This is a genomic window from Pseudomonas sp. B21-041, from assembly GCF_024748675.1.
GTDB classification, from domain to species: Bacteria; Pseudomonadota; Gammaproteobacteria; order Pseudomonadales; family Pseudomonadaceae; genus Aquipseudomonas; species Aquipseudomonas neuropathica.
In genome coordinates, this window is the sequence record NZ_CP087175.1 from 4,837,672 (window position 1) to 5,299,044 (window position 461,373).

390 protein-coding genes, 2 tRNA genes, 1 other RNA gene and 10 pseudogenes (1 of these 403 only partly in view) are annotated in these 461,373 nt (G+C 59.0%); 178 read left to right on the forward strand and 225 right to left on the reverse strand.

Annotation, left to right across the window (positions count from 1 at the left end):
- Positions 1-222: 222 nt before the first annotated feature.
- The 3 genes and pseudogenes from LOY43_RS28915 to LOY43_RS21505 form a co-directional block, all read left to right on the forward strand.
- Positions 223-906 (forward strand): annotated as a pseudogene (locus tag LOY43_RS28915) (PAS domain-containing protein); the annotation flags it as partial.
- 108 nt (positions 907-1,014) lie between these two features.
- Positions 1,015-1,452: pseudogene (locus tag LOY43_RS28920) on the forward strand (methyl-accepting chemotaxis protein); the annotation flags it as partial.
- A 159-nt stretch (positions 1,453-1,611) separates the two neighbouring features.
- Positions 1,612-2,145: a DUF1003 domain-containing protein gene (locus LOY43_RS21505; RefSeq protein ID WP_095048144.1), complete on the forward strand. Its 534-nt coding sequence runs from the start codon at positions 1,612-1,614 to the stop codon at positions 2,143-2,145.
- On the opposite strand, the gene LOY43_RS21510 is transcribed toward LOY43_RS21505, so the two are convergent.
- Positions 2,146-3,087 (reverse strand): LysR family transcriptional regulator, encoded by a 942-nt coding sequence (locus tag LOY43_RS21510; protein WP_220556868.1) that lies wholly within the window; start codon positions 3,085-3,087, stop codon positions 2,146-2,148. It lies immediately after the preceding gene.
- Between the two features lie 15 nt (positions 3,088-3,102).
- Here LOY43_RS21510 and LOY43_RS21515 point away from each other — a divergent pair, with 15 nt between their 5' ends.
- Together LOY43_RS21515 and LOY43_RS21520 are read left to right on the forward strand one after the other, a co-directional pair.
- Entirely contained in the window at positions 3,103-3,807 is a 705-nt protein-coding gene (locus LOY43_RS21515; RefSeq protein WP_220556869.1) for a CTP synthase, read from the forward strand.
- The gene (locus LOY43_RS21520; RefSeq protein WP_095048147.1) at positions 3,807-4,112 is read left to right on the forward strand and encodes an antibiotic biosynthesis monooxygenase; all 306 of its coding nucleotides are present in this window, start codon (positions 3,807-3,809) and stop codon (positions 4,110-4,112) included. The genes LOY43_RS21515 and LOY43_RS21520 overlap by 1 nt, the downstream gene beginning before the upstream one ends.
- A gap of 132 nt (positions 4,113-4,244) precedes the next feature.
- On the opposite strand, the gene LOY43_RS21525 is transcribed toward LOY43_RS21520, so the two are convergent.
- Positions 4,245-4,571 carry a DUF2025 family protein gene (locus LOY43_RS21525; RefSeq protein WP_258708700.1) on the reverse strand — a complete coding sequence of 109 codons (327 nt, stop codon included), beginning with the start codon at positions 4,569-4,571 and terminating at the stop codon, positions 4,245-4,247.
- Positions 4,572-4,792: 221 nt separating this feature from the next.
- On the opposite strand from LOY43_RS21525, the gene LOY43_RS21530 reads away from it, so the two are divergent.
- Both LOY43_RS21530 and LOY43_RS21535 read left to right on the forward strand, forming a co-directional pair.
- Positions 4,793-5,920, forward strand: a complete 1,128-nt coding sequence (locus tag LOY43_RS21530; RefSeq protein WP_095048149.1) for a glycerophosphodiester phosphodiesterase — start codon at positions 4,793-4,795, stop codon at positions 5,918-5,920.
- Between the two features lie 161 nt (positions 5,921-6,081).
- The gene (locus tag LOY43_RS21535) at positions 6,082-6,387 is read left to right on the forward strand and encodes a PepSY domain-containing protein (RefSeq protein ID WP_194933667.1); all 306 of its coding nucleotides are present in this window, start codon (positions 6,082-6,084) and stop codon (positions 6,385-6,387) included.
- A gap of 306 nt (positions 6,388-6,693) precedes the next feature.
- Here LOY43_RS21535 and LOY43_RS21540 read toward each other — a convergent pair whose 3' ends face one another.
- Positions 6,694-7,137, reverse strand: a complete 444-nt coding sequence (locus LOY43_RS21540; RefSeq protein WP_095126168.1) for a hypothetical protein — start codon at positions 7,135-7,137, stop codon at positions 6,694-6,696.
- 110 nt (positions 7,138-7,247) lie between these two features.
- Complete coding sequence (locus LOY43_RS21545) at positions 7,248-8,870, reverse strand: methyl-accepting chemotaxis protein (protein ID WP_258708701.1); 1,623 nt, start codon at positions 8,868-8,870, stop codon at positions 7,248-7,250.
- Between the two features lie 277 nt (positions 8,871-9,147).
- Here LOY43_RS21545 and LOY43_RS21550 point away from each other — a divergent pair, with 277 nt between their 5' ends.
- Together LOY43_RS21550 and LOY43_RS21555 are read left to right on the forward strand one after the other, a co-directional pair.
- Positions 9,148-10,170 (forward strand): transporter, encoded by a 1,023-nt coding sequence (locus tag LOY43_RS21550; RefSeq protein WP_007917764.1) that lies wholly within the window; start codon positions 9,148-9,150, stop codon positions 10,168-10,170.
- A gap of 224 nt (positions 10,171-10,394) precedes the next feature.
- Positions 10,395-12,008 (forward strand): inorganic phosphate transporter, encoded by a 1,614-nt coding sequence (locus LOY43_RS21555; protein WP_258708702.1) that lies wholly within the window; start codon positions 10,395-10,397, stop codon positions 12,006-12,008.
- Positions 12,009-12,128: 120 nt separating this feature from the next.
- On the opposite strand, the gene LOY43_RS21560 is transcribed toward LOY43_RS21555, so the two are convergent.
- A complete protein-coding gene (locus LOY43_RS21560) occupies positions 12,129-13,025 on the reverse strand; it encodes a LysR family transcriptional regulator (RefSeq protein WP_258708703.1) in 897 nt (298 codons plus the stop codon).
- A gap of 125 nt (positions 13,026-13,150) precedes the next feature.
- Here LOY43_RS21560 and LOY43_RS21565 point away from each other — a divergent pair, with 125 nt between their 5' ends.
- Complete coding sequence (locus LOY43_RS21565) at positions 13,151-13,909, forward strand: SDR family NAD(P)-dependent oxidoreductase (RefSeq protein ID WP_095048155.1); 759 nt, start codon at positions 13,151-13,153, stop codon at positions 13,907-13,909.
- 108 nt (positions 13,910-14,017) lie between these two features.
- Here the strand turns inward: LOY43_RS21565 and LOY43_RS21570 are convergent, their stop codons facing one another.
- On the reverse strand, positions 14,018-14,455 hold the full coding sequence (locus LOY43_RS21570; RefSeq protein ID WP_095126172.1) for a multidrug/biocide efflux PACE transporter: 438 nt from the start codon (positions 14,453-14,455) through the stop codon (positions 14,018-14,020).
- 89 nt (positions 14,456-14,544) lie between these two features.
- Here LOY43_RS21570 and LOY43_RS21575 point away from each other — a divergent pair, with 89 nt between their 5' ends.
- Complete coding sequence (locus tag LOY43_RS21575) at positions 14,545-15,399, forward strand: LysR family transcriptional regulator (RefSeq protein ID WP_258708704.1); 855 nt, start codon at positions 14,545-14,547, stop codon at positions 15,397-15,399.
- A 51-nt stretch (positions 15,400-15,450) separates the two neighbouring features.
- On the opposite strand, the gene LOY43_RS21580 is transcribed toward LOY43_RS21575, so the two are convergent.
- From LOY43_RS21580 to LOY43_RS21590, 3 genes are read right to left on the reverse strand one after another with little or no spacing between them, the layout of a single operon-like run.
- Positions 15,451-16,722: an RNA polymerase sigma factor gene (locus LOY43_RS21580; RefSeq protein ID WP_095048158.1), complete on the reverse strand. Its 1,272-nt coding sequence runs from the start codon at positions 16,720-16,722 to the stop codon at positions 15,451-15,453.
- Entirely contained in the window at positions 16,715-17,059 is a 345-nt protein-coding gene (locus LOY43_RS21585) for a YciI family protein (protein ID WP_008081988.1), read from the reverse strand. The genes LOY43_RS21580 and LOY43_RS21585 overlap by 8 nt, the downstream gene beginning before the upstream one ends.
- A 40-nt stretch (positions 17,060-17,099) precedes the next feature.
- A complete protein-coding gene (locus tag LOY43_RS21590) occupies positions 17,100-17,525 on the reverse strand; it encodes a nuclear transport factor 2 family protein (protein WP_095126173.1) in 426 nt (141 codons plus the stop codon).
- A gap of 141 nt (positions 17,526-17,666) precedes the next feature.
- Here LOY43_RS21590 and LOY43_RS21595 point away from each other — a divergent pair, with 141 nt between their 5' ends.
- Positions 17,667-18,152: a GNAT family N-acetyltransferase gene (locus LOY43_RS21595; RefSeq protein ID WP_095048161.1), complete on the forward strand. Its 486-nt coding sequence runs from the start codon at positions 17,667-17,669 to the stop codon at positions 18,150-18,152.
- Positions 18,153-18,170: 18 nt separating this feature from the next.
- Positions 18,171-18,776 carry a pyridoxamine 5'-phosphate oxidase family protein gene (locus tag LOY43_RS21600; RefSeq protein ID WP_095048162.1) on the forward strand — a complete coding sequence of 202 codons (606 nt, stop codon included), beginning with the start codon at positions 18,171-18,173 and terminating at the stop codon, positions 18,774-18,776.
- Positions 18,777-18,923: 147 nt separating this feature from the next.
- Here the strand turns inward: LOY43_RS21600 and LOY43_RS21605 are convergent, their stop codons facing one another.
- The 3 genes from LOY43_RS21605 to LOY43_RS21615 form a co-directional block, all read right to left on the reverse strand.
- Positions 18,924-19,412, reverse strand: coding sequence for a GNAT family N-acetyltransferase (locus LOY43_RS21605; protein WP_095048163.1), 489 nt, complete (start codon positions 19,410-19,412; stop codon positions 18,924-18,926).
- A gap of 324 nt (positions 19,413-19,736) precedes the next feature.
- Positions 19,737-20,231 (reverse strand): GyrI-like domain-containing protein, encoded by a 495-nt coding sequence (locus tag LOY43_RS21610; protein ID WP_258708705.1) that lies wholly within the window; start codon positions 20,229-20,231, stop codon positions 19,737-19,739.
- 68 nt (positions 20,232-20,299) lie between these two features.
- Positions 20,300-20,962, reverse strand: coding sequence for a LysE family translocator (locus tag LOY43_RS21615; protein ID WP_095048165.1), 663 nt, complete (start codon positions 20,960-20,962; stop codon positions 20,300-20,302).
- A 139-nt stretch (positions 20,963-21,101) separates the two neighbouring features.
- Between LOY43_RS21615 and alaC the strand changes: the two genes are divergently transcribed.
- Entirely contained in the window at positions 21,102-22,310 is a 1,209-nt protein-coding gene (gene alaC, locus LOY43_RS21620; RefSeq protein WP_053122962.1) for an alanine transaminase, read from the forward strand.
- A 171-nt stretch (positions 22,311-22,481) separates the two neighbouring features.
- On the opposite strand, the gene LOY43_RS21625 is transcribed toward alaC, so the two are convergent.
- Entirely contained in the window at positions 22,482-23,837 is a 1,356-nt protein-coding gene (locus LOY43_RS21625; protein WP_258708706.1) for a GntP family permease, read from the reverse strand.
- Between the two features lie 82 nt (positions 23,838-23,919).
- The gene (locus tag LOY43_RS21630) at positions 23,920-24,453 is read right to left on the reverse strand and encodes a gluconokinase (protein ID WP_095048167.1); all 534 of its coding nucleotides are present in this window, start codon (positions 24,451-24,453) and stop codon (positions 23,920-23,922) included.
- A gap of 216 nt (positions 24,454-24,669) precedes the next feature.
- On the opposite strand from LOY43_RS21630, the gene LOY43_RS21635 reads away from it, so the two are divergent.
- Complete coding sequence (locus tag LOY43_RS21635; RefSeq protein ID WP_095048168.1) at positions 24,670-25,701, forward strand: LacI family DNA-binding transcriptional regulator; 1,032 nt, start codon at positions 24,670-24,672, stop codon at positions 25,699-25,701.
- Between the two features lie 247 nt (positions 25,702-25,948).
- Here the strand turns inward: LOY43_RS21635 and LOY43_RS21640 are convergent, their stop codons facing one another.
- Positions 25,949-26,821 carry a LysR family transcriptional regulator gene (locus tag LOY43_RS21640; RefSeq protein WP_258708707.1) on the reverse strand — a complete coding sequence of 291 codons (873 nt, stop codon included), beginning with the start codon at positions 26,819-26,821 and terminating at the stop codon, positions 25,949-25,951.
- Positions 26,822-26,942: 121 nt separating this feature from the next.
- On the opposite strand from LOY43_RS21640, the gene LOY43_RS21645 reads away from it, so the two are divergent.
- The 3 genes from LOY43_RS21645 (at position 26,943) to LOY43_RS21655 (ending at position 29,632) form a co-directional block, all read left to right on the forward strand.
- Positions 26,943-27,383, forward strand: coding sequence for a PACE efflux transporter (locus LOY43_RS21645; RefSeq protein WP_093430448.1), 441 nt, complete (start codon positions 26,943-26,945; stop codon positions 27,381-27,383).
- A gap of 125 nt (positions 27,384-27,508) precedes the next feature.
- Positions 27,509-28,933, forward strand: a complete 1,425-nt coding sequence (locus tag LOY43_RS21650; protein ID WP_258708708.1) for an MFS transporter — start codon at positions 27,509-27,511, stop codon at positions 28,931-28,933.
- A 153-nt stretch (positions 28,934-29,086) separates the two neighbouring features.
- Positions 29,087-29,632 carry a hypothetical protein gene (locus LOY43_RS21655; protein WP_095048171.1) on the forward strand — a complete coding sequence of 182 codons (546 nt, stop codon included), beginning with the start codon at positions 29,087-29,089 and terminating at the stop codon, positions 29,630-29,632.
- Between the two features lie 135 nt (positions 29,633-29,767).
- Here the strand turns inward: LOY43_RS21655 and LOY43_RS28925 are convergent, their stop codons facing one another.
- From LOY43_RS28925 to LOY43_RS21685, 6 genes and pseudogenes are all read right to left on the reverse strand, one after another.
- A complete protein-coding gene (locus LOY43_RS28925; protein ID WP_225919999.1) occupies positions 29,768-30,307 on the reverse strand; it encodes a methyl-accepting chemotaxis protein in 540 nt (179 codons plus the stop codon).
- 3 nt (positions 30,308-30,310) lie between these two features.
- Positions 30,311-31,087: pseudogene (locus LOY43_RS28930) on the reverse strand (PAS domain-containing protein); the annotation flags it as partial.
- A 551-nt stretch (positions 31,088-31,638) separates the two neighbouring features.
- Positions 31,639-32,652, reverse strand: a complete 1,014-nt coding sequence (locus LOY43_RS21670) for an ABC transporter substrate-binding protein (RefSeq protein WP_220556886.1) — start codon at positions 32,650-32,652, stop codon at positions 31,639-31,641.
- Entirely contained in the window at positions 32,649-33,176 is a 528-nt protein-coding gene (locus LOY43_RS21675; protein WP_095048175.1) for a sigma-70 family RNA polymerase sigma factor, read from the reverse strand. The genes LOY43_RS21670 and LOY43_RS21675 overlap by 4 nt, the downstream gene beginning before the upstream one ends.
- Positions 33,177-33,365: 189 nt before the next feature.
- Positions 33,366-34,157 (reverse strand): phosphate/phosphite/phosphonate ABC transporter substrate-binding protein, encoded by a 792-nt coding sequence (locus tag LOY43_RS21680; protein ID WP_095048176.1) that lies wholly within the window; start codon positions 34,155-34,157, stop codon positions 33,366-33,368.
- A 141-nt stretch (positions 34,158-34,298) separates the two neighbouring features.
- Positions 34,299-35,240: a fatty acid desaturase gene (locus LOY43_RS21685; protein ID WP_258708709.1), complete on the reverse strand. Its 942-nt coding sequence runs from the start codon at positions 35,238-35,240 to the stop codon at positions 34,299-34,301.
- A 325-nt stretch (positions 35,241-35,565) separates the two neighbouring features.
- On the opposite strand from LOY43_RS21685, the gene LOY43_RS21690 reads away from it, so the two are divergent.
- Positions 35,566-35,985: a GNAT family N-acetyltransferase gene (locus LOY43_RS21690; protein WP_095048178.1), complete on the forward strand. Its 420-nt coding sequence runs from the start codon at positions 35,566-35,568 to the stop codon at positions 35,983-35,985.
- Between the two features lie 129 nt (positions 35,986-36,114).
- On the opposite strand, the gene def is transcribed toward LOY43_RS21690, so the two are convergent.
- The 3 genes from def to LOY43_RS21705 form a co-directional block, all read right to left on the reverse strand.
- A complete protein-coding gene (gene def, locus LOY43_RS21695) occupies positions 36,115-36,654 on the reverse strand; it encodes a peptide deformylase (RefSeq protein WP_095126179.1) in 540 nt (179 codons plus the stop codon).
- A gap of 2 nt (positions 36,655-36,656) precedes the next feature.
- A complete protein-coding gene (locus LOY43_RS21700; protein ID WP_007917840.1) occupies positions 36,657-37,607 on the reverse strand; it encodes a YihY/virulence factor BrkB family protein in 951 nt (316 codons plus the stop codon).
- 165 nt (positions 37,608-37,772) lie between these two features.
- Positions 37,773-37,964: a CsbD family protein gene (locus tag LOY43_RS21705; RefSeq protein ID WP_027612573.1), complete on the reverse strand. Its 192-nt coding sequence runs from the start codon at positions 37,962-37,964 to the stop codon at positions 37,773-37,775.
- Between the two features lie 197 nt (positions 37,965-38,161).
- On the opposite strand from LOY43_RS21705, the gene LOY43_RS21710 reads away from it, so the two are divergent.
- Positions 38,162-38,539 carry a hypothetical protein gene (locus tag LOY43_RS21710; RefSeq protein WP_007917843.1) on the forward strand — a complete coding sequence of 126 codons (378 nt, stop codon included), beginning with the start codon at positions 38,162-38,164 and terminating at the stop codon, positions 38,537-38,539.
- Between the two features lie 250 nt (positions 38,540-38,789).
- Here LOY43_RS21710 and fadD1 read toward each other — a convergent pair whose 3' ends face one another.
- Positions 38,790-40,487 carry a long-chain-fatty-acid--CoA ligase FadD1 gene (gene fadD1, locus LOY43_RS21715; protein WP_095048180.1) on the reverse strand — a complete coding sequence of 566 codons (1,698 nt, stop codon included), beginning with the start codon at positions 40,485-40,487 and terminating at the stop codon, positions 38,790-38,792.
- 347 nt (positions 40,488-40,834) lie between these two features.
- A complete protein-coding gene (fadD2, locus tag LOY43_RS21720) occupies positions 40,835-42,523 on the reverse strand; it encodes a long-chain-fatty-acid--CoA ligase FadD2 (RefSeq protein WP_095048181.1) in 1,689 nt (562 codons plus the stop codon).
- 199 nt (positions 42,524-42,722) lie between these two features.
- Here fadD2 and LOY43_RS21725 point away from each other — a divergent pair, with 199 nt between their 5' ends.
- Together LOY43_RS21725 and LOY43_RS21730 are read left to right on the forward strand one after the other, a co-directional pair.
- Positions 42,723-43,667, forward strand: coding sequence for an alpha/beta hydrolase (locus tag LOY43_RS21725; RefSeq protein WP_095048182.1), 945 nt, complete (start codon positions 42,723-42,725; stop codon positions 43,665-43,667).
- Positions 43,668-43,709: 42 nt separating this feature from the next.
- Positions 43,710-44,180, forward strand: coding sequence for a MaoC family dehydratase (locus tag LOY43_RS21730; protein ID WP_003227420.1), 471 nt, complete (start codon positions 43,710-43,712; stop codon positions 44,178-44,180).
- Between the two features lie 255 nt (positions 44,181-44,435).
- Here LOY43_RS21730 and LOY43_RS21735 read toward each other — a convergent pair whose 3' ends face one another.
- The gene (locus LOY43_RS21735) at positions 44,436-44,903 is read right to left on the reverse strand and encodes a PA2169 family four-helix-bundle protein (protein WP_016983691.1); all 468 of its coding nucleotides are present in this window, start codon (positions 44,901-44,903) and stop codon (positions 44,436-44,438) included.
- 205 nt (positions 44,904-45,108) lie between these two features.
- On the opposite strand from LOY43_RS21735, the gene LOY43_RS21740 reads away from it, so the two are divergent.
- Positions 45,109-45,345, forward strand: a complete 237-nt coding sequence (locus LOY43_RS21740) for a DUF3820 family protein (RefSeq protein ID WP_003227425.1) — start codon at positions 45,109-45,111, stop codon at positions 45,343-45,345.
- A gap of 31 nt (positions 45,346-45,376) precedes the next feature.
- Positions 45,377-46,558 (forward strand): aminotransferase class V-fold PLP-dependent enzyme, encoded by a 1,182-nt coding sequence (locus LOY43_RS21745; protein ID WP_095048183.1) that lies wholly within the window; start codon positions 45,377-45,379, stop codon positions 46,556-46,558.
- Here the strand turns inward: LOY43_RS21745 and LOY43_RS21750 are convergent.
- From LOY43_RS21750 to zwf, 4 genes are all read right to left on the reverse strand, one after another.
- Positions 46,555-47,133 carry a hypothetical protein gene (locus LOY43_RS21750; RefSeq protein ID WP_095048184.1) on the reverse strand — a complete coding sequence of 193 codons (579 nt, stop codon included), beginning with the start codon at positions 47,131-47,133 and terminating at the stop codon, positions 46,555-46,557. The genes LOY43_RS21745 and LOY43_RS21750 overlap by 4 nt on opposite strands.
- 280 nt (positions 47,134-47,413) lie before the next feature.
- Complete coding sequence (locus tag LOY43_RS21755; RefSeq protein ID WP_008082815.1) at positions 47,414-48,079, reverse strand: bifunctional 4-hydroxy-2-oxoglutarate aldolase/2-dehydro-3-deoxy-phosphogluconate aldolase; 666 nt, start codon at positions 48,077-48,079, stop codon at positions 47,414-47,416.
- A gap of 17 nt (positions 48,080-48,096) precedes the next feature.
- On the reverse strand, positions 48,097-48,807 hold the full coding sequence (pgl, locus tag LOY43_RS21760; RefSeq protein ID WP_095048185.1) for a 6-phosphogluconolactonase: 711 nt from the start codon (positions 48,805-48,807) through the stop codon (positions 48,097-48,099).
- Positions 48,794-50,260 carry a glucose-6-phosphate dehydrogenase gene (gene zwf / locus LOY43_RS21765; RefSeq protein WP_064119140.1) on the reverse strand — a complete coding sequence of 489 codons (1,467 nt, stop codon included), beginning with the start codon at positions 50,258-50,260 and terminating at the stop codon, positions 48,794-48,796. Before zwf ends, pgl begins: the two co-directional genes overlap by 14 nt.
- Positions 50,261-50,486: 226 nt before the next feature.
- Between zwf and LOY43_RS21770 the strand changes: the two genes are divergently transcribed.
- Complete coding sequence (locus LOY43_RS21770; RefSeq protein WP_171057240.1) at positions 50,487-51,347, forward strand: MurR/RpiR family transcriptional regulator; 861 nt, start codon at positions 50,487-50,489, stop codon at positions 51,345-51,347.
- 151 nt (positions 51,348-51,498) lie between these two features.
- Here the strand turns inward: LOY43_RS21770 and LOY43_RS21775 are convergent, their stop codons facing one another.
- The 11 genes from LOY43_RS21775 to edd form a co-directional block, all read right to left on the reverse strand.
- Positions 51,499-52,353 carry a D-hexose-6-phosphate mutarotase gene (locus LOY43_RS21775; protein ID WP_064391715.1) on the reverse strand — a complete coding sequence of 285 codons (855 nt, stop codon included), beginning with the start codon at positions 52,351-52,353 and terminating at the stop codon, positions 51,499-51,501.
- A gap of 113 nt (positions 52,354-52,466) precedes the next feature.
- Positions 52,467-53,816, reverse strand: coding sequence for a carbohydrate porin (locus LOY43_RS21780; protein ID WP_095126181.1), 1,350 nt, complete (start codon positions 53,814-53,816; stop codon positions 52,467-52,469).
- Positions 53,817-54,039: 223 nt separating this feature from the next.
- Complete coding sequence (locus tag LOY43_RS21785) at positions 54,040-55,200, reverse strand: ABC transporter ATP-binding protein (RefSeq protein ID WP_095048187.1); 1,161 nt, start codon at positions 55,198-55,200, stop codon at positions 54,040-54,042.
- Positions 55,201-55,202: 2 nt separating this feature from the next.
- Positions 55,203-56,048, reverse strand: coding sequence for a carbohydrate ABC transporter permease (locus LOY43_RS21790; protein ID WP_093430462.1), 846 nt, complete (start codon positions 56,046-56,048; stop codon positions 55,203-55,205).
- Positions 56,041-56,949: a carbohydrate ABC transporter permease gene (locus LOY43_RS21795; protein WP_007917874.1), complete on the reverse strand. Its 909-nt coding sequence runs from the start codon at positions 56,947-56,949 to the stop codon at positions 56,041-56,043. Before LOY43_RS21795 ends, LOY43_RS21790 begins: the two co-directional genes overlap by 8 nt.
- Before the next feature lie 154 nt (positions 56,950-57,103).
- Entirely contained in the window at positions 57,104-58,405 is a 1,302-nt protein-coding gene (locus LOY43_RS21800; protein WP_016983700.1) for an ABC transporter substrate-binding protein, read from the reverse strand.
- Positions 58,406-58,535: 130 nt separating this feature from the next.
- The gene (locus tag LOY43_RS21805) at positions 58,536-59,795 is read right to left on the reverse strand and encodes an AGE family epimerase/isomerase (RefSeq protein WP_258708710.1); all 1,260 of its coding nucleotides are present in this window, start codon (positions 59,793-59,795) and stop codon (positions 58,536-58,538) included.
- 179 nt (positions 59,796-59,974) lie between these two features.
- On the reverse strand, positions 59,975-61,444 hold the full coding sequence (locus LOY43_RS21810) for an ATP-binding protein (RefSeq protein ID WP_095048190.1): 1,470 nt from the start codon (positions 61,442-61,444) through the stop codon (positions 59,975-59,977).
- Positions 61,434-62,165, reverse strand: a complete 732-nt coding sequence (locus LOY43_RS21815; protein WP_003227460.1) for a response regulator — start codon at positions 62,163-62,165, stop codon at positions 61,434-61,436. Before LOY43_RS21815 ends, LOY43_RS21810 begins: the two co-directional genes overlap by 11 nt.
- A gap of 179 nt (positions 62,166-62,344) precedes the next feature.
- On the reverse strand, positions 62,345-63,304 hold the full coding sequence (locus LOY43_RS21820) for a glucokinase (protein WP_258708711.1): 960 nt from the start codon (positions 63,302-63,304) through the stop codon (positions 62,345-62,347).
- Entirely contained in the window at positions 63,301-65,127 is a 1,827-nt protein-coding gene (edd, locus tag LOY43_RS21825) for a phosphogluconate dehydratase (RefSeq protein ID WP_093430466.1), read from the reverse strand. Before edd ends, LOY43_RS21820 begins: the two co-directional genes overlap by 4 nt.
- Positions 65,128-65,347: 220 nt before the next feature.
- On the opposite strand from edd, the gene gap reads away from it, so the two are divergent.
- From gap to LOY43_RS21865, 9 genes and pseudogenes are all read left to right on the forward strand, one after another.
- Positions 65,348-66,349, forward strand: coding sequence for a type I glyceraldehyde-3-phosphate dehydrogenase (gap, locus tag LOY43_RS21830; protein ID WP_095048193.1), 1,002 nt, complete (start codon positions 65,348-65,350; stop codon positions 66,347-66,349).
- Positions 66,350-66,539: 190 nt separating this feature from the next.
- A complete protein-coding gene (locus tag LOY43_RS21835; RefSeq protein ID WP_064391734.1) occupies positions 66,540-67,067 on the forward strand; it encodes an RNA polymerase sigma factor in 528 nt (175 codons plus the stop codon).
- Between the two features lie 108 nt (positions 67,068-67,175).
- Positions 67,176-68,141 carry a FecR domain-containing protein gene (locus LOY43_RS21840; protein ID WP_095048194.1) on the forward strand — a complete coding sequence of 322 codons (966 nt, stop codon included), beginning with the start codon at positions 67,176-67,178 and terminating at the stop codon, positions 68,139-68,141.
- Between the two features lie 121 nt (positions 68,142-68,262).
- Positions 68,263-70,848 carry a TonB-dependent receptor gene (locus LOY43_RS21845; protein ID WP_258708712.1) on the forward strand — a complete coding sequence of 862 codons (2,586 nt, stop codon included), beginning with the start codon at positions 68,263-68,265 and terminating at the stop codon, positions 70,846-70,848.
- Positions 70,849-70,959: 111 nt separating this feature from the next.
- Positions 70,960-71,556, forward strand: a complete 597-nt coding sequence (locus LOY43_RS21850; RefSeq protein WP_095048196.1) for a biliverdin-producing heme oxygenase — start codon at positions 70,960-70,962, stop codon at positions 71,554-71,556.
- Positions 71,557-71,722: 166 nt separating this feature from the next.
- Positions 71,723-72,112, forward strand: coding sequence for a YbaN family protein (locus LOY43_RS21855; RefSeq protein ID WP_095048197.1), 390 nt, complete (start codon positions 71,723-71,725; stop codon positions 72,110-72,112).
- 485 nt (positions 72,113-72,597) lie between these two features.
- Positions 72,598-73,557: pseudogene (locus tag LOY43_RS28935) on the forward strand (chemotaxis protein); the annotation flags it as partial.
- Positions 73,558-73,935: 378 nt separating this feature from the next.
- Positions 73,936-74,463 (forward strand): annotated as a pseudogene (locus LOY43_RS28940) (methyl-accepting chemotaxis protein); the annotation flags it as partial.
- Positions 74,464-74,669: 206 nt separating this feature from the next.
- Positions 74,670-76,019 (forward strand): CoA transferase, encoded by a 1,350-nt coding sequence (locus LOY43_RS21865; protein ID WP_258708713.1) that lies wholly within the window; start codon positions 74,670-74,672, stop codon positions 76,017-76,019.
- Between the two features lie 209 nt (positions 76,020-76,228).
- Here the strand turns inward: LOY43_RS21865 and LOY43_RS21870 are convergent.
- A pseudogene (locus LOY43_RS21870) lies at positions 76,229-77,091 on the reverse strand (DNA-3-methyladenine glycosylase family protein).
- Entirely contained in the window at positions 77,088-78,515 is a 1,428-nt protein-coding gene (gene arcD / locus LOY43_RS21875) for an arginine-ornithine antiporter (protein ID WP_095048201.1), read from the reverse strand. The pseudogene LOY43_RS21870 and the gene arcD (LOY43_RS21875) overlap by 4 nt, the downstream one beginning before the upstream one ends.
- A 438-nt stretch (positions 78,516-78,953) precedes the next feature.
- On the opposite strand from arcD (LOY43_RS21875), the gene arcD (LOY43_RS21880) reads away from it, so the two are divergent.
- From arcD (LOY43_RS21880) to LOY43_RS21935, 12 genes are all read left to right on the forward strand, one after another.
- Positions 78,954-80,381, forward strand: coding sequence for an arginine-ornithine antiporter (gene arcD, locus LOY43_RS21880; protein WP_095048202.1), 1,428 nt, complete (start codon positions 78,954-78,956; stop codon positions 80,379-80,381).
- A 33-nt stretch (positions 80,382-80,414) separates the two neighbouring features.
- On the forward strand, positions 80,415-81,671 hold the full coding sequence (gene arcA / locus LOY43_RS21885) for an arginine deiminase (RefSeq protein WP_095048203.1): 1,257 nt from the start codon (positions 80,415-80,417) through the stop codon (positions 81,669-81,671).
- A gap of 69 nt (positions 81,672-81,740) precedes the next feature.
- The gene (locus LOY43_RS21890; protein WP_008086805.1) at positions 81,741-82,751 is read left to right on the forward strand and encodes an ornithine carbamoyltransferase; all 1,011 of its coding nucleotides are present in this window, start codon (positions 81,741-81,743) and stop codon (positions 82,749-82,751) included.
- Between the two features lie 140 nt (positions 82,752-82,891).
- Entirely contained in the window at positions 82,892-83,821 is a 930-nt protein-coding gene (arcC, locus tag LOY43_RS21895; RefSeq protein ID WP_034153407.1) for a carbamate kinase, read from the forward strand.
- A gap of 62 nt (positions 83,822-83,883) precedes the next feature.
- Positions 83,884-84,246 carry a DUF5064 family protein gene (locus LOY43_RS21900; RefSeq protein WP_095048204.1) on the forward strand — a complete coding sequence of 121 codons (363 nt, stop codon included), beginning with the start codon at positions 83,884-83,886 and terminating at the stop codon, positions 84,244-84,246.
- 403 nt (positions 84,247-84,649) lie between these two features.
- Positions 84,650-86,158 carry a sigma-54-dependent transcriptional regulator gene (locus LOY43_RS21905; RefSeq protein ID WP_007908048.1) on the forward strand — a complete coding sequence of 503 codons (1,509 nt, stop codon included), beginning with the start codon at positions 84,650-84,652 and terminating at the stop codon, positions 86,156-86,158.
- Positions 86,159-86,595: 437 nt separating this feature from the next.
- Complete coding sequence (gene gcvH / locus LOY43_RS21910) at positions 86,596-86,979, forward strand: glycine cleavage system protein GcvH (RefSeq protein WP_095126188.1); 384 nt, start codon at positions 86,596-86,598, stop codon at positions 86,977-86,979.
- Positions 86,980-86,990: 11 nt separating this feature from the next.
- The gene (gene gcvP, locus LOY43_RS21915) at positions 86,991-89,843 is read left to right on the forward strand and encodes an aminomethyl-transferring glycine dehydrogenase (RefSeq protein ID WP_258708714.1); all 2,853 of its coding nucleotides are present in this window, start codon (positions 86,991-86,993) and stop codon (positions 89,841-89,843) included.
- A 202-nt stretch (positions 89,844-90,045) separates the two neighbouring features.
- Positions 90,046-91,422: an L-serine ammonia-lyase gene (locus LOY43_RS21920; RefSeq protein ID WP_095048207.1), complete on the forward strand. Its 1,377-nt coding sequence runs from the start codon at positions 90,046-90,048 to the stop codon at positions 91,420-91,422.
- 146 nt (positions 91,423-91,568) lie between these two features.
- On the forward strand, positions 91,569-92,693 hold the full coding sequence (gene gcvT, locus LOY43_RS21925) for a glycine cleavage system aminomethyltransferase GcvT (RefSeq protein WP_258708715.1): 1,125 nt from the start codon (positions 91,569-91,571) through the stop codon (positions 92,691-92,693).
- 403 nt (positions 92,694-93,096) lie between these two features.
- Positions 93,097-93,309: a cold-shock protein gene (locus LOY43_RS21930; RefSeq protein WP_003227496.1), complete on the forward strand. Its 213-nt coding sequence runs from the start codon at positions 93,097-93,099 to the stop codon at positions 93,307-93,309.
- Positions 93,310-93,405: 96 nt separating this feature from the next.
- Positions 93,406-93,894, forward strand: coding sequence for an RDD family protein (locus LOY43_RS21935; RefSeq protein WP_095048209.1), 489 nt, complete (start codon positions 93,406-93,408; stop codon positions 93,892-93,894).
- A 135-nt stretch (positions 93,895-94,029) separates the two neighbouring features.
- On the opposite strand, the gene nadA is transcribed toward LOY43_RS21935, so the two are convergent.
- The 19 genes from nadA to LOY43_RS22030 form a co-directional block, all read right to left on the reverse strand.
- A complete protein-coding gene (gene nadA / locus LOY43_RS21940; RefSeq protein ID WP_016773509.1) occupies positions 94,030-95,088 on the reverse strand; it encodes a quinolinate synthase NadA in 1,059 nt (352 codons plus the stop codon).
- A 271-nt stretch (positions 95,089-95,359) separates the two neighbouring features.
- Positions 95,360-95,435: transfer RNA gene (locus LOY43_RS21945), tRNA-Lys, on the reverse strand.
- Positions 95,436-95,497: 62 nt separating this feature from the next.
- Complete coding sequence (gene queC, locus LOY43_RS21950; protein WP_095048210.1) at positions 95,498-96,190, reverse strand: 7-cyano-7-deazaguanine synthase QueC; 693 nt, start codon at positions 96,188-96,190, stop codon at positions 95,498-95,500.
- A gap of 1 nt (position 96,191) precedes the next feature.
- Positions 96,192-96,839: a 7-carboxy-7-deazaguanine synthase QueE gene (queE, locus tag LOY43_RS21955; protein ID WP_095048211.1), complete on the reverse strand. Its 648-nt coding sequence runs from the start codon at positions 96,837-96,839 to the stop codon at positions 96,192-96,194.
- Positions 96,840-97,005: 166 nt separating this feature from the next.
- Complete coding sequence (gene ybgF, locus LOY43_RS21960) at positions 97,006-97,839, reverse strand: tol-pal system protein YbgF (protein WP_007912724.1); 834 nt, start codon at positions 97,837-97,839, stop codon at positions 97,006-97,008.
- A gap of 6 nt (positions 97,840-97,845) precedes the next feature.
- The gene (gene pal, locus LOY43_RS21965) at positions 97,846-98,343 is read right to left on the reverse strand and encodes a peptidoglycan-associated lipoprotein Pal (RefSeq protein WP_003178634.1); all 498 of its coding nucleotides are present in this window, start codon (positions 98,341-98,343) and stop codon (positions 97,846-97,848) included.
- A 52-nt stretch (positions 98,344-98,395) separates the two neighbouring features.
- Positions 98,396-99,676: a Tol-Pal system beta propeller repeat protein TolB gene (gene tolB / locus LOY43_RS21970; RefSeq protein ID WP_016983828.1), complete on the reverse strand. Its 1,281-nt coding sequence runs from the start codon at positions 99,674-99,676 to the stop codon at positions 98,396-98,398.
- Between the two features lie 17 nt (positions 99,677-99,693).
- Positions 99,694-100,776: a cell envelope integrity protein TolA gene (gene tolA / locus LOY43_RS21975; protein ID WP_016983827.1), complete on the reverse strand. Its 1,083-nt coding sequence runs from the start codon at positions 100,774-100,776 to the stop codon at positions 99,694-99,696.
- The gene (gene tolR / locus LOY43_RS21980) at positions 100,776-101,228 is read right to left on the reverse strand and encodes a protein TolR (protein ID WP_161806672.1); all 453 of its coding nucleotides are present in this window, start codon (positions 101,226-101,228) and stop codon (positions 100,776-100,778) included. Before tolR ends, tolA begins: the two co-directional genes overlap by 1 nt.
- A gap of 23 nt (positions 101,229-101,251) precedes the next feature.
- Positions 101,252-101,947 (reverse strand): protein TolQ, encoded by a 696-nt coding sequence (tolQ, locus tag LOY43_RS21985; protein WP_008080223.1) that lies wholly within the window; start codon positions 101,945-101,947, stop codon positions 101,252-101,254.
- Positions 101,937-102,404, reverse strand: coding sequence for a tol-pal system-associated acyl-CoA thioesterase (ybgC, locus tag LOY43_RS21990; protein ID WP_095048214.1), 468 nt, complete (start codon positions 102,402-102,404; stop codon positions 101,937-101,939). Before ybgC ends, tolQ begins: the two co-directional genes overlap by 11 nt.
- 127 nt (positions 102,405-102,531) lie before the next feature.
- Entirely contained in the window at positions 102,532-103,593 is a 1,062-nt protein-coding gene (gene ruvB / locus LOY43_RS21995; protein ID WP_007912736.1) for a Holliday junction branch migration DNA helicase RuvB, read from the reverse strand.
- Positions 103,594-104,202: a Holliday junction branch migration protein RuvA gene (ruvA, locus tag LOY43_RS22000; protein WP_034153418.1), complete on the reverse strand. Its 609-nt coding sequence runs from the start codon at positions 104,200-104,202 to the stop codon at positions 103,594-103,596. It lies immediately after the preceding gene.
- A gap of 114 nt (positions 104,203-104,316) precedes the next feature.
- A complete protein-coding gene (gene ruvC, locus LOY43_RS22005) occupies positions 104,317-104,844 on the reverse strand; it encodes a crossover junction endodeoxyribonuclease RuvC (protein ID WP_007962095.1) in 528 nt (175 codons plus the stop codon).
- A gap of 158 nt (positions 104,845-105,002) precedes the next feature.
- The gene (locus LOY43_RS22010; protein ID WP_007912738.1) at positions 105,003-105,749 is read right to left on the reverse strand and encodes a YebC/PmpR family DNA-binding transcriptional regulator; all 747 of its coding nucleotides are present in this window, start codon (positions 105,747-105,749) and stop codon (positions 105,003-105,005) included.
- Between the two features lie 129 nt (positions 105,750-105,878).
- Positions 105,879-107,654 (reverse strand): aspartate--tRNA ligase, encoded by a 1,776-nt coding sequence (gene aspS, locus LOY43_RS22015; protein ID WP_093430490.1) that lies wholly within the window; start codon positions 107,652-107,654, stop codon positions 105,879-105,881.
- 100 nt (positions 107,655-107,754) lie between these two features.
- Positions 107,755-107,976, reverse strand: a complete 222-nt coding sequence (locus LOY43_RS22020) for an FmdB family zinc ribbon protein (protein WP_093430491.1) — start codon at positions 107,974-107,976, stop codon at positions 107,755-107,757.
- A 131-nt stretch (positions 107,977-108,107) separates the two neighbouring features.
- Positions 108,108-108,446 (reverse strand): ribbon-helix-helix domain-containing protein, encoded by a 339-nt coding sequence (locus LOY43_RS22025; protein ID WP_258708716.1) that lies wholly within the window; start codon positions 108,444-108,446, stop codon positions 108,108-108,110.
- 184 nt (positions 108,447-108,630) lie between these two features.
- Positions 108,631-109,101, reverse strand: coding sequence for a Dps family protein (locus LOY43_RS22030; RefSeq protein ID WP_038366640.1), 471 nt, complete (start codon positions 109,099-109,101; stop codon positions 108,631-108,633).
- Positions 109,102-109,413: 312 nt separating this feature from the next.
- Between LOY43_RS22030 and LOY43_RS28740 the strand changes: the two genes are divergently transcribed.
- Complete coding sequence (locus tag LOY43_RS28740) at positions 109,414-110,016, forward strand: cold-shock protein (RefSeq protein ID WP_007912746.1); 603 nt, start codon at positions 109,414-109,416, stop codon at positions 110,014-110,016.
- A 70-nt stretch (positions 110,017-110,086) separates the two neighbouring features.
- On the opposite strand, the gene LOY43_RS22040 is transcribed toward LOY43_RS28740, so the two are convergent.
- Together LOY43_RS22040 and LOY43_RS22045 are read right to left on the reverse strand one after the other, a co-directional pair.
- The gene (locus LOY43_RS22040; protein ID WP_258708717.1) at positions 110,087-110,293 is read right to left on the reverse strand and encodes a SlyX family protein; all 207 of its coding nucleotides are present in this window, start codon (positions 110,291-110,293) and stop codon (positions 110,087-110,089) included.
- Between the two features lie 3 nt (positions 110,294-110,296).
- Positions 110,297-110,722, reverse strand: a complete 426-nt coding sequence (locus tag LOY43_RS22045) for an HIT domain-containing protein (protein ID WP_212623161.1) — start codon at positions 110,720-110,722, stop codon at positions 110,297-110,299.
- 895 nt (positions 110,723-111,617) lie between these two features.
- On the opposite strand from LOY43_RS22045, the gene LOY43_RS22050 reads away from it, so the two are divergent.
- Positions 111,618-112,982, forward strand: coding sequence for an OprD family porin (locus LOY43_RS22050; protein ID WP_258708718.1), 1,365 nt, complete (start codon positions 111,618-111,620; stop codon positions 112,980-112,982).
- Positions 112,983-113,100: 118 nt separating this feature from the next.
- On the opposite strand, the gene LOY43_RS22055 is transcribed toward LOY43_RS22050, so the two are convergent.
- Together LOY43_RS22055 and LOY43_RS22060 are read right to left on the reverse strand one after the other, a co-directional pair.
- Positions 113,101-113,943, reverse strand: a complete 843-nt coding sequence (locus tag LOY43_RS22055) for a mechanosensitive ion channel family protein (RefSeq protein ID WP_034153426.1) — start codon at positions 113,941-113,943, stop codon at positions 113,101-113,103.
- Positions 113,944-114,082: 139 nt separating this feature from the next.
- A complete protein-coding gene (locus LOY43_RS22060) occupies positions 114,083-114,568 on the reverse strand; it encodes a YajQ family cyclic di-GMP-binding protein (RefSeq protein WP_008080210.1) in 486 nt (161 codons plus the stop codon).
- A gap of 140 nt (positions 114,569-114,708) precedes the next feature.
- On the opposite strand from LOY43_RS22060, the gene LOY43_RS22065 reads away from it, so the two are divergent.
- The 3 genes from LOY43_RS22065 to LOY43_RS22075 are packed head-to-tail and all read left to right on the forward strand — an operon-like array spanning position 114,709 to position 118,296.
- Positions 114,709-115,626 (forward strand): putative 2-dehydropantoate 2-reductase, encoded by a 918-nt coding sequence (locus LOY43_RS22065; protein ID WP_258708719.1) that lies wholly within the window; start codon positions 114,709-114,711, stop codon positions 115,624-115,626.
- Positions 115,627-115,671: 45 nt separating this feature from the next.
- Positions 115,672-117,708 (forward strand): HAMP domain-containing sensor histidine kinase, encoded by a 2,037-nt coding sequence (locus LOY43_RS22070; RefSeq protein WP_095048218.1) that lies wholly within the window; start codon positions 115,672-115,674, stop codon positions 117,706-117,708.
- 3 nt (positions 117,709-117,711) lie between these two features.
- Positions 117,712-118,296: a cob(I)yrinic acid a,c-diamide adenosyltransferase gene (locus LOY43_RS22075; protein WP_095126193.1), complete on the forward strand. Its 585-nt coding sequence runs from the start codon at positions 117,712-117,714 to the stop codon at positions 118,294-118,296.
- A gap of 120 nt (positions 118,297-118,416) precedes the next feature.
- On the opposite strand, the gene LOY43_RS22080 is transcribed toward LOY43_RS22075, so the two are convergent.
- The 4 genes from LOY43_RS22080 to secA form a co-directional block, all read right to left on the reverse strand.
- On the reverse strand, positions 118,417-119,364 hold the full coding sequence (locus tag LOY43_RS22080) for a Nudix family hydrolase (RefSeq protein WP_258708720.1): 948 nt from the start codon (positions 119,362-119,364) through the stop codon (positions 118,417-118,419).
- Positions 119,361-119,993 carry a glutathione S-transferase family protein gene (locus LOY43_RS22085; protein WP_095048221.1) on the reverse strand — a complete coding sequence of 211 codons (633 nt, stop codon included), beginning with the start codon at positions 119,991-119,993 and terminating at the stop codon, positions 119,361-119,363. The genes LOY43_RS22080 and LOY43_RS22085 overlap by 4 nt, the downstream gene beginning before the upstream one ends.
- Positions 119,994-120,152: 159 nt before the next feature.
- Entirely contained in the window at positions 120,153-121,370 is a 1,218-nt protein-coding gene (argJ, locus tag LOY43_RS22090) for a bifunctional glutamate N-acetyltransferase/amino-acid acetyltransferase ArgJ (protein WP_095048222.1), read from the reverse strand.
- A gap of 122 nt (positions 121,371-121,492) precedes the next feature.
- A complete protein-coding gene (gene secA, locus LOY43_RS22095; RefSeq protein WP_258708721.1) occupies positions 121,493-124,228 on the reverse strand; it encodes a preprotein translocase subunit SecA in 2,736 nt (911 codons plus the stop codon).
- A 308-nt stretch (positions 124,229-124,536) separates the two neighbouring features.
- Here secA and LOY43_RS22100 point away from each other — a divergent pair, with 308 nt between their 5' ends.
- On the forward strand, positions 124,537-124,992 hold the full coding sequence (locus LOY43_RS22100; protein WP_016983197.1) for a DUF721 domain-containing protein: 456 nt from the start codon (positions 124,537-124,539) through the stop codon (positions 124,990-124,992).
- A 124-nt stretch (positions 124,993-125,116) separates the two neighbouring features.
- On the opposite strand, the gene LOY43_RS22105 is transcribed toward LOY43_RS22100, so the two are convergent.
- Positions 125,117-126,604 carry a helicase HerA-like domain-containing protein gene (locus LOY43_RS22105; protein ID WP_095048387.1) on the reverse strand — a complete coding sequence of 496 codons (1,488 nt, stop codon included), beginning with the start codon at positions 126,602-126,604 and terminating at the stop codon, positions 125,117-125,119.
- A gap of 190 nt (positions 126,605-126,794) precedes the next feature.
- On the opposite strand from LOY43_RS22105, the pseudogene LOY43_RS28945 reads away from it, so the two are divergent.
- The 5 genes and pseudogenes from LOY43_RS28945 to LOY43_RS22125 form a co-directional block, all read left to right on the forward strand.
- Positions 126,795-127,826: pseudogene (locus LOY43_RS28945) on the forward strand (cache domain-containing protein); the annotation flags it as partial.
- 93 nt (positions 127,827-127,919) lie between these two features.
- The gene (locus LOY43_RS28950; protein WP_408980846.1) at positions 127,920-128,684 is read left to right on the forward strand and encodes a methyl-accepting chemotaxis protein; all 765 of its coding nucleotides are present in this window, start codon (positions 127,920-127,922) and stop codon (positions 128,682-128,684) included.
- A 370-nt stretch (positions 128,685-129,054) separates the two neighbouring features.
- Positions 129,055-130,167, forward strand: a complete 1,113-nt coding sequence (locus tag LOY43_RS22115) for a glycosyltransferase family 1 protein (RefSeq protein WP_095048388.1) — start codon at positions 129,055-129,057, stop codon at positions 130,165-130,167.
- Positions 130,160-130,936: a polysaccharide deacetylase family protein gene (locus LOY43_RS22120; protein WP_258708723.1), complete on the forward strand. Its 777-nt coding sequence runs from the start codon at positions 130,160-130,162 to the stop codon at positions 130,934-130,936. Before LOY43_RS22115 ends, LOY43_RS22120 begins: the two co-directional genes overlap by 8 nt.
- The gene (locus LOY43_RS22125) at positions 130,933-131,928 is read left to right on the forward strand and encodes a lysylphosphatidylglycerol synthase transmembrane domain-containing protein (protein WP_258708724.1); all 996 of its coding nucleotides are present in this window, start codon (positions 130,933-130,935) and stop codon (positions 131,926-131,928) included. Before LOY43_RS22120 ends, LOY43_RS22125 begins: the two co-directional genes overlap by 4 nt.
- Positions 131,929-131,976: 48 nt before the next feature.
- Here the strand turns inward: LOY43_RS22125 and LOY43_RS22130 are convergent, their stop codons facing one another.
- Together LOY43_RS22130 and purU are read right to left on the reverse strand one after the other, a co-directional pair.
- On the reverse strand, positions 131,977-132,153 hold the full coding sequence (locus LOY43_RS22130; RefSeq protein WP_258708725.1) for a hypothetical protein: 177 nt from the start codon (positions 132,151-132,153) through the stop codon (positions 131,977-131,979).
- A gap of 84 nt (positions 132,154-132,237) precedes the next feature.
- A complete protein-coding gene (purU, locus tag LOY43_RS22135) occupies positions 132,238-133,086 on the reverse strand; it encodes a formyltetrahydrofolate deformylase (protein ID WP_007912774.1) in 849 nt (282 codons plus the stop codon).
- 336 nt (positions 133,087-133,422) lie between these two features.
- Here purU and mvaT point away from each other — a divergent pair, with 336 nt between their 5' ends.
- The gene (gene mvaT, locus LOY43_RS22140) at positions 133,423-133,800 is read left to right on the forward strand and encodes a histone-like nucleoid-structuring protein MvaT (protein WP_007912775.1); all 378 of its coding nucleotides are present in this window, start codon (positions 133,423-133,425) and stop codon (positions 133,798-133,800) included.
- Positions 133,801-133,896: 96 nt separating this feature from the next.
- Here the strand turns inward: mvaT and sbcB are convergent, their stop codons facing one another.
- Entirely contained in the window at positions 133,897-135,327 is a 1,431-nt protein-coding gene (gene sbcB / locus LOY43_RS22145; RefSeq protein WP_258708726.1) for an exodeoxyribonuclease I, read from the reverse strand.
- 181 nt (positions 135,328-135,508) lie between these two features.
- On the opposite strand from sbcB, the gene LOY43_RS22150 reads away from it, so the two are divergent.
- From LOY43_RS22150 to LOY43_RS22175, 6 genes are read left to right on the forward strand one after another with little or no spacing between them, the layout of a single operon-like run.
- Positions 135,509-136,234, forward strand: a complete 726-nt coding sequence (locus tag LOY43_RS22150) for an RDD family protein (protein ID WP_095048228.1) — start codon at positions 135,509-135,511, stop codon at positions 136,232-136,234.
- Positions 136,231-137,208 (forward strand): stage II sporulation protein M, encoded by a 978-nt coding sequence (locus LOY43_RS22155; RefSeq protein WP_258708727.1) that lies wholly within the window; start codon positions 136,231-136,233, stop codon positions 137,206-137,208. Before LOY43_RS22150 ends, LOY43_RS22155 begins: the two co-directional genes overlap by 4 nt.
- Positions 137,195-138,742, forward strand: a complete 1,548-nt coding sequence (locus LOY43_RS22160; protein ID WP_258708728.1) for a DUF4129 domain-containing protein — start codon at positions 137,195-137,197, stop codon at positions 138,740-138,742. Before LOY43_RS22155 ends, LOY43_RS22160 begins: the two co-directional genes overlap by 14 nt.
- Positions 138,739-139,902 carry a DUF4350 domain-containing protein gene (locus LOY43_RS22165; RefSeq protein ID WP_095048230.1) on the forward strand — a complete coding sequence of 388 codons (1,164 nt, stop codon included), beginning with the start codon at positions 138,739-138,741 and terminating at the stop codon, positions 139,900-139,902. The genes LOY43_RS22160 and LOY43_RS22165 overlap by 4 nt, the downstream gene beginning before the upstream one ends.
- Positions 139,899-140,900: a MoxR family ATPase gene (locus LOY43_RS22170; protein ID WP_095048231.1), complete on the forward strand. Its 1,002-nt coding sequence runs from the start codon at positions 139,899-139,901 to the stop codon at positions 140,898-140,900. Before LOY43_RS22165 ends, LOY43_RS22170 begins: the two co-directional genes overlap by 4 nt.
- Positions 140,897-142,228, forward strand: coding sequence for a DUF58 domain-containing protein (locus LOY43_RS22175; RefSeq protein ID WP_095048232.1), 1,332 nt, complete (start codon positions 140,897-140,899; stop codon positions 142,226-142,228). Before LOY43_RS22170 ends, LOY43_RS22175 begins: the two co-directional genes overlap by 4 nt.
- Here LOY43_RS22175 and LOY43_RS22180 read toward each other — a convergent pair whose 3' ends face one another.
- The 6 genes from LOY43_RS22180 to LOY43_RS22205 all read right to left on the reverse strand — a co-directional run bounded on the left by LOY43_RS22180 (position 142,229) and on the right by LOY43_RS22205 (position 158,654).
- Positions 142,229-146,269, reverse strand: a complete 4,041-nt coding sequence (locus LOY43_RS22180; RefSeq protein ID WP_258708729.1) for a hypothetical protein — start codon at positions 146,267-146,269, stop codon at positions 142,229-142,231. It abuts the gene before it with no gap.
- Positions 146,262-150,380, reverse strand: coding sequence for a neuraminidase-like domain-containing protein (locus tag LOY43_RS22185; RefSeq protein ID WP_258708730.1), 4,119 nt, complete (start codon positions 150,378-150,380; stop codon positions 146,262-146,264). Before LOY43_RS22185 ends, LOY43_RS22180 begins: the two co-directional genes overlap by 8 nt.
- Entirely contained in the window at positions 150,377-154,120 is a 3,744-nt protein-coding gene (locus LOY43_RS22190) for a Tc toxin subunit A (RefSeq protein ID WP_258708731.1), read from the reverse strand. Before LOY43_RS22190 ends, LOY43_RS22185 begins: the two co-directional genes overlap by 4 nt.
- Positions 154,121-154,264: 144 nt before the next feature.
- Positions 154,265-157,288, reverse strand: coding sequence for a hypothetical protein (locus LOY43_RS22195; protein ID WP_258708732.1), 3,024 nt, complete (start codon positions 157,286-157,288; stop codon positions 154,265-154,267).
- 393 nt (positions 157,289-157,681) lie between these two features.
- A complete protein-coding gene (locus tag LOY43_RS22200) occupies positions 157,682-158,038 on the reverse strand; it encodes a PilZ domain-containing protein (protein WP_258708733.1) in 357 nt (118 codons plus the stop codon).
- Positions 158,039-158,267: 229 nt separating this feature from the next.
- Positions 158,268-158,654 (reverse strand): tol-pal system YbgF family protein, encoded by a 387-nt coding sequence (locus LOY43_RS22205; protein ID WP_093430516.1) that lies wholly within the window; start codon positions 158,652-158,654, stop codon positions 158,268-158,270.
- Positions 158,655-158,824: 170 nt separating this feature from the next.
- Here LOY43_RS22205 and pyk point away from each other — a divergent pair, with 170 nt between their 5' ends.
- Positions 158,825-160,276, forward strand: a complete 1,452-nt coding sequence (pyk, locus tag LOY43_RS22210; RefSeq protein ID WP_095048237.1) for a pyruvate kinase — start codon at positions 158,825-158,827, stop codon at positions 160,274-160,276.
- Positions 160,277-160,541: 265 nt separating this feature from the next.
- Here the strand turns inward: pyk and LOY43_RS22215 are convergent, their stop codons facing one another.
- Genes LOY43_RS22215 through LOY43_RS22225 form a run of 3 tightly spaced genes read right to left on the reverse strand, consistent with a single transcriptional unit; the run spans position 160,542 to position 163,355 of the window.
- Positions 160,542-161,291 (reverse strand): enoyl-CoA hydratase-related protein, encoded by a 750-nt coding sequence (locus tag LOY43_RS22215; protein WP_093430518.1) that lies wholly within the window; start codon positions 161,289-161,291, stop codon positions 160,542-160,544.
- 29 nt (positions 161,292-161,320) lie between these two features.
- Entirely contained in the window at positions 161,321-162,256 is a 936-nt protein-coding gene (locus tag LOY43_RS22220; protein ID WP_258708734.1) for an iron-sulfur-binding ferredoxin reductase, read from the reverse strand.
- Positions 162,249-163,355 carry a diguanylate cyclase gene (locus LOY43_RS22225; protein ID WP_220556911.1) on the reverse strand — a complete coding sequence of 369 codons (1,107 nt, stop codon included), beginning with the start codon at positions 163,353-163,355 and terminating at the stop codon, positions 162,249-162,251. Before LOY43_RS22225 ends, LOY43_RS22220 begins: the two co-directional genes overlap by 8 nt.
- A 624-nt stretch (positions 163,356-163,979) precedes the next feature.
- Here LOY43_RS22225 and LOY43_RS22230 point away from each other — a divergent pair.
- From LOY43_RS22230 to LOY43_RS22275, 10 genes are all read left to right on the forward strand, one after another.
- Complete coding sequence (locus tag LOY43_RS22230; RefSeq protein ID WP_034153454.1) at positions 163,980-165,503, forward strand: fumarate hydratase; 1,524 nt, start codon at positions 163,980-163,982, stop codon at positions 165,501-165,503.
- A gap of 202 nt (positions 165,504-165,705) precedes the next feature.
- Positions 165,706-170,226 (forward strand): SpvB/TcaC N-terminal domain-containing protein, encoded by a 4,521-nt coding sequence (locus tag LOY43_RS22235; RefSeq protein ID WP_258708735.1) that lies wholly within the window; start codon positions 165,706-165,708, stop codon positions 170,224-170,226.
- Positions 170,223-172,961, forward strand: a complete 2,739-nt coding sequence (locus LOY43_RS22240) for an RHS repeat-associated core domain-containing protein (RefSeq protein ID WP_258708736.1) — start codon at positions 170,223-170,225, stop codon at positions 172,959-172,961. Before LOY43_RS22235 ends, LOY43_RS22240 begins: the two co-directional genes overlap by 4 nt.
- Complete coding sequence (locus tag LOY43_RS22245) at positions 172,958-175,696, forward strand: RHS repeat-associated core domain-containing protein (RefSeq protein WP_258708737.1); 2,739 nt, start codon at positions 172,958-172,960, stop codon at positions 175,694-175,696. The genes LOY43_RS22240 and LOY43_RS22245 overlap by 4 nt, the downstream gene beginning before the upstream one ends.
- A 76-nt stretch (positions 175,697-175,772) precedes the next feature.
- Complete coding sequence (locus tag LOY43_RS22250; protein WP_258708738.1) at positions 175,773-177,533, forward strand: ATP-binding protein; 1,761 nt, start codon at positions 175,773-175,775, stop codon at positions 177,531-177,533.
- Positions 177,533-178,861 (forward strand): sigma-54 dependent transcriptional regulator, encoded by a 1,329-nt coding sequence (locus LOY43_RS22255; RefSeq protein WP_150693255.1) that lies wholly within the window; start codon positions 177,533-177,535, stop codon positions 178,859-178,861. The genes LOY43_RS22250 and LOY43_RS22255 overlap by 1 nt, the downstream gene beginning before the upstream one ends.
- Before the next feature lie 128 nt (positions 178,862-178,989).
- A protein-coding gene (locus LOY43_RS22260; RefSeq protein WP_408980807.1) for an IS3 family transposase occupies positions 178,990-180,131 on the forward strand; the annotation gives its coding sequence in 2 pieces (ribosomal slippage) (positions 178,990-179,251 and positions 179,251-180,131; 1,143 coding nt in all).
- 391 nt (positions 180,132-180,522) lie between these two features.
- Complete coding sequence (locus LOY43_RS22265) at positions 180,523-181,842, forward strand: MFS transporter (protein ID WP_007912608.1); 1,320 nt, start codon at positions 180,523-180,525, stop codon at positions 181,840-181,842.
- A 379-nt stretch (positions 181,843-182,221) separates the two neighbouring features.
- On the forward strand, positions 182,222-182,497 hold the full coding sequence (locus LOY43_RS22270) for a hypothetical protein (RefSeq protein ID WP_038366788.1): 276 nt from the start codon (positions 182,222-182,224) through the stop codon (positions 182,495-182,497).
- 257 nt (positions 182,498-182,754) lie between these two features.
- Positions 182,755-183,384, forward strand: a complete 630-nt coding sequence (locus tag LOY43_RS22275) for a flavin reductase family protein (protein ID WP_007912610.1) — start codon at positions 182,755-182,757, stop codon at positions 183,382-183,384.
- Positions 183,385-183,388: 4 nt separating this feature from the next.
- Here LOY43_RS22275 and LOY43_RS22280 read toward each other — a convergent pair whose 3' ends face one another.
- Both LOY43_RS22280 and LOY43_RS22285 read right to left on the reverse strand, forming a co-directional pair.
- Positions 183,389-183,631 (reverse strand): hypothetical protein, encoded by a 243-nt coding sequence (locus LOY43_RS22280; RefSeq protein WP_258708739.1) that lies wholly within the window; start codon positions 183,629-183,631, stop codon positions 183,389-183,391.
- A 43-nt stretch (positions 183,632-183,674) separates the two neighbouring features.
- The gene (locus LOY43_RS22285) at positions 183,675-184,028 is read right to left on the reverse strand and encodes an antibiotic biosynthesis monooxygenase family protein (protein ID WP_220556918.1); all 354 of its coding nucleotides are present in this window, start codon (positions 184,026-184,028) and stop codon (positions 183,675-183,677) included.
- Positions 184,029-184,366: 338 nt separating this feature from the next.
- On the opposite strand from LOY43_RS22285, the gene LOY43_RS22290 reads away from it, so the two are divergent.
- Complete coding sequence (locus LOY43_RS22290) at positions 184,367-185,296, forward strand: AraC family transcriptional regulator (RefSeq protein ID WP_093430530.1); 930 nt, start codon at positions 184,367-184,369, stop codon at positions 185,294-185,296.
- Positions 185,297-185,651: 355 nt separating this feature from the next.
- On the opposite strand, the gene LOY43_RS22295 is transcribed toward LOY43_RS22290, so the two are convergent.
- The 6 genes from LOY43_RS22295 to LOY43_RS22320 all read right to left on the reverse strand — a co-directional run bounded on the left by LOY43_RS22295 (position 185,652) and on the right by LOY43_RS22320 (position 193,067).
- The gene (locus LOY43_RS22295) at positions 185,652-186,707 is read right to left on the reverse strand and encodes an ABC transporter ATP-binding protein (RefSeq protein WP_095048250.1); all 1,056 of its coding nucleotides are present in this window, start codon (positions 186,705-186,707) and stop codon (positions 185,652-185,654) included.
- Positions 186,708-186,720: 13 nt separating this feature from the next.
- Entirely contained in the window at positions 186,721-187,569 is an 849-nt protein-coding gene (locus tag LOY43_RS22300) for an ABC transporter permease (protein ID WP_258708740.1), read from the reverse strand.
- Positions 187,566-188,474: an ABC transporter permease gene (locus tag LOY43_RS22305; RefSeq protein WP_258708741.1), complete on the reverse strand. Its 909-nt coding sequence runs from the start codon at positions 188,472-188,474 to the stop codon at positions 187,566-187,568. Before LOY43_RS22305 ends, LOY43_RS22300 begins: the two co-directional genes overlap by 4 nt.
- Positions 188,475-188,660: 186 nt before the next feature.
- Positions 188,661-189,764, reverse strand: coding sequence for an ABC transporter substrate-binding protein (locus LOY43_RS22310; RefSeq protein ID WP_095048253.1), 1,104 nt, complete (start codon positions 189,762-189,764; stop codon positions 188,661-188,663).
- 217 nt (positions 189,765-189,981) lie between these two features.
- Positions 189,982-191,430, reverse strand: a complete 1,449-nt coding sequence (locus LOY43_RS22315) for an aldehyde dehydrogenase family protein (protein ID WP_258709944.1) — start codon at positions 191,428-191,430, stop codon at positions 189,982-189,984.
- Positions 191,430-193,067, reverse strand: a complete 1,638-nt coding sequence (locus tag LOY43_RS22320) for a 5-guanidino-2-oxopentanoate decarboxylase (protein WP_095048254.1) — start codon at positions 193,065-193,067, stop codon at positions 191,430-191,432. Before LOY43_RS22320 ends, LOY43_RS22315 begins: the two co-directional genes overlap by 1 nt.
- Positions 193,068-193,291: 224 nt before the next feature.
- On the opposite strand from LOY43_RS22320, the gene LOY43_RS22325 reads away from it, so the two are divergent.
- Complete coding sequence (locus LOY43_RS22325; RefSeq protein ID WP_095048255.1) at positions 193,292-194,173, forward strand: LysR substrate-binding domain-containing protein; 882 nt, start codon at positions 193,292-193,294, stop codon at positions 194,171-194,173.
- Positions 194,174-194,530: 357 nt separating this feature from the next.
- Here the strand turns inward: LOY43_RS22325 and LOY43_RS22330 are convergent, their stop codons facing one another.
- A complete protein-coding gene (locus tag LOY43_RS22330) occupies positions 194,531-195,145 on the reverse strand; it encodes an NAD(P)-dependent oxidoreductase (protein WP_258708742.1) in 615 nt (204 codons plus the stop codon).
- Between the two features lie 45 nt (positions 195,146-195,190).
- Complete coding sequence (locus tag LOY43_RS22335) at positions 195,191-196,069, reverse strand: MBL fold metallo-hydrolase (protein WP_220556922.1); 879 nt, start codon at positions 196,067-196,069, stop codon at positions 195,191-195,193.
- Between the two features lie 114 nt (positions 196,070-196,183).
- Between LOY43_RS22335 and LOY43_RS22340 the strand changes: the two genes are divergently transcribed.
- Together LOY43_RS22340 and LOY43_RS22345 are read left to right on the forward strand one after the other, a co-directional pair.
- The gene (locus tag LOY43_RS22340; RefSeq protein ID WP_258708743.1) at positions 196,184-197,089 is read left to right on the forward strand and encodes a LysR family transcriptional regulator; all 906 of its coding nucleotides are present in this window, start codon (positions 196,184-196,186) and stop codon (positions 197,087-197,089) included.
- 218 nt (positions 197,090-197,307) lie between these two features.
- Positions 197,308-197,484, forward strand: coding sequence for a hypothetical protein (locus LOY43_RS22345; RefSeq protein ID WP_176471308.1), 177 nt, complete (start codon positions 197,308-197,310; stop codon positions 197,482-197,484).
- A 59-nt stretch (positions 197,485-197,543) separates the two neighbouring features.
- Here LOY43_RS22345 and LOY43_RS22350 read toward each other — a convergent pair whose 3' ends face one another.
- Positions 197,544-198,428, reverse strand: coding sequence for a helix-turn-helix domain-containing protein (locus LOY43_RS22350; protein ID WP_093430541.1), 885 nt, complete (start codon positions 198,426-198,428; stop codon positions 197,544-197,546).
- 186 nt (positions 198,429-198,614) lie between these two features.
- On the opposite strand from LOY43_RS22350, the gene pobA reads away from it, so the two are divergent.
- Positions 198,615-199,799: a 4-hydroxybenzoate 3-monooxygenase gene (gene pobA / locus LOY43_RS22355; protein WP_220558894.1), complete on the forward strand. Its 1,185-nt coding sequence runs from the start codon at positions 198,615-198,617 to the stop codon at positions 199,797-199,799.
- A 79-nt stretch (positions 199,800-199,878) separates the two neighbouring features.
- Positions 199,879-201,396 carry an MDR family MFS transporter gene (locus tag LOY43_RS22360; protein WP_258708744.1) on the forward strand — a complete coding sequence of 506 codons (1,518 nt, stop codon included), beginning with the start codon at positions 199,879-199,881 and terminating at the stop codon, positions 201,394-201,396.
- 131 nt (positions 201,397-201,527) lie between these two features.
- Here LOY43_RS22360 and LOY43_RS22365 read toward each other — a convergent pair whose 3' ends face one another.
- The 4 genes from LOY43_RS22365 to LOY43_RS22380 form a co-directional block, all read right to left on the reverse strand.
- Positions 201,528-202,376, reverse strand: a complete 849-nt coding sequence (locus tag LOY43_RS22365; RefSeq protein ID WP_095048261.1) for a cache domain-containing protein — start codon at positions 202,374-202,376, stop codon at positions 201,528-201,530.
- Positions 202,377-202,489: 113 nt separating this feature from the next.
- On the reverse strand, positions 202,490-203,341 hold the full coding sequence (locus LOY43_RS22370) for an ATPase (RefSeq protein ID WP_095048262.1): 852 nt from the start codon (positions 203,339-203,341) through the stop codon (positions 202,490-202,492).
- A gap of 116 nt (positions 203,342-203,457) precedes the next feature.
- The gene (locus LOY43_RS22375; protein WP_258708745.1) at positions 203,458-204,450 is read right to left on the reverse strand and encodes an NAD(P)-dependent oxidoreductase; all 993 of its coding nucleotides are present in this window, start codon (positions 204,448-204,450) and stop codon (positions 203,458-203,460) included.
- 54 nt (positions 204,451-204,504) lie between these two features.
- Positions 204,505-205,398 (reverse strand): LysR family transcriptional regulator ArgP, encoded by an 894-nt coding sequence (locus LOY43_RS22380; RefSeq protein WP_095048264.1) that lies wholly within the window; start codon positions 205,396-205,398, stop codon positions 204,505-204,507.
- Between the two features lie 96 nt (positions 205,399-205,494).
- On the opposite strand from LOY43_RS22380, the gene LOY43_RS22385 reads away from it, so the two are divergent.
- The 10 genes from LOY43_RS22385 to LOY43_RS22430 all read left to right on the forward strand — a co-directional run bounded on the left by LOY43_RS22385 (position 205,495) and on the right by LOY43_RS22430 (position 219,853).
- Positions 205,495-205,896 carry an ACT domain-containing protein gene (locus LOY43_RS22385; RefSeq protein ID WP_186622841.1) on the forward strand — a complete coding sequence of 134 codons (402 nt, stop codon included), beginning with the start codon at positions 205,495-205,497 and terminating at the stop codon, positions 205,894-205,896.
- Between the two features lie 5 nt (positions 205,897-205,901).
- A complete protein-coding gene (locus LOY43_RS22390; RefSeq protein ID WP_095048266.1) occupies positions 205,902-206,504 on the forward strand; it encodes a LysE/ArgO family amino acid transporter in 603 nt (200 codons plus the stop codon).
- Between the two features lie 440 nt (positions 206,505-206,944).
- A complete protein-coding gene (locus LOY43_RS22395; protein ID WP_007918933.1) occupies positions 206,945-207,541 on the forward strand; it encodes a superoxide dismutase in 597 nt (198 codons plus the stop codon).
- Positions 207,542-207,957: 416 nt separating this feature from the next.
- Positions 207,958-210,009, forward strand: a complete 2,052-nt coding sequence (locus LOY43_RS22400) for a bifunctional diguanylate cyclase/phosphodiesterase (RefSeq protein WP_095048267.1) — start codon at positions 207,958-207,960, stop codon at positions 210,007-210,009.
- 211 nt (positions 210,010-210,220) lie between these two features.
- Positions 210,221-211,567: an imelysin family protein gene (locus LOY43_RS22405; protein WP_095125863.1), complete on the forward strand. Its 1,347-nt coding sequence runs from the start codon at positions 210,221-210,223 to the stop codon at positions 211,565-211,567.
- Positions 211,568-211,841: 274 nt separating this feature from the next.
- On the forward strand, positions 211,842-213,269 hold the full coding sequence (locus tag LOY43_RS22410; RefSeq protein ID WP_258708746.1) for a di-heme oxidoredictase family protein: 1,428 nt from the start codon (positions 211,842-211,844) through the stop codon (positions 213,267-213,269).
- Between the two features lie 26 nt (positions 213,270-213,295).
- A complete protein-coding gene (locus tag LOY43_RS22415) occupies positions 213,296-214,360 on the forward strand; it encodes an imelysin family protein (protein ID WP_038366849.1) in 1,065 nt (354 codons plus the stop codon).
- Positions 214,361-214,374: 14 nt separating this feature from the next.
- On the forward strand, positions 214,375-215,475 hold the full coding sequence (locus LOY43_RS22420; protein WP_095048271.1) for a DUF1513 domain-containing protein: 1,101 nt from the start codon (positions 214,375-214,377) through the stop codon (positions 215,473-215,475).
- 180 nt (positions 215,476-215,655) lie between these two features.
- Complete coding sequence (locus tag LOY43_RS22425) at positions 215,656-216,804, forward strand: efflux RND transporter periplasmic adaptor subunit (RefSeq protein ID WP_095048272.1); 1,149 nt, start codon at positions 215,656-215,658, stop codon at positions 216,802-216,804.
- Positions 216,805-216,817: 13 nt separating this feature from the next.
- Positions 216,818-219,853: a multidrug efflux RND transporter permease subunit gene (locus LOY43_RS22430; RefSeq protein WP_258708747.1), complete on the forward strand. Its 3,036-nt coding sequence runs from the start codon at positions 216,818-216,820 to the stop codon at positions 219,851-219,853.
- 166 nt (positions 219,854-220,019) lie between these two features.
- Here the strand turns inward: LOY43_RS22430 and LOY43_RS22435 are convergent, their stop codons facing one another.
- From LOY43_RS22435 to colR, 5 genes are all read right to left on the reverse strand, one after another.
- Complete coding sequence (locus LOY43_RS22435; RefSeq protein WP_034153490.1) at positions 220,020-220,247, reverse strand: hypothetical protein; 228 nt, start codon at positions 220,245-220,247, stop codon at positions 220,020-220,022.
- A gap of 2 nt (positions 220,248-220,249) precedes the next feature.
- Positions 220,250-220,966, reverse strand: a complete 717-nt coding sequence (locus LOY43_RS22440; RefSeq protein ID WP_258708748.1) for a lipopolysaccharide kinase InaA family protein — start codon at positions 220,964-220,966, stop codon at positions 220,250-220,252.
- Positions 220,967-220,970: 4 nt separating this feature from the next.
- Positions 220,971-221,639, reverse strand: coding sequence for a class I SAM-dependent methyltransferase (locus tag LOY43_RS22445; RefSeq protein ID WP_095048275.1), 669 nt, complete (start codon positions 221,637-221,639; stop codon positions 220,971-220,973).
- Positions 221,640-221,800: 161 nt separating this feature from the next.
- On the reverse strand, positions 221,801-223,075 hold the full coding sequence (locus LOY43_RS22450) for a HAMP domain-containing sensor histidine kinase (RefSeq protein WP_095048276.1): 1,275 nt from the start codon (positions 223,073-223,075) through the stop codon (positions 221,801-221,803).
- Positions 223,075-223,746 (reverse strand): two-component system response regulator ColR, encoded by a 672-nt coding sequence (gene colR / locus LOY43_RS22455; RefSeq protein ID WP_095048277.1) that lies wholly within the window; start codon positions 223,744-223,746, stop codon positions 223,075-223,077. Before colR ends, LOY43_RS22450 begins: the two co-directional genes overlap by 1 nt.
- Positions 223,747-223,966: 220 nt before the next feature.
- Here colR and LOY43_RS22460 point away from each other — a divergent pair, with 220 nt between their 5' ends.
- The gene (locus LOY43_RS22460; RefSeq protein ID WP_095048278.1) at positions 223,967-224,710 is read left to right on the forward strand and encodes a phosphatase PAP2 family protein; all 744 of its coding nucleotides are present in this window, start codon (positions 223,967-223,969) and stop codon (positions 224,708-224,710) included.
- A gap of 197 nt (positions 224,711-224,907) precedes the next feature.
- On the opposite strand, the gene groL is transcribed toward LOY43_RS22460, so the two are convergent.
- The 4 genes from groL to LOY43_RS22480 all read right to left on the reverse strand — a co-directional run bounded on the left by groL (position 224,908) and on the right by LOY43_RS22480 (position 228,432).
- A complete protein-coding gene (groL, locus tag LOY43_RS22465; protein ID WP_095048279.1) occupies positions 224,908-226,554 on the reverse strand; it encodes a chaperonin GroEL in 1,647 nt (548 codons plus the stop codon).
- A gap of 50 nt (positions 226,555-226,604) precedes the next feature.
- On the reverse strand, positions 226,605-226,898 hold the full coding sequence (locus LOY43_RS22470) for a co-chaperone GroES (RefSeq protein WP_007916610.1): 294 nt from the start codon (positions 226,896-226,898) through the stop codon (positions 226,605-226,607).
- A 260-nt stretch (positions 226,899-227,158) separates the two neighbouring features.
- Complete coding sequence (locus LOY43_RS22475; protein ID WP_095048280.1) at positions 227,159-227,635, reverse strand: FxsA family protein; 477 nt, start codon at positions 227,633-227,635, stop codon at positions 227,159-227,161.
- 65 nt (positions 227,636-227,700) lie between these two features.
- The gene (locus LOY43_RS22480; protein ID WP_258708749.1) at positions 227,701-228,432 is read right to left on the reverse strand and encodes a HugZ family protein; all 732 of its coding nucleotides are present in this window, start codon (positions 228,430-228,432) and stop codon (positions 227,701-227,703) included.
- Between the two features lie 165 nt (positions 228,433-228,597).
- On the opposite strand from LOY43_RS22480, the gene LOY43_RS22485 reads away from it, so the two are divergent.
- Positions 228,598-229,356 carry an SDR family oxidoreductase gene (locus LOY43_RS22485; protein ID WP_064391936.1) on the forward strand — a complete coding sequence of 253 codons (759 nt, stop codon included), beginning with the start codon at positions 228,598-228,600 and terminating at the stop codon, positions 229,354-229,356.
- A 131-nt stretch (positions 229,357-229,487) separates the two neighbouring features.
- Here the strand turns inward: LOY43_RS22485 and apbC are convergent, their stop codons facing one another.
- Complete coding sequence (apbC, locus tag LOY43_RS22490) at positions 229,488-230,582, reverse strand: iron-sulfur cluster carrier protein ApbC (protein WP_095048283.1); 1,095 nt, start codon at positions 230,580-230,582, stop codon at positions 229,488-229,490.
- Between the two features lie 225 nt (positions 230,583-230,807).
- Between apbC and metG the strand changes: the two genes are divergently transcribed.
- The 8 genes from metG to LOY43_RS22530 all read left to right on the forward strand — a co-directional run bounded on the left by metG (position 230,808) and on the right by LOY43_RS22530 (position 237,833).
- Positions 230,808-232,859, forward strand: coding sequence for a methionine--tRNA ligase (gene metG / locus LOY43_RS22495; RefSeq protein WP_220556928.1), 2,052 nt, complete (start codon positions 230,808-230,810; stop codon positions 232,857-232,859).
- Positions 232,860-232,990: 131 nt separating this feature from the next.
- Positions 232,991-233,560, forward strand: coding sequence for an electron transport complex protein RnfA (locus tag LOY43_RS22500; protein WP_095048284.1), 570 nt, complete (start codon positions 232,991-232,993; stop codon positions 233,558-233,560).
- Positions 233,557-234,765: an electron transport complex subunit RsxB gene (rsxB, locus tag LOY43_RS22505; RefSeq protein WP_095048285.1), complete on the forward strand. Its 1,209-nt coding sequence runs from the start codon at positions 233,557-233,559 to the stop codon at positions 234,763-234,765. The genes LOY43_RS22500 and rsxB overlap by 4 nt, the downstream gene beginning before the upstream one ends.
- Positions 234,752-235,735 carry an RnfABCDGE type electron transport complex subunit D gene (locus LOY43_RS22510; RefSeq protein ID WP_258708750.1) on the forward strand — a complete coding sequence of 328 codons (984 nt, stop codon included), beginning with the start codon at positions 234,752-234,754 and terminating at the stop codon, positions 235,733-235,735. Before rsxB ends, LOY43_RS22510 begins: the two co-directional genes overlap by 14 nt.
- Positions 235,732-236,337 (forward strand): RnfABCDGE type electron transport complex subunit G, encoded by a 606-nt coding sequence (locus LOY43_RS22515; RefSeq protein WP_095125870.1) that lies wholly within the window; start codon positions 235,732-235,734, stop codon positions 236,335-236,337. Before LOY43_RS22510 ends, LOY43_RS22515 begins: the two co-directional genes overlap by 4 nt.
- On the forward strand, positions 236,334-236,915 hold the full coding sequence (locus LOY43_RS22520; protein WP_093430572.1) for an Rnf-Nqr domain containing protein: 582 nt from the start codon (positions 236,334-236,336) through the stop codon (positions 236,913-236,915). Before LOY43_RS22515 ends, LOY43_RS22520 begins: the two co-directional genes overlap by 4 nt.
- Entirely contained in the window at positions 236,912-237,550 is a 639-nt protein-coding gene (nth, locus tag LOY43_RS22525; protein ID WP_038369071.1) for an endonuclease III, read from the forward strand. The genes LOY43_RS22520 and nth overlap by 4 nt, the downstream gene beginning before the upstream one ends.
- 106 nt (positions 237,551-237,656) lie before the next feature.
- A complete protein-coding gene (locus LOY43_RS22530) occupies positions 237,657-237,833 on the forward strand; it encodes a PA3496 family putative envelope integrity protein (protein ID WP_093430574.1) in 177 nt (58 codons plus the stop codon).
- A gap of 89 nt (positions 237,834-237,922) precedes the next feature.
- Here the strand turns inward: LOY43_RS22530 and LOY43_RS22535 are convergent, their stop codons facing one another.
- Positions 237,923-238,549 (reverse strand): response regulator transcription factor, encoded by a 627-nt coding sequence (locus LOY43_RS22535; protein WP_064119001.1) that lies wholly within the window; start codon positions 238,547-238,549, stop codon positions 237,923-237,925.
- 510 nt (positions 238,550-239,059) lie between these two features.
- On the opposite strand from LOY43_RS22535, the gene LOY43_RS22540 reads away from it, so the two are divergent.
- Complete coding sequence (locus LOY43_RS22540; protein WP_095048288.1) at positions 239,060-239,776, forward strand: hypothetical protein; 717 nt, start codon at positions 239,060-239,062, stop codon at positions 239,774-239,776.
- A 133-nt stretch (positions 239,777-239,909) separates the two neighbouring features.
- On the opposite strand, the gene LOY43_RS22545 is transcribed toward LOY43_RS22540, so the two are convergent.
- Together LOY43_RS22545 and LOY43_RS22550 are read right to left on the reverse strand one after the other, a co-directional pair.
- The gene (locus LOY43_RS22545) at positions 239,910-241,127 is read right to left on the reverse strand and encodes an argininosuccinate synthase (RefSeq protein ID WP_007916658.1); all 1,218 of its coding nucleotides are present in this window, start codon (positions 241,125-241,127) and stop codon (positions 239,910-239,912) included.
- A 129-nt stretch (positions 241,128-241,256) separates the two neighbouring features.
- Entirely contained in the window at positions 241,257-242,165 is a 909-nt protein-coding gene (locus LOY43_RS22550) for an OmpA family protein (RefSeq protein ID WP_095125871.1), read from the reverse strand.
- Positions 242,166-242,325: 160 nt separating this feature from the next.
- Between LOY43_RS22550 and pyrC the strand changes: the two genes are divergently transcribed.
- Positions 242,326-243,372 (forward strand): dihydroorotase, encoded by a 1,047-nt coding sequence (gene pyrC / locus LOY43_RS22555; RefSeq protein ID WP_095048290.1) that lies wholly within the window; start codon positions 242,326-242,328, stop codon positions 243,370-243,372.
- Positions 243,369-244,046: a ribonuclease T gene (rnt, locus tag LOY43_RS22560; protein ID WP_007916667.1), complete on the forward strand. Its 678-nt coding sequence runs from the start codon at positions 243,369-243,371 to the stop codon at positions 244,044-244,046. The genes pyrC and rnt overlap by 4 nt, the downstream gene beginning before the upstream one ends.
- 62 nt (positions 244,047-244,108) lie before the next feature.
- Here rnt and LOY43_RS22565 read toward each other — a convergent pair whose 3' ends face one another.
- The 3 genes from LOY43_RS22565 to LOY43_RS22575 form a co-directional block, all read right to left on the reverse strand.
- Positions 244,109-244,522 carry a hypothetical protein gene (locus tag LOY43_RS22565; RefSeq protein WP_093430578.1) on the reverse strand — a complete coding sequence of 138 codons (414 nt, stop codon included), beginning with the start codon at positions 244,520-244,522 and terminating at the stop codon, positions 244,109-244,111.
- Between the two features lies 1 nt (position 244,523).
- The gene (locus tag LOY43_RS22570; protein WP_258708751.1) at positions 244,524-244,994 is read right to left on the reverse strand and encodes a Panacea domain-containing protein; all 471 of its coding nucleotides are present in this window, start codon (positions 244,992-244,994) and stop codon (positions 244,524-244,526) included.
- A 216-nt stretch (positions 244,995-245,210) separates the two neighbouring features.
- Entirely contained in the window at positions 245,211-245,813 is a 603-nt protein-coding gene (locus LOY43_RS22575) for a peroxiredoxin (protein ID WP_003227723.1), read from the reverse strand.
- 314 nt (positions 245,814-246,127) lie between these two features.
- Here LOY43_RS22575 and LOY43_RS22580 point away from each other — a divergent pair, with 314 nt between their 5' ends.
- Both LOY43_RS22580 and bfr read left to right on the forward strand, forming a co-directional pair.
- Complete coding sequence (locus tag LOY43_RS22580) at positions 246,128-246,346, forward strand: bacterioferritin-associated ferredoxin (protein ID WP_093430580.1); 219 nt, start codon at positions 246,128-246,130, stop codon at positions 246,344-246,346.
- A 201-nt stretch (positions 246,347-246,547) separates the two neighbouring features.
- A complete protein-coding gene (gene bfr / locus LOY43_RS22585; RefSeq protein WP_007916671.1) occupies positions 246,548-247,021 on the forward strand; it encodes a bacterioferritin in 474 nt (157 codons plus the stop codon).
- Between the two features lie 187 nt (positions 247,022-247,208).
- Here the strand turns inward: bfr and grxD are convergent, their stop codons facing one another.
- The 3 genes from grxD to LOY43_RS22600 all read right to left on the reverse strand — a co-directional run bounded on the left by grxD (position 247,209) and on the right by LOY43_RS22600 (position 250,178).
- Positions 247,209-247,550 carry a Grx4 family monothiol glutaredoxin gene (grxD, locus tag LOY43_RS22590; RefSeq protein ID WP_016773402.1) on the reverse strand — a complete coding sequence of 114 codons (342 nt, stop codon included), beginning with the start codon at positions 247,548-247,550 and terminating at the stop codon, positions 247,209-247,211.
- Positions 247,551-247,647: 97 nt separating this feature from the next.
- Positions 247,648-249,753, reverse strand: coding sequence for a molybdopterin oxidoreductase family protein (locus tag LOY43_RS22595; RefSeq protein ID WP_095048292.1), 2,106 nt, complete (start codon positions 249,751-249,753; stop codon positions 247,648-247,650).
- Positions 249,754-249,887: 134 nt separating this feature from the next.
- On the reverse strand, positions 249,888-250,178 hold the full coding sequence (locus tag LOY43_RS22600) for a hypothetical protein (protein WP_016986650.1): 291 nt from the start codon (positions 250,176-250,178) through the stop codon (positions 249,888-249,890).
- A gap of 403 nt (positions 250,179-250,581) precedes the next feature.
- Here LOY43_RS22600 and argF point away from each other — a divergent pair, with 403 nt between their 5' ends.
- Together argF and LOY43_RS22610 are read left to right on the forward strand one after the other, a co-directional pair.
- A complete protein-coding gene (argF, locus tag LOY43_RS22605; RefSeq protein ID WP_093430582.1) occupies positions 250,582-251,502 on the forward strand; it encodes an ornithine carbamoyltransferase in 921 nt (306 codons plus the stop codon).
- Positions 251,499-252,608, forward strand: coding sequence for an ABC transporter ATP-binding protein (locus LOY43_RS22610; RefSeq protein WP_258708752.1), 1,110 nt, complete (start codon positions 251,499-251,501; stop codon positions 252,606-252,608). Before argF ends, LOY43_RS22610 begins: the two co-directional genes overlap by 4 nt.
- A gap of 78 nt (positions 252,609-252,686) precedes the next feature.
- Here LOY43_RS22610 and LOY43_RS22615 read toward each other — a convergent pair whose 3' ends face one another.
- A complete protein-coding gene (locus LOY43_RS22615) occupies positions 252,687-253,469 on the reverse strand; it encodes a PhzF family phenazine biosynthesis protein (RefSeq protein ID WP_095048293.1) in 783 nt (260 codons plus the stop codon).
- A gap of 95 nt (positions 253,470-253,564) precedes the next feature.
- Positions 253,565-254,035, reverse strand: coding sequence for a Cys-tRNA(Pro) deacylase (ybaK, locus tag LOY43_RS22620; RefSeq protein ID WP_090285884.1), 471 nt, complete (start codon positions 254,033-254,035; stop codon positions 253,565-253,567).
- 362 nt (positions 254,036-254,397) lie between these two features.
- On the opposite strand from ybaK, the gene LOY43_RS22625 reads away from it, so the two are divergent.
- From LOY43_RS22625 to LOY43_RS22675, 11 genes and pseudogenes are all read left to right on the forward strand, one after another.
- Positions 254,398-255,249, forward strand: coding sequence for an MIP/aquaporin family protein (locus tag LOY43_RS22625; RefSeq protein ID WP_016986645.1), 852 nt, complete (start codon positions 254,398-254,400; stop codon positions 255,247-255,249).
- A gap of 77 nt (positions 255,250-255,326) precedes the next feature.
- The gene (glpK, locus tag LOY43_RS22630) at positions 255,327-256,829 is read left to right on the forward strand and encodes a glycerol kinase GlpK (protein WP_093430586.1); all 1,503 of its coding nucleotides are present in this window, start codon (positions 255,327-255,329) and stop codon (positions 256,827-256,829) included.
- Positions 256,830-257,067: 238 nt separating this feature from the next.
- Positions 257,068-257,823, forward strand: a complete 756-nt coding sequence (locus LOY43_RS22635) for a DeoR/GlpR family transcriptional regulator (RefSeq protein WP_007916700.1) — start codon at positions 257,068-257,070, stop codon at positions 257,821-257,823.
- Between the two features lie 273 nt (positions 257,824-258,096).
- Positions 258,097-259,635, forward strand: a complete 1,539-nt coding sequence (glpD, locus tag LOY43_RS22640; protein ID WP_093430587.1) for a glycerol-3-phosphate dehydrogenase — start codon at positions 258,097-258,099, stop codon at positions 259,633-259,635.
- A gap of 537 nt (positions 259,636-260,172) precedes the next feature.
- Positions 260,173-261,099, forward strand: a complete 927-nt coding sequence (locus LOY43_RS22645) for a glutamate/aspartate ABC transporter substrate-binding protein (protein ID WP_095048295.1) — start codon at positions 260,173-260,175, stop codon at positions 261,097-261,099.
- 193 nt (positions 261,100-261,292) lie between these two features.
- A pseudogene (locus tag LOY43_RS22650) lies at positions 261,293-262,030 on the forward strand (amino acid ABC transporter permease); the annotation flags it as partial.
- Between the two features lie 7 nt (positions 262,031-262,037).
- Positions 262,038-262,709 carry an amino acid ABC transporter permease gene (locus LOY43_RS22655; protein WP_003227756.1) on the forward strand — a complete coding sequence of 224 codons (672 nt, stop codon included), beginning with the start codon at positions 262,038-262,040 and terminating at the stop codon, positions 262,707-262,709.
- A pseudogene (locus LOY43_RS22660) lies at positions 262,706-263,439 on the forward strand (amino acid ABC transporter ATP-binding protein). Before LOY43_RS22655 ends, LOY43_RS22660 begins: the two are co-directional and overlap by 4 nt.
- Before the next feature lie 177 nt (positions 263,440-263,616).
- Positions 263,617-265,518: a sensor histidine kinase gene (locus LOY43_RS22665; protein ID WP_258708753.1), complete on the forward strand. Its 1,902-nt coding sequence runs from the start codon at positions 263,617-263,619 to the stop codon at positions 265,516-265,518.
- Positions 265,515-266,843 carry a sigma-54 dependent transcriptional regulator gene (locus LOY43_RS22670; RefSeq protein WP_258708754.1) on the forward strand — a complete coding sequence of 443 codons (1,329 nt, stop codon included), beginning with the start codon at positions 265,515-265,517 and terminating at the stop codon, positions 266,841-266,843. The genes LOY43_RS22665 and LOY43_RS22670 overlap by 4 nt, the downstream gene beginning before the upstream one ends.
- 11 nt (positions 266,844-266,854) lie before the next feature.
- A complete protein-coding gene (locus tag LOY43_RS22675) occupies positions 266,855-267,193 on the forward strand; it encodes a GlpM family protein (RefSeq protein ID WP_007916734.1) in 339 nt (112 codons plus the stop codon).
- 200 nt (positions 267,194-267,393) lie between these two features.
- On the opposite strand, the gene LOY43_RS22680 is transcribed toward LOY43_RS22675, so the two are convergent.
- Together LOY43_RS22680 and LOY43_RS22685 are read right to left on the reverse strand one after the other, a co-directional pair.
- The gene (locus LOY43_RS22680; protein WP_220556933.1) at positions 267,394-268,059 is read right to left on the reverse strand and encodes a DsbA family oxidoreductase; all 666 of its coding nucleotides are present in this window, start codon (positions 268,057-268,059) and stop codon (positions 267,394-267,396) included.
- 178 nt (positions 268,060-268,237) lie between these two features.
- Positions 268,238-269,272 (reverse strand): alpha/beta fold hydrolase, encoded by a 1,035-nt coding sequence (locus LOY43_RS22685; protein WP_095048301.1) that lies wholly within the window; start codon positions 269,270-269,272, stop codon positions 268,238-268,240.
- Positions 269,273-269,490: 218 nt separating this feature from the next.
- On the opposite strand from LOY43_RS22685, the gene LOY43_RS22690 reads away from it, so the two are divergent.
- Entirely contained in the window at positions 269,491-275,037 is a 5,547-nt protein-coding gene (locus tag LOY43_RS22690; protein WP_258708755.1) for a dermonecrotic toxin domain-containing protein, read from the forward strand.
- A gap of 149 nt (positions 275,038-275,186) precedes the next feature.
- The gene (metR, locus tag LOY43_RS22695) at positions 275,187-276,104 is read left to right on the forward strand and encodes a transcriptional regulator MetR (protein ID WP_007916739.1); all 918 of its coding nucleotides are present in this window, start codon (positions 275,187-275,189) and stop codon (positions 276,102-276,104) included.
- Between the two features lie 110 nt (positions 276,105-276,214).
- On the opposite strand, the gene LOY43_RS22700 is transcribed toward metR, so the two are convergent.
- The 4 genes from LOY43_RS22700 to LOY43_RS22715 form a co-directional block, all read right to left on the reverse strand.
- A complete protein-coding gene (locus LOY43_RS22700; RefSeq protein WP_258708756.1) occupies positions 276,215-276,712 on the reverse strand; it encodes a GNAT family N-acetyltransferase in 498 nt (165 codons plus the stop codon).
- A 2-nt stretch (positions 276,713-276,714) separates the two neighbouring features.
- The gene (locus LOY43_RS22705) at positions 276,715-277,353 is read right to left on the reverse strand and encodes a LysE family translocator (RefSeq protein WP_093430595.1); all 639 of its coding nucleotides are present in this window, start codon (positions 277,351-277,353) and stop codon (positions 276,715-276,717) included.
- Positions 277,354-277,376: 23 nt separating this feature from the next.
- On the reverse strand, positions 277,377-277,811 hold the full coding sequence (locus LOY43_RS22710) for an NUDIX domain-containing protein (RefSeq protein ID WP_095048304.1): 435 nt from the start codon (positions 277,809-277,811) through the stop codon (positions 277,377-277,379).
- Positions 277,812-277,878: 67 nt separating this feature from the next.
- A complete protein-coding gene (locus tag LOY43_RS22715; protein ID WP_258708757.1) occupies positions 277,879-279,240 on the reverse strand; it encodes an HD domain-containing phosphohydrolase in 1,362 nt (453 codons plus the stop codon).
- A gap of 252 nt (positions 279,241-279,492) precedes the next feature.
- Between LOY43_RS22715 and LOY43_RS22720 the strand changes: the two genes are divergently transcribed.
- The 5 genes from LOY43_RS22720 to LOY43_RS22740 are packed head-to-tail and all read left to right on the forward strand — an operon-like array spanning position 279,493 to position 287,827.
- A complete protein-coding gene (locus LOY43_RS22720; protein ID WP_176471309.1) occupies positions 279,493-281,751 on the forward strand; it encodes an EAL domain-containing protein in 2,259 nt (752 codons plus the stop codon).
- A complete protein-coding gene (locus LOY43_RS22725; protein ID WP_258708758.1) occupies positions 281,748-283,622 on the forward strand; it encodes a bifunctional diguanylate cyclase/phosphodiesterase in 1,875 nt (624 codons plus the stop codon). Before LOY43_RS22720 ends, LOY43_RS22725 begins: the two co-directional genes overlap by 4 nt.
- A gap of 40 nt (positions 283,623-283,662) precedes the next feature.
- The gene (locus tag LOY43_RS22730) at positions 283,663-284,616 is read left to right on the forward strand and encodes a cytochrome-c peroxidase (RefSeq protein ID WP_258708759.1); all 954 of its coding nucleotides are present in this window, start codon (positions 283,663-283,665) and stop codon (positions 284,614-284,616) included.
- Positions 284,613-286,427, forward strand: a complete 1,815-nt coding sequence (locus tag LOY43_RS22735; RefSeq protein ID WP_258708760.1) for a DAHL domain-containing protein — start codon at positions 284,613-284,615, stop codon at positions 286,425-286,427. Before LOY43_RS22730 ends, LOY43_RS22735 begins: the two co-directional genes overlap by 4 nt.
- Positions 286,424-287,827 (forward strand): ATP-binding protein, encoded by a 1,404-nt coding sequence (locus LOY43_RS22740; RefSeq protein WP_258708761.1) that lies wholly within the window; start codon positions 286,424-286,426, stop codon positions 287,825-287,827. Before LOY43_RS22735 ends, LOY43_RS22740 begins: the two co-directional genes overlap by 4 nt.
- Before the next feature lie 7 nt (positions 287,828-287,834).
- On the opposite strand, the gene LOY43_RS22745 is transcribed toward LOY43_RS22740, so the two are convergent.
- Positions 287,835-289,160: an APC family permease gene (locus LOY43_RS22745; RefSeq protein WP_095125883.1), complete on the reverse strand. Its 1,326-nt coding sequence runs from the start codon at positions 289,158-289,160 to the stop codon at positions 287,835-287,837.
- A gap of 287 nt (positions 289,161-289,447) precedes the next feature.
- Positions 289,448-290,269, reverse strand: a complete 822-nt coding sequence (locus LOY43_RS22750) for a carbon-nitrogen hydrolase family protein (RefSeq protein ID WP_258708762.1) — start codon at positions 290,267-290,269, stop codon at positions 289,448-289,450.
- Between the two features lie 125 nt (positions 290,270-290,394).
- Here LOY43_RS22750 and LOY43_RS22755 point away from each other — a divergent pair, with 125 nt between their 5' ends.
- On the forward strand, positions 290,395-291,195 hold the full coding sequence (locus tag LOY43_RS22755; RefSeq protein WP_095125885.1) for a LuxR C-terminal-related transcriptional regulator: 801 nt from the start codon (positions 290,395-290,397) through the stop codon (positions 291,193-291,195).
- A 171-nt stretch (positions 291,196-291,366) separates the two neighbouring features.
- The gene (locus tag LOY43_RS22760; protein ID WP_095048313.1) at positions 291,367-292,986 is read left to right on the forward strand and encodes an FMN-binding glutamate synthase family protein; all 1,620 of its coding nucleotides are present in this window, start codon (positions 291,367-291,369) and stop codon (positions 292,984-292,986) included.
- Here LOY43_RS22760 and LOY43_RS22765 read toward each other — a convergent pair.
- The 3 genes from LOY43_RS22765 to LOY43_RS22775 form a co-directional block, all read right to left on the reverse strand.
- Positions 292,895-294,565 carry a glycosyltransferase family 39 protein gene (locus tag LOY43_RS22765; RefSeq protein WP_258708763.1) on the reverse strand — a complete coding sequence of 557 codons (1,671 nt, stop codon included), beginning with the start codon at positions 294,563-294,565 and terminating at the stop codon, positions 292,895-292,897. The genes LOY43_RS22760 and LOY43_RS22765 overlap by 92 nt on opposite strands.
- Positions 294,562-294,924, reverse strand: coding sequence for a GtrA family protein (locus LOY43_RS22770; protein WP_258709945.1), 363 nt, complete (start codon positions 294,922-294,924; stop codon positions 294,562-294,564). Before LOY43_RS22770 ends, LOY43_RS22765 begins: the two co-directional genes overlap by 4 nt.
- Positions 294,925-295,148: 224 nt before the next feature.
- On the reverse strand, positions 295,149-296,570 hold the full coding sequence (locus LOY43_RS22775) for an amino acid permease (protein ID WP_116255123.1): 1,422 nt from the start codon (positions 296,568-296,570) through the stop codon (positions 295,149-295,151).
- Between the two features lie 526 nt (positions 296,571-297,096).
- On the opposite strand from LOY43_RS22775, the gene LOY43_RS22780 reads away from it, so the two are divergent.
- The gene (locus LOY43_RS22780; RefSeq protein ID WP_258708764.1) at positions 297,097-300,240 is read left to right on the forward strand and encodes a transglycosylase domain-containing protein; all 3,144 of its coding nucleotides are present in this window, start codon (positions 297,097-297,099) and stop codon (positions 300,238-300,240) included.
- Between the two features lie 192 nt (positions 300,241-300,432).
- Positions 300,433-305,559 (forward strand): dermonecrotic toxin domain-containing protein, encoded by a 5,127-nt coding sequence (locus tag LOY43_RS22785; RefSeq protein ID WP_258708765.1) that lies wholly within the window; start codon positions 300,433-300,435, stop codon positions 305,557-305,559.
- 110 nt (positions 305,560-305,669) lie between these two features.
- Here the strand turns inward: LOY43_RS22785 and LOY43_RS22790 are convergent, their stop codons facing one another.
- From LOY43_RS22790 to LOY43_RS22810, 5 genes are all read right to left on the reverse strand, one after another.
- Positions 305,670-306,173 carry a CS1 type fimbrial major subunit gene (locus tag LOY43_RS22790; protein ID WP_176471310.1) on the reverse strand — a complete coding sequence of 168 codons (504 nt, stop codon included), beginning with the start codon at positions 306,171-306,173 and terminating at the stop codon, positions 305,670-305,672.
- A 33-nt stretch (positions 306,174-306,206) separates the two neighbouring features.
- Positions 306,207-306,950, reverse strand: coding sequence for a pilus assembly protein (locus tag LOY43_RS22795; protein WP_095125889.1), 744 nt, complete (start codon positions 306,948-306,950; stop codon positions 306,207-306,209).
- 44 nt (positions 306,951-306,994) lie between these two features.
- Complete coding sequence (locus tag LOY43_RS22800; RefSeq protein ID WP_258708766.1) at positions 306,995-308,209, reverse strand: hypothetical protein; 1,215 nt, start codon at positions 308,207-308,209, stop codon at positions 306,995-306,997.
- A 4-nt stretch (positions 308,210-308,213) separates the two neighbouring features.
- The gene (locus LOY43_RS22805) at positions 308,214-310,736 is read right to left on the reverse strand and encodes a CS1-pili formation C-terminal domain-containing protein (protein WP_095048322.1); all 2,523 of its coding nucleotides are present in this window, start codon (positions 310,734-310,736) and stop codon (positions 308,214-308,216) included.
- A 123-nt stretch (positions 310,737-310,859) separates the two neighbouring features.
- The gene (locus tag LOY43_RS22810) at positions 310,860-311,339 is read right to left on the reverse strand and encodes a CS1 type fimbrial major subunit (protein ID WP_095048323.1); all 480 of its coding nucleotides are present in this window, start codon (positions 311,337-311,339) and stop codon (positions 310,860-310,862) included.
- 498 nt (positions 311,340-311,837) lie between these two features.
- On the opposite strand from LOY43_RS22810, the gene LOY43_RS22815 reads away from it, so the two are divergent.
- Positions 311,838-312,413 (forward strand): PadR family transcriptional regulator, encoded by a 576-nt coding sequence (locus LOY43_RS22815; protein ID WP_093430616.1) that lies wholly within the window; start codon positions 311,838-311,840, stop codon positions 312,411-312,413.
- Positions 312,410-313,195, forward strand: coding sequence for a siderophore-interacting protein (locus LOY43_RS22820; protein ID WP_258708767.1), 786 nt, complete (start codon positions 312,410-312,412; stop codon positions 313,193-313,195). The genes LOY43_RS22815 and LOY43_RS22820 overlap by 4 nt, the downstream gene beginning before the upstream one ends.
- Before the next feature lie 102 nt (positions 313,196-313,297).
- Here LOY43_RS22820 and LOY43_RS22825 read toward each other — a convergent pair whose 3' ends face one another.
- Together LOY43_RS22825 and LOY43_RS22830 are read right to left on the reverse strand one after the other, a co-directional pair.
- A complete protein-coding gene (locus LOY43_RS22825) occupies positions 313,298-313,939 on the reverse strand; it encodes a Pr6Pr family membrane protein (protein WP_258708768.1) in 642 nt (213 codons plus the stop codon).
- Between the two features lies 1 nt (position 313,940).
- Entirely contained in the window at positions 313,941-314,171 is a 231-nt protein-coding gene (locus LOY43_RS22830; protein ID WP_007916799.1) for a VF530 family DNA-binding protein, read from the reverse strand.
- A gap of 300 nt (positions 314,172-314,471) precedes the next feature.
- On the opposite strand from LOY43_RS22830, the gene LOY43_RS22835 reads away from it, so the two are divergent.
- From LOY43_RS22835 to cmoB, 10 genes are all read left to right on the forward strand, one after another.
- Positions 314,472-315,833, forward strand: coding sequence for a carbohydrate porin (locus LOY43_RS22835; protein ID WP_258708769.1), 1,362 nt, complete (start codon positions 314,472-314,474; stop codon positions 315,831-315,833).
- Positions 315,834-316,052: 219 nt separating this feature from the next.
- Positions 316,053-318,464, forward strand: a complete 2,412-nt coding sequence (locus LOY43_RS22840; RefSeq protein WP_258708770.1) for a glucose/quinate/shikimate family membrane-bound PQQ-dependent dehydrogenase — start codon at positions 316,053-316,055, stop codon at positions 318,462-318,464.
- A gap of 526 nt (positions 318,465-318,990) precedes the next feature.
- The gene (locus tag LOY43_RS22845) at positions 318,991-319,365 is read left to right on the forward strand and encodes a DUF6124 family protein (protein WP_258708771.1); all 375 of its coding nucleotides are present in this window, start codon (positions 318,991-318,993) and stop codon (positions 319,363-319,365) included.
- A 243-nt stretch (positions 319,366-319,608) separates the two neighbouring features.
- The gene (locus tag LOY43_RS22850) at positions 319,609-320,061 is read left to right on the forward strand and encodes a hypothetical protein (RefSeq protein ID WP_095048329.1); all 453 of its coding nucleotides are present in this window, start codon (positions 319,609-319,611) and stop codon (positions 320,059-320,061) included.
- A gap of 205 nt (positions 320,062-320,266) precedes the next feature.
- Positions 320,267-325,993 carry a membrane-targeted effector domain-containing toxin gene (locus LOY43_RS22855; protein ID WP_258708772.1) on the forward strand — a complete coding sequence of 1,909 codons (5,727 nt, stop codon included), beginning with the start codon at positions 320,267-320,269 and terminating at the stop codon, positions 325,991-325,993.
- Positions 325,994-326,269: 276 nt separating this feature from the next.
- Complete coding sequence (gene lon / locus LOY43_RS22860; RefSeq protein ID WP_095048331.1) at positions 326,270-328,687, forward strand: endopeptidase La; 2,418 nt, start codon at positions 326,270-326,272, stop codon at positions 328,685-328,687.
- A gap of 258 nt (positions 328,688-328,945) precedes the next feature.
- Positions 328,946-329,338 carry a protease inhibitor I42 family protein gene (locus tag LOY43_RS22865; RefSeq protein WP_093430626.1) on the forward strand — a complete coding sequence of 131 codons (393 nt, stop codon included), beginning with the start codon at positions 328,946-328,948 and terminating at the stop codon, positions 329,336-329,338.
- 2 nt (positions 329,339-329,340) lie between these two features.
- On the forward strand, positions 329,341-329,979 hold the full coding sequence (locus LOY43_RS22870; protein WP_176471311.1) for a lysoplasmalogenase: 639 nt from the start codon (positions 329,341-329,343) through the stop codon (positions 329,977-329,979).
- Positions 329,980-330,179: 200 nt separating this feature from the next.
- A complete protein-coding gene (cmoA, locus tag LOY43_RS22875) occupies positions 330,180-330,923 on the forward strand; it encodes a carboxy-S-adenosyl-L-methionine synthase CmoA (protein ID WP_007916813.1) in 744 nt (247 codons plus the stop codon).
- A complete protein-coding gene (cmoB, locus tag LOY43_RS22880) occupies positions 330,920-331,876 on the forward strand; it encodes a tRNA 5-methoxyuridine(34)/uridine 5-oxyacetic acid(34) synthase CmoB (RefSeq protein WP_258708773.1) in 957 nt (318 codons plus the stop codon). The genes cmoA and cmoB overlap by 4 nt, the downstream gene beginning before the upstream one ends.
- A gap of 267 nt (positions 331,877-332,143) precedes the next feature.
- On the opposite strand, the gene tadA is transcribed toward cmoB, so the two are convergent.
- The 7 genes from tadA to treP all read right to left on the reverse strand — a co-directional run bounded on the left by tadA (position 332,144) and on the right by treP (position 341,533).
- On the reverse strand, positions 332,144-332,644 hold the full coding sequence (gene tadA / locus LOY43_RS22885; RefSeq protein ID WP_258708774.1) for a tRNA adenosine(34) deaminase TadA: 501 nt from the start codon (positions 332,642-332,644) through the stop codon (positions 332,144-332,146).
- Positions 332,644-334,020 (reverse strand): multicopper oxidase family protein, encoded by a 1,377-nt coding sequence (locus LOY43_RS22890; RefSeq protein ID WP_095048335.1) that lies wholly within the window; start codon positions 334,018-334,020, stop codon positions 332,644-332,646. The genes tadA and LOY43_RS22890 overlap by 1 nt, the downstream gene beginning before the upstream one ends.
- Positions 334,021-334,137: 117 nt before the next feature.
- Positions 334,138-334,428, reverse strand: coding sequence for a PTS transporter subunit EIIB (locus LOY43_RS22895; protein WP_095048336.1), 291 nt, complete (start codon positions 334,426-334,428; stop codon positions 334,138-334,140).
- A gap of 2 nt (positions 334,429-334,430) precedes the next feature.
- Positions 334,431-336,959 carry a phosphoenolpyruvate--protein phosphotransferase gene (gene ptsP / locus LOY43_RS22900; RefSeq protein ID WP_258708775.1) on the reverse strand — a complete coding sequence of 843 codons (2,529 nt, stop codon included), beginning with the start codon at positions 336,957-336,959 and terminating at the stop codon, positions 334,431-334,433.
- A gap of 62 nt (positions 336,960-337,021) precedes the next feature.
- Complete coding sequence (locus tag LOY43_RS22905) at positions 337,022-338,245, reverse strand: carbohydrate porin (RefSeq protein WP_095125900.1); 1,224 nt, start codon at positions 338,243-338,245, stop codon at positions 337,022-337,024.
- A 105-nt stretch (positions 338,246-338,350) separates the two neighbouring features.
- Entirely contained in the window at positions 338,351-340,000 is a 1,650-nt protein-coding gene (gene treC / locus LOY43_RS22910) for an alpha,alpha-phosphotrehalase (protein WP_258708776.1), read from the reverse strand.
- A gap of 90 nt (positions 340,001-340,090) precedes the next feature.
- Positions 340,091-341,533, reverse strand: a complete 1,443-nt coding sequence (gene treP, locus LOY43_RS22915) for a PTS system trehalose-specific EIIBC component (protein ID WP_258708777.1) — start codon at positions 341,531-341,533, stop codon at positions 340,091-340,093.
- Between the two features lie 235 nt (positions 341,534-341,768).
- Here treP and treR point away from each other — a divergent pair, with 235 nt between their 5' ends.
- The 3 genes from treR (at position 341,769) to LOY43_RS22930 (ending at position 349,059) form a co-directional block, all read left to right on the forward strand.
- Positions 341,769-342,473: a trehalose operon repressor gene (gene treR, locus LOY43_RS22920; RefSeq protein WP_095048339.1), complete on the forward strand. Its 705-nt coding sequence runs from the start codon at positions 341,769-341,771 to the stop codon at positions 342,471-342,473.
- Between the two features lie 101 nt (positions 342,474-342,574).
- Positions 342,575-345,661 carry a membrane-targeted effector domain-containing toxin gene (locus LOY43_RS22925; RefSeq protein ID WP_258708778.1) on the forward strand — a complete coding sequence of 1,029 codons (3,087 nt, stop codon included), beginning with the start codon at positions 342,575-342,577 and terminating at the stop codon, positions 345,659-345,661.
- A gap of 254 nt (positions 345,662-345,915) precedes the next feature.
- Positions 345,916-349,059, forward strand: a complete 3,144-nt coding sequence (locus LOY43_RS22930; RefSeq protein WP_258708779.1) for a membrane-targeted effector domain-containing toxin — start codon at positions 345,916-345,918, stop codon at positions 349,057-349,059.
- A gap of 76 nt (positions 349,060-349,135) precedes the next feature.
- Here the strand turns inward: LOY43_RS22930 and guaA are convergent, their stop codons facing one another.
- The 4 genes from guaA to LOY43_RS22950 all read right to left on the reverse strand — a co-directional run bounded on the left by guaA (position 349,136) and on the right by LOY43_RS22950 (position 353,851).
- Positions 349,136-350,713, reverse strand: coding sequence for a glutamine-hydrolyzing GMP synthase (gene guaA, locus LOY43_RS22935; protein ID WP_093430638.1), 1,578 nt, complete (start codon positions 350,711-350,713; stop codon positions 349,136-349,138).
- Between the two features lie 99 nt (positions 350,714-350,812).
- On the reverse strand, positions 350,813-352,282 hold the full coding sequence (gene guaB, locus LOY43_RS22940) for an IMP dehydrogenase (RefSeq protein ID WP_034156270.1): 1,470 nt from the start codon (positions 352,280-352,282) through the stop codon (positions 350,813-350,815).
- Between the two features lie 116 nt (positions 352,283-352,398).
- Positions 352,399-352,947, reverse strand: a complete 549-nt coding sequence (locus tag LOY43_RS22945) for a sugar ABC transporter ATPase (RefSeq protein ID WP_095048343.1) — start codon at positions 352,945-352,947, stop codon at positions 352,399-352,401.
- A gap of 136 nt (positions 352,948-353,083) precedes the next feature.
- Entirely contained in the window at positions 353,084-353,851 is a 768-nt protein-coding gene (locus tag LOY43_RS22950; RefSeq protein ID WP_095048344.1) for a sulfite exporter TauE/SafE family protein, read from the reverse strand.
- Positions 353,852-353,951: 100 nt separating this feature from the next.
- Here LOY43_RS22950 and LOY43_RS22955 point away from each other — a divergent pair, with 100 nt between their 5' ends.
- From LOY43_RS22955 to leuA, 4 genes are all read left to right on the forward strand, one after another.
- The gene (locus LOY43_RS22955; RefSeq protein WP_258708780.1) at positions 353,952-354,896 is read left to right on the forward strand and encodes a LysR family transcriptional regulator; all 945 of its coding nucleotides are present in this window, start codon (positions 353,952-353,954) and stop codon (positions 354,894-354,896) included.
- An 85-nt stretch (positions 354,897-354,981) separates the two neighbouring features.
- Positions 354,982-356,361 (forward strand): exodeoxyribonuclease VII large subunit, encoded by a 1,380-nt coding sequence (xseA, locus tag LOY43_RS22960; RefSeq protein ID WP_016984362.1) that lies wholly within the window; start codon positions 354,982-354,984, stop codon positions 356,359-356,361.
- A gap of 3 nt (positions 356,362-356,364) precedes the next feature.
- Positions 356,365-357,186, forward strand: a complete 822-nt coding sequence (locus LOY43_RS22965) for a M23 family metallopeptidase (RefSeq protein WP_095048346.1) — start codon at positions 356,365-356,367, stop codon at positions 357,184-357,186.
- A gap of 464 nt (positions 357,187-357,650) precedes the next feature.
- Entirely contained in the window at positions 357,651-359,330 is a 1,680-nt protein-coding gene (leuA, locus tag LOY43_RS22970; protein WP_007916856.1) for a 2-isopropylmalate synthase, read from the forward strand.
- Positions 359,331-359,497: 167 nt separating this feature from the next.
- Here the strand turns inward: leuA and LOY43_RS22975 are convergent, their stop codons facing one another.
- The 21 genes from LOY43_RS22975 to trmJ all read right to left on the reverse strand — a co-directional run bounded on the left by LOY43_RS22975 (position 359,498) and on the right by trmJ (position 378,360).
- Entirely contained in the window at positions 359,498-360,289 is a 792-nt protein-coding gene (locus LOY43_RS22975) for an amidohydrolase (protein ID WP_258708781.1), read from the reverse strand.
- Positions 360,277-361,425, reverse strand: a complete 1,149-nt coding sequence (locus LOY43_RS22980; protein ID WP_258708782.1) for a pyridoxal phosphate-dependent aminotransferase — start codon at positions 361,423-361,425, stop codon at positions 360,277-360,279. The genes LOY43_RS22975 and LOY43_RS22980 overlap by 13 nt, the downstream gene beginning before the upstream one ends.
- Positions 361,426-361,659: 234 nt before the next feature.
- Positions 361,660-363,129, reverse strand: coding sequence for a ribosome biogenesis GTPase Der (gene der / locus LOY43_RS22985; protein ID WP_095048349.1), 1,470 nt, complete (start codon positions 363,127-363,129; stop codon positions 361,660-361,662).
- 136 nt (positions 363,130-363,265) lie between these two features.
- Positions 363,266-364,417 (reverse strand): outer membrane protein assembly factor BamB, encoded by a 1,152-nt coding sequence (gene bamB, locus LOY43_RS22990; protein ID WP_034156262.1) that lies wholly within the window; start codon positions 364,415-364,417, stop codon positions 363,266-363,268.
- On the reverse strand, positions 364,410-365,051 hold the full coding sequence (locus tag LOY43_RS22995) for a tetratricopeptide repeat protein (RefSeq protein ID WP_093430648.1): 642 nt from the start codon (positions 365,049-365,051) through the stop codon (positions 364,410-364,412). The genes bamB and LOY43_RS22995 overlap by 8 nt, the downstream gene beginning before the upstream one ends.
- 41 nt (positions 365,052-365,092) lie before the next feature.
- Positions 365,093-366,382: a histidine--tRNA ligase gene (gene hisS / locus LOY43_RS23000; RefSeq protein ID WP_016984369.1), complete on the reverse strand. Its 1,290-nt coding sequence runs from the start codon at positions 366,380-366,382 to the stop codon at positions 365,093-365,095.
- Positions 366,383-366,419: 37 nt separating this feature from the next.
- Positions 366,420-367,529, reverse strand: a complete 1,110-nt coding sequence (gene ispG / locus LOY43_RS23005) for a flavodoxin-dependent (E)-4-hydroxy-3-methylbut-2-enyl-diphosphate synthase (protein WP_003227888.1) — start codon at positions 367,527-367,529, stop codon at positions 366,420-366,422.
- Between the two features lie 3 nt (positions 367,530-367,532).
- Positions 367,533-368,576, reverse strand: coding sequence for a RodZ family helix-turn-helix domain-containing protein (locus tag LOY43_RS23010; RefSeq protein WP_095048350.1), 1,044 nt, complete (start codon positions 368,574-368,576; stop codon positions 367,533-367,535).
- Positions 368,576-369,334, reverse strand: coding sequence for a type IV pilus biogenesis/stability protein PilW (gene pilW / locus LOY43_RS23015; RefSeq protein ID WP_093430650.1), 759 nt, complete (start codon positions 369,332-369,334; stop codon positions 368,576-368,578). The genes LOY43_RS23010 and pilW overlap by 1 nt, the downstream gene beginning before the upstream one ends.
- Positions 369,335-369,346: 12 nt before the next feature.
- A complete protein-coding gene (rlmN, locus tag LOY43_RS23020; RefSeq protein ID WP_016984373.1) occupies positions 369,347-370,495 on the reverse strand; it encodes a 23S rRNA (adenine(2503)-C(2))-methyltransferase RlmN in 1,149 nt (382 codons plus the stop codon).
- A 28-nt stretch (positions 370,496-370,523) separates the two neighbouring features.
- Positions 370,524-370,949: a nucleoside-diphosphate kinase gene (ndk, locus tag LOY43_RS23025; protein ID WP_007916882.1), complete on the reverse strand. Its 426-nt coding sequence runs from the start codon at positions 370,947-370,949 to the stop codon at positions 370,524-370,526.
- 88 nt (positions 370,950-371,037) lie between these two features.
- Positions 371,038-371,238: a Fe-S cluster assembly protein IscX gene (gene iscX / locus LOY43_RS23030; RefSeq protein ID WP_008084655.1), complete on the reverse strand. Its 201-nt coding sequence runs from the start codon at positions 371,236-371,238 to the stop codon at positions 371,038-371,040.
- Positions 371,239-371,252: 14 nt separating this feature from the next.
- Positions 371,253-371,594 (reverse strand): ISC system 2Fe-2S type ferredoxin, encoded by a 342-nt coding sequence (gene fdx / locus LOY43_RS23035; protein WP_007916885.1) that lies wholly within the window; start codon positions 371,592-371,594, stop codon positions 371,253-371,255.
- Complete coding sequence (gene hscA, locus LOY43_RS23040) at positions 371,594-373,459, reverse strand: Fe-S protein assembly chaperone HscA (protein ID WP_258708783.1); 1,866 nt, start codon at positions 373,457-373,459, stop codon at positions 371,594-371,596. Before hscA ends, fdx begins: the two co-directional genes overlap by 1 nt.
- A gap of 51 nt (positions 373,460-373,510) precedes the next feature.
- The gene (gene hscB, locus LOY43_RS23045; RefSeq protein WP_258708784.1) at positions 373,511-374,032 is read right to left on the reverse strand and encodes a co-chaperone HscB; all 522 of its coding nucleotides are present in this window, start codon (positions 374,030-374,032) and stop codon (positions 373,511-373,513) included.
- An 8-nt stretch (positions 374,033-374,040) separates the two neighbouring features.
- On the reverse strand, positions 374,041-374,364 hold the full coding sequence (iscA, locus tag LOY43_RS23050) for an iron-sulfur cluster assembly protein IscA (protein WP_003227904.1): 324 nt from the start codon (positions 374,362-374,364) through the stop codon (positions 374,041-374,043).
- A gap of 34 nt (positions 374,365-374,398) precedes the next feature.
- Positions 374,399-374,785, reverse strand: coding sequence for a Fe-S cluster assembly scaffold IscU (gene iscU, locus LOY43_RS23055; protein WP_007916892.1), 387 nt, complete (start codon positions 374,783-374,785; stop codon positions 374,399-374,401).
- A gap of 101 nt (positions 374,786-374,886) precedes the next feature.
- Positions 374,887-376,101 carry an IscS subfamily cysteine desulfurase gene (locus LOY43_RS23060; RefSeq protein WP_095048352.1) on the reverse strand — a complete coding sequence of 405 codons (1,215 nt, stop codon included), beginning with the start codon at positions 376,099-376,101 and terminating at the stop codon, positions 374,887-374,889.
- A 47-nt stretch (positions 376,102-376,148) separates the two neighbouring features.
- The gene (gene iscR, locus LOY43_RS23065) at positions 376,149-376,640 is read right to left on the reverse strand and encodes a Fe-S cluster assembly transcriptional regulator IscR (RefSeq protein ID WP_038362955.1); all 492 of its coding nucleotides are present in this window, start codon (positions 376,638-376,640) and stop codon (positions 376,149-376,151) included.
- 169 nt (positions 376,641-376,809) lie between these two features.
- Positions 376,810-377,586 (reverse strand): serine O-acetyltransferase, encoded by a 777-nt coding sequence (cysE, locus tag LOY43_RS23070; RefSeq protein ID WP_007916901.1) that lies wholly within the window; start codon positions 377,584-377,586, stop codon positions 376,810-376,812.
- A 3-nt stretch (positions 377,587-377,589) separates the two neighbouring features.
- On the reverse strand, positions 377,590-378,360 hold the full coding sequence (gene trmJ, locus LOY43_RS23075) for a tRNA (cytosine(32)/uridine(32)-2'-O)-methyltransferase TrmJ (protein WP_007916903.1): 771 nt from the start codon (positions 378,358-378,360) through the stop codon (positions 377,590-377,592).
- A gap of 145 nt (positions 378,361-378,505) precedes the next feature.
- On the opposite strand from trmJ, the gene suhB reads away from it, so the two are divergent.
- A complete protein-coding gene (gene suhB, locus LOY43_RS23080) occupies positions 378,506-379,324 on the forward strand; it encodes an inositol-phosphate phosphatase (protein ID WP_095048353.1) in 819 nt (272 codons plus the stop codon).
- A gap of 249 nt (positions 379,325-379,573) precedes the next feature.
- Here the strand turns inward: suhB and LOY43_RS23085 are convergent, their stop codons facing one another.
- The 6 genes from LOY43_RS23085 to queA all read right to left on the reverse strand — a co-directional run bounded on the left by LOY43_RS23085 (position 379,574) and on the right by queA (position 385,677).
- Positions 379,574-380,122, reverse strand: a complete 549-nt coding sequence (locus tag LOY43_RS23085) for a glycine zipper 2TM domain-containing protein (RefSeq protein ID WP_007916907.1) — start codon at positions 380,120-380,122, stop codon at positions 379,574-379,576.
- Positions 380,123-380,243: 121 nt separating this feature from the next.
- A complete protein-coding gene (gene secF / locus LOY43_RS23090; RefSeq protein WP_095048354.1) occupies positions 380,244-381,158 on the reverse strand; it encodes a protein translocase subunit SecF in 915 nt (304 codons plus the stop codon).
- A gap of 9 nt (positions 381,159-381,167) precedes the next feature.
- Positions 381,168-383,036 carry a protein translocase subunit SecD gene (gene secD / locus LOY43_RS23095; RefSeq protein ID WP_007916911.1) on the reverse strand — a complete coding sequence of 623 codons (1,869 nt, stop codon included), beginning with the start codon at positions 383,034-383,036 and terminating at the stop codon, positions 381,168-381,170.
- A 64-nt stretch (positions 383,037-383,100) separates the two neighbouring features.
- Complete coding sequence (gene yajC / locus LOY43_RS23100) at positions 383,101-383,439, reverse strand: preprotein translocase subunit YajC (RefSeq protein WP_007916913.1); 339 nt, start codon at positions 383,437-383,439, stop codon at positions 383,101-383,103.
- A 43-nt stretch (positions 383,440-383,482) separates the two neighbouring features.
- Positions 383,483-384,598, reverse strand: a complete 1,116-nt coding sequence (gene tgt, locus LOY43_RS23105) for a tRNA guanosine(34) transglycosylase Tgt (protein ID WP_163004798.1) — start codon at positions 384,596-384,598, stop codon at positions 383,483-383,485.
- 14 nt (positions 384,599-384,612) lie between these two features.
- Positions 384,613-385,677 carry a tRNA preQ1(34) S-adenosylmethionine ribosyltransferase-isomerase QueA gene (gene queA / locus LOY43_RS23110; protein WP_007916915.1) on the reverse strand — a complete coding sequence of 355 codons (1,065 nt, stop codon included), beginning with the start codon at positions 385,675-385,677 and terminating at the stop codon, positions 384,613-384,615.
- 107 nt (positions 385,678-385,784) lie between these two features.
- Here queA and LOY43_RS23115 point away from each other — a divergent pair.
- Positions 385,785-385,869: transfer RNA gene (locus LOY43_RS23115), tRNA-Leu, on the forward strand.
- 456 nt (positions 385,870-386,325) lie between these two features.
- Positions 386,326-386,684: pseudogene (locus tag LOY43_RS23120) on the forward strand (DNA/RNA helicase, superfamily II protein); the annotation flags it as partial.
- A 331-nt stretch (positions 386,685-387,015) separates the two neighbouring features.
- On the opposite strand, the gene LOY43_RS23125 reads toward LOY43_RS23120, so the two are convergent.
- The 6 genes from LOY43_RS23125 to LOY43_RS23150 form a co-directional block, all read right to left on the reverse strand.
- Complete coding sequence (locus tag LOY43_RS23125) at positions 387,016-388,482, reverse strand: hypothetical protein (RefSeq protein ID WP_258708785.1); 1,467 nt, start codon at positions 388,480-388,482, stop codon at positions 387,016-387,018.
- 64 nt (positions 388,483-388,546) lie between these two features.
- Positions 388,547-390,100, reverse strand: coding sequence for an SAVED domain-containing protein (locus tag LOY43_RS23130; RefSeq protein ID WP_258708786.1), 1,554 nt, complete (start codon positions 390,098-390,100; stop codon positions 388,547-388,549).
- A 6-nt stretch (positions 390,101-390,106) separates the two neighbouring features.
- Entirely contained in the window at positions 390,107-391,006 is a 900-nt protein-coding gene (locus LOY43_RS23135; RefSeq protein ID WP_258708787.1) for a CBASS oligonucleotide cyclase, read from the reverse strand.
- Positions 391,006-391,506, reverse strand: coding sequence for an HORMA domain containing protein (locus tag LOY43_RS23140; RefSeq protein WP_258708788.1), 501 nt, complete (start codon positions 391,504-391,506; stop codon positions 391,006-391,008). The genes LOY43_RS23135 and LOY43_RS23140 overlap by 1 nt, the downstream gene beginning before the upstream one ends.
- On the reverse strand, positions 391,503-391,982 hold the full coding sequence (locus LOY43_RS23145; RefSeq protein ID WP_258708789.1) for a hypothetical protein: 480 nt from the start codon (positions 391,980-391,982) through the stop codon (positions 391,503-391,505). Before LOY43_RS23145 ends, LOY43_RS23140 begins: the two co-directional genes overlap by 4 nt.
- Entirely contained in the window at positions 391,979-392,878 is a 900-nt protein-coding gene (locus LOY43_RS23150) for an AAA family ATPase (RefSeq protein WP_258708790.1), read from the reverse strand. Before LOY43_RS23150 ends, LOY43_RS23145 begins: the two co-directional genes overlap by 4 nt.
- A gap of 285 nt (positions 392,879-393,163) precedes the next feature.
- Here LOY43_RS23150 and LOY43_RS23155 point away from each other — a divergent pair, with 285 nt between their 5' ends.
- Complete coding sequence (locus tag LOY43_RS23155; protein ID WP_258708791.1) at positions 393,164-394,051, forward strand: hypothetical protein; 888 nt, start codon at positions 393,164-393,166, stop codon at positions 394,049-394,051.
- Between the two features lie 237 nt (positions 394,052-394,288).
- Here the strand turns inward: LOY43_RS23155 and LOY43_RS23160 are convergent, their stop codons facing one another.
- The gene (locus tag LOY43_RS23160) at positions 394,289-394,531 is read right to left on the reverse strand and encodes a DUF6429 family protein (RefSeq protein WP_258708792.1); all 243 of its coding nucleotides are present in this window, start codon (positions 394,529-394,531) and stop codon (positions 394,289-394,291) included.
- Positions 394,532-394,798: 267 nt separating this feature from the next.
- Here LOY43_RS23160 and LOY43_RS23165 point away from each other — a divergent pair, with 267 nt between their 5' ends.
- Complete coding sequence (locus LOY43_RS23165) at positions 394,799-395,128, forward strand: hypothetical protein (protein ID WP_258708793.1); 330 nt, start codon at positions 394,799-394,801, stop codon at positions 395,126-395,128.
- Positions 395,129-395,140: 12 nt separating this feature from the next.
- Here the strand turns inward: LOY43_RS23165 and LOY43_RS23170 are convergent, their stop codons facing one another.
- Both LOY43_RS23170 and LOY43_RS23175 read right to left on the reverse strand, forming a co-directional pair.
- Positions 395,141-395,509, reverse strand: a complete 369-nt coding sequence (locus LOY43_RS23170) for a PH domain-containing protein (protein ID WP_034156100.1) — start codon at positions 395,507-395,509, stop codon at positions 395,141-395,143.
- 45 nt (positions 395,510-395,554) lie between these two features.
- On the reverse strand, positions 395,555-396,301 hold the full coding sequence (locus tag LOY43_RS23175; protein ID WP_258708794.1) for a hypothetical protein: 747 nt from the start codon (positions 396,299-396,301) through the stop codon (positions 395,555-395,557).
- 25 nt (positions 396,302-396,326) lie between these two features.
- Between LOY43_RS23175 and LOY43_RS23180 the strand changes: the two genes are divergently transcribed.
- The 4 genes from LOY43_RS23180 to LOY43_RS23195 all read left to right on the forward strand — a co-directional run bounded on the left by LOY43_RS23180 (position 396,327) and on the right by LOY43_RS23195 (position 400,045).
- Positions 396,327-396,785, forward strand: a complete 459-nt coding sequence (locus LOY43_RS23180; protein ID WP_256579889.1) for a hypothetical protein — start codon at positions 396,327-396,329, stop codon at positions 396,783-396,785.
- A gap of 115 nt (positions 396,786-396,900) precedes the next feature.
- Positions 396,901-397,638, forward strand: coding sequence for a hypothetical protein (locus LOY43_RS23185; protein ID WP_258708795.1), 738 nt, complete (start codon positions 396,901-396,903; stop codon positions 397,636-397,638).
- 71 nt (positions 397,639-397,709) lie between these two features.
- A complete protein-coding gene (locus LOY43_RS23190) occupies positions 397,710-399,629 on the forward strand; it encodes an alkaline phosphatase D family protein (protein WP_258708796.1) in 1,920 nt (639 codons plus the stop codon).
- Positions 399,630-399,841: 212 nt separating this feature from the next.
- Positions 399,842-400,045 (forward strand): prevent-host-death protein, encoded by a 204-nt coding sequence (locus LOY43_RS23195; protein WP_258709946.1) that lies wholly within the window; start codon positions 399,842-399,844, stop codon positions 400,043-400,045.
- A 6-nt stretch (positions 400,046-400,051) separates the two neighbouring features.
- Here LOY43_RS23195 and LOY43_RS23200 read toward each other — a convergent pair whose 3' ends face one another.
- Positions 400,052-401,221, reverse strand: coding sequence for an aspartate aminotransferase family protein (locus tag LOY43_RS23200; protein ID WP_258708797.1), 1,170 nt, complete (start codon positions 401,219-401,221; stop codon positions 400,052-400,054).
- A 102-nt stretch (positions 401,222-401,323) separates the two neighbouring features.
- Here LOY43_RS23200 and LOY43_RS23205 point away from each other — a divergent pair, with 102 nt between their 5' ends.
- The 3 genes from LOY43_RS23205 to LOY43_RS23215 all read left to right on the forward strand — a co-directional run bounded on the left by LOY43_RS23205 (position 401,324) and on the right by LOY43_RS23215 (position 403,523).
- Positions 401,324-402,229, forward strand: coding sequence for a LysR family transcriptional regulator (locus LOY43_RS23205; RefSeq protein WP_095048380.1), 906 nt, complete (start codon positions 401,324-401,326; stop codon positions 402,227-402,229).
- A 54-nt stretch (positions 402,230-402,283) separates the two neighbouring features.
- A complete protein-coding gene (locus LOY43_RS23210; protein WP_095125931.1) occupies positions 402,284-402,688 on the forward strand; it encodes a GNAT family N-acetyltransferase in 405 nt (134 codons plus the stop codon).
- 133 nt (positions 402,689-402,821) lie between these two features.
- Positions 402,822-403,523 carry a hypothetical protein gene (locus LOY43_RS23215; RefSeq protein ID WP_095125932.1) on the forward strand — a complete coding sequence of 234 codons (702 nt, stop codon included), beginning with the start codon at positions 402,822-402,824 and terminating at the stop codon, positions 403,521-403,523.
- Between the two features lie 301 nt (positions 403,524-403,824).
- On the opposite strand, the gene LOY43_RS23220 is transcribed toward LOY43_RS23215, so the two are convergent.
- The 8 genes from LOY43_RS23220 to hmpA all read right to left on the reverse strand — a co-directional run bounded on the left by LOY43_RS23220 (position 403,825) and on the right by hmpA (position 412,295).
- Positions 403,825-404,316: a RidA family protein gene (locus LOY43_RS23220; protein WP_007916938.1), complete on the reverse strand. Its 492-nt coding sequence runs from the start codon at positions 404,314-404,316 to the stop codon at positions 403,825-403,827.
- 388 nt (positions 404,317-404,704) lie between these two features.
- Positions 404,705-405,592 (reverse strand): heme o synthase, encoded by an 888-nt coding sequence (gene cyoE / locus LOY43_RS23225; RefSeq protein ID WP_007916939.1) that lies wholly within the window; start codon positions 405,590-405,592, stop codon positions 404,705-404,707.
- Positions 405,593-405,603: 11 nt separating this feature from the next.
- Positions 405,604-405,939 carry a cytochrome o ubiquinol oxidase subunit IV gene (gene cyoD, locus LOY43_RS23230; RefSeq protein WP_007916940.1) on the reverse strand — a complete coding sequence of 112 codons (336 nt, stop codon included), beginning with the start codon at positions 405,937-405,939 and terminating at the stop codon, positions 405,604-405,606.
- Positions 405,939-406,562, reverse strand: a complete 624-nt coding sequence (gene cyoC / locus LOY43_RS23235) for a cytochrome o ubiquinol oxidase subunit III (RefSeq protein WP_034156084.1) — start codon at positions 406,560-406,562, stop codon at positions 405,939-405,941. Before cyoC ends, cyoD begins: the two co-directional genes overlap by 1 nt.
- 3 nt (positions 406,563-406,565) lie before the next feature.
- Positions 406,566-408,596, reverse strand: coding sequence for a cytochrome o ubiquinol oxidase subunit I (cyoB, locus tag LOY43_RS23240; protein ID WP_007916945.1), 2,031 nt, complete (start codon positions 408,594-408,596; stop codon positions 406,566-406,568).
- A gap of 3 nt (positions 408,597-408,599) precedes the next feature.
- Positions 408,600-409,541, reverse strand: coding sequence for a ubiquinol oxidase subunit II (gene cyoA / locus LOY43_RS23245; RefSeq protein WP_007916947.1), 942 nt, complete (start codon positions 409,539-409,541; stop codon positions 408,600-408,602).
- Between the two features lie 825 nt (positions 409,542-410,366).
- Positions 410,367-410,876 (reverse strand): disulfide bond formation protein B, encoded by a 510-nt coding sequence (locus LOY43_RS23250; protein WP_025109264.1) that lies wholly within the window; start codon positions 410,874-410,876, stop codon positions 410,367-410,369.
- A gap of 237 nt (positions 410,877-411,113) precedes the next feature.
- Positions 411,114-412,295 carry an NO-inducible flavohemoprotein gene (gene hmpA, locus LOY43_RS23255; RefSeq protein WP_258708798.1) on the reverse strand — a complete coding sequence of 394 codons (1,182 nt, stop codon included), beginning with the start codon at positions 412,293-412,295 and terminating at the stop codon, positions 411,114-411,116.
- Between the two features lie 164 nt (positions 412,296-412,459).
- Here hmpA and norR point away from each other — a divergent pair, with 164 nt between their 5' ends.
- From norR to LOY43_RS23280, 5 genes are all read left to right on the forward strand, one after another.
- Positions 412,460-414,019, forward strand: coding sequence for a nitric oxide reductase transcriptional regulator NorR (gene norR, locus LOY43_RS23260; protein ID WP_095050664.1), 1,560 nt, complete (start codon positions 412,460-412,462; stop codon positions 414,017-414,019).
- Positions 414,020-414,326: 307 nt separating this feature from the next.
- Complete coding sequence (locus LOY43_RS23265) at positions 414,327-415,229, forward strand: chemotaxis protein CheV (protein WP_038362880.1); 903 nt, start codon at positions 414,327-414,329, stop codon at positions 415,227-415,229.
- Between the two features lie 27 nt (positions 415,230-415,256).
- A complete protein-coding gene (locus tag LOY43_RS23270) occupies positions 415,257-415,715 on the forward strand; it encodes a GNAT family N-acetyltransferase (protein ID WP_258708799.1) in 459 nt (152 codons plus the stop codon).
- Between the two features lie 81 nt (positions 415,716-415,796).
- Positions 415,797-416,123 carry a hypothetical protein gene (locus tag LOY43_RS23275; protein WP_095050662.1) on the forward strand — a complete coding sequence of 109 codons (327 nt, stop codon included), beginning with the start codon at positions 415,797-415,799 and terminating at the stop codon, positions 416,121-416,123.
- An 83-nt stretch (positions 416,124-416,206) separates the two neighbouring features.
- Positions 416,207-416,956, forward strand: coding sequence for a YkgJ family cysteine cluster protein (locus tag LOY43_RS23280; RefSeq protein WP_258708800.1), 750 nt, complete (start codon positions 416,207-416,209; stop codon positions 416,954-416,956).
- Between the two features lie 175 nt (positions 416,957-417,131).
- Here LOY43_RS23280 and LOY43_RS23285 read toward each other — a convergent pair whose 3' ends face one another.
- From LOY43_RS23285 to LOY43_RS23305, 5 genes are all read right to left on the reverse strand, one after another.
- Positions 417,132-417,371, reverse strand: coding sequence for a hypothetical protein (locus LOY43_RS23285; protein WP_095050660.1), 240 nt, complete (start codon positions 417,369-417,371; stop codon positions 417,132-417,134).
- Positions 417,372-417,482: 111 nt separating this feature from the next.
- Entirely contained in the window at positions 417,483-417,788 is a 306-nt protein-coding gene (locus tag LOY43_RS23290) for a hypothetical protein (protein ID WP_095050659.1), read from the reverse strand.
- Between the two features lie 129 nt (positions 417,789-417,917).
- Positions 417,918-418,337 (reverse strand): hypothetical protein, encoded by a 420-nt coding sequence (locus tag LOY43_RS23295; protein ID WP_258708801.1) that lies wholly within the window; start codon positions 418,335-418,337, stop codon positions 417,918-417,920.
- Entirely contained in the window at positions 418,300-418,929 is a 630-nt protein-coding gene (locus LOY43_RS23300; RefSeq protein WP_258708802.1) for a nucleotidyltransferase domain-containing protein, read from the reverse strand. The genes LOY43_RS23295 and LOY43_RS23300 overlap by 38 nt, the downstream gene beginning before the upstream one ends.
- A 193-nt stretch (positions 418,930-419,122) precedes the next feature.
- Complete coding sequence (locus LOY43_RS23305) at positions 419,123-419,485, reverse strand: DUF6124 family protein (protein WP_016985602.1); 363 nt, start codon at positions 419,483-419,485, stop codon at positions 419,123-419,125.
- Positions 419,486-420,696: 1,211 nt separating this feature from the next.
- Here LOY43_RS23305 and LOY43_RS23310 point away from each other — a divergent pair.
- The 7 genes from LOY43_RS23310 to LOY43_RS23340 all read left to right on the forward strand — a co-directional run bounded on the left by LOY43_RS23310 (position 420,697) and on the right by LOY43_RS23340 (position 430,696).
- On the forward strand, positions 420,697-421,854 hold the full coding sequence (locus tag LOY43_RS23310; protein WP_220556970.1) for an efflux RND transporter periplasmic adaptor subunit: 1,158 nt from the start codon (positions 420,697-420,699) through the stop codon (positions 421,852-421,854).
- The gene (locus LOY43_RS23315) at positions 421,851-424,952 is read left to right on the forward strand and encodes a multidrug efflux RND transporter permease subunit (protein WP_095125942.1); all 3,102 of its coding nucleotides are present in this window, start codon (positions 421,851-421,853) and stop codon (positions 424,950-424,952) included. The genes LOY43_RS23310 and LOY43_RS23315 overlap by 4 nt, the downstream gene beginning before the upstream one ends.
- Positions 424,953-424,960: 8 nt before the next feature.
- A complete protein-coding gene (locus tag LOY43_RS23320) occupies positions 424,961-425,638 on the forward strand; it encodes a heavy metal response regulator transcription factor (protein ID WP_007916978.1) in 678 nt (225 codons plus the stop codon).
- Positions 425,628-426,992: a heavy metal sensor histidine kinase gene (locus LOY43_RS23325; protein ID WP_258708803.1), complete on the forward strand. Its 1,365-nt coding sequence runs from the start codon at positions 425,628-425,630 to the stop codon at positions 426,990-426,992. Before LOY43_RS23320 ends, LOY43_RS23325 begins: the two co-directional genes overlap by 11 nt.
- Before the next feature lie 319 nt (positions 426,993-427,311).
- Positions 427,312-427,533, forward strand: a complete 222-nt coding sequence (locus LOY43_RS23330; RefSeq protein ID WP_095125944.1) for a hypothetical protein — start codon at positions 427,312-427,314, stop codon at positions 427,531-427,533.
- Between the two features lie 196 nt (positions 427,534-427,729).
- Complete coding sequence (locus LOY43_RS23335) at positions 427,730-429,046, forward strand: OprD family porin (RefSeq protein WP_258708804.1); 1,317 nt, start codon at positions 427,730-427,732, stop codon at positions 429,044-429,046.
- Positions 429,047-429,190: 144 nt separating this feature from the next.
- Complete coding sequence (locus tag LOY43_RS23340; protein WP_258708805.1) at positions 429,191-430,696, forward strand: sensor domain-containing diguanylate cyclase; 1,506 nt, start codon at positions 429,191-429,193, stop codon at positions 430,694-430,696.
- 147 nt (positions 430,697-430,843) lie between these two features.
- Here the strand turns inward: LOY43_RS23340 and lpxC are convergent, their stop codons facing one another.
- From lpxC to rsmI, 18 genes are all read right to left on the reverse strand, one after another.
- Positions 430,844-431,755, reverse strand: a complete 912-nt coding sequence (gene lpxC / locus LOY43_RS23345) for a UDP-3-O-acyl-N-acetylglucosamine deacetylase (protein ID WP_007916984.1) — start codon at positions 431,753-431,755, stop codon at positions 430,844-430,846.
- Between the two features lie 112 nt (positions 431,756-431,867).
- Complete coding sequence (gene ftsZ, locus LOY43_RS23350) at positions 431,868-433,064, reverse strand: cell division protein FtsZ (protein ID WP_007916986.1); 1,197 nt, start codon at positions 433,062-433,064, stop codon at positions 431,868-431,870.
- Positions 433,065-433,132: 68 nt separating this feature from the next.
- Complete coding sequence (gene ftsA / locus LOY43_RS23355) at positions 433,133-434,392, reverse strand: cell division protein FtsA (RefSeq protein WP_007916987.1); 1,260 nt, start codon at positions 434,390-434,392, stop codon at positions 433,133-433,135.
- Positions 434,393-434,407: 15 nt separating this feature from the next.
- A complete protein-coding gene (locus LOY43_RS23360) occupies positions 434,408-435,274 on the reverse strand; it encodes a cell division protein FtsQ/DivIB (RefSeq protein ID WP_053123632.1) in 867 nt (288 codons plus the stop codon).
- 4 nt (positions 435,275-435,278) lie between these two features.
- Complete coding sequence (locus tag LOY43_RS23365; protein WP_093430684.1) at positions 435,279-436,238, reverse strand: D-alanine--D-alanine ligase; 960 nt, start codon at positions 436,236-436,238, stop codon at positions 435,279-435,281.
- Positions 436,235-437,695 (reverse strand): UDP-N-acetylmuramate--L-alanine ligase, encoded by a 1,461-nt coding sequence (gene murC / locus LOY43_RS23370; protein ID WP_095050653.1) that lies wholly within the window; start codon positions 437,693-437,695, stop codon positions 436,235-436,237. Before murC ends, LOY43_RS23365 begins: the two co-directional genes overlap by 4 nt.
- Positions 437,688-438,758 (reverse strand): undecaprenyldiphospho-muramoylpentapeptide beta-N-acetylglucosaminyltransferase, encoded by a 1,071-nt coding sequence (murG, locus tag LOY43_RS23375; RefSeq protein ID WP_007916994.1) that lies wholly within the window; start codon positions 438,756-438,758, stop codon positions 437,688-437,690. Before murG ends, murC begins: the two co-directional genes overlap by 8 nt.
- Positions 438,748-439,965, reverse strand: a complete 1,218-nt coding sequence (gene ftsW, locus LOY43_RS23380; RefSeq protein WP_016987575.1) for a putative lipid II flippase FtsW — start codon at positions 439,963-439,965, stop codon at positions 438,748-438,750. Before ftsW ends, murG begins: the two co-directional genes overlap by 11 nt.
- On the reverse strand, positions 439,962-441,308 hold the full coding sequence (murD, locus tag LOY43_RS23385; protein ID WP_258708806.1) for a UDP-N-acetylmuramoyl-L-alanine--D-glutamate ligase: 1,347 nt from the start codon (positions 441,306-441,308) through the stop codon (positions 439,962-439,964). Before murD ends, ftsW begins: the two co-directional genes overlap by 4 nt.
- 5 nt (positions 441,309-441,313) lie before the next feature.
- Positions 441,314-442,396 carry a phospho-N-acetylmuramoyl-pentapeptide-transferase gene (mraY, locus tag LOY43_RS23390; protein WP_007917000.1) on the reverse strand — a complete coding sequence of 361 codons (1,083 nt, stop codon included), beginning with the start codon at positions 442,394-442,396 and terminating at the stop codon, positions 441,314-441,316.
- The gene (murF, locus tag LOY43_RS23395; protein WP_258708807.1) at positions 442,396-443,763 is read right to left on the reverse strand and encodes a UDP-N-acetylmuramoyl-tripeptide--D-alanyl-D-alanine ligase; all 1,368 of its coding nucleotides are present in this window, start codon (positions 443,761-443,763) and stop codon (positions 442,396-442,398) included. Before murF ends, mraY begins: the two co-directional genes overlap by 1 nt.
- Positions 443,756-445,219 (reverse strand): UDP-N-acetylmuramoyl-L-alanyl-D-glutamate--2,6-diaminopimelate ligase, encoded by a 1,464-nt coding sequence (locus LOY43_RS23400; RefSeq protein ID WP_095050650.1) that lies wholly within the window; start codon positions 445,217-445,219, stop codon positions 443,756-443,758. Before LOY43_RS23400 ends, murF begins: the two co-directional genes overlap by 8 nt.
- Positions 445,219-446,958: a penicillin-binding protein 2 gene (locus LOY43_RS23405; protein ID WP_176471303.1), complete on the reverse strand. Its 1,740-nt coding sequence runs from the start codon at positions 446,956-446,958 to the stop codon at positions 445,219-445,221. The genes LOY43_RS23400 and LOY43_RS23405 overlap by 1 nt, the downstream gene beginning before the upstream one ends.
- A complete protein-coding gene (ftsL, locus tag LOY43_RS23410) occupies positions 446,958-447,251 on the reverse strand; it encodes a cell division protein FtsL (protein WP_007917008.1) in 294 nt (97 codons plus the stop codon). The genes LOY43_RS23405 and ftsL overlap by 1 nt, the downstream gene beginning before the upstream one ends.
- Positions 447,248-448,195: a 16S rRNA (cytosine(1402)-N(4))-methyltransferase RsmH gene (rsmH, locus tag LOY43_RS23415; RefSeq protein WP_371748248.1), complete on the reverse strand. Its 948-nt coding sequence runs from the start codon at positions 448,193-448,195 to the stop codon at positions 447,248-447,250. The genes ftsL and rsmH overlap by 4 nt, the downstream gene beginning before the upstream one ends.
- Positions 448,192-448,647, reverse strand: coding sequence for a division/cell wall cluster transcriptional repressor MraZ (gene mraZ / locus LOY43_RS23420; RefSeq protein WP_007917012.1), 456 nt, complete (start codon positions 448,645-448,647; stop codon positions 448,192-448,194). The genes rsmH and mraZ overlap by 4 nt, the downstream gene beginning before the upstream one ends.
- A 402-nt stretch (positions 448,648-449,049) precedes the next feature.
- An RNA gene (rnpB, locus tag LOY43_RS23425) (RNase P RNA component class A) lies at positions 449,050-449,403 on the reverse strand.
- A 73-nt stretch (positions 449,404-449,476) separates the two neighbouring features.
- Complete coding sequence (gene rsmI, locus LOY43_RS23430) at positions 449,477-450,382, reverse strand: 16S rRNA (cytidine(1402)-2'-O)-methyltransferase (RefSeq protein WP_093430688.1); 906 nt, start codon at positions 450,380-450,382, stop codon at positions 449,477-449,479.
- 177 nt (positions 450,383-450,559) lie between these two features.
- Here rsmI and LOY43_RS23435 point away from each other — a divergent pair, with 177 nt between their 5' ends.
- The 4 genes from LOY43_RS23435 (at position 450,560) to LOY43_RS23450 (ending at position 454,006) form a co-directional block, all read left to right on the forward strand.
- Positions 450,560-452,371, forward strand: coding sequence for a penicillin-binding protein activator (locus LOY43_RS23435; protein WP_095050648.1), 1,812 nt, complete (start codon positions 450,560-450,562; stop codon positions 452,369-452,371).
- Positions 452,371-452,733, forward strand: a complete 363-nt coding sequence (locus LOY43_RS23440; RefSeq protein WP_095050647.1) for a YraN family protein — start codon at positions 452,371-452,373, stop codon at positions 452,731-452,733. Before LOY43_RS23435 ends, LOY43_RS23440 begins: the two co-directional genes overlap by 1 nt.
- A gap of 104 nt (positions 452,734-452,837) precedes the next feature.
- Positions 452,838-453,431, forward strand: coding sequence for a phosphoheptose isomerase (locus tag LOY43_RS23445; RefSeq protein ID WP_007917022.1), 594 nt, complete (start codon positions 452,838-452,840; stop codon positions 453,429-453,431).
- The gene (locus LOY43_RS23450) at positions 453,428-454,006 is read left to right on the forward strand and encodes a BON domain-containing protein (protein WP_007917023.1); all 579 of its coding nucleotides are present in this window, start codon (positions 453,428-453,430) and stop codon (positions 454,004-454,006) included. The genes LOY43_RS23445 and LOY43_RS23450 overlap by 4 nt, the downstream gene beginning before the upstream one ends.
- 51 nt (positions 454,007-454,057) lie before the next feature.
- On the opposite strand, the gene LOY43_RS23455 is transcribed toward LOY43_RS23450, so the two are convergent.
- From LOY43_RS23455 to rplM, 7 genes are all read right to left on the reverse strand, one after another.
- Complete coding sequence (locus LOY43_RS23455; protein ID WP_007917024.1) at positions 454,058-454,471, reverse strand: ClpXP protease specificity-enhancing factor; 414 nt, start codon at positions 454,469-454,471, stop codon at positions 454,058-454,060.
- A 16-nt stretch (positions 454,472-454,487) separates the two neighbouring features.
- Complete coding sequence (locus tag LOY43_RS23460) at positions 454,488-455,105, reverse strand: glutathione S-transferase N-terminal domain-containing protein (protein WP_007917025.1); 618 nt, start codon at positions 455,103-455,105, stop codon at positions 454,488-454,490.
- Between the two features lie 146 nt (positions 455,106-455,251).
- Positions 455,252-456,034, reverse strand: coding sequence for a cytochrome c1 (locus tag LOY43_RS23465; RefSeq protein WP_095050646.1), 783 nt, complete (start codon positions 456,032-456,034; stop codon positions 455,252-455,254).
- On the reverse strand, positions 456,034-457,245 hold the full coding sequence (locus LOY43_RS23470; protein WP_093430693.1) for a cytochrome bc complex cytochrome b subunit: 1,212 nt from the start codon (positions 457,243-457,245) through the stop codon (positions 456,034-456,036). Before LOY43_RS23470 ends, LOY43_RS23465 begins: the two co-directional genes overlap by 1 nt.
- A complete protein-coding gene (petA, locus tag LOY43_RS23475) occupies positions 457,245-457,838 on the reverse strand; it encodes a ubiquinol-cytochrome c reductase iron-sulfur subunit (protein ID WP_003228055.1) in 594 nt (197 codons plus the stop codon). The genes LOY43_RS23470 and petA overlap by 1 nt, the downstream gene beginning before the upstream one ends.
- Before the next feature lie 269 nt (positions 457,839-458,107).
- Positions 458,108-458,500 carry a 30S ribosomal protein S9 gene (gene rpsI / locus LOY43_RS23480; protein WP_008080273.1) on the reverse strand — a complete coding sequence of 131 codons (393 nt, stop codon included), beginning with the start codon at positions 458,498-458,500 and terminating at the stop codon, positions 458,108-458,110.
- A gap of 14 nt (positions 458,501-458,514) precedes the next feature.
- Positions 458,515-458,943, reverse strand: a complete 429-nt coding sequence (gene rplM, locus LOY43_RS23485) for a 50S ribosomal protein L13 (RefSeq protein WP_007917032.1) — start codon at positions 458,941-458,943, stop codon at positions 458,515-458,517.
- A 245-nt stretch (positions 458,944-459,188) separates the two neighbouring features.
- Between rplM and LOY43_RS23490 the strand changes: the two genes are divergently transcribed.
- The gene (locus LOY43_RS23490) at positions 459,189-460,229 is read left to right on the forward strand and encodes an NADP(H)-dependent aldo-keto reductase (protein WP_007917033.1); all 1,041 of its coding nucleotides are present in this window, start codon (positions 459,189-459,191) and stop codon (positions 460,227-460,229) included.
- 156 nt (positions 460,230-460,385) lie between these two features.
- Here LOY43_RS23490 and LOY43_RS23495 read toward each other — a convergent pair whose 3' ends face one another.
- Positions 460,386-461,373, reverse strand: partial view of an acyl-CoA dehydrogenase family protein gene (locus tag LOY43_RS23495; RefSeq protein ID WP_095050645.1) — the 3' portion only. The gene runs 149 nt beyond the window's last position; 988 of the gene's 1,137 nt are visible here — the last part of the coding sequence; its start codon lies off the right edge, out of view; its stop codon occupies positions 460,386-460,388.

A 461,373-nucleotide genomic window follows, 5' to 3' on the forward strand; every position in this document is an offset into this window, starting at 1 on the left:
AAGTAGCCATCTGCCAGCTAAGGAATACTGGCATTGAGCAGTCATTGCCGAATGCCGTCCGCGCATTCGGTCTGCCGGCGCGGAAATAGGGACTGAATCCTCGATCTTCCCCACTTCCTGAGTACTGCGAACATGTTCTTTAATCGCCACAAAGCCGTCGTCGACGATCTTCAGCGCACCCTCACCGAACAAGCCGGCTTGCTCGAAGCGATCAATCGCTCGATGGCGGTCATTGAGTTCGACCTCGATGGCGTCGTGCTGCGCGCCAATGACAACTTTCTCAAGACCATGGGTTACACCGCCGAACAAGCGATCGGCCAGCCCCATCGACGTTTTTGCACACCGGAGTTCGGGCGCAGTGCTCAATACACGGATTTGTGGTCACGCCTGAAAAACGGCCAGTTTCAGTCCGGTACGTTTGAGCGGGTCGACGGCAAGGGCCAGCCGATCTGGCTGGAAGCCAGTTATAACCCGATCAAAGATGCCTCGGGACGGGTGGTGAAAGTGGTCAAGTACGCCATGGACGTGACCGCCAAGGTGCAGCGGGAAAGTGAGGCCAATGCCAAGTTACAGGCGATCGACCGGGCAATGGCGGTCATCGAATTCAACCTCGACGGCAGTATTCTCACGGCCAATCAGAACTTTCTGACACGTATGGGTTACACCCTCGCCGAGCTGAAAGGCAAACATCACCGTTTGTTCTGCACGCCGGCACTGGTCAACAGCAGCGCCTATGAGGATTTCTGGCGGCGCTTGAATCAGGGCGAATTGTTCCAGGGGCAGTTCGAACGGGTGGATAAACGCGGGCAAACAGTCTGGCTCGAAGCCAATTACAACCCGGTTTATGACGCTGCCGGGCGCTTGTGCAAAGTGGTGAAATTCGCCTCCGATGTGACCGCGCGCGTCGAGCAACACGAACAGGACGCACGCAGTGCCAGCGCGGCTTATCACATCTCGGTAGCGACGCGAAAAGTCGCCGAGCAAGGTACGCAGGTGATCCAGCAAGCCGCCAGCGAAATGCGCGAAATCGCCGAAGACATTGCCGAGTCTTCAACGCTGATTGCACAACTGGGGGAACGCTCCGAGCAGATCACCGCCATCGTCAACACCATCCGCTCGATTGCCGACCAGACCAACCTGCTGGCCCTCAACGCTGCAATTGAAGCGGCGCGCGCCGGTGAACAGGGCCGCGGGTTTGCCGTGGTTGCCGACGAGGTGCGCCTGCTGGCGGGGCGTACCAGCGGCTCGACGGCGGAGATATCCACCATGATCGGTTTGATCCAGAGCGAAACCCGTCAGGCCATCAAGAGCATGGAAGGCACCCGTGGCCGTGCGGCTGAAGGCGTCGAGTTGGCGAATCAGGCGGGGACGGTGATTCTGCAGATTCGTGATGGTGCCAGTGAGGCGGTGGATGCGGTGAGCATGTTTGCCAATGAACGGGTGCCGGGGTAATCGATGCAGGGTCAGTAGACCGAGGCGCGACCTTCGCGAGCAGGCTCGCTCCCACAGGGAAATGCAATCCAATATGGGAGCGAGCCTGCTCGCGAAAGGGCCATGAGCCGCGATGCAGGACTATAGTGAGCTTCAGTCTCAAGTCCTGCCGAGTGCACCATGACCACTGAAAAACCCGCATTGCCTGAAACAGCTCCCGTCGACCACCTGCGCTTCCACCGCCCCCACGCCCACCTCAACACCACCTTCGGCAACGACAAGTTTGCCCTGCGCGCCGAGGCTTTCGCGCGGTTCTTCGGCACGCCGCTGTTTCTCGGGGCGCAAACCGTGATCGTCGCGGTGTGGATCGGCCTCAACGTGTCGGGCGTGACGCAATTCGACGTTTACCCGTTCATCCTGCTCAACCTCGCGTTCAGCCTCCAGGCCGCCTATGCCGCACCGCTGATTCTGCTGGCACAAACCCGTCAGGCCGCGCGCGACAAGGCACAAGCCGATGCCGATGCGCTACACCGTGAAGCGTTGGCACAGGCCAATACCGAGCGTCAGGCCCAAGCGGCGAAGAACACCGCGCAACTGCTTGAGCTGCTGGAGCAGAACACCCGCCTCACCGAGATGACCAAAAACCTCACCGAACGCATCGCCAGCCTGACCAGCGAGCTGCACGATCATATGCGCCAGAACCCGCAGCGCTGATCACGGCAAACGCAGCGCACGCCCAAGTTCATCGAACAACGTCACCACCGAACGCAAGGCTCGGCAATCCGCGCGGGTCAGCAACCATAACGCAGTGTCGTAACCGTGCAGCGGCTCGCTCAACGCCTGCAAACCGTCGATGATCAGAAAGTCCGGTAACGCCGCCACACCGAGGCCCGCACGAACCAGCTCTGTCACCGACAACATGCTGTTGCAGCGATACCCCGGAGTGACGCCGGGCAAGTGCTGGCGACGCCAGGCGACAGTCGGATGATCGGGCAAAAAGTCATCCGGGGCGATCCAGGTCAACGTCGTCAGATCCGAAGCATCGACATTTTGCAGATAGCGCGAACTGGCGCAGACCCGGTAGGAAATCTTCGCCAGTTGCCGTCCGACCAGATGCTCGGGCGGTGTCCGCGTCAGGCGCAGAGCAATGTCGGCATCACGGCGACTGAGGTTGGCGAAGTCGTTGGAGGTGCTCAGTTCAAGGGTCAGCGCCGGATAATTGGGCATGAACTGCGCCAGCGCCGGCAGCAGCAAACCCTGCAACACCGAATCGGTGCAGGTCAGGCGCACCGTGCCGCTGACCACTTCGCCGCCCTGCTCCACGCCGATACGTGCGGCTTCCAATGCCTGTTCGGCGCGTTCAGCTTGCTCGGCCAGCGTCTGCGCGAGGTTCGTCGGCAGGTAACCGGCGCGGCTTTTTTCGAACAATTGCTGACCGAGTGCGGCTTCGAGACGGCGCACGGCGCGAAACACCGTCGACACGTCGACCTTCAATAGCTGCGAAGCACGGGCCAGGGAGCCGCCACGCACCAAGGCTAGAATCAGGGCGAGATCGGGGTAGTCGAGCTGATAGTGCGTCACTGCATTAATCACTTGGGGAAACGCCCATATTGAGTGCGTGAACGCCAATCTATAGTGAGCACCATCAATCAACAAGCGCAGGGAACTCCCATGGAAAACAGCGCCGTCCGTATCGCCCTGATTGGCGATTACGACCCGCAAGTCACCGCCCACCAAGCCATTCCCGTCGCCCTCGGTCTGGTCGCCGAACACCTCAATCGCAACGTGCAATTCGAATGGCTGGCCACCGAGCAGATCCACGCCGATACACCACTCGGCGATTTCGACGGTTTCTGGTGCGTACCGGCCAGCCCCTACAAAAGTGAAGAAGGCGCACTGCGAGCGATCCGTTTTGCCCGCGAACAGCAGCGCCCTTTCCTCGGCACCTGCGGCGGCTTTCAGCATGCCGTGCTGGAATTTTCCCGCAACGTGTTGGGCTGGGTGGATGCGGAACATGGTGAAACATCACCCGACTCAGAACGCGCGGTACTCACGCCGTTGACATGTTCGCTGGTCGAAGCGGTGGACAGCATTCACTTGGTGCCCGGATCGTTGATCGCCAAGGCGTACGAAACGTCTGAGATTCGTGAAGGTTATCGCTGCCGCTTCGGTGTGAATCCGCTGTTCGAACGGCAACTGTTGAACGATCGGCTACAAGCTGTCGGTCATGATTCGTCAGGGGATTTGCGCGCGATTGAACTTAAGGATCAGCGGTTCTTTGTCGCCACGCTATTTCAACCGGAACGTGCGGCGCTCAAAGGGTTGATGCCGCCGCTGGTGCGCGCGTTTGTCGAAGCTTGTGCGGAGGCACGTTGATGGCTTCCTGCTTTGCGGTGATTTTTACCTCGACTCGAACCGAGGGTGACAACGGCTATGCCGAGGCCGCTGAGCGCATGGCTGAGCTGGTCAGTGAGCAGCCGGGGTTTCTTGGGGTGGAGTCAGTCAGAGGCGCGGATGGCGTCGGGATTACGGTGTCGTATTGGCAGAGCGAAGCGGCGATTCTAGCGTGGCGGCAGAACCCGGAGCATCGGGTGATTCAGGAGCGTGGGCGCTCGGAATGGTATTCGGCGTTTCATACGCGGGTGTGCAAAGTCGAACGCGAGTATCGGTTCAGCCTGTGATGTTGGTGGTGAACTCACCGGCCTCATCGCTGGCAAGCCAGCTCCCACAGGTACGATGTGATCTTCAGAGCAACGCATAACCTGTGGGAGCTGGCTTGCCAGCGATGAGGCCCGTACAGCCACTAAAAAACTTCAGCCCTGCACCAGACTCCGCACCGCGACAATCTCCGGCACTTCAACCTTGCTCATATACACCCGCAACGGCTCGGTGATGTTGATCCGGTCATCGATATTCTGATCCAGCAGCAACTGAATCAACTCGCGTTTAAGCGTCATGGTTTGCGCTGTCGCCGGCGCCCAGACGAATTCACTCACAGGAATAATGCCGTCATCCGCCACGTCCATGCCGAACGAATCTTCGCTGAAACGCACGATGTATTGACCGGTCTTGCGGTTGAGGCCGACAAACCCCTTGAGATCGTCGGCAGCCTGGCAGATGAGTTGGGAGGTGATGCGCATGGTAAACCTCACGAAAAATGATCGATGGTTTACACGCAGGGCAACGGAGCGGCGCGCCCTCTGCCGGGACGTCTGCCGAGGGCAAGCGTACTGCAAACCGCGCCACAAAAGTGCAGGAAAAATCGCTTTTAATACGTTTATGTCGGTCCTGCGATAGCACGCAATCGATTCAGTTGTTAAAAGGTAGGTCTTTGAAAATGCCCTGCGAAAGGAACTCGAACATGCCCGCCACTTTCACCAAAAGCGCCCTGGTTCTGAGCCTGCTGCTCGGCCTCGGTCAGGCGCACGCCGCCAGCCACGCTGATCCCGACGCCGTTGCTGCGGCCCACGGCATCCCGCACCCAGCGGTGATCGCTCACCGTGGCGCGTCCTTCGATGCACCGGAATCCACCGCAGCGTCCTACAAACTGGCCCGCGACCTGGGCGCCGATTACCTGGAAATGGACCTGCAGCGCAGCAAGGACGGCGTGCTGTTCGCCCTGCACGACGACAACCTGCAACGCACCACCGACGTCGCCAGCAAGTTTCCGGAGCGCAAGGACGCCTCGGCCACCGCGTTCACCATGGCCGAACTGAAAACCCTCGACGCTGGCAGCTGGTTCAACGCCAAGTACCCCGATCGCGCGCGCCCTTCCTACGCCGGGCTGAAAATTCTGACCCTCGATGAAATCATCGACATCGCCCAGGCCAACCCGCAACACAAGCCGGGCCTGTACATCGAGACCAAAGAGCCGCAGCTGTTTCCCGGGATCGAGAAAGACCTCAAGGAAAAACTCCAGGATCGTGGCTGGCTGAGCCCGGCCGGTTCGAAGCTGGCGAAAAGCGCACTGGGTGTGGGTCAGGGTAAAGGCAAGGTGATCCTGCAGACGTTCGAGAAGAACAGCCTCGCCCTGCTGGAAAAAGAAATGCCGCAAGTGCCGAAGATCCTCCTGCTATGGGTTGGCGAAGGCAGCATCGAGCCAAAATCGAAAGTGACCTTTGCCGAGTCTGGCGAGAAAGACAAAAACGTTTTCTACGGCAAACAAGAGCCGAAGTCCGAAGCCGAATTCAAGCAATGGGTGGATTACGCCAAGGCCCAAGGTGCCATCGGTACCGGCCCGTCGGCGAAGCTGACCAAGGGCGGCGACCAGAGCTATTCGGATCTGGTGCAACCGTGGATGAACCAGTACACCCATGATCAAGGCCTGCTGGTGCACGTCTACACCGTCGATGAGCCGGTGGACTTCGACAAAGTCATGGCGGCCGGTGTCGACGGCATCTTCACCAACCGCGCCAGCGAATTGTTGAAGTTCTACAAACGCCCGGCGGCTGGCACGGTTGATCAGGTGTTGAAGAACAACGGCTTCTGATCTGAAATCGAGGCGCCTTCATCCCGGGCAAGCCACGCTCCCACAGGTTCTGTGCCGGTGCATGGCTTGCCCGTTTTGTTTGGGTGCAGGGTTTTAAGGGTGAGTTAAGTTGCGCTGGTTAACCTGAGGCCACTTAAACGAGTCACCCAAGGAATGAACCGATGAAAACTTTGACTGCCCTGTTTACCGCCGCTGCCCTGACCCTCACTGCTGGCGTGGCCCTGGCTGATGTCCGCGTCGACCAGATCCCGCAACTGGTCAAGGAAGGCAAGATCAAGTCGCTGGAATCGATGAATGCCGAAGCGCTGAAACTGCATCCGGGTGCAACTATTACTGACACTGACCTGGATAACCACTTCAACGGTTATGAGTATGAAGTTGAATTGAAAACTGCTGATGGCAAAGAGTTCGATGTGGACTTTGATGCGACCACTGGCAAGGTGTTGAGCAACAAGCAAGACACTTGATTGAACGCACCACCAAAAGCCGCACGATTGAAAGATCGTGCGGCTTTTTTTGTGTTCGGCTTTTTTGATGTGTTGTCAGTGAAATTTTCTCCCCCTCACCCCAGCCCTCTCCCCCAAGGGGGCGAGGGGGGAAGGGAGCAGATCGGGGACTTTTCAATGCCTGAGTTCGACTCGCAATCTTGAAGCCGATCAGGAAAACAACAAGGACCTGAGTGCGCCTCGAAATCTCAGGTCGGCGTAGCTCGAACAGTCACCGCGGTCAGTTCCCTCTCCCTTGGGAGAGGGCTAGGGTGAGGGGAAAAGGCATCACACCGAGGTGCTGACCAACGCCCCCGAAGTGCTCGAGTCGGAATCCTGCAACGCCTGCAACAGCGAGGCGGTGGCGGTGGACAGGGAGGCCGAGGTGGCGGTGATCTGCGCTTGTGCGGCGGCTACTTCGGCGGTTTTGGCATCCGAACTTTCCTGCTTCGCCTGGGCCGCTTGCAGCGCTTGCTGCTCCTCCTGCAATTGCTTCTGCAACTCGGCAATCTGCTTGCGCAGTTCTTTCACCGAATCCGATTCTTCACTGCTGGAATCGCTGTCACCCGCGGGTGCCGCACCACCGCCCGCAGCCACTTTGCTGGTGTCCGCTTTCACGCCAGTGCTGGCGGCTGCCGTGGTCGAGGTATCGTCACCAACGTCGCTGATTGCGGTTTTACTGGTGGGTGTCGTGACGGTCTGATTGATCGAAACTGAAGTAATGCTGACCATGGAAAGGCTCCAATGCCGGTTATAGATAACCGGTCATCGACCACGGCTGCTTCAATTTGAGATCGACTGTGTACCAACTCGGTATCCGAACCGGTACACAGGCATTGGCGTCAGGCACTCAGACGCGCGGTGACTTCGTTCAACTGCCCCGACAGACCATGCAGGTTCTGGCTGGCGCTTTCAGTGCGCTGCACGTTGTCGAGGTTGGTGCTGGCGATCGAGGTGATTTCGGTGAGGTTGCGCGAGATGTCCTCGGCCACCGAGGTCTGCTCTTCGGCGGCGGTAGCAATCTGACGGTTCATGTCGCGGATCGCTTCCACCGCGTGGGTGATGCGCTCTAGCATCGCGCCGGCCTGGGTCACCTGCTCGACGCTTTCATCACTGCGCGTCTGGCCGCTGTCGATGGCTTGCGCCGCGTCCACCGCGCCGGTCTGCACGCTCTGGATGATCTGGTTGATCTCGATGATCGACTCGGCGGTGCGTTGTGCGAGGTTGCGCACTTCATCGGCGACCACGGCAAAACCACGCCCGGCCTCACCGGCGCGCGCCGCTTCGATGGCCGCGTTCAAGGCCAGCAGGTTGGTCTGTTCGGCGATGCCGCGAATCACTTCCAGCACTTTGCCGATGCGGCCGCTGTCGGCTTCCAGACGACGGATCACCGTGGCGGTATTGGCGATTTCGCCGCGCATCTGGGTGATCGAATGGATGGTGCTCTGCATGACCTTTTCACCCTGCTGGGCGGACTGGTCGGCATCGTCGGCCGCACGCGCAGCATCAGCGGCGTGACGTGCGACTTCTTGCGCGGTGGCGGACATTTCGTTCATCGCCGTGGCCACTTGATCGGTGCGATTGAATTGTTCGTTGGTGCCGCCGGCCATGGTCGTGGCGATCGCATTCAACTCGCCACTGGCGCTATCCAGATCGCTGGCGCTGCGTTGCAAACGGGTGAAGGTTTCGGCGAGGAAATCGCGCAAGGTGTTGGCGGCGGCGGCGAGGTTGCCCAGCTCATCCTGGCGGTCGCTGACCACGCGCTCGGCGAGTTTGCCGCGACTCAACTGAGTGACGTAATCGATGAGTTTGCGGATCGGTTCGACCAGGTTGCGGTTGACCAGCCACAGGCTCAGCAGGCCGATCAGCAGGCCCGATGCGAGCATCACCAACAGCCCCAGCCACACGGTGCGATCGGCGTCAGCACTGATCAGCGCCGATTGCGCGGTGCCCTGTTTGCGCAGTTCGGCAACCAGTTCACTCATCTGGTCGCTGGCGGCACGGTCGACACCTTTGACCGCGCTGTCGCCCGCCGTCGGATCGCCACCAGCCGCTACGTAGGCATCGCGGCCCTTCTGGTAGGCAGCGCCGAGCAGACGATGTTCTTCACGCAGACGTTCGATGCGGTTTTTCAGGCTCGGCTTGATGCCTTTCTGGCTGGCCAGTTCACCGAGGATGTTCTGCACATCGCGCTGACGATCCTCGAACTGACCCCAATATTTGGCCAGATCCGCCGGCTGCTTGCCGCGCAGCAGAACGTTTTTCCATTCCTGCACCTGCACCTTGAATTGCAGGTTGGCCTCGTCGATCAATTGCGAAGTGTGCAAGGGACCGGCGATCAACTGGCTGTAACTCTGCACGCCGTTGGAGAGGAAATGAAAACAGGCCAGGGCAATCAACAGCACCGCCAGCAGGCTGCCGCTCAGCAGGGCGAGAATTTGCGCTCTCAGGGATTTTTGCAGCATCGAAAGATACTCAGGACAAGGATGAGGCACGCCCGGTAAGGCGTAAAATTTTGCCGGACATCCCTGTCGGCACGCCTTGGCTCATGGCCAAGCGCGCGCAACGTAACCCAAGTGTGATCGGCACGCCAGAGCGCCTCTTGAAGAAAATCCGACCATCGGTAAGTCGCTGATTTGACGTCACTTTGCCGTCACATAAACGTCATGTGACATTGCGATGATGCGGCTCAGTGAACCTGCCATTTGCACAACCGACGCACCCTCCTCGCAGCGAGCCTTCATGAACCACAGCCTCGATATCAGCCATCGCGATCCCGATCTGTTTGGCCTGCTCTACGGCTATCGCTTCCTGCCCGGTGAACGTGGCCGCGAAGTCGATTCCGCCACGGCGTTGCGCTGTTTGCAGGACGACAGCGACAGTGGCGAATTTCTTTGGCTGCACCTCAATCTGGCGCACGCGGCGTGCGAGCGCTGGATGAAAAGTCATCTGCAATTGCCCGAAGAGTTTTTCGAGGCGTTGCATGAAGGCTCGCGGTCGACGCGCATCGAGCATGTCGACTCGGCGTTGCTGGCGGTGGTCAACGATGTCGTGTTCAACCTCAGCAGCATGGTCTCCTCGGACGTGTCGACGCTGTGGGTCTGTGTGCGCAGCAAACTGATCGTCAGTGCGCGTCTGCAACCGCTGCACTCGGTGGATAAATTGCGCTCGTCGGTGAAAGCCGGCGAGCGCTTTCGTTCGCCATCGGAATTGCTCGTGCATCTGCTGCGCGATCAGGGTGAAGTGCTAACGCAGATTGTGCGCAAGACCAGCATGAGCGTCGATCAGGTCGAGGACGAATTGCTCTCCTCCCGGCTGTCGACCAACCGTGCCGAACTCGGTGCCAATCGCCGCGTGTTGGTGCGTTTGCAACGGCTGCTGGCGCTGGAGCCGGGCTCGTTGCTGCGTCTGCTCAACCGGCCGCCGCCCTGGTTGCAAAAGGAAGACGTCAAGGAGTTGCGCAAATCCACCGAGGAGTTTGCGCTGATCATCAACGACCTCACCGCCCTTGGCGAGCGGATCAAACTGTTGCAGGAAGAGATCGCCGCCAACCTCAACGAACAGAGCAACCGCACGCTGTTCACCCTGACCGTGGTGACGGTACTGGCGCTGCCGATCAACATCATTGCCGGTTTTTTCGGGATGAATGTGGGTGGGGTGCCGTTGTCGCAAGATCCGGAAGGGTTCTGGATTTTGGTTGCACTGGTGGCGACGTTTACCGTGATTGCCGGGCGTTGGGCGTTTCGCAAACGCGGGGATTACTGACGCCTGAACGCTCGTTCCCACGCTCTGCGTGGTAATGCATCAAGTGACGCTCTGCGTCACAGGGACGCGGAGCGTCCCGGGCGTCATTCCCACGCAGAGCGTGGGAACGAGCAGAAGACCGACGGTGGGGCTAATCAGCCAAACACTGACATGGCGCAGTCTCTCTGTAACATTCTGCAACGATCATGGGCGACATTCCTTCCCTCGCTCAGGATTGTCCTGCCATGGCTACTCCCTCCCTGACCGCCAGCCCCGCGTCCGCCCACAGTGGCAGGCCAGCCCTCGACAAGAAAACCGGCCCGTTTACCTACGTGATCTTTTTCGCCGTGTTGGCGATGGGAATGCTGTTCACCGCTTACAGCCTGATGCACGACATGCACGAACTCGGCACGGTAGTCACCACGTGGACGCCGTTCCTGCTGCTCGGCGTGGCGCTGCTGATTGCCCTGGGTTTCGAGTTCGTCAACGGTTTCCACGACACCGCCAACGCCGTCGCGACGGTGATCTACACCCACTCGTTGCCGCCGAATGTCGCGGTGGTCTGGTCGGGGTTCTTCAACTTTCTCGGCGTGTTGCTTTCGAGCGGCGCGGTGGCGTTCGGCATCATCGCGTTGCTGCCGGTGGAGTTGATTCTGCAGGTCGGTTCGTCTGCCGGTTTCTCGATGATTTTCGCCCTGCTGATCGCGGCGATCCTGTGGAACCTCGGCACCTGGTGGCTGGGCTTGCCGGCGTCGTCTTCGCACACGCTGATCGGTTCGATCATCGGCGTCGGCGTGGCCAACGCCTTGATGCACGGCCGTGACGGCACCAGCGGTGTCGATTGGGCGCAGGCGACCAAGATTGGTTACGCCTTGCTGCTCTCGCCGCTGGTAGGTTTCGGTTGCGCGGCGCTGTTGCTGCTGGCGCTGCGTGCGTTCGTGAAGAATCGCGCGCTGTACAAGGCCCCTAAAGGCAACACCCCGCCGCCGTGGTGGATTCGCGGTTTGCTGATTCTGACCTGCACCGGCGTGTCCTTCGCCCACGGCTCCAATGACGGCCAGAAAGGCATGGGCCTGATCATGCTGATTCTGGTCGGCACATTGCCGATGGCCTACGCCTTGAACCGCACCATGCCCGAAGAACAATCGCTGCAGTTTGCCGCCGTGGCGCAAGTCACCCAGCAGGCGCTGGTGAAAAGTGCACCGCTGCCGACGCCCGCCGATCCGCGTGCGGTGCTCTCCGATTATGTGCGCAGCAAGGACGCCACGCCGCAACTGATCCCCGCCCTCGCCGCCCTCACTGGGCACATCGGTGAAGAAGTCAAAGGCTACGGTTCACTGGCGAAAGTCCCGGCCGAAGCCATGGGCAACGTGCGTAACGACATGTACCTGGCCAGCGAAAGCATTCGCCTGATGGACAAAAACAGGGTCGGCAATTTCGACGCCGACACCAGCGGCAAACTGCAACTGTTCAAGCAACAGATCGACAACGCCACGCGGTTTATTCCGCTGTGGGTGAAGATCGCCGTGGCCATCGCGCTGGGGCTGGGCACCATGGTCGGCTGGAAGCGGATTGTGGTGACGGTCGGCGAGAAGATCGGCAAGACCCACCTGACCTATGCCCAGGGCGCCTCGGCGGAAACCGTGGCGATGTTGACCATTGGCGCGGCGGACATGTTTGGTTTGCCCGTTTCGACGACCCATGTGTTGTCTTCGGGGGTGGCCGGGACCATGGTCGCCAACGGTGGCGGGTTGCAGATGAGGACCATCCGCAATCTGTTGATGGCGTGGGTGCTGACACTCCCCGCCGCCATTCTGCTGTCAGGCAGCCTGTACTGGCTGTTCACCCAGATCTTCTGACCGACGAAGATCCCCTGTAGGAGTGAGCCTGCTCGCGATAGCGGTGTGTCAGTCAACATTGATTAAACTGACACACCGCTATCGCGAGCAGGCTCACTCCTACAGTTTTGGTGTTCAGGTTCAGAGCGCGGAGCGAATCAGATCGCCAAGCCAATCCATGAACACGCGCACTCGCAAAGGTAAGTGTCGCTGCCTGGCATAGAGCAATGAAATCCCCATCGCCGGCGCGGTGAATTGCGGCAATACGGTCACCAGTTCGCCGTTTTCCAGATGCGGCTGCATACCGGTGCGCGGCACCTGCGTCAGACCAAAACCGCCCAGGCACGCCGACTCGTAAGCGTCAGTGCTGTTGACCGTAATGCTGCCAGCCATCAGCAAGCGTTTAACCTGACCGCCCTCCTCGTACACAAAACCTTCCGAACGCGAACCCAATACGCCGACGTAATGCACCAGCCGATGCTGCGCGAGATCTTCCAGGGTTTGCGGCACGCCGTAGCGCTCGAGGTACGCGGGGCTGGCGCAGTTGACCATCTGGAAGTCGCCGAGGTGCCTCGCGACCACCGACTGATCCGGTTGCGCGCCGATGCGCACCACGCAATCGAAGCCTTCGCTGAGCAGATCAACCCGGCGATCGGTGCTGCTGATTTCCAGTTCCAGGTTCGGGTGACGCTCTATGAACTGCGGCAGGCGCGGCATGATCAGACGCCGCGCGAGAATGTTCGGCATGTCCACCCGAATGCGCCCGGTCAGCGACGCCTCGTCCTGGCGGAACAAGCCCTCGATCTCGTCCATGTGCGAGAGCAGATCCTTGCTGCGCTCGTACAACACCAGGCCGTCCTGCGTCGCCTGCACCTTGCGCGTGGTGCGTTGCAGCAGACGCGTGCCGAGCAGGGTTTCCAGCGCTTGCACATGTTCGGACACGGTCGAGCGCGGCAAGCCAAGGCTCTCGCCCGCGAGGGTAAAACTCGACAGTTCGCTGACCCGGACGAAGGTGCGCAGCAGTTCCAGTTTGTTCATGGGCCACCTATTGATTGTTCGGTTTAACCGATCAGTGATTCCGGTTTCAGTCTGTTTATCACCATAGGACGGACAAATAAACTTTGATCCATCACCTGATCACTCACGGCAATCGAGGAAAAACCATGGACCGCAAAATCGCATTGATCACCGGCGCCAGTCGTGGCCTGGGAAAAAACGCCGCCCTGCACCTCGCCGCTCAAGGCATCGACATCATCGGCACCTACAACAGTCGCGCCGATGAGGCCCAAGCGCTGGTGCTTGAACTGGAAAAATTCGGCGGCAAAGCCGTGATGCTGCAACTGGATGTCAGCCGCAGCGAGAGTTTTGCCGGTTTCGGTGCGCAGGTTGAGCACGCGTTGCAGGAAACCTTCAAACGTCAGCGCTTTGATTTCCTGATCAACAATGCCGGGATCGGCGTGCACGCGCTGTTCGCCGAAACCACGCCGGAGCAGTTCGATCTGCTGATGAATATTCAGTTGAAAGGGCCGTTCTTCCTGACCCAGCAATTGCTACCCCTGATCAACGACGGCGGCCGGATCATCAATATTTCCAGCGGCCTGACCCGTTTCAGCTTGCCGGGTTACGGCGCTTATGCGGCGATGAAAGGGGCAATGGAAGTGCTGACCCGTTATCAGGCCAAAGAGCTGGGTGCGCGGCAGATTGGTGTAAACATTCTCGCGCCGGGGGCCATCGAAACTGACTTCGGTGGTGGTGCCGTGCGCGACAATGCGGCGGTGAATGCGATGGTCGCCGACAACACCGCGCTGGGCCGGGCCGGGCAGCCGGATGATATTGGCGGGGCGTTGGCGTTGTTGCTGTCGCCCGGTGCGCAGTGGATCAATGGTCAGCGGGTCGAGGCATCTGGCGGCATGTTCCTCTAACCAACGCTGAAACACAGCCCTGTGTAGGAGCTGCCGAAGGCTGCGATCTTTTTTAAAAACAACATCAAAAGATCGCAGCCTTCGGCAGCTCCTACATGGAGATGGGGGTTAGCCCTGACAAGCGTTGCGGGTCATGAAGCGTTCGCGCAGTACGTCGTAGCCCCAGTGATACACGTAGGTGTACGGCAGAAAGAACAGCAACACGCCGATGTCGAGCAAAAACGCCTGCCACAGGCTGACCGACAACCACCAAGCAATCAGTGGCACACCCATCACGATCAAACCACCTTCGAACAGCAACGCGTGCACCACCCGTACCCAGGCATTGTGCGCAACGTTCATACGCGCCAGCAGACGATCGAAGAAGCGGTTGAACACCACGTTCCAGCCCAGCGCCAACAGGGCGATCAACACCGTCACCGCGCCCATTTCAAGCATCGGTTTTTGCATGATCCACGCCAGCAACGGGGTGCAGATCAGAATCGCCAGCAGTTCGAAACCGATGGCCTGGAAAATACGTTCAGAGATGGATTTGTGGGCAGTCATGGCCTGACTCCTTGAGTGAAGATGGTTGCCATGATCTATCTTGATACCGATACTTCATAACCAATAACCATCGATCAAGGCGATAGTTGATGATCTCGCAGGAAGTGCTGTTGGCATTTGTCCAGGCGGCGACCCAAGGCTCGTTTTCGGCAGCGGCGCGCAAACTGGGGCGCAGTCAGTCGACGATCAGCGCGGCGGTGGCCAGCCTTGAGATCGATCTGGATCTGCAGTTGTTCGATCGCAGCAGCCGCAAACCGGCGCTGACCCCGGCCGGGCATGTGATGCTGCAACGCGCTGAGGCGATTCTGGCGGCCAGCAGTCGTCTGGAAATGACTGCGCGGCAGTTGTCCCAAGGCGTCGAGCCGAAGCTGACCGTGGCGATTTCCGACACTTATCAGTCGCACCGTTTTGAAGCGGCGCTGGTCGGGTTTGAGCAGCGTTATCCGGATCTGGAGCTGGAATGCCTGATCGCCGAATGCGATGACCTGATCGAACTGGTGCAGCGCGGTCGTGCGCATCTGGCCTTCGCCGAAATGCAAGAGAACTACCCACCGGACCTGGCGACCTCGACGGTGGCCGAGCGCACGGAAATCGCCCTGTTCGTCAATCGCGATCACGCGCTGGCCAAGCTTGATCTCGTTGATCAACACATCCTGGAACAACACCGTGAATTGCGCCTGGCGACTATCGTCAATCCTTACGACAGTCGCGGCAAAGGTCGGGTGTGGTCGGCGCCGAGTTATCTGATGTTGCTGGAAATGGCCGAAAAAGGTTTTGGCTGGGCGCCGTTGCCACGTTGGCTGGCGCAGCGTTTTGGCAATGATTTGCTGGTGGAGTTGAAGGTGCGCGGCTGGCCTAAGCCGGTGTTTGTCGATGCCTTGTGGTCGCGGCTGTATCCGCCGGGGCCGGCGGGGAGCTGGTTGTTGAGCAAGATGCTGGAATAGCGGCGCTGCCAATCGCTGCCAATCGCTGGCAAGCCTGAAGTCAAAAGCCCCTCACCCCAGCCCTCTCCCGGAGGGAGAGGGCTGGGGTGAGGGCCATTCCAGCGCCATGAGCCGCCCTTCGATAAAACGCCGCTCCGGCTCTTGCCGGGTCAGCTCCAAGGCCCGCATATACGCAGCCCGCGCTTCTTCCACCCTACCCAACTGCCGACAAAACTCCGCCCGCGCCGAATGCGCCAAGTGGTAATCCTGCAACTCGCCGCGACCCAAAATCCCTTCAATCAGATTCAAACCGTTCAGCGCCCCATCCCGCTTGGCCACCGCCACCGCCCGGTTCAACTCGATCACCGGCGAAGGCATCGCACGCAACAGCACGTCATACAAACCAACGATCTGCTCCCAATCCGTCTCCCCCGCCGACGGCGCCTCAGCATGAACCGCCGCAATCGCCGCCTGCAAACAGTATGGCCCAAACCGCCGTGTCGTCAGCGCACGCTCAACCAGCGCACTACCTTCAGCAATCAGCCCGGCATCCCACTGAGATCGATCCTGATCATCCAGCAGCACCAGTTCACCACTCGGCGAAGTGCGCGCCGACCGTCGCGACTCGTGCAACAGCATCATCGCCAGCAGCCCCATCACCTCCGGCTCCGGTAGCAATTCCATCAACAGTCGGCCAAGCCGTATCGCCTCGCGGGTCAGATCTTCACGGATCAACTCGGCCCCGCACGACGCCGAATACCCTTCGTTGAACACCAGATAAATCACCCGCAACACGCTATCGAGGCGCTCGGGCAGTTCGCTCAGGCTCGGTACTTGATAGGGAATTTTCGCGTCACGAATCTTCGCTTTGGCGCGCACGATGCGCTGGGCAATCGCTGCCGGCGCGGAGAGAAAGGCGCGGGCGATTTCCTCGGTGGTCAGGTCGCAGACTTCGCGCAACGTCAGCGGCACTTGCGCATCCGCCGCCAGCGCCGGGTGACAACAAGTGAAAATCAGCCGCAGACGATCGTCTTCCACGTCTTCACCGCTCCAGTCCGCCTGTTCCAGTTCTTCCAGCTGCGCCAACAACAATGGCTGCGAGGCCTTGAACCGCGCGCGGCGGCGCAACACATCAATTGCCTTGAAGCGCCCGGTAGACACCAGCCAGGTGCGCGGGTTGTCCGGCACGCCGTCGCGCTGCCAGCGTTCGACCGCGACGAAGAACGCCTCGTGCAAGGCTTCTTCGGCGAGGTCGAAATCACCCAGCAAGCGAATCAGCGTCGCCAGGATCCGCCGCGATTCTTCGCGGTAGACCTGCTCGACCCGCGCCTTGACCTCAGACATTCAATTGCCGCACCGGTCGTACTTCAACGCTGCCCACCCGCGCGGCCGGAATATTGCCGGCAACCTGAATCGCTTCGTTGAGGTCCTTGGCGTCGATCAGGTAGAAGCCGGCCAGTTGCTCCTTGGTTTCGGCAAACGGGCCGTCGGTGATCGACAGTTTGCCGTTGCGCATACGCACCGTGGTGGCGGTCTGCACCGACTCCAGCGCCTCGGCGGCAACCATCCGCCCGCTGCCCTGGATCGACTCGGCGTAGGCCCAGCACTCGGCGTCCTCCGGGCTGTCGGGCGATGAATGCAGCAGGCGTTCATCGCTGTAGACCAGGCATAAATACTTCATGGCGTTCTCCTGAATCGGACGGTTCAACTATGGCTGAAGATCAGGGGGTCACATCGAACAGCGTCGCACCGCTCATCGGATCAAACGGCGCCGACCAGTGTTCGTGGGCGATTTTCCACGCCCCGCCAACCTGCCGATAGCAAGCGGTGACGCGCATCCAGCAGCTCTGGGTTTCGCCCTTGTCATTGGTGCCGCCGCAGTTGGCCACCCAGTGGGCGAAAGCGATGTTGTCAGCACTTTCGATGGCGATTTCGTGGAACTCGAAAATGTGCGGGCCGGGGCACATTTCCATGCACTCGACCCAGTGCGCGCGGTAGGCGGCTTTACCCTTGAATTGCAGGGCCTTGATCGCGTCGAAAGAGACGATGTCGTCGGCGTACAGCGCCATGACTTTCTCCACGTCCTTTTTCATGACGGCTTCGCGGTAGGTGTTGATCAGGGTCTGGATATCGGTTTGTGCGCTCATGCTGTTCTCCGTGGTTTTTGTTGTGAAGACACCCTTAGTCGTTCGGCGAACGGGCAGATCGACAGGCGAAACAAAAAATTTCCGCAGAAGACAAAATCGCTAGAATCCGAGCCTCATCTTTGTAGGAAAAAGGAAATTCCCGTGTCAGCCCAACTCGTGCCGTACGACAACCTGAACGCCTTGCAGCGTGAGCAAGTCGAGGCGATTGAAATCCATGCCGAGCAGATCAAGTTCTCCGGTGATATCCACGGTGCTTTGCACACCCTGCTGTCGAAACCCGGCCCCGGGGTGAAGGGCTTTGCGCTGCTGGCGGATGACGTGCCGGTGGCGTTTCTGTTGCTCAAGCGCCCGCCGGTGTTGCCGGCTTGGGCCGATGAACACAGCGCCACCCTGCATGCGTTGCAGGTCGATCGCCGCGCTCAGGGCAAGGGTTACGGCAAGGCGTGTCTGCAAGCGTTGCCCGAAGTTGCACGTCAGGCGTGGCCGGAGATCAAGGGGCTGGAATTGTCGGTGGATGCGGATAACGACGCGGCCATCGCGCTGTACGCCAAGCACGGCTACGTCGACAGCGGCGAAGCGTACAAGGGCCGGATCGGTTACGAACGGCGCATGGGCCTGTTTTTCTAAGTCATCGAGGGAAGCACGATGATCGACTCAATCGAAGCACTGGAAGCGATTTACGGACTGCCGCATGAACGAGCGCTGCGCAAGCAGATCGGTTTTCTCAACGAGGATTATCAAGCAATGGTGCGCCTGTCGCCGCTGGTGATTGTCAGCTCGGTGGGCACCGATGGCCTGGATAATTCGCCGCGCGGTGACAAAGCCGGGTTTGTGCGGATCATTGACGAACGCACGCTGGCGTTGCCCGATCGCCCAGGTAACAACCGCATCGATACTCTGCGCAATGTGCTGCACGATTCGCGGGTGTCGTTGTTGTTCATTATTCCGGGGATTGGCGAGACGTTGCGGGTCAATGGTACGGCGACGATCAGCGCTGATCCGCAGTTGCTGGAAAGCTTTGCGGTGAACGGCAAACCGGCGAAAACGGTGTTGCTGGTGACGGTGGAAGCGGCGTTCTTTCATTGTTCCAAAGCGTTTGTACGCTCGGATGCGTGGAATCCTGAAACGCATCTGCCGCGCTCGGCTCTGCCCTCCGCCGGCGCGTTTCACAAACGCCTGAACGATGGCGAGTTCGACGCCGAAACCTACGACCGCGAAGCACCGAAACGAGTTGCCGACACCCTCTACTGATACTCCCGTAAATGATCGTTAAATGATCGTTCCCACGCTCTGCGTGAGAATGCAGCCGGGGACGCTCTGCGTCCCAAAGTCGTGACGCAGAGCGTCACAGGAGACATTCCCACACGGAGCGTGGGAACGATCAGTATCGGGCTGGCTTTAGAGAGTAAGGATCATCTCGTGCCACGCCATGCCGCCGTGATCCGACTCCGACGGTTTGATGTAGGCAAAACCAAACCCGGCATACAAAGGGATGTGCTTTTCCTTGCACATCAGATGAATCGTCGCCTTACCCATCCCGCGCATCCGCTCGATGAACTCGCCCATCAAGCGCTTGGCCAGCCCCTGCCCTTGATAATCCGGGTGCACCACCACGGACATGATCACCACGTTCGGCCCTTTCGGGTCGTGGCCGATCAGCTCCTTAAACGCCTCGTCCGACATCTGCACGTCAAACGCCGCGCCGGAATTGACGAAGCCTGCCACCACGCCCTCCACTTCGGCGACGACAAAACCTTCAGGCCAGGTGGCAATGCGCGTGGCGATCTTCTCGCGGGTGGCCGCTTCGTCACCTTCGTAGGCAACGGTTTCGATGGCGTAGCAGCGGTCCAGGTCGGCGGCGGTGACGTTGCGGATAACGGTGTTCATGGCGGCTCGGAAATCGGCAGAAGAAAGTGCCGAAAGCATAAAGGAATAAGGCCTGCATATCGATGCGCAAGGGCGGCGTAAAGCCTGCGTATAAGTGCTTTTCTTCGGGTTCGCGGCGGGCTATTTCTCAGGTGTGTCTCTGACTACCCTTGGGGGAAACCGCTTATGAGCAGCGTTGAAATCGGCCTGTTGATGGTGTTGGGCATCAGTACGTTCGGCTTTATCACTCTGGGCATCGACCTGTTGCGGGCGCGACGGTTGGGCAAAGGCAAGCGGGGTTGAAAACCATGAGGCGGATCATTGATCCGCCTCATGCTTGTCGGCTCAGGCCTTGGTATCGACCGGCACGCAGATTTCCAGTTTGCCGGTGTGCAGCTTCGGATTGAAATCCGCGCTGTAACGCTCCAGCTCCGGGGCGTTGAGCTCCACGTAATGAGAGGTCGGCAGCCAGGTCTTGTAGATGTATTGCAGGGTTTGTGGCAATTGCTCGAGCGGTCCTTTGTGCTCGAATACTGCGTACTGGCGAGGCAGCACTTCGACCCACTGGTAGACCTTCTGGTCGAGGTCATCGAGCTTACTGATTTCCACCCCGGCGATGTAATCGAAGCCGCCCGTGCCGTCGAAATTGCTGCAGACACCGTAGGTCACTTCGTTCTTTTGCCCCTGGATCTTTCCCAGGTGCGGCAAGAACTTTTCCCACAGCGCCGGGATGTCTTTGGCTGTGTCTTGGGTAAATCGACCGCGAAAACCTGCAATCAGCAAGAAGTGTCCATGTTCGAAGCGAGGTTCAGCCACTTCGACGCGTTTTTGCTCATCCATGACTCGACTCCTGGAACAAAAAAAGGGGTTCGGCTGGGAGTATAGAAAGCCCGATCCAAATCGCACGGTTACAGCGCGTGCAACTGCTCGACGGCGCCCGAACCGACAAATTCGTTGTAGCCAGATACGATCACGTACACCGCGAAATAGCAGAAGATCGCTGCAGATGCCATGTAGGAATAGCGTAATAGCTTATCGCCCAAGAGCTTGCCGCCATGGCTCGCAGCGAAGCACAAACCGGCGGACCACAGCAGTCCGGCGCAGAGGAACCCACCGAGGAACAGCGCCGAACTCAAAGGACCGCCACCACCGGAACGCGCAATCAAGGTGCCGCCCACCGCCGCGAACCAGAGAATCGCGCTCGGCGACGACATGGCGAGAAATATCCCCCGGAAGAACTCTTTGCGATGGGAGTTCTGCCCCACTTCCGCCGTCTCGGCCAGCAGCGCTTCGTGATGGATCGCCGAGTAAATCATCTTCGCCGCAAAGTAGATCAGCAGCGCCGAACCACCAATCCACAAAACCCAACGCACGGTCTCGTATTGCAGCAAAACGGTCATCCCGGCCAGCGCCAGAACCGCATAAACCAGGTCGCCAACACAGGTGCCGAGGCCCAGCGCAAAGCCCTGAAAGTAACCGCGCTGCATCGCCAGGGTGATCATGGCGATGTTGGCCACGCCGATATCCAGGCACAGCGAAAGGCTCAGCAAGAAGCCGCTGGTGAATTCCATCTACCGATTTCCTTGGGACAAAATTGTTTACAAACGGGCTGGACAGTATGCCATCACTGACCTTATCTTCCGCCACAGGTCACCGCAGTGACCAGCGTCGCTCGGACGGTTCCGGGCGCTTACGTTATCCGAGGCAACAATGGCTGAACAAGGTTCGCCGCGCCGCTTTGCGCGCATAGATCGACTCCCCCCTTATGTTTTCAACATCACCGCCGAGCTGAAAATGGCTGCCAGGCGTCGTGGTGAAGACATCATCGACTTGAGCATGGGCAACCCCGACGGCGCCACGCCGCCGCATATTGTCGAAAAACTCGTCCAGGTTGCCCAACGCGAAGACACCCATGGTTACTCCACATCCAAGGGTATTCCGCGTCTGCGCCGGGCGATTTCCAACTGGTACAAGCAACGCTACGAGGTCGACATCGACCCGGAAAGCGAAGCCATCGTCACCATCGGTTCCAAGGAAGGCCTGGCGCATTTGATGCTGGCGACCCTGGATCAGGGCGACACCGTATTGGTGCCAAACCCGAGCTACCCGATTCACATCTACGGTGCGGTGATTGCCGGTGCCCAGGTGCGTTCGGTGCCGCTGGTGCCAGGCGTGGACTTCTTCGACGAACTGGAACGGGCCATTCGCGGTTCGATTCCGAAACCGAAAATGATGATCCTCGGCTTCCCATCGAATCCGACCGCACAGTGCGTGGAACTGGATTTCTTCGAACGGGTGATCGCCCTCGCCAAGCAGTACGACGTGCTGGTGATTCACGATCTGGCTTACGCCGACATCGTCTACGACGGCTGGAAAGCCCCGTCGATCATGCAGGTGCCAGGCGCCAAGGACATTGCGGTGGAGTTCTTCACCCTGTCCAAGAGCTACAACATGGCCGGCTGGCGCATCGGTTTCATGGTCGGTAACCCGGAACTGGTCAACGCTCTGGCGCGGATCAAGAGCTACCACGACTACGGCACCTTCACCCCGCTGCAAGTGGCGGCGATTGCCGCGCTGGAAGGCGATCAGCAGTGTGTGCGCGACATCGCCGAGCAGTATCGCCAGCGCCGCAACGTGCTGGTCAAAGGCCTGCATGAACTGGGCTGGATGGTTGAGAATCCGAAGGCGTCGATGTACGTCTGGGCGAAGATCCCTGAGGCCTACGCGCATCTGGGTTCGTTGGAGTTTGCCAAGAAACTGCTGGCCGAGGCCAAGGTCTGCGTCTCGCCGGGGGTGGGGTTTGGTGAGTATGGCGACGATCATGTGCGCTTTGCGCTGATCGAAAACCAGGACCGGATTCGTCAGGCGGTGCGCGGGATTCGCGGGATGTTCCGGGCGGATGGGTTAGTTACCAAATAACTGACCCACCTCTGATCGTTCCCACGCTCCGCGTGGGAATGCCTCAATGGACGCTCTGCGTCCGCTTTGGGACGCAGAGCGTCCCGGGCTGCATTCCCACGCAGAGCGTGGGAACGATCACCCACAAAAAAACCGCATCGCTGCGGTTTTTTTGTGTCTGCGTGAAGCCGCTTAAACGAACAGCGACAACAGCAGGATAAAGCCCAACGCGACGATGGAGAGGATGGTTTCCATCGCCGTCCAGGTCTTGAACGTCTCGGCCACGGTCATGTTGAAGTACTGCTTCACCAACCAGAAACCGGCGTCGTTCACGTGGGACAGGATCAGCGAACCGGCGCCGGTGGCCAGCACCAGCAACTCACGGTTAACGCCCGGGATCATCCCCACCACCGGCACGACAATGCCCGCGCCCGTGATGGTCGCCACAGTCGCCGAACCGGTCGCGATACGGATCACCGCCGCCACCAGCCACGCCAACAGGATCGGCGAGATCTGCGCGCTGACCGCCATGTGGCCAATCACGTCGCCCACACCGCTGGTGACCAGCATCTGCTTGAAGCCACCGCCGGCACCGATGATCAGAATGATCGCGGCGGTTGGCGCCAGGCTCGCGTCGAGCCACTTGAGCATCTGCTGCGAACCGATGCCCTGCTTGTGCCCGAAGGTGTACAGCGACAGCAGCAACGCCAGCAGCAGTGCCGAGATCGGGTGACCGATCATGTCCATCCAGGTGCGGAAGAAGTGACCGTCCGGCAGCGCCACGTCAGCGAAGGTTTTCAGCAGCATCAGGAACACCGGCAGCAGCACGGTGATCAGGGTGATGCTGAAGCTCGGCAGCGTGGTCGAGTCGTCATTTTCGCGGGCCAGTTGATCGACCAGTTCCTGATTCGGGTGACCCGGAATGTACTTGGCGATAAACGTACCGAAGATCGGACCGGCAATGATCGCGGTCGGCAGCGCAACGATCAGACCGTAGAGAATGGTCTTGCCGATGTCAGCGCCAAACACGCCGATGGCCAGCAGCGGGCCCGGGTGCGGTGGCACCAGACCGTGCACGGCGGACAGACCGGCGAGCAGCGGGATACCGATCTTGATGATCGACACGCCGGTGCGGCGCGCAACGATGAACACCAACGGAATCAGCAGCACGAAGCCGATTTCGAAGAACAGCGGGATACCCACCAGAAACGCGGCGAACATCATCGCCCACTGGACTTTGTCTTTACCGAACGCACGGATCAGGGTCTGGGCGATCTGATCCGCCCCGCCCGATTCGGCCATCATTTTGCCGAGCATGGTGCCCAGCGCAAGGATGATGCCGACAAAACCGAGCACGCCACCGAAGCCGTCCTGGAACGCTTTGATGATGGTGCCGATCGGCATGCCCGACGTCAGGCCGAGGAACGCGGCGGCGATGGTCAGGGAAATGAACGGGTGAATCTTGAATTTGGTGATCAGGATAATCAGGCCGATTACCGTGACCACTGCATCGAGCAGCAGGTAGGCGTCGTGGGACATGCCAAACATTGGGGGTGTCTCCTGGATTGTTGTTGTTATTAAAGCGGGTTAAACAGAAGTCGGAAGGACAGCGCTATCTCTTTCAACACACTCATACCGCCTGCTTCAGACCGTGGGCCTGCCACCAGACGTGAGCCTGGGACGCCAGCTCTTCAACGCTGTGGATCGAAGCATTCAACGCCAACGTCAACGGCTCACCCTTCGGCGATTCGAGGGTGGCGAACTGGCTTTCGATCAACGTCGCGGGCATAAAGTGGCCCGGACGGTGGGACACACGTTCAGCGGCAACTTCAGGGGTCAATTCAAGAAACACGAAACCCAGGCCCGGCAAGGCGCTGCGCAACACTTCGCGATAACTGTGTTTAAGGGCCGAGCAAGTCAGCACCGGGCGTTTGCCCAGCGCGTCGACGCGACGCAGTTCATCGCACAGGCTGTCGAGCCAGCCGGCACGGTCGTCGTCGTTCAGGGGGATCCCCGCGCTCATCTTTTCGATGTTCGCGGCCGGATGGAAAGTATCGCCTTCAATGGCAGTGGCGCCGCTCAATTGGCACAGGGCCTCGCTGACGCACGTCTTGCCGCAACCGGCAACGCCCATGATGACCAGGGCGGTGATGGGATGACTCATATAACACCTCAGCGCGCAGACAGCGCTACCTTTGCTAGCTATGACTCTAGTGCACAGGCAGAAGTTGCCGACGCCTTCTTGTCGTTTTTTTGGGTTGCAGCAGGTTTGTTCCCAACGCCAAAAAGCGAAGATCAGGCAGGACCTCGCTTACGCATTTACAGCTGCATCAGGACAGCGCTACCTTAGTGCCTTGATTTTTGTTTGGCAAGCCGCCCGATGACCTCCCCTAAAAACGATAAAAATACCCGCACCACCGGCCGTCCCACCCTGAATGAAGTTGCCCGCCTGGCCGGTGTCAGCCCGATTACCGCCTCCCGGGCCTTGCGCGGTGTCAGCACCGTGGCCACTGACCTTGTGGAAAAAGTCCAGAAAGCCGCGCTCGAACTCAACTACGTGGTCAACCCTGCCGCCCGCGCATTGGCCTCGGCGCAGAGCCATTCGGTCGTGGTATTAGTGCCTTCGTTATCCAACTTGCTGTTCATCGATACGCTGGAAGCCATTCATCGGGTGCTCACGCCCAAAGGCTTCGAAGTGCTGATCGGCAACTTCCACTATTCACGCGATGAAGAAGAAAACCTGCTGCGCAACTACATGGCCTATCAGCCGCGCGGTTTCTTGTTGACCGGTTTTGACCGCACGGAAAGTTCGCGGCGGATGATCGAGGCGAGCAATATTCCCTGCGTGTACATGATGGAACTGGACAGCGCTGCCGGGGTGAATTGCGTCGGCTTCTCGCAGCTCAGTGCCGGTGAAACGGCGGCCGAGCATTTGCTCTCACGTGGGCGCAAGCGTCTGGCTTACATCGGTGCGCAACTTGATCAGCGCACGTTGTTGCGCGGTGAAGGCTTTCGCAAAGCGTTGCAAAAGGCCGGGCGTTACGACCCGGATCTGGAAGTACTGACGCCTCGTTCTTCATCGGTGGGCTTGGGCGGGGAGTTGTTTTTGCAATTGCTCGCGGCGCATCCGGACGTTGATGCGATCTTCTTTGGCAACGACGACCTGGCGCAGGGTGCGTTACTGGAAGCGCTGCGTCACGGCATCAAGATTCCCGAGCAGGTGGCGATTTTGGGCTTCAACGATTTGCCGATGTCAGAGCACATGGTGCCGCGCCTGAGCAGCATCAACACCCCGCGTGAAGCGATCGGCCGGCGCGCGGCGGAGCAGATGCTGACGTTGATGGCGGGTAACTCGGTCGCGCGCCCGGTCGAGGACATGGGTTTCGAACTGAAGATCCGCGAAAGTACCTGACGCTGTCGCCCCCCCGTAGGAGCTGCCGAAGGCTGCGATCTTTTGATTTTGCTCTTAAAAACAAGATCAAAAGATCGCAGCCTTCGGCAGCTCCTACAGTTTTATGTGGTGCTCACAAATGCTGCGTTGAAACACAATCCCTGTGGGAGCGAGCCTGCTCGCGAAATCGCTGTGTCAGATAAGCATGTGCCGACTGACACGACGCTTTCGCGAGCAGGCGCGCTCCCACATTGGATCTCCACAGTCGCTAGTGGCTGAGCAAGTCAACGAGGGCCAGCGCGCCCTTCTGCAATGGCTGGCTCTTGAGCCACACCGCATGCACCGGCATCACCAGTCCGTTTTCGATGTTGCGGAAATTCAGCCGTTTCAGTCGCCCGGATTCGATCCGCGACTGCACCACCGACAACGGAAAATTGCCCCAGCCCAACCCCGCCTCAACCATTTCCATCGCCGTCTCAAGGCTATCGGTGCGCCAATACGACTCCGCCACCAACGGCCGCGTTTCACTGATCGGCAAGTCACGACTGGCGACGATGATTTGCCGTACATGCACCAGATCCTCAAGAAACAGATCCTGACCCCGCAACAACGGACTGTCCGCCGCCAGGGTGGCAATCATCCGTTCGCTGCCGACAAACTGAAAACGCTCCAGCACATTCATGCTCAATCCGGCGAACGCCAGGCACAGGCTGACGCGGCCGCTGTGCAGCATCGCCAACACGTCGTCCTGCGGTGCGGTCAGCACTTCGATATCGAGCAACGGATGGTGCTCGGCGATCACCTTGATCGCCGCCAGCAAACGGCGCCGGTCGATGTCCGCGACTACGCCGATCGACAACTTGCTCTCCAGCCCCAACGACAGTTCCACCGCATGCACTTGCAACTGCTTGAGTTGCTCGGCAATCAGCCGCGCGTGTGGCACTAGCGACAGCGCCATCGCCGTGGGTTGCGGTTCGCGATGGCTGCGGTCGAACAGCAGATAACCGAGTTCCGCCTCAAGGTTGCCGATCCCCATACTCACGGCCGACGGGACTTTGCCCAACGCACGCGCCGCCGCCGAAAACGAGCCGCGTTCGATTACGGCAAGAAATAGCTCGATGCTGTCACTGTTGAAATTCAATTTGCACACCTATCAACAAAACTGAAAGCTACTGACTTTTTCTGTCAGCCCTATTGAAGCTATCTTTCGCCGCCTTCGCCAGTCCCGCTGGCGACAAACGGCAAAAAAGAGGCAACTCCCCATGCAAGGCGTCAAACGCAAACTGGTCTACGTGTCGCTCTACGAAGTGATCGGCATGACTTTCTCCGCCCTCGGTCTGGCGTTATTGTCCGGCACCTCACCGGGCAGCACCGGGCCACTGGCGGTGATCATCACCACCATCGCCGTGACCTGGAATTTCATTTACACCTCGCTGTTCGAGCGCTGGGAAAGTCGCCAGGTATCGCGCACGCGCACAGTGAAACGCCGTATCGCTCACGCGGTGGGCTTTCAACTGACGCTGATCGTGTTCCTGATTCCGTTGATTGCCTGGTGGATGAACATCAGTCTGGTGCAGGCGTTTCTGCTCGATCTGGCGCTGATCATTTTCATCCCCTGCTACACGTTTGCCTTCAATTGGCTGTTTGACCGGATTTTCGGGCTGCCAGCCTCGGCGCTACCAGATTCGGCGGCTGCGGCATAAATCGTTAATTCGTAAGCAGATATTGCGAGAATTCAGCGGTTTATCTGTTTAATCCGCCGATATTCACAATCCGTGAACTCCGATAGCAGGCTAAGCTTTTCCATCAATAAAAAATGGACCAGCCCATGACTGCACACGCCCCCGCCACCGCACAAAGCGACGGCATCGACCCGATCCGCGCTGCTCAGGTATCCGCCCGCATCGATCGCCTTCCGGCGGTCGCGACGATCTGGCGGCTGGTGGCGCTGCTGTCGATCGGTGGGTTTTTCGAACTCTACGACCTGTTCCAGACCGCTTACATCAGCCCCGGACTGATCCGCGACGGGATCTTTGCCACTGGCAATCAGGGCGTGTTCGGTTTCTCTGATCAGGCGGCGTTTGCCTCGGCAACGTTTCTCGGCCTGTTCCTCGGCGCCAGTCTGCTCAGCCCATTGGCGGATCGTTTCGGCCGCCGTGCGATCTTCACCTTCGCGCTGGTCTGGTACACGGTGGCGACGGTGTTGATGGGGATTCAGAGTTCGGCGCTGGGTATCATCTGCATGCGCTTTCTGGTTGGCATCGGCCTGGGCATCGAGCTGGTCACCATTGATGCTTACCTCTCGGAACTGGTGCCGAAACGCATGCGCAGCTCAGCCTTTGCCTTCGCGTTTTTCGTACAGTTCCTGTCGGTGCCGGCGGTGGCATTGATGTCGTGGTGGCTGGTGCCGCAAGCGCCGTTCGGGGTCTCCGGCTGGCGTTGGGTGGTGCTGGCAAGCGCGGTGTTTGCGCTGTTTATCTGGTGGCTGCGCAAACGTCTGCCGGAATCGCCGCGCTGGCTCGCGCAGCATGGCCGCTTTGAGGAAGCCAACCGGATTCTCGACACTATCGAGGCCCGTTGCGAGAAAGATCACGGTAAACCGCTGGACGCCCCCGAAGCCGTGCCCGTCGACGTCGAAGGCAAGGGCCGTTTTGCCGATATCTGGCAGCCACCGTATCGCCGCCGCGCGTTGATGCTGATCGTGTTCCACATCTTCCAGGCCATTGGGTTCTTCGGTTTCGGCAACTGGCTGCCGGCGCTGCTGTCCGGTCAGGGCGTCAGCGTCACTCACAGTTTGATGTACGCCTTCATCATCACCCTCGCCTACCCGCTCGGGCCGCTGCTGTTCGTCAAGTTCGCCAACCGCTTCGAGAACAAATGGCAGATCGTCGGTTCGGCCCTCGGCGCGATGACCTTCGGCACCTTGTTCGCCCTGCAGACCAGCGCATTCGGGCTGATCTTCTGCGGGGTGATGATCACTTTCTGCAACGCCTGGCTGAGTTTCAGCTATCACTCGTACCAGAGCGAATTGTTCCCGACCAACATCCGCGCGCGCGCCGTGGGTTTCTGTTATTCGTTCAGTCGCTTGTCGACAGTGTTCAGCAGCTTGTTGATCGGCTTGTTTCTCGACAATTTCGGTACGCCGGGGGTATTGGCGTTTATCGTCAGCAGCATGCTAATCGTGATGCTGACCATCGGCTGGTTCGGCCCGCGCACGCGCAATCTGGCGCTGGAAAACATCGCTCATCGCTGATGGACAACGGTCATCCTCTGCCGCTTATCGGCAAGGGATGACCGCCACGAATACCTGACTGATGATCAAGCTGTTGAAATAAAAGGATTTATTCAAAAGGCACGGTAATTGCTCCGATACGCGAGTCAGCAATTACCTACAGGTCTACACGTCATGTTGATCAGTGCCAAACAACAGCAAATCATTCACCTGCCCAAAGCGCTGAATGACGATGCCACCACCACGGCAGCCGCCGGTCTGCAAGGTGGCCTGCACGGCGCCATGCTGCAAACCCTGCAAAACCAGACCCAGGCGCAAACCGCTGAAGCCACTGCCAAGGTGCAGGACTCGGCGACGCAGATCGCCACCCAGCAAGTCAGCGAAGCCACACGCATCAGCGATAACGTCGACGAAGCGTTCGCCAAGACCCGCGTGAACCTGCAATCGACCGACGCCACCAGCACCTCAGCGACATCCGCCACCGACGAGTTCAAGGACTACATGAGCAAGACGCCGGAACAGCGTCTGCGCGACAGTATCCTGCAGTCCATGGGGCTGACCGAAGACGACATCAAAGCCATGCCGCCGGAGAAACAACTGGCCATCGGCAAAGAGATCGCCGAGCGCTTGCAGGACAAGATGAAGTTGGCGCAGGCGGAAAAAGACAACGATGTGAAGGACAGTGACAAGCAGGCCAACAAGTTTCTTGCTGCGCTCTGATCTTCAAGTCACCCGAAATCAAATGTGGGAGCGAGCCTGCTCGCGAAGGCGGTGTATCAGTGAAATTTCCACCTACTGACACATCGCTTTCGCGAGCAAGCTCGCTCCCACATTGATTGTATCCAGCTGAAGAAATCAGTTCAGTTGCAGGGTCTCATTGAACTGACTGATCGCGTCCACCACATGCCGCGAGCCCTGCTGAATTTCCAGAATCACCTCCCCCGCCTCATTGGCCAGCTCAACCCCGAGCCCGGTGCGGCTCAGACTTGATTGCATACTCGACACCGCACTCAGCGACAGGTCATGGTTTTTGCGCACCACCTCGACAATCTCCAGCGTCGCCTGACTGGTGCGCGCCGCGAGGCTACGCACCTCGTCCGCTACCACGGCAAAACCGCGCCCGTGTTCCCCGGCCCGCGCCGCTTCAATCGCCGCGTTGAGCGCCAGCAAGTTGGTCTGATCGGCAATGCCGCGAATGGTCTGAACGATGGTGCCGATGATGTCCGACTGTTTGCTCACTGCATCGATGCTGGCGGCAGCTTCGTTGAGGTCGCGGGAAATGTCCTGAATGATCTGCACGGTTTGCTGCACGACCTGTGAGCCTTTTTGCGCGCAGGCGTCATTTTGTACCGAGGTGCTGTGGGCCGATTCGGCAGCGTTCTGCAGCGTGGTCATCTGATGGGTGATGTCGCTGGCGAACTTGACCACTTTGTACAAGCGGCCCTTGGCATCGAATAACGGGTTGTACGAGGCTTCGAGATAAACCATCTGCCCCGATTTGTTCTTGCGCTCGAAACGGTGAGAGTGATATTCGCCACGGTTGAGCGAGGCCCAGAATGCCTTGTACTGCGCGGACTCGGCTTCGGCACGATGGCAGAACAGGCTGTGATGATGACCGACGATTTCGTTGAGCGAGTACTGCATGGTCTTGAGGAAATTGTCGTTGGCGGCAATGACGTTGCCTTCCGGGGTGAATTCGATCACCGCCATCGAACGGCTGATCGCGGCCAGCATGCTTTCTTCTTCGTGTTCTTTATTCACCCGAGCGGTGATGTCGGCAGCCACTTTGATAACGCTGTGGACTTGCTTGTCCGGGCCATACACCGGCATGTAACTGGCTTCGAGCCAGACTTCCCTGCCGGCCTTGTTCAAACGCAGAAAAGTCCCGCTGATCGGTTCACCACGGGCCAGGTCACGCCACAGCTTTGCGTATTCCTCACTGCGGTAGAACATCTCTTCACAAAACACCCGATGATGTTTGCCACGCACTTCATCGGCGCTGTAGCCCATGGTCTTGCAAAAATTTTCATTGGCATCCAGAACGATGCCGTCAGGGGAGAACTCGATCATTGCCATCGAGCGGCTGATCGCAGCCAACTTGGCATTGGCCTCGGTCAGGGCGCAGCTGAAGCGCTCGATTTCCTGCAGGTCAGCCTTGTGATGTAGGTTGAACATGGTTGTATCACCTTCCGCGCGGACTTTTGATTTGATGAAAGTTCAGTTCTTTCACGATCCACCACTACGTTCCACAGAACAGGCACACGCATTCCTCCACGGGAGGAAGTTGTCAGGTGATAAATGATGATCAATCGGAGCGTCCATGCAGCGACGCTCTAATCAAGACATCCTTCTCTTGATAGCCCGCACGCGGGCCAGCCCTAACGCGTTGAAGAACTTCCATGTAAGCGACGCTCCTTGTTGGTTCAGTGTCGGTGCCTTGGGTTGCGCACTCTGGCAGCATGAATTCACGGACCAACGATGTGTTTCAGCCATGTTTTGACATGACGGTCGACATAGTTAGTTATGGGAAGCATAGCCAGTGCAAAGACCTGCGCAAGGCCACTAGTCGGCCAGTATCTGGCACTTTTTGCACAAGAAACGGTTCAGCGCGGGGAGAATTGTTGGCGGGGCGGACGCTTTCGCGAGCAAGCTCGCTCCCACATTGGAACGCCTGCCCCTGCTCGCGAAGGCAAAAGTTGCAGCACTACAAAAAAACCAGAAATGACTTACAGGCTCCCGTTCACCTTGGTCGCCACCTCCGCGGGCACCCAAGGCTTCCAGACCTGCGGCTGATCACGCAAAAACGCCTGCGCCACCACTCTCGGCTGCAAACGTTTTTCGCTCATCCCCGCCAGTGTCTGGTTCAACAGATCGATCGGCAGATCGACCTTTTCAAAGAACGTCACCAACTCCGGATACTGCGCCTTGAACGGCGCCGACACGCCAATCGCCAGGCTCGCCGGCATTGAGCGGGTGCCCTTGGGGTTGGGATTGTTGGCATCGGCCAGGGTCTTCCAGGCCTCGGCATCGAATGGCGGCTCATCCAGTTTGACCAGTTTGAATCTGCCAAGCAGCGGCGTCGGTGACCAGTAGTAGAACAACACCGGTTTGCCACGCTTGATCGACGATGCCACCTCGGCATCCAGCGCCGCGCCGGAACCGGTACGGAAGTTGACGAAGCTGTCATTTAGCGCATAAGCCTTGAGCTTCTGGCTGTTGACGATCTCCGAGGTCCAGCCGGTCGGGCTATTGAGGAAGCGCCCGCGAGACGGATCTTCCGGGTCGCGGAACACGTCTTTGTAGCGCGGCAGGTCCGCCACCGACTTCAACTCCGGCGCCAACGCTTTGATCCCGCGTTCAGGGTCGCCCTTAATCACATACTCAGGTACCCACCAGCCTTCGGTGGCGCCTTTGACCGTATCGCCCAAACCGAACACCTTGCCTTCGGCGGCCGCCTTGACCCACGCCGGACTGCGCCCGGCCCATTCTTCGCCAATCACCTGGATATCGTTTTTCGCCAATGCGGCCTCAAGGCTGACCGTACTGCCGGGCAACGTGTCGGTCGGGTAGCCATAGCCTTTCTCAACGATCAGGCGCAGCACTTCGGTGATGAAACTGCCGCTCTCCCAGGTGATGTCGCCGAAGTGGATCGGCACGGTTTTCTCCGTAGCCGAAACAGTACCAACGCTGAGGCTCAGAGCCAGCAACGACGTGCCGAGCAGGGTTTTGATCGATCTCATGCAGACCTCTTGTTTTGCAGGAATTGGTTGGCGCTGTGGCGATCGCACAGCGCTTGGGAACGGCTCATGTACACGCTGACCGAACGCTGGGAGATACCCAGTTCGGTGGCGATTTGCGGGTAGGTCAGGCCGTCGATGCGGGCGAGCAGAAACGTCGCGCGGACTTTGCCGGGCAAGCGCTGCAAGCTGTGATCGATGCGGTTGAGGGTTTGCGACAGCGTTACGAGGTCTTCAGGCGAAGCGGCGTAATCGACATCGATGTGCTGGCGATGGTGACGTTCCAGATCACCGCGTCGCCAGCGCTGATAAAGCAGGCGTTGGGCGATAGTCGTCAGCAGGGCGCGAGGTTCACGAATGGCCCTCAGCGCTGGGGCTTCGAGCAATTGGGCGAAGGTTTCGGCGGCGATGTCTTCGCTGCTGGCCGCGTCATGCAGATGACGGCGCAGATAAGCACAGAGCCAACCATAGTGGGCGCGAAACAGGCCGTCCACGGTGTGACGATGGGAAAGGTCGGCGCCGGACATAGGGGCTCCTTGATGAGGGGTCGCTGAATGTCCGGTGTTCCGGTGGCGCGATCGTAGCAAGGCGCCTTATTCGTTAAAAATACTTAAAACGAATCTTTATATTCCATTTACAAATAAAAGATCAAAAGATCGCAGCCTTCGGCAGCGCCTACACCGATCCCCTGTAGGAGCCGCCGAAGGCTGCGATCTTTAGCGCAAGCGCCCATAGCCAAGTCCTTCAGCCTCACGCTGATAGTCGAGCAGGATTTGATAATCGCGCTCACTGGCCGCAAACACCTCAGGCAATCCCAAGGTCTGTACGACATCAGGGAGTTCGCGCAAGGTTTCATTCATTACCTGTCGGAGCTGCTCGACCTGCTCATCCGTAGCGCTACCTACCGTAATAAACGGCAGGGTCGGGCTCAGGGCGCTGCGCGCAATCACCCGCAAGGCGCTGACTTCTTCAGGCACATACCGGGCGAGATAGGCGTAGGTAACGCTGTCGATGGCAGCCAGATCGGCGCGGTTTTCCCGTAGCCAGCGCAGGCTCTCGCGATGGCCGCCGCTGATACCGACCGAGGCGAAGAATTGTCCGTCCTGATTCAGTGGCGCCAAGCGCTGACGCAGCAGGTTCATGCCACTGTTGGAGTCTTCGCTGTTGATCACCCCGCGACTGTTGTGAAAGTCCGCCAGGGTTTTGCGTGGGTCGTCAGCGTGGCCGAGGATCAGGCTGCAATGATTGCCAGCGCTGGCGTCGGGCAGTTCGTAGCGTGGGCGGCCGACGATGCGCACTTGTCCGCGCAATGCAGTCATCAGTGGATAGCCGCAGGTTTGCGTGAGCAGCAGATCGGGGGATAGCCAGAGTTCTGGCAGAGACAGGTCTTCAGCACTCAGGCGAGTGTGGCCAAGTTGCTCGATAATGCGCGCAATCCAGCGCTCATTGGCCGCGCGGATCGGCTCGGGGGCGACGTACATCAGCAGTTCGGTGTGGTGTTGAGCCATACACATTTTCCCCGAGTTACAAATAACCAATGTGGGAGCGAGCCTGCTCGCGAAAGCGCTGGGGCAGACAACAGATCCATCAACTGACACGACGCCTTCGCGAGCAGGCTCGCTCCCACAGGGTTTTGTGGTGTTCTTGGGTTAGTGGTAAGGATGCTCGGGACTGTCGATCGGCTTGACTCCATGGCGCCGCCAGAACTCGCCATACCCATGCACCAGAAACCCGCCACTGCGCGCGATCCATTGCTCGCGATGCATCCGGTAAACCGTCGGCAAGTCGTACCACGCCAGCTTCGGCAAGTCGTGATGCACCAGATGAAAATTCAGATTCAGGAACAACCAGCGCCATGGCCAACCCGCTTCGTTCAAGACGGTGCGCTGCTCCGGCTGCGCATGCGGGCGGTGTTCATAGTAGGAGCGGATCATCGCAATCGACAGCGCCGGCACGCTGATCAGCAGCACGTAATGCCAGACCGGCAGCACGCTGACACGGGCGACAAACCACAGCATCAATAACGTGAGCAGGCCGTGGGTCAGCCACATCAACCAGGCCTGGCGCTCGCCATTCTTCAGCCGCAGCAACTCTTCTTTGGCCAGCGCCATCAGCGCCAGCGGTGCGCCGATCACAAAGCGCCCGAGCACGGTTTTGTTCAACCAGTGCAAGCTGCGTTCAAACGGCGAACTGCCCTGCCAGCCAACGCGGGTCAGATAGCGGCTTTCCGGATCGACGCCGGGCACGGTGAGATCCTCATCACGGTGATGCAGCAAATGGCTGTCGCGATACAGCGTGTACGGATACCACACGGCAAACGGCGCGTAGCCAAGGATCTTGTTGAAGCGAACCCAGCGCGTCGGATGCCCGTGCAGCAACTCGTGCTGCAACGACAGCCACAACACCAGCAGCGGAGTCAGCAACAGCGTGCTCAAGGCACGGCCCAGCCAATGACTATTGAGAACAATGGCAAACCAGCCGCCATGGACGCCGATCAGCAACAACCAGGTCGGCCACTCGGTACGGGCAGTAAAGCGTTGGCGCAGGGTTTCGATCTGCTGACGATGGGCGGCGTCGAAGTAATGGGGCATGGCATTGCTCGGAACGGGACTCTTCCCCTTCTGTGCAACGACGCGGTGCAATCTTGCAGATTATTTTCGGGTTCAGGCAGGAGCCCGAGAACCGGGCTCCGGAAAGGCGTGATCAGTGACCGAAGATGTCGACCTTTTTGGCTTTCTTCTCTGCGCGTTTTTCAATCGCGGTCTTGGCCGGTTTCTTCTTTGCGGCTTTCTTTGAATCCATACCTTTGGACATGATACGTACTCCACTCACAGGGGATGTAGGCTCAGGTATACACCTATCCTGTTGCGCGCGTTCTTTTATAATCGCCGCTTTCAGCGCCGACAGTCCGATCCCATGCCCGACACCCAATACAGCCTGCTCGACGAGTCGTTATGGCCGTTGATGAACAAGTTTTACCGCAGCCACCAGTCCTCGATGAAAGCGGTTCGTGAGGCACAATTGTGGGTCGCGCGACGGGGCGAGATTGTTGCCGCGTTGTGCTTGCGGCCAGTGTCCGGCGGGCATTGGTTGACCGGGCTGTTCGTTGATCCGGGGTGTCGTGAACAGGGCATTGCCGCAAAGCTGATTGCAGCGGCGGTGCAGGATGTGAGCGAGCCGGTGTGGCTGTTCTGTCATCCGGATTTGCGCGAGTTTTATGAGCGACGCGGATTCACGTTCGACCCGGCGCTGCCGCAGGCGATGGCGGAGCGCTTGAGCCGGTATGCGCGGAGCAAGCCGATGATTGCGATGGAAAGGGTTCCCGCTCAATCCTGAAGGACATGCAAAAACCAATGTGGGAGCGAGCCTGCTCGCGAAAGCGGTGTGTCAGTCACAGAATCTGTCACTGATATTGCGCATTCGCGAGCAGGTTCGCTCCCACAGGGATATGTGCTGGGCACTGGATCAATCGTCAGCTGTGGGATCAAGATCCGGGAACATCACTTCGGTAAAACCGAACTTAGTGAAGTCGGTGATGCGCGACGGGTACAACCTGCCGATCAGGTGATCGCATTCGTGCTGCACAACCCGTGCGTGGAAACCTGAAGCAATGCGCACAATCGGCTCGCCCTTCGGATCAAACCCTTCGTAGCGGATCTGCTGATAACGATCTACCGCGCCACGCAAACCCGGCACCGACAGACACCCTTCAAAGCCCTCCTCCATCAACGGACTCAACGGCGTGATCAGCGGATTGATCAGGATCGTCTGCGGCACCGCTTCAGCGTCCGGGTAGCGTTCGCTGTGTTCGAAACCAAAGATCACCAATTGCAGATCGACACCGATCTGCGGCGCCGCCAAGCCGACGCCGCCGACGCTTTCCATGGTCTGGAACATGTCGTCGATCAGTTGCCACAGCTCGGGGCTGTCGAACATCTCGGCTGGCACGGGCGGGGCAATGCGCAGCAGGCGCTCGTCGCCCATTTTCAGAATTTCACGGATCATGATCAGACTTCGTCAGTGTCCGGCTTGAGCGAATGATCGCGGCCCAGGCCCGAGACGTGTTGTTTGGGATGTTCATCGAGTTCGCCGGGGACTTTCTCACCCGCATCCTTGCCCTCGCTGGACATGTGCTCGATCACCGCGTTCATCTCGGCGCCGAGCAACAGCACCGCAGCGGAAATGTAGAAATACAGCAACAGCACGATGATCGCCCCGATGCTGCCATACATCGCGTTGTAGTTGGCGAAGGTCTTCACGTAGAAAGCGAAACCCAACGAGGCGATGATCCACACCACCACGGCCAATACCGAACCGGGGGTGATGAAGCGGAATTCCTGTTTGACGTCGGGCATGACGTAGTAGATCAGTGCCACCGCGACCATCATCAGAATCACGATCACCGGCCAGCGCGCGATGGTCCACACGGTGACGATGAAGTCTTCCAGTCCCACCTGCGCGGCGATCCAGCCCATCACCTGCGGCCCGAGCACCATCAGCGCAGCGGCCACCAGGAGCATGCCGGCAATGCCGACGGTGTAGACAATCGACAGTGGAAAACGCTTCCAGATCGGCCGGCCTTCGACCACGTCGTACGCGGCGTTCATCGCGCTCATCATCAAGCGCACGCCCGCGGAGGCAGTGTACAGGGCGATAACGATACCGACGGAAAGCAGGCCACCCTTGGACTGCTGTAACTGGTCAATCACCGGGTTGACCTGCTCCAGCGCCTGCGGTGGCAGGACCAGTTCCGATTGCAGGCGCAGCCAGGAGAAAAAGTCCGGCAGGTGCAGGAAACCGATCAGGGCGATCAGGAACAGAATGAACGGGAACAGCGAGAACAGCATCTGGTAGGCCAGTGCCGAGGCATAGGTCGACATCTCGTCGTCGACGAATTCAGTGACCGTGCGCACCATCACCCGATGCAGGGGCAGACCTTTCATGTCTGGAAATATCATTCGCGTCTCCTTTCGCCGCAATACAGGTTGAAGTCGTGGCGACTCAGGGGCCGTTTTTTTACATCACGGTAGCCTGTTTGGCGAACCTCGTCGGGTTGCTGCAGGCTTTTGACACAAAAACGGCCATCCTTGGATGGCCGTTCATGTATTTCGTTCAAGGCTGAATTACGCCTTGTCGACACCTTTCTTGATGGCGTCCTTGGCTTTACCGACCGCTTGCTGGGCCTCGCCTTTTTTCTCTTGCAGTTTGCCTTCGGCTTGCAGCTTGGTGTTGTCGGTGGCTTTACCGACGCCTTGCTTGACGTTGCCGACTGCTTCGTTGGCCATGCCTTTTACTTTATCGCCTGTGCTACTCATGGTGTTTCTCCTTGGTGCAATTAGGGGGAAAAGTCAGTACGTAATGATTGACTGGCCGGGTTTGCGCCAAGTTTCATTTATTTTCAGGGGTTCATTTCGTCGCGGCGTGCAGGTTGGGCTTTATGTTTGCGTGCGTAGCCCCGAGAATGCGCAACATATGGGCGTCAAGCGCCAGGAACCGATCCCGCAGGAATGTTATGAAACTCGATAAAACGCAGGCCATCGCCCGTCGCAACAAGGAACTGGGCGGCGCCGTGCTCGGCACCAACAACTGCCACTTCGCCGAACTGAACCGTAACCGCAACATCTGGTGGTTCGATCTGCCGGTGTCGCGTCTGGCCATCGGTCAGTACGAGTGGATTCACCTGCTGATGCACACGCCAGCCACTGACGAACTGCTGCACCTGAAAGTGCCGACGGTGTTTCTGCGTGAAAAGCTGGAAGGGCTGGTGATTCGTAATGAAGGCAAGCGTAAAGCCGCGTTGAGCCTGGAATTGAGTGCGGACAAGGACTCGTATCTGCAGGACATGCGTCCGGCGGGGACCAATGTGAATTTTGCGCCGTTCCGTCAGTAGGATTTGGCAGCCCCCTTCCCCTCACCCTAGCCCTCTCCCAAGGGAGAGAGGACTGACCGAGGTGTCTGGACGAGGTACGCCGACCTGAGATTCCGAGTTGAACTCAGATTCTAAACAGCCCCCCGATCGGCTCCCTTCCCCCTCGCCCCCCTGGGGGAGAGTGTTGGGGTGAGGGGGTAGGATTTACCGGACACTGCAAACTCCCTCGCATACACCAACAAAAAGCCCCGCATCTGCGGGGCTTCGTGTTTTAGGCGGCGGACTTGGCCTTGATCTTCTTCAGCTCTTCATCACGCAACTCGCGGCGCAGGATCTTGCCGACGTTGGTGGTCGGCAACGCATCGCGGAACTCCACCGAACGTGGCACCTTGTAACCCGTGACGTTGGCGCGCATGTGCTCCATCACGGTTTCCTTGGTCAGCGTGACGCCCGGTTTGGCGACGATGAAAATCTTGATCGCCTCGCCCGACTTCTCGTCCGGCACGCCGATGGCTGCGCACTGCAACACACCCGGCAGGGTCGCCAGCACGTCTTCCAGTTCGTTCGGGTAGACGTTGAAACCGGAGACCAGAATCATGTCTTTCTTGCGATCAACGATGCGCATGTAGCCGTCCGGCTGGATCAGCGCGATGTCACCGGTCTTCAGCCAGCCTTCGCTGTCGAGCATTTCATCGGTGGCTTCCTGACGCTGCCAGTAACCCTTCATCACTTGCGGGCCCTTGACGCACAGTTCGCCGATTTCACCCAGCGGCTGCTCGACACCGGCATCATCGATGACTTTGCACAGGGTCGATGGCACCGGAATACCGATGGTGCCGATCTGGATGTTCTGGATCGGGTTGACCGTGGCCACCGGGCTGGTTTCGGTCATGCCGTAACCTTCGCAGATGGCGCAACCGGTGACCGCTTTCCAGCGCTCGGCAGCGGCCAGTTGCAAGGCCATGCCGCCGGACAACGTAACTTTCAGCGCCGAGAAATCCAGCTTGCGGAAACCTTCGTTGTTGCACAGCGCGACAAACAGCGTGTTGAGGCCGACGAAACCGCTGAACTTCCACTTCGACAGTTCCTTGACCATCGCCGGCAGGTCGCGCGGATTGCTGATGAGGATGTTGTGGTTGCCGATAAGCATCATCGCCATGCAATGAAAGGTGAACGCATAGATGTGGTAAAGCGGCAGCGGCGTGATCAGGATCTCGCAACCTTCATTGAGGTTGGAACCCATCAGCGCCTTGCACTGCAGCATGTTGGCGACGAGGTTGCGATGGGTCAGCATCGCGCCCTTGGCCACGCCCGTGGTGCCGCCGGTGTATTGCAGCACCGCAACGTCGCCGCTGTCGGGATTGGCTTCGGCCACCGGTTGACCCTGGCCCTTGCTCAGCACGTCATTGAACTTGACGGCTTTTGGCAAGTGATAGGCCGGAACCATTTTCTTCACGTACTTGATGACACTGTTGATCAGCAGGCGCTTGATCGGTGGCAGCAGGTCGGCGACTTCGGTGACGATGACGTGTTTGACGCCGGTTTTCGGCACCACGGTTTCAGCCAAATGCGCCATGTTCGCCAGGCAAACAAGGGCTTTGGCGCCGGAGTCGTTGAATTGGTGTTCCATTTCCCGCGCGGTGTACAGCGGGTTGGTGTTGACCACGATCAGCCCGGCGCGAATCGCACCGAAGACGGCCACCGGGTACTGCAGAACGTTGGGCAGTTGCACGGCGATTCGATCGCCGGGCTGCAAATCGGTATGCTGTTGCAGATACGCGGCAAACGCACCGGACAATTCGTACAACTCACCGTAGGTGATTGTCTTGCCCAGGTTGCTGAAAGCCGGTTTGTTGGCGAAGCGTTGGCAGGATTGCTTCAACACTGCCTGAATGTTCGGATACTCGTCCGGATTGATGTCGGCAGCAATTCCAGCCGGGTATTTATCCTTCCAAAAGTCTTCGATCATGGAAGCCCACTCCTCAGCAACGCGAATTCTTCACCGCATTTGATGCGATTATTATTGGTGTGTGTTTGGTATTGGTGAATCTGGCTTTTACAGAGGCCGAGAAGTCACAAAGCGCGCCGAGAGTAGCAGCTTTGCCAAGGGTCGACTAGAGCCAAAAGCGGCCCCTACAGTCATTATCATGACTCAAGACTACCTAGCAGTCATTTTAGAGCAAAAATCCTAGAACACCTTTTAAGCCCCGGTTTTCGGGGGCTTAAAGCAAAAGATCGCAGCCTTCGACAGCTCCTACAGGAAATGCATTCCAAGGTAGGAGCTGCCGAAGGCTGCGATCTTTGTGTTTTTGACTTTTACGCGATATCGCGCAACTCGCGCCGCAGAATTTTCCCGACAGGCGTCATCGGCAATGACTCACGCAACACGATGTGTTTCGGCACCTTATACGCAGTGAAATTCTCTTTGCAGTAAGCCTTGAGTTCTTCGAGACTGACCCCGGTTTCCCGCGCCACCACAAACAGCTTCACCGCCTCCCCGGAACGCTCGTCCGGCACGCCGATCACCGCGCAATTGGCGACCTTCGGGTGCGCCATCACTACGTCTTCGATCTCGTTCGGATAAACGTTGAAACCGGAGACGATGATCATGTCCTTCTTGCGATCGACGATGCGCACGAAACCGTCCGGATCGATCACCGCAATGTCACCGGACTTGAACCAGCCCTCGGCATCCAGCACTTCGGCAGTGGCCTCAGGCTTGTGCCAATAACCTTTCATGATCTGCGGGCCCTTGATGCACAACTCGCCGCGCTCGCCCATCGGCTGTTCGACACCGTCATCGTTGATGACTTTGAGCAACGTGCCCGGCACCGGCAAGCCGACCGTGCCCAGCCGCGACTGGTCGCCGTACGGGTTGGTACAGGCCACTGGCGAGGTTTCGGTCAGGCCGTAACCCTCGGTGATGCGGCAACCGGTCATCTGTTCCCAACGCTCGGCGGTGGCTTTGACCAGCGCGGTGCCGCCTGAGTTGGTGAGCTTCAGGCTGGAGAAATCGAGGGTCTTGAAATCCGGGTGATCCATCAGCGCCACGAACAAGGTGTTCAGGCCCAATAGCGCGGAGAAGCGCCAGTTCTTCAGCTCCTTGATGAAGCCGGCAATGTCGCGCGGGTTGGTGATCAGCACGTTGTGGTTGCCGGAAACCATCATGCACATGCAGTTCGCGGTGAAGGCATAGATGTGATACAGCGGCAGCGGTGCGATCATCACTTCCTGGCCTTCGCGCAGCAGCGGCTGCCCGTCCGGGCCGAGTTGCGCGAGACAGGCGCGCACTTGCTGCATGTTCGCCACCAGATTGCCGTGGGTGAGCATCGCGCCTTTCGCCAGCCCGGTGGTGCCACCGGTGTATTGCAGCACGGCGATGTCGTCGAGGCTGACCTTCAGCGGCTTGATGCCCAGACCTCGGCCCATGCGCAGTGCGCTTTTGAAGGAGATGGCCTGCGGCAGCGAATACGCCGGGACCATTTTCTTCACTTTGCTGACCACGGTGTTGACCAGCCAGCCCTTGGCGGTGGGCATCAGGTCGCCCATTTTGGCTTCGATCAAGTATTGGATGTCGGTGTCGGCCAGTACTTCCTGGACCTTCTGGCCGAACATGTTCAGGTACACCAGCGCCCGCGCGCCGGAATCCTTGAACTGGTGGCGCATCTCCCGTGCGGTATACAGCGGGTTGGTGTTGACCACGATCAGCCCGGCACGCAGTGCACCGAACACGGCAATCGGGTAATGCAGGATGTTGGGCATCTGCACGGCGATGCGATCGCCCGGAACCAGATCGGTATGCGCCTGCAGGTAACCGGCGAAGGCGGCGCTCTGCCGCTCAAGTTCAGCGTAAGTCAGGGTGATCCCCATATTGCTGAACGCCGGGCGATCAGCGAACTTCTTGCAGGAACGCTCGAACACCTCGATCACCGACTTGAACTCACCCATGTCGATGTCCAGCGGTACGCCGGCCGGGCGCTTGTCGTTCCAGAAATCAGGTTGCATTGTTCTTGTCCTCTTTACCTGAGCCGATCCGGGCCGCTTTCTGTCATTTCTGAAAAAGCGGAGCTTCACGGACACTAGCAGTTATGGCCATTGAGGCAAATATGGCCAAAGCCGTCATTGATCGTGTGAATCTTCCTGCCGTGGCGTGGGCTGATCAGACGCGCTATACAATGATCCGACTTTGAGCAAAGGAATCGCCATGATCCACGACACCCTATGGCTGGACGCGAGTGACCGCAGCCGCCTGTTCGTCAATCAATGGCTGCCGGCGGCGCCGTTGAAAGCGGTGATCCTGCTGGCCCATGGCATGGCCGAACACAGCGGCCGCTATGCGCGATTGGCGGACACGTTTTGCGACAAAGGATATGGCGTGTACGCGCCGGATTTACGCGGACATGGCAAAACCGCCAATCACGGTACCCTCGGCCACTTCGCCGATGACGACGGCTGGTGCAAAGTACTCGGCGATCTAGCCAGCCTCAATCAGCACATCGGCCAGCAGCACCCTGGTGTGCCGATCATCCTGCTGGGGCACAGTATGGGTAGCTACCTCGCCCAAGGTTATCTGCTGCATCACAGCGCCAGCCTGCACGGGGCGATTCTCAGTGGTTCCAACTTTCAACCCGTTGCGCTGTACCGCGCTGCGCGGCAGATCGCTCGCCTGGAAAAACTGCGTCAGGGTGGCAAGGGTCGCAGCGCGTTGATCGAGTGGCTGTCGTTCGGCTCGTTCAATAACAAGTTCAAACCGGCGCGCACACCGTTCGACTGGCTGAGCCGCGACCCGGCCGAGGTCGACCTGTACGCCAACGACCCACTGTGTGGCTTTCGCTGCACCAATCAACTGTGGATCGACCTGCTCGGCGGCTTGCAGCAGATCAGCAAAGCGTCCAATCTCGCCCAGATCGACCCGGGCCTGCCGCTGCTGGTAATCGGCGGCGAATGTGATCCGGTGAGTGAAGGCAAGCGTCTGACAGATCTGGCCAATGCGTTGCGCACGGCCGGCAGCCAGCACCTGCAACTGAAGATCTACCCGCAGGCGCGGCACGAATTGTTCAACGAAACCAACCGCGACGAAGTGATCGCTGATGTGCTGGCCTGGATCGATCAGGCCTTGAGCCATCCGCGACCTCATCGCAGCGAATAATTTTTTGTGGATTCACTGAATCCGTCACAGGAATCGAGACCGATGACCCAGGTTACCAACATCCCTTACGAAGCCCTCGAAGTCGGCCAGACCGCCAGCTACAGCAAGACCGTCGAAGAGCGCGACATCCAGCTGTTCGCCGCGATGTCGGGCGACCACAACCCGGTGCACCTGGACGCCGAGTTCGCTGCCGCCAGCATGTTCAAGGAGCGTATCGCCCACGGTATGTTCAGCGGTGCGCTGATCAGTGCCGCCGTTGCCTGCGAGCTGCCTGGGCCCGGCACTATTTATATCGGTCAGCAGATGAGCTTTCAGAAGCCGGTGAAGATCGGTGACACGCTGACCGTGCGCCTGGAAATTCTCGAGAAGCTACCGAAGTTTCGCGTGCGCATTGCCACTCGTGTGTTCAACCAGCGTGATGAGCTGGTGGTGGATGGTGAGGCTGAGATTCTGGCGCCGCGTAAGCAGCAGACGGTGACGTTGCCGACTTTGCCGGCGATTAGCATTGGCTGATTGATTAGCGGGGTGTCAGGTAAAGCTTTTCCCCCTCACCCCAGCCTCTCCCCAGGGGGGCGAGGGGGAAAGGGAGCCGATCTTCGTGCTTTTCAAAACCTGAGTTCACCTCAGATCGCTCAAGTCGGTGTATCTCCAACGGCCACCTCGGTCAGTCCCCTCTCCCTCCGGGAGAGGGCTAGGGTGAGGGGCTTGTGCTTTTTCCAGACACAAAAAACGCCAGACTAGCTGGCGTTTTTTATAACCGGCAAACGCTTACGAACGAGCGCGAGCCTGGTTACGCAGGGCTTTCACCTGGTCGTGGTTGCGTTGTACGCCGTGGTATTGGCGTTCAACCAGGTCACGAATACCTACCAGATTATGCTTGCTGATTTTCTCGAGGGCTTCTTTGTAGGCCTTCAGCGCATGGTCTTCACCGCGCTCTGCTTCGTTCAATACAGCCTCTTCGTCTTTGCCGGTGAACATGGCTTTGACGTCGACCCAGCGACGGTGCAGGTCACCGCTGACGCTGGTGGAAGTTTCCGGATCGCCGCCCAGCTTGCGAACTTCGGCTTGCAGTTCTGCTGCAGCGGTGGCGCAATCAGCGGAGCGAGTTACAAACAGGGTTTTCAGTTCTGGGTGCTTGATGTCTTCAGCGCAAGTCTTGAACCCTTCCTGACCGTCCTTGCTGGTTTCAATCAGGTCATTGAGTACAGAGATGGCTTCTTTATTCATGTCGGTCATTTTTCAATTCCTTGCGATTGGTTGAAGATGCAAGGGATATTGCAGTGTGCATGCCAGCTTTTTTATTTTTAAAAAATACTTATAAATCAGCTAGTTAAAGATAAGTGAACTATCTGTATCACGGTTATTTGCATGATCTGTCATTTGGCCTGCATGCAGAATGCCTGTATTTTCCAAGCTGATTTGAAGCCAGACGATCTCACCGATGAATCCTGAAAAACTCGAACTGCTGATAACCCGCGAAATGCCCTTCGGTAAATACAAAGGCCGGATCATTGCTGACCTGCCGGGGCCATACCTGAACTGGTTTGCCCGCGAAGGTTTCCCGCACGGCGAACTCGGTGGCTTGCTCGCACTGATGCAGGAGATCGACCATAACGGCCTCTCGGACCTGCTCGAACCGCTGCGCGCCAAACACGGCAAACCTGCTCCGCGCCATTGAAGCGCCTTCCTCTCTCTTGAGTCAGCCGACCATGCCCGATAACACCCGCCGCGCCCGTGACGAAGCCTTTTGGCGAACGTTCGCCGATCGTTACGACGTTCAACCCGGCCCCGTGAACCTGGAAAACGGTTATTTCGGGCGCATGTCGCGCACGGTGATCGAGGAATACCAGCGCAACATCGAGCTGATCAACACCAGCAACTCGGTGTACGTGCGCCAGCGTTTCGAGCAGCACGACAACCTCGATATTCGCGCGCAACTGGCCGAGTTGATTGGCGTGCGCGCGCAGAGTGTGGCGTTCACCCGCAATGCCACCGAAGGCCTGCAGTCGCTGATTCGCAACTACAACCGCTTGCAACCGGGCGATCAGGTGCTGATCAGCGATCTGGAATACGACACGGTCAAAGGCGCCATGCGCTGGCTCGCCAGGCAGCGCGGCGCTGAAGTGATCGAGATTGCTCACGCGCACCCGACGAGCTACGACAGCCTGGTGGAGACTTACCGCGAAGCCTTCGTCGGTCATCCGCAAGTCAAGCTGATGGCCCTGACTCACGTCACTCACCGCACCGGTCTGGTCATGCCGGTGCAAGCCATCGCCGCGCTGGCCAAAGAGCATGGCGTCGATGTCATCCTCGATGGCGCCCATGCACTCGGTCAGATCGAGTTCGATCTTGATGCCCTCGGCATCGCTTTCGCCGGATACAACCTGCACAAATGGATCGGCGCACCGCTCACCCTCGGCTTCCTCTATATCGCGCCACACCGCCTGGCCGACATTGATCCGGACATGGGCGAAATGCATTACCCGGGCAATGACATCCGTGCGCGCACTTCGTACAGCACGCCCAACATTCCGGCGCTGATGACCTTGCCGCTGGTGTTCGAGGAGCACCGTTCCCTCGGCGGCGCACCAGCCAAGGGCGCTCGCCTGAATTATCTGCGCAACCTTTGGGTCAGCGCGGTGCGGCACTTGCCGGGCATCGAAGTGATGACGCCCGACGACCCTCGGCTGTATTGCGGCATCACATCCATGCGCTTCACTCGACACGACGATCAACAGGCGATGGCCGAACGTCTGCTCAACGACTACAACCTGTTCACCGTGGTGCGCCATGGCGCAGCCAGCGGGCCGAGCATCCGCATTACACCGGGGCTGACCACCACCGCTGCCGACATGCAGTTACTGGTGCGGGCGCTGAACGAGCTGCGCTAAAACACCGCGCCCGTGGACTTTTCGTAGCCCGCAAGGCCGATCTGCGACGACACCGCAAATGTGTCGACGCCGATCGTCTGGCAACCGAAGTAGCCATCCTCCACGCCTGCCCCGGCAATCGGTCGCAACTCCAGCCGCGAGGCGTCATTTCCGATGGTCTCACAGCGGCAGGCACAGGGCAGATGCAGCCGTCCGTTCCAGGCTTCGTGAAGTGCTTGCGAATGTTGATCGTCGCTGGCGATGCACACGGTCATGGCGATGCACGAAGCACCACCAGAGGGTCGATCCGGGTAAATACTGGTAAACCGTACGATGCCTTGACTGTCGGTCGACTGGGTTCCACACAGCGTATCGGCACCAATGTGCTGTTCGATCCAGACCCGGGCGCCAACCACCGGCTCACCGGTCATGAGATCGACCAGGGTCAGACGCAAAACCAGTGGCAGGCCTTCGACACCGCTACTGATGTTGCGCTCCTTGCCTTCGGTTTTGCGCCAATCGAAGCTGCCAGGGATTTGAATGGTCCGTTGCCGCAGAGGTGGGTGTGGCAAGGCTACTGATTGATGGTCATCCATGAGGCGTTCTCTCTTCCGTAAGATGAACGCAGATTAGCGCCACGCAAACGCGGCTGTGCGGTAACTATGTATCGCGTCGTAACGGTGTCGATGTAGGAGCTGCCGAAGGCTGCGATCTTTTGATGTTGGCGCTCAAGAGCAAGGTCAAAAGATCGCAGCCTCGTTTCACTCGACAGCTCCTACATGACTTCTACACAGCAATTTTCAGGCAAAAAAAAACGGTGCACCGACCAAGCGCACCGTAAAGCCGTAGAACACACAACGAAGTGTCTGGTAACAATCAGTCCAGCAGCGCCAGTGCCTCAGCGGTGCATTCCTGAATACGGGCCCAGTCGCCGTTCTTGATCCACTCCGGATCAAGCATCCAGCTACCGCCCACGCACATGACGTTTTTCAGCGCCATGTAGCTCTTGATGTTGGCCGGGCCGACGCCGCCAGTCGGGCAGAATTTAACTTCGCCGAACGGACCGCCGAGGGCCTTGATTGCTGCTACACCACCGCTGACTTCAGCCGGGAACAGCTTGAAGCGGCGATAACCCAGACCGTAGCCTTCCATGATGCCGGAGGCGTTGCTGATGCCCGGCAACAGCGGAATCGGGCTGTCGACGCTGGCTTCCAGCAGGTCGCGGGTGATGCCTGGGGTGACAATGAACTGCGAGCCAGCGGCTTCGGCAGCCGCGAGCATGTTGCGATCGAGCACGGTGCCAGCACCGGTCATCAATTCCGGACGCTGGTCGCGCAGGATCTGGATGGCCTTGAGGCCAAACTGCGAACGCAGGGTCACTTCCAGCGCGGTGAGGCCACCGGCAGCCAGAGCGTCAGCCAGTGGCAGCACGTCCTGTTCGCGAGCGATGGTAATCACCGGCAGGATCCGCGCCTTGGCGCAGAGGCTGTCGATCAGGGCAACTTTGTCCGCCATGGAAACGGTCGGGGATGGGGTTGTCATAGCGGCTGTTCCTTGGCTCATGGGCACCAGTAAATCTCTAACGTAGGTTGCAGAAACGCGCGCACCGGCATGGCGGCGACGTCGGATGCCAGCGCGGCATTCAGGGTGGTCAGTTTCGACTGACCGGAAATCGACAGAATCTTGTGTTTGGCCGAGGCCAGCAGCGCACGACTCATGGTCAGGCGTTGACGCGGCACGCTTGGCGCCAGCATCGGCCAGCAACGGCGCGTGCCATCAGCCTGCAGCGCTTCGGCGAGGTTCGGGCTGTCGGGGAACAGCGACGCGGTGTGACCGTCATCGCCCATGCCCAATACCAGCACGTCAATCGGCGGCAATTCGGCAAGCAAGCGATCAGCCTGTTCAGCAGCCTGCTCGACGTTGGCCGCCGCGCTATACAGGCTGAGGAACTGCGCCTTGGCTGCCGGGCCTTTGAGCAGGTATTGCTTGAGCAAACCGGCATTACTGTCGGCATGTTCAACCGGTACCCAGCGCTCGTCGGCGAGGGTCACGACGACCTTCGACCAGTCCAGTTCCTGCTTGGCCAGGTGCTGGAAAAACGCCACCGGGCTACGACCGCCGGACACCACCAGCACCGCGTTGCCGCGTGCAGCAATGGCGTCGCTCAATTGCTTGGCGACGTTCAGCGCCAGACCTTCGGCCAACAACACCGGGCTCTTGAATTCGTGAGCGTTCACGCCCGCAGGCAGTTGCACATCAGATATCGCCATACCACGACCTCCCGTCCCGCGTGATCAATGCAATGGAGCTCATCGGCCCCCACGACCCGGCCGCATACGGCTTGGGCGCGTCACCGGATTTTTTCCACCCGGCAATCAGCTGGTCACACCATTTCCACGCGGCTTCGATTTCATCTTTACGGACAAACAGGTTCTGATTGCCGTTCATCACTTCCAGCAACAACCGCTCGTAGGCATCGGGGATCCGCGCGCTACGCCAGGTGTCGGAAAAATTCAGTTGCAGCGGGCCGCTGCGCAGTTGCATGCCTTTGTCCAGGCCCTGCTCTTTGGTCATCACGCGCAAGGAAATGCCTTCGTCCGGTTGCAGGCGGATGATCAGTTTGTTGCTGATCTGCAGGCGTTGTTCCGGCGCAAAAATGTAGTGCGACGGTTCCTTGAAGTGGATGACGATCTGCGACAGTTTTTGCGGCATGCGCTTGCCGGTCCGCAGGTAGAACGGCACGCCGGCCCAGCGCCAGTTGCGGATATCGGCACGCAAAGCGACGAAGGTTTCGGTGTCGCTCTGGGTGTTGGAATTCGGTTCTTCGAGGTAACCCGGTACGGATTTGCCTTCGCTGTGGCCAGCGATGTACTGGCCGCGCACCACCTGTGTGGTGAGGCCTTCCGGACTGATCGGCGCGAGCGCCTTGAGCACTTTTACCTTTTCGTCGCGGATGCTGTCGGCGGACAGGTCGGCCGGCGGGTCCATGGCAATCAGGCAAAGCAGCTGTAACAGGTGATTCTGGATCATGTCGCGCAGTTGGCCGGCCTTGTCGAAGTAGCCCCAACGGCCTTCGATACCAACCTTCTCGGCCACGGTGATTTCCACGTGGGAGATGTAATTCTGGTTCCACTGGGTTTCGAACAGGCTGTTGGCGAAACGCAGGGCGATCAGGTTCTGAACGGTTTCTTTGCCCAGGTAGTGGTCGATGCGGTAGGTACGGTTCTCCGGGAAGAACTGCGCCACGGCGTCGTTAACCTTGCGCGAGGATTCGAGGTCGGAGCCGATCGGCTTTTCCAGTACCACGCGGGTATTTTCTGCCAGACCGACTTTCGCCAGGTTTTCGCAGATCGCGCCGTACACCGCCGCAGGGGTGGCGAAGTAGGCAATCATGCGTTGCGTGCTGCCAGCCAGTTCGGCCAGCGCCACGTAATCTTCGGATTTGAGGAAGTCGACGTGCAGGTAGGTCAGGCGTGCGAGAAAACGCTCGGCGACGGCCTCGTCCAGCTCTTTGCCCACATAACGACGCAGTTCGGCGGCGATGAACGCCATGTGCTGTTGCTCGGAACCTTCTTCACGGGCCAACGCGATGATGCGCGTGTCCTCGTGCAGCAGGTCGGCGCCATCGAGATGATAAAGGGCAGGAAACAGCTTGCGCAGGGCCAGATCGCCAAGCGCGCCGAACAAGGCAAAGGTGCACGGTTCAACCGTAATCGAAGGCATGATGTTTGTTCTTTTATCAAGTTAAGCTACAAATACCTTTTTTCAAGGCATCACTCAAGGGAAAATGTAGTAATAACCACAACATTTTCGCAAAATACAGATTCCGAGTGGTGGTCGGTCGGAGCCATCAGTAGGATAGGCCACCGTTACGGGCCATATCAAAGGCCCAATTTGCATAGCCCGGCGCACCTTTGCGCAGGTGAATTAGGAATTCCATATGGACCGCGTGCGAAATTTACTGGAACAGATCCAGAGTCGCCTTGAAGACCTGAACAAGGCCGAACGCAAAGTCGCCGAGGTGATCCTGCTCAACCCGCAGCAGGCCACCCGCTTCAGCATCGCCGCCCTCGCCCAGGCAGCCTCGGTGAGCGAACCGACGGTCAACCGTTTCTGCCGTTCGTTCGGTGTCAGCGGCTATCCCGAACTCAAGCTGCAACTGGCGCAGAGTCTGGCCAGCGGCGCGGCGTATGTCAGCCGCGCGGTCGAGGCCGACGACAATCCCGAGGCCTACACGCAGAAGATTTTCGGCAGCGCCATCGCGTCCCTGGACAGTGCCTGTCAGGCGCTGGACCCGAACCTGATCAGCCGCGCTGTCGACCTGTTGATTCAGGCGCGACAGATCCACTTCTTCGGCCTCGGCGCTTCGGCACCGGTGGCACTGGATGCGCAGCACAAGTTCTTCCGCTTCAACCTGGCGGTGACCGCGCATGCTGATGTGTTGATGCAGCGGATGATTGCGTCGGTGGCGCACACCGGTGAGTTGTTCGTGATTATTTCCTACACCGGCCGCACCCGCGAGTTGGTCGAGGTGGCACGTATTGCTCGCGAGAACGGGGCTTCGGTGTTGGGTTTGACGGCGGAGAATTCGCCGCTGGCCAAGGCCAGTACCTTGAGCCTGAATATTCCGTTGCCGGAAGACACCGACATTTATATGCCAATGACTTCGCGGATCATTCAGTTGACGGTGCTGGATGTGTTGGCGACCGGGATGACGTTGCGTCGCGGGGTGGATTTCCAGCCGCATTTGCGCAAGATCAAAGAGAGTTTGAATGCCAGCCGGTATCCGGTGGGTGACGAGTTTAATTAGGACGCTTCGCGTAAAAGATCGCAGCCTTCGGCAGCTCCTACAGGGGGTGATCGTTCCCACGCTCTGCGTGGGAATGCAGCCCGTGACGCTCCGCGTCACTGGACGCGGAGCGTCCCTTGAGGCATTCCCACGCAGAGCGTGGGAACGATCATCAAGCCGCCGCCCACGCCTGCAAACTCAAATGCGCCTTCTCCCCCGGCGCCAGGTGCAAGCTGTCCGTCCCACCCGCCGCCGCTTCCACACAGACAAACTCCGAAATCTCATCCCAGCTCACGCCCAACAACGGCCGCGCGCCCGGATGCCAGACCACCGTGTCCGCACTGTCACCGGTATCAATGCACAACTCACGCTGCCAGGCGTGATCTTTCAGCTGCAATTCGCCGTCATGCTGGAACACCCGCTGACAGCCGCCATCCACACGCAACTCGCCTTCCTGCTGGCAAACCTGGCGATTCAACTGGTCATAGCCCTGCGCACCTTCAAGCCCAGACAGCGCTATCTCGCCGACATCGCCAATACGCCAGTAAGCGTGCAAAGCCTGGCTCAACTGGCACGGCATATCGTCTTGATGCTCGGTGCTCAGGCGCAGTTCCATGCGTTCGCCCAGATGTGCATGCAGGTCAACCTGCCAGTCGCATAGCTGCAATTGCCAGTGCAGGCGCACGCCATCTTCGGCGCTGCTGCTGTCGAGCAACTTCCAGTCGAGCAGTCGCGCCCAACCATGCGATGGCCAGGCGTTTTCGCTCGGATGACGGCCATACCACGGCCAGCACACCGGCACACCACCGCGAATAGCGCCGACATGCGGCCACTTCGCCGCACACCACAACCACGGCTTTTGCCCGCGCGGCTGAAAGTGCAGCAACTGCGCGCCCTGACGACTGAACACCGCCTGACACAGCGGGTGATCGATCACCAACACGTCGCGCATCTGATAGCGCTCCCAGGCGAACACCGGTTGTTCACGCAGGGATTTGAAGAAGCGTTGTAGCGGATGCTCATGCATTTGCCACGATCCTGAACTCGTCTTTCACAGGGGTGCGCCGCCCCCAAAAAAAAGCGGACAGCCTTGGCTGTCCGCAAATATGCGCACATAGAGAGGAGCTTATCGCAGACGCGTTAGAACGTAGACTGAATTTTCAGGCCAGCGACCAATGCGTTGTCCACTTCATCCACACCACCCGGGTGAGTGATGTACTGCAGGTTAGGACGTACGGTCAGCCAGTTGGTGACGTGGAAGCCGTAGTTGATCTCGTAGTTGTATTCGGTTTCACGAATTGGCGAGAACACCGGATTGTCGTAGTCCGACACACCGTTGGAAGCGTTCAGCAGTTCGGCGTTTTTCTTCACGTCATCGTTGACGTGGATACGCGCCGCGCCGATACCGACGTCATCCTTCGGACGCGCGTCGAACGGGCCTTTGTAGACAAACATCACCGACTGATAGTTGTCGATGAAGTTGGTGTCCTTGTCGTGGAACGTGGCGTTGGCCGCGATGTTCAGACCGCGGGTCGCATCACCGTTGTGGCTGGTGAGTTGCTGTTGCGCGACGAACCAGTAGCCGCTTTTGCTGCTGTGGGTCTTGTAGGCATCGCCAGTAGTAGCAGCGTCGAAACCGTTGACGTCTTCGCGAACGTCGTCGGCATCGGCCGTGCTCTTGTAGTAACCGACGCGGTATTCGCCCGGCAGGCTGTTGACCTTCGGCGACCAGACCAGCTCGACCGGAAGAACGGTACCTTTGGTGCCGCTGCCACTGAGCTTGAAGCCGTTGCCGTGTTCCAGCTGCGACGGGTTTTGGTTGTACGCACCTATCTGCGCGTAAAGCTCGTCGTTGATGTTGTACTTCACACGGATCGCGGCCTGGCTGACCGGCCAGTTGTACCAGATGTTGGTCGCCCAGTTACCCACTTGCGAGCCGCAGAACGCCAGGTTCTGGAAGTCGCACGGGAAGGTGTTGAAGTCTTCGCCTTCACCGAAGTAACCGGCCTTGACGTCGAGTTTGTTGTCGAAGAACTGGTGCTGAATCCACAACTGGGTCAGACGCACCATGTGGCCACGGCCGTAAACTTCTTGCGACGAACTCAAGGTGCCGGCACGCGGATCGCCAACGCGGTCGTTGGAGATGTTGTAACCGTTACGGTTGGTCAGCTGGATCTTCGCCTGAGTGTTATCCCAGCCCCACAGCTTTTGCAGATCGAGTGCCACGCCCAGACCGAACTGGTCAGCGTAACGCGCGGTCTTGTCGTCGTTGTAGCCACCGTTCAGGTTGCCACCGACTTCCCCAACGTAGTCAGCCTTGATATCGATACCCTGCTCGATCAGCTTGGTACGCTCGCCACCCCAGTCGCCGGTCATCCATTTCGAATCGGAACTGAAGGCATCCGCCGCCATGGCGTTACCGGCCAGCACCAAGGCCGCCGCAGCCGACACTTGGCAGATCAACCGGGCATTGACGTGTTTCTTTTTCATCCCTACATCCTCGTCTTTATTGTTATTAACTGTTTTTATCTAACGCGGTTTACATAAAGTGCGATGGATTACAGGCAATCCACCGCGTGCTCCTTTTGGAATCCAATCCCTGTGGGAGCTGGCTTGCCAGCGATGGCGGTGCTTCAGGCGACATCCATGTTGGATGTGCCGGCCTCATCGCTGGCAAGCCAGCTCCCACATGACCGCATTCCAGCATCGATCTTCAGCGGCCTTTGAATTGGGCGACGTTCGCAGACCGCGCATCGGTCTGTGGTTGCCCGGCAGTGCCGAGGCGCTCACCGGTGTTGGCATCAAACAACAACACTTTCGACGGATCGAATTGCAGCGTCAGGTTCTCGCCCACCTGCGGTGCCACATCCGGCGCCAAGCGACAGCAGACTTTGGTTTCATTGAGGTTGACGAATACCAGGGTGTCCGGACCGGTCGGCTCGGTCACCTGCACTTCGGCACGAATGCTCGGCAGGCCATTGCCCTCGCCGTTCGCCAGTACGATTTGCTCCGGGCGCAGGCCGAGGATCACTTCGCGATCTTCGAGCCCGGCGTCCTGCATGCTCATCGGTAACTCGCAACGCGCCTGGCCGCTGTCGAGCAGCGCCAGCAGACGGCCGTCCTTGCGCTGCAGGCGCAGCGGAATGAAGTTCATCGGCGGCGAACCGATGAAACTCGCGACGAACAGGTTGGCCGGATCGTTGTAGATCTCTTTCGGCGTGCCGAACTGCTGAATGATGCCGTCCTTCATCACCGCAACCTTGTCGCCCAGGGTCATTGCTTCGATCTGGTCGTGGGTCACGTAGACCGTGGTGGTTTTCAGGCGCTGGTGCATCAGTTTCATTTCGGTGCGCATCTCGACGCGCAGCTTGGCGTCGAGGTTGGACAACGGTTCGTCGAACAGATAAATCTTCGGTCGCCGCGCCAGAGCACGGCCCATCGCCACACGCTGTTGCTGACCACCGGAGAGTTGACCCGGCTTACGGTTCAGCAGGTGTTCGATCTGCAACAGCTTGGCGACGCGCGCGACTTCTTCGTCGATCGCCGACTGCGGCATCTTGCGGATCTTCAGACCGAATTCGATGTTCTCGCGCACGCTCATGGTCGGGTACAGCGCGTAGGACTGGAACACCATGGCGATGTCGCGATCCTTCGGGCTCATGCCGCTGACGTCCTGGTCGCCGATCATGATCGCGCCGCCGGTGATGGTTTCCAGGCCGGCGATGCAGTTCATCAGGGTCGACTTGCCGCAGCCCGACGGGCCGACGAGGATCAGGAACTCACCGTCCTTGATCGACAGTTCGATGTTCTTCAGGGTGTCCGGCAGGCCGGCACCGTAGGTCTTGTTGACGTTGCGAAGTTCGAGCGTTGCCATGATTACCCCTTGACTGCGCCGGCTGTCAGCCCGCGCACGAAATACTTGCCTGCGACCACATAGACCAGCAGGGTCGGCAGGCCGGCGATCATCGCCGCTGCCATATCAACGTTGTATTCCTTGGCGCCGGTGCTGGTGTTGACCAGGTTGTTCAGCGCCACCGTGATCGGTTGCGAATCACCGCTGGAGAACACCACACCGAACAGGAAGTCGTTCCAGATCTGGGTGAACTGCCAGATCAGGCAAACCATGATGATCGGCGTCGACATCGGCAGAATGATGCGGCGGAAAATCGTGAAGAACCCCGCGCCATCCAGGCGTGCAGCTTTCACCAGTGCATCCGGAATGCTCACGTAGTAGTTACGGAAGAACAGCGTGGTGAACGCCAGACCGTAAACCACGTGAATAAACACCAGACCGGTGGTGGTGCTCGCCAGGCCCATCTTGCCGAGGGTGAACGAGGCCGGCAGCAGCACGGTCTGGAACGGCAGGAAGCAGCCGAACAACAACAGACCGAAGAACAACTGCGAACCGCGGAAGCGCCAGAACGACAGCACATAACCGTTCAACGCACCGATGGCGGTGGAGATGATTACCGCCGGAACGGTGATCTTGATCGAGTTCCAGAAGTAACCGTCAACCGTGGCCCAGGCCTTGACCCAGCCGATGCCGCTGACCACGGTCGGCCAGCTCAGCAGGTTGCCGGTGCTGATGTCTTCCGGGGTCTTGAAGCTGGTCAGCAACATAACCACCAGCGGCACCAGATAAAGCAGTACGGCGATGATCAGCACCGCGTAGATCGCGATGCGACTCAGGCTGATAGCAGGTTTGGCAGCGAGACTAGTCATTGCGCTTGGTCCTCAGCTCGGAATACAGGTAAGGCACGATGATCGCGAGGATCGCACCGAGCATCAGAATCGCACTGGCCGAGCCCATGCCCATCTGGCCGCGACTGAAGGTGAAGGAATACATGAACATCGCCGGCAGGTCGGAGGAATAACCCGGGCCACCAGCGGTCATCGCCGCGACGAGGTCGAAGCTCTTGATCGCGATGTGCGCCAGAATCATCACCGCACTGAAGAACACCGGACGCAGGCTTGGCAGCACCACTTTCCAGTAGATCGTCGGCATGCTCGCGCCATCGATCTGTGCAGCGCGGATAATCGATTGATCAACGCCACGCAGGCCGGCGAGGAACATCGCCATGATGAAGCCCGAGGCTTGCCAGACAGCGGCGATCACCAGGCAGTAAACCACGCGATCAGGGTCGATCAGCCAGTCGAGACGGAAGCCTTCCCAGCCCCAGTCACGCAACAATTTGTCCAGGCCCATGCCCGGGTTGAGCAGCCATTTCCACGCGGTACCGGTAACGATCATCGAGAGCGCCATCGGGTACAGGTAAATGGTGCGGATAAAGCCTTCGCGACGGATGCGCTGGTCGAGGAACACCGCCAGCAACACGCCGATCACCAGAGTGATACCGATGAACATGCCGCCGAACACCGCGAGGTTTTTGCTCGCGACCCACCAGCGATCGTTGTCGAACAACCGCGCGTATTGCGCCAGACCGGCCCACTTGTAGTTGGGCAGGAAGGTCGAGGTGGTGAACGACAACACGAACGTCCACAGGATGTAGCCATAGAAGCCCACCAGCACGATGAACATGCTCGGCGCCAGCACCAGTTTGGGTAGCCAGCGTTGCAATGCATCGAACGGCGAGGCCTTGCTGAACACAGCAACAGAACTCATGGGGAAATCCAGTACAGGGAATAAAAACTACAGTGAGATCCCTTGTGGGAGCGAGCCTGCTCGCGAATGCGGTGTCAGTCGACGGATGGAGCAACTGACACAACGCCTTCGCGAGCAGGCTCGCTCCCACAGGAGAAGCCTGTGCTACCGACGCTTATTTGGACGACTTGATCGCTGCGCCCAGTTTCTTGGCGGTGTCGGCCGGGTCCGCTTTCGGATCGTTGATGTAGTTGGTCACGACATCAAAGAACGCGCCTTGCACCGCCAGCGTGGTCGCCATGTTGTGCGCCATGCTTGGTTGCAGGCCGCCGGACTTGGCGTCCGCCAGGAAGTCTTTGGCTGCAGTCTGTGCGCAGGAGTCGAAACCGAGCTTGTCCATGTTGTTCAACATGTCATTGCGAACCGGGATCGAGCCTTTGTTGATGCTGAAGACTTTCTGGAAGTTTTCACCCAGCACGACTTTGGCGATGTCCTGCTGACCGGCCGCAGTGCCTGCGTCCTTCTGCTTGAACACGGCCAGCGAGTCGATGTTGTAGGTGAACGCCTTGTCGGTGCCCGGGAAGGCTACGCACTCGTAATCCTTGCCGGCGACTTTCTTGGCAGCGGTCCATTCGGATTTGGCCCAGTCACCCATGATCTGCATACCGGCCTTGCCGTTGATGACCTTGGCCGCTTCCAGGTTCCAGTCCTGACCTTTGCCATCGGCGTCCATGTAGGTCGCGACTTTCTTCAGCTCGGTCAGCGCCTTGACCATTTCCGGGCCGGTCAGCGCGGCATTGTCCAGGTCAACCAGGGCTTTCTTGTAGCCATCGACACCCATGACCGAGAGCACCACGGCTTCGAACACGGTGCTGTCCTGCCAAGGCTGACCGCCGTGGGCCAGCGGAATGAAGCCCGCAGCCTTCAGCTTGTCGCCAGCGGCATAGAATTCTTCGAGGGTGGTCGGGTTCTTGGTGATACCGGCTTTCTTGAATACTTCCGGATTGATCCACAGCCAGTTCACGCGGTGAATGTTCACCGGCACGGCCACGTAATCACCGTCGTACTTCACGGTATCGGAGACTTTCTTGTCGAGCAGGCTGTCCCACTTTTCCGACTTGGCGACGTCTTTCAACACGTCAGTGTCGAGCAGGCCGGTCGACGCCCATTCCTGGATGTCCGGGCCTTTGATCTGGGCAACGCCTGGCGGGTTGCCGGCAACGGCACGGCTTTTCAGCACGGTCATGGCAGTCGCACCGCCACCACCGGCGACAGCGCCGTCTTTCCAGGTGAAACCGTCTTTTTCGACTTGCGCCTTGAGCACATCAACGGCAGCTTTTTCGCCACCGGACGTCCACCAGTGCACGACTTCGACCGAACCTTTGGATTCGGCAGCGGAAACACTGAGAGGCAGAATTGCGAGCGGGAACAGGGAGGCGACAGAAATGACAGTAGCGAGGCGAGAAATCGCATTCATCTGAGATGTACCTTTCTTGTTGTTATGCATGCAAGTCTGGTGCTTGCGCTGCACAGGAGTTTAAACAGGACGTTTCCCTTCGCAGGTAACGAAGGGACGCGCAAATGTCACTACATGGTTACATGATTGGTCACATGGCAACGCTCTGGGACAACTGCGCCAGAGCCGTTGCCATACTCGGTGACAAGGGTAGACGAGGGATCAGCACGGCTTGCCAGGCGTGATACAGATCGGGTTTGCCCGGCCAGATATCGGCACTTGGCAGGTTTTGCGGATTGAGCTCGTGGCGCCAACTGCCGTCGCAACGGTCGATGAAATACGTTTCGCAGAATTCCCAGATCAGCCGGTACCAGGTTTCGTATTGCGCATCGCCGGTGCGTTTGAGCAAGGCGCTGGCAGCGGCACTGGCCTCGGCGTGCGTCCAATGCAGGCGATGGCGAACGACGGCTTTGTTGTCCCAGTCGAGGGTGTAGACGATGCCCGGCAGACCATCGACGTCCCAACCGTTGCGGCAATTGTTCTCGAACAGTTTTTGCGCATCGGTGGCGAGCCAACCGGGCGTGAGCATTCCGGCCTGCACCCGCGCCGCTTCGAGGTGCAGCAGCAGCCGCGCCCATTCGAAACCGTGGCCCGGCGTGGTGCCGTAAGGGCGGAAGCCGTCGGCGGGATTGTCGTGGTTGTATTCGCGTAGCGGCTGCCAGTCGCGGTCGAAGTGCTCGATGACCATGTAACCGTTGGCGGCGGCGTGCCCGTGAATGACGCGTTCGACGATGCGTTGCGCGCGAATCAACCAGCGCGGATCTTCTGTGACATCGGCCAGCGCAAGGAACGCTTCGGTCGCGTGCATGTTGCTGTTGGCGCCGCGATAGGCTTCTTCTTCGCTCCAGTCGCGATTGAAGAATTCGCGCATCGCGCCCTCTTCTTCGCTCCAGAAATACGTGTCGATCATGTCAATCGCATCATCCAGCAACGCCTGTGCGCCAGGGCGCTGTGCGACCACCGCAGAGCTGGCCGCAAGCGCAACGAAGGCATGCAGATAGGCGTTCTTGCCGGTGTTGTCATCGCGGTGTTCGGCGACCGCAAACCAGCCACCGTGCAGGGCATCACGCAACGGCCCGCGCAGGGCGGCGATGCCATGATCGACCAATTCGGCAAAACCCGGCAAACCCTGAATGTGGGCCATGGCGAAGCTGTGGGTCATGCGCGCGGTGTTCATGGTTTCGGCTTGTGCGTTCGCTGGCAGACGGCCGCGCTCGTCGAGGTTGCCAAAGCCTTCGGGCAGTTTCGATGCCTTGGCAAAATCCAGCAGACGCAGGCCTTCGGCGGCAAGCCATTGCTGGTGAGCAGGGGCGTTCAGCCAACTGCTGAAGCCTGGGTGGAAGAGATCCATGGGTGGCCTTTTTTGTTGTTATGACTGCGGGGAGTCTAAACAACGGGTCGGGGTGGGCTTGTAACGAAGGGGGCGGGGTTTGTCACTGAGCGGTGACAAAGAGCTACCCCTCACCCCAGCCCTCTCCCTCTGGGCGGTCCGACGTTTCGGGAGGGCTAGGGTGAGGGAAAGCTTTTGACTCAATCCGCCGAACGCGGCAGCTGCAAGGTCACCCGCAACCCACCCTCACGCAGATTCTGCAGCGTCACTTCCCCACCATGGCTGTGGGCAATATTGCGCGCGATGCCCAACCCCAAGCCATAACCCTGCTGCTGCCCCGCCAGACGGAAGTGCGGTTCGAACACTTGCTCCAGCCGCTGCTCTGGAACACCCGGCCCTTCATCGTCGACGTGCAGAACAAACGCGCGCTCATCGTCGTCGATGTGCAAATGCGCGTTTTGCCCGTACTTCAACGCATTGTCGATCAGGTTACCGATGCAGCGCTTCAACGCCAGCGGCTTGCCCGGATAAGCCGCCAGCGCCTTGCCCTGCTGCGTCACGCGGCCATTGCCGTTCGGCGCCAGATACGGTTCCACCAGACAGTCGAGTACATGGTTCAAGTCCACCGGTTCGATGTTCTCGTGGATGTCGGTGTCCTTCACACATTGCAGCGCGCCTTTGACCAGCAGTTCCAACTCATCCAGATCACGGCCGAACTTGGCCTGCAGCTTTTCGTCTTCAAGCAATTCGACGCGCAAGCGCAAACGGGTGATTGGTGTGCGCAGGTCATGGGAGATCGCGCTGAACAACTGACTGCGCTCGGTGAGGTAGCGGCTGATGCGCTCGCGCATGGTGTTGAAGGCGCGGCCTACTTCGACCACTTCACTGCCGCCGCCCTCAGCCACTGGCTCGACGTCGGCACCTAGCGACAAATCCCGCGCCGCCCGCGCCAGACGCTTGAGCGGCCGGCTCTGCCAATGCACCAGCAGGCCGATAAACAGCAATAGGAATCCACTGGTGAGGACGATGAACCACACCTGTTGCGAGGGCAGGCCTTGCTCTTCAAGACTGGTGTACGGCTCCGGCAACAGCGAGGCGATGTACAGCCATTCGCCCGGGGCCATTTGAATCTGCGTGACCAACACGGGCGGATTCACCGGCTCCAGGGTCAACGCGTAATGCGCCCAGGAGCGTGGCAGCTCATCGAGTTTCAGCCCAGCATTGAAGATGCGCAGATCCTCAGGACTGACGAAGGTCACCGAAATATCGGTGTCATGGCCCAACGTCTGCCGCAGCACCTCGTCGACGGCTTTCATCACCGCCGCTTTGCGCGGCGTCACCGGCAGCACGTCCATGCCCAACGGCTTGTCGTTGAGCGTCACCACGAATCGCGTGCCGCCCATGCTGCGCAATTGATCGAGCACCAACGGCCGATAAGCCACCGGCAACGAGCGGAAGTAACTGACGCTGGCGGTCATCGAATGGGCGAGGCTGCGGGCGCTGGTGACCAGGCCTTCGAGCTGGGTGGCGCGCAGTTGCGAGACCCAGATCACGCTCGACAATGTTTGCGCGAACAGCACCGCGAGCAACGTCAGCAGCAACATCCGCCCGAGCAGCGAACGCGGCATCGGCACTTTGGCGGCGAATTTGCGCAGCGACTCAGTGACCATTGCCGGCAACCACGTTGGCTGCCAGTTGGTAGCCGCTGCCGCGCACCGTGCGAATCAGTCGTGGCGGTTTCTCGGTGTCGCGCAGACGCTGGCGCAAACGGCTGACGGCCATGTCGACGATGCGATCGAGCGGCATCAGGTCGCGGCCACGGGTGGCGTTGCCGATGGTGTCGCGGTCGAGAATTTCCTGCGGGTGATCGAGAAACAGTTTCAGCAGGGCGAAGTCGGCACCGGAGAGAATCACTTCCTCGCCGTCGGTGTGAAACAGCCGGTGACTGACCATGTCCAGCCGCCACTCGTCGAAGGCCAGCACGTCACTGCCGCTGCGCTCCTGACCGAATTGCGCACGACGCAGCAATGCCTTGATGCGCGCTTGCAGTTCGCGGGGGCTGAAGGGTTTGCCGAGGTAGTCGTCGGCGCCGAGTTCCAGACCGATCACGCGGTCGGCTTCGTCGGAACTGGCGGTGAGCATGATGATCGGCACCTGCGCCTGACGCGGATGCTGACGCACCCAACGGCACAGGCTGAAGCCGTCTTCGTCGGGCAGCATGACATCGAGGATCACCAGATCGCTCGGCGCCTCGTTGAGGGCCTGACGGAAACTGGCACCGTCGGCGGTGGCCCGTACCTGAAACCCGGCGCGGGTCAGGTAGGTTTCCAGCAACTCGCGTATTTCCTGGTCGTCATCGACCAACAATATCGACTTGTTGACTGAGCTCACTTCGAAGGCATCCTTGTTGTTGGAATTGGGGCGGATTATGCCTTAAGCACTGATTTTACAAACACCACAAAACAACTGTAGGAGTGAGCCTGCTCGCGATAACGGTTTGTCAGTCAACGAATGTGTTGAATCCAAGACAGCTATCGCGAGCAGGCTCACTCCTACAGTTTGATTGCATTTCAGGTTGGGGTTGATTGATCCAGGGCCACGCCAGCGCCGACAAGTCCGGAATACGGCGCTGTCACCAGCCACACCGGGATGCCTTTGAAGTAATCGCTCATGCAGCCTTTGTCAGCGAAGCTGCGGGCAAAACCGCTTTCGAGGAAGAAATCGGCGAAGCGTGGAATCACACCACCGACGATATACACCCCGCCACGTGCGCCCGTGGTCAGCACGTTGTTGCCGGCCACACGGCCGAGCCAGCAGCAGAACTGCTCCAGCACTTCCAGGGCAATCGGATCACCCGCAAGACCTGCCGCCGTGATCGCTTCCGGCGTATCAAGCGTTGGCTCATGCCCATCCACTGCACAGATCGCCCGGTAAACCCGTGGCAATCCACCGCCGCTCAACGCAGTTTCGGCGCTGACATGGCCGATTTCGTTGTGGATGTGCTGCCACAGCTGCGTTTCACGCGGACTGCTCAACGGCAAATCAACATGCCCGCCCTCACCCGGCAACGCCGCGAAACGGCCCTCGCCAAGATCGAGCAAGGTGCCGACGCCAAGGCCAGTGCCCGGGCCGATCACCACCGCCGGACGCAACGGCTCTGGCGTGCCCTCGCAGACCACGCGGAATTCGCCGGGCTGCAAACGGGTCATGCCCAGCGCCATCGCCGAGAAGTCGTTGACCAGCAACAACTGCTCGACCTGCAAGGTTTTGCAGAACGCTGCGCGACTCAAGCGCCAGTGATTGTTGGTGAATTTGAATTCATCACCACTGACCGGACCTGCCACGGACAAGCACACCGAACCGATCGAACCCGGCACCAGACCGAGCCCGCTCAGATAGAGGCTGATCGCCTCTTCCGGGCTGGCGTGGTCGGCCGTGGCCAGCACCTGAACCGATTCCAGTTGCTGGTTTTTCCACAACGCAAACCGCGCGTTGGTGCCTCCGATATCACCGACCAAAGCCAGTTTCAATTAAGCGTCTCCAGGGCAGAAGTGAAGGCGCTGGCGCCCTGCTCCGCCGAGCTGAAGGCCATGCGCATGAAGCCAAACAGTTCGCGCCCGCTGCCGATGTTGTTGCCCAACAGGCCTTTGGCGGGTTCGCGCGCTGCAAATTCTGCGGCATCGACCTTGAGTTCCAAGGTGCCTTTGACGCCATCGACGCGGATGATATCGCCCTCTTGCACGCGCGCCAAAGCGCCACCGACATAAGCTTCGGGGCTGACGTGAATCGCCGCTGGGATTTTCCCCGAGGCGCCAGACATCCGCCCGTCCGTCACCAGCGCGACTTTGAAGCCGCGATCCTGCAGCACGCCGAGGAACGGCGTCATCTTGTGCAGTTCCGGCATGCCATTGGAACGCGGGCCCTGGAAGCGCATCACGGCGACAAAATCCTTCTCCAGCAAACCGGCCTTGAATGCATCAGCCAAGTCCTGCTGATCCTGGAACACCATGGCTGGCGCTTCGACGATCTGGTTTTCCAACGCGACCGCAGAAACCTTCATCACACCGCGACCGAGGTTGCCCTCCATTACGCGCAGACCACCCTCCGCCGAGAACGCACGCGCCACTGGACGCAGGATGTTTTCGTCGAGGCTGTCCGTCGGGCCTTCGCGCCATACCAACTGGCCGTTATCGAGGAACGGCTCTTTGGTGTACTGGCTCAAGCCGTGGCCGAGCACGGTATTGACGTCTTCGTGCAGCAGGCCGGCGCCGAGCAGTTCGCGGATCAGGAACGACATGCCGCCCGCTGCCTGGAAGTGGTTGATGTCGGCTTTGCCGTTCGGGTAAACGTGACTCAGGGTCGGCACGACTTCGGAGAGGTCGGCCATGTCCTGCCAGGTCAGTTGAATGCCCGCCGCCATGGCGATGGCCGGCATGTGCAGGGTGTGGTTGGTCGAGCCGCCGGTGGCATGCAGCGCAACGATCGAGTTGACCAGCGACTTCTCGTCGACGATTTCACCGATCGGCATGAAGTTGCCATTTTGTTTGGTCAGACGCGTGACTTGATGCGCGGCTTCACGGGTCAGCGCATCACGCAGTGGCGTGTTCGGGTTGACGAACGAGGCCCCCGGCAAGTGCAGGCCCATGACTTCCATCAGCAACTGGTTGGTGTTGGCGGTGCCGTAGAAGGTGCACGTGCCCGGGCTGTGGTAGGACTTCATCTCCGATTCCAGCAGCTCTTCGCGGGTGGCTTTGCCTTCGGCGTACTTCTGACGCACATCGGCTTTTTCCTTGTTGGAAATCCCCGAGACCATCGGCCCGCCCGGGACGAAAATCGTCGGCAGGTGACCGAAACGCAGCGAGCCCATCATCAGGCCCGGCACGATCTTGTCGCAGATGCCGAGCATCAGCGCACCATCGAACATGTTGTGCGAGAGCGCCACGGCAGTCGACATGGCAATGACTTCGCGGCTCGGCAGGCTCAGTTCCATGCCCGGCTCGCCTTGGGTCACGCCGTCGCACATCGCCGGCGTACCGCCCGCGAACTGGCCGACCGAGCCGATTTCGCGCAGGGCGTTCTTGATCTGTTCCGGGAAGACTTCATACGGCTGGTGCGCCGAGAGCATGTCGTTATACGAAGAAACAATGGCGATGTTCGCCGAGTTCATCATCCGCAGGCTGTGCTTGTCTTCGCTGCCGCAACCGGCCACGCCGTGGGCGAAGTTGGCGCATTGCAGCTTGCCGCGCATCGGCCCGTCGGTGGCGGCGCCGCGAATCAGTGCAAGGTAAGCCTGACGCGTGGCGCGGCTGCGGGCGATAAGCCGTTCGGTGACCTCAAGGACGCGGGGATGCATGTGTAGAACTCCAGGCTAACGGATGTGGCGACCTGATTGTCTATGCTGATCAAACGCCGTTGTTGTTGGAATGACAGACGGCTTTTTTGACCATTCGGACCAGTTGATTCAGGTCACTCGTTGTAGATAAAACAAAATATTGCCATTAAAAAGGCTTGTTTTCTATTTTTATGCGAATAATCTTGTAATTCCAACAACAAAACGACGGCGGCGCTGTTCCATGACTCTTCGAATCGCAATCAATGGTTTTGGCCGCATCGGCCGTAATGTCCTGCGCGCACTGTATACCCAAGGCTATCGACAGGATCTGCAGATCGTCGCCATCAATGATCTGGGCGACAGCTCGATCAATGCTCATCTGCTCAAATATGACACCGTTCACGGCACGTTCGACGCTCAGGTCGAGCATGACAACGAAAGTCTGACCGTCAACGGCGACCGCATTGCGGTCAGCGCGATTCGCAACCCGGCCGAATTGCCATGGGCGGCGGAAAAGATTGATGTGGTGTTCGAATGCACCGGTCTCTTTACCGATCGCGCCAAAGCGGCCGCGCATATTACTGCCGGCGCGCGCAAAGTGATCATTTCGGCCCCGGCCAAAGGTGCCGACGCCACTGTGGTTTATGGTGTGAACCACGACATTCTGCGCCAGTCGCACCAGATCATCTCCAACGCTTCGTGCACCACCAACTGCTTGGCACCAGTGGCGCAAGTGCTGCACCGCGAGCTGGGCATTGAAAGCGGTCTGATGACCACCATTCACGCCTACACCAACGACCAGAACCTCACCGACGTCTATCACACCGACCCGTACCGCGCGCGTTCGGCCACGCAGAACATGATCCCGAGCAAGACCGGCGCTGCTGAAGCAGTGGGCCTGGTGCTGCCGGAACTGGCGGGCAAACTGACCGGCATGGCCGTGCGCGTGCCGGTGATCAATGTGTCGCTGGTGGACCTGACCGTGCAGCTGAAAAAAGAAGCCAGCGCCGAGGAAGTCAACGCGCTGATGAAGTCCGCGAGCCAGCACTCGAAGATTCTCGGTTTCAACACCTTGCCGCTGGTGTCCAGCGACTTCAACCACAACCCGCTGTCGTCGATCTTCGACGCCAACCACACCAAAGCCAGCGGCAAACTGCTGAAAGTGCTGGCCTGGTATGACAATGAGTGGGGCTTCTCCAACCGCATGCTGGATAACTGCCTGGCGCTGTGTAACGCGGAGTAAATCCCGTATCCCTTGTAGGAGTGAGCCTGCTCGCGATTGCTATCTGTCAGTCACAGATGTTGTAGCTGATCTACCGCTATCGCGAGCAGGCTCACTCCTACAGGGTTTTGTGCTGTATTTAAAATCAGGGCTTGACCATTCGACTAGATGATAAGCATTATCATTCGCTTGAAATCGATCAGGTCCTCCCGTGAGTCAATCGCGCTTCAACCACGTCTTCCTCACCCAGCGCACATCCTTGCTGCGAACGCTGGAACGGATGGTCAACAATCACAGCACCGCTGAAGACCTGTTGCAGGAGACGTACCTGCGTGTGACGCGGGCGTTGAGCGAGCGGGCCATTGATCACCTCGAACCTTTTGTCTTCCAGACCGCACGCAATCTTGCGCTGGATCATTTGCGTGCGCGCAAGATCCATTCGCGGACCATGGTCGATGACGTGCCGCAGGATGTCGTGCACAGCATTGCCGCCCCCGCCAGCAGCGCCGAAGATGCCGCCCACGCCGAACAGATGCTGGAGCGCCTGAACGTGAGCCTCAGTCAACTCAGCCCCCGCCAGCAGCAGATTTTCATCCTCAGCCGTTTGCACGGGAACAGTTATCAGGAAATCGCCGACGAGCTGAATGTTTCCCTCAGCACCGTGCAGAAAGAACTGAAGCTGATCATGAGCATTTGTATCGGCGTCGCCGAACGACACGACAGCAGCGGCAAGCTGTAAGCTTCAAGCTCCAAGTAAAAACGAAAAGCAGTACACGCATCTGGCTTGCAGCTTGCAGCTTGCAGCTTGACGCTAGAAACTGCTTCGCCAGAAGCCCGAGGAAACACCGTGACGGACACCCACCGCTCGCCTTCGCCGGATTCGGTGCAGGACGCTGCAAACGCAATGGACCAGGCTCTGGACTGGCTCATCGTGCTCGGCAGCCCGGACGAGGAGCAGACCCGGCAATTTCATGCCTGGCTGGCGGCCGATCCGTTGAATGCCGAAGCGTTCGCCAAGGCCCAGGCGATCTGGGATGGTCCGCAAGTCGCCCAATGCGCGCAAAGCCTGGCGGCCAAACCTGCGAAGGTCACTTTTCTCAAGCGTCTGCGTCCGCACTGGAAACCACTGGCCACTGCCGCCGTGCTGATCCTCGGTTTGTTCAGTTTCAGCAATTTGCCGATGCGCCTTCAGGCAGATCACCTCACGGTGGTTGGCGAGCGCCAGCGTCTGCAACTGGAGGACGGCTCGAAAGTCCTGCTCAATACCAACTCGGCATTCTCCAGCACCATCAACGATCAAAAACGTGTCGCGCGGCTATACCAGGGCGAAGCGTTTTTCGAGATTGCCAGTGGCCGCAGCCAACCCTTGGAAATCGACGCCGGTCCGGTTCGCGCCAGCGTGCGCGATACCGCATTTGCCGTGCGTTATCTCGATGGCGTGGCGCAGGTCAACGTGCAGCGCGGCGATGTCGATCTGCAGGCGACGCATAACGACGCTCGCGTACGTCTGACGGCGGGTGAGAGTATTCGTATCGGCCCCAACGGTTTCGACCGCCCGGCCAAACTCGATGCCAACACGGACCTGGCCTGGGTCCAGGGCCGACTGGTGTTCGAGAACTGCCCGCTGAATCAGGTGCTGGCCGAATTGCGCCGCTACTACCCGGGCTGGATCATCAACAACAACGAGCAGTTGGCCGACGTCGCCGTAACCGGCAATTACCGTCTCGACCAGCCGCTCGACGTGGTCCGCTCCCTCGCTCAGATCACCTCGGCGCAACTGAAAGAATTCCCCGCCCTGGTCATCCTGAACTAAATGAGAATTATTTTTACTCGATAGCCAACGTTAGTACGTCTCGTTATAGCCAATGCAATTGATTCGCAACAAGCGAGTCAATCAGCACCTATAAAGATTCGTGCGACACGGAGCGCTATCGATGTCCTCACGCCTTACCCGCCAGACTTCTTCCCCTTCCCGCGTACTGTCGCTGCTGACAGCGGCCATCCTGATGGCGGGCACTGCGCCGCTGATGGCGGCCACCGAGCAACCGACGCGCAACATGGGCGATTACTCGTTCGCCATCGGCCAGCAGCCGCTGGTGTCGGCGCTCAATGCCTTCACCGCCGTGACCGGTTGGCAAGTCGGCTTGCCGGCAGAACTGGGTCAGGGCGTGTCGTCGCCGGGCGTGCGTGGCTCGCTGCCACCCGAAAAAGCCCTGGAGCGCCTGTTGGTGGGGACCAACCTGAGCTTCCGCAAAATCAGCAACAACAACGTCGTGCTGGAAAAGCGCAACGCCAGCGGCACGCTCAATCTGGATCAGGTGACCATCAGCGCCACCCGTCAGGAGCAGTCGGTCAACAGCGTGCCGGCCACCGTCACCGTGCAGACCCGTCAGGATCTGGACCGCAACAATGTCAACACCATCAAGGATCTGGTCCGCTACGAGCCGGGTGTGTCCGTCGGCGGCGCCGGTCAGCGTGGCGGCATCAGCGGCTATAACATTCGCGGCATCGACGGCGACCGCATCCTGACTCAGGTTGACGGCGTCGAAGTGCCGGACGGTTTCTTCAACGGCCCGTACGCCAAGACCCAGCGCAACTACGTCGATCCGGAAATCGTCAAACGCGTGGAAATTCTCCGTGGCCCGGCCTCGGTGCTGTACGGCAGCAACGCCATCGGCGGCGCCGTCAGCTACTACACCCTTGATGCCGACGACATCATCAAGCCGGGCAAAGACGTCGGTGCGCGCCTGAAAACCGGTTACAGCTCCGCCGATGACAGCTGGCTGAAGTCCGCCACCGTCGCCGGCCGTGCCGACCAGTTCGACGGCTTGCTGCACTACAGCCAGCGCGACGGCCACGAAACCGATTCCTACGGCAGCAACAATGGCACTGGCCTAGAGCGCACCGCCGCCAACCCGGAAGACGTCAACGCCTACAACGTGCTGGCCAAGATCGGCTGGAACTACAACGACGATTCGCGTCTGGGCCTGACCTACGAAAAGTACAAGGATGATCGCGACACCGATCAGAAAAGCGCTTACGGCGGCCCGTACTTCAACGGCGCGCCGACCATTCCCAACAGCGTGCTGCCCGGCGGCATGTACCAGTGGCGCACCGGTAACGACACCATCACCCGTGAGCGTTTCGGCATCGAACACTCGTTCGCCCTCGACAGCCTGCTGGTCGACAACGTGAAGTGGAGCCTCAACCATCAGATCGCCAAGACCGACCAGAGCACCACCGAGTTCTACTACCCGATCACTCGTAAGGTGCTGCGTACTCGCGACACCATTTACGAAGAGAAACAATGGGTCTTCGATGCGCAACTGGACAAGGCGTTCGCCATTGGAAACACCGATCACGTACTGACTTACGGCACCACCATCAAGCAACAGAAAGTCACCGGTTCGCGCAGCGGCGACGGCACTTGCCTGGCCGTCGGTCGCGGCTGCACCGCGATCGGCGCAACCAGCACCGCTGACGTGTTGGCCAAGGCCACCGACTTCCCGGACCCGACTATCAACACCTACAGCTTGTTCGCTCAGGATCAGATCAGCTGGAACAACTGGACCTTCCTGCCGGGCCTGCGCTACGACTACACCCAGCTCAAGCCGCACATCACTCAGGAATTCCTCAACACCGTGGCGGCGGACGGCCAAGGCACGGTCAGCGACGAGAACAAGACCTGGCACAAAGTCTCGCCGAAATTCGGCCTGACCTACGCCCTGTCCGAGAATTACACCTGGTACGGTCAGTACGCCGAAGGCTTCCGCACCCCAACCGCGAAAGCCCTGTACGGTCGCTTCGAAAACACCACCACCGGCTACAGCGTGGCGCCGAACCCGGACCTCGAACCGGAAAAAAGCAAAAGCTATGAAACCGGTCTGCGCGGCAACTTCGAACACGGCTCGTTCGACGTGGCGGTGTTCTATAACAAGTATCGCGATTTCATCAACGAAGACGCTGTGACCCCGGGACGCAACGAGCTGACCTTCCAGTCGGCCAACATCAAGCACGCCACCATCAAGGGTGCGGAAGTCAAAGGTCGCCTGAACCTGGATGCGTTTGGCGCGCCGCAAGGCCTCTACACCCAAGGCTCGATTGCCTACGCCTACGGTCGCAACAACGACAACGGCGAGCCGATCAACAGCGTCAACCCGCTGACCGGCGTGTTCGGTCTGGGTTACGACCAGGACAACTACGGCGGCCTGCTGAGCTGGACCTTGGTGAAGAAAAAGGATCGCGTCGACGACACTAACTTCAAGTCGCCGGATGGCGTCAGCAGCCAATTCAAAACCCCAGGCTTCGGCATTCTTGATCTGGCCGGTTATTACAAAGTCACCGACGACGTCACCGTCAGCGGCGGCATCTACAACCTGACCGACAAGAAATACTGGCTCTGGGATGACGTGCGCGGTTACGACAGCGTCGGCGAAGCTTCGGTGACACAGCCGGCCAACCTCGATCGCCTGACCCAACCGGGCCGCAACTTCGCGATCAATCTGATCTGGGACATCTGATCCGGCCAACCTCACTGCGCGTGTTCAGGCACCGCGCCGTGAGGTTTTTTTACGCTTGCACGTCGCCTTGTTCGTCTCGTTATCAAGCGCCTCTTTTATCAAGGACATGTCATGACCACTTCGGAAAAAGCCCTGCGTTCACAACGCCTGAACCAGATCACCCACGAGCCGCACAACAAGCTCGACGCCCTGGTCAAAGCCCACGCGCCGTTCGAGACCCGCGCCAATTTCGCCCGTTTTGTCGTCGCGCAGTACCTGTTCCAGTCGGAACTGGTCGATCTGTATAACGACGCCGAACTGACCGCCATCGTCCCGGATCTGCCGGCCCGTTGCCGCGCCGAAGCGGCCAAGGCTGACCTCGCCGATCTCGACACTGAAGTACCGGCAGCGGTCGCAGGCGCAGTGAAAAATCCGAGCAAGGCTCGCGCACTGGGCTGGATCTTTGTCTCCGAAGGTTCGAAGCTCGGTGCGGCGTTCCTGATCAAACGCGCGGTGGCGCTGGAGCTGAGCGAAACCTTTGGCGCCCGTCACCTCGGCGAGCCTGAAGGTGGCCGTGCCGAAGGCTGGAAAAGCTTCGTGCGCACCCTCGATTCGCTGCAGTTCACTGCCGAGGAAGAAGCCGAAGTCGAGCAAGGCGCGATCGACGCGTTCAACCGCTTTACCGTGCTGCTGGAACAGGCTTACGCCACCGAAGCCGAACCTGCCTGATTCCCGACACACCACAAAACCCTGTGGGAGCTGGCTTGCCAGCGATGGCGGTATGTCAGTCAACTTTGTAGTCACTGATCGACCGCTATCGCTGGCAAGCCAGCTCCCACAGGGATCTTCACAAATCTGTAAGATCCCCATCTCGCCTCACAGCAATCCCGAGCCCATGCCGCAACCCGCCTCCTCGAAACTCGCCCGCGTGCTGTTCGGCCTCTTGGCCTACGTCAGCCTCGGCATCGGCCTGATCGCCATTGTCGTGCCCGGCCTGCCGACCACCGAGTTCATCCTTCTCGCCGCCTGGGCCGCGACTCGCAGCTCGCCGCGCCTGAGTGCCTGGCTGGAAAACCATCGCTTGTTCGGGCCGATCCTCAGCAACTGGCGCAACGGCAAGATCATCGCGCGCAAGGCCAAGGTCAGCGCGACGGTGAGCATGTTGCTCTGCGCAACCTTGATGCTAGTGATGCTCGACCACGGCTGGCCGGTCTATCTGGCGATTGCCGGGATGAGCCTGGGTAATCTGTGGATCTGGTCGCGACCGGAAGCCATCCCTGCTTGAACCCACAACGTCTTCACACTGAAACATCCCTGTAATTATTCGCTTTTTCAGCACTTTCTCCTGCGCAAACGTTTAGCGCTGACCGTCCGTCGGCACGCGCCTCATGACCTCTGCTTCCACGCCGATGAGCATTGAATGGCGCTGAATGGATTTGGCGAACCGGGTAGCTCCTGCCCGAATGCCACCCGTTTATTCATTCGCGAGATCGCCCCATGTTCGACGCTCTGTCCATTCGCCTGAAAATCGTCCTGCTCTCCGGTCTGTGCCTGCTCGGTGTGGTCGCGCTGATCGTCGGCATGAACATCTACCAGACCAACCAGAACGACGAACTGGTCAGTAACTCCAGCAATAAATTGCTCACCGCCAGTGTGCAAAATCTGTTGCAAGCCAAAGCCGCCGAACAAGCCGTGCGGGTGCAGAAAACCTTCGGCGAAAGCCTGACGGTGATCACGGCCGTGGCTGACCAGATCAAGGACATGCGCGTCATGGCCGCCAAGCGTTCGCTGGACGCCGGCGCCTTGCGTGAAGAGTTGAACCTGAGCCTGAAAACCGCCTTCGAGCGCAACGACAAAGTGCTCGGTATCTGGCTCGCCTTCGAACCCAACGGCCTCGACGGCAAGGACAGCGAATTCGCCAACGACGCCGCTCGCCAGTCCAACGAAGCCGGACGTTTGGCCACCTACTGGAGCCGCGCTGGCGGCGCCTCGCTGAACACCATCATGGTCGAAGAAGACCTGACCAAAACCACCCTCAGCGTCAGCGGCACGCCGTACAACAGCTGGTACACCTGCCCTCGCGATGCCAAGCGCACCTGCCTGCTCGACCCGTATGCCGACACTGTCGGTGGCAAGGAAATGCTCATGACGACCATTTCCGTCCCCCTGATCGTCGACGGTAAAGCCATCGGCGTGGTCGGTGTCGACATCGCCCTCGACGCCCTGCAAGCGGCGGCCGTGGATTCCCAGCGCAATCTGTTCAACAACGCCGGGCACATGCTGATCGTCTCTGGCAGCGGCGTGCTCGCTGCCGACAGTTCCGACGCGACCAAGGTCGGCAAGAAAATCAGCGACACCCTCGGCGCCGATGGCAAGGATGTGCTGCAACTGCTGACCTCCGGCACACCGAAGATTCTTGAACAAGGTGATTTGATTCGCGCCGTTTACCCAGTCGATCCAATTGGTAACTCGCGCGCCTGGGGCGTGGTCATCGACTTGCCGAAACAAGTACTGCTGGCTGACTCGGTCAAGCTGCAAGCGGTGCTCGATGATGCTCAGGAAACCGGTGTGATCACGGCGCTGCTGGTTGCTGTAGTCGCCGGTCTGGTTGGCCTGCTGCTGATCTGGCTGACCGCGTCCGGCGTCACCCGGCCGATCAACAGCGTCGCTGAGATGCTGAAGAACATCGCCAGCGGCGAAGGCGATCTGACCCAGCGCCTGAACTACAGCAAACAAGATGAACTGGGCGAACTGGTGAACTGGTTCAACCGTTTCCTCGACAAGCTGCAACCGACCATCGCGCAGATCAAACAGAGCATCACCGAAGCCCGTGGCACCGCCGACCAGTCTTCGGAAATCGCCCGCCAGACCAGTGAAGGCATGCAGGTGCAATTCCGCGAGATCGACCAGGTCGCCACCGCCTCCAACGAAATGAGCGCCACCGCCCACGACGTCGCCAACAGCGCCTCCAACGCGGCCAATGCCGCGAAAGGTGCCGATCAGTCGGCCAAGGACGGCATGTCGATCATCGAGCGCAGTACCCGCGACATCAATCAACTGGCCGACGAAGTCAGCAAAGCTGTGACCGAAGTTGAAGCGTTGGCAGTCAACAGCGAGCAGATCGGCTCGGTGCTGGAGGTGATACGCAGCATCGCCGAACAGACCAACCTGCTCGCCCTCAACGCAGCGATCGAAGCGGCTCGCGCCGGTGAGAGCGGCCGTGGTTTCGCCGTGGTTGCCGACGAGGTACGCAACCTCGCCAAGCGCACGCAGGATTCAGTGGAGGAAATCCGCATCGTCATCGAGCGCATTCAAACCGGCACCCGTGGCGTGGTCGCGACCATGCATTCGAGCCAGACCCAAGCGCACAACAACGCCGGGCAGATTCGTCAGGCGGTGGATGCGCTGGGCAAAATCAGCGACGCGGTGACGGTGATCAGTGACATGAACCTGCAGATTGCCAGTGCGGCTGAGCAGCAGAGTGCGGTGGCCGAAGAGGTCAATCGCAATGTCTCGGCGATTCGCACCGTTACCGAAACATTGACTGAACAAGCCACTGAGTCGGCGGCGATCAGCAGCCAGCTCAATGCCCTGGCCAGTCAGCAGATGAAGTTGATGGATCAGTTCCGCGTCTGACCCCGCCACTCAATCCACCACAAAACCTTGTGGGAGCTGGCTTGCCAGCGATGACGGCACATCAGTCAGTACATTGTTGACTGACACTCCGCTATCGCTGGCAAGCCAGCTCCCACAGGGTCAAGTGGCAACCCTGCAATCGGGGATTTCATCTGACCCGACATTCTTTTGCACTATCATCGCCCTCTCGCTCCGGAGGGCCTTCGATGACTGATTTACTCACGTCCATTCAAGCCGAACTCGGTTTGTCGCACACGCCGATTCCGTTCACCGACCGAGGCGCCCTGCCCTCGGCGTTCGCCGTCACTGAGCTTGCCTGCGCCAGCATCGCAGCGGCCGGTCAGACCGTCAGCGAATTGCTCCGGCAGCAGACCGGTCAGCGACCTGTCGTTGAAGTCGATCGTCGATTGGCCTCGTTCTGGTTCGCCACATCAATCCGTCCCATCGGCTGGCAAGTCCCGCCACTGTGGGATCCCGTCGCTGGCGATTATCAGACCCGCGATGGCTGGATCCGCCTGCACACCAATGCCCCGCATCACCGCGCCGCCGCTGAACGCGTGCTTGGTGCCTGCGCCGACCGTGGAGCGATGGCTGCCAAAGTCGCGCAATGGGCGAGTACGGATCTGGAGCAAGCGGTGGTCGAGGCCAAGGGTTGTGCCGCGCAAATGCGCAGTTGGGTGCAGTGGCAGACGCATCCGCAGGGGCTGGCGGTGAATGCCGAGCGGCTGGTGCATTTCATCGATTCGCCAGATGAAAACGCCCAACCATGGCAAGGCTCGGTGGCGCAACCGTTGGCCGGGATCAAGGTGCTGGATCTGACACGCGTGCTCGCCGGCCCCACCGCCAGCCGTTTTCTCGCTGGCCTTGGCGCCAACGTGTTGCGCATCGATTCCCCAACCTGGAATGAGCCTGGTGTCGTTCCGGAAATGACCCTCGGCAAACGTTGCGCGCGGCTGGATCTGCACGACCCGGCGGATCGTGCAGTTTTCGAGAATTTGTTGAAAGACGCCGACATTCTGCTGCACGGTTACCGTGCTGATGCCCTGGAGAATCTTGGTTTCGGCGTTGAGCGCCGTCGCCAAATCGCGCCGGGCCTGATCGACGTCGGCCTCAACGCCTACGGCTGGAGCGGCCCGTGGCAGAACCGTCGAGGCTTTGACAGCCTGGTGCAGATGAGCAGCGGCATTGCCGAGGCCGGGCAGCGCTGGCAGCAGGCAGACAAACCGACGCCGTTGCCGGTGCAGGCGCTGGATCATGCGACGGGGTATTTGCTGGCGGCGAGTGCGCTTCGACTGTTGACCGAGCGTTTGAACACGGGTCGCGGTGGCTCGGCGCGGTTGTCGCTGGCGCGGACGGCGAAGTTGTTGATCGAGCATGGGCCGGGGACAAGTGAGGCATTGCGGGCGGAAGATGAGCAGGATCAGGGTTCATTTCTGGAACAGACCCCGTGGGGCCCGGCGCATCGCTTGCAGGTGCCGGTGAAGATCAGCGGCACATCTATTCAATGGGCTTTGCCGGCTACGGAATTGGGTTCTCACCAACCACGGTGGGCTTAAAAAGCCCCTCACCCTAACCCTCTCCCAGAGGGAGAGGGGACTGATTGGGGGATACTGAAGAGATTCACCGACTTGAACGATTGGCGCTGAATCCATAATCGACTCGGGCTTTCAGGTCGATGGACAGCGCAAGTCACCTCGGTCGGCCCCCTCTCCCTCCGGGAGAGGGCTGGGGTGAGGGCTGCAATTTCAGGCCGATCGATGATGTTTCAATCTGCCCGGCTCAAAGATGTCCACAAAAGCTGCGCCGCATACCCTCGATAAGGCCGCCAGGTCTCAGCGCGCAAAGCCAATTCCCGCGCTGTCGGCCGCTCGCCTTCCAGCACCTCCAGCGCTCGCAACAACCCGACATCGCCATGGGGAAACCCATCCATATCCTGCAACTGCCGCAACGCAATGTACTGCGCCGTCCACTCGCCAACCCCATGCAACGCCAACAACCGCGCCACGCCACCCTCGCGATTCGGCTCGAACAATGAAGGTTCTTCCAGCAACGCCTGCGCCACCCCGACAGCGTCCGACCGCGACTCTTTGGCATGCCCAGCGCCGCCAGATCTGCCGCCGCCAATACGTGCGCCTCGGGAAATACATGCGTCAATCCGGGCACGGTGGAATCAAGCGGCGCGCCATATTGCGCCACTAGTTTCCCCGCCAGGCGAATCGCCGCAACCACGGTAATCTGCTGCCCGAGCACCGCGCGAAAGGCCAGTTCCAAGCCATCCCACGCCCCGGGAATCCGTAATCCCGGCCGCTCGGCAATCAACCGCGCCAGCAACGGATCATTCGCCAGATGCGCATGCATCACCGCCAGATCCGCATCCAGATCAAACATCCGCCGCAACCTGACAACGATCTCGGGCACCACCAACGGATCAGGAAAATCCAGCTCAACGGCCAAGGCATTCCCTGCCTCAGGCCAAATTGAAACCGTGCCATGAAGCCCGTTCAAACCGATGCTGCGTGAATACACACCATCGACCACAACCTCCATCCCGACCACCGCCCGCGCCGCGAGAAACCCCAACATCGCCGCCCAGTCATACGGCGGCTGATACGCAAGCGACAACCTCACAACGACAGCACACCGCTGTACAACCCATACGCCGCCAGCCCCGCGCCGATAACCACGCAGGTAAAAATGCCCTTCTCGATATGGGTGAACAACGGCTCGCCCTGTTCATGCTTAGCCTTGGCAAACAAAATTACCCCCGGCGCATACAGCAACGCCGACAACAGCAAATACTTCACCCCACCGGCATACAGCAACCACACCGCATACCCCAGCGCGATGCCGCCGATCAGCAAATCCTTGGTGCGCTCTGCCGAGGCATGCTCATAGGTTTCGCCACGCCCGCTCAACAGCACTGCATACGCCGCCGACCACAGGTACGGCACCAGAATCATCGACGACGCCAGATAAATCAGACTGGTGTAAGTGCCCGCCGAAAACAGCGTGATCAACAGGAAGATCTGGATCATCACGTTGGTCAGCCACAACGCATTGACCGGGACGTGATTCTTGTTTTCCTTTTTCAGGAACGCCGGCATGGTCTTGTCCTTCGCCGTGGCGAAGAGAATCTCCGCACACAGCAGCGCCCACGACAACAACGCGCCGAGCAGGGAAATCGCCAGGCCAATGCTGATCAACAAGGCGCCCCACGGCCCGACAATGTGCTCGAGCACCGCCGCCAGTGACGGGTTCTGCAAATTCGCCAGTTCCGGCTGGCTCATGATCCCCAGCGACAGCACGTTGACCAGCACCAGCAGCGCCAGCACGCCGATAAAACCGATCACCGTGGCGCGGCCGACGTCGCTGCGTTTCTCCGCCCGCGCCGAGTACACACTGGCACCTTCGATGCCGATGAACACGAACACCGTGACCAGCATCATGTTGCGCACCTGATCCATCACCCCGCCGAAGTTCGGGTTGCTGGTGCCCCAGATGTCGCGGGTAAAAATGTCAGCCTTGAATGCGACCGCCGCGATAACGATGAACATGATCAGCGGTACGACTTTGGCCACCGTGGTCAGTTGATTGATCAGCGCCGCCTCCTTGATCCCGCGCATCACCAGAAAATGCACGGCCCACAGCAGCACCGACGCGCAGCCAATAGCGATTGGCGTGTTGCCCTGACCGAACACCGGAAAGAAATAACCGAGGGTGCTGAACAGCAGGACGAAATAACCGACGTTGCCCAGCCAGGCGCTAATCCAGTAGCCCCAAGCCGACGAGAAGCCCATGTAGTCGCCAAACCCGGCCTTGGCGTAGGCGTATACGCCGGAATCCAGCTCGGGTTTGCGATTGGCCAGGGTCTGAAAGACGAACGCCAGCGTCAGCATGCCGATCGCGGTAATCCCCCAACCGATCAGGATCGCCCCGGCGTCGGCGCGTGCCGCCATGTTCTGCGGCAGCGAGAAAATCCCCCCACCAATCATCGAACCCACCACCAGGGCGATCAACGCGCCTAATCGCAGCTTTTGCGTCGGTTGCGACATTTCAGTTTCCCTTTGAAGTGTGGTGAGCGTGCATTTGTAACAACGATTAACTAAACGGATAAAGGTAGATGACGTTTATCAGGTAACGCCAATTAACGCCTGTTTATATATAGCGGATGACGCTAACGCCTAGCACGTTAAGACAGTTTTGTGCGCTGATCCCGATAAATCAATTCTGTACTGAAAACAGAGGCGGAAAATTTGCCAAAAGCTGAAAAAGAACTAGCGTGATAATTCGAAAGTAATAATAGCCATTCCCAAAGATGTAGCCACAACGCCTCTAGGACGGGCCTTGCGGGCAGGAGCTTTATGCCTTCAGCCGAAGCCTAAGTCATTCATTAACAATGGAATGTGACCATGCACTGATCTAAGTCAGCTGTTTGAACAGACAACAGAACTACGCTGTGATCTCTTCTCTCCTGCAATGGAGTCATGCAAATGTCTGAAGCTCCCGGAAAACTACGACTAGGTGCACTGGTTGCATTGGTAGTCGGTTCAATGATCGGTGGCGGGATATTCTCCTTGCCTCAAAACATGGCCGCCAGCGCCGACGTCGGTGCGGTACTTATCGGTTGGGCCATCACCGCTGTCGGCATGCTCACCCTCGCTTTTGTCTTCCAGACCCTCGCCAATCGCAAGCCTGACCTGGACGGCGGCGTCTACGCCTACGCCAAGGCCGGATTCGGCGATTACATGGGTTTCTCGTCCGCTTGGGGTTACTGGATCAGCGCCTGGCTGGGTAACGTCGGTTACTTCGTTCTGCTGTTCAGCACCCTCGGCTATTTCTTTCCGATTTTCGGTGAGGGCAACACCGTTGCTGCGGTGATTGGCGCCTCGGTGCTGCTGTGGGCCGTGCACTTTCTGGTGCTGCGCGGGATCAAGGAAGCGGCGTTCATCAACCTGGTGACCACGGTCGCCAAGGTCGTACCGTTGCTGCTGTTCGTGTTGATCGCGGTGTTCGCTTTCAGACTGGACATCTTCACCGCCGACATCTGGGGCATCAAAAATCCGGATCTGGGCAGTGTGATGAACCAGGTGCGCAACATGATGTTGGTCACCGTGTGGGTGTTCATCGGTATCGAGGGCGCGAGCATCTTCTCGGCCCGCGCCGAAAAACGCTCGGACGTCGGTAAAGCCACCGTGATCGGCTTCATAACCGTGCTGCTGTTTCTGGTGCTGGTGAACGTGCTGTCGCTGGGCATCATGACCCAACCGGAACTGGCGAAACTGCAGAACCCGTCGATGGCCGCCGTGCTTGAGCATGTGGTCGGTCACTGGGGCGCAGTGCTGATCAGCGTCGGTCTGATCATCTCCTTGCTGGGGGCGCTGCTGTCGTGGGTGCTGCTGTGTGCGGAGATCATGTTCGCCGCCGCCAAAGACCACACCATGCCGGAGTTCCTGCGTAAGGAAAATGCCAACCACGTACCGGTCAACGCCCTGTGGCTGACCAACGCGATGGTGCAGATTTTCCTGATCATCACGCTGTTCTCGGCCAGCACTTACCTGTCGCTGATCTACCTCGCCACCTCGATGATTCTGGTGCCGTACCTGTGGTCGGCGGCCTACGCCCTGCTGCTGGCGGTGCGCGGTGAAAGTTACGAAGGCTTCGCGGCCGAACGGCGCAAGGATCTGATTATCGGCGGCATCGCCCTGATCTATGCGGTGTGGCTGCTGTATGCCGGCGGGGTCAAGTACTTGCTGCTCTCGGCCCTGCTCTACGCACCCGGCGCGATCCTGTTCGCCAAGGCCAAGCTGGAACTCAAACAACCGATTTTCACTAACGTCGAGAAGTTGATTTTCGCCGCAGTGGTCGTGGGTGCCCTGGTGGCTGCCTACGGTCTCTACGACGGCTTCCTGACTCTGTAATCCCTGATTGTTTTGTTATCTGGAGGATCTGAAATGACCACGGAAAAAGTTAAGTACGGCGTCCACTCCGAAGCCGGTAAACTGCGCAAAGTCATGGTGTGCTCCCCAGGTCTGGCCCATCAGCGGCTGACCCCGAACAACTGCGATGAACTGCTGTTCGACGACGTGCTCTGGGTGGCCCAGGCCAAGCGCGACCACTTCGACTTCGTCACCAAAATGCGTGAGCGCGGCATCGACGTGCTGGAAATGCACAACCTGCTGACCGACATCGTTGCCATCCCGGAAGCACTGGACTGGATTCTCGAGCGCAAGGTCACCGCCGACTCGGTGGGCCTGGGCCTGATCAACGAAGTCAAATCCTGGCTGAAAAGCCTTGAGCCACGGCACATCGCCGAATTCCTGATTGGCGGCGTGTCCGCCGATGATCTGCCGGACAGTTTCGGCGGCAAGACCATCCAGATGTTCCGCGACTTCCTCGGCCACTCCAGCTTCATTCTGCCGCCGCTGCCGAACACCCAGTTCACCCGCGACACCACTTGCTGGATCTACGGTGGCGTGACTCTGAACCCGATGTACTGGCCAGCGCGTCGTCAGGAAACTCTGCTGACCACCGCCATCTACAAATTCCACCCGCAGTTCACCAATGCCGATTTCGAGATCTGGTACGGCGACCCGGACAAGGATCACGGCAGCTCTACCCTTGAGGGCGGCGACGTGATGCCGATCGGTAACGGCGTGGTGTTGATCGGCATGGGCGAACGCTCATCGCGTCAGGCCATCGGTCAACTGGCGCTGAACCTGTTCAAGAACAAAGCCGTGGAAAAAGTCATCGTTGCCGGCCTGCCGAAGTCCCGCGCGGCGATGCACCTGGACACCGTGTTCAGCTTCTGCGACCGCGACCTGGTGACAATTTTCCCGGAAGTGGTGAACCAGATCGTCGCCTTCACCCTGCGACCAGACGAAAGCAAACAGGGCGGCATCGACATCCGCCGCGAAGAAGGCACCTTCCTCGACACCGTGGCCAAAGCCCTCAACCTGCCGAAGTTGCGCGTGGTGGAAACCGGCGGCAACAGCTTCGCCGCCGAACGCGAGCAATGGGACGACGGCAACAACGTGGTGGCTGTGGAGCCGGGCGTGGTCATCGGCTACGACCGCAACACCTACACCAACACCCTGCTGCGCAAGGCCGGCGTGGAAGTCATCACCATCAGCGCCGGTGAACTGGGCCGAGGCCGTGGCGGTGGCCACTGCATGACCTGCCCGATCATCCGCGACCCGATCGATTACTAAACGACCATCTCCCCGGCCGCACACACCCCGTAGCGGCCGGGCCGATTACCGAATCCAAGGAGAATCATCATGGCGTTCAACATTCACAACCGTAACCTGCTCAGCCTCGAACACCACACTCCACGTGAGCTGCGTTACCTGCTCGACCTGTCCCGCGATCTGAAGCGCGCCAAGTACACCGGCACCGAGCAACAACACCTGAAGGGCAACAACATCGCCCTGATCTTCGAAAAAACCTCGACCCGCACCCGTTGCGCGTTCGAAGTGGCGGCCTATGACCAAGGCGCCAACGTCACCTATATCGACCCGAACTCGTCGCAGATCGGCCACAAAGAAAGCATGAAAGACACCGCCCGCGTGCTGGGGCGCATGTACGACGCCATCGAATACCGTGGCTTCAAACAGGAAATCGTCGAAGAGCTGGCCAAGTTCGCCGGTGTGCCGGTGTTCAACGGCCTGACCGATGAATATCACCCGACTCAGATGATCGCCGACGTGCTGACCATGCGTGAACACGCCGACAAGCCGATCCATGAAATCAGCTACGCCTACCTCGGCGATGCGCGCAACAACATGGGCAACTCGCTGCTGCTGGTCGGCGCCAAACTCGGCATGGACGTGCGTATCTGTGCGCCGAAAGCGCTGTGGCCACTGGATGATCTGGTCGAGCGTTGCCACAAATATGCGGAAGAAAGTGGCGCACGTATCACCCTGACTGAAGACCCGAAAGCCGCCGTCAAAGGCGTCGACTTCATCCACACCGACGTTTGGGTGTCGATGGGCGAGCCGGTGGAAGCCTGGGCCGAGCGTATCCAGCAACTGCTGCCGTACCAGGTCAACGCCGAACTGATGAAAGCCAGCGGCAACCCGCGCACCAAGTTCATGCACTGCCTGCCGGCGTTCCACAACAGCGATACCAAGGTCGGCAAACAGATTGCCGAGCAGTATCCGCACCTGAAAAACGGCATCGAAGTGACCGACGACGTGTTCGAGTCGCCAGCCTGCATCGCCTTCGAGCAAGCGGAAAACCGCATGCACACGATCAAGGCGATTCTGGTCTCGACCCTGGCTGATCTGTAACCACTCTGATCCATGATCGTTCCCACGCTCCTGCGTGGGAATGCATCCCGTGACGCTCTGCGTCACAGCGGACGCGGAGCGTCCGTGGCGGCATTCCCACGCAGAGCGTGGGAACGATCAACACGAAAAGGACATGCATTATGCGTATCGTCGTAGCGCTGGGCGGTAACGCCCTGCTCCGCCGTGGTGAACCGATGACCGCTGACAATCAGCGCGCCAACATCCGCATCGCCACCGAGCAAATCGCCAAGATCCATCCCGGCAACCAACTGGTCATCGCCCACGGCAATGGCCCGCAAGTCGGCCTGTTGTCGCTGCAAGCGGCGGCCTACACCTCTGTCACCCCTTACCCGCTGGACGTGCTCGGTGCCGAAACCGAAGGCATGATCGGCTACATCATCGAACAGGAACTGGGCAACCTGCTCGACTTCGAAGTGCCGTTCGCCACCCTGCTGACCCAGGTTGAAGTCGACGCCAAGGATCCGGCCTTCCAGAACCCGACCAAGCCGATCGGCCCGGTCTACGACAAGGCTGAAGCAGAAAAACTCGCCGCCGAAAAAGGCTGGGCGATTGCCCCGGACGGCGACAAGTTCCGCCGCGTGGTCGCCAGCCCTCGGCCAAAACGCATCTTCGAAATCCGCCCGATCAAGTGGCTGCTGGACAAGGGCAGCATCGTCATCTGCGCCGGTGGCGGCGGGATTCCGACCATGTACGACGAGAACCGTAACCTCAAGGGCATCGAGGCGGTGATCGACAAGGACCTGTGCTCGTCGCTGCTCGCCGAGCAACTGGAAGCCGACTTGCTGGTAATCGCCACGGACGTCAACGCGGCGTTCATCGATTACGGCAAGCCGACGCAGAAAGCCATTGCCGAAGCGCACCCGGATGAGCTGGAACGCCTCGGCTTCGCCGCCGGCTCGATGGGGCCGAAGGTGCAGGCAGCCTGCGAATTTGCACGCCATACTGGCAAGGTCGCGGTGATCGGTTCGCTGGCGGACATCGAAGCGATTGTCCAGGGCACTGCCGGTACTCGCGTGACCACTGCGAAGCCCGGCATCACTTACCGATAGTTAGAAACTCCGGGGGCAGGCCCGAGGTCTGCCCTTCTCCCATGCCTTGAAAGGAGAAAACCATGGCCCAGTTTGAACCCGGTCATCTGCATATTGAGCGGCACGCGTTGACGCCGGATGACGTCAGTTACAACGTGCACCTCGACTATGAAGTCTTCAGCGATCCGCAAAAAGGCAAAGGCATCCAGTTCACGATGCATGGCAACCTTCAGGGCAAGGACATGAAAGAGACCTTCTTCCTGCCCAAAGAGGAGGCCTACAACTTTGCCAACAATGTGACGAAAATCGCCGAGAAGTACGGCATTCCCAAGACGCACAGCCAGATCGGCTCGGTTCACAAGCATTACGATATGATGTTTGAAGACATCCGCAAGCAACTTGATATGAAGTCCGGCGACCCGGTCAATCTTGAGCATTTCGAATAACCCGCAAAAGCCCCTCACCCTAGCCCTCTCCCAAAGGGAGAGGGGACTGATTGGGGGATGCTCTAGAGTTACACCGACCTGACCTTGCTTTACCGAATCCATAATCGACTGGTTCTTTCAGGTCGATGTCAAACCTCAGACACCTCGGTCAGCCCCCTCTCCCTCCGGGAGGGGGCTGGGGTGAGGGGACTGATTGGGGGATGCTTCGGAGTTACGCCGACCTGAACTCGCTTTACCGAATCCATAATCGACTGGTTCTTTCAGGTCGATGTCAAACCTCAGACACCTCGGCCGGCCCCCTCTCCCCCTGGGAGAGGGCTGGGCGGGCGGCGTTTCCGATGAGGGTGTTTTTGATTTAAGGCATACTTGCCACCCTCCGCACTGCAGATCACTGAACCGCCCCATGCGTATCCACGTCAGCTTCATCGACCGCGTCGGCATCACCCAGGAAGTCCTGGCTATCCTCGGTGGGCGCAATCTCAATCTGGATGCGGTGGAGATGATCCCGCCCAACGTCTACATCGATGCCCCGACCTTGAGCCCGCAAGTGCTCGAAGAGCTTAAAGATGCGCTGTTCCGCGTGCTCGGCGTCGAGGCTGTGACCGTGGTCGACATCCTCCCCGGCCAGCGTCGGCATTTGCAGCTCGATGCGTTGCTGGCGGCGATGACCGACCCGGTGCTCGCCCTCGACAGTGCCGGCAAGGTGCTGCTGGCCAACCCGGCGTTGATCGCGCTGTACGGTCGCGAACCGGCCGGCGAGAGTGTCGCGGAACTGTTCAATGATCCCGCGCTGCTCGACACCTTGCTCGAACATGGCTTCCGTCTGCCGCTGCGCGAGATCACCGTCAACGGCCAGACTTTGCTGCTCGACGCCACGCCGATCACTGACGCCGGCGCCCTGCTGACCTTGTATCAACCGAACCGTATCGGCGAACAACTCTCGGCACTGCACCATGACCACGCCGAAGGTTTCGATGCGCTGCTCGGCGAGTCCCCGGCGATTCGTACGCTCAAGGCCCGCGCGCAAAGAGTCGCCGCTCTTGATGCACCGCTGTTGATTCAAGGCGAAACCGGCACCGGTAAAGAACTGGTCGCCCGCGCCTGCCACGCCATCAGCGCGCGACACAGTGCACCGTTTCTGGCCCTCAACTGCGCGGCCCTACCGGAGAACCTCGCCGAAAGCGAACTGTTCGGCTACGCCCCCGGCGCCTTTACCGGCGCGGCGCGCGGCGGCAAACCGGGGCTGATGGAACTGGCCAACCAAGGCACGGTGTTTCTCGATGAGATCGGCGAGATGTCGCCGTACTTGCAGGCCAAGCTGCTGCGTTTCTTGAACGACGGCAGCTTCCGCCGCGTGGGCGGTGATCGTGAGGTGAAGGTCAACGTGCGCATCCTCAGCGCGACCCACCGCGATCTGGAAAAAATGGTCAGCGAAGGCTTGTTCCGCGAAGACCTGTTTTATCGCCTCAACGTGCTCAACGTAGAAGTGCCACCGCTGCGTGAACGCGGGCAAGACATTTTGCTATTGGCGCGGTATTTCATGCAGCAAGCCTGCGCGCAGATCCAGCGCCCGGTCTGCCGTCTCGCCCCAGGAACTTACCCGGCGCTGCTCGGCAATCGCTGGCCGGGCAATGTGCGGCAATTGCAGAACGTGATTTTCCGCGCGGCGGCGATTTGCGAGAGTAGCCTGGTGGATATTGGCGATCTCGACATTGCTGGCACCTCGGTGGCGCGGCAAACCGACAGCGATGTCGACAGCCTCGAGCAAGCGGTCGAAGCTTTTGAGCGTTCCCTGCTGGAAAAACTCTACGTCAGCTACCCCTCGACCCGCCAACTGGCCAGCCGCCTGCAAACTTCGCACACGGCCATTGCCCATCGCCTGCGCAAATACGGCATCCCCAACAAACCCTGAAAACACCACAAGTTCACCTGCGGGAAATACCCCCCTGCTCGCGAAAGCGCTATATCAGCAGAATCATTAGTGACTGACACACCCTCTTCGCGAGCAAGCTCGCTCCCACAGGGTTAGAGGGTGATTTCGAAATCGCGTCAAAAACGACCTCCACCTGTACTGAAAGCGCTACAGCGGAACGATATCGCTACACACACTTCCGATCACCGCTGTGCAAGGCTTTGATCCCGTTCAGCTTTTATCCTCGCTCCATGCTGTAGCGATTTCGCTACAGGCATCTCTGAACCTTCGACCCCCAAAATATCTAATTCATTGATTTATAACGATAAATCAACATTGGCCACATTCTTGCTAATCAACCCTTCATAAATAAGGGCCTTCGCGCCCGACTATTCCACCGCGTCCACCAGACGAGTCTGGCCCCCTGAGGAGTTTCCATGAGCGAGTTGCGTTTTACTGAAGATCACGAATGGCTGCGCACCGAAGCTGACGGCAGCGTTACTGTCGGCATCACCGCTTTCGCGCAGAACGCCTTGGGCGACGTGGTGTTCGTGCAACTGCCTGAGCTGCAGGCTTACGAAAAGGGCGCCGAAGCCGCCACCGTGGAATCGGTGAAAGCCGCCAGCGGCGTGTACATGCCGCTCGACGGCGACGTACTGGCAGTCAACCCGGCGCTGGTAGACGCCCCGGAACTGGTCAACGAAGATCCGCTGGGCGAAGGCTGGTTCTTCCGCTTCCAGCCTAACGACGCCGCCGCTGTCGGCAAATTGCTCGATCAGGACGCGTACGACCGTCTGATCAAAGCCCAAGCCGAAGCCTGAGGAACACCGACATGACTCAAGTAAACCTTGGCACCGCCAACGAATTCATCGCCCGTCACATCGGCCCGCGCGCCGGTGACGAGCAAGCCATGCTCAACAGCCTCGGCTTCGACTCGCTTGAAGCCCTGAGCGCCAGCGTCATCCCGGAAAGCATCAAGGGCACCAGCGTGCTCGGCATGGACGACGGCCTCAGCGAAGCCGATGCCCTGGCGATGATCAAATCGATCGCCGGCAAGAATCAGTTGTTCAAGACCTACATCGGCCAGGGCTACTACAACTGCCACACGCCGTCGCCGATCCTGCGCAACCTCTTGGAAAACCCGGCCTGGTACACCGCGTACACCCCGTATCAGCCAGAAATTTCCCAAGGTCGTCTCGAAGCGCTGCTGAACTTCCAGACCATGATCAGCGACCTCACCGGCCTGCCGATCGCCAACGCCTCGCTGCTCGACGAAGCCACCGCCGCTGCCGAAGCCATGACCTTCTGCAAACGCCTGAGCAAGAACAAGGGCAGCCACCAGTTCTTCGCCTCGATCCACAGCCACCCGCAGACCCTCGACGTGCTGCGCACTCGTGCCGAGCCGTTGGGCATTGAAGTTGTGGTCGGCGACGAACGTGAACTGACTGACGTAACGCCGTTCTTCGGCGCGCTGCTGCAATACCCGGCGAGCAACGGTGATGTGTTCGACTATCGCGAACTGACCGAACGCTTCCACGCCGCCAACGCTCTGGTCGCCGTGGCTGCCGACCTGCTGGCCCTGACCCTGCTGACCGCCCCGGGCGAGTTCGGTGCTGACGTTGCCATCGGTTCGGCACAACGCTTCGGCGTACCGCTGGGCTTTGGTGGCCCGCACGCCGCTTACTTCTCCACCAAAGATGCGTTCAAGCGTGATATGCCGGGCCGTCTGGTCGGTGTCTCGGTTGACCGTTTCGGCAAGCCGGCGCTGCGTCTGGCGATGCAGACCCGCGAGCAACACATCCGCCGCGAGAAGGCCACGTCGAACATCTGCACCGCACAAGTGCTGCTGGCCAACATCGCCAGCATGTACGCCGTCTACCACGGCCCGAAAGGCCTGACGCAGATTGCCAACCGCGTGCATCACCTGACCGCGATCCTGGCCAAGGGTCTGACCGCGCTGGGCGCTAACGTCGAACAAGCCAGTTTCTTCGACACCCTGACCGTCGCCACCGGCGCAAACACCGCCGCGCTGCACGACAAGGCACACGCTGCGCAGATCAACCTGCGCGTGATCGACGCTCAGCGTCTGGGCCTGTCGGTCGACGAAACCACCACCCAGGCTGACATCGAAACCCTTTGGGGCCTGTTCGCCGATGGCAAGACCCTGCCGGACTTCGCTGCTCTCGCCGCCTCCGTACAAAGCACCATTCCAGCCTCGCTGGTACGTCAGTCGCCGATCCTTAGCCACCCGGTGTTCAACCGCTATCACTCGGAAACCGAGCTGATGCGCTACCTGCGCAAACTGGCAGACAAGGATCTGGCACTGGATCGCACCATGATCCCGCTGGGTTCGTGCACCATGAAACTCAACGCTGCCAGCGAAATGATCCCGGTGACCTGGGCTGAATTCGGCGCCCTGCACCCGTTCGCCCCAGCCGCACAGAGCGCCGGTTACCAGCAACTGACCGATGAACTGGAAGCGATGCTCTGCGCCGCCACCGGTTACGACGCGATCTCGCTGCAACCGAACGCCGGTTCGCAAGGTGAATACGCAGGCCTCTTGGCGATCCGCGCCTATCACCAGAGCCGTGGCGATGAGCGTCGCGACATCTGCCTGATTCCGTCGTCCGCCCACGGCACCAACCCGGCCACCGCCAACATGGCTGGCATGCGCGTGGTTGTGACCGCGTGCGATGCGCGCGGCAACGTCGACATCGAAGACCTGCGCGCCAAAGCCATCGAGCACCGCGAACACCTCGCCGCGCTGATGATCACTTACCCGTCGACCCACGGCGTGTTCGAAGAAGGCATCCGCGAAATCTGCGGAATCATTCATGACAACGGCGGCCAGGTGTACATCGACGGCGCCAACATGAACGCAATGGTTGGCCTCTGCGCACCGGGCAAGTTCGGCGGCGACGTCTCGCACCTGAACCTGCACAAAACCTTCTGCATCCCGCACGGCGGTGGCGGCCCGGGTGTCGGCCCGATTGGCGTGAAATCGCACCTGACCCCGTTCCTGCCGGGCCACGGCCAGATGGAACGCAAAGAGGGCGCGGTCTGCGCAGCACCGTTCGGCAGCGCGAGCATTTTGCCGATCACCTGGATGTACATTCGCATGATGGGCGGCGCAGGCCTGAAACGCGCTTCGCAGCTGGCGATCCTCAATGCCAACTACATTTCCCGTCGTCTCGAAGAGCACTACCCAGTGCTGTACACCGGCAGCAACGGTCTGGTGGCACACGAATGCATCCTCGATCTGCGTCCGTTGAAAGACAGCAGCGGCATCAGCGTTGATGACGTCGCCAAGCGCCTGATCGACTTCGGCTTCCACGCACCGACCATGTCGTTCCCGGTCGCGGGCACGCTGATGATCGAGCCGACCGAAAGCGAATCCAAGGAAGAACTGGACCGCTTCTGCGACGCCATGATCCGCATCCGCGAAGAAATCCGCGCGGTGGAAAACGGCACGCTGGACAAGGACGACAACCCACTGAAAAACGCTCCGCACACCGCTGCGGAACTGGTTGGCGAGTGGACCCACCCGTACAGCCGCGAGCAAGCCGTGTACCCGGTCGCGTCGCTGATCGAAGGCAAATACTGGCCACCGGTCGGTCGTGTCGACAACGTCTTCGGCGATCGCAACCTGGTGTGCGCCTGCCCGTCGATCGAAAGCTACGCTTAATGGAATGAGGGGCGGGTTGACCTGTCCCATTCTCCAGAACACCAAAAATCCCTGTGGGAGCTGGCTTGCCAGCGATGAGGGTGGATCAGTGTCCATCTCTGTTGCCTGACACTCCGCCATCGCTGGCAAGCCAGCTCCCACATGGAACCCATCAAGCCTGATGTTTTGCCAATTCCTATAACAAGAAACCGGAGAACCACTCATGTCGTTAAGCGTGTTCGACCTGTTCAAGATTGGCATCGGCCCCTCCAGTTCCCACACCGTCGGCCCGATGCGTGCTGCTGCGCGTTTCGCCGAAGGCCTGCAACGTGAAAACCTGCTGACCACCACCGCCAGCGTTCGCGTTGAGCTGTACGGATCCCTCGGCGCCACCGGTAAAGGTCACGGCAGCGACAAAGCCGTGCTGCTCGGCCTCGAAGGCGAACATCCCGATACCGTTGATACCGAAACCGTCGCCGCGCGCCTGCAAGAAATTCGCGGCAACGGACGACTGAACCTGCTCGGCGAACACAGCATTGCGTTCAACGAGAAAGAACATCTGGCAATGATCCGCAAGCCGCTGGCCTATCACCCCAACGGCATGATCTTCCGCGCCTTCGATGCGGCGGGGATTCAGATCCGCAGCCGCGAGTACTACTCGGTTGGCGGTGGTTTCGTGGTCGACGAGGACGCGGCCGGTGCCGACCGCATCGTCGAAGACGCCACGCCGCTGACCTTCCCGTTCAAAAGCGCCAAGGACTTGCTCGGTCATTGCGCCACCTACGGTCTGTCGATCAGTCAGGTGATGCTGACCAACGAAAGCGCCTGGCGCCCGGAGGCGGAAACCCGCGCCGGCCTGTTGAAAATCTGGCAGGTGATGCAGGACTGCGTCGCTGCGGGCTGCCGTAACGAAGGTATTTTGCCCGGCGGCTTGAAGGTCAAACGCCGTGCGGCAGCGTTGCATCGGCAACTGTGCAAGAACCCGGAATCGGCGTTGCGCGATCCGTTGTCAGTGCTCGACTGGGTCAACCTCTACGCTTTGGCGGTCAACGAAGAAAACGCCAATGGCGGACGTGTGGTCACTGCCCCCACCAACGGCGCGGCGGGGATCATTCCAGCGGTGCTGCATTACTACATGCGTTTTATCCCAGGCGCGAATGACGACGGCGTCGTACGGTTTCTGCTGACCGCTGCGGCCATCGGCATTCTCTACAAGGAGAACGCATCGATCTCCGGCGCTGAAGTCGGCTGCCAAGGTGAAGTCGGCGTGGCCTGTTCGATGGCGGCCGGTGCGTTGTGCGAAGTGCTTGGCGGCAGCGTGCAGCAAGTCGAGAACGCTGCGGAAATCGGCATGGAGCACAACCTCGGCCTGACCTGCGACCCGATTGGCGGGTTAGTGCAAGTGCCGTGCATCGAGCGCAATGCCATGGGCTCGGTAAAAGCCATCAACGCGGTGCGCATGGCCATGCGTGGCGACGGCCAGCATTTCGTCTCCCTCGACAAAGTCATCCGCACCATGCGCCAGACCGGCGCCGACATGAAAAGCAAATACAAAGAGACCGCCCGCGGCGGTCTGGCGGTCAACATTATCGAATGCTGACCTCACCCCAGCCCTCTCCCTCTGGGAGAGAAAAGTAATTAGCCCCCTCTCCCTTCGGGAGAGGGCTGGGGAGAGGGCTGGGGTGAGGGGCTTTTGATCTTGATCTTGCCTCTTACCCCCAAACTCTAATTTTCAAGGAGCCACGCATGTCCACCGAACAACTGTCGAAAACCCCGCTGCACGCTCTGCACATCGAACTCGGCGCTCGCATGGTGCCGTTCGCCGGCTACGACATGCCGGTGCAATACCCACTCGGCGTGATGAAAGAACACCAGCACACCCGTGAGCAGGCCGGGCTGTTCGATGTCTCGCACATGGGCCAGATTCGCCTGACCGGCGCCAACGCCGCCAAAGCCCTGGAAAGCCTGGTGCCGGTAGACATCATCGACCTGCCGGTGGGCATGCAGCGTTACGCGATGTTCACCAACGACAACGGCGGCATTCTCGACGACCTGATGGTGGCAAACCTCGGTAATGACGAATTGTTCCTGGTGGTCAACGCCGCGTGCAAGGATCAGGACCTTGCCCACCTGCAAAAACACATCGGCGATCAGTGCACCATTACGGCGCTGTTCGAAGAGCGCGCTCTGCTGGCATTGCAAGGTCCGGCGGCGGTCACCGTGCTGGCGCGGCTGGCACCATCCGTTGAAAAAATGACTTTTATGCAGTTCGCCCGTGTCAATCTGCTCGGCGTTGACTGCTTTGTCAGCCGTTCGGGTTACACCGGTGAAGACGGTTTCGAAATCTCCGTACCAGCTGCAGATGCCGAAAGACTTGCCCGCGCCCTGCTCGCCGAACCGGAAGTCCAGGCCATTGGCCTCGGCGCTCGCGACTCGCTGCGTCTGGAAGCCGGTCTGTGCCTCTACGGCCACGACATGAACACCGAGACCACGCCGATCGAAGCCAGCCTGTTATGGGCGATCTCCAAGCCACGTCGCGCTGATGGCGCGCGGGCCGGCGGTTTCCCGGGCGCGGAGAATATTTTCGCCCAGCAACAGAATGGCGTGGCACGCAAACGCGTCGGCTTGCTGCCGCAGGAGCGCACACCCGTGCGTGAAGGCGCAGAAATCGTCAACGAAGCCGGCGAAATCATCGGCAGCGTGTGCAGCGGTGGTTTCGGTCCGACCTTGGGCGGGCCGTTGGCGATGGGTTACCTCGACAGCGCATATGTCACCCTCGACACACCGGTTTGGGCCATCGTTCGTGGGAAAAAGGTGCAAATGCTTGTAAGCAAAATGCCATTTGTTCCACAACGCTACTATCGCGGCTGATTGACTGTTTCTATAAGTAACGCGATTGCGTTATGCGTGCACTAATGTGTAACGCAATCGCCACAAAAAAGTGCATTTTCTATCAACTGATTCGAATATGAACTTTGCTTATAACGATCGAAAACAATTGAACAGGCTAATCGTCTAAGACCGCACTAGCGAGAGGATTAACTTGCTCAAGCTCAGTAAAACCGGGGGCTTCGCAGGGCTTGTTTTTTCTCCCGTAGTTGGCGTAGAGTTTCTCCACTGTGTTTGCATGGGTCAGCTTGGAATCGTGACCTGGGCAGTAGCCTACAAGTTAGCTACATCCCGTTCGACGTCTTCTTACTCTCCTGCAACCAGCCCCAGTACTCTTTCATGAGAAAGAGACTGTCATTAATTTTTGCGTCAAAGGAAATAAGAAATGTCCACACGTCAGAGCGGTACCGTCAAGTGGTTTAACGACGAGAAAGGTTTTGGTTTTATCACTCCAGAAAGCGGTCCGGATCTGTTCGTACATTTCCGCGCCATTCAGGGCAACGGTTTCAAGAGCCTGAAAGAAGGCCAGAAAGTGACCTTCGTTGCTGTGCAGGGCCAGAAAGGCATGCAGGCTGACGAAGTACAAGCAGAAGCCTGATTTCTGTTACGAAAAAGCCCCTGATATTGATATCAGGGGCTTTTTTGTGCGCGCGAATCCGTAAAATGGCGCTTCATTTTGCGTCCAGAGGCTGCCATGTCGAAAAACCTGCTCACCCCACAGGGCGATTTTCCCGCCGTTGGTCTAGGCCGGCGTCTGGCGGCGATGTTCTATGACTTTCTGCTATGCACCGCCCTGCTGATCGTCACGGGTGGCATCTACAAGATGATTCAGGCAGCGATAATTGGTGAAGAGCGCCTGCGAGTGATGACCGATGCCGGCAAGCTCGACGGTGATCCGCTCTACTCGACCGTGCTGGTGTTGGTTCTGTTCGCATTTTTTGCCAAGTTCTGGACCCACGGCGGTCAGACGCTGGGCATGCAGGTGTGGGGCATTCGCGTGCAGAACGCCAATGGCACGGCGATCAGCCTGTGGCAGGCGTTGTTGCGGTTTATGGTGTCGATTGCGTCGTGGCTGTGCGTGGGGTTGGGATTCCTCTGGTCGCTGTACGACAAGCAGAAGCGCACGTGGCATGACATCTATTCCGATACCCGCCTCGTCCGGATCCCGAAGAAGACCAAATAATTTTCAGACGCCGAAAACCACTGTAGGAGTGAGCCTGCTCGCGATAGTGGTGTGTCAGTCAACATTTTCGTTGTTTGACACACCACTATCGCGAGCAGGCTCACTCCTACAGGTTTATTTATTGCCTGAAAGACCTCAGGCGTTACCGGCCAGCTTCATCCGCGCCGCTTGAGTAAAGTCGAGCATGCGCTTCAATGGCCGGATCGCCTGCGGAATCAACGCCGGATCAACAAAGATCTCGTTGGTCCCTTCCTTCAAGCTCTTGAGCGTGCGCTCAAGGGTGTTCATGGCCATCCACGGGCAATGTGCGCAACTGCGGCACGCCGCGCCGTTACCAGCGGTTGGCGCCTCGATGAAGACCTTGTCCGGGCACAGCTGCTGCATCTTGTAGAAGATGCCACGGTCGGTCGCAACGATCAGGGTCTTGTTCGGCAGCGATTGCGCGGCAGCGATCAACTGGCTGGTGGAACCCACGGCGTCCGCCAGTTCGATCACCGACGTTGGCGACTCCGGGTGCACCAGAATCGCAGCGTCCGGGTACAACGCTTTCATGTCTTCAAGCTGCTTGGACTTGAACTCTTCGTGAACGATGCAGGCACCGTCCCACAGCAGCATGTCCGCGCCGGTCTTGCGCTGGATGTAAGTGCCCAGATGCTTGTCCGGCCCCCAGATGATGGTCTCGCCGTTGTCCATCAGGCTTTCGACGATCTCCAGCGCGCAACTCGAAGTCACCACCCAATCAGCCCGAGCCTTAACGGCTGCGGAGGTGTTGGCATAGACCACCACCGTGCGCTCCGGGTGCTGATCGCAGAACGCCGAGAACTCGTCGACCGGGCAACCCAGGTCCAGCGAGCACGTCGCTTCCAGGGTCGGCATCAGCACGCGTTTTTCCGGGTTGAGAATCTTCGCGGTCTCGCCCATGAACTTCACGCCGGCGACCACCACGGTTTTGGCCGGGTGAGCATTGCCGAAGCGGGCCATTTCCAGGGAATCGGAGACGCAACCGCCGGTTTCTTCGGCCAGAGCCTGAATCACCGGATCGCAATAAAAGTGGGCCACCAGCACCGCGTCCTGAGCCTTGAGCTCGGCGGCAATGGCGGAACGGTAATAAGCCTCCTCCTCGGCCGTCAGCGGTTTGGGCTGTTTGGCATCGAGGTGAGCTTGAACCAGAAGGCGTTCGGAAATCTGCGTCATGTTCGCAAGACCTGCAGGCGCGTTCGCGCGAAAGTCGAGTATACACCCGGCTCCGGACCGCTTGAGGGTACCGCCGGGAGAGTGAGTATTATCAGGCACGGACAGCATTGAAGCTGCGCAAGGCTACAGAATATCCCGTTGATACAAAAGATGATTCTGACCTGCGTCAGCGCTGCGGGTATTGAAATAACGCGGAGCGAAATTACAGGCAAAAAAAAACCCGGAAATCCTCACTTTCGTGGGCCTTCCGGATTTTCTAAACCGCCAAATATGGTGGGTCGTGTGGGATTCGAACCTACGACCAATTGGTTAAAAGCCAACTGCTCTACCAACTGAGCTAACGACCCGCTGTGTGGTGGCGCGTATAATACTGATTTTTAAGGACTATTCAACACCTTTTTGAAAATAATCAAAAATAAGGTGTTGGATCGTCCACACCAGCGGCCGCGAAGCCTTCTGCGCGCAGGCGGCAGCTGTCGCATTTACCGCACGCGCGGCCGTCATCGTCGGCCTGATAGCAGGAAACGGTGAGGCCATAATCAACGCCGAGCTTCACGCCCGCCTGGACGATCTGCGCCTTGCTCAGGTTCTGCAGGGGCGCCTGAATGCGGAAACCGTTGCCTTCCACACCGGCCTTGGTCGCCAGGTTGGCCATGCGCTCGAACGACTCGATAAACTCGGGACGGCAATCCGGGTAACCGGAATAGTCCACGGCGTTGACACCAATAAAGATGTCACGCGCACCCAGCACTTCTGCCCAGCCCAACGCCAGCGAAAGGAACACCGTGTTACGCGCCGGCACGTACGTCACCGGAATGCCTTCGCCCAGCTCCTCCGGAATATCGATGCTGCTGTCGGTCAGTGCCGAGCCGCCCATACCATTCAGGTTGAGGCCAATCACCTTGTGTTCGATCACACCCAAGTCGCGGGCGACGCGGGCAGCGGCGTGCAGTTCGGCGTGCGAACGCTGGCCGTAGTCGAAGCTCATGGTGTAGCAGCGGTAGCCTTCGGCGCGTGCCATGGCCACGACGGTCGCCGAGTCCAGGCCACCGGACAGCAGGATGACCGCGCGTTTTTCGAGAGTGTTCAGTTGTTCGGTCATATCAGCGCCCCGGCTCGTCATTCCACAGATATTTATGCAACTGCAACTGCAACCGCACCGGCAGGTTGTCCGCCACCACCCAGTCCGCCAGATCGCGAGCATTGAGGTCATGGTGACTTGGGGAGAACAGCACTTCGCCGGCACGCCGATCAAGACCGTACTGAATCAGTTTGGAGACGGCCCAGTCATAGTCGTCGCGCGAGCAGATGACAAACTTCACCTGATCGTTGGGGCTCAGCAGTTCGATGTTCTCGTAACGGTTGCGATGGGCTTCTTTCGAGTCCGGCGTTTTCAGATCGACAACCCGACTGACGCGCGGATCGACGGCCGAAATGTCAAGTGCGCCACTGGTTTCCAGCGAAACCTCGTAACCGGCGTCACACAACTGTTTGAGCAAAGGAATGGCGTTCGGCTGCGCCAGCGGCTCACCGCCGGTGACACAGACGTAGCGCGGACGAAATCCGGCCACTTGCTCGAGGATGTCGTCGAGGGTGCGGATGGTGCCGCCACTGAACGCATAGGCGCTGTCGCAGTATTGGCAACGCAGAGGGCAACCGGTCAGGCGCACAAAAACCGTGGGCAGCCCGGCAGTCCGCGTTTCCCCCTGCAACGAGTAGAAAACTTCGGTGATTCTCAATGTGTCTTGCATAGTCGCCACGGGCGTAACAGCTAAACAGGCTGTCCGCCTCCGTCAGGCACTTCAGGCAATCCCGCCAACGCGTAGACCGCAAGAAGCGTGTTTCAGAAAAAGGGCGTGAATTCTAACGAAAAAACCCGCGACAAGCGCGGGTTTCTTCTAAACGGGTAACACGACCTTACATGCGTTGCAGATCGCGTTGAGCCAACTGAGCGGCGGAAGTACCCGGATATTGGGCCACCACCTGCTGCAGAATGCCTTTGACCTTGTCGGTATGACCGAGGCGGCGCTCTACGTCAGCCAGCTTGTACAGCGAGTCTGGCACTTTGGCGTGCTTGGGATACAGCTGCGAAACCTTGGCGAAAGCCTGACCTGCACCTTGCAGATCGCCCTTGGCCAGATTGACTTCGCCCAACCAGTACTGAGCATTGCCCGCGTATTGGCTGTTCGGGTATTTGCGCAAGAAAGCGGCAAAAGCCTGGCTGGCCTTGTCGAAATCCTTGGCTTTGATCAGGTCGAAAGCGGCATCGTAATACAGCTTTTCCTTGGCCGGATCACCCGGTTCGCTGCTTGCAGCAGGTGCCTGGGCAGCAGCCCCGGCGCCAGCGGCAGCACCGGCAGCAGCACTTGCATCGCCACCGGCAGAAGAATTCTCAGGAGTCGCGGCAGGTGCAACGCCGGATCCTATGCGCCGATCAAGATCCTGGTATCGCTCCAGGGATTCCTGCTTCATGCGCGCAACCTGATTCTGCAGTTCTTCGATCACGCCTTGCTGGCGAGAAATCTGATCCTGCATCTGTTGCAATTGGTTGAACAGCATGCCTTGTGCCGAGGCAGGGGCCGAAGCCGCTCCCCCGGCATAGGCGCCGTTCGTACCGTAACCTGCAGGCGGATAACTGCTCCCGCTATTGTTATAACCGGAGTTGTCATCGACCACAGGAACCGCAGCCCACGCCGCAAGCGGCGCGAGACTGAGAGCCAGAACAGTTACAGCACGACGGCACGTTCGCATATCGAATTACTTACGCAGTTCGACGCGACGGTTTTGAGCCCAGGACTGCTCGTCGTTGCCGGTAGCAACTGGACGCTCTTCGCCGTAGGAAACCAGTTCCAGCTGAGCTGGGGAAACACCTTGCAGTACCAGGTAGCGCTGAACGGCTTTCGCACGACGCTCGCCCAGTGCCATGTTGTACTCACGAGTACCACGTTCGTCGGTGTTGCCTTCCAGAACAACGCGAGCGCCGTTTGCTTTCAGGTCTTTGGCGTGAACGTCCAGAGCGCGCATGGCTTCTGGCTTCAGGTCCGAGCTGTCGTATTCGAAGTAGAAGGTGGTGATTGCGCGCAGAGCAGCTTCTTCGCTCAGGGAACCGTCAACGGCACCAGTGTTTGCGCCGTAACCAGCGTTTGGATCAACAGCGCCTTCACCGGCGTTGTCGCCGCCTTTGGACGAGCAACCTACAGCTACAGCCATGGCCAGAGCCAGCGCAGCAAATTTACCAAACTTCAGCATTTCCATCGTGAAACTCCTAATGAACCCCAGTGTGTTAAGTAAAACGTGTAGCGCCCGCTCACTTCAGGTAAGGGGACCAGGACGGTTCTCTGACTTCGCCTTGAGCGGTAGGAAGCGGGAGCCTAACGCGTCCATTAATGGACACGAGCATCAAGACTCCCCGGCCCTGTTGGCGGGTGGCGTAGATTACCATGGTGCCGTTGGGCGCAACAGTAGGTGACTCGTCCAGAGTGCTATCAGTGAGGATCTTTACACTCCCTCGCTGCAGATCCTGAGCTGCCACCTTGAAATTGGTGAAGCCATCCTGACGATGGATCATCACCAAAGTCTTTTCATCAGCCGAAAGTTTCGGGTTGGCGTTGTAATTACCTACAAACGTCACACGCTCGGCACCACCGCCACTGGCGCTGGTTTTGTAGATCTGAGGCTTTCCGCCGCGGTCCGAGGTGAAGTAGATGGTCGAACCATCCTTGCCCCAGTACGGTTCGGTGTTGATGCCAGGACCTGCGGTCACACGGGTAATCTGACGCGAAGCCAGATTCATCACGTAGATATCCGGGTTACCGTCCTTCGACAGCACGAACGCCAGGCGATCACCGTTCGGCGACCAGGCTGGCGCGCCGTTCAGACCTTCGAAGTTGGTGATCTGCTCACGGCGACCGGTGTCGATGTTCTGCATGAAGATGCGTGGGCGCTTCTGCTCGAACGACACATAGGCGATGCGCTTGCCATCCGGTGCAAAACGCGGCGACAGGATTGGCTCACGCGATTGCAGCAAGGTCACGGCGCGAGCACCGTCGTAGTCCGAACGCTGCAGGGTGTAACGGGTGTTCTTCTCGGAGAAGCGCTCAGCCGTCACGTACAGCAGACGCGTCGAGAACGCACCTTCAATACCGGTCAGTTTCTGGAACGACTGGTCGGAGATGAAGTGCGCCATGTCACGCAGTTGCTCGGTGGTGCCGGAAACACTGCCGTCAGCCACTTTCTGTTCGGTGGCCACGTTGAACAGTGCCCACTGCACCTGCAGGCGACCGCCGGCTGGCGCAATGCTGCCGACCATCATGTATTGAGCACCCACCGCCTTCCAGTCACGGAAGATGATTTCGCTCGGCTGGCTTGGCTGGCTGATCATGTTTTGCTTTGGAATCGGCGAGTAGTAGCCCGAGTTACGCAAATCGTTACCAATGATTTCTGCCATGTCGTCCGGCAGCACGGCACCGCCCTGCATGCCGAACGGTACGACTGCGATCGGAGTAGCCCGATCGCTGCCGCTGGTAACCAGAATGTTCTTTTCATCCGCCATCGCGATCCCTGCCATGCAGCAGATCACGACCAGCATTCCTCGAAGAAGGTTTCTCACAAGGCTAGATCCTCAGGTGTGAATGTCATCTTGAATGAACGATACGGAGCGAAATCGCTCGGCTTCATTCCCTGCATTTCTGTCAAACGTCCAATATTCTTCACTGCCGCGACTGCCGACGCATCGAACGGACCATCGCCACTGGACTTGGCGACGCTGACCGAAGTCACCGTACCGTCCGGCAACATGCCGATCTGCAGTACAACTGTCATGCCTTTGCGTGCCGAAGGTGGACGGGCCCAGCCCTCTGCAGCTCGCGCACGAATCAGGTCATCGAAACTGCCCGCGACTTCGTCACCCTGCTCATCGGCCAAGGCCTGCTGGCGCTGCGGCGTATCGGAAAGCAAATCGGCCAAGGCCTGAGCCTTTTTGTCTTCAGTCGATTTACGTGCCGCATCCTGCGCTTTCTTCTTCGCAGCATCGGCAGCAGCTTTCTTCTTCGCTTCGTCGGCGATTTTCTTCTTCGCCTCTTCAGCTTCAGCTTTCTTCTTGGCGTCTTCGGCGGCTTTCTTCTTCGCGTCTTCGACGATCTTCTTCTTGGCTTCTTCAGCAGCGGCTTTCTTGGCCTCTTCTTCAGCAGCCTTTTTCGCTTCTTCTTCAGATTTCTTCTTGGCTATATCAGCCAATTGTTTCTCTTCAGCCTTTTTGGCTTCGGCGGTCTTCTTGGCTTCGTCGGCTTTCTTGGCTTCATCAGCCTTTTTCGCCTCGTCTGCTTTCTTCGACTCGTCGGCCTTCTTGGCTTCCTCGGCTTTTTGAGCCGCTTCTTCTTTCTTTTGTTCCGCAGCGGCCTTGATCTCTTCCTGCTCGACCTTCTTCTGCTCCATCTGCTCGACTTCGGTCTGGCGCGCGGCGGATTTCTTCGCCTCACCCGCAATCTTCTGATTGGTCTGGGTGGTTGCCTGACTTTTAGATTTCAGTTGGTAGAGGGTCGCCTGGACAATCGGCTTGGCCGGCGGCAGCTCTGGTGTAAAGGCAAAACTGACGAACAGCATGCCGAACACCAGCACGTGCAGGACAATTGCCAGAACGCTAGGCCAGAAGTAGCTTTCCGAGGCGGACGGCTCTCGCTGTTGCTGCATCAGGGGGCCTCGGTAATCAAACCAACATTACCGACCCCGGCTTTCTGCAGCCCGCCCATGGCGCCCATGACGGAACCATAGTCGACGGTCTTGTCACCGCGGATGAAGACCTGGGTACGCTTGCCGCCTTCAGTGCCGGCACGAATGATCTTGGTCACCGCGTCGGTCATTTGCGGCAGAGTCATGGCCCTGTCCTGTTGCTTCTCGGTATCGACTTCGCTGCCAAGGTTCCAGTAGTAGGTCTTGTCAGCCTTGATCGAAATGGTCAGAACCTGAGTGTTGTTGTCCTGCGGCAAGGCTTCGCTGGAAACCTTGGGCAGATCAACTTTCACGCCCTGATTGAGCATCGGCGCGGTCACCATGAAGATGACCAGCAGTACCAACATCACGTCGATGTAAGGCACCACGTTCATCTCGGCAACCGGCTTGCGCTTTTTGCGAGCTCGAGCGATTAAAGCCATTGGAAATTACCTGCTTATTCTTCGCTGGTGTGCACTTTGCGGTGCAGGATCGCCTGGAATTCATCGGCGAAGGTGTAGTAGCGGCCCAACAAGGTTTCGCTGCGAGCGGCGAAACGGTTGTAAGCGATTACGGCAGGGATCGCGGCGAACAGACCGATCGCAGTAGCGATCAGAGCTTCGGCGATACCCGGGGCCACAGTGGCCAGGGTTGCTTGCTGGGCGCTGGCCAGGCCGCGGAAGGAGTTCATGATGCCCCACACGGTACCGAACAGACCGATGTACGGACTGACCGAACCGACAGTGGCGAGGAACGGCAGGCTCTGCTCCAGTTTCTCTTCTTCGCGGGAAATGGCGACGCGCATGGCACGGGCCACACCTTCCATGACCGCTTCAGGGTCGACACCTGGCTGCTGACGCAGACGGGAGAACTCCTTGAAGCCGGCACGGAAGATCTGCTCCACACCCGAATCAGGGTCAGGGTTGCTGCCCGCCTGACGGTACAGCTTGGACAGGTCGATACCCGACCAGAAGCGCTCTTCGAAGCTCTCCAGGGCGCGTCGACCGGCGCGCAGCAGATTGCTGCGCTGAAAGATCATGATCCATGAGGTCACCGATGCGGCCACCAGGGTCAACATTACCAACTGCACCACGATGCTGGCATTGCTGACCAGGCTCCACATGGAGGAATGGTCGACGACGTTAGCTTCCACGCTTTATCTCCTGCTTTGAGTGTGTACCCGGGCCGACCGCGTCGGCAAAGGCCGCACGCAAGTCTTCGGGAAGGGCCCGGGGTTTCAAACTGTTAGTGCGCACACAGGCCACCAAAAACTGCCCCTCACAGAGCAGCACATTATCCGTTGCCCGCCTGACCTGCTGTTTGAAGCGCAGGCTGACCCGGTTCAATTCGATTACATCAGCGCTTACCAGCAGTTCGTCGTCCAGTCGCGCCGGCGCGTGATAGCGCGCTTCGCTGGAGTGCACGACAAACAACAGGTCCTCCCCTGCCAGCTGCGATTGGGCAAAGCCCAGCTCGCGAAGCCGCTCGGTTCGAGCCCGTTCCATAAACTTGAGGTAATTAACGTAATACACGATGCCGCCCGCATCGGTGTCCTCGTAATAAACGCGACAACGATGTGCGAACGACTCAAGCCCGTTTTGCGCGCGCATACTCTAGTGCTTACTCCTCAGGTTGCCAATCCGGCCAGGCAACTGTTTTTCATGGTTTCAGGGCTTTACCGCAAAAGTACCGTCCTATGACCGTACAAACCCTGAATAAATCGACAAAAAATGTGTATCAATCGTCCACGGCATCGAGAAACTCGTCTGCCACGGGCATTTCACCCATTCGTGACGGGATGTTTAAACCAAAGTGCAGGTACGCATGGCGCGTCACCACCCTGCCCCGTGGAGTGCGCATGATGTAACCCTGCTGGATCAGATACGGCTCCAGCACATCTTCAATCGTGTGGCGTTCCTCGCTGATTGCAGCGGCGAGGCTGTCGATACCGACGGGGCCGCCATCGAACTTCTCGATCATGGTCAGCAGCAGACGCCGGTCCTGATGATCGAAACCGTGTTCGTCGACATCCAGCAGGTTCAGCGCCAGGTCCGCCACCGCTTTGGTGATATGGCCCTTGGCACGCACTTCGGCGAAGTCGCGCACACGGCGCAGCAGACGGTTAGCGATCCGCGGGGTGCCCCGGGCGCGGCGCGCGATTTCGAACGAGCCTTCCGGATCCAGCGGCAGACCGAGGATGGCTGCGGAACGGCTGACAATCGTCGCCAGATCAGCCGTGCTGTAGAACTCCAGACGCTGGACGATACCGAAGCGGTCACGCAACGGGTTAGTCAGCATGCCGGCGCGAGTCGTCGCGCCGACCAGCGTGAATGGCGGCAGATCGAGCTTGATCGAACGCGCTGCCGGCCCTTCGCCAATCATGATGTCGAGTTGAAAGTCCTCCATCGCTGGATACAGCACTTCTTCAACGATCGGCGACAGACGATGGATTTCGTCGATGAACAACACATCGTGCGGCTCAAGATTGGTCAGCAACGCCGCCAGATCACCCGGACGTTCAAGCACCGGCCCGGAAGTGCTCTTGATCGATACGCCCATTTCCTGAGCGATGATGTTGGCCAGCGTGGTCTTGCCCAGACCCGGCGGGCCGAAGATCAGCGTATGGTCGAGGGATTCGCTTCGGCCACGGGCGGCCTGGATGAACAGCTCCATCTGCTCGCGCACGGTCGGCTGGCCGATGTAGTCGGCCAGGCTGACCGGGCGAATGGCCCGGTCCTGGACTTCTTCGCGCTCGCGCGGGCTGTGCGCGGCGGTGATCAGACGATCAGCTTCAATCACTTAAATCATTCCCTTCAGGGCGCGGCGGATCAGGTCTTCACTGCTCAAATTCTTGTCCTTGATGGCGGTAATCGCCTTGCTCGCTTCCTGCGGCTTGTAGCCCAGGGAAATCAGCGCACTGACCGCATCGTTCTCGGCGGTGTTAACCGGCGCCGGGCCATCCGGCTGGTTCGGCACGAGCGCGAACATGGCTGGCGTAGTTTCCCAGGCCTTGAAGCGATCCTTGAGTTCGACCAGCAGGCGTTCGGCGGTTTTCTTGCCGACACCCGGCACCTTGGTCAACGCCGAGGTGTCCTGAGACTGCACGCAGCGGATCAACTCGTCGACTTCCAGACTCGACATCAAGGCCAGGGCCAATTTTGGCCCGACACCATTGAGACGGATCAACTCGCGAAAAAAGTCTCGCTCACGCTTGCCGGCAAAACCATAGAGTAATTGCGCGTCTTCGCGTACGACCAAATGCGTGTGCAAGGTCAGCGGTTCACCGACCGACGGCAGGCGATAAAGCGTGGTCATGGGCACTTCCAGCTCATACCCGAGGCCGTTTACATCCAGAATCAGGTGCGGCGGCTGTTTTTCAGCCAGGGTGCCGCGCAAGCGTCCAATCACGTTTCAGATCCTTGAGCGTTGGCCAGCCGTGGGCTGGCGACTGTCGAAAGGCGGATTTCGGGCCGACGACCCAGGCGCAAAAACCGGCTTTCAGGAAAATTGATGCTGATGCTATCAGAGACGCAGGCGCCCGCCACGACTGCGTGCCGTTCCCAGGCCGTGCGGCAGCAGACTGGAACGTGTGTGCGCGTGGCAAATGGCAATGGCCAGAGCGTCAGAGGCATCGATTTGCGGTTTGCTGGTGAGTTTGAGCATGTGCATGACCATCATCTGCACCTGCTCTTTATTGGCGGCGCCGGTGCCGACAACGGCTTGCTTGACCTGCGTGGCCGTATATTCGGCGATCTCCAGGCACTCTTCCGCACCGGCGACGATCGCTGCACCGCGCGCCTGCCCCAGCTTCAGCGCCGAGTCGGCGTTTTTCGCCATAAACACCTTTTCGATGCCCATGGTCACCGGTCCGTAGGTCTGGATGATCTCGCGCACGCCGCGATAGACGATTTGCAGGCGTTCGTGCAGCTCGCCCGCACCAGTGCGGATGCAGCCGGATGCCACATAGATACAGCCGCCACGCCCGGTATCGCGAACAATCCCGTAACCGGTGATGCGCGAACCGGGGTCGATACCAAGAATTAAAGTCATAACGCCTGCAGATTCGGTAAAAGCACGATTTTCAAATCAACCCATAACAAATGTGGGAGCGAGCCTGCTCGCGAAGGCGGTTTCATCATCAGCAACGATGTTGCCTGAAAATCCGCCTTCGCGAGCAGGCTCGCTCCCACATTGAATCGTAGCCGCTCTTAACCGAGCTGAGCGGCCACGTCTTCCGGAATATCCGCGTTGGAATAAACGTTCTGCACGTCATCCAGATCCTCAAGCATGTCGATCAGCTTCAGCACCTTTTCCGCGCCTTCCAGATCCAGTTCGGCGCTAGTGGTCGGCTGCATGACGATTTCCGCGTCATCGCCCTTGAATCCAGCGGCTTCCAGCGCGTTACGCACGGCATAGAAACTGGTGAACGAGGTGAACACATCGATCGAGCCGTCTTCGTGGCTGACCACGTCATCGGCATCGGCTTCCAGCGCCGCTTCGGTCAGTGCGTCCTCATCAACGCCCGGCGCGAAGCTGATCTGGCCTTTGCGCTCGAACAAGTAAGCTACCGAACCGTCGGTGCCGAGGTTACCACCGCACTTGCTGAACGCATGGCGCACAGCAGCAGCAGTACGGTTGCGGTTGTCGGTCATGCACTCGACCATCACCGCCACGCCGCCCGGGCCGTAACCTTCATAGGTCAGCTCTTCAACGTTATCCGCTTCGGTGGCACCAGCGCCGCGCGCCACGGCACGGTCGATGATGTCGCGGCTCATGTTCGCGCTCAGCGCCTTGTCCAAGGCCAGACGCAGACGCGGGTTGGAACCCGGATCACCGCCGCCCTGACGGGCTGCAACGGTCAGCTCGCGGATCCACTTGGTGAAGATCTTGCCTCTCTTGGCATCCTGACGTTCTTTGCGGTGCTTGATGTTCGCCCACTTGGAATGACCTGCCATAACTCGCTCCGAATTCTCTTTGAAACGTTGCCCGCCCTGCTCATGCAGCGGCCAGCAAACAAAAAAATCTCGACCTGCTCTTTGTAGAAAGAAAAAAGGCGCATCCGAAGATGCGCCTTCAGGCCCGTCTTACTCAGCCTTTGGCGTTTCGCGCAAACGAATGTGCAGCTCGCGCAGTGCCTTGGCATCCACCACACCCGGCGCTTGCGTCATGACGTCGGCAGCACTCTGGGTTTTCGGGAAGGCGATCACTTCACGGATCGACTGGGCGCCGGTCATCAGCATCACCAGACGGTCCAGACCGAAGGCCAGACCACCGTGCGGCGGAGCACCGTACTTCAGCGCGTCGAGCAGGAAGCCGAATTTCTCTTCCTGTTCTGCTTCATTGATACCCAGCAGACGGAACACCGCTTGCTGCATTTCCTTGCGGTGGATACGGATCGAACCGCCACCCAGCTCGGTGCCGTTCAGCACCATGTCGTAGGCGCGGGACAGAGCGCCAGCCGGGTTGGCTTCCAGCTCTTCAGGAGAGCATTTCGGCGCGGTGAACGGGTGGTGCAACGCGGAGAAGCTGCCGTCGTCGTTTTCTTCGAACATCGGGAAGTCGACGACCCACATTGGCGCCCACTCGCAGGTCAGCAGCTTGAGGTCGTGACCGAGCTTGATGCGCAGTGCGCCCAGAGCTTCGCTGACGATCTTGGCCTTGTCGGCGCCGAAGAACACGATGTCGCCATCGACTGCGCCAACGCGATCGAGGATCACGTTGAGCTTGTCTTCAGGGATGTTTTTCACGATCGGCGATTGCAGACCGTCAACACCGGCAGCGCGCTCGTTGACCTTGATATACGCCAGGCCCTTGGCACCGTAGATGCCGACGAACTTGGTGTAATCGTCGATCTGCTTGCGTGGCATGCTCGCCCCGCCTGGAACGCGCAGTGCGGCGATACGGCATTTCGGATCGTTAGCCGGGCCGCTGAACACCTTGAATTCAACTTCTTTCAGTTGATCGGCAACGTCGACCAGTTCCAGCGGGTTACGCAGGTCTGGCTTGTCGGAACCGTAGCGGCGCATGGCTTCTTCGAAAGTCATGTGCGGGAAATCGCCGAATTCCAGACCCAGCACTTCCTTGAACAGGTTGCGGATCATTTCTTCAGTCAGGCCCATGATCTCTTTTTCATCGAGGAAGCTGGTCTCGATGTCGATCTGGGTGAATTCAGGCTGACGGTCAGCACGCAGGTCTTCGTCGCGGAAGCACTTGGCGATCTGGTAGTAACGGTCGAAACCGGCAACCATCAGCAGTTGCTTGAACAGCTGTGGCGATTGCGGCAGGGCGAAGAACGAACCAGCGTGGGTACGGCTTGGCACCAGATAGTCACGCGCACCTTCAGGGGTGGCACGAGTCAGGATCGGCGTTTCAACGTCGAGGAAGCCGTTCTCGTCGAGGAAGCGACGGATGCTGGTGGTCATGCGCGAGCGCAGACGCAGCTTCTCGGCCATTTCCGGACGACGCAGGTCGAGGAAGCGATAACGCAGACGGGTTTCTTCACCAACGTCGGAGAACTCGTTCAGCGGGAACGGCGGAGTTTCCGACTCGTTCAGCACTTCCAGTTCATAACCCAGCACTTCGATCATGCCCGACGCCATGTTGGCGTTGGTCGCACCGGCCGGACGCAGACGCACCTTGCCGGTGATCTTCACGACGTACTCGCTGCGCACGCGATCGGCAGCGGCGAAGCTCTCGGCGCGATCCGGATCGAATACCACCTGGGCCAGACCGTCACGATCACGGATATCGAGGAAAATCACCCCGCCGTGGTCGCGGCGACGGTGAACCCATCCGCAAAGGGTAATTTCCTGGCCTTCCAGGCTTTCGTTCAGTTGGCCGCAATAGTGGCTGCGCATCATGATAATGGTTCGCTTCTCGTCATTCGATATTCGGTGGAGATCCCGTTGCTTTCAAAGCAATGCGGAAACTCACGCGTGTCGTTCAACCTGGGGTTGAACCCTAGTCAGATTTGTCGCCACCGGCCAGATTCTTCTTGGTCCCGGTCTTGAAATCGGTTTCGTACCAACCGCTGCCGCTGAGGCGAAAGCCTGGCATGGACAGCTGTTTCTTGAGCTCTGGCGCCTGGCAGGCAGGGCAGTCGACCAGCGGTGCATCGCTGATCTTTTGAATGGCTTCCAACTGATGACCACAGGAAGCACATTGGTAATCGTACATCGGCATGGGGGTGTCTCGGCGATCAGATTGCCACCGCGCGCAGGGCTTTGCGGCGAAAGAGCGGGATTATATCGATTAAATGCGGCCTGTGCAGCCGTAAGACTGCACAGGCCGAGACCTCGTTTGCAACCGCCGTTTCAGAGCGATTCGGCAACTGCTGCCTGCTTGACGCCGTTCATGACGCACACCACCCGCACCAGCGCGCTGAAATTTCTCACCCCGCCGTGACGCAGGTGCACTTCGCGGTCGACGTGGGACAACAGCGAGCTGATCGAACAGCAGTTATCTGCGGCCATGTTGCCGAGGATGTTCCAGTAGACCCGCTCCAGCCGCAGACAGGTCGCATAACCGTTCAGACGCACGGATCGTGACGATGGCTGAACCAGTGCCATGTCGAACTCGCTGATGAACGGATCAACTTTCAACTCATGGGGCAAGCCGACAATCCTGTCGCCTCGCCTGTCTCCCTCTGCCATATCAGTGACACTCCTTTGCCATCTCTGCTTGTTTGAAAAGTCACATCCTGTGGCTTTCATAAAAGCGCAGACACAAAGTTATAGCCAGACGACTTATTGACCGACTCCGTAGGATAAGCCAACGACACAGGTAGGATTGCGGACAGCGCACGAGCCCCGCTGGCGGGCCCGCGCACTAGGGGGATTACGCTTCCAGCAGCGAGCGCAGCATCCACGCCGTTTTTTCGTGAACCTGCATGCGCTGGGTCAGCAGGTCTGCGGTCGGTTCATCGCTGACCTTGTCGAGCAGCGGGAAGATGCCACGGGCCGTGCGGGTCACGGCTTCCTGACCATCGACCAATTGTTTGATCATGTCTTCGGCACTCGGCACGCCCACCTCTTCCTTGATAGAAGAAAGGCGCGCGTACGTGGCATAGGCGCCCGGCGCCGGAAAGCCCAATGCGCGAATACGCTCAGCGATCGAGTCCACGGCCAGCGCCAGCTCGTTGTATTGCTCTTCGAACATCAAGTGCAGCGTACGAAACATCGGGCCGGTGACGTTCCAGTGGAAGTTGTGGGTTTTCAGATACAGCACGTAGGTGTCCGACAGCAGACGCGACAAGCCTTCGACGATGGATTTGCGATCTTCTTCACTGATACCGATATCGATTGCCATGTTTACCCCCTAACGGCGATTGAATTCATCCAACAGGTGCAGACCCACTCTAGCAAGGCTGTCGACACCCCGCAGCCCCGATCAGGTGCCCACACTGCGACAAATCGACCGAGGCGATGCCGCTGGCCGGGCTGATTTGAGTAGCCGCAGGCTTTGCTGTTAAATAGGCAGTGTGTCGCCATGCCCCATTTTTCGGGGCGTTGCGCATAGGCTGATGCCGTGAACGTGTCCACCGCCTCTTATTTTGTTCCGAAGCGAACCGTGCGCCTTCAGCTCTTCCTTGTGAGCCGTCATAAACGTGAGCCAATCAAAATGTTGAAAATCGTCCACCTGCTAATGGGCGCAGCGGCTTTGCTGCTGTCGTTCATACCCAGCTTGAAATCCGAAGCCGTTCCCTACCTGCAACAACCCGATGCACTTTACCTGGCCTTTTTCGGCCTGCTGAACCTGGTGATTGCTCCAGTGATTCCTTTCTGGAACAAAGGCCCTCGTCAGCATCTGCAAAACCTGGTCAGCGCGCTGCTGGTACTGACCGTCGTCCTGCAAACCTTGACCCTGATCGCCCCGATGCCCGTCATCGCCGGCCAGCCAGCGGTGCTGTTCACCCTGGTGATCGCACTGGTTGCCGTGGTCTTGCACCTGGCTGTGAGCTTCTATCGTTCTTCACCGGCTGCCGCTCCAACCAGCTATGACATGACCAATCGCGATACCGGTACCGTCAAGTGGTTCAACACCTCCAAAGGCTTCGGCTTTATCTCCCGGGATTCCGGCGATGATATTTTCGTGCACTTTCGCGCGATCCGTGGCGAAGGTCACCGCGTCCTGGTCGAAGGCCAGCGCGTGGAGTTCTCGGTGATGAACCGCGACAAGGGCCTGCAAGCCGAGGACGTGATCGCCGCTCTGCCGCGACGCTGATCCAGGCATGAAAAAACCGCGAGCAGCGTGCTGTTCGCGGTTTTTTTACGCCTGCTGAAAAGTACCGGCCTCAGTAGTGCGGCGGTGGCGCCTCATCGTCAAAGGATTCGAACTGGCCGACCATCTCTTCCTGGCGCTTGAGCAGGGCTGCCATCTGCAATTGCAGGCGCTCGACCACGCGCTGCTGGGCCACCAGCACGTCGTTCAATGCCTGAATGGTGTCATCCTGAAACGCCAGACGACTTTCCAGATCGGTAACGCGTTCTTCCAGACTCATGACTCAGCCCTCCACAAAGGTGAAATGCTCGGTCAGGACCAGCCGCAACCGTTCGCGAATAGCAGCGACCTGCTCGGCACTATATGGCCTGGCCGGGTGCTTGCCCCAGACCGGTGCCGGCCAGGCTGCGTCGTCGCGCTTGCGCACAATCACATGCATGTGCATCTGGCTGACAACGTTACCCAAGGTCGCGACGTTCATTTTATCGGCATCGAACAGGTCCTTGAGCAGCTCCGCAAGCGCGGTGGTTTCCTGCCACAGCTGCTGTTGATCGGCGACATCCAACTGAAACAACTCACTGATATCGTCGCGACGAGGCACCAGGATGAACCAAGGGTAATTGGCGTCATTGGACAGCAGCAGTCGGCAGAGAGGGAAATCACCGATCGTCAGCGTGTCCTGTTGAAGTCGTGAATCTAAAGCAAACACTGCGCGCACTCCCGGCTGATCTTCATTATTCAGCTTAGCGGCGATCCATGGGGACGGCGCACCAAGCGACAGGACGGCAGCATACCTGCGAATGCGTCAGCCTTCACGACGACGATGTACGCCGTCGCTCTGCCAACGCCCCGAGATGTGACATTTGCGAGCGCGACGCACCAGCACGGAACCAACATCGACACTCAGCCAGACAAAATGACCGAAAACAGCAGAGGCGTTCAGCTTCATTGCCCATGCAAGCTGTATGAATTCAGAACAGCTGTAAATTTTTTTGCACCAAAACCGCACAGTGCGTCTACGCTCACTGCGTCGGGCATCCGCCAAATACTCACTGGCGGGGTGAACCGGTAACGTTTTTGGATGTCACGCGCGTTTCTCGGCGTGACAACACCATAGGAGGAATGGCGTCAAGCAATGAAAAAATCAGGCTTGAAGCCCAGCTTTCACGAGGTTTTCACAAACGCAGGCGGGTGTTCAGAAAAATAACCGCAGCGAAATTGCGGTTTGTGCACGCTTGTTGCATTCGTACCCATATGGACTATAAGCGCACCACTGGAAGTGGATGCCTTAAGCCCCATAAGAACAGTGGCAGGGTTGCCCGATGGAGATTCAAGTGTTTTGCCAGGGACTCTTTTTTACCGATGCAAAAAGGCCCATAAACAGCGAGAAAGTTGTCAGTCCGGCTGCGTCGGTACTGTGAATTTGCGACATCCACCACGTCATTTGCGACACCGTCGTAAAGAAGCTGAAAGGTTGGAATAGCAAGTATCGCCAACATTGTCGGCGTGATATAAGTTTGCGCCGACACAAAAAGAAAGAGCCGCCCAGATAATAAAACAGGTGGGACGGCAGTACTCTTCTAAAACCAAAGGAGCAAATCACGATGCGCGTGATGAAGTGGAGCATGATCGCACTGGCAGTTGCTGCAGCCGCCAGTACTCAAGTGGCTACGGCCGCCCCGTTTGTTAGTGACCAGGCAGAAGCCAAAGGTTTTGTTGAAGACGCGAAACTCACCGAGACGTTGAAGAACTACTACTTCAACCGCGACAACAAAGACGGTGGCCATGATCAGAAAGACTGGACCCAAGGCTTTCTGGGTAATTTCACCTCCGGTTATACCCAAGGTACCGTTGGTGTAGGTATTGATGCTTACGGCTATCTGGCTTTGAAACTGGATGGCGGTGACGGTACTTCCGGTACTGGCAACATGAGCCGTAGCGATACCCTCAAGGCCAACGGCTATGCTCACGACGTCAACGACAGTCAGGGCAAAGCTGGCGCTTCCATTAAGTTCCGCGTTTCTAAAACCGAACTGAAATTCGGCGACATGCAGCCAAGCACCTCTCCGGTGTTCGCTGTCGGCGGTTCCCGTATCCTTCCGCAAACTGCCACTGGCTTCCAGTTGCAGAGCAGCGAAGTGAAAGACCTTGATCTCGAAGCCGGCCACTTTTACTCCGGCTCCAGCCAGGACAAGAACGCCCGTGACGGCGGTCTGTACTCCAACTACTCTGGCGTAGAAGCCAACACGATCGACTACTTCGGCGGCAAGTACGGCATCACCGAAAACCTGAGCGCCTCGCTCTACGGTGCCAAGCTGGAAGATATCTGGAACCAGTACTACGCGAACGTGAACCTGACCACCCCGTTCGGTGGCGACACTTCGCTGAACACTGACTTCAACATCTATCGCACCACCGACACCGGTGACAAGGAGGCAGGTGACATCAGCAACACGACCTTCTCCCTGGCAACTGCATTGTCGTTCCTGAAGGCTCATACCTTCACCCTGGCCTTCCAGAAGGTCAACGGCGACACTCCGTTCGACTACATCGGCGTGGGTAAAAACAACCGTGGTGGCGACTCGATCTTCCTCGCCAACTCCATCCAGTACTCTGACTTCAACGGTCCTGGCGAGAAATCCGTGCAAGCCCGTTACGACCTGAAAATGGCCGAGTACGGCGTTCCAGGCCTGAGCTTCATGGTTCGCTACGTTAAAGGTTGGGATATCGACGGTACCGGTCTGTCTGCAAACAGCCAATACCGCACCAGCACTGGCGCACCGCTGTACGGTGAAGACGGCGAACACCACGAAACCAACTTCGAAGCCAAATATGTTGTTCAGTCTGGCCCGGCTAAAGACCTGTCCTTCCGCATTCGTCAGGCCTGGCACGTTGCCAACTCCGACCAAGGCGAAGGCGACGTCAAAGAGTTCCGTCTGATCACCGAGTACCCACTGAACATCTTGTAATTGTCAGTGGTTAGTTTGGAAGCATAAAAAAAGGCCCATCTCGCGATGGGCCTTTTTTTATGCCTGTCACTTGCAATAGTTGCCTGACCGACAAGTCAGGCAATTAATTAGCAACCTATCATTGTGTTGCCGATTCCTGCACCACGCGAATCACGCGTTGCGGAAAAGGAATATCAATCCCTGCAGTCTTTAAACGGTCACGCGACTGTTCGTTAAACATGAACATCACGTCCCAGTAGTCTGCAGTTTTAACCCACACACGCAGCGAAACAGTGATCGAACTGTCGCCCAAGGTCGAAATCACGGCTTGTGGCGCAGGATCCTGCAACACGCGCTCATCCTTGGCCAGATCCAGCAACACCTGACGGGCCTTTTGCAGATCGGCTTCGTAATCCACGCCCACATCAAACACAACCTTGCGGGTTGGCTGACGGTTGGTGTTGGTGATAATGCCGTTCGACAGGTTGCCGTTTGGCACGATGATGGTTTTGTTGTCGCCAGTACGCAGCACGGTGTGGAAAATCTGGATGCTGTCGACCGTACCCGACACGCCTTGCGCCTCGATCCAGTCACCGATACGGAACGGACGGAACAGCAGAATCAGCACGCCGCCGGCGAAGTTCGCCAGGCTGCCCTGCAACGCCAAGCCGATTGCCAGACCGGCCGCACCGATCGCAGCAACGAAGGAGGTAGTTTCAACGCCGATCATCGAAGCGACGCTGACAATCAGCAGCACTTTGAGAATAATGTTCGCCAGGCTGCTGATAAAACCCTGCAGTGCCAGATCGGCATTACGCAAGGCCAGCAAACCGCCAAGCTTTTGCGTGACCTTGTTGATCAGCCACCAGCCGATGGCCAGGGTAATCACGGCCAGCAGCACGCGACTGCCGTACTCCATGATCATCGGGATCCACGCTTGGGATGCCTTGACCAGGTTGTCCACCTCAGCATTCAAATCCATATTCTATCTCCTGATTTCCGGCTTCCCGGGCTGTAAAAAATCAGCGGCAGAAAGACCGAACCCGCTGGGGCTCAATCGTTTCTGCCGTTGCTTGGGCCTCGGACGCTGAAAACGCCGAGAGGTTCCCCGACCGGAAAGCTTAGTCGCGGAAGTTGTTGAACTGCAGTGGCATGCCGAATTCCTTGGCCCGCAGCGCCGCGATGGCCTCTTGCAGGTCATCACGCTTCTTGCCGGTCACGCGCACTTGCTCGCCCTGAATGGCGGCCTGCACCTTGAGCTTGGCGTCCTTGATGTGGCCGACGATCTTCTTCGCCAGTTCCTTGTCGATGCCTTCCTTGAGGATCGCATCCTGCTTCATCAGCTTGCCCGATGCGTAAGCGTCCTTGACCTCAAGGCACTGCACGTCGATCTTGCGCTTGACCAGCGCCAGCTTGAGGATTTCGATCATCGCTTCCAGCTGGAATCCGGCTTCAGCGGTCAGGCTGACGGTGAGGTCCTTTTCCTTGAACTCGAAGCTGCCTTTGCCTTTCAGGTCATAACGACGATCGAGTTCCTTCACGGCGTTCTCGACCGCGTTGGTGAGTTCGTGTTTGTCCAGTTCGGATACCACGTCGAACGACGGCATGTAATCTCTCCAATAAAAAGGCGCGCTCGATGTGGATGGAGCGCGCTTGGCTTGCGGTTAAAATCGGGCTCATTATAACGGGTCTTTTCCCACCGACACGGCGAGCCGCACATGCCTGTACGCAATCGAGCAAAAAACTGATGGCCACCCCCTGGCATATTCTCGGCGCTGGCAGTCTCGGCACACTGTGGGCCACACGTCTGGCTCGCGCCGGCCGGCCGGTCAGACTGATCGTGCGTGATGCCGAACGCTTGCAAAGCTATCAGGCTGCGGGCGGCTTGACGCTGGTGGAGCAAGGTGTGGCGAGCAGCTATGCGGTTCCCGGCGAAACACCCGACGGTCCCGAGCCGATCAGCCGTTTGCTGGTAGCCTGCAAAGCCTACGACGCAGAAAACGCCGTCGCCCGCCTCGCCCCACGACTGACAGCGGACGCCGAACTGATCCTTCTGCAAAACGGCCTCGGCAGTCAGGACGCCGTCGCCAACCGTGTGCCAATGGCACGCTGCATCAGCGCTTCAAGCACCGAGGGTGCCTTTCGCGATGGCGACTGGCGTGTGGTGTTCGCCGGTCACGGATTCACTTGGCTGGGCGACGCGGGCCATCCGGTCGCGCCGATCTGGCTGGACAATCTGGACGCGGCAAAGATCCCCCACGAATGGAGCACCGATATCCTTACGCGGTTGTGGCGCAAACTGGCACTCAACTGTGCGATCAATCCGTTGACCGTGCTGCACAATTGCCGCAACGGGGGTTTGCAGGAACACCATTGCGAGGTCGCCACCCTGTGCGCCGAACTCGCTGAGTTGCTGGAGCGTTGCGGCCAGCCGGCCGCCGCCGACAATCTGCAACAGGAAGTCGAGAGGGTCATCCACGCCACCGCCGCCAATTACTCATCGATGTTTCAGGACGTCGCCAACCAGCGCCGCACCGAAATCAGCTATCTATTGGGCCACGCCTGCAAAGTCGCCGCCCGCCACCAGTTGAACCTGCCGCACCTCAATCAATTGCAACAGCGGCTGATCGCGCATCTGCACAGCCGTGGATTGCCCAGCGACTGAGCAGCGGCTACGCTGGCCACTTGTTCCTTTGCTGCGATAAACCTGATGCCATTGCGCCAGCGTCTCGAAAACCTGCCGGTCGGCCAGAAACTGCTGGCCGCCCTGCTGGTGCTGTTGACCACTGTATTGCTGGTCGCCAACCTGACATTTATCAGCGCCGCCTATTACATCTCTCAGGAAAGCATGGCACCGCAGGCCTTGCAGACCATCGGCCGGCTGATTGCCAACCCGAGCCTGGTCAGCGAAGCGCTGCAATCACCGCAAAGCGCCGAGCGTCTGCTCAAAGAACTCGACAGTTACTCACCGCTGCGCGCCGCCGCCCTTTATGACGGCAAGGGCGAACGGCTGGCGCAAGTCCAGCGCGGCGAAAAACTCAGCCTGCCGGAACGCTATCGGCACATCGAAGCGTGGCAACTGACCGAGTTTCGCAGCAACCAGTTGATCACCCTGCCCCGCCCCGGCACCGCGCCGGGCCATCTGTTGCTGGTGGCCAGCAGCGAGCTGCCGATGGCGTTCTACACCGGCACGCTGACCGCGAGCCTCGGTATCCTGATTTTCAGCGTGTTGTTGTGGCTGGTGATTGCCCGACAGATCAAACGCCTGATCACCCGGCCGATTCATCAGCTTGAGGAATTGTCGCGTCAGGTGACCCGCGAAGAGAACTACGCCCTGCGCGCGTCACGCGGCAATCATGACGAAATCGGCAGCCTCGCCGAGGCGTTCAACACCATGCTGTCGCGCATCGAAGCCCGCGAACAGCAGCTCAAGCGCGCCCGCGACGACTCGCAAGCGGCTTACGATCAGGCTCAGGGCCTGGCTGAGGAAACCCGCCACACCAATCGCAAACTGGAACTGGAAGTCCAGGTGCGCAGCAAGATCGAAAAGAAACTCACCGGTTTCCAGAACTACCTCAACAGCATCATCGACTCGATGCCCTCGGCACTGATCGCCCTCGACGAGCAGCTCTACGTCACCCAGTGGAATCAGGAGGCCAGCGCCCTTTCCGGTACGCGGCTGGACGAAGCGCTGAACCAGCCAATTTTCCTTGCCTTCGAACCGCTCAAGCCGTTTCTGCCGCAGCTCAAGCAGACCGTCGAGCAGCACACCGTGGCGAAAATCGAGCGGGTAACCTGGTTCAAGGACGATGAACCGAAGCATTACGCACTGACCTTCTACCCGTTGATGGGCGGCGCCGGGCGTGGTGTGGTGATCCGCATCGATGACATCACCCAGCGTCTGTCGCTGGAAGAAATGATGGTGCAGTCGGAAAAAATGCTCTCGGTCGGTGGCCTCGCCGCCGGCATGGCCCACGAAATCAACAACCCGCTGGGGGCGATCCTGCACAACGTGCAAAACATCCGTCGACGCCTGTCCGCCGACCTGCCGAAGAACCTCGAAACCGCCGAGCAACTGAACATCGACCTGGACACGGTGAACCGCTACCTGCAGGGCCGCGAAGTGCCGCAATTGCTCGATGGCATTCAACAGGCCGGCGCTCGGGCAGCGAAAATCGTCACCCACATGCTCAGCTTCAGCCGTCGCAGTACCCGGCAGATGGCGCCATGCGATCTGCCGGCGCTGATCGATCAAGCCGTGGAAATTGCCGGCAACGACTTCGACCTGGCCATCGGTTTCGACTTCAAGGGGCAAGCGATCATCCGTCAGTTCGACCCGGCGCTCGGCCCGGTACCGGGCACCGCCAACGAACTTGAGCAAGTGCTGCTCAACCTGTTGAAAAACGCCGCGCAGGCGATTCACCAGCGCGAAGACGACAGTGAGCCGGGGCGGATCATCCTGCGCACCAAGCTCAATCCGCCTTGGGCTGAAATCCAGGTCGAAGACAACGGCATCGGCATGAGCGAGAACGTGCGCAAACGCACCTTCGAGCCGTTCTTCACCACCAAGGAAATCGGTCAGGGCACCGGGCTTGGCTTGTCGGTGTCTTACTTCATCATCACCAACAATCACAAAGGGCAGATGGAGGTGCAGTCAGCACCGGGCCAGGGCACGTGTTTCACCCTGCGCCTGCCGTTGACGCAACCGCTGCCCATCGCTGCCGAAACCAATCAATTATCGAGGTAACCCATGGGCTTTCGCCTGTCGAAAATCTACACCCGCACCGGCGACAAAGGTGAAACCGGCCTGGGTGACGGCCGCCGCGTGCCCAAAGACCATCCACGCGTGGAGGCCATTGGTGAGGTCGATACGCTGAACAGTCAGGTCGGCGTGTTATTGGCCGGGTTAATTGCCGAACGCGAAACGTATCCGGAACTGAATGAACTGATCGAGGTGTTGGCGCCTTGTCAGCATCGCTTGTTTGATCTCGGTGGCGAGCTGGCCATGCCGGCGTATCAGGCGCTGAATACGGCGGAAATCGAACGACTGGAAGCAGCGATCGATGTGTGGAACGAGGAATTGGGGCCGCTGGAGAATTTCATTCTGCCAGGCGGTTCGATGTTGATTGCCCAGGCGCATGTTTGTCGCAGCCTGGCGAGGAGTGCCGAGCGGCGCTGTCAGCATTTGAATGCGATTGAGCCGTTGGCCGGGGTCGGGCTGGCGTATATCAATCGGTTATCGGATTTGCTGTTTGTCGCGGCGCGGTTGATTGCGCGGCGGCAGGGGGTTGCGGAGATTCTTTGGCAGCCGGCCCCAAAACCGACAGAGATGTAGCGCCTGACCGGCCGCCATCGCTGGCAAGCCAGCTCCCACAGGTTTCGAGTTGTACACAACATTTGTGAACGACACAAAACCTTGTGGGAGCTGGCTTGCCAGCGATGAGGTCAGCAGCCTTTACAGAGAGTCAGGCCAGAACGCGCGAATCCCCGCCACGCCTTGTGCACCAACGCCCCAGGCTTTTTCGCGCTCGGCCGGGCCAACCCCGCCCAACAGAAACACCGGCTTGCTGAAGCCTTCGATCAACGCCTCAGCCTGCTCCCAGCCCAACGGCTGTGCATCCGGGTGGGTCAAGGTCGGCTGCACTGGCGACAGCGTGACGAAATCCACGCCCATCTGCTCGGCCAGCGCCAGTTCTTCAGCGTTGTGGCACGACGCCGCCAACCAGCGCTCCGCCGGTAACGGGCGCCCCGCCGCCGCGTATTTGCGCAGCTGTGCTGAGGTGATGTGCCAACCGGCAGAGGGGAAATCACCGAGCCATTCGAACGGCCCCTTGATCATCAGTTGCGCCTTGCCCGCACACAGCCCGGCCGCATCGACCGCCAGATCGCGATACTTGGGGTCATAGCCGTTCGGTGCGCGCAGCTGGATCAGTTTGATCCCGCCGGCAATCGCCTTCTGGATACCGCGCAGCAACGCCGGCGTTTCCAGGTCCTCCGGCGTAATCAAGTACTCCGCAGGCAAACGCGCGGCGGCAACGATCGGCTGGTTGGCAGCCGGAAACTCGTAGTTCGCCAGTTCTTTCGCAGTGACCCAGGCCAACGGCTGGCCTTCGGCACCGTGAGGTTCGCCGCTGAAGTCCGACACGTCCCAGACATCCAGCAAAACCTGCTTGTCCGGGTAATCGTGACGCACTTTGATCAGCGGTCGAGCGGCGCCAACGACGATGCCCAACTCCTCATGCAACTCACGAGTCAGCGCGGTTTCAACTGTTTCGTCAGCCTCGACCTTGCCGCCGGGGAATTCCCAAAGACCGCCCTGATGTTGCGTGTCGGCGCGGCGGGCGATGAGGATTTTGCCATTGTTGTCACGAATGACCGCAGCGGCGACGTGTACGCGTTTCACGGATTCAACTCCTCCAGTCCAGCCTTCTGCCATGCCTTGAAGGCGGGCCATTGGTAGACGGTTTCAACATAGGCTTCGTCGGCGGCCGGCAGCGTCACCTGATAGGTGCGCAAACGCACGGCAATCGGCGCGAAGAAGGCATCGGCCAGACTCACCCGACCAAACAGGTACGGCCCGCTCTCGGTGGCAGCAGCACGGCACTCGGCCCACAGCGCGAGCATGCGCTCGATGTCGACCTTCACTTCCGGCGGCACCGGGTTCAGAGGCGCGTCATGGTTGAGGTTGAACGGCATGTGATTGCGCATGGCGAAAAAGCCGCTGTGCATTTGGGCGCAGGCGGATCGCGCCTGGGCACGGGCGAATATGTCGCTCGGCCAGAGTTGCTCGGACGGAAACTGCTCGGCGAGGTATTCGGCGATGGCCAATGAATCGGCAATGGTGCCGCGCGCCGTTTGCAGCAGCGGGACTTTAGCGGTCGGCGAATGCTTGAGCAGCAGCGCGCGGGTGTCGGGCTTGCCGAGTTTGATCAGTTCTTCGCTGTAGGGTGCGCCGGTCAGTTCAACGGCCAGGGCGGCGCGTAGGGACCAGGAGGAAAGCAGTTTGTCGCCGATGATCAGGTGCAGGGACATGATGGGGGTGCCTTTCATCAGGAGGGACAGGCCGGAATCTTCGGTACCTGACAGGTCGCCATCGCGAGCAGGCTCACTCCTACAGGGGATTTGTGAATGACACAGATCTCTGTGGGAGCCAGCCTGCTGGCGATGCAGGCGACTCGGTCTCAGGTTAGATCAAGTGCGGTATTCAGCGTTGATCTTCACGTATTCATGCGACAGGTCAGTGGTCCAGATGGTTTCGCTGCAATCGCCGCGACCCAGCTCGATACGGATGGTGATTTCTTCCTGCTGCATCACCGCCGAGCCCTGGGCTTCAGTGTAGGTCGCCGCACGGGCGCCACGGCTGGCAATGCACACGTCGCCGAGGAACACGTCGATCTTGCTCACGTCCAGATCCGGCACGCCGGCACGGCCGACCGCGGCGAGGATACGGCCCCAGTTCGGGTCGGAGGCGAACAGCGCGGTCTTGATCAGCGGCGAGTGCGCCACGGTGTAGCCGACGTCGAGGCATTCCTGATGGTTGCCGCCACCGTTGACTTCAACAGTGACGAACTTGGTCGCGCCTTCGCCGTCACGCACGATGGCCTGGGCCACGTCCATGCACACTTCGAACACCGCTTGCTTCAACTTGGCGAAAAACTCGCCTTCAGCACGGGTGATTTCCGGCAGCGCAGCCTTACCTGTGGCGATCAGCATGCAGCAATCGTTGGTCGAGGTGTCGCCGTCGATGGTGATGCGGTTGAACGACTTGTTGGCGCCGTCGAGCATCAAGTTGTGCAGGACGTCGCGGGAGACTTTGGCGTCGGTGGCGATGTAGCCGAGCATGGTCGCCATGTTCGGACGGATCATGCCCGCGCCTTTGCTGATGCCGGTGACGGTGATGGTCACGCCGTCATGCTCGAACTGGCGGCTGGCGCCCTTCGGCAGGGTGTCAGTGGTCATGATCCCGGTGGCAGCGGCTTCCCAGTTGTTTTCCGACAGATCATCCAGTGCGGCTTGCAGCGCGCCTTCGATCTTCTCGACCGGCAGCGGCTCGCCGATCACACCGGTGGAGTACGGCAGAATCTGGCTGGCATCAACGCCAGTCAGCTCGGCCAGTTTGGCAGTGGTACGTTCAGCGGCGGCCAGGCCAGGCTCGCCGGTACCGGCGTTGGCATTGCCAGTGTTGGTCAGCAAATAACGCACGGCGTTCTGCACGCGTTTTTTCGCCAGGATCACCGGTGCCGCGCAAAACGCGTTCAAGGTGAACACGCCCGCCACGGTCGAGCCTTCGGCGCAGCGCATCACAACGACATCTTTGCGCCCGGGGCGCTTGATGCCGGCCGAGGCGATACCGAGTTCAAAACCGGCAACCGGGTGCAACGTTGGCAAAGGACCAAGACCAACAGCCATGAATGCGCTCCTTACTCAATGATGTCAGCACCGTCACTCGCAGCGACGGTGGTTTAAATGGCAAAACGCCGCGACGGCAGGAGCCGGTCGCGGCGCGGGTATTTCAGCGATTGAAACGGGGTTTACTGGATCTGCCCGTGGCAATGCTTGAATTTCTTGCCCGAACCGCAGTAGCACAGTTCGTTGCGGCCCAGCTTCTGCTCGTTGCGAACCGGCGCGGTGGCGAGGGCCACATCGACCTCTTCACCGAGAACTTCCGGTTGCTCCAGACCTGGGGCCTCGGCGTGTTCGAACTGCATGCGGGCGGCCAGTGCTTCGGCTTCCTGACGCAGACGTTGCTCTTCGGCTTCCGGATCTTCGCGGCGCACCTGAACGTGCGACAGCACACGGATCGAGTCGCGCTTGATCGAGTCGAGCAGTTCGGAGAACAGCGTGAACGACTCGCGCTTGTATTCCTGCTTCGGGTTCTTCTGAGCGTAACCACGCAGGTGGATACCGTGACGCAGGTGATCCATGGTCGACAGGTGGTCTTTCCACAGGTCGTCCAGCACGCGCAGTACGATTTGCTTCTCGAACGAGCGCAGTGCGTCGGCACCGGCCTGGTCTTCTTTCTCGTTGTACGCCGCCATCAGCTCGGTCATGAGCTTCTCGCGCAGGGTTTCTTCGTACAGGTGATCGTCATCGTCGAGCCACTGCTGGATCGGCAGTGTCACGCCGAAGTCGCTGGCAATCGAAGCTTCCAGACCGGCCACGTCCCACTGCTCAGGCAGCGACTGCGGCGGAATGTGCGCGCTGACGGTGGCGTTGAGCACGTCCTGACGGAAATCGGCGATGGTTTCACCGATGTTGTCGGCGGCCAGCAACGTGTTACGCATGTGATAGATCACTTTACGCTGTTCGTTGTTGACGTCATCGAACTCGAGCAGTTGCTTACGGATATCGAAGTTGCGGCCTTCAACCTTGCGCTGCGCCTTCTCGATCGCGTTGGTCACCATGCGGTGCTCGATCGCTTCGCCCGGCTGCATGCCCAGGGCTTTCATGAAGTTCTTCACTCGATCAGAAGCGAAGATGCGCATCAGGCTGTCTTCCAGCGACAGGTAAAAGCGGCTGGAACCGGCGTCACCCTGACGGCCGGCACGGCCACGCAGCTGGTTGTCGATACGACGGGATTCGTGACGCTCGGAGGCAATCACCTGCAAACCGCCGGATTCCAGCACTTGCTGGTGGCGCTTCTGCCAGTCGGCCTTGATCTGGGCAATCTGCTCAGGGGTCGGGTTTTCCAGCGACGCGACTTCAACTTCCCAGTTACCGCCCAACAGGATGTCGGTACCACGACCGGCCATGTTGGTGGCGATAGTCAGGGCGCCCGGACGACCGGCCTGCGCGATGATCTCGGCTTCTTTTTCGTGGAACTTGGCGTTCAGAACCTTGTGTTCGATGCCTTCCTTCACGAGCAATGCGGACATGTGCTCGGAGGTTTCGATGGTGGCAGTACCCACCAGCACCGGACGACCGGCCGCCATGCTTTCCTTGATGTCCGCAACGATCGCCGCGTATTTCTCTTCGGCGGTCAGGAACACCAGGTCGTTGAAGTCTTTACGCGCCAACGGTTTGTTCGGCGGAATAACCATGACTTCCAGACCATAGATCTGGTGGAATTCGAACGCTTCGGTGTCGGCGGTACCGGTCATGCCGGACAGCTTGGTGTACAGACGGAAGTAGTTCTGGAAGGTGGTCGAGGCCAGAGTCTGGCTCTCGGCCTGAATGTTCAGGCCTTCCTTGGCTTCGATGGCCTGGTGCAGGCCTTCGGACAAACGACGACCCGGCATGGTACGACCGGTGTGTTCGTCGACCAGTACGACCTGACCATCCTGCACGATGTATTCAATGTTGCGATTGAACAGCTTGTGCGCACGCAGACCGGCATACACGTGGGTCAGCAGGCCCAGGTTGTGTGCCGAGTACAGGCTCTCGCCTTCAGCCAGCAGGCCGACGCGGGTGAGCATGTCTTCGATGAACTGGTGACCGGCTTCGTTGAGTTCGACCTGACGGGTCTTCTCGTCAACGGTGTAGTGGCCAGCCTTGGTGACTTCGCCTTCGACTTCTTCAACGTGCAGTTCCAACTGCGGGATCAGTTTATTGATCTCCATGTACAGCTTGGAGCTGTCCTCGGCCTGACCGGAAATGATCAGCGGGGTACGCGCTTCGTCGATGAGGATGGAGTCGACTTCGTCGATCACGGCAAAGTTGAGTTCGCGCTGGAATTTTTCTTCCATGCTGAACGCCATGTTGTCGCGCAGGTAGTCGAAACCGAATTCGTTGTTGGTGCCGTAGGTGATGTCGGCGGCGTAGGCCAGACGCTTCTCTTCCGGCGGCTGGAACGGCGTCACGACGCCGACGGTCAGGCCGAGGAATTCATACAGCGGGCGCATCCAGTTGGCGTCACGACGCGCCAGGTAGTCGTTCACCGTCACAACGTGCACGCCCTTGCCGGACAGTGCGTTGAGGTAAACACCCAGGGTCGCTACGAGGGTTTTACCCTCACCGGTGCGCATTTCGGCGATCTTGCCTTCGTGCAAGGTCATGCCACCGACGAGCTGTACGTCGAAGTGGCGCATACCCATGATGCGCTTGCCGGCTTCGCGGGCGACCGCAAAGGCTTCTGGCAACAGCTTGTCGAGGGTTTCCCCTTTGGCGATGCGGGCCTTGAACTCAGCGGTCTTGGCGCGCAATTGATCGTCCGAAAGGGCCACCATTTGCTCTTCGAAGGCATTGACGAGCTGCACCGTCTTGAGCATGCGTTTGACTTCACGCTCGTTCTTGCTTCCAAAAAGTTTCTTTAACAAAGGCGCAAACATATCGGCAGGATCTTCCACACTAAAGGGATGGAGGGCGGCCCCGTGAGCGTCGCCCGTGCAGCCCTCATGGCCGCATGCGAACGAGCATTCTACCCGGAAACGGAAGTGAGGAAAGTGGCGATGTTCCACGATGCTGGCACTGCGCTTTGACGGGGCTCACTTAAAATAGGGGCGTTTTGCTCAACTTCAAGTCATACAAGGCAGAAGTTAGTCGTTGATTTAATGGGCAAAGCGAGGGCAAAAGCAATGGGCGAGTGATTTCGGCCTTTCTGCTACCATGGCGTTTCTGTTACTTCAGGTGTTCGATCATGGCATTTCGCCCTCTTACGGCCAGAGCACCCGCCGTTCTCCTGCGCGAAGCCAAGCCGCTCAAAGCCATCCTCGGCCATGCCCAACGACTGGGGCATTTGCAGCGTCTGCTCGAAAGCCAACTGCAACCCGCCGCCCGTGAACATTGCCATGTAGCGTCGTGGCGTGAGGGCAGTCTGTTGCTGATTGTCACCGATGGCCATTGGGCCACACGTCTGCGTTATCAGCAAAAACGCTTGCAGAGGCAGCTGCAGATGTTTGATGAGTTCGCCAGTTTGACGCGGATTCTGTTCAAGGTGCAGCCGCCTACAGTGCAGCGCGGGGCGGCCGGGCACACGATGGATTTGTCCACGGATGCGGCGGCTACGATTCAGGCCACAGCGGACGGGATCACTGATCCGAATCTGCGTGCGGCGCTGGAACGCCTTGCGGCGCACGCCAAAGCCAAGACCTGAGCGCTATCCGAACGTGAATAATTATTTAATGTGGGAGCGAGCCTGCTCGCGAAGAGGTTGTGTCAGATAACATTGAAGTTGAATGACACACCGCTTTCGCGAGCAGGCTCACTCCTACATTAGATCAGCGGCGTTTGCTGCCACCGAGTAAAGAGCCCATCAAGCCGCGCACCAATTGCTTACCGAGGTTATTGGCTGCCTGGCGCATCGCCGACTTAAGCGCCTGCCCGGCTGCCGTCCCGAGAAACTCCCCTGCCCTGTCGGCCAGGCTCGGCTCTTCATCTGCTGGCTTACCCGCTGGCACCTCGGCCTCCGGCGCCAGCCCTTTACGCCCCATCAGAATTTCATACGCCGACTCACGATCGATCGGCTTGTCATAGCGCCCCTTGAACGGCGAACCCGCAATCAACAGCGTGCGCTCGGTTTCCGTCAGCGGCCCGATTCGCGACTGCGGTGGCGCCACCAGCCCGCGCTGAACCATTTCCGGCGTGCCTTTCTCGGTCAGCGTGCCGACCAACGCTTCGCCAATCCCCAACTCGGTCAGCACCGACAAACTGTCAAACGCCGGATTCGGCCGGAAGCCGTCCGCCACCGCGCGCAGGGATTTCTGCTCTTTGGCGGTAAAGGCGCGCAAGCCATGCTGAATGCGCAGGCCGAGCTGCGCCAGCACGTCATCGGGCAAGTCCGCCGGCGACTGCGTGACGAAATACACGCCAACCCCTTTGGAACGGATCAAGCGCACCACTTGTTCGAGCCGCTCCTGCAGCGCCTTGGGTGTGTCGCCAAAGAGCAAATGCGCCTCATCGAAAAACAGCGCCAGCAGCGGTTTGTCGGCATCGCCGCGCTCCGGCAACTGCTCGAACAACTCGGCCAGCAACCACAACAGGAACGTCGCGTAGACCTTCGGCGCCTCGTGCACCAGACGGCTGGCATCGAGCAAATGAATGCGCCCGCGACCATCGGCGGTCGGTTGCAGAATGTCTTCAAGTTGCAGTGCCGGTTCGCCGAACAAGGCTTCGGCGCCCTGCTGCTCAAGGATCGCCAGACGGCGTAGCAGCGCCTGACTGGAACCGGTGGTCATCAGCGCCGCGTCTTCACCCAACAGCTGCGGATTGTCCTTGAGGTGATTGAGCAGCGCTTTCAGATCCTTCAAGTCCAGCAGCAACAGGCCTTCGCGATCGGCGACCTTGAAGGCTGCATATAGCGCCGACTGCTGACTGTCGGTCAGTTCCAGCAAGCTGCCGATCAGCAACGGGCCCATTTCGCTCAACGTGGTGCGCAACGGATGACCGGACTCGCCGTGGATGTCCCACAAGGTCACCGGATAGGCCTGCGGCTTGTGGTTGAGCCACGGCATCCCGGCAATGCGCTCGGCCACCTTGCCCTGCGGATTGCCCGCCGCACCGAGGCCACACAGATCACCCTTTATGTCGGCGGCAAATACCGCGACCCCGGCGTCGCTAAACGCCTCGGCCAAACGCTGCAAAGTGACGGTTTTACCGGTACCGGTGGCGCCCGCGACCAGTCCGTGGCGGTTGGCCAGGCGCATGGCCTGAGCGATCTGTTGGCCTGCGAGATCAGCGCCGATTACGAGTTGCGAGGAGTCAGGCATTTTGTCACCCAATGGTTAATCTTTGATTGCGCATGGCCGATAAAGAGGAGTGAGAGACCCCGACCACAAGTCAGGCCGGACATTTCCCTAAGGAGAGACGGAAATATCAGCTTGTTTTCACCCTTGCCCATTTTGCGCGCTTCTATAAAAGCATGCCCTGGACATTAAGACCTTAGCGGAACCCCAAGCCATGAACAAAAATCTGCGCTTCAGCCATAAAATTTTGCTTGCCGCCGCCCTCATCGTCATCGCCGCCTTCGCCTCGTTTACCTTGTACAACGACTGGTTACAGCGCAATGCGATCCGCGATGACCTGAACAACTATCTCAACGAGATGGGCGAGGTCACTGCCGGCAATATCCAGACCTGGCTCAGCGGCCGCATTCTACTGATCGAGAACGCCGCCCAAAACATCGCCATCAACCCCGAGCCCGCCAACGTCGCCAGTCTGCTGGAACAGAAAAGCCTGACCTCGACGTTCATGGCGACCTATCTGGGCGATGCCACCGGGCACTTCACCATCCGTCCGGACACCAAGATGCCCGACGGTTTCGATCCGCGCGTGCGCCCTTGGTACAAAGGTGCCGAGGGCAGCAGCACCTCGACCCTGACCGAACCGTACATCGACGCTGCTACCGGCCAGTTGATCATTTCCATCGCCACTGCCTCGAAAAAGGCCGGCCAGAGCGTGGGTGTGGTTGGCGGCGACCTGAGCCTGCAATCGCTGGTCGACACCCTCGCCGCCCGGGACTTCGACGGCATGGGCTATGTGTTCCTGGTCAGCGCCGACGGCAAGATCCTCGTGCACCCGGACAAGGCCTTGGTGATGAAATCACTGAAAGAAGCCTATCCACAGGACACCCCGCGCATCAGCAGCGACTTCAGCGAAGTCACCGTCGATGGCAAGACCCGCATCGTCACCTTCGCGCCGATCAAAGGCCTGCCGTCGGTGAACTGGTACATCGGCCTGTCGGTGGACAAGGATCAGGCCTTTGCGATGCTCAGCGAATTCCGCACCTCGGCAGTGATCGCGACCGTGATTGCCGTGGCAATCATCATTGCCCTGCTCGGCATGCTGATCCGCCTGCTGATCCAGCCGCTGCACGTGATGACCCGCGCCATGGAAGACATCGCCGATGGCGAAGGCGACCTGACCAAACGCCTGACCATCGTCAATAACGATGAATTTGGCGTGCTCGGTACCGCATTCAACCGTTTCGTCGAGCGTATTCACGGCTCGATCCGCGAAGTGTCGTCGGCCACCGGCCAGGTTAACGAAGTCGCCCTGCGCGTGGTCGCGGCATCGAACTCATCGATGTACAACTCTGACCAACAAGCCTCACGCACCAGCAGTGTCGCCGCGGCGATCAACCAACTCGGCGCCGCGGCGCAGGAAATCGCCCGCAACGCCGCCCAGGCTTCGAATCAGGCCAGCGACGCGCGCGGTCTGGCTGAAGACGGCCAGCAAGTGGTGGATCGCAGCATCAAGGCGATGAATCAACTGTCGAGCATGCTCAGCGCGTCGAGCAGCAACATCGAGTCGCTGAATAGCAAAACCGTGAACATCGGCCAGATTCTCGAAGTGATCACCAGCATTTCCCAACAGACCAACCTCTTGGCGCTCAACGCGGCCATTGAAGCGGCACGTGCCGGTGAAGCCGGCCGGGGCTTTGCCGTGGTGGCGGATGAAGTGCGCAATCTGGCGCACCGCACCCAGGAATCGGCGCAACAGGTGCAGAACATGATCGAGGAACTGCAAGTCGGCGCCCGTGAATCGGTGAGCACCATGAGCGACAGCCAGCGTCACAGCCAGGACAGCGTCGAGATTGCCAACCTTGCCGGGGAGCGCTTGAACAGCGTGACCCAGCGCATTGGCGAGATCGACGGGATGAACCAGTCGGTGGCCACCGCGACCGAAGAGCAGACGGCTGTGGTGGAGTCGATCAACGTCGACATCACCGAGATCAACACGCTGAACCAGGAAGGCGTGGAGAACTTGCAGGCGACGTTGCGCGCGTGTTCGGACCTGGAGCAGCAGGCTTCGCGTCTGAAACAACTGGTTGGCAGTTTCCGCATCTGAAGATCAAGAGCCTTACCCCCTCACCCCAGCCCTCTCCCCCAGGGGGGGCGAGGGGGAAAGGGAGCAGATCTTCATGTTCCTCAAAACCTGAGTTCGACTGAAGACTTTCCGGTCGATGCATAAAACCCAAACATCTCGGTCAGTCCCTCTCCCTCAAAATGGTGTGGGGAAAGGGAGCCGATCTTCGTGCTGTTCAAAACCTGAGTTCGACTCAGGTCTCTCAAGTCGGCGTACCTCCAACATCCACCTCGGTCAATCCCCTCTCCCTCTGGGAGAGGGTTAGGGTGAGGGGGCCGCGCAATCCCGACCGAACATCTATTCTTGATAAAGGTCAACCAAGGGAGAACCACGCAACGGAGGGTTGATCACCGTGCATATCGCCGACATCACCATGTTCTACGCCCCGGCCAGCGGCGGCGTGCGTACTTATCTGGATGCCAAACACCGCCGGCTCGGAGTCAAATCCGGTACCCGCCACAGCCTGCTGATTCCCGGTGCGCACTTCGGCGAACACGACGGCGTTTACACGGTTCCCGCCCCCGCCCTGCCCTTCGGCAAAGGCTATCGATTCCCCCTTCGCCTCGCGCCATGGCGAAACGTCCTGCAGGATTTACAGCCCGATCTGATCGAAGTCGGCGACCCTTATCTGACCGCCTGGGCCGCCCTTGATGCGCGACGACAGCTGGATGTGCCGGTAATCGGTTTCTATCACTCGGATCTGCCCTTGCTGATCGGCAATCGCATGGGCCATTGGGTCACACCGAATATCGAGGCGTATGTCACCAGGCTTTACGGCAACTTCGATCGGGTTTTGGCGCCCAGTCAGATCATGGCCGACAAGCTCAGCGGCCTCGGTGTACGCAATGTGTTCGTGCAACCGCTGGGCGTCGACCTGCAAACCTTTCACCCCAAAGCCCGCGACCCGCAACTGCGTGCAGAACTGGGCATCGCCGAAGACACCCGGCTGCTGATTTTTGCCGGACGCGGCTCGAAAGAGAAAAACCTGCCGGTATTGCTCAAATGCATGCAACGCCTCGGCCCGCGCTATCACCTGCTACTGGTCGGTTCGTCGATGCCCACCGCTGTGCCGGAAAACGTCAGTGTGATCGACGAATTCTGCCCCGCGCCACGCGTCGCGCAGTTGATGGCCAGTGCGGATGCCTTGCTGCATGCCGGCGACCAGGAAACCTTCGGCCTGGTGATCCTCGAAGCCATGGCCTGCGGCATTCCCGTGGTGGCCGTGGCCGCCGGGGCTTTCGAAGAGATCGTCACTGATTCCTGCGGCCTCCTGTGCGCACCGAACAACCCGCAAGCGATGGCCAATGCCGTGCGGGAACTGTTCAGTCGCGGCTGTAGCAAACTTGGCACACAGGCGCGCCAGCATGTCGAAACCCACTATGCGTGGGATACGGTGGTCGACAGTTTGTTGGGCCACTATCACGCCGTACTCGGACATACGCTGCCCAAGGTGGCCAATGCTTGAATCGATGAACAACCGCGCCGTGTTGCTGGTGCTGCACGACGTCGCTCCGTCGACGTGGGCGGATTACCAGCCGTTTGTCGAGGCCGTCGACGCCTTGGGCAACGTGCCGATGACGTGGCTGGTCGTTCCGAATTTCCACCGGCACAATGTCCTCGACGATCACCCGGCATTTTGCCGACGGCTCGATGAGCGCGTCGCCCGTGGCGATGAGTTGGCGTTGCATGGTTATTTCCACGATGACCAGGAGCCCGGCCCGACGACGCCGCACGACTGGTTCATGCGCCGCGTTTACACCCATGAGGGGGAGTTTTACCGTTTGTCTCGTGAAACCGCCCTCGCTCGCCTGCGCACCGGCATCGAAGTCTTCCAGCGCCACGACTGGCCACTGCACGGTTTCGTTGCCCCGGCGTGGTTGATGAGCGACGGCACCCGCCAGGCCCTGCGCGAGCTGCCCCTGCGCTACACCAGCGATCCGCAGCATCTGTATCGGTTGCCGGATTTCACCGCGATCGATGCGCCGGGTCTGGTCTGGAGCGCTCGCAGCGCCTGGCGAAGGGGTCTGTCGAAGATTGTCAGCGAGCAGCGTCAACAGCGTTGGCGTCGGGCGTCGGTGATTCGTCTAGGCTTGCATCCCGTGGACATGCGCCACGGCTTTTCCCGTGATTACTGGCTGCACACCCTCGAACGACTACTGAGAGAAGGACGCGTACCGATGACCAAAATCCACTGGCTCGCCCAACAGCGCGGTCAACTGGGAAGCGCCGCATGAGTCGCGGCATTCTCTTGCTGATCGGCCTGCTCGCGGCGGTGCTGATTCCGGTTGTGCTGGGTGGCGGCGACACCTGGGCGCGGCTGCAGAGTTTCCCGTTGCACTGGCTGTTGATCATGTTCGGCATGATCCTGCTTTGCTGGGGCGTCAATACCTTGCGTCTGCGCCTGCTACTCGGCGATCAGCGCGAGCGCGTCACGCCGCTGCAAAGCCTTGGTGTAGTGATGGCCGCCGAATTCGCCTACTGCGCGACTCCCGGTGGCAGCGGCGGGCCGTTGACGATCATGGCCCTGTTGGCCCGATCGGGCGTGCGGCCGGCGCGGGGCAGCGCGGTGTTTGCCATGGATCAGCTCAGCGATTTGCTGTTCTTTCTCTGCGCCCTCAGCGGCATTTTGATTTATGCGCTGTTCCAGCACCTCAGCGATCGCCTCGAGTGGTTGCTGACCGTCAGTGCGATTTCGCTGTTCGGCGGTTTATTCAGTTGTGTGCTGGTCGCGCGCTATCACCGCACCTTGATCCGCCTGAGCGGTCGCCTGTTGGCAAGGATGAACGTCAAGGCCAGTACCCGCCGCCGCTGGGCGCGCAAGTTGCTGCATTTTCTCGCGGCGTTTACCGATACGTTGAAGCTGCCCTGGCAAACTTTGATCAAAGTATTCGCCCTGACCTGTGTGCATTGGTTGCTGCGCTACAGCGTGCTGTATCTGGCGCTACGCGGGCTGGGCGCGGACTTGCAGTGGGCGTGGAGTTTTCTGGTGCAGATGCTTTCACTGGGCGCCGGGCAATTCAGCCTGCTGCCGGGCGGCGCGGGGGCGGCGGAGTTGACGGCGGCAGCGTTGCTGGCGCCGATGGTGGGGAAATCCACCGCTGCGGCAGCGATTCTGATTTGGCGGGTGGTGACGTATTACTTTTATCTGCTGGTCGGGGGGCCGGTGTTTTTGTTGATGCTGGGCCGGCCGCTGTTGAGGAAATTGATGAAGGTGGGGCAGGCTTGATTGTCCGGTCGCGGCCCGCGCCTTCGGCTGCGCCTGCATGATCGCGCTTCAGGTATCGTCTTTGTTGTCGCTGGACTTCTCTTGCAATTGTTCCCACAATTCCGCAGCGCCGGGAAACTCGGTGCCATCCTCCGGGCTCATGTCCTCGGGATCATATCGACTCAAACACCCTTCGCCCAACGTCGCCGGCGCTTTGGAAGTGGCTTTGTCCAGTGGATCGGCCATGGCTTATCCTCACTGCTGAAATGAAAAAGGGTCTGGACGATTGAACGCCCAGACCCTTGGTTTTTCAAGCCCGTGTGGTTGAGATCAGAACACCACAGTCTTGTTGCCGTGCACCAGCACGCGGTCTTCGAGGTGATAACGCAGGCCACGAGCCAGCACCATTTTCTCGACATCACGACCGAAACGCACCATGTCTTCGATACTGTCACTGTGGCTGACACGCACCACGTCCTGCTCGATGATCGGGCCGGCGTCCAGCTCTTCGGTCACGTAGTGGCAGGTCGCGCCGATCAGCTTCACGCCACGCAGCGACGCCTGGTGATACGGCTTGGCACCCACGAACGACGGCAGGAAGCTGTGGTGAATGTTGATGACCTTGTGCGCGTATTCGCGGCACATGTCTGGCGGCAGGATCTGCATGTAACGCGCCAGGACCACCACTTCGGCATCGTGCTGTTTGACCAGACGCGACACTTCGTCGAATGCCGGTTGCTTGTCCTGCGGATTGACCGGGACGTGGTAATAAGGAATGCCGTGCCACTCGACCATGCTGCGCAGGTCGTCGTGGTTGGAAATCACGCAGGAGATTTCGCAGTCCAGTTCATCGCTGTGCCAGCGGTGCAGCAAGTCCGCGAGGCAGTGCGATTCGCGGCTGGCCATCAGCACAACGCGTTTTTTCTGCTCGGTGTCGGTGATGCGCCAGTCCATCGAGAACTCTTCGGCGATCGGCGCAAACTTCTCGCGCAGCACTTCAATACCGAAAGGCAGCGAATCGGCACGAATTTCGTGACGCATGAAGAACCAGCCCACCTGGTTGTCCGAGTGGTGGCTCGCTTCGGTGATCCAGCCGTTGTGGGCTGCCAGAAAATTACTGACTTTGGCAACAATGCCAACGCGGTCCGGGCAAGATATCACCAGCCGAAAAGTGCGCATGAGGGGGAAACTCCAGAACTTCGCAAAGGCCGCCATTCTAGCGGCTGCGCAGGAAAACTGCAGTATTGATCAGCAGCGGGAGGCGCCAGGCTCAGTGCTACGGATTCTTGATGAGTAACCGACAGACTGGTACTGATCCTGCGGGATCGCTTGATCAGACAACTGTGAATATCTGTGATGACTCGATCACACTATTTAACTGAATATTCAATAGAGAGCAGTTTCTCGTAACTAATTTAAATAAAAACCCTGGTTAAATGTTTACTTGATGAAACAGCCTGACTATTATTGCGGCACTGTCCACCTGCCATCCCGCACTCTACTAAGGTAGTAATCATGTCCTTGATCAACGAATATCGCGCCACCGAAGAAGCCATCAAAGAGCTGCAAGCCCGTTTGAAGAACCTGTCCCAAGACGACAAACTGCAAGCCGAGCTGGAATTCGAAGGCAAACTGCGCACCCTGATGGGCGAATACTCCAAATCCCTGCGTGACATCATCGCGCTGCTGGATCCGGAAGCTAAAACCAAAGCAGTACGCGGCGGCGCAGTAAAAACTACCGGCACCAAGCGTGCTCGCAAAGTTAAACAATACAAAAACCCGCACAACGGCGAAGTCATCGAAACCAAAGGTGGCAACCACAAAACTCTGAAAGAGTGGAAAGCCAAGTGGGGCGGTGACGTGGTTGAAGGCTGGGCTACCCTGCTGGGCTAAGCCGCAACGTCTTCGCAGAGCGATCCGCGAAAAACAAACGCCAGCGAATGCTGGCGTTTTTTTATGCCCGGGATTTAAGCCCGGTCATGTTCGAATTCAAAGATTCAAACGTTTGCGCAATGCCTGGACATAATTCTGCCATTCATTGAGCACCTCACTCTGCATCGGCGTGGCATTAATCGACCATTGCTCGGCCGCCTCGCTAAAAGATTTCAAGGTATTCGGTGCGCCGCACTCAGGCGTGGACAAACGCTGCTGACAAAATATTCTCCAGCGTTCTTGCTCTTCGAAATTCAACGTCTCGGGAAAGTTGCGTGCGCGATATCGAAAGAGTAATTCAGGCAAACGTTCGTCATCGAAAGGCCATTGCTCTTGCGCTAGTTGTGCCGGGTCAGCGCTCCTCACTTGCTCACATAGACGTCGGTCACGGTCACCGATAAATCCGTCGTACAACTGTTGTTCCGGATCCTCGCTCGGAATGAAATCTTCGCTGACATAAATCTCTGCAACTTTATCTTTCCAAACTTGCTGTGCGTCAGTTAGCCGCAGTGCTCGCTGTTGATAAAGCGCCATGTCCAGCCCCATACGTTGCTGATCCTGCGCGCGCAAAACCGCAAGCGGCGCCACCACCGGACAACGGTTGATGTGAATCAGCTTGAGCGGCACCGGCAATTCGCCTTCCAGCAAATCATCACGACGCGTGTACAAACGCTGGCGCAGGGTCTGCGCGTCCAGATCGAGCAACCCCTGCGGGTCGAGGTGCAGATCGCAGACGATCAAGGCGTTACGGTTTTTTGGATGCCAGGCTAATGGCAGCACCACACCGACATAACTGCGCGCGGCCGAGAAACGCCCGGAAATATGCACCAGTGGCTGCAGCAGACGAATCTGATCCATGACCTTTTGCTTGCTACGCAACTGGAACAGCCAGTCATAGAGTTTTGGCTGTTTCTCGCGGATCAACCGTGCCAGTGCAATGGTCGCGCGCACATCCGACAACGCTTCGTGGGCATGCCCGTGATCGATATTGTTCGCGGCGGTCAGGCGTTCTAGCTTGAGCGTCACCCGACCTTCGTCATCGGTCGGCCAGACCAGGCCGTCAGGACGCAGCGCATAAGCAGCGCGCACCACATCGATCAGATCCCAGCGACTGTTACCGCCCTGCCACTCCCGGGCGTACGGGTCGAAAAAGTTGCGATACAGGCTGTAACGGGTCATCTCGTCGTCGAAACGCAGGGTGTTGTAACCCGCGCCACAGGTGCCGGGGGCCGCCAGTTGGGCATGCACCCGCGTCATGAAATCAGCCTCGCTCAAGCCTTTTTCGGCCAACTGGCTCGGGGTGATGCCGGTAATCGCGCAGGCCGCCGGATGCGGCAGGATGTCTTCGCTGGGCTGACAATAGAGGTTGACCGGCTCGTCGATCTCGTTGAGCGCATGGTCGGTGCGAATTCCGGCCACTTGCAGTGGGCGGTCGTTTCGCGGATTGATGCCAGTGGTTTCGTAGTCGTACCAGAAGATTGAAGTCACGGGCGGTTCCTGAACAGAAGATCGGCAAAGTCTAGGCGCTCGACCGCGCTCGCGGCCAGCCTCGTGTCATTCAAACACTTCGTACTTCACGATGTGCAATACATAGTTATGTCGTTTTCCCCCGAGAGGCTGCTAGCATCGACCTCACTTGCACCCCGAACAGGCGAACACCAGGTAGCCCATGCTCGAGACCACAGCACCGCCAAGGAAAGCACCGCTGGCCCCGCCGCTGGATACGCGGCATCAGGTCGAAACGCCGGAAGGCATCGACCTGCCGTTGCGACCCGCTGGGTTAATGGTGCGTGCCGTAGCCTTTGCGATCGATCTGGCCCTGCGCGGCGTGATCATGGGGGTGCTGTTCATCGCCCTGGCGTTTCTCGGCAAGCTCGGCATGGGCCTCGGCTCGCTACTGCTGTTTGCGATCAGCTGGTGGTACATGGTGCTGTTCGAAGTGCTGCGTCAGGGCCGCTCGCCGGGTAAACAATGGATGGGCCTGCGCGTGGTGCACGATGACGGCACCCCGGTTGGCTGGTCGGCCTCACTGCTGCGCAACCTGCTGCGTTTTGTCGATCTGCTGCCCTTCGGCTACTTCCTCGGCACCCTCAGTTGCCTGCAACACCCGACCTTCAAACGCCTTGGCGACATCGCCGCCGGCACATTGGTGGTCTACAGCGAACGCCCGCTCAGTCGTCCGCAACTGCCTGATGCCGAACCTCGACGCTCACCAGTGCCCCTGACACTCGCCGAACAACGCGCCGTGCTGGGCTTTGCCGAACGCCAAGAAGAACTGTCGCCAGCACGGGTCAATGAACTGGCGGCCCTGCTCGCCCAGCCATTGCACATTTCTGCGCCCAAGGCTGTGGCTGAACTCAATGGCATCGCTCGCGGTTTGTTGGGCCCGACATGAAGCAAAGTCTTTTCGAAACGCGGCACAAGGCCGAATGGGAGCGTTTTGCGCTAGCCCTTGAACGCCTTGAGCGCGGCAAGGAGACCTCGCAAGTCGCCGGTTTCCCCAAAGCCTACCGCCGGCTTTGCCAGCATCTGGCGTTGGCGCAGGAACGCGGCTACAGCAGTTTCCTCATTGATTCGCTGCAACAACAAGTACTACGCGGCCATCAACAGCTGTACCGTCACCGCAGTCGACTCGGCGCCAATCTGCTGAGTTTCATCCTCGCCGACTTCCCCCGCCTGGTTCGTGCCGAATGGCCCTTTGTGCTGGTCGCCAGCCTGCAGTTCTTCGGCAGTCTGATCGGCGTCGGCGTGTTGGTGTATTTCTTTCCCGAACTGGTCTACAACCTGCTCCCCGCCGATCAGGTGCGCGAGATGCAAGGCATGTACGACCCGGTCGCCGGACACCTCGGGCGCCCCGCCGAACGTGCGGCCAGCGAGGACTGGGTGATGTTCGGTTACTACGTGATGCACAACATCGGCATTGCCTTTCAGACTTTCGCCAGTGGCTTGTTGCTAGGCGTCGGCAGTGCGTTCTTTCTCTTTTACAACGGCATGGTCATCGGTGCGGTGGCCGGGCACCTCAGCGAGATCGGTTTCGGCCAGACCTTCTGGTCATTCGTCATCGCCCATGGCGCCTTCGAACTCAGTGCCATCGCCCTCGCCGGGGCCGCCGGCCTGGAACTCGGCTGGGCGTTGATCGCGCCCGGGCGGCTGACCCGCAGCGAAGCGCTGAAACGCGCCGCACGCAAAAGCGTGTTGCTGGTCTGCGGCGTGATGTTGTTCCTGTTGATTGCCGCGTTTATCGAAGCTTATTGGTCGTCGAAAACCAGCGTCACACCACTGACCAAGTATCTGGTCGGCGCCGCGCTTTGGGCTCTGGTCGCGGTCTATCTGTTGTTCGCCGGAAGGACCCGCCATGCGCCTGAGTGACGCCACCGTGGTGATCCGCCCGCGCACGACCTGGGAAGCCATGGACCTGGGCGTGCTGATGAGCCAGCAACATCGGCGTCTGCTGATGACCAGTTGGGCGATTGTCACCCTGCCGCTATTCGCGTTGCTCAGTCTGTTGCTGTGGGATTCGCCGTCACTGGCGGTGTTTATCTTCTGGTGGCTGAAACCGGCTTATGAACGCCTGCCGCTGTACATCCTGTCGAAAGCGCTGTTTGGCGAAACGCCGACACTCAAGCAAGCCCTGCGCGAATGGCCGCGCCTGCTCAAACCGCAATTGCTGGCCAGCCTGACCTGGCGCCGTCTGAGTTTCAGCCGCAGCTTTCTGCTGCCGGTGGTGCAACTCGAAGGCCTCGATGGCAGCGCCAGACAACAACGCCTGCACGTGCTCCTGCAACGCAACGCCGGTGCCGCGCAGTGGTTGACCATCATCGGCGTGCACCTGGAAACCGCGTTGTGGATCGGCCTGATGGTGCTGTTCTACATGCTGCTGCCGCAGCAAATCGAAACGGACTGGAGCTGGCAGTCGCTGATACTCGCGGCGGATCAAGACTGGCGCTGGCTCGAACACCTGACCAATGCCTTCTACGCACTGGTGCTGGTGGTGTGGGAGCCGATCTATGTCGCCTGCGGCTTCAGTCTTTATCTGAACCGGCGCACACAACTGGAAGCCTGGGATATCGAACTGGTGTTTCGCCGCTTGCGACAGCGCCTGAACAACGGTGTATTGGGAGTGCTGCTGGCGGTCTTTCTGGTGCTGCCGAATGTGCCTTCGGCGTGGGCGGCAGAGCCGGATGACAGTCCACAGGCACCGCGACTGTTGAATCAGCCTCTGACCAGTCAGGCCTCACGGGACAGCATCAAGGCACTGCTTGAGCAACCGCCGTTCAAGAACAAGGAATCCGTCACCCGCTATCGCTTTAGCGACGATCCGGCGAAACCTGCCACAGCGCAAAAACCCGGTGAAGCACCGCAGTGGCTGAAAACCCTGCTGGATTGGCTCGACGGGCAACACTTCAATGTGCTGGCGAAGATCATTGAAGTGTTGCTTTGGGGCACGGTGATTGCTGCGTTCGGCTGGCTGATCTGGCGTTATCGCGACTATCTCCAAGCGTTCGTCAGCCGCCGCCCGAGACTGCCTGCCAAACCGAAACGCGCGGTGCCGCAACAAGCCTTCGGTCTGGACTTGAACCGCGACACCTTGCCTGGCGACATTGCAGGCAGCGCCGAACACCTCTGGCAAAGCCAACCCCGTGCAGCGCTGGGCCTGCTGTATCGAGGGCTGCTCAGCCATCTGCTCCACGACTTCGATATGACCCTGAAACCCGCTGACACCGAACTTCAGGTGCTCGCGCACGTTGAACAATTGCAACGCCCGGAACTGCTCGCCTTCAGCCGCAGCCTAACCACCCATTGGCAGAACATGGCCTATGGGCATCGCGTCCCGGCAGCCTCCCTGAAGCAGGAGCTGTGCGATGGCTGGCGCGCCTTGTTTGGTCCCGGAGCCGCCCGTTGAATCGCCGGACACTGTGGTGGGTGGCTGCGTTGATAGCCCTGTTAATCGGCACGCTGAGCGTGTTCCTCTACCTCAACGCCACGCCTTATCAGGAAGAAGTCGATCACGGCCCCTCGCCCGCCGCGCAAGCCAATCCATACCTGGCCGCCGAGCTGTTTTTACGTGAACGCGGGCTCAACGTCAGCCATGCCGAAAGCCTCGCGGCACTCCCCGATATCGACCCGCGCCGCCACACGTTGCTGTTGTTCAACGACCGCTCACACATGACCCCGCGTCAGGTTGACCAAGTGTTGAACTGGACCCGGGCCGGTGGGCGACTGGTGTTCGTCGCCGAGTCGCTGTGGGATGAGCAGAGCAAACAAAGCAACGATCTGTTGCTCGATCGCGTGCAACTGCATCAATCCCTGAGCAAGGATCTGAAAGACTTACCCGCAGACGCTGAACCAGAGCGCTTCCCGCAACTGACCAGACTCTATCTGGAAGACGAAGACGCACCGGCCTACGCTGGCTTCGACACCGACTTCCACCTCGACGACCCGAAGAATCTGGCGCAAGCGTGGGCCAACAGCGCCAAGGCCACGCACATGATGCAGCTGCCCTACAGCCTGGGCACGATCACCGTGGTCACCGACGCCGAGTTGTGGAAGAACAAGACCATCAGCCAATACGACAACGCCTGGCTGCTCTGGTATTTGAGCGCCGACACCGACGTCACGTTGATCTACAACACCGAGCACGATGGCCTGCTGACCTTGCTCTGGCGCTACTTCCCGCAAGCCATTGTCGCTTTGCTCGCGTTGATCGGGCTTTGGCTCTGGCACGTCGGCGTGCGTCACGGCCCACTGCAACTACCCGCCCCGAGTGGACGCCGACAATTGCAGGAACACCTGCGCGCCAGCGCCGATTTCCTGTTGCGCCACAACGGCCAGCAGGCGTTGCTGCAAGCACTGCAACAGGACGTTCTGCGCCGTGCCCGTCGCCGTCACCCCGGCTTTGACCAATTAAACGTTGCCGAACAATGGCTGGCTTTGTCGCGTCTGACCCGACAACCCACCCGCGCCATCAGCCAGGCCCTGAGCCCGGTGCCGGATCGGCGCATGTCCAGCGCCGATTTCTGCCGCCAGGTCGCCCACCTGCAAACTTTGAGGAACACGCTATGACTGAACAGATCGAGCCCGGCAGCGCCAGCCACGCCGCCCAGCAACGCCAGCGTGCCAGCCAGTTGGCGCAAGCAGTACGTGGCGAATTGCAAAAAGCGTTGATCGGCCAGAACCAGGTGATCGATGACGTGCTGACGGCGCTTATCGCCGGCGGTCATGTGCTGCTCGAAGGTGTGCCGGGATTGGGCAAAACCCTGCTGGTGCGGGCGTTGGCCCGTTGTTTCGGCGGCGAGTTTGCGCGGATTCAATTCACCCCGGATCTGATGCCCAGCGACGTCACCGGCCATGCCGTGTACGACCTGCAAACCGAGCAGTTCAAGCTGCGCAAAGGCCCGTTGTTCACCAATCTGCTGCTGGCCGACGAGATCAACCGCGCCCCGGCAAAAACCCAGGCTGCCTTGCTCGAGGCGATGCAAGAGCGTCAGGTCACACTCGAAGGTCGTGCCCTGCCCATCGCGCAACCGTTCATGGTTCTCGCAACGCAAAACCCGATCGAACAGGAAGGCACTTATCCCCTGCCGGAAGCCGAACTCGACCGGTTCATGCTCAAGGTGCGCATGGACTACCCCGACGCCGATCAGGAGCTGAACATGGTGCGCCAGGTCTGCCGCTCGACCCGCGCCGACATGCTCGATGTGCAACCGCTGCGCACCGTGTTGCAAGCCAAGGATGTGCAAGCCCTGCAACGGATTGCCAGTGATTTGCCACTGGACGATCAGGTTCTCGATTACGCCGTGCGCCTGGCGCGCGCCACGCGCACCTGGCCGGGGCTGACCCTGGGCGCCGGGCCGCGCGCCTCGATTGCCCTGGTGCGTTGCGCCCGTGCCCGCGCCTTGTTGCGTGGCGGCGAGTTCGTGATTCCCGACGACATCAAGGGCTGCGCGCTGGCCGTGCTGCGCCATCGCGTACGCATCGCGCCGGAGCTGGACATCGAAGGCCTGCAGGTCGATCAGGTGCTCGCACAATTACTCGACCAAGTTCCGGCGCCGCGCCTGTGAAACCCTCGCGCCTGCTGTTGATCTGGCTGGCCTTCCTGCTGCTCATCGGCATTGTGCTGGGCACGTTGCGCGCACTGGAGATCGATATCCCGGCGAGCCTGATATCGATCAACTGGGGATTGCTGCTCGCGCTGCTGGCTCTGGCGGCGCTGGATGCGTTGCGTCTGCACCGTTTGCCAACACCGCGCATCACTCGGCAGATGCCCGGCAGCCTGGCACTCGGCCGTTGGAGTGAGGTGCGCCTGGAAATCGAACACGACTTCAGCGAGCCGATGCACATTCAACTCTTCGACCATCCGCCAGAAGGCCTGAGCTTCGAAAACCTGCCGTTGTCGATTGAATTGCAACCCGGCCAGCGCAGCCTGCTCGGCTACCGTCTGCGCCCGCTCAAACGCGGTCATTTCAACTTCACCCAGTGCGAAATCAACCTGCCCAGCCCCTTGGGATTATGGTCAGGCAAACGCTTGCTCAGGGTCAGCGACCAGACCCGCGTCTACCCCGACTTCGCCCGGCTCTACGGCGGTGAGTTGCTGGCGGTGGACAATTGGCTCAGCCAGCTCGGCGTGCGCCAACGGCAACGGCGCGGTCAGGGCCTGGAATTCCATCAACTGCGCGAATTCCGTGAAGGCGACAGCCTGCGCCAGATCGACTGGAAAGCCACCGCACGCCAACGCTCACCGATTGCCCGTGAATATCAGGACGAGCGCGATCAGCAGATTATCCTCATGCTCGACTGTGGCCGACGCATGCGCAGCCAGGACGATGAACTGTCGCACTTCGACCACGCGCTCAATGCCTGCCTGTTGCTCAGTTATGTAGCCTTGCGTCAGGGCGATGCGGTGGGTTTGAGTACCTTCGCTAGCGAACACCCACGCCATCTCGCGCCGGTCAAAGGCAGCGCACAACTGAATGTACTGCTGAACACGGTTTATGACCTCGACAGCACGCAGCGCCCTGCCGACTATCAGGCCGCCGCCAATCAACTGCTGACGCGACAGAAGCGCCGGGCCTTGGTGGTGCTGGTAACCAACCTGCGCGATGAGGACGATGAGGAACTGCTGAGCGCGGTCAAACGCCTGAGCGCACAACATCGGGTACTGGTCGCCAGCCTGCGCGAAGAGACGCTGGATACGTTACGCCAGACCACGGTGCAAACGCTGCCCGAAGCGCTGGCTTACTGCGGCACGGTGAGTTACCTGAATGAGCGGGCAGAACTCCATGAGCGGTTGAGTGCTCATGGCGTTCCGGTGGTGGATGTCCGGCCCGCCGAGTTGGGGGCCGAACTGGTGACGCAGTATCTCAGTTGGAAGAGAAGTGCGGCGTTTTGATCATCTCTCGATCCGCACGAGCACAGATCCGCTGCTCGAGGTACCGTCAGGATTCTCGACTTTGACGTCAAGGGAAACGGTTTCCGACTGTTCCACCACCCTCCAAGCGGTTTCGTATTTACCGTTGCCATTTGTACTGGAATCAATGAATGGCCTGCCGTTAATGGAGACAAGAATTTTCCTTTTCGGCATCGGTTCTCCAGAAGCCTTGTCTACGATCAACGCAGTCATGGTTACCCAGTCGTTCACGAAAGCCGGATTCGGTGCAGCGACGACGGACTTCACAACCGCAGGACGTTCAGTGACAGTCAACCGCAGCGTTTCCACATCCCAGCCAGCCAAGCCGCCCTTTACCGACGCCCACAACGCTGCCTCACTTGCAGTGCCCAAGACAAAATGCACCGTTGCCATCCCATTGGTACCCGTCAGTGTTGCCGGTAAAGATGTGTTGTTGTATTCCCACATCACTTCGACATTAGCCAAAGGCTCGCCGGTATTGGCTGAGACCACCAAAGCCTGAGCTGAAATTTCTTGCCCTGGATAACCGGTCAAATCATCGCTGAACAGTTCCTTGATCTGTCGAGGTTCATGCAGGAAATACGGCAACGAAATCGATTCCGAATACTGCGCATCCCCCACCGTCGCGGTCAGTTGCGCCGCTCCGGGCGTCTTGGGCACAAAGCGGATCCGCGCCTCGCCATAGAAGTTGGTGGTCGTCGTCACCTCGCCAAGATCCGCACTGCGCCAGACAACGTTCATCCCCGCCATCGGCCTGCCACTGATGGCCGAAACAACGGTGATCTGCTCGGACACAGCCTCGCCCCAGTACAGCGTCTGGCTAACCCGCGAACGCTCGGCGATTTTCACCACTTGGGCGCCTTCGCCCACCGACATTGCATTGACTGGTGACCATCGAGCCAGGCTTTCGCAGGCCAGAAACAAGCCAAAACTGCCGTTACGCTTGTCATCGACCATGAAGGAATCGGTGAATCCCGCCTCGCGGCTAAAGACCCTTGGCAAACCGAGTACTGGCTGAGTAAAACGAATGCCGAGTGCCTCAGGTCCGGTGCCGACCATGCCCAGCGTCAAATTTCGACCGGACAAGAAGGTGTCTTGCGGGGCAGTTACATCGATTCTATGGGTCAGTTTGCGACGCGCAAAACCGGTGTCCTGGCCGAAAGGCTGTGCAGGCCCGTTGTCCATACTGAACTGCAATCGAGCCCACGGATCGTCGGCCAGCGAACAGACCTCCATCGAACGTGTATCAGTAGCATTGTCATACGGACTGCTGACAGACACCTCAACCGTTGCCGATCCGCCTGTGGTTGCCCCATACGCAAAGCCTGCCCAGCCATCGTCAGCAGTCACATGTTCTTCAGAATGACCATCCACCTTCCACTGCGTTGGCACTTGAACCATGGCAGCTTCCGAGAAATCCGAACGTACTTTCGCCCACATCCATGCTGGGTCCTGACCCACGATCGGGAAAACGGCAGACTCACGTACGGTTTCAATGCTGAGTTTGTTGTGGCCCAAGTGCATTCTGGTGACATCAATCGTGCCAGCCCCAGTCAAGAATTGTAGACCGAACTCCCCGGCCCCACGGCTAGCGGAACAATCCAGTGTCCAGGTCATGCCACTTTCATCAATATAATTGATGCTTCCCTGTGGAGGATTACGCACGATTCCCAGCTCTTCCGCCGTGCTGCCGTACCAGTTCAGTTCCATGTTAATACCCACCAATGGGCTCAACGCATTCGTTCTGAAAATATATCGGTGCACAGCGCCAATGCAGGGATACAGCGACTGACCTTTGTCGGTGCGCATTTGATCCAGAACGAGCGTGAACTCATCGTAAATATCCGGTGATATCAAGCGACCGAGCAACTCCCGATCCTCAAGTGAATCGGTCAACAACCGAAGTCCGAACATACTGCTGCGGCTCGTTATGAACTCAGAGCTCAGGGTCCAGATCAGCGGTTCATCCGCGAGCAATACCTTGGGCTCGCCAAGTTCACTCACCACCAACCCGATGCCTGGGTCGTCAATGCCCCATGCCAACGTGATTTCCTGGCCGATAAGAGGACTGTCGGCAAGCGCCGTGACCTGCAGGGAATGGGATTGGCCTCGTCGGCAGAAAAGCCCCCAAACATTGTCGATGTAGCCGCGATCAAACGTGATGTTGACTTTGTCTTTCCATGAACTCCTGGCAATCGCGGTCACGCTAAATTCGCACTCATGCGACTCGGCCGATTCATGCGCTCGGACCGCCGCGGTGATCGCATGAATCCCGTGTTCTCTGGTGTAAAACTTCAGGCTCCCCCAACCACCGCTTCCCGTTTGGCTTTGCACGACGCTGTAGGCGGTTTGCCACTCGACCAGCGCACCGATCACCGGTTCGCCGTCGCCCTGATCAGTAACATGCACCACTTGCAAGCGCAGGTACGCATATTCGTGTTCCTCCACCACCGGACTATTCTCGGCCTGACGTACCTCTTTGATCCTGATCCTGTTGCGCGCCAGCGACATACGTTTTCTGGGCGACGGCAACAACAGCTTCGAGCAGACCAGTGACAACTCGAATATCCCGTCGCGCCGGTCTTCGCAGTTCAGCGTCCAGGATGCAGTGCCCCCTCCATCGATCGGCATGGGCACCGATGTTTCCAGTGGCGGACTGACCACGACACCCAGTTGCCCAGGCTTGTCACCGTGCCAATGCAGATAGAAGTCGCTGCCTCGCAGACGACTGTTGGCCGCCAGCATTACATCAATGGAATGGGTAGAACCCCGGTTCGGATAACTGTTATCAATCCAGTCCCTGATTTCGTTGTTTTCACGGACAGTCAACCGTGCCCACGGATCCTCGCCCAGTACCAGTACGTCAAACGTCTGAGTCCACACACCCTGCTCGTAATAAAGGCTAACCACAGAGGCTTCAATAACGAAGTCCCCTGCTGCCTTCGCCTCATAATCGAAGTAAGCCCAACCTTGTTCATCAGTAACGGTAGCCGCCAACACCCCGTGTTCGGCGGTCGCCCAGTTCACCGTAAGCCCGGCAAATGGCTGGCCGGTGTAATACGACGCTACTTGCACACCCAAACGGACACTTTGCTCAATCAACGGGTAGTAAGCGGCCTCGACCACCTCACGAAAAATCAGTCGATGATGCCCCAGCGATACGGGGATCTCGTAGGCCTGCGCGGTGTAACGGTTGCGCAAGCTCAGGGTGAATTCGTAGTCCTGATCATCGATTAACGGGCAATCGAGCGTCCATGGCACGTCCAGCGATTGCTGGGTGTCCCAAGCAGGCGTCGCGACAATCGCGCCCTGCGGGTTATTGTCGATGCTCAATGCAACCGGGGTGCCGTCCCAAGGGTTATCCGGCACAGGTACAAAACCGAGTACGTGGGGTGTGATCAATGCGTCGCTGCCAAAAGCTCCGCCCCTGCTGGCGCCCTGACACAGGTACATTTTGCGCAAGGGCGGGAACGACATGCCGTCCAGCTCAACTTCCTGCAACTCAAGTGGCGCGAGTTTCAACTCGACTTTGACGCGTGTAACCCAGAGTTCGCCAAATGGACTTGAAGACTCTGTCGAGCTGTATATTTCGATGCGCAGCGGCTTTGAGCTTGAGATGTCCGATGTCAGTTCCACTTCATGCAGGGTCGGACTGAATCGCCTCTCTGGCCCTGATCCGAAACCCTCGCGCTGTTGTGCCTGATCAGGTTTACCAACGGGTTTGAGTTCGATGCGGTAATGCTCGATTTCTCCCTGAGAAATCCTCACCCAGCCTGATTGGCTGAAACTGCTTTCCCACAGAAAACTCAGCCAATAAGCACCATTGCCATCAGGATCTCTGGGAAGTCTGACGTCCTGCGTGACACCCGTGCCCTTCGGCGCTTTGATGTGTTTGACAGGCGTGTTGTCGTAATACGCCAGGCCTATGGCAACCGCCCCCGTCCTTGCCCAACAATCGAACCTTTCTTCGAAATCACCGTTGCACACCAGGTTTTCATTCACCTGAACGATAGGATTATTCATGACTGCGCACTCCCTTGCCCTTGCCCTTGCCGGCCGGGCCCTCTTGTGCTGCATTGACCAACTCCTTCACCGAATCGGTAAACGACTGATCTCCGCTCTTGCACGTATATCGAATGCGCAAAATGACATCGTTCATCGAGCCCAGCATGGCCTCCTGCGGCGGTTCTTTATGCCATGGCCATTTCAGCTCCCAGGCGGACACCACACCGGTATTTTCAAATGGATAGAGCAAACCTTCATCTGGCTTCGCCGCCGCCATGCCGTTGTCGGCAATACCCACCGACAAGGCAATCTGCTGGCCCGGACGCAAGTTGAAAAGCATATCGGAAGGGGCCAATTCCTCAGGATCCGGATTGTGCAAGTACTGCACTGACTGCACCGAAGCCCGGCTGGCAGTCATACTGCCGACCTGCAGCAAGGTCGCGCGCACGTCCTCGAAAGGTCCCGCCAGCACTGGCAAGTCGATTTCCACCGAACTGATCTGCCGGCAGTAATGTCCCGGATAATCCCGATCGAACAGCAGTTGGGTGAGTTTGAATTCCAGCGAGCCGGTCGTCTGCAATTGCGCCAATGCAGCCTCCCAGCTACCGATACCGAGCTGAGGGTCTATTGCATCGTTGAACAGGCGACGCAAGGAGATGGTTTTTACCAGTTCAAGCCGTCGCTCGGTGCGCTGCAGGTACTCATATTCCATGCGCAGCAGAAACGCGCGCAGATGCTCGCCAGCGGTCAAACCGTGGCGTTGATCCTGCCAGACCTGCGGCAAGGGAATATTGGAATCGTAATCGCCGGTTTCGGCATTCATCGCCGCTTGCGCGCTGAGGCACAGACTGACTACTGCGTCGTAAGCCTGATAGTGCAAGGCCTTGAGCTGGCCCAGCATCCAGCCGAACAATTCGGCATTGGTCGCGCGCTTCTTCAGATAGTTGTACATCGTCAACGCCTGAGCGTTAGCTCGTAGCGTTTGCGCGAGGTTGGTTCTGGCCGCATCAATCGCATGGTTCTGCGCGACGATTTGCGCATCGATGGCCGCGATTTCTGCCAGCGCCTGATCGCGTTGCAACCCCCATTCATTGCGGCGACGGCGATAGCCTTCGGTGGTAGCTTGCTTGTCGGCATCGATTTGCAGCATCGACGAAGCTATCTCCAGGCCAAAGCAGATGGCATCCGTAACTTTGTCGATACGAAACCCGCCCATCGCCATACCGAAGATATTGGGCGCGGCCGCCAAGGCCGCGCCTACCGGTTTGAGGATTTTGGCAGTCAGCGCCAGCTCTTTGGACTGGTCCAGGTTTGCCATGACCTGATATTCGACAGCCGACACGTTTTCGTCATAGCGGGCTGCGTAAGCAGCAGCCCGTTCCCGAGCCACTGTCCGGCTCTGCTCAAGCGCCGTCATGCTCGCTTCCAACTGAGCGATGGATTGCTCCTGCACGGTTCTGGCGTAGTTGCCCAACTCCACCAGATGGTTTTGCTGCAGCTCTTCCTGCTCGGCACGATCACGCCGCTCAAGCAGATTGAGTACCTGGCTGCCGTAATCCTGCAAGGCCTGCACCGCACGCAAGGCAACCTCGAAGATCGTGCGCCAGCGAAACGCAATCACCACCAGCCGTCCGCCCATCGGTCTGGCGCCACCGACACCACCTGCGGCCAGATCGCGCAGCAATTGATTCGGGTCAGTCGGTGGGTTGAACAACGGCAGGAGCATGGGCTTGCCATCAATGGTCAAGTTGTTGCGCAAGTTGTTCATGCGGTACTGCGGCTGGTTGAACCAACTGAATAACTCATCATTGATGGGTGCCCTGAACGGCGGACACCCCAACATGCCCAGCATGGGAGCCGTATCGGAGCCGCCCGGAACATCTGCCAGGCTGTAATTCAATGTCTGCTCGAAATCTTCCAGTGCCGTACGCGTGCAACTTTGGGCCAGAAGGTTCTCCAGCGTCGCGGTCTGCCACAAGTTCACCGTTTGAGTCAGAGGCGGTTTGCCCATCAATGATCCCGCTTGTACATAGCACAGCTTTGCCGCCACCAGGCTTTCGCGGGTCAGTTGGCGGTAATGCCAGTCCCCCCAGGCCATGAGGTTCTTCACATATTCGATGAACATCAGCAGCCTCAAATGCACAGGCGCTGAATATCCAATCGCATCCGGGTCGGCGGGCGCCAAGGATTCACAGCCGGCATTGCCCAAATCGTTGATCAACGGTCGACAGCGCCAGTAGCTCGGTTTCTCGGGTACCGAGCTGCTGTCGGCAGTAGCCCGGGGATCGAAGACGAAATGCAACCACGTCTGTGCTTCGGCAAACCGCTCTTCATCACGCAAGCGTGTCGCGATCAAATGCGGCAAATGGAAAAACAGCTCCCAGAAAAACAACCCGTTGGCACCGTCGAAAGCGCCATTGCGTTCCTCGAAATCAACACTGGTAGGCGGTGGCTCGGACAGATGCTGGGAGTCCCAATTAATCAGAGTCGCTGGAGAGACAGTGGAGCGTGTGACCAACTCGGGGCCGAACAGCGAATTGAGCCGAACGTAGCGCAGTGCCCAGTCATCGCCAAGTTGAAAGTCGAGGAATTGAGCGGCATCCGAGGTGTTTTTCAGCAGCGTTGGCGCGAGAAAATCCGAGAGATCGACAATCGTCAAGTCAAACTGTTTACCGCCAAAGCCTTCAATATCATTCTTTAGAGTGAACCTGACGTTGTCCCACGTTCCCTTTGGTCGACTGAAGGTATCCAAGAACTGCATTGTCCAATCGCCGGCGATTGCAACATCACTTTTCACAGGTTTAGGGTCGTCAATATTTGCAAGTTCCAACTGCAAGGTAAACGCAGTCTTCTCGATGCCTGGTAACCCTGTTGACCTGCAAAAGCCCTCAACCGTCAGCACATCATCATTACCCGATCGCATGGCGAAGACGTTCAGCCCCAGAAAAGCTGCCATGGAGCCTGACGGTGACTCACTTGGGACCACAGTAACCTCAAGACCCAAGGGGTGCTGAACTGTCAAGGCAGAAACAAATCGCTCATTCTTGGCCAGCTCCAGCCAGGTACCACCGTCTTCAACATCAGGGCGCATCAACACATCGATGATCGCGGTCTCGTTCAAGGCAGCTGTGTCGGTTTTATCATTGTCCAGCAATACCCCGAGCTTGCCTTTGGGATTCTGAGGGTCGACCCACACAGTTGCAATCAGCCGGGCACCTGCAGAGAGATCGTCATCAAACTCGCCATGGAGTAAATTCAAAGGCGCCGACCACTGGCCGTTCTGCCTCATGAAGGCCACATTGATATCCAGTTGATGGGGCACAAATCGGGATCTGTCGTCCTTATCGGGATCCGGAGGATCGGCTTTGATGATCTCGCCGACCTTGTCCCGCCACTCCGCCCAGACCAGACACAGTCGGCCATTCCAGACCACCGGACGCATGTCCAGCACCCGCCCGGCAGGTTGAATATCCACCGCTTTCCATTCACTCCACGCCGCCGGGTTGACGGCCACACACGTGGGCGTGATCTCGATTTGCGCCTTGCGCCAGAAGTACTGGAACGGCGGCACCCGCTGACGCCCGACAAAGTAATAATCGGCGCGCTCCGGGGTCGTGCCGTCCATGTAGCCACTGACAACATCCAGATCGCAGATCTGTTCGAAGGCTTGCAAGTAATCCTGTAGCGCGGCTTGAACCGAATCGCTGCTCAAACGGGCCTGGTTGAGGTTGTTTTCAAGGGCCTTGAACAGATCCGTCTTACGCTGACGGACGAACGGATTGATGTAGTTTTCCGGGTAGAGCGCGATCATCTGCACTGCAGCCCAGTCCGAGTAGTTGTTGTACAGCGCCCAGTTTTCCAGCTGCTCGGGGGGAAACTCGTGGTTTTCGAAACCGGGCTCCATTTTGTTGTACACCGCACTGATATATTGCTGCGCACAACTGATCGCTTCGGCCACCCCCGACGTCTGCACACGAGCACTGTCCAACGGGTCGATGCGCAGCAATTCGAACACGTCCTCTGGGGTCAGCAAAGGCGGGTAACGCTCCGCCTTTACTTGCCCGATGCAATACTCAAGCAACGCGGTACGACGTTTTTCCTGCAACAGGCCAATGTTGTTCGATGTCATGATCCTTGCTCCGTGGAAGAGGTTCCCGCGTCACTGGCGGAAGGCGGTGCCGCTTGTTCAGGTGAGTGGGTGCGGCCTTGTGTCCCCCCAAATCGGATGGGTTCGAAGACAGTCCCCTTCCCGCTTGCCAGGCTGCGTATACCGACTTCGAATTCACCGCTGAAATCGCTGGTGATATAAACCGTGGTTTGACCTTGCTGATTGGTGAAACCCTGTTTCGGACGGATCGTTGGCCTTTCTTCGGGATCTGTTTCTACCTCCCAGGCCCAGCCCACCAGCATGTTGGCCCCAAGGTTTCCGTACTGGTCCACCATCGTGGCGTAGAGTGTGATTTCCTGACCAAGCGGCACGACCTCCGTTGGCACCGGAGACATCAGCCCGGTCGGGAAATTCATGCTCTCGGCGTGGGCGATGACGTCGATGCTCACTGCCCACTCAGGCTCGAGCAGGCTCAGGGAAAAATAAAGTCTGTCCGTGCCCAAGACTGTGCCCGGAAAATACTCAGCCGTGAGGACTCCTTCGGGATCGGTGATGCCCGATCTGATGGTCCCTAGCTCGGAGTGCCAATCAACAGCGATGCCTTTCAACGCTGCGCCTCGGGCGTCGGTGAGCGTCATCGTAATGATCGCTTTTTCATCTTTTTTACTAGCGAAGACTTCCGTCGGTTCTACTGCGCAAGTCATCCTGACCAACTGCTTCAGTTCGCCCGGTGCTTGCACGACAGGCACACGCGTCTGGGTCTGACTGAGCAAAGCCAGTTCAGCTGCCTGGGCATAGGCCTCGCTGGCATCGGTTGTCTCCGGCAAGGTTCCAATCCGCAAAATGGTCCGGGCATCCATACCGGTCTGCATCGACAACTGGTAAACGCGCATCAGCAGATCCAGTTGTTCCAGGGTTTTCAACACTTGGGTTTCAGGATCGATATGGCGAACACATTCGCTGACTTCCTGCGCGCTCCAGGCAAAGAATTCAGCCAGTTTGATGGCTGCTGCCTGCTGCACCACCCGCAATGCATCCTCGCTGGGTCGGGCAGGAAGCGAATGGACCTGACGCAGATAGTCGAGCAATTTCTGCTCCGGCTGTTCACTCATGCTGAACGCGCGGGTCAGCGTGGTCATCGCGTAAAGTATGCGCACCGAGAACACATATTTTTGAGAGGGATCGATGATGATGCTTTGGTCGACCCACGCCTCATATCCATAATCCAGATAATCCCGGACCAGGGCCGCACTCAAACCCAGCATTGAAACGACTTCGGCGCGCTGGCGCACAACAGCCAGCAATTCGAGTAACGGATCTGAAGGTTCGTCGCGCCTGCGCTGCGTCGCTGGCGGTTCGAGGTCAGTGCGGTCATACACCTGGCGCAACAGTTGGTACACCGAAGCATCGACCCAGTTCAGCACCAGAATGGCCAATTCGCCCTCGATGCCGGCGTAGACTGCCAGCGACTCCCTGACCAGCGAAACCTGAGCGTCTCTGGCCTGCAGAAGAACGGTGAGCATGATCTCGGCCAAGACGCTGACCTGGGCTTCCTCAATGTCCAGGCCGTTCCTGACGGCCCATTCGAGCTTCTCGCGGGCAAAGGCCGAATAATCTTCCGGCGTCATGGCAGTGGCCAGTATCAGGCCATTGGCATCGACAACCGGCGCCAGCCCCTCACTGTCAATCGACAATAAATCCAGCCAGTCGCTTCCTCCGGCCGGCGGGATACCGGCCACGAGAAATGAATTGTTGGATAAACGCGCGCTGGGCAGGAGGGTGCCGATCTTGTCGAAGAACTGCTGATCCTGCTGGGAGAAGTCGCTCAGACGCAGTGGTGCACTCACGTGCTGCAACATCCACAACACCGATATGTTGCTTTGCTCACACCATTGCACACAGGCCTGCATGGCTTCGATCAGGCTCAGCACGCCCGGACCGCCAGCCGTGGCGTCAGTGCGGCTGTCATCGTCCGCCACATCAACAATACGCGGCTTGCCCGCCAGCCCTTTGAGCCAGGTTTCTCCCCCCAGCACACTGAGCATCAACACGCCTTCGACCGGCGTGATATTCAACAGCCGGGGCAGTTTTACCAAACGGTAAAAACTGGAAATGACCGCCGGACTGCGCACCAGATTATCGGTAAGGTCATGAGCCTGGGCTATCGCCAATGCCAGGTAGTGGTAAGTCTGAAGATCAATGCCCAAACCACTGCATAGCTGGCTGACCGTCAGATTGTCTTGATCCGATGTCGGTATCAGCGCAAACGGTGTGCCGTCGAGTCTCAGCGGCTTGCGATAATTGTCTTGATTGTTGAAGACCTGATCGAACTGCGACAGTGCATCACCGCGACCGTACAGTGACAGTTCATCGAGAAACACGGCGAAATCCGCTGCCGTGCAGTTGTAGCGTTCACGCAGTCGCTGAAACAGACCCAATGCATGTATCACGTTGACCGAAATCGCCCATACTTCAGGCTTTTCAGCGCCGCGTGCCTGGGCCCTGATCGCCGCCACCAACAAGGCGTCAGTCTGCTCAGGGGGCAGACTCAGCCATTTGTCCAGGCGTAACTTGCGGTTGAGTCGATCAAAGAAATTCAGACCCTCGCTGGTTGTGGGTTCGATCATGATTTTATTGAAGCTGGATCCCGACTGAGCGGTGATACCAATAGCCGGATGAGCGTTGTTATTGATGTAAACCGAGCCGGATCGTCCACTTTCCGGGAGAAGAGTCTGATCGGGATAGTTCACGTTGGCAGAACGCCACGGTGTGTGATCCCCAACCGATAAAAGACTGATAACTTCCTCTGCCACTAGATTTGCATGTTCAGTCAAACTAAAAATGTAGGCGAGACCCTGTATAGCTATGTGAGCTCCGACGTCAAAATTGTCCAGATAGAAGGCAACGTAATTGTCGACGGTTTTGTAAGGTTCAGTAAGCAGCTGCTGCTGGTAAGGGCCAAGCCGAGAGGCATGGGCCAGGGCCGCAGCGGCAAGCCTGGTCAGGGAGCCGGAGTGCAAGAAGTTGGGAAATTTCTCGTCAATGATGTTGGCAAAATCCCCCACTGATCGTCCGTTGAAACCCGCAACCCCATCAACCGTGATCCAATGCTGGTAATACGGCAGACCGTTGGGATAGCGTGCCTTGATCAATGCCTGTTCAAGTGGAACCTCCGTGTTCGCAGCGATGAACGCCTGTAGCACGCGTACGATCACGTCGACTGATGACTCCGGCGCGTTCACCGCTTTACTGTCGACCGTCAACTTCATCAAATCCGTGCGACGCTCATGCAACGGCAGCTTGGTGTCGTCACCAACGGATTCGATCAAGTCTCGAATCAATCGATACAAGAAGACCAGATACGCCGAAGGCCCGAACATGGACTCCAGAGAATCCGAGGGGCACTTGGCTCCCAATTGCAGATCGAATATTCGCTCCAGTTGCGGCCCCTTAACGAGCGACATCAAACCACTGGACGGTCCTGTCGGCCCGACTTTGTCCGCCTGCTCGTGATGTTCAATAAATCGACGCCGCACATAGGTCGCCAGGCTGTTGGCCCGGCGCAAAAAGCGCCGGGCCTCTTCTTGCTCAAGTCCGTACTCGCCGACCAGCACCGGAAGCCCCTTTTCGACCAGAGGGAAAAATGATTCCCCCTGCTCAACGTAGCTCCAGAGCTTCGAAAGCCGGTTTGGCGCAGTGGACGTTTGCTCACCAAACAGCTGAATGAACAACTGCGCAGCGGGACGGAGTGAATCAGCCATGGTCACATTCCTTGAGTCGATAACGGGCCCGGTCCGCCTGACTGTCGTGTCAGGCGGACCTAGCGTTCCATAAGGATTTAGCGCTTGAACGCAGCAGCCGCCAACTGTCAGAAATGACAGGTTTAATGCCCGTTCATCGGAAATTTACAAGCGTGATTTATCCGTCGGTGCTGATTCGATTTCAAACCGCTCACTGGCGACCCAGTCGGAACCCAGCGGATCGCTATCGCTTGGTTGCAGCTTGAAACGGCACCAGTTGCCACCCAACGGTAGCGCTTGGTCAGACAGGCCTTGCCAGTCAGGGTCGACCTGAATCGACGCTGCCCATGTCTTGTCCGGGTTGAACGGGTCGACCAGAACACCGACACCTTGACGGCCCGTGCCGGCAAACAGCACCGGGTTGCTGACCCAGCGTCCCGGCGCGGGTATCTCAATGGTGGGCAGATAAGTTGCCAGCTGAACCGTGCGTTTCGCGCTATCGGATTCAAACCCTTCGTAAGCCGCCACAACTTCCAGTTCATGATTGCCTTCGTTTTGCCCAGGCTTCAGCATTACCGACCACGTCCGGTTTTCCCGCACCTTGGCGCTGGCCTGGTCGCCACCCAGCGTCACAGTCACGGTGTCGCCGGGCGTCGCGAAACCCGACACCACGACCCGGCGGCCAACATGGTCATCGGCAGACGGGGTCTCGATAAACGGCGCCGCCGGCACGACCTTGTAACGCAAACGCTCATTGGGTTGAGAGCGCTGCGGAATGCCATTGTGGACGAAGGTTTGAAAGGCCCAGATGGTTGTGTTGCCCACCGGCAAACTCACTTCGGCTTCCCAGCAGCCTTTCGCGTTCACCTCAATATCCGTCAGCAATGGCTCAGTAGCGCCTTCCAGCCAGACCTCCACCCGCGCGCCAGGTCGGCCAGTGCCAACAATCTTCGAGGTGCGCGGCGCTTTCCCGCCAGGGATCGGCGTCCTGAATCGAGGCGGCGGCACCACCACCTTGAGTTCGTGCACAGCGCTGTTGGGCGACTCTTGCCCGTTAAGTATCTGTTGCGCGTGGAGGAAGTAAGGCCTCAGCTCCAGATCGCGTAGTTCGATCGACCATTTGCCCTCCTCAAGCAATTCGAGCGGAGCACCCAGCGTTCTTCCCATCTGGCTGTCATGCAATTGCATCATCGCGCCCTGCATGCCGTTATCACCTTCAATGGTGACGTCGTATCCCACTTCTGAGCCGGATACCGGCGCGACGATGAGCGGTTGCAACATGACTCTGTGGACAGTGAAGGTTTTCGATGCCGGCACTGAAGGGAGATCGAAAACGATCTGGGTAACGGTGACGCGGTGGAGGACTCCGGGTTCAAATGCTTTGGTTCGCTGAAATGCCCAGCGCTCACCCTCCACATCCGCTTCGTACTCCAAGCCGTCGTCGCTGAACCGGAGCTTCACCAGCGCTTCAGACCAACAAGTGCCGCTGAATATCGGCTCCAGCCCCTCCTCGGAAGGATCATCCAGGCCTGGCGCCAGCGGTGGAATCGTGACGTGCAAGCTGAAAGGACGTTGCGAGGAATGGTCTCCCAGATGCTGTGTAATGCGGACTTCCCGCTTGTTGGTTGGCCCCCACTTCACCAATGCCGGGGTGGACCATTTGCCGTTCTCGACCACTACACTTCGTGCAGCCTCGGTTGAATCGGGAAACCTGAGCGAGACGGTGGCGCCTGTGTAACCTTCGCCGCTGAAGACGGGTAGATACTCCTCGGTGTAGCTCGCCTCGGTGATATCCGGCATGTTGTTGTGGACTTCGAATTCAAGCGGCAGCGATTCGATCCAGCCATTGGCGTTGTCGGCGATCTTTTGAATCACCGTCACATCGTAGCTGCCCAGAGGCCAGACAACGGGGGCAGTTTCCCACTCGCCTTGGGCATCGACGCGGACGTTGGGAGGCAAAGGCAGCGAGCTGTCGCTGGCAGAGAACTGGATTTCGGTCCGCAGGTTCTTGTCGTAATGACCGGTACCGGAGAATTTCAAGCTTGTATCAGGAAGAAAGGTGACATCAGGCTCTGCCAGTTTGGGAGGCCGGATCCGGAAATCTCGAGGCGCGCTGCGAGGTGAAGGGACATTGTCCAGAGTTTGTATCGCTACGAGTGAAGCGGGTCCAGGCTGGACATTTACCGGCACTCTCCAGGTCCCAGCCGAAACCGCGGCCTCCCCCACGTGCTCTGATCCCAAATCCATGTAAACAGCCAGGATGGCACCCTGGATGGCCAAATCACCTGAAAGGTCAAACGATTGAGACTGTAGCGTACCCGCCGCCGGATCTAAAATAACGGGCGAAAGGTTAACCGTGAGATCGACAGGGTTAGAAAGCAATGTCGATTTTTCGAACGTTTGTTCTGCGACCAGTATGAAACTTCCCCATGAGAGCGCTTTGGTCAGCTCTATTTTCCAGTGACCGTCAAACTCTACAATTCCTGAACCATATCTATCCAGGGGGTTTCCTCGCCGGTGGAGGTTGATACTTGCATAGACTTCACCAGTGCCGGAAACAATCGGTTTTGCCTCACCGATCACTGCACCGCTTACTGGAGATATTATTCGCGGCTCCTCGATTACCGTTAAATTCCATTCCGTGGATTTGGAAGTTTTACCACCGAAAGTCTGTGTTGCATGCACGCTGTGTCTGCCGAGGGGAAGTTTTTCCAATGCGGCAGACCAGGTCCCGTCAAGGTTTGGCGTGCCTTTGAAAGACTTGTCGCCTGTCGTCACCTCAATTACGGGATTATCCCAGGCTCCGGTGCCAGAGATAATTATTGATGAAGAAACAAAACTATTTTGAGGCGGCCAGATAATTCCCAAAGGCTTGATGATGCGGAACTGCCCTGAGAAGCCCCAGTCCGATCCCACCATTCCCCCCACGTAACGCGTATGTATTTCCAGACGGTCACTATGTTTTATTTCAGGAATAATGACGTCGTACCATTGCTCGTTCGAGTTTGAGCCTGGATCCATTTCGTACCAATGGTTGCCATTAAGCTTGAAGTGGACCTCACGCTTTGTCAGGTTGTTCGGTATTGTGTTGACCCGAATAGTCAGGGGGAACTGTTGAAGAGTTCCGCTAACATTGGGAGAAAAAGTAGGCGCTGCCCAGCCAAGGGGAATTTCTGAATCATCCGTCACTGTTCTTTCTCCCGCATTCGTGAATTAAAAACCGATTCCAGAATCAGCGCTCCTGCAAATACATGTCACCTGTCAAACCTGACAGTCCCGACCAACGGTACTCTTGTCGACAAGGCGTTTCGATACGCCGGGTTCGGTGATGGCTGTGAGGCGCGAGATGGCCGAAAAAAAGCAAAACGCAGCATCTGGAGATGGCGCTTGATCAGGGAGTGGAGTGGGAATGTGGCTAGCCGAAAAGGCTGAATAACGAACAGGTGTATGACCCAGCTTGACCGAGCGACTCGTGTTCCAGTGGAGACGCTTTCGCGGGCAAGCCCGCTCCCACAAGATCTGTTACACACCACAAATCGAAGGTAGGCGCGACCTGCTCGCGAAGCTTTTAGCGGGTTTGAATCAGGCCGAAGCCGGCAACGGCTGAAAACTGAAATAACGCTGCAACGCCTTCACCAGTTGCCCAAATTCCGGCGGTGCGCGTTGCAGGACGAAGCCGGCGTCGTAGTGCAGCGGCGTGGCGTCCTCATGGCACCACACGCAACACGCCGTGAGGTCGATTACCTGCTGACAGCCATCGCTGGCGGGGATTTTCAGGCGTAACTGAAAGTCCACGCCGACCATCATGGGCAATTGGCTGATGAGCATTAGCCCGTCTTCGGAGAGGTTGCCGAGAAAACCGATGGGCTTGTCGGTGACGCTGTTGAACACTCTGAGGAAATACGGCAACTGATGCCGTTCGATCCGTTCGGTAAACATGCGCAGTTCGCCATGCAAGGCTCCATCACAGAGCCGCACCCTTGCTTCGGAACGAGCCGGTTTCGCCGGCCGCTCTCCCCGCTTCCGGTGTAACGGTCGCTACGTCGCCGTCACCTTACAACTGCCAGTCGCGGGTGTTGCTCCGGATTCAGGAACCTGACGCTGAATCCGGGTTATTCGACTATAGCTCAGCTTGTACACACGGCCAGATTTTGTATGACAACTGTCATCAGAAACGGGTCGGGCGCACCACGGCAGCGGCGCTGCGCGTCGGGTAATGGCCCAGGCTCTGCAAGGTTTCCAGACGGGCACGGGCGCGATAGGCGTATTCGCTGTTCGGGTACGAGGCGATGATGAACTGATAGGTCTGCGCCGCGTCGACAAACATTTTCTGCCGTTCCAGGCACTGGCCGCGCATCATCGACACTTCCGGCCACACGTACGGGCGGGCACGGCTGGCGCGTTCGACCTTGGACAGTTCGAGCATGACCTGCTCGCAGTTTCCGCGGTCATAGGCGCTGTAGGCGTTGTTCAAATGGTGGTTCATCGACCAACGGGTGCAGCCCGAAACGGCGAGGACGCTGAGGGCAAGGGCGGCAATGGGCAACAATCGCATGGGGGTTCTCCTGTCTTGTGCTCTGTATCGACCCCTGCCGGGAATTCTTCAGAAGTGTTTGCGCCAATCGTCGTGTTCAATAAAGAAAGTAATAAGTAGTGCAAACGAACAATGACTACACCCCAAGAGCATAGTAGCCTTCGCTAGCGCTTGAACTCAGGAGTCTTTGCATGTCCGTCCGTCGTACCAAAATCGTCGCTACCCTTGGCCCGGCCAGTAACTCGCCGGAAGTTCTTGAACAGCTGATTCTGGCTGGTCTGGACGTTGCCCGTCTGAACTTCTCCCACGGCACCCCCGACGAGCACAAGGCTCGCGCGAAGCTGGTGCGTGACCTCGCCGCCAAGCACGGTCGCTTCGTCGCCCTGCTGGGTGACCTGCAAGGCCCGAAAATCCGTATCGCCAAATTCGCCAACAAGAAGATCGAGCTGAAGATCGGTGACAAGTTCACCTTCTCCACCAGCCATCCGTTGACCGAAGGCAACCAGCAAGTGGTCGGCATCGACTACCCGGATCTGGTCAAGGACTGCGGCGTGGGTGACGAGCTGCTGCTCGACGACGGCCGTGTGGTGATGCGCGTTGATACCGCCACCGCAACAGAATTGCATTGCACCGTGACCATCGGCGGCCCGCTGTCCGACCACAAAGGCATCAACCGTCGCGGTGGCGGCCTGACCGCGCCGGCCCTGACTGAAAAAGACAAGGCCGACATCAAGCTCGCTGCAGAAATGGAAGTCGACTACCTCGCGGTGTCCTTCCCGCGTGACGCTGCCGACATGGAATACGCCCGTCAACTGCGCGACGAAGCCGGCGGTACTGCCTGGCTGGTGGCGAAGATCGAACGTGCCGAAGCCGTAGCGGACGACGAAACCCTCGACGGCCTGATCAAGGCATCCGACGCGGTGATGGTTGCCCGTGGTGACTTGGGCGTGGAAATCGGCGACGCCGAACTGGTCGGCATTCAGAAGAAAATCATTCTGCATGCACGCCGCCACAACAAGGCGGTGATCGTCGCGACCCAGATGATGGAGTCGATGATCCAGAATCCGATGCCGACCCGCGCTGAAGTGTCCGACGTAGCCAACGCCGTGCTCGACTACACCGACGCCGTGATGCTGTCCGCCGAATCCGCCGCTGGCCTGTACCCGCTGGAAGCCGTGCAGGCAATGGCGCGCATCTGCGTCGGCGCCGAGAAGCACCCGACCGGCAAGACCTCCAGCCACCGTATCGGCAAGGAATTCACCCGCTGCGACGAAAGCATCGCGCTGGCGACCATGTACACCGCCAACCACTTCCCGGGCGTCAAAGCGATCATCGCTCTGACCGAAAGTGGCTTCACTCCGCTGATCATGTCGCGTATCCGCTCCTCGGTGCCGATCTACGCCTTCACCCCGCACCGCGAAGCCCAGGCCCGCGCGGCAATGTTCCGTGGCGTGTACACCATTCCGTTCGATCCGGCTTCGCTGGAACCGCACGAAGTCAGCCAGAAGGCCATCGACGAGCTGACCAAACGCGGCGTTGTGGAAAAAGGCGACTGGGTCATCCTGACCAAGGGCGACAGCTACCACACCACCGGCGGCACCAACGGCATGAAGATCCTGCACGTGGGCGACCCGCAGGTCTGAGTGACGCGCTGAAAAACCAAAGCCCCGGCATGTGAGTGCCGGGGCTTTTTGTTGTCTGCGTTGAATCGAAAGCCCCTCACCCTAGCCCTCTCCCAGAGGGAGAGGGAACCGATTGAGGGATATTGCAGAATTGCACCGACCTGATAGCTCTGCGCTGAATCCGACCGTTTCTTTCAAGTCGATGTGTAGCGCATTACACCTCGGTCGTCTCCCTCTCCCTCTGGGAGAGGGCTGGGCGGGCGGCGTTCCGATGAGGGTTGGCTTTTTAATGCCGTTTGATAAATCCGGTCAACGCCACCATTGCTTCTGGCGAACGAAGGCGCTGGGTGAACAATGCGCCCTCCTCCTCGATCACCTTACGAATCAACTCGCGATCCGGCGCTCGCATCAATTGCTTGCTGATACGCACCGCTTCGGCCGGCAGTTCATCGAAACGCAGCGCCATTTCCCGCGCCTTGCTTAGCGCCGCAGCGCCGCTACCCAATGCTTCGGTCGCAATCCCCCACTGCGCCGCCTGTTCACCGCTGAAGCCTTCGCCCAGTAACAACAACTCTGCCGCTTTGGCCTGCCCAAGCAGACGTGGAAGGATCAGGCTGGAGCCGAACTCCGGGCACAAACCCAGGTTGACGAATGGCATGCGCAACCGCGCATCGCGGGCCACATAGACCAGATCGCAGTGCAGCAACAATGTAGTACCAATGCCCACCGCCGCGCCGGCCACCGCGGCGATCACCGGTTTGCGGCATTCAAGCAGGTTGAGCATGAAGTGAAACACCGGGCTGTCGAGGTCACTCGGCGGTTGCTGGATGAAGTCGGCAATGTCGTTGCCGGCGGTGAAGCATTCGGCGCTGCCGGTAATCAGCACGGCGTTGATCGCCGGGTCGCCATCGGCCTGTTTCAGCGCCTCGGCGAGGCGACTGTACATGGCGCGGGTCAGGGCGTTTTTCTTGTCCGGACGGTTGAGGCGCAGGGTCAGCAAACCGCGCTCGCGTTCCAGCAGGATGGCTTCGGTCATGATGTGTCTCGCGTCTGAAATATCAGCGCTCAACCACGGGACAGGAACACGTCAGCCAGTAGTTGATTGCGCGGCAATCCGGCCAGGTACAGACGCCGCGCGAAGGCGTCGACGCTGGCCGTCGAGCCGCAGACTAAGGCCAGGGTTTGCCGGGAGACAAGGCGCAGTTGCGCCAAAGCGGCGGCTGACTCGGCCGCCGTCCACAGCTCGACACTGAGGTTTTCCCGCTGCGCAGCCAGTGCCGCCAGGGGTTTGGCCAGATAGTGCTCGCGATCGTCATGAGCCACGTGAATGACGCGGATCAGGCCTTGGTGATCCTGGCGCAAGGCTTCGCGCAGCACGCCGAACAAAGGGCCCAGACCGGTGCCAGCGGCCAGCAGCCACAAGGGGCGACTGTGCCAGTCGGGATCGTAATGCAAAGCACCGCCGCGCAGTTCGCCGAGACGGATCGGATCGCCGATCTGCAATTTTCGTGCGCCATCGCTGAATTCACCAGGCTGGCGGCAATCGAGATGGAATTCGAGAAAGCGGTCTTCCTCCGACAGGCTCGCCAGCGAATACGGCCGCGCAATGTGCCCGATCCACAACACCAGATGTTGCCCGGCGCTGTAGCGCAACGGCCGTTGCGGGGTCAGACGCAAGCGCAGGACGCTGTCGCTGAGCCAGTCCAGCGCTTCGACCACTGCCGGGCGACCATCGGTGATCGGGTCGAAGGTGTGCACCTGCAAATCTTCGACGACCTGACACTGACACGCCAGGCGCCAGCCTTGCTGACGCTGTTCGGCGCTCAAGGCGTCCGGCCGATTGTCGGCGGGCAGGCCTTGCACGCATTGCACCAGACAGGCATGGCAACTGCCGGCGCGGCAGCTGTAAGGCACGGCGACGCCATTCTGATTGAGGGCATCGAGCAGATTGCTGCCCGCTGCCACTGACCATTGTCGTTCACCGACGCGAAGTTCAGGCATCGACGTTCTCCCACGCGGCCGCACAACGATTGCGCCCGTCACGCTTGGCCCGATACAAGGCCTGATCGGCGCGCTGCAAGGCGTCGTCCAGATCATCGCCCAACACCAACAGCGTCATGCCGGCCGACAGGCTGAGGTTGCGCACATTCAGGCCGACCAGTTCAACGTCAGTAAAGGCAATACGCAGACGTTCACAGCAAGTAGTCAGCCGTTCGGCGTCGCAATCGGGCAACAACACAACGAATTCTTCACCACCATAACGCGCCAGCACATCACCGTCGCGCAGACACGCCTGGGCAACGCCGGCGAAGGCCTGCAACACCTGATCGCCGGCGGCATGGCCGTGCAGGTCGTTGATGCGTTTGAAATGGTCGAGGTCGATCAGCGCCAAGCCGTGCACCACATCGTCGTCCATTTCATCCAGCTCTCGCGTGGCCAGACGCAGAAAATGCCGACGATTGAACAGCCCGGTCAGTTCATCGGTGGCGACCAGATCTTCCAACTGCCGCATCATCCCGCGCAGGGTGTCCTGATGCGCCTGCAAGGCAAACCGGCGCTGGCGCTGGCGTTGCCGCGAAACCTGGACGAAGCGCGCGTACAGCACCAGCCACGCCAGCACCATTGCCAGAATGCACACCTGCAAGGCGGCAAGCGCCGGCTCGCGCAAGCGGAAGTAGTAGCCGTCCCACAGCGTGATGGCACAGAAACTGAAGAACACCAACAGGGCACAGCGTATGAACGCCCGTCGACTGAGATGGAACAGGCCGAACAGCAGGATCAGCACGTAGAACACCAGGAAGGCGCCGCGGGCTTCATCCAGATGAGCGATCAGCCAGGTCTGCCAGCCGAGACCGATCAACACCTGCGCTTCGGTCAGGCTGGGATCGGCAAAGCGCAGGTTGCGCCCACTCCAGAACAGTGCGAACAGCACCGACTGGCTGATCACCACCAGCGCACTGCCGATGGCCACAGAAGTCAGGGACTGCTCGTAGTGCCCCGTGAAAAATGCCAGCCACAGCAGCAGCAAAGCCAATCCATAGGTGGCCGCAGCGAGGGCAAAGCGTTTGAGCAAAAGACGTTGAATGGCGTTATGGGTCAATCGTTGACTCACCGTGCGATAAGAGGCTGACCGAGTGTCCTACTCTACAGACCGGCTGCCACTTTAGAGGCGTAGTCGATAAATGACCACCGATTTTCGGGCCCGAAATTTGACGTCAAAAGTGTGGCCTGCGTAGACCGCCAAAAGCCCCTCACCCTAGCCCTCTCCCAGAGGGAGAGGGGACTGACCGAGTCGATTGTTGGCGATACGCCGACCTGAAATACCGAGCCGGACTCAGACTTGAACAGCCTGAACATCGCCCCCCTTTCCTGAGTCGAACTCAGGTTTTGAACAGCATGAAGATCAGCTCCCTTTCTTGAGTCGAGCACAGGTTTGAACAGCATGAAGATCGGCTCCCTTTCCCCTCGCCCCCCTTGGGGGAGAGGGCTGGGGTGAGGGGGTAGCTCTTGAAGTGCAAACCCGCTGTCCGATATTCGCCCACCCATGCGACCAACGAATGATTGCCGGCGCGTGTACGCCCCACCGAGGCGCGTTATACTGCCGCGCCTTTTTAGCGTCGCGCCAGCAGCCCCGGCGTGCCTTGAAAGGTGCTTGCGACCGACCGATGCACCCAAGCCGCAGGCACCTTATTGAATGTTCCCGTCTTTTAGAGGAGCGCGACTCATGACCGTGATCAAGCAAGACGACCTGATTCAGAGCGTTGCCGACGCCCTGCAGTTCATTTCCTATTACCACCCCGTGGATTTCATCCAGGCGATGCACGAAGCCTACCTGCGCGAAGAATCGCCAGCGGCCCGTGACTCGATGGCGCAGATCCTGATCAACTCGCGCATGTGCGCCACCGGCCATCGCCCGATCTGCCAGGACACCGGTATCGTTACCGTGTTCGTGCGCGTCGGCATGGACGTGCGTTGGGATGGCGCCACCATGGGCCTGGACGACATGATCAACGAAGGCGTGCGTCGCGCCTACAACCTGCCGGAAAACGTCCTGCGTGCCTCGATCCTCGCCGACCCGGCGGGTGCTCGGAAAAACACCAAGGACAACACCCCTGCCGTGATTCACTACTCCATCGTCCCGGGCAACACCGTGGAAGTGGACGTGGCGGCCAAGGGCGGCGGTTCCGAGAACAAGTCGAAAATGGCCATGCTCAACCCGTCCGACTCGATCGTTGACTGGGTATTGAAGACCGTTCCGACCATGGGCGCCGGCTGGTGCCCACCGGGCATGCTCGGCATCGGCATCGGCGGCACCGCCGAGAAAGCCGCCGTCATGGCCAAGGAAGTGTTGATGGAATCCATCGACATCCACGAACTGAAGGCCCGTGGCCCGCAGAACCGCATCGAAGAAATGCGCCTGGAGCTGTTCGAGAAGGTCAACCAGTTGGGCATCGGCGCCCAGGGCCTCGGTGGCCTGACCACCGTGCTCGACGTGAAGATCATGGACTACCCGACCCACGCAGCCTCGCTGCCGGTGTGCATGATCCCGAACTGCGCCGCCACCCGTCACGCACACTTCGTGCTCGACGGCTCCGGCCCGGCCTCGCTGGAAGCGCCACCGCTGGACGCCTACCCGGAAATCGTCTGGGAAGCCGGCCCGTCGGCTCGCCGTGTCAACCTCGACACCCTGACCCCGGAAGACGTGCAGAGCTGGAAGCCGGGCGAAACCGTCCTGCTCAACGGCAAAATGCTCACCGGTCGCGACGCCGCGCACAAGCGCATGGTCGAGATGCTCAACAAGGGTGAAACCCTGCCGGTCGATCTGAAAGGTCGCTTCATCTACTACGTCGGCCCGGTTGATCCGGTCGGTGACGAAGTGGTTGGCCCGGCGGGCCCGACCACCGCGACGCGGATGGACAAGTTCACCCGGCAGATCCTCGAGCAGACCGGCCTGTTGGGCATGATCGGTAAATCCGAGCGCGGCCCGACCGCCATCGAAGCGATCAAGGACAACAAAGCCGTGTACCTGATGGCCGTTGGCGGCGCTGCTTACCTGGTCGCTCAGGCGATCAAGAAGTCGCAAGTGCTGGCGTTTGCCGAACTGGGCATGGAAGCGATCTACGAGTTCGAGGTCAAGGACATGCCGGTCACCGTTGCGGTGGACAGCAAAGGTGAGTCGGTGCACATCACCGGCCCTGCGATCTGGCAACAGAAGATCAGCGAAAGCCTGGCGGTAGAAGTGCAATAAGCCCTTCGCTGCCATAAAAACGGCCGGTTCATCTGCAACGATGACCCGGCCGTTTTCACAGGGGCCAACCGTTCGCGATAAAAAAAGCGCCGAAGCATACAAAATGATCTGGCGCACCTGTCAGATCTGACAGGTTCATTTACCCGCCATTCTTGTTAGCGTCAGTCCATTCACGCCCACCCCGTGCGCAATGGATTCGACCATGCCTGATCAACAAGAGCTGAGCATCACCACCCCTTCCATCGCCAAAAGCGCATCGATCGCCACCATCGGCAAAAGTTGGGGCGCTGTGGGCCCGACCGGAGCCGCCTCGTTCGAGTTGCCGATTCCGACGTCTGCCGGGCGGGGCTGGGATCCTCAGTTCTCGCTGAGTTACAGCAGTCAGAGTGGCAACGGTCCATTCGGCCTTTCCTGGCACCTGGCCGGCGTGGGTCAGATCAATCGCAGAACCAACAAAGGCGTGCCACGTTATACCGATCACGACGAGATCGTCGGTGCCGATGGCGAAGTGTGGATGCCGGAGCTCGATGAGCATGGTGAACTCAAGTTCCGAGAGGAAAGCGTCTACAACGGCGTCGACATTGGCCCGCACAGAGTCGTGCGCTATTGGCCTCGAGTGGAAAGCGATTTTGCCTTGCGCGAGCGTTGGCAGCGGCAGACCCGAGAAGCCGATCCACCGGTATTCTGGCTGATACACGGCGCTGACGGCTCGCTGCACCTTTACGGCAAAACCGAAGCCACACGAATTGCCGATCCCCAGGCTCCTGGACGAATCGCCACATGGCTGCTGTGCGAAAGCATGAACGCGCGCGGCGAACACATCTGCTTTGAATACAAGGCCGATGATCAGGATCCCGACCCGCTGCATGACCACCGCGCCCAGCGCTATCTGCGCCGCGTGTGCTACGGCAACTTCACGGCCAGCAGCAATCTGTACAGCTGGACCACGGACACCCCCGCCGACCTGAACTGGCACTTTCATCTGCTGTTCGATTACGGCGAGCGCAGCACGTCACTGACCGACATCCCGGCATATGACGGTGCCCCCCTCAAACCCTGGACCGTTCGCCCAGACAGTTTTTCAACCCACGGTCAGGGTTTTGAACTGGGCACTCGCAGACTCTGCCAGCAGGCATTGCTGTTTCATCATTTTCCCAAGCAATCGACTGACCAACCGAAACTGGTACGCCGCCTGCTGTTGGAATATCACCAACCGCAAAATATCGCGCAGTGGGCCTACAGCCAGATCAGCGCGGCGCACTATCAGGCATTCGATGCGAGCGGCATTGTCGAAAACACGCCGCCGGTCGAGTTCGACTATGCCCCCTTCGACATCAATAAAACCCCGGCGCGCTTCTTCGAACCCGATGTTCAACCGGGTATCGAGGACGGTGGTTTTTACCAGTGTGTGGATCTTTATGGCGAAGGTGTGCCGGGTTTCCTCTGCCGTTATGACCAGGCCTGGTACTACCGCGAACCACTACGCGCGACCAAGGGCACCGATGAAATCGGCTATGGGCCATGGACCGCACTGGAAAAGATTCCGCTCGCCGATCGCAACCGTCCGGTCCAGCAACTGCTGACCGACCTGACCGGTGACGGTCGGCTCGATTGGGTCACCGCGCAACCGGGTATCAGTGGTTTTCGCACCCTGACAGAACAACGCGAGTTTGCCGACTTCGTCCCCTTCGGCAAATTCCCACCAGAGTTTTTCAACACTCTCTCGACACTTGGCGACTTGAGCGGTGACGGCTTGAGTAGCCTGGCGTTGATCGGGCCCAGCTCCGTGCGGTTGTATGCCAACGAGCGCGAACAAGGCTTCGCCGCGCCTGAAGAGGTGCTGCACGAACCCGACGACGACCGCTTGCCACTGTTCAGCAATTCGCGCACAGAACTGGTGCTGTTGGGCAACCTGCTGGGCAGCGATATGCCCGAGTTGTGTCGGATACGCCATGACGAAATCCGCTGCTGGCCGAACCTGGGCCACGGCCGGTTTGGCAAAGGTCGCAAGATCAGCGAGTTGCCCTTCAACTACGAGCAATTCGATTCGTCCCGGGTGCGCCTTGCCGACCTCGACGGCTCCGGTGCCGCGTCGCTGATTTATCTGAAGTCGGATACCTTCGAGATCTACCTGAATCGTGGCGGCAACGGCCTGGAGCAAATACCGATCAGCGTGCCGTGGCCCGACGGCGTGCGCTACGATCGCCTCTGTCAGGTGAGTTTCGCCGATCTGCAAGGCCTGGGCTGCGCCAGTCTGATCCTTACGGTGACGCACATGCAGCCGCAGCATTGGCGCTACGATTTCGTTTCGGCCAAGCCGTATCTGTTGACCAGCAGTAACAACAACATGGGTTGCAGTGCCAGCGTCGCTTATCGCAGTTCGGCGCAGGAATGGCTGGATGAAAAACACCGTTTGCTCACCCTTAAGCGTTTGCCGGCTTGCCACCTGCCGTTCCCGGTGGCGGTGGTCAAGAAACAACGGCAGCTGGATGAAATCACTGGCAATTGCCTGACTCAGACCTTCACTTGGCGTGAAGGCGTCTACGACAGCCGCGAGCGTGAGTTCCGCGGTTTCGGTCTGTTGCAACAAACCGACAGTGAGAGCGCCAGAGCAGATGAGAGCGAAGGTTTCAGCGAGCCGGTGCGTGTCTGCACCTGGTTTCATACCGGGCAATCGATGGACCGGCCGCGCGACGACTACTTCAATCAGGATGCACAAGCGGTAGCCCTGGGTAACACCCTGTTCAGTCGCCATCACCCGGAAGACGATGCCGATGAACTGATTCCGGTGCAGGATGAAGACAGCCAATACCAGCTCTCCCGAGCGTTGGTCGGCTCGATGGTCCGCAGCGAAACCTACGCTGATGCAGACATGGACGCCCCCGGGATTGCCACGCCTTATGCCGTAGAAGAAGTGCGATATCAGGTGCGCGAGGTTCGCGAGCAAGGTCCTTATGCCACCGCCGTCTTGCTGCCACTGGTGGTGGAAAGGATCAGCTACCAGTACGACGGTTTCGTCGATGACCCCATGTGTCGCAACGATGTGGTCCTGCGCTACAACACTTACGGCCAGCCAACGCACGCCATCACGGTGAGTTACGCCCGGCGACTGACCGAAAAAGATGCACCACCGTTCGACGACCCGGATGTACAGCAGTGGTGGTTCGACGCCCATGACCCGGCGCAACAATCGTTCTACCTGAATGAAAGCCGTTCAGCGTTCATCGATCTGGACAAGGACCGGCAGCATTGGCGTCTCGGTTTGCCCTATCAGCAGCGTGGCAATGCACTGGTCTTGCCCAAAGGCACCCTGCCCACCGGGCTTGAAGCCGCGCAAGTGTCCTATGAGTGCCTGAAGGCACATGAGGATTCGGCGCACTGGAACGCTGAACGGGTGCTGACCACGCAGTCTGTACAGCGCTACTTGAGTACCGATGGCCAACGGCTGGACGACGGCGTTGCCGGATTCGAGGCCCTGGTCGGTCCACTGGAAGTGGCACAACTGGACAAGACGGCGCTGGACGCTTACAGCGTGCTGCCTGCGCCCTTCAACGTGCGCGACGAACTGAAGAAGATCGGCTATCTGCCCATGCCGTTTCTGTTCTGGATAAATCCCTTGGGCAGCACGGAGCATGACCTGTGGTCGGCTAATTTCGGCTACGCCGAATACGCCAGCCTCGACGGTTTCTACAAGGTCCGGCGCTATCGCGAAACCCTCAGCCATGGCTTCACTCACGCCGTATACGACGCGTATGCGCTGGCTGTCACCCTCGTGGAACTGCCAGATGGCTGTACCACCTGCATCGAGTACGACTACCACGCGCTGCAACCGCTGAAAATCATCGATGCCAACCTGAATACTCATCAGGCGTTGTATGAACCCTCCAATCAGCCCCTGGCCACCAGTTTTTATGGCTCAGAGAACAACAGGAAAGCGGGTTTCAGGCCACTGAGCGAATACAAACTTCCGGAGGACCGGAGCCCGGCTACGGCAATTGCCAACCCGACCGATGCCGTGCAAAAAGCCGCGAGTACCCTGCGCAAGGATCTGTTCAGCTGGATGGGGCAGATGGCCAACGACACCCGCGCCGCCCTGGCATGGATCGCTCAGGGTTATCTGCTGCCCAGCGGCCACATCAGGGCCAGTACACGCCGCCAACTGACCCGGCGCAGCGGCGCCTTGACGCCTGATGAACAGGCGCTGCAAGACGCCATCGCAACAGTGCATCGCGAACCGGTGCACAGTGTGATCCTCAGTGCCGACCGCTACCCTGATGACGAGGTGGATGCGCAGATCCAGATCACCAAAGCCTGCGTCGACGGTTTTGGCCGGGCTCTGCAAACCCAGCAATTGGTCGATCCGGGCAAGGCCTATGCCGTGGACGCCGACGGCTCGCTGATCGTCGAGGATGGCCAGATCAAAGTGGTCGATGCCAACCCGCGCTGGCGCATCAGCGAGCGGGTCGAATACAACAACAAAGGCTTGCCCGTTCGTCAGTACCGCGCGTTTTTCGCCAACACCTATACCTACGTCAACGATCAGTCCCTGCGCACACTGAGCCATCACGATCAGCTTCGCTATGACGTCAAGAGCCGGCAGGTCGGAATGGTCAATGCCAAGGGCGACTTTTCCCGAGAGACGTACCACCCTTGGTATCACACCAGCGAAGACTTCAACGACACCGCCGAGCCGTCATCGCCAACCAAGGCATCGCAGCCATGATTGCCAACGTGCATCGCCGTACACCTGCGCTGGCGGTAAGCGATGCGCGTGGTTTGCCAATGCGGCAGGTCGGGTACTTGCGCAGTGTGACGGCCGACAACCCCGTAGCGCTGGTAACCCGTCAGCAGCATGACTACGCCGGCCGTCTGATCGAGCAATGGGATTCGCGCTTGTCGGCACCCTGCCTGACCACGGTTTACAGCCTGGACGGCACGGTATTGAAATCCGACAGCGTCGACGCCGGTTGGCGCCTGACCCTGCCGGGTCTGGCCGGTGAGCCATTGCAACGCTGGGATCAGCGCGACAACCATTGGCGCACGAGCTTCGATGAGCAGCTGCGGGTGATCGCGGTCGAGGAAAATGGTCAGTCCAATGTCGACGTTTTTACTTACGCCGACGCCTCGGCCGAGGCCGGGTACAACCGCCGCGGCCAGTTGCTGGAACAGAAAGACCGTTCCGGTTCGCTGCTCACGGACAGTTATTCCCTGACCGGCCAGCCGCTGAGCGAAACCCGCACGTTCCACGACGGCGAGCCGTTCACCACTCACCATGCGTTCAGCCCGCTCGGCGCGCTGCTCGAGCAGACCGACGCCGGCGGCCATCGGCGACGCTCGCGCTACGGCCTGGCCGGGCACCTTCGGCAGGTACAACTGTTGATCAGCGGCCAGAGCCAATGGCAGCCCGTGTTGCTTGATGCGCAGTACAACGCCGCCGACCAGATCATCGAGCAGCAGGCCGGTAATCTTGTCCTCAGTCGCTGGACGTACGACCCTGCAGACAGTCGTCTGCACACTCAGTCCAGTCGCAAAGACACTGGAGCAGTGCTGCAGAACCTCGAATATTTCTACGATCCCGTCGGCAATATCACCCGCATCGAAGACCACGCCTTTCAACCACGTTACTTCGCCAATCAGTTGATCGATGGCCACCGCGACTTCACCTACGACTCGCTCTATCGGTTGACCAGCGCCACCGGCTACGACGACGCCCCGCCGCCGGACATTCCCGGCCTGCCGCAACCGGGCGACCCGAACAATCGCCTCAACTACACCCAGACCTACCAGTACGACAACGGTGGCAATCTGATCGAACTGTGTCACGTACGCACCGGCAACAACTCGACCCGGCAAATGTTCATCGATCTGAAAAGCAATCGCGGGGTGCGCTGGAAAACCGGCGACGAGCCGCCGGATTTCGACACTTTGTTCGATCGCCACGGCAATCAACTGACCGTGCAACCGGGCCAACCGCTGCTCTGGAATACCCGCGATGAGCTGGAAAGCGTGATCCTGGTCCAGCGCGATGGCGGTTCCAATGATGCCGAGTACTACCGTTACAGCCAGGGTATGCGCGTGTTCAAACGCCACGAAACCTTCGCTGCCAACGCCGAGCATTTCCACCAGGTGCGCTATCTGCCGGGGCTTGAAATCCGCACCCGCGACAACGGTGAAGAACTGCACGTCATCACGCTCGGCAACGCCCGCTGCCTGCATTGGGCAAAGAACAATCCCAAAGACATCGACGGCGATCAATTGCGTTACAGCCTCGAAGATCACCTCGGTTCCTGTGCGATGGAACTGGATCAGCAAGCACAACTGATCAGCGAGGAAGGCTATTACCCGTTTGGCGCCACGGCGTGGATGACCCCACCTCCAGAGACCGGGGTCAGCTATAAATTCATCCGTTATTCGGGCAAAGAGATGGACGTCAGTGGCATGTATTACTACGGCGCACGCTATTACGCGCCGTGGTTGCAGCGTTGGGTCAGTGCCGATCCGGCCGGAGATGTGGATGGGTTGAATCTGTATGCGATGGTGTTGAACAACCCGTTAACTTATGTGGATGTGCAAGGCAACAGCCAAGAGAAATTCGATATCGTCAATTTCTCAAACTTCGTGACCACTCTCGGTGATTACTCAGCCACAACGCTGGACCAAATGCTGAAAGTATCAAGCGGACAGTACGGGACTGAACTGCTGGCGAATATTGTTGCAGAATCACTGATAGGCACTGCCGGCTTCTTCGCTGGTTATTTCGGCGGCGGGTTCGCAGGCTCAACACTTACCGCTGCTATGCCCGCCGCCGTCGGCTTCTTGTCGGAGATGATTGCCATGCACATCAGCGGCGATATCGGCGAGGAGATCGCCAGCAAATACACGTCCTTTGCAAATATGACAGTCCCATTGATTCCACAAACTTCGGCAATGAGCGTCGCAGCCATTGATCAAAAGGTCGGCATCACAGAGCGTTCATCGAGTTTCACGCCGGCCGATGCCGCCAACACCTTACTGAACCGCGGCGTCGGAACATTTGTTCCAGGCGTGGGGGCGACACTTAATATCGGTTCGCGGGTGCAGGAGGTGGAGGACATTAAACAGGGTCTGGATCCGGTCAAGATTGAAAAAATCGAAACGATGCTCGCCGACTGGAAACAAGTCCTCACTTCGCGAATGGCCGATATTGAGAAAGCCTTCAGACGCGTAGGACAAAACACGATCAATTCGGCTGACGTGCTACCTGACAAGAGCCGCTTAATGGCTGCCAAGACCATTCGGCTCGATACCTTGCGAGAGCAGACCAGTGCAATCCTGGGATATATCGAAAGCAGCCAGACCACCCTGAAGTGGCACAAAGAAGATTTGCTGACAGACAACAGATTTTTGCGCAAACAAGCGAAACCAGCGTCGAAATTTCAGACATTTGTTCAGCCCTTCACCAAACACAAATTCGCATGAAATACGACCCTGTTCATAGGCGCACTCCAACGGTGGCGGTGATCGATGGCCGGGGCTCGCCGATCCGTCAGGTCAGTTACTTGCGCACTCTGGCAGACGACACACCAAAAGCACTCGTGTCGCTTCAGCAATACGATGTGGTCGGCCGTATGGTGGCGCAGCGGGATCCGCGTCTGCCCACTGCGAACCTCATTAACGTCTACTCACTAAACGGTGATGGGGTATTGACCGACAGCGTCGACGCCGGCTGGCGCCTGATCCTGCCGGGGCTGGCGGGTGAGCCGTTGCGGCGCTGGGATCAGCGCGGTAGCCAGTGGCAGACGATCTTCGATGAGCAACTGCGGGTGGTCGCGGTCGAGGAAAATGGCCAACCCGATGTCGATGTTTTCATTTACGCCGATGCCTCGGCCGAAGCCGGATACAACCGTCGCGGCCAGTTGCTGGAACAGAAAGACCGTTCCGGTTCGCTGCTCACGAACAGCTTTTCCCTGACCGGCCAGCCGCTGCGGGAAACCCGCACGTTCCACGACGGTGAGCCGTTCACCACTCACCATGTGTTCAGCTCGCTCGGCGCGCTGCTCGAGCAGACCGACGCCGGTGGCCATCGGCGACGCTCGCGCTACGGCCTGGCCGGGCAACTCAAGCAAACGGAACTGCTGATCAAGGATACGTCTGACTGGCAACCGGTATTGCTGGACGCACAGTACAACGCCAACGAGCAGATCATTGAACAACTGGCCGGCAATCGCGTCCTCAGTACGTGGACGTACGACCCTGCAGACAGTCGTCTGCACACTCAGTCCAGTCGCAAAGACACCGGCGCAGTGCTGCAGAACCTCGAATATTTCTACGATCCCGTCGGCAATATCACCCGCATCGAAGACCACGCCTTTCAACCACGTTACTTCGCCAATCAGTTGATCGATGGCCACCGCGACTTCACCTACGACTCGCTCTATCGGTTGACCAGCGCCACCGGCTACGACGACGCCCCGCCGCCGGACATTCCCGGCCTGCCGCAACCGGGCGACCCGAACAATCGCCTCAACTACACCCAGACCTACCAGTACGACAACGGTGGCAACCTGATCGAACTGTGTCACGTACGCGCCGGCAACAACTCGACCCGGCAAATGTTCATCGATCTGAAGAGCAATCGCGGGGTGCGTTGGAAAACCGGCGACCCGGAACCGGTGTTTGGCGATCTGTTCGACAGTCACGGTAACCAGAAAGCGATGCACCCCGGCAAGCCGCTGATCTGGAATGCCCGCGATGAGGTGGAGAGCGTGACGCTGATCCAGCGTGAAAACGATCGCAATGACGCCGAGCATTACCTTTACAGCCAGGGCATTCGCGTGTTCAAACGCCACGAAACCTTCGCTGCCAACGCCGAACATTTCCACCAGGTGCGCTACCTGCCCGGGCTTGAAATCCGCACCCGCGACAACGGTGAAGAACTGCACGTCATCACCCTCAGTAACGCCCGCTGCCTGCATTGGGCAAAGAACAACCCCAAAGATATCGACAGCGATCAATTGCGTTACAACCTTGAAGATCATCTCGGCTCCAGCGTGATGGAACTGGATCAAGACGCCGTCATGATCAGCCAGGAAGGCTATTACCCCTTTGGCGAAACCGCGTGGATGGCACCGAATTCGGAAACCAGGTACCGCTTCATCCGCTATTCGGGCAAGGAGATGGATGTCAGCGGGTTGTACTACTACGGCGCCCGCTATTACGCGCCGTGGTTGCAACGCTGGGTCAGTGCCGACCCGGCAGGGGATGTGGATGGGCTGAACCTATATGGGTTTGTGCGCAACAATCCCATGACTTACTTCGACACGACAGGCAACAAAACAGAAGAAGCTCAACCGTCAAGCGCAGGCGTTCGGGCATTTATTACCGGAAACACTCCCACAGAGCGTATGCAGAAGAAACTGGCCTTCCATAACGAGCTGCTTTCAGCCGTCGATCTGGCTGTCAGGGATGTCACCACTCAAATACTCAATCATCGCTCTGAGCCCAACAGCAGGGTATCAACCGCGAAACGTACAGGTTTTTTTCTTGCGGAAAAGGGCACATCCAACGCGGTTGGCATAGGCATGAGCGCAGCCGGGGTAGCACTGGGAATCCCTGGCGGCCCTCTGGGAATGCTGATTGGCGGGGCTCTTGGTTTCCTAGTCGGAAAAACCGTGAGTAAAACGACGAAAGCGATCGGCAGAAAAACCGGTTTGAACACCTCCATCAGCTTGCAACCGGATCGATTGAAAGGAACCAGGCTGTTAAAGCAAACACAGGCCGAACAAGGGCCCGTGGTTAACTTTAAAGCTATCGCCGATTACAACCCGCTCAAACCCGAAGGACGGCAAGAGATCAAACAAGGCGGCATCGCGGCTGGCAAGGAATTGGCGCTGGCAGGCGCTGGCAAGATCCCCTACGTCGGGCCGACTATCAAGGTGATTCCGGACACCCTCGATCTCTTGAATGAAATAGCAACCAGCGCAAATGATCTTACCGAGGATGAGGTGACTGCACTGGATGCCGACATTACCGACACGATTAATATGCTGCAGTATCGCTCGGAACATTTAATCGAAACGGTCAAGACCCTGAGTCGTACTGACCCCTCTAAGCGCATTGAACGCATTGAACGCGACACAGGACAGCGAATAAAAAGGCTTCGAAACCTGAGGACCGTGCTTCATTCCAATTCGTCGACTTTTACTGCCGTATGAAAAGGTGACGACGCGACTCCTGGCCTGAACAGTGCTCATGGTAAGGTGCCTGCCCGTCCTTATTCCTGCGCCCAGCATGCTGCCGACTTCCCGTACCCTGCGTCTGTCGTTGTATACCCTGCTGATCATTGCCGGCGCGGCGCTTGCCGCTACGCTTGCGATCCGCCACGCCGAACGTCAGGCGCTGGAGGAGGATGCCGCCCGTGCCAACCAGCAACTGGCGTTGTACGCCAACTCCCTGCATACCCTGATCGACCGCTACCGCGCCCTGCCCGCCGTGCTGGCGCTGGACCCGCAATTGCGTTCGGCGCTGGCCGGGCCGGTCGATGCCGACGAACAGGCGGCGCTGAATCTCAAGCTGGAAAAGATCAACGGCGCGGCGCAATCCTCGACCCTTGAACTGCTTGATCACACGGGCCTCGCCGTGGCGGCGAGCAACTGGCGCTTGCCGAGCAGTTACGTCGGCCACAATTACGGTTTCCGCCCCTACTTCAGCCAGACCCGCACCCAAGGCACCGGGCGTTTTTACGCGGTGGGCGTGACCAGCGGAATTCCCGGCTATTTCCTCTCCAGCGCGGTGCTCGGCGACAACGACGAGTTCCTTGGCGCGATGGTGGTCAAGCTGGAATTCCCCGAACTGGAACGCGAGTGGAGTCAGGGCAATGACACCCTGCTGGTCAGCGACGCGCGCGGGATCATCTTCATCGCCAACCAGCCCGGCTGGCGCTATCGCGCGCTGCGGCCATTGAGCGCCCGCGACATGGATGAGATCAAAGCCACCCGGCAGTACGACAAGCAATCGCTGCAGCCCTTGACTCATTTGTCGCTGCGCCGCTTCGATGACAACAGCGACCTGCGCCGCGTCGAAGGCCCGCTAGGCACGGCGGATTATCTATGGGAATCGCTGCCCCTGAGCGCCGAAGGCTGGACCCTGCACCTGCTGCGCCATCCGCAAGTGGCCTTCGAAGACCTGCGCAACGCCGGGCTGGCCGCCGCCGGGGTGTGGCTGGCGCTGGTGTTTCTGTTGCTGTTTCTCAACCAGCGCTGGCGCCTGTCGAAAATCCGCCAGCGCAACCGCGAAGAACTTGAACAGTTGGTGGAAGAACGCACCCGCGATTTGCGCACCGCGCAGGACGGCCTGGTGCAATCGGCCAAACTCGCCGCGCTCGGCCAGATGTCCGCCGCGCTGGCCCATGAAATCAATCAGCCGCTGACCGCTCAGCGCATGCAACTGGCGACGCTGCGCCTGCTGCTCGAGCATGGCCGGGTCGACGATGCTTATAAAGCCTTGAAACCGGTAGACGAGATGCTCACGCGCATGGCTGCCCTCACCGGCCACCTCAAGACCTTCGCGCGCAAAAGCCCCAGCGGCTTGCGTGAGCGCCTGGATCTGGCGACGGTGGTCGATCAGTCTTTGCAGTTACTCGATGCACGGTTGCGTGACGAGCAGGTCAGTCTGGTGTTGCACCTGACGCGTCCGGCATGGGTGCGCGGTGATGCGATTCGTCTCGAACAGGTGCTGATCAACCTCCTGCGCAACGCCCTCGATGCGATGCAGGGCAAAGCGTGCAAGCGTCTCGAAATCCGTCTGGAAGCCGATGAACAACTGTGGCGCCTGAGCGTCAGCGACAATGGCGGCGGCATCGCCGAAGACCATTTGGGCCAGGTCTTCGATCCGTTCTTCACCACCAAACCGGTGGGCGACGGTTTGGGTCTCGGCCTGGCGGTATCCTTCGCCATCGTGCATGAATCCGGCGGCCGTCTGAGTGCTGAAAATGGCGACAGCGGCGCGGTGTTCAGCCTGACTTTGCCGATCGATCTGGAGGCACACATCTGATGCTCAATTCAGTGATGGTGGTCGATGACGAAAGCAGCATTCGCAGCGCCGTCGAGCAGTGGCTGAGCCTGTCCGGCTTCGAGGTGCAGCTGTTCAGCCGCGCTGAAGAATGCCTCGCCGCCCTGCCCGCGCACTTTGCCGGGGTGATCCTCAGCGACGTGCGCATGCCCGGCATGGGCGGCCTGGCGTTGTTGGCCGAAGTGCAGAAACGCGACGCTGACCTGCCGGTAATTCTGCTCACCGGTCATGGCGATGTACCGATGGCCGTCGAGGCGATGCGCGACGGTGCTTACGACTTTCTGGAAAAACCGTTCAGCCCGGAAACCCTGCTCGGCAGCTTGCGCCGGGCGCTGGACAAACGCCGGCTGATTCTGGAAAACCGTGCACTGCACGAGCAGGCCGACAACCGCGCGAAACTCGATGCGACGTTGCTTGGTGTGTCCCGTGGTTTGCAGACGTTGCGTCGGCAAGTGCTGGACCTGGCGGCGCTGCCGGTCAATGTGCTGATCCGTGGCGAAACCGGCAGCGGCAAGGAATTGGTCGCGCGTTGCCTGCATGATTTCGGTCCGCGCGCGGCCAAGCCGTTTGTGGCGCTGAACTGTGCGGCGATCCCTGAGCAGTTGTTCGAGGCGGAGTTGTTCGGTCACGAGAGCGGTGCATTTACCGGCGCCTCGGGCAAGCGCATCGGCAAGCTGGAATACGCCGATGGCGGCACCTTGTTTCTCGATGAAATCGAAAGCATGCCGCTGGCACAACAGGTGAAACTGTTGCGCGTGTTGCAGGAGCAGAAGCTTGAACGGCTGGGCTCGAACCAGAGCATTCGCGTTGACCTGCGGATTGTCGCAGCGACCAAACCCGACCTGCTCGATGAAGCCCGGGCCGGACGTTTTCGCGAGGACCTGGCGTATCGCCTGAACGTTGCCGAACTGCGCTTGCCGCCGTTGCGCGATCGCCGCGAAGACATCCCGTTGCTGTTCGAAACCTTCGCCCACAATGCCGCTGAACGCTTGGGCCGCACCTTTCCACCCTTGAGTGGCGCGCAATTGAGCCATCTGCTCAGCCACGACTGGCCGGGCAACGTACGCGAACTAGCGAACGTTGCCGAACGTCAGGTGTTGGGCCTGGATGAACCGGCACCGGGGATTGATCCGGGGCAATCGCTGGCGGCGCAGCAGGAGGCGTTTGAGGCGCAGTGTTTGCGTGCGGCGCTGACCCGGCACAAGGGCGATGTGAAAGCGGTACTTGAAGAGTTGCAACTGCCGCGCCGCACGTTCAATGAAAAGCTGCAGCGGCATGGGTTGAGTCGGGAGATGTTTTTGGCTGAGTGAGGCTGGGTCGGGATTTTTGCTGCGGCTGAAAACCATCCCCCTCACCCCAGCCCTCCCGAAATGATCTGGCTTAATGATTCTGGACACCCCTAAAGGGCGTTAATCTACGCCCAACGACGAGGTGTGATTTGACCAGACGATATTTTTCGACAGATTTCAAACGGGATGCGGCTTGCCTGGTTTTGGATAAAGACTATTCGGTGAGTGAAGCCTGCGAAGCAATGGGCGTGGGCCCTACAGCTCTGCGTCGCTGGGTTGAACAACTGCGTGCGGAGCGCAGCGGCAAGACGCCTGAGAAGTCCAAGGCCATGACCGTTGACCAACAACGCATCCAAGAACTGGAAGCAACAATTCGACGGATTGAGCGCGAGAAGGAAATTTTAAAAAAGGCTACAGCTCTCTTGATGTCGGATTCCCTCGATCGGTAAGGCTGGTCGAGGAGTTAAGCGAGCAATATCCAAGATCCGAGTTGTGTGGCGTGTTTGGCATCAACCGCAGCAGTTATTACGAGCGTCTGAAACAGCGGGCGAAAGTGCATGTCGGGCGCGATCGCCTAAAGATCAAGGCTGCCGAATTACATGAGCAAAGTCGCGGCTCAATGGGCGCGCGCAGCCTGTCAAAAGCGCTGTGTAACGAAAAAGAGTCGGTAGGTCGTTACATGGCTCGTAGCCTGATGCGCGAGCTCGGTTTGAAGAGCCAGCAACGGCGCAGGCATCGGTACAAACCCAGCGGTGCGGAGGCGCAATACGCCCCCAATCATTTGGAGCGTAAATTCAATGTCGAGGCCCCCAATCGAGTGTGGTGTGGCGACGTGACTTACATTTGGGCCGGTACTTACTGGGTTTATCTGGCTGCTGTACTTGATCTGCATGCCCGCCGCATCGTCGGCTGGGCGATGTCCAGAAGTCCGGATTCAGCTCTGACCTGTCGAGCGTTAAAGATGGCTTTCGAGTCGCGAGGACGCCCTGAAAACCTAATGTTCCATTCGGATCAGGGCTGTCATTACAGCAGTAAAGTGTTTCGTGAAACGCTGGCGGACATGCGCATAAAACAAAGCATGAGTCGACGGGGAAACTGCTGGGATAACGCTCCGATGGAACGTTTCTTTGGCAGTTTGAAATCTGAATGGATACCCAAGGCTGGTTACCGAAACGAAGACGAAGCCAGCACCGATGTGTTGCGCTACCTGACCCACTATTACAATCGGATCAGGCTGCACAGTTACAACGGATATCGGACTCCGGTAGCAATGGAAGCCTTGGCAGCATGAGAAATGACCTAAACCCTATAACCGTGTCCAGTATCGTTTGACCAGATCAAAACGTCGGACCGCCCCCAAGGGGGCGAGGGGGAAAGGGAGCCGATCTTCATGCTTTTCGAAACCTGAGTTCGACTCGGTATCTCAGGTCGGCGTAACTATCAAAAGCACCTCGATCAGTCCCCTCTCCCCCCGGGAGAGGGTTAGGGTGAGGGGCTTTTGATCTCAGCCCCAATAAGCGGAAATCCGCTCACAAGATCAATTCCATCGGCACAAATCCGCTCACCCAATCCCGCCACGCCCTCTAAACCGGCCCTCCCCCCGTTGGCACACCTCCTGCTATAGCCCTCGCAGGCTGCGTTTCGACGCGCTCCACAAAAACAATTAAACGAAGGATCCTTCAATGGATAACTCCAACGCCCTGCCACTTGGGTCGGCTGCCGTGCCGGCCAAAGAAAGAACCACCGCCAGCCGGATCAAATCGATCTTCAGCGGTTCCGTCGGCAACATGGTCGAGTGGTACGACTGGTATGTGTATGCCGCCTTCTCCCTGTATTTCGCGAAAACCTTCTTCCCCGCCGGTTCCACCACCGCCCAACTGATGAACACCGCCGCGATTTTCGCCGTCGGCTTTCTGATGCGTCCGATTGGCGGCTGGCTGATGGGGATGTACGCCGACAAGGTCGGCCGTAAAAAAGCCTTGATGGCCTCGGTTTACCTGATGTGCTTCGGCTCGCTGCTGATCGCCCTCAGCCCGAACTACGAAACCATCGGCATCGGCGCGCCGATCCTGCTGGTGTTCGCCCGTCTGCTGCAGGGCCTCTCGGTCGGTGGCGAATACGGCACCTCGGCAACCTATCTCTCGGAGATGGCAACCAAGGAGCGTCGCGGCTTCTTCTCCAGCTTCCAGTACGTGACCCTGATCTCCGGCCAGCTCATCGCGCTGGGCGTCCTGATCGTGCTGCAGAACGTGCTGACCACTGAACAACTGTACGCGTGGGGCTGGCGTATTCCGTTCGCCATCGGCGCGCTGTGTGCGGTCGTGGCGCTGTACCTGCGTCGCGGCATGGAAGAAACCGAGTCGTTCACCAAAAAAGAGAAGTCCAAGGAAAGCGCCATGCGCACCTTGATGCGCCACCCCAAAGAACTGTTGACCGTGGTCGGCCTGACCATGGGCGGCACCCTGGCGTTCTACACCTACACCACCTACATGCAGAAATACCTGGTGAACACCGTCGGCATGAGCATCTCCGACTCGACCACCATCTCTGCCGCCACGCTGTTCCTGTTCATGTGCCTGCAACCGATCATCGGCGGCCTCTCGGACAAGATCGGTCGTCGTCCGATCCTGATCGCCTTCGGCGTGCTGGGGACGATCTTCACCGTGCCAATCCTGATGACCCTGCACACCATTCAGACCTGGTGGGGCGCGTTCTTCCTGATCATGGCAGCGCTGATCATCGTCAGCGGCTACACCTCGATCAACGCGGTGGTGAAAGCCGAACTGTTCCCGACCGAGATCCGCGCCCTGGGCGTTGGCCTGCCGTATGCACTGACCGTGTCGATCTTCGGCGGCACCGCTGAATACATCGCGCTGTGGTTCAAGAGCATCGGCATGGAAACCGGTTACTACTGGTATGTGACGGCATGCATCGCGGTGTCGTTGCTGGTGTACATCACCATGAAGGACACCCAGAAGCATTCGCGCATCGTCACTGACTGATCGGGTTTCACAGCCACTGCAATGGTGGCTGTGATGGACTCTTCGCGAGCAGGCTCGCTCCCACATCTGGAATGCATTTCCCTGTGGGAGCGAGCCTGCTCGCAATTGGGTCACAGCGTTATCCAGACCTGCATGAAAAATCCCTCACACACGCCGCACAGCGATTAATCGCTAATTAATGCTGCCCCCTCATTCTGCAATCACCTGATCGATGACCTGCGCGACGCTCGCTCCGACGACGAAAGCGAATTCAACGTGCCGCCCTTAACATCAAGTTAATCGATTGTTCTTAGCATTAATTTGCGCTTTTTAATCAACTTATTTGGCGTAGCATTAAACCCATGCAAGACACACCGCCAACGAATCTGGAGTAACCGACATGAAAACCAAACTGATCCTCGCCCTGACCCTGTCCGTACTGGCCGCTAATACCTTTGCTGCCGACGGCTCGGATCGCACCAAATCCGCCGACTTCATCAACGGCGCCAGCGCCGCCATCGAAACCAGCCACACCGGTACTTATGCCGCTGATGGTTTTGATAAAACCAGCCTTGGCAAAGCTGTGGCTGCTGATGGTTTCGACAAGACCAACCTGGGTAAAACCGTCGCGGCTGACGGTTTCGATAAAACCGGCACCGCGGCTGCCATCAGCTAATTTTCAGCGTTCGTCCCACAGCCCGGCCTTGGCCGGGCTTAGTCATTTCTGGGGGATGACAATTTTCTCGAATACACACAAATCCACTGTAGGAGCTGCCGAAGGCTGCGATCTTTTGATCTTGATCTTTAAAAGCAAAATCAAAAGATCGCAGCCTTCGGCAGCTCCTACACGGGGTTTTGCGTCTGGCTGGAAATATGCGGGGCGTCCTTGCACTATGGCTGCATCCGAAACGCAGCCTCAGGAATTCACCCACCATGCCCGATGACATCCACTTCTACGAACCCGCCAACGGCCACGGTCTGCCCCACGATCCGTTCAACGCCATCGTCGGCCCACGCCCCATCGGCTGGATTTCCTCGCAGGATGCCAACGGCCGCTTGAACCTGGCGCCGTACAGCTTCTTCAATGCCTTCAACTACATTCCGCCGATCATTGGTTTTTCCAGCGTCGGGCGCAAAGACAGCCTGAACAACATCGAGCAGACCGGCGAGTTCGTCTGGAACCTCGCCACCCGCCCGCTGGCCGAGCAGATGAATCAGAGCTGCGCGATGGTCGCGCCTGAGGTCAACGAGTTTGAATTGGCGGGTTTGACGACAGTGGCGTCAAAGGTGATTTCAGTACCACGGGTCGCAGAAAGTCCGGTGTCCTTTGAATGCAAGGTCACGCAGATCATTCAGTTGCAGCGCGCCGATGGCGAAACCGTGCCGAGCTGGCTGATCCTCGGCGAAGTGGTCGCCGTGCATATCGCCAAGTGGCTGTTGAAGGACGGCATTTACGACACCGCCGCAGCAGAACCGATTCTGCGCGGCGGCGGACCGGCGGATTATTTCCAGTTGGGGCCTGAGGCCCTGTTCAAGATGTGGCGTCCGGGCGCAAACAAGTAACGCGTTACCAGATCAACTCGGCGTCTTCAGAGACGCCTTTGAGGTTATCCAGCTCATTGATGGCCGCTTCATCAGCGGCAATGGCGCCGGGGAAGATCTGGTCATTCAACAGTTTGTGAAAGCGTGGTGCACCGCCATCGACCAGGGCCTTGACCGCGATTGCCGCGTGATAGCCCTTGTTGCCGCCCAACTCGACGGGGACGACTGCGGAAACTGCTTCGAAGTGTTCGAACTCTTTACGTGCCATGTCACATATCCCGGCTCAGACAAACAAGCCGGACATTAAACCCTCAACCGACGAGTTTGTGTACCGGCGCCGGGCATTGACCGAGGGCTTGCGCCGCCGACACGTCCTTGAACGTGTGGAAGTCGAGGCTGTTGACCACCAGTTCCTGCACCAGCTCGGCGAAGATTTCCATCGACGGGCTGTTGAAATAGTTGGTCATCATTTGCTGGCTGCTCCAGAACCCGCAGACCAGCCACAACTCGGAATCACACTGCGAATGCTGCAAGGCAAAGCTCAGGCAACCGGGGGCGGCGCGGGACGGCTCGATCAACGCGCTCAGGCGTACACCGAGTTCCGCCGAACGCCCGGCGCGCGCTCGAACGAAGGCCATATGACTGACGGGAATCTGCTTGGACATGTTCAACCCTCCCAGGGAGTCGCGTGGCAGCCGGGGGACGGGCTGCGACAGGATCAAAGGTTAAGGGCCGCACGCCAGCCGCCGTTAGTCGATTCCTGTCGCTGCGTTGCACAATCCTGCGAGACTGCGCAGAAGACCTGTAACAACCTGTAAAACTGCGTCACACGGTTGTCATACGGCGTATCAAGCAACTTTGCCGCCCTACATCCTGCTATGGCTGAGCCCGCCCACAATCCCATGCAGAATCAGGCAAGCATTTCGCAGGATGTGTCTACCGCTGGCGCTTGCACAAACATATGCTCTGCTCCATTCCACCTCCCCTGCCGAGGATGCCGTGCATGACGTCATTCGATCGTTTTCAAGCCGAACCCACCGCTGACATGGAAAAACAGCGCGCGGAACTGGCGGCGATCATCCGCCGCAACACCACCGACGATGGCAGCTACGAGACCGCCATCGGCTCGCTGTTCATGTCGCGCCACACCCGATCCCACGACTTTGCCCCGGTGCTCGCGCAACCGGCGCTGTGCATCATGGCGCAGGGACGTAAGGAAGTGCGGCTGGCCGACGAGTTCTTTAATTACGATCCGCTGAATTATCTGGTGGTGTCGGTTTCGATGCCGTTAAGCGGGCGCGTGGTGAATGTCTCGCCGGAAGAACCCATCCTCGCCGTGCGCCTGGATATCGACCCGACCGAAATCACCGCGCTGATCGCCGACGCCGGCCCGATGGGTGTGCCGACGCGGCCGACCGGGCGGGGTTTGTATGTCGAGCAGATCGACAGTTCGATGCTCGATGCCGTGCTGCGTCTGGCCCGATTGCTCGATGCACCGAAAGACATCGCCATGCTCGCGCCGCTGATTCGCCGGGAGATTCTTTATCGCCTGTTGCGCAGCCCGCAGGGCCATCGTTTGTATGAAATCGCGATCGCCAACAGCCAGAGCCATCGCATCAGTCAGGCGATCAAATGGTTGAACGGCAACTTCGAACAGCCGCTGCGCATTGATGACCTGGCCAAAGAAGTGAACCTCAGCGTCTCGACCTTGCATCACCGTTTCAAGGCGATGACGGCGATGAGTCCGTTGCAGTATCAGAAGCAGTTGCGCCTGCAAGAGGCGCGGCGTCTGATGCTGGCCGAGGGGCTGGAAGCGTCGGCGGCGGGGTATCGCGTCGGGTATGAAAGTCCGTCGCAGTTCAGCCGTGAGTACAGCCGCTTGTTTGGTGCACCGCCGTTAAGGGATTTGGCGCGATTGAGACTTTCGGTGTGAACTTCAAGAGCCCCTCACCCTAACCCTCTCCCAGAGGGAGAGGGGACTGAATGGGGAATATTGGAGAGGTTCACCGACCTGAAAGTGCTTTACCGAATCCACAATCAACTGGATTTTTCAGGTCGATGGATAACGCCTGACACCTCGGTCGGCTCCCTCTACCCCAGGAAAGGGGACTGAATGGGGGATATTGAAGAAGTACGCTGACCTGAAAGTACTTTGCCGAATCCATAATCGACTCGATATCTCAGGTCGATGGATAGCGCCAGACACCTCGGTCGGCCCCCTCTCCCTCCGGGCGGTCCGACGTTTCGGGAGGGCTGGGGTGAGGGGCGATTTGGAGTCAGCCCCCAATCTAAGCCCCCAACACCCGACAAGCGTCCGCCGGCAACGTCACCGACACCGGATGCCCAATCCCCAACCCGATCCCCTGACACGGCGTACTCAACGCCGTAAACGTCACCCCGGAACACTCCACCGTCGTCTCGATGGTCGCGCCGATATCACGCACAAACGTCACCTTGCCGAGCAATCGATTCCCCGCCGTCGCTTGCGGTGCGGACAGTTGCAGGTCTTCGGGGCGAATCAGCATCTTCACCTTCTGCCCGACGACAATGCTGCTGCAGATCGGCACTTGCAGCGCGTCACCACCCGGCAGGCTGACCTTGCCATCGCCCAGCGCCGTGGCCGGGAAAATATTGCCCGAGCCGATGAAGTCCGCGACAAACTCATTGGCCGGATGCCGATAGATTTCGATCGGCGTACCGACCTGCTGCACCTTGTGTTCGCCCAGCACGACGACGATATCGGCCATGGTCATCGCTTCGCGCTGATCGTGGGTGACCATGATCGTGGTGATGTTCAGGCGCTGCTGCAGTTGGCGGATTTCCACCTGCATCGACTCGCGCAGCTTGGCGTCGAGCGCCGATAGCGGCTCATCGAGCAGGAGGATTTTCGGGTGCGAAGCAATCGCCCGGGCAATCGCCACGCGCTGCCGCTGGCCGCCGGAAAGTTTCGCCACCGGGCGATCGATCATCGCCTGCAACTGGATCAGCTCCAGCAACTCGACCACGCGCTTGTGTTGATCAGCCTTGCTGACGCCGCGCAACTTCAGCGGGTAGGCGATGTTCTCGCCAACGGTCATGTGCGGGAACAGCGCCAGCGACTGGAACACCATGCCGAAGTTGCGCAGGTGCGCCGGGGTCTGGCCGATGTCTTCGCCGTCCAGACGAATCTCGCCACCACTCAAGGTTTCCAGCCCGGCGATCATCCGCAGCAAGGTGGTTTTGCCGCAGCCGGACGGGCCGAGGAAACACACCAGTTTGCCTTCCGGCAAATGCAGGTTGACGTCTTGTACCGCGCACGCCGAGCCGTAGAATTTCTCGACGTTTTCCAGAATCAGACCAGTCATGTTGCACCTCAAATCAAAAGGAAACGCCGCCCTCGCCCACCAGCTTCTCCAGCGCCCAGATCAGGACGAAGTCGATCAGCACGATCAGCACGGCAAACGAGAACACGGTAGGGTCGAGCGATGACACGGTGCGGCTGTACATCCAGATCGGCACGGTCATGACGTCGATGGTGTAGAGGAAATAGGTCACGGTGAATTCGTTGAACGAGACGATGAACGCCAGCAGCATGCCGGCCAGAACCCCCGATTTCATCAACGGCACCACCACATCGACAATTGCGCGCAACGGCGAAGCGCCAAGCATCCGCGCCGCTTCCTCGACCTCGCTGCCGATGGAAAGCATCGCTGCGGTGCAGTTCTTCACCACAAACGGCAGCGCCAGAATCACGTGGGCAATCACCAGCCGCGAAGTGGTCAGGTGGAACGGCAGGCTGTCGAACACCAGCAGCAAGGCCAGGCCTAACACCACCATCGGGAACACCAGCGGCAGCGACATCAGTTGCAGCGCCACGGCCTTGCCACGGAATTCGCAGCGGGTCAGCGCATACGCGGCAGGCACCGCGATCAGCGTGGCAAAAACCATCGTCAGGCACGACACCAACAGGCTGGTGGCCATGGCCTGACCGAGGCTGAGCACGTCGCTGGCGTCCGGCGAAACAAAGGTGTGCCAGGCCGCTTTGTACCATTGCAGGCTGTAGCTGCTCGGTGGGAAGTCGAGGTTCGACGCACCGCTGAACGACATGACGATCATGGTCAGGATCGGCAACACCGCCAGCAGCAGAATGAAGCCGGAGAGGATGCCGGCGAACTTGCCGGTTTCGCCGGGCAACAGCACCATGCGCTTCTTGGTCAGGGCACTCATTGCGAAGCCTCCAGCAGACGCCGACGACGGCCAGTGATGTATTCAGAGAGAGTCATGACCGCCAGCGTGGTGACAATCAGCACCACCCCGGCTGCCGACGCGGCGGGCCAGTTCATCAGCGGCGCGATCTGGTCATGCACCATCACCGCCAGCATCGGCACGCGACGGCCACCGAGCAGCAACGGCACCACGAAGCTGCTGGCGTTGTAGGCGAACACCAACGTTGCACCGGTGATGATCCCCGGCAAACTCATCGGCAGAACCACTTGGCGGAACACTTGAAAACGGCTGGCACCGAGGGTTGCGGCTGCTTCTTCATAGCTTCGCGCGACGCCGCGCATGGCGCTGGCAATCGGCAACACCGCGAGTGGAAACGCTGTTTGCACCAGGCCCATCAGAACGCCGTTCTGGTTGTACAGCAACATGATCGGCCGCCTGATCAGGCCGAGGCCCATCAGCGCCTGATTGAGCATGCCGCCGGGACCGAGAATCACCAGCCAGCCGTAGCTTTGCAGCAGCAGATTGACCAGCAGTGGCAACAGCACCGCTGCGAGGAAAATCCGCCGCAGAAACGGCGAGGTCAGCCGCGACATGGTGTACGCCACCGGGATCGCCAGCACCACGGCAATCACCGCGCTGATCAGCGCCAGACGCAAGGTCAGCAGCAAGGATTTCAGGTAATAGGGTTCGAGCAACTGGGCATAACTGGCCAGGCTGAAACCGCTCCATTCCGCGCCTTTGGTGCCGACGCTCATGCGTAGCACCAACAGGCTGGCGGCGATCAGCACGCCGAGAAACAGCATCGACGGCGTGAGGAAAAGCCACGCCCGCGCTGTCGGAGAAATACCGCGCGCCGGACGCACATCGCCGGCGCCAACCGGTTGGGTCAGGGATTGATGTTCCATAGCAATGATCTCGTCAATGGAAGAACAACTGACAAACACAACCTTCAAATTCACTGAGAAACCTGTGGGAGCTGGCTTGCCAGCGATAGCAATCTGTCAGTGACATCATTGTCGACAGGAAGGCCGTCATCGCTGGCAAGCCAGCTCCCACAAGGGTTTGCGGTGTTCTGAAGGTTTGTGTTCGGCTCAGGAAGAAAAAATTTCCGTATAGCGACGAATCCATTGGTCATGCACGGTGGCCAGGAAGGCGTTGTCGTGCATGATCGCCTTCTCGGCAATCTGCTCCGGCGTCAGAATGAACGGGCTCTTGCGCGCTTCGGCGGAGATGATCGCCTTGGCGTTGACCGGGCCGTTGAAGATGTCTTCGGCCATCTTGCCCTGCACCAGCGGGTCGAGGGAGTGGTCGATAAACGCGTAAGCCAGATCGGTATCTCCCGGCCGATTCTTCGGCATCACCGAAAGCATCAGGTCGGTGTAGAAACCTTCCTTCATGCCGAACGTAGCGCCGAGGCCGTAGTTCGGATCGCGGATCTGCTTGGGAAAAAATGCCGGGGCATAGAGGCCGCCCATGTCCAGCGAACCGGTGCGGAACAGCTCGGCAATCTGGTTCGGGTTTTCGCCCAACGTCACCACGCGATCCTTGAGTTCGGCGAGTTTCTTGAAGCCCGGTTCGATGTTGTGTTCGTCACCGCCGGCCAGTTTCGCGGCGATGATGATCAGGTCCATCGCCTCGGTCCAGTTCGGCGGAGGCAGGAAAATATTCGGCGCCAGATCGGCATCCCACAACGCGGCATAACTGCTCGGCGCCTCTTTCTGGGTGCGAGTGCTGTAGACCAGACTGTTGCACCACAACAGGTAACCGATGCCGTGGCCATTGGCGCCAGTGCGGTATTTTTCCGGGACGTCGATCAGGTTGGGAATACGGTTGAGGTCGGGTTTTTCCAGCAGCCCGGCGGCCGCCAGACCTTCGGCACCGACGCCGGCCAACGTGATGATGTCGTACTGCGGACGATCACCGCCGGCCTTCAGTTTGGCGACCATTTCCGAAGTGCTGCCGGTGCGGTCGGCGATGACCTTGGCGCCAGTCTTGGCTTCGAACGTGGCGGCGATGTTGCGCAGTGCCGCGAGGCCGGTGTCATCCGACCAGGTCAGCAAACGCAGGGTCTTGCCGGCGAACCGCGTGTCGCTGGCGCTCGCCCGGATGAAGGGCATGCTCAGGGCGGCCGCAGCCACCGAGGCGACGCCGACGGTTTTAATGAATTGACGCCTGTTCAGATCGTGCTCGCCCATGACGGACTCCCTTTGTTCTTTTAAGTATGAGGTTGGTCGCAACCGTTGCATCCGCGCGGCCGAATCCGCTGCAGGCCTTGTTTTCAAAGGCCTGCAGCGCTGCCGACGGGTTCATCCTGAGGTCGTGCAAAACACCTGACTATCGAAAAAAACTCATTGAAGCCATGACGTCGACGCATGCCTCGTTGCGAGGCATGCGCTCACCTTTTTCGGGCGTTCAGAGCGCCCGGATCACGTGTTTGATTTCCTGAAACGCGGCCAGGCCCCACGGTCCCAATTCGCGGCCGATGCTGCTCTGCTTGTAACCGCCCCACGCGGTTTGCGGGAAGATCACTTGCGGCGCGTTGAGCCACACCAGCCCCGCCTGCAGGGCGTTGGCGACCCGCTCGGCGGTCTCGGCGTTACGCGTCACCACACTGGCGACCAGGCCGAATTGGCTGTCGTTGGCCAGGGCAATTGCCTCGGCTTCGCTGCTGAAACTGCGCACACACAGCACCGGACCGAAAATCTCTTCGCACCACAGCGCACTGTCGAGGGGCACGTCGGTGAACACGGTTGGCTGCAAAAAATATCCGCGCGGCAGATCTGCCGGACGATTGCCGCCGCACACTAGCTTCGCGCCAGCGCTCAGACCCCGGTCGATGTGACCAAGCACGCGCTGGTATTGCGCCTGATTGACCAGTGCGCCCATCTCCACGTCCGGGTCGAACGGATCCGCCACGCGAATCGCCTGCGCACGCTTGTGCAAACGTTCAAGGAATTCATCCGCCAATTCATCGGCAACCAACACACGGCTGGTGGCCGAGCACATCTGCCCGGCATTGAAGAAACCGCCACCGCAAGCCAACTCGACCGCTAGTTGCAGATCCGCATCTTCGAGCACCAGCAGCGAAGATTTGCCGCCCAATTCCAGACTCACGCCCTTCACCGTTTCGGCGGCGCGCTGCATCACCTGGACACCGACGGCGTTACTACCGGTGAAGGAAATCTTGGCGATGCGCGGATCCGCCGACAGTGGTGCACCGACCGCCAGGCCAGTACCGCAAACGACGTTGAACACGCCGTTGGGCAGGCCGGCTTCGGCGATGATCGCCGCCAGCTCCAGCTCTGGCAGCGGCGTGACTTCCGACGGTTTCAGCACCACGCAGCACCCGGCGGCGAGGGCCGGCGCGAGTTTCCACGCGGTGGTGACCATGGGGAAATTCCACGGCACGATCAGCCCGACCACGCCGCACGGCTCGCGGCGCAAGCGTGCGCTGAAATCATCGCTGGGCAGTGGCACGTTGCTGTCCTGTCTGGCGTCGAGGCCTTCAGCGAGTTCGGCGTAGTACTCGAAGGTGGCGATCACATCGTCGACGTCGATGGCCGCTTCGAACTGCGGTTTGCCGTTGTTGCTCGATTGCAGTTTCATCAAGTGATCGCGACCGTTGCGCACGCCATTGGCGATGTTGCGCAGAATCGCGCCGCGCTCGGCACCGCTGGTTTGCGACCAGTCCTTGAATGCTTCAGTCGCAGCGCTCACGGCCTGGCTCACCGCGTGCTCGTCACCACCATTGACCGTGGTCAGCAACGCCTCAGTGGCCGGGTTGATCACGCGCAGATGTTCGCGGCCGGCCGACCATTGGCCGTTGATGTAGAGGCCGTCGAGTGTGGTTGGAAAATTGATCACTTGGCCACCGCCTGCATCCACTGGTTCTGGTCGATTTCGATTACGCTCGGGCCTTGGCGATCGGTCGCGGCACGCAGTGCGCTGCGCAGTTGTTCCACCGAGTTGATCGCTTCGGCGGCGCAGCCGAGGGCCTTGGCCACGCCAATGAAGTCCGGGGTGTAGATGTCGACGCCGACCGGTTCGATGGCGCGGTTGACCATGTATTTCTTGATCTCTTCGTAGCCCTGGTTATTCCACAGCAGGACGATCACCGGGGTGCGCGCTTCGACGGCGCTGGCCAGTTCCGGCAGGGTGAACTGCAGACCGCCGTCGCCGATCAGGCACACCACCGGTGGCCGTGCACCTTTATCGGGTTGCCCACCGAGCCATGCGCCAATCGCTGCCGGCAACGCATAGCCGAGGGTGCCGTAGCCGGTCGACGAGTTGAACCAGCGACGCGGACGCTCCGGATTGAAGGTCAGGTTGCCGGTGTACACCGGTTGCGTGGAGTCGCCGACGAACACCGCGTCGGGCAATTCGTGCAGCACGGTTTCGAGGAAACGGGTTTGCGCCAGCGTCGGTGCATCCCAGGTCGCGGCCAGATCATCTCGCAGACGCGCCGCGCGTACCTGGCCCCAATCGTTGCGGCGCTCGGCCAGCGTTTTGTGCGACAAGGCGCTGAGCAATGCCTGCGCGGCATTGCGCGAATCGGCAACCAGGGCGACGTGTGGCGGATAGTTACGCACGGTCTGATCGGCGTCGATGTCGATGCGCAGCAGCTTGCCGGGAATCTCGAAACCACCGGCGAAGGTCACGTCGTAATCGGTTTCGGCCAGTTCGGTGCCGATCGCCAGTACCACATCGGCATCGGCGACCAATTCGCGGGTGGCGACCAGGCTTTGTGTCGAGCCGATCAGCAGCGGATGCGTCGACGGCAACAGACCTTTGGCGTTGATCGTCAGCGCTACAGGTGCGTCGAGCAGTTCGGCCAGTTCGGTAAGCTCTGCTGCGGCATCGATCGCACCGCCACCGGCGAGAATCAACGGACGTTGGGCGCCGGCCAGCAACGCGCTCATACGGCTTACGGCAGCGGGCGCGGCACCGGCGCGGTCGATGTTGACCGGAATACTGGCGAGCAGCTCATCGGCCTCTTCCACCAACACGTCCAGCGGAATTTCGATGTGCACCGGACGCGGACGCCCGGCCTGGAACAAGGCGAATGCGCGAGCGAGCACGCCGGGCAATTCCGACGCCGACATCAGGGTGTGAGAGAACGCCGCGACGCCAGCGACCAGTGCGCTCTGGTTCGGCAACTCGTGCAGCTTGCCGCGCCCGCCGCCCAACTGGTTGCGGCTCTGTACGCTGGAGATCACCAGCATCGGGATCGAGTCGGCGTAAGCCTGGCCCATGGCGGTGGTGATGTTGGTCATGCCCGGGCCGGTAATGATGAAGCACACACCCGGTTTGCCGCTGGTCCGCGCATAACCGTCGGCCATGAAACCGGCGCCCTGTTCATGTCGTGGGGTGACGTGGTTGATGCTCGAACGGGCCAGCCCGCGATACAGCTCCACGGTGTGCACGCCAGGAATGCCGAACACCTGCTCGACCCCATAACCTTCGAGTAACTTGACCAGTACTTCGCCACACGTCGCCATGTCATTGCCCTTTTGTCAGCTAAAAACACAGATCCCTTGTGGGAGCGAGCCTGATCGCGAAAGCGCTGGATCAGCCAACATCAATGCTGAATGTGAAACAGCCTTCGCGAGCAGGCTCGCTCCCACATGACCTGAACATGGGCTCATTGAACGGTCGGCAGGTAGCGGCAACAATCGATTAAAAGTCATACTAGCCATGTCCTCACGTCATACCTTGGATCCCCATGAAACGACTGCCTCCCCTGCCCGCCCTGCATACGTTTCTGATCACAGCGCAGTGCTGCAACTTCACCCGGGCCGCCGAGCAGTTGCATATCACCCAGGGCGCGGTGAGCCGGCAGATCGCCGGGCTGGAAGATCATCTGGGGTATGAACTTTTCATTCGTCTGGCCCGTGGCCTGGAGTTGACGGCCGAAGGCCGGGAGTGGTTGCCACGGGTGGAGAAGGTCTTCGGTCTGATCACTGAGGCCACCGAGCAGATCGGTCTCAAGCGCGAAACCCTGCAACTCAAGGCGCCAAGTTGTGTGATGCGCTGGCTGGTGCCGCGCCTGCTGCAATGGCAAAAGGAACGCCCGGATGTGCCGGTCAAACTGACCACGACGTTGGCCCATGGCGTGGATTTTCAGCGCGAGCAGTTCGACGCGGCGGTGATCTACGGAACGCCGCCGGACAACTCCTCGACCGCGCTGCATCTGTTCGATGAACAACTGACTCCGGTTTGCTCACCGGCACTTTTGAAAGGCCCACCGGAACTGTCCGACCCGGCCGATCTGCAACAGCATCTGTTGTTGCATCCGACCCGCGATATCCAGGACTGGACGGTGTGGCTGACGGCAGCCGAGTTGCAATTGAACAATGTGAACATGGGCCAGCATTTCGAGACGCTGGATCAGGCGATGTCGATGGCGTCGCATGGGACGGGGGTGGCGATTGGCGACTGGTCGTTGATCGGCGATGACTTGCGCGCGGGGCGGCTGGTGATGCCGTTTGCGTTGAAGGTGAGGACGGGGTTGGCGTATTACGTGGTGGTGCCTGCGGGAACCGAGCCTTCGCCGCAGTTGGAGGAACTGATGATCTGGCTGGTAGAGCAGGCGCATTTGCGGTGAGGCTTTTTCCCTCACCCTAACCCTCTCCCAGAGGGAGAGGGGACTGATTGGGGGATGCTCTGGAGATACGCCGACGTGAAATTACTGCGTTGAATCCATAATCGACTCGATCACTCAGGTCGATGTACAACACCAGACACCTCGGTCGGCTCCCTCTCTCTCCCTCCGGGAGAGGGGACTGATTGGGGGATGCTCTAGAAATACGCCGACGTGAAATTACTGCGTTGAATCCATAATCGACTCGATCACTCAGGTCGATATACAACGCCAGACACCTCGGTCGGCTCCCTCTCCCTCGGGAGAGGGCTGGGGTGAGGGGGGAAAGATCTAGAGCCAGACCCATCCCTCAGAAACGCCTCAGTACCCGACAGTAAACCGCTGACGCGAATGCTTCGGCGTTTCCACCTCGTCGATCAGCGCAATCGCGTAATCGGCAAAGGTGATCCAGCTACGCCCCTCGGCACTCACCAGCAAATGATCCTGGCCAACACGAAACTTGCCGCTGCGCTCACCTTCGACAAACTCTGCCGAAGGTGACAGAAAGGTCCAGTCCAGATCTTTCTCCGAACGCAAGGCATCAAGGAAAACCGCGCCAGCGCTGGCTTCAGCTTTGTACTCCGCCGGGAAACCCGCACTGTCGATCACCCGAGTGTCGTCCGGCAGCAACAACGAACCAGCACCGCCGACCACCAGCAAGCGCTGCACGCCCGCCTGCTTCACTGGCCCGACAATCGCCGCCGCAGGCACGGTGGCAAAATGCGCGGCGGTGATCACCACATCGTGACCGGCCACCGCGCCCTGCAACGCGGCCGAATCCAGCACATCGACATTCTTGCTGACCACACCGCTACGGGCGCCGATCTTCGACGTATCGCGGGCAATAGCGGTAACGCTATGGCCGCGACGCAGGGCTTCTTCCAGCAGTTGGCTACCGGCACGGCCGGTGGCACCAATGATTGCGATCTTGCTCATGACATTCTCCAGTTGGCTTGAGAGTGCTGCGTTTTCAGAATCGGCTTACCACTGCATTTCGCCCTTGGCGACTTTCGCGCTCAGCTCCAGCGAACTTTCTTCGCCGAGTGTCGGGTAGCGCTTTTTCATCGCGGCGATCAGTGCGGCGGAATCTTTGGCCTTGGCGGTTTCCGCGTCGAACGCCTTAATGTAGTCGGCGGTGAATTTCACGCTGGCCAGCGAGCGGCGGCTGTCACCCAGGTAGTGACCCGGCACCACGGTGTTCGGTTTGAGGGTTTCGATCGAGTGCAACGTTTCCAGCCAGTCGGCGTGGGATTGCGCGCTCTGGGTATCGGCCATCCATACGTGGATGTTCTCGGCGACAACCACACCACCGACCACGGCTTTGAGCGACGGGATCCACACAAAACTGCGATCTGGTTGTTTGCCGTCGAGGCCGATGACCTGCAATTTCTGCCCTTCGAGCATCAGGCTGTCACCCTTGAGCACGCCCGGCACGATGGTTTTCGCCGGAACGTCGGCGCCCATTTTCGGGCCCCAGAAGGCCAGTTTGCCGGCGACGGTTTTGTTGATGTGATCAACCGTCGGTTGCGAGGCCAGTACCTTGGCCTCCGGGAATGCCTTGGTCAGGGTATCAAGGCCGAAGTAGTAATCCGGGTCGCCATGGCTGATGTAGATAGTGGTCAGGTGCTTGCCGCTGGCGCGGATCTTTTCCACGACTTGCTCGGCCTGGGATTTGCCGAATTGCGCATCAACGAGGATCGCGTCTTTCTCACCGCTGACCAGCACCGAGGTCACCGGGAAAATCGCGTTTGTCCCTGGGTTGTAGACATCCAGGGTCAGATTGGCAGCCGCTGCATGCGCGGCGAAACCCAGAGAAGCAGTGGCGAGCAGAACGCGTTTGAGTGTGGTGAAACCGATCATCTGTTGCTCCGGTGTCCGAATGCCGTGTTTGGCGATGGAACAGAGCTTAGTTGCCTGACTCAGTACAAAAAATGCGATGCTTGAACATAGTTTGTTTCTGAAAGCGGGCAAATCATGGATCGTCTCCAAGCAATGCGGGTGTTTGTCACCGTGGTGGACCTGGGCAGCCAGTCGGCAGCGGCCGATCATCTGGACCTTTCGCGGCCGGTGGTTTCACGTTATCTGGCAGAGCTGGAAGACTGGGTCGGCGCGCGCCTGATGCACCGCACCACGCGCAAGTTGAGCCTGACCGCCGCCGGCAGTGAGATTCTGCCGCGCTGCCGGCAGATGCTAGAACTGTCGACGGACATGCAGGCCTCCGTCAGCGAACCCCACGACGCCCCGCGCGGGCTGCTGCGGATCAGCGTCAGCACTTCGTTCGGCCAGGCCCAACTGGCGGATGCGATGGCCGCCTACGTCAAACGCTACCCGGGGGTGAGCATCGATCTGCAAATGCTCGATCGCACGGTGAATCTGGTCGATGAGCGCATCGACCTAGCGATTCGCACCAGTAACGATCTCGACCCCAACCTGATCGCCCGACGCCTGACCGTTTGTCGTTCGGTAGTCTGCGCCGCGCCCGCTTATCTGCAGGAGCAAGCGGCGCCATTGCGGGTCGAGGAGTTGAGCCAACACAACTGCCTGACGCACTCGTATTTCGGCAAAAGCCTGTGGCATTTCGAGGAGGATGGCGAACCGGTTTCAGTGCCGGTGCAGGGCAATATCAGCGCCAACGAGGCCAGCACGTTACTGCGCGCCACCCTGGCCGGCGCCGGGGTGGCGATGCTGCCGACCTATCAGGCCGGGGTGCATATTCACAGCGGCGAACTGGTCCGCCTGCTGCCCCATGCCGAGCCGCGACAGATGAGCATCTATGCGGTGTATGCCTCACGCAAACACATGCCAGCGGCGCTGCGCAGCATGCTGGATTTTCTGGTGCTCAGATTCCCCGAAAACCCCGAATGGGATACCGGCCTGTAAATCCGATCCACTGTGGGAGCGAGCCTGCTCGCGAAAGCGTCCGTTCAGCCAACTTTTCAGTAACTGAGACACGGCTTTCGCGAGCAGGCTCGCTCCCACACTGACTATCAATGTGCTGAATGGCCGGTTAAATCCTCAAGCACACTCGCTGGCAACTCCCCAGCGCTGACCTATGCTGAAAGTAATACCGCAGGGTATGTCGTTCAGAGGTCTACGCCATGAACATCAAAACAAGAAGGTACGTCGCGATTTTCATCACCTGCGCCGCCACGCTGGCGCTGTACGGCACCGCTGCCTGGCGGGTCGAACAGCAGCGACAACTGCCGCGCGAGTATGCGAGCTGCAACTTCGAGCGCTGCATTCCGCACAATGCCACGCTGAACGCGCTGCGCTGATATTCAACTGTAGGCGCGAGCAGGCTCACTCCTACAGGGAGGGTTGTGATGTCAGTGGATTACTGCTCGGCCTTCAGACGGTCGCGGAAAGCCTTTGGTGAAATCCCCACCCGGCGCCGAAACAGGCGCGTGAAGTTGGTCGGATCGGAAAATCCCAACAACTCCGACATCTCGTAAATCGTCATGCTGGTGTAGGTCAGCAAGCGCTTGGCTTCCAGCAACTGACGCTCGTGCATGATCTGCAACGCCGGTTGCCCCGCCAGTTCACGGCAAGTGCCGTTGAGGTGCGATACCGAAATCCCCAGCCGATGCGCAAGGTCTTCAACCTTCACGTGTTGGCGGTAAGTCTCCTCGACCAATTGAATAAAGCCATTGAGGTATTCGCGCTGACGTTGCGGCCGCTGACTGGCTTTGTGCCGCACGATCGCCTGACGGCTAACCCAGACCATGATCACGCTGACCAGCGAATGCATGAGCATTTCCCGCGCCGGTTGGTGGCCGTTGTACTCAGCCTGCAACGCCGAAAACAGGCTGTTGAGGTAATCACCGTCGGTGCCTGCCGGGTAGTTTTCTGCACTGGCCAGTGCGTGCACCGAATCGCCCAGTTGCGCCTGCAAGTGATTGATCAGCGGTGTGGCGAGGGTAACGATGAACCCTTCGACGTCTTCGGAAAAGCGAAAGCCGTGCACCGATAACGGTGGCAGCACTTGAATCGCCGGGGTTTGGAGTTGCGTGCGCTGCCCTTCGATCTCAAGCTCTGCCTGACCTTTGAAGACGAAGAGCAACTGGCACAAATCAGCATGGCGGTGGGGTTTGATTTCCCACTCATGTTCGCGACTGCGGGAGGAAATGGTTTCACAGTGCAGCAAGTCAGGGGTCGGCCAGTCCAGGCTTTCACCGTAGAGCTTGAACACTGGAATCGAAGGCAGCTCAGGCTTGTTCATCACTTCAATCCAGGCCTCGGGGTTGTGGGCGATAATCGCACCGATTGGCAGAATGTACAGGTATCAGCTCAGTTTTCACCTTCAATTGACAGACCCGCAAGGGAAAAATGCAAGCACTCGATCCATAAAAAATATTCACCGGCGCTTGTCGCGTGAAGCTTGCGAGCCATAAAAACAATGAAAACGCTGAAAACCCAAGTCGCCATTATCGGCGCCGGTCCGTCCGGATTGCTCCTCGGCCAGTTGCTGCACAACGCTGGTATCGACACCCTCATCCTTGAACGCCAGACACCTGATTACGTGCTCGGACGCATTCGCGCCGGGGTACTTGAACAAGGCATGGTAGAGCTGTTGCGTCAGGCTGGCGTGAGTCAGCGCATGGACGCCGAAGGTCTGGTGCATGGCGGTTTCGATCTGGCCCTGGACGGACGTCAGGTGCACATCGATCTGCACGCGCTGACCGGTGGCAAGAGCGTGATGATCTACGGCCAGACCGAAGTCACTCGCGACCTGATGGCCGCTCGTCGGGAGGCTGGCGCGCCGACGATTTACCAGGCGAGCCATGTCGTTCCTCACGACATGAAAAGCGACGAGGCATTTGTCACCTTCGAAAAGGACGGCGAAATCTTTCGCGTCGATTGCGACTACATCGCCGGCTGCGACGGCTTCCACGGTGTCGCGCGGCAGTCGATTCCGGCCGATAGCCTGAAGGTCTTCGAGCGGGTTTATCCGTTTGGCTGGCTGGGGATTCTGGCCGACACACCGCCGGTGCATGAAGAGTTGGTCTACGCCCGCCATGAACGTGGCTTTGCGTTGTGCAGCATGCGCTCGGCCACCCGCACGCGTTATTACCTGCAAGTGCCGGCGGATGAAAACGTCGATGACTGGAGCGATCAGCGTTTCTGGGATGAGTTGAAAAAACGCCTGCCAGTGGAGCTTGCCGAAAAACTGGTCACTGGCCCGTCAATTGAAAAAAGCATCGCGCCGCTGCGTAGTTTTGTCGTCGAGCCGATGCAGTACGGGCGGATGTTTCTGGTCGGTGACGCCGCGCACATCGTTCCGCCGACCGGCGCCAAGGGTTTGAATCTGGCCGCCAGCGACGTCAGTACGCTGTTCAATATTCTGTTGAAGGTTTATCGCGACGACCGCACCGATCTGCTGGAGAAATACTCGGAAATCTGCCTGCGCCGCGTGTGGAAAGCCGAGCGCTTTTCCTGGTGGATGACCTCGATGCTGCATCGCTTCGATGATCACGATGCGTTCAGCCAGCGCATCAGCGCCTCGGAACTGGACTACTTTGTCAGTTCAGAAGCAGGGCGAAAAACCATTGCAGAAAATTACGTCGGACTTCCTTATGAGGCTATCGAATAGCCTGCTACCGACTTACACTGGCGAGCATCCCCGCTCGCCTGACGATCTGCGGGACTCTCACTGCCCGCAGGTTTTGCCCGTGACCAATCTCAATCACCCCGAAACGCCCAAACCGGCCATTCGCAGCGTGCTGGTCGCGCTGATGATGGCGATCTTTCTCGGCGCGCTGGACCAAACCATCGTCGCCGTGTCGATGCCGGCCATTTCTGCGCAGTTCAAGGACGTCAGCCTGCTGGCCTGGGTGATTTCCGGGTACATGGTCGCGATGACGGTGGCCGTGCCGATCTACGGCAAGCTCGGCGACTTGTATGGGCGGCGCAAACTGATGCTGTTCGGCATGGGCCTGTTCACCCTCGCCTCACTCTTTTGCGGCATGGCGCAAAGCATGGAGCAACTGGTGCTGGCGCGGATCCTTCAGGGCATCGGCGCCGGCGGGATGATCTCGGTGAGTCAGGCAATCATCGGCGACATCGTGCCGCCGCGCGAACGCGGGCGCTATCAGGGTTACTTCAGCAGCATGTACGCGGTGGCCAGTGTCGCCGGCCCGGTACTCGGCGGTTACATGACCGAATACCTGTCATGGCGCTGGGTATTTCTGATCAACCTGCCGCTGGGCCTCGGGGCTTGGTGGGTAGCGCGGCGCAATCTGCGTGGCCTGCCGATACCGCAGCGCAAACCGATCATCGATTACCTCGGCACCGTATTGATGATCATCGGCCTGACCGCACTGCTGTTGGGCATCACTCAGGTTGGTCAGGGGCATTCGTGGCGCAGCAGCGAAGTGCTCGGTCTGCTCGCTTGTGCGGTGGTGGTGTTGGCGCTGTTTGTCTGGCACGAGCGTCGGGCGCGCGAGCCGTTGCTGCCGATGCACCTGTTTGCCAACCGCAATGCCCTGCTGTGCTGGTGCACGATTTTCTTCACCAGTTTCCAGGCGATTTCGTTGATCGTGCTGATGCCGCTGCGCTTTCAGAGTGTCACCGGGGCCGGGGCCGACAGTGCCGCGTTGCACTTGCTGCCGCTGGCGATGGGGCTGCCGATTGGTGCGTTTTTCGCCGGGCGTCGCACGTCGATCACCGGGCGCTACAAACCGCAGATTCTGACCGGTGCGATGCTGATGCCGGTTGCGATCTTCGGCATGGCGCTCAGCCCGCCCGAGGCGACGCTGGTCAGTGGTCTGTTCATGTTGCTCTGCGGTATTTCCAGCGGCATGCAATTCCCTACTTCGCTGGTCGGCACGCAGAACTCGGTGGAGCAACGCGACATCGGCGTTGCGACCAGCACCACCAACCTGTTTCGCTCCCTCGGCGGCGCAGTGGGCGTGGCGCTGATGTCGGCGCTGTTGCTGGCGTTGCTGCAGGACTCCAGCTTCGCCCATCTGGCGAGCAGTTCGCTGATGAGCGAGGGCCATTCGGGCAACGTCCTGCTGGATGGTCTGAACGCCGCGCCGGGGGATGCGCAAAATGCCTTGCGTGCGGAGTTGCTGGTGACGTTCCGGCATTTGCTGTGGGTAAGTGCGGCGGTGTCGTTGCTGGGATTGGCGGCAGCGATTGCGATGCCGAACAACCTGCTGCGCGGGCGCGAGCACGGCGCAAAATAACTGTCTCCCCTTGATCATTCCCACGCTCTGCGTGGGAATGCCTCAACGGACGCTCTGCGTTCGGCTTTGGATGGGACGCAGAGCGTCCTGGGCTGCATTATTCCCACGCGGAGCGTGGGAACGATCATCCTTCAAGGGCTGTAGTAACCCACGGCGACAAGGAAGTGCCCGGCCTTCTTCAGGTAAGCATGTTTATCCTCAACCTTGCCGGTCACCGGGTTCTTCCAGCGGTATTCATATTCACCCTCATCCTGCTTGCCGATCAGCGCCAGAATCGGCTCGCCCACCGGTTTGCCTTCCGGATCCTTGACCTTGCCGAAGTCGGTATTGATCAAGCGCAGATTGGTGCCGTGGGCGACATAACGCTGGGTATTCAGATCAACGACGAACACGTACAAGTCATCCTGCAAGTAGCCGCCCTTGAGCGAATTGATCGCGGTCAGCGTGCCCTTCTCGTCTTTGCCCAAATCAGTCGCCGCTTTGTCGAGCAACGCCTTGGCCTGCTCGGCCGACGCTCGCGGCAAGTAGTAACCCACCGCCAGAATCCGCTCGCCGATGCGTTGATAAAACACATGCTTACGCTCGACCTTGCCGTCCGACCAGTTCTGCCAACGATACTCTGCCTGCTGGATGCCGTTGCCTTCCGGCACTTTCAACGCGTCCTTGAAGGTTTTCTGCAAATCCGGGCCGAGGACTTCACTGACGTCACGACCGATCAACGCTGATGAAGGCCCGCCGCTGGCGAGCATCACGCCTTTAGTGTCGACCACGAACACGTAGCGATCCTTGTCGACGAACTCGCCCTGACGGCTGAACGCGGCGAACGCCTTGTCGCCATTGTCGTGGTAATAGGCCAGGGCTTTTTCCAGCAAGGCGATGGCGGCCTGACTGTCATCCTTGGCGGTCGTGGCGGCGCTGGCCTGGCCGAAACCGGCCAGTAATATCACGCCGAGCCAGGCCACTTTATGCAAAAACCCCATAGCGCATCCCTCGTTCTTGTTGGTGTTTCAAGAGCGTAGACGGCTTGGGGTGATGTACGAGTATTCAGAATGATGCAGGGGATTACAGAATCCCCTGCACTGATCAACAAAGCTTATGGGCGGGCGTTGATCTGCTGCTGCAGATTCTGGATTTGCGCCTGCAACGTATTGATGTTGCGGGTCATCTGCCCGCGGAAGGCGTCGAACTCGGCGGTATTGCCGCCTTGCGGGGCTGCCGGGCGGTTGTCCTGCTCGCTTTTGAGGACGACGATTTCCTGTTCGAGGCGATCGATCGCCGCGCTCGGGTTGCCCTGCTTCTTCAACGCCGCGATGTCGGCGCCGAGGCTTTTGAACTGCGCGTCAAAGGCCTTCAACTGAGCATCGACCTTGCTGGTGTCGGCCGGTGTGCTTTTCACCGTCGCCAGTTCCGCAGTCAAGGCTTTGACCTGCGCCTGCAACTGGGTATTGGCATTCTGCTGTTCAGTGGTCTGCGCGGTCATCTGTGCCAGTCGTTTGTCCAGATCACTGGCCTGCCCCGCGACGCCTTGCTGCTGTTTGCTCTGATCGAGCAGCTTGCCTTCAAGCTGTTTGATCTGCAGCTTGAGGGCTTCGCTGTCGCTGGTGACGTTGGACTGGCTGGCCACGACCTTGCCGGAAATGTCCTGCAAGCGCCCCGCCGCTTCTTCACTGATGCGCGCGAAGCTTTCCTGAGTCGCAACCAGTTGCTGCTCCATCAACGAGATTTGCTGGAAACTCCACCAAGCCAGACCGACGAAGGCGAAAAACAATGCGCCGACCAACGCCCACAACGGGCCGGTGCTGGCCGCCTTGACCTTGACCACGGGCGGCGTGCGCGAGTGCACGGAGGTGCGAGCGGTGGTCGGAATGTCATCGTCGTCGAAGGTGTCGGCCCGCAGGCTCGGGACATCATCGAAATCGTCGTGGGCATCATTACGCATGGACATTGAGGCAACCTTTGTGAAACGCGGTGATGGCTAAATGCTGCGAAGTATAACCGCCGCAGCCGCAGGGATTGACCCCCAAGCGGCTACACGGTTCATTGCCGCCCGGCCGAATCGTTTCAACGGATGTCCTGAGCTTTCCACCAGCCGCAGAACTCATCCAGCGCCGACCACAGGCTGACTTTCGGATCGTAGTCGAGATAATGCCGGGCGCGGCTGATGTCGAGGGTGAAATTTTTTTTCATCACCTGCATGCCCAGGCGCGACAGGGTTGGCTCCGGGCGCCCCGGCCAGAGTTTGCAAGCGCCCTCGTTGAGCGCCGCGACGCTGTAGGCCAGACCATACGAACGGTACTTGGTGACCTGCGGCACTTCCATTTTGCGCATCACGTAATTGACCACATCCCAAAGCGGCACCGGCGCGCCGTTGCTGATGTTGTAGGCCTTGCCCAGTGCGGAACCGGCGGCCAGCAAACTGCTGAGCATCGTTTCGTTGAGGTTCTGCACGCTGGTGAAATCGACTTTGTTCAGGCCATTGCCGATGATCGCCAAGCGGCCCTTGCGCTGCATATTAAGCAGGCGCGGGAAGATGCTCATGTCGCCGGCGCCGGTGACGAAACGCGGGCGCAGGGCGATGGTTTCCAGGCCGAACTCCTGCGCACCGAAAACCTTTTGCTCAGCCATATATTTGGTCGCGGCGTAGTGATGCTTGAACCGCTTGGGCACTTGCTCTTCGGTCAGGTTGAAATGATCACGGCCATCGAAATAGATCGATGGCGACGACAGATGCACCAAACGGCGGACGCGCTGTTTCAGACAGGCTTCGACAACGTTTTCGGTGACCTGCACGTTGCCTTGATGAAAGTCCTGATAGCGGCCCCACAGCCCGACGGCGCCCGCGCAATGCACCACGGCTTCAACGTCGGAACACAGCTCGCGGACCAGATCGGGATCGGTCAGGTCGCCGGGGACAAACTCGGCGCCACGGCGCACCAGATGTTCGACGCTCTCGGCCCGGCGACCGTTGACCCGCACGTCCAGGCCCTGCTCCAGGGCGAAACGCGCAAAGCGTCCGCCAATGAAGCCGCTTGCGCCGGTGACCAGAATTTTCATGTAAAGCTCCGATGTCTTTCGTTTTGCCTGATTCGTGTGTCTTGACGCTGGCCGTCAGTCCAACGGCACCAGCCATTGCGCCGAAGAACGCAGCAATTGCTCGGTCAGCAAGCCCAGCAGTTGACCGCCATTGCGCCAATGATGCCAGTACAACGGCACGTCGATCGGTTTATCTGGCAGCAGTTCACGCAATAACCCGCGTTGCAATTGATCGCGCACTTGCAGTTCCGGCACCAGGCCCCAGCCCAGTCCGGCTTCGATCAGGCGGATAAAACCTTCCGAGGACGGACATAAATGGTGTTCGAATCCGCCATCGACGCCCAACGAGGCGAGGTAGCGATGCTGGAGGAAGTCGTCCGGGCCGAACACCAGCGCCGGGGTGCGTGGCAGTTGCTCGGCGCGCACGCCGTCGGGGAAATGTCGCTCGATAAATGCCGGGCTGGCCAGCGCGCGATAACGCATCGCCCCGAGCAACACGCTGCGTGCGCCGGCCACCGGCCGTTCACTGGCGCAGAGGCATGCGGCCACTTCACCGGCGCGCATGCGTTTGAGGCCGACGGTCTGGTCTTCGACAATCAGATCGAGCAGCAAATGTTGTTCGGCGCAAAAATCTCCCACCGCTTCGGCCCACCACGTGGCGAGGCTGTCGGCATTAAGAGCGATGCGCAAACGTTCCGGCAAACCCTCCTCGTCCAGCGCGGGCACAAGGGTTTGCAGGTCACGCTCAAGCAGACGCACCTGCTGCACATGGTTGAGCAGACGCCGGCCTATCTCGGTCGGCGACGGTGGCGTGCCGCGAATCAACACCGGCTGGCCGACCCGCGCTTCGAGCAGTTTGATCCGCTGCGAAATCGCCGATTGCGACAAACCCAGCACTTGCGCGGCCCGTTCGAATCCGGCCTGCTCGACCACGGCGGCCAGAGCAGAAAGCAATTTGTAGTCGAACATCAGTTTTCCTAATGAGCGATCAGCACTATTGGTTTTTCTTATACAGGTTTCGCCCGGAGAATAGCCAGCAAGCACTCTTTATCAAGGATCACTGCAATGGCTGGCGAAACCTCACTCACAACCTTGTTGCGCAGCATGAGCCCGCAATTGAACGCCGGCGAATACGTATTCTGCACCCTGCCCGATGGCGTGTTACCGAGGGATCTGGAGATCGTCGGCAGCTTCCGCGAACAGGAAGGCCTGACCGTGATTCTCGAACGCTCCCAAGCTGAACAGGCCGGTTTCAGTTTCGACTACGTCGCCGCGTGGATCACCCTCAACGTGCACTCGGCGCTGGAAGCCGTGGGCCTCACCGCCGCATTCGCCACGGCACTGGGCAAGGCCGGGATCAGTTGCAACGTGATTGCCGGCTATTACCACGACCATTTGTTCGTCGGCCAGGCCGACGCCGAACGCGCCATGCAAGTGCTGCGCGATCTCGCAGCCAACGCGGAGTAATTGTTATGTGGCAAAGCTATGTGAACGGCCTGCTGGTGGCGTTCGGGCTGATCATGGCGATCGGCACGCAGAACGCATTTGTATTGGCGCAGAGCTTGCGTCGTGAGCATCACCTGCCGGTGGCAGCACTGTGCGTGGTCTGCGATGCGCTGCTGGTCGCGGCCGGGGTGTTCGGGCTGGCAACAATTCTGGCGCAGAACCCGACACTGCTGGCGATTGCTCGTTGGGGTGGCGCGACATTCTTGATCTGGTACGGCAGTCAGGCGTTGCGCCGGGCCTGTTCGAAACAGAGCCTGGGTCAGGGCGAGAGCCAGACCGTGCGCTCCCTGCGGGCGGTGATGCTCAGCGCTTTGGCGGTGACTCTGCTCAATCCGCACGTTTACCTGGATACGGTGCTGCTGATCGGCTCGCTCGGCGCGCAGCAATCGGTGCCGGGCGCTTATGTAGTGGGCGCGGCGAGTGCTTCGTTGCTGTGGTTTTTCACGTTGGCACTGGGTGCTGCGTGGTTGGCGCCATATCTGGCACGTCCGAGTACCTGGCGGATTCTCGATCTGGTGGTGGCGCTGATGATGTTTACCGTGGCTGGGCAATTAATTTTCGCCAGCTGATTTATTCCAAACAGCTAAGGGGATGCCCTCACTAAATGACGGTCGCGCCGCCGCCCCGTAAAGCGCAAGACTAGGCGTAAGGAGCGTGGTTTGGCGGGCCAAATGAGCGACGAACAACGACGGATTGCGCCTTACGGGGCGGCGGCCCTTCGGGTTGGAGCTGTGATCGTGCCAAGCGGCGTTGCAGGACTCGAAGAGGCAAAAAGCATCCTCTTCGTCCCGCGCCTTGCTTGGCACGATCACAGTTCCAACGCGATCCGTCATTTAGTGAGGGCATCCCCTTGAACCTCTATCCCACACAGTTGTTGCGTGGTTATGGCGCAACCCCGGTGCTATGATCGAAACCCTGCGCCGCAAAGAGTAAAAACTCGCCGGTGCATTTCTGGCCGCCCGTGATCGGCCTTGCGCTCACCGCAACAGACCTGATTAGGAGAATCATCATGGCTTTCGAATTGCCGCCGCTGCCTTACGCACACGATGCCCTGCAGCCGCACATTTCCAAGGAAACCCTGGAATACCACCACGACAAGCACCACAACACCTATGTCGTGAACCTGAACAACCTGGTGCCAGGCACCGAGTTCGAAGGCAAGACCCTGGAAGAAATCGTCAAGACTTCCTCGGGCGGTATCTTCAACAACGCCGCTCAGGTCTGGAACCACACTTTCTACTGGAACTGCCTGGCGCCAAACGCCGGCGGTCAACCAACCGGCGCGCTGGCTGAAGCCATCAACGCTGCTTTCGGTTCGTTCGACAAGTTCAAGGAAGAGTTCAGCAAAACCTCGATCGGCACCTTCGGTTCCGGCTGGGGCTGGCTGGTGAAAAAGGCTGACGGTTCCCTGGCTCTGGCCAGCACCATCGGCGCCGGCAACCCGCTGACCAGCGGCGACACCCCGCTGCTGACTTGCGACGTCTGGGAACACGCTTACTACATCGACTACCGCAACGTTCGTCCGAAGTATGTCGAAGCGTTCTGGAACCTGGTCAACTGGAAGTTCGTTGCTGAGCAGTTCGAAGGCAAAACCTTCACCGCTTAAGCTGCGCGCCAGTCAAAAAACCCGGCTTTTGCCGGGTTTTTTTATGCCCGGATAGACCCCGTACGATGATCGTTCCCACGCTCCGCGTGGGCATGCAGCCCGTGACGCTCCGCGTCCCTGGAGGCATTCCCACGCGGAGCGTGGGAACGATCAAACAGAAAATGCAGCCTCAGGCCGCTTGCTGCCGTGCCACTGCGGGCTAACATCAAAAAGAGGAAAAAATGCTGCGAACCGCTCAAGTTGAGGGGCGAAACTACCGACATAGTACAAATTAGGGCTAATACTCCAGACAGCAGCATTTCGGACGAGACCACGGGCAAATCATCCCCGGCCTGATTGTCCCTTTGACTGCCAACTCGGGATTGCCAATACTCATGGCAACTTGACGCTACCCGCACGGAACAAGGAATAACCCTTTGAAGCTGGAACTCAAGAACAGCTTGTCGGTGAAGTTGCTCCGGGTCGTGCTCCTGTCGGCATTGATCGTCGGCGTAGTCTTGAGCTGCGCACAGATCGTTTTCGATGCTTACAAAACCCGCCAGGCCGTTGCCGGCGACGCCGAACGCATCCTCGACATGTTCCGCGATCCCTCGACCCAGGCGGTTTACAGCCTCGACCGGGAAATGGGCATGCAGGTGATCGAAGGCCTGTTCCAGGACGATGCCGTGCGTCAGGCCTCTATCGGCCATCCCAACGAAGCCATGCTCGCGCAGAAATCCCGCGAATTGCAGCAGTCCAACAGCCGCTGGCTGACCGACCTGATTCTCGGCCAGGAACGCACCTTCACCACGCAACTGGTAGGGCGTGGTCCGTACAGCGAGTACTACGGCGACCTGAGCATCACCCTCGACACCGCCACCTATGGCGAGGGCTTTATCGTCAGTTCGGTGATCATCTTTATTTCCGGGGTGTTGCGCGCACTGGCGATGGGCCTGGTGTTGTATCTGGTCTATCACTGGCTGCTGACCAAGCCGTTGTCGCGAATCATCGAACACCTCACCGAGATCAACCCCGATCGCCCCAGCGAACACAAGATTCCGCAGCTCAAGGGCCACGAAAAAAACGAGCTGGGGATCTGGATCAACACCGCCAATCAGTTGCTCGAGTCGATCGAACGCAACACTCATCTGCGTCATGAAGCGGAAAACAGTCTGCTGCGCATGGCCCAGTACGACTTCCTCACCGGCCTGCCGAATCGCCAGCAACTCCAGCAGCAACTGGACAAAATTCTGGTCGACGCCGGCAAGCTGCAACGCCGGGTCGCGGTGTTGTGCGTGGGGCTGGATGATTTCAAAGGTATCAACGAGCAATTCAGCTACCAGACCGGCGACCAATTGTTGCTGGCCCTGGCCGATCGTCTGCGCGCCCACAGCGGTCGCCTCGGCGCCCTCGCTCGTCTCGGCGGCGACCAGTTCGCACTGGTACAAGCGGATATCGAGCAACCTTACGAAGCGGCCGAACTGGCGCAAAGCATCCTTGATGATCTGGAGGCGCCGTTCGCCCTCGACCATCAGGAAATCCGCCTGCGCGCGACCATTGGCATCACCCTGTTCCCGGAGGACGGCGACAGCACCGAGAAGCTGTTGCAGAAGGCCGAGCAGACCATGACCCTGGCCAAGACCCGCTCGCGCAACCGTTATCAGTTCTATATCGCCAGCGTCGACAGCGAGATGCGCCGCCGTCGCGAACTGGAAAAAGACCTGCGCGATGCGCTGTTGCGTGATCAGTTCTACCTCGTCTATCAGCCGCAGATCAGCTATCGCGATCACCGCGTGGTCGGCGTCGAAGCGTTGATTCGCTGGCAGCATCCGGAACACGGTCTGGTGCCGCCGGACTTGTTCATCCCGCTGGCGGAGCAGAACGGCACGATCATCGCCATTGGCGAATGGGTGCTCGATCAGGCCTGCAAGCAATTGCGCGAATGGCACGATCAGGGCTTCGTCGACTTGCGCATGGCGGTCAACCTGTCGACGGTTCAGTTGCACCACGCCGAGCTACCGCGAGTGGTCAACAACCTGCTGCAGATGTACCGCCTGCCACCGCGCAGTCTGGAACTGGAAGTCACCGAAACCGGCCTGATGGAAGACATCAGCACCGCCGCCCAGCACTTGCTCAGCCTGCGCCGCTCTGGCGCATTGATCGCCATCGATGACTTCGGCACCGGCTATTCATCCCTGAGTTATCTGAAAAGCCTGCCGCTGGACAAGATCAAGATCGACAAGAGCTTCGTTCAGGACCTGCTCGATGACGACGACGATGCGACCATCGTTCGCGCGATCATTCAACTGGGCAAGAGCCTGGGCATGCAGGTAATTGCCGAGGGCGTGGAAACCGCCGAACAGGAAAGCTACATCATCTCCGAAGGCTGCCACGAAGGTCAGGGTTACCACTACAGCAAACCGCTGCCGGCCCGGGAACTGGGCGCCTATCTCAAACAGGCGCAACGCAGTAACGCGGCCATTCTCTAGAAGATCAAAAGATCGCAGCCTGCGGCAGCTCCTACATTTGGAATGCGTTCCCACTGTAGGAGCTGCCGCAGGCTGCGATCTTTTGATCTGCGTAAATAAGAAATATTTCCAGCCACAACCCTTTACACATAATGCGAAAGATTTGCATTATGTCGCAGTTTTGCGCACCCCCAGCGCGAGTCCACTCAACTATCGAAGCAGGATGTTCGCCATGATTCGTATGCCTCTGGCTACCGCCAGTCTGCTGGCCATCGCTATTTCCCTCGCCGGTTGCGGCGAAGGCAAAGACAAGGCCGCCGCTCCGGCCGCACCGACCCCAGCCGCCAGCACCACCGCACCTGCGGCGGCGCCTGCCACTGCCGGTAAAGTCGACGAAGCCGCCGCCAAGGCTGTGGTCGCACACTACGCCGACATGGTCTTCGCCGTTTACAGCGACGCCGAATCCACCGCGAAAACCCTGCAAACCGCCGTTGACGCCTTCCTCGCCAAGCCCAACGCCGACACCCTGAAAGCCGCCAAGGCTGCCTGGGTCGCCGCGCGCGTTCCGTACCTGCAGAGCGAAGTGTTCCGCTTCGGCAACACCATCATCGACGATTGGGAAGGTCAGGTTAACGCCTGGCCTCTGGACGAGGGTCTGATCGACTACGTCGACAAATCCTACGAGCACGCTTTGGGTAACCCGGGCGCCACCGCCAACATCATCGCCAACACCGAAGTTCAGGTCGGCGAAGACAAGGTCGACGTCAAAGACATCACCCCGGAAAAACTCGCCAGCCTCAACGAGCTGGGCGGTTCCGAAGCCAACGTCGCCACCGGCTACCACGCGATCGAATTCCTGCTCTGGGGCCAAGACCTCAACGGCACCGGCCCTGGCGCTGGCAACCGTCCGGCCTCCGACTACCTGGAAGGCGCCGGCGCCACTGGCGGTCACAACGATCGTCGTCGTGCTTACCTGAAGTCCGTGACCCAACTGCTGGTCAGCGACCTGGAAGAAATGGTCGGCAACTGGAAGCCGAACGTGGCTGACAACTACCGCGCCACCCTGGAAGCCGAGCCGGGCGAAACCGGTCTGCGCAAAATGCTCTTCGGCATGGGCAGCCTGTCCCTGGGCGAACTGGCCGGCGAGCGCATGAAGGTTTCCCTGGAAGCCAACTCCCCTGAAGACGAGCAGGATTGCTTCAGCGACAACACCCACAACTCGCACTTCTACGATGCCAAAGGCATTCGTAACGTCTACCTGGGCGAGTACACCCGTGTTGACGGCACCAAAATGACCGGCGCCAGCCTGTCGTCGCTGGTGGCCAAGGCCGACCCGGCTGCCGACACCGCACTGAAAGCCGATCTGGCCGCCACTGAAGCCAAGATCCAGGTCATGGTCGATCACGCCAACAAGGGTGAGCACTACGACCAGTTGATCGCTGCCGGCAACACCGCTGGCAACCAGATCGTTCGCGACGCGATCGCATCGCTGGTCAAGCAGACCGGTTCGATCGAAGCCGCGGCCGGCAAACTGGGCATCAGCGACCTGAACCCGGACAACGCTGATCACGAGTTCTGATCAACTGCGTCTGCGTCAAACAAGGCGACCTTCGGGTCGCCTTTTTCATACCTGCCGTACACGGCTCACTGTAGGAGCTGCCGAAGGCTGCGATCTTTTGACTTTGCTTCTAAAAAGACAGATCAAAAGATCGCAGCCTTCGGCAGCTCCTACAGGGGTTTTGCATAGGCCTTCAGATTCGCGTTGTATCAAGCAAACGATAATTCCTCTTATTCAAACTCCTTCGCCCTGTTAGACTTTGCGCCTTTATTTTCGCCCGTCCGCAGGATGTCTGATGCCCTCGCTGCCTCTTCGCTTGTCCGCACTGTTGCTGGCCCTGGGCCTGAGTGCGTGCGATGACGCCCCGCGTTTCATCAAGGCTGAGCCGGGTGAAGCACGTTCGGGCGGTGCAGCGACCGTGCGCAAGACCGATCAGAACGCATTCTCCCTGCCCTCGGCCAACCTGCCACCGTCACGGCGAGTGGACTTCAGTGTCGGCAACAGTTTCTTCCGCAGCCCATGGGTGATCGCACCGTCGACCACCACTGCGCGCGATGGTCTCGGCCCGCTGTTCAACACCAACGCCTGCCAGAACTGCCACATCAAGGACGGTCGCGGCCATCCGCCAACGCCGGATGCCGCCAACGCGGTGTCGATGCTGGTGCGCCTGTCGATCCCTGATGCGCCGCAATTCGCCAAGCTCATTGAGCAGGTCGGCGTAGTGCCGGAGCCGGTCTACGGCGGCCAGTTCCAGGACATGGCCGTGCCCGGCGTAGCCCCCGAAGGCAAAGTGCGCGTCGATTACACGCCAGTGCCCGTGCGTTTCAAGGACGGCACCGAAGTCGAATTGCGCAAGCCAGTGTTGCAGATCACCCAACTGGGCTACGGCCCGATGCACCCGGACACGCGTTTCTCGGCCCGCGTTGCCCCGCCGATGATTGGTCTGGGCCTGCTCGAAGCGATCCCCGAAGAAGCGATTCTGGCCAACGCCACCGCGCAAGCCAAAGACAACAAAGGCATCAATGGCCGTCCCAATCAGGTCTGGGATGATGCGTTGCAGAAGACCGTCATGGGCAGATTCGGCTGGAAAGCCGGACAACCGAACCTCAATCAACAGAACGTCCACGCGTTTTCCGGTGACATGGGCCTCACCACCAGCCTGCGCCCCTTCGATGACTGCACCGAGGCGCAAACTGCCTGCAAACAGGCGCCAAACGGCAATGGCCCGGACGGCGAGCCGGAAGTCAGCGACAACATCCTGCGTCTGGTGCTGTTCTACAGCCGTAACCTCGCCGTACCCGCGCGGCGTGGCGTCAACGATGAACAAGTGCTGGCCGGCAAGAACCTGTTTTTCCAGGCCGGTTGCGATTCGTGCCACACGCCGAAATACACCACCGTCGCCAACGCAGCCGAACCTGAACTGGCCAATCAGGTGATTCGTCCGTACAGCGATCTGTTGCTGCATGACATGGGCGACGGCTTGGCCGACAACCGTACGGAATTCCAGGCCTCTGGCCGCGACTGGCGCACGCCGCCGTTGTGGGGGATCGGCCTGACGCAAGCCGTCAGCGGCCACACACAGTTTTTGCATGACGGTCGCGCGCGCAATCTGCTCGAAGCGGTGCTTTGGCATGGCGGCGAAGCGCAAGCCGCGCAGCAACAGGTTTTGTCTTTCAATGCCGAGCAGCGTGCCGCGCTGCTGGCGTTTTTGAACTCACTTTAAACACTGAAAAGAATCGGGAGCCCGACATGTTCCGTCCCAAACTACTGTTCACCAGCCTTGCCGCGCTCGCCCTCGGTGCCTGCTCGCCGCAGGATCCGCAAGCGGTCACGTCGGCGGCCATCGCCAAATCAGTGATCCTGCCGACCTACACCCGTTGGGTCGAGGCCGACAAGCAACTGGCGGTCAGCGCCCTCGCCTACTGCCAGGGCAAGGAAACCCTGGAAACCGCCCGCGCCGATTTCCTGCACGCGCAGAAAGCCTGGGCCGAGCTGCAACCGCTGCTGATCGGCCCGTTGGCCGAGGGCAACCGTTCGTGGCAAGTACAGTTCTGGCCGGACAAGAAGAACCTCGTCGGCCGTCAGGTCGAGCAACTGGTCGTCGCGCAGCCGCAGATCGACGCCGCCGCCCTGGCCAAATCGAGCGTAGTCGTTCAAGGTCTGTCGGCGTACGAGTACATCCTGTTCGACGCCAAGCCTGACGTGGCCAACGCCGAGCAGAAAGCCAAGTACTGCCCACTGCTGATCGCCATTGGCGAACGACAGAAGCAACTGGCCGAAGAGATTCTGCAGGGCTGGAACAACACTGACGGCATGCTCGCGCAGATGACCAAGTTCCCCAACCAGCGCTATGCCGACTCCCACGAAGCGATCGCCGATCTGCTGCGTGTGCAAGTCACTGCACTGGACACTCTGAAGAAAAAACTCGGCACGCCAATGGGCCGCCAGAGCAAAGGCGTGCCTCAACCGTTCCAGGCCGATGCCTGGCGCAGCCAGTCCTCGCTGACCGCACTGGAAGCCAGCCTCGCCGCTGCCAAAACCGTCTGGGAAGGTGTCGACAACAAAGGCCTGCGCGGTCTGTTGCCGGCTGAGCAGAAGCCACTGGCGGACAAGATCGACGCTGCCTACGCCGCTTCGCTGAAACTGTTCGACAGCACTCAGCGTTCGCTCGGCGAAATGCTCGAAGATGACGCCGGTCGTCAGCAACTGAACGACATCTACGACAGCCTCAACGTCGTCCATCGCCTGCACGAAGGCGAACTGGCCAAGGCGCTGGGCATCCAACTGGGCTTCAACGCCAACGACGGTGACTGATGAGGGCAAGTGCCATGCTGCGACGTCAGGTTCTGACTTTAGGTAGTGCACTGCTGGGAGCAGTGACGCTGGGCGGCTGGACGCTGTTCAAACGCAAGGATCAGAGCCCGCTGTTGCTGTCGGCGCGCGACGACACCGACGGCAAGCACTACGCCGTCGGCTATCGGCTGGATGGCACGCGGGTGTTCGCCACCGAAGTCGGCCAACGCTGCCACGACATCATCAACCATCCGACGCAGCCGATTGCACTGTTCGTCGCACGTCGCCCGGGCACCGAGAGTTACCTGATCGACCTGCGCGACGGTAAGTTGCTGCAGACGGTGACCTCGCAGCCGAACCGGCACTTCTACGGCCACGCCGTGGTGCACAAGGACGGCGAATACCTGTACGCCACCGAGAACGACACCACCGATCCTGGCCGTGGTTTGCTCGGTGTGTACAAGTTCGAAGGCGAACGGCTGGTGCACACCGGCGAAATTTCCACCCACGGCCTCGGCCCGCATCAGGTGTCGTGGATGCCCGATGGCGAGACGCTGGTGGTGGCCAATGGCGGGATTCGTACCGAGGCAGAAAGCCGCGTCGACATGAACCTCAACGCCATGGAGCCAAGTCTGGTTCTGATGCAGCGCGATGGCACCCTGCTGAGCAAGGAAACCCTCGCCCAGCAGATGAACAGCGTGCGCCATCTGGGCATCGCCAGCGATGGCACCATCGTCGCCGGTCAGCAGTTCATGGGCGCCTCGCATGAGCGTTCGGAGTTGCTGGCGATCAAGCGTCCGGGGCAGCCGTTCGTGGCGTTCCCGGTGCCGGAGCATCAGTTGCAGTCGATGGGGCATTACACCGCCAGTGTTGCGGTGCACAGCGACTTGCGCCTGGTTGCGCTGACGGCGCCGCGTGGCAACCGCTTCTTTATCTGGGATCTGGACAGTGGCGAGGTGCGCCTCGACGCGCCGTTGCCCGATTGCGCGGGTGTGGGTGCGGTGAAGGACGGTTTTGTCGTGACCTCCGGGCAAGGACGTTGCCGTTACTACGATTGCCGTCAGGATGAGCTGCTGGCCAAGCCACTGGAATTACCGGCGGGGCTCTGGGACAACCATCTGCACTTGATGGCGTAAAACTGCCTTAAAAGATCGCAGCCTGCGGCAGCTCCTGCATTGGAATGCACTCCTCTGCAGGAACTGCCGCAGGCTGCGATCTTTTTGCGCCCCCCTGTAAGAACTGCCAGTTGGAATCCCCCCTGTACTCGGAGTAATGTGCCCGCCTGTCTCACCTGATTTATCCAAGGAACTGGAAATATGCTGCGTCGCCGCATGCTGATCATGTTGGGTGTTGTTTTGTTGATCGTCCTGGTGCTGGGCGGATACAAAGCCTTTTCGATCTACACAATGATCCAGGGCTTTTCCAAGCCGAAACCGCCGATCAGCGTTGCCGTGGCCAATGCCACCGAACAGCCGTGGCAGATGCGTCTGCCGACCGTCGGCACGCTCAAGGCGCTGCAAGGTGTCGAGCTGAGCCTGGAAGTCGCCGGCACCGTCACCGAACTCAAGTTCGAGTCCGGACAGAAGGTCAAGGCCGGGCAACCCTTGCTGCAACTCGACAGTGGCGTCGAAACCGCCCTGCTGGAAACCGCCAAGGCTGATCTCGGTCTGGCGCAACTGGACTTCGGCCGTGGCGCGCAACTGGTCGACAGCCGCGCAATCTCCAAAGGCGAGTACGACCGGCTCTCCGCTGTACTGCAGAAAAATAAAGCCACGGTCAATCAGCTCAACGCTTCGCTGGCGAAAAAACGCATCCTCGCACCGTTCAGCGGCACCATCGGCATCCGTCAGGTCGACGTCGGCGACTACCTCGCCAGCGGCACCAAAATCGCCACGCTGCAGGACTTGAGCAGCCTCTACGCCGACTTCTACCTGCCCGAACAATCGGTGCCGAAACTGGCCATCGGTCAGCCGGTGCAGATTGCAGTCGCCGCCTATCCCAAGCAAAACTTCGCCGGCAAGATCAGCGCGATCAACCCGATCGTCGAAAGCACTACGCGCAACATTCTGGTTCGCGCCACGCTGGCCAACCCCGACGGCAAATTGCTGCCGGGCATGTTCGCCAGCCTCGAGGTGTTGTTGCCGGATCCGCAGAAACACATCGTCGTGCCGGAGAGCGCGATCACCTACACCCTCTACGGCAACTCGATCTACGTGGTCGGGCAAAAGAAAGCCGAAGACGGCAGTCTCGAAAAGGACGACAAGGGCCAACCGGTGCTGATCGCCGAACGCCGCTTCATCGAAACCGGTGAACGCCGCGATGGCCTGGTGATGATCAACAAGGGCGTGCAGAGCGGCGAACAAGTGGTAACGGCTGGCCAGATCAAACTGGACAACGGCGCCCACATTGCCATCAGCGACGACAAGACCCTCGGCGAGCAGAACAGTCCGCCGCGCGCCGACTGATCAAGGAAATCCCATGGCTTTTACTGATCCGTTCATCCGCCGCCCGGTGCTCGCCACCGTGGTCAGCCTGTTGATTGTGCTGCTGGGCTTTCAGGCCTGGAGCAAGTTGCCGCTGCGCCAATACCCGCAAATGGAAAACGCCCTGATCACGGTGACCACCGCTTACCCCGGGGCCAACGCCGAAACCATTCAGGGCTACATCACCCAACCTATGCAGCAGAGCCTCGCCAGCGCCGAGGGCATCGACTACATGACTTCGGTCAGCCGGCAGAACTTCTCGGTGATCTCGATCTACGCGCGCATCGGCTCCAACACCGACCGTTTGTTCACCGAACTGCTGGCCAAAGCCAACGAGGTGAAAAACAAGCTGCCACAGGACGCCGAAGACCCGGTGCTGAGCAAGGAGTCCGCCGACGCCTCGGCGCTGATGTACATCAGCTTCTTCAGCAAGGATTTGAGCAACCCGCAAATCACCGACTACCTGTCACGGGTGATCCAGCCAAAACTGGCGACCTTGCCGGGCATGGCCGAGGCGGAGATTCTCGGCAATCAGGTGTTCGCCATGCGCCTGTGGCTCGACCCGGTGAAACTCGCCGGTTTCGGCCTCAGCGCCAGCGATGTGACCAACGCCGTGCGCCAGTACAACTTCCTCTCCGCTGCTGGCGAAGTGAAAGGCGAGTACGTGGTCACCAGCATCAACGCCAACACCGAACTGAAATCCGCTGAAGCCTTCGCGGCGATTCCGCTCAAGGTCAGTGGCGACAGCCGCGTGTTGCTGAGTGATGTCGCGCGGGTGGAAATGGGCGCGGAAAACTACGACTCGATCAGCTCGTTTGGCGGCACGCCGTCGGTGTACATCGGCATCAAGGCCACCCCGGGCGCCAACCCGCTGGATGTGATCAAGGAAGTGCGCAAGCTGATGCCGGAGCTGGAAGCGCAACTGCCGCCGAACCTGAAAAGCGAGATCGCCTACGACGCCACACTGTTTATCCAGGCCTCGATCGATGAAGTGGTAAAAACCCTGTTCGAGGCGGTGCTGATCGTCATCGTCGTGGTGTTCCTGTTCCTCGGCGCATTGCGCTCGGTAGTAATCCCGGTGGTGACCATTCCGCTGTCGATGATCGGCGTGATGTTCTTCATGCAGATGATGGGCTACTCGATGAATCTGCTGACGCTGCTGGCGATGGTGCTGGCCATCGGTCTGGTGGTGGACGATGCGATTGTCGTGGTGGAAAACATTCACCGGCATATCGAGGAAGGCAAGACGCCATTTGATGCGGCGCTGGAAGGCGCACGGGAAATCGCCATGCCGGTGGTGTCGATGACCATCACCTTGGCGGCGGTGTATGCGCCGATCGGTTTCCTCACCGGGCTGACCGGAGCGTTGTTCAAGGAGTTTGCGCTGACCCTGGCCGGCGCCGTGGTGATCTCCGGGATCGTCGCCCTGACCCTGTCGCCGATGATGTGCGCGTTTTTGCTACGCCACGAGGAAAACCCCAGCGGCCTCGCGCACCGCCTCGACCGCATTTTTGACGGCCTCAAGCGCCGCTATCAGAGCATGCTCCACGGCACGCTGAACACGCGTCCGGTGGTGCTGGTGTTCGCAGTGATCGTGTTGTGCCTGATCCCGGTGTTCCTCAAGTTCACCAAATCGGAACTGGCCCCGGACGAAGATCAGGGCATCATTTTCATGATGGCCACTGCGCCGCAGCCAACCAACCTCGATTACCTGAGTACCTACACCGACGAGTTCATCAAAATCTTCAAGGAATTCCCGGAGTACTACTCCTCGTTCCAGATCAACGGCTACAACGGCGTGCAGGCCGGCATCGGCGGTTTCCTGCTCAAACCATGGAACGAGCGCAGTCGCACGCAGATGCAAATCCTCCCCGAGGTACAAGGCAAACTGGAAGGCATTCCTGGCTTGCAGATCTTTGGTTTCAACCTGCCCTCCCTGCCCGGCACCGGTGAAGGCCTGCCGTTTGAGTTCGTGGTCAACACCGCCAACGACTATGAACTACTGCTGCAAGTGGCAGACCGGATCAAGAAACGTGCAATGGAGTCGGGCAAGTTCGCCTTCGTCGATCTCGATCTGGCGTTCGACAAACCCGAGGTGGTGGTCGATATTGACCGCGCCAAAGCAGCGCAGATGGGCGTGTCGATGCAGGATCTCGGCGGCACGCTGGCGACGCTGTTGGGCGAGGCGGAAATCAACCGTTTCACCATTGATGGGCGCAGCTACAAGGTCATTGCCCAGGTCGAGCGCCCCTATCGTGATAATCCGGACTGGCTGAACAACTACTACGTGAAAAACACTCAGGGCGAGTTATTGCCGCTGTCGACGCTGATCAAGGTCAGCGACCGCGCTCGACCGCGCCAGCTCAATCAGTTCCAGCAACTTAACGCCGCGAAGATCTCCGGTTTCCCGTTGGTGAGCATGGGTGAAGCTATCGACACCGTGTTGCAGATTGCCCGCGAAGAAGCACCGGCCGGGTTTGCTTTCGACTACGGCGGCGCATCGCGACAGTTCGTGCAGGAAGGCAGTGCCCTGTGGGTAACCTTCGCGCTGGCGCTGGCGATTATCTTTCTGGTGCTGGCGGCGCAGTTCGAAAGCTTCCGCGATCCGCTGGTGATCCTGGTGACGGTGCCGTTGTCGATCTGTGGGGCGTTGATTCCGCTGTTCCTCGGCTGGTCGAGCATGAACATCTATACCCAGGTCGGGTTGGTGACGCTGATCGGGCTGATCAGTAAACACGGCATCCTGATCGTCGAGTTCGCCAACCAGTTGCGCAAGGACAAGGGCCTGACGGCGCGCGAAGCCGTTGAGGAAGCGGCGGCGATTCGCTTGCGGCCGGTGTTGATGACCACGGCGGCGATGGTGTTTGGTATGGTGCCGCTGATTCTGGCCACGGGCGCCGGTGCAGTGAGCCGTTTTGATATCGGCATGGTGATTGCCACGGGGATGTCGATTGGCACGTTGTTTACGCTGTTCGTCTTGCCGTGCGTTTACACCCTGCTGGCGAAACCCGATCCCAAACAAACCGCGTAACCCCTGTAGGAGTGAGCCTGCTCGCGATAGCGGTGTGTCATTTAAATCATTTTTAACTGACAAATCGCTATCGCGAGCAGGCTCACTCCTACAAGGGATCTGTGTTGCTCCGGGCATAAAAAAAGGCCTCGCATCTGCGAGGCCTTTTATGTGGGCTTCAATCGTTTCAACTCTGCGGCCTCATCCCTTGAGAAAGTCCGAACATGAACAACAACAGATCATGATCGGGTTTGGTCGCCACGGAGGCTTTCGCCACCCGTGGGACTGCGCAGTGGGCGTCGTCTACGGACGCGCCCACCACCTGCATGCGGGGCTGCTCCCAGGCAGCCACCGCCAATGACGCAACTGCCAAGGCTCCAACTAAAAACAAACCTCGTGCAATTTCTAGTTTCATCGCTATAAACCTTTGATAGCGCTGCCAAACGCCGTCTCATAAAAGTAGACGAGTTTTTTCCAGTCCGCGTCGCGGAACGACGAATGGCGGCGCAATTGCTTCATGTCGTGGGAAGCGGCGCGATAGGCGGTCAGACGCTGGCGGCATTTCTCCAGATCGATCAAAGCGACCTCGACCTTGGCCGAGTCGCCTTCGCCCGTCACACGCACAAACACGTGTTTGATGTAGATGCAGCTGTGCTGCCAACGGCCCTTGTGCATGCGCGCCAGGTTTTCGGCGAGGTCCTTGAGCACACGCTCATACACCAAATCGCCGCACTGATCGCGACCGCCGGCAGCCGCCAGCCAATGTTCCAGTTCCTGGAAACCGTCCAGGGACTTGGTGACCAGCAGTGCACGCCATTTGTGCTGCGGATCAGGCTGGGCGCCGCAGAAAACGATTTGCGGCACGCGCACACCGAGCTTGCTCACGCCGGTCAGCGCATCAAGTTCACGCAAAACAGTAGGACGGCCAAAAGGGTGCAACCAACTGCGATAGATATGACCGGTCTGGCGCTTGGCATACAGCAGTTGACCATCGCGCCCCACGACCCTTTGCACGCCACTTTCCCCACCACGTCGAACGTTGGGTTCTTCCACCCACTCGCCGCGCTGGTTCCAGTAAAAGTCAAAGCGATCTTGCGGAGCGACATCCGTTTCTGCTGCAAATTGCACTGCCATCCTGTTACCTCTTGCGTAATACGTAAACCCGCCACATGGCGTAGAGCGGAATAAAGTCCAGTTGTTCCTGAATCCGAAAACCTGCTTCCTCGAACTCCTTTTCCACCGTAGCGGCCGGTAACACAAAGCGATTCTGATACTCGCGTTTGTCACGGTTGCGCTCGGCTCGCTGGCGTTTCCAGGCTTTGAAATTGCCATCAACCCACAGCGAAACGATCACACTGTCCCGGGTAACGCGCTCGAATTCGCTCAGAATCGCCCGGCGATGCTCGGCTTCACCGATGTGGTGGAGCAAACGCATGCAGAAAATGCTGTCGACGGCGTTGTCAGGCAAGGCAATGTCGAAGGCAGATGTGTGCAAGGGTTGTACCCGTTTCACTACATCCGCCGGTTGCGACTCCATGGCCGTCTTGATCATCGACTCGGAATTGTCCGCGCCGATAATCACCCGGTTGGCCTTTTCGCCCAACAACGGCCAGAAACGCCCGGCACCGCAAGGCAAATCCAGCACCAGTCCCGGCTCACCCACCAACGCCAGCGCCTTGCGGGCTAGCTGTTCGTCACGCCAATGGGAGAGACGACGTCCAAGGCTTTCTTTGTGCTTGCGCAGGTATTTCTGCGCGTGTTGATCGTCGTACTTCTCGGAAAAATCGAGTTTGATCGGACCGGCCATCACCTGGACTCCTGAATTGCTGATGTCACCACCTTAAGGAGCGGCATGTCAGCGTCAGGTCATCCATTTGTGAAAAAAATGTCCGGTAAATAGACAAATTATTACAGCGTTATACAGGATTTAGACAGGAAGGAGGGAGTAGCATCGAGCCACTCCGTGCGTCAGATTTTGCCCAGATCCACCTCGAAGCGGCAGCCATTGGGTTCCATCGTGCTCAAGCTGACGGTCCAGCCCTGGTTCTCGCAGATCCGCTGAACCAGCGACAATCCCAACCCCAAGCCTTCGCCGCGCTTTTCGCTGCCACGCACGAAAGGCTCGAACATGGCTTCACGCTTTTCTTCCGGAATGCCGACACCGGAGTCTTCCACCACAAAGCCGTTGGCCGTGAGTGTCAGGCGAATGAAGCCTTTCTCGGTGTAATGCAGCGCGTTACGCAACAGGTTACCCATCACGGCATTCAACAGGGTCGCGTTGTAACGAGCGTCCGTCGGATTGCCAGGTTCGAAGACCAGATTCAGGCCTTTGCTCTCGATCGGCCCGCGCCACAGACACAATAAGTTTTCGGCCACCTGCGAGAGGTTCTGCTGCAGAGCCATCCCCGCATCTTCGTGCTGGGCGCGCGCCAGCATGAGGAAGGTCTGCACCAGCTCGCGCATTTCCTCACTGGCGCGGGCAATTCGCTCGACTTGCGAGCGGCCGCGCTGGTCGATCCCCGGGTTCTCCAACAGCAGTTCGCAGGAACTGGCCAATACCATCAACGGCGTGCGCAATTCATGGCTGACGTCGCTGGTGAACAACCTTTCACGCGTCAGCGCCTGACGAAGGCGTCCCAGCGTGGCATCGAACGCCACCGCCAGTTCACCCACCTCGTCTGCCGCATAATCCGGTGCCAGCGGCGGCGCCAGACCGAGCAACTGATCGCGATGGCGCACCTGCCGGGCCAGTCGCACCACCGGCGCCATTACCTTGCGCGCCAGCACCCACCCGAGGAATACCGCCAGGGCCAGACTGAGCACGAAGCCGACCAGCACCACGGCAAACAGCACGCGCTCGCGCTCTTCGAAATCACTTTGATCCTGCAGCAGCACATAACGCCGACCGTCGACGACCTCGACCATCGCGTGATACGACAGCTGCTCGCGGAACACTTCATGGAAACCCGAATCGAGGTGACGCAGGTCCTTGGGCAGCTCAAAATCGCCCGGCCCGCCACTGAAATAGAACAACTGGTCGGGTTCCGGGCGATGGCTCCAGTCCGAAACGTTGTCCATCAGCAGAAGCCGTTGCAGATCGCCGCCCAGCCCCGCCGAAATCAATTTTTCTTCCACCAGGTGCACGGTCGCGACGATGCCCATCGCGAAGGCGCCGGCCACAAGTGCGCTCATCAAGGCAAAAGCAATGATGATCCGCTGGGAAAGACTTTGCCTGAACTCCATTACACGTCGGCCAGCCGGTAACCCACCCCGTGCACAGTGTGCAGCAGTGGTTTGGCAAAAGGTTTATCAATGACTTGTCGCAGTTGGTGAACGTGGCTGCGCAGGCTGTCGCTGTCCGGGCAATCATCGCCCCACAACGCTTCTTCGAGAATTTCCCGACGCAGTACGTGTGGGCTCTTCTGCATCAACACGGCCAGAAGCTTGAGGCCTACCGGGTTGAGCTTGAGCAGTTTGCCATCGCGGGTCACTTCCAGCGTGTCGAGGTCGTAACTCAGATCTGCGACTTTCAGGGCCCGGCGGCCACCACCCTGAGCACGTCGCATCACCGCTTCGACCCGCGCCGCGAGTTCAGACAAGGCAAATGGCTTGATGAGGTAATCGTCAGCCCCGGACTTGAAGCCTTGCAAACGATCGTCCAGTTGATCGCGAGCGGTGAGCATGATCACCGGCGTGTCCCGGCGGGCATCCTCACGCAGGCGTTTGCACAGGGTGTAGCCATCGATGCCGGGCAACATGATGTCGAGCACGATCAGGTCGTAATGCTCGGTGGCGGCCAGGTGCAGGCCCGACAGACCGTCCTGGGCGCAATCGACGGTATAGCCTTTGAGGCCCAGATAATCGGCCAGATTGGCCAGGATGTCGCGGTTGTCTTCGACCAATAGAATTCGCATGGGCACCTCCTCCGTACGGGGTAACGGCCGTCTTGGCCCGCGCAGCTTACGGCCAAGTGTGGCTCAGAGCTAGGCGTGCGTCGGGTTGTTTAACGAGAAAAAGCTCATTGTGCATGCCAACGTTTTTTTCACTTTCGGTTAACAAATCGGCGACGCGCACGCGCGCAGACTCCGCGCGGTTGCGCTCTTCAGACCCTATTTACGACCAAGGAATTGCCCCATGGTGTCGACTTCTGCCCGCCCCGTTTCCAGGCCACTGAATTTTTGGTTATGCCTGGGAATACCCACCGTCGCGGCGATCATTCTGGTGCTGCTTGAATTGACTGATCTGGACATGGATCTGGCCCGACTGTTCTATGACCCGGTCGCAGGTGACTTTATCGGGCGACACAGTTTTTTCCTTGAAGACATACTCCATGATCGCGCCAAGCAGGTGGTCATTGCGTTCTCGGTGTTTGCCATCCTCGGCTTCATCAGCTCGTTCTTCGTCGGCAGACTGAAACCGTTCAAGCGCGAACTGGGCTGTCTGGTGCTGTCGCTGGGCCTGGCGACCTCGTTCGTTACCCCGGTCAAAGCCGTGACGGCGGTGCAGTGCCCATGGAGCCTGGAGCAATTCGGCGGCCATGAAACCTACAGCAAACTGATGGAACATCGTCCACAAACGGACAAACCCGGCCGTTGCTGGCCCGGTGGTCATGCGGCGACGGGGTTCACCTTGTTTGCGCTGTTCTTTGTCCTGCGTGATCGCCGTCCGCGTCTGGCCCGTCAGGCGTTTATCTTTGCCTTCGCGCTGGGTTCGGTGTTTTCGATCAGCCGGATGATGCAGGGTGCGCACTTCTTTTCGCACAACGTGTGGACGGCGATTTTCTGCTGGCTGATTTGTCTGGGGTCGTATTACTGGGTGCTGTATCGCCCGGCGGTGAAAACCGCGGCCGTGGTCGAGGCGCAACCGGTCAGCGCCTGATCTGACGCCATCGCTGGCAAGCCAGCTCCCACAGGGTTGGTGCCGAGCACACATTTTGTGAACGCTCGAATCACTGTGGGAGCTGGCTTGCCAGCGATGAACGATTACTCGGACTTGCGCCAACACTAAATCAAAGGCAATAAAAAACCCCGCTGGCTTGCGCCAGCGGGGTTTTGCGTTACAGGGGTAAGGCTGGCTTACATCATGCCGCCCATGCCACCCATGCCGCCCATGTCAGGCATGCCGCCGCCTGCAGCGCCGTCTTTCTTCGGCGCGTCAGCTACAGCTGCTTCGGTGGTCAGGATCAGACCGCCGATCGACGATGCCGCTTGCAGAGCGGAACGAGTCACCTTGGTTGGGTCCAGGATGCCCATTTCGATCATGTCGCCGTATTCGCCAGTCGCAGCGTTGTAACCGAAGTTACCTTTGCCGTTCTTGACTTCGTTGACGACAACGCTTGGCTCGTCGCCGCTGTTGGCAGCGATCTGACGCAGCGGTGCTTCAACAGCGCGACGCAGCACAGCGATACCCACGTCCTGATCAGCGTTGTCGCCTTTCAGGTCAACCAGGGTTTGCAGAGCGCGGATCAGCGCAACGCCACCGCCAGGTACCACGCCTTCTTCAACGGCTGCACGGGTTGCGTGCAGGGCGTCTTCAACGCGGGCTTTCTTCTCTTTCATTTCAACTTCGGAACCAGCGCCAACCTTGATCACTGCAACGCCGCCGGACAGCTTGGCCAGACGCTCTTGCAGTTTTTCACGGTCGTAGTCCGAGGAAGTTTCACCAACCTGAGCACGAATCTGAGCGATACGCGCCTGGATGTCGGAATCTGCACCGGCACCGTCAACGATGATGGTGTTTTCCTTGGAAATGGTCACACGCTTGGCGCTGCCCAGGTTTTCCAGGGTAGCTGCTTCCAGGCTCAGGCCGATCTCTTCGGAGATAACGGTACCGCCGGTCAGAACAGCGATGTCCTGCAGCATGGCCTTACGACGGTCGCCGAAGCCTGGCGCCTTGACGGCTGCGACTTTAACGATGCCACGCATGTTGTTTACAACCAGAGTCGCCAGGGCTTCGCCTTCAACGTCTTCGGAAACGATCAGCAGTGGACGGCCGGCTTTGGCAACGGCTTCCAGCACTGGCAGCATTTCACGGATGTTCGAGATCTTTTTGTCGACCAGCAGGATCAGCGGGCTGTCCAGCTCGGCAACCATGGTCTCTGGCTTGTTGACGAAGTACGGGGACAGGTAGCCACGGTCGAACTGCATGCCTTCAACAACCGACAGTTCGTTTTCCAGGCCAGTGCCTTCTTCAACGGTGATCACGCCTTCTTTACCGACTTTTTCCATGGCTTCGGCAATGATGTCGCCGATGGAGTTGTCGGAGTTGGCGGAGATGGTGCCTACCTGAGCGATGGCCTTGGTGTCAGCGCATGGCTTGGACAGGTTCTTCAGCTCTTTGACGATAGCGATGGTCGCTTTGTCGATACCGCGCTTCAGGTCCATCGGGTTCATGCCGGCAGCGACGGCTTTCAGGCCTTCGTTGACGATCGACTGAGCCAGAACGGTAGCGGTGGTAGTACCGTCACCAGCGTCATCGTTGGCACGGGAGGCAACGTCTTTGACCAGCTGCGCGCCCATGTTTTCGAAGCGATCTTCGAGTTCGATTTCTTTGGCGACGGAAACGCCGTCCTTGGTGATGGTCGGAGCGCCGAAGCTCTTCTCGATGATCACGTTACGGCCTTTCGGGCCCAGGGTCGCTTTTACAGCGTCAGCCAGGACGTTGACGCCCTTGAGCATTTTTTTACGGGCGGAATCGCCAAACAGAACTTCTTTAGCAGCCATGATCGATATTCCTTAAATACTTTGTAGTAGCGGGAAAATGAACGGGGTTATCAGCCTTCGATAACAGCGAGGATTTCGTTCTCGCTCATTACCAACAGGTCTTCGCCGTCGACTTTCACTGTGTTGCTGCCGGAGTAAGGACCGAACACAACCTTGTCGCCTTCTTTCACGGACAGTGCGCGCACTTCGCCGTTTTCCAGAGCTTTGCCCGGGCCTACAGCGAGAATCACACCGTGGTTGGCTTTTTCAGCAGCCGAACCTGGCAGGACGATACCGCCAGCGGTTTTCTTTTCTTCTTCGCTGCGACGGATTACGACGCGGTCATGCAGAGGACGAAGCTTCATTGTCGATCTCTCCTAATTGTGGTTTTCATCGGCCGGTGTAGTCCCGGCGGGTTTAACAAATCCGGCCTGCGCCGGTTGCGGTTCGTCGAGCGAACCGCGGAAGTCTGTCCGGTTCAAATACCGGAAACCTTTCGGTGACCGATACATAAGGGCGCATAAGCTTATTACAAGGGCGAGGCGAAAAAATTTTCACCTATGTGCTGCACAAAAGCAGCCCATAAACGAACACGGCACCCGAAGGTGCCGTGTCGATGCAGATGTTACTTGGAGTCCCGGTGTTCGAACTCGCCTTCGATCACGTCACCCTCGCGGCCCAGAGGCTGGCGCGGTGCAGGACCGCCACGGGGTTGCAGGTCGTCGGCGAACGCACGCTGGCGCATGGCCTGTTCTTCGGCGCGCTGGCGCATTTTGTTCGCCAGCAGGCGACGGGTGAATGGCAGCAACATCACCAGACCGACCACGTCACTGATGAAGCCCGGCAGGATCAACAGGCCACCGGCCAATGCCAGCATCAAACCTTCCAGCATGGTTTGCGCAGGCAGTTCGCCGCGGTTCAGGCTTTCACGGGCACGCAATGCAGTGGCCAGACCGGCGACGCGCAGCACGAAAATGCCGAACATCGAGCCGAGAATGATCAGCAGCAGGGCCGGGAAAAACCCGATAGCCCCTGCCACTTTGACGAATACGAACAGCTCCAGCACCGGAAACAGCAGAAAGAGCAACAGAAAAGGGCGCATCAAAGTTTCCTCAACGCAAGAAATGCCTTGCAGTAAGCCTTAGATGACGTCGCCCTTTCGTGAATTCAAGCACCAGCCACCTCATTTTTTGGCCAGACCTCGGCGTGAGCCAGAGAAACCAAGGCTTCGCGCACTTGTGTCGGCGTATTACAAGGTGCCGGGAACGGCAGCCAGTACAACGCCTGACCGATGCGCAGGTGCATGCCCTCGGTGTCGATCCCGGCCAGTTGCGCCGGCACGGTTTTCGGCAGACCGGCCAGGTCGACGTAGTGCGCGATGGCTTTGGCGTGGTCACTGTTCATGTGCTCGACCATGCTGATTTCAGCCTTGCCAGCGAACGGGTTGGCCAGGGTCAGTTGATCTACCCAGTGAATCGCGCCGAAACCGCCGATGTAGCGATGACGCACCGGGCTCAACACCCAGAAGTCGAAATCGTGGGCCTTGTGGTAGTTCTGCGAATCGGGGAAATAACGGTAGTAACGCTCGGCGGCGGCTTCGATCGCGGCAACGTCTTCGAGCTTTTGCGCCTCTGCCAGATAGGTCAGGCGACCAACGGCTTGCACATCATCTGCCTCGCGCTCGCCGACGAGCATCGAGCATTTCGGGTCTTTTTGCAGGTTGTGGGTGTGCTGGGCGATGCGGCTGATCAGGATCAGCGGCCGGCCCTGCTCGTCCAGGCAGTACGGCACCACGGAGCCAAAAGGAAAACCAGGCATCGATTTGGAGTGGGTCGACAGCACTCCACGGTATTCCTTGAGAAGCAATTCTCGGGCATTCTTCGCCACTTCAACGCTCAATTTATGACTCCTTAAATAGAATCCGTCGAAAAAACGGACAGGCGCCCGGGATCAAGTCCCAGTCACGCCGGCGGGCAACTCTCATGTGCAACCCTGCCACGGCCGGTGCAGATCGGGAGTCGCTGAAAACAAAAAACTACTCAGACCTGCTATCGGGGCATGCGAATGCAACTCAACGACAAAGTAATCATTATCACTGGCGGTTGCCAGGGTTTGGGCCGCTCGATGGCCGAGTATTTCGCCGGCAAAGGCGCCAAGCTCGCGTTGGTCGACCTCAATCAGGAAAAACTCGACGACGCGGTCGCGGCCTGCAAAGCCAAGGGCGTCGAGGCGCGCAGCTATCTTTGCAACGTCGCCAATGAAGAGCAGGTCGAGCACATGGTCGCCCAGGTCGCCGCCGACTTCGGCGCGATCCACGGCCTGATCAACAACGCTGGGATCCTCCGTGATGGCCTGCTGCTCAAGGTCAAGGACGGCGAAATGACCAAGATGAGCCTGGCACAGTGGCAGGCCGTCATCGACGTCAACCTGACCGGCGTGTTCCTCTGCACCCGTGAAGTGGCGGCAAAAATGGTTGAGCTGAAGACCAGCGGCGCGATCATCAATATCTCGTCGATCTCGCGTGCAGGCAACGTTGGCCAGACCAACTATTCGGCGGCCAAGGCCGGTGTCGCGGCGGCGACGGTGACATGGGCGAAAGAACTGGCGCGATATGGCATTCGTGTGGCGGGGATCGCGCCGGGCTTCATTGAAACCGAGATGACCCTGGGCATGAAGCCGGAAGCGCTGGAGAAGATGACTTCGGGGATTCCGCTCAAGCGCATGGGCAAGCCGGAAGAGATTGCGCACTCGGCGGCGTACATCTTCGAAAACGACTACTACACCGGGCGGATTCTGGAGATGGATGGCGGGTTGCGGATCTAACTGCCAACACAAAACAAATGTAGGAGTGAGCCTGCTCGCGATTGCGGTCATTCATTCAACAAATCTGTTGAATGTTATTCCGCTATCGCGAGCAGGCTCACTCCTACAGGGTTATCGGTGTTGCTGATGTATCAATCGTCGCTGATGGTGATATTCGGCATCGCCGGCGTCGCCGCTTCCTGCAACACAATCCGCGCGCCGACATGGCGGGCCAGTTCCTGATAGACCATGGCAATCTGGCTGTCCGGCTCGGCAATCACCGTTGGCTTGCCGCCGTCGGCCTGCTCGCGGATCAGCATCGACAGCGGCAGTGAAGCCAGCAGTTCGACGCCGTACTGGGTCGCCAGCTTCTCACCACCGCCCTCACCGAACAGATGCTCGGCATGCCCGCAGTTCGAGCAGATGTGCACGGCCATGTTTTCCACCACGCCCAGCACCGGAATGTTGACCTTGCGGAACATTTCCACGCCTTTGCGCGCGTCGAGCAAGGCCAGATCCTGTGGTGTGGTGACGATTACCGCGCCAGCCACCGGGACTTTCTGCGCCAGGGTCAGTTGAATGTCGCCAGTGCCTGGCGGCATGTCGATCACCAGATAATCCAGATCGCCCCACGCGGTTTGCGTGACCAATTGCAGCAACGCCCCGGAAACCATCGGCCCACGCCAGACCATCGGCGTGTTGTCGTCGGTCAGGAACGCCATCGACATGACTTCCACACCGTGCGCCTTGAGCGGCACGAACCATTTCTGATCCTTGATTTCAGGGCGGGTGCGCTCGGGGATGCCGAACATGATGCCCTGGCTCGGGCCGTAGATATCGGCGTCGAGAATGCCGACCTTGGCGCCTTCACGGGCCAGGGCCAGAGCGAGGTTGGCGGCGGTGGTCGATTTGCCCACGCCGCCCTTGCCGGACGCCACGGCGACCACGTTCTTGACGTTGGCCAGCCCGGGAATCTGCGCCTGCGCCTTGTGCGCGGCGATCACGCTGTTCACTTCAACCTTGGCGATCACCACGCCGTCGAGGTTTTCGATGGCCAGTTGCAGCAGTTGCGCCCAGCCGCTCTTGAACAGACCGGCGGCGTAACCGATTTCCAGCTGCACGTTGACGCGATCACCGACGATCTCGATGTGCTTCACGCAACCGGCGCTGACCGGATCCTGGTTAAGGTAAGGGTCGGTGTATTGGCTGAGGACGGCTTCCACCGCTGCGCGAGTGACGGCGCTCATGGGCAACTCCGATAACAAGACTGGGAATAGATGCCGGGTATCGTACCTGAAAAAGATCGCAGCCTTCGGCAGCTCCTGCAGGAGATCGACGTACGTCTGCAGGAGCTGCCGCAGGCTGCGATTTTTTCCGTCTGCTCATCCAATGAAACAGGCGCACAGGGTGAAAAATATGCGCCAGCGCTTTATAGTGGCCGACCTCCGTTTCATCAAGTAGCGAAGCCCCACATGTCCGAACCACGCAAGATCCTCGTCACCAGCGCCCTGCCCTACGCCAACGGTTCGATTCACCTTGGCCATATGCTGGAATATATCCAGACCGATATGTGGGTGCGCTTCCAGAAGCATCGCGGCAACCAGTGCATTTATGTCTGCGCCGACGACGCCCACGGTTCGGCGATCATGCTGCGCGCGGAAAAGGAAGGCATCACCCCGGAACAACTGATCGCCAACGTACAGGCTGAACACAGCGCCGACTTTGCCGAGTTCCTGGTCGATTTCGACAACTTCCACTCCACTCACGCCGAAGAAAACCGTGAGCTGTCGAGCCAGATCTACATCAAGCTGCGTGACGCCGGGCACATTGCCCAACGCTCGATCACCCAGTATTTCGACCCGGAAAAGAAAATGTTCCTGGCCGACCGCTTCATCAAGGGCACCTGCCCGAAATGCGGCACTGAAGACCAGTACGGCGACAACTGCGAGAAATGCGGTGCAACCTACGCCCCGACCGATCTGAAGGATCCGAAGTCGGCGATCTCTGGCGCCACCCCGGTGCTCAAGGATTCCCAGCACTTCTTCTTCAAACTGCCAGACTTTCAGCAAATGCTGCAGGCCTGGACCCGCAGCGGCACACTGCAAGACGCCGTGGCCAACAAGATCGCCGAATGGCTGGACGCCGGCCTGCAGCAGTGGGACATCTCCCGCGATGCGCCGTACTTCGGTTTCGAGATCCCGGGCGAGCCGGGCAAGTATTTCTACGTGTGGCTGGACGCGCCGATCGGCTACATGGCCAGCTTCAAGAACCTCTGCGACCGCACGCCGGAGCTGGACTTCGACGCGTTCTGGGGCAAGGATTCCACCGCCGAGCTGTACCATTTCATCGGCAAGGACATCGTCAACTTCCACGCGCTGTTCTGGCCAGCGATGCTCGAAGGCGCGGGTTACCGCAAGCCGACCGGCATCAACGTGCACGGCTACCTGACCGTCAACGGCCAGAAAATGTCCAAGTCGCGCGGCACCTTCATCAAGGCCCGGACGTATCTGGATCACCTGTCGCCGGAATACCTGCGCTACTACTACGCAGCCAAGCTGGGCCGTGGCGTCGATGACCTCGACCTGAACCTCGAAGACTTCGTGCAGAAGGTCAACTCGGATCTGGTCGGCAAAGTGGTCAACATTGCCAGCCGATGCGCCGGTTTCATTCAAAAAGGCAACGCCGGTCTGCTGGTCGACCAAAACGCTGCGCCGGAGCTGACCGAGGCTTTCCTCGCCGCTGCGCCAAGCATTGCCGACGCCTATGAAGCCCGCGACTTCGCCCGCGCCATGCGTGAAACCATGGCCCTGGCCGACCGCGCCAACGCGTGGATCGCTGACAAGGCGCCGTGGTCGTTGAATAAACAGGAAGGCAAGCAGGATGAAGTCCAGGCGATCTGCGCCACCGGCATCAACCTGTTCCGCCAACTGGTGATCTTCCTCAAGCCGGTGTTGCCGTTGCTGGCCGCCGATGCCGAGGCGTTCCTCAACGTCGCCCCGCTGACCTGGAACGACCACACCACCCTGCTGGCCAACCACCAGTTGAACGAATTCAAACCGTTGATGACCCGCATCGACCCGGTGAAAGTACAAGCCATGTCCGACGCCTCGAAAGAAGACCTGACCGCCAGCCAGACCGACACCGGTGCAACCGCTCCGGCCGGCAACGGCGAACTGGCCAAGGATCCGCTGTCGCCGGAAATCGACTTCGACGCCTTTGCCGCGATCGACCTGCGCGTCGCACTGATCGTCAAAGCCGAACACGTCGAAGGTGCTGACAAGCTGCTGCGCCTGACCCTGGACATCGGTGACGAGCAACGCAACGTGTTCTCCGGGATCAAGAGCGCGTACCCGGATCCGTCGAAACTCGACGGGCGCCTGACCATGATGATCGCCAACCTCAAGCCACGGAAAATGAAGTTCGGTATCTCCGAAGGCATGGTGATGGCCGCCGGCCCTGGCGGTGAAGAAATCTACCTGCTGAGCCCGGACAGCGGCGCCAAGCCGGGTCAACGCATCAAGTAAGGCCCGGCAACAAATCGATCCCACCGGCGTGCCCCGCATGCCGGTGGGATTTTTCATATCTGGCCCACCCTACGTGGCTGCTGGATAATGCCTAACCTTATGAGATAGCCGCCCGTTTCTCTGGCAGAACCATGACCGAACTCGTGCTTACGCTTATCAGTGCTGCGCTGCTTAACAACTTCGTGTTGCACTGGCCCCTGGGCGTCGATCCGCTGCTGGCGGGCAGTCGTCGCCAGGTGCATGCGCTGGGACTGGCGACGTTGTGCCTGATGCTGGTTGCGGGCGTAACCGCTTACGTGATCTGGCATTGGCTACTGGTGCCGCTTCATCTTGAAGCCCTGCGGCTGTTCGTGTTTCTGCCATTGAGTGTGTTGCTGATCGCACCGCTGCTGAAACTGTTGTCCGGCGGCTTTCACGGTCTGCCTTTCGACGGGCTATGGCCATTGTTGCTGGGCAATGCCGGAGTGCTCGGGCTGGCACTGATCAACGCGCAAAACGATCAAGGCCTGCCGCAGGCAATAGCGCTAAGTCTTGGCGCCGGGCTGGGTTTCTGGCTGGTGCTGAGCCTCTTCAGCGATTTGCGCGAGCGCACGGCCGACAACGATATCCCCCTGCCCTTTCGTGGCCTGCCGATTGATCTGATCGGCGCCGGACTGATCGCAGTGATTTTTCTCGGATTCAGTGGACTGATCAAAACATGAGTCTGATTCAACGCATCGATGCCCTCCTGCCGCAGACCCAATGCGGCAAGTGCGGCCATCCCGGATGCAAACCGTACGCACAAGGCATCGCCGAGGGCGAGCCGATCAACAAGTGCCCGCCGGGCGGTGACGAAACCATCGCGGCGCTGGCTGAACTGTTGAAAGTGCCGGTGCTGGAGCTGGACATCAGTCGCGGCTCGGCACCGCCGCAAGTGGCGTTTATCCGTGAAGCCGAATGCATTGGCTGCACCAAGTGCATTCAGGCCTGCCCGATCGACGCGATCGTCGGCGCGGCGAAACTGATGCACACGGTCATCGTCGACGAGTGCACCGGTTGCGATCTGTGTGTCGCACCGTGCCCGGTGGATTGCATCGAAATGCATCCATTGTCGCCGGGCACGTTGCCGGTGGTGGGCGGCCTCGCCGTCAGTCTCGACGAGCAGCGCGCGCGCGCGGCCAAACGCGATCACGCGCGTCAACGCTTCGAGCGCCGAAACGAGCGCTTGCACCGCGAAGAACAACAGAAACAGGCTGAGCGTGAAGCGCGGGCGAAACGGGCGGTGCAGCCTGAAGTGACCGCGACCGATCCGGTGCAGGCAGCATTGCAACGCGTGCGTGCGCAGAAAGCCGCCACCGTTGACGCGGCGCTGAAGAAAGCCAAAATTGATGTAGCGATGAGCCGCGCGCAATTGCACAAGTCGTTGAAAGCCTTCGGTCATCCGCCGACGTTCGAGCAGCAGGCACAATTGATCGTGTTGCAGCAGCAGTTCGACGCGGCCGAGCAGGCCTTGGCGAAACTTGAAAGCAGCGCCCCGCCTGCCCCGGCAGTCACGGCCCCGGCGAAAGATGCCGACTTGAAACGGGCAAAAATCCAGTTGGCAATGCGTCGTGCCGAACTGAAAAAAGCCCAAACCGCCGAAGCGGCGCCCGAACAGATCGCCGCGCTGGAACAAGCACTACGCGATGCCGAACAGGCCCTGCACGCCGCCGAAGCTACAAGCGATCAGCCGTTGCCTGACCTGGTGCGCGTCGAAAAACGCCCGGTCGACAGCCAGCTTCGCCAGTTGAAAACCGAATTGGCCTACGCCCGCGCCGACCTCAACAAACTCGAACGGCGCGCCGACACGCCCACCGAAATCCTCGCCAAGGCCCGCGCCCGCCTGCAAGACGCCGAGCGCCAGGTGCAAGATCATGTTGCCCCTTGAGGCACCGGACAATCGCCTGCAACAGGCAATGAAGCTGGTATTGCTGGCCGCTTTGCCGGGGCTGCTCGGACTGTTCTGGCTGTACGGTTGGGGGGTGTTGATCAATCTGATTCTGGCGGCCACCACAGCACTGATTGTCGAAGCAGCGGTCCTGCACCTGCGTCGACAGCCCCTGCAGCCAGCGCTGAGCGACGGCAGCGCGCTGGTCAGCGCGACATTGCTGGCTGCTGCCCTGCCACCTTATTGCCCCTGGTGGCTGACGGTAACGGCCATGGCTGCGGGTCTGCTGTTCGGCAAGCACGTGTACGGCGGCGTCGGCAAAAACCCGTTCAATCCGGCAATGCTCGGGTTTGCCCTGGCCATGGTGATGTTCCCGCAACCAATGACCCATTGGCCGGCTCATGGCCTGGATCTGACGGCAACGTTTCAACAAGTGTTCGGCGCAGGTCAGGCGCCGGATGCTTGGGTCCAGGCCACCGTACTGGACAGCCTGCGCATCAATAAAAGCCTGACCATGGACGAGTTGTTCACCAGCAATCTAGCCTTCGGTCGATGGGGCGGACACGGTGTGGAATGGGTGAATCTGGCGTTCCTCGCCGGCGGGTTGTTTCTGCTGCAGCGCCGCGTCTTCAGTTGGCATGCGCCAGTGGGCATGCTCGCCAGCCTGTTTGTCATCAGTCTGCTGTGCTGGAACGGTTCCGGCTCGGACTCGCATGGGTCACCGCTGTTTCACCTACTCAGTGGCGCGACCATGCTGGGGGCGTTCTTTATCATCACTGAACCGGTCTCTGGCGCTAAAAGCGCGCTTGCCCGTCTGCTGTTCGGAGGCAGTGTCGGGCTGCTGACTTACGTGATTCGAACCTGGGGTGGATACCCGGATGGCGTGGCGTTCGCAGTGCTGCTGATGAATCTTTGCGTGCCTGCGCTGGAGCGATTTGCCGCGAGCCGTCAGTCAGAGGTGCGCCCATGAATCGCACGGCCAGCGCGTCTATTGTGCTGCTGTTGGCGGTCATCGGCGTCGCTGCGACTTATGTTTTATACCGTAGTTCTGCAGCGCAAATTGCCAGCGGGCAGCACTGGATCGAAAGCCGCAAACTGCTGGATTTGCTTCCACTCGATGCCTACGACAATCAACCGCTCGAGCAGCCTTTGGCCTTGGCAGACTTGAACTTGAGCCATAGCACCTTAACGGGTGGCTATCGCGCGACCAAACGCGGCCAGACCGTTGCGATCTTGCTGCACAGTCAAACCCAGGGTTATGCGGGCGCCATCGAACTGTTGATCGCCATCGATACCAACGGCAAATTGCTCGGTGTAAAAACCCTTAAACAAAGGGAAACGCCAGGACTCGGCGGGCATCTGGGTGACTGGCCGAATACCTGGCTACAGTCGTTTATCGGCACATCGAGCAAGGAGCCGACTGATGCGGGATGGGCGCTGCAAAAGGATCAGGGACAATTTGATCAAATAGCTGGCGCGACCATCACCTCGCGCGCAGCCATCAGCGCGATCCATGATGCCCTGCGCTACTTCGATGAACATCGGGCCGCGCTGCTGGGGAGCGGAAGATGAACCGATCAGCAGTCCTCTCGAACACTTTGATGCTGACATTGCTGCTCGGCACCAGTGACTCACTGGCAGGTGGTGTGGGGACATTATTGATGTTCGTTACTGTCGCAGGCTTGTATGGCCTTTGCATGGCTGCCTTGCGACCACGACTCACAGAAAAAAGCGTGTTGCTCGCCAGCGTGTTGCTCGCCGCGACCCTCACCAGTTGCGCAGATCTTTTGGCGCAACGCTGGTTTCTGCCCTGGCAGCAAACCTTCGGCCTCTATGTCGGCCTGATCGCCTTGCAATGCGTGGTGCTGGAGCACAACGGTTTCTGGCGACAGTCGTGGATCGAGCGGCTCAAACTCTGCGGCATGTTCGGCGGATTGCTGCTCGGGCTCGCCGGGCTGCGTGAACTCGTCGGTCACGGCAGTCTCGGCCGGGGACTGTTCGAACACTGGCCAGGTCTTGTTGTATTTGGCGAAGGGCTGCACCTGATCACGTTGATCCCCGGTGCTTTTATTTTGTTGGCGCTGCTGCTGGCGGCGCGTCAGGCGATAGTTCGCCCGAACTCGATATCCAAGGAAACACATCGCTCATGAATGCAGCAAAACGCCTGGAGATTTTCCGCCGCCTGCACGAAGACAACCCGGAACCGAAGACCGAACTGGCCTACTCCTCGCCGTTCGAGTTGTTGATCGCGGTGATTCTTTCTGCGCAATCGACAGACGTCGGCGTCAACAAGGCCACGGCAAAGCTGTTCCCGGTTGCCAACACGCCAGCGGCGATCCACGCTTTGGGCGTCGAGGGGCTATCCGAATACATCAAGACGATCGGCCTCTACAACAGCAAGGCCAAGAACGTCATCGAGACCTGCCGCTTGCTGGTCGAACGCCATGGCAGCGAAGTCCCGCAAACCCGTGAAGAGCTCGAAGCCCTACCGGGAGTGGGCCGCAAGACCGCCAACGTCGTACTCAACACGGCTTTCCGCCAACTGACCATGGCCGTCGACACTCATATCTTTCGGGTCAGCAACCGCACCGGCATTGCACCGGGTAAAAATGTGGTCGAAGTGGAAAAGAAGCTGATGAAGTTTGTACCCAAAGAATTCCTTCTCGACTCTCATCACTGGCTGATACTTCATGGCCGTTATGTGTGTCTGGCCCGCAAGCCACGCTGCGGCAGTTGCCGGATCGAAGACCTGTGCGAGTACAAGGAGAAAACTTCGGACGATTGACCGGCTATTGGAATAATTGATAAGTCGATTGAAAAAATCTTTTTTACCCGCCGCAGGAATATCGATATAAGGAGCGCCAAAGGCATTCTTAGCCGGGAGTTAGCTGATGAGTAGCGACAAAGAGCCACTTGATGTAGATGATGATATCGCTGCGGAAACTGAGGACACCGAACCTGTGGTCGAAGTCGCCAAGACCAATCTCAGCAAGCGCCGTACGATCGATAACCTGCTTGAGGAGCGCCGACTGCAAAAGCAATTGGCCGATTACGATTTTGATGACTGATATTTGAAAGCCTCCCGAAATGGAGGCTTTTCACTTTCTGCGGCTAGCTGAGTTCGACCGGCCCATCACCCTGTCAGCCATCGATACATTCAGACCAGACCATTACGCTGCGCCAACTCGATCAGATCAACCAGGGATCGCGCATTGAGCTTCAACAACAAGCGCGTCTTGTAGGTGCTTACGGTTTTGTTGCTCAAAAACATGCCATCGGCAATTTCCTTGTTTGTCTTGCCTCGCGCCAACTGCTGCAACACCATCATTTCCCGACCGGACAGACGATCCACCATGTCGGCTTCACTGGCATTGCCCAGACTGGTGCGGACTGTATGCAAAGCCTGATTGGGAAAATAACTATAGCCCGACAATACCGCCTTGATCGCACTGAGCAACTCGGTCAGGTCCTGTTGTTTACAGACATAGCCGGCCGCTCCCGACTGCATGCAGCGCATTGAAAAGTGCCCGGGAGCCTGGGAGGTCAACACCAGAACTTTAATAGGCATGGCCGTCGTAGTCAGGCGCGCGATAACTTCCAGACCATCAAGCTTGGGTATTCCAATATCCAGAATGACAATATCCGGCATTTGTTCTCGAGCAAGTTGTAACGCATCCACACCGTTATCAGTTTCTGCGATGACTTCGTAGCCATGACGTTCCATCAGCATACGTACCGCAAGACGAATGACAGGGTGATCATCCACGATCAGCACTTTATTCATGGGCAAGTCCAGTTTCGCTGTTCGAATTTTCAGAACACGCACAATAGCCCAGTCACTTGCTCTATGGCATGGCAGTGTTAACACGCACCAGCATCGAGAGACATACCCTACAGTCATTGCGGACTATTCCTACAAAAAGCCGCTACCCCCAGTAAACATCCGACGTTATTTCCTCCTCCGCTCACGGAAATATTTCGCTTTTAACTTGTTACAGACTACGACTAGCGACACAGAAATCATGCCTTATCGCTGAGTTTCACTATGCCCGAACGGCCATGACACGTGCAAATCTGCGCTCGGCCGAGAACTTTGATTATTAACCCGAAACACAATGCAACAGCCGACACACCAACCTCACAACTTCAAACCCGATATAAACACTTGAAACAAGATATTTATACCTAACACAATACTTTTGCTATAAATACAAGTATTTGAAACCCGTCTGCCAAGCTACTCAACCACACAAACTTATCACCAACGAGACAGATCAAACACAAGAGTACAAGCATGCTGAAAATAAAAAACAAAATCACTAACCCAATGACGGTAATTGCCATATTTGCAGCTATTTCGGAAACATCAGCCGCCATTTCGCTGCCTTTTCTAGACAACAAGGACAGAGAGATCTACGTATGGTTTCTGATCAGCTTTCCGTTCTACTTGCTGTTTCTATTTTTTATAACTTTAAACTTTAATTACCGTTCCCTCTACTCACCCTCGGACTTCGGCAAGGACAAAAACTTTCTTAAAGTAATCGATAACAACGATCGCGAGAACAAACGAAACACACCGCCCCTGGAGCCAGCCACGCAAGGGACATTTGGACTATCAAGTTGTATCGTGCCCAGCGAGTCAGGCCCAACCGAATGCAAGGACGCGTGCAAAGTCCACAACGCACCTGACCCGCCCTCGGCCATCAATTCAAAATCGAACCTGATTGTTCAGCACAACATTCAGTTGCCCGCGTGGGTCAGTGACCTGCACCTCATCGACGTTCGGGGTGTCGATGCATCGAGAGAGTTAGCCACGATTCTGGAAAACATCCGGAACCTGGACCGGAAAACTCCCCGGGTAGTGGTGTTTCTTTCCAATCATGTATCGGATGTTTTACTGACGCAGCATTCATTGCTGAAGATCAGGCACGTCAGGAAAGGCTCAGGCAAAACGATTTGTATTGTTTATAACCTTTGCGCACAGGCGGTAACGCTGCTGGGACGGGCATGAAAGATGAGTCGTAGCCACAGATGCCAAGACCAGGAACAGGCTTCAATCAGACGCAAACAAAGAATCATGCAAAAAGGGCGGCCTTGTCTCGATGACAAGGCCGCCCTTTTCATTACGCTTCAGACCAGAACGCTTAGAACAGCTTGCGGCCCTTGTTGGCAGCAATGCGCATGCGCAGCGCGTTGAGCTTGATGAAGCCCGCGGCATCAGCCTGGTTGTAAGCACCGCCGTCTTCTTCGAAGGTCGCGATGTTGGAATCGAACAGCGAATCGTCGGACTTGCGGCCGGTAACGATCACGTTGCCTTTGTACAACTTCAGGCGCACAACGCCGTTCACGTTGACCTGCGAAGCGTCGATCATCTGCTGCAGCATCAGACGCTCTGGGCTCCACCAGTAACCGGTGTAGATCAGGCTGGCGTATTTCGGCATCAGCTCGTCTTTGAGGTGAGCGACTTCGCGGTCCAGGGTGATCGATTCGATGGCGCGGTGAGCGCGCAGCATGATGGTGCCGCCCGGGGTTTCGTAGCAGCCACGGGACTTCATGCCGACGTAACGGTTTTCGACAATGTCGAGACGGCCGATACCGTGAGCGCCACCGATCTTGTTCAGCGTCGCCAGCACGGTGGCCGGAGTCATCTCGACGCCGTCCAGTGCAACGATGTCGCCGTTGCGGTAGGTCAGTTCCAGGTATTGCGCTTTGTCAGGAGCGTTCTCCGGGGAGACGGTCCATTTCCACATGTCTTCTTCGTGCTCGGTCCAGGTGTCTTCCAGCACGCCGCCTTCATAGGAGATGTGCAGCAGGTTGGCGTCCATCGAGTACGGGGACTTCTTCTTGCCGTGACGCTCGATCGGGATCGCGTGCTTCTCGGCGTAGTCCATCAGCTTCTCGCGGGACAGCAGGTCCCACTCACGCCAAGGCGCGATCACTTTCACGCCTGGCTTGAGCGCGTAGGCACCCAGTTCGAAACGCACCTGGTCGTTACCCTTGCCGGTGGCGCCATGGGAAATGGCGTCAGCGCCGGTTTCGTTGGCGATTTCGATCAGACGTTTGGCGATCAGCGGACGCGCGATGGAAGTACCCAGCAGGTACTCGCCTTCGTAAACGGTGTTGGCGCGGAACATCGGGAACACGAAATCACGCACGAACTCTTCGCGCAGGTCGTCGATGTAGATTTCTTTGACGCCCATGGCCTGAGCCTTGGCGCGGGCCGGCTCGACCTCTTCGCCTTGACCGAGATCAGCGGTGAAGGTCACCACTTCACAGTTATAAGTATCCTGCAGCCACTTGAGGATCACCGAAGTGTCCAGGCCGCCGGAATACGCCAGAACGACCTTGTTTACGTCCGCCATGCCATCACTCCACGGGGTTCTACGGAAAGCCGAGGAGTCTACCGCTCCAACGCGATAATTTACAGAGGCGCGACAGCTTAAGACGACAAAGCGACAGAATCTGTCGAGAGCGCGACGATGACCGGCGGGTCAGGAAGTCGCCGCAGTATTGGCTGGCGTGCTCGCTTGCGGTGCCGGAGCCGCGACCGGCGCCACGCGCGCCAGTTTGACATTGACCCGACGGTTCTTCGCGCGATTGGCCGCGTTGGTGTTCGGCACAATGGGATATTGCTCGCCATGGAAACGCACGGTGATCTGCGATTCCTGAATGCCGTTAGCCTTGAAGAAGTCGACCACCGCCAGCGCGCGGCGGCGCGACAGTTCACGGTTGGTCAGGCGATTACCGCTGTTGTCGGAATGGCCGTCGAGTTCGATGTGATTGACCGTCGGATCGGCCTTCATGAACTCAAGCATTACTTGCAGTTTGGCTTTGGCGGCAGCGTCGAGGTCAACGCCTTCACCGGGGAAACCGATCTGCGACTGCTTGATCTGGTCAAAATTCTGCGGCAGCAATTTCGCCACACATGTCTGGTAATCGTTGAAGGCCTTGCTGAACTTGACCGGCAACAGGCGTACTTCCGAGACACGGCCATCGCCAGACGCGCGACGCACGACCGGGCTGCGCCCGTCCAGCAGGCCGCTGATCAGCCCCCCGGCCTGGGACTGCGAACTGCTGAACAGCACGTTGCCGCTGCCGAGCCGCACAGAGCCCAGATTAATGTCACCACGGCCCGGCTGCCAAGGCGCAGCCGCTGCCAGCAACGTTGCAGAACCGCCGCCGAGCATGGCGTTGTAGGCGTTCAGACGGAATATCGCCTGCTCGCCGGCCTTGCGCACGAACTCACCTGAGCCGAAATCAGTGATCGGCTGGGTCAGACGACATTCGAACTTGTCGCCGGCGACCGTCCACTCAATGTTCTCCAGACGGGTCTGGTACGTGAGCGCCATCGCGGGAAGGCTGGCAAACACACTGAGCAAGGCTAAATAACGCTGGCGCACGGGAGGCTCCATTGGCTTCTGAAACACAAAGACCGATTCACACTATGTTTACGGCATACCTACGGGATATCGGAAGGTTCCGGCAAAACTTGATAGCGAGTGCCTGCAAGAGTCTTTTCCGGTAGCATTCGCCTCAGTTTGACCCGCCTGGAATCCCCTCATGTCCGACCGCCTGACCCTGCTGCGTCCCGACGACTGGCACATTCATCTTCGCGATGGTGCCGTGTTGACCAATACCGTTGCCGATGTTGCGCGCACTTTTGGCCGCGCCATCATCATGCCCAACCTGGTACCACCGGTGCGCAACGCCGCTGAAGCCGACAGCTATCGCCAGCGGATTCTCGCTGCCCGCCCGGCCGGCAGTCGCTTCGAACCGCTGATGGTGCTGTACCTCACCGACCGCACCCAGCCCGAAGAAATTCGTGAAGCCAAGGCCAGTGGTTTTGTGCACGCAGCCAAGCTGTACCCGGCCGGCGCGACCACCAACTCCGATTCCGGGGTAACCAGCATCGACAAGATCTTCCCGGCACTGGAAGCCATGGCCGAAGTCGGCATGCCGTTGCTGATCCACGGTGAAGTCACCCGTGGCGACGTCGATGTGTTCGACCGCGAAAAGATCTTCATCGACGAGCACATGCGCCGCGTGGTCGAGCGCTTCCCGACGCTGAAAGTGGTGTTCGAACACATCACCACCGGCGACGCCGTGCAGTTCGTCAACGAGGCCTCGGCCAACGTTGGCGCGACCATCACCGCGCATCACCTGCTGTACAACCGCAACCACATGCTGGTGGGCGGGATTCGGCCGCACTTCTATTGCCTGCCGATCCTCAAGCGCAATACGCACCAGGAAGCCCTGCTCGACGCCGCCACCAGTGGCAGCGCGAAGTTCTTCCTCGGCACCGACTCGGCGCCGCACGCACAGCACGCCAAGGAAGCCGCTTGCGGCTGTGCCGGTTGCTACACCGCGTACGCCGCCATCGAGATGTACGCCGAAGCCTTCGAACAGCGTAATGCGCTGGACAAACTCGAAGCCTTCGCCAGCCTCAACGGCCCGCGTTTCTACGGCCTGCCGGCGAACACCGATCGCATCACCCTGGTTCGTGAAGAATGGACCGCCCCGACCAGCCTGCCATTTGGCGAGCTGACCGTTATCCCGCTGCGCGCCGGTGAAAAACTGCGCTGGCGCCTGCTGGAGGAACACGCGTGAGTGAAGACCATTTCGACGACGAACTGGACGGTCAAAGTGGTGGCGGCGGTTCCCGTCACCCGATGGCAGCACGCTTTCGCGGCTACCTGCCGGTTGTCGTTGACGTAGAAACCGGTGGCTTCAACTCGGCCACCGACGCTCTGCTGGAGATTGCCGCGACCACCATCGCCATGGATGAAAAGGGTTTTGTATACCCGGATCACACCTACTTCTTCCGTGTTGAGCCTTTCGAAGGCGCCAACATCGAAGCAGCAGCGCTGGAGTTCACCGGGATCAAGCTCGATCACCCGCTGCGCATGGCGGTCAGCGAAGAAACCGCGCTGACCGACATCTTCCGTGGCATTCGCAAGGCGCTGAAGGCCAATGGCTGCAAGCGCGCGATTCTGGTCGGGCACAACAGCAGCTTCGACCTTGGCTTCCTGAACGCAGCCGTTGCGCGTCTGGACATGAAACGCAACCCGTTCCACCCATTCTCCAGTTTCGACACCGCGACGCTGGCTGGTCTGGCATACGGTCAAACCGTACTGGCGAAAGCCTGCCAGGCCGCTGACATCGATTTCGACGGCCGCGAGGCGCACTCGGCGCGTTACGACACCGAGAAAACCGCTGAGCTGTTCTGCGGCATCGTCAACCGCTGGAAACAGATGGGCGGCTGGGAAGACTTCGACGACTGATTGAGGGTCGTCGGGTAAATCCCGCGCATAAAAAAACCGGCCACGTGGGCCGGTTTTTTTGTTTAATGCTTATAGAGCTTAAATTCTCGATCAATCCACACGACATAAAAAATCCGATGGCTCTTGTATCCCACCATCGCTACACGTTCAAAAGCCCGAAACACAAGCAATCTGACATCACCTGTCAAAAAAGCAGGAATTCCCACTTTCAGACTGTTTCTCTCAATTGTTTCACAGCCATATCGATGCCTATGCTCTCTGCGCAATTCTCTCCACGGCATTCTTCCCAGAATCCTCAGACGCTCAAGCATTTTCGACCGTTCGACGGCCTCGCAATCTTGAATGCACCAGCCATTCTGCAAATACTCAAATGAGAAAACCGGAGGTCGCGCTTCCGATGAATCTATTTCGATGGTGGACGTCCGTGCCGTTACTGTAATTGCCGCATCGCGTTCCCTGCGTTTGAACTTGGCCATTTCAGTTCACCAAATGCTCCCGGAAATACTCCTCCATCTCACAGGCGGGAATTTCTCGGCTGAACTCCCCTTCCTTGAAGTTTCTACGCCAAGGGGCTTCTTCATGCGTCAACTGACGTAGTTTCCACGCCGAAAACTGGCCATAAACGTCGAATACTTCGTTGAGCAGACTTTGTTGTTTGGCACTGAAAAGATCTGGATTGAAATCCCTCGGAGGAGGAATGGCACTCGATCCAAATTGGCTGAATCTTCGATACAGATCCGGAACCACCGGCCCGTGCATCCACGCCTCCAGCTTTTCAGGGAAGAGAGCCTCACCATGGACGGCCAGACTGAACCCTTGAGCGTAATAAACCATTTTTTGAATCTTGAGATTGGATATCTCGCCCTCATGCCCTTCCAGGCAGAGGAAATAATCCGCAACGTCCAAGCTACTCGGCATTTGAATCCCCTTCTGCATCATGCAATCCATTGCACCGTCCTTACTGAAGTGAGGCGCGATTCAGGACAAGGCAGTCGCCTTCGTACCCCGTTATCGCTCGAGCACAACCCTATCCAGCCACTGTTCACTCATCCAGTATTTTTTCCGAACATTTGAAACAAATGATGCCGAGAGGCTGTTTCAATTAATTCTCCGCATAAAAAAACCGGCCACGTGGGCCGGTTTTTTGTACCTCGACGTTGCGCCTTACAGGGCTGCAGCGTTCTCGGTCAGGTAAGCCGCAACGCCTTCTGGCGAAGCGTTCATGCCTTTGTCGCCTTTTTTCCAGTTGGCAGGGCAGACTTCGCCGTGCTCTTCGTGGAATTGCAGAGCGTCGACCAGACGGATCAGCTCTTCCATGTTACGGCCCAGCGGCAGGTCGTTGATGATCTGCGAACGGACAACGCCTTTGTCGTCGATCAGGAACGCGCCACGGAAAGCCACGCCGCCTTCGGATTCAACGTCGTAAGCCTTGGCGATGTCGTGCTTCATGTCGGCAGCCATGGTGTATTTCACCTGGCCGATGCCGCCATTGTTTACTGGGGTGTTGCGCCATGCGTTGTGAGTGAAGTGCGAGTCGATCGACACAGCGATCACTTCAACGTTGCGTGCCTTGAAGTCGGCCATGCGGTTGTCCAGAGCGATCAGCTCGGACGGGCAGACGAAGGTGAAGTCCAGTGGGTAGAAGAACACCAGGCCGTATTTGCCTTTGATGGCCGAGGACAGGGTGAAGCTGTCAACGATCTCGCCATTGCCGAGTACGGCCGGGACGGTGAAGTCAGGGGCTTGTTTGCCTACGAGTACGCTCATTGATATCTCCTGGTGTAAAAACTTGAAGTTCAGGGTCCGCGCCAGCCTGCCACCCTCAAGCGACAGCCCTGTGACACGAACCCCCTTCGCAAGGGCCGACCATCATACACTGCGAATTTGGCCTGTCCTTAACGGTTTTTCGAAGCAGGCGTAGAACGGCGCTGCATTTACGGGGCCAGGCAAATCGCCAGCAAATACCGTTCGTCAGTCACGGCTGTGAATCAGCAGAAGCCTTCCGAAAGCACTTTGACAATCATTCTCGTTAACATTAAGATCCATCGCAATTGAGTCACAACCAGCGACGGTTCTCACTTATGTATGTTTGTCTCTGCACTGGCGTCACCGACGGACAGATCCGCGATGCGATCTATGAAGGTTGCTGCAGCTATAAAGAAGTCCGCCAGGCCACCGGCGTCGCCAGCCAATGCGGCAAATGTGCGTGCCTTGCCAAGGAAGTCGTTCGCGAAACCCTGACCAAGCTGCAAACCGCTCAGGCTGCGATCCCCTACCCTGTAGAATTTACTGCCGCCTAATTGCCCCCCATTTCAAAGAACCGGACTTATGTCCGGTTTTTTTATGCCTGTAAATCAACTGCTTAGCGCCCAGACGCGGAACACAAACATTCTTATTCCGATTAATTTTCATATATTATTCAATAACTTAGGTTTGACACTTATAAGTACGAAGCTCAAACTCTGCCGTATATACAGCTAATACAGGGCAGGACTCCGATCATGAAAGGCGACATTACAGTCATCCAGCATCTCAACAAGATCCTTGCCAATGAGCTGGTCGCGATCAATCAGTACTTCCTGCATGCACGCATGTATGAAGATTGGGGCCTGAACAAGCTCGGCAAGCACGAGTACAAAGAATCCATCGACGAGATGAAACACGCGGACAAGCTGATCAAGCGCATCCTGTTCCTCGAAGGCCTGCCGAACGTGCAGGACCTGGGCAAGCTGCACATCGGCGAGCACACCAAGGAAATGCTGGAGTGCGACCTGCGTATCGAGAAGACCGGTCATGCTGACCTGAAGACCGCAATCGCCCATTGCGAAACCGTTGGCGATTTCGGCAGCCGTGAACTGCTCGAAGACATTCTCGAATCCGAAGAAGAACATATCGACTGGCTGGAAACCCAACTGGGCCTGATCGACAAAGTCGGTCTTGAGAACTATCTGCAATCGCAGATGGGCGAAGAGTAGGAGCTGCCGAAGGCTGCGATCTTTTCAGGTTGCACCGGCAACTTGCAGTAACTTTTCGAACGCACTAAAAAGCCCCGCACTCTTTCGAGTGGCGGGGCTTTTTATTGGCTGAAGATCAAAAGATCGCAGCCTCGTTTCACTCGACAGCTCCTACACAAGCAGCAGCTGTCGCATGAAACCTGGCCGATCAGGCTTCGGACTTGTTCGCCGCTGCCGCTTCAACAGCCGCCTTGATGGTGCTTTGCAGCGAACCGTCTGCAGCCATCTCGGTCATGATGTCACTACCGCCGACCAGTTCACCGCCGACCCACAGTTGCGGGAAAGTCGGCCAGTTGGCGTACTTCGGCAGATTGGCGCGGATTTCCGGGTTCTGCAGGATGTCCACGTACGCAAACTTTTCGCCACAAGCCATCACAGCCTGCGCAGCTTTCGCAGAGAAGCCACACTGTGGGGCATTCGGCGAGCCTTTCATGTAAAGCAGAATGGTGTTGTTGGCAATCTGCTCTTTAATCGTTTCGATGATATCCATGGAGCACCTCGGCTGAACTTTCCGACTCATGGGTCGGCACGGTGACGCATTGTAACGGAATCCCGAGCGCCATGCTCGGTCTCCCCGACGGTCACATTCAGGCCGCCGCCACCGTCACCGGCACACCATTAAGTGCGGCGTTACCCGACAGCTCATCAAGCTGACACTCATCGGTCAGATCGTTTGCGCTAGACCCAGGCTGACTGCTGGCAATCGCCATTTGCACGCCCGGCCGCGCATGCCCCCAACCATGCGGCAGGCTGACCACGCCTTTCATCATGTCCAGACTGCCGAGCACCTCGACCTCGATCTGCCCCACCCGCGAGCTGACGCGAACCAACTGACCATCGTTAAGCCCACGGCTAGCGAGGTCATCCGGGTGCATCAGCAGTTGATGGCGCGGCTTGCCCTTCACCAGACGGTGATAGTTGTGCATCCACGAGTTATTGCTGCGCACATGACGACGGCCAATCATCAACAGCTCATCGGCGGCCGGCGCCTGCAATGCGGCAAAGCGTGCGAGGTCAGCAAGGATCTCTGGCGGAGCAGCCTGCACGCGCTGATTCGGCGTTTTCAGGCGCGCAGCCAGGTTCGGCTTCAACGCGCCCAGATCAATCCCGTGGGGATGATCGAACAACGTTGCCAACGAAAGCTTTTGCTCGGACGCGTCACCGTACAGGCCCATGCGCAGGCCCATGTCGATCATCTTCGCCGGTGGCATGGTCGGTTTCAGTTCCTTGCCAGTCTTCTCGGCCAAGGCCTTGGCCAGGCCCACGAAAATCTCCCAGTCATGCAAAGCGCCCTCGGGTTTGGCGAGGATCGCGCGGTTGAAGCGGGTGACGTTGCGCACCGCGAACAGGTTGAACGTCGTGTCGTAGTGATCGTTTTCCAGCGCCGAGGTCGACGGCAGAATCAGGTCGGCATAGCGCGTGGTTTCATTGATGTACAGGTCGACGCTGACCATGAACTCCAGGCCATCCAGCGCCTGCTCCAGTTGCCGCCCGTTCGGCGTCGACAACACCGGGTTGCCAGCGACGGTGATCAGCGCACGAATCTGGCCCTCGCCTTCGGTGAGCATCTCTTCGGCCAGGGCCGAGACCGGTAGCTCGCCGCCGTACTCGGGACGCCCGGAAACGCGACTCTGCCATTTGTTGAAATGCCCGCCCGAAGTCGACGCCACCAGATCCACTGCGGGTTCAGTGCACAGTGCACCGCCGACGCGATCAAGATTACCGGTGACCAGGTTGATCAATTGCACCACCCAGTGACACAAGGTGCCGAAGGCCTGCGTCGAAACGCCCATGCGTCCGTAGCACACGGCACTCGGCGCGGCGGCGAAATCCCGGGCCAGTTGGCGGATCTGCTCGGCAGGAACAGCACACAACGGGCTCATGGCTTCAGCGGTAAACGCAGCGACAGCGGCGCGCACGTCATCCAGCCCATCGACCGGCAAATGACTTTCGCTGGTCAAGCCTTCGCTAAACAGGGTGTTTAACACGCCAAACAACAACGCCGCATCGCCCCCCGGACGCACGAACAAATGCTGATCAGCCATGGCCGCCGTCTCGCTGCGCCGTGGATCGACAACCACCACTTTGCCGCCGCGCGCCTGAATCGCTTTCAAACGCTTCTCGACATCCGGCACGGTCATGATGCTGCCGTTGGACGCCAGCGGATTACCGCCGAGAATCAGCATGAAGTCGGTGTGATCGATATCTGGAATCGGCAACAGCAAACCATGGCCGTACATCAGATAACTGCTCAGGTGATGCGGCAACTGATCGACCGAGGTCGCCGAGTAGCGATTGCGCGTCTTCAGCAGCCCCAGGAAATAATTGCTGTGGGTCATCAGCCCGTAGTTATGCACGCTCGGGTTGCCTTGATAGACCGCCACGGCGTTCTGGCCATGACGCTCCTGGATGGCCGCCAGCTTCTCGGCCACCAGCGCAAAAGCCTCGTCCCACTCTATCGGCAGCCATTCACTGCCCACACGGCGCATTGGCTGGCGCAGGCGATCAGGATCGTTCTGGATGTCTTGCAGGGCCACAGCCTTGGGGCAAATGTGTCCACGACTAAACGTGTCGAGCGCGTCACCCTTGATTGAAGTGATCGCGACGTTGCCCTCGGTTTCGGTGGTTTCGATGGTCAGCCCGCAAATGGCTTCACACAGATGGCAGGCACGGTGATGGAGAGTCTTGGTCATGGCCAGTCTCTGTCTTGTTCTGGGCAGGCAATCACGCCCGCGGGAACAAAACTATGGCCCCGGCGCCGATCCTGCGCCAGCGACGTTCGTCTTGTGAATCGGCGGTTATCAGGCGAGCCGATAAACCGCCATGATCAGTTCGACGGCAGCTGAGGCGGTGCGGCCAACTGAATCTCCTGAATGGTTTCAATCTGCTCGTGGGCGACATGTACGCCGGTGAGCTCGCCGATCAATCGCCAGTGTTCGTCGAGCCCGGCACTGATGGTCGCCATGCGATCGATCATGTGGCGGCCGGCGCTCTTCACCACTTCGTCTTCGCTGCGCAGCAGTTCGAATGACATTGAAGTGACTGAGGCGGTGAGATGGGTCAGTGAGCGAGCCGTGTGGCCCAGCAGTTCCATTAACAGTTTTTCTTTCGATTCCATGCGGAGGCTTCCTGCGTCGCTCGAAACTTATTTATAACCCAGCACTTTGCTTTAGCAAATGTTTCAGCCTGAGCATCCGACCAAGTGATGGCATGGCGCCACGGTGGTAAACCGACCCAAGCGACGCGATCCCCGCCACGCCGCATTGCCAACCCCTGTAACGCCAGTGTACAAAGAGGCTCGCTGCTGTCCTGAACCCGGCTTCAAATGCGCGACTGCAACATTCAGTGCGCCCTCCGAATCCCGCAAAAACCGTAGCCTATTGGAAAAACGCGACATTTAGTGTCAATATCGCGCCTTCCCCTATTTCGTCGCCCCGTGCGGCTTACGCCGCAGGTCTCGCCCGTTGTTCCGTTAAACAAGGCTTTGAGCATCTGCGGTTTGTAGCAAAAGGTAGTCAATGATGAGCGCAAGGCACTTTCTCTCCCTGATGGATTGCACGCCCGAAGAGCTGGTCAGCGTGATCCGTCGAGGCGTTGAGCTCAAGGACCTGCGTAACCGCGGCGTACTGTTCGAGCCTCTGAAAAACCGCGTGCTGGGGATGATCTTCGAGAAATCCTCGACCCGTACCCGGATCTCGTTCGAGGCCGGCATGATCCAGCTCGGCGGCCAGGCAATCTTCCTGTCGCCGCGCGATACCCAACTGGGCCGTGGCGAGCCGATCGGCGACTGCGCCATCGTCATGTCGAGCATGCTCGATGCGGTGATGATCCGTACCTTTGCCCACAGCACCCTGACCGAATTCGCCGCCAACTCGCGCGTGCCAGTGATCAACGGCCTGTCCGATGACCTGCACCCGTGCCAGTTGCTGGCCGACATGCAGACGTTCCTTGAACACCGTGGCTCGATCCAGGGCAAAACGGTCGCCTGGATCGGCGACGGCAACAACATGTGCAACAGCTATATAGAAGCGGCGATCCAGTTCGACTTCCAGTTGCGCGTTGCCTGCCCGGAAGGCTACGAGCCAAATCCTGAATTCGTCGCCAGAGCTGGCGATCGCGTGACCATCGTCCGCGACCCGCAAGACGCCGTGCGCGGCGCGCATCTGGTGAGCACCGACGTCTGGACTTCGATGGGTCAGGAAGAGGAAACTGCCAAGCGCCTCAAGCTGTTCGCGCCGTTTCAGGTCAACCGCGCCCTGCTCGACCTCGCTGCCGAGGACGTGCTGTTCATGCATTGCCTGCCGGCGCACCGTGGCGAAGAAATCAGCCTCGACCTGCTTGATGACCCGCGCTCCGTCGCTTGGGATCAGGCAGAAAACCGTCTCCACGCACAGAAGGCCCTGCTCGAGTTCCTCGTTGAACCGGCATATCACCACGCATGAGCCATGAATTACTGCTGAACCTGCGCAACCTCGCTTGCGGCTATCAAGATCAACGTGTGGTGCAGAACCTCAATCTGCACCTCAACGCCGGTGATATCGGCTGCCTGCTAGGCTCGTCTGGCTGCGGCAAGACCACCACCCTGCGTGCCATTGCCGGATTCGAGCCAGTGCACGAAGGGGAAATCACCCTCGGTGGCGAAACCATTTCCAGCGCCGGCTTCACCCTCGCCCCGGAAAAACGCCGGATCGGCATGGTGTTCCAGGACTACGCGCTGTTCCCGCACCTGAGCGTTGCCGACAACATCGCCTTCGGTATTCGCAAGCATCCGAACAAAGAGCGCGTCACCGAAGAGCTGCTCGAACTGGTCAACCTGAAAAACCTCGGCAAGCGCTTCCCGCACGAGCTGTCCGGCGGCCAGCAACAGCGCGTCGCCCTCGCCCGCGCCTTGGCGCCGGAGCCGCAGTTGCTGCTGCTTGATGAGCCGTTCTCCAACCTCGATGGCGAACTGCGGCGCAAGCTCAGCCATGAAGTACGCGACATCCTCAAGGCGCGTGGCACCAGCGCAATTCTGGTGACCCACGACCAGGAAGAGGCCTTCGCGGTCAGCGATCACGTTGGCGTGTTCAAGGAAGGTCGACTGGAGCAGTGGGACACGCCGTACAACCTTTATCACGAACCGGCGACACCGTATGTGGCCAGCTTCATCGGTCAGGGTTACTTCATTCGCGGCCAGCTCGACAGCCCGGAATCGGTGCAGACTGAACTGGGTGAGTTACGCGGAAATCGCGCTTATACCTGGCCGATTGGCGGTGCAGTGGACGTGTTGCTGCGCCCGGATGACATTGTGTATGCGCCGGACAGCGCCTTGAAAGCAGGGATTGTGGGTAAGACGTTCCTTGGCGCTTCGACGCTGTATCGCCTGCAATTGCCGACGGGTGCGCAGCTGGAATCGATTTTCCCGAGCCATGCGGATCATCAGGTGGGCGCGGAGGTGGGGATTCGTGTTGCCGCTGAGCATCTGGTGCTGTTCCAGGCATCGGGCAGCACCGCCGCACAAATCCCGGCAGTGGAAAACGGCGTGCGCCGCTACAGCACCGCGCTTTAACGATCAAAAGATCGCAGCCTTCGGCAGCTCCTACAGGGATCAATGTAGGAGTTGCCGAAGGCTGCGATCTTTTAGCTTTTAACCGAGGATCAGGGTGCCGCTCGCAACCAGCGTCGCATTGCCGCCAATCTTCACTCGCTCACCCTCCAGCCGACAAAACAACTCCCCACCCCGCGCCGATCGCTGATACGCGGTCAGGCTCGACTTGCCCAGACGCTTGGACCAATACGGAATCAGGCTGCAATGCGTCGAACCGGTCACCGGGTCCTCATTGATGCCGATCGCCGGTGCAAAATAGCGCGAGACGAAGTCGTGCTGATTACCCCGCGCCGTGACGATAGCGCCCAGCCACGGCAATTTGGCCAGCGCGACCATGTCCGGTTTGCAATCGAGCACCGCCTGCTCCGACTCCAGCACCACAAACAGTTCGTTGGAGCCGAGCACATCCACCGCTTCGACCCCCAGCGCCCGCTCAACGTCGACAGTCACACCAATCTCAGACGGCATGATCGACGGGAAATCCAGCCACAACCGATCACCTTCCCGCGTGACGCTCAGCGGACCGGATTTACAGGTAAAGTCGATACGCTCGGCGCTTTCCTTGTAGATCTCGAACAGCACATAAGCACTGGCCAACGTGGCGTGCCCGCACAACGGCACTTCAGTGGTCGGGGTAAACCAGCGGATATGCCAGGCCTGACCTTCGCGCACCAGAAACGCAGTTTCCGCCAGATTGTGTTCGGCGGCGATCTTCTGCATCAACTCATCCGCGAGCCACGTCTCCAGCCGATAAACCATCGCCGGATTGCCACTGAACGGCCGATCACTGAACGCGTCGACCTGATGAAACTCGAGCTGCATAACTTTCTCCCTGAGTCAGTCGGCGGAGGATGCAGCCACGCCGTGAACAGCGCCAGTGACAGAACCAGTCAATTTTTTACATACAGCATTAATGACTAAGGACGGCCGATGTCGGCAAATTTGGCCTGGGTGTGTTCGGCGAGCACCGCGGGCGCCAGTTCCACCTCCAGGCCACGCCGACCGGCGCTGACATAAATAGTCGCAAAACCCTGAGCCGAGTTGTCGATAAAGGTACGCAGGCGCTTCTTCTGCCCCAACGGGCTGATGCCGCCCAACAGATAACCGGTGGAGCGCTGAGCGGCTGCCGGGTCAGCCATCTCGACTTTTTTTACGCCAGCGGCATGGGCCAGACCTTTGAGGTCGAGGCTTCCGACGACCGGCACCACCGCCACCAGCAACTCGCCTTTTTCACTGGCCGCGAGCAGGGTTTTAAACACCTGTGCCGGTTCAAGTGCCAGCTTCTCTGCGGCCTCAAGGCCATAGGACGCGGCCTTCGGGTCATGTTCGTAACTGTGCACGCGATGTTCGGCACGAACTTTTTTCAACAAGTCCAACGCAGGGGTCATGGCAGCTCCAGGTTCGGCAATGGCAAAAAAAACCTCCGCCGGATTCTAGGTGATCAGCCTCCAAAAGGCTCTATCCCAAGCCACGATTCCCGCGGCTCGCAGACATTCAGCGCACGTTGTCGCACCTGGGCCACAAAGGATCATTCACCCAGCGAATAGTTTTATTGTGACCGATGGTTCACTTTCGACCTTTGACAGGTTTGTTTCTTGTCTATATTTTTTCGAATCTGAATAATGTAAGAATTGTCGTCACAGCGACACCCAGCAGTAAACCGGGAACGGAATGGGGATTCCTACTCGGGGAAAATCGCGCCTTGCCCTGTTGGCAAACGCGCCAGACAACAACAAAAACGAGGTTTTCAATGACAACTGCTTTACAGCAACCAACGCTCTCAAGCCAATGCATGGCCGAGTTTCTGGGTACTGCTCTTCTGATCTTTTTCGGCACCGGCTGTGTCGCCGCGCTCAAAGTCGCGGGTGCCAGCTTCGGCCTGTGGGAAATCAGCATCATCTGGGGCGTCGGCGTGAGCATGGCGATCTACCTCACCGCCGGAGTTTCCGGCGCGCACCTGAACCCGGCCGTGAGCATCGCCCTGGCGATCTTCGCCGACTTTGAAAAGCGCAAACTGCCGTTCTATATTCTTGCCCAGATCGCCGGCGCCTTCTGCGGCGCGCTGCTGGTTTACACGCTGTACAGCAATCTTTTCTTCGATTACGAACAAACTCACCAAATGGTCCGCGGCTCGGCCGCCAGCCTTGAATTGGCCTCGGTGTTTTCGACCTTCCCCAACCCGGTGCTGTCCACCGCCCAGGCATTCCTGGTCGAGATGATCATCACCGCGATCCTGATGGGCGTGATCATGTCCCTGACCGATGACAACAACGGCCTGCCGAAAGGCCCGCTGGCACCGCTGCTGATCGGCTTGCTGATCGCGGTGATCGGCAGTTCGATGGGGCCGTTGACCGGTTTCGCCATGAACCCGGCGCGTGACTTCGGTCCGAAACTGATGACTTTCTTCGCCGGCTGGGGTGAAATTTCCTTCACTGGCGGCCGTGATATTCCGTATTTCCTGATTCCGATTTTTGCACCGATTGTCGGTGCCTGCCTCGGCGCTGCCGGGTATCGCGGGCTCATCGCCCGTCACCTGACCGGCGCCACACCTGCTACAAAGGATGCAGAACCGGCCATTGACGGCAAACCAAGAACTTCTTGAAACAGTCGGCACCGGCTCCTGCCCTATAGAGCCTGCGCCACGGCCCACTCTCCCTTATTTCGTCCAAGGCAATCGACATGACCGACATTCAGAATAAGAACTACATCATTGCCCTCGATCAGGGTACGACCAGCTCCCGCGCGATCATTTTCGACCGCGACGCGAACGTGGTCTGCACCGCGCAGCGCGAATTCGCCCAGCATTACCCGCAAGCCGGTTGGGTTGAACACGACCCGATGGAAATCTTCGCCACCCAGAGCGCGGTGATGGTTGAAGCGCTGGCCCAGGCTGGGCTGCATCACGATCAGGTGGCTGCCATCGGCATCACCAACCAGCGTGAAACCACCGTGGTCTGGGACAAGACCACCGGCCGCCCGGTGTACAACGCCATCGTCTGGCAGTGCCGCCGCAGCACCGAGATCTGCCAGCAGCTCAAGCGCGATGGCCACGAAGACTACATCCGCGACAACACCGGTCTGGTCACCGACCCGTACTTCTCCGGCACCAAACTGAAGTGGATCCTCGACAACGTCGAAGGCAGCCGCGAACGAGCGCGCAACGGCGAACTGCTGTTCGGCACCGTCGATAGCTGGCTGATCTGGAAATTCACCGGCGGCAAGGTGCACGTCACCGACTACACCAACGCCTCGCGCACCATGCTCTTCAATATCCATTCGCTGGAATGGGATTCGAAGATGCTGGAAATCCTCGACATCCCGCGCGAGATGCTTCCGGAAGTGAAGGCGTCTTCGGAAATCTACGGTCGTACCAAGAGCGGCATTGCCATCGGCGGTATCGCCGGTGACCAGCAAGCCGCATTGTTCGGCCAGATGTGCGTGGAGCCGGGTCAGGCGAAAAACACCTACGGCACCGGCTGCTTCCTGCTGATGAACACTGGCGACAAAGCGGTGAAATCCCAACACGGCATGCTCACCACCATCGCTTGCGGCCCGCGTGGCGAAGTCGCTTACGCACTGGAAGGCGCGGTGTTCAACGGCGGTTCGACCGTGCAGTGGCTGCGCGATGAACTGAAAATCATCAACGACGCCCACGACACCGAATACTTCGCCAATAAAGTGAAGGACAGCAACGGCGTTTACCTGGTGCCGGCCTTCACCGGTCTGGGCGCGCCGTACTGGGACCCGTATGCCCGTGGCGCGCTGTTCGGCCTGACTCGCGGCGTGCGCGTGGATCACATCATCCGCGCCGCACTGGAGTCGATCGCTTACCAGACTCGCGACGTGCTCGACGCCATGCAGCAAGACTCCGGCGAACGCCTCAAAGCCCTGCGCGTGGACGGCGGCGCGGTGGCGAACAACTTCCTCATGCAGTTCCAGGCCGACATCCTTGGCACGCAGGTCGAGCGTCCGCAAATGCGCGAAACCACGGCACTTGGCGCCGCGTATCTGGCCGGTCTGGCGTGCGGTTTCTGGGGCAGCCTGGACGAACTGCGCGGTAAAGCGGTGATCGAGCGTGAGTTTGAACCGAGCCTGGACGAAACCGAGAAAGAGAAGCTGTACAAAGGCTGGAAAAAAGCCGTCAGCCGCACCCGTGACTGGGCGCGTGAAGACGCTGAATAAGCCAACCTTAGGACTGGCTAAAGCGGTCCAAACAGCGTGAAAGCGTAGCGAGCGAAGGCAAGCCAAGGCAAAAACAGGCGAGGACGCGGAGTTTACGGGCTTGTAAATGAGCAGTCCGAGCCTGTTTTTAACGCAGGATGGCCGAGCGCAGTAGCTTTCACGTTGTTTGGAAACTGGTCGGGAGCGGATTCCTGCGTCATCATGGGCAAATTTTGCACGGCAGCCCAAAGGAAGCCCCATGAATCTGCCTCCCCGTCAGCAGCAAATCCTCGAGCTGGTCCGCGAACGCGGCTATGTGAGCATCGAGGAAATGGCCACGCTGTTCGTTGTTACCCCGCAAACCATCCGCCGCGACATCAATCAGCTCGCGGAAGCCAATCTGTTGCGTCGCTACCATGGCGGCGCAGCCTACGATTCCAGCGTAGAAAACACTGCCTATGCAATGCGCGCCGACCAGATGCGCGATGAAAAACAACGCATCGGTGAAGCCATCGCCGCCCAGATCCCCGATCACGCCTCGCTGTTCATCAATATCGGCACCACCACCGAATCGATTGCCCGCGCCCTGCTCAACCACAATCATCTGAAGATCATCACCAACAACCTGCATGTGGCGTCGATGCTCAGTGCCAAGGATGATTTCGATGTGCTGCTGACCGGCGGCAATGTGCGCCGTGATGGCGGCGTGGTCGGTCAGGCGAGCGTGGATTTCATTAATCAGTTCAAAGTTGATTTCGCCCTGGTCGGGATCAGCGGTATTGATGAAGACGGTAGCTTGCTGGATTTCGATTATCAGGAAGTGCGGGTGTCGCAGGCGATCATTGCCAATGCGCGGCAGGTGATTCTGGCGGCGGACTCCAGCAAATTCGGGCGTAATGCGATGATTCGCCTGGGGCCGATCAGCCTGATCGATTGCCTGGTAACGGATCAGCAGCCGGTGCCGGCGCTGGCGCAGTTGTTGAGTCAGCACAAGATTCGCCTGGAAGTCGTCTAGTTACTCGTTCCCACGCTCCGCGTGGGAATGCAGCCCGGGACGCTCTGCGTCCCACCTCAAAGCCGACGCAGAGCGTCGGTGGATGCATTCCTTTGCTGCGCATGGGAACGATCTGCCCGTAAATGTTCGAATATTTTCTTTTACTCGCCCTTCGATGAGTTTTTTCAATCGAACGTGACTGGCTGTGCGCGTGTTTATGGGCTACCATTTTCGCAAATGAACATTCATGTTCGATTTCCAATATAGAAAATCAAAAGAACCCGAGGCCAGCCGATGTCCACCTCTACCTTGCGTACGCCCCCAATCTCCGAGATCTACGACATCGCCGTCATTGGCGGCGGGATCAATGGCGTGGGGATCGCAGCGGATGCCGCCGGTCGCGGGCTTTCGGTGTTCCTTTGCGAAAAAGACGATCTGGCCAGCCACACCTCGTCGGCCAGCAGCAAGCTGATCCACGGCGGCCTGCGCTACCTCGAACATTACGAATTTCGTCTGGTACGTGAAGCGCTGGCTGAGCGCGAAGTGTTGCTGGCCAAGGCGCCGCATATCGTCAAACCGATGCGCTTCGTGTTGCCGCACCGTCCACACCTGCGCCCGGCATGGATGATCCGCGCTGGCCTGTTCCTCTATGACAACCTCGGCAAGCGCGAAAAACTGCCAGGTTCGAAAAGCCTCAAGTTTGGTGCCGACAGCGCACTGAAAAGCGAAATCAAGAAAGGCTTCGAATACTCCGACTGCTGGGTCGACGACGCCCGCCTCGTGGTACTCAACGCCATGGCCGCCCGCGAAAAAGGTGCCCACGTGCACACTCAAACCCGGTGCGTCAGCGCCCGTCGCACCAAAGGCCTGTGGCACCTGCATCTGGAACGAGCCGACGGCAGCCTGTTTTCGATCACCGCCAAAGCGCTGGTGAACGCCGCCGGCCCGTGGGTTGCCAAGTTCATTCGTGACGACCTGAAGATGGAATCGCCTTACGGCATCCGTTTGATCCAGGGCAGCCACATCATCGTGCCGAAGTTGTATGAAGGCGATCACGCGCACATTCTGCAAAACGAAGATCAGCGCATCGTCTTCACCATTCCGTACCTGAACCACTTCACCCTGATCGGCACCACCGATCGTGAGTACACCGGTGATCCGGCGAAAGTGGCAATCACCGACGCCGAAACCGACTACCTGTTGAAAGTGGTCAACGCCCACTTCAAGCAGCAGATCAGCCGTGACGACATCCAGCACAGCTACTCGGGCGTACGCCCACTGTGCAACGACGAATCCGACAACCCGTCGGCCGTCACCCGTGATTACACCCTGGCCTTGTCGGGCAGCACTGAAGAGGCACCGCTGTTGTCGGTGTTCGGCGGCAAGCTGACCACCTACCGCAAGCTCGCCGAATCGGCGATGGCGCAGTTGATGCCGTTCTTCACCCAGATGCGCCCGAGCTGGACCGCCACCGCTACCCTGCCTGGCGGCGAGGACATGACCACCCCGCAAGCCTTGTGCGCGCAGATCCGCGACAAGTTCGACTTCGTACCGACCGAGATCGCCCGCCGCTGGGCCACCACCTACGGCAGCCGGACCTGGCGCATGCTTGAAGGTGTGGAAAGCCTCGCGGACATGGGCGAACACATCGGCGGCGGGCTCTACACCCGCGAAGTCGATTACCTGTGCAGCGAAGAGTGGGCAACCACGGCCCACGACATTCTGTGGCGCCGCAGCAAGCTGGGCCTGTTCACCACTCCGGCCGAGCAGGAGAAACTGGCGGCGTACCTGGGCAAGGTCGAGCAGAACCGTAGCAAGATTGAAGCGGCGTGATGTGAACATCGCTTTAAACGAAAGCCCCTGAATTGAGAGATTCAGGGGCTTTTTGTTTTGTGGGCTCTGCAAAATTTGATTGTGTCAGTTTGATCGTTCCCCCCTCACCCCAGCCCTCTCCCCCGGGGGGTAGAGGGGGAAGGGAGCCGATCTTCATGAGGTTCAAATTCTGAGTTCGACTCGGTATCTCAGGTCGGTGCATCTCGCCCAGTCGCCGCGTTCAGTCCCCTCTCCCTCTGGGCGGTCCGACGTTTCGGGAGGGCTAGGGTGAGGGGCTTTTGATCGTTCGGTTTTCCGAACGCGACTTCCCGGTCGATTCGGTAAACCGGATCAGTTATGCCAAAACAAACCATCACAAAACTTTAATAACGTTATAAATCATCAAGTTAAGTACATCTCCCTGGTCTGGCACGAGTCATGCTCTACACTCTCTCGACGAATGCTTGTTGTGCCAACACTTCAGGAGCCGTCAGGCATTCGAAGCACAAAAGGGCCGACGAACTGGCTCCATAAAAAAAACAATTCGAGGAAAATTTGATGCGCATCGTTCCCCATATCCTGGGCGCAGCCATTGCGGCCGCTCTGATCAGCACGCCAGTTTTCGCCGCCGAACTCACCGGCACCCTGAAGAAAATCAACGATTCGGGCACCATCACGCTCGCTCACCGCGACAGCTCCATTCCGTTTTCCTACATCGCGGATGCTTCCGGCAAACCAGTGGGCTACTCCCACGACATTCAAGTGGCCATCGTTGAAGCCCTGAAAAAAGACCTGAACAAGCCAGACCTGCAGGTCAAATACAACCTGGTAACCTCGCAAACCCGTATCCCGCTGATCCAGAACGGCACCGCGGATATCGAGTGCGGCTCCACCACCAACAACGCCGAACGCGCCCAGCAAGTCGACTTCACCGTCAACATCTTCGAAATCGGCACCCGTCTGCTGGTCAAGAAAGACAAGGATGGCAAGCCGTCCTACGCTGACTTTGCCGACCTGAAAGGCAAAAACGTCGTGACCACCGCCGGCACCACGTCCGAGCGCATCATCAAAGCGATGAACGCCGACAAGCAGATGGGCATGAACATCATCTCCGCCAAAGACCACGGCGAATCCTTCAACATGCTGGAAAGCGGCCGCGCCGTAGCCTTCATGATGGACGACGCCCTGCTGGCCGGCGAAGAAGCCAAGGCCAAGAAGCCGACTGACTGGATCATCACCGGTACGCCGCAGTCCTTCGAAGCCTACGCGTGCATGGTTCGTAAAGATGACCCGGCCTTCAAGAAAGCCGTCGATGCCGCCATTGTCGGCCTGTACAAGTCCGGCGAGATCAACAAGATCTACAGCAAGTGGTTCGAGAGCCCGATCCCGCCAAAAGGCCTGAACCTGAACTTCCCGATGAGCGACAAGGTAAAAGATCTGATCGCCAACCCGAGCGACAAGCCGGCGCCTGACGTAAAAATCTGATTCCTGACTAACCTTGTCTCCTGAGGGGGCGACCCTCCCTCAGGCGTTTGTTACTACCTGCTGGCTTCACTGTGGAACACTCGACCTGGCGGTTTCCGAGCCGATCGCGTGTGCCTGACGTTCAACGTCAGGCGGGAAAGGATCTTCCCCAAGCGGGTGCTTGTACATCGATCGATCTCGAGGGGAGACCCTAATGAATTACAACTGGGACTGGGGCGTGTTCTTCAAGTCCACCGGCGTTGGCAGCGAGACTTATCTCGACTGGTACATCTCCGGCCTGGGCTGGACCATTGCCATCGCCATTGTGGCATGGATCATCGCCTTGCTGCTGGGCTCCATTCTGGGGGTCATGCGCACGGTGCCAAACCGCATCGTATCGGGCATCGCGACCTGCTACGTCGAGCTGTTCCGTAACGTGCCGCTGCTGGTGCAACTGTTCATCTGGTACTTCCTGGTGCCCGACCTGCTGCCGCAAAACCTGCAGGACTGGTACAAACAGGACCTCAACCCGACCACCTCGGCTTACCTGAGCGTTGTCGTGTGCCTGGGCCTGTTCACCGCCGCCCGTGTCTGCGAGCAAGTGCGTACTGGCATTCAGGCGCTGCCACGCGGCCAGGAATCCGCCGCGCGCGCCATGGGATTCAAGCTGCCGCAGATCTACTGGAACGTGCTGCTGCCCCAGGCCTACCGGATCATCATTCCGCCGCTTACCTCGGAATTCCTCAACGTCTTCAAGAACTCCTCCGTGGCGTCCCTGATCGGCCTGATGGAACTACTGGCGCAAACCAAACAGACCGCCGAATTCTCGGCCAACCTGTTTGAAGCCTTCACCCTGGCCACGCTGATCTACTTCACCCTGAACATGAGCCTGATGTTGCTGATGCGCATGGTCGAGAAGAAAGTCGCAGTGCCCGGCCTGATCTCCGTGGGGGTAAATAATGGACTTCGATTTCAGCGGCATCATCCCCGCCATTCCGGGCCTGTGGAACGGCATGGTCATGACCTTGCAGTTGATGGTCATGGGCGTGGTCGGCGGCATCGTGCTGGGGACCATCCTCGCACTGATGCGCCTGTCGTCGAGCAAACTGCTGTCGCGGGTGGCCGGCGCTTATGTGAACTACTTCCGTTCGATCCCGCTGCTGCTGGTGATCACCTGGTTCTACCTGGCGGTGCCGTTCGTACTGCGCTGGATCACCGGTGAAGACACGCCAATCGGGGCGTTCACCTCCTGCGTCGTGGCCTTCATGATGTTCGAAGCCGCGTACTTCTGCGAAATCGTCCGCGCCGGTGTGCAGTCGATCCCCAAAGGCCAGATGGCCGCCGCACAAGCGATGGGCATGACCTATGGCCAGACCATGCGTCTGATCATCCTGCCCCAGGCGTTCCGCAAGATGACCCCGTTGCTGCTGCAACAGTCGATCATCCTGTTTCAGGACACCTCGCTGGTCTACACCGTGGGCCTGGTGGACTTCCTCAACTCCGCCCGCTCCAGCGGCGACATCATCGGTCGATCCAACGAGTTCCTGATCTTCGCCGGTGTCGTCTACTTCATCATCAGCTTTTCCGCCTCGCTGCTGGTCAAGCGTCTGCAAAAAAGGTTCGCCGTATGATCTCTATCAAGAACATCAACAAGTGGTATGGGGACTTCCAGGTGCTGACTGATTGCAGCACCGAGGTCAAAAAGGCGAAGTGATCGTGGTCTGCGGCCCGTCGGGTTCCGGCAAATCGACCCTGATCAAATGCGTCAACGCGCTGGAGCCGTTCCAGAAAGGCGACATCGTCGTCGACGGCACCTCGATTGCCGACTCGAAGACCAACCTGCCGAAACTGCGCTCGCGCGTGGGCATGGTGTTCCAGCATTTCGAACTGTTCCCGCACCTGACCATCACCGAAAACCTGACCATCGCGCAGATCAAGGTGTTGGGCCGCAGCAAGGAAGAGGCGACCAAGAAAGGTCTGCAATTGCTCGAGCGTGTCGGCTTGTCCGCTCACGCCCACAAGCATCCGGGGCAACTGTCCGGTGGTCAGCAACAGCGTGTGGCGATTGCCCGTGCGCTGGCGATGGACCCGATCGTCATGCTGTTCGACGAACCGACCTCGGCGCTCGACCCGGAGATGGTCAACGAAGTGCTCGACGTGATGGTGCAACTGGCCCACGAAGGCATGACCATGATGTGCGTGACCCACGAAATGGGCTTTGCGCGCAAAGTGGCTGACCGGGTGATCTTCATGGACGCCGGCAAGATCATCGAAGACTGCCCGAAAGAGGAGTTCTTCGGCGACATCAGCGCCCGCTCCGAACGCGCGCAGCACTTCCTCGAGAAAATCCTGCAGCACTAAAAGCAACACACCTGCCGGGGCATTGCTCCATCCCTGTGGGAGCGAGCCTGCTCGCGAAGAGGCCATTACATTCAGCCTGGATGTTGAATGTCAGTCCGTTTTCGCGAGCAGGCTCGCTCCCACAAGGGCCGGCGCTGCCCTTGCAACAAGTGTGGTGGTTGACCCAAGGCAACTGTGATGAAATGCGACCCCAATCTCTATCGCGCCGCGCCGCCATCACTTGCCGTGAAGCCTCGTCTGATTCGTCATCTGTTCCTGCCGCCACTGGTCATCGTCCTGATGATCGGGTTGGGTTACGCCGGCTTCTGGACCAGTGAGCATTTCGGCATTCGCAGCCTCGGCGAAAACGGCCAGCGTCAGCTCGAACTGAACGCCCGCGCCGTCGAAAGCGAAATCAGCAAATACACCTACCTGCCCAGCCTGTTGGAACTCGAAACCAGTGTGTCGCAGTTGCTGGCCGACCCGACCCCGGAACACCGGCGAACGGTCAACGATTACCTTGAAGGCCTGAACCGGCGCAGTCGCAGTCGGGCCATCTACGTGATGGACACCACCGGCCGTGTCATGGCCACCAGCAACTGGCGCGATGTCGACAGTTATCTCGGTGAAGACCTGTCCTTCCGCGCCTATTTCCAGAAAGCCGTACGCGGCGAGTCGGGGCGTTTCTACGGCATCGGCAGCACCAACGGTGAGCCCGGCTATTACCTCGCCCACGGCCTCGAAGAGCATGGCAAGATCATCGGCGTCGCCGTGGTCAAAGTGCGCCTGGAAGCCATGGAAGAACGCTGGCAACGCGCCCGTCTAGAAGCCTTTGTCAGCGATGAGAACGGCATCATCATTCTCTCCAGCGATCCGGCTCGACGCCTCAAGTCAGTGATCCCGCTCACCGACGAAATCAAAGAAAAACTCGCCCGCAGCCTGCAGTACTACTGGTTCCCGCTCAACGAACTGCAACCGCTGGCCCGGGAAACCCTGGCCGAAGGCGTGGAAAAACTGACCTTCCCCGCCAACAGCGAAGTGCGCTCCGACGATGACGACATCAGCTATCTGGCACAGACCCGGCCACTGAGCGACACACCGTGGAACTTCACCCTGCTCACGCCGTTGCAGGACCTGCGCCGCGAAGCCATCAACCAAGGGATTCTGGTCGCCGTCGCGTTTGCGCTGGTGGCATTCCTGTTGATCGCCTGGAACGAGCGACGCAAGGTCATCGCCACCCGTCTCGCCGCCCGCGAAGCCTTGCAGGAAGCCAACAATCAACTGGAGCGTCGGATTACCGAACGCACCACTGATCTGCGCGCCAGCAACGAGCGCCTGAAGAGCCAGATCCGCGAACGGCGTCAGGCCGAAGAGACGTTGCGCCGTGCGCAGGATGAACTGGTGCAGGCTGGCAAGCTCGCCGCCATCGGTCAGATGTCGACCAGCATCGCTCACGAATTGAATCAGCCGCTGGCGGCGATGCGTACGCTGTCGGGCAACACCGTGCGCTTCCTCGAACGGGGCCAACTGGATGTCGCCAGCACCAATCTGAAAACCATCAACGAGCTGATCGACCGCATGGGCCGGATCACCGCCAGCCTGCGTTCGTTCGCCCGGCGCGGTGACAACCAGGGCCAGGCCAGCCTCGGCAAAGCCGTGGAGGCCGCGCTGCAATTGCTCGGTGCACGCCTGGAGAGTTCGGCGGTCAACATTCACCGCCAGTTCATCGATGTCCAGGTGCAGATCGACCAGACCCGCCTCGAACAGATTCTGGTCAACCTGATCGGCAATGCCCTCGACGCCATGCAGGCGCAACCCCTGCCCGAGCTGTGGCTGGAGGGTGAAGAATTCAACGCCAAATATCGCCTGCGTGTACGTGACAACGGTCACGGCATCGACGCTGAAGCGCGCAAGCATCTGTTCGAACCGTTCTTCACCACCAAACCCGGCGAACAAGGCCTGGGCCTTGGCCTGACCCTTTCCGCCAGCCTCGCCGCCGCCACCGGCGGGCATCTGGGTGTCGAACACCCGGCCAGCGGTGGCACCACCTTCGTCCTCAGTTTACCGTTGGTAAGCCCTACTCCTGCCGAGCCAATATGAACCACGACCTTAGTGTGCTGATCGTCGAAGACGACCCCCATGTGCTGCTCGGCTGCCAACAGGCGCTGACCCTCGAAGACATTCCCTGTGTCGGCGTCGGCAGTGCAGAAGAAGCGCTGGAGCGCGTCGGCGACAACTTTGCCGGCATCGTCATCAGCGACATTCGCCTGCCGGGCATCGATGGCCTCGAACTGCTGACCCGCCTCAAGCAACGTGATCGCAGCCTGCCGGTGGTGTTGATCACCGGCCACGGCGACATTTCCATGGCCGTCGACGCGATGCAGAAAGGCGCCTATGACTTCATGGAAAAACCGTTCTCGCCGGAGCGTCTGGTCGACGTCGCACGGCGGGCACTGGAGCAACGCAGCCTCGCCCGCGAAGTCTCATCGCTGCGCCGGCAACTGGCCGAGCGCGACTCCCTTGAAGGGCGGATCATTGGCCGCTCGCCGGCGATGCAGAACCTGCGCGAACTGATTGCCAACGTCGCCGACACTTCGGCCAACGTGCTGATCGAAGGCGAGACCGGCACCGGTAAGGAACTGGTCGCCCGCTGCCTGCACGATTTCAGTCGTCGCCACAGCAAGCAATTCGTCGCGTTGAACTGCGGCGGTCTGCCGGAAAACCTTTTCGAAAGCGAGATTTTCGGCCACGAGGCCAACGCCTTTACCGGTGCCGGCAAACGCCGTATCGGCAAGATCGAACACGCCGACGGCGGCACGCTGTTCCTCGACGAAGTGGAAAGCATGCCGCTGCCATTGCAGATCAAACTGCTGCGCGTGTTGCAGGAGCGCACCCTCGAACGTCTCGGCTCGAACCAGAGCGTGGCCGTGGATTGCCGGGTGATCGCAGCAACCAAATCCGACCTCGACGAAGCGAGCAAGGCTGGCGAGTTCCGCAGCGACTTGTACTACCGCCTCAACGTGGTAACGCTGGAGCTGCCACCACTGCGCGAACGCCGCGAAGACATCCTGCAACTGTTCGAACACTTCACCCAGCAATCAGCACTGCGCTTCGACCGCGCACTGCCGGAGCTGGACAACCAGACCCTGTCGAACCTGATGAGCCATGATTGGCCGGGCAACGTGCGTGAATTGCGCAACGTCGCCGAACGTTTTGCCCTCGGTTTGCCGGCGTTCAAGAAGTCCGGCACCAGCGCTGGCGGCCAAGGCCTGGCGTTTGCCGAAGCGGTGGAAGCCTTCGAGCGCAACCTGCTCAGCGACGCCCTGCAACGCAGCGGCGGTAACCTGACTCAGGCCAGCCTGGAATTGGGCATGGCCAAGACCACGCTGTTCGACAAAGTGAAAAAATACGGTCTGAGCCATTAAGCGAGAACGATGTGGATCTGTTTTTCAAAGCCCTGTTGGGCGCCGCGGTAGTACTGATCATCGCGGCGCTGTCGAAAACCAAAAACTACTACATCGCCGGATTGGTGCCGCTGTTTCCGACGTTTGCGCTGATTGCGCATTACATCGTCGGCAAGGGGCGTTCGATTGAGGATTTGAAGACCACGATCGTGTTCGGCATGTGGTCGATCATTCCGTACTTTGTGTATCTGGCGACGTTGTATGTGATGGTGGATCGGTTGCGGCTGGAGGCTTCGTTGGCGGTGGCGGCGGTGGCCTGGTTGATGGCCGCCACGGTGTTGGTGACTGTGTGGGTGCGCCTGCACAGCTAAGTGCAAAAGCCACCCTCACCCCAGCCCTCTCCCTCCGGGAGAGGGGGCCGACCGAGGTGTCTTGCAAGCTGCATCGACCTGAAAGATCCAGTCGATTATGGATTCGGTACAGCACGTTCACGTCGGCGTATCACTCCAGCATCCCCCAATCAGTCCCCTCTCCCTCAGGGAGAGGGCTAGGGTGAGGGGCTTTTAGCTTTTCAGTTGACGGCACCACCCCGGGCGTCAGCCATAATCTGCCGGATCGCCCCGACAAACGTCTCCACCGGTTGCCCACCCGTCACCGCGTATTGCCCGTTGAACACCACGGTCGGCACCGAACTCACCCCGCGCTGCAACCACAATTGCTCTTCTTCACGCACCTCATCGGCAAACTCGTCGGACGCCAGAATCGCCTCGGCTCGCTGACGATCGAGCCCGACACTTTCCGCAATCTGCACCAGTTGCCGATGATCCGACGGATTGCCGCCATCGCTGAAATACGCCTTGAACAGCGCCTCTTTCAACAACAGTTGCACACCTTCGAGCCCGGCCCAGTGCAGCAAGCGGTGCGCATCAAAAGTGTTGTAGATACGGCTGTTGCCGTCAGTGCGAAACGCAAACCCGAGTTCAGCGCCACGGGCACGAATGGCTTCGCGATTTTTCTGCGATTGCTCCGGGGTCGAGCCGTACTTCTCTTGAATGTGCTCAGCGATGTTCTGCCCGTCTGCGCCCATTTTCGGATTGAGTTCGAACGGTTGGAAACGGATCTCGGCCTGCACTTCGTTGCGCAGAATCTCCAGTGCCTGTAACAGGCCACGCAAACCGATGACACACCAGGGGCAGGAGACGTCGCTGACAAAATCGATTTTCAAGGCAGAACTCATCACACACCTCGCGGGGGGAAATCGTGCGGGAAAATTTGCACGATACACCTGCTCCGGATTTTTTGGTGACCGTAGTGGCCCCTTCGCGAGCAGGCTCGCTCCCACCCTTGGAATGCGTTCCCCTGTGGGAGCGAGCCTGCTCGCGAAGAGGCCCGCTCAGGCGATACAAATACCTCGATTACAGCAGATTCCCGCCCACCACCGGCTCAATCTGCGCCCAATGCGAAGTGTCTTCACGATGCGCCTGCAAATACGGCAGCACCGCCGCCAGCAACGGCTCCTTGAACGCCTCTTGAAAGCGATGCGCCAACCCCGGAATCAGTTTCAACTGGCTGCCGCGAATATGCGCCGCCAGATGAACCCCGTGCATCACCGGCAACAACGGATCCGCCGTGCCATGCACCACCAGCGTCGGTACCCGCAACTGATTGAGCAATGCCACCCGGCTCGGCTCGGCAAGAATCGCCATGATCTGCCGCTTCACGCCTTCGGGATTGAACGCGCGGTCATACGACAGCGCAGCCTGATGCAGCAAGACCTGGCGATCATCGGTGACCGCCGGGCTGCCCAGCGCGGCCAGCAGATCAGCCTGCTGTTCCAGCGCCACCTGTCGATTCGGTGCGCCGCGCCGCGACAACAACTGCACCAGCGCCGCGCTGGGTGCCGGCAGACCTTCGGCGCCCGAGGTGGTCATGATCAATGTCAGACTCTCGACCCGCTGCGGTGCCATCGCCGCCATGTGCTGGGCAATCATCCCGCCCATGCTCGCGCCCAGCACGTGGAATTGCTCGACGTGCAACGCGTCCATCAATCCCAGCGCGTCGTCTGCCATGTCGGTCAGGCTGTAAGGCGCTGCCACCGGCAGACCGAGCTTGTAGCGCAGCACTTCGAAGGTCAGATTGGCGTCAGCCGGCGCCTGCCGCCAGGTCGACAGACCGACGTCGCGGTTGTCATAGCGAATCACCCGAAAACCCTGCTGACACAGCGCAACCACTACTTCGTCCGGCCAGTGGATCAACTGTCCACCCAAGCCCATGACCAGCAACAACGCCGGATCCGACGCGCGACCAATGCTCTGGTAAGCCAGGCTCACCTGCTGCAGATCAACGTGCTCGGTCGGCACATTGACGTCGCAACGCGCCGCCGCCCAAGACGACGATCCGAAAAAAATCGCGACCAGAACAGCCGCGACCGATACAAAACCCTTGACCATGAAAAACACCGAAACGCAGAACCCCAGTAGAGCGCGAGTCTGATGAAGTTTGTTCAAGCGCGCTGCCACACTTCGATGACAGTTTGATGAAGAGTGCCGAGTGGTCATGGGCGGTGGTTGCAAACAATATCTATGTACCGCCATCGCCTTGCGCGATTTCTCTTGAATGACCCGCTCAGGGACGGATTCCCCGCCCCGCCAATGCGAGTCACGCCACCATGCTCGAGCGCCTTATTCTGGATGAGCTCCCCGCACCGTCACCGTTGCCCGAGACCGTCGAACAGCTGCCGAAAACGATTGATGACAGCCTCCTGCTGCAGGCTTGCCAACGCTGGCGCGCCAGCAGCGAGGGTTTGCGCGATTTGTTTGCCGCCAGCCCGGCCCTGCGCGACAGCGTCAATGAATTGCTGCGCCAACAACTGCAACTAGACGGCGAAAAGACCGGACTGCGCTTTGCGGCCACCGCTGACCAGCCGGAGCACATCGTCAGCCTCACCGACGCCTGTGCCTTTGTCGTTCAACACCCGACACTGGAAACCGATCTGGATCAGCGTTGTGTCCTCACCGGTATCCGCGCGGGCCATCTGTTAGCCACCCTGAAGCCCCTGCAGCTCCTGGAAAAACTCAAAGCCCTCGACCCACGCAAAAGCCACGAGATTCGCTGGGCAGAATTCTGGGACGCGCGAGCGCCGCGCACACCGGTGTCGCGACGTAGCCGCGCCACGCAGCTTTACCGCGAGCATTTCGAAGCCACTGCGCACATGGCTCTCGCCCATCAGACGATTACCCCGGCACAACTCAAAACGCTGCAACTGATCATTGATTCAGGTGCTGGCGCGCTGACAATCGAGGGTCAACCTGTGCACACGGAAAAGTTGGCCCTGGTGCTGAGCAACGACAGCAAAATCAAACTCCCCGGTGCATGGGTCGTCAGCGTCGGCAATTTGGCCACGGCGGCGCCTTTGCTTTATCTGCCCGGAAACGCCATATCGATCCAGGCCTTCACCACCCGCGCAGACATGCAGACGTGGCTGACCAGCGAGGTACAGATCCCCACCGGACTGCCCAAGGAAATCCTTCGCGTTGACTACAGCGCAGCGCTTGACCCGATGGTCACTGGCGCCAGCGATCTGTTCGCCGACCGTCACCACGCGCAGCTCGACGCCTTGAGCAATACCAACAAAGGCCATCCCGGGCTCAGGGCGCATGGCGCGCGCTCACTGGTACATGTCGACCTGATTGATCATCAGCGCAGCAGTGCGATCATCGTGGCGGCGCCGCCAAAACCGCTCAACTCCGCCAGCGATGTCGAGACCGACGAAACACCGCTGTTCGGCAGCCTGTCCGCCGGGATTCCACTGGCGGTACGCCACGCGGCGCTCAAACGCCAACGCGAGGCGCTTGAGCGCTTGCAGGCCAATGACAGCGACGGCTCTCGATACCGAGAATGCCAGGACGCCCTCAAAGCGCTGGAAGCCGCCGAACAAACTGGCGCGACCGCTGCCACAACCCTGCTTTACCGCGAAACGGCCCTCGACGCGAATACCTTCAACACCGCCCTCAGTGCCCTGCGTCAGGCACACCGGGACGGCCTGTATGCCGAAGGCAGACTGCAAGCAAACCTTGGCCAACTTGACAGCGCCGAACACGATCTGCTCAAGGCCGTGCTGGACACCCCCGTCGCGGCCGAGCGTGACACGGATATCACGGCGGCCAGCCTGACCTTGTCACTGAGCGAAACCAAGGACGGGGTCACGACAACGCAAAGCGAAGTGCTCAAGGGCGCACTCGTCATCGGACGCCAGGCGGCACTCTCGGACACTTCCAGTCTGATGCTCTACTGGCCGGGCAATGGCGGTGGCCTGCAACGCTTTGCCGATCGCCGGACACTGGCGCGCGAGGTGTTCAGGATTCTCGACGACGACAACGACCTGGCCCTGCAACTGAGTCCGATCACCACCGACCCGTTGCTTTATTGCCTCAACGCGCTGGTGAGCGACTTCGAAGCGAAAGCCACACCCCTGCGCGGCAAACCCGAACAGGCTGACGCGCTGGAGGTTCTGCGCCAGGGCTGCCTGGCCAATCTTCAGGTTCCGCTGCACGCCGCCAGACACCTGGCTTTCACTCATCTGCAGGAACAGCAACGCAGCGGCACCCTCGCCGGCAACCTGCCGGGCTGGCTGGTCAAACTCAAGGAAAACGAGCGTAGCGCGCTGAAACAGAACATCGAGGCGTACGTCGCGGCGATGCGTCAAAGCCACGCCCTCATGACCCTCGCCCTGGAACCTCGTGATGACTTCACCCGCCGCCATCTGCACGCCCGATTGCGCAGGGACTTTTCCCTTGAGGGCGACTTTTCCATACAAGTCGAACTGCCCGACTCGACCAAAACCGAACAGGTCCCGGAGTCGGGGCCGGGTGGCGTCAGAAAGATCACGACCATTGTGCCCAGCAAAGCACGCAGCAAAATGTCACTGGAGGACCTGGCCCAGCTCAATATCGATAACGTGCAATCGGTGCTCAATGACTCGCTGTCACAACGCTTGATCTTCTTGCGTCTGGAAATCACCGCGACGCATAAAAAGGATCGGACGCGCCTGCTCAACGGCATCAACCTGACCTATCTGCGCAAGGTTCTGCCGGAGCTGGACCTGCCCAAAGCCTATGAGCAGAAGATCCGTGACGCCTTCCAGGGCGCCGCCAGCGAGTCAGCATTCGTCAAACAACATCGCCGGGAAAGCCTGATCGAGCCGTGGCGCCTGATGCTGAAAATACAGAGCGAAAATGCACGCCTGCAAAAACACCTCAGCGCTGATGAAGCGGCGCTGCTGAACATCGCCATCGACGCCGACACCCCACAGGCGTGGCAAGCCAGCGGCAAGCGTCTTGTGCTGTTGCCGGTGTCGCTGAAAGTCGGCGGCAAGGACACCCCCGGCGAAGGCCCGGTGACCCTGTCCGGCGTCAGCTTCATCGAAGAGCAGATCAGCGGCGTCACTCTGCTGTACCTGCCGGACAGCCACGACGGACAGTTCTTGCGCCGCTACGACACGCTCGAAGCGGCGCGCAAAGGACTGTTCACCTTGTGCGCAAGTGACAAGTGGATCGAGTACCTGGCGCACAGAACGTTGCAAGGTAACGTCAGGGCCCATGTCAACCGAATCGGTCAGGCCGTGGAAAAAAACTTCGATGCGATCATCGAAGTCGGAGTGCGCTGGCCGGCCAGTACCTCGCTGGCCGCACACCTGCTCGATGCGCACATGGGACGCTTGATCGAGGCCCATCGCGGCACGTCGCGCTCCAACGATGAACTGTTCTTCGAGCGCTACGCCCTGAAAGGCCCGCGCGCCTTCAACTACATCAAAATGGCCTTGGGCATGGTGCCCTTCATCGGCAGTGTGCTGGCCCTCTATCAGGCCTGGACCGCTGCCAATCAGGCAGCCGCCGCGTTCTTGCGTGGTGACGTGGCTGACGGTCTGGTTGAAATCGAGTCAATGCTGCTGTCGCTGATCGACGCCTTCATGGATCTGCTCCCGGGTGAAGCCGCGGCCTCGACGCCCTCCCGGACGACCCGCGCGTTGACACGGGCGCGTCAGCTGCACGCGGTGGTGCGCGATGTGGCGACACTGCAGGTCAAGTCGCAGCGCCACGCCCGACATGTGCTGGCGCGCTTCAAGGATTACGACTATGAAAAGCCGATTTCCCTGGGTGGCACAGAACCGGCCAGCCACGGCCTCTACCGCGGGATCTACCGGCTTGCCGACGGCGACTTCATCGAGCGTCAGGGCCGCGTCTACCAAGTAGAGCTGAGCCGGGATTCGCGCAGCTGGCGTCTGTCCGGCAACTCGCGAAAAACCTACAAGCAGCCGATCGCACTGGATGAAAGCGGGCAATGGGACACCTGGTTTGGCGTCTATGGCACAGCCCTTGAAGGTGGCGTGGTGGGGGGTGGCAATGTCGGCGGGCGCCTGGTCGATACACTCGACCCTTACTGGCCGTCGGTGATTCGGCAACACCTGCCGCGCTGGCTGGTAGATCGAAACTTCCGCCGCCACCATCAACTGGCCGCCACCGCAAACAATTTGGGCCGCCAATTGCAACTCAGGGGAGCGAAAAGTGACCAGGTGATCAATGCCTACGCCGAAGCCACGGAAGCGCAACGCCTGACCATGTTGCCAACGGCCGAAGCCGCATGCATTGGCGATATCCAACTGGCCAGGCAACGTTATGAGGCGTTGACCGAGTTGACTGCGTTGACCCAAGGCAGAAAACACAGGACTGTCGCCCAAATGCGAGGCAAGACCGCATGGCTGTTGACTGATCGTTACCAGCGACGCGCCTTCCACCTGTCGCATAAAATTCATGGCACAACACGAGCAATCAACCGATTGAAGCAGCTACACAATGCGCTGCCGGGTGATGCTGTGGCTGAACGTTTGAAACACATTGAAGACATACACAGGTTTCGTGTCGAGATCGTCAATCAGCTCGATCAGTTGGGCGAACTCAGGGACCAGGTCCATCACTGGTATGATCGCATGCTGGCTAAAGACCGGCCGGAAATGTCGGCGCTGGTCGATAACATTAACAGCCGTCACAGTGAACCCATCCTGCTGTACCTGAAAACCTCCCAACGCTTGGAAATCGTCAGAAAAGCCGGCAGCCCCGACGATGCCTCGTGGCGCTATTTTGTGACGATGGCAGAGCCCCTGCGCAACAGAATCGATCTGCATCTGTACCGCCAGTACGACTTGCCGAACATGCAGAACACGACCGCCCAACGTAATCGCATTCTTCAGGAAAGCATCGACGCTTGCGTCGAGTATCGGCGCGAGATGGCGGTATGGACCGCCAGCTATCCGCAATTCTTTCATCTGGGCGTAGTCGAGCCCTTGCTGGAAGGCGTTGATCGCCTGGCGGATCGAGCGCGTGCCGCTATCAACAGGCCACCCGAGCCGAGGGTCGCGGGGCAACCCCTGCAGCGCGTGTTCATCACGGATGACAACCAATTGCGCCATGGCGTGGAGCAATGGGATAACCTGACCAACGCCCGTCAATACAGAAGTACCGGGATTAGAGGCTATGAAGAAATCTGGGAACATGGCGCCGATGGCGTCGTGCGCCTGACCAACCCGCAAAACCTGGCAGTTCCCTCCCCCGCCGAGCTGAGTCTGGCCACCCTGGTAACTGAGGCACAGCAACGTCTGGAGAACGTGGCCACTTACCGCGCCACGGTGCAGAGCAACGCCAATCGCGGCATGCTGCCCGTCGACCTGCAACACATGCTTGACAGTCAGGCGAGTGAACTCACCACCCGTGCCGACGGTATCGCTGCCAAGTCGGCAGAGCAACCGATCATCCAGCAATTGCGCGATCAGGCCGCCGAGCTGATCGTCGAAGGTCGCGCCTTGCGCACCCAACGCTCGATGACCAGTCAAAAGCCCACCGACGGCATGCTTGATGACCTCATCGGACAGAACGCGGTGGAGATCCGCAAACCCCTTGCGATCCAAAAACTGGCTGATCATCAGGGGCGCCCCAACTACCTGCAGGAATATGAGGTCTGGAACCTCACACAGGAGCCCGCGCAATTACTCTGGTACGTGCATTTCCATTACCGTTCGGCGACCCGACCCTTGCGCCAATTCGAAAGAGCCCACCTGAAACTGCCGGCGCATCGCAAGCTGACTCACGCTGACGACCCGACCCTGCTTGATTCCAGAATCACTGCACAGTCCATTGTCCTGCGGCATTTCGAGGGACTCTGAGCATAAGACACTGTAGTCATATGAAGAACTGCCGAGCCGTCACTCGGCAGTTCTGCCGTAAAAGAACGCGTCGATGTCGACAGCGCTATCATCATGAGACAAACTCATCCTCTTTGCGCTTATCACAAGTTTTCCTCATGGAGCCTTCGGTGCTTGAAATCCGTCACCTGAAAACCCTGCACGCCTTGCGTGAAGCCGACAGCCTGGTCGATGCCGCCGACCGTTTGCACCTGACGCAGTCGGCGCTGTCCCACCAGTTCAAGGAGCTTGAGGAACGCCTGGGCATGGCGTTGTTCGTGCGCAAGACCAAACCGGTCCGGTTCACCAGCGCCGGTTTGCGCTTGCTGCAACTGGCTGACGCAACCCTGCCGCTGTTGCGCGCCGCCGAGCGGGATATCGGCCGTCTCGCCGGTGGTACGGCCGGGCGTTTGCACATGGCCATCGAATGCCACAGCTGCTTTCAGTGGCTGATGCCGACCATCGACCAGTTCCGCGATGCCTGGCCGGAAGTCGAACTCGATCTCGCTTCGGGTTTCGCCTTCGCACCGCTGCCGGCGCTGGCGCGTGGCGATCTGGATCTGGTGGTGACTTCCGATCCACTGGAAATCGCCGGCATCACCTATGTACCGCTGTTCACCTACGAAGCCATGCTTGCCGTGGCCAATCAGCATGCGCTGGCGAGCAAGCCGTACATCGTCCCCGAAGACTTGCTGACGGAAACGCTGATCACCTACCCGGTGGAACGCGACCGTCTCGACATCTTCACACGCTTCCTGGAACCGGCCGACATCGAGCCGGCGCAGGTGCGCACTTCGGAACTGACGGTGATGATGATGCAACTGGTCGCCAGTGGTCGTGGTGTTTGCGGCATGCCGCACTGGGCGCTGCACGAATACAGCTCGCGCGGTTACGTGAAGGGTAAACGGCTGGGGGAAAAAGGTTTGTTCGCAACGTTGTATGCGGCGATTCGCACCGACATGCTCGATGCACCGTACATGCGGGATTTTCTGCTGACGGCGAAGGACACGTCGTTCTCGACCCTGGACGGTGTCAGCGCGGTTCGCTGAGTCACTTGTGGGAGCGAGCCTGCTCGCGAAAGCGATGTATCAGACACACAAATAGTGACTGTCAGATTGCCTTCGCGAGCAGGCTCGCTCCCACAGGGATCAGCGCAATATCAGAGTTGACGCCACATGTGGATCTTGTCGAAATAATCTTCGTTCACCCGCACCGCCAGCGGTTCGAGGCCGAACTGGATAAAGCCGCAGCGCTTGTAGAGATTGAACGCGGCGTCATTGCCGGCGGTAACGGTAAGCTGGAGCAGTTTAAGTGCCGGGTGGTTTTGCGCTTCGGTAATGGCCGCCTGTACCAGTTCATGGCCCAGACCGTGCTGGCGAAAATCCGCCGAGACGTACATGCCGAACAACGTGGCCTTGTGGCGGGCCTTCTCGCGCGGTTCGAGGGCCAGGCCGACGATGCCGGCCAACGTGCCAGCTTCAAACGCGCCAAGCACCACATCGAGCTTGCTGGTCAGGCGCCCTTCCCACCAGCTCAATGGCATCACCGCGCGTTCGCGAACACTGGAAGTGAACGCCTGCGGATGGCGGTCATAGGCTTCGAGCATCAGTTCGCGGTAAGCCAGGGCATGACTGGCGTCCAGCCGTTCGATCCACATGTTCACGCCGTCCTGCGTTGCTCAAGCATCAGCCGCACAGCGAGGCCGCCGAGGACGAAGCCCATGAAATAACGCTGCAGCGCCAGCCACGTCGGGTTACGCACAAACCACGAAGCGATGCCCGCCGCGAACAGCGCGATCAGCAAATTGACGCAGAAACTGACGCTGATCTGGGTCAGGCCGAGAATGATGCTTTGGGTGAACACCGAGCCGTGTTCAGGGGAGATGAACTGCGGAAACACCGAGAGGTAGAACACGGCGATTTTCGGGTTCAGCGCACTGGTGAGAAAGCCCATGGTGATCAGCTTTCGCGACGAGTCCGGCGGCAATTGCTGCGCCTCGAACGGTGAGCGCGCACCGGGTTTCACTGCTTGCCAGGCCAGCCACAGCAGGTACAGCGCACCGGCCCACTTCAGCACTTCATAGGCCATCGGCACTGCCAGAAACACCGCAGTCAATCCCGCCGCCGCGGCGAACATATGCACAAAGAATCCACTGACCACACCGAGCAACGACGTGACCCCGGCCTTGCGTCCCTGACAGATCGAACGCGAAATCAGATAGATCATGTTCGGCCCCGGCGTCAGCACCATCAGCAATGCGGCAGCGGCGAAGATCAGCAAGTCTTGAAGCGGGATCATGGCAAAGTCCTTTGCGTGGATGATCAGGCGATTGCGTTCAGCGACTTGCGATAAAACGGCAGGATCAGGTCACGTGTCAATGGCGCCAGAACCACAGCAGGATCAGTGGCCGGATCGACCCAGATCACTTCTTCGATTTCCGCCGCCGGCGTGACGTCGGCCTCGATCGTCAGTTGAAAGATCTCGGCCTGCACGACACACCCCGGCTCGTTGGCCGCAGGCGCCGAGAACTGGCCGAGAAAAGCCGCCTGCGCCGGATCGATCTGCAAGCCCAGCTCTTCTTCCAGCTCGCGGGCCAGCGCGTGCACCGGCAACTCGTGCGCCTCGATCTTGCCGCCCGGTTGCATGAACGCCGTAGTGCCGCGCTTGCGCACCAACAGAGTCTGGCCTGCGGGATTGAGCAACAGCGCGGCGGCTATACGAATGAGGTTTGCAGAGACAACGGATGCACAAGTCATGGATCAGCCACCGGCCTGGAAAAACCGCAAGGATCCCATGCCCGGCCCAATGACGTCACCTCACCGATCATTCCCCCTGCGCCTTGAGCGTGGCTTCAACCTCCTCCGGCACCTTGACGAAAATCGTGTACTTGCCGCCCTCCATGGCTTCAAACGCAATCAGCTTTTCCACCAACAGCGCGCTGAGCACCTTGCCGGCATTGAGCAGCAGCATGCCGTTATCGGCATTGAGGTTGCGCGCCAGAATCATTCCCGCCGCCAGATCCCGAGTGGACAGCACCTTGACCGACGGATCGGCCAGCGTTACGTCGCTGAGGAACGCGGCACACACCTGAATGAAATCCTCGACCAGATCGGGATCGTACAAACGTCCGGCGTACTGGCGCAGGTACAGCAGCGCTTCATCGCTGTTCATCTGCCGCTCAAGGATCAGACCGCGCTGCAACTCGACGAAATCCACCGCCAGTTTCAGCAAGCGTGAGCCGAACGGAATGCCCTCGCCCTTGAGCCGGTCGGGAAAGCCGCTGCCGTCCCAACGCTCCTGATGATGCAGGATCAGACGCGCCGCATCCTTCATCGGGTCCAGGGTCATGAGCAACGATTCGCTCTGCTTCGGATAGCTGCGATAACGCTCGCGTTCGGTATGGCGCAGCAGATCCGAGGGCGTGGTCATCATCGCGTCGGTCCAGCTCAGTTTGCCAATGTTGTACAGCGCCGCAGCCATGGTCAGATCACGGCTGGTGGCCTCGTCCAGCCCATGCTGTTTGCAGTAGCTGCGCACCAGTTCGATGATCTGCCGGTTGGTCTGTTTGGCAGGTGGCAAGCGCAAATTGGCCAGCAGCGAGAACACTTCGGTGCCGGTAACGTAGCTGTGCTTGAGCTCTTCGTACGCCAGATCAAGCATGTCGGCGGTCTGCTGCAGTTCGGCGGTGCGCGCTGCGACATGCTTTTCCAAAGTGCTGTTAAGCAGTTTGAGCTGATCGTTCTGCACTCGGGTCAAGCGCTCCAGCCGTTGGCGCTCCTGCTCGGAATGCTGGTGTTCGAGGGACTGGCGCAGAATCAGCAACAGCTCTTCGTCATTCCACGGCTTGCTGATGTACCGGTGAATCTGCCCGTCATTGATGGCTTTGATGATCGCCGCCGGGTCGGCATAGCCGGTGAGCATGATCCGCGCCGTCGCCGGAAAACGTTCACGGACATGCGCCAGCAACGAAGCACCGTCCATGCCCGGCATCCGCGCATCGCTCATCACCAGGTTCACCGTCTGCTGCGCGAGGATCTCCAGCGCCTGAGCGCCGCTGGTGGCCAACAGAAGATCGTAGGGTTGGCCGCGTAACAGGCGGCGCAGGCTGTTGAGGATCGACTCCTCGTCATCGACCAGCAGCACTGTGGGTCGATGCGCCGGCAGCGGCGCGGATGGCTCTTCCATGGCATGGCCTCAAGCAAACAGGGAAATTACGACGCACCGAGCCAACACTGCGCCGGTCCGCGCCTGAGTCCAAGGCTAGATGATTTTGGCCGGCATTCACGCCGATCTTTGTCCGGGGCCGAAAGCGCAGTGCCGGGGAGCCGACTATGCTGAAGACAGCGCAAGACTCCATCGGCTGATACAAACAGGCAAATGGCGAGGGAAAAGGATGCCCCGGATCACCACAGCATGCCTCCCCACGGGTGGCGCGGCATGACAGCGCCAACCGTGCACATCAATCGCCGCGTGCTGATCGTTGACGACAGCCCAGCGATCCATGGCGATTTCGCCAAGATTCTCAGCCCGGTCATCCCCGGTGTCGATGGTTTGGGCGAAACCGAGAGCCTGCTGTTCGGCACGCCGTCCGCACCGCAAACCCAACATTTCGAACTGGATTCGGCGTTTCAGGGCCGCGAAGCCCTGGAAAAACTTGAGGCCGCGCTGGCAGAAAACCGCCCCTACGCCATGGCCTTCATCGACATGCGCATGCCACCGGGCTGGGATGGCCTGGAGACCATTGAACGGCTGTGGCAAGTCGACCCCAAGCTGCAAGTTGCGCTGTGCACGGCCTATTCCGATTATTCCTGGGAAGACATCGACCGGCGTCTGGCACTGAACGACCGCTTGCTGATTTTGAAAAAGCCCTTCGACGCCATCGAGATCCGCCAGATGGCCAGCGCCCTCACAGTCAAATGGCAGATGACCGAAGACGCCGAACTGAAGATGAGCCTGCTAGAAGCTGCGGTGCAGGAACGCACCCGGGAGCTGTCCGACGCCAATGTGATCGTGCAGAACAGCCCGACGATTCTTTACCGTCTGCGCGGCGAACCCTCGTTTGCGCTGATGTACATCTCCCACAACATCACCCGTTACGGCCATGTCGCCGCCGACCTGGTGGGTTCGCCCGACTGGGCGCAGGCACTGATTCATCCGGACGATCAGGCGAACGTCGATGCGGCCATGGCCCGGGTGCTGGATCGGCATGCGTCGGGCGCGTCCATCGAGTTCCGCATGCGCACCGGCCAGGGCACCTGGCGCTGGGTGGAGAACCGCTACATTCCGGTGCGCGATGATGACGGCCGTCTGCTGGAAGTCGAAGGCATCATCCTCGACATCACCGAGCGCCGCCTGGCCGAGGACAAACTGGCCTTGCTCGCCCGCTCCGATGGCCTCACGGGGCTGGCCAATCGCGCCACGCTGATCGAGCGCCTGCATCAAGCGTTCGCCGCCGCACGACGAGGCGCCATGCCGTTCGCGGTGTTCTACCTGGACCTCGACCATTTCAAGCGGATCAATGACACCTTCGGCCACCCGGTGGGCGATCTGCTGTTGCAGGAAGTCGCCCGGCGCATCAAGTCCGGTGTCCGCGAAAGTGACGTAGTGGCGCGCCTGGGCGGCGACGAATTCGCGATCCTGCAACTGGACGTCAGCGACCCGACCCAATCGGCCGCGATGGCCGCCAAGATTCGCGACACGCTGCTGGCGCCCTACCACCTGGCCGGTAATGCGCTGCATATTTCGGTGAGCATCGGCATCAGCAGTTACAGCGACCTCAGCCTCGATGCCGACGCGCTGCTCGGGCAAGCCGACATGGCGCTGTACCGCGCCAAGGAAATGGGCCGCAACCAGTACCACTTCCACTCCGAGGAAATCTCTCGGGAAGTGGCCGAACGCATGACTCTGGTCAGCGAATTGATGACCGCCCTCGAGGGCAATGAGCTGATGCTGCGCTATGCGCCGGAGGTCGATCTGCACAGCGGCAGGATTCTCGGCATGGAGGTACAAGTCCTCTGGCAGCATCCTCGTCGCGGCCTGCTGCAGGCCTGCGACTTCGTGCCGATTGCAGAGAAAACCGGCGCAATCATTCCGCTCGGGCGTTGGGTGCTGGATCACGCCTGCCACCAGATGCATCTGTGGCGTAACGAAGGCGTCGCGCCGCCCGTAATGGCGATCAAACTTTCGCTGGCCCAACTCAAGAGCGGCCCCGAGCTGATCTACAACGTGCTGCGCACCACCGCCCGTTGGGAACTCGCCCCTTGGGACCTGCGTTTCGATGTCACCGAGGCCACACTGGCCCAGACCAAGTGGACGCACAACGACGCGTTGCCGCGCCTGCGTGAACTGGGCGTGAGCATCGCCATCGATGATTTCGGCACCGAATACTCCTCGTTCGACTACCTGAAAACCTACCGGGTCAATCACCTCAAACTGGCGCAGAGTTTCGTCGACAGTGCCGCCCACGATGTCGCCAGTGCCAACGCCCTGCGCGCGATCGTCAACTTCGCCCGCGATCTGGACATCGACATCATTGCCGAAGGCCAGCCATCGTCGGATCAACCGTGCACGCCCCCCACCGCGCCCCCGCTGCCCAGCGCCCGGGGCATGTATTTCAGCGCAGCGGTCAGCGCCGAACAAGCCGGGCATTTGCTCAAGGACAGTTGCCGTCTGGCGCCAAAGGAGGACGAGGCATGAAAACGCCTTTTCCGCAGACCAACCGGCGCATCCTGATCATCGATGACACGCCGGCGATCCACGATGACTTTCGCAAGATCCTCGCCCCGCAGGTGGCGGACGCCGTCGATTTGCAGCAACTGGAGCAGACGCTGTTCGGCAGCCAGCAGACGCCGCACCTGAGCTTCCAGCTCGACTCCGCCTATCAAGGCCAGGAAGCGCTGGCACTGGTCAATCGCGCACTGGCCAGTGGCAATCCCTACGCCCTCGCCTTTATCGACATGCGCATGCCGCCCGGCTGGGATGGCCTGGAAACCATCGAGCAACTGTGGCGTGTCGACCCGAACCTGCAAATCGCCTTGTGCACGGCGTACAGCGACTACAGCTGGGAAGCGATGGCCGAACGGCTGGAGTTCGGCGATCAGTTGCTGATCTTGAAAAAGCCGTTCGACAGTCTGGAAATCCGTCAGATGGCCAATGCCCTGACCTGGAAATGGCAACTGGCGCAGGACGCGGCGCTGAAGATGCTCAGCCTTGAGCGGACCATCGAGGCGCGGGTGCACGAACTGCTCAAGGTCTCGCACCTGCTGCAATACGACAGCCTCACGGAGCTGCCCAACAGCACCTTGCTCGGTGATCGCCTGAGTCAGGCCATGGCCGTGTGCCGACGGCATGACAAACAATTGGTGGTGATGTTTCTCGGTCTGGATCGCTTCAAGCGCATCAACAATGCGCTGGGCCATCCGGCGGGTGACGAGATGCTCAAACGGGTCGCCCGACAACTGTTGTCCTGCGTGCGCGATTCGGACTCGGTGTTTCGCTACGGTTCCGATGAGTTCGTGGTGATCCTCGGCGACATCAACCACCCTCAGCAAACCCACGGCATCGCGGAAAAACTCCTCGCCGCCATTCGCCTGCCGCAGACGATTGCCGGCCACGACGTCAGCGTCACCGCCAGCGTCGGCATCAGCGTCTACCCCGAAGACGGCCTCGAAGCCACCGAGCTGATCAAGAAAGCCGAGACCGCGATGCGCAACGTCAAGGAGCAGGGGCCTGACAACATCGGCTTTTTCATCGAAGCCATGAACCAGCACGCCCGGGAGCAGCACAGCATCGAGTCGGGCATTCGCCGCGCCCTGCAGGCGCATGAATTCGTCCTGCACTATCAGCCGAAAGTCGACCTGCGCAGTGCCAAAGTGGTGGGTGCCGAAGCACTGCTGCGCTGGCAGAAACCCGGGCATGGCTGGGTCTATCCGTCGGACTTCATACCGGTGGCCGAGGACAGCGGCCTCATCGTGCCGTTGAGCAAATGGGTGCTGGCTGAAGCTTGTCGTCAGACCCGTGCCTGGCAACTGGCCGGACTGCCGCCGATCCGCATGTCGGTCAACACTTCACCCATCGATTTTCGCCAGCGTGACTTCGTCGCTGGTATCGAGCGCGTCCTGGAACAGACAGGTCTGGCCCCCGAATGGCTGGAGCTGGAAATCACCGAAGGCGTGCTGATGCAAAACGTCGAGGCGACGATGACGGCGCTCAATCGCCTGAAAACGCTGGGCACGCGTCTGGCCATTGATGACTTCGGCACCGGCTATTCCAGCCTGAGCTACTTGAGGCGATTTCCCATCGATGTGCTGAAGATCGACCAATCGTTCATTCGCAACCTGTGCAACGACCGCAACGATGCCGCGCTGGTGAGCGCCATCATCAACCTGGGCAAGAGTCTGGAACTGGACGTCATCGCCGAAGGCATCGAAACCGCTGAGCAACTGGCCTTTCTCAAGGCCCATCACTGCGAAGAAGGCCAGGGCTACTTTTTCAGCGAAGCCCTACCCGCAGACGCATTTGCGCGGTTGCTGGCCGGTACGCAACCCGCGCCCTGGACGATTGAATGATCACTGTGAAACCGGCCTTGAGTCAGGGAGACAAATGCCGATGAGCCTTTTCCATCACGCCGTCGCGTTGCTGCTGTACGGAGTCTGTATCGGCGCCAGTGCCGAGCCGCTGGACGAGCCGCTCAAACCGTTGCCCGCGGTGCCGCAGCAGGATCCCCGGCGCGTGGAACTCGGTCGACGGCTATTCCACGAGCCACGTTTGTCGATCAACAACACGCTGTCCTGCGCCAGCTGCCATCAACTCGACAAGAACGGTGCCGACAGCCGCGCCTTGTCACTGGGCTTCGACGGTAAACCGGTGGCCGTCAACACACCGACCGTGTTCAACGCAGCCCTCAACTTCCGCCAGTTCTGGGATGGCCGCGTTAAAACGCTGGAGGAACAAAGCAACGTCGTCATCACCAGCCCCCATGAAATGGGCAGCGACTGGCGCACCGTAATCGAACGCATCGGCAACGACCCCGATTACCGTCGCGATTTCGCCGCCACCTACCCGGACGGCGTAACCCAGGCCAACGTCCAGCAAGCGCTGGCCAGTTTCGAACGCACCTTGCTGACGCCCAATTCACGCTTCGATCAATACCTGCAGGGCAATACCGACATCCTCACCCTGGAGGAAAAGTACGGTTACCAGCGCTTCAAGGAGTACGGCTGCATTGCCTGCCATCAGGGGGTCAACATCGGTGGCAACATGTTCCAGAAATTCGGCGTGTTCGGCGATTACATTGCCGATCGTGGCAACCCGACCGTGGCCGACCAAGGCCGCTTCAACGTCACCGCCGACGAAGCAGACCGGGCGGTGTTCAAGGTGCCGAGCCTGCGCAATGTCGCGATCACCGCGCCATACTTTCACGACGGCTCGGCGCCCACCCTCGAACGCGCTGTGGATGTGATGTTCCAGTATCAGTTGGGGCGCATGCCAAGCGCTGAGGATAAACGGCTGATCATGCTGTTTCTCACAACCCTGACCGGCCAACGGGAAGTCCAGCCATGATCAACATTTCGCGGCGACGCAGCCTGTTGTTGCTGACCCTGGTGGCCCTGGCGCTGGCCTCGATCCTGCTGTTCCTGTACTTCAAGTCGAGCTCTGACCAGAGCATGACGTACACCGAATCGCGGGATCTGATCCGGCAGATCAAACAGCAGAATTCGCAGTGGGAGAACGAGATCCTCAAGGCCAGGGTGGCGCTGACCCACAACTACGATCCGCTGGTGTCACCGATGAATGAGATGAACCGGCTCTGGGCGCGCTTCGACGAGATCGAGTCCGGGCATGGGCGCAACGACTCGACGCAATGGAACGATGCTCACGAAAGCTTCCTGCAGGCGATGCAGGAAAAGACCCGTCTGGTCGAACAGTTCAAATCGCACAACGCGCTGTTACGCAACTCCCTGGCTTTTTTGCCCACCGCTGAAGACGACATCCAACAGCAACTGGCCAGCCTGTCGGACTTCGATAAATTGCAGCTGCAAAACATCACCACCGACACCTACGACCTGCTGCTCAGCGCCCTCGAATTCGCCCAGGTCACCTCCGACGACCGGGCCGCCGACATCGAGGTCGGCCTGAACAAACTGAAGGTCAATGCACAACGCCTGCCGCTCGAGTTTCAGGCCCCGATCAGAATCATGAGCAGCCATATTTCGCTGATTGCGCGCGAGCAGCCTGTGGTCAATCAGTTGCTCGAAAGCATCGAAAACATCCCCGTGGCCGACAGCCTCGACAACATCACCACCATGCTCGATCGCGATCAGCAGCGCGCCGATCAGGTCGACCGGCAGTACCACTTCTACCTGCTGTTGTTTTCGGTCTTGCTGGTGTTGTCGCTGGTGTGGCTGGCCATCCGTTTGATCGGTAGTTTCGCCGAGATCAACCGGGTCAATAACGCCCTGCAAACCGCCAACGATGCACTGGAACAAAGAGTCGAAGAACGCACCCGGGAACTGCGGGACGCCCAGAGCGAACTGCTCGATGCGGCACGTCAGGCCGGCATGGCGGAAATCGCCACCAATGTGCTGCACAACGTCGGCAACGTGCTCAATAGCGTGAACATTTCCAGCGACCTGATCACGCGCAAGCTGCGCAACAGCAAGGCCCAAGGCCTGGGCAAGGCCATGCAACTGATCAACGAACACCCGGATGACCTCGGCGTGTTCCTCAGCGAAGACGCCAAGGGCAAATTGCTCCCCGGCTACCTCAACCAGTTGGTGGTCGCCATTACCCAGGAACAGCAGGAAATGCTCGACGAGTTGAACCAGATGAACAAAAGCGTCGACCACATCAAAGACATCGTCGCCACCCAGCAATCCTATGCCGGCGCCAACAGCATGACCGAACCGCTGTTCATCAACGAATTGCTCGAAGACGCGTTGCGCATGAACGCCGGGGCACTCACCCGGCACCACGTCACGGTGGTCCGGGAGTACGCTGACGTGCCGCAGGTGATGGGCGACAAACACCGTTTGCTGCTGATCCTGATCAACCTCATCAGCAACGCTAAATACGCCATGTCCGACCTCAGCAACCGCCCACGCACCATGACCCTGGCGGTCAAAATTGTCGATGACAACTTCCTTGAAATCAGCGTCAAGGACGACGGCGAAGGCATCGCCGCGGAAAACATGACGCGGATCTTTGCCCACGGTTTTACCACCCGCAAGGAAGGCCACGGTTTCGGTCTGCACAGCTGCGCCCTGGCCGCCATCGAGATGAACGGCCACCTCACCGCGCACAGCGACGGCCCGGGCCAGGGTGCATTGTTCACCTTGCAGATCCCCCTGATCAGCGTCACGGAGAGCGCATGAGCGAGCTGTCGAACCGCCGCATTCTGCTGATCGACGACATGCCGTCGATCCATGAAGACTTTCGCAAGATTCTCGCGCCGCCGGCGGCGCAGTCGGTGGAACTGGACGAGATGGAAGCAGCACTGTTCGGCGCTCAGGTGCGCGCCGAACGTCCGCCGTTCGAGCTGGACTCGGCCTATGGCGGCGAGGAAGGTCTGGGCAAGCTGAATCAGGCCTTGGCGGAACAACGCCCCTATGCGCTGGCCTTTGTCGACATGCGCATGCCCGACGGCTGGGACGGCGCGAAAACCATCGAGCATCTGTGGCAGCAGGATCCACAGTTGCAAGTGGTGGTCTGCACCGCCTACTCGGATTATTCCTGGGATGAACTGCTGGAGCGTCTGCAGGCGCATGACCGCTTGCTGATTCTGAAGAAGCCGTTCGACAACATCGAAGTGCAGCAGATGGCCAACACCCTGCTGACCAAGTGGCAGATGACCGAACGCGCGTCATTGCAAATGCATCACCTGGAACATCTGGTCGATCAGCGCACCGCCCAGTTCAAGCAGGCCAGCGAAGACCTGCAACGGGAAATCGATGAGCGCAAGCAACTGGAAAGTCAGCTGGTACAGTCGGAAAAACTCGCCTCACTCGGGCAAATGGCGGCGGGCGTGGCCCATGAAATCAACAACCCGATCGGCTTCATCTCCTCCAACCTCGGCACCCTCGACGGCTACTTCAAACAATTGCTCAGCGTACTCGATGCCTGGCAGACGCTTGGGCCAATACCAGACAGCGAATCGGTGGCGCGGCTTGAGCAATTGCGCAAAGACGCCGATCTGGATTTTCTCCTCGAAGACATTCCGGTGCTGATCCGCGAATCCAAGGAAGGCATTGGCCGGGTCGGGCAGATCGTCAAGGACCTGAAGGATTTCTCCCGGGTCGATAGCCAGCAGCAATGGCAGTGGGCCAATCTGCAACAAGGCATCGAGTCGACCCTGAACATTGTCGCCAGTGAACTCAAGTACAAGGCCGACCTGATCAAGGAGTACCAGCCCCTGCCGGACATCGAATGCCTGCCGTCGCAAATCAATCAGGTGATCATGAATCTGGTGGTCAATGCGGCGCAGGCCATGGGCTCCGAACGCGGCACCATCACCTTGCGCACCGGGCAACAACAAGACACGGCGTGGGTGGAAGTCGCGGATACCGGCGCGGGGATTGCGCCGGAGATCCTGCAGAAAATCTTCGATCCGTTCTTCACCACCAAACCCGTCGGCCAGGGCACCGGGCTTGGCCTGTCCCTGTCCTACGGCATTGTGAAAAAGCACGGTGGCGACATTTCGGTACGCAGCGAACCGGGGGTGGGCACGACCTTTCGCATCGAGTTGCCGATGCGCCAGAACCGGCCCGCTGCCTGAAGACGCCTCAGGTCGCTTCCTGAAAGTCCATTTCCGGTGGCTGGCGACGGAAACCACCGGTAAGTACTGCCAGGTAAACCACGCCGATCGCCAGCCAGCTCAAGCCCAGGTACACCGCCAGGTGATCGAGGCTGACCATCAGCCACAAGTCCGCCACCAGCCCGATCAACGGGAAGAGCAGAAACAGCAGCAGCTCGCGCGGACCTTTTTTCTCACCGCCGATCCAGTAATGAAAGATCACCGAGAGATTGACCAGACTGAACGCCAGAAACGCGCCGAAGTTAATGAACGAGGTCGAGGTGGTCACGTCGAGTTTAAGTGCCAGTAACGCCACCACGGCGCAGAGCAGGATGCTGTTGACCGGTGTGCCGAAGCGCGCGTGCAAGGTACCGAAGAACGACTTGGGCAACACGCCGTCGCGGCCCATGGCGAACAGCAGGCGCGAGCCACTGGCTTGCGCAGACAGCCCCGAGGCGAACTGACCGACAATCAGGCCGATGAGGAAGATCGAGACGAACAGATCGCCGCCGATATTGCGCGCGATTTCATAGGCGGCGGAGTCGACGCTGTCGAACTGGAACGATGGATGGGCGATCTGCACAAAGTATGAAACGCCAACGAAGATCAGCCCGCCGATCAGTGTGATCAACATGATCGCGCGCGGGATGGTGCGGCGTGGATCGCGGGTTTCTTCGGTCAGCGTGCTGACCGCATCGAAGCCGAGGAACGAGTAGCAGGCGATGGCCGCACCGCTCATGATCAGCGGCATCTGCATGTCGCCGTTGAAGAACGGCTTGATCGACCACAACGGCGTGCTCGCATCGCCACCGATGTAGTGCACGCACAGCGCGACGAAAGCGATCAGCACGAGGAACTGCACCAGCATCAACAAGGCGTTGATGCCGTTGGCCAGTTTCAGGCCGATGATGTTGATCGCGCTGGTGATGCCGATAAAGGCCAGCACCCAGATCCATTGCGGGATCGACGGGAATGCCGAGGCCAGATAAGCCGCGCCGATCAGCCAGATCGCCATCGGCAGAAACAGGTAATCGAGCAACACCGCCCAACCGGCGATGAAGCCGAGTTTCGGGCTGATTGCCTTGCGCACGTAGCTATAGGCGGAACCGGCGACGGGGAATGCAGCGGCCATGCGTCCGTAACTCATAGCGGTGAAGAACATCGCCACCAGCGCCGCCAGATACGCGGCAGGCACCATGCCGGCGGTAGACTGGGCGAGGATGCCGAAGGTGCCGAGGACAATGATCGGCGTCATGTAGGCGATGCCGAACAGCACCACCGACCCTAATGAAAGGGTGCGTTGCAAACGAGCCATGGGCGACTTACTCCGAATGTTATTGGATTTATGGCAGAGCCGGGTTCGGCGAATGTTTTCGGGTGTGGCTGATCGTTCCCACGCTCTGCGTGGGAATGCCTCAATGGACGCTCTGCGTCCGCTCTTGGGACGCGGAGCGTCCCGGGCTGCATTCCCACGCAGAGCGTGGGAACGATCGGGTAAAACCTGAGTTCGACCCGTTGCTTCTGGTCGGCGTACCTCGAACAATCAACTCGGTCAGTCCCCTCTGGTCCGACGTTTCGGGAGGGCTAGGGTGAGGGCAGCGGTCAACGGCGTGGAATCAACAACTCACGAACACCATCGCCGCGCTCCACCACCTCCCCCGGCAACTTCAAACGCTGATCATCCAGATAGCGGTAATCCTTGCGCGCAATCTCTAACCGGTCGAAATCCAGCTCGACGCTGAACGTCCCTTCTTCCCGCCCGGCCTCGAACAACAGCGAGCCCAGCGGATCGACCAGCGCACTGCCACCGGCAAACATCAAGCCGTCGTCCCCCGCCTCCACGCGATTGACCATCAACGCAAAGGCCTGATTCTCCTGGGCACGGGCCATGATCGCGGTGCGGTGAGTCGGCGCGTACGGGTCCATGTTGCCGTTAGTCACGATCAGCAACTCGGCACCCAGTTGCGCCAAGGCACGGGCTGACTCCGGAAACTCGATGTCGTAGCAAATCAACAGGCCAATACGCACGCCGTTCCATTCGCAGGTGGTGTAACGGTCGCCGGCCTCGAACACGCCACGATCCGACGCCCACAGATGGGTCTTGCGGTATTTCAGGGCAATGCCTTCAGGGGTGATCAGCAACGTGGTGTTGTAGAAGCGACCGTTGTCGTTCTCGGCCATACCGATCACCACGGCGATGTTGTGTTCACGCGCGGCGGCCAGCACGGTGCTGACGGTCGGGCCGTCGAGCGGTTCGGCGGTTTGCGCCACGGTTTCGGCCGTCGGGAAGCCCATCAGGTGGGTTTCCGGGAACACGATCAATTGCGTGTCGGCCGCACACGCGGCAATCGCTGCCAGTGCGCGTTCGAGGTTGTAGGCCGTGGCATTGTCACGGCCTGCCAATTGCGCGAGTTCGACTTTCATGGGAATTCCTTGTGATAAGCGGCGGGCGCTGAAAGATTGCCCGGTGGCTGTCTGTGGGCCAGTATGCGCAGCAAGCAGCCGGCCAGGGAATTACGCGGCCGGGGTAACCCGATAGGGGTAGATCGATGACACTTTCGTTTGACGACATCACCTGGCACCGCGCCGTCGGGCAACTGATCGATGCGCTGGACAAGCCGAATTTCTGGGCGCAACTGGTGCGTCTGCTCGACCAGTACGTGCCGTTCGATAGCTGGGTGGCGCTGCTGTTCAGCGCCGATCAACACCCGCAAGTCTTCGCCGAATGCCCGGGCGCAGACGGCAACCCTGACCCGTTGTTTCAGGATTATCTGCGCGGTCTGTACTTGCTGGACCCGTTCTACATCGCCTGTCGCGAGCAAACCCGCACCGGTCTGTATCGCCTCTCGGAAGTGGCGCCGGAGCATTTCGAACTGACCGAGTATTACCAGCGATACTTTCGTCTGAATGTCGTGGCCGACGAAATCCAGTTCAATTGTCAGCTCGAAGGCGATCGCACCTTGTGTCTGTCGCTGGGCAGTGAAAAACGTTTCACTGGCGAACATATCGCCTTGCTGTCATTGATCCAGCCTTGGGTGCTGGGCCTGCTGCGCCAGCGCCTGCCGTACGAGATCAACGAAACCGTGGCCCTCGCCGCCGCCCCTGTCCGGGCAGACTGGCGGGTGCAACTGGAGGCGTCGGTGCAGCAACTCAAGGGCGCGCAATTGACCGCCCGTGAACTGGATGTCGGGCGTTTGATGCTCAGCGGTTGCTCCAGTAAAGAAATCGCCCGTAAGCTGGAAATCTCCGTAGAAACCGTGAAAGTCCATAAGAAACACATGTACAGCAAGCTGGGGATCAAATCCCAGTCCGAGCTGTTTTCGATTTTTCTTCAGGCACAAAACGCCTGATCGTTTGGTGAAGTTGCTTTTTGTGGGAGCGAGCCTGCTCGCGAATGCGTCGGATCAGACAATAATTTTTCTACTGACAGGTCGCTTTCGCGAGCAGGCTCGCTCCCACAGGGATTTTGTACATCCCTGAGCCTTTCGCCGAAATCTCTGAGTCCGAACCAAGGAAACCGTATGAGCCTGTCACTCCTGAGCCGCTACGCCTTCTTTGCCGTCTGCGTGATGTTCACCCTCGCCAGCCTGCCTTTCCTCGAACATGACTGGCTATGGCCAATCACCGCCGTCACCGGTGTACTGAGCCTGATCGGTCTGTTCGACCTGCTACAAAGCCCGCACGCGGTGCGCCGCAACTACCCGATCCTCGGCAATATCCGCTATCTGGTTGAAGGCATCCGCCCGGAGATCCGCCAGTACCTGCTGGAGTCCGACAGCGATGCCCTGCCCTTCTCCCGCGCCCAGCGTTCGCTGGTTTATTCGCGAGCGAAAAACGAAACCGCCGACAAACCGTTCGGCACGCTGATTGATGTCTATCAATCCGGATTCGAATTCATCGGCCACTCGATGCGTCCGGCGCCGCTGAGCGACCCGAGCAGTTTCCGCGTCACCGTCGGTGGCCCGCAGTGCAGTCAGCCGTACTCGGCCTCGGTATTCAACATCTCGGCGATGAGCTTCGGTTCGCTCAGCGCCAATGCCATTCGCGCGTTGAACCAAGGCGCGAAACTCGGCAACTTCGCCCACGACACCGGTGAAGGCAGCATCAGCCCGTATCACCGCGAACACGGCGGCGACCTGACCTGGGAGCTGGGCAGCGGCTACTTCGGCTGCCGCACCAGCGACGGCCGTTTCGACCCGGAACGCTTCGCCACCCAGGCACAGAACCCGCAAGTGCGGATGATCGAAATCAAGATGAGCCAAGGCGCGAAACCCGGCCACGGCGGTATCCTGCCCAAACACAAAGTCACCAAGGAAATCGCCGAAACACGCGGCATCCTGATGGGCGAAGATTGCGTCTCGCCGTCACGTCACAGTGCGTTTTCCACGCCGATCGAAATGATGCAGTTCATCCAGCAACTGCGTGAACTGTCCGGCGGTAAACCGGTGGGCTTCAAGTTCTGCCTCGGCCATCCGTGGGAGTTCATGGGCATCGCCAAAGCCATGCTGGAAACCGGCATCCTCCCGGACTTTATCGTCGTCGACGGCAAGGAAGGTGGCACCGGCGCCGCACCGGTCGAGTTCACCGACCACATCGGCGTACCGATGCGCGAGGGCCTGCTGTTTGTCCACAACACCCTGGTCGGCCTGAACCTGCGCGACAAGATCAAACTCGGCGCCAGCGGCAAGATCGTCAGCGCCTTCGACATCGCCAGCGTACTGGCCATCGGTGCAGACTGGGCCAACTCCGCACGCGGCTTCATGTTCGCCATCGGCTGCATCCAGTCGCAAAGCTGCCACACCAACAAATGCCCGACCGGCGTGGCCACTCAGGATGCCTTGCGCCAACGCGCGCTGGTAGTGCCGGACAAGGCACAGCGCGTGTTCAACTTCCACCGCAATACCCTCAAGGCGCTGGCAGAAATGCTTGCCGCCGCCGGTCTTGAGCATCCGTCGCAACTGTCGGCCAAGCACTTGGTGCGGCGCATGTCGGCGACCGAGATCAAACTGTTCTCGCAGTTGCATGTGTTCCTGAAACCGGGGGAATTGCTCACCGGGGAAGTGAATGGCGAGTTCTATTCGCGGATGTGGCAGATGGCGCGGGCGGACAGTTTTGAGCCGCAGGAAGTGGCCGTGGCTTAAGTGTGCAATAGGTGCTGGCCTGCGCTGAAGCCGGCACCGAATCGGCAGTAAACAGATACGCAGAAATGTTTCCCCCGTGAATCGTCAACACGGGAGTCCGATCCTTTGCGAACTGTGGCCTGTCAGCATGCAAATCAGCATCTGTGATCCACCAGACTCTTTGGCTGCGGCAATCCAAAACCGTTATCCCATCAATATAAATACTCGCTACGGGATCTTTGATCAGGCTCAAAAGACCACGACTGGTCAGCTTCAGGTAATCATCAATCGATGAGCGCACCTCAAACCGGGGATCAATACCAGTGGTGTCGTAATAAGTGAATGTCGGGTACCAGAACGGGTTAGCAATGATCACCTCATCACCTGGAAGGGCATTCTGATTGAGCCGCTTCACCAACTGACCAAACTCGGTATCTCTGCGGTAATTCGTTCCATTCAAGCCATCTGTCTGCCGGTAAACCGCAGTCAGACCATTTAATTGCACAACAACAAAAAGCAATAAACCAACAGTCGCCAACAACGCTCGACGTCTCCAGATGCCGTCAAGTGCCAACGCTGCAATCATCGCAATGGCGGGCGCCGAAAAAACCAGATATCTAGGAACGAATAGCGGAAGGAATAAGGCAAACACATAGAGCGTTGTCAGCGGAACAAAAAAATAACCAATCGGCAAAAAACGAAAAGGTTGCTTTAGGGAGTAGTCCGCGATGACTGTTGTGGCGCAGAACAGTAAAAGCGCCAGAGGCAGGAGATGCCACGCCGATGCTTGAAAAGCCCCATTTCCCATCAGCGTGAACTGCCAGACTAGCGACAACGCCTCCTGCAGCGTCACCGGTTTGATCCAACCCAAGCCCGTCGTATTCGCAAGTTGAGCAATCAGATGAGGTACCCAAGGCAAATACAGGACCACGATAGTCAGGTTAGCAAGTAGCCATTGCCCTAGGGTAATCGCCATCCCGGGACGGTTATTCCGGCTCAGCCACCAAAACAACCAATGCACCAGTACACACAAACCTGCGAAGTAGTGAGTGTAAAAAGCAGCGCTCATCAGGAGCACGTAGATCACCGCAAAACGGCCTTGCTCCGCAACCCTCGCCCAACAAACCAACGCAACAGTTGCAGCCATCAACCAGCACCCGAGCAGGCTGTACATCCTTACTTCCTGGCTATAGCGCACCGAAATCGGGAGTAACGCCAATAGCAGCGCGGCAATCCATGTCGCCCTGCGCGTTGAAATCAGGCTCATCAACTTGATACACAGTAAAAGAGTGCCGAGATCCGCGAGTGCACTCAAGGCCCGGGCAGACAACGCCGAGTCTCCCCACACCGACACCCAGTAGTGCAACAGCATGTAGTAAAGCGGTGGGTGCACATCCCGTGCCGTCAGCGCCCAGATGCGCTCCGGTGTTTCGCGTGCAAGCAGCAGACTATAGGCTTCATCGTTCCAGATGGCGGGTACTGAAATAGCGTAAAACCGTACGAGTAGTGCGAGGATCAAAACGATAGCGAGCGCGAATCGATCAACGAGCACTGGCGTAAAGGCTCGTCTGACAAATGCAACGGCCGCAAAAGTCTTCATAGCCGTTGTCTGCGAAACAATACAAACCTGAAAAAGCTGTACCCCAGCAACAGATTCAGCAGTGTAAACACCGCCACCGTCAGCAATCCCGGCAGATCATGCGTATCGGCGATCGCACCGATGGCAAAACTGAGCGCGCCCATCACCACGATAAACAGCAGATAACCAAGCACCGACGTTCGGCTGTCAAAGGTGTACAGCATGTTCACGTAAAACGAGAACATGGCCGCTACGCAGAAAGCCGCGAAATTGCTGGCGGCTTGGGTCAGTTCGGCAGCCGTGCACAGGACGAAAAAGATCTGCCAATGGATCAATCCATCGGCGATTCCGATAACCGTCAATGCCGAGAATCCCTTCATGCCGGTGCCCCGCTCTTGCCACGTTTGGCGAAACTTCAACCTAGGCCAAGGCAGGTGCCAGGTCTACTGTCAGAAATTACAGGTGCCCGGCTACTTCCGACGAGTGGACATCACACTGCCGCTGCAGCAAGCGCAGGTGGCTCAGCCTTGGAGACGATCCGCGGCACGGGCAATAAAAAGCCCCGGTCTCGCGACCGGGGCTTGGTTGATGCAGACGCTAAAACTTACGAAGCCGAACGCGCCGCACCTTGCGCCACGTTGCTCGGTTGCAGCTTGAACACGTAGAACAACACGGTCAGCAGCACCAGGAACGCAGGCCCCACATAGAGCGCCACGCGCGTGTCCGGGAAGTACGCCATCAGGCCGACTACCAGCACCAGAAACGCTAGCGCAAAGTACGAGCTGACCGGGTACAGCCACATCTTGTACTTGAGGCCGGCACGTTCGCTGGCACTCAGGCCTTTGCGGAATTTCAGTTGCGCCAGCAGGATCATCACCCAGGTCCAGATCGCGCCGAAGGTGGCAATCGAGGTCACCCAGACAAAGACTTTTTCCGGCACCAGATAGTTGAGCAGCACGCCCAGCAACAACGCACCGATCGACAGCAACAGCGCTCGACGCGGTACACCGTTATTCGAAGTCTTGGCAAAACCGGCCGGCGCCTGGCCATTCTGCGCCAGGCTGTAGAGCATACGCCCGGTGCTGAAGATACCGCCGTTGCACGACGACAATGCTGCGGTAATCACCACGAAGTTGATGATGCCGGCGGCGGTCTTGATGCCCAGACGCTCAAAGGTCATCACGAACGGACTGCCCTGCGTGCCGATTTCGTTCCACGGGTAGATCGACAGAATCACGAACAGTGCGCCGACGTAGAACAGCAGAATCCGCCAGAACACCGAGCCGATCGCATCGGGAATGGTCTTCTGCGGGTTCTTCGCTTCACCGGCGGTCAGGCCGATCATCTCCACGCCGAGGTAGGCGAACATGACCATTTGCAGGGACATCAGCACGCCGGTCACGCCGTTGGGCATGAAGCCGCCGTGGGCCCACAGGTTGGAAATCCCCAGTGCCACGCCGTCATTGCCGAACCCGAAGGCGATGATGCCGACGCCGCCGATCACCATCGCAATGATGGTGACGATCTTGATCAGGGCGAACCAGAATTCGAACTCACCGAAGGCCTTTACCGCGATCAGATTGACCGAACCCATGCTGATCAGCGCCGCGAGGGCCCAGATCCAGCGCGGTACATCGGGAAACCAGATGCCCATGTACACGGCCACCGCGGTGATTTCCGCGACGCAGGTCACCAGCCACAGGAACCAGTAATTCCAGCCCGTGAGGAAGCCCGCCAACGGGCCGAGGTAGTCTTGCGCGTAACGGCTGAACGAGCCGGCGACCGGATTGTGCACGGCCATTTCGCCGAGAGCGCGCATGATCACCAGGATCGCCAGACCACCCAGAATGTACGACAGCATGATCGCCGGGCCGGCCATTTCGATGGCCTTGGCGGAACCTAAAAACAGACCGACGCCGATACAGGCACCGAGTGCCATCAGGCGAATATGCCGTTCGCCGAGTTCGCGTTTGAGCGGACCGCCCTGAGCGGTGTCGCCGTGAGGCAGTTGATTGCCGACTGGCATAGGGGTGCAACCTCGTCTTGTTATTGGATATGACCACCGAGTGTCGAAGCGTCGGCCGATAAGCCCTGGCTTGAAATGAAACCGCGCCTGCTTTGTGAGCAGACACGTCTTGCAGGACAGCCTGCAAGATCAGCGGGACGTGCAGTATAAAAAGCCTTTGGCAGGAGTTTTCACTCTATAAGCCACAACATTCAGCGACAACTCTCGGTAAAAGCCCGGTATGCCGAGAGGCATTCCCTGCTTTGCGTAGGAATATTCGCCGCCGAAAAAGCCGCCGAGTATTGCACAGCATTGGTGCATCGTCATGTGTCCGCTTGGTCAACTTTATTGCTGAACGGTTCTATTGCGGCCGCTCAGATCTCCCTCGCCGCAAAGTTTGCTTCAGGCTCATTTTCGCTCCGGCACCCGCCTTCCAGATTTATTCAGCAACTCCCCTCGCCCATCCCGCACATTTTTTTCACCAGCCCCAACCACCGTCTAAGCTTCAGACAAGTCCGATCAATCTGCGTGAATGGATCAATCGACTATGGGCGCTTTGTGGCAAACCGATTCGAGTAAAGCCGTGGTTCCGACTGAACGAGTGGATGAAGCGCCTGTCCCTGAAAAACCCCGCCGCAACCGGCATGGGTGGAAGGCTTTCTGGTTGTTGCTGGTGATTATCGCGATCGTCGTGGGGCTGGCTGCGTCCAAGGAAATGCGCACTTCGCGCTTCCAGGCGCGTGAGCTCAGCCAATACGCCGCGTCACTGACGTACACCCTCGAACCCGGCCCCAGCGAAGCCATTCGTTATCCGGGCAATGGCCCGTTCGATCTGCGCCTGGGTTACAGCTCGCTGGATGAATTCCTGCCGCGCCTGCTCAAACGCAACTACGTCATCACCGAACAGGCGCGGTTTTCCCCGGCACTGCTCAGCTACACCGACAAGGGCCTGTTCGTGCCGTATTCCGAAAAGATTCAGGCCGGGCTGTCGATCACCGATTGCCGGGCCGCACCGCTGTACAAGTACAACTACCCGCAACAGCTATATTCAAGCTTCGAATCCATCCCGCCAGTGGTGGTCAGCAGCCTGTTATTCATCGAAAACCGCTTCCTGCTCGACCCGAAACAGCCGCTGGCCAACCCGGCGGTGGACTGGCCGCGCTTCGGCATGGCCGCGTGGTCACAAGTGGCGAAATTGCTGCGCCTGCCGGGCCAGTCGGCGGGTGGCAGTACGTTAGCCACGCAATTAGAAAAGTACCGGCATTCCCCGGATGGCCTGACGGTGTCCGGTGCCGAGAAACTGCGGCAGATGATGTCGGCCAGCGTGCGTGCCTATCAGCCCGGCCCGCAAACCCTCGGGGCACGACAGAACATCGTGCGTGACTACCTCAACAGCGTGCCGCTGTCGGCGGTGCCAGGGCATGGCGAAGTACATGGCATGGCCGAAGGCCTGCGCGTCTGGTACGGCAGCGACTTCAACCAGGCCAACGAACAACTGAACAGCCCGGCCACCGATGCGAAGACCATGGCCGCCAAAGGCCTGGCCCTGCGCGAGATGTTGTCGCTGATGATCGCCCAGCGCCGCCCTTCGCGTTACCTGACCAAGGGCCGTGAAGAGCTTGCCGAGCTTACCGACAGCCATTTGCGCCTGCTCAAACAGAACGGTGTGATCGACAACGCGCTAGCCGATGCCGCCCTTGCCAGCAAAGTCACTTACCGCGACTGGCAGACCCAGCCGACCATTCAGCCGATCGAAACCAACAAGGGCATCAGCGTTGCCCGCAGTCGTCTGGCGAGCATGCTCAACCGGCCGCTGTACGACCTCGACCGCCTCGACCTCTCGGCCACCAGCACCCTGCAGGGCGAACTGCAAACCCAGGCCACCGCTTACCTGAAGAAACTCGCCGACCCGGCCTATGCCGCCGAAATCGGCTTGCTCGGTGAACGTTTGCTGACCCCGACCAGCACCACCCAAGTGCGCTACAGCTTTACCCTCTTCGAACTGACTCCGGACGGTTCCCGCGTGCGGGTGCAGACCGATAGCACTGACCAGCCGTTCGATATCAACGAAGGCAGCAAACTCGAACTCGGCTCCACCGCGAAAATGCGCGTGCTCACCACTTACCTGCAAATCATCGCCGAACTGCACGACAAGTACGGCGCCATGAGCGTGCCGGAACTGAAGAAAGTCGAAGTCCCCGATCAGGACCGCTTGAGCCAGTGGGTCATCGATTACCTGATCCAGAACAAGGATCACGACCTGTCGAAGATGCTCGGCGCAGCCCTCGACCGCAAATACTCGGCCAGCCCCGGCGAGGCGTTTTTCACCGGCGGCGGATTGCATACATTTCACAATTTTCGCAAAGAGGACAACGGTCGCATACCGACTCTGCGCGACGCCCTGCGCGAATCGATCAACCTGCCGTTTATTCGGCTGATGCGCGATGTGGTGCGTTATGTCACTTATTCAGGGCCCAATAGCAGTGCCGAACTGCTCAAGGACGATCGCGATCCGCGTCGGCAGGAATACCTGGCAAGTTTCGCCGACCGCGAAGGCACGGCGTTCCAGCTCAAGTTCTGGAAAAAATACAGGAACAAAGACACGCAGGCGCGTCTCGACACCTTCCTCGACAGCATGCGCCCGACGCCGATCCGCATGGCCGCCGTGCATCGCTACCTGCTACCCGATGCCAGCCAAGAAGACTTCAACACGTTCGTCCGCTCGCACCTTAAAGGCACCAAGCTCACCGAAAAACTCACTGATGATCGCCTGATCCGCCTCTACGATTCCTATGGTCCCGGCAGTTACGATTTGCCCGATCAAGGCTTCATCGCCAAGGTGCATCCGCTGGATCTGTGGATGATGGGCTACCTGTTGAACCACCCGGACGCGACCTTCAGCGAGATCGTCAAGGCCAGTCACTTCGAACGTCAGGAAGTCTACAGCTGGCTATTCAAGAGCAAGCACAAGGGCGCCCGCGACAGCCGTATTCGCACCATGCTCGAGATTGAAGCGTTCCTTGAAATTCACCAGCGCTGGCAGAAAGTCGGCTACCCGTTCGACCATCTGGTGCCGTCGCTGGCCACCGCGATTGGCAGCTCCGGTGACCGCCCTGCCGCTCTGGCCGAGTTGATCGGCACCATCCTCAATGACGGCGTGCGCATGCCGACGCTGCGCATCGACAGCCTGCATTTCGCCGCAGGCACGCCTTACGAAACGCAACTGGTCAATGACCCGCATGTCGGCAAACGGGTGATGCCGTCCGCGGTCGCCACAGCCATGCGCGAGGCACTGTCGCAAGTGGTCGACGCCGGCACGGCAAAACGTGTTTCCGGCAGTTTCAAACTGGCTGATGGCAGCCCACTGGCCATGGGTGGCAAAACCGGGACCGGCGACAACCGCATCGAAGCCATCGGTTCGGGCGGACGCATCCTCAGTTCGAAGTCGATCAACCGCACGGCGACGTTCGTTTTCTACATCGGCGATCACCACTTCGGCACCCTCACCGCGTTCGTTCCGGGGCGTTCGGCAGAGAACTTCAAGTTCACCTCGGCCCTGCCAGTGCAGGTGCTCAAGGGCATGGCGCCGATTCTGACGCCGTATCTGCAACCCGGCAGCGACTCACAGTGCAAACCGACGCAGACCGCCAGCGTGGCGATGCTCGAAGCGCCGCGCCCTACGGCGAGGTAACAAATCGTGTCGGGTTTTTCTGCATCAGGGTGACGAATTTTCAGTTTGGCGGGTGGTATTTATGTATTTTTCAGATTCGAATTTTCGTCGGGTTGGTGACCGGCAACGCGGTTTGCCTCCCGATCTTTGAACTTTTGTTTTGCCCTGCCCTGAGTAGGCTGATCACTCCTCAACAATCAAGGATGATTGGCCATGTCTCTCTCTCCCCTGCCTGCGGAAAACGCGGACAAAGGACGGCACTACGAATTCATCAAGTCCGCCGTCAACGACAATTTCAAAAGTGCCACCGTCAGCCGGAGCCTCGCCTTGGCAGCTTCGCCACTGAAGAATGAAGCCTGGTACACCAAAGCACCTTCCGCGTATCTGAACAAACTCGCTGCGGCCAACCTCAAGGCCTGGGGATCGCAGAACCAGGTTGATCATCTCTTGGCGAAAGTCGATCTCCATGCCTTCGCCGAGCCGCTGCTCAAGGCAAAAATCAAGGAGCGGCACGGCATCGAGCCGGACGTCAAAAGCACCTTTCTGCGCCTTTACCTGCCCAAGGACAAACCGTGGTACGCCATCGACCTTTCCGCAGGCGTCGTGACCCGCACCGTCTCGCTGCTGGATGCCGCCCTGCACAATTTCGCCAACAGTGAAACGGTCGGCCATGGCTCGGACTACATCAGCGAGCCCGATGAGCGCGGTCTGTTCGATGTCGTACCGATCAAAAGCGCCATGCCCATCAGCCAGTTTCAGGCGCTGTGCCGCGATCTGGATATCGGCGCGCAGTACAAAAAACACCTGGAAAGTTACCTGCTGCCCGGCGAACCGCTGGCCGAGAGCGTGCTGCAGTACAAGGTCAACCAGAGTCAGAAGGACGCCCTCGCCGTCGCCGCACATTTGGCGCTGATCAAGGACGATATCCAGTACGACGCCTACAAAATGCTCTTGAGCCTGACCGAGGAAAAACCGCAACTGCTGCTCAATGGCCGCGCGATGCAGTGCGCTGACCTGTCGCTGCTCGGCACCCGGCTGACCGGGATTCTGCTGCTGACGCACACGGCATCGGACAGCCGCGGTGTTCGACGCCTGATCGTCTACATTCCCCACGACCCGGATCACCCGGTCAAGGAGTACAACTCTCTGAAAGCCTTCCGGGAGGAGTTGGTGCGCCAGCTTCGTGAGGACCGATTCAGCGAGTGGACCGAACAGACCTACCGTCAGTTCTTCAGCCAGTTTGTCGACCATCAGCAGCGCGGGCATTTCTTTGCCGAGCTTGAGCAACGCCTGTTCATCGTCAGGTATCACCCGCGTCAGGATCCCACCGATCAGCAACCACCGTGGCGCAAGGACCCGCAGGACAATCCCAACCTGCAGTTCGGTCGGGTGAAATTGCAGGGCGATTACTGGCGCCACGCCTATCAGCAAAAGCTCAACAAGATCCTCAACGACGCCCGGGAGATCGCCGTCTCCACCGCCGACACCGACAGCAAAGCGCGTTGGGCGTGGTGGGACAACTTCAAGAAAATCCTTTCGGACATTTTCAACGTGGCGCTGTTGATCGCCACACCATTCGTGCCGGGGCTGGGCGAACTGATGATGGCCTACACGGCCTACCAGCTAACCAGCGATGTGATCGAAGGCATCGTTGATCTGGCCGAAGGGCTTTGGCAGGACGCTGCCGGGCATGTCATCAGTGTGGTCACCGACATCATTCAGTTGGCCGCCTTCGCCGCCGGCGCGCAGATCGGCGAAACCTTTCGCGTCAAACTGTCGTCGCTGGTAGACGGCATGAAACCGGTCAAGCTGCACAATGGCAAAAACAGCTTATGGCACCCGGACCTGAGTCCCTACGAACGTAACGAACTGATGCTCTCGCCCGGCGCCAAACCCGATCGCCATGGCCTGCATCAGTACCGCAACGAACACGTCCTGCCGCTGGAAGGCAAGCTGTACGTCGTCGAAAAGGCCACGACTGATGCGACGTCCAACACCCACCGCATCAAGCACCCGAGCCGCGCCAACGCCTACCGGCCGAAAATCGAACACAACGGCCACGGCGCCTGGGTGCATGAAGCGGAGACCCCGCACAACTGGCCGAATGACGCGCTGATGCGACGACTGGGCCACAGCGTCGAACGCTTTTCGCCCGCGGAACTTGAGCAGATCCGCATCGGCAGCGGCACCGATCACGACGCCCTGCGTCAGATGCATATCGACAACAGCCCGCCTCCGCCGCTGTTGGCCGACACAGTCAAGCGCTTCAGCGCCTACGACGATGTACTCACGGCGACTGCCGACATCCGCGCGGGCCGCCCGATCGATCCACAGGCCGTCTGGCTGGAACCGGTGTTGACCGGTTTGCCGGGCTGGCCTTACAGCAAAGCGCTGGAGGTGTTTGCCGATGCCAGTCTGAGTGGTTACTCGCGCAAGTACGGCAATCCGCAGGCTGCGCCGGCGGAGACGTTGCGCATCAGCCTCAACGATCTGAATGCGGGACAGTTGCCGGATCGCGTGACGAACTTCCTCACCAATGAAGAATTCAACCACCTGCTGGGCCCGGAAATTCCTCGCGACGACCGTGCAGCGGTCTTGCGCAATCACCTCGCCAATGCCGTCGATGAACGTCGCGGGGACGTCTCCCGCCGTGTCTATCAAGCAGGGGAAAGAACCGACAAAACCGACATCAAAACCGTTAGACAGACCTTTCCCGATCTGCCGCTGCCGCTTGCCGAAAAACTCGTGGCCCAGGCCAGACCCGCCGAACTGCAAAGAATCGCCAAGGAAAAACGCCTACCGTTACGCCTCAAGGTCCAGGCCCGAGAACTGGATTTCGAAGCCTGCGCCGCCCGCGCCTATGAGGGTTTTTATCACGACGAATTGCTGACCGCGGACAGCGAACGCCTTGCGCTCAACACCCTCAAGCTCAACACCGACACCTTTGCCGATCTGCGTCTGGAGGTGCGCGATGGCACCTATGACGGCCCGCTGCGCTGCAGTGTCGGATCGGATGATGCAGCCGTCGTCAGGCGCCTGATCCGCGACGCACAGGGCCGCTATGAGGTGCTCGACGCAGGCAACCGCTCGCTGCATGACGCGGATGATTTCTATGAGTCGATTCTGCATGCCGTGCCTGCCGAAACACTGCCTGCCGTGGGTTACTCGCGCGGCCAGGGACGCCCGTTGAAACTGTGGATCATGGAAGAGGCCGCCGGCCCTGCGCAGCGCCGAACTGCGCTGGCAGAGCCGCCCATCCGTCCGGTGGCGACGATTGAAACCGAAACGCTGGTGCGCGGTTGGTCATGGCTTTGGGGTGAGCCGACGCTGGAAAAACGTATCGGCAAGCTCTACCCGAAAATGAATGAAAGGGAGGTGAACACGTTCATTGAAATATTGCAGCGCAAGAGCGAGGGCAATGCAGTCGATGCCATCGCAAAGCTGGAAAGCGAGCGCAAGGATTTGCACCGTAAATTACAGGCATCGCGTGAAAAACAACCCGCCGGCGTGGACGACGAGGGAAATCCGGGCTACGGAGCGTCCATGGATTACATGCAACTTGGCGGGAGGCACATAGAAGAAAGGTTAATTGAGTGTTTCGAGCGCAAAAGCGCTGGGTTCGACGAACAGATCCATCATCCAGAGCAAGGCTATACGCTGGACCTGACCACTGAGTTGAACCGATATGATCTCGAATACTGGTGGGAAGAATTGCGCAAGCAACCCGGCATGAAGCAACACCTTGATCAGATCACCGCACTTAGGCTCAACAAGACATCCCTCTCGGCAAATCGCGACGGACTGCTCGGCAGCTTCCCTCATCTGCGCCAATTGAGCGCCCGCCAGTGCAATCTGAAAGAAATACCCTCCAGCATCGGCCAGATGCGTCAACTTGAGGATCTGGATCTGGCCGATAACCGTATCGACTTGACGTATCGCTCCAGCAAACAACTCGACGCACTGGTACGTCTGCGCACGCTAAACCTGAACGGCAATCCCTTGCGCATACCCCCGGATGTCGGGCGAATGTACCGGCTGGAGGAGCTGAGCCTGGCCAATACCGGCATCCAGACCTGGCCCGAGGGACTGTTCAAGGTCGGCACAGCCAACCGACACCGGCCACGCAGTTTCATGCTCGACATGCGGGGGGCGCCGATCAATACCCTGCCCGAAGTCACGCCTGGCTCTGATCAGGCGTTTTTGCTCAGCCGCGCACGTTTCAGCCCGGAAAAACTGACCAATGAAGAGCGGGTGCGTTATGGCCAGTATCGAGAGTCTTCAGGCCTGGGTTTTGTGCAGGATTATTTTCCCGCCGCCAATGACGAACTCCGCCATTGGCAACTCGTTGCCGATGTACCCGGCGGTTTCGGCCCGTCTTCGGCACTGAGCAAATACCGCGAAGAAACCTGGCATGACCTGATGGCCGAGCCGGACTCCGCCGGTTTTTTCAGCGTGATTGCCAAACAAAGAGAAAGCGCCGACTACCGGACGGAGCCCGCACGCCGCAAGCTGACCCAGCGTGTCTGGGAAATGGTCGAAGCCGCCGCCCTCGATTCGGAGCTGCGCGAAAAACTGTTCAAACAGATCGTGTCCCCGGAGGACTGCGGCGATCTCGGTGCGCAATTGTTCAATTCACTGGGAATGAAAGTGCTGGTGTCCAAAGCCTATACAGCGCCGACATCGGCCCAGGTTCTGGATAACACCCTCGTACGCCTGGCCCGCAGTGCTGCGCGGCTGGACTTGGTGAGCGACGAGGCTCGCGTGGAATACAGCCGTCAGGAACAACAGAACCTGATCGACCCGAACAACCTCGCTCCGGATGAGGTCGAGGTCCATCTGGCATTCGAAACCGGACTGGCTGAACGACTTGAACTGCCCTGGCAGTCTGAAGGCATGCGCTACCAGCCTCGTTCTGGTGTCAACGAAGCGGAGATCGAGTTGGCTTACAGGATGATCATGAGGCGGGAACAGGGCGACGGTCTGGTCAATGGAATGATCAATCTTCCTTCGGACAATTTCTGGGAGCGCCACCTGCGCAAGACTCACCCGACACAATACGAGCGCAATGATCATCTGTTTGAGAACAAACTCGAATGGGTCGAAGAATTGAAGGAAATAAAAGCGCAGTGGGCTGAACTCAAGGATCCGGGTCAGATAAAACCACTGACGCAAAAACTGGAAAGTCTTGCGAACCAACTCGGCATTTCCGTGGCCGATGTACTCAAGGATGAGCCCTTGAGCCAAAGGCTGTACCAGGACCTGCAGAAACAAATCGGTTATCAGCGCGATGACCTTTCCCGACAATTGACCCGGGAGGCCATGAGAATCGCGAACCTCTGACGGCAGGCTTGCAAACCGGTCAGACCATCAAGGACTGGCCGGCCCCTGCGACAGCTTTTCGCCCCCCCATAGGCCCGGGCTTGCGTGCTCTGGGTCAGGCCAAACCGCACTCATTCCGCCCCCGGTGCCCTGGCATTGAACATCAGCACGACACTGCCGTGGTAATCCCCGGAACGATAGCCGCCCTCCGGCTCGATCGGGTCGATTTTCAACGCCACGCGTTTGCCCCTGGCGGCTTCTTCCACGGACAACACCTGGCGCGGGGTGACGTGCGAACTCAGCTCGACATCATTGAAGGAGACCAGCAGATCGATCACTTCGCCGGGGCGGCCATTCTCCAGATAAGGATCGAACGCCAGACGCGCTTCAATCGCGCTACTGTCATGGTGCACATCGAAATTGCGCATCAGCCCGCTGAGGGTCGAGCGCTGATAGTCCCACTCAAGCCGCTGTGGCCGGTGAATCCAGTCCGGTTCTGCCGGAATGATATAGAACGGGCGGCTGGGAATGGTCAGGGACACTTCGAAGGTGTGCTCTTCGCGCGCGGCCCACGCCCCGGCGCCGGTCAGCGCAGTGGCGACCATCAGCGCGGCGGCGGTGCATTGCTTGATCATGTTGGTTACCCGATGGGTCAATGGAAAACAAACCTAGCGACTGGCGGTCTTCATGCTTTTTTTCTCGCTGCCTTCGATCAGGAAGAAGCGGTATTCGCGGCCCTTTTCCTTGTCGAAGGCAAAGGTCTTGCCCGCCAGCACGTGGTGTTTGGTGGTCGCGCCGCAGTCGCTTTCTTTGCTCAGTGAACAGCTCTTGAACTCATCGACAATCAGCACGGTGTTGCCATCGTTACGCAGTTCATAGCGTTTTTCGGTGTCATTGATGACGGTGGCAAAACGCGCGTCCTTCGGCCGCACAAAGAAGATCGTGCCGAACCCGGTCATTACGTTGACCCCGGCTGAAAGCGAGTTTTTGTAGTCTTCGCGCTCCTCGCTGCTGACCACGAATTCGTCTTCCTTTTCCGGTACCACCGGGACGAAGCGCACGCGGAAATAGCGCTCGCGATCGCGCTCGCCCATGTACAGCAAACGCGTACCCTGCATGCCCTGCGCCGGGACGATCAGCCGCGCCGGACTGGCCATCACGCCATTGCGTGAAGCACCGTCGGCAGCGTTTTGCACGGGCACTTCCTGCGGCACGCCATCGGCGCCGTAGATGATCTCAAGCACATTGACCTTGACGAAGGCCGTGGCATCGCCGCTATTGAATACGCGTTTCAGGTAAGTACTTTTATCAGCGTCGAGATAGTCGTAGACGGTGCCGACATTGATTTGCGGGCCGGCCTGCGCCGTCAGGCAACACATGCTGAGCACGCCCAGCAGAAAACCACGTTTCATCGCGTTCAACTCCATGAAAATCGAAATGGGCCGGACTGGAGCGCTCACGCATCCGAGTCCCAGATAATGGTGATGTTGCCGCGTAGCCGGTCGTTCTTGCCGGGGCGCAGGAGGAAATCAATCGCAAACGGGTCCAGCTCGAAATGCAGCGCGCCGGGCTTGCGCTCGACATAGAGGCTGGGCTGGAACGGGCCGACCCAGTTGTTGAAGTTCAACGGCATTCTATTGACGGGGCCATTGCCGGCGCCGTCGATTCCCGCGGGCAAAGTCATCGAGACCTTGACCGATGTGGTGTCGCCCAAGGGGCTGCCAAGATTGCAGTACGGCCCGCCCTGGGAATTGCATAGCATCATCACCTTGAAGCGCGAAGATGCCGAGATGAAGAACGGTTGGTCGCGAAAGATCCGCTTCGGCTTACGCCCGCTGTCGATCCACTGCGCCCATCCGCCTTCGGGTTCCAGCGACACTTTGCTGCCACCCGGCGGGAGATCGACTTTGAGGGTGTGCTGTACGTCCAGTACGAAGTCGAGGGTCAGCCTGCCTTCGTCCGGCTGAAAAGCCGCGCCCATGTCAAAATCGCCACCGGGTCCCATCGAGTATTCGATGGATCCGGTATACAGACCGCTCGACATGCTCAACGGGTTGGGGGTTCTCAGCTCATACGCAAAATCGATCTTCTCGAAAGACATCGAGGGGATACGGAAAGCAGCGGTCTTGGTGCAGGGCGCTTGCACAGGCGTCTGCCAGAAAAAGCGATAGGTGCGAGCGCTGTACCCGGACACGCTAGTGCCTCTGCAAGGCGCGGGGGCGTAGAGCCAACCGCTAAGGGACGTCCAGAGGATGTCATGGCCTGTCGGGTGCTCCACCCCGGTCAGTTTTTCCACGGTATCGCTCAGGATATAGTTGGAGCCTATGCCGGTGATGCGCACCTCTACGGTTTCCGTTTCCTGAGTATCCTGATTAGTCACCGTCAACCGTTTCCAGTCGGCGGGGGCCTGCACTGAGACATCGTCACCCGGCATAAGCTCGCCGGTTGAGCTATAGCCGACAGGCAACTCGATGCTGAACATGTTGGCGCTGGCGCACTGCGCAGGGAAGTTCACGCAATAGCCGCTATTGGGCGTCTGGTTGACGAACAGGTTCTTGCCCGGTTGCGAAGAATCGGGTTGAAACAGCGCACGGATTTCCTGATTTATCGCCTGTGCCGTGGGCATGCTTAGCGCCAGCAGCAATGCACAACCACCTGTAAGTTTTTTCATAAGATCAACCTGCCTTCTGTTCGGTGGAGGTAGCGTCAGCGAGGGTGTCCGGCGTGCAGCGCAGATCGCCGATCATCAGCACATTGTTTTCGCTGCGATGGTCGGACTCGTTGAGGCGGAACTGGCAGAGCAACTGGTTGCCCTGACGCACTTCCAGGGTCGGTGAGCCGGCGTTCATTTCCATCGAGAAGAACCCGTCGACTTCGCTCACCCCACGGCTAGCGTGGTTGATCACGTGGTGGCCCTTGAGCGGCCGCCCCTGGCCATCCACCAGTCGGCCGAGCACGGTCATGGTTTTCATCACGCGGACCTTGCGGTACTCCACGCCGCCCTTGTTCAGGTGATAGCGGGTGCGCGGCGGTTCGATGGACGCGGCTGGCACGTGATTGCCCTCGAAGTCGAAACTCACCGAGCTGTTCTGGTACGCGGTGATCGGGATGAAATTGCGCCCCGGCTTCAACGCCGCACCGCCACCGCTGAAATCGTCGGCCCGCAGAACGATGTCCTCGATGTCCGACTCGACATCGACAATCAGCCCGGCGCCGCGCACTTCGGTCTGACTGGTCATGAGCATCTGCTGCGCACCGACCACCAGCGTGCTGTCGAGGTTGAGGCCACCGGTGAAATTGCCGTTGTAGGAGGAGCGCTGAATAAAGCCGTCACCATTGACCGCGTCGGTGCGGAAGTTGGCCAGGCTGGCGACGCCCACCCCGTAGGTGTCGGTGAGTGCCGTGACCGACACGTTCTGCAAGACGTGATCCCGGAAATCCTTGCGCCAGCCGAGCGAGGCGTTGTTGTCACGCGCACCGTCACGGGCCGTGCGTGAGCCGATACTGCCGCTGATCTGCTGACCGGGGGCGCCGAGCGCCATGTTGATGCTCAGGTCGACCCCGCGATTGCGCGCATCGCCGCTGCTGAAACTGCCGGGACGATCAAAAATCGACAGGCGCCAACTGGCATCGCTGCCCAGCACCATCGTGCGCTGGGTCCAGCCCAGATCGACGCCCATGCCTTCGACATTGCCCTCGCTGTGCGAGACCCGCGCGTTGACCGAACTCTTGCTGCTGAGGCGATGGTTGAGCGCCAGCGAGGAATTGCTGGTCTGGCCGATGAACACATTGCGCGGGCGCACCCGGGTGCCGTCCGGCAACGTGTCGTAGGTATTGGTGGTGTCGAGCCAGCTGCGGTTATGGCTGACGACAAGACTGCCGGCGCCGTAGTTGTAGAGGCTTTGCAGATCGAGACCGGTGCCGTAATCCTCGGTCTTGTAGACGTTGGCGTAGAGGCTGATGTGATTGGCCAGGGTCCAGTCGATGGACGTGCCGTATTGCAGTTTTTCGCGAATCTGTCGCGCCGACAGCCCGAGGATGACGCGCGGATGCAACAGGTAATTCACCGAAGCGCCCGCTGTCGGGCTGCCGCTGGCCTGGGTGTCCCAGTTGCTCAGCAGTTTCTGTTCTTCGCCGGCAAAGACGTTGTAGCGCCAGCGCTCGTCGAGGTTGCGCCAGTTGTTGGGCTTGTACACCAACTCCTGAGTAGTGGAGGTGATCTGGCCGTCTTCGATCAGCCGGACTTCCACCTCATAAATGCCACCGGGCAGCGGCCGGGTGTCGAGGGTCTGCAAACCGGCCGGCACCGATTGGGTATTGATCAGCAGGCCATCGCGCCAGATCTCGACGGAACCCTGGCGGTTGGCCGTGACATAGATCGGATAAACGCTGGGCATCGGGCTGTTGATGGCCAGGCTGTCGGAGCTGCCGTACATCACGCCGACGGCGGTGTCGGGACTGCTGCCGAACGTACGCGGCTGGCGTGTCAGCCCTTCGGAATTGGGGGTGAAATAGCCCAGGCGGAAAAAACTGCCTTGCAGTTCGCGCTGGGTGTGCAGCTCTTGAACGGCGTGATAAAGCTTGTCGTCCGGACCGCCGAGACGGGCCACTTGCAGATTCAGTGTCTGACTCCAACTGCCCAGACTTGAGCTGGCTTCGAGGCCGAAACGCCCGCCGAGATCCTGATCCTGGCCGCCATTGAGGTTGAGCTGGTTACGCACCATCAAGCCATGACTGCCACCATCAGGCTGTTCGAAGTAACGCTTGGCTTCAACGTCGCGTTCGGCATTTTCGGTGAGAATCGAGACCAGCGAGTTTTCCAGGTTGTAATGCACCGCCAGAAACTGGTCCGGGCAGGAACCGCTGCACGCACCCAAGGGCACGCCGGGTTTCAGATAGCTCGCCCATTTTTCCCGCTCGGCGGGGCCAAAACGATTTTCGCTGGTGTCAGTGAATTCGAGCAGGGTGAGGCGATCGTCGCGGGACAACACCACCATGGCCTCACCCAGTGGTTGCTGATCGACTTCGACCCGTACCGCCAGCGGTACATCAAAGAAATGCTCCTCGAAATCCGCCGGCAAACCCTTGGCCTGCGCCAGCAGACTGCGTGGTGTGGTGCCGGTGGAGTTGGAAGCCACAGCTGCGCTGGCACAAAACAACAGCGCAAGCGCAGCCGCGATGGGTGTCATCGGGAACATGAACGCGTACTCGGATAACAAACAATGGAAGTCCGTCGAGGCAAACAAATCGTCAGCCCCGACGGTCAAGCGTCAACATTGAAGTTGGGCTTAGTGCCTGATCGATCGATCAAGTGACTGCTGTTATGGCGTCACGGCGTCGAAGATCATCGCCACGGCCCCGGTGTAATCACCAGGCTGGAAGTTGTTGCCCACCGCGCTAATGTTCAGCGGCGCACGGTAGTTGACGTCGGACTCGGCTTCACCCACGACCAGTTGCGGAGTCAGGGTCAGTTCCTTGTTGTTGAACAGCACGCGCAGTTCGATAGAAGTACTGCCCGAGACCAGTTTTGGCAGGCTCTCGAGGCTGGCGTGTACCGAGCCGTTATTGTTGCGCACGTCGAAGAAGCCATTGACGTCGCGCATCTTGCCGGTGGTTGGCTGATAGCTCATGTCCTGGTCCTTGTTGACCAGATCCGGATCGGTCGGCACCACATAGAAACCGTTGGTCGGCACATGCGCGACAAGGCTGATCGAGTGCGACGCTTCACCAGCGGCGAATGCGCCAGTGGAACCCAGTGCCAGAAGAGCCAGTGGAGCGGCGATTGCGAGTTTCTTGAACATCGTTATGTACCTGTTTTCTTGATAGGGGGATGAACATTGAAAGTTCAGGTAAATCATTGCCCGAGTTGAGCCAGATCAACTTGAACGTTCAACGCCTAGGCATCATCGACTGTTGCCTCTGGAAAGTAAGCAAGCAACTTCCGATAACCTCGTAGTTAAACAACCCCATGACTCGCCAGAAAAAAGAACAAAATAACGATATTCGAAACAGTAACTGTAAGTTATCCCCTACAGACAGTTTAAATTAAAAAACCATACAGCAACTTCGCCCTGATAGTGCGGTAACTCAGGGTCATTTAGAACATATACTCTACATCAAATAGAGTGATGACTTTAACTTTCAAGTTATCGCTGACTTACACCCCCCTGAAAAATCATCGCTTGCATTGGCGGGTGGGCTGCCGCTCGTCAGCCGAGGTCGCGACGCGGGAAAAACGTCTTGCGCAGACCTTAAGATATATCTTAAGTTGTATCTAAACACGACGAGAGAAGACTGAAATGAGAGACCATCATTCCCCCCACCGCGAACACGGCGACGGCCGTGACGGCTTCGAGAAGCGCCCCGGACGTGAGCGCGGCGGCCGTGGCCCACGGGTATTCGCCCCCGGTGACCTGAAATTGCTGCTGCTGGCGCTGGTGGCCGAACAGCCGTGCCACGGCTACGACCTGATCCGCCAGATCGAAGGCATGTTCGACGGCGCGTACAGCCCCAGTCCCGGGGTGATCTACCCGACCCTGACCTTTCTCGAAGAGAGCGAACTGATCACTGGCGACGCCGAGGGCGGTAAAAAACGCTACAGCGTCACCGAGGCCGGTCGTTTATCTCTCAGTGAGCAAGCGGTCGCGCTGGACGGCGTGCGCATGCGGATCGATGTGAGCAAACGCTCACTACGTGGCCATGATCGGCCGCCGGAAATCCACGAAGCCGTGCACAACCTGCGGCATGCCCTGCAAATGCACCACGGCCGCTGGAGCGCCGCAGAAATCCTGCGCGTGCGTGACCTGCTTAACGACACCGCCAAAGCCATCGTCGACGGCCCTGCCGTTCAACCTGCCCCGGAGAAAGCCGAATGACTGCAGTCGATACCCAAACCATTCACCGTGTGATGCACGAAATCAAACGCCGCAAGCTTGAGGTGTTGCGCGTGGTCGACCTGACCCCGCGCATGCGCCGCATTACCCTCGGCGGGCCGGAGCTGGCCGGGTTTATCAGCCTGGGCACTGACGATCACGTCAAACTGCTGTTCCCGCAGAACGCCGAACAAGCCGCCGCGCTGGAGACCATGGTGCTCGGCGCCGGCAAGGACGATGGACCAAAACCGGAAATGCGTGATTACACGCCGCGTCGCTACGACCTCGATGCGCTGGAACTGGACATCGATTTTGTCCTGCACGGTGACGGCCCTGCGTCGACCTGGGCCGAGCAAGCGCAACCCGGGCAATACCTGCACATCGGCGGCCCGCGCGGCTCGATGATCGTCCCGGATATTTTCGACAGCTACTTGCTGATCGGCGACGAAACCGCCCTGCCCGCCATCGCCCGCCGCCTCGAAGGCCTGGCGGCCAATCGCAAGGCCTTGGTGGTGATCGAAGTGGAAAACGGCGCCGAACAGCAAGTGCTCGAAAGCGCGGCGCAGGTCAATGTGATCTGGGTGTTACGCGAGGGTAGCAAGGACAACCTGCTGGCGACGGTGAAGCAACTGCAGGTGCCTAAAGGCAATCTGTATGCGTGGGTGGCGACCGAAACGAAAGTTTCACGGCAGATTCGCCGGGTGCTGATCGATGAGCATGGGCTGGATGAACAGCTCATCAAAGCCGTCGGCTACTGGCGCGCCGAGGGCACTGAAGAAGAGTGATATCCCTTGTAGGAGTGAGCCTGCTCGCGATAGCGGAGTGTCAGTCAATAAATTTGTAACTGATCTACCGCCATCGCGAGCAGGCTCACTCCTACAGGTGCTTTAACTTCGTGCAAGCCTCCAGCGGTCGAGGCCAATGACCAGCAAGCCAATCCCCACAAACCCCAGCAATATCCCCCCGGCATTGAGCAGCACCTGTGGATAACCCAACACCGCCACGTCAATGAACGGATACGCATACGCGCCGAGCAAATGCCCGCGCAGCAAGGCGTAGATGAAATACACCAGCGGATAGATCAGCCACACCGGCAGATGCCACAACCGCAGCGTGCCTTTCGGTACGCAGAGCCACCAATAAGCAAGAAACAGCAACGGCATCACGTCGTGCAGCAACTCGTCAGCAATAAATTGCCAGCCTTCCGGGTGCCACAAATGCCGCAGCAAAAGGCTATAGGCAAGCCCCACCACAGCAATGCTCACGGCAATGCCACTGCTGACCCACGGCTGCAAAAACCAGCGGCGCGCGGCGGATTCGCGAGCGGTCACGGCACAGGTCAGCACCGTCGCCACCAGCGTGTTGGTCAGAATCGTGAAGTAGCTGAAAAAGCTCACCAGCCCGCCCAACAGGCTGGCGCCGACGCTTAAACGCGCAAAGAAAATCAGATAAAGCTGAATGCCCAACCCCGCCCAGCCCAATATGGCTGCGCAGGTGATCAGGCGGCGGCGCCAACAACCGGTATGCATTTCAGAGCGGTCGCTTGGTGCGCATCAATTTCACGTACAGACGCTCGACCTTTTCGCGCGCCCATGGCGTTTTACGCAGGAACGTCAGGCTCGACTTGATGCTCGGATCACTCTTGAAGCAGCGAATATCGATGCGCTCGGCCAATCCCGACCATTCGTAATGGCTCACCAGTGCATTGAGGATCTGTTCAAGGGTGACGCCGTGCAGCGGATCGGGAGTTTGTTCGTTCATGCCAGGCCTATGGGCGAAGTGAAAATGCGGAAGCCGCGCACCTTAGCCGAGGGGCTGACTGGGTGGAAGGCCTGACTTTAAATGTAGGCCAACCCGGAAAGATCGCAGGCCACGATCCGGCCGACAATGCGCCCGTTTGCCGCACTGTTACCGAATCCGAAACGCTGCATGTTCACAAAAGGCCTTTGTCTTTTTGTAACAGATCTTTATCCTGCCGCCCTTCCGCTGAATCGCTTCACTGCCTGCGACATATTGAAGCGCTCGAATTGCACCCCGAAAACACCAAAAAAAGACTGAGCCATGCCCGATTTTTCCTTCTCCCGAGACAGCGCTATCTCAACCCTGCGCACCCTTGGCGGCTTTACCGCCCTCGGCCTCGCCACTTGCGTTCAAGCGGCGCCCGCGTTCGACAGTGAATCACCGTACATGCTCGGTGACTGGAACGGCACGCGCACCGAACTCTCGGAAAAAGGCTACGACTTCAAGCTCGATTACACCGGCGAAATGGGCAGCAACCTGCACGGCGGCTACGACCACGACCGCACTGCGCGCTATAGCGATCAGTTCGGTCTGGGCACACACCTCGACCTGCAAAAGATCCTCGGCTGGGACGACGCCGAGTTTCAACTGACCATCACCAAGCGCAGCGGCAACAACATCAGCAACGACCGCATCAACGATCCGCGCGTTGGCGGCTTCACCTCGGCCCAGGAAGTCTGGGGCCGTGGCCAGACCACACGCCTGACGCAGATGTGGTACCAGCAGAAATTCTTCGATCAGAAACTCGACATCAAGGTCGGCCGTTTCGGCGAAGGCGAAGACTTCAACAGCTTTCCGTGCGACTTCCAGAACCTCGCGTTCTGCGGTTCGCAGGTCGGCAACTGGGTCGGCGGCATCTGGTACAACTGGCCGGTCAGTCAGTGGGCGCTGCGCGTCAAATATCACCTCACCCCGGAACTGTACGCACAGGTCGGCGCTTACGAGCAGAACCCGTCGAACCTCGATCGCGGCAACGGTTTCAAACTCAGCGGCAGCGGCACCCAGGGCGCGATCCTGCCGATCGAACTGGTGTGGACGCCGAAACTCAACGGCCTGCCGGGCGAATACCGCGCCGGTTATTACTACAGCAACGCGAAGGCCAGCGACGTCTATAAAGACAGCCAAGGCCAGCCGGCAGCGCTGAGCGGTGAAGCCTATCGCAGCGCGTCGAGCAAACACGGCGTATGGCTGGGCATCCAGCAGCAGATCACCAGCATGGCCAGCGATAACAGTCGCGGCTTGAGCGTGTTCGCCAACGGCACGATGCACGACAAGAAAACCAACTCGATCGACAACTACGTGCAGGCCGGCATCACCTACAAAGGCCCGCTCGATACGCGCGCCAAGGATGACATCGGTTTCGCCCTCGCCCGCGTGCACGTCAACCCGGCCTTCCGCAAAAATGCCGAAGCCAGCAACCGCGCCAACGCCGTGTACGACTACGACGATCCGTCCTTCCTGCCGCCGCAAGACACCGAATACAGCGCCGAGCTGTACTACGGCGTGCACGTGACCAACTGGCTGACCGTACGCCCGAACCTGCAATACATCCGCCACCCCGGTGGCGTGAACGACGTCGACGACGCCCTGATCGGCGGGATCAAGATCCAGTCCTCGTTCTAAAGATTTACGTAAATCCATTGTAGGAGTGAGCCTGCTCGCGATGGCGGTGTTTCAGGCGACATCTCCAGTGACTGAAACACCGCCATCGCGAGCAGGCTCACTCCTACAAAAAAGAAATTCGTTAGCTAGACAAGTTTTTATCTGAACCATGCCTGTGCCAAATCGTCATCTAAAGTGACTACAGCGCGGGACTACATAAACGTCACGGAGAATCACACTATGAGCACCGAAAGTGCTTCGAGTCGGGGCCGTCTGCTACCGAGCCTGCTCGGCATTCTGCTTCTACTGATGGGCCTGGCCATGTTGGCCGGTGGGGTCAAGCTGAGCATGCTCGGCGGCTCGCTGTACTACCTGCTGGCCGGTATCGGCATCGCGATGTCCGGCATTCTGATGCTGATGCGCCGTCGCGCGGCGCTGGGCCTGTACGCCATCGTTCTGTTTGCCAGCACCGTTTGGGCGCTGTGGGAAGTCGGTCTGGACTGGTGGCAACTGGTGCCACGCCTGGCCCTGTGGTTTGTCCTCGGCTTCGTCATGCTGCTGCCGTGGTTCCGTCGTCCGCTGCTGCTTAACGGCCCGGCGCCGATGGGCACTGGCGGTCTGACCGTCGCTGTGGTGCTGGCCGGCGTCACCGCTCTGGCCAGCCTGTTCACCCACCCGGGCGAAACCTTCGGCGAACTGGGCCGCGACACCGCGGACACCACTAGCACCGCGCCAGCCATGCCCGATGGCGACTGGCAGGCCTACGGCCGCACCGAATTCGGTGACCGCTACTCGCCACTGAAGCAGATCACTCCGGCCAACGTCGGCAAGTTGCAAGAAGCCTGGCGCATCCAGACCGGTGACTTGCCGACCGCTGATGACCCGGTCGAGCTGACCAACGAAAACACTCCGCTGAAAGCCAACGGCATGATCTATGCCTGCACCGCGCACAGCAAAGTGTTGGCCCTGGACCCGGACACCGGCAAAGAACTGTGGCGCTTCGACCCACAGATCAAGAGCCCGGTCGGCTTCAAAGGCTTCGCCCACATGACTTGCCGTGGCGTGTCGTACTACGACGAAGCCGCTTACGCGAAAACTGAAAACGCAGCTTCGGCGGTGATTTCCGAAGCTGGCAAAGCCGTTGCTCAGGCCTGCCCGCGTCGTCTGTACCTGCCAACCGCTGATGCTCGCCTGATCGCACTGAATGCCGACACCGGCAAAATCTGCGAAGGCTTCGGCAACAACGGTGTGGTTGACCTGACCCAAGGCATCGGCCCGTTCACCGCCGGTGGTTACTACTCCACCTCGCCAGCGGCGATTACTCGTGATCTGGTGATCATGGGCGGTCACGTGACCGACAACGAATCGACCAACGAGCCATCGGGCGTGATCCGCGCTTTCGACGTGCGCGACGGTCACCTCGTATGGAACTGGGATAGCGACAAGCCTGACGCCACCGAGCCTTTGGCACCGGGCGAAACCTATAGCCGCAACTCGGCGAACATGTGGTCGCTGGCCAGTGTCGACGAAAAACTCGGCATGGTTTACCTGCCACTGGGCAACCAGACCCCAGACCAGTGGGGCGCTGATCGCACCCCGGGCGCCGAGAAATTCAGCGCCGGCATCGTGGCTCTGGACCTGGCCACCGGTAAAGTGCGCTGGAACTACCAGTTCACCCACCACGACCTGTGGGACATGGACGTTGGCAGCCAGCCAACCCTGCTCGACATGAAAACTGCCGACGGCGTGAAACCGGCGCTGATCGCTCCGACCAAACAGGGCAGCCTGTACGTCCTCGACCGTCGTGACGGCACGCCGATCATTCCGATCAAGGAAATCCCGGTCCCGCAAGGCGCCGTCAAAGGCGACCACACCGCACCGACCCAGGCCCGTTCGGACCTCAACCTGCTGGCCCCGGAACTCACCGAAAAAGCCATGTGGGGCGCAAGCCCGTTCGACCAGATGCTGTGCCGCATCCAGTTCAAGGAACTGCGTTATGAAGGCCAGTACACCCCGCCGTCGGAACAGGGCAGCCTGATCTACCCGGGTAACGTCGGCGTGTTCAACTGGGGCGGCGTCTCGGTCGATCCGGTTCGGCAAATGCTGTTCACCAGCCCGAACTACATGGCCTTCGTTTCGAAAATGGTGCCACGCGAGCAAGTCGCCGCCGGCAGCAAACGCGAAAGCGAAACCGCTGGTGTGCAGCCAAACACCGGCGCGCCATACGCGGTGATCATGCACCCGTTCATGTCGCCATTCGGCGTACCGTGCCAGGCCCCGGCCTGGGGCTACGTTGCCGGTATCGACCTGACCACCAGCAAAGTCGTGTGGAAACGTAAAAACGGCACCAGCCGCGACAGCTCGCCAATCCCGATCGGTTTCACCCTGGGTGTGCCGAGCATGGGCGGTTCGATGGTCACCGCTGGCGGCGTCGGCTTCCTCAGCGGCACCCTCGACCAGTACCTGCGCGCGTACGACGTGAACAGCGGTAAAGAGCTGTGGAAATCGCGTCTGCCGGCAGGTGGTCAAGCGACGCCGATGACCTACACCGGCAAGGACGGCAAGCAATACGTGCTGCTGGTTGTCGGCGGTCACGGCTCGCTGGGCACCAAGATGGGTGACTATGTGATTGCGTACAAACTACCGGAATAAGATTTAGCGGCGGTAAAACAAAGGCGATGCCCCGCAAGGGACATCGCCTTTTTTGTGCCTGCCAATTTTGAATCCTCTGGAGAAACCTGTGGGAGCTGGCTTGCCAGCGATAGCGTCGGGTCAGCCGGCACATATGCCGGCTGGAAGAACGCCATCGCTGGCAAGCCAGCTCCCACAGTTTGATCAGCGTTGGTTGTAGGAATTGTTCTTGTCCTACAGATGCTGGGAGTTGCAGGGAGATTTCCGACAAGTCGTGTCGGTTGTGCCTCGGAAATCGGCTGGATAGGCTCGGGGGGTCGCTGCAAATTCAGCGAACGGGCGTCGCGGCCCGATAACTGATGCATAATCGCCAACCTGACGGCACCTCGGTGCTGTTTGTCTGTGTCATGGCGGCTGTGCGCGGGATACCTTCTTGGAGGTATGCCGATTTCTCAGTTATCGGTCCGCGAACCCGCGTACAGCTGCCACCTCAGATTGCGTCGCGGCAATCGAAGGCAGCTCCACTTTCACCAACTGAGTATTCACCATGAAAAAGCCAACACCCAATCCGCCCGAAAACAACGACACCTCTCCCTACGAATCCCCCGATTCGAAGCGATTCCACGAAGCCGCCGAACGCGCCCTCGACCACTACCTCAAACCGAACGCGCTCACCCTGCGCTTCCACAAACCCAGCACCATGTTCCAGGTCGCCCCCGAACAGGACAGCGAAAGCCTGCTGGTCCACGCCTGCGAATCGCTGGCCCAGGCCAGCCTGATGACCAGCGACATCGCCGCCTACATCGACCTGCCGCAGCGGCGCACGATTCTGGCCATCCAGCAAATCATCATGCTCGCCGAACTGGCGGTGAACCGCGTGCTAGATAACCACGAAATCCCCCAATCCCCATCACACAGCTAACCCTCTGTGGGAGCGAGCCTGCTCGCGAAGGCGTCAGCGCATTCGGCAGTTGGACTGACTGACGCAGTGCTTTCGCGAGCAAGCCTGCCCCGCACTTGATCAACACTGTGCCTGCCATATAACTCCTATCAAGAAGGCTCATCGCGAACACGTATAAAAACCTGTCAGATATGACAGTTCACTGTCTTCACCCGCCCAATCAGACTTCCTTCTCCAACCAAAATCAGGCACAGGAAGCACCCCATGACCCATCCAAAGGCATCCCCAGCAGTTTGGGTAAACGGTATTCTCAACGTTAATGTAAAAGGCACCATTGGCGGTACGCCGGTTAATCTGACCAGCTTCACGACAACCAGCATTTCCACCTCTGTCAACCAGCTCGGCGGTTACAATTTTTCTTTCGAAGATAACCACGGTTCATCGAGCCTACGAGCCATCTCCATCTCGCTTCGCAAGCTGCTGGATCCTGCAATCGCTGGCTACCTTGAATATGTCGTGACCGAACGAGGTATTCAGCCTTATGACTATGAAGTGACATCCTCTTCCGACATTTCTGTAAGTCAACTCAATAGCGGCCTGTACTTATACTCCCTCGATAATTTGCAACTTTCCGGTAAGGCACGCCACGGTGATGAAACACGTGAACTCACCGGTAGCGGATACTTTTTTCTCCAAGAGCTGACTTCCCCTATCTAACAAACAGATCAGGATTTCACTCGTCGGGTTAAACGTGCGTCTGCCGCTCCATCACAGGTGCAGGGCAGACGCATGCCGACGTGAAATACCGAGTCGAACCCAAGCTCTACATCGACAGACCAATAACCCCCTATACATATATACCACCCGCCCCCACTGCCCCTCGCCATGCTGGCCGCTCACCCTCAGCATGGAAAAAATGCCCATGAACCTCGCCACAACCCCCACCGCCGAAGAGGTCAAAAACGATCTCAACGCGATCGCCCATCACCTGTTCAATACATCAACCCCACTGCTTCCCGAACAAAAACCGAGTACCGAACAGGCCTTTCTGAAACGCCTCGACGAACAACTGAAAACCTATCGCACCAGCTACCTGCAACGCAGCCGCGAGCTGTATCAGGCGCTGGAAAACAGCGATCTGCAAAGCGACGAAGGCAAACAACTGATCGCCACCCTGAAAGTCAGGCTGGCCACCCAACTGATCAACATGGATCAGCGCGACCGGATCGACGATAAACCAGCGAAAACCTTCCTCAAATATGACGCAGGCTTCACCGCCATCGGCCACGAAGCCAGACAGGCCGTCACCGACCGCTTGCTGCACCCGCAAGCCGGCGAACTGCTGCAAAAACTCGATGCGGTGCCGATGCTGCGTCCGGCCATGTACGCGCTGCAGTTCAGCTATCAAGAGACCACCGTTGAGCTGGCCGGCGCCTTTGTGGTCACGGAAAAAGACACTCGCCGCGTCAAGGACCTGCAGACCGACCAGAGCATGGGTTTCGCCCTGCTGTTTACCCCCGCAAGAGGCATCGAATTCTTCAACTCCCTTGCTGATCTCGACAGCCAACTGCGAACATCGCTGAACCACGCCAGCGGTAGCGAGGAGTTCATGTCCATGTTGCCGACGCGCTATCACGCCGTGGGCGCAGCAGGGATCTGGCCGCTGCTGCTCGCGCCAATCGACAGCAGACCGTTGTTCGAACACACCTACGACGCGCTGATCGAAAAACGCACGCAGGATATCGAGCGCGCCTTGAGCTTCGCCGAAAATCCACAGCAAGACCCCAGGCAATTGCTCACTGCGCTGGACCGCGCCATTGCCGCTGCCCTGCCGGATCTCACGCCGCGCCTGGAATTACGCGCGCAAACCTTGTTCGAGCGCCACCTGCGCTACAGCGCACCGGACTGGTTTCGAAGCGCCAGCACCGCGCAAAAAGACGCACTGGCGCAGCATCTGCGCAACTACCAGCAGGCGCGGCAAGACCTGCTCGACTTGATGGAGCCGGCTGGCAGTCTGACGGCACTGGCCCGCCAGCAATGGCTGGAGCGCCTGAGCGAAGACCTGGAAATCGACGACCTCGAGCCGGCAAAGTTAAGCCTTTCGACCGATCGCCGAGTGCCGGGCTACGGCGTTTATGTGCATCAATCGAGTCTGCTCGAGCTGTCCTTGCGCGGCCCGCACACCGGCGATGAATTACCGGGTTCGGAGTTTTTGAAGTACACCACCCTCACCTACGATGACGCGCCTTTGCCGCCAGCCTACGCTGACGTGACGCCGGCGTGGCTGATCAGGCAAGCCGTAGAGCTGCAACCTCGGATTGACTTCAATCACTTGCAAAATGAGCTGCAGGCCAGGCCCGCAATCAAACCTGCCATCGAGCAGATGCTCGATAAACGTATCGTCGCCCTCGCTCACACGGCGGTGCTGCAAGGGCACTTGCTCGACAATGACCTGCAACTGATCCAGCGCCTGCGTGACGGTAGCGATGCGCGCCTGCGCGCCGCCACCCTGTCGCTGCACGGCGCCCAGTTGCAAGATTTTTGGGTGCTGCGCCAGTACGATGACGGCGGCGCGCTCAAACGGCTGTTGCTGTGCACACCACAGGCGCCGCGAACGCAACAATTCCAGGCCTTCGACAGTGAGCGCGAATGCCAGACCCACCTGCTGGGCTGGGCCAAACACAGTGATGCCGCCGACAGCATGGCCGGCTACCTGATCAGCCGTGCGCCCATGCGCTTTCGCGCAAAGCTGCGCCACGTGTTGGCCGGGCTGAGTTTCAAACCTGAGGCGCTGGAGCATCAAAAGGTCACGTTCGCTCACACCGGCAGTCATCCCGATTGCCTGCGCGCGATGGCTGAACATGTGCTCGCCACACGGATCGACGACTATGACTTCAGTACACCGCTGTGGTATCGCTCCACCACGGCTGCCAACCGCCGAAAGCTGACGACCCTGAGTGAAGACGCCGAAGGCGCCTTGCGCGCGTTCAACAAGCATGCCTTGTCGGGCAGTCGCTTTCCGGCGTTTGATGACTACGTGCACGAGCAAGCCAAAATCAGCTTGAACCGCTTGCTCAAGCGCACCACCAACGATGTCGATCCGGATACCGTCTGGGCTTACTCGCCGACCGCCATCGTGCGCTCGTGGACGCCAAAACCTCTGAACTACACCACGCTGTATCGCGATGGCTACGCCGACGGCGTCGGTTTTCTCGATGAGAAATTTTTCCGCTCGGCCCGCTTCAAAGGCCCGCAAGGCATCGATATCAGCAGCCTGACCGCACAGAATGTCGCACGCTCGGTCACCGGTGTGTGGATCGGCCAACGCTACATCGACAAGGTCAAGGCTGAACTGCAAAGTTCGACGAGCGAAGGCTATGACTTCCGGCGCAACACGACCCTGGCCATTACCCAGCGCCAGATGAAAAACGCCGCGCTGGAATGCCAGCTGCAGGGCCATATCGCCAGCCATGATCTGCAATGGCTGGAGCAGAGTATCGACAGCATGGCTGAAACTTCCGGCTCCATGCGCACGACCTATCCGCTCCACCGTTTGATGATCGACGGCGAATGGGTGCTCGATGCGTGGCTGTTCAGCCATGGCGCCAACCCGGTTCTGCTCTACACCCCCGAGGCGCCCGACGGCGTCGCTTTCCGCGAAGCGCGGCTGTTCAATTACCTGCTTCAGCAGCAGTCCGGCATGCTCGAATACCTGACGTTGCGCGTCGACGTCAGCGCCCGGACCCGGGTTCGCACATACCTTGAAAACATCAAGAAAGGGCTGCCCAAAGACCTCAATAAAACCACACCCAGCCCTGCACGCTACGACTCGACCCGCGCGGTCGCGGCGGTCAGTGACCTGCGCACTGTCCTTTACGACATGAAGTTGCAACGTCGTATCGACGACGTTAACGCCACCACCACCAGCCGTGCCGAGATGATCGCCGGTCTGGTCTGGAACAGTATCGAATGGATCACCGCCATTGCCACGGCGCCGTTCCCGCTGCTGAGCCTGAGCACCGGCCTGCTCCTGGCGTTCAAGGACGCCATGCTCGTGCTGCACGCGTACCGTCAGGGTGACCACGGCGAAGCGTTCCAGCACCTGGTCGGTTATCTGTTCAACAGTGTAGGCGCGTTGCTGACCGACCTGCGTCCGGCGCTGCGTTCGCTCAAAACTGTGCGCCGGCCTTTGCGACAGAGCATCGCCAGCGCCCTCAACGAACAACGCGATGTCATGACCGTGATCGAACAAGTGGAACCTGGCCCCAAGCGGAATGAAATGAGTGCGGTGTTTTTCAGAGGTCAGGTGTACTACATCCGGGAAAATGCCGACTTACTCGGTCGTCATGTGCTCTATCTGAACAACCCGGAATTCGGCGCCCCCCTCTCGAGCGGCATTCTCGCCGTGCGCAATTCCGACGGGGTGATGGTGCGCGCCGGCGTGTCCGGCGGTGCGCCGAAGTACGAGGCCGTGCCAGAGCCAGACGGTCCGCACAAGATCTATGGCGTCGAGCCCAAATACCGCCAGCGCATCGAAACGGTGATGAATCCGCAAACCCGGGAAAACACCCTCCTTAGCAGTCAAGACTACATGGGCACCGATCCCCGCTTGATCCTTGTCGGGGTCGTGGAACGCCTCGCCTCGACACGCACCGCCTACCTGAAACAGGTCGAAAAGCTCAGCAAAGACGCCGCCGCGCATTTCGCTGACCTTACCGCGCTGCCAGCCCGCGCCCAAGTCCCGCCGATCGCCGACGACTTGTCATTTACACAGTTGATCGCCAGTGACGCGGTCAAAGGGAAGAATCTGGTGATCGGCGCCCAGCCCGGTTCGATCGCCAGCAAACAACTGCTGATCAATCATCTGGACACCCTCGTTGAAAGTGGCTTCAAGCGACTTTACGTGGAATACCTGGCAGCGGATGTCTTCAAGGCGAAGCTGGAAAAAATGAACAAGGGGAAATCCTGGAAACACATCGAAAAACATCTTGAAGCCGTCGACCGTGCGCTGGGCCATGAGCAGGACGCGCCATTTTCCTATCTGGCACTGGTGCGTACCGCTCGCGAAAAGGGCCTGAAAATCCATGCGCTGGATGCTTCGACCAGCTACAAACTGGAAGGCGCGCTGGTACTGGACGAGGTCTCGCCATTGACCCCTCGCAGCAACAGCCTGAGGAATTTCTATTCGCACAAGACGCTGGCCGCCGATATCGCCGACGCGCCTGATGAGCGCTGGGTGATCCTCACCGAACAATCACGCATGTCCACCTTCGACAACACCCCCGGCCTGGCCGACTTGCACGCGGCTGTCGCCGTGCGCGTGGAGGATGTCGCAGAGGGTCAGGCGGCACGTATCGGCCTCGATTCAGCCGGGGCAATCGCCGGGGATTCGGCCGCCAAGGGCGATTATCGTGTGCAATGGCCGACGGCGTACAAGGCGCCTCAGCCCGTCTCCAGGCCAGCAGCGATTACCCCCGTTGTCGAGCATTTCAGCGAGTACGATATCCCGCCCTCGATGCGCGACGATATTGCGCAAATGTTGCATCAACCCTACGCCATGGATTCACGCTACAGCCCGACCGTACCGAGTGAAAAAAAGGCGTTCGACGCGTTCATCGCCCACCGCAAACGTCTGGAGAAAAAGGCCAGGGACGCATTTACTTACTACACGCCCCCCGAAGCGGCCACGCTGCCGACGCTCACCTCAGACACCACGTTCGAGGCGTTTTTGCAGCTGCTGACCGACGGCCGCTTGAACCTGCTGATCGGTGAGGCCCATAGCCACGTATCGAGCAAAGCGCTGCTGAAAAAGTACATGAAGGCGCTCAAGCAAGCCGGGTATGACACGCTCTACGTGGAACATCTGTTCACCGATTTGCACCAGGCCGATCTGGATACTTTTTTTCGGACACAGCGCATGCCGGACAGACTGAAGAATTACCTGCGCGTTCAGGACCTTGGCCAAATGCCGACCTATAACGGTAACGATACCTACACAGAGGTCCTCCAGGCGGCGGCCAAGTACAAAGTCCGTATCAGGGCCCTCGATTGCACGGCGTCTTACCACCTCAAGGGTGTGTTTAACGAAGATATCTCGCGAAACGAGATGTTCAGCTATTTCGCCACCCATGTGATCGATGCCGACCAACTGGCACATGGGCCGCACAAGTGGGTGGCCCTCATCGGCAATGCCCACACCAACTACAACCTGGGTGTGCCGGGTCTGGCGGATACGCTCTCGGCGGTCAGTCTCCACGTACGCGACACCGCTCCGGAACTGGCCAGAGATATCCATCGCGGGACCTGGAGAGCGGTGGCCAGCGAGCGCGGAACCAATAGCCGGGCCTTGCGCAGCGATTTCCTGTTGGAAGTGGCCGTCGCCGGAAAGAAAAAACCAGCCCTGACGCCGGCCGTCGAGCGCAGCAAACTGACCCGACCCGGGATGTTCATGATCGAAAATACGGATACGGGCGAGCTCCGTCTGGTGCATAAATCCAGGTCCGGCGACATCGTTGAGACACCGATTCAGGTCAATGACCACGGCTTGTTTTTCATTGATCGCTGGGAGAAAAAAGATGAGCGTTTCAAATACCTGGGGACCTTGATCGATATGCTGGTCAGTGATCTGAAATTGACCGAGGTGAAATAACCGTCAGGCCTGACCTGCGCATTGCCAACCACCACCGGGCTTGACGGCCCGGTGGTTTTTTATAGCCCGGATGCCACCGCTCTGCGCCTTACAGCAATAGCGCAGGCCAATGTCTCAGCGAGCGTGTTTCGGGTGGCGTTCAGATGGAAACAACGATCGCCAAGTGCAGAGAAACCCTGTCAAAACCCTGAACACACAAGCAGAAACATCGCCCCCCATTGAAACCACCCAAGGCCTGCCCCATCTAAGACCCATACTCCATTGCGCAGGTGCCCCATGAGCGACCAGCAAGAATTCCCGGAAAACCCCGACGACTACACCGAAGCCGAACACATCGAACACACGTCTTCCGGCAAAGGCCTTGCCTTGCCCGGCCAGAACCTGCCGGACAAGGTCTACATCATCCCGATCCACAATCGCCCGTTCTTCCCGGCGCAAGTCCTGCCAGTCATCGTCAACGAAGAGCCCTGGGCTGAAACCCTCGAACTGGTCAGCAAATCCGAACACCATTCCCTGGCCCTGTTCTTCATGGACACGCCCCAGGAAGACCCGCGCCACTTCGACACCGGCGCCCTGCCGCAATACGGCACCCTGGTCAAAGTCCATCACGCCAGCCGCGAGAACGGCAAACTGCAATTCGTCGCCCAAGGCCTGAGCCGCGTGCGCATCAAGACCTGGCTGAAACACCACCGCCCGCCGTATCTGGTGGAGGTTGAATACCCGCACCAGCCCACCGAGCCGACCGACGAGGTCAAGGCTTACGGCATGGCGCTGATCAACGCGATCAAAGAACTGCTGCCGCTCAACCCGCTGTACAGCGAAGAGCTGAAGAACTACCTCAACCGCTTCAGCCCCAACGACCCGTCGCCGCTGACCGACTTCGCCGCCGCGCTGACCTCGGCCACCGGCCCCGAACTGCAAGAAGTACTCGACTGCGTGCCGATGCTCAAGCGCATGGAAAAAGTCCTGCCGATGCTGCGCAAGGAAGTCGAAGTCGCGCGCCTGCAAAAAGAGATTTCGGCGGAAGTTAACCGCAAGATCGGCGAGCATCAGCGCGAGTTCTTCCTCAAGGAACAACTCAAGGTCATTCAGCAGGAACTTGGCTTGACCAAGGACGACCGCAGCGCCGATCTTGAACAGTTCGAGCAACGCCTGGAAGGCAAAGTCCTGCCAGCGCAAGTGCAGAAGCGCCTCGAAGAGGAAATGAACAAGCTGTCGATCCTCGAGACCGGTTCGCCCGAGTACGCGGTCACCCGTAATTACCTCGACTGGGCGACGTCAGTGCCGTGGGGCGTCTACGGCGAGGACAAACTCGACCTCAAGCACGCGCGCAAAATCCTCGACAAACACCACGCTGGCCTCGACGACATCAAGGATCGCATCCTCGAGTTCCTCGCCGTGGGTGCTTATAAAGGCGAGATCAGCGGCTCCATCGTGCTGCTGGTCGGCCCGCCAGGCGTGGGTAAAACCAGCGTCGGTAAATCCATCGCTGAATCACTCGGCCGGCCGTTCTACCGCTTCAGCCTCGGCGGCATGCGCGACGAAGCCGAGATCAAGGGCCACCGCCGCACCTACATCGGCGCGCAGCCGGGCAAACTGGTGCAGGCGTTGAAAGACGTCGAGGTGATGAACCCGGTGATCATGCTCGATGAAATCGACAAGATGGGCCAGAGCTACCAGGGCGACCCGGCCTCGGCGCTGCTGGAAACCCTCGACCCGGAGCAGAACGTCGAATTCCTCGACCACTACCTCGACCTGCGCATGGACCTGTCGAAAGTCCTCTTCGTGTGCACCGCCAACACTCTGGATTCAATCCCCGGCCCATTGCTTGACCGCATGGAAGTGATTCGCCTGTCGGGCTACATCACTGAAGAAAAAGTCGCCATCGCCAAGCGTCACCTGTGGCCGAAACTGCTGGAAAAGGCCGGCGTGTCCAAGGGCAGCCTGAGCATCAGCGACACCGCGCTCAAAGCCTTGATCGACGGTTACGCCCGTGAAGCCGGTGTGCGTCAGCTGGAAAAGCAAATGGGCAAACTGGTGCGCAAAGCGGTGATGAAGCTGATCGACGAGCCGAAAGCGGTGATCAAACTCGGGCCGAAAGACCTCGAAGCGTCACTCGGCCATCCCGTGTTTCGCAACGAACAAGTGCTGTCCGGTACTGGCGTGATTACCGGTCTGGCATGGACCAGCATGGGCGGCGCGACGTTGCCGATCGAAGCCACGCGGATTCATACGCTTAACCGTGGCTTCAAACTCACCGGGCAACTGGGTGATGTGATGAAGGAGTCGGCGGAGATCGCCTACAGCTACGTCAGCTCGCACCTGAAACAATTCGGCGGCGACGCGAAGTTCTTCGACGAAGCCTTCGTCCACCTGCACGTACCGGAAGGCGCGACACCCAAGGACGGTCCGAGCGCCGGCGTGACCATGGCCAGCGCCCTGCTCTCGCTCGCACGCAATCAGCCGCCGAAGAAAGGTGTAGCGATGACCGGCGAATTGACCCTGACTGGGCATGTACTTCCGATTGGCGGGGTGCGCGAGAAGGTGATTGCGGCGCGCCGGCAGAAGATTTTCGAGTTGATTCTGCCTGAGCCGAACCGGGGCAATTTTGAGGAATTGCCGGATTATCTGAAGGAAGGCATTACGGTGCATTTCGCGAAGAAGTTTGCCGATGTAGCGAAGGTATTGTTCTGACAGAAAACCCCTCACCCCAACCCTCTCCCGGAGGGAGAAGGAGCTAATTGCGGAATATTGCAGAGTTACACCGACCTGAAAGTACTTCGCTGAATCCATAATCGACTCGGTCTTTCAGGTCGATGTATGACACAAGACACCTCGGTCAGTCCCCTCTCCCTCTGGGAGAGGGTTAGGGTGAGGGCTTGGCGTTGTCACACTTTGTCTCATCTTCAGTTATGCTCGCCGTTCGTCGTAAACGCCGGAGCCTCTGACCTTATGTCCCCCACTCGCCTGTTTGTCCCCCTCGCCCTTTCGTTGCTGGCCGCCTGCGCCACACAACCGAAACACAACGTGACCGTGGAAAAACAAAGCGAATGCCCCGTACGGCTGACTAACGGGCAAAACCTCATCATCATGCTGCCAAGCAACCCGACCACCGGCTATCGCTGGGCCATTCAGGATTCGGCTGGCGGCGTATTGCGTGCACTCAGCCCCGAGGTCTACAGCAATCCGGAAGACGCCGGCGTCGTCGGCGCGGCGGGCGTATCGACCTGGCGCTTTCAAGCATTTGCCCCCGGCACCGGGCGTCTGCGCCTGACCTCGCAACAGCCATGGGCACCGGAAGTGCTGCCTGTGGAAACCTTCGACTGCGCCATTTCGGTGAACTGATCGTGGGCTGGCTTATTCTGGCGCTGATGGGCGCGGTGACGTTTCTCTACGGTGTCAGCACCCACGCGGCGTTACTGTGTCTGTTGGTCAAACCGTTGCCGGTGCTGGCGCTGCTCGGCTGGCTGCACGATGCGCCACCCAGCGACTATCGGCGCTGGATCAGTCTCGGCCTGATTTTCTCGTTGCTGGGTGATGTGTTGCTCGCTTGGCCGGGGGATTTGTTCGTGTTTGGCCTCGGTGCGTTTCTGGTCGCACACCTGGCTTATCTGAAGGCTTATCTGAGTGACTGCAAGCGTCTGGCGGTGTTGCCGCTGGTGCTTGCTCTCGGTGTTGGCGCGGTGTTGCTGGGGATGCTCATTTCCAGCGGACTCGGGCCGTTGCTAGTACCGGTGATTGTCTATGGCACGGCAATCAGCGCGATGCTCTGGCGCGCGCTTGCTCGTCTCGGCACCGATGTGCCGAAACGTTCGGCGTTGCTGGCGGCGGGCGGTGCAGTGGCGTTTGTGTTCTCTGACAGCGTGATTGGCATCGATCGCTTTGTATCGCCATTCCACGCCGCGCCGTACGTCATCATCCTCAGCTACTGGCTGGGCCAATGGGGCATCGCCGCCTCCGCTTTCTCCCAGACTAAACGAATCTGATCGTTCCCACGCTCCGCGTGGGAATGCATCCTGTGACGCTCTGCGTCATTTGCGCAGGGACGCGGAGCGTCCGGGGCGGCATTCCCACGCAGAGCGTGGGAACGATCACCGGCAAAAAAACGCTTTATCAGACAACCCAAGCATCCCCGCGCCCTTTTGGCTAAAATGCCGGCCTTTCCATTTACACCGCCGGAACCGCCGTGAGCAAAGAACCCGATCGTATTTTCGCCAAGCCTTTGGCCCAGGTGCCCGACTTCGCCTTCAATGAAGACGTGGTGCGGGTGTTCCCGGACATGATCAAGCGCTCGGTGCCGGGTTACCCGACCATCGTCGAAAACCTCGGCGTGCTCGCCGCGCAGTTCGCCCAGCCGAACAGCGTGCTCTACGACCTCGGCTCGTCCTTGGGCGCTGTCACTCAAGCCCTGCGTCGCCACGTGCGCACCGACGGTTGCCGGGTAATCGCTGTGGATAACTCGGCAGCGATGGTTGAGCGCTGCCGCGAATACCTCAACGGTCAGGACTCGATGTTCCAGGAGTTGCTGCCGGTCGAAGTGATCGAAGGCGACATTCTCGCCCTCGACTTCCAGCCCGCCTCGGTGGTGGCGCTGAACTTCACCCTGCAATTCATCGCCCCCGATCAGCGCACGGCGTTGCTCTCGCGCATTCGCCAATCGCTGCTGCCGGGCGGCGCGCTGATCCTCTCGGAGAAGCTGCGCTTCAACGATGCCGAAGAACACGCGCTGCTCACCGATCTGCATGTCGCCTTCAAACGCGCCAACGGCTACAGCGAACTGGAAATCGCCCAGAAGCGCAGCGCCATCGAAAACGTCATGAAGCCCGACAGCCTCGAAGAACACCGCGAACGCCTGCTGGCCGCCGGGTTCTCGAAAGTCGTGCCGTGGTTCCAGTGTCTTAACTTTGCCTCGTTGATTGCCTTGCCATGATTGATCTGTCTCCCCTCGCCCGCCGTCTGGCCGGCACACCGCTGGCCGAATGGGCCAACACTCTGCAAGCGCAACTCGACAAGAAAATGGAGAAAGGTCACGGCGACCTGGAGCGCTGGCAAAGTGCGCTGGATGCCCTGCCGAAAATCCAGCCGAGCGAAGTCGACCTGCTCAACGGTCTGAAACTCGACACCGATTGCGACGATGAAACCCGCGCGCAGATGCACACCGCGTTGATGGGCCTGTCGCCGTGGCGCAAAGGGCCGTTCGACTTGTTTGGTGTGCACGTCGACACCGAATGGCGTTCGGACTGGAAGTGGTCGCGTGTCTCTCCGCACCTCGACTTGAAGGGCAAACGCATCCTCGATGTCGGTTGCGGCAACGGTTATTACATGTGGCGCATGCTCGGTGCCGGCGCGAACAGTGTGATCGGTGTTGACCCGAACTGGCTGTTCTTCTGCCAGTTCCAGGCCGTGCAGCGTTATCTGTCAGAACCCAATGCCTGGCACCTGCCCTTTCCGTTCGAAGACCTGCCGCCAAACCTAGAAGGCTTCGACACGGTGTTTTCCATGGGCGTGTTCTACCACCGTCGCTCGCCGATCGAGCATTTGCTGGCGCTGAAGGATTGCCTGGTCAAGGGTGGCGAACTGGTGCTGGAAACGCTAGTGGTCGAAGGCGACAAGCATCAGGTGCTGGTGCCGGAAGACCGTTATGCGCAGATGCGTAATGTGTGGTTCCTGCCGTCGGTGCCGGCGCTGGAGTTGTGGCTGCGCCGTGCCGGGTTCACCGATATTCGCTGCGTGGACGTGAGCACAACCACGGTTGAAGAACAGCGCGGGACTGAGTGGATGAAGTATCAGTCGCTGAGCGACTTCCTTGATCCCGAAGACCACAGCAAAACCATCGAAGGCTTGCCGGCGCCGATGCGGGCGGTGATTGTCGCCAAGAAGTAACCCAATCGCCCAAACACCGCGGTGGGGCTACCCCTCACCCCAGCCCTCTCCCCAAGGAGAGGGAGCTGATCGTTGAGCTTTTCAAAACTTGAGTTCGACTCGGAATCTCAGGTCGACGGACTTAGCCCATCCAGCTCGGTCAGTCCCCTCTCCCCAAGGAGAGGGGGCTGATCGTTGAGCTTTTCAAGACTTGAGTTCGACTCGGAATCTCAGGTCGACGGACTTGGCCCATCCAGCTCGGTCAGTCCCCTCTCCCCCGGGAGAGGGTTAGGGTGAGGGGCTTTTTGCGCGGCGAGCACGGAAGAATTCGGTCAGCACGGCGCCACACTCTTCGGCCAAAACCCCGCCTTCATACAGCACTCGATGGTTGAGAAAAGCCTGGGTAAAAAACTGCCCTTGGCTCTGCACAATCCCCGCTTTCGGTTCCAGCGCGCCATACACCACCCGCGCCACCCGCGAATGCACGATCAAACCGGCGCACATGCTGCACGGCTCCAGCGTCACATACAGCGTGCTGCCCGGCAGACGATAGTTATCCACCGCCTGCGCGGCCTCGCGAATGGCGACCATTTCCGCGTGGGCACTCGGGTCGCTGGTGCTGATCGGGCAATTGAAACCGCGACCGATGATCTCGCCGTCCTGCACCAGCACCGCGCCCACCGGCACTTCGCCGAGGGCTGCGCCTTGTGCGGCGAGGAGCAGCGCTTCGCGCATGAAATCGCGATCACGGCTGCGGTCGATAATTGCCGCAGGGCGAATCTGGCGCATCACTTCACCTCGATGGCGGCCATCAGGCCGGTTTCCATGTGATCGATCACGTGGCAGTGGAACATCCACACCCCCGGATTATCGGCCACCAGCGCCACTTGCGCGCGCTCGTTCTTGCCCAGCAGATAGGTGTCGGTGAAATACGGAATGATCTTGTGCCGGTTCGACGCGATCACCTTGAAACTCATGCCGTGCAGGTGGATCGGGTGCTGATACTGGGTCATGTTCTTCAATTCGAAGATGTAGCTCTGCCCCAGTTTCAGACTGGCAATCGGCCGGTCGGCGCAGGTCTTGTCGGTGATGTCCCAGGCCTTGCCGTTGATCTGCCACAGGCTCGGCGGCCTGCCGTTGTCGACGTTGACCGATACCGAACCGACCCACTCGAAATTGAAGTTGAGTTTCTCGGCATTGGCCAGGTCCGGCTCCGCCACCGGATTGGCCGGCAGCGCTTTCGGCCAGTCAGTCGGCGCATCGTTATTGGCCACTGAACGCAGCGTGCCCAGACGCACCGGGCCGTTGCGCAGCGACAATTCTTCACCCGCTGCCGGCGCCTTGATCGCCAGACAGATACGCATGCCCGGGCCCAGCCAGTATTCCTTGCCCAGCGGCCGCGGTTCGACCGGGTTGCCGTCCAGCGCATAGATCTGCGCTTCGACGCCGGGAATGTTGATGCGGTAAGTCAACGTGTTGTCGAGGTTGAGCAAACGCACCCGGGTGATCTGCCCGGCCGGCAGTTCGATCACCGGGTTCGGCACGCCGTTGATGGTCGACAACCGCCCCGCCGTACCGCCACGAGCCGCTTCACGGGGAATACTGAACTCGACGAAATTGCCTTCGTCATCGATGTGCCAGTTTTTCAGACTCAGGGTCTTTTCGTACTTGAAACCGGTCGGCTCGCGCTCTTCTATGATCAATGGCCCGACCAAGCCGCGCCCGAGCTCTTCGCTGCTGCTGACATGCGGGTGATACCAGTAGCTACCGGCATCCGGCACGCGGAATTTGTAATCGAAGTACTCGCCCGGCAACACCGGCAGCTGCGAAACGTACGGCACACCGTCCATTTCCAGCGGCAGACGAATGCCATGCCAGTGAATGGTCGTCGCCACCGGCAAGTGGTTGATGAAACGCACCCGCAGCCATTCACCCTGACGCACCCGCAACTCGGTGCCCGGCGCCGACGGACCAAATGCCCAGGCCTCGGTCTTGTGCCCCGGCACCAGCTCGACGTCCAGCGGTGCGGCGATCAGCTCATAGTCGTGGCCCGCTTCGGCGTCGGCCATTTTTCCCAGCCAATACCGCGACGCGCCCCCCGCACCGACACCAACGACAACAAGACCGGCCAGGCCACCGAGGATTTGGCGACGGGTAAAGGACATGAACTCAACTACCTCACGTATCAGCGACAGGCCCTGAAAGCCTGCAAAAGGCGAATACGATACACCTGCGGTTGAGAAACAGTAAGGGCGACCTGAGGCCGCATGCCCTTGACCGGCTTAAGGTCGCAGCCCGGTAATCAGGTGAACGACACCATCCTCCAAGGGCATCACGCCCGCGACCCCGGCGGCGCTCAACGCCTGTTGATCGATACCCGACACATCACGCAATACTACCCGCACCCGCGTCAACGCCAGCGGTTGCTGTGACTGGAGATTATCCACACCGCCCAGCGCCGCGACGATGGCGGCGCTCAATCCGGCGCACGGCTCGGCGGGGACTTCGGGTGTGTCCACCACCAGATCCGGGGTCAGGGCTTTCCAGAATGCCTTCTGCAATTTATCCAACATCTTCAGTTCTCCAGAACCCGTAAAGTATCGACGGTTGCCTCGTGAAAGAGCTGCAACGCCTCGCGCACCTGCCCGGCACTTTCCAGCCCCAGCACCTGTTGGGCGATGATCTGACAATCGGCCAGCTCGAGTTCGCGCACCGTCGCCTTTACCGGTGCAATCATCGGCACGCTCACCGACAGTTCATCCACGCCCAACCCCAGCAACAACGGCACCGCCAGACGTTCCGAGGCCATTGCCCCGCAGACTCCGACCCATTTGCCATGGGCGTGCGCGGCCTTGACGGTCATGGCGATCAGGCGCAATACCGAGGGATGAAAACTGTCCGCCTGACTGGCCAGACGCGGGTGATCGCGATCCATCGCCAGGGTGTATTGCGTCAGGTCATTGGTGCCGATCGAGAAAAAATCCACCAGCGGCGCAAACAGGTCCGCCATCAGCGCCGCGGCCGGCACCTCGATCATGATCCCCAGTTTCGGCCGTTGCGTTAGCCCCAGCGCGAGGATTTCCTCGTCGAGCATTTGCCGCGCCAGACGCAGCTCCGACAGTTGTGTGACCATCGGCAACATGATGTGCAAACGTGTCAGCTCGCAGCAGCCGAGCATGGCCCGGAACTGCTCACGCAATAACTGCGGGCGCTCCAGGCACAAACGAATGCCGCGCACGCCAAGGAACGGGTTGGTTTCGCTGTCCATCGGCACGTAGGCCAGCGGTTTGTCACCACCGACATCAAGGGTGCGCACCACCAGATTGTGCGCAGGTCCCACGCAGCGAGCGATGGCGCTGTAGGTCGCAGCCTGTTCGTCATGGCTCGGCGCATGATTACGGTCCAGGTAGAGAAACTCCGAACGCAGCAGGCCGACGCCCGCACCGCCGAGGGCCATGGCCTGCTCGGTTTCCGCTAACGAGGCGACGTTGGCCGACACCTCGATGTGATGGCCGTCTCGGGTCCGCGCCGCGAGCGTTGCGCTGGCCAACTCATGCTCATGGCGTTGACGCTGTTGTGCGTGCCGCGCCTGCCATTGACTGACGGCCGCAGGATCGGGACGCACATGCAATTCGCCCTTGTCGGCATCGAGCAACACCGGGGTGCCGTTACTCAACGCCAACATCTGCACCGGCACCCCGCAGATCGACGGCAGACCACAGGCGCGCGCAAGAATCGCCACGTGACTGGTTGCGCCGCCGCCGACCGTGGCAAAACCCAGCACCTTGCTGGTATCGATGCCGGCGGTCTGCGACGGGGTCAGTTGATCGGCAATCAGAATGCTTCCATGCGGCAGCTCCATCGCCTGCTCGCCTATCCCCAGCAATAGCTTGAGCACGCGGCGCCCGACATCGGTCAGGTCCGCCGCCCGTTCAGCCAGCAACGCACTGCCCAGTTGGCGAAACATCGCCGCGGTTTCTTCAGTGGTCGCGCGCCAGGCAAACGCCGCGCTTTTGCCTTCACTGATCAATGCCTGGGCCTGATCGAGCAGCCCCGGATCTTCGAGCAGTTCCTGATGCGCCTTGAAGATCTCGGCCTCGGCCTCGCCAGCGGCGGTGTCGCGCAAATGCTGCAAGGCCAGATCGGCTTCGATCAGGGCATTGGCGAGGGCCTCGCGCTCGCCGTCTGCTCCGCCGCCGAACTCGCTGACGTCGAACACCGGCTCGCTGATCTGCACCACTTGGCCCAACGCCGAACCGGGTGACGCGCAGACGCCACGCAGCAGGGTCAGAACCTCGGTTTCGACCAGCTCGACAGGCGCCACCGCCGTCACCGTTTCACCGCAGCCTTCAATCAGTAATCGAGTCAGCGCCTCGATTGCCGCGTCAGCATCTTCGCCCACCGCACTGACCTGCACGCTGTCGCCGCACGCGGTCTGCAACGCCATGATCGCCACCAGGGATTTGGCGTTGGCCTGAGCCTGCTGTTTATGCAGGTAAATCTTTGCCGCGAAGCCCTTTGCCGCTTGCGCGAACACCGCTGCCGGGCGCGCGTGCAATCCGTTGGGATTGGGCAGTTTCAACGTTTGAGAGAACACGGCCTGACCTTCTGCCGCGCCAGCATCCACGCCACAAGCCTGAGTACGGGCGAGCTCAAGCAACGGCTGACCGGTTTCGACCCATCCGCTCGACGCGACCCGCCAGGTGAACGGCTCTGCGCTGACCACCAGCATCAACGTCATCAGGCTGCGCGCATGCCGGGCAATGTAATCGGCGTCGAATTCGATCAACGCTTGTCCGGCGGCAACCCGTTGCCCCTCTTCAACGAGGCGGGTGAAGCCTTGCCCGCCGAGGTTCACGGTATCAAGGCCGATGTGCATCAACACTTGTACGCCATGGTCATCGGTGATGCTCACGGCATGCCCGCTGGCCTGCACGTTGCTGATGACGCCGGCCATGGGCGCACACAGGGTCGATGAAGTCGGGTCGATGCACAGACCGTCGCCGATCACGCGCCCGGAAAACACCGGATCGGGCACCTGCTCAAGCGCGATCAGGACACCGGACAAGGGAGCCAGCAATTGCAATGGTTGGGGTGTGGCCATGACGTCACCTGCAGTTTTGTTCTTTGAAGTGCCCATGGAGCGCGACGCTCCATCAGCATCGCTTATTTCCACCAGTATTCGACCTGCAATCCGACATTCGCACCGTGGCGAGCGCTACCGAAGGCGCCGGTGTCGGAGAGTGCCGAGCCTTTGGCCAGTTCGTTGGCCGCGCGTTTGGCCGCCTCGTTCCAGGTTGCGTACGTGTAATACAGCCGCACCTCGGGACGCGCCCAGAACTCCGGGCCTTTCGGCGACCAGGTCGGGGCAAAGGTAAATTTGCTCAGTTTGCGCGTACCCCCCGGAGCTTCGACTTGATCGTGACCCAGCTCGGTGACCAGTTTGAAGTGTTCGCTGAGCGCATAAGTCGGTCGCACCCCCAGCGAGATCCAGTTCTGGTCGACACCGTCCGGGCGGATGTCTTTCTGGTACACCGCTTCAATCTGGCCACCGAAGCGCGGCGTCACCTGCCAGTCGAAAAACTCGACGACTCGATAACTTTTATTGCTGTCGTCCAGTTTGACGTTGCCGGTATAACCCAGTCCGGTGCCCGGCCCTTCACCGTATTGCAGCGCCAGTTTGTTTTTGCCGCCGAGAAAATCCGTCTGCACATGTTGCGTGGTGATCGCCCAGCCCCGGTGGGCATCGCGGCTGTCGGGTTTGTCGATATAACTCAAGCCGAACTCCAGCTCACCGCCAGGATTGGTCTTGAAACCGGCGATGTTGAAGTCGTGCCGATTGATGTAGTCCTTCTGGTACAGGTTGTCCTTGCGCGAGAAGGCGTAGCTGTATTTCAGATCGCCGATCAACACGTCTTCGACCCCGCCCCCCGTGGCGCTCTGGTTCCAGTAGTAGAAGTCGGAAATATGGATGTCATTGCGCTTGTAGTAACGGCGTCCGGCCCACAATGAACCACCGTTGAGCGCGGGCATCGCCGACCACTGTGCGTAGGCCTGCGGCAAGCGGATTGAACCATTGTCGTCTTTGAACGTGGGGCTGCGGTCGTAGCGGTTATATAGCGAGGCCATCCCGTCGACACTCAGTACCGAACCGTCGTCAAGGGTGTACAGGTCCTGCCGCAACTCGAGTTCGCCGTACTGCTCGCATTCGTTACCCAAGCGATATTTGGTCTGCGCACCCGGTAACTGGAAGCACGACTGACCGCTGCTGTTGACTGACGTGCCGACACCGCTGCGCAGGTAGCCGCCAAACTCCAGCGCTTGTGACGTTGGCGGTAAGGCCAGGCAAAAACCTGCGACTGCAAGGCTGCGATTTATTGTTGTTTTCATAAGCCACCCCATTGTTTTTATTGTCTGGTTGCATGAATTCGGCGCGCAGAAATCCCCCGCGCAGTGCTCTGCGTGTTTTTTGAACGTTGTTTTTTTAGTTAAAGGTCAGGGATCGATCAGGTGCAGGACGAAGGACTCGTAAGGTCGCAACGTCACCTGGCGCTTGCGCAACGCGCCCTCTGGATAATTGCTGATCAACAGGCGCTGGCTCATCGATTCACTGATGACCGTCGCCGGTAATTCCACTTCACAGGTTGTCCCGTAGAAGTTGTTCACCACCAACAAACGCTCGGCGTCACCTTCACGCACATACGCCCAGACCTGCGGATGTTCGGGCAGTAATTGTTGGTACAGCCCGTCGGTGATCAACGGTTCACTGCGGCGCAGCGCGATCAGACGGCGGTAGTGATGCAACACCGAGTCCGGGTCGTCGAGCTGGTTTGCGACGTTGATCTGCGCAGCATTGGCCGGCACACCGATCCACGGCTCGACGCTGCTGAAACCGGCGTTCGGCCCAGCGTCCCAGTGCATCGGCGTGCGACCGTTATCGCGGGACTTCTGCATGATCGCCGCCATGTTGTCGGCATCGCTGCTGCCGGCTTCGCGCTTGAGGCGAAAGATGTTCAGCGTCTCGACATCGCGGTAATGCTCGATCGATTCGAACCCCGGATTGGTCATGCCCAACTCTTCGCCCTGATAGACGAACGGCGTGCCCTGGAGAAAGTGCAGTGCGGTGCCGAGCATCTTCGCCGAGCATTCGCGGTACTCGCCGTCGTTGCCGAAGCGCGAGACCACGCGCGGCTGATCGTGGTTGCACCAGAACAGCGCGTTCCAGCCGCCACCCGCCTGCATGCCGGTCTGCCAGTCGGACAGAATTTTCTTTAGCTGAAGGAAATCGAAGTCGGCGCGTACCCACTTCTGCAGGTTTGGATAATCGACTTTCAGGTGATGAAAGTTGAAGGTCATCGACAACTCTTTCGACTGCGGATTCGAATAGCGAATGCAGTGTTCGAGGCTGGTCGATGACATCTCGCCGACATTGATCAGGTCGTGCCCTTCGAAAACTTCGCGGTGCATCTGCTGCAAGTACGCGTGGACATTCGGCCCGTCGGTATAAAAGCGTCGGCCATCGCTGTCGTCTTCGGGGAAGTCCGCAGGCTTGGAGATCAGATTGATCACGTCCAGGCGAAAACCGCCGACGCCCTTGTCTCGCCAGAATTGCATCATCCGGAATACTTCAGCGCGCACCTTGGGATTGTCCCAATTCAGGTCGGCCTGGGTGTGGTCGAACAGGTGCAGGTAATACTGACCGGTCTGGGCTTCGTACTCCCAGGCGGAACCGCCGAACTTGGATTCCCAGTTGTTCGGCTGATCACGCCAGATGTAGAAGTCACGGTACGGGTTGTCGAGGCTGCTGCGCGCCTGTTGAAACCAGACGTGTTCGATCGAGGTGTGATTGACCACGATGTCGAGCATCAGCTTGATCCCGCGCTTGCCCGCCTCGGCGATCAGCAATTCGCAGTCGGCCATGCTGCCGTAGCTCGGGTCGATGGCGTAGTAATCGCTGATGTCATAGCCGTTATCGCGTTGCGGCGAACGCAAAAATGGCGTTATCCATAAACAGTCGACGCCCAGCCACTTCAGGTAATCGAGTTTGGCGACGATACCGAGCAGATCACCCGTCGGGTTGCCGGCGTGACTATGAAAACTCTTCGGATAGATCTGGTAGATCACCGAACGCTGCCAGTCTTGCATGGCACAACTCCTTCAATAAGTCCGTGCGGCTCGCGCCCAGATTGAAATGCAATCAACTGTGGGAGCGAGCCTGCTCGCGAAAGCGATTGTTCAGGCAACCCGATAACCGGGCCGGACGATCTTCATGCTCAATGCACAGGTCAAAACAAACGGCACGAGCATGGCAATCAGCATCCCCAGCACAAACATCGGGATGTACTGCGGGATGATCGAGATGAACCCCGGCAGTCCGCCGACGCCGATGGCCGAGGCCTGAACCTTGTTCAGCGACAGGAACACGCAGCCCAGTGCCGAACCGGTCAGCGCGGCATAAAACGGAAACTTGTAGCGCAGGTTGACGCCGAACATCGCCGGCTCGGTGATACCGAAGTAGGCAGAGATTGCCGAAGTCGACGCCATGCTCTTGTCCCGTGCATTACGGGTCATCCAGAACACCGCCAGGGCGGCACTGCCCTGAGCAAGGTTGGACATGACGATCATCGGCCAGATGAAGGTACCGCCCTGGGTCGAGATCAATTGCAGGTCGACCGCGAGAAACATGTGGTGCATGCCGGTGATCACCAGCGGCGCATACAGCAGACCGAAAATGGCGCCACCCACCATTGGTGCCAGGTCAAACAGCATGACCAGCCCTTCGGTGATGAAGATGCCGATGTGGCGGGTTACCGGGCCAATCACGGCCAGCGCCAATACGCCGGTAACGACGATGGTGGTGATCGGTACCACGAGTAACTGAATGGCGTTGGGCACGCGCGCGCGCAGCCATTTTTCGATGAAGCTCATTACGTAAGCGGCCAGCAGAATCGGCAAGATCTGCCCCTGATAGCCGACCTTTTCCACCTGAAACAATCCGAGAATGTCGAAGTACGGCAACTGCTGCCCGTCCAGCCCGGCCACGGCCTTGCCGTAGTTCCAGGCGTTAAGCAGATCCGGGTGCACCAGCATCAGACCGAGGACGATGCCGAGGATCTCGCTGCCGCCGAAGCGCTTGGCCGCCGACCAGCCCACCAGCGCCGGCAGAAACACGAACGAGGTGTTGGCCATCAGATTGATCAGGCTCCACAGCCCATCGAGTTTCGGGTAGGCATCGAGCAGGGTCTGCCCGTCGATGAACATGCCTTTGGCACCCAGTAGATTGTTGATGCCCATCAGCAGGCCGGCAATGATCAGCGCCGGCAGAATCGGCATGAACACGTCGGAAAACACCCGCACCAGACGCTGCATGGCGTTGATCTTTTCAGTGCTTTTCTGTTTGACGTCAGCGATCGTCGACGCCGCGAGACCGGTCTGACGACGCAGTTCGGCATAGACCTTTTCCACTTCGCCCGGACCGATCACCACCTGATACAGGCCACCGGTAAAGAACGAGCCTTTGACCAGGTCGATCTGGTTGAGCATGGCACTGTCGACCAGGCCCGGATCTTTCAGGGCCAGCCGCAACCGCGTGACGCAATGGGCGGCCTGTTCGAGGTTGTCGCTGCCGCCGAGGCTTTGCAGCAATTGCCTGGTGATGTTCGGATAGTCGTGGCTCATGCTAGTTCTTCCGCTATGGATTGTTGTTATTGGCAGCACGCCGAAGCGAAAAATACTCGTCTGTACGAGTTAATGCAACAACTCGTACAGACGAGTTTGTTTATGTATGTTCCTGCCAGACCGAAGGCGAATTTTCCTACCCTGCCTTAGGGTGATTTCCATCGCCCACATGGACAAAGCCCTACCCTGGCCTTAAGGTTCGAAGCTTTGAGCACAGTCGGCACCGAGCCTACCCATGAGCAAATACAACCAGATCTATAGCGATCTGCTGGCCAGCATCACGACTGAACGCCTGGAGCGCGGCGCACGCCTGCCTTCCGAAACCGAACTGATGGACAGCTATCAGGCCAGCCGAGGCACGGTGCGCAAAGCCATTGAACTGCTTCAGGAGCGCGGCTTTGCGCAGAAAATCCACGGCAAGGGCACCTTTGTGCTGTCGACCAACCCGATCGAGTTTCAGCTCGGCGGCATCGTCAGTTTCCAGGAAACCTATCCGCGCCTGGGCAAAGATGTCAGCACCGAAGTGGTCGAGCTGAGCCAGATCCCGCTCGAAGGTGCCCTGCTCGAGCACATCCATGCCGAACCCGGCAGCCTCATCACCCGAATCAAACGTGTGCGGCGGATCGACGGTAAACGCGTGATCCTCGACATCAACCACTTCGTCAGCGAAGTGATTCCCGGCCTGTCCCTCGACATCGCCGAGCAATCGATCTACGCCCATATCGAGCAGACCCTGCAGCTACAGATTGCCTACGCCCAACGCACCATCGAAGCGGTGCCGCGCAGCAAGGATGATCAACTGCACCTGGACCTCGATGGCCAGAGCCATGTGATCGTGGTCAGCAACCAGACCTTCCTCCAGGACGGGCGTCAGTTCGAGTACACCGAATCCCGCCACACCCTCGACAAATTCTACTTTTCCGACGTGGCACGGCGCTGACCCCGACACGTTTCCAACGATCATGTGCGGTATATATGTAGTGCACTCCCCTTGAGCGAATCGGCCATGCTCGGCCTTCATTTCTCAAGGATGGAGAAAGCATGTACGCCACCCAACAAAGCCTTCTGCCTAACGCGGCAGACAAGGCAGCTCTGAAGCGAATCGCCTATACCGTCGTGCACAATTGCCCCGGACTGCAGGACGCTGCCCATGAAGCCGCCCGTGATCTGCTGGAAGCAAAAGGCCTGTCGAGCCTCGACCCGGATGAGGTTTATTTCCATCGCTTCAAGACGGCCCAGAGCAGCACTCGCTCGTTTACCGGCTGGGAGCACATCCGCGAGAAACCCTACGAATCGATGACCCTGACACAGCTGGTCATTCATCGTTTTCGTGCCACCGACCAGGACAACGCCGACCTGCTCGATCTGTACGGTGGCTTCTACAGCGAAGGTCCGCAGGGCGAAAATTTCGACGAAAAAAACCAGGTGTGCCTGCACGGCAACGAGGTCTTGAAGGCGTTCTGGAGCCTCGATTTCAGTGGGTACTACAGCGCCACGCTGACGGACTTCTGGAACAGCCACGGCGAGGATTTCCGCACCTTGGCCAAGTGCAATTTCCTTAGCCGTGCAGTGCAGGCGCTGGACCTTGGGCAACTCACCCGCAGTGACTTTCAATGGCTGGTGGACTCAGTGGTGGGACCGGTTAGCTGGCCGGTCACCCTGAGCATGTTGCAATCAAGCCACGCGACAACGGGGGATGTGTTCGCCTTCGACATTGACGGACATATCTCCACGCAATTGCTACGCTTCGTCGATTCTGCCGGTCGGCAGATTATCTATCTGCCGAGTGCGACCGCAGCGTTCGTGGTCAAGGAAACGCCGGCAGACCTGCATTGGTGGGTTCTGGATCAACTGAACGACGCCAAACGCCGCGCGACCTTCCTGGAGCATTTTGCCCTCGCCGATCGTCAGCACATGAGCGAGAACATGCCCGATCTGATGAATCGCTTGGTGGCCACCTGGGGCCGGGCCGACCATCACCTGATCAACCGCACAAACCAGGAACTGAGCGATGATGCATTCAGTTGGCTGCGCGACTCGACACGTCAGGCGATGTTTGCTGAAGCCCACCTGTCTCTGACATCCAATGGCGATCTGCGCAAGAAACTGTGGATCGGCTATCTGAGTGCGGGCCTCAAGGTATTTGGTCCGATGGCCACTGTCGGTTGGCCGCTGGCGCTACCGGTGATTGGCGCCACCCTTGCCAGCATGGGTCTGAATATCGATCAGGCGCAAAACGGCAAGACAAGGGCCGAACGCAAGGCCGGCGTGCTGGGTGCGGTTTTGAGTGGTATCAATCTGTTATTCAACCTTCCATTGCTGATCGGCACCGGGCCGATGCTGGAGGTTGGTGCCGAGGTCGAGGCTGCAGAAGCCGCCGAGATGGTTGAGTACAGCGAAGCCTTGAATGCCTCTGCCGAAGCCGATTACCAAGAGCCGATCATGGTGCCGGACGATGCCGACATCACCCTGCCAAATGTCGATGAAACGACGCTAATTCCGGCGCAAAACGACCTACCGCCTCCGGTGCCCGAACGCTACCAATGCAACGAGTTGCTTGATGGCACAGCGCTCGGCGAAGAGTCGGGGAAATTCCAGGGTGTCTACCGCCTCGACTCGGATCCGCCCTATGCCATTCTGATGAATGACACGCCGTACTATGTGCGCTACTTCGCCAACGCTCACGGCAACGGCGACTGGGCGATCGTCGACCCTGAGCGCCCAAACCAGCTTGTCCACGCGCTGCCTGTGCGTCTCAATGGCGAAGGAGAATGGGAGCGCATGCCAGCCTTGGGTCTCAAGGGTGGCGGCCAGTGCATGGGCAAACAATGCGCCCCGGATCTCGAACTCGACACCTTCGAACCTGCCTCGCCCGAAACGCCCGTGCAACCGGCAGAAGAACCGCAACCCTCGACATCGCGGCCCCCACGCCCGGTGACCAGTGCCTTTGACATCGAACCGTCGGTACGCCGTTCGATAAAAGCCTGGGCGTTGAACCTCAACGAAACCCATGCCCGGTTGCAGCCCGACGGTGCCGGCGGTTTCGCCATGGACGATCCGTTCGAGTTGTATGCCGCCGGCAAACGCCAACTTCTGCAAAGTTCGGCCCGAAGCTTTTTCAAGAACCTGCCGTGGGTCATCCAGCCCCCGCGCCCGGTCATACCCGGGGTCAACCGGCTGATGCCACTGACCGATCTCATCGATGGTGTTTTTGAAAGTGCCTCCGGGCTGGTGGTCGGAGAAACCCTCGATCGTATTGCCAGCATGGGTTTTCTGATTGAAAACATGCCGGCGCTGGCCCGACACGTGAAAACCCTTTATCTGCGCGGCCTGCTCAGTGACTTCGCTCAAGTGGAACTGAACCGCTACTTCACCAGCGGCAATATGACTGCGGATTTACACACTTACCTGAACAGCCTGGGCACCGATCCCGCCGGTCGATTCAACCCACTGGAACTGGTCCAGGTCGCGCGAGCGAACGGGGTTCGGATTCAGGCGATCGATTGCGCCGCCAGCTACAAAATGAAAACACCGCTGCCCTCCGTCGACGAGCAAATGATGAACACCTTCCTGACCAACGACATCATGACCGGTGACGTCTACCTCAACAGCCCGGGAAAATGGATCGTAGTAACCGATGCTCACAGCACCAATACCTTCAGAGGACTGCTGGGCATCAGTGAACTGAAGGGGGGAATAGGCTTGCGAATCGATGAAGTCGGCGCCGGTGAAGAGCTGGGCGTGGATGTCGATCCGGGTATTGAAGTACCACGCGGCAGCTCGCCCGGTGGCACCGTCAGGCAAGGCAATCCAGATCTTCTGCGTGCCGATCTGCGCTTGAGAATGCCGGCACCCGAGGTAACCTGGACCGAAGAAACGCTAGAGAGTGTCTTGCACAGGCGAGGTATGTATCTATTCGAAAAAGCAGGTGAGCGCTACACGCTGATACACCGCAGCAAACAAGGCATGCTGCAACGCACACCGATCACTCGATCGAGTGACGGCAAGGTCTCCCTCCACCGACCTGCGTGGCAGCGGGTGAATGACATCGCATTCGCCAACCTGAAGGACATGTCTCAACGGTTGTCCGATACCGGGCTGATATTGCGTAGCCGGATCCCTGATTGAGGCTCTCCGGTTAAAACTGAGCAAGGAAGGCCCGACAACGAAAAATGCCAGTCAGCAAAACTGACTGGCATTTTTCATCAACCTTCCTCTGCACTTGCGAATCCAGCTAGCGCCTGGAGGACGCCGGACAAACAGTCCTCCTCCATCACCCCACTCTATTATCAATAGGGGAGCAATATGCGGTAGCCGGGTAGTGCACTGCCCTTGAGCGAATCGGTCATGCTCAGTCTTTGTTTCTCAAGGATGAAGAACGCATGACCTCCCCCGAACGACGTCTCCTGCCAAACGCTGAGGACAAAACCGCCCTCAAAGCCATTGCTGCGACGATCGTGCAGACCTGCCCGAGTCTGCTCGACGCTGCCCATCAAGTGGCCAACGAAATACTGGCGGACAACGGACTGTCCGGCCTCGATTCCGACCGTGTTTACTTCCACCGTTTCAACACGGCGCAGAGCAGCACGCTGACCTTCACGGGTTGGGAACATTTGCTGGAAAAGCCTTACGAAACGCTCACCCTCACACAGTTGGTGATCCATCGCTTTCGCGCGACTGATCAAGACAACGCAGATCTGCTTGGTCTTTACTGCGGGTTCTACTCGGATGGCCCGGAGGCAGAAAACTTCAATCAGAGCAATGAAGTCCGGTTGCTGGGCAGTGATGTGCTGAAGGCGTTCTGGGACGTCGACTTCAGCGCGCGCTACATAGGCCAACTGACGACTTTCTGGCAAACCTCGTCGGATAACTTCCGAGCCCTGGCAAAGTGCAACTTTCTCAGCCTGGCGGTGCAGGCGCTGCAACAGGGTGACCTTGACGGAACTGACTTTCAGCGCGTCGTCGACTCGGTAATCGGGCCCGTCACCTGGCCCGTTACCTTGCCAATGCTGCAAGCGTTACACCCGGTCGGTGCTGAAGTGCGGGCGCTGGATCTCGATGGCCACGTAGCTTCCAATGCACTGCGTCTGGTGGAAGACAGTGGCCGCCAGACCCTTTACTTGCCAGGCGAAGCCCAGACATTCCTCTTGATGGAGAATGAAGCGGATCTGCATTGGTGGATGCTGGAGCAGATGAATTCAGAGGACAAGCGCACGGCTTTTCTCAAGCATTTCCCGCTGGCTGACCGCAATCACTTGACCGAAAACCTCACCGATCTGATGAACCGCCTGGTGAGCACTTGGGGTCACAGCGATCATCAAATGATCAATCGCAGCAACGTCGCGATCAGCGGTGACGCATTCACTTGGTTGAGCGAGTCGACACGTACGGCCATGGTTGCCGAGGCGCACCTTGTACTCACTTCCAACAGTCAATTGCGCAAAAAACTCTGGATCGGTTATTTGAGTGCCGGTCTGAAAGTATTCGGCCCGATGGCAGCGGTGGGCTGGCCTGTGGCGTTGCCTTTGATTGGCGCCAGCATCGCGAACATGGGATTGAACATTGATCAGGCCATCAACGGCACCACGCCAACCGAACGCAAGGCCGGAGTTACCGGCGCAGTGCTGAATGCGATCGACATTGTGTTCAACATTCCGTTTCTGATCAGCACGGGCGCGCAACTTGAAGTGGGCCCGCAGGTGGAGTTTGCCGAAGCGCAAGAAATGCTCGGTTTGGTCGAGTTCACTGCGCCTGACGCACCCTTCTTGCCGCCTGTGGATCAACCGCCAGTCGCGACGATTGATCCACAGGCGACCGTTGAGCTGGCAAACGAAATCGCCACCGAGACCACCATCGCATCCACCCGGCAGTTGGCCACGGCGGCTGCGCGCCAAGGTTGGTCTGTTCCAAAGATTCCTGCCAAATATCGATGCAACGAGCTACTTGCCCAGCGTTCTGCAGAGGCAGCTCCAGGCAAGTATGAGGGCATTTACCGCCTGGACAAGGAGCCGGGCTATGCCATCGAAATAGAGGGTGCGGCTTACTACGTGCGCTACTTTGCCGAATCCGAAGACGCTGGCAACTGGGCCATCGTCAATCCCGAGCGCCCCAATCAGTTCGCTTACTCGTTGCCAGTACGCTTCGGTAGTAGCGGCAAGTGGGAACGCATGCCCGCGTTGCGTCTCAGGGGAGGCGGCCAATGCGTGGGCAAGGCCTGTTTACTGGGCATTGACCTGCCCTCGTCCTCATCCTCGGCCCCAGCCTCATCAACCCCGTCAGCGGAGCTCCCCCTCGTCGAAGCGGTTTCACCGGTCGCGCGACCACTGCGCCTGGTGAATCCGGTCAACGACATCGCAGGAATGGACATGGCGAAAATGAAAAGATGGGCAATGAACTTGCCCGAGACCTTCGCCGAGCTCGCCAGTGCAAACCGCGGTAAACCATCGACTGCCGATACGTACGCGGCCTATTTTCGCGACAGGCGCTCGTCCCTGCTGAACGAGGCCAAAGAGTATTACTCAGAGCTGAACTGGACCAACCTGCCCGCACGGCCAGTCATCCCGCAAATCGATGCCGAGATGCAGACGGCTGAGTTGATTGATCGCATCTTTGCCAATACCGATGGACTGGTCGTCGGCGAAACCCTTGATCGCATCGCCAGCATGCGTTTCATGATCGAAAACATGCCGGCGTTCGCACGGCATATCGACACACTGTACGTACGTGGTTTGCTGAGCGATTTTGCCCAGGCAGATCTCAACGACTTTTACCTGTCGGGAGAGATGTCAGAGGGTCTTCGAGCCTACCTGTCCAGCCTGGGTACCGACCCTGATGGCCGGTTCAACATGCTTGAACTGATCAAGGCTGCCCAGGCCAATGGCATCCGGCCTCACGGTCTTGAAGGCGCGCACAGTTACAAGCTGAAGGTACCACTGACTTCGATCGAAGAGCAGATGATCCATGCCCGGCTCGCCTCGCAAATCATGTGGGGTGACGAGTTCCTCAACAGACCAGGCAAATGGGTTGCCCTGGTCGAGGCAACGAACACCAATACTTTTAGAAATCTGCCAGGCATCAGCGAAATCAGGGGCGGCATCGGTTTACGCATTGAAGAAGCGACGTCCACCGAAGTGCCCGGCATCCGAATCGACCCGGGACTGGAAGTCGCTCGGGGGCCGTTTGATAACGGTGCATCGACGCGCAACTCATCCGACTTTCTATTCGCTGATTTGCGCTTGCAGATCGAAACACCTGTGCCGCAGTGGACTGAGGCGACGGTGAATTCACTGCTGAATCGCAACGGCATGTTCATGCTCGAAAAAACACAGAATGCATACACGCTTGTACGTCGCAACAGCGACGGCAATATTGTTCGAACAATGGTGAATCGCAGAGGGGATGGTCAGGTTTACATCTGGGCACAGTCGATGCCGCGCATCAGCGGCATCATGTTCCGTGACATCGGCGCGTTATCCCAGCGTTTGATAGAGATCGGCTTGACCCTGCAAAGTCGCTTACCCAACTAACCCGTTTTCAAGGCATGAAACGAAAAAACCCTTGGCTTCAGGCCAAGGGTTTTTCGTTAATCAACGAGTAGTGAGATCATTCCCACTCAATCGTCGCCGGCGGCTTGCTCGACACGTCGTAAGTGACGCGGGAGATGCCTTCGATTTCATTGATGATGCGGCCGGAAACGGTTTCCAGCAGTTCGTAAGGCAGGTGAGCCCAACGCGCGGTCATGAAGTCGATGGTTTCTACAGCACGCAGGGCCACAACCCAGGCGTAACGACGGCCGTCGCCAACAACGCCAACCGATTTCACTGGCTGGAACACGACGAAGGCCTGGCTGACCTTGTGGTACCAGTCGGCTTTGCGCAGTTCTTCGATGAAGATGTGGTCAGCGCGACGCAGCAGGTCGGCATATTCCTTCTTCACTTCACCGAGGATGCGCACGCCCAGGCCCGGGCCCGGGAACGGGTGACGGTAGACCATGTCGTACGGCAGGCCCAGTTCCAGGCCCAGACGACGGACTTCGTCCTTGAACAGTTCGCGCAGTGGCTCGACCAGTTTCAGGTTCATCTCTTCCGGCAGGCCGCCCACGTTGTGGTGCGACTTGATCACGTGGGCCTTGCCGCTTTTCGCGCCAGCCGACTCGATCACGTCCGGGTAGATGGTGCCCTGAGCGAGGTACTTGATGTTTTCCAGTTTGTTCGACTGGGCATCGAATACGTCGATGAAGGTGCGACCGATGATCTTGCGCTTCTTTTCCGGGTCAGCTTCGCCGGCCAGGTTGTTGAGGAACTGCTCTTCAGCGTTGGCGCGGATCACCTTGACGCCCATGTTCTCGGCGAACATGGCCATCACTTGCTCCCCTTCGTGCAGACGCAGCAGGCCATTGTCGACGAAGACGCAGGTCAGTTGGTCGCCGATGGCTTTGTGCAGCAGCGCGGCAACTACCGAAGAGTCAACGCCGCCGGACAGACCCAGCAATACGTTGTCGGTGCCGACTTGGGCGCGGATGTTGGCAATGGCGTCTTCAGCGATCTTCGACGGCGTCCACAGGGCTTCACAGCCGCAGATGTCGAGGACAAAACGCGACAGGATGCGACCGCCCTGCTTGGTGTGGGTTACTTCCGGGTGGAACTGCACGCCGTAGTAGCCACGGTCGTCGTTGAACATACCGGCGATCGGGCAGCTCGGGGTGCTGGCGAGGATGTGGAAGTCTTCCGGCATTTTGGTGACCTTGTCACCGTGGCTCATCCATACGTCGAGGCCGAACAGGCCGTCAGCGTCGATGTGGTCTTCGATGCCGTCGAGCAGACGGCTCTTGCCGACCACGTCAACGCGGGCGTAACCGAACTCACGCAGTTCGGAACCTTCAACCTTGCCACCCAGTTGCTCGGCCATGGTCTGCATGCCGTAGCAGATACCGAAGACCGGTACGCCCAGATCGAACACTGCCTGTGGGCAGCGCGGGCTGTCGGCGACGTGCACGGACTCGGGGCCGCCGGCGAGGATGACGCCTTTAGGAGCGAATTCGCGGATCGCATCTTCGTCCATGTCGAACGGGTGCAGTTCGCAGTACACACCGATTTCGCGCACGCGGCGGGCGATCAGTTGGGTGTATTGCGAGCCGAAGTCGAGGATCAGGATGCGGTGAGCGTGAATATCGAGGGCCATGATTCAGTCTCGTCTAAGTCGTTCAGAAACAGTCGTGATTCAGAAACAACTCGGGGCTGAATCAAACAGCCCCGGTTGCTTTGCTTGTTGCTTGAAGGCTCAACCTACGCGGTAGTTTGGCGCTTCTTTGGTGATCTGCACGTCGTGAACGTGGGATTCGGCCATGCCAGCGCCGGTGATCCGCACGAACTCAGGCTTGGTGCGCATTTCTTCGATGTTGGCGCTACCGGTGTAGCCCATCGAGGAACGCAGACCGCCCATCAACTGGTGAATGATCGCGCTCAGGGTGCCTTTGTAAGGCACACGGCCTTCGATGCCTTCCGGAACGAGTTTCTCGGCACCTGCCGAGGAGTCCTGGAAGTAACGGTCGGAGGAACCTTGAGCCTGGGACATGGCGCCCAGCGAACCCATGCCGCGATACGCCTTGTACGAACGGCCCTGGAACAGTTCGATTTCGCCCGGCGCTTCTTCAGTACCGGCGAACATCGAGCCCATCATCACGCAGGAAGCACCGGCTACGATGGCCTTGGACAGGTCACCGGAGAAACGGATACCGCCGTCGGCGATCAACGGTACGCCAGTGCCTTCAAGGGCAGCGGCGACGTTGGCGATGGCACTGATTTGCGGGACGCCGACACCGGCGACGATACGGGTGGTGCAGATCGAGCCAGGGCCGATACCGACCTTGACCGCATCAGCGCCAGCTTCGGCCAGAGCCTTGGCTGCGGCGCCGGTGGCGATGTTGCCGCCGATCACCTGCACTTCAGGGAAATTCTCTTTAACCCAGCGAACGCGGTCGATCACGCCTTTGGAGTGACCGTGCGCGGTGTCGACTACCACGACGTCCACGCCAGCGTTGACCAGAGCCGCTACACGGTCACCGGTGTCTTTACCCGTACCGACCGCAGCGCCAACGCGCAGACGACCTTGATCGTCCTTGCTGGCCAGCGGGTAGGCTTTGGCTTTTTCGATGTCTTTGACGGTCATCATGCCTTTGAGGGCAAACTTGTCATCGACGATCAGAACTTTTTCCAGACGGTGCTTGTGCAGCAGCTCGCGGACTTCGTTCTTGTCGGCGCCTTCACGCACGGTGACCAGACGCTCTTTAGGCGTCATCACTTCACGTACGGTGGCTTCCAGACGGGTTTCGAAACGCACGTCACGGGAAGTGACGATGCCGACCAGGTCGCCATCGTGCAGGACCGGAACGCCGGAAATGTTGTGCATGCGGGTCAATTCGAACAGGTCACGTACCGTGGCATCAGCCTCGATGGTGATCGGATCCTTGACGACGCCGGCTTCGAACTTCTTGACCTTACGCACTTCGGCAGCTTGCTGCTCGATGGTCATGTTCTTGTGGATAATGCCGATGCCACCTTCCTGAGCCATGGCGATTGCCAAACGGGCTTCAGTGACGGTGTCCATTGCAGCAGAAACCAGAGGAATGTTCAGCTCGATGCCACGGGTAAGGCGGGTCTTGAGACTGACTTCGTTAGGAAGCACCTCGGAATAACCAGGCACTAAGAGAATGTCGTCGAATGTCAGAGCTTCTTGGCTGATACGCAGCATCGCGGGGGCTCCCGAGCGGGAAAATGGAAGCGCGCCATTATAGTCATCCACCCCCTGCTGTTCAATGTAAAACTCAGCTTAATATCAATGTTGCTGATATACGGAGACCCCCGCCGCTACAGCTCCACCTTGACCCAAGAGACAGGTTGATCGAGCCAATCGGCGAACTCATCGATAAAGCTCTGCTTGAAGCCCGCCTCCAGCCAGTTATTGAAGATGAAGCCGAGGTTGGAAAACCCGCACTCCTGCAGGTACAGGAAGCCGTTGATGTCGTCTTCGTGACCGCATTCCGGGCAGGTGAAGTTGTCGGTGCGCCCCGGCATCCAGTCTTCGAGGCTTTCAAACAGCGCTTCGCCGATCTCGCGACGACACTCGGCACAACCAGCCTCTTCGAGAAAGCCCTTGGCCGGCGTGTAGATGCAGCGTTTGGTGACGATCTCCAGCCCGTTGATCGGCTCACCAAATGGCAGCGCTTGCGGGTGCAGGACCACGGCGCGGGCGCCATCGGCAATCGCGTAAGCCATGCGGTTGCCGGTGCGGCCACAGGTTGTCAGCTCTTCTTTGATGATGTTCTTGCGCACCAGCCAGCGCACGATCGCCCGGGCCCGGGGTTCGTGGACCGGCAGGGTGGAGATTTTCGGGACGATGATGCTTTGCGAATTCATGGGAAATCCTGCGGTGTGACTTCTGACGCCTTCGCGAGCAGGCTCGCTCCCACAATGGCATGCAGTTCCCTGTGGGAGCGAGCCTGCTCGCGAAGAGGCCCTAAAGGCCGGCAGCTTAATCCCTGACAAAATCCGGTCAAGTGCTGAGGTAGCGTCCGATCAACGCCAGCCCGCTCGCCAGCACCAGCCATGTCACCAGCCGCACAAACGCCTCGCGCGACAACTTCATGGTCAAGCGCCGCCCGATCCACAACCCCAGCACCATGGCCGGCAACAAACACAAGGCCAGCATCAATAAGGGTAGCTCGGCATACACACCGGCGATGGCAAACAGGCTCAAACGCACCACCGTGCTGCAACTGATCAGCGCACTTTGCGTCGCCCGCGCGGCGTCTTTCGGCAGCCGACTGTTGAGATAAATCGCGTATAGAAAGCCGCCACTGCCAAACAGCGCGCCGAACAACCCGCCCACCGTGCCCATCGGCACTGCCCAGGCCGCCGACAATTGCGCCGGCCGGGCTTTGACCCACAGGCTGTAAACCGCATAAGCGCTGATAAACAGGCCCATCAACAACAGCAACAGATCGGATTTCAGATTAAGCAGGAAAATCACTCCCAGCGTGCAGCCCAGCGCCATGCACGGCAGTAGCCGCAACAACTCCGGCTTGGCCACATCCCGCCGCGACGGCAGCAGGTTGCCGAACGCTGCAACGAAATCCAGTAGCACCAACAGAGGCACAATCTTCGACAACGGCATGAACAGAAGCAGAATCGGCCCCGCCACCAGTGCGGTGCCAAATCCGGCAATGCCGAACACGATGTAAGCCGATGCGATGCCCAACCCAATCACAGCCCAGCCGCCAGCGCCCCACGCCCATTCACTCAACAACCCCGCCACACTCATCGATCCGCTTCCTTAATAAGCCTGAGATGACTTTAGCCAGCGCCGAGGGTTGCGACTAATATCTTCAAAGTCGCTCCCCCATCTCAAAAAGGCATACCTGGTGCTTTCAACCCGTCAACTGCGTTACTTCGTCGAAATCGCCGAATGTGGCAGTTTCAGTGCTGCGGCTGAACGTTTGTTCGTTGCGCAATCGGCGCTGAGCCGGCAGATCAAGGACATGGAGACGCGCCTGCAGACCCCGCTGTTCGAACGCACCGCGCGCCAGCCTCGCCTCACAGCAGCGGGCGAGGCGTTTCTGCCGCGAGCAAAAAATTTGCTCAATGAGCTGAGCAAGGCTAGCGCCATGGCCACCGAAGTCGGCAATGGCCAGCTCGGCACCTTGCGCCTCAGTCACTCCAGCACTGTGTCTATCAGTGGCCGGGTGCTCAGTGATCTCGGCGCTTATCTGCAGCAACAGCCTGGCGTGTCACTGGATATCGGCAAACTCTCTTCGGAAGCGCAACTGGAAGAACTCGTCGAAGGACGCCTCGATGTCGGCCTGCTGCGCCTGCCAGTGTTGCGCCAGCGCGAAGGTATTCAGATTGTGCCGCTGTTTACTGAACGGTTGCTGTTGGCAGTGCCGATGAATCATCGATTGGCCGAGGCTGAGCGTGTCGACCTGGCCCAACTGAAGGACGAGGCATTCATCTCGATCCCGCATCCGCAACGCGGCGGTCTGAGTTATCTGTGTGCTGAATTGTGCATGCGTCAGGGCTTCTTTCCGCGAGCGGCGCGGGTCATGTCGCGCAAGACCACCCAGCTCCAGCTGATTCAGGCCGGATTCGGCATCGCCCTGCTGCCGGAATCGATGCAGGACATCGCCCCAAGCGGCGTACGATTTCTGCCGCTGACCGATCCCGATTGCCAAAGCACCGTCGCCCTCGCCTACCGGCAGAATCCGACCCCGCTGATCCAACACTTCCTCCAGACCCTCACCAATCCCCCTCGTGGGAGCGAGCCTGCTCGCGAAAGCGGACTGTCAGCCACTGAAGATGTCGAAGGATAAGAAGCTTTCGCGAGCAGGCTCGCTCCCACAGGGTTTTGTGCGGTGTCATGGTGATTCGACGGCAAATGCCTTTAAACTGCGCCCCATGATTAAAGATCCCTTTGCAAGACTTGGCCTGGACCGTGAGGTCCTGACCGTCAGCCAGCTCAACGGCCGCGCGCGGGTGTTGCTCGAAGACGTGTTCAGCAACATCTGGGTCGAAGGCGAAATCTCCAACCTCGCGCGCCCGGCGTCCGGCCACATCTATTTCACCCTCAAGGACAGCGGCGCGCAGGTGCGTTGCGCGCTGTTCCGGCAGAACGCTGCGCGAGTGCGTCAGGCGTTGAAGGACGGCCTGGCGGTGAAGGTGCGTGGCAAGGTTTCGCTGTTCGAAGGCCGTGGCGACTATCAGTTGATTCTCGACACTGTCGAACCTGCCGGTGACGGTGCACTGCGTCTGGCCTTCGATGCGCTGAAGGAAAAGCTCAGCGCCGAAGGTCTGTTCAGTGCCGAACGCAAAGTGCCGTTGCCCGCGCATCCGCAGCGCATCGGCATCATCAGCTCGCCAACCGGCGCGGTGATTCGCGACATCATCAGCGTATTCCGCCGCCGTGCGCCGCAGGTGCAACTGACGCTGATTCCGACTGCCGTACAAGGCCGGGAAGCCACCGCGCAAATCGTCCGCGCGCTGAAAATGGCCGATGCCCGTGGTTTCGACGCACTGATCCTCGCCCGTGGCGGCGGCTCGCTGGAGGACCTCTGGTGCTTCAACGAAGAAGCTGTAGCCCGTGCCGTTGATGCCTGCGTGACGCCGATTGTCAGCGCCGTCGGCCATGAAACCGATGTGTCGATCAGCGACTTTGTTGCCGACGTGCGCGCACCGACGCCGTCTGCGGCTGCCGAATTACTCGCGCCCGATTCCAGTCATCTGATCCGTCAGGTCGAAAGCCTGCATCGGCGCTTGGTGATGCGCATGCGCGACCGTTTGATGCGTGATCGTCTGCGCTTGGAAGGCATGGCCCGTCGCTTGCGCCATCCCGGCGAACGTCTGCGCCAACAGGCTCAGCGCCTGGATGATCTGGACATGCGCATGCGTCGGGCGTTCGAGCGCCATCTCAATACCCGTCGCGAGCGCCTGATCCGCCTGGAAACACGCCTCGCCGGCCAGCATCCGGGGCGGCAATTGGCGATGTTGCGCCAGCGACTCGACAGCCTCGCCGAACGCTTGCCTCGCGCCATGCGCGAAGGTCTAAAAAACCGGCGCCTGCAATTGCACAGTCAGATGCAGACGCTGCACGTGGTCAGCCCATTGGCGACGCTCGGGCGCGGTTACAGCATTTTGCTCGATGAGCGTGGCCATGCGATTCGCAACGCTGCACAGACCCACACCGGCCAGCGCCTCAAAGCCAAACTCGGCGAAGGCGAACTGCAAGTGCGCGTCGAGGACAATCACCTGACGCCTGTCACTCTCTCTTTACTGGACTGATCCATGCCGCGCTTTCTCGCTCCACTGTTTTTGCTCTGCCTGACCTTCAATGCCCACGCCGACAGTTACATCACCCGGCTACTGAACAAACCGGTGCCGGGCGGTGTGGCGGTGGTTGATCTGGGCACCGCCGCGCAGGCACCGAAAGCCACGTATCAGGGCAAACCGGTGCTGGTGGTGAAAGAGCAGAACAACTGGCTGGCGATTGTCGGCGTGCCGTTGACGGTGAAGCCGGGCGCGCAACAGATCAGCAGTGGCGGGCGCAATCTGCCATTCACCGTGGGCAACAAGAAATACCCGGAACAGCGCATCACCCTGAAGAACAAACAGCAAGTAAACCCGGATCAGTCGAACCTCAAACGCATCGAGGGTGAACTGGCCGAGCAGATCAAGGCGTATCGCAGCTTCAGCCCGAACACGCCGAGCAATCTGTTGTTGGATAAACCAGTCAACGGGCCGCTGTCGAGCAAGTTTGGCGTGCGTCGTTTCTTTAATGGTGAAGAACGCAATCCCCACGCAGGCCTCGACTTCGCGGTGCCGGCGGGCACGCCGATCAAGACCCCGGCGGCGGGCAAGGTGATCCTCACCGGCAATTACTTCTTCAACGGCAACACCGTGTTTGTCGATCACGGGCAGGGCTTTATCAGCATGTTCTGCCATATGTCGAAGATTGATGTGAAAGTCGGTGATCAACTGGCGCGGGGCGCGGTGGTTGGCAAAGTCGGCTCGACGGGCCGGGCAACCGGGCCGCACATGCACTGGAATGTCAGCCTGAATGATGCGCGGGTGGATCCGGCGATTTTCATTGGCGCCTTTCAACCTTAAATATGTGTTGAGGCGACCGGCCGCTTCGCGAGCAGGCTCGGCCCCACACTGGATCTTATTCACAACAAAGATCCCCTGTGGGAGCGAGCCTGCTCGCGAAGGCGACCTATACAACACAGCAATACTCAATGAATCCCTAAAAACCTCAATTGCGCCCCAATCAAACCTCGCGCAAATATCACAACGATCAGCGATCTCTAGCGCAATAAAATCCCGCAAAAACTCTCTTTCCGGGTATTCCTCTCAATTTTTTCCGACTGCTTGCCATCCTCTGCCCTCGCGGTTAGGGTTGAAGGCATGAAAACCTCTCACACCCTCATTCAGCTTCGCCAGCACCGCAGCCTGTGCCTTGTCAGCGCACGACTGCCAGGCTGAATCGCGGCACCTCGTCCCACGCTTTTCCAAGAACATTCGTAACACCGGCAGGCCGCCTTTTTTCGGCCCAGACAATAAGGAATTTCCCGATGAGCATGCTCAAAGATCCGTCTTCGAAATACCGCGCGTTTCCCGTCATCAACTTGCCGGATCGCACCTGGCCGTCGAAAACCATCGACACCGCGCCGATCTGGTGCAGTTCCGACCTGCGTGACGGCAACCAGTCGCTGATCGAACCGATGGACGCGGTGAAAAAGCTGCGCTTCTGGAAAACCCTGGTGCAGGTCGGTGTAAAGGAAATCGAAGCCTCGTTCCCGGCCGCTTCGCAAACCGACTTCGACTTCGTGCGTACCCTGATCGAAGAAGGCCACATCCCGGACGACACCACCATTCAGGTGCTGACCCAGGGCCGTGAAGATTTGATCGAGCGTACTTTCGAATCCCTGCGCGGTGCGAAAAAAGCCATCGTTCACTTGTACAACGCCACCTCGCCTTCTTTCCGTCGCATCGTCTTCAACCAGGACAAGGACGGTATCAAGGCCATCGCCGTGAACGCGGCCAAGCTGTTCGTCAAATACGCGGCGATGCAGCCGGACACCGAGTGGACCTTCGAATACTCGCCGGAAACCTTCAGCGCTACCGAGCTGGAATTCGCCAAGGAAGTCTGTGACGCGGTGATCGAGGTGTGGAACCCGACGCCTGAGCACAAGATGATCCTCAACCTGCCGGCTACCGTTGAGTGCGCGACCCCGAACGTCTACGCCGACCAGATCGAGTGGTTCGGCCGCAACATCAACCGTCGTGACAGCGTGATCATCAGCCTGCATACCCACAACGACCGTGGCACCGGCGTCGCCGCTACCGAGCTGGGCCTGATGGCCGGCGCCGATCGCGTCGAAGGCTGCCTGTTCGGCAACGGCGAGCGTACCGGTAACGTTGACCTCGTCACCGTCGCTCTGAACATGTACACCCAGGGTCTTGACCCGCAGCTGGACTTCTCCGACATCGACGGCGTGCGCAAAGTGGTCGAAGAGTGCAACCAGATTCAGGTTCACCCGCGTCACCCGTACGTTGGTGACCTGGTACACACTGCGTTCTCCGGCTCGCACCAGGATGCGATCCGTAAAGGCTTCTCCCAGCAGAAACCGGATGCACTGTGGGAAGTGCCGTACTTGCCGATCGACCCGGCCGACATCGGCCGCAGCTACGAGGCGGTGATTCGCGTCAACAGCCAGTCGGGCAAGGGCGGCATCGCCTACTTGCTGGAGCAGGAGTACGGCATCAGCCTGCCACGTCGCATGCAGATCGAATTCAGCCAGGTTGTGCAGCGTGAAACCGATCGTCTGGGCCTGGAGATGACCGCCAAACAGATTCACTCGTTGTTGATCAGCGAATACCTGCAAGCCAACACCCCGTATGCGCTGGTCAGCCATCGCCTGCAGGAAGAAAACGGCAACAGCGCCGTCGAAGTGGAAGTGGCAAGCAAAGGTCAGGGCGAAACCAACCTGCACTGGCGCGGCAAGGGCAACGGTGCACTGGAAGCACTCGTCGCTGGCCTGCCGATTCCGGTGGAGATCATGGACTACAACGAACACGCGATCGGCGCAGGCACCAACGCCAAAGCAGCGGCGTACATCGAGCTGCGTGTGAACGGCGAACGTGCAGTGCACGGCGTGGGCATCGATGAAAACATCACCACGGCCAGCTTCAAGGCCCTGTTCAGCGCGCTGAACCGCTCACTGAGCCAGCCTGAGGCGAAAGCGGCGTAATCGATCGCTGAAATGCAAGAGGCCCCGGCGTGCAAACTCCGGGGCCTTTTTTTGCTTGCGATCGTTCCCACGCTCTGCGTGGGAATGCCTCAAGGGACGCTCTGCGTCCAGTGACGCGGAGCGTCACGGCTGCATTCCCACGCAGAGCGTGGGAACAATCAGTTACCTCAGGTGAACTCGAAGGTGTCGGCATCCAGATTCGCCGGAAAGCGCTCGCGATACGCCGCCAGTGACGCCGCCTCCAAAACCACCTTGAACACCCCGTCCGCCTCCCCCGCCGCCAGCAAGGTTTCCCCCTGGAAATCCAGCACCTGACTGTCACCGGTGTAGGCGAAGCCCTTACCGTCCGTGCCGACGCGATTCACCGCCGCCACATAGCAAAGGTTTTCGATGGCTCGCGCCGGCAACAGGCGATTCCAGTGCAGACGCCGCGCGCCCGGCCAGTTGGCGGTGTACAGCAACAGATCAGTGTCCTGCGCATCGCGGCTCCACACCGGGAAGCGCAGGTCGTAGCAGATCAGCGGACGGATGCGCCAGCCCTTGAGTTCGAACTGCACCTGACGTTCGCCGGGGGTGTAGTGATTGTGCTCGCCGGCCATGCGGAACAGGTGACGCTTGTCGTAATGCAACACTTCACCGTCCGGTCGCGCCCATAGAAGGCGATTGCGATGGCTGCCGTCGGCGGCCTGAATGATCACGCTGCCGGTAATGACTGCATCGAGCTTTGCCGCCTGAACCCGCAGCCATTTGCTGGTCGGGCCATTCTCGGCTTCGGCAAGGGTTTCGGATTCCATGGAGAATCCAGTGGTGAACATTTCCGGCAGGATGATCAGATCCGCCCCCCACGCCTGCTCCAGCAACACCTCGAAATGTTCAAGGTTGGCCTGGCGGTCATGCCAGGCCAGGCTGGTCTGGATCAGCGCCAGGTTCAGATCAGGTAACGCATTCAGATCACGCATAGTTTTGCCGCCGCTTCACGCAGCGTCTCCTCGCGTTTGGCAAAACACAGGCGCACCAGGCGCTGGCCTTGCGGTGGGTTCTGGTAGAACACCGACACCGGAATACTCGCCACGCCGTGTTCGCGGGTCATCCACATGGCCATCTCGACGTCATTCAGGTCAGGACGGATCTGCGAGTAATCGACCAACTGGAAGTAGGTGCCAGTGACTCGGGTGAAGGTGAAGCGCGACGGCGCCAGCAGATCGCAGAACAGATCGCGCTTGGCCTGATAGAAACCCGGCAACTCTTCGACGTGTTCCGGGTGCTCGGCCATGTAATCGGCCAGCGCATATTGCAACGGCGTGACGCCGCAGAAACTGACGTACTGGTGGACCTTGCGCAGTTCGGTAGTCAGCGCTGGCGGCGCGACGACGTAACCGGTTTTCCAGCCGGTGACGTGATAGGTCTTGCCGAACGAGCTGACCACGAATGCGCGCTGATACAGCTCTTCATGGGCCAGCACGCTGACGTGCGGCACGCCGTCGAACACCAGGTGTTCGTAGACTTCATCGCTGATCAGGTAGATGTCGCGACCACGGATCAACTCTGCCAGTTGATCGAGTTCGGCACGACTGATCAGCGCGCCGCTCGGGTTGTGCGGGGTGTTGATGACGATCATTTTCGTGCGCGGACTCAGGGCAGCAGCGAGTTGATCGAAATCGATGGAGAAGTCGTTTGGATTCAGTTGTACATGTACGCAACGACCGCCCGCCAACTCCGTCGCCGGTTCGTAGCTGTCGTAGCACGGATCGAACACGATGACTTCGTCGCCGCTGTGGATAACCGCCTGAATCGCACAAAAGATCGCCTGGGTCGCGCCTGGCGTGACCGTCACTTCACTGTCGGCACTGACTTGCACGCCATAGCTGCGAGCGATTTTCGCCGCAATCTGCTCGCGCAGCGCCGGCAGGCCAGTCATCGGTGAATACTGGTTGTGGCCACTGGCGATGTGCCGACCGACCGCATCACGCAGGGACTGCGGGCCGTCGAAGTCAGGAAAACCCTGGGACAGGTTGATCGCTCCGGTCTGGGCCGCGAGCTGAGACATCTGCGTGAAAATAGTGATGCCGACATTCGGCAGCTTACTGGTGATCATCGGGGGTTCCCTGCTCAACACCCGGCTCTGACGACGGCGCGGGAGAGCCCGAGGATAGCCCATCCGGCGCCCATAAAAAAAGGGCGCCGGATGGCACCCTTCTCTCATGTTGATCGTTCCCACGCTCTGCGTGGGAATGCAGCCTTGGACGCTCTGCGTCCACCGCTTATGTGACGCAGAGCGTCACGGGATACATTCCCACGCGGAGCATGGGAACGATCAACGAGCCGCACCTTACTTCTTGTCGCGGCGCTTCTTGCTGGCTTTCTTGTTGTGCGACATCAAGCGACGCTTCTTGTTGACCTGGCGGTCGGTCAGCGTGTTCTTGTTGCCTTCGTACGGGTTCTCGCCGCCCTTGAACTCGATGCGGATCGGCGTACCGACCAGCTTCAGCACACGGCGGTAAGTGTTCTCCAGATAGCGCACGTACGACTTCGGCACTTTCTCGATCTGGTTACCGTGGATCACGATGATCGGCGGGTTGGCACCACCCAAGTGGGCATAACGCAGCTTGATCCGGCGGTTGTTGACCATCGGTGGCGCGTGCTCGCCAACGGCGTCTTCGAGAATCTGGGTCAGACGGTTGGTCGGCCAGCGGGTGACCGCCGACTTGAACGAGTTCTGCACGGAAGCGTAGAGGTTACCCACGCCAGTGCCGTGCAGGGCCGAGATGAAGTGGATGTCGGCGTAGTCAACGAAGAACAGGCGACGTTGCAGCTCGACCTTGACGAAGTCGCGCTCGCTCGGCGTCATGCCGTCCCACTTGTTGATCGCGATCACCAGTGCACGACCGGATTCGATGGCGAAGCCCAGCAGGTTGAGGTCGTGATCGACCACGCCTTCGCGGGCGTCCATCACGAAGATCACCACGTTGGCGTCTTTGATCGCCTGCAGGGTTTTCACCACGGAGAATTTTTCGACTTCTTCGTGGATCTTGCCGCGCTTGCGCACACCGGCGGTGTCGATCAGCGTGTACTTCTCTTCATTCCGTTCAAACGGGATGTAGATACTGTCGCGGGTGGTGCCCGGCTGGTCATAGACGATAACCCGGTCTTCACCGAGCATGCGGTTGACCAGCGTCGACTTGCCTACGTTCGGGCGGCCGATGATGGCGATCTTGATCCCGTCTTTTTCGCTCGGGCCAGGAATGCGCTTGGCTTCCTCGCCTTCGGCAACGATCTCTTCCTCGCCTTCTTCTGGCTCTTCTTCGTCTCTCGGGAAATCACCCAGGGCGATTTCCAGCATCTGGGTGATGCCGCGACCGTGAGCACCGGCGATCGGGATCGCGTGGCCCATGCCCAGAGGGGCGAATTCAGCGCGGGCCATTTCCGGGTCGATGTTGTCGACCTTGTTGGCGACCACGTAGGAACGCTTGTTACGTTTGCGCAGGTGCTCGGCGATCATCTGGTCGGCGGCGGTGAAACCGGCCTTGGCATCTACCAGGAACAGCACAACATCCGCTTCTTCAATGGCCAGCAGCGACTGCTCGGCCATTTTTTCGTCCATACCGTGCTCGTCACCGGAGATACCACCGGTGTCGACCAGAATGTAGGAACGCCCTTGCCACTTGGCCTCACCGTACTGGCGATCACGGGTCAGACCGGACAAGTCGCCGACGATGGCGTCGCGAGTCCTGGTCAGGCGGTTGAACAAGGTGGACTTGCCGACGTTCGGTCGGCCCACCAGGGCGATTACGGGAACCATGCGGCTCTCCACTTCGTTATTTCAGAAAATACAAAAGCCGCTGCGAGGCAGCGGCTGGTGCTCGGGGCAACGCCTGTTAGCGCTGCAAGCCCCATGAATCCGGGGCCGCCTGGGGGTTTAACCCCAAGCATAGTTGTTACTTGATGGTCAGGGCTTCCAGTTTGCCGCTGTTGCCATAGACATAAATCGTGTCACCCACCACCAGCGGACGGGCACGCAGGCCGTCGCTGTCGATGCGCTCACGGCCGACGAAACGACCGTCAACCTGGCTCAGCAGGTGCAGATAACCTTCCAGGTCACCGACTGCAACATAGCTGGAGAACACTTCCGGAGCCGACAGTTGACGACGAGCCAGCGAATCGTTGCTCCACAATGCTGTGGTGGAACGTTCGTCGACGCCTTCAACGGTGCCCGAGGACAGGCTCACGTAAACGCTACCGAAACCCTGAGCGATACCGGCGTAGCTCGACGCATCGCGCTGCCAGAGTTGACGACCGCTTTCCAGATCCAGTGCCGCCACTCGACCCTGATAGCTGGCAACGTACAGCGTACCGCCGGACAACAGCAGACCGCCGTCGATGTCGACTACGCGCTCCAGTTCCGAACGACCTTGTGGAATCGCGATCCGTTGTTCCCAGACCGGCACGCCGTTGGAAATGTCCAGAGCGACCACTTTACCGGTCGACAGGCCAGCCACCGCGAGGCGGTTGGTAACCAGCGGTGCGCTGGTGCCACGCAGGGTCAACACGGCCGGGGTGCTGTCATACACCCAGCGCTGAGTACCGGTGGAAGCATCCAGACCGATCAGACGATCGTCCTGAGTCTGTACCACCACCACGTCGCCGTTGTTGGCTGGCGGCGCGAGGACTTCGCTGTTCACACGAGCGCGCCACTTCTCTTCACCGTTGCTGGTGTCCAGAGCAACGACTTCGCCGCGCAGCGTACCGATCAGAACCAGACCGTAACCCACGCCAACGGCGCCGGAGACAGGCAGGTCAAGATCCTGCTTCCATTTCACGTCGCCATTGCCGCGATCCATGGCCATCACCACGCCGGTTACATCGGCGGCGTAGATGGTGTCACCGTCGATCGCCGGCACCAGCATGTTGTAGGTTTCGCCCTGACCGTCACCGATCGAACGACTCCACTGCTTGTGCAGAACCACTTCTTCTTTGAAGTCGGTCAGTTCAGCCGGTGGCAATTCTTTCTTGCTGTTGCTGCTGCAACCCGCGGCCAGAAGGGCCAGAGCCAGCAATGCTGCATGCTTCCAACGGATCACGTCACGCATCCCCTTTGGCCAGGTCGTCGAGCTTGATTTGAAGGCCACCGACCGCCGCTTCATCCGACAGTGCCGCCTTGGCTTTTTGATACGCCTTGTTCGCGTCATCGGTACGGCCCAGCTGTACCAGCAGGTCGCCCTTGAGTTCTTCGCGAGTGGCCAGGAATGCTTTGTCGGCATCACCGTCGAGCAGTTTCAGGGCATCTTCAGCCTTGTTCTGCGCGCCGAGTACCTGCGCCAGACGCTGACGGGCGATTTCGCCCAGCGCCGGGTTGGCCGGTTTGTCGACAATGGCTTTCAGTTCGGCCGCGGCGTCATCCAGCTTGCCGCTGTCGACCGCCACTTTGGCGACGAACAGGCTGCCGTACTGCGCGTAGGCGGAACCGCTGAATTCGCTGTTGAGCTTGCCGGCCAGATCCGCAACGCGGGCCGCATCAGGCTTGCCGTCAGGCGTCAGCGTGGTTTCCAGCAGTTGCTGATAGAGCACCGAGGCGCCTTGCGACTGGTTGCTCTGATACTTGTGATAAGCCTGCCAGCCGAACACGATGACCAGCGCCAACAGGCCGCCAGTGACCAGAGGTTTGCCGTTGCGTGTCCACCAGTCCTTCAAATCCGCCAACTGTTCGTCTTCGGTACTCGACACCCCAATACTCCTTAATCGCTAAATCGGCTGTTTGGACAGCTTCAACCCTGCACGACGCAGGTGGCCAGGTGAGCGGCGAGCGCATCCCAGGCAATGCTTTGTTGTTCGCCCTGGCCACGCAGGGGTTTGAAACCTACCACTTGCTGGGCCATTTCGTCGTCACCGAGGATCAGTGCGTACAGCGCACCGCTCTTGTCGGCCTTCTTGAACTGGCTTTTGAAGCTGCCGGCGCCGGCATTGACTTGCAGACGCAGGTTTGGAAGTTGATCACGAACACGTTCAGCCAGAGCCAGACCGGCCAGCTCGGCTTCTTCACCGAAGGCGCACAGATAGACATCGACCTGACGGGAGATTTCTTCCGGGATCTGCTCCAGGGTTTCCAGCATCAGCACCAGACGTTCGATGCCCATGGCGAAACCGACGCCGGTGGTCGGCTTGCCACCCATTTGCTCGACCAGACCGTCGTAACGACCGCCCGCGCAAACAGTGCCCTGGGCGCCGAGTTTGTCGGTGACCCATTCGAATACGGTTTTGCTGTAGTAATCGAGGCCGCGCACCAGTTTCGGGTTGAGCACGTAAGGAATGCCGACGGCATCCAGACGCGCTTTCAAACCTTCAAAGTGCGCACGGGATTCGTCGTCGAGGTAATCGGCCATTTTCGGCGCATCGACCAGCACCGCTTGAGTGTCGGCATTTTTCGTGTCGAGCACGCGCAGCGGGTTGGTTTTCAGGCGACGCTGGCTGTCTTCGTCGAGTTTGTCGTGGTGCGCCGAGAGGTACTCGACCAGCGCTTCACGATAACGCCCACGGGACTCGCTGGTGCCGAGGCTGTTGAGTTCGAGCTTGACCGCATCACGAATGCCCAGCTCGCCCCACAGACGCCAAGTCATGGTGATCAGCTCGGCGTCGATGTCCGGGCCATCGAGGTTGAACACTTCCAGACCGATCTGGTGGAACTGACGATAACGGCCTTTCTGCGGACGCTCGTGGCGGAACATCGGGCCGATGTACCAGAGTTTCTGCACTTGGCCACCGCCGGTGATGCCGTGCTCGAGTACGGCACGCACGCACGCCGCGGTGCCTTCCGGACGCAGGGTCAGGGAGTCGCCGTTGCGGTCTTCGAAGGTGTACATCTCTTTTTCGACGATGTCGGTCACTTCACCGATCGAGCGCTTGAATAGCTCGGTGAATTCAACGATCGGCATGCGAATCTGCTTGTAACCGTAGTTATCCAGCAAACGCGCAACGGTGCCCTCGAAATAACGCCACAACGGGGTCTGCTCGGGCAGGATGTCATTCATGCCACGAATGGCTTGCAGAGACTTGCTCACTTTAAATCCTTAAATTCGTTCGGCGCTTCAATCAGGCTCAGCCGCGCGCAATAACCGCAGCGTCAGCTTCGACCTTTTCGGCCGCTTTCTGGCGGATCAGCTTTTCCAGCTCGTCCACCAGATTGTCATTCGTCAGTTTCTGCGACGGCTTGCCGTCGATGTAAATCAGGTTTGGCGTGCCGCCGGTCAAGCCGATATGGGCTTCCTTGGCTTCGCCGGGGCCGTTGACCACACAACCGATCACCGCGACATCCAGCGGCACCAGCAGGTCTTCAAGGCGCCCTTCCAGCTCGTTCATGGTTTTCACCACATCGAAGTTCTGCCGCGAGCAACTCGGGCAGGCGATGAAGTTGATGCCACGGGAACGCAGATGCAAAGACTTGAGAATGTCGTAACCGACCTTCACTTCCTCGACCGGGTCGGCCGCCAGCGAGATGCGGATAGTATCGCCAATCCCCTCGGCGAGCAGCATACCTAGGCCCACGGCGGATTTCACTGTGCCCGAACGCAATCCACCGGCTTCGGTGATGCCCAGGTGCAGCGGCTGAACGATTTCTTTCGCCAGCAAGCGGTAGGCTTCGACGGCCATGAACACGTCAGAGGCCTTAACGCTGACCTTGAAGTCCTGGAAATTCAGGCGTTCGAGGTGCTCAACGTGACGCAAAGCAGATTCGACCAGCGCAGCAGGGGTCGGCTCGCCGTATTTCTTCTGCAGGTCTTTTTCCAGCGAGCCGGCGTTGACGCCGATGCGGATCGGAATGCCGCGATCACGCGCTGCATCGACCACCGCCCGAACACGGTCTTCACGACCGATGTTGCCCGGGTTGATACGCAGGCAGTCCACGCCCAGTTCGGCCACGCGCAGAGCGATCTTGTAGTCAAAGTGGATGTCGGCAACCAACGGCACTTTGACCAGTTGCTTGATCTTGCCGAACGCCTCGGCGGCGTCCATGTCCGGCACCGAGACGCGGACGATGTCGACGCCAGCGGCTTCCAGACGGTTGATTTGCGCAACAGTGGCGGCAACGTCATTGGTGTCGCTGTTGGTCATGCTCTGTACCGCGATCGGCGCATCGCCGCCCACCGGTACGTTGCCTACCCAGATCTTGCGCGAAACGCGACGTTTGATTGGAGATTCGCCGTGCATGACTTATTGACCCAACTTCAGGCGAGCAGTCTCGCCACTGGTGAACGGAGCGATATCGACCGGCTGGCCGTTGTAGCTGACCTGCGCGGCGCGGGCAACGCCCAGACGTACGTTAAGCGGCGGCTTGCCGGAAACGGTGACGCTATCGCCTTTATGCTTCAGACCACTGAAAATCACTTTGCCACGGCCATCGGTCACTTGTGCCCAGCAATCGGCACTGAACTGCAGTTGTACCTGACCATCGCCAACCACCGGAGCAGCCGCTTCTGCGGTAGCTGCTGATGCCGCAGGGGCTACCGGAGCAGTGACGGTCGGCGCTGGAGTGACCGGAGTGTTTGGCGCTGGAGTGGCCGGGTTAGCGACAACTGGCGCTGGGGTGTGAACCGGAGCAGTTGGCGTGGTGGCCGGAGCGACTGGAGCTGCTGGAGCAGTCGCTGGCGCAGCAGCTTCGGCACCGGTGGACTCAGCGGTGGTTTCAGACTGAGGCAGCGCCAACGCCGTTGAAGTATCGGCCTGGTTTTCCTCGACAGCCTGGTCTTCCGGCTCATCGATCGGGTGAATCTGGGTGGTGCCGTCAGCACCTTCGACTTCAACGTGCTCAGGCGCCAGCGACGTCAGGTCCTTGGTGCGCTGGGATGTCTGATCCTGCCACCAGACGAAACCGCCGCCGATGACCGCGATCAGCAACAGCAGGCTGACAATACGCAAAATGGTGTGGGAAACCCGCACAGGCTCTTCGATACGGCCAAGGGCATGCACGTTGCTGCCCTGGGAGTCGGTACCGGTGGACTGGTCGAACTGCTGAACCAGAACGGTCTGGTCCATGCCGAGCAATTTGGCATAAGCGCGAATGTAACCGCGAGCGAAGGTATGCCCCGGCAGCTTGTCGAAAGCGCCGGCTTCAAGATTGCTCAGGGAAGTCACGGTGAGGTTGAGCTTGAGGGCCACTTCGGCCAGCGACCAGCCATTGCTTTCGCGGGCCTGGCGCAGGGTCTCACCGGGGTTAACGCGATTCGCTGCTACAACTTCGGGATGCGCCGCTTTCATCATTGCTCCGACAGGTATTGCTGATATTCCGGCGTACCGGGATAGAGTCGTTTTAATTGCAGGCCATAACTGGCGGCCTTGTCGCGATCTTCAAACACTTTTGCCAGCCGAACGCCGAGCAATAGACTACGTGCATTTTGTTCGGTCAACTGGCTGAAACGGTCGTAATAGTCTCGCGCAGGCACATAATGCCTGTCTTCGAAGGACAACTCAGCCATTTCCAGCAAAGCACGTGGTTGTTGACGGTTCAAACGCAGTGCTTTTTCCAGCTGTTGCTGTGCCAGATCACGCTGACCGAGCTTCGCCGCCGTCATGCCGAGGTTCTCGAACACACGCGAACGCTCAGGATACAGGGTATCGGCGGCGGCCTGTTCAAAACGCTCGTAGGCTTCTTTATAACGCTGTTGTTCGTAGAGAAAACTGCCGTAGTTGTTGAGGATGCGCGCATCGGCGGGACGGGAGGACAAAGCCTTGCGGAAGTGTTCGTCGGCCAGCTCAGGCTCCATTTCGGACTGAAACACCAACCCGAGGGCAGCGTTGGCGTCAGGATCGGAACCGTCGATTTCCAGCGCCTTCTTCAGCGGCACCTTGGCACGCTCGGTCATGCCTTGCTGCAAGTATCCCAGCCCCAACTGCACGTAGGCAGCCCGCGCTTCATCGCGGCCCTTGCTGGTCTTCATCGGGTTGTAGTCACCCGACAGGACACAACCAGCACACAGGCTGGCCAACAGCAACAGCAGCGCAAAGCGCAGGGACATAGAGATCCTCTCTTAATTTGTGTTCGCGGCGTTCTGTGCCAGATCGCTGTCGGCGCTCAACTCGCGCACGGCGATGTAACGTTCGCTGCGACGGGTGCGATCCAGCACCTGCCCTACCAATTGACCACATGCAGCGTCGATGTCTTCACCACGGGTGGTGCGGACGGTGACGTTGAAACCGGCCTGATGCAACTGATCCTGGAAACGACGGATCGCGTTGTTGCTTGGCCGCTCGTACCCGGAATGCGGGAACGGGTTGAACGGAATCAGGTTGATCTTGCACGGAATATTCTTCAGTAGCTCGATCATCTCGACGGCGTGTTCAACCTTGTCGTTGATGTCCTTGAGCAAGGTGTACTCGATGGTCAGCACACGTTTCTCGCCAAGGGCGGACATGTAGCGCTGGCACGACTCGAGCAGCATCTTAAGCGGATACTTCTTGTTGATCGGCACCAATTGGTTACGCAATGCGTCATTCGGTGCGTGCAGGGACAACGCCAGGGAAACGTCGATGTGCTTGGCCAGCTCATCGATCATCGGCACCACACCCGAGGTGGACAGGGTCACGCGGCGCTTGGAGATCCCGTAGCCGAGGTCATCCATCATCAGATGCATGGCGGCGACGACGTTGTCGAAGTTCAGCAATGGCTCACCCATGCCCATCATCACCACGTTGGTGATGGCACGGTCGACGGTTGCCGGGACACTGCCGAAAGATTTGTTGGCAATCCACACCTGACCGATGACTTCGGCGGCGGTGAGGTTGCTATTGAAGCCTTGCTTGCCGGTGGAGCAGAAACTGCAATCCAGGGCACAGCCTGCCTGGGACGAAACGCACAGAGTGCCGCGTTTGCCCTGGGGAATGTACACGGTCTCGACGCAGCTGCCGGACGCCACGCGCACCACCCACTTACGGGTGCCGTCGCTGGAGATGTCCTCGCTGACCACTTCCGGACCACGGACCTCAGCAATGGCCTTGAGCTTGTCGCGCAAGGCCTTGCTGACGTTCGTCATGGCGTCGAAATCATCGACACCAAAGTGGTGAATCCATTTCATTACCTGACCGGCACGGAAACGCTTCTCCCCGATTGAGTCGAAGAATTTTTCCATTTCCTGTTGAGTCAGACCCAGCAGGTTGGTTTTTACAGTCGATGTAGTCATGGATTCACCTTCACTCTTAAGCCAATGCTTAGCGAGTGGTTACTTCAGTAGCTGCGAAGAAGTACGAGATTTCACGAGCAGCTGCGGCTTCGGAGTCCGAACCGTGAACAGCGTTGGCGTCGATGGAATCAGCGAAGTCAGCGCGGATGGTGCCGGCAGCAGCTTCTTTAGGGTTGGTAGCGCCCATCAGCTCACGGTTCAGAGCGATAGCGTTTTCGCCTTCCAGAACCTGAACAACAACAGGACCGGAGATCATGAAAGCAACCAGGTCGCCGAAGAAACCACGAGCGCTGTGCTCAGCGTAGAAGCCTTCAGCTTCAGCTTTGGACAGTTGCTTCAGTTTCGAAGCTACAACGCGCAGGCCGGCTTTTTCGAAACGAGTGGTGATTTCGCCGATGACGTTTTTTGCAACAGCGTCAGGCTTGATGATGGAGAAAGTGCGTTGAACAGCCATGGTGTAACTCCAGAAACGGTAATTTGCGAAAAATTAAACCCGCGAATTATACGCGGGTTCTTGGGTATTGCCTAACCTGCGAGGACGATCAGTCCAATTCTTCAGCCCAGAGCGTCTGAACCGCTTCCAACACCTTCTCGCCAACACGACCAGAGGTATTGTCAAAATCCGGCAGCTCTTTGATCCATTGCTGCAGATCGACGAAATTGACAGAAAACGGGTCTACGCCCGGTTTGGCCTCGGCCAATTCTTCTGCAATACGTTGAACATCATTCCAACCGTAGCTCATGACAGTCTTACCAGTCAGTGCGGCGCTTCAGCCGCATGGTTAAGCGAATATTTCGGAATTTCGACGGTGATGTCTTCTTCACCGACGATCGCCTGGCAAGCCAGACGCGATTGCGCTTCCAGGCCCCAGGCGCGATCGAGGAAGTCTTCTTCCAGCTCGTCAGCCTCTTCCATCGAGTCGAAACCCTCGCGGATGATGCAGTGGCAAGTGGTGCAAGCACAGACGCCGCCGCAGGCGCTTTCCATCTCGATGTGGTGTTCGTGGGCCAGTTCGAGAATCGAGGTGCCGGGCGCAGCCTCGACCACCATGCCTTCAGGGCAGAACTTCTCGTGGGGCAGAAAAATGACCTGCGGCATCAGATATCCTCGATTTCATTCAGATTGCGCCCCGACAGAGCGGCTTTCACCGTCAGATCCATGCGGCGGGCAGCAAAAGCATCGGTCACTTGCGACAGACGCTTGGTCTGCTGCTCAATGGCGTAACCATCAGTGCCTTTCATCAGTTCGGCCAGTTCCTGCAACTGCAGATCGATGACCATACGCTCTTCGGCGTCGAGCAAACGCTCGCCATCGGCCTCCAGAGCGCCCTGCACCGCTTCGATCAAGCGTTGGGCATCGACTTGCTGCTCACGCAGAACGCGGGCGACTTTGTCGTCATTGGCATGCTGGAACGAATCCTTGAGCATCTTGGCGATTTCGCCGTCGGTCAGACCGTAGGACGGCTTGACCTGAATGCTTGCCTCAACGCCTGAACCCAACTCACGGGCGGAAACGCTGAGCAGACCGTCGGCATCGACCTGGAAGGTCACACGAATCTTCGCCGCACCGGCGACCATCGCTGGAATGCCGCGCAATTCGAAGCGCGCCAGCGAGCGGCAGTCACTGATCAGCTCACGCTCGCCCTGCAATACGTGGATCGCCATGGCCGACTGGCCATCTTTATAAGTAGTGAAATCTTGTGCGCGAGCGACGGGGATGGTGGTGTTGCGCGGAATCACCTTCTCCATCAGGCCGCCCATGGTTTCCAGCCCCAGGGACAGTGGAATCACGTCGAGCAGCAGCAGTTCGCCACCATCGCGTTTGTTGCCAGCCAAGGTGTCGGCCTGGATCGCGGCACCGATGGCCACCACTTGATCCGGATCGATTTCGGTCAGCGGCTGACGACCGAAGGCTTCGGCAACGGCTTCGCGAACACGCGGAACGCGCGTCGAACCGCCAACCATGACCACGGCGTGCACGTCTTCCAGCTCAATACCGGAATCACGGACAGCGCGGCGGCAGGCTTTCAGGCTGCGAGCGACCATCGGCTCGATCAGCGCATCGAAGGCTTCACGGGGCAGCTGTGCTTTCCAGTCGCCATAGGCCACTTCAACGCTGGCCGCATCGGTCAGGGCTTCTTTGGCCGCGCAAGCGGTTTGCAGCAGATTGCGTTGTGCGCCCGGATCGAGATCGGCGGACAGACCCGCGCTCTCGATGATCCAGCCGGCAATCGCGTGATCGAAGTCATCGCCACCCAGCGCGCTGTCGCCGCCAGTGGCCAGAACTTCGAAAACACCGCCGGTCAGACGCAGAATGGAAATATCGAAAGTACCGCCGCCGAGGTCATAAATAGCGACCAGGCCTTCAGCGTGCTGATCCAGACCGTACGCCACAGCGGCCGCAGTCGGCTCATTGAGCAGACGCAGCACGTTCAAACCCGCCAATTTGGCCGCATCCTTGGTCGCTTGACGCTGGGCATCGTCGAAATACGCCGGAACGGTGATCACCGCACCCACCAGTTCGCCACCCAACGTCGCTTCAGCGCGCTGACGCAGAACCTTGAGGATATCGGCGGAGACTTCGACCGGGCTTTTCGGGCCCTGCACGGTATCGATGAACGGCATGTGCGATTCGCCACCGACAAAGCGGTATGGCAGTTGCTCGCCCAATTGCTTGACGTCGGACAGACCACGACCCATCAAGCGCTTGACCGACAGCACGGTGTTCAAAGGATCGGAAGCGGCGGCCAGTTTGGCCGACTCGCCGACTTCGACGCGATCGGCGTGGTAACGCACAGCGGACGGCAGGATGACCTGCCCGTTTGCGTCGGCCAACGGCTCGGAAAGACCACTGCGCAACGCAGCGACCAGCGAATTGGTAGTGCCCAAGTCGATCCCCACAGCCAGACGACGCTGGTGCGGTTGAGGACTTTGGCCGGGTTCGGCGATCTGCAGTAGGGCCATCGTGATCAGGACTTATCTGTATATCAGGCGTGCGACCGGAGCGGCACTGGGTTAATCGTCGAGGCGCTCTTCTAACTGGCGCACTTCGTAGGTGAGCTTGTCGAGGAACTGCATGCGCCGCATCAGGCGTTCGGCCTGTTCGCGTTGCGCCGCATCATCCCAACAGGCTGCGAAGCTTTCATTGAGTTCTTCCTGAGCCACTTTCAGGCGCCGCTTGAACACCGCGACACCTTCGAGGTCAGCACTGTCCTGGAGGTCTTCGAGCTCTTCGCGCCATTGCATCTGCTGCAGAAGAAACTCGGGATCATGGACTGTGACTTCCATCGGCACCTCATGCCCGCTGATGGCCAGCAGGTAGCGTGCGCGCTGGGCCGGACTCTTGAGCGTCTGATAGGCGTCGTTGAGCCGCGCAGACTGCTCGAGTGCCGACCGCTGCTCACGCTCGGAAGCGTCGGCAAAACGGTCAGGATGAACGCCGCGCGCCAACTCACGATAGCGCGTGGCCAACTGCTCGAGATCCAGACGGAAACCCGGTTGCAGCTCGAATAAAGCGAAATGACAAGGAATACCCACGACAAGCCTCAGATGTTGAAGCTTTCGCCGCAGCCACATTCACCGCGCACGTTGGGGTTGTTGAACTTAAAGCCTTCGTTCAACCCTTCCTTGACGAAATCGAGTTCGGTGCCGTCCAGGTAGGCTAGGCTTTTCGGGTCGATGATCACTTTTTCGCCGTGACTCTCGAACACCTGATCCTCTGCAACCACCTCGTCGACAAACTCCAGCACGTAGGCAAGGCCGGAACAGCCTGTGGTGCGAACACCCAGACGAATCCCTTCACCTTTGCCGCGCCCGTCGAGGGAGCGCCGCACGTGTCGAGCAGCCGCTTCTGTCATGCTGATAGCCATCGGTGACTCCTTACTCGTCGCCAAATCCAGAAAGTCAGATCAAGCCTTTCTTCTGCTTGTAATCGCGAACAGCCGCTTTGATAGCGTCTTCAGCCAGTACCGAGCAGTGAATTTTCACTGGCGGCAGGGCCAGTTCTTCGGCCAGCTGAGTGTTCTTGATGGTTTCGGCTTCGTCCAGGGTCTTGCCCTTCATCCACTCGGTGGCGAGGGAGCTGGAAGCGATGGCCGAACCGCAGCCGTAGGTCTTGAACTTGGCATCTTCGATGATGCCAGCGTCGTTGACCTTGATTTGCAGACGCATCACGTCGCCGCACGCCGGAGCGCCGACCATGCCGGTGCCGACATCAGGATCTTCCGCGTTCATCTTGCCGACGTTGCGCGGGTTTTCGTAGTGGTCGATGACCTTTTCGCTGTAAGCCATGATTCTCAATCCTCACTCATCAGGGCCGCTCTTGAGACCCTGCAACTGCGCTGCGTAAACCGCCGCGTCGCTACAGGATCTGTATCTGGCGGCTTCTATATTTAGTGTGCCGCCCACTCGATTTTCGAGATATCGACGCCGTCTTTGTACATGTCCCACAGCGGCGACAGAGCGCGCAGCTTGGTAACGGCCTCGCAGACTTTCTGCGCGGCGTAGTCGATTTCTTCTTCGGTGGTGAAACGGCCGAAGGTGAAGCGGATCGAGCTGTGTGCCAGTTCGTCGTTGCGGCCCAGGGCGCGCAGTACGTACGAAGGCTCCAGCGACGCCGAGGTGCAGGCCGAACCGGACGATACCGCCAGATCCTTGAGCGCCATGATCAGCGACTCGCCTTCAACGTAGTTGAAGCTCAGGTTCAGGTTGTGCGGAACGCGGGCGGTCAGGCTGCCGTTGACGTACAGCTCTTCCAGATGCTCGACCTGCTTGTAGAAGCGGTCGCTCAAGGCTTTGATACGGACGTTTTCAGCAGCCATGTCTTCTTTGGCTACGCGGAACGCTTCACCCATACCGACGATCTGGTGGGTCGCCAGGGTGCCGGAACGCATGCCGCGCTCGTGACCGCCGCCGTGCATGGTCGCTTCGATGCGCACACGCGGCTTGCGGCTGACGTACAGCGCGCCGATGCCTTTAGGGCCGTAGGTTTTGTGGGCGGAGAACGACATCATGTCGACTTTCAGTTTCTGCAGGTCAATCTCGACCTTGCCAGTGGACTGAGCGGCGTCGACGTGGAACAGAACGCCCTTGGCGCGCAGCATTTCGCCGATCGCGGCGATGTCGTTAACGGTGCCGATTTCGTTGTTCACGTGCATTACGGAGACCAAAATGGTGTCTTCGCGCAGTGCAGCTTCAATCATGGACGGGGTGATCAGACCGTCTTCGGTCGGCTCGAGGTAAGTAACCTCGAAACCTTCACGCTCCAGTTGGCGCATGGTGTCGAGGACAGCCTTGTGCTCAATCTTGGAGGTGATCAGGTGCTTGCCCTTGGAGCCGTAGAAATGTGCCGCGCCCTTGATTGCCAGGTTGTCGGACTCGGTAGCACCGGAAGTCCAGACGATTTCGCGCGGATCAGCGTTGACCAGATCGGCCACCTGACGACGGGCGTTTTCAACGGACTCTTCAGCCTTCCAGCCGAACACGTGGGAACGGGACGCCGGGTTACCGAAGTTTCCGTCGACCAGCAGGCATTCACTCATTTTTTGCGCAACACGCGGATCAACCGGGGTGGTCGCAGAGTAATCAAGGTAAATCGGCAATTTCATGGACTATCTCCTAAATCAGGGCTGGCGTGCCGCTAGCTCTCTGGCTGTCATTCGACGGCGGACGCTTCAATCTTGTCCAGGCGTGGCGCCTTGCTGTTGCAACGGCGCTGGTCCTGACGCTGGGCTACTTCTTGCACCTCACGGCGAGTCACAAGATCAGCCAAGCTGATACCACTTAGAAATTCGTGAATCTGCAGGCTCAAATCGCACCACAGATGATGGGTCAGGCAGGTGTCGCCGGAATGGCAATCGCCCTGGCCCTGGCATTTGGTGGCATCGACCGATTCGTTTACTGCATCGATCACCTGGGCGACCTGGATACCCTGCATCTCGCGGGACAACTGGTAGCCACCACCCGGGCCGCGAACACTGGAAACCAGGTTACTGCGGCGCAGCTTGGCGAACAGCTGTTCGAGGTAGGACAGGGAGATGCCTTGGCGCTCGGAGATATCGGCCAGGGACACGGGCCCGTGCTGCGCGTGCAACGCCAGGTCGAGCATGGCGGTCACGGCGTATCGGCCTTTTGTAGTCAGTCGCATGGACAGTTACCACGGAGTTCAGAATGGGGCGAGTATGCAATTCCCGAGTATTTAAGTCAACTTTAAGACCTAGTACTTTAGTCAGGTTTACCCGCAAAAGAGCGCGCGAATGATAGCAGGGTCTGCGGCCTAATGGCACACCGGTTGACGCAAGCCTCTGTAGGAGGCGCTAGCTGGCTTTGGACTCGTCTTTGCCTTTGACGCAGGCGAAGTCTTCTTCACGCAGTTCAGGCAGATCTTTCGCACAGTAATTGCTACCCAGATCCTTCAGCGCGCCGCACATCCCCTCCAGCCGCCCGTCCACCGCTTGCAGGTGATCGAGCAACTGACCAATGGCGCGCGCCACCGGGTCAGGCATGTCTTCGCTGACGCCGTAGGCATCGAAACCGATCTTCTCGGCCATGGCCTTGCGCTTGGCATCCTGCTCTTCATCGGACTTGACGATGATGCGCCCGGGAATACCGACAACAGTGGCGCCCGGCGGCACTTCTTTAGTCACCACGGCGTTGGAACCAACCTTGGCACCAGCGCCGACGGTGAACGGGCCGAGCACCTTGGCGCCCGCGCCCACGACCACACCATCACCCAGCGTCGGGTGGCGTTTGCCCTTATTCCAGCTAGTGCCGCCGAGGGTCACGCCCTGATAAATAGTCACGTCATCGCCAATCTCGGCGGTTTCACCGATGACGATACCCATGCCATGGTCGATAAAGAAACGACGACCGACTTTGGCCCCCGGATGAATCTCGATCCCGGTTAGCCAGCGACCGAAGTTCGACACCAGCCGCGCCAGCCATTTCAGTTCGTTGCGCCAGAGCATGCCGGCCAATCGATGGATCCAGATCGCATGCATGCCGGGGTAGCAGGTCAGGACTTCAAAAGCGTTACGCGCCGCCGGGTCTCGATGGAATACGCTCTGGATATCTTCACGCAAACGCTCAAACATCATTTAGTCCTTCCGCTTAAGAAGCTCACCACGGGCCGCTTTCTGGGTTTCCGTGAGGATGCCACGCAAAATATTCATTTCCGCCCGGCTGACCGAGCTGCGTCCGTACAACCGACGCAGGCGCGCCATCAAGTGCCGTGGTTTCTCGGGATCGAGGAATTCGATGGCGACCAGTGTCTGCTCCAGATGCTCATAGAAGCGTTCCAATTCATCCATGGTCGCCAGCTCGGCGCTTTTCACCGAAGCCACTTCTTCTTTCTCGATCTTGCTCGGCTGGCCTTGGGCGGCCAGCCAGGCCATGCGCACCTCATAGCTCAACACCTGCACCGCCGCGCCGAGGTTCAGCGAACTGAACTCAGGGTCGGAGGGGATATGCACGTGAAAGTGACATCGCTGCAGCTCTTCGTTGGTCAGACCGGAATCTTCACGACCGAATACCAGAGCGATTTCGGCGCCCTGCCCGGCTTCCTCGACTACTTTGGTGCCGCACTCGCGCGGATCCAGCAGTGGCCAGGGAATGCGGCGGTCACGGGCGCTGGTGCCAAGCACCAGATTGCAGCCGACCAAGGCATCTTCCAAGGTGGCGACGACTTGCGCATTTTCAAGGATGTCACCGGCACCGGAAGCACGAGCATCGGCTTCGTGGTGCGGGAAGACCCGCGGTTCGACCAGCACCAATCGCGACAGACCCATGTTTTTCATGGCGCGCGCGGCCCCGCCGATGTTGCCGGGGTGGCTGGTATTGACCAGGACGACACGAATGTTCTGCAGCAAGGGAGGCGCTCTCGGACACAGGAAAGGGGTGCAAATCTTACAGAACAGCCTACCGTTAAGCTATGAAAGCGAACAGCGTCCTTCACCTGAAGAAAAGTTCTGATAGAATGCGCGGCTTTCTTTAACAACCTTAGGTGACACATCCATGCAGCCCATGCTGAATATCGCGCTGCGCGCCGCCCGCAGCGCCAGTGAACTGATCTTCCGCTCCATCGAGCGCCTGGATACCATCAAGGTCGACGAAAAAGACGCCAAGGATTATGTATCCGAGGTCGATCGCGCCGCTGAACAGAAAATCATCGACGCCCTGCGCAAGGCATACCCGAATCACTCGATCCAGGGTGAAGAGACCGGCATGCACGCCGGCACCGGTATCGAAGGCGAAGAGTACCTGTGGATCATCGATCCACTGGACGGCACCACCAACTTCCTGCGTGGCATTCCTCACTTCGCTGTCAGCATTGCCTGTAAGTACCGTGGCCGCCTGGAGCACGCAGTGGTTCTGGACCCGGTTCGCCAGGAAGAATTCACCGCCAGCCGTGGTCGCGGCGCTCAACTGAACGGTCGTCGCCTGCGCGTCAGCGGTCGTACCAGCCTTGACGGCGCCCTGCTGGGTACCGGTTTCCCGTTCCGTGACGACCAGATGGACAACCTCGACAACTACCTGGGCATGTTCCGCGCCCTGGTTGGCCAGACTGCCGGCATCCGCCGTGCCGGTTCGGCAAGCCTGGACCTGGCTTATGTCGCTGCCGGTCGTTTCGACGCGTTCTGGGAATCGGGTCTGTCCGAGTGGGACATGGCTGCAGGCGCCCTGCTGATTCAAGAAGCTGGCGGCCTGGTGAGCGACTTCACCGGCGGTCACGACTTCCTTGAAAAAGGCCACATCGTTGCCGGCAACACCAAATGCTTCAAGGCAGTACTGACGGCGATCCAGCCGCACCTGCCGGCTTCGCTGAAGCGCTAAGCTTCACGCGAAAGGAAAAAAGCACCCTTCGGGGTGCTTTTTTTATGCCTGGAATTCGATCTTCAGACCACCAAAATCTTCATGTGGGAGCGAGCCTGCTCGCGAATGCGGTATGCCAGGCGACATTAATGTTGACTGTCAGAATGCATTCGCGAGCAGGCTCGCTCCCACAAGGGATCACGGCACAGCCTGAAATGGCGGGTACAAAAAAGCACCCCGCAGGGTGCTTCTTGTTAAAACAGTCGGTACTTACTGAGCCGGCTCATTCTGCGACAGAATCAGCTTGCCTTCCTTGTCGACCGGAATCTGGTTGCCCGGATCACGATCCATCCGCACCTTGCCTTCCTTGCCATCGAGCGAGTAACGCACGTCGTAACCGACGACCTTGTCGCTGATGTCATTGACCGTGTTGCAGCGGGTTTGCGTGGTGGTGTAGGTGTCACGCTCTTGCATGCCTTCCTGCACCTTGTTACCCGCATAACCGCCACCGACCGCACCGGCCACCGTGGCAATTTTCTTGCCGGTGCCGCCGCCAATCTGATTACCCAGCAAACCACCTGCCAGCGCACCGACGACGGTACCGGCAATCTGGTGTTGATCTTTTACCGGTGCCTGACGAGTCACTGTCACGTCCTTGCACACTTCACGTGGAGTCTTGATCTGTGTTTTAACCGGTTCAACGGCCAATACTTGCGCATACTCAGGGCCGCTTTTAACCAGGCTGTAGGTGGCAACAGCACCCCCGGCAGTTACACCGACAGCACCCAATACCGCACCAACCAGCAACGACTTGTTCACATGAACCTCCTGACCATCACATGCGGGACGCGCCCGCGCTTCTCCCAGCCTTGGAGCATAAAAAAAGGCGCGAGTTCAACTCGCGCCTTTCTTGGGCTGACAGCCGGGAAAACGATGGCCGTTATGGACGGTCGTCGACTTCCTTCTCGGTGTTGGCCGGAGGAATCAGATCCTCGGTAGTCAGATTCAACCAGATCAGCACCACGTTAGCGATGTAGATCGACGAGTAAGTACCCGCCAGAACCCCGATAAACAGCGCGATCGAGAAGCCGAACAGGTTGTCACCGCCGAAGAACAGCAGTGCCGCGATCGCCAGCAAAGTCGAGATCGACGTTGCCATGGTGCGCAGCAGGGTTTGCGTGGTCGAGATGTTGATGTTCTCGATCAGCGTTGCCTTGCGCAGGACACGGAAGTTCTCACGAACCCGGTCGAATACCACGATGGTGTCGTTCAGAGAGTAGCCGATGATCGCCAGCACCGCCGCCAGCACGGTCAGATCGAAAGTGATCTGGAAGTACGACAGGATACCGATGGTTACGATCACGTCGTGAATCAGCGAAACGATGGCGCCGACCGCGAATTTCCACTGAAAGCGGAAAGCCAGGTAGATCAGGATGCCGCCGAGCGCCAGCAGCATGCCGAGGCCGCCCTGGTCACGCAGCTCTTCACCGACCTGCGGGCCGACGAACTCGACACGCTTGACCGTTGCCGGGTTGTCGCCGCCGACCTTCAGCAGCGCTTCCGCCACCTGATGGCCCAGTTGCGGGTCTTCACCCGGCATCCGCACCAGCAGATCGGTAGTCGCACCGAAGCTCTGCACGATTGCTTCGTGGTAACCCGACGTCACCAGCTGCTCACGCACCTTGGTAACGTCGGCCGGACGCTCGTAGGTCAGCTCGATGAGCGTACCGCCGGTGAAGTCCAGACCCCAGTTCATGCCCTTGGTAGCGACACTGAACATAGCCAGCAACGTGAGGAATACTGTGACGCCGAACGCGAAGTTGCGAACGCCCATGAAGTTGATTGTACGTAACATGGCAGCCCCTTAAATCCACAACTTCTTGAAGTCACGTCCGCCGAAGATCAGGTTGACCATTGCGCGGGTCACCATGATGGCCGTGAACATCGAGGTAAAGATCCCGAGGGACATGGTCACTGCGAAACCTTTGACCGGGCCGGTGCCCATGGCAAAGAGAATCCCGCCGACCAACAAGGTAGTCAGGTTGGCGTCGAGAATCGCGGTGAATGCCCGGCCGAAGCCTTCGTTGATTGCACGCTGCACGGTCATGCCGGCGGCGATCTCTTCACGGATCCGCGAGAAGATCAGCACGTTGGCGTCGACCGCCATACCCATGGTCAGCACGATACCGGCGATACCTGGCAGGGTCAGCGTTGCACCCAGCAGCGACATCAAGGCCAGCAGCAGCACCATGTTCACCGCCAGTGCGACGGTGGCGATGATGCCGAAGAAGCGGTAGATGGCGATGATGAACAGCGACACGAACAGCATGCCCCACAGCGACGCATCGATACCTTTGGTGATGTTGTCAGCACCCAGGCTCGGGCCGATGGTGCGCTCTTCAGCGAAGTACATCGGTGCAGCCAGACCACCGGCACGCAGCAGCAGCGCCAGTTCGGACGACTCCCCCTGACCGTTCAGGCCAGTGATGCGGAACTGAGCACCCAGCGGCGACTGAATGGTCGCCAGGCTGATGATCTTCTTCTCTTCTTTGAACGTTTGCACCGCAACGTCTTTCTCGACGCCATCGACCACTTGCTTGGTGTAAGTGGTGACCGGACGCTGTTCGATGAAGATCACCGCCATGCTGCGACCGACGTTCGAACGAGTAGCGCGGCTCATCAGCTCGCCACCGTGACCATCCAGACGGATGTTCACTTCGGGGGTGCCGTGCTCGCCGAAACCGGCCTTGGCGTCGGTGACCTGGTCACCGGTGATGATCAGGCCACGCTCGATCTGTGCTGGCGGACGATTGCCTTCACGGAACTCGAAGGTTTCAGAGGTGGCTTTCGAAGCACCCGGCTCAGCAGCCAGACGGAACTCAAGGTTGGCCGTCTTGCCGAGAATACGCTTGGCTTCGGCAGTGTCCTGCACGCCCGGCAGCTCAACCACGATGCGGTTGGCGCCCTGACGCTGCACGATCGGTTCGGCAACACCCAGCTCGTTGACGCGGTTACGTACCGTGGTCAAGTTCTGCTTGATGGAGTATTCACGGATTTCCGCCAGCTTCGCCGGGGTCATCGCCAGACGCAGCACCGGTTGACCGTTGAGGTCGGCCGGAACAATGTCGAAATCGTTGAAGTTCTTGCGGATCAGTGCACGGGCCTGTTCGCGGGAATCTTCATCGCTGAAGCCCAACTGAATGGCACCGCCCAGTTGCGGCAGACTGCGATAGCGCAGCTTCTCTTTACGCAGCAGGCTCTTGACGTCGCCTTCGTAGACTTTCAGGCGTGCATCGAGGGCTTTGTCCATGTCCACTTCCAGCAGGAAGTGCACACCACCGGACAAGTCCAGACCCAGCTTCATCGGGTGCGCGCCCAGATTGCGCAGCCATTGCGGGGTGGTCTGCGCCAAATTCAGCGCGACAACGTAGTCATCACCCAACGCCTTGCGCACAACGTCTTTGGCCGGCAACTGGTCTTCAGCCTTGCTCAGACGGATCAGACCGCCCTTGCCGTTGGCGGCCAGCGTGGCAGCCTTGACGTTGATCCCGGACTCCTTGAGCGCAGTGCTCACACGATCCAGATCAGCCTGATTGACTTGCAGCGCAGTGCTTGCACCGCTGACCTGAATGGCCGGGTCATCGGGGTATAGATTCGGAGCGGAATAAATCAGACCGATCGCCAGCACCGCCAGGATCAGAATGTATTTCCACAGAGGATATTTGTTCAGCATCACGCCGCCCGTTATGAACGCGGGGCGCCTTGCGCGCCCCGTCGATTGAGTAGAAGTTGTTGCTTCAGATCGCTTTCAGCGTGCCTTTTGGCAGCGTGGCGGCGATGGCGCCTTTCTGGAACTTCATTTCCACGGTGTCGGAAACTTCCAGAACCACGAAGTCATCGGCAACTTTAGTGATCTTGCCGGCGATGCCGCCAGTGGTCACAACTTCGTCACCTTTCTGCAGGCTGCTCAGCAGGTTCTTCTGCTCTTTGGCGCGCTTGGCCTGTGGACGCCAGATCATCAGGTAGAAGATGACCAGGAAGCCGACCAGGAAAATCCACTCGAAACCGCCGCCCATTGGGCCGGCAGCAGCCGGTGCAGCCGCGTCAGCCATGGCGTTAGAGATAAAAAAGCTCATTTAGCACTCCAGTTGCAAATGTTGAATCTTGGGGTCAGAAAACTCAGTCCAAAGGCGGAACGGGGAGCCCGCGTTTGGCGTAGAAGGCATCGACAAAGGCGGCCAATGTACCCTGTTGAATAGCCTCGCGCAAACCAGCCATCAGCACCTGATAATGGCGCAAGTTGTGGATGGTATTGAGCATGCTTCCCAGCATTTCGCCGCACTTGTCCAGGTGATGCAGATAAGCGCGGGAGAAGTTCTGGCAGGTATAGCAATCGCAGGTCGGATCCAGCGGCGATTCATCATGGCGATGGAACGCGTTACGGATCTTCAGCACGCCTGTATCAATGAACAGATGCCCATTGCGGGCATTACGGGTTGGCATCACGCAATCGAACATGTCCACACCGCGGCGCACACCCTCAACCAGATCTTCCGGTTTGCCAACGCCCATAAGGTAACGAGGTTTGTCAGCCGGCATCATGCCCGGCAGATAATCCAATACTTTGATCATCTCGTGCTTCGGCTCGCCCACCGACAGACCGCCAATGGCCAGGCCATCAAAGCCGATCTTGTCGAGGCCTTCCAGCGAGCGCATGCGCAGATCCTGGTGCATGCCACCCTGCACGATACCGAACAGCGCCGCGGTGTTTTCACCGTGGGCATTTTTCGAGCGCTGAGCCCAGCGCAGCGACAATTCCATCGAAACGCGCGCGACGTCTTCGTCAGCCGGGTACGGCGTGCATTCGTCGAAGATCATCACGATGTCGGAGCCGAGATCGCGCTGCACCTGCATCGACTCTTCCGGGCCCATGAACACTTTGGCGCCGTCGACCGGGGAAGCGAAGGTCACACCCTCCTCCTTGATCTTGCGCATCGCGCCAAGGCTGAACACCTGGAAACCGCCGGAGTCAGTCAGGATCGGGCCTTTCCACTGCATGAAATCGTGCAGGTCGCCGTGTTCCTTGATCACTTGGGTGCCAGGACGCAGCCACAGGTGGAAGGTGTTGCCGAGAATGATTTCTGCGCCGGTGGCAACGATGTCACGCGGCAACATGCCCTTGACCGTGCCGTAAGTGCCCACCGGCATGAACGCCGGGGTCTCGACGGTGCCACGCGGGAAGGTCAGGCGACCACGCCGGGCCTTGCCATCGGTGGCCAGAAGTTCAAAGGACATGCGACATTCGCGACTCATTCTGTTTCCTCTGGGCCGGTTTCTTTAGGGGCAGTAGGTGCGGGATTACGGGTGATGAACATCGCATCACCGTAGCTGAAAAAGCGGTAACCGTTGTCGACGGCGGCTTTGTAGGCCGCCATGGTTTCCGGATAACCGGCAAATGCCGAAACCAGCATTAACAGCGTGGATTCCGGCAAATGGAAATTGGTCACCAGGGCATCGACCACATGGAACGGCCGGCCCGGGAAGATAAAGATATCGGTGTCGCCACTGAACGGCTTGAGCACGCCATCGCGCGCAGCACTTTCCAGCGAACGCACGCTGGTGGTGCCGACGGCAATTACTCGACCACCGCGCGCACGGCACGCCGCGACTGCATCGACCACGTCCTGGCCGACTTCCAGCCACTCGGTGTGCATGTGGTGATCTTCAAGCTTCTCGACGCGCACCGGCTGGAACGTCCCCGCGCCCACGTGCAGCGTGACGAAAGTGGTCTCAACGCCCTTGGCCGCAATCGCTTCCATCAGCGACTGATCGAAATGCAGCCCCGCCGTCGGCGCCGCCACCGCACCGAGTTTCTCGGCGTACACGGTCTGATAACGCTCGCGATCCGAGCCTTCGTCCGGGCGGTCTATATAAGGAGGCAACGGCATGTGCCCGACGCGATCAAGCAGCGGCAACACTTCTTCAGCGAAGCCCAGCTCGAACAACGCATCGTGACGCGCAAGCATTTCCGCCTCGCCACCGCCGTCGATAAGGATCTTCGAACCCGGCTTCGGCGACTTGCTGGAACGCACATGGGCCAGCACGCGATGCGTATCGAGCACCCGCTCAACGAGGATTTCCAGCTTGCCGCCCGAGGCTTTCTGCCCGAACAGCCGCGCCGGAATCACCCGGGTATTGTTGAACACCATCAAATCGCCCGGGCGCAAATGCTCAAGCAAATCAGTGAATTGACGGTGTGCGAGGGCGCCGCTCGGCCCGTCAAGGGTCAGCAGGCGACTACCGCGACGCTCGGCCAAAGGGTGGCGGGCGATCAGCGAATCAGGGAGCTCGAAAGTAAAGTCAGCAACGCGCATGATGGGGTTCGTCTAGCAGGGCCGGAAAGTCTAGCGGAAATATCGAAAATTCTCTATGTACCTGATTGACCGACGGTAATCTCATCTCTATACTTCGCCGCCATTGAGCCCTGATGGCGGAATTGGTAGACGCGGCGGATTCAAAATCCGTTTTCGAAAGGAGTGGGAGTTCGAGTCTCCCTCGGGGCACCAAAATTAAGAAAGGTCTTGCTTAGCAAGGCCTTTTTTTTCGCCTATAGAAAAATGATTTTTTCCCACTATCCTCATTCATCCCCCTGCACGGCTACGCATGCGCTGCGTTAGCTACCTCGAAATTAATCAGCACCACTCTCAGTTGTTCAGTTTCAGAGCAATTGCCCCACTCCTTTATTCCTTAGCCTGACGCATTAAAACTTCATTACCGATATAGGCACAGGACGAGCCGAGCTCAGTGCATTCACGCCACCCTCCCGCCGCTGAAGTCTGCCAACCACTTATCCTGACTTTACTCAGTCGGCATGCGCTCTAACGATGTAAATCCTTCACCTGTGAGCAATCATTCTCAACGCTCTCGGGAAGGCTTTTATCGATCAATGACTCCTAGCATCCGCCAGCGGGCAAGCCTCCCTTGCCCACGCACTTATGTGCATGAGCGCCTGTGTGAACTAGCGCGGCGCTGACGGTAACTTCAAGGGCAATAAGATCTTGGCACACCTGCGCCAGGTGATCGAGCGCCTCGGTGAAAGCCGCTTCACACGGTGGGAGTCGGCGGCACCCAAGATCGAGGAATACGGCCCGCGCACCATCGACCGCCTTGGTTTTCGCAAAACGCTAGAGCATGGGCATGGTCAACACCATGCACACCACCAACACCTGAACTTCTACAGCGCAGAGCGCTGGAACCGGACAGCGACGGTAAGGCATCGCATTTGCACCGGCTGCCTGGCCTCGGTCCGCAATGCCACTACATCGTGAAAACGACTCCGGGAACTGATGAGGCTCGGGCTGCCCGAGGGCGACTCTGCTGATCGAGGTAGCGTCGGCTTATTCCCGGCCTCGCTAGCTACTCATCCAACCCAAAAGTAATTCGAAGGGACAAGACAGACGAAAGAATTCCAAGCCTCTACAAAACAACACGAACTGCTAGCCAGCGAACTGGGCAATAGCGCGTCCACCGTGCTTGTATCGCCGAATTCGGGTAGCACTCACGCGACCACTAGCTGCGAGACGAAGCAACGGTTGATCGATGAGATCGACCAACTGAACCATCCACCGTGATGAATAACTGAAGGCGATTGAAGAGCACTTCGCCGAGATGGCGCCGTTGAAACCGCCTTTAGTCAAGACTGCATATCAGGCTCAACCATCAGAAGAGTTAGGGAAAACCTTATCAGCTTCCTTGCGCAAATCGTCACAAAACTGATCATACTTAGCAGGATCCAAAAACTCATCAATAAACTGCACAATCCTTTCAGAGCTTGCAAGTACTGGACCTCTCTTTATAGTAGCCCTCTCTACTTCATGTAACCATTTCGCATCTTCGATATTTGAGAAGGTATCTGGCAAATCAGGAAAGCGCTCTTTACTGGCATACACTCTTTCGATATCAAGCATTGCAATAAAGCTAGGCTTAAGATGCATAACATGAACTTCGTTCAAATCATTTAATCTTGCAGAAGCCCGCTTGGCATACATATCGTTATCAAGAACAAAGATCGCGTGCTTTTTACTTGTTTGCAAAAGCTCAAGAAGCTTCGTTGATTGATATAGACCACCTAACGCGATGGCATTCACATTGCCAACATTAATTCTTCGTGAAAGATCCTGCTTACTTAAAAAGTAATCAACAAAAATCTCATCCACTTTCCCCTCGACAAAAAGCGTAAGTTCCGCCGTTTTACGCTCAACTATAGGATTGACAACTGTTTTCGCGCCTGCAGTCTTTTTACGTTCGTCCTCGGCACTTTTGAGTACTTTGGCAGCACCGGGGATTTTTGCTGCACGCGGAAATAGTGGGAGCCAACCTTTACTATTACTCCATATTATAGGCAACGTGGTATTGGGTGTATTATGATCAAAAACCAAAAGCCCGCCAAGATCCATAAATCCCAGACCAGAAGATGAAACAACCCTGCAATAACGTTTTATACTTTCAAGAGCGGCACTCCTCTCAGACATTGGCATACCTTGGTAAAAGACCGCATCCAAATTTGCTACGGTATCTCTTACATTGTACTCCAGAGCTGTTACCACGGAGGCTCCGGTTCCATCTAGAACATGTTTTATACCGTCGTCATATCCCGCAACTGTGAGGACAAAAATATTTCTCGTGCGAGACAGTGAGTAGACCTCTTCAGCCACCCGACTTACTTCTTTAGCAATAGTTTTCCCCGACCCTATAACGTCATCAACAAGAACAATATTTTCGATCCTCGAAAGATCCAACTGATCTTCCTCATCACTGGAAACAAAGTTATCTTCGGGAATATCGGCGGTGACCCTATAATGATATGCAATCAAAGCTCCACTTTTCGCGGAGCTACCAACAGCTGCAAACAACGTATTATTCCCCTTCATGGGAAACCCTTTTTCGGAAATCTTTCTAACAAGTTTCGTGTGCGCGACTTCCAATGCCGATCTAATTTGAGCGGCCCCCAGCACATCGAGATGTTCTATAATTTTAACAGCGAGCGAGTAATCATCCTTATCAAACTGCAACACCCACTTTATTGCATGATCCAGTGACACCTGAATTGGCCACTTTTTTATCGCCGCATCGATTCTCTCAACAAGACTACGAAGATTGGAAGGTAGCGCACTTATCATATTTACTCCTTTTTCTTAACAAACTTTCAAACGCTGATCATTCTCAAATAACCCGTCTAGTCGACTATCCCGTGGGTAGCACGGTGGCGACCTCCGGGTAAGTGAGTGAGGGTTGATAAGAGTTATTCACCTGAAACTCAAAATCGAATTCATATAGTGTTAGCGGTTTGAGCATCGCCACTTGGCGCCCTAAATAAAAAGTGAATGCGTTTGGGGCTGCGATGAAAAGATGATAACGCTCAAGTCGTGAGCTTAGGCGAGCGTCACGATCAACACGAATTCTTGCCGCAAATTGCTCGGCCAACGCATTCGCGTGGGCACCGGAGACGATCGCCTGCGCCGACACGCCGACACTAGGCTTAGCGACCAGTAATCGGCGCAACTTCAGCCCACTCTGCCCGAGGTAGTGACGCACAGCGCCTTCAGTATCCCGGGTGACACTCACGGCACAGGCAGTACCCTGCCCCTCAGGATCCAGTTCGTGCTCCTCAAATATCCACGTGGCATGCATAGACGAAAGAGGCTCATCATCGGCCGCCCAGATCCTCAATACCGGCGATCTTTGCTCAAGCTCGACCAGACGCCCGGACTTGGTATCCAGCACGACGCCCGCGGCAAACGCCAACGTCAAGTGCGCTTCGATTGCCAATCGAATGCGCCCCTCACGCGTCGGTAGTCTGAGCAGGAATTCCCGCAGTCTAGGCAACAGCGAGTCGCGCCAAGCATCGGTGTTACGAATACTTCGTTCATCAAACTCTGGAACCAGGTCCAGAACTTCGACACAGCGGTTGTCCAAACGGTCCAGGGCATGCTCGAAGGTTTTCACACCGAAGGAATAGACAGGGTTGACCGGTTTGCTTGCCAGCAAACCTTCCTGGGCGCACTGATCCCTGAACGATTCACGCGTGTACTCGGTCCGCTGATGGCCTACCCACTCGAAAATATTGGCATCATAGGGAGTTGTACTCGCGTTGGGGGCAGGACGAATCAATCCATTGGCCCGACAGGCCTGATCAAGCAACTCACGGAGCCCATCAAGCGAATCGCGGGTCAGGTGAAATCCGAGCCGGCCACACAGCTGTTCAAGTTCATCTTCGTCGACGCCCAGATGCTCGGCCCACAGTTTTCTCAGTTTCCCTCTGGCACTGCGCGGCGTACTGCCATCGAACAACTTATTCACGTCCAAGTTCAGCGAACGCTGCCGAATATGCCGGTTGAGTATGTCGTCCGCTGCGACGCCGTGATTAGTCACCAGAATCAGCTTTGAGACCTGATTGTTCGCCGCATCGTGACGGTGAGCGTCGAGCGCACGCTTTAACAGCGAGGTAGTTGTGGCGTTGATGTACTCAGGGGTGGCCAGATCAAGGTGAGTGAATGATCCAGGCACCGCGTGCCATTTGCATTGCATCCGCTCAAACCGCAGCGCCTGTCCAACATGGTCCGGCGGCGCCTTGTCTGGATCGTACTCAATCCAGATATCATCAAAACCTTTTAACCCTGACTCAAAGCCGACCCGTAATATATTGCTCTCAGGATCCAGCAAGCGTGCGGCGTGCAGCCAGAACATCCGCGCCTGAAAAACATCGCCATCACGGCGTGTGATAACTGCTTGTGCCATGGCGATTCAGCTCAGTGGGAACATGGGACCGAGCAACGCGCGCCAGGCCTTCAGGGCTTCGCCGTTCTTGCCTTGGCGCACCAGGTGGATTGCCTGTCCCGCCTCTTCGGCTGCTTGACGCAGTGCCCGCTGCGCACTGGCCACCCGCTGCGGATCCATTGAATCGCTGATGGGCGGTCCCAGCTCGGCCGGATCCAACCAAACTTCGCCGATTCGATCAGCCAAGGTGGCGAAGAAGCTCTGCAGCTCGCGGTCAAACTGTCCTCCCCACCCTCCATACAAACACTGCAGCGCCATCACCTCAATCATGAACGACGGCTTGACCGGTTTCTCCCCGTGCTTTGGGTTGTTATTCCAGTATTTAACCATCCGCACTAGACCTTTCCACTCATTGCCATAGGCCTGATGGGCGTTCGTGGCTTTCTCGGCGTGCTTTTTTGGATTAGTCTTGATCCACTTACCCGTATCATCGTCTGGAATCTCAAAGTCCTCACCGCAAGCGAACGCTGGCACCACGTCGATACTGAGAATTTTATAATCGGTCTTGTCTTCCTCTTTGATCTCGACCCCGAAGTCGACATTGATCGAGCGACTCTGGCGCCGAACTGCAGCATTCCCATACTTGTCGATTAACGCCTTTTCATAATCGTCCAGAACCACGCCTGCGGACTTGCTCCGATATTGCTTTTCAGACTCCTTCATCACAAAGAAGATATCGATATCTTTTAGTGGTTTGGTCTTGGTGAAGCGGGCGTAGGAACCAGTCAGAAAATCATTGTCGATTGAAAACTTAGAACGGACGAATTCACGAATTTCAGTATGACGCTCGCTTGCGTTCTTCTGCTCCTTGTCGTTGAGCTCTAACCGACTCTTGAACTTGCGAAATGCCTCATCGATTGTCAGCATCAGGTACTTCTCCAGTAGGTGGTATTCGCGCCCAGACCGTTGTGTTCAATAGTGGTACCCAAGCTCTGACGTACAAAACCCTCGGTTGATCTCAAATTGCAGGTGCTCCAACCCGAGACATCCGGTCGACCATTGGCAGTGGTGACCACTACACGGTAAGAAGCATCGGATGGCGTCACGCCAGCCTTCTTGATCGCATACTTCAGTTGCTCAGTATCGGCCCAGAAGCTACCTGCGGAACTGTCCCACGTATACGACACCGCGATATCCCACCGAGTAATCAGAGCGTCAGTCTTCGGGTGGTGGATTTCTAGAATCACTAGCTCAAGATGTTTGGAATCGATCCACGCCTTGATTCCCCGGTGTAGGACATCCCAATCCCCCACTAGCCCCGCCGGATCCAGGCCGCTTTCACGGAGGATGTCTTTCAGACTCTTGAGAATGTTATCGGTCACGTATGTAACGGATTGGGTATAGGAATAAACAGAAACGGCCGTCATGATTTTAAGAACCTGTCGACGTCAACAGTGAAAGCGCTATCAGCCGCAGCGTGGGTCTCGGAGGACTTGTCCGCTAGACTTTGAGTCATGTTCCGGGCGGTAATGCGCGAGCTTTTGGCTTTCAGCGCCCGCTGGACCCAAGCCAGATCTTCTTCTGGACACGGTAATGAAACCCCCCAATCTCCCTTAAGGGCATCGTGCCCAAGCCGATCTTCCTTCTCGTCCCCGACAGCAAGCGCATCATCGTCATACAGACAGTAGATCCGTGTGCGTGGCCCGTCACAAGTGATCACGATTGCAGCATCTTTGGCTGCCTGCTCCGCAATAATCGAACTGGCAACGCCTGACACGGAAAGCAGTTCGTTACGTTTGTCGCTGTACTCACCTTTGGTCAGCAGATCGACTATAAAGCTCCATGTATCGGTAGTGCTGCGCTGAGGCGAACTTCGAATGACGCGGCTGACTACTGAACTCATGCGATCTCCCTCCTCAAGCGTACTGCCTTGGAAGCTCTGGCCGCCTGCAACAGATCTGACACCTTCAGTTCGCCGGGCTTGAGTGCGACCTCCTTACGAAGCGTCATCGCGCTGGCAACGAGCTTACGAATAGCTCGCCCATCCAGCCCAAAAATCTCATGCAAGACGTCAGTAAAACCAGGGGCGCGAGGCAGTTTGGCAACTGCGGGGAAAAACTGGCCCAAGTCGGAAAGGCAGGAATTCAATATCTGCCCACACGCATCGCGGTTGGGAAGTGGGATTTCTATCACCAAATCACAACGTGAGGTGAACGCTTCATCTACCGCCTGCGGAAAGTTTGATGTAGCGATAAACAACAGATTTTTATGTGACTCGGCGAGCAAATCTAATTGAACCAGTACGGCATCTGTAGCCCGGTGGATATCCACCGGGTTTGCACTCAGGCTCAGCTTGCTGCGGTCTGCAGCAAGAGTTTCCACTTCATCCAGCAGCACGATGGTGGGGCCAGCCATCGCTGCCTCTGCGATAGTCTGACCAAACAGCTCTGAAACCGCCCTCTGGGTTTTTCCCATCATGGCGCTACCCAACGCATGAGGATCGACTTCAATCAGGGAAAACTTCTGATTGGTAAAAATTTCTGCTGTTTTGTGGGCCAAACCTCGGGCTAGTGAAGTTTTTCCAGTCCCGGGTTCGCCGACTAGCAAAATCGTACCGTGCAAGGGCAGGATGGTCCGCGGGACCGTCTTTCGAACAGTAAAATTGACCACTGCCTGACCAAGCAACTGATCTTTTATACCTTGGTCAAGGAAAATAGACTTCCACAGGTCGCCCAGTGGAGGCGACGGCAATGTGACAATCTGATGTACGCCTTTGGGTAATTCTCCTAGTGATGACATCCTGGCCCAGCCTCTCTAAGCGAGCACCAATAGGGTGCCAGTTCATGGACAGAGTGCTCCTGCATAGGGGTCGGGAGCACAAATTTGCGTACGGCATGTGGAGTTCAACGATTAAAAGATGGAAAACGGATCCAAAGCATAGTGCTGATCTTGTCTCACCATGTCAATTTGCCATACCACCAAGCTTTTTGCGGACGCGACGGACAGTTAAGAGCATGGCTTAATAGACTCACTCCGAAGGGTAAAATGCCAAAAACAGGACACCACGAATAGGGAATTTGATTAATGGCTCAACTCACCACTACCGCAAGATTCCAATGTCCAGCGTGTAAGAAATCTGCCTGTGTGACCGTCGATGTCCCTGAGGTCGACTGGTGCGTGGAGCCGCTGTCCGACTCGTTATCGGAGGATGACACTGATATTGAATGCAATGAATGTGGCGCCCCATTCAGCGTTCACGTGCAAAACTCGCCAGCAGGTTGTTTTATAGAGCTCGATGAATACCCTGACGTCGAAGTAGATGCTGACGAAGCACCATTTTCGGCTGATGGTCCTGATGACGAGGATTGGTTAAACGATTACACACCTCCAAACCCATTTGATGTATTCGAGTCCAACCAACATCACTTGGGCGACGTCCTGGCTGAGTACGGCATTGGTGGCACAGGTGTGCTGAAGCGATCCGCTTCAGTAATTAATCGAATGGTTTTTGCCGAAACGATCAGCGCCATGGAGGCCTACCTGGGTGACACCCTCCAGAGCGCGGTGTTGAAAGACCCTATGGCAATGCAGCGCATGGTGGCCGAAGACAAAGAGCTTTCCGCAGAAAAAATTTCTCTAAATGAGATTCTGGGAAACCCAAAAATAGTAGAGGAGCGGGTTCAAACCTACCTGCGTGGGCTGCTTTACCACAACCTGGCCAAAATTGAAGTGATTTTCAGTTTCGCGCTTAAAATTGAGATTTTTCCAGATAAAGAACTCAAGCGTCGGCTGCACAAAACGATAGTGCTTCGTCACGATGTGGTACACCGAAACGGTCGCGACAAGGAGGGCAATGAACAACACTTCCCTACTCAATTGGTTGAATTAACAATGGACGATGTGAAAAGTTTTGTTGATCATGTTGAAAAATCTGTTCAAGCGCTGAGCAAGAAGATGCCTCCGCAAAGCTGAAAGGTGGAGTAGCAGCAGACCTTGTATCCCTAATTGTACAATCCCGATACAAGGGACGTTTGATGTGGAACGCTCAAGTCTCCCTCGGGCACCAAAACAAAGCCTTTCTTTCGTCTGCCGGAAAGCGCTCGCAGAATGCTGGCCGCGTTCCAGTGCGCAAGCTGCGGTCAATTTCACAAAGTTACGACCTCCTGAAACGCGACCTCGCATGTCACGGAATCAGGCTTCGGAACCGGATCAAGGCTCGGCTTGCGCACCTCTTCCAAACAACCGCGCCGCTATCGCCCGCCCTCGCTCCAGCCCCTCCTCCGTCAACCAGACCGACTTGTTCCTGTTCACCGGGTTACTGATAAAACCCTGCTCATGCAATCGGTTCATGATCTCGAAATCGAATCCTTTCCAGGCATTGCCGTCGTCGGAACTGAGTGCTGCCAACAGTGCAAGCACGGCGTCTTCCATCAGTTTGTCGTCGTATTCCATGGTCGTCGCTCCATTCGTATTCAACAGTTAACGTCGAGTGGGTGAAGGTTCACCATAATACTCGCCGGCCTCCGATGGAAATGCCGCTCAATCCCGTGAAGGTTATTGATCGGCTTCATCGTGCCCGGCCTCGCCTTTGGGCTGCACTTGTTGATCCCGCTCCGTATAATCACACCCCTCTGAAAGCAGCCCTACGCATCTTGCACCTGACGGTGGCTGCCTCCAGTCATCAACTCTCACACTGACGGACGTCGCTAAAGGCACCCCATGGAAACGTCACTGGAAACAGTCGCCCTTTTCTCCCTCAAACTCGCTTACGAGGAAGAAGGCCTGAGCCCGATCCTGCGGGACGACATGGTCATGGGCGATTACCAGAAAGACATTTTCGAACTATTGGTACGGCGCGGGGATGTCGAGACCATTCAGTTCAAGATGAATCAATGCCTTGGCCTGGCGATGAATGCCTTGGGCGGTGTCGAAAAACCGCTGGGACGTGAGTTGCACAAATTGTCCGCTGAGTTCAGTGAGGCGCGTTCGCTGGAGCAGCTGGATCAGCCGCTCCTTGCGCTCAAGGGCTATTTGAAAGACATCTTGTAATGGGCTGAGCCGTTACAGCAGATGCTTCGAGATGTACTTGGAAATCTCCACCATCGACGTCTTCCCGGTGAATTCGAACTTCACCTTCCCCAGTGACGAGAAGTAAATCTCCAGCTCCGAATCCAGATCGAACGTGCCCGAGGTTTCCACGGAGTAGGCGACGATGTTCTTGTACGGCAAGGACGTGAAATCCTTCTTGCTGCCGGTAATCCCCTGAACGTTGACCGCGATGATACGTTTGTTGGTAAACACCACGCCGTCACGCATGGCCTTGTAAGAGTCGATCACTTCTTCGCCATCCAGCAGCAGCGCGCTTACGCGTTCGGCGTACTCATCGTTCTGCTTGAGTTTGAAGAAGCCTTTGTTGTTGAAGTCGATCATTTGTCCATCCTCATCTTCAAGAAAACATCCCGGTATTTCTTTGGTTCAACGACGGGCTTTCAGCACGCGGATATCCGTCGGGAAGCCATCGGCGCCAACAAGCTTTTTCCAGCCCAGATATTGAAATTCGCCCTTCTCATCAATGTAATCGCCCTTCTCCACTGATCGGCCGCCAACCACCGCCACGCGTTTCACCTCACCACAACCGCCGTCAGAAGGCCGGACCGTATAGATCACATACGGTTTCACGTATTGCGTGGCGCGGAAGTATTGGCCGCAGATTTCATCGACGGTGATCAACATGGTTTTCAGGCGTGCTTCGCCGTCGGTGTCTTCGTGCAGTTTCAGGAAGGAGATGTCGCCGACGTCGCCGTAGCCGAGGGCGCGGGCGCGTTGGTATTCGGGGGAGTTCTGGTGGGCGATGCGGCCTTCCTCCGCAGCGCCTTGCATTTTCGCGGCGAACTCGGCTTTGCCTTGGGCAATGATTGATTCAGCCTGGCCCGCGAAGTTTTCGCATTCGGCGAATTCTCGCGAGCCCTGGTGATTGGGCGTCAGGTTGGAGCGGTGTTCATTCATGGTCTGCAGGTTGCTTTCCAGCGCAAACATCACGTCGTAGGCCGTGGCCCGACCGCTTTGTACGTCGGCCATTTTTTCCAGCACGCGCTGGCAGTTGCCGGCGTAATACTTCCAGCTGTTTTCCGGGTGTTCTTGCACGGCGGCGAATGCGGGGGTTATTGCGATGGCAATTGTGATTGCGCAGAACAGGCGCAAAAAATGAGTTCTGACAGGCATAGGTAGTCCATTACAGAGAAGAGCGATGGCGCGACGCTACTATTTTGCTATCTTGCCGTCCACTGCCAGTAACGAGGTCGCCAGCTCCTCGATGGAGTCAATTTTCAGAGGGAGAAACACCTTGATGGCCGTGTTGTACTTTTTCGTCTGGGCAGCCATTTGGGCTTGGGTCGTGCAGACCCGTGGTGCCTGGAACCTGATCCTCGCCAACCTGGCGGGTGCCGCCAGCGGCTTCATCGTTGCAATGATTTTTTCGGTGGTCTGTTCAGGCCTTTTCCCTTCGCACGTGTCTCCCTCACCGGAAAATCTTGCCAGTAGCGTGTTGCAAATGATCACCACGTTCGGCGTGTTGGCGGGCGTCTGGATGTGGCTGGTCAGGCGCCCTCGGCCAGAGCATCCGTTGGCTCGCCAACTTTTCGCTGGCATCTGTGGGTTGGCTGCGGGTGTGACGACGCTGGCGTTTTTCGCGCTCAATTTTCACTGAGCACTGCTATCGCCACTGGCATTACACGTCTGTTTTGTTATCTTGCCGCCCATCGTCAGCGTTCACCTTGGGCGTGCGTTGATTTCAGGTTTTGAAGGTTTAAGGAAAGGATCAAATGGAGTTTCTGCGTTTTCTGGCGATTGTCGCGGTGTGGGGGTTCATGTGGCGCTGGGTGGTCAAGAACCGTGGCAGCTGGAATATTTTCTACGGCAACATCGTCGGCGCAGCGGGTGGTTTCATTGTCGCGATGGTAGTGCTGTCGATCACGTTGTCGTTGTTTCCTTCGTCGCATGACTACGAAGCGGCGCAGGCTGAAAACACGCAAGTCATCGAGCCGACCTCCCTATTGCCTGAAGCCGAGGCAGTCACACCCGCTGCCGAACTGAAGGATGCGCCGGCTTTTGCTGCCATCGAGCCGGATGACAAGCCCTCTCCCGCCGACTCCGCACTGTTGCCGAATTACGCCAGCCGGGCGCCGAAATCAATCGGGTTACAGACCGTGCTGGATCAAAGCGACTATCAGGGGCGCATGGCCCTGGCAGCGCTGAACAAGAAATTGCGCGGCGACGCACAGGCCGACAAGTCGATGATCGCGTATGTCATGTGCAGCCCGTTTGTGACCAGCACGTTGCGCTTCCCCGCTTCGGCGCGTTTTGCTGACAGCAAGGCACTGGTCAGCCACCGCTTCAAGGATCAGGTCTACACCTTCAACAACACCGTCACCGCGCGCAACATGAACGGCGACGATGTCACCTACCGTTTCGATTGCTCCGTGCAAGAGCAGCCGCGAGTTGACGCGCTGCCTGCGCAATGGCGTTTGTTGGCGCTGAAAGTGCAAAAAGCCGACTCTTAAGGCTTATTTAAGGGATCAAGGCGCCGCCTGCGCTATCATCGCCGGCCTGTGCGCCTTGAGCTTTGCCCTCGATGTCCTCGACACCCGCTGACCTGATCCCGCTGCCTCCTGTCCTGGCCGGCCCGCTGTTGCGACGGCTGGAGCCAACGCGCGTGGTCATGTGGCTGGTCGGCACGCGGCCACTGGCGCTGACCTTGCGCCTGCAAGGTGTAGGAGACATTCCTCTCGACGCCGGGAAATGCGCCGTCATTCCCGTAGGTCGTCAGGCGTTTGTTCATCTCATCGATGTTTCTCTCGACAGCGCCCTGCCCTGCGATACACGTATCGACTATGACCTGCTGATCGACAATGCAGAGGGCATCGCCGACTGGGCACCGCATCTGCTGTACGGCGATGCAACCAGTCCGAACTTCGTCCTGCGCTCACGGATCGATCAACTGCTACACGGCTCCTGCCGCAAACCGCATCACCCGGCGGCGGATGGTTTGCTTTGCGTCGACCAATTATTGGCAACGGAAACCGATCCACAACAACGCCCCGCCCTGTTGATGATGAGCGGCGATCAGGTCTACGCCGACGACGTGGCCGGCCCGATGTTGCGGGCGATTCATGCCTTGATCGAACGCCTTGGCCTGTTTGACGAACACCTCGAAGGCGCCGTGGTCAGCGACAGCGCCAAGCTCTACAAACACCCGGCCAGTTACTACCACCGTGCGGATTTGTTACCGGCGCTGGAGAGCAACGAGACATTGCGCGAGCGATTTTTCGGCGGTGCGCGTAAGCCGATTTTCACCAGCAGCAGTGCTGACAATCACCTGGTGACGTTCGCCGAAGTCATGGCGATGTACCTGCTGGTGTGGTCGCCGACGCCTTGGTCGCTGATCGATCCGCAAGCGCCCGAACTGACGCCCGAACGCCTCAAGCGCTACACCCTCGAACAGACCCGCATCGACGCGTTCAAGGCTGGATTGGACAAGGTCGCCCGCGCGCTCGCGCATCTGCCGAGCCTGATGATTTTCGACGATCACGACATCACCGATGACTGGAACCTGTCCGCGCAATGGGAGGAAACGGCCTACGGCCATCCGTTCTCCAAACGCATCATCGGCAACGCGTTGATCGCCTATATGTTGTGTCAGGGCTGGGGCAACAATCCCGATGCCTTCAAGGATGTCTTGGAGAAAACACTGGGACTGAGCGCCAGCGGTGATGACCAGTATCTCGACAGCCCGGTGCAAGATGCTCTGATCGATGATTTGCTGCGCTTTCAGCAATGGCATTTCGTCCTGCCGAGCAGTCCGGCGCTGGTAGTCATCGACACCCGTACCCGCCGCTGGCGCAGCGAGCTGGCGCTCAAACAACCCTCGGGCCTGCTCGATTGGGAGGCGTTGAGCGAACTGCAGCAGGAACTGCTCGATCACCCGTCAGCGATCATCGTTTCCCCGGCGCCGATCTTCGGCGTGAAGCTGATTGAAACCGTGCAAAAAGTCTTCAGTTGGTGCGGTTTTCCACTGCTGGTCGACGCGGAAAACTGGATGGCCCATCGCGGTGCGGCGCAGGTGATCCTGAATATTTTCCGCCACTCGCGCACACCGGGTAACTACGTGGTGCTGTCGGGCGATGTGCATTATTCCTTCGTCTACGAAGTACTTATCCGACACCGCAAGGCCGGGCCGCGAATCTGGCAGATCACCAGCAGCGGGATCAAAAACGAGTTTCCGAAAACCCTGCTGGAATGGTTCGACCGCCTCAACCGCTGGCTCTACTCGCCACGCTCACCGCTGAACTGGTTCACCAAACGCCGACGCATGCGCATCGTGCCGTATACGCCGGAACATGCTGAGGCAGGTGAACGCTTATGGAATTCGGCGGGGATCGGTCAGGTGTTTTTCAATGAACAGGGGCAGCCGCGCGAGATCATTCAGCACAATTCGAATGGCAAGGCGAAGACACGGATGCTGGCGCCGGATCTGGCGGATTATCCGGACTAGCCATAGTTTTTTCCTACACCGGGAATGCCGAATGCCGAATGCCGACAACGCGGCGGTTTCTCACTGCCCGAGACAGTGGACAAGGATTACAACCTTCTCAGAAACGTCTCCAGAGTTCTTAAGTGATACTGAACGTGCTCGCAGTAAGCCCTTCTGCGAAACAACCACTAGTAGGTGTCGCCTTGTCATCCTGTACTCACCTCCATACGTTCTTGGCATCCAGCGAGGATCGAGAGCTAACTTCGCAATCTCGGCAAGAATCTAAGCCTGTCGTGATGATGCCTCTTGGCGAGAACAACACACTCGAAGAAACAGCCTACTTGATGCGCTCACCCGCAAACGCCGACCGGTTGATCAGATCGATCGGCGAAATGCGCGCAGGAAAAGCCAAAGTCAGACATTTGATCGAAGAGTGAAAATCGTCATAACTGAACGACGCATCCCACACCTCTGACAATCATCTCCACCTCCCGCTCATCAATCGTCAACGGTGGCAGCAGCCGTATCGTCTTGCCCCGCGTGACGTTGATCAACAGCCCATGATCCCGCGCCGCGATCAGGGTCAGATCACGCACCGGTTGTTTCAGCTCGATACCAATCATCAAACCCTGACCACGAATCGCCAGCACGTTGGGATTGTCCGCGAGCTCTGCGCGCAGGCGAGTTAATAGCCGTTCCCCCTGAATCCGGGCGTTTTCCAGCAGGCCCTGTTCTTCGATGATGTCCAGCACCGTGCAACCGACCCGACACGCCAGCGGATTGCCGCCGAAGGTGCTGCCATGGCTCCCGGGCGTAAACAGATCCGCCACCCTGCCCCGGGCCAGGCACGCGCCGATCGGCACGCCATTGCCCAGTCCTTTGGCCAATGTCATGACATCCGGGACGATGCCTTCATGTTGGAACGCAAACCAGCGGCCGGTGCGGCCGATACCGGTCTGGATCTCGTCGAGCATCAGTAGCCACGCGTGACGATTGCACAGTTCGCGCAGGGCTTTCAGGTAGCCGGGCGGCGCCAGTTGTACTCCGCTTTCGCCCTGGATTGGCTCGACCAGAATCGCCACGATCCGCTCGCCATGCTTTTGCTGCACCTGTTCCAGCGCTGCGAGATCACCGAACGGCACTTTGAGGAAATCCCCCGGCAACTCGTTGAAACCCAGGCGCACCGCCGGGCCGTCACTGGCCGACAGAGTGCCAAGTGTGCGGCCATGGAACGCGTTGGCCATGACCACCACCAGCGGCTGTTCGATGCCTTTGCGCCAGCCGTACAAACGCGCCAGTTTCAGCGCTGTTTCATTGGCCTCGGCACCGGAGTTATTGAAGAACGCCCGCTCCATCCCCGACAGCTCGGTCAGCCGTTTGGCCAGTTGCTGCTGCCAGTCGATGCTGTACAGATTCGACGTGTGCAGCAGCAATCCCGCCTGCTCGCTGATCGCTGAAACGATCCGCGGGTGCGAGTGGCCGACGTTGGTCACCGCGACACCGGCAACCGCATCCAGATACTCGCGACCGGCCTGATCCCACAGGCGAGTGCCCAGGCCTTTGGTGAAACTCAGGGCTAGCGGTTGGTAGGTGTTCATCAGGGCGGCGGTCATGACTTCAAACTCCAGTGCAGGTCGGTGTGCTGGCAGTATGGTTAGCCACCGAAACTGGATAAACTCGGCAAAACTTCATTCATTTAAAAGCTGAGCTTGATAATGGACCTGTTCCAGTCGATGAGCGTGTACGTCAAAGTCGTCGAAGCCGGGAGCATGACGGCGGCCGCGTTGCAGTGCGATATGTCGACGACCATGGTTGGCAATCATTTGCGCGCGCTAGAGCAACGGCTGGGTGTGCAACTGCTGCAACGCACGACCCGACGCCAGCGCCTCACCGAATTTGGTAGCGTTTATTACCAGCGATGCCTGGAAGTGTTGGGATTGGTCGCCGATTCCGAACGCCTCGCCGAGCAGACCCTCGATCAACCCCGAGGCATGCTGCGCCTCACCGCGCCGCTGACGTTCGGCGTTGAACGGCTGGCGCCGGCGCTAAGTGAATTTTCACTGCTTTATCCACAGGTCAAACTCGATGTGGTGTTGACCAACACCCGTCCCGATCTACTGGAAAGCGGCCTCGATGTCGCGTTTCGGCTGGGCAATTTCGAGCAGTCCAACCTGATCGCCCGGCCCTTGATCGACTACACCCTGACCGCGTGCGCGTCGCCGCAATACGTCGCCCGGCGCGGCATGCCGAAAACGCCGGAAGACTTGCAACAACACGACTGCCTATCGTTCGCCTATCCCGCCGGTGACGACTGGCAATCGGTGGAAAAGCGCTGGCGCCTCAGCGGCCCCGACGGGGAGATCATGGTCGACGTCAGCGGGCCTATGCTGATCAACAGCTCCGCCGGGCTGCATCAGGCTGCCCGCACCGGCATGGGCATCGTGATGCTGCCGGATGCGCTGGTGGAGCAAGACCTGCGCGAAGGCCGACTGGTGAAAGTGATCGCCGATTTCCAGCCACCCAGCAGACCGATGCATCTGCTGTATGCGCCGGATCGCTATCGCTTGCCGAAACTTCGTCGTTTCGTAGAGTTTGTCATGCAGCGCTGGGGGAAGTCCTGACGTCACCTGCACCAGCCACCCAGGAAGAATCGCTGACAAGGAGCCGAACAGCAGATGAACAACACACTCAACGTACGCAATTTGCAGCCCGCCGAAACGCAATCGGTGAGGCAGTTTCTCGGGCAGCATGGCTGGGGCCATCGCACCGGCTCAGCTGAACACTTCGCCCGGTTGATCGAGCACTCTCAGCGCACGGCCGTCGCCGTCAAGGGTGAGCGCATCATCGGTTTCGCTCGCGGGATCACCGATGGCTTGTCCAACGGCTACCTGTCGATGGTGGTGGTCGATGACCAGCATCGGCGTGCAGGGATTGGCCGCGCACTGGTCGAGCACATCATGGGCGACAACCCGGATATCACGTGGGTGCTGCGTGCCGGGCGCGAGGGCGCTGAGGCTTTCTTCGTCAGCCTGGGTTTCGAGACCTCGGTGATTGCCATGGAACGGCCGCGCCTGAAATAGCGCACGCCGGGAAAAAACTCGACCGGCAGACCGTTGCTCCGTGACAACGCCGCCGCGCTCCCCTAAATTAGTCGGCCTGAAAAAGCCCTCGGTTTTCTCATCTCCACTCAAGTTAAAAAGTAGTGAAATTTCAATGTCCGATTTCAACACCGCTGAATCCGTAGTCACCGAATCGTCCAAAGCGGAATACGAAAACTCCATCAATCTTTCACAACACCTGCCACAAGCCAAAATCATCAGCGAGATGGTCCTGGACGCGTTCCAGTCGACCCGCGAAAGCGACCAGATCCGCGAGCTGCGCGCGGCGATCCGTCAGGCTCACGACAGCTTCGATGACGACAAGGCCTACGAGCTGATGGGCCAGCTCAAGGCGCTGAAAGACGCTGAAGCGGCGGACCTCGCCGCCCTTGAAGACCTCAGCAGCAAGTTCTCGATCGGCCGCATTCTGTCCAGCTTCAAGGACGATCCGGCGTTCCAGGAAATCGTTTATGGCCTGGCCCTCAAGGTGCTGAACCAGACCCATCAGGCGATCAGCAATCCGAGCGGCGGCAAGAGCAAAGCGGCGAAGAAGAAAGAAGTCGAAATCTTCACCATCAGCAAGGACGGCATCAGCGTGACCTTGCCACTGCGCACGCCACGCTCGCGCCTGAACGTTGACCGTGCAGCGCTGGAGTTCCTCGGCTTCACCTTCGTCGGTGAAGGTGAGGAAGCGGAACTGGAAAGCGAAGTCTTCGTTGATAATGCGGGTACAGAGCAGGCAGTGAACCGCAAGAACATCATCACCGCATTGCAACAGCAGACTGCGTTTGATGGCTATAGCATCGCCGCGCAGTAATCCGCAGCGCTGTACGAAAAAGCCCTGCACTGAGATTCAGTGCAGGGCTTTTTGGTTTTCGGCTGGGGATTAGTGGAATGGCGTAAATCCCATCCCCTCATCGGAACGCCGCCCGCCCAGCCCTCTCCCGAGGGAGAGGGAGCCGATTTGCGGATATTGTGGAAGTTCGCCGAAATGAAAGTGCGGTGCCGAATCCACAATCGCCTCAATCTCTCAGGTCGATGTATAGCGCAAGACACCTCGGTCAGTCCCCTCTCCCTCTGGGAGAGGGCTAGGGTGAGGGCAAGCCGTCAAACCACCCTCAAGCCGAAGGATGCAACGCTACAATCATGTCCACTTCAATCGCTGCGTTCTTCGGCAACTGATACACACCGACCGTGGTGCGCGTATGCCGGCCAGCATCGCCGAGCACATGACTGAACACGTCCGACGCACCGTTGGCCACTTCGCTCAGGTCAACGAAATCCGGCGTCGACTTCACGTAAACAGTGACCCGCAACAACGCCTTGATCTTGTCCAGCGAACCGACGGCATCGACGATCAGCGCCAGGCAACGCATCGCACTGATGCTCGCGGCGGCTTGCGCATCCTTGAGGGTCAACTCCAGGCCGACACGCCCCGGGTACTGAATCTTGCCGTTAGTGCGCGGCACCATGCCGCTGATGTACAGCTCATCATGATGACGGATCAGCGGCGCGTAATTGCCGCCGGCGGTGTTCTCACCATAGATGTCGTAGTTCAGCTCTTGGGCCAGGGCAATAAAACGCTCGTCGCAGGTCATCCTCTCAGTCATTTCGCCCAGCCTTTTGATCAGTGCATGAAGAAGCTCGAATCACGGCAGTAAAACACCGAAAAAATGGCTTGGTGCTATCACTGTCGGGGTTGGATCCAAATCTAGGGGTTTTGAACTCCACTCGCAACCCTCACCCTAGCCCTCTCCCATAGGGAGAGGGAACCGAACGCAGGATATTGACGACATACACCGACCTGAACGCACTTTACCGAATCCATAATCGCCACGACTTTGCAGGTCGGCGGTGGACTCGAGACAACTCGGTCGGCCCCCTCTCCCTCTGGGAGAGGGCTGGGCGGGCGGCGTTCCGATGAGGGGCTTTACGCCAGGCAACAAAAAACCCCGCACATCTCTCAATGTGCGGGGTTTTTCTTCAAGCCTTTGAGCCTTACGGCGCGTACGTCAGCAGCAGCTCTGCGGGCACCTTGAAGTCCAGGGACATCATGACGCTCAACGCAGTAATGGTGAAGATCGAGAACACGAACAGCTTACGTGCCCAGACCGTGTCATCCACTGCCTTGTAGCCGGTCCAGGCCATGTACAACCAGTACATGCCCATGGCCGCAGCCACCGCGAGATAGCTCATGCCAGCGTAACCGCTGAAGGTCAGCATCAAGGTCGCTACGAGGAACGCCAGGATGTAGAGCAGGATGTGCTTCTTGGCCACTTGGATCCCGCGCTTCACTGGCAACACCGGAATCGATGCGGCCAGGTAATCGTTGAAGCGGAAGATCGCGATGGCGTAGGAATGCGGCATCTGCCACAGGCTGAACATCACCAGCAACGTCAGCGCGGCCATGTCGAAGCTGTTGGTTACGGCAACGTAACCGATCACTGGCGGCATGGCGCCCGACAGACTGCCCACCAGCGTGCCGTGAACCGACTTGCGCTTGAGGTACAGGCTATAGAAGCCGACGTAGATGATGAAGCCGATCACCGCGAACAAAGCGGCCAACGGATTGGCCACCTTGTACAACAACGCAACGCCGAGAACACCAAGGATGGTCGCGTAGACCAGGGCCAGTTTCAGGGAGATCAAGCCCTGCACCAGCACCCGGTTTTTAGTGCGTTCCATCTTCAGGTCGATGTCGCGGTCGATGCAGTTGTTGAACACGCAACCGGAGGCAACAACCAGGGATGTACCGATCATGGCAGCCAGAAACACCGCCAGATCCACATGCCCTTTCGAGGCCAGGAAAAACCCGCCTGCCACAGAAAGCACGTTACCGAAAATGATCCCCGGTTTGGTGATTTGGATAAAGTGCTTGAGCGACATCGGGTCTTACCTCACTTCGCCATCATGTAGGTGTGGATGCTGAACATGATCCACAACGACAGGCCAACCAGCAGCACGATCACAATGGCCGTAAAGACAAACGCGATCACGTTGTTACGCTGAGCAATGGAACGGTCCAGGTGCAGGAAGTAATACAGGTGAACAATCACCTGGATTACTGCGAACAACAGAACGATTGCCAGCGTGGTGGCCTTCGGCAGGCTCGGGTACATCACCAGACCGAATGGAATCACGGTCAGGATCACCGACAGGATGAAGCCAATGGCGTACGACTTTACGCTGCCGTGGCCAGCATCATGGCTGTCATGGGAGTGTGCATTAGCCATTACAGAGTCCCCATCAGGTAAACAACGGTGAATACGCAGATCCACACCACGTCCAGGAAGTGCCAGAACAGGCTCAGGCAGCTCAGACGGGTCTTGTTGGTCGCCGTCAGGCCGTGCTTGTTGACCTGGTACATCATGATGCCCATCCAGATCAGACCCGCAGATACGTGCAGACCGTGGGTACCGACCAGGGTGAAGAACGCGGACAGGAAGCCCGAACGGCTAGGACCGAAGCCCTCGGAGATCAGCAGGTGGAACTCGTTGATCTCCATGGCGATAAAGCCTGCGCCCAGTAGGAAGGTCATGAACAACCAACCCAGAACCTGCTGCTTCTTGCCTTTGAACAACGCCAGCATGGCGAAGCCGTAGGTGATCGAACTGAACAACAGCAGAGCGGTTTCGCCCAGCACGTATGGCAGTTCGAAGATGTCGTGGCCCGACGGGCCACCGGCAACGTTGTTTACCAGTACTGCGTACACCGCGAAGATCGACGCAAACAGAATGCAGTCGGTCATCAGGTAGAGCCAGAAACCGTATACGGTCATCTCGCCCGAGTCGTGGTGATGGTCATCGTGCCCATGGTCACCATGGGCGTGTCCAACATTGGTCACTAAGTTCGACATGGTTTAAGCCTGTTCCAACGAGGTTTCAACACGGGTGGCACCGGCCGGGATTTTCCCTGCCGCAACCAGACGCTTGTGCTGCTCGGCTTCGATACGCTCGATCGTTTCAACCGGAACCATATAGCCCTGGTCGTCACGTGCAGCGTGGATCACGAAGTAGATGACGGTGCCGGCCAGGCTGGCGATCGCCAACCACCAGATGTGCCAGATCATCGCGAAACCGAAGACGGTCAACAGTGCGCCCATCACCACGCCAGTGGCGGTGTTGTTCGGCATGTGGATCGGCTCGTACTTGGCCGGACGCTGGTACGCAGTACCGTTTTCCTTGGCTTCAGTGAACGGGTCGATGCAGTCAGCCTTAGGCAGCACAGCAAAGTTGTAGAACGGAGGTGGCGACGAGGTCGACCATTCCAGGGTGTGTGCATTCCACGGGTCACCGTGATCGCAAACGTTCTCTGGCTTGTTACGGTCACGCACGCTCACATAGAGCTGGATCAGCTGGCAGGCAATACCCACAGCGATCATCACCGCACCGAACATGGCAACGTACAGGTACGGTACCCACTCAGGGTTGGTGGTGGCGTTCAGACGACGGGTCATGCCCATGAAGCCCAGTGCATAGAGCGGCATGAACGCGACGAAGAAGCCCGAGATCCAGAACCAGAACGCTGCTTTACCCCAGCCTTCGTGCAGCTTGAAGCCGAACGCTTTCGGGAAGTAGAACGCGAAACCAGCGATGTAACCGAATACCGCACCGCCGATGATCACGTTGTGGAAGTGCGCGATCACGAACAGGCTGTTGTGCAGAACGAAGTCAGCACCCGGGATGGCCAGCAGTACGCCGGTCATGCCGCCGATGGCGAAGGTCACCATGAAGCCCAGAGTCCACAGAACCTGGCTAGTGAAACGCAGACGGCCCTGGTAGATGGTGAACAGCCAGTTGAATAGCTTCACACCCGTCGGGATGGAAATCAGCATCGTCGCCAGACCGAAGAAGGCGTTGACGCTGGCACCCGAACCCATGGTGAAGAAGTGGTGCAGCCAAACCATGAAGCCCAGTACCGAGATCGCGCCCGAAGCGTAGATCATCGAGTGGTGGCCGAACAGTTTCTTGCCGGTGAACGCCGAGATCACTTCCGAGAAGATGCCGAATGCCGGCAGGATCAGGATGTAAACCTCAGGGTGGCCCCAGGCCCAGAACAGGTTGACGTACATCATTGGATTGCCACCAAGTTCATTGGTGAAAATGTGGAAATCCATGTAACGGTCAAGGGTCAGCAGTGCCAGGGTAGCGGTCAGGATCGGGAACGAAGCCACGATCAGAACGTTTGCCCAGGTGCAGGTCCAGGTGAAGATCGGCATGTCCATCAGTTTCATGCCAGGGGTACGCATTTTCAGTACGGTCGCGAGGAAGTTAACCCCCGTTAGCGTCGTACCTAACCCGGATAGCTGTAGCGCCCAGATGTAGTAGTCCATGCCCACGCCAGGGCTGTATTGCAGACCCGACAATGGTGGATAGGCAACCCAACCGGTCTTGGCGAATTCGCCGACGCCCAGGGACAGGTTGATCAGCACTACGCCGGAAACCAGCAGCCAGAAGCTCAGGGAGTTCAGGAACGGGAACGCAACGTCACGCGCGCCGATCTGCAGCGGCACTGCAAGGTTCATCAGGCCGGTGAAGAATGGCATCGCCATGAAGATGATCATGATCACACCGTGAGCGGTGAAGATCTGGTCATAGTGTTCAGGTGGCAGGTAGCCAGGCGAACCCTCGGTGGCCATAGCCAACTGGGTACGCATCATGATGGCGTCGGCAAAACCGCGCAGCAGCATGACCATGGCAACGATGATGTACATCACGCCGATTTTCTTGTGGTCGACCGAAGTCAGCCACTCGGTCCACAAGTAGGTCCACTTCTTGAAGTAGGTGATTGCAGCGAACAGCGCCAGACCACCGAGGGCGATCATGGCGATGGTCACCATCACGATCGGCTCGTGGAATGGGACTGCTTCCCAACTTAATTTACCAAACATCGTTTACTCCTCTGCCCCGGCAGCTGAATGCGAACTCGAGTCAATTTCCGTGGCCGCCACTTCTTTCTCTTTCTTCTCGTGCTTCAGCGGCTTGCCCGGCTTCATACCTTCGTACTTGTCGACGATGATCTGGAACTGGTTCGGCGTGACCGAGGAGTAGAGCTCGACTGGGTTGTTCTGGCTCGGTTTGGCAAGGGCCGCGTATTCAGCTTGATCAAGCTGTTTAGGTGACTTCTTGACTTCACTTACCCAGGCATCGAAATCTTCCTGAGTGGTGGAGATAGCCTTGAATTTCATACCGGTGAAACCCGCGCCGCTGTAGTTGGCGGAGATACCGTCCATTTCAGCGTTGCGGTCAGCGATCAGGTGCAGCTTGGTCTGCATGCCCGCCATCGCGTAGATCTGGCCGCCCAGACCCGGGATGAAGAACGAGTTCATCACAGCGTCAGAGGTGATCTTGAAGTTGATTGGCGTATGCGCCGGGAACACGATCTTGTTGACCGTGGCGATACCTTGTTCCGGGTAGATGAACAGCCACTTCCAGTCCAGCGCAACGACTTCGATGGTCACTGGCTTGACGTCGGATTGAATCGGACGATACGGGTCCAGTTCGTGGGTCGAAATGTAGGTGATGTAACCCAGGGCAATGATGATCAGGACCGGGATGGTCCAGACTGCCACTTCGATTTTGGTCGAGTGCGACCATTTCGGGGTGTAGACGGCGTTCTTGTTCGACGCGCGGTACTTCCAGGCGAACAGGAAGGTCATGACGATAACCGGCACAACGACCAACAGCATCAGCAGGGTCGCGGTGATGATCAGGTTTCGCTGTTCCAGGCCAACCTGGCCCGTTGGATTGAGCAAGGTCATGTTGCAGCCTCCCAGCAACAACGTGCCGAGCAGCGGCACTAGGCCTAGTAATCTGGGGTACCTGTTTTTACTCATCTCACGACCTCTAAAGCAGCTTGCGCAATGCAGTTGGGTTTTGATCGCCAACACTTCACCCTGCCAAGGGTTGGCATTTTCTTTGGATTGAATAAGGGCCGCCCGTCGCGCGTCAGACGCTCGACAAAACCTGGGACAGCGGTCAGTTCTTATTCGAATTCGTGGTCAAAGGCCTTGTTACAGACCAATTCCATTTGGTGCGGAAAGTTGGAAGGCACCGACACCTGGGTGTCTTGAAAGCCTTTCGACTCACTCGACACCCGACTTCCTGCTCGCCTCCTTAATAAAGGCTGAACAGTGCCGGGAATTCAGTGCGGGCGATTGTAGATAGGTAGCGCCCTATACACCATGTCTTATCCCGAAATAATTTTTATCCGTTCGAGCAACAATGCATCGCCATTTTTGCAAAAGTTCCACATGTTATCGAAATAGATTCTCAACAAAAACACCAAAAAATGTAGGTGTACCCGCGTCAGTTCAGACAGCTCCGAAGGCTATTTCCGAACGCTGGAACAGCGCAAAGCCCGATAACCCAAGGCTTTTGGCCATATACCCGCGCTTGTTAAAACTGCCTGCTCTGGCACTCGCGTGCTAAAGCCGAAAAACCCGGAAACTGACCAATCCTTTTTTGTAACAACGGCCGATTCCGCGTCACTCAATGGCCCTGCGACATGGCGCGTGTGACAACATGTCGCACACTTGCCACACCCTTCCTTGCCACCCGTCACGGTGTTTTCACAAACACCGTGAAAAGCAAAACGCCCCGATTGGCTGATCCGCAAATCGAGGCGTTTTCTGTATCGGCCAGACAGCCGATTAGTTGACTCAGCGCAGTGCTTTTCGGTTACGCGAGGTCAGCAGCGGCACCAGGATCACCACCAGCACGAACGCCACCAGTGCCCATTGTGCCAACGACAAGCCAAGGATCGGCGGGTACGGCGTCGAGCAGAAACCGTCAACCTGGAAGCCCAGCGGGAAGATCTTCGCCAGCGGCAGATCATCGACAATCGGCTGCAGCACATCGATGCCGCAACTCACCGCCGGATAGAACTGGGTGTACACGTGATGCCCGGCCACACCGGCCCCGGCAATCGCACAAATCACCACCAACACCTCGAAAACGGTGATGCTGCGACGGGTGCGCATGGCCGCGCCGATGAACGCGAACAGCGCGATCAGCAGCAACGCATAGCGCTGCAAGATGCACAGTGGGCACGGCGCTTCGCCGAGCACGATCTGCATATATAGAGCGCCACCGATCAGCGCCAGGCAGATGATCCCCAACAGCACCAGAAAGCGCCGCTCACGGCCCAACCGAATCGTTTCCTCGCTCATCGCGTTTCCCTTTTATGTCCATGGTTCAACCGGCTCGCGGCTGAAGGTTGTCGCAAGTCTACACCGGGGGAATAAACGATAAAGCGGTTAAGAAACGATTAACCTTTTAAACAGAATTTAAGAATCGAGACCGCATAACGGCCTTCGCGAGCAGGCTCGCTCCCACATTGGATCTGCGTCGAACACAAATCCTGTGGGAGCGAGCCTGCTCGCGAATGAAGGTGACTCGGTTCTGGATTATTCCAAAGCCGCAGCCGGCCCAAAAAACTCATAACGGCTCTGCTGCTCCGGCACACCCAGCGCTTTCAAATGCCGCTTGATCGCCCCCATGAAACCCTTCGGCCCAAGGAAGTAGGCGTCGACATCACGCTGAGCCGGCAACCACTCGCCCAGCAACTCCTGACTCAACATCCCGACCTTATCCGCCGCCGGACTCACACCGTCATCCTCGGCGTAGCAATAAAAACGCTTGAGTTGCGGATGACGCTCAGCCAACTCATCAATCCAGTTGCGGAACGCATGCACGCTGCCATTGCGCGCGCAGTGGATAAAGTGCACCGGACGCTCGGTTTCCAGCGCGGCTTCAAGCATCGCCAGAGTTGGCGTGATGCCGACGCCGCCGCTGATCAACACCAACGGCTTGTCGCTCGCGGTCAAAGTGAACTCACCCGATGGTGGGAACAGCTGAATGCTGGCGCCAACCTGCAGTTGATCGTGCAAGTGGTTGGAGGCACGGCCACCCGGTTCGCGTTTGACGCTGATGCGGTACTGACCGTTGTTCGCCAGTGCCGACAGCGAGTAGTTGCGGCGGATCTCCTCGCCATCGAGGATCAGCTTCATGCCGATGTACTGACCCGGTTCGGCCGCGAGAATCGGACCTTTGTCGGCCGGCTCAAAGTAGAACGAAATGATTTCCGCGCTCTCCTCGACCCTGGCCGCGACGATGAATTCACGCGCTCCGCGCCAGCCGCCGACGGCTTGTTCCTTCTGGTCGTAGATCGCGGTTTCGGCGCCGATCAGAATGTCCGCCAGTTGACCGTACGCCGCGCCCCAGGCGCTCATCACTTCTGGCGTGGCGATCTCTTCGCCGAGCACTTCGGAAATAGCGCGGAGCAGACAGGCACCGACAATCGGATAATGTTCAGGGAGGATCTGCAGTGCAACATGCTTGTTGATGATCTTCGCCACCAGATCACCCAACTGGTCGAGCTGATCGATGTGCCGCGCGTACATCAACACGCCGTTGGCCAAGGCGCGCGGTTGATCACCGCTGGCCTGGTGCGCCTGGTTGAACAGCGGGCGGACTTCAGGGTATTCGGCGAGCATCATGCGGTAGAAGTGCGTGATCAGCGCTTCACCGCCGCTTTCCAACAGAGGCACGGTGGATTTGACGATGGCACGATCCTGAACGCTAAGCATAAGGTTGACTCCTGAGCTTCTTTGAAAAGTTACCTTAGGGTTATCAGATTCCGTGCCAACTTATTTTTTCATATAACTCAATAACTTAATAACGATGTAGTCATAACGACCCAAAGGCCTTTATAGTCATCCCGACTACATCTTGTCTCTTTGACTACAAGACCATGACCGCCAAATCCCTGCTCACCGCCCTGCTGCCTTTAGTTTCCGATTTGTCCCGCGAACTGCCCGAGGGCGAGCGTTATCGACGCCTGCTCGAAGCCATGCGCGCCCTGCTGCCCTGTGATGCAGCAGCGTTGTTGCGTCTCGATGGTGAATCGCTGGTGCCGCTGGCCGTGGACGGTTTAAGTACGGACACCCTCGGTCGGCGCTTCAAAGTCAGCGAGCACCCGCGTTTCGAAATGCTCCTCAGCGGAGCCGGACCCACGCGCTTCGCCGCCGACAGCGACTTGCCCGATCCTTATGACGGTCTCGTCGACGGACTCGACGAGCATCTGGAGGTTCACGATTGCCTCGGCTGTCCTTTATTTGTCGATGAAAAACTCTGGGGCCTGATCACCCTCGACGCTCTCGACCCCGAGCGTTTCGAACCGATCGAACTCGACGCCCTGCAAGCCTTCGCCAGCCTCGCCTCGGCCACGGTCAACGCCGCCGAACGTATAGAACGTCTGGCCAATCGCGCAGAAGACGAGCACCAGCGCGCCGAAGTTTATCGTCAGGCCAGCGGCCAGCAGAACCGCGAAATGATCGGCCAGAGCAAGGCGCTGAAAAAACTGGTGGAGGAAATCAATCTGGTCGGCGGCAGCGATCTGACGGTGTTGATCACCGGGGAAACCGGCGTCGGCAAAGAACTGGTCGCCCAAGCGATTCACGCCGCCTCTCCCCGCGCCGAAAAACCAATCATCAGCCTCAACTGCGCCGCCCTGCCCGACACGCTGGTAGAAAGCGAACTGTTCGGCCACGTGCGCGGCGCCTTCACCGGCGCCACCAGCGACCGACGCGGCAAGTTCGAACTGGCCAATGGCGGTACGTTGTTTCTCGATGAAGTCGGTGAATTGTCGCTGACCGTGCAGGCGAAATTGCTCCGCGTTTTGCAGAGCGGCCAGTTGCAACGTTTGGGCTCGGACAAGGAGCATCAGGTCGATGTGCGCCTGATTGCCGCGACCAACCGTGACCTGGCCGAAGAAGTACGCAGCGGTCGCTATCGCGCCGACTTCTACCATCGCCTGAGCGTGTACCCGCTGCGCGTACCGGCGCTGCGTGAGCGCGGTCGCGATGTGTTGTTGCTCAGCGGCTTCTTTCTTGAGCAGAACCGTTCACGCATGGGTCTCAACAGCCTGCGCCTGAGCAGCGACGCCCAGGAGGCGTTGCTCGCCTACACGTGGCCGGGCAATGTGCGTGAACTGGAACACTTGATCGGGCGCAGTGCGTTGAAGGCGCTGGGCAACTGCAAGGTGCGGCCGAAGATTCTCAGTTTGAGCGCGGCGGATCTGGATTTGCCGCGCGAGGTTGTGGATAACTCGGTTGAGGCGGTTGCCGGAGTTGTGGCTGAGATGCCGCTGATTAGCGGGGATCTGCGCAGTGCGACCGAGCAATATCAGCGGCGTTTGATCAGTGCGGCGCTGGAGCGTAATCAAGATAACTGGGCGAGTGCGGCGCGGGAGTTGGGGCTGGACCGAGCCAACCTCGGCCGCATGGCCAAACGACTAGGCATGAAGAGCTAAAAGCACACCCTCACCCTCTCCCAAAGGGAGAGGGGACTGATTGGGGGACATTGCAGAATTCCGCCGACGTGATTGATCTTTACCGAATCCATAATCGACTCGGTCATTCAGGTCGATGTACAACGCCAGACACCTCGGTCGGCCCCCTCTCCCTCCGGGAGAGGGCTAGGGTGAGGGGCTTTGGCTTTTGATCTGCACGCCACCCGACAACTAACCTAAAGCCCAACCTTTTAACGCCGATAACCCGGCATCAATAGTTTCTGGCGATTTGCACCCTCGCCCACCACCTTTTCCACAGAAGGTTCATATGTCCTCCACCAAAGCCCGCGCAGACTCACTTTCGCTTCTGCTATTTACCTTGCGCAGCGGCAAGCTGATGGCGATCAACCTGCTGAAAGTCAGTGAAATCATCCCCTGCCCGCCGCTGACCAAGCTGCCGGAGTCGCACCCGCACGTGAAAGGCATCGCCACCCTGCGCGGTGCTTCGCTGTCGGTGATCGACCTCAGCCGCGCCATCGGCGAACGCCCGCTGGAAGACCCGAACGGCGGCTGCCTGATCGTCACCGACGTCAGCCGCTCCAAGCAGGGCCTGCACGTTCAGGCTGTGAGCAAAATCGTCCACTGCCTGACCACCGACATCAAGCCCCCGCCCTTCGGCTCGGGCGGTTCGCGTGCCTACATCACCGGCGTGACCTCGGTGGACGGTACGCTGGTGCAGGTGCTGGATATCGAAAAGGTTATCCACAGCATCGCCCCGGCGCAGATCGAAATGGCCCCGACCGACCTGAGCATGGAAGACGCCGAGGTGCTCGGCAACGCACGCATCCTGGTGGTCGACGACAGCCAAGTGGCGCTGCAGCAATCGGTGCACACCCTGCGCAACCTCGGCCTGCAATGCCATACCGCACGCAGCGCCAAGGAAGCCATCGACTGCCTGCTCGACCTGCAAGGCACGGCGCAGCAGATCAACCTGATCGTCTCCGACATCGAAATGTCCGAGATGGACGGCTACGCCTTCACCCGTACCCTGCGCGAGACCCCGGACTTCGCCCATTTGTACGTGCTGCTGCACACCTCGCTGGACAGCGCGATGAACAGCGAAAAAGCGCGGCTGGCCGGGGCGAACGGTGTGCTGACCAAGTTCTCCTCTCCAGAACTGACCCACTGCCTGATCGAAGCGGCCAAACACGTCGCCGCCCACGGGCACTGAGTCTTGGCCCAGAGGCATTGTTTTTTGATGCGGCGCGACCTGGGCAAGGACGCGCCGGATGCCCCTTGGCCACAAGACATTGAACTGTGCACTTACTCCGTCGAACTGGCGGCGGATGTGCATGACTTGATGCAACTCGGTTATCGCGAAGGTGGCGGCCGAGTGCCGGCGCTGGACGTTTGGCAGCAGCAGTTCGAAACCGATCCTGAATACGATCCGAGCCTGTGTTTGATTGCCCGTGATGGCGAAGGCGTGGTCGGCGTGGCGCAATGCTGGACCAGTTCGTATATCAAGAATCTGGTTGTGCATCCGCGCATGCAGGGCCGAGGATTAGGCCGGGCGTTGCTGTTCAATGCATTCAAGGTGTTTCAGCAGCGCCGTGAAGGGTTTGTTGATCTGAAAGTGCTGGAGGACAACCTGCGGGCGCAGCGCTTGTATGAAAGTGCCGGGATGTATGTGGTCCGCCGCGAGCTGGTGCCGGACTGATCGACCGTCTTCGCGAGCACAGGCAACTTCCCTTCTCAGACAGACTCAAACCTTGGCCACCCACGACCAAGGACGCCCACCATGAAAACCTTCACCGCAAGCCTGCTCTGCCTCACCGCCCTAACCTCCCAGGCTCAAGCCTCCAGCCCCGATGCCTGGGCCGCCTACGACAAAACCGTGCTCGCCAGTTGCACCAAGGCCAGCGGCCTGAAAAACGCCAAACCAGTCGGCACCCCCGCACAATTCGATGACCGCGTCGGCTACACCGCCGTTCTGCTGCAAGGCCAATACCCGCAAAAACACATGAAAGGCCAGCAAGGCACCGAGCTTTGCCTCTACAACAAAAAATCGAAAATCGCCTTCGTCACCGAGTGGGACTCGATCCGCCCGACAGCCAAATCCCAGTGAGTGGCGCATAACTTGCTTCGATCCGCGCCTGTGCGGTGGTTTTCCGCCACCGTTTCACACCCTGATTGAAGACAGATCGCTCAATGAATACGACGTTTTCCTGCGTAGGCTGTGGCAAATGCTGCACCGACCACCATGTCCCGCTGACCTTGGCCGAAGCCCGCATGTGGGCGGCGGATGGCGGTCAGGTGATCGTGCTGGTGGAGGCATTTCTCGGTAATGGCCTGGGTTTGCCGGCGCAGCAGCGGGAACATGCCGAACGGCGCTCAGCGCTCGTTCGCAGCGGCGCGGCAGACGCCCATGTGGCGATCACTTTCGCCGCGTACAACGTCGGCCCCTGTCGGAATCTTGACGAAGACAAGTTGTGCCGGATCTACGAGCGACGGCCGTTGGTGTGCCGCATTTATCCGGCAGAAATCAATCCGCATATCCCGCTCAACCCTGCCGCCAAGGATTGTCCGCCGGAGTCCTGGCAACAGGGGCCGGTGTTGATTGCCGGCGGTGAGTTGGTCGATCAGGAACTGGTGGAGTTGATTCAGCGCTCGCGCCAGGCCGATCGGGATGACATCGGCATCAAGGACGCGATTTGCGCGATGCTCGGGATTCGCACCACAGCACTGAAAGGGGACGGCTTTACTGCGTACTTGCCGAACATGGATGCGTTTGCGGCGGTGATTGATCAGGTGACCGCGCAGCCGTTGACGACTGCACCCAGTGAGTGGGTGTTTCATCTATCGGGCGATGATGTTGCCGCGCAGATTTTGGCGGCCGGGGCGCAGGTGGTGACGGAGCCGGCGCAGACGTATGCGTTTATCTCGCTACGGGCGGCTTGATCGGGATTTTGCAAAAACCGAACTGGCCTCATCGCTGGCAAGCCAGCTCCCACAGGTATCTCGGGCGCTCACGTAATTTGTGTACGACACAGAACCCTGTGGGAGCTGGCTTGCCAGCGAAAGGTCCGGCACAGGCAGTATCAATCGCCGCGTTGAACGCAGGCGGGAATAAAACTCAGCGCTTGCCCATCGAACGACGGGTGCCCGGCGGCGCCATGCCCGGGGTCTTGGTGTGGCCGTTCTTGGCGCCGTTCTTGTACCACGGCTGGTTCGAGCCTTTGGCAGAAGCCAGTTCGCCCGGTTTGAACGGAAATTTGAACGCCGGGATTTCGGCTTTGGTTTCGCTGGTATCGGCCAGTTCAGCCGGGACATCGCTCACGGCGTCGTCAACCGGCGGCAGGGTCGGGGAAGTCATAAAAGCTCCGGAAAGCAAAAAGTCGGGCCCGATCAGTGAGCCGCGAAGGCGCGCAGTATACCTGTGCGCCATGGCTCGGCACCTGAAGATTTGCAGCGCACGCCGAACGGTTTACAGGTAGGTGATGGTGACGATGCCTTTGTCGGTCGAGGTCTTCAGCGCTTCGTAGCGCATGGAAATCGGCAGCGACTGATGGCTACAGGCGTTGCGCTCAGTGTCGACATCGACTTTCACGCCGGGCTTGATTTCAATCTGGCGAGACTCACGATCAGCAAACGCCCCGACCAGTCCGACCTGACAGCCCGAATCAACGATTTGCCCGGTAAAGCGGATCTCACCGGATTGACTGGCCGGCGCGGCGAACGCTGTGAGTGGAAGCAAGAGAAGCACATACGGCAGAGCGGTTTTCAGCTTCATTTCAAGACACTCCCGAAGTGGACGGCCCAGAGAGATTTGGGCCGTGCGCGGCCTGAGCCATACAAGCTGTATCCGCTCATAGAGGCGAATCTTTAAGAGATTAGTCAGGATCGCAAGCCGTGCCGGATGTCAGTTCATTCGTTGCTGAACGTTATTCAACAATTGCGAGGCGCTTTCCAACAACTGCGCCAGAAGCGCGTCATCCTCATCCATATACCCTTCGTATTCCGCGAGATTGCGCCGCTCATGACACAACGCGAACAATCGCACCTGAACCTTGCTGATATGCGCCGTATGCACCAGACACTGAAAGACCAGATAGCGTTTATCCGATCGATAGCCACTCAACCGAAGCGCCGTCAGCGCCAACGCGTGCGCTGCGTTGTAAGCCAAGTCGAAACGGCTGGAAAAAGACAACGTAGGAGTTTGCGCATCCTTGAGCCGATCCACGGCCGAGCGCATCAAGCCCTCACACTCCTTGCGATCCGGCGGCTCCGCTTTCAGCCCACCGCTACGTAGAAGATTCTCCAGACTCTCGTTGCTGCCCATCCTTGGACTCCAAAGGGTTCGCCCCTAACAGATCGATTTTTTCCTGCTGCACCACCCGCGCGACAAAGCTGTTTTGCGCAGCCAGTTTCGCCGCCCAGTCTTGCGGGGTGTAAAGCGTTGGGTTGATGGGACGACCCAATTGCTCCTCCATGGGCATGAGCCGTTCCATGACGTCACTGTAGTGCAGGCCTTCGCCAATCAGCATGAGATCAATGTCACTGAGTGTGTTTGCTGAGTCTTTGGCGATGGAGCCATAGACAAACGCCCAGGTGATCTGCTCGGTAAACGGCTGCAATGCCTGACGCAGAGGCTCGGCGATGCCAAACGTCTTGCGGGCGATGCCCAGTAGTTCGGCATAGATGGGACAGGCGGGATTGGCCTGGTAATGGTTCTGATTGCCCACCCTTGTCATGCGCAACACACCGGCTCGCTGCAGACGGTCGAGTTCACGCATGAGACTGCCTTTGCCAACACGCGCCCAGCGCACGATCTCATTGGCATAGAAAGTCTGGTCAGGCTTACCGAACAGCAGACCCAACACTTTTTGTTGAGTGGTGGTAAATAGCGCTTCGCTTAGAGAGATAGTTTCCACTGTGAAGGCCAAAGAGTCCCAAAAAGGGAACGATAGGTCCCTTTTTGGGACTTATCAACCTTACGAATATTTCCAGAGACAGCGGCCACAAAACAATCGCCATCGCAAACAGGCTCACACCTACATTTGGATTGCGATCCCCTTGTAGGAGCGAGCCTGCTCGCGAAGAACGATGACGCGGTGTTCAGACGGATTACGTTTGCGGATCAACCCGATCCAGCGCCCGGTTTACCGCCAGCTCGGCGAGCATGACGATCTGCTGGATCGCCAGCGCCGTACTGCGCTGCGGGCGACTGAGCTGATCGGCCAGATCACCGGCCATGACATTGGCTGAAGCCAGCGATTCGCAGGCGTGGGCGAGCAGGCTTTCGGTGTCGATGTTCGGGTGGATGAGGAACATCGTACTGGGCTGACGTGGTTTGACTGGTTCGGGGCAAAGGTAGAAATCGAGGGCGCGCTTGATGGCTTCGCGGGTTTTGATCTGGTCGTCGGCGCGGATGGCGTCTTCGAGTGGGGTGGTGGGATCGATGGGTGGATCTGGAACTGGCTTAGTCATTGGAAACCCTATTTTGCAAATGGGAGCCATCCCTTGCCGTTTCTCACGCGGCGAAGTGGGTGGCAGCTATGTGCGGGGTGAGAAACCGGAAAAATAGGAAACCGGCCAGACCGAAGTCTGCCCGCACACAGCCGCCATGAAGCATTTGCGAGCAGCGGACAAGCTGCCGCCAATTATGCGGACTGATGGACTGAATCACTAATTTTTCAGGGTTCTCACACCCGATCGCCGAGTTTTCGGCGACAACCAAAGACTAGAGAGCGCACGTCCGACGGACAACCTGAAAAGTTTGTGGGAAGGTTCTGGTTATTTGACACAAATTTAAACAGCCAAAAGCCAACCCTCACCCTAGCCCTCTCCCAGAGGGAGAGGGAACTGACCGTGGTGTTTGGCAGAGCTACGCCGACGTGCGATACCGAGTCGAGCTCAGGTTTTGAAACAGATCAAAAGCGCCTCACCCTGGCCCTCCCGAAACGTCGGACCGCCCGTAGGGAGAGGGGACTGACCGAGGTGTTTGGGAGAGGTACGCCGACGTGCGATACCGTGTTGAACTCAGGTTTTGAAACAGATCAAAAGCCCCTCACCCTAGCCCTCCCGAAACGTCGGACCGCCCGGAGGGAGAGGGGACTGACCGAGTTGTTTGGTAGAACTACGCCGACGTGCAATTCCGCGTTGAACTCAGATTCTGAAAGGCCCACAAATCGGCTCCCTCTCCTCGGGGAGAGGGCTGGGGTGGGGGGCGCATCCACCACAAATCCAAAGCCGACCACGCCCCGCTCTTCACCACTCAATAGGCCGAGTGTCAGCTCGCCTGCTCTTGATCTTGATCCACGGGCGACGTCGGAAGGCTGAGTGGAGGGATTGATCCGGGCGTGGGAGCGCAGCGACCGTTTGGCGCAGCCAAACACAGCGAGAGGAGGTGCAGCGAAGCAAACCGTAGGCGCTGCGCCCGGATCGATCCCGGAGCGAAGGAACCCCGAGCCCCAGCGAGCGGGCCGTACGTAGGAGCAAGCGTTTTTTGCTTACTTTTTTAGGCGCTTGTAAAAAAGTGAGTCGCCGTAAGGGCGAAACCCTAAGCCGCCGTTACCGCAGCAACGGATCCACCGCAAAGAAAACTGACAGCGCCGACAGCTAGCCGTCACCCTCCTGACCCCCAAACAAGTTTATAAAGACCCTAACCCTGCCCAAACTCCGTCCGGCGCCCACCCCGCATGCGAATCCAAAAAAACAAAGCCCTGCTAGCCCTAGTGATCGTCCTGGCCGCCGCAGGTACATGGTGGGCAATGAAACCCGCCCCCACCAAACTCGCCACCCCCACCGCCATCCCGGTGCGAGTCATAGCGGTCAGCGAAAAAGACGTCCCCCGCTACACCAGCGGCATCGGCTCCGTACTCTCATTACACAGCGTCGTAGTGCGCCCCCAGATCGACGGCATCCTCACCAAAATCCTCGTCAAAGAAGGCCAACTCGTCAAAGCAGGCGACCTGCTGGCCACCATCGACGACCGCTCCATTCGCGCCAGCCTCGACCAAGCCCGCGCCCAACTGGGCGAAAGCCAGGCGCAACTGCAAGTCGCCCTGGTCAACCTCAAACGCTACAAACTGCTCACCGTCGACGACGGCATCTCGAAACAGACCTACGACCAGCAACAAGCCCTGGTCAACCAATTGAAAGCCACCGCCCAAGGCAACCAAGCCTCAATCGACGCCGCCCAAGTTCAGCTGTCCTACACGCAAATCCGCTCCCCCGTCACCGGCCGCGTCGGTATTCGCACCGTCGACGAAGGCAACTTCCTGCGCCTGACCGACACCGCCGGCCTGTTCACCGTCACCCAGATCGACCCGATCGCCGTCGAATTCTCCCTGCCCCAGCAAATGCTGCCGACCCTGCAAGGCTTGATCAACGACCCGCAACGCGCGCAAGTCAAGGCCTACATCGGCGCCGACACGGACGGCGAAACCGGCAACCTGCTCGGCGAAGGTCACCTGACCCTCATCGACAACCAGATCAACGCCAACACCGGCACCATCCGCGCCAAGGCCGAATTCGACAACGCCAGCCAGAAGCTCTGGCCTGGCCTGCTGGTCACGGTAAAAATTCAGACAGCCCTCGACAAAGATGCGCTGGTCGTCCCGCCCACCGTCGTACAACGCGGCCTCGACCAACACTTCGTTTACCGGGTGAATGGCGACAAGGTCGAAGCGGTGCAGGTGCAAATGGTTTACCAGGGCAGCGGCCAGGACATCATCAAAGGCGTGAAGGCCGGTGACGTGCTGGTCACCGACGGCCAGTCGCGGCTTAAACCCGGTTCGACCGTGCAAGTCATGAGCGAGCCGCCGCAAGTGGTGCAGGCGGAGCCGAAGCCATGAAGGCGCATAAAGGTGTTTCGACGTGGTGCATCGATCACCCGGTCGCCACAATCCTGCTGACCATCGCTTTGGTGCTGGTCGGTTTGATTGCCTTCCCGCGCTTGCCAATCGCCCCACTGCCGGAAGCGGAATTTCCTACGATTCAGGTTTCCGCGCAGTTGCCCGGCGCCAGCCCCGACACCATGGCCTCATCCGTGGCCACGCCGCTTGAGGTGCAATTCAGCGCCATCCCCGGCATGACCCAGATGACCTCCAGCAGTGCCTTGGGCTCCAGCCTTTTGACCCTGCAATTCACCCTCGATAAAAGCATCGACACTGCTGCTCAGGAAGTCCAAGCGGCGATCAACACCGCCGCCGGTAAACTGCCCAAGGACATGCCGACCCTGCCGACCTGGAAGAAGGTCAACCCGGCCGACAGCCCGGTGCTGATCCTCAGCGTCAGCTCGACACAAATGCCCGGCACCGAACTCAGCGACCTGGTGGAAACCCTGCTCTCGCGTCAGATCAGTCAGATCGACGGCGTGGGACAAATCAACATCACCGGTCAGCAACGTCCGGCGATTCGCGTACAAGCCTCGGCGGACAAACTGGCGGCGATCGGCCTGACCCTCGCCGACATCCGACTGGCGATTCAGCAAACCAGCCTCAACCTGGCCAAAGGGGCGCTGTACGGCGAATCGAGTATCTCGACACTGTCGACCAACGACCAGTTGTTCCACCCCGAGGACTACAGCCAGCTCATCGTTTCCTACAAGGATGGCGCCCCGGTTCACCTGCGTGATGTCGCCAAAGTGGTCAACGGTTCGGAAGATGCCTACGTGCAAGCCTGGGCCGGAGATCAACCTGGCGTGAACCTGGTGATCTCGCGCCAACCCGGCGCGAACATCGTTGAAACCGTTGACCGCATTCAAGCCGCCCTGCCCGGCCTCGAAGCCATGCTGCCGGCCTCGGTGCAAGTGAAAACCCTGATCGACCGCACCCAGACCATTCGCGCCTCCCTGCATGAAGTCGAAATCACCCTGTTGATCGCGATCCTGCTGGTGGTCGCGGTGATGGCGCTGTTCCTGCGTCAGTTGTCGGCGACCCTGATTGTCTCGGCGGTTCTGGGTGTTTCGCTGATCGCCAGTTTCGCTTTGATGTACCTCCTCGGTTTCAGCCTGAACAACCTGACGCTGGTGGCGATCGTCGTCGCGGTCGGCTTCGTCGTCGACGACGCGATTGTCGTGGTGGAAAACATCCACCGACATCTGGAGGCCGGCGACGATATGCGCGAAGCGGCGATCAAAGGCGCCGGCGAGATCGGCTTCACCGTGGTCTCGATCAGTTTCTCGCTGGTGGCGGCGTTTATTCCGCTGCTGTTCATGGGCGGTGTGGTCGGGCGCCTGTTCAAGGAATTCGCCCTGACCGCGACCTCGACCATCATGATTTCCGTGGTGGTGTCGCTGACCCTGGCGCCGACGCTGGCGGCGTTGTTCATGCGCAAACCGGTGCATCACGCCCACGCCAAACCGGGCTTCAGCGAACGCTTGCTCGGCTGGTACGAGAAAGGCCTGCGCCGCGCCCTCGCCCATCAGAAATTGATGATCGGCGTGTTCGGTCTGTCGCTGGCGCTGGCCATCGGCGGTTACATCTTTATCCCGAAAGGTTTCTTCCCGGTACAGGACACCGGTTTCGTCCTCGGCACCACCGAAGCCGCTGCGGATATTTCCTACGGCGACATGGTGAAAAAACACCTGGCGATGGCCGAAATCGTCGCCGCCGATCCGGCCGTGCAGGCGTTTTCCCACTCGGTGGGTGTCTCCGGCAGTAACCAGACCATCGCCAACGGCCGCTTCTGGATCGCCCTGAAAAAACGCGGCGACCGTGACGTCAGCGCCAGCCAGTTCATCGACCGCATCCGTCCGCAACTGATGAAAGTCCCCGGCATCGTCCTCTATCTGCGCGCCGGCCAAGACATCAACCTCAGCTCCGGCCCGAGCCGCGCGCAGTATCAATACGTACTCAAGAGCAACGACGGCGCGACCCTCGCGACATGGACGCAACGCCTGACGGAAAAACTGCGCAGCAACCCGGCGTTCCGCGATATTTCCAACGACCTGCAACTGGGCGGCAGCATCACTCACATCAGCATCGACCGCAGCGCCGCCGCCCGTTTCGGCCTGACCGCCAGCGATGTCGACGAGGCGCTGTACGATGCTTTCGGGCAACGGCAGATCAATGAATTCCAGACCCAGGTCAACCAGTACAACGTGATTCTGGAGCTGGACACCAAGCAACGCGGCAAGGCCGAAAGCCTCAACTATTTCTACCTGCGCTCGCCGTTGAGTGGCGAGATGGTGCCGCTGTCGGCGCTGGCCAAGTTCGATGCGCCGACCATTGGCCCGTTGTCGATTGCCCACGACGGCATGTTCCCGGCCGCCAACTTGTCGTTCAACCTGGCGCCCGGCGTTGCGCTGGGTGATGCGGTGATTCTGCTCAATCAGGCCAAGGCCGAGATCGGCATGCCGACGGCGATCAGCGGCAATTTCCAGGGCGCGGCGCAGGCGTTCCAGAGTTCGCTGGCCAGTCAGCCGTGGCTGATTCTTGCGGCGCTGGTGGCGGTGTACATCATTCTCGGTGTGCTTTATGAAAGCTTCGTGCACCCGCTGACGATCATTTCGACGCTGCCGGCGGCAGGTTTGGGTGCGGTGATCATGCTGTGGATCTGCGGCCAGGACTTTTCGATCATGGCCTTGATCGGCCTGGTGTTGCTGATCGGTATCGTCAAGAAGAACGGCATCCTGATGATCGACTTTGCGCTCGAAGCGCAGCGCCACCGAGGCCTGTCACCGCAGGATGCGATTTTCGAAGCATGCATCACGCGGTTCCGGCCGATCATCATGACCACCCTCGCCGCCCTGCTCGGCGCGCTGCCGCTGATGCTCGGCTACGGCACTGGCGCCGAACTGCGTCAGCCGCTGGGGATCGCGGTGGTCGGCGGTTTGCTGGTCAGCCAGATGCTGACGTTGTTTACCACTCCGGTCATATACTTGTGGCTTGAGCGGCTGTTCCACAGGCCCAAACCTGCGCCCGTAGCGGCGCTGGCGACCACAGACTGAGGCGGGTCATGCGCGTTCTGATTATCGAAGACGAGGAAAAAACCGCGGACTATCTGCACCGCGGTCTGACGGAACAGGGTTACACCGTGGATCTGGCCCGTGACGGCGTCGAGGGTCTGCATCTGGCGCTGGAAAGCGACTACGCGGTGATCGTCCTCGACGTCATGTTGCCGGGCCTCGATGGCTTCGGCGTGCTGCGCGCATTGCGTGCGCGCAAGCAAACCCCGGTGATCATGCTCACCGCCCGCGAGCGCGTCGAAGACCGCATCAAAGGCCTGCGCGACGGTGCCGACGATTACCTCGGCAAACCGTTTTCCTTCCTTGAACTGGTCGCGCGCCTGCAAGCGCTGACCCGGCGCAGCGGCGGCCATGAACCGGTGCAAGTGAGCATCGCCGACCTGTGGATAGATTTGATCAGCCGCAAGGCAACTCGCGCCGGAACCCGACTGGATCTGACCGCCAAAGAGTTCTCCCTGTTGAGCGTCCTCGCCCGCCGGCAAGGTGAAATCCTTTCGAAAACCGCCATCGCCGAGATGGTCTGGGACATCAATTTCGACAGCGATGCCAACGTCGTCGAAGTCGCGATCAAACGCCTGCGCGCCAAGCTCGACGGGCCGTTCGACGAGAAACTGCTGCACACCATTCGTGGCATGGGTTATGTGCTGGAGAGCCGTGGTGTCCAGTAATTCCATCGCGCTGCGCCTGAGCGGCATGTTCACGCTGGTGGCGCTGCTGGTGTTTCTGTTGATCGGCGGCGCGTTGTATCAACAGGTTGATAAAGGCCTCGGGCTGCTGCCGGAAGCCGAGCTGGATGCGCGTTACAGCGTGCTCGAATCGGCGCTCAATCGCTTCGGCACCCCCGAGCATTGGCTGAAGATCAACGCCAAGTTGAAGCTGCTGGGTGAAGAGGACAAACGCATTCGTTTCTGGGTGGTGAGCGGTGATCCGGGTTACGAATACGGTCAGCCCGATGCGGCGATCCGTACTTTTGCCAAAGGCCCGTTGGGCATGCATGACTTGCAGTTGGCCGACCATCCTTATCCGCTGAAAGTGTTGCTCACCGAGTTGCCGGCCAAGGATCAGCGCCCACCGCTGCGCTTCATGATCGGCATCGATACCGAGACCTTTCATGAGACTCAGCACAACTTGCTGATTGCCTTGATCGGGCTGGCGATTGTCGGTGTGCTGATGGCTTCGGCGCTGGGCTATTGGGTCGCGCGGATTGGTCTCAAACCGCTGATCAAACTGTCCCATGAAGCTCAACGACTGGCGCCTCCGCTACGGGCCGGGCGCTTGCGTCTGTCGCCGCTGCCACCGGAACTGGAGCAGTTTGTCGACTCCTTCAACTCGACGCTGGAACGGGTTGAACAGGCCTACTCGCGGCTGGAATCGTTCAACGCCGATGTCGCTCATGAGCTGCGTTCGCCGCTGACCAATCTGATTGGCCAAACTCAGGTGGCGCTGACCCGTGGGCGTTCTGCCGAACATTATTTCGAAGTGCTGCAATCGAACCTGGAAGAGTTGGAACGGCTGCGTTCGATAATCAACGACATGTTGTTTCTGGCCAGTGCCGATCAGGGTAACAAGGCGACCAAACTGACCTCGACCTCGCTGGCGGATGAGGTGGCGACGACGCTGGAGTATCTGGATTTCATTCTTGAAGATGCGCAGGTTCAGGTGCAGGTCAGCGGCGATGCGCAGGTGCAAATCGAGGTTGCGCATTTGCGTCGGGCGTTGATCAATTTGCTCAGCAACGCGGTGCAGCACACCGGCGCGGGTCAGGTGATCGAGGTGCGGATTGAGGTTGAAGCGCATCAGGTGAGTATCGGCGTGGCCAACCCCGGTTCGCCGATTGCCAGCGAGCATTTGCCGCGCTTGTTCGAGCGCTTTTATCGGGTGGATGCCTCGCGCAGCAACAGTGGCAATAACCATGGCTTGGGGCTGGCGATCGTCAAGGCGATTGCGCTGATGCATGGCGGCGATGTGTTTGTGCGCAGTGATCGGGGGATGAATACCTTCGGGATTTATTTGCCGGTCTGAAAAGCCCCTCACCCTAACCCTCCCGAAACGTCGGACCGCCCGGAGGGAGAGGGGACTGACCGAGTTGTTCTCTCGAGTTACACCGACCTGAAATATCCAGTCGAACTCAGGCTTTGAAAAGCCCCCAATCTGCTCCCTTCCCCCTCGCCCCCTTGGGGGAGAGGGTTGGGGTGAGGGGGTTGCTCTTGGCTACACCGCGAACTTCGACTTTTACCTCCTGCGCAACAGTCATTTATGAAAATCACGCTGTTTCCCAACGCCCGGCAACCTTATCTTTGCCCGCACCAAACAGCACTCGCCAAGCGAGAAGGTTTTCAAGATGTCCAACAGTATGGGTATTGCCAGCGCTTTCGTTTTGTCCTCATTGATCCTGTCGCCGATGGCGATGGCTGAAGAATCGCAGTCGTTCGTAGCGCAAAATATCGCTCGCGCTCAGGCCTTCGATCAGCATCAGGCCGAAGTGATGGCCAAGGCTCAGGACGCCTCGCAAGCCCCGCAGGCTGCCACGTCCCAGACTCAAGCAAGCGAGACAGACAGCTGAGTCGCGCTCCGCGCCAACGTTTCCCTCGACGCGGTTGTTTGGCTCTTCCCGTTCAACCGTCGTCATTCCAGGCCGCTGCCTTTCAGCGGCCTTTTTTCGTTGTGGTCTGAAAGCCGTTTGGTTCGTCTGTAACAACAAGAAACATCAAGCCCTCAAGCCATTGAAGGGCCAGTTGACCCAAGGAGCTCCATCGCACGTGCGTTACCCAGTTCGCTGCACCCCGCTGTTCTTTGCAATTGCCGCAACGATTGCCCCTGCCGCTCACGCTGACGAGCCTGCCAAAGATGGCTTTGTCGAGGGTTCGAGCCTCAACCTCAACGCTCGCAACTACTACATGAATCGCAACCGCTTGCAGAAAGCGGACGACAACATCGAGTGGGGCCAGGGCTTTCTCGGGATCTTCAAGTCGGGCTACACCGAAGGTACGGTCGGTTTCGGCATTGATGCCCACGCCATGCTCGGGTTGAAGCTCGATGGCGGTGGCGGCACCGACGGCTCGAGTATCCTGCCGGTCAGAGAGAATGGCGGCAAAGCGCCGGGGGCGTTCTCCACGGCGGGCGGCACGTTGAAAATGCGTGCGTTCGATACCGAGTTGAAGGCCGGTGACCTGTTCCTCACCAACCCGGTCATCGCCGGCGGTGATACGCGCATGCTGCCGCAGACTTTCCGTGGTGTGAGCCTGACCAACCACAGCTTCGACGGCTGGTTGATAGAAGGCGGGCAGGCGAGTTTCACCAAGCCTTACAACCAGAGTGGCCACACGCGCATCGGCACTTCCTACGGCACTCTTGCCGACGGTGATGAGAGCCAGCACCTGAACTGGGCCGGCGTGGCGTGGAGCGGTGTCGAAGGCCTGACCAGCAGCCTTTATGCCTCTGAGTTGAAGGACATCTGGAACCAGTACTACTACGACCTCGACTACACCTGGCAGTTGAACGATCTGGTCAGCCTCAACCCGGGCTTGCACTTCTATCACACGCAAGACACCGGTGATGCGCTGCTGGGCAACATCGACAACAACACCTACAGCCTGCATTTCACCGTTGGCGTCGGTAATCACAGCGTTACCGCCGCGTATCAGCGGGTCAACGGCAACACGCCGTTCGACTACATCAGCCAAGGCGACAGCGTTTACCTCGACAACTCCCAGCAATACTCCGACTTCAACGGCCCGAACGAACGCTCGTGGAAGCTCAAGTACGCCTATGACTTCGCCGGTGTCGGCGTGCCGGGGCTGACCACGGCGGTGTCGTATTCGCGCGGCAAGGTGGACCTGACCAAGGTCGACCCCGACAGCAAAGGCTATTCCACCTGGTACAGCGCCGATGGCCGCAACGCCAAGCATTGGGAACGCGATCTAGACTTGAAGTACGTGGTGCAGAGCGGTCAGGCCAAGGATCTGGCGCTCCACCTGCAATGGGCGACCAACCGTGGCGGCAACGGCTACGGCGTGATTGATTCGGATACAGATGAATACCGCGTGATCATCGACTACCCGATCAACGTCTTCTAAGATCGGCGCCATAACACCGTCTTGAATTCAGTGATGCACCCTGTGGGAGCGAGCCTGCTCCCACATTGGAAATGGTTTCTGGCTTCGGCTGTGGTTTTTGGCCTACTACGCTTATAAGACTTCTCCCCAACCGACAGCCCAATCATGATCGCGAGCCGTACCCCACCCGTTGCGGGCAAGACCGGACGCCCCGAGTTGCTGCTGATCTGCGGCAGTTCGCTGACCGTGATCGCGATTCTGTGCATCGTCACGTTCCTGCTGATCCGCGAGCACGCCAACGCTCAGGAGTCGGCTACCCGCAGTGCCACCACCATCGCGCAACTGATCGACGCCGATGTCCTGCGCACCGTCGAGTTGTACGACTTGACCCTGCAAGGCCTGATCGCCGCCGCCCAGCGCGACGACCTGCAAGATGTCTCACCGCAGATCCGCCATCTGGCGCTGTTCGACCGCTCGACCACCGCGCGCTTCAAGGGCGACATACTGCTCCTCGACAAACACGGAGATGTGATTGCCGACTCCTCACGGATCGAGCCAAAACCGGGCAACTTTGCCGACCGCGAATACTTCCTTGCCCACGCTTTCAATCACGACGTCGGCATGTTCATCAGCCGCCCGTTCAAGACCCGTTGCGACTGTGAGGAGGCCAATCAGTGGCGAATCAGCTTCAGTCGACGGATTTCCTCGCAAACCGGCGAGTTCGCCGGGGTAGCCGTGGCGTCGATGAAACTCGATTACTTCGATCAGTTGTTCAACAGCCTCGACATTGGCAAAGACAGCACGTTGAACATCATCAACAACGACGGCGTCCTGCTGGCGCAGAAGCCGTATCTGCAAAGCGATTCCATCGGCAAGAGCTACGGCAACCGACCGAATGTCGTGCGTATTCTGGGAGACAAGGATGGCAATGGCAGTTTTACCAGCACCTCGAGCATGGACCATCAACAACGCCTCTATACCTATTCGCGGGTCGGCAATCTGCCACTGACGGTGATGGTCGCGCTGTCCAGCGATGAAGTATTTGGCACCTGGCGGCGCACCGCGATGCTGATCAGTGGTGCCACGGGCGTGTTGTGTATGGGTTTGCTGTGGCTGACCTGGCTGTTGGCCCGCGAGTTGCGCCTGCGCCAACGGGCCGAGCGCGAGTTGGCCCAACTGGCCGCTACCGATGCGCTGACGGGCGTGGCCAATCGGCGCATGCTTGATCAGGCCCTGCGTCACGAGTGGTTCCGCGCCCAGCGCTCGGGCAAACCGATGTCGGTGATGATGATCGATGCCGATCACTTCAAGGCTTTCAATGATCGACATGGACATCAGGCCGGCGACCTGGCGCTGAAGACGCTGGCCAGGGTCATCACGGAAAACGTGCGGCGACCGACGGATCTGGTGGCGCGCTACGGAGGTGAAGAGTTTTCGGTGATTCTCGCCGAGACCGATGGCCATGGCGCACAGCAGATAGCCGAGCATATTCGTCAGGGGGTGGAGCAGTTGCCGTTGGTCGACGGGGCCGAGCGGCCGATGACCGTGAGTATCGGCATTGCGAGCTGGACGGCGGCGAGTGAGATGACGCTGGAGCAGTGGTTGTTTGCGGCGGACAAGGCGCTTTATCAGGCCAAGGAAGGTGGGCGTAACCGCGTCGTCAGCTATTAAGATCAAAAGATCGCAGCCTTCGGCAGCTCCTACATGAGAATGCGATCACCCTGTAGGAGCTGCCGAAGGCTGCGATCTTTTGATTTTAAAAGGGCATAAAAAAAGGCCATCCGAGGATGGCCTTCAAAAACTAGAGAGGTTTTTTACTTACACCGCCGCAACAGGGCGCATGTAAGAGATTGGTGCGGTGCTGGCGTCTTCGAACGTCACCACTTCCCAGGCATCTGTCTGCTCAATCAACTTGCGCAGCAGCTGGTTGTTCAGTGCGTGGCCGGACTTGAAGCCTTTGAACTCACCAATCAGGCTGTTACCCAGCAGGTACAGGTCGCCAATGGCATCGAGGATCTTGTGCTTCACGAATTCGTCTTCATAGCGAAGGCCGTCTTCGTTCAGTACGCCATCGGCATCGACCACGATTGCGTTTTCAACGCTGCCGCCGAGTGCGAGGTTGTGCTTGCGCAGGTACTCGATATCACTCATGAAACCAAAGGTACGGGCGCGGCTGACTTCTTTTACGAACGAAGTGCTGGAAAAATCCACGCTTGCACTTTGGGTGCGGTCCCGGAATACCGGGTGATCGAAATCGATCTCGAAGCTCACCTTGAACCCTTCGAAAGGGACGAAAGTGGCGCGCTTGTCGCCGTCTTCCACTGTCACTTCACGCAGGATGCGGATGAATTTCTTGGCGGCGTCCTGTTCTTCCAGGCCTGCCGATTGAATCAGGAATACGAAGGGTCCAGCGCTGCCATCCATGATCGGGACTTCGGACGCGGAGAGCTCGACGTAGGCGTTATCGATGCCCAGGCCAGCCATGGCCGAGAGCAAGTGCTCTACCGTGTCCACTTTGACGTCGCCGTTAATCAGCGTCGTCGACATAGTGGTTTCACCGACGTTTTCCGCGCGGGCAGGAATCTGCACCACAGGGTCGAGGTCAGCGCGACAAAACACAATGCCAGTGTCGACAGGCGCAGGCTTGAGGGTCAGATAGACCTTCTCACCGGAGTGCAGGCCTACACCTGTGGCACGGATAATATTTTTCAGTGTGCGTTGTTTAATCATGGCTTGGGCCGCTTCAGCGCAAATTGCGAACTGGTATCAACAAAGGCTGGCGATGATAGCAGACCATGCCTTTGCTGAACACCAATCACCTTCATAGCCCTGATACATTCCATCAATCGGCCTGACGACGCAGGAAAGCCGGGATGTCCAGGTAGTCCAGATCATCTTGCGGATTCATCTTCGCGGCAGCCGCAGCACCGGCCTGAGCCTGGTTGCGCATGACGGTCGGACGGTCCAGATCACGGTAGTTGACCGCTGGCGCTTCCTGACGGGCCGCAGCCGGTTGTTGTACCTGGGCAGAAGCCATGGAGGTGTGAACGGTGTTGTCGATGACCTTCACAGGCTTCTCGATTTTCGCGCCCAGACCAGTGGCAACCACAGTCACGTGCAGTTCGTCGCGCATGTCCGGATCGATAACGGTACCGACCTTGACCATCGCGTGTTCGGAAGCGAAGGCTTCGATGATGCTACCCACGTCGGAGTACTCACCCAGGGACAGGTCAGGACCGGCGGTGATGTTCACCAGGATGCCGCGTGCGCCTTGCAGGTTCACGTCTTCCAGCAGCGGGTTGCGGATCGCCGCTTCGGTGGCTTCACGTGCACGGTTCGGACCGCTGGCGCAGCCAGTGCCCATCATCGCCATGCCCATTTCGCTCATCACGGTACGTACGTCGGCGAAGTCGACGTTGATCATACCCGGACGCTTGATGATGTCGGAGATACCGCGAACGGCACCGGCCAGTACATCGTCAGCCTTGGCGAAAGCCGACAGCAGGCTGGCGTCTTTACCGAGGATGGTCAGCAGCTTCTCGTTAGGAATGGTGATCAACGAGTCAACGCTTTCCGAGAGCATGCGGATGCCTTCATCGGCGATCTGCATACGCTTGCGGCCTTCGAACGGGAACGGACGCGTTACGACAGCAACGGTCAGAATGCCCATTTCCTTGGCCACTTCGGCGATGATCGGCGCAGCACCGGTACCGGTACCGCCGCCCATGCCAGTGGTGATGAACACCATGTTGGTGCCCTGCAGGACTTCGGCAATGCGCTCACGGTCTTCGAGAGCGGCCTGACGACCTACTTCAGGGTTGGCGCCAGCGCCCAGACCTTTGGTCACGCCGGTACCCAGTTGCAGAATGGTACGCGCACCGATGTTTTTCAGCGCTTGAGCATCAGTGTTGGCGCAGATGAATTCAACGCCTTCGATGTTGCTCTTGACCATGTGATTGACAGCGTTGCCGCCGCCACCGCCAACACCGATAACTTTGATTACCGGGCTTGCGGGGATGTTGTCTACGAGTTCGAACATTTTCCCTCTCCTTACATTCTCTAGTTTTTTCGCCTACTGCTTTTTTGTTGCGGTGTTGCGGTAAAGCTTTAGAAGTTGCCTTGAACCCACTTCTTCAATCGGTCCAGCAACGGTGCCTGTGGCTCTTCGTTGCTGTAGCTGTCGCGGCTGCCGATGCCGGAGAACGAAACCCCGTCGGACTGCTTTTGCAGGCCGTACATCAACAAACCAACGCCAGTGGAATAAATCGGGTTGCGCACCACATCATCCAGGCCCTTCACGCCATGCGGCACGCCGAGGCGCACCGGCATGTGGAAGATTTCTTCGGCCAGTTCAGTGGCGCCTTCCATCTTCGAAGTACCGCCGGTGAGGACGATGCCCGCCGGGATCAGGTCTTCGTAGCCGCTGCGACGCAGCTCGGCCTGAATCAGCGTGAACAGTTCGTCGTAACGCGGCTCGACCACTTCGGCCAGGGCCTGACGCGACAGTTCGCGTGGTGGACGGTCGCCAACGCTCGGCACCTTGATGGTTTCACCGGCACCGGCCAGCTTGGCCAGGGCGCAGGCGTAGCGGATCTTGATTTCTTCGGCGTACTGGGTCGGGGTGCGCAACGCCATGGCGATGTCGTTGGTCACCTGATCACCGGCAATCGGGATCACTGCGGTGTGGCGGATCGCGCCTTCGGTGAAGATCGCGATGTCAGTGGTGCCGCCGCCGATGTCGACCAGGCACACGCCCAGTTCTTTCTCGTCGTCGGTCAGTACCGAGTAGGCCGAGGCCAGTTGCTCAAGAATGATGTCGTCGATTTCCAGACCGCAGCGACGCACGCATTTTTCAATGTTCTGGGCGGCGTTGACGGCGCAGGTGACCACGTGAACCTTGGCTTCCAGACGTACGCCGGACATGCCCAGTGGTTCGCGAACGCCTTCCTGGTTATCGATCACGTAATCCTGCGGCAGGGTGTGCAGCACGCGCTGGTCTGCCGGAATCGCCACAGCCTGAGCAGCGTCGAGCACGCGCTCAAGGTCGGCCGAGCTGACTTCACGATCGCGGATCGCGACGATGCCGTGGGAGTTCAGGCTGCGGATGTGATTGCCCGCCACACCGACGAACGCCGAGTGAATGCGGCAGCCCGCCATCAGTTGGGCTTCTTCGATCGCGCGCTGGATCGATTGCACGGTGGACTCGATGTTGACCACCACGCCCTTCTTCAGGCCACGGGACGGATGGGTACCGATCCCGACGATTTCCAGCGAGCCGTCGTCGGAGACCTCGCCGACCAGCGCCACCACCTTGGAGGTGCCGATATCGAGACCGACGATCATTTTGCCGCTTTGCACGTTTGCCATGGGTCCTGCCTCTTCTTAATTCTTCGCGACAGCGGGTTGGGCTGTCGTCGGCGCTACTGGTTCCCGCCAGCCAACAGCGAGGCCGTTGGCGTAGCGCAGATCGATGCGCGCAATGTTCGTAATCTGGTCTTTAAGCGTCTTGTCATAGATGGCGATAAAACGGCGCATCTTTTCCACCAGGTTGCCGCGTCCCAGCAGCAACTCGATGCCGGGGCCAGAACTGCCGGCACCGGTGGTCAGGAACCAACTCCCGCGTTCACGCAGTTCCAGGCGTGCAATCGAGAAGCCCAACGGCCGCAGCATCTGGCTCAGCACCTGATACTGCTGCATCACTTGCTGCTGAGCCCGTTGTGGGCCGAACAGCTGTGGCAGATGTTCGTAGTTCGCCAGTTCCTTGGGCGTAAACGCCTGGCCCTGGTTGTTCAGCAATGACTCATCCCCCCAACGCGCCACCGGCAGCTGCTCTTCGAGGCGGATCACCACCTGGTCCGGCCACACCCGACGTACTTCGGCGTGGGCAATCCACGGCATCTGCTCAAGCTCGGTGCGCATACCGGCCAGGTCGATGGTGAAGAAGCTCGACGCCACGTACGGGGCGATCCGCTGCTGCACCGCTTGCTGGCTGATGTAGCTCAGGTCGCCTTGCACGGCGATCTTGGTGATCGGCCGGTCGGCGTACGGCAGCAAACGCGTTGCACCTTCGTAAGTACCAAAGCCCAGCACCACCAGCAGCACTGGCCAGAACAGACTTTTCAGAAAGCCGAAATTGGCTTTCGGCAGGCGCGCGGACATCGGCTCTTTCGCCACCATTCGGCTGGCACCCCGTGGCACCGGCTTGCGGCCGGGTGCGGGAGGCTGATGTCGGAGCTGAGCGCCTTGCATCGTCTTAACCTCGAGCGTCTTCAACACTGGCGGCCAGAATGGCCAGAACCAGTTGCTGGAAATCCAGGCCAGCCGCACGGGCCGCCATCGGTACCAGACTGTGATCGGTCATGCCCGGTGCGGTGTTCACTTCCAGGAACCAGAACTGCCCGTCGGCGTCCTGCATCACGTCCGCCCTGCCCCAACCGGCAATACCCAGCGCCTCACAGGCCTTGGCCGTGAGATCCATGAGTTCCTGTTCCTTGGCGGCATCCAGCCCGCACGGAATGCGGTACTGGGTATCGTTGGCGATGTACTTGGCGTCGTAGTCGTAGAACGTGTGCGGTGTACCCAGGGCAATCGGAGGCAACACCTGGTCACGCAGGGTGGCGATGGTGAACTCCGGACCTTGAATCCATTGCTCAACCAAGACTTGCGAATCGTAGGTACTGGCCGCTTTCCATGCGTCGATCAACTCGGACGCAGAACTCACTTTGGCCATCCCGATACTTGAACCTTCATGCGCCGGTTTGACGATCAAAGGGAAGCCCAGTTCCGTCGCCGCCGAAATACAATCGGCTTCGCTGCACAGCACGGCGTGACGCGGCGTCGGAATCCCGAGGCTGTGCCAGACCTGCTTGGTGCGCAGTTTGTCCATCGCCAGTGCCGAAGCGAGAATGCCGCTGCCGGTGTACGGAATGCCCGCCACTTCGAGCAGGCCCTGCATGGAGCCGTCTTCACCGCCACGGCCGTGAAGAATGATGAAGGCGCGGTCGATCTTTTCGCTGAGCAGCCGTTGCAGAATGTCTTCGCCAACGTCGATGCCGAACGCGTCCACGCCAGCGCTTTGCAGCGCGTCGAGTACGGCGTTACCGGATTTCAGCGACACCTCACGCTCGGCACTCAGGCCACCGAAGAGCACGGCGACACGGCCGAAGTCTTTCGGCGCGATAGTGGAAAACAGCTTGGCGTAGGCAGCAGTCATTTCAACTTCCCCTCGACCGGCGCCGCCACGGCGCCAGCGAACAATTCACTTTTCAACAGCTTCGGCGCGAGACCGCCGATATCACCGGCGCCCTGGCACAGCAGGATGTCGCCGGCACGCAGCAGCGGCTTGACCAGCGGCGCCAGATCGACGCCACGCTCGATGTAGATCGGGTCGAGCTGACCGCGCTGACGGATGCTGTTGCACAGCTTGCGGCTGTCGGCGCCCGGGATCGGCTCTTCGCCGGCCGGATAGACTTCCATCAGCAGCAGCACGTTGGCGTCGGCCAGTACATTGACGAAATCGTCGTACAGGTCACGGGTGCGGCTATAACGGTGCGGCTGGTAAACCATCACCAGACGGCGCTCCGGCCAGCCACCGCGCACGGCTTTGATCACTGCGGCGACTTCGGTCGGGTGGTGACCGTAATCGTCGACCAGCATCACGTTGCCCCCGTCCACTGGCAGTTCGCCGTAAACCTGGAAGCGTCGACCAACGCCCTGGAAGCCCGACAGGCCCTGGACGATGGCTTCATCGCTGACGCCTTCGTCGGTGGCAATACAGATGGTTGCCAGCGAGTTGAGTACGTTGTGGTTGCCGGGCATGTTCACCGACACGTCCAGCGGCTCGCGATCCGGGCGCAGCACGGTGAAGAAGGTCTGCATGCCTTGCTGGCGAATATTGATCGCGCGCACGTCAGCGTCTTCACTGAAGCCGTAAGTCACGGTCGGACGTTTCACCAGCGGCAGGATTTCACGCACCACCGGATCGTCCAGGCACATGACCGCCAAACCGTAGAACGGCAGGTTGTGCAGGAACTCGACGAAGGTTTTCTTCAGCTTGTTGAAGTCACCGTCGTAGGTCGCCATGTGGTCGGCGTCGATGTTGGTAACCACGGCCACCAGCGGTTGCAGGTGCAGAAAACTCGCATCGCTTTCATCGGCTTCGGCGATCAGGTACCGGCTGGTGCCGAGCTGGGCATTGGTGCCCGCCGCATTCAGACGACCACCGATAACGAACGTCGGGTCCAGGCCTCCGGCCGCGAACACCGAAGCGATCAGGCTGGTGGTGGTGGTTTTGCCGTGGGTACCGGCGACGGCGATGCCGTGGCGATAGCGCATCAGCTCGGCGAGCATTTCTGCACGCGGCACCACCGGAATACGACGCTCAAGCGCGTTCGCCACTTCCGGGTTCGAGGTATTTACCGCGCTCGACACCACCAGCACATCGGCAGCAGCGGCGTTCTCGGCACGGTGGCCGATGAAAATCTGCGCGCCGAACGACTCCAGACGCTCGGTCACCGGCGAAGCTTTCAGGTCGGAACCGGACACTTGGTAGCCCAGGTTCAACAACACTTCGGCGATGCCGCACATGCCCACGCCGCCGATGCCGACGAAGTGGATGCGACGGATGCGGCGCATTTCCGGTTGTGGCATGGCTTTCTGATTCTCAACCATGTGCCACCTCCAGACAGGTATCGACCACGCTACGGGTGGCATCGGGTTTCGCCAGACGGCGGGCCGCTTGGGCCATATCTTCGAGTCGTTGCGGTTGCATCAAGACCTCTGTCAGGCGCGCGGCAAGGTCCGCGGCACCAGTCGTTCTTTGTGGCATCAGGAAGGCAGCGCCTTCACGGGCCAAATAATCGGCGTTGCGGGTCTGGTGATCGTCGATCGCGTGGGGCAAAGGCACCAGCATCGAGGGCAGACCGGCGGCAGCCAGCTCACTGATGGTCAACGCGCCTGCGCGGCACACCACCAGGTCAGCCCAGCCATAGGCCTGGGCCATGTCTTTGATGAACGGCTGCACCTGCGCTTCCACGCCGGCGGCGCGGTAGCGCTCTGCAGTCACTTCATCGTGGTTTTTGCCGGCCTGATGAAACACTTCCGGGCGCAAATCGGCAGCGACTTGGGCCAGGGCTTCAGGCAGCAATTTGTTCAACGGTTCTGCGCCCAGGCTTCCGCCAAGGATCAGCAAACGCGCTTTGCGGCCGGCCAGAGCAGGTCGCGATGTGTCGAGGAACAGCTCGCTGCGCACCGGGTTGCCGGTGGTACGGCGGGTGTCCGACAGAGTAAAGGTGTCGGGGAACGCTTCACACACCCGAGCGGCGAACGGCACCAGCAACCGATTGGCGGTGCCGGCCACGGCGTTCTGCTCGTGAACGATCACCGGCACGCCGGCCAGTTTCGCGGCGAGGCCACCCGGGCCAGTCACATAACCACCGAAGCCGACCACACACACCGGCTTCAAGCGACGAATGATTGCCCGCGCCTGCCATACCGATTTCAGCAGCATGAACGGCGCCTTGAGCAGCGACAGCTTGCCCTTGCCGCGCAGGCCGGTGGCGTTGATGCGGTGCAGTTCAAGACCTGCCGCGGGCACCAGTTCGTTTTCGATTCCGCGTGGCGTGCCGAGCCAGTGCACGGTGTAGCCGCGCGCCTGAAACTCGCGGGCACAAGCCAGCGCCGGGAACACGTGGCCGCCGGTTCCGCCGGCCATGATCAATACGTTAGCGCCCATGATTCGGCTCCTCGGCGAAGTCGCTCTCATGGAATTCCATCTCTTCACTGCCCAGGTGGGTTCGACTCTCCCACTCAATCCTCAATAACAAGCCAAGGCAGGCACAGCAGATCACCAACGAGCTGCCGCCATAACTGAGGAACGGCAAGGTCAGACCTTTGGTTGGCAGCAGGCCGACGTTCACCCCGATGTTGATCAGGAACTGACCAATCCACAGGAACGACAGGCCGTAGGCCACATAAGCGGCAAAGAACTGCTTGGCTTTCTCCGCCCACAAGCCGATGTACATGCCACGAATACACACGAACACGAACAGCGCCACGGTGCACAGCGAACCCACCGCGCCGAGTTCTTCAGCCAATACCGAGAACACGAAGTCGGTGTGCGCTTCCGGCAGGTAGAACTGCTTCTGCACGCTGTTGCCCAGGCCCACACCCAGCCATTCGCCACGACCGAACGCGATCAGCGCTTGGGACAATTGGTAGCCGGCGCCGAACTGGTCGGCCCACGGGTCAGCGAAGTTGGTCAGACGCGCCATACGATACGGCTGCATTTGAATCAGCAAGACCACCGCTCCGACCGCCAACACCACCATCAGCGAGAAACGGAACAGTCCGACCCCGCCGAGAAAGAGCATCGCCGCCGCAGCGCCCATCATCACCACGGTGGCGCCGAAGTCTGGCTCCATCAGCAGCAGGCCGGCCATCGGCAGCAGCACGATGAACGGCTTGAAGAAGCCCATCCAGCTCTCGCGCACTTCCTTCTGACGCCGCACCAGATAACCGGCGAGGTAGATCACCACGAACACTTTGGCGATCTCGGACGGCTGCACGTTGAAGAAGCTGAAACCGATCCAGCGCATCGAACCGTTCACTTCGCGACCGATGCCGGGAATGATCACCATCACCAGCAAGCCGAACGCACCGATCAGCATCAACCAGCCGAGGCGTTGCCAGGTGGCGATCGGAATCATCATGGTGACGATGCAGGCGCCCAGGCCCAGCACCACATAAATAAGGTGGCGAATCATGTAATACAGCGGACTGCCCGACTGCGCGGCTGCCACCTCAGTGGACGCCGAAGCGATCATGATCAAACCGAGACCGAGCAAAGCCAGGCAACCGGCGAGCATCGGAAAATCGAGGTCGATGCCGCGCCCGGTAATAATCGGCGACGGGTACGGCTTGATGATATTGAACAGACTCATGCCAGTTCCTCCACAGCGCGGACGAACTGGTGACCACGGTCTTCATAGTTCTTGAACATGTCGAAACTGGCGCAGGCCGGCGACAGCAGCACCACGTCACCCGGTTGGGCGGCGGCGCGGCATTGCGCGACGGCGTCAACCAGCGAGGTCGCGCGAATCAGTGGCACGGCATCACCGATGGCTTCACCGATCTTGTCGGAGTCGCGGCCCATCAGGATCACGGCACGGCAGTTGACCGCTACCGGATCACGCAGATCGTTGAATTCGGCACCCTTGCCATCGCCACCGGCGATCAGGATGACCTTGCCGTCGATATCCGCGCCCAAGCCTTCGATGGCGGCCAGAGCGGCGCCGACGTTGGTGGCTTTCGAATCGTTGTAATACGCCACGCCGTCGAGATCACGCACCCACTGGCAACGGTGTTCGAGACCGGCGAAGTTGCGCAGCGCCGAGAGCATGGCCTCGAACGGCAAGCCCACGGCATGACCGAGCGCCAGCGCCGCGAGGGCGTTGGACTGGTTGTGTGCGCCGCGAATTTTCAGCTCACGCACCGGCATCAGGTTCTGGAATTCGAAGGCCAGATACTTCTCGCCATCTTCTTCGCGGATACCGAATGCCTTGAAATCCGGTTTGGTCAGGCCGAAGGTCCAGCATGGCTGACCCTCGCCCATCAACGGACGGCTCAGCGCATCCTGGCGATTGACCACGAACTGCTTCGCGCCACGGAAGATCCGGTGCTTGGCCAGGTGGTACGCCGGCAGACCGCTGTAGCGATCCATGTGGTCTTCGCTGATGTTCAGCACGGTGGCCACTTCGGCATTGAGCTGGTCGGTGGTTTCCAGCTGGAAGCTCGACAGTTCCATGACGTACAGCTCGACGTCGTCGCTGAGCAGGTCCAGCGCCGGGGTGCCGAGGTTGCCACCGACGGCAACGCGCTTGCCGGCCGCAGCCGCCATTTCGCCGACCAGGGTGGTGACGGTGCTTTTCGCGTTGGAACCGCTGATGGCCACGATCGGCGCCCGCGCGTTACGCGCGAACAGCTCGATGTCGCCGGACAGTTTCACGCCACGGGCCGCAGCGACTTGCAGGGCCGGGGTCGCCAACGCCAGGCCGGGGCTCACGTAGAGCTCGTCGGCACGGCAGAGGAATTCGACGTCCAGCTCGCCACAACGCACTTCCACGTGCGGATAGTCACGCTTGAGCGTGGCCAGTTCCGGTGGATTTTCCCGCGTATCGGCGACGGCAAACGACGTGCCCCGGTTCGCCAGGAAGCGAACCAGGGACATGCCGCTCTTGCCGAGGCCGACAACGATGCGGAAGTGGTCAGAAGCGATCAGAGACACTCGTTCTACCTCAGCTTCAGGGTGGCAAGGCCGATCAGCACGAGAATCACGGTGATGATCCAGAAACGGACGATCACGCGCGGCTCGGGCCAGCCCTTGAGTTCAAAATGGTGGTGAATCGGTGCCATGCGGAACACACGGCGACCGGTCAGCTTAAAGGACGCAACCTGAATGACGACTGACAGGGTTTCCATCACGAACACACCGCCCATGATGAACAGGACGATTTCCTGACGGACGATCACCGCGATGGTGCCCAGTGCCGCGCCGAGTGCCAGTGCACCGACGTCGCCCATGAACACTTGCGCCGGATAGGTGTTAAACCAGAGAAAGCCGAGGCCGGCACCGATCAGCGCACCGCAGAACACGATCAGTTCACCCGCGCCCGGCACGTAAGGGATCAGCAGGTACTCAGCGAATTTCACGTTACCCGACAGGTAGCAGAAGATGCCGAGGCCACCGCCGACCATCACGGTTGGCATGATCGCCAGACCGTCGAGGCCGTCAGTCAGGTTGACTGCGTTGCTCGAACCGACGATCACGAAGTAAGTCAGCACGATGAAACCGAGGCCCAGCGGAATGCTGTAGTCCTTGAGCATCGGCAGGATCAGCGTGGTTTCCACCGGGGTGGAGGCGGTCATATAAAGGAAGATCGCCGCGCCGAGGCCGAACACCGACTGCCAGAAATACTTCCAGCGGCTCGGCAAGCCACGGGAGTTCTTCTCGATGACCTTGCGGTAATCGTCGACCCAACCGATGGCGCCGAACAGCAGAGTCACCAGCAAAACAGTCCAGACGTAGCGGTTGCTCAGGTCAGCCCAAAGCAGGGTGCTGACGCCGATCGAAGACAGAATCAGCGCGCCGCCCATGGTCGGGGTGCCCGACTTGGACAGGTGCGATTGCGGACCGTCGTTACGCACGGATTGACCGATCTGACGGTTCTGCAGGGTGCGGATCATCCACGGGCCATAGCACAGCGACAAAACCAGCGCGGTCAGCACACCGAGGATCCCGCGCAGGGTCAGGTACTGAAAGACCGCGAAGCCTTTGTAGAACTGTTGCAGATACTCCGCTAGCAGCAGCAGCATTAATGTTTCTCCAGACTGGGCCCGCACAGAGCCGCAACGATGTTTTCCATCGCTGCACTGCGCGAACCCTTGATCAAAATGGTGGTGTTTGTGTCCTGCTCGGCGTCGAGGGCCTGAATCAGTTCGGCTTGGCTGCCGAAGTGATAGGCCTGTTCACCGAAAGCGTTTACGGCGTGAACCATGTTTGGCCCAACGGCATAAAGCGCGGAAACCTTGCCCCGGGCGTACTCGCCCACGTCGCGGTGCCCCTGCTCCGCCCAATCGCCCAACTCGCCGATATCTCCGAGCACCAGGACGGTGCGGCCGGAAAAGCCGGCGAGTATATCAACGGCCGCGCACATCGAGGTGGGGTTTGCGTTGTAAGTGTCATCGATCACGCGCATACCGTTTTTCGCCAGTTGCGCGACGGTGCGACCCTTGACCGGTTGCACGGCGCCAAGCCCGGTGGCGATGCCGAACAGCGACATGCCCAAGGCGTGAGCGGCAGCGGCGGCAGCCATGGAATTGGCGACGTTATGGGTGCCGAGCAGGTTCAGTTGAACGTGCTCGACACCTTCAGGTGTGTGCAGATTGAAGGCCGGGCAACCACGGGCATCAGTGGTCAGGTCGCTGGCGTAGAAGTCAGCCTGAGTGTTGCTCAGGGCGAAGGTCAGCACTTTGCGCACGCCCGCACGGGTCTTCCAGATGCCGAAGGCTTTGTCATCGAGGTTGAGCACGGCGACGCCGTCGGCCGCCAGCCCGTCGATGATTTCGCCTTTGGCTTCGACGATTTTTTCCGGGCCGCCAAACTCACCAACGTGCGCGGTGCCGGCATTGTTGAGGATCGCCACGTGAGGCTTGGTCAAGCCAACGGTGTAAGCGATTTCGCCGAGACGCGAGGCGCCCAGTTCGATCACCGCCGAAGTGTGTTCCGGGGCCAATTCGAGCAGGGTCAGCGGCGCGCCGAGGTCGTTGTTCAGATTACCACGGGTCGCCAATACCGGACCGCGCGTGCGCAGGATGCTCGCGAGCATTTCCTTGACCGTGGTCTTGCCGCTGGAGCCAGTGATGGCAGCGACTGGCTGGGTGAATGCAGCACGGTTCAGCGCACCCAATTGGCCGAGGGCCTGACGGGTGTCTTTGACCAGCAGTTGCGGCAGCGTGCTGTCGGCAACTTCACGTTCGACCAGTGCAGCGACGGCGCCTTTGGCGGCGACATCGTTCAAGTAGTCATGACCGTCGAAACGCGGGCCGGTCAACGCAATAAACAGTTGACCCGGCTGGATCGCACGGCTGTCGATGCTGACGCCGTCGAAACTGGCATCGGCGGCGATCAAACGTGCGTCGAGCGCGTTGGTCAGTTCGCTGAGTTTGAGGGCCTTAAGCATGGGCCACCTCCCACGCGGTCAGGGCGTGATCAGCCTCGACCAGATCAGAGAAGGCATGGCGCTCGCCGTTGATTTCCTGATAGTCCTCGTGACCTTTACCGGCCAGAACAATCACGTCATCGGCCGAGGCGCCGGCAATCAGTTGTGCAATCGCCTGACCACGGCCGGCGACGAAAGTGACTTTATCCACAGCCGTGAAACCGGCGCGGATGTCATCGAAAATCACTGCCGGATCTTCAGTGCGCGGGTTGTCGTCGGTGACCAGCACCTGATCGGCCAGACGCTCGACCACTTCGGCCATCAACGGACGCTTGCCGCGATCACGGTCACCGCCGCAGCCGAACAGGCACAGCAGTTGACCTTTGACGTGCGGGCGCAGCGCGGTCAGTACTTTCTCCAGTGCATCCGGGGTGTGGGCGTAATCGACCACCACCAACGGCTGCGTGCCGCCACCCAGGCGCTGCATGCGACCGGCCGGGCCCTCGAGTTTCGGCAGTACTTTGAGAATTTCGTCGAGCGCGTAATCCAGACCGAGCAAGGCACCGACCGCTGCCAGTACGTTGCTCAGATTGAAACGACCGAGCAGGGTGCTACGCAGATGATGTTCACCCTGCGGCGTGACCAGTGTGGCGCGCACGCCGTGATCGTCGAACTGCGCTTCGCGGCAGAACAGGTAAGCGCTGCTGTCGAGCAGGCTGTAGGTGATCAAGCGCGATTCACGTTTTTCCGCGGCCAGTTGCCGGCCGAAATCGTCGTCGAGGTTGACCACGCGGCACTTCAGATCATTCCAGGCGAACAGCTTGGCCTTGGCCTCGGCGTACGCCTCCATAGTGCCGTGATAATCCAGATGATCGCGGGACAGGTTGGTCATCACCGCGACGTCGAACGCCAGCGCCGTCACGCGGCCCTGATCCAGACCGTGGGACGACACTTCCATGGCCACGGCTTTGGCGCCGGCCTTTTTCAGGTCGCCCAAGGTCGCTTGCACCGCGATCGGATTCGGCGTGGTGTGCAGACCGCTTTGCAGTGCGCCATAGAAGCCGGAACCCAAGGTCCCGACGATGCCGCAATGCTGGCCGAGCAAATCCAGCGCCTGCGCGACCAATTGGGTCACGCTGGTTTTACCATTGGTGCCGGTCACGCCAATCAGGTTCAGGTGATGACTTGGCTCACCGTAAAAACGCCCGGCGATGTCCGACAGCTGCGCTGCCAGGCCTTTGACCGGAATCAGCGGCACGTCAGTGATCGGCAGAACGGTGGCGCCTTCCACTTCATAGGCTACAGCCGCAGCGCCACGCTGCAAGGCATCGGCGATGTGCGCACGGCCATCGAATTTGCCGCCCGGCACGGCGAGGAACAAATCGCCCGCGCGCACGTTGCGGCTGTCCAGCGCCAGTTCACGGATCAACAGATCGTGGCCGGCGTGGGGGAATATCTTGTTCAGACTTAATGACATCAGCCGCGCCCTCCATTGGCTTTCAGCGGTATGACCGGGGTGGCGTTGGCCTGCTGTGTCGTCGGCAAGTTGTCCGGCGTTACGTTCATCAGGCGCAGGGTGCCGGACATCACACGGCTGAACACCGGCGCGGAAACCAGACCACCGAAGTAACCGGCCTTGCTTGGCTCATCGATCACGACAACGATGGCGTAACGCGGATCGCTCATCGGGCCGAAACCGGCGAACAGCGAGCGGTAAGAGTTTTCCGCGTAGCCTTTGGTGCCCACCGAGGTCTTGCGCGCGGTACCCGACTTGCCCGCTACGTGATACGCCGGCACCTGCGCACGGAACACGCCGCGCGGCGCTTCGATCACCTGGGTGAGCATGCCTTGCAAGGTTTTCGCCACGGCTTCCGGCAGCACTTGCGTGGTCTGCGGCGGCTTGTCGGTTTTGATCAGGGTCAACGGCGCGAGACGACCGTTGTTGGCCAGCGCCGAGAACGCGTGCACCAACTGAATCGCGGTCACGGAAATACCGTAGCCGTAGGACAGGGTCGCAGTTTCAGCCTTGCGCCAATCGCGGTAGTTCGGCAGATTACCGACACGTTCGCCCGGGAAGCCGAGGCCGGTGTCCTGGCCGAGACCGACTTTCTGCGCGAGGCGGAAAATCGTTTCACCGCCGATATCGAACGCGACCTTACTCATGCCGACGTTACTGGAATTGATCAGGATGCCGGTCAAGTCGAGCACCGGACCTTCGCTCTTGGAAACGTCCTTGATCGTGTATTTGCCGATCTGCAGGGAGCCCGGATACACCTCGACGGTGTCGCTCGGTTTCCAGCGCCCGGTTTCGATTGCAGCGGCCATCGAGATGGCTTTCATGGTCGAACCCGGTTCGAACACGTCGATCATCGCGCGGTTACGCATCATGGCCGGTTGCAGATTGCGGCGGTTGTTCGGGTTGTAGGTCGGCTGGTTGACCATGGCGAGAATCTCGCCGGTCTTGACGTCCATGATCACCAGGCTGCCGGCCTTGGCGCCGTTCTCGATGATCGCGTTGCGCAGTTCGCGGTTGGCCAGATATTGCAGACGCAGGTCAATGGACAACGCCAAGGGCTTGCCGGCCTTGGCGTTTTTGGTGACCTGAACATCCTTGATCAGCCGACCGCGCCGATCCTTGATGACTTGTCGTTTGCCCGGCACCCCGGCGAGCCATTCGTCATAAGCCAACTCGACACCTTCACGACCGTGGTCATCGATGTCGGTAAAACCGACCATGTGCGCGGTGACTTCACCGGCCGGGTAGAACCGGCGGAATTCTTCGATGCCGTAGACGCCTGGGACTTTCAGATCGAGCACAGCCTGGCCTTGCTCGGGGGTCAGCCCGCGCACCAGATAAATGAATTCTTTGTTGGCCTGGGCTTCAAGGCGCTCGGTCAGGGCTTTGGGATCCTGACCCAGCGCGGCGGCAAGTGCCGGCCACTTCTCTTTAGCGGTTTGCATTTCCTTGGCGTTGGCCCACAGCGTGGTCACGGGGGTACTTACAGCCAAAGGCTCGCCGTTACGGTCGGTGATCAGACCACGGTGAGCCGGAATCGGAATGTGACGCAGACTGCGCGCGTCGCCCTGACCTTTGAGGAAGTCACGGTCAACCACTTGCAGGTCGATGATGCGCCAGCAGATCGCCGCGACCATGATGCCGAGCAGCGCCACCATCAGGCGGAAGCGCCATGGGAACAGTGCGCCTTCGAGTTTCATCATGGCGCCACCATCTTCACGTCAGCCGCGCCAGGAATGTGCATTTTCAGTTGCTCGGTAGCCAGCACTTCGATTCGGCTGTGCGCGGTCCAGGTGCTTTGCTCAAGAATCAAACGCCCCCACTCGGCCTGCGCCTTATCACGCACGCTGAGTTCGTTATAAAGGGTGTTGAGCAACTGCCGGTTCCAGTGCGCGCTGTACGACACGGCGATGGCCGAGACGAGCACGCCGATAAACAGCAGCAGCATCAGAAAGCTGCCGCCGGGCAGTGGCTTGGCGAAAAGCTTGCTCACCGCAGCTTCTCCGCGACGCGCATGACGGCGCTACGGGAACGTGGGTTGGCTTTGAGTTCGGCGTCGGAGGCCGTCTGCGCTTTGCCATGGACTTTGATTTTCGGTTCGAACGCGACATGGCGAACCGGCAGGTTGCGCGGCAGGTTGTCGGCTTCGCCTTTCACCAGCTTGCGCATGAACAATTTGACGATGCGGTCTTCCAGCGAGTGGAAGCTGATCACCACCAGACGGCCGCCAATTTCCAGAGCATCCAGTGCGGCTTCGAGGCCGGCTTCCAGATCACCCAGTTCGTTGTTGACGTGAATGCGCAAACCCTGGAATGCACGGGTGGCCGGGTTCTTGCCCTTTTCCCATGCCGGGTTGGCGACTTTCAATACTTCGGCCAGATCGGCAGTGCGCTCGAACGGTTTGATATCGCGACGCTCGGCGACCGCGCGGGCCATGCGACCGGAGAAACGTTCTTCGCCGTATTCCTTGAACACCCGGGCGATTTCCTCAGCCGGCGCGGTGTTGACGAATTCGGCAGCGCTGATGCCGCGGGACGGATCCATGCGCATGTCCAGCGGGCCGTCGTTGAGGAAACTGAAGCCGCGCTCAGCGTCGTCGAGCTGCGGCGAAGACACGCCGAGGTCGAGCAGAATGCCGCTGACCTTGCCGGCCAGACCTTGCTCGGCAACCACCGAACCCAGTTCGGCAAAGCTGCGCTGCACAACGACAAAGCGGCCGTCTTCGGCCGCTAGCGTTTGCCCGGTGGCAATCGCTTGTGGATCTTTGTCGAACCCGATGAGCCGACCATCCGTGCCGAGCTGGCTGAGGATCAGCCGGCTGTGTCCGCCGCGCCCGAACGTGCCGTCCAGATAGCAGCCATCAGGACGTACGGCGAGAGCCTCGACGGCTTCGTCAAGCAGTACGGTGATGTGGTTAAAGCCGCTATCAATAGTCACAGGATCAAATCACGCAGTTCATCAGGCATCGCGCCCGGTTGTTGAATAGCAGCAAGGTCAGCGGCAGATACCGCGTTCCATGCATCCTCGTCCCACAATTGGAACTTGTTCAGTTGGCCTACCAGCATCGCGCGCTTATCGAGCTTGGCGTATTCGCGCAGACGCGGTGGAACCAGAAAACGACCGCTGCCATCGAGTTCGAGGTCGACGGCATTACCAATCAGCAAACGTTGCAGGCGACGGTTTTCTTCGCGAAGCGAAGGAAGCGCGCGCAACTTGGTTTCAATAATTTCCCACTCGTCGAGCGGATAGACACACAAACACGGATCAACGGCATCAATGGTCACGATCAATTGGCCAGAACTACGCGAATCGAGCTCGTCACGGTACCGGCTCGGCATGGCGAGACGGCCCTTTGCATCGAGACTGATAGCGTTAGCTCCGCGAAACACGTCTGCGTTTCTCCAATTTTTATCGTTTTGAGCTCAAAAAACCCACTTCATGCCACTTTCCGCCACTTGCGCACACTATAGGAATGCGCCCACCACACCGTCAAGGCGCGGATTAAAGGAAAACCCTTACAGAACGGAGATTTAGGAGCATAAAAGGAGGTGCAACGAGAATCTGACGGATACTTTTGACCAATAACTTGATGCAGCACTGAAAGCTGCGCTCGAAAGTTAAAGTAATTTGTTAAGAGTAAGATTTTTTCGGTATTACAAAAGCGCTTCTGCTGTTGATTGAAGCAAGGTGGGAAATGGCTATTACTGCGTTTGCCGCTGCCGGACTTTCAGAGCAGGCCTGCTGATATTACACAGCCCTGTTGCCAATGATTCAAGCAGGGAAAGAAAAAGGTGGAGAGTCGATCTGTAAGCCGGGTTCTGTCTTGAACAGTCATTCGTCTACGATGGCCATCACTGGACATCTTTAGCAACCTACCCGGTCCCAGCGCGGGCCACGCCTTGAGACCCTATTTGGTCTTGCTCCAAGTGGGGTTTACCTAGCCACGAACTGTTGCCAGACGTGCGGTGCGCTCTTACCGCACCTTTTCACCCTTACCGGCGCCGAAGCGCTTAGGCGGTTATTTTCTGTGGCACTTTCCGTAGGCTCACGCCTCCCAGGCATTACCTGGCACTTCGCCCTATGGAGCCCGGACTTTCCTCCCCCCCCTAATTTTCATAGAGGGCAGCGACTGTCCGATCGACTCTCCGCCGCGAAGGTTAACGGCAGAGCGCCCGAAGAACAAGCGCTAAAAGCCTCAAGACCGCTATGGGTGACGGCCTACACGCCTTTCTGTTTCTCCAGCGCGACCTGATACAGCACGTTTTTGCGCTCGCCCGTGATTTGTGCTGCCAACGCGGCGGCACGCTTGAGCGGCATCTCTTCGAGCAACAGATCAAGAATACGCATCGCCTCGCTGCTGACGGCATCCTCGGACTCCGGTGCCGTCCAGCCCGCCACCAGCACTACGCATTCGCCACGCTGCTGATTGCTATCGGATTCGACGAACGCGCGCAACTCTGCCAATGGCAGACCTTTGAGCGTTTCGAAGGTCTTGGTGATCTCGCGGGCGAGCAATGCCTGGCGCTCACCGCCAAACACGGCTTCCATATCCTGCAGACATTCAAGAATGCGGTGCGGGGCCTCGTAGAAAATCAACGTACGCGGCTCTTCTTTAACCGCTTCCAGTCGCGCCTTGCGTCCGACCGACTTGGCCGGCAGAAAACCTTCGAAGATGAAACGGTCAGACGGCAGACCGGCCGCCGACAGCGCAGCGATAAGGGCACAGGCGCCCGGCACTGGCACGACATTGATCCCGGCCGCGCGGGCCTGACGCACCAGGTGATACCCCGGATCGGAAATCAGCGGCGTTCCCGCATCGGAAATCAACGCGACGTTATCACCCGCCAGCAAGCGGGTAATAAAGCGGCTACCTTCATCTCGTTCATTGTGTTCATGACACGCGGCCAGCGGCGTGCCGATCCCGAAGTGCTGCATCAGGCGCGCCGAGTGACGAGTGTCTTCGGCAGCGATCAAGGCCACTTCGCGGAGGATCTTCAGGGCCCGGGCGCTGATGTCGTCCAGGTTGCCGATGGGCGTCGCCACCACATAAAGCGAGCCAGCAGCGGAATTCAGGGAACCTGGAGCAGTCAAAGCGCACACCTCGTGATCGGTAAAAGCGGCCATTGTAGCGCGACACGAGGCTTGCGACGCGCTTCGAGCCACCACGGTTTTGTCCGTGGTTATGCAGCACTGCAACATTTACTTCAGCTAAATCGTCCGATTCACGCCAGTAACATCGCGCCCCGGCCAGTGCTTGGGTACAATTCGACGCTAATTTGATCGAGTATCAGGAACACTTACATGATCGCTTGCCTGCGGCTGTTCACTGCCCTCTGCCTCGCTGCCTTGTTGGCGGCTTGCGCCAGCTCCCCTTCCTCCAGCCTTGGCGAACTTCCACGGACCCCGGATGCCAGCATCGAGCAACTGCTCGAACAGGCTAGCCAGGCGAAAACCCCGGAAAAAGCCGCCCTGCTGCGCCTGAGCGCTGCGGATCTGGCTTACCGTCAGGGTAACGCCGGACAGTCCGCGCAGATCCTTCAACAAGTGCCAATGGAGCAACTGAAGCCAGGCCAGCAGATTTTCGCCAGCACGCTGAATGCTGAACTGGCCATGACCCGCAATCAGCCGAAAGCCGCGCTGACTGCCCTGAGCCATCCAAGCCTGCAGCACTTGGGCGAGATGCCTGAAGAGCAGCAAGTGCGCACCGGCACCGTACATGCCCGCGCCCTTGAGGCCGATGGCCAGACCCTGGCCGCTGCCCGCGAGCGCGTGTTCATCGCGCCGATGCTGCAAGGCGACGCCGCGAGCAAGAACCACGAAGCGATCTGGACCCTGATCGGCTCGCTGCCAACTGATCAACTGCAACCGAACAGCACCGACGATCTCGGCGGCTGGATGGGGCTGGCCATGGCAGTGAAATCCGCTGGCACCCTGGAACAGCAGCAAGCGGCGATCGACACCTGGCGCGCGCAAAATCCAAAGCATCCGGCCGCCATCAACCTGCCGTTGCCACTGACCAAACTCAAGGAACTGGCCAGCCAGCCCCTGAGCAAGATCGCCCTGCTGCTGCCACAGGACGGCCAGTTGGCCGCTGTCGGCAAGGCACTGCGTGAAGGTTTCATGGCTGCGCACTACCAGGCTCAACAGGCCGGGCAAAAGCCGCCAGCGATCGAGTTCTACGACAGTTCCAAGCTGACTTCGATGGACGAGTTCTACCGCAAGGCTCAGGCTGACGGCGTGCAACTGGTCGTTGGCCCGCTGGAAAAACCACTGGTCAAACAGTTGAGCACTCGCCCGCAACTGCCGATCACCACCCTCGCGCTGAACTACAGCGAAGGTGATCAAGGCCCGGCGCAATTGTTCCAGTTTGGCCTGGCGGCTGAAGACGAAGCCCGCGAAGTATCGCGCCGCGCCCGTGCCGATGGCCTGCACCGCGCCGCGATCATGGTGCCGAAAGGCGAATGGGGCGACCGTGTACTGCGTGCTTTCAGCCAGGACTGGCAGGCCAACGGTGGCAGCATCGTCGCCACTGAACGGGTTGATCAGCCGGTGCAACTGGCCCAGCAGATCGCCGACATGTTCCAACTGCGTCAAAGCGAAGCCCGCGCCAAGAGCCTGCAAAATGCCGCCGGCACCAACGTAGCCGCGCAGCCTTCGCGTCGTCAGGACATCGAATTCATCTTCCTCGCCGCGACCCCGCAACAGGCGCAGCAGATCAAGCCAACCCTGAACTTCCAGTACGCTGGTGACGTTCCGGTGTACGCGACGTCGCACGTTTACAGCGCCAGTGGCGACGTCAACCAGTACAACGACATGAACGGCATTCGCTTCTGCGAAACCCCATGGCTGTTGGACACCAGCGACCCACTGCGTCAGCAAGTGGTTGCGCAGTGGCCGCAAGCCGCCGGCAGCCTCGGTCGCCTGTACGCGATGGGTGTGGATGCCTATCGCCTGGCTCCGCGCCTGGGTCAACTCAAGGCCCTGCCAGACAGCCGCATCGACGGTGAGTCGGGCAGCCTCGGCATGACCCAGACCCAACGCGTTGTGCGCCAGTTGCCCTGGGCACAGTTCGTCAGCGGCCAGGTGCAGCGCCTGCCGGACACCCCACGCTGATGCCTGACAGGTCACGCTCGCAAAGCGGCAAGGATGCCGAGCGCCAGGCGCTCGAGCATCTGCAACAACAAGGTCTGCGCCTGCTGGCGCAGAACTGGTTATGCAAACGCGGCGAGCTTGATCTGGTCATGCTTGATGGCGATACAGTAGTATTCGTTGAAGTTCGCTACAGAAAAAACACTCAATGGGGTGGCGCGCTCGCTAGCATCGATGAGCGCAAGCAGCAGAAACTGATTTTCGCTGCACAGTATTTTCTTCAGCGCGAATCGCGCTGGGCCAATTCCCCTTGCCGCTTCGACGTGGTGGCCATCGACAGCCATCCGAGTCAGCTGAACTGGTTGCAGAATGCTTTCGACAGTTGATCGCCGGCGTTGCGACCCGGACAATCCCACCGACAAATTTTGCTCTTTGCTTTGCGGGCTGCACATTCATGTGCCGGACAGCCGCGCTACTTAAGGTCACACAGATGGACATGCAATCCCGAATTCGCCAGCTTTTCCAGGCCAGTATCGACACCAAGCAACAGGCGATGGACGTACTTGCACCGCACATCGAGCAAGCCAGCCAGATCATGGTCAATGCCCTGCTCAACGAAGGCAAAATGCTTTCTTGCGGCAATGGCGGCTCGGCCGGCGATGCCCAGCATTTCTCTTCCGAGCTGCTCAACCGCTTTGAACGCGAGCGCCCGAGCCTGCCGGCCATCGCCCTGACCACCGACACCTCGACGATCACCTCGATCGCCAACGACTACAGCTACAACGAAGTGTTCTCCAAACAGATCCGCGCGCTCGGTCAGCCAGGCGATGTCCTGCTGGCGATTTCGACCAGCGGCAACTCGGCGAACATTATTCAAGCGATCCAGGCCGCACATGATCGCGAAATGATTGTCGTAGCTATGACCGGACGCGATGGTGGCGGCATGGCGTCACTGCTGCTGCCCGAGGACGTCGAGATTCGCGTACCGGCCAATGTCACTGCACGTATTCAAGAAGTCCACTTGCTGGCGATCCATTGCCTCTGCGATCTGATCGACAGCCAACTGTTCGGGAGTGAAGAATGACCCCTAATCGCCTTGGCCTTCTGGCCTTGACCCTGTGCCTCGGCATCAGTGGCTGCACCTCAGTGGTGAACGCCAGCCGTGAAGCACCGATCGACGACGACCGTGGCACGCGCACCTTCGGTAGCAAGATCGATGACTCGTTGATCGAAACCAAAGTCGGTGTGAACGTGGCCAAGGCCGACCCGGCACTGGACAACGACTCGCACATCGTCGTCACCAGTTTCAACGGTGTTGTCTTGCTGGCCGGTCAAACGCCTCGCGCAGATTTGAAAGCCAAAGCCGAGCAAGCGGCAGCCGCCGTGCAACGGGTAAAAACTGTTCATAACGAACTGCAGGTCATACCGCCGTCCGGCTTCCTGGCTCGCCAGAATGACACCTGGCTGACCTCCAAGATCAAGACGCAGATGCTCACCGACGCCAGCATTCCTGGCTCACGCATCAAGGTCGTGACCGAAAACGGCATCGTCTATCTGCTGGGCCTGCTGACCAAACAGGAAGCCACTCAGGCAACTAATCTGGTTCAGGGCGTTTCCGGCGTGCAGAAGATCGTCAAGCTGTTCGAATACATCGACTGACGCAGAACCCTATGTAATAAAAAAGGCGATCCATCTGGATCGCCTTTTTTATTACTTCACCACTTTCAGGCTTGGCCGGCCGCTAGGGCGCGGCGGTTCACTGTCCGGTGGCGGCAAGTCGTCATCCGACTCGATCTCTTCTTCGTCATCCATTGGCGACTCGAGATCGAACACCATGCCCTGACCATTCTCCCGGGCGTAGATCCCCAGGATCGCGCTGATCGGCACGTACAGACTGTGCGGGACGCCACCGAAGCGACCTTCGAAGGTCACCACGTCGTTGTCCATGTGCAGATGACGCACAGCACTCGGCGAGATGTTCAGGACAATCTGCCCGTCGCTGGCGAAACCCTGCGGCACCTGCACTGCCGGGTACTCGGAATTGACCAGCATGTGCGGGGTGCAATCATTATCAACAATCCACTCGTAGAGCGCGCGGACCAGATAAGGTCGACTGGAGTTCATAGCGGCTCCTTAAGCCTTAGCGCATATCGCGTTCGACACCAGACAGACTCGCCTGGAATGCCTCACGCGCAAACGAGCGCTCCATATAATCAAGCAGCGGCTTGGCTGGCCGCGGCAGTTCAATACCCAGAATCGGCAAACGCCAGAGTATTGGCAATAGGCAGCAATCCACCAGACTTTGTTCCTCACTGAGGAAAAACGGCTTGTCGGCAAACAGCGGCGACACGCCCGTCAGGCTTTCACGCAATTCCTTGCGCGCCACGACACGCGCAGCCTCCTTGGACTTGGGATCCAGAATAAGATCCACCAGACCACACCAGTCGCGCTGAATTCGATGAATCAGCAAACGGCTGTTGGCACGCGCCACCGGATAAACCGGCATCAACGGCGGGTGCGGGTAACGCTCATCCAGATATTCCATCACCACGGTCGACTCCCACAACGCCAGGTCACGATCGACCAGCGTCGGCAGACTGCCGTAAGGGTTTACCTCAATCAGTTTAGGCGGCTGGCGACCAGCTTCCACATAAATGATCTCGGCGCTGACACCCTTCTCTGCAAGCACAATGCGCACTCGGTGGGAATAGTGGTCGGCGGGGTCGGAGTAACAGGCCAACCGATTGGTCACGCCCATGGCGATCCTCCTCGCTTGTTGAATTTGTCGGAACCGGAAAAACGCGCGCGCCCAGAGGGCGCCTCCCGCAACACCTGGCAAACCAGACGTTGCGCTATCGGAGGCGCCCTTGGGCGCGCGCGATTAACAGCAATGCTTGAAGCGTATCAGTGCACGTCTTTCCAGTATTCACGCTTGAGCAGGTAGGCGAACACAAAGAAGAACGCCAGGTACAGCAAGACATAAGTACCGATGCGCTGATGTTGCAGCTTAACCGGGTTAGCCGAGTAAGCCAGGAAGGTTACCAGATTCTTGACCTTCTCATCGAACTGCTCTTCGTTCAGAGCACCGGATTTCGGCACGATGGTCAGTTGATCGCACGCTTCATGAGTCAGAGGCGTACCGGTCAGCGGATCATATTGCTTCTTGCCGTCTTCGACGATCTGCACCTGTTTGCAACCCACGACCTGACGACCTTGCAGGCCGACGAGCACGTTAGGCATGCCGACGTTCGGGAAAACCTTGTTGTTCACGCCCCATGGACGTGCAGGATCTTCGTAGAACGACTTCAGGTAACCGTAGAGCCAGTCGGTGCCGCGTACGCGAGCGACCAGGGTCAGATCCGGTGGTGCGGCACCAAACCAGGTCTTGGCGTCTGCCGGCTGCATGCCGATGTTCATGTGATCGCCAATCTTGGCGCCAGTGAACACCAGTTTCTCCAGCATCATTTCGTGAGGAATGCCCAAATCATCGGCCACCCGCTCGTAACGCTGGAACTTGGCACTGTGGCAACCCATGCAATAGTTCGCAAAGGTACGTGCGCCATCCTGCAGCGCAGCGTTGTCGGAAACGTCGATGTCGACCTTTTCCAGCTCCGGACCACCGTGTTCAGCGGCGAAGGACAGAACAGGCAGAGCAGCAAAAATCAGAGCAAAAAATAACTTTTTCATCAGCCAGTCACCCTTTCCGGAACCGGTTTGGTCTTCTCGAGCCTGGTGTAGAACGGCATCAGGATGAAGTACGCGAAGTACAGGAAGGTGCAGACCTGCGACAGCAACGTCAGAGACGGCGTCGGAGCTTTCACGCCAGTCCAGCCAAGCAGCACAAAGCAAACGCAGAATATGACGAGCCAGACTTTGCTCATCCAGCCTTTATAGCGCATGGATTTGACCGGACTGCGATCGAGCCACGGCAGGACAAACAGGAAAGCAATTGAAGCGCCCATGGCGATGACGCCCATGAGTTTGTCAGGGATTGCTCGCAGGATCGCGTAGAACGGCGTGAAGTACCAGACCGGCGCGATATGCTCCGGCGTCTTGAACGGGTTGGCCGGCTCGAAGTTTGGTTTTTCGAGGAAATAGCCACCCATTTCCGGGAAGAAGAACACAATAAAGCAGAAGATAAACAGGAACACAACGACACCGACAATGTCTTTCACGGTGTAGTACGGGTGGAAAGCAATGCCGTCCAGCGGGATGCCGTTTTCATCTTTGTGCTTCTTGATGTCGACGCCGTCAGGGTTGTTCGAACCGACTTCGTGCAACGCCAGAATGTGCAGCACCACCAGACCGAGAATCACGATCGGCAGAGCCACGACATGCAAGGCGAAGAAGCGGTTCAGGGTGATTCCGGAGATCAGATAGTCACCACGAATCCACTGCGTCAGGTCGTTGCCGATCACCGGAATCGCACCGAACAGCGAGATGATCACCTGGGCACCCCAGTAGGACATCTGACCCCATGGCAGCAGGTAACCCATGAACGCTTCAGCCATCAGCGCCAGATAAATCAGCATGCCGAAGACCCAGACCAGCTCGCGCGGTTTCTGGTACGAGCCGTAAAGCAGGCCGCGGAACATGTGCAGATACACCACGATGAAGAACATCGAAGCGCCGACAGCGTGCAGCAGACGCAAAATCGAGCCGTGATTGACGTCACGCATGATGCCTTCGACAGACGCAAAAGCCTCTTCTGCCGATGGCGTGTAGCTCATCGTCAGCCAGACGCCGGTGACGAGCTGGTTGACCAGCACCAGCAGCGCCAGAGAGCCGAAGAAATAGAAGAAGTTGAAGTTTTTTGGAGCGTAATACTTGCTGAGATGGTCTTCCCACATTTTGGTCGCAGGAAAGCGCGCATCAACCCAATCCATGAACTTGCTCATCACGCTTTCTCCGTATCGACGCCGATGACAATCAGGTCATCGGTCTCATAGGAATGCGGGGGAACTGGCAGGTTCAAAGGCGCAGGTTGCGACTTGTAGACGCGGCCAGCCAGATCGTAGTGGGAGCCGTGGCAAGGGCAGAAATAGCCACCGACCCAGTCTTTGCCGAGATCCGCAGGTGCCACTTCGGGACGGAAAGTTGGTGAGCAACCCAGGTGCGTACAGATCCCGATCAGCAGCAGAATTTCCGGCTTGATCGAACGCACTTCAGGGTCGACATAGGTGGGTTGCGTGGAGTTTTTGGAGGTTGGATCGGAGAGCTGGCCCTCGATCTTCTTGAGATTCCCCAGGATTTCCGCAGTACGGCGGACAATGAACACCGGCTGGCCGCGCCATTCAGCAATCATCTGCTGTCCTGGCTCGATTTTGCTGACATTCACTTTCACCGGTGCACCGGCGGCTTTCGCCTTGGCACTGGGAAACCATGACCCCACGAACGGGACCGCAGCCCCCACCGCTCCTGCAGCACCCACCACGGATGTGGCTGCTACCAAGAAGCGACGCCGGCCTGCATTCACGCCGTCATTGCTCATTCAGTCCTCTCCCATCAGCTTTTGTGGCCTGTTAAATCAGGCATCTACTAAATAAATCAATGTTACTTATAAAAATTTTGCCGAATGGTAATGAAAAGCCCCAATTCTGACAAGGGAATTACCCGGAGCTCTTACCCTCAAGCCTTGCAGTATAGGGGGTCTACGGAAGTGGCAAGTTGTCGCAGCGCAATTCTTTGATAAATCACAGGCATAAAAAAACGCCCGCTTCCGTGAGGAGGCGGGCGTTCTTTTTGAACGCGGAAGCGGAATTAACGCTTCGAGTACTGCGGACGCTTACGCGCTTTACGCAGACCAACTTTCTTACGTTCAACTTCACGGGCGTCGCGAGTAACGAAGCCAGCTTTGCGCAGAGCGCCACGCAGGGTTTCGTCGTAGTCCATCAGAGCGCGAGTGATGCCGTGGCGAATTGCGCCAGCTTGACCACTTACACCACCGCCGATCACGGTGACGTAGATGTCGAACTTCTCGACAGTCTCAGTCAGCTCCAGCGGCTGGCGAACTACCATGCGGGCAGTTTCACGGCCGAAGAAGTTTTCCAGCGAACGGTTGTTGATGGAGATGTTACCAGTACCCGGACGCAGGAAAACGCGTGCGGTTGCGGTCTTGCGACGGCCAGTGCCGTAATTTTGAGTCGCCGACATAATGTACTATTCCGTTAAAACTTCAGTTCTTGGGGCTGCTGAGCAGTATGTGGGTGTGCAGCGCCCGCATAGACTTTCAGCTTACGGTACATGTCGCGACCCAGTGGGTTTTTAGGCAGCATGCCTTTAACCGCGGTCTCGATCACGCGCTCAGGGGCTTTAGCGATCAGCTTTTCAAAGTTGATCGACTTGATGCCGCCCGGGAAACCGGAGTGGGAGTAGTACATTTTGTCAGTGGTTTTAGCACCGGTAACACGAATCTGCTCGGCGTTGATGACGACGATGTAGTCGCCGGTGTCAACGTGAGGAGTGTACTCAGGCTTGTGCTTGCCACGCAGACGGCTCGCGATTTCGGTGGCCAGACGACCCAGGGTCTGACCAGCAGCGTCGACGACAAACCAGTCGCGCTTTACTGTTTCCGGTTTAGCAGTAAAAGTTTTCATTCTTTATAGCCTCAGGGGCCGCCCTGTAAATTAGACGGCGGATCTTACTGAATAGTGCGTACTTTGACAAGTCAAAGGCAGCCGGATACAGACGCTTTCGGGGGCTCGGGTCGGCGCGTCCGTTCAACGGCAAGATTCTTCGGCGGCGGCGCATCACTTCCACTGCAGAAAGAGGTCGGCAATTATGCAGATTGCGAAAAATATTTCAACCTGCTTTTATGATTGTTTTGCCCAAGGAGCACCCGATGGACTATCGCCAGCTAGGCCGTACCGACCTGAACGTGAGTGCAATCTGCCTCGGCACCATGACCTGGGGCGAGCAAAACACTGAAGCTGAAGCCTTCGCGCAGATTGAACGGGCCAAAGAAGCCGGGATCAATTTCATCGACACCGCCGAGATGTACCCGGTGCCGCCGAAAGCCGAAACCTATGCCACCACCGAGCGCTATATCGGCAATTACTTCAAAAGTCGCGGCGACCGGGCCGACTGGATCCTCGCCAGCAAGATCGCCGGCCCCGGCAACACCATCGACTACATCCGCGACAAAAACCTGCGCCATAACCGCCAGCACATCACCGCAGCGGTGGACGCCAGCCTCGAGCGCCTGCAGACCGATTACATCGACCTGTATCAATTGCACTGGCCGGAACGCAGCACCAACTTTTTCGGACAACTGGGTTACAAGCACAAGATCGAAGCCAACCTGACCCCGCTCGAAGACACTCTCGAAGCACTCGACGAGCAAGTGAAGGCCGGCAAGATCCGCCACATCGGCCTGTCCAACGAAACCCCGTGGGGCACCATGCGTTTTCTGGCCTTGGCCGAAGCGCGTGGCTGGCCGCGCGCGGTGTCGATCCAGAACCCCTACAACCTGCTCAACCGCAGTTTTGAAGTGGGCCTGGCGGAAATCGCCATACGCGAACAGTGCGGCCTGCTCGCCTATTCGCCGCTGGCGTTTGGTTTCCTGTCAGGTAAGTACGAAGGTGGCGCTCGTCCGCCGAAAGGTCGCCTGAGCCTCTACAGTCGCTTCAGCCGCTATTTCAATGCGCAGTCGGAAGCAGCGTGCAGCCGTTATGTCGCGCTGGCCCGGGAGCACGGTCTGGACCCGGCGCAGATGGCATTGGCGTTCGTCACTCAGCAACCATTCGTCACGAGTAACATCATTGGCGCGACGACGCTTGAGCAACTGGACAGCAACATTGCCAGTTTTGATCTGAAGCTTTCCGATGAAGTGCTGGCAGGGATCGAGGCGATTCACAAGGATCACCCGAACCCAGCGCCTTGATTTACCGCTAAAAGCTTCGCGAGCAGGCTCGCTCCCACAGGTACGGTGATCCCCTGTGGGAGCGAGCCTGCTCGCGAAGAGGCCGATCAGATCACCACCAAAGCGGAACGCGGAGCGTCCCCGGCGGCATTCCCACGCAGAGCGTGGGAACGATCATCAAAGCGACCGCGCAATGATCTCCTTCATGATTTCATTGGTGCCGGCATAGATCCGCTGCACCCGCGCATCCGCCCACGCCCGGGCCACCGGGTACTCCCACATGAAGCCGTAACCGCCATGCAACTGCACGCACTCGTCGAGCACCTTGCATTGCAGATCGGTGCCCCAGTATTTCGCCATCGCCGCCGTCGGCACGTCGAGCTTGCCTTGCAGGTGCAGCTCCAGACATTTATCGACGAACACTCGGCCGATCTGAATTTCAGTTGCCATCTCGGCCAGCTTGAAGCGGGTGTTCTGGAAGTCGGCAATGGCTTTGCCGAACGCCTTGCGATCGCGGGTGTAATCAAGCGTCCATTGCAACGCCGCTTCAGCTGAAGCCAGGCCACCGATCGCCACCGTCAGACGTTCTTGCGGCAACTCCTGCATCAGATAAGCGAACCCGGCCCCGGCCTGCCCCAGCAGGTTTTCTTTCGGCACGCGCACGTCCTGGAAAAACAATTCCGACGTGTCCTGCGCCTTCATACCAACCTTCTCGAGGCGCTTGCCCTTATCGAAACCCGGCGTACCCGCTTCCACCAGAAACAGGCTGGTGCCCTTGGCGCCGGCCTTTGGATCGGTCTTGGCCACCACGATCACCAGATCCGCGAGAAAGCCGTTGGTAATGAAGGTTTTCGAACCGTTGATCACATATTCGTCACCGTCCAGCACAGCGGTGGTCTTCACACCTTGCAGATCGGAACCCGCCCCCGGCTCGGTCATGGCGATGGCCGTGACCATCTCGCCCGAAACCAGTTTCGGCAGGTATTTGTGCTTCAGCGCCTCGCTGCCGTAATGCAGGATGTACGGCGCGACAATGTCCGAATGCAGCGAGAAGCCGATGCCGGTCAGGCCCAGTCGCCCGACCTCCTCGATCACCACCGCACTGTAGAGAAAGTCCGCCCCCAGGCCGCCGTATTCTTCCGGCAGGTGCGAGCAGAGCATCCCC

What these genes read in the sequence shown, in the direction of transcription:
- LOY43_RS28950 (WP_408980846.1), top strand. Translation starts at nt 127,920, where the DNA reads ATGTACAACTCTGACCAACAAGCCTCACGCACCAGCAGTGTCGCCGCG.
- LOY43_RS21575 (WP_258708704.1), top strand. Translation starts at nt 14,545, where the DNA reads ATGATCTCGCAGGAAGTGCTGTTGGCATTTGTCCAGGCGGCGACCCAA.
- tolB (WP_016983828.1), bottom strand. Translation starts at nt 99,676, where the DNA reads ATGCTGGTCGTGATCTGCTGCATGGCAGGGATCGCGATGGCGGATGAA.
- LOY43_RS21610 (WP_258708705.1), bottom strand. Translation starts at nt 20,231, where the DNA reads ATGGATGAGCAAAAACGCGTCGAAGTGGCTGAACCTCGCTTCGAACAT.
- LOY43_RS22325 (WP_095048255.1), top strand. Translation starts at nt 193,292, where the DNA reads ATGAAACGACTGCCTCCCCTGCCCGCCCTGCATACGTTTCTGATCACA.
- LOY43_RS21790 (WP_093430462.1), bottom strand. Translation starts at nt 56,048, where the DNA reads ATGACTAGTCTCGCTGCCAAACCTGCTATCAGCCTGAGTCGCATCGCG.
- nth (WP_038369071.1), top strand. Translation starts at nt 236,912, where the DNA reads ATGAATGCAGCAAAACGCCTGGAGATTTTCCGCCGCCTGCACGAAGAC.
- glpD (WP_093430587.1), top strand. Translation starts at nt 258,097, where the DNA reads ATGTCCACCTCTACCTTGCGTACGCCCCCAATCTCCGAGATCTACGAC.
- LOY43_RS22385 (WP_186622841.1), top strand. Translation starts at nt 205,495, where the DNA reads ATGGCTGGCGAAACCTCACTCACAACCTTGTTGCGCAGCATGAGCCCG.
- LOY43_RS22230 (WP_034153454.1), top strand. Translation starts at nt 163,980, where the DNA reads ATGACCGTGATCAAGCAAGACGACCTGATTCAGAGCGTTGCCGACGCC.
- LOY43_RS23220 (WP_007916938.1), bottom strand. Translation starts at nt 404,316, where the DNA reads ATGACTGAGAGGATGACCTGCGACGAGCGTTTTATTGCCCTGGCCCAA.
- petA (WP_003228055.1), bottom strand. Translation starts at nt 457,838, where the DNA reads ATGAGCAATGACGGCGTGAATGCAGGCCGGCGTCGCTTCTTGGTAGCA.
- LOY43_RS22715 (WP_258708757.1), bottom strand. Translation starts at nt 279,240, where the DNA reads ATGGAAGAGCCATCCGCGCCGCTGCCGGCGCATCGACCCACAGTGCTG.
- cyoA (WP_007916947.1), bottom strand. Translation starts at nt 409,541, where the DNA reads ATGAGTAAAAACAGGTACCCCAGATTACTAGGCCTAGTGCCGCTGCTC.
- LOY43_RS22810 (WP_095048323.1), bottom strand. Translation starts at nt 311,339, where the DNA reads ATGTTCAAGAAACTCGCAATCGCCGCTCCACTGGCTCTTCTGGCACTG.
- LOY43_RS22125 (WP_258708724.1), top strand. Translation starts at nt 130,933, where the DNA reads ATGAGTCGCGGCATTCTCTTGCTGATCGGCCTGCTCGCGGCGGTGCTG.
- LOY43_RS23165 (WP_258708793.1), top strand. Translation starts at nt 394,799, where the DNA reads ATGGAAACGTCACTGGAAACAGTCGCCCTTTTCTCCCTCAAACTCGCT.
- LOY43_RS23175 (WP_258708794.1), bottom strand. Translation starts at nt 396,301, where the DNA reads ATGCCTGTCAGAACTCATTTTTTGCGCCTGTTCTGCGCAATCACAATT.
- LOY43_RS23330 (WP_095125944.1), top strand. Translation starts at nt 427,312, where the DNA reads ATGTCCAACAGTATGGGTATTGCCAGCGCTTTCGTTTTGTCCTCATTG.
- LOY43_RS22350 (WP_093430541.1), bottom strand. Translation starts at nt 198,428, where the DNA reads ATGAACAAGCCTGAGCTGCCTTCGATTCCAGTGTTCAAGCTCTACGGT.
- iscU (WP_007916892.1), bottom strand. Translation starts at nt 374,785, where the DNA reads ATGGCTTACAGCGAAAAGGTCATCGACCACTACGAAAACCCGCGCAAC.
- LOY43_RS22685 (WP_095048301.1), bottom strand. Translation starts at nt 269,272, where the DNA reads ATGGTCAAGGGTTTTGTATCGGTCGCGGCTGTTCTGGTCGCGATTTTT.
- LOY43_RS21685 (WP_258708709.1), bottom strand. Translation starts at nt 35,240, where the DNA reads ATGCCCCATTACTTCGACGCCGCCCATCGTCAGCAGATCGAAACCCTG.
- LOY43_RS22380 (WP_095048264.1), bottom strand. Translation starts at nt 205,398, where the DNA reads ATGTTCGACTACAAATTGCTTTCTGCTCTGGCCGCCGTGGTCGAGCAG.
- LOY43_RS22800 (WP_258708766.1), bottom strand. Translation starts at nt 308,209, where the DNA reads ATGAAAAAACTTACAGGTGGTTGTGCATTGCTGCTGGCGCTAAGCATG.
- LOY43_RS23155 (WP_258708791.1), top strand. Translation starts at nt 393,164, where the DNA reads ATGGCTCAACTCACCACTACCGCAAGATTCCAATGTCCAGCGTGTAAG.
- LOY43_RS21540 (WP_095126168.1), bottom strand. Translation starts at nt 7,137, where the DNA reads ATGGTCAGCATTACTTCAGTTTCGATCAATCAGACCGTCACGACACCC.
- LOY43_RS22435 (WP_034153490.1), bottom strand. Translation starts at nt 220,247, where the DNA reads ATGAAACTAGAAATTGCACGAGGTTTGTTTTTAGTTGGAGCCTTGGCA.
- LOY43_RS22405 (WP_095125863.1), top strand. Translation starts at nt 210,221, where the DNA reads ATGATTCGTATGCCTCTGGCTACCGCCAGTCTGCTGGCCATCGCTATT.
- ptsP (WP_258708775.1), bottom strand. Translation starts at nt 336,959, where the DNA reads ATGGCCACACCCCAACCATTGCAATTGCTGGCTCCCTTGTCCGGTGTC.
- LOY43_RS22085 (WP_095048221.1), bottom strand. Translation starts at nt 119,993, where the DNA reads ATGTCCCTGCACCTGATCATCGGCGACAAACTGCTTTCCTCCTGGTCC.
- LOY43_RS22895 (WP_095048336.1), bottom strand. Translation starts at nt 334,428, where the DNA reads ATGTTGGATAAATTGCAGAAGGCATTCTGGAAAGCCCTGACCCCGGAT.
- LOY43_RS21865 (WP_258708713.1), top strand. Translation starts at nt 74,670, where the DNA reads ATGACTGATTTACTCACGTCCATTCAAGCCGAACTCGGTTTGTCGCAC.
- LOY43_RS21740 (WP_003227425.1), top strand. Translation starts at nt 45,109, where the DNA reads ATGAATCCTGAAAAACTCGAACTGCTGATAACCCGCGAAATGCCCTTC.
- LOY43_RS23060 (WP_095048352.1), bottom strand. Translation starts at nt 376,101, where the DNA reads ATGAAATTGCCGATTTACCTTGATTACTCTGCGACCACCCCGGTTGAT.
- xseA (WP_016984362.1), top strand. Translation starts at nt 354,982, where the DNA reads ATGATTAAAGATCCCTTTGCAAGACTTGGCCTGGACCGTGAGGTCCTG.
- LOY43_RS22160 (WP_258708728.1), top strand. Translation starts at nt 137,195, where the DNA reads ATGCGCCTGAGTGACGCCACCGTGGTGATCCGCCCGCGCACGACCTGG.
- LOY43_RS22410 (WP_258708746.1), top strand. Translation starts at nt 211,842, where the DNA reads ATGCCCTCGCTGCCTCTTCGCTTGTCCGCACTGTTGCTGGCCCTGGGC.
- LOY43_RS22670 (WP_258708754.1), top strand. Translation starts at nt 265,515, where the DNA reads ATGAACCACGACCTTAGTGTGCTGATCGTCGAAGACGACCCCCATGTG.
- LOY43_RS22180 (WP_258708729.1), bottom strand. Translation starts at nt 146,269, where the DNA reads ATGAATAATCCTATCGTTCAGGTGAATGAAAACCTGGTGTGCAACGGT.
- queA (WP_007916915.1), bottom strand. Translation starts at nt 385,677, where the DNA reads ATGCGCGTTGCTGACTTTACTTTCGAGCTCCCTGATTCGCTGATCGCC.
- LOY43_RS23205 (WP_095048380.1), top strand. Translation starts at nt 401,324, where the DNA reads ATGGACCTGTTCCAGTCGATGAGCGTGTACGTCAAAGTCGTCGAAGCC.
- LOY43_RS22275 (WP_007912610.1), top strand. Translation starts at nt 182,755, where the DNA reads ATGCCCGATGACATCCACTTCTACGAACCCGCCAACGGCCACGGTCTG.
- metG (WP_220556928.1), top strand. Translation starts at nt 230,808, where the DNA reads ATGTCCGAACCACGCAAGATCCTCGTCACCAGCGCCCTGCCCTACGCC.
- LOY43_RS22415 (WP_038366849.1), top strand. Translation starts at nt 213,296, where the DNA reads ATGTTCCGTCCCAAACTACTGTTCACCAGCCTTGCCGCGCTCGCCCTC.
- LOY43_RS22610 (WP_258708752.1), top strand. Translation starts at nt 251,499, where the DNA reads ATGAGCCATGAATTACTGCTGAACCTGCGCAACCTCGCTTGCGGCTAT.
- LOY43_RS22950 (WP_095048344.1), bottom strand. Translation starts at nt 353,851, where the DNA reads ATGAGTGTGGCGGGGTTGTTGAGTGAATGGGCGTGGGGCGCTGGCGGC.
- LOY43_RS21780 (WP_095126181.1), bottom strand. Translation starts at nt 53,816, where the DNA reads ATGAAAAAGAAACACGTCAATGCCCGGTTGATCTGCCAAGTGTCGGCT.
- LOY43_RS21625 (WP_258708706.1), bottom strand. Translation starts at nt 23,837, where the DNA reads ATGTTTGGCATGTCCCACGACGCCTACCTGCTGCTCGATGCAGTGGTC.
- glpK (WP_093430586.1), top strand. Translation starts at nt 255,327, where the DNA reads ATGACCGACATTCAGAATAAGAACTACATCATTGCCCTCGATCAGGGT.
- LOY43_RS22255 (WP_150693255.1), top strand. Translation starts at nt 177,533, where the DNA reads ATGCTCAATTCAGTGATGGTGGTCGATGACGAAAGCAGCATTCGCAGC.
- treC (WP_258708776.1), bottom strand. Translation starts at nt 340,000, where the DNA reads ATGCAAGACTGGCAGCGTTCGGTGATCTACCAGATCTATCCGAAGAGT.
- ftsW (WP_016987575.1), bottom strand. Translation starts at nt 439,965, where the DNA reads ATGAGTCTGTTCAATATCATCAAGCCGTACCCGTCGCCGATTATTACC.
- LOY43_RS22830 (WP_007916799.1), bottom strand. Translation starts at nt 314,171, where the DNA reads ATGAACGAACAAACTCCCGATCCGCTGCACGGCGTCACCCTTGAACAG.
- LOY43_RS21690 (WP_095048178.1), top strand. Translation starts at nt 35,566, where the DNA reads ATGCCCGACACCCAATACAGCCTGCTCGACGAGTCGTTATGGCCGTTG.
- LOY43_RS23305 (WP_016985602.1), bottom strand. Translation starts at nt 419,485, where the DNA reads ATGACTAAGCCAGTTCCAGATCCACCCATCGATCCCACCACCCCACTC.
- lon (WP_095048331.1), top strand. Translation starts at nt 326,270, where the DNA reads ATGAGCGACCAGCAAGAATTCCCGGAAAACCCCGACGACTACACCGAA.
- LOY43_RS21795 (WP_007917874.1), bottom strand. Translation starts at nt 56,949, where the DNA reads ATGAGTTCTGTTGCTGTGTTCAGCAAGGCCTCGCCGTTCGATGCATTG.
- cyoC (WP_034156084.1), bottom strand. Translation starts at nt 406,562, where the DNA reads ATGTCGAACTTAGTGACCAATGTTGGACACGCCCATGGTGACCATGGG.
- arcC (WP_034153407.1), top strand. Translation starts at nt 82,892, where the DNA reads ATGCGTATCGTCGTAGCGCTGGGCGGTAACGCCCTGCTCCGCCGTGGT.
- LOY43_RS22530 (WP_093430574.1), top strand. Translation starts at nt 237,657, where the DNA reads ATGAGTAGCGACAAAGAGCCACTTGATGTAGATGATGATATCGCTGCG.
- rplM (WP_007917032.1), bottom strand. Translation starts at nt 458,943, where the DNA reads ATGAAAACTTTTACTGCTAAACCGGAAACAGTAAAGCGCGACTGGTTT.
- LOY43_RS23435 (WP_095050648.1), top strand. Translation starts at nt 450,560, where the DNA reads ATGATCGCTTGCCTGCGGCTGTTCACTGCCCTCTGCCTCGCTGCCTTG.
- LOY43_RS22300 (WP_258708740.1), bottom strand. Translation starts at nt 187,569, where the DNA reads ATGAGTGCCCTGACCAAGAAGCGCATGGTGCTGTTGCCCGGCGAAACC.
- LOY43_RS21755 (WP_008082815.1), bottom strand. Translation starts at nt 48,079, where the DNA reads ATGACAACCCCATCCCCGACCGTTTCCATGGCGGACAAAGTTGCCCTG.
- LOY43_RS22370 (WP_095048262.1), bottom strand. Translation starts at nt 203,341, where the DNA reads ATGTCCATGCGTAATGATGCCCACGACGATTTCGATGATGTCCCGAGC.
- LOY43_RS21530 (WP_095048149.1), top strand. Translation starts at nt 4,793, where the DNA reads ATGCCCGCCACTTTCACCAAAAGCGCCCTGGTTCTGAGCCTGCTGCTC.
- mraY (WP_007917000.1), bottom strand. Translation starts at nt 442,396, where the DNA reads ATGCTGCTGCTGCTAGCGGAGTATCTGCAACAGTTCTACAAAGGCTTC.
- LOY43_RS21935 (WP_095048209.1), top strand. Translation starts at nt 93,406, where the DNA reads ATGTCGAAAAACCTGCTCACCCCACAGGGCGATTTTCCCGCCGTTGGT.
- LOY43_RS22150 (WP_095048228.1), top strand. Translation starts at nt 135,509, where the DNA reads ATGCTCGAGACCACAGCACCGCCAAGGAAAGCACCGCTGGCCCCGCCG.
- pgl (WP_095048185.1), bottom strand. Translation starts at nt 48,807, where the DNA reads ATGGCGATATCTGATGTGCAACTGCCTGCGGGCGTGAACGCTCACGAA.
- LOY43_RS22265 (WP_007912608.1), top strand. Translation starts at nt 180,523, where the DNA reads ATGGATAACTCCAACGCCCTGCCACTTGGGTCGGCTGCCGTGCCGGCC.
- aspS (WP_093430490.1), bottom strand. Translation starts at nt 107,654, where the DNA reads ATGATGCGCAGCCACTATTGCGGCCAACTGAACGAAAGCCTGGAAGGC.
- LOY43_RS21680 (WP_095048176.1), bottom strand. Translation starts at nt 34,157, where the DNA reads ATGGCTCAACACCACACCGAACTGCTGATGTACGTCGCCCCCGAGCCG.
- LOY43_RS22390 (WP_095048266.1), top strand. Translation starts at nt 205,902, where the DNA reads ATGTGGCAAAGCTATGTGAACGGCCTGCTGGTGGCGTTCGGGCTGATC.
- LOY43_RS23360 (WP_053123632.1), bottom strand. Translation starts at nt 435,274, where the DNA reads ATGCAAGGCGCTCAGCTCCGACATCAGCCTCCCGCACCCGGCCGCAAG.
- LOY43_RS23310 (WP_220556970.1), top strand. Translation starts at nt 420,697, where the DNA reads ATGCGAATCCAAAAAAACAAAGCCCTGCTAGCCCTAGTGATCGTCCTG.
- LOY43_RS21845 (WP_258708712.1), top strand. Translation starts at nt 68,263, where the DNA reads ATGTCCTCACGCCTTACCCGCCAGACTTCTTCCCCTTCCCGCGTACTG.
- edd (WP_093430466.1), bottom strand. Translation starts at nt 65,127, where the DNA reads ATGCATCCCCGCGTCCTTGAGGTCACCGAACGGCTTATCGCCCGCAGC.
- arcD (WP_095048201.1), bottom strand. Translation starts at nt 78,515, where the DNA reads ATGTCGCAACCGACGCAAAAGCTGCGATTAGGCGCGTTGATCGCCCTG.
- LOY43_RS23130 (WP_258708786.1), bottom strand. Translation starts at nt 390,100, where the DNA reads ATGGCACAAGCAGTTATCACACGCCGTGATGGCGATGTTTTTCAGGCG.
- LOY43_RS21655 (WP_095048171.1), top strand. Translation starts at nt 29,087, where the DNA reads ATGTTGATCAGTGCCAAACAACAGCAAATCATTCACCTGCCCAAAGCG.
- arcD (WP_095048202.1), top strand. Translation starts at nt 78,954, where the DNA reads ATGTCTGAAGCTCCCGGAAAACTACGACTAGGTGCACTGGTTGCATTG.
- secF (WP_095048354.1), bottom strand. Translation starts at nt 381,158, where the DNA reads ATGTTACGTACAATCAACTTCATGGGCGTTCGCAACTTCGCGTTCGGC.
- LOY43_RS21775 (WP_064391715.1), bottom strand. Translation starts at nt 52,353, where the DNA reads ATGCATGAGCATCCGCTACAACGCTTCTTCAAATCCCTGCGTGAACAA.
- LOY43_RS22750 (WP_258708762.1), bottom strand. Translation starts at nt 290,269, where the DNA reads ATGAAAGTCGAACTCGCGCAATTGGCAGGCCGTGACAATGCCACGGCC.
- LOY43_RS23145 (WP_258708789.1), bottom strand. Translation starts at nt 391,982, where the DNA reads ATGAGTTCAGTAGTCAGCCGCGTCATTCGAAGTTCGCCTCAGCGCAGC.
- LOY43_RS22250 (WP_258708738.1), top strand. Translation starts at nt 175,773, where the DNA reads ATGCTGCCGACTTCCCGTACCCTGCGTCTGTCGTTGTATACCCTGCTG.
- pilW (WP_093430650.1), bottom strand. Translation starts at nt 369,334, where the DNA reads ATGTCCCTGCGCTTTGCGCTGCTGTTGCTGTTGGCCAGCCTGTGTGCT.
- LOY43_RS22185 (WP_258708730.1), bottom strand. Translation starts at nt 150,380, where the DNA reads ATGACATCGAACAACATTGGCCTGTTGCAGGAAAAACGTCGTACCGCG.
- iscX (WP_008084655.1), bottom strand. Translation starts at nt 371,238, where the DNA reads ATGAGCTACGGTTGGAATGATGTTCAACGTATTGCAGAAGAATTGGCC.
- argJ (WP_095048222.1), bottom strand. Translation starts at nt 121,370, where the DNA reads ATGGCTGTTGGTCTTGGTCCTTTGCCAACGTTGCACCCGGTTGCCGGT.
- LOY43_RS22040 (WP_258708717.1), bottom strand. Translation starts at nt 110,293, where the DNA reads ATGAGTCTGGAAGAACGCGTTACCGATCTGGAAAGTCGTCTGGCGTTT.
- LOY43_RS21545 (WP_258708701.1), bottom strand. Translation starts at nt 8,870, where the DNA reads ATGCTGCAAAAATCCCTGAGAGCGCAAATTCTCGCCCTGCTGAGCGGC.
- zwf (WP_064119140.1), bottom strand. Translation starts at nt 50,260, where the DNA reads ATGCCTTCGATTACGGTTGAACCGTGCACCTTTGCCTTGTTCGGCGCG.
- LOY43_RS22205 (WP_093430516.1), bottom strand. Translation starts at nt 158,654, where the DNA reads ATGCGATTGTTGCCCATTGCCGCCCTTGCCCTCAGCGTCCTCGCCGTT.
- LOY43_RS23450 (WP_007917023.1), top strand. Translation starts at nt 453,428, where the DNA reads ATGACCCCTAATCGCCTTGGCCTTCTGGCCTTGACCCTGTGCCTCGGC.
- LOY43_RS21555 (WP_258708702.1), top strand. Translation starts at nt 10,395, where the DNA reads ATGGCTACTCCCTCCCTGACCGCCAGCCCCGCGTCCGCCCACAGTGGC.
- LOY43_RS22705 (WP_093430595.1), bottom strand. Translation starts at nt 277,353, where the DNA reads ATGATCCCGCTTCAAGACTTGCTGATCTTCGCCGCTGCCGCATTGCTG.
- LOY43_RS22030 (WP_038366640.1), bottom strand. Translation starts at nt 109,101, where the DNA reads ATGGCAATCGATATCGGTATCAGTGAAGAAGATCGCAAATCCATCGTC.
- queC (WP_095048210.1), bottom strand. Translation starts at nt 96,190, where the DNA reads ATGACCGAACAACTGAACACTCTCGAAAAACGCGCGGTCATCCTGCTG.
- arcA (WP_095048203.1), top strand. Translation starts at nt 80,415, where the DNA reads ATGACCACGGAAAAAGTTAAGTACGGCGTCCACTCCGAAGCCGGTAAA.
- LOY43_RS22725 (WP_258708758.1), top strand. Translation starts at nt 281,748, where the DNA reads ATGAAAACGCCTTTTCCGCAGACCAACCGGCGCATCCTGATCATCGAT.
- LOY43_RS22625 (WP_016986645.1), top strand. Translation starts at nt 254,398, where the DNA reads ATGACAACTGCTTTACAGCAACCAACGCTCTCAAGCCAATGCATGGCC.
- cysE (WP_007916901.1), bottom strand. Translation starts at nt 377,586, where the DNA reads ATGTTTGAGCGTTTGCGTGAAGATATCCAGAGCGTATTCCATCGAGAC.
- LOY43_RS22295 (WP_095048250.1), bottom strand. Translation starts at nt 186,707, where the DNA reads ATGACTGGTCTGATTCTGGAAAACGTCGAGAAATTCTACGGCTCGGCG.
- alaC (WP_053122962.1), top strand. Translation starts at nt 21,102, where the DNA reads ATGGCTGAACAAGGTTCGCCGCGCCGCTTTGCGCGCATAGATCGACTC.
- LOY43_RS21810 (WP_095048190.1), bottom strand. Translation starts at nt 61,444, where the DNA reads ATGGTCACTGAGTCGCTGCGCAAATTCGCCGCCAAAGTGCCGATGCCG.
- LOY43_RS21565 (WP_095048155.1), top strand. Translation starts at nt 13,151, where the DNA reads ATGGACCGCAAAATCGCATTGATCACCGGCGCCAGTCGTGGCCTGGGA.
- ftsA (WP_007916987.1), bottom strand. Translation starts at nt 434,392, where the DNA reads ATGGCAAACGTGCAAAGCGGCAAAATGATCGTCGGTCTCGATATCGGC.
- LOY43_RS22475 (WP_095048280.1), bottom strand. Translation starts at nt 227,635, where the DNA reads ATGCGCCCTTTTCTGTTGCTCTTTCTGCTGTTTCCGGTGCTGGAGCTG.
- LOY43_RS22235 (WP_258708735.1), top strand. Translation starts at nt 165,706, where the DNA reads ATGCCTGATCAACAAGAGCTGAGCATCACCACCCCTTCCATCGCCAAA.
- LOY43_RS23405 (WP_176471303.1), bottom strand. Translation starts at nt 446,958, where the DNA reads ATGAAACTCGAAGGCGCACTGTTCCCATGGCGCTTCCGCCTGATGGTG.
- LOY43_RS22545 (WP_007916658.1), bottom strand. Translation starts at nt 241,127, where the DNA reads ATGGCGGACGTAAACAAGGTCGTTCTGGCGTATTCCGGCGGCCTGGAC.
- LOY43_RS22330 (WP_258708742.1), bottom strand. Translation starts at nt 195,145, where the DNA reads ATGAGCAAGATCGCAATCATTGGTGCCACCGGCCGTGCCGGTAGCCAA.
- LOY43_RS21745 (WP_095048183.1), top strand. Translation starts at nt 45,377, where the DNA reads ATGCCCGATAACACCCGCCGCGCCCGTGACGAAGCCTTTTGGCGAACG.
- LOY43_RS21525 (WP_258708700.1), bottom strand. Translation starts at nt 4,571, where the DNA reads ATGCGCATCACCTCCCAACTCATCTGCCAGGCTGCCGACGATCTCAAG.
- LOY43_RS22050 (WP_258708718.1), top strand. Translation starts at nt 111,618, where the DNA reads ATGCGCGTGATGAAGTGGAGCATGATCGCACTGGCAGTTGCTGCAGCC.
- LOY43_RS22975 (WP_258708781.1), bottom strand. Translation starts at nt 360,289, where the DNA reads ATGCGTGATCTGAATGCGTTACCTGATCTGAACCTGGCGCTGATCCAG.
- LOY43_RS23295 (WP_258708801.1), bottom strand. Translation starts at nt 418,337, where the DNA reads ATGGGCAGCAACGAGAGTCTGGAGAATCTTCTACGTAGCGGTGGGCTG.
- LOY43_RS21635 (WP_095048168.1), top strand. Translation starts at nt 24,670, where the DNA reads ATGACCTCCCCTAAAAACGATAAAAATACCCGCACCACCGGCCGTCCC.
- ybgC (WP_095048214.1), bottom strand. Translation starts at nt 102,404, where the DNA reads ATGCGCGCGCAAAACGGGCTTGAGTCGTTCGCACATCGTTGTCGCGTT.
- LOY43_RS22770 (WP_258709945.1), bottom strand. Translation starts at nt 294,924, where the DNA reads ATGAAGGGATTCTCGGCATTGACGGTTATCGGAATCGCCGATGGATTG.
- LOY43_RS23340 (WP_258708805.1), top strand. Translation starts at nt 429,191, where the DNA reads ATGATCGCGAGCCGTACCCCACCCGTTGCGGGCAAGACCGGACGCCCC.
- LOY43_RS22245 (WP_258708737.1), top strand. Translation starts at nt 172,958, where the DNA reads ATGAAATACGACCCTGTTCATAGGCGCACTCCAACGGTGGCGGTGATC.
- LOY43_RS22865 (WP_093430626.1), top strand. Translation starts at nt 328,946, where the DNA reads ATGTCCCCCACTCGCCTGTTTGTCCCCCTCGCCCTTTCGTTGCTGGCC.
- LOY43_RS21505 (WP_095048144.1), top strand. Translation starts at nt 1,612, where the DNA reads ATGACCACTGAAAAACCCGCATTGCCTGAAACAGCTCCCGTCGACCAC.
- LOY43_RS21615 (WP_095048165.1), bottom strand. Translation starts at nt 20,962, where the DNA reads ATGGAATTCACCAGCGGCTTCTTGCTGAGCCTTTCGCTGTGCCTGGAT.
- LOY43_RS21590 (WP_095126173.1), bottom strand. Translation starts at nt 17,525, where the DNA reads ATGAGCGCACAAACCGATATCCAGACCCTGATCAACACCTACCGCGAA.
- LOY43_RS21710 (WP_007917843.1), top strand. Translation starts at nt 38,162, where the DNA reads ATGAAACTCGATAAAACGCAGGCCATCGCCCGTCGCAACAAGGAACTG.
- LOY43_RS22170 (WP_095048231.1), top strand. Translation starts at nt 139,899, where the DNA reads ATGACTGAACAGATCGAGCCCGGCAGCGCCAGCCACGCCGCCCAGCAA.
- LOY43_RS23275 (WP_095050662.1), top strand. Translation starts at nt 415,797, where the DNA reads ATGAAAACCTTCACCGCAAGCCTGCTCTGCCTCACCGCCCTAACCTCC.
- LOY43_RS22820 (WP_258708767.1), top strand. Translation starts at nt 312,410, where the DNA reads ATGACTGCAGTCGATACCCAAACCATTCACCGTGTGATGCACGAAATC.
- LOY43_RS23400 (WP_095050650.1), bottom strand. Translation starts at nt 445,219, where the DNA reads ATGTCATTAAGTCTGAACAAGATATTCCCCCACGCCGGCCACGATCTG.
- LOY43_RS22100 (WP_016983197.1), top strand. Translation starts at nt 124,537, where the DNA reads ATGGCATTTCGCCCTCTTACGGCCAGAGCACCCGCCGTTCTCCTGCGC.
- yajC (WP_007916913.1), bottom strand. Translation starts at nt 383,439, where the DNA reads ATGAGCTTTTTTATCTCTAACGCCATGGCTGACGCGGCTGCACCGGCT.
- LOY43_RS23140 (WP_258708788.1), bottom strand. Translation starts at nt 391,506, where the DNA reads ATGACGGCCGTTTCTGTTTATTCCTATACCCAATCCGTTACATACGTG.
- LOY43_RS22215 (WP_093430518.1), bottom strand. Translation starts at nt 161,291, where the DNA reads ATGACCGAAGCCATCCTGCTGGAACGCGAGCGCGGTTTGCTGACCCTG.
- LOY43_RS22335 (WP_220556922.1), bottom strand. Translation starts at nt 196,069, where the DNA reads ATGATCGGTTTCACCACACTCAAACGCGTTCTGCTCGCCACTGCTTCT.
- fadD2 (WP_095048181.1), bottom strand. Translation starts at nt 42,523, where the DNA reads ATGCAACCTGATTTCTGGAACGACAAGCGCCCGGCCGGCGTACCGCTG.
- iscR (WP_038362955.1), bottom strand. Translation starts at nt 376,640, where the DNA reads ATGCGACTGACTACAAAAGGCCGATACGCCGTGACCGCCATGCTCGAC.
- LOY43_RS22425 (WP_095048272.1), top strand. Translation starts at nt 215,656, where the DNA reads ATGCTGCGTCGCCGCATGCTGATCATGTTGGGTGTTGTTTTGTTGATC.
- LOY43_RS23280 (WP_258708800.1), top strand. Translation starts at nt 416,207, where the DNA reads ATGAATACGACGTTTTCCTGCGTAGGCTGTGGCAAATGCTGCACCGAC.
- LOY43_RS22580 (WP_093430580.1), top strand. Translation starts at nt 246,128, where the DNA reads ATGTATGTTTGTCTCTGCACTGGCGTCACCGACGGACAGATCCGCGAT.
- colR (WP_095048277.1), bottom strand. Translation starts at nt 223,746, where the DNA reads ATGCGAATTCTATTGGTCGAAGACAACCGCGACATCCTGGCCAATCTG.
- lpxC (WP_007916984.1), bottom strand. Translation starts at nt 431,755, where the DNA reads ATGATTAAACAACGCACACTGAAAAATATTATCCGTGCCACAGGTGTA.
- LOY43_RS23190 (WP_258708796.1), top strand. Translation starts at nt 397,710, where the DNA reads ATGTCCTCGACACCCGCTGACCTGATCCCGCTGCCTCCTGTCCTGGCC.
- LOY43_RS28925 (WP_225919999.1), bottom strand. Translation starts at nt 30,307, where the DNA reads ATGACCACGCTGCAGAACGCTGCCGAATCGGCCCACAGCACCTCGGTA.
- LOY43_RS22570 (WP_258708751.1), bottom strand. Translation starts at nt 244,994, where the DNA reads ATGGATTGCATGATGCAGAAGGGGATTCAAATGCCGAGTAGCTTGGAC.
- LOY43_RS22720 (WP_176471309.1), top strand. Translation starts at nt 279,493, where the DNA reads ATGACAGCGCCAACCGTGCACATCAATCGCCGCGTGCTGATCGTTGAC.
- LOY43_RS22445 (WP_095048275.1), bottom strand. Translation starts at nt 221,639, where the DNA reads ATGGCCGGTCCGATCAAACTCGATTTTTCCGAGAAGTACGACGATCAA.
- groL (WP_095048279.1), bottom strand. Translation starts at nt 226,554, where the DNA reads ATGGCTGCTAAAGAAGTTCTGTTTGGCGATTCCGCCCGTAAAAAAATG.
- LOY43_RS22420 (WP_095048271.1), top strand. Translation starts at nt 214,375, where the DNA reads ATGCTGCGACGTCAGGTTCTGACTTTAGGTAGTGCACTGCTGGGAGCA.
- LOY43_RS21645 (WP_093430448.1), top strand. Translation starts at nt 26,943, where the DNA reads ATGCAAGGCGTCAAACGCAAACTGGTCTACGTGTCGCTCTACGAAGTG.
- ftsZ (WP_007916986.1), bottom strand. Translation starts at nt 433,064, where the DNA reads ATGTTCGAACTCGTAGACAACATCCCCGCAAGCCCGGTAATCAAAGTT.
- pyrC (WP_095048290.1), top strand. Translation starts at nt 242,326, where the DNA reads ATGTCCGACCGCCTGACCCTGCTGCGTCCCGACGACTGGCACATTCAT.
- cyoE (WP_007916939.1), bottom strand. Translation starts at nt 405,592, where the DNA reads ATGTCGCTCAAGCACTTTATCCAAATCACCAAACCGGGGATCATTTTC.
- LOY43_RS22395 (WP_007918933.1), top strand. Translation starts at nt 206,945, where the DNA reads ATGGCTTTCGAATTGCCGCCGCTGCCTTACGCACACGATGCCCTGCAG.
- LOY43_RS22305 (WP_258708741.1), bottom strand. Translation starts at nt 188,474, where the DNA reads ATGGAACATCAATCCCTGACCCAACCGGTTGGCGCCGGCGATGTGCGT.
- LOY43_RS22130 (WP_258708725.1), bottom strand. Translation starts at nt 132,153, where the DNA reads ATGGCCGATCCACTGGACAAAGCCACTTCCAAAGCGCCGGCGACGTTG.
- suhB (WP_095048353.1), top strand. Translation starts at nt 378,506, where the DNA reads ATGCAGCCCATGCTGAATATCGCGCTGCGCGCCGCCCGCAGCGCCAGT.
- LOY43_RS21650 (WP_258708708.1), top strand. Translation starts at nt 27,509, where the DNA reads ATGACTGCACACGCCCCCGCCACCGCACAAAGCGACGGCATCGACCCG.
- LOY43_RS23455 (WP_007917024.1), bottom strand. Translation starts at nt 454,471, where the DNA reads ATGAACTCCAGTCGACCTTATCTGGTCCGCGCGCTCTACGAGTGGATT.
- LOY43_RS22155 (WP_258708727.1), top strand. Translation starts at nt 136,231, where the DNA reads ATGAAGCAAAGTCTTTTCGAAACGCGGCACAAGGCCGAATGGGAGCGT.
- LOY43_RS23135 (WP_258708787.1), bottom strand. Translation starts at nt 391,006, where the DNA reads ATGCTGACAATCGATGAGGCATTTCGCAAGTTCAAGAGTCGGTTAGAG.
- LOY43_RS23265 (WP_038362880.1), top strand. Translation starts at nt 414,327, where the DNA reads ATGTCCTCCACCAAAGCCCGCGCAGACTCACTTTCGCTTCTGCTATTT.
- LOY43_RS22765 (WP_258708763.1), bottom strand. Translation starts at nt 294,565, where the DNA reads ATGAAGACTTTTGCGGCCGTTGCATTTGTCAGACGAGCCTTTACGCCA.
- mvaT (WP_007912775.1), top strand. Translation starts at nt 133,423, where the DNA reads ATGTCCTTGATCAACGAATATCGCGCCACCGAAGAAGCCATCAAAGAG.
- LOY43_RS22440 (WP_258708748.1), bottom strand. Translation starts at nt 220,966, where the DNA reads ATGGCAGTGCAATTTGCAGCAGAAACGGATGTCGCTCCGCAAGATCGC.
- der (WP_095048349.1), bottom strand. Translation starts at nt 363,129, where the DNA reads ATGGTTCCCGTAATCGCCCTGGTGGGCCGACCGAACGTCGGCAAGTCC.
- LOY43_RS23170 (WP_034156100.1), bottom strand. Translation starts at nt 395,509, where the DNA reads ATGATCGACTTCAACAACAAAGGCTTCTTCAAACTCAAGCAGAACGAT.
- LOY43_RS21725 (WP_095048182.1), top strand. Translation starts at nt 42,723, where the DNA reads ATGATCCACGACACCCTATGGCTGGACGCGAGTGACCGCAGCCGCCTG.
- LOY43_RS21570 (WP_095126172.1), bottom strand. Translation starts at nt 14,455, where the DNA reads ATGACTGCCCACAAATCCATCTCTGAACGTATTTTCCAGGCCATCGGT.
- LOY43_RS22430 (WP_258708747.1), top strand. Translation starts at nt 216,818, where the DNA reads ATGGCTTTTACTGATCCGTTCATCCGCCGCCCGGTGCTCGCCACCGTG.
- ybgF (WP_007912724.1), bottom strand. Translation starts at nt 97,839, where the DNA reads ATGCGAACGTGCCGTCGTGCTGTAACTGTTCTGGCTCTCAGTCTCGCG.
- LOY43_RS22310 (WP_095048253.1), bottom strand. Translation starts at nt 189,764, where the DNA reads ATGGGCGAGCACGATCTGAACAGGCGTCAATTCATTAAAACCGTCGGC.
- LOY43_RS22615 (WP_095048293.1), bottom strand. Translation starts at nt 253,469, where the DNA reads ATGCAGCTCGAGTTTCATCAGGTCGACGCGTTCAGTGATCGGCCGTTC.
- tolA (WP_016983827.1), bottom strand. Translation starts at nt 100,776, where the DNA reads ATGCAGCAACAGCGAGAGCCGTCCGCCTCGGAAAGCTACTTCTGGCCT.
- LOY43_RS22240 (WP_258708736.1), top strand. Translation starts at nt 170,223, where the DNA reads ATGATTGCCAACGTGCATCGCCGTACACCTGCGCTGGCGGTAAGCGAT.
- fadD1 (WP_095048180.1), bottom strand. Translation starts at nt 40,487, where the DNA reads ATGATCGAAGACTTTTGGAAGGATAAATACCCGGCTGGAATTGCTGCC.
- LOY43_RS22320 (WP_095048254.1), bottom strand. Translation starts at nt 193,067, where the DNA reads ATGGCGACGTGTGGCGAAGTACTGGTCAAGTTACTCGAAGGTTATGGG.
- argF (WP_093430582.1), top strand. Translation starts at nt 250,582, where the DNA reads ATGAGCGCAAGGCACTTTCTCTCCCTGATGGATTGCACGCCCGAAGAG.
- LOY43_RS22655 (WP_003227756.1), top strand. Translation starts at nt 262,038, where the DNA reads ATGGACTTCGATTTCAGCGGCATCATCCCCGCCATTCCGGGCCTGTGG.
- LOY43_RS22780 (WP_258708764.1), top strand. Translation starts at nt 297,097, where the DNA reads ATGGGCGCTTTGTGGCAAACCGATTCGAGTAAAGCCGTGGTTCCGACT.
- cyoB (WP_007916945.1), bottom strand. Translation starts at nt 408,596, where the DNA reads ATGTTTGGTAAATTAAGTTGGGAAGCAGTCCCATTCCACGAGCCGATC.
- rsxB (WP_095048285.1), top strand. Translation starts at nt 233,557, where the DNA reads ATGAGTCTGATTCAACGCATCGATGCCCTCCTGCCGCAGACCCAATGC.
- LOY43_RS21805 (WP_258708710.1), bottom strand. Translation starts at nt 59,795, where the DNA reads ATGGATCTCTTCCACCCAGGCTTCAGCAGTTGGCTGAACGCCCCTGCT.
- gap (WP_095048193.1), top strand. Translation starts at nt 65,348, where the DNA reads ATGACTCTTCGAATCGCAATCAATGGTTTTGGCCGCATCGGCCGTAAT.
- LOY43_RS22520 (WP_093430572.1), top strand. Translation starts at nt 236,334, where the DNA reads ATGAACCGATCAGCAGTCCTCTCGAACACTTTGATGCTGACATTGCTG.
- grxD (WP_016773402.1), bottom strand. Translation starts at nt 247,550, where the DNA reads ATGGATATCATCGAAACGATTAAAGAGCAGATTGCCAACAACACCATT.
- guaB (WP_034156270.1), bottom strand. Translation starts at nt 352,282, where the DNA reads ATGCTGCGTATCAGCCAAGAAGCTCTGACATTCGACGACATTCTCTTA.
- fdx (WP_007916885.1), bottom strand. Translation starts at nt 371,594, where the DNA reads ATGCCGCAGGTCATTTTTCTGCCCCACGAGAAGTTCTGCCCTGAAGGC.
- LOY43_RS21670 (WP_220556886.1), bottom strand. Translation starts at nt 32,652, where the DNA reads ATGAGATCGATCAAAACCCTGCTCGGCACGTCGTTGCTGGCTCTGAGC.
- LOY43_RS22775 (WP_116255123.1), bottom strand. Translation starts at nt 296,570, where the DNA reads ATGCCAGTCGGCAATCAACTGCCTCACGGCGACACCGCTCAGGGCGGT.
- LOY43_RS23320 (WP_007916978.1), top strand. Translation starts at nt 424,961, where the DNA reads ATGCGCGTTCTGATTATCGAAGACGAGGAAAAAACCGCGGACTATCTG.
- LOY43_RS22700 (WP_258708756.1), bottom strand. Translation starts at nt 276,712, where the DNA reads ATGTGGATCGAACGGCTGGACGCCAGTCATGCCCTGGCTTACCGCGAA.
- LOY43_RS21585 (WP_008081988.1), bottom strand. Translation starts at nt 17,059, where the DNA reads ATGAAGTATTTATGCCTGGTCTACAGCGATGAACGCCTGCTGCATTCA.
- LOY43_RS21700 (WP_007917840.1), bottom strand. Translation starts at nt 37,607, where the DNA reads ATGATATTTCCAGACATGAAAGGTCTGCCCCTGCATCGGGTGATGGTG.
- LOY43_RS22815 (WP_093430616.1), top strand. Translation starts at nt 311,838, where the DNA reads ATGAGAGACCATCATTCCCCCCACCGCGAACACGGCGACGGCCGTGAC.
- tadA (WP_258708774.1), bottom strand. Translation starts at nt 332,644, where the DNA reads ATGCGCCAGATTCGCCCTGCGGCAATTATCGACCGCAGCCGTGATCGC.
- LOY43_RS22065 (WP_258708719.1), top strand. Translation starts at nt 114,709, where the DNA reads ATGGCCACCCCCTGGCATATTCTCGGCGCTGGCAGTCTCGGCACACTG.
- LOY43_RS22075 (WP_095126193.1), top strand. Translation starts at nt 117,712, where the DNA reads ATGGGCTTTCGCCTGTCGAAAATCTACACCCGCACCGGCGACAAAGGT.
- LOY43_RS22790 (WP_176471310.1), bottom strand. Translation starts at nt 306,173, where the DNA reads ATGATCAAGCAATGCACCGCCGCCGCGCTGATGGTCGCCACTGCGCTG.
- cmoB (WP_258708773.1), top strand. Translation starts at nt 330,920, where the DNA reads ATGATTGATCTGTCTCCCCTCGCCCGCCGTCTGGCCGGCACACCGCTG.
- ruvC (WP_007962095.1), bottom strand. Translation starts at nt 104,844, where the DNA reads ATGACTTTAATTCTTGGTATCGACCCCGGTTCGCGCATCACCGGTTAC.
- LOY43_RS22375 (WP_258708745.1), bottom strand. Translation starts at nt 204,450, where the DNA reads ATGAAAATTCTGGTCACCGGCGCAAGCGGCTTCATTGGCGGACGCTTT.
- LOY43_RS22515 (WP_095125870.1), top strand. Translation starts at nt 235,732, where the DNA reads ATGAATCGCACGGCCAGCGCGTCTATTGTGCTGCTGTTGGCGGTCATC.
- LOY43_RS21630 (WP_095048167.1), bottom strand. Translation starts at nt 24,453, where the DNA reads ATGAGTCATCCCATCACCGCCCTGGTCATCATGGGCGTTGCCGGTTGC.
- LOY43_RS23010 (WP_095048350.1), bottom strand. Translation starts at nt 368,576, where the DNA reads ATGAAAGCGGCGCATCCCGAAGTTGTAGCAGCGAATCGCGTTAACCCC.
- LOY43_RS22470 (WP_007916610.1), bottom strand. Translation starts at nt 226,898, where the DNA reads ATGAAGCTTCGTCCTCTGCATGACCGCGTCGTAATCCGTCGCAGCGAA.
- LOY43_RS23185 (WP_258708795.1), top strand. Translation starts at nt 396,901, where the DNA reads ATGGAGTTTCTGCGTTTTCTGGCGATTGTCGCGGTGTGGGGGTTCATG.
- LOY43_RS22285 (WP_220556918.1), bottom strand. Translation starts at nt 184,028, where the DNA reads ATGTCCAAGCAGATTCCCGTCAGTCATATGGCCTTCGTTCGAGCGCGC.
- LOY43_RS22665 (WP_258708753.1), top strand. Translation starts at nt 263,617, where the DNA reads ATGAAATGCGACCCCAATCTCTATCGCGCCGCGCCGCCATCACTTGCC.
- LOY43_RS22020 (WP_093430491.1), bottom strand. Translation starts at nt 107,976, where the DNA reads ATGCCGATGTACGATTACCAATGTGCTTCCTGTGGTCATCAGTTGGAA.
- gcvH (WP_095126188.1), top strand. Translation starts at nt 86,596, where the DNA reads ATGAGCGAGTTGCGTTTTACTGAAGATCACGAATGGCTGCGCACCGAA.
- LOY43_RS23250 (WP_025109264.1), bottom strand. Translation starts at nt 410,876, where the DNA reads ATGAGCGAGGAAACGATTCGGTTGGGCCGTGAGCGGCGCTTTCTGGTG.
- LOY43_RS21735 (WP_016983691.1), bottom strand. Translation starts at nt 44,903, where the DNA reads ATGACCGACATGAATAAAGAAGCCATCTCTGTACTCAATGACCTGATT.
- LOY43_RS22785 (WP_258708765.1), top strand. Translation starts at nt 300,433, where the DNA reads ATGTCTCTCTCTCCCCTGCCTGCGGAAAACGCGGACAAAGGACGGCAC.
- LOY43_RS22565 (WP_093430578.1), bottom strand. Translation starts at nt 244,522, where the DNA reads ATGGCCAAGTTCAAACGCAGGGAACGCGATGCGGCAATTACAGTAACG.
- LOY43_RS22710 (WP_095048304.1), bottom strand. Translation starts at nt 277,811, where the DNA reads ATGACTTGTGCATCCGTTGTCTCTGCAAACCTCATTCGTATAGCCGCC.
- ispG (WP_003227888.1), bottom strand. Translation starts at nt 367,529, where the DNA reads ATGCACGGCGAATCTCCAATCAAACGTCGCGTTTCGCGCAAGATCTGG.
- LOY43_RS23285 (WP_095050660.1), bottom strand. Translation starts at nt 417,371, where the DNA reads ATGACTTCCCCGACCCTGCCGCCGGTTGACGACGCCGTGAGCGATGTC.
- secA (WP_258708721.1), bottom strand. Translation starts at nt 124,228, where the DNA reads ATGTTTGCGCCTTTGTTAAAGAAACTTTTTGGAAGCAAGAACGAGCGT.
- LOY43_RS22745 (WP_095125883.1), bottom strand. Translation starts at nt 289,160, where the DNA reads ATGGCTCGTTTGCAACGCACCCTTTCATTAGGGTCGGTGGTGCTGTTC.
- cyoD (WP_007916940.1), bottom strand. Translation starts at nt 405,939, where the DNA reads ATGGCTAATGCACACTCCCATGACAGCCATGATGCTGGCCACGGCAGC.
- LOY43_RS22825 (WP_258708768.1), bottom strand. Translation starts at nt 313,939, where the DNA reads ATGCATACCGGTTGTTGGCGCCGCCGCCTGATCACCTGCGCAGCCATA.
- LOY43_RS22840 (WP_258708770.1), top strand. Translation starts at nt 316,053, where the DNA reads ATGAGCACCGAAAGTGCTTCGAGTCGGGGCCGTCTGCTACCGAGCCTG.
- LOY43_RS22835 (WP_258708769.1), top strand. Translation starts at nt 314,472, where the DNA reads ATGCCCGATTTTTCCTTCTCCCGAGACAGCGCTATCTCAACCCTGCGC.
- LOY43_RS22070 (WP_095048218.1), top strand. Translation starts at nt 115,672, where the DNA reads ATGCCATTGCGCCAGCGTCTCGAAAACCTGCCGGTCGGCCAGAAACTG.
- LOY43_RS22290 (WP_093430530.1), top strand. Translation starts at nt 184,367, where the DNA reads ATGACGTCATTCGATCGTTTTCAAGCCGAACCCACCGCTGACATGGAA.
- LOY43_RS23490 (WP_007917033.1), top strand. Translation starts at nt 459,189, where the DNA reads ATGGACTATCGCCAGCTAGGCCGTACCGACCTGAACGTGAGTGCAATC.
- LOY43_RS22340 (WP_258708743.1), top strand. Translation starts at nt 196,184, where the DNA reads ATGGATCGTCTCCAAGCAATGCGGGTGTTTGTCACCGTGGTGGACCTG.
- LOY43_RS22060 (WP_008080210.1), bottom strand. Translation starts at nt 114,568, where the DNA reads ATGCCGTCGTTCGACGTGGTATCCGAACTGGACAAACACGAACTCACC.
- LOY43_RS22635 (WP_007916700.1), top strand. Translation starts at nt 257,068, where the DNA reads ATGAATCTGCCTCCCCGTCAGCAGCAAATCCTCGAGCTGGTCCGCGAA.
- LOY43_RS22575 (WP_003227723.1), bottom strand. Translation starts at nt 245,813, where the DNA reads ATGAGCGTACTCGTAGGCAAACAAGCCCCTGACTTCACCGTCCCGGCC.
- rsmI (WP_093430688.1), bottom strand. Translation starts at nt 450,382, where the DNA reads ATGGCCGCTTTTACCGATCACGAGGTGTGCGCTTTGACTGCTCCAGGT.
- LOY43_RS21535 (WP_194933667.1), top strand. Translation starts at nt 6,082, where the DNA reads ATGAAAACTTTGACTGCCCTGTTTACCGCCGCTGCCCTGACCCTCACT.
- pyk (WP_095048237.1), top strand. Translation starts at nt 158,825, where the DNA reads ATGTCCGTCCGTCGTACCAAAATCGTCGCTACCCTTGGCCCGGCCAGT.
- LOY43_RS23445 (WP_007917022.1), top strand. Translation starts at nt 452,838, where the DNA reads ATGGACATGCAATCCCGAATTCGCCAGCTTTTCCAGGCCAGTATCGAC.
- LOY43_RS22740 (WP_258708761.1), top strand. Translation starts at nt 286,424, where the DNA reads ATGAGCGAGCTGTCGAACCGCCGCATTCTGCTGATCGACGACATGCCG.
- LOY43_RS22120 (WP_258708723.1), top strand. Translation starts at nt 130,160, where the DNA reads ATGCTTGAATCGATGAACAACCGCGCCGTGTTGCTGGTGCTGCACGAC.
- LOY43_RS22365 (WP_095048261.1), bottom strand. Translation starts at nt 202,376, where the DNA reads ATGGGGTTTTTGCATAAAGTGGCCTGGCTCGGCGTGATATTACTGGCC.
- pal (WP_003178634.1), bottom strand. Translation starts at nt 98,343, where the DNA reads ATGGAAATGCTGAAGTTTGGTAAATTTGCTGCGCTGGCTCTGGCCATG.
- LOY43_RS22850 (WP_095048329.1), top strand. Translation starts at nt 319,609, where the DNA reads ATGACCCATCCAAAGGCATCCCCAGCAGTTTGGGTAAACGGTATTCTC.
- queE (WP_095048211.1), bottom strand. Translation starts at nt 96,839, where the DNA reads ATGCAAGACACATTGAGAATCACCGAAGTTTTCTACTCGTTGCAGGGG.
- ybaK (WP_090285884.1), bottom strand. Translation starts at nt 254,035, where the DNA reads ATGACCCCTGCGTTGGACTTGTTGAAAAAAGTTCGTGCCGAACATCGC.
- LOY43_RS23125 (WP_258708785.1), bottom strand. Translation starts at nt 388,482, where the DNA reads ATGATAAGTGCGCTACCTTCCAATCTTCGTAGTCTTGTTGAGAGAATC.
- ndk (WP_007916882.1), bottom strand. Translation starts at nt 370,949, where the DNA reads ATGGCTGTTCAACGCACTTTCTCCATCATCAAGCCTGACGCTGTTGCA.
- LOY43_RS21580 (WP_095048158.1), bottom strand. Translation starts at nt 16,722, where the DNA reads ATGTCTGAGGTCAAGGCGCGGGTCGAGCAGGTCTACCGCGAAGAATCG.
- LOY43_RS23200 (WP_258708797.1), bottom strand. Translation starts at nt 401,221, where the DNA reads ATGACCGCCGCCCTGATGAACACCTACCAACCGCTAGCCCTGAGTTTC.
- LOY43_RS23440 (WP_095050647.1), top strand. Translation starts at nt 452,371, where the DNA reads ATGCCTGACAGGTCACGCTCGCAAAGCGGCAAGGATGCCGAGCGCCAG.
- LOY43_RS23150 (WP_258708790.1), bottom strand. Translation starts at nt 392,878, where the DNA reads ATGTCATCACTAGGAGAATTACCCAAAGGCGTACATCAGATTGTCACA.
- treR (WP_095048339.1), top strand. Translation starts at nt 341,769, where the DNA reads ATGAGCAAATACAACCAGATCTATAGCGATCTGCTGGCCAGCATCACG.
- LOY43_RS21550 (WP_007917764.1), top strand. Translation starts at nt 9,148, where the DNA reads ATGAACCACAGCCTCGATATCAGCCATCGCGATCCCGATCTGTTTGGC.
- LOY43_RS22280 (WP_258708739.1), bottom strand. Translation starts at nt 183,631, where the DNA reads ATGGCACGTAAAGAGTTCGAACACTTCGAAGCAGTTTCCGCAGTCGTC.
- LOY43_RS22855 (WP_258708772.1), top strand. Translation starts at nt 320,267, where the DNA reads ATGAACCTCGCCACAACCCCCACCGCCGAAGAGGTCAAAAACGATCTC.
- LOY43_RS22500 (WP_095048284.1), top strand. Translation starts at nt 232,991, where the DNA reads ATGACCGAACTCGTGCTTACGCTTATCAGTGCTGCGCTGCTTAACAAC.
- LOY43_RS22945 (WP_095048343.1), bottom strand. Translation starts at nt 352,947, where the DNA reads ATGAATTCGCAAAGCATCATCGTCCCGAAAATCTCCACCCTGCCGGTC.
- LOY43_RS23270 (WP_258708799.1), top strand. Translation starts at nt 415,257, where the DNA reads ATGCGGCGCGACCTGGGCAAGGACGCGCCGGATGCCCCTTGGCCACAA.
- LOY43_RS21800 (WP_016983700.1), bottom strand. Translation starts at nt 58,405, where the DNA reads ATGAATGCGATTTCTCGCCTCGCTACTGTCATTTCTGTCGCCTCCCTG.
- LOY43_RS21920 (WP_095048207.1), top strand. Translation starts at nt 90,046, where the DNA reads ATGTCGTTAAGCGTGTTCGACCTGTTCAAGATTGGCATCGGCCCCTCC.
- LOY43_RS22735 (WP_258708760.1), top strand. Translation starts at nt 284,613, where the DNA reads ATGATCAACATTTCGCGGCGACGCAGCCTGTTGTTGCTGACCCTGGTG.
- rpsI (WP_008080273.1), bottom strand. Translation starts at nt 458,500, where the DNA reads ATGTCGGCGACTCAAAATTACGGCACTGGCCGTCGCAAGACCGCAACC.
- LOY43_RS22890 (WP_095048335.1), bottom strand. Translation starts at nt 334,020, where the DNA reads ATGTCCTTTACCCGTCGCCAAATCCTCGGTGGCCTGGCCGGTCTTGTT.
- LOY43_RS22105 (WP_095048387.1), bottom strand. Translation starts at nt 126,604, where the DNA reads ATGCCTGACTCCTCGCAACTCGTAATCGGCGCTGATCTCGCAGGCCAA.
- LOY43_RS21930 (WP_003227496.1), top strand. Translation starts at nt 93,097, where the DNA reads ATGTCCACACGTCAGAGCGGTACCGTCAAGTGGTTTAACGACGAGAAA.
- LOY43_RS22980 (WP_258708782.1), bottom strand. Translation starts at nt 361,425, where the DNA reads ATGATCACCAGTAAGCTGCCGAATGTCGGCATCACTATTTTCACGCAG.
- LOY43_RS21560 (WP_258708703.1), bottom strand. Translation starts at nt 13,025, where the DNA reads ATGAACAAACTGGAACTGCTGCGCACCTTCGTCCGGGTCAGCGAACTG.
- LOY43_RS22845 (WP_258708771.1), top strand. Translation starts at nt 318,991, where the DNA reads ATGAAAAAGCCAACACCCAATCCGCCCGAAAACAACGACACCTCTCCC.
- LOY43_RS22730 (WP_258708759.1), top strand. Translation starts at nt 283,663, where the DNA reads ATGAGCCTTTTCCATCACGCCGTCGCGTTGCTGCTGTACGGAGTCTGT.
- LOY43_RS21900 (WP_095048204.1), top strand. Translation starts at nt 83,884, where the DNA reads ATGGCCCAGTTTGAACCCGGTCATCTGCATATTGAGCGGCACGCGTTG.
- guaA (WP_093430638.1), bottom strand. Translation starts at nt 350,713, where the DNA reads ATGGCCCTCGATATTCACGCTCACCGCATCCTGATCCTCGACTTCGGC.
- LOY43_RS22690 (WP_258708755.1), top strand. Translation starts at nt 269,491, where the DNA reads ATGCTCGAGCGCCTTATTCTGGATGAGCTCCCCGCACCGTCACCGTTG.
- LOY43_RS22535 (WP_064119001.1), bottom strand. Translation starts at nt 238,549, where the DNA reads ATGAATAAAGTGCTGATCGTGGATGATCACCCTGTCATTCGTCTTGCG.
- bfr (WP_007916671.1), top strand. Translation starts at nt 246,548, where the DNA reads ATGAAAGGCGACATTACAGTCATCCAGCATCTCAACAAGATCCTTGCC.
- LOY43_RS23180 (WP_256579889.1), top strand. Translation starts at nt 396,327, where the DNA reads ATGGCGCGACGCTACTATTTTGCTATCTTGCCGTCCACTGCCAGTAAC.
- treP (WP_258708777.1), bottom strand. Translation starts at nt 341,533, where the DNA reads ATGAGCCACGACTATCCGAACATCACCAGGCAATTGCTGCAAAGCCTC.
- LOY43_RS23290 (WP_095050659.1), bottom strand. Translation starts at nt 417,788, where the DNA reads ATGAAGCTGAAAACCGCTCTGCCGTATGTGCTTCTCTTGCTTCCACTC.
- LOY43_RS22270 (WP_038366788.1), top strand. Translation starts at nt 182,222, where the DNA reads ATGAAAACCAAACTGATCCTCGCCCTGACCCTGTCCGTACTGGCCGCT.
- LOY43_RS23315 (WP_095125942.1), top strand. Translation starts at nt 421,851, where the DNA reads ATGAAGGCGCATAAAGGTGTTTCGACGTGGTGCATCGATCACCCGGTC.
- gcvP (WP_258708714.1), top strand. Translation starts at nt 86,991, where the DNA reads ATGACTCAAGTAAACCTTGGCACCGCCAACGAATTCATCGCCCGTCAC.
- apbC (WP_095048283.1), bottom strand. Translation starts at nt 230,582, where the DNA reads ATGAGCGCCGTCACTCGCGCAGCGGTGGAAGCCGTCCTCAGCCAATAC.
- LOY43_RS22930 (WP_258708779.1), top strand. Translation starts at nt 345,916, where the DNA reads ATGACCTCCCCCGAACGACGTCTCCTGCCAAACGCTGAGGACAAAACC.
- nadA (WP_016773509.1), bottom strand. Translation starts at nt 95,088, where the DNA reads ATGACGCAGATTTCCGAACGCCTTCTGGTTCAAGCTCACCTCGATGCC.
- LOY43_RS22600 (WP_016986650.1), bottom strand. Translation starts at nt 250,178, where the DNA reads ATGGAATCGAAAGAAAAACTGTTAATGGAACTGCTGGGCCACACGGCT.
- LOY43_RS21730 (WP_003227420.1), top strand. Translation starts at nt 43,710, where the DNA reads ATGACCCAGGTTACCAACATCCCTTACGAAGCCCTCGAAGTCGGCCAG.
- LOY43_RS22450 (WP_095048276.1), bottom strand. Translation starts at nt 223,075, where the DNA reads ATGGAGTTCAGGCAAAGTCTTTCCCAGCGGATCATCATTGCTTTTGCC.
- leuA (WP_007916856.1), top strand. Translation starts at nt 357,651, where the DNA reads ATGAGCATGCTCAAAGATCCGTCTTCGAAATACCGCGCGTTTCCCGTC.
- LOY43_RS22200 (WP_258708733.1), bottom strand. Translation starts at nt 158,038, where the DNA reads ATGTTTACCGAACGGATCGAACGGCATCAGTTGCCGTATTTCCTCAGA.
- murG (WP_007916994.1), bottom strand. Translation starts at nt 438,758, where the DNA reads ATGGGCGCTAACGTATTGATCATGGCCGGCGGAACCGGCGGCCACGTG.
- LOY43_RS21890 (WP_008086805.1), top strand. Translation starts at nt 81,741, where the DNA reads ATGGCGTTCAACATTCACAACCGTAACCTGCTCAGCCTCGAACACCAC.
- LOY43_RS22645 (WP_095048295.1), top strand. Translation starts at nt 260,173, where the DNA reads ATGCGCATCGTTCCCCATATCCTGGGCGCAGCCATTGCGGCCGCTCTG.
- LOY43_RS22965 (WP_095048346.1), top strand. Translation starts at nt 356,365, where the DNA reads ATGCCGCGCTTTCTCGCTCCACTGTTTTTGCTCTGCCTGACCTTCAAT.
- LOY43_RS22905 (WP_095125900.1), bottom strand. Translation starts at nt 338,245, where the DNA reads ATGAAAACAACAATAAATCGCAGCCTTGCAGTCGCAGGTTTTTGCCTG.
- LOY43_RS21520 (WP_095048147.1), top strand. Translation starts at nt 3,807, where the DNA reads ATGGCTTCCTGCTTTGCGGTGATTTTTACCTCGACTCGAACCGAGGGT.
- iscA (WP_003227904.1), bottom strand. Translation starts at nt 374,364, where the DNA reads ATGGCTATCAGCATGACAGAAGCGGCTGCTCGACACGTGCGGCGCTCC.
- LOY43_RS21855 (WP_095048197.1), top strand. Translation starts at nt 71,723, where the DNA reads ATGCCGCAACCCGCCTCCTCGAAACTCGCCCGCGTGCTGTTCGGCCTC.
- LOY43_RS21905 (WP_007908048.1), top strand. Translation starts at nt 84,650, where the DNA reads ATGCGTATCCACGTCAGCTTCATCGACCGCGTCGGCATCACCCAGGAA.
- LOY43_RS21705 (WP_027612573.1), bottom strand. Translation starts at nt 37,964, where the DNA reads ATGAGTAGCACAGGCGATAAAGTAAAAGGCATGGCCAACGAAGCAGTC.
- LOY43_RS22485 (WP_064391936.1), top strand. Translation starts at nt 228,598, where the DNA reads ATGCAACTCAACGACAAAGTAATCATTATCACTGGCGGTTGCCAGGGT.
- LOY43_RS23210 (WP_095125931.1), top strand. Translation starts at nt 402,284, where the DNA reads ATGAACAACACACTCAACGTACGCAATTTGCAGCCCGCCGAAACGCAA.
- LOY43_RS23365 (WP_093430684.1), bottom strand. Translation starts at nt 436,238, where the DNA reads ATGACTGCTGCCTACGCCAAGCTGTTTTCCACTATCGCGCCGAAAGAC.
- LOY43_RS22510 (WP_258708750.1), top strand. Translation starts at nt 234,752, where the DNA reads ATGTTGCCCCTTGAGGCACCGGACAATCGCCTGCAACAGGCAATGAAG.
- LOY43_RS22595 (WP_095048292.1), bottom strand. Translation starts at nt 249,753, where the DNA reads ATGACCAAGACTCTCCATCACCGTGCCTGCCATCTGTGTGAAGCCATT.
- murC (WP_095050653.1), bottom strand. Translation starts at nt 437,695, where the DNA reads ATGGTTGAGAATCAGAAAGCCATGCCACAACCGGAAATGCGCCGCATC.
- LOY43_RS22680 (WP_220556933.1), bottom strand. Translation starts at nt 268,059, where the DNA reads ATGAGTTCTGCCTTGAAAATCGATTTTGTCAGCGACGTCTCCTGCCCC.
- def (WP_095126179.1), bottom strand. Translation starts at nt 36,654, where the DNA reads ATGATCCGTGAAATTCTGAAAATGGGCGACGAGCGCCTGCTGCGCATT.
- tgt (WP_163004798.1), bottom strand. Translation starts at nt 384,598, where the DNA reads ATGTCCTTTGAACTTCTGGCCACCGATGGCAAGGCCCGGCGTGGTCGC.
- LOY43_RS22755 (WP_095125885.1), top strand. Translation starts at nt 290,395, where the DNA reads ATGACACTTTCGTTTGACGACATCACCTGGCACCGCGCCGTCGGGCAA.
- LOY43_RS22760 (WP_095048313.1), top strand. Translation starts at nt 291,367, where the DNA reads ATGAGCCTGTCACTCCTGAGCCGCTACGCCTTCTTTGCCGTCTGCGTG.
- LOY43_RS22025 (WP_258708716.1), bottom strand. Translation starts at nt 108,446, where the DNA reads ATGGCAGAGGGAGACAGGCGAGGCGACAGGATTGTCGGCTTGCCCCAT.
- LOY43_RS22805 (WP_095048322.1), bottom strand. Translation starts at nt 310,736, where the DNA reads ATGTTCCCGATGACACCCATCGCGGCTGCGCTTGCGCTGTTGTTTTGT.
- LOY43_RS22460 (WP_095048278.1), top strand. Translation starts at nt 223,967, where the DNA reads ATGGTGTCGACTTCTGCCCGCCCCGTTTCCAGGCCACTGAATTTTTGG.
- rlmN (WP_016984373.1), bottom strand. Translation starts at nt 370,495, where the DNA reads ATGACTACATCGACTGTAAAAACCAACCTGCTGGGTCTGACTCAACAG.
- LOY43_RS22795 (WP_095125889.1), bottom strand. Translation starts at nt 306,950, where the DNA reads ATGAAACGTGGTTTTCTGCTGGGCGTGCTCAGCATGTGTTGCCTGACG.
- LOY43_RS22055 (WP_034153426.1), bottom strand. Translation starts at nt 113,943, where the DNA reads ATGGATTTGAATGCTGAGGTGGACAACCTGGTCAAGGCATCCCAAGCG.
- LOY43_RS23160 (WP_258708792.1), bottom strand. Translation starts at nt 394,531, where the DNA reads ATGGAATACGACGACAAACTGATGGAAGACGCCGTGCTTGCACTGTTG.
- hscA (WP_258708783.1), bottom strand. Translation starts at nt 373,459, where the DNA reads ATGGCCCTACTGCAGATCGCCGAACCCGGCCAAAGTCCTCAACCGCAC.
- LOY43_RS21785 (WP_095048187.1), bottom strand. Translation starts at nt 55,200, where the DNA reads ATGGCAACGCTCGAACTTCGCAACGTCAACAAGACCTACGGTGCCGGC.
- LOY43_RS21675 (WP_095048175.1), bottom strand. Translation starts at nt 33,176, where the DNA reads ATGTCCGGCGCCGACCTTTCCCATCGTCACACCGTGGACGGCCTGTTT.
- LOY43_RS28740 (WP_007912746.1), top strand. Translation starts at nt 109,414, where the DNA reads ATGTTGAAAATCGTCCACCTGCTAATGGGCGCAGCGGCTTTGCTGCTG.
- LOY43_RS21605 (WP_095048163.1), bottom strand. Translation starts at nt 19,412, where the DNA reads ATGAACACCGTTATCCGCAACGTCACCGCCGCCGACCTGGACCGCTGC.
- LOY43_RS21600 (WP_095048162.1), top strand. Translation starts at nt 18,171, where the DNA reads ATGATCGACTCAATCGAAGCACTGGAAGCGATTTACGGACTGCCGCAT.
- LOY43_RS22345 (WP_176471308.1), top strand. Translation starts at nt 197,308, where the DNA reads ATGAACATCAAAACAAGAAGGTACGTCGCGATTTTCATCACCTGCGCC.
- LOY43_RS21515 (WP_220556869.1), top strand. Translation starts at nt 3,103, where the DNA reads ATGGAAAACAGCGCCGTCCGTATCGCCCTGATTGGCGATTACGACCCG.
- LOY43_RS23215 (WP_095125932.1), top strand. Translation starts at nt 402,822, where the DNA reads ATGTCCGATTTCAACACCGCTGAATCCGTAGTCACCGAATCGTCCAAA.
- gcvT (WP_258708715.1), top strand. Translation starts at nt 91,569, where the DNA reads ATGTCCACCGAACAACTGTCGAAAACCCCGCTGCACGCTCTGCACATC.
- hmpA (WP_258708798.1), bottom strand. Translation starts at nt 412,295, where the DNA reads ATGCTTAGCGTTCAGGATCGTGCCATCGTCAAATCCACCGTGCCTCTG.
- secD (WP_007916911.1), bottom strand. Translation starts at nt 383,036, where the DNA reads ATGCTGAACAAATATCCTCTGTGGAAATACATTCTGATCCTGGCGGTG.
- LOY43_RS22190 (WP_258708731.1), bottom strand. Translation starts at nt 154,120, where the DNA reads ATGGCTGATTCACTCCGTCCCGCTGCGCAGTTGTTCATTCAGCTGTTT.
- LOY43_RS23470 (WP_093430693.1), bottom strand. Translation starts at nt 457,245, where the DNA reads ATGAGCAAGTTCATGGATTGGGTTGATGCGCGCTTTCCTGCGACCAAA.
- LOY43_RS22010 (WP_007912738.1), bottom strand. Translation starts at nt 105,749, where the DNA reads ATGGCAGGTCATTCCAAGTGGGCGAACATCAAGCACCGCAAAGAACGT.
- LOY43_RS22540 (WP_095048288.1), top strand. Translation starts at nt 239,060, where the DNA reads ATGCTGAAAATAAAAAACAAAATCACTAACCCAATGACGGTAATTGCC.
- purU (WP_007912774.1), bottom strand. Translation starts at nt 133,086, where the DNA reads ATGCGCACTTTTCGGCTGGTGATATCTTGCCCGGACCGCGTTGGCATT.
- murF (WP_258708807.1), bottom strand. Translation starts at nt 443,763, where the DNA reads ATGCTTAAGGCCCTCAAACTCAGCGAACTGACCAACGCGCTCGACGCA.
- LOY43_RS22925 (WP_258708778.1), top strand. Translation starts at nt 342,575, where the DNA reads ATGTACGCCACCCAACAAAGCCTTCTGCCTAACGCGGCAGACAAGGCA.
- LOY43_RS23460 (WP_007917025.1), bottom strand. Translation starts at nt 455,105, where the DNA reads ATGGGCGTGACCAATCGGTTGGCCTGTTACTCCGACCCCGCCGACCAC.
- bamB (WP_034156262.1), bottom strand. Translation starts at nt 364,417, where the DNA reads ATGCGTGACGTGATCCGTTGGAAGCATGCAGCATTGCTGGCTCTGGCC.
- LOY43_RS23465 (WP_095050646.1), bottom strand. Translation starts at nt 456,034, where the DNA reads ATGAAAAAGTTATTTTTTGCTCTGATTTTTGCTGCTCTGCCTGTTCTG.
- LOY43_RS22220 (WP_258708734.1), bottom strand. Translation starts at nt 162,256, where the DNA reads ATGCCTGAACTTCGCGTCGGTGAACGACAATGGTCAGTGGCAGCGGGC.
- LOY43_RS21750 (WP_095048184.1), bottom strand. Translation starts at nt 47,133, where the DNA reads ATGGATGACCATCAATCAGTAGCCTTGCCACACCCACCTCTGCGGCAA.
- norR (WP_095050664.1), top strand. Translation starts at nt 412,460, where the DNA reads ATGACCGCCAAATCCCTGCTCACCGCCCTGCTGCCTTTAGTTTCCGAT.
- LOY43_RS21850 (WP_095048196.1), top strand. Translation starts at nt 70,960, where the DNA reads ATGACCACTTCGGAAAAAGCCCTGCGTTCACAACGCCTGAACCAGATC.